This window comes from Saccharopolyspora endophytica, assembly GCF_018070075.1.
In the GTDB taxonomy this organism is placed as follows: domain Bacteria; phylum Actinomycetota; class Actinomycetes; order Mycobacteriales; family Pseudonocardiaceae; genus Saccharopolyspora; species Saccharopolyspora endophytica.
On the sequence record NZ_JAGPXE010000005.1, the window covers coordinates 55,970 to 402,913 of the forward strand.

The 346,944-nt window shown below is 69.8% G+C and carries 325 protein-coding genes, 1 tRNA gene, 1 pseudogene and 2 riboswitches (1 of these 329 running past the window's edge); of the genes and pseudogenes, 202 read left to right on the forward strand and 125 right to left on the reverse strand.

Annotation, left to right across the window (positions count from 1 at the left end):
- A protein-coding gene (locus KBO27_RS13900; protein ID WP_210970430.1) for a dihydrofolate reductase family protein crosses the window boundary here: on the reverse strand, window positions 1-156 show its beginning. Its footprint begins 420 nt before the window's first position; the window shows 156 of its 576 coding nt (coding positions 1-156); it begins with the start codon at window positions 154-156; the stop codon falls past the left edge of the window.
- A 102-nt stretch (window positions 157-258) separates the two neighbouring features.
- Here KBO27_RS13900 and KBO27_RS13905 point away from each other — a divergent pair, with 102 nt between their 5' ends.
- Window positions 259-789 (forward strand): TIGR03086 family metal-binding protein, encoded by a 531-nt coding sequence (locus tag KBO27_RS13905; protein WP_210970431.1) that lies wholly within the window; start codon window positions 259-261, stop codon window positions 787-789.
- Here the strand turns inward: KBO27_RS13905 and KBO27_RS13910 are convergent.
- Together KBO27_RS13910 and KBO27_RS13915 are read right to left on the reverse strand one after the other, a co-directional pair.
- Window positions 767-1,981: an NAD(P)/FAD-dependent oxidoreductase gene (locus tag KBO27_RS13910; protein WP_307870402.1), complete on the reverse strand. Its 1,215-nt coding sequence runs from the start codon at window positions 1,979-1,981 to the stop codon at window positions 767-769. The genes KBO27_RS13905 and KBO27_RS13910 overlap by 23 nt on opposite strands.
- Window positions 1,982-2,224: 243 nt before the next feature.
- Window positions 2,225-3,718, reverse strand: a complete 1,494-nt coding sequence (locus KBO27_RS13915; protein ID WP_246537242.1) for a S8 family peptidase — start codon at window positions 3,716-3,718, stop codon at window positions 2,225-2,227.
- A gap of 174 nt (window positions 3,719-3,892) precedes the next feature.
- Between KBO27_RS13915 and KBO27_RS13920 the strand changes: the two genes are divergently transcribed.
- From KBO27_RS13920 to yhjD, 4 genes are all read left to right on the forward strand, one after another.
- Window positions 3,893-6,478, forward strand: coding sequence for a bifunctional FO biosynthesis protein CofGH (locus tag KBO27_RS13920; protein ID WP_210970433.1), 2,586 nt, complete (start codon window positions 3,893-3,895; stop codon window positions 6,476-6,478).
- Between the two features lie 298 nt (window positions 6,479-6,776).
- A complete protein-coding gene (locus KBO27_RS13925; RefSeq protein ID WP_132622680.1) occupies window positions 6,777-6,986 on the forward strand; it encodes a hypothetical protein in 210 nt (69 codons plus the stop codon).
- Window positions 6,987-7,029: 43 nt separating this feature from the next.
- Window positions 7,030-8,073 carry a tryptophan--tRNA ligase gene (gene trpS / locus KBO27_RS13930; protein ID WP_210970434.1) on the forward strand — a complete coding sequence of 348 codons (1,044 nt, stop codon included), beginning with the start codon at window positions 7,030-7,032 and terminating at the stop codon, window positions 8,071-8,073.
- A gap of 62 nt (window positions 8,074-8,135) precedes the next feature.
- Window positions 8,136-9,170, forward strand: coding sequence for an inner membrane protein YhjD (yhjD, locus tag KBO27_RS13935; RefSeq protein ID WP_210970435.1), 1,035 nt, complete (start codon window positions 8,136-8,138; stop codon window positions 9,168-9,170).
- Between the two features lie 36 nt (window positions 9,171-9,206).
- On the opposite strand, the gene KBO27_RS13940 is transcribed toward yhjD, so the two are convergent.
- Complete coding sequence (locus tag KBO27_RS13940; RefSeq protein WP_210970436.1) at window positions 9,207-10,490, reverse strand: D-alanyl-D-alanine carboxypeptidase family protein; 1,284 nt, start codon at window positions 10,488-10,490, stop codon at window positions 9,207-9,209.
- Window positions 10,491-10,583: 93 nt separating this feature from the next.
- Here KBO27_RS13940 and KBO27_RS13945 point away from each other — a divergent pair, with 93 nt between their 5' ends.
- Window positions 10,584-10,811 carry an SCO4848 family membrane protein gene (locus tag KBO27_RS13945; protein WP_132675821.1) on the forward strand — a complete coding sequence of 76 codons (228 nt, stop codon included), beginning with the start codon at window positions 10,584-10,586 and terminating at the stop codon, window positions 10,809-10,811.
- Between the two features lie 254 nt (window positions 10,812-11,065).
- On the opposite strand, the gene KBO27_RS13950 is transcribed toward KBO27_RS13945, so the two are convergent.
- The 4 genes from KBO27_RS13950 to sdhC all read right to left on the reverse strand — a co-directional run bounded on the left by KBO27_RS13950 (window position 11,066) and on the right by sdhC (window position 14,593).
- Window positions 11,066-11,851 carry a succinate dehydrogenase iron-sulfur subunit gene (locus KBO27_RS13950; RefSeq protein ID WP_210970437.1) on the reverse strand — a complete coding sequence of 262 codons (786 nt, stop codon included), beginning with the start codon at window positions 11,849-11,851 and terminating at the stop codon, window positions 11,066-11,068.
- Window positions 11,851-13,641 carry a succinate dehydrogenase flavoprotein subunit gene (sdhA, locus tag KBO27_RS13955; protein WP_210970438.1) on the reverse strand — a complete coding sequence of 597 codons (1,791 nt, stop codon included), beginning with the start codon at window positions 13,639-13,641 and terminating at the stop codon, window positions 11,851-11,853. Before sdhA ends, KBO27_RS13950 begins: the two co-directional genes overlap by 1 nt.
- Window positions 13,642-13,732: 91 nt before the next feature.
- A complete protein-coding gene (locus KBO27_RS13960) occupies window positions 13,733-14,152 on the reverse strand; it encodes a succinate dehydrogenase hydrophobic membrane anchor subunit (RefSeq protein ID WP_132675818.1) in 420 nt (139 codons plus the stop codon).
- Between the two features lie 6 nt (window positions 14,153-14,158).
- A complete protein-coding gene (gene sdhC, locus KBO27_RS13965) occupies window positions 14,159-14,593 on the reverse strand; it encodes a succinate dehydrogenase, cytochrome b556 subunit (protein WP_132685380.1) in 435 nt (144 codons plus the stop codon).
- 432 nt (window positions 14,594-15,025) lie between these two features.
- Between sdhC and KBO27_RS13970 the strand changes: the two genes are divergently transcribed.
- From KBO27_RS13970 to KBO27_RS13995, 6 genes are all read left to right on the forward strand, one after another.
- A complete protein-coding gene (locus KBO27_RS13970; RefSeq protein ID WP_210970439.1) occupies window positions 15,026-16,204 on the forward strand; it encodes a BMP family lipoprotein in 1,179 nt (392 codons plus the stop codon).
- Between the two features lie 195 nt (window positions 16,205-16,399).
- A complete protein-coding gene (locus tag KBO27_RS13975) occupies window positions 16,400-17,932 on the forward strand; it encodes an ABC transporter ATP-binding protein (RefSeq protein ID WP_246537244.1) in 1,533 nt (510 codons plus the stop codon).
- The gene (locus KBO27_RS13980) at window positions 17,929-19,017 is read left to right on the forward strand and encodes an ABC transporter permease (RefSeq protein WP_210970440.1); all 1,089 of its coding nucleotides are present in this window, start codon (window positions 17,929-17,931) and stop codon (window positions 19,015-19,017) included. Before KBO27_RS13975 ends, KBO27_RS13980 begins: the two co-directional genes overlap by 4 nt.
- Complete coding sequence (locus tag KBO27_RS13985) at window positions 19,014-20,270, forward strand: ABC transporter permease (protein ID WP_210970441.1); 1,257 nt, start codon at window positions 19,014-19,016, stop codon at window positions 20,268-20,270. The genes KBO27_RS13980 and KBO27_RS13985 overlap by 4 nt, the downstream gene beginning before the upstream one ends.
- Window positions 20,267-20,644, forward strand: a complete 378-nt coding sequence (locus tag KBO27_RS13990) for a cytidine deaminase (RefSeq protein ID WP_210970442.1) — start codon at window positions 20,267-20,269, stop codon at window positions 20,642-20,644. Before KBO27_RS13985 ends, KBO27_RS13990 begins: the two co-directional genes overlap by 4 nt.
- 193 nt (window positions 20,645-20,837) lie before the next feature.
- On the forward strand, window positions 20,838-22,181 hold the full coding sequence (locus KBO27_RS13995) for a thymidine phosphorylase (RefSeq protein ID WP_210970443.1): 1,344 nt from the start codon (window positions 20,838-20,840) through the stop codon (window positions 22,179-22,181).
- Window positions 22,182-22,229: 48 nt separating this feature from the next.
- Here KBO27_RS13995 and KBO27_RS14000 read toward each other — a convergent pair whose 3' ends face one another.
- Window positions 22,230-23,468 (reverse strand): hypothetical protein, encoded by a 1,239-nt coding sequence (locus KBO27_RS14000; protein ID WP_210970444.1) that lies wholly within the window; start codon window positions 23,466-23,468, stop codon window positions 22,230-22,232.
- Window positions 23,469-23,813: 345 nt separating this feature from the next.
- Here KBO27_RS14000 and KBO27_RS14005 point away from each other — a divergent pair, with 345 nt between their 5' ends.
- From KBO27_RS14005 to KBO27_RS14015, 3 genes are all read left to right on the forward strand, one after another.
- Window positions 23,814-24,902 (forward strand): adenosine deaminase, encoded by a 1,089-nt coding sequence (locus KBO27_RS14005; protein WP_210970445.1) that lies wholly within the window; start codon window positions 23,814-23,816, stop codon window positions 24,900-24,902.
- A 108-nt stretch (window positions 24,903-25,010) separates the two neighbouring features.
- Window positions 25,011-25,775: an IclR family transcriptional regulator gene (locus KBO27_RS14010; RefSeq protein WP_307870404.1), complete on the forward strand. Its 765-nt coding sequence runs from the start codon at window positions 25,011-25,013 to the stop codon at window positions 25,773-25,775.
- A gap of 95 nt (window positions 25,776-25,870) precedes the next feature.
- Window positions 25,871-26,446: an RNA polymerase sigma factor gene (locus KBO27_RS14015; RefSeq protein WP_210970447.1), complete on the forward strand. Its 576-nt coding sequence runs from the start codon at window positions 25,871-25,873 to the stop codon at window positions 26,444-26,446.
- A gap of 6 nt (window positions 26,447-26,452) precedes the next feature.
- On the opposite strand, the gene KBO27_RS14020 is transcribed toward KBO27_RS14015, so the two are convergent.
- Window positions 26,453-27,676 carry a SatS C-terminal domain-containing protein gene (locus tag KBO27_RS14020; protein WP_210970448.1) on the reverse strand — a complete coding sequence of 408 codons (1,224 nt, stop codon included), beginning with the start codon at window positions 27,674-27,676 and terminating at the stop codon, window positions 26,453-26,455.
- Window positions 27,677-27,934: 258 nt separating this feature from the next.
- On the opposite strand from KBO27_RS14020, the gene KBO27_RS14025 reads away from it, so the two are divergent.
- From KBO27_RS14025 to KBO27_RS14040, 4 genes are all read left to right on the forward strand, one after another.
- Entirely contained in the window at window positions 27,935-28,516 is a 582-nt protein-coding gene (locus tag KBO27_RS14025; RefSeq protein WP_246537247.1) for an SMI1/KNR4 family protein, read from the forward strand.
- An 83-nt stretch (window positions 28,517-28,599) separates the two neighbouring features.
- Window positions 28,600-28,953, forward strand: coding sequence for a PadR family transcriptional regulator (locus KBO27_RS14030; RefSeq protein ID WP_210970450.1), 354 nt, complete (start codon window positions 28,600-28,602; stop codon window positions 28,951-28,953).
- Entirely contained in the window at window positions 28,950-29,567 is a 618-nt protein-coding gene (locus KBO27_RS14035; protein ID WP_210970451.1) for an HAAS signaling domain-containing protein, read from the forward strand. The genes KBO27_RS14030 and KBO27_RS14035 overlap by 4 nt, the downstream gene beginning before the upstream one ends.
- A gap of 92 nt (window positions 29,568-29,659) precedes the next feature.
- Window positions 29,660-30,280, forward strand: coding sequence for a hypothetical protein (locus KBO27_RS14040; protein ID WP_210970452.1), 621 nt, complete (start codon window positions 29,660-29,662; stop codon window positions 30,278-30,280).
- A gap of 1 nt (window position 30,281) precedes the next feature.
- Here KBO27_RS14040 and KBO27_RS14045 read toward each other — a convergent pair whose 3' ends face one another.
- The 6 genes from KBO27_RS14045 to KBO27_RS14070 form a co-directional block, all read right to left on the reverse strand.
- Window positions 30,282-31,154 carry an aldehyde dehydrogenase family protein gene (locus KBO27_RS14045; RefSeq protein WP_210970453.1) on the reverse strand — a complete coding sequence of 291 codons (873 nt, stop codon included), beginning with the start codon at window positions 31,152-31,154 and terminating at the stop codon, window positions 30,282-30,284.
- Window positions 31,147-32,583, reverse strand: a complete 1,437-nt coding sequence (locus tag KBO27_RS14050) for an aldehyde dehydrogenase family protein (protein ID WP_210970454.1) — start codon at window positions 32,581-32,583, stop codon at window positions 31,147-31,149. The genes KBO27_RS14045 and KBO27_RS14050 overlap by 8 nt, the downstream gene beginning before the upstream one ends.
- Entirely contained in the window at window positions 32,584-33,531 is a 948-nt protein-coding gene (gene deoC / locus KBO27_RS14055; RefSeq protein ID WP_210970455.1) for a deoxyribose-phosphate aldolase, read from the reverse strand.
- A 209-nt stretch (window positions 33,532-33,740) separates the two neighbouring features.
- On the reverse strand, window positions 33,741-33,923 hold the full coding sequence (locus tag KBO27_RS14060) for a DUF397 domain-containing protein (protein ID WP_210970456.1): 183 nt from the start codon (window positions 33,921-33,923) through the stop codon (window positions 33,741-33,743).
- Window positions 33,924-34,020: 97 nt separating this feature from the next.
- The gene (locus KBO27_RS14065) at window positions 34,021-34,224 is read right to left on the reverse strand and encodes a DUF397 domain-containing protein (RefSeq protein ID WP_210970457.1); all 204 of its coding nucleotides are present in this window, start codon (window positions 34,222-34,224) and stop codon (window positions 34,021-34,023) included.
- A gap of 21 nt (window positions 34,225-34,245) precedes the next feature.
- On the reverse strand, window positions 34,246-35,106 hold the full coding sequence (locus KBO27_RS14070; RefSeq protein WP_210970458.1) for a helix-turn-helix domain-containing protein: 861 nt from the start codon (window positions 35,104-35,106) through the stop codon (window positions 34,246-34,248).
- Between the two features lie 201 nt (window positions 35,107-35,307).
- Here KBO27_RS14070 and KBO27_RS14075 point away from each other — a divergent pair, with 201 nt between their 5' ends.
- The 4 genes from KBO27_RS14075 to KBO27_RS14090 all read left to right on the forward strand — a co-directional run bounded on the left by KBO27_RS14075 (window position 35,308) and on the right by KBO27_RS14090 (window position 38,753).
- Entirely contained in the window at window positions 35,308-35,553 is a 246-nt protein-coding gene (locus KBO27_RS14075; RefSeq protein ID WP_210970459.1) for an HC3 family zinc finger protein, read from the forward strand.
- A gap of 88 nt (window positions 35,554-35,641) precedes the next feature.
- Complete coding sequence (locus KBO27_RS14080) at window positions 35,642-36,775, forward strand: glutathione-independent formaldehyde dehydrogenase (protein WP_210970460.1); 1,134 nt, start codon at window positions 35,642-35,644, stop codon at window positions 36,773-36,775.
- 72 nt (window positions 36,776-36,847) lie between these two features.
- A complete protein-coding gene (gene upp, locus KBO27_RS14085) occupies window positions 36,848-37,471 on the forward strand; it encodes a uracil phosphoribosyltransferase (protein ID WP_210970461.1) in 624 nt (207 codons plus the stop codon).
- Window positions 37,472-37,640: 169 nt separating this feature from the next.
- Window positions 37,641-38,753, forward strand: a complete 1,113-nt coding sequence (locus KBO27_RS14090; protein WP_210970462.1) for a glycosyltransferase family 2 protein — start codon at window positions 37,641-37,643, stop codon at window positions 38,751-38,753.
- Between the two features lie 67 nt (window positions 38,754-38,820).
- Here the strand turns inward: KBO27_RS14090 and KBO27_RS14095 are convergent, their stop codons facing one another.
- From KBO27_RS14095 to KBO27_RS14115, 5 genes are all read right to left on the reverse strand, one after another.
- Window positions 38,821-39,156, reverse strand: a complete 336-nt coding sequence (locus KBO27_RS14095; protein WP_132622630.1) for a hypothetical protein — start codon at window positions 39,154-39,156, stop codon at window positions 38,821-38,823.
- 249 nt (window positions 39,157-39,405) lie between these two features.
- Entirely contained in the window at window positions 39,406-39,858 is a 453-nt protein-coding gene (locus KBO27_RS14100) for a flavodoxin family protein (protein ID WP_210970463.1), read from the reverse strand.
- Complete coding sequence (locus tag KBO27_RS14105) at window positions 39,859-41,481, reverse strand: phospho-sugar mutase (RefSeq protein WP_210970464.1); 1,623 nt, start codon at window positions 41,479-41,481, stop codon at window positions 39,859-39,861. It lies immediately after the preceding gene.
- Window positions 41,478-42,287: a purine-nucleoside phosphorylase gene (locus tag KBO27_RS14110; protein WP_210970465.1), complete on the reverse strand. Its 810-nt coding sequence runs from the start codon at window positions 42,285-42,287 to the stop codon at window positions 41,478-41,480. The genes KBO27_RS14105 and KBO27_RS14110 overlap by 4 nt, the downstream gene beginning before the upstream one ends.
- Before the next feature lie 142 nt (window positions 42,288-42,429).
- Window positions 42,430-44,118, reverse strand: a complete 1,689-nt coding sequence (locus KBO27_RS14115; protein ID WP_307870405.1) for a serine/threonine-protein kinase — start codon at window positions 44,116-44,118, stop codon at window positions 42,430-42,432.
- 387 nt (window positions 44,119-44,505) lie between these two features.
- On the opposite strand from KBO27_RS14115, the gene mbhE reads away from it, so the two are divergent.
- The 13 genes from mbhE (at window position 44,506) to KBO27_RS14180 (ending at window position 56,838) form a co-directional block, all read left to right on the forward strand.
- On the forward strand, window positions 44,506-46,827 hold the full coding sequence (gene mbhE, locus KBO27_RS14120; protein WP_210970467.1) for a hydrogen gas-evolving membrane-bound hydrogenase subunit E: 2,322 nt from the start codon (window positions 44,506-44,508) through the stop codon (window positions 46,825-46,827).
- The gene (locus KBO27_RS14125) at window positions 46,824-47,363 is read left to right on the forward strand and encodes an MnhB domain-containing protein (RefSeq protein ID WP_210970468.1); all 540 of its coding nucleotides are present in this window, start codon (window positions 46,824-46,826) and stop codon (window positions 47,361-47,363) included. Before mbhE ends, KBO27_RS14125 begins: the two co-directional genes overlap by 4 nt.
- On the forward strand, window positions 47,360-47,791 hold the full coding sequence (locus KBO27_RS14130; protein WP_210970469.1) for a Na(+)/H(+) antiporter subunit C: 432 nt from the start codon (window positions 47,360-47,362) through the stop codon (window positions 47,789-47,791). Before KBO27_RS14125 ends, KBO27_RS14130 begins: the two co-directional genes overlap by 4 nt.
- The gene (locus tag KBO27_RS14135; protein WP_210970470.1) at window positions 47,788-49,323 is read left to right on the forward strand and encodes a Na+/H+ antiporter subunit D; all 1,536 of its coding nucleotides are present in this window, start codon (window positions 47,788-47,790) and stop codon (window positions 49,321-49,323) included. Before KBO27_RS14130 ends, KBO27_RS14135 begins: the two co-directional genes overlap by 4 nt.
- Window positions 49,316-49,864, forward strand: a complete 549-nt coding sequence (locus tag KBO27_RS14140; RefSeq protein WP_307870406.1) for a Na+/H+ antiporter subunit E — start codon at window positions 49,316-49,318, stop codon at window positions 49,862-49,864. Before KBO27_RS14135 ends, KBO27_RS14140 begins: the two co-directional genes overlap by 8 nt.
- Window positions 49,861-50,127, forward strand: a complete 267-nt coding sequence (locus KBO27_RS14145; RefSeq protein ID WP_132685408.1) for an MrpF/PhaF family protein — start codon at window positions 49,861-49,863, stop codon at window positions 50,125-50,127. Before KBO27_RS14140 ends, KBO27_RS14145 begins: the two co-directional genes overlap by 4 nt.
- Window positions 50,124-50,471 (forward strand): monovalent cation/H(+) antiporter subunit G, encoded by a 348-nt coding sequence (gene mnhG, locus KBO27_RS14150; RefSeq protein WP_210970471.1) that lies wholly within the window; start codon window positions 50,124-50,126, stop codon window positions 50,469-50,471. The genes KBO27_RS14145 and mnhG overlap by 4 nt, the downstream gene beginning before the upstream one ends.
- A gap of 184 nt (window positions 50,472-50,655) precedes the next feature.
- Window positions 50,656-50,940, forward strand: coding sequence for a hypothetical protein (locus KBO27_RS14155; protein WP_210970472.1), 285 nt, complete (start codon window positions 50,656-50,658; stop codon window positions 50,938-50,940).
- A gap of 394 nt (window positions 50,941-51,334) precedes the next feature.
- Window positions 51,335-52,594 (forward strand): M20 family metallopeptidase, encoded by a 1,260-nt coding sequence (locus KBO27_RS14160; RefSeq protein ID WP_210970473.1) that lies wholly within the window; start codon window positions 51,335-51,337, stop codon window positions 52,592-52,594.
- Window positions 52,591-53,967, forward strand: a complete 1,377-nt coding sequence (locus tag KBO27_RS14165) for a M20 family metallopeptidase (RefSeq protein WP_372448847.1) — start codon at window positions 52,591-52,593, stop codon at window positions 53,965-53,967. Before KBO27_RS14160 ends, KBO27_RS14165 begins: the two co-directional genes overlap by 4 nt.
- 84 nt (window positions 53,968-54,051) lie before the next feature.
- A complete protein-coding gene (locus tag KBO27_RS14170) occupies window positions 54,052-54,663 on the forward strand; it encodes a hypothetical protein (RefSeq protein ID WP_246537249.1) in 612 nt (203 codons plus the stop codon).
- A 145-nt stretch (window positions 54,664-54,808) separates the two neighbouring features.
- Window positions 54,809-55,510: an HAD family hydrolase gene (locus KBO27_RS14175; RefSeq protein WP_210970474.1), complete on the forward strand. Its 702-nt coding sequence runs from the start codon at window positions 54,809-54,811 to the stop codon at window positions 55,508-55,510.
- A complete protein-coding gene (locus tag KBO27_RS14180) occupies window positions 55,507-56,838 on the forward strand; it encodes an FGGY-family carbohydrate kinase (RefSeq protein ID WP_210970475.1) in 1,332 nt (443 codons plus the stop codon). Before KBO27_RS14175 ends, KBO27_RS14180 begins: the two co-directional genes overlap by 4 nt.
- On the opposite strand, the gene KBO27_RS14185 is transcribed toward KBO27_RS14180, so the two are convergent.
- Window positions 56,835-57,305, reverse strand: coding sequence for a gamma-glutamylcyclotransferase family protein (locus KBO27_RS14185; protein WP_093413862.1), 471 nt, complete (start codon window positions 57,303-57,305; stop codon window positions 56,835-56,837). The genes KBO27_RS14180 and KBO27_RS14185 overlap by 4 nt on opposite strands.
- A gap of 294 nt (window positions 57,306-57,599) precedes the next feature.
- On the opposite strand from KBO27_RS14185, the gene KBO27_RS14190 reads away from it, so the two are divergent.
- The 4 genes from KBO27_RS14190 (at window position 57,600) to KBO27_RS14205 (ending at window position 61,411) form a co-directional block, all read left to right on the forward strand.
- The gene (locus KBO27_RS14190; protein WP_210970476.1) at window positions 57,600-59,003 is read left to right on the forward strand and encodes an NAD(P)H-quinone dehydrogenase; all 1,404 of its coding nucleotides are present in this window, start codon (window positions 57,600-57,602) and stop codon (window positions 59,001-59,003) included.
- Window positions 59,004-59,034: 31 nt separating this feature from the next.
- Complete coding sequence (locus tag KBO27_RS14195) at window positions 59,035-59,424, forward strand: thiol-disulfide oxidoreductase DCC family protein (protein ID WP_210970477.1); 390 nt, start codon at window positions 59,035-59,037, stop codon at window positions 59,422-59,424.
- Between the two features lie 178 nt (window positions 59,425-59,602).
- Window positions 59,603-60,793, forward strand: coding sequence for a macrolide family glycosyltransferase (locus tag KBO27_RS14200; RefSeq protein ID WP_210970478.1), 1,191 nt, complete (start codon window positions 59,603-59,605; stop codon window positions 60,791-60,793).
- A gap of 132 nt (window positions 60,794-60,925) precedes the next feature.
- Window positions 60,926-61,411, forward strand: a complete 486-nt coding sequence (locus tag KBO27_RS14205) for an SRPBCC family protein (protein ID WP_307870407.1) — start codon at window positions 60,926-60,928, stop codon at window positions 61,409-61,411.
- Window positions 61,412-61,475: 64 nt separating this feature from the next.
- Here KBO27_RS14205 and glpK read toward each other — a convergent pair whose 3' ends face one another.
- Both glpK and KBO27_RS14215 read right to left on the reverse strand, forming a co-directional pair.
- Window positions 61,476-62,978: a glycerol kinase GlpK gene (glpK, locus tag KBO27_RS14210; RefSeq protein WP_210970480.1), complete on the reverse strand. Its 1,503-nt coding sequence runs from the start codon at window positions 62,976-62,978 to the stop codon at window positions 61,476-61,478.
- A 22-nt stretch (window positions 62,979-63,000) separates the two neighbouring features.
- Window positions 63,001-63,753 carry an MIP/aquaporin family protein gene (locus tag KBO27_RS14215; RefSeq protein WP_210970481.1) on the reverse strand — a complete coding sequence of 251 codons (753 nt, stop codon included), beginning with the start codon at window positions 63,751-63,753 and terminating at the stop codon, window positions 63,001-63,003.
- A gap of 407 nt (window positions 63,754-64,160) precedes the next feature.
- Between KBO27_RS14215 and KBO27_RS14220 the strand changes: the two genes are divergently transcribed.
- Both KBO27_RS14220 and glpD read left to right on the forward strand, forming a co-directional pair.
- Window positions 64,161-64,988, forward strand: a complete 828-nt coding sequence (locus tag KBO27_RS14220; protein WP_210970482.1) for a DeoR/GlpR family DNA-binding transcription regulator — start codon at window positions 64,161-64,163, stop codon at window positions 64,986-64,988.
- Window positions 64,989-65,079: 91 nt separating this feature from the next.
- Entirely contained in the window at window positions 65,080-66,828 is a 1,749-nt protein-coding gene (glpD, locus tag KBO27_RS14225; protein ID WP_307870408.1) for a glycerol-3-phosphate dehydrogenase, read from the forward strand.
- 215 nt (window positions 66,829-67,043) lie between these two features.
- On the opposite strand, the gene KBO27_RS14230 is transcribed toward glpD, so the two are convergent.
- The 8 genes from KBO27_RS14230 to KBO27_RS14260 form a co-directional block, all read right to left on the reverse strand.
- Window positions 67,044-67,850, reverse strand: coding sequence for an ESX secretion-associated protein EspG (locus tag KBO27_RS14230; RefSeq protein ID WP_210970483.1), 807 nt, complete (start codon window positions 67,848-67,850; stop codon window positions 67,044-67,046).
- Complete coding sequence (locus tag KBO27_RS14235) at window positions 67,847-68,704, reverse strand: PPE domain-containing protein (protein WP_210970484.1); 858 nt, start codon at window positions 68,702-68,704, stop codon at window positions 67,847-67,849. Before KBO27_RS14235 ends, KBO27_RS14230 begins: the two co-directional genes overlap by 4 nt.
- Window positions 68,705-68,710: 6 nt before the next feature.
- Window positions 68,711-69,061: a hypothetical protein gene (locus KBO27_RS14240; RefSeq protein WP_165939759.1), complete on the reverse strand. Its 351-nt coding sequence runs from the start codon at window positions 69,059-69,061 to the stop codon at window positions 68,711-68,713.
- Window positions 69,062-69,154: 93 nt separating this feature from the next.
- Window positions 69,155-69,829 carry a DUF3558 domain-containing protein gene (locus tag KBO27_RS14245; protein WP_210970485.1) on the reverse strand — a complete coding sequence of 225 codons (675 nt, stop codon included), beginning with the start codon at window positions 69,827-69,829 and terminating at the stop codon, window positions 69,155-69,157.
- A gap of 44 nt (window positions 69,830-69,873) precedes the next feature.
- Window positions 69,874-70,245, reverse strand: coding sequence for a DUF1707 SHOCT-like domain-containing protein (locus tag KBO27_RS14250; protein ID WP_307870409.1), 372 nt, complete (start codon window positions 70,243-70,245; stop codon window positions 69,874-69,876).
- 84 nt (window positions 70,246-70,329) lie between these two features.
- The gene (locus tag KBO27_RS14255; RefSeq protein ID WP_210970487.1) at window positions 70,330-71,661 is read right to left on the reverse strand and encodes a dicarboxylate/amino acid:cation symporter; all 1,332 of its coding nucleotides are present in this window, start codon (window positions 71,659-71,661) and stop codon (window positions 70,330-70,332) included.
- A gap of 121 nt (window positions 71,662-71,782) precedes the next feature.
- Complete coding sequence (locus KBO27_RS34785; protein ID WP_363872896.1) at window positions 71,783-71,863, reverse strand: putative leader peptide; 81 nt, start codon at window positions 71,861-71,863, stop codon at window positions 71,783-71,785.
- Between the two features lie 303 nt (window positions 71,864-72,166).
- Complete coding sequence (locus KBO27_RS14260) at window positions 72,167-72,790, reverse strand: Maf family protein (RefSeq protein ID WP_210970488.1); 624 nt, start codon at window positions 72,788-72,790, stop codon at window positions 72,167-72,169.
- Window positions 72,791-72,860: 70 nt separating this feature from the next.
- Here KBO27_RS14260 and KBO27_RS14265 point away from each other — a divergent pair, with 70 nt between their 5' ends.
- The 4 genes from KBO27_RS14265 to KBO27_RS14280 all read left to right on the forward strand — a co-directional run bounded on the left by KBO27_RS14265 (window position 72,861) and on the right by KBO27_RS14280 (window position 75,858).
- Window positions 72,861-73,688 carry a biotin--[acetyl-CoA-carboxylase] ligase gene (locus KBO27_RS14265; RefSeq protein ID WP_210970489.1) on the forward strand — a complete coding sequence of 276 codons (828 nt, stop codon included), beginning with the start codon at window positions 72,861-72,863 and terminating at the stop codon, window positions 73,686-73,688.
- A 73-nt stretch (window positions 73,689-73,761) separates the two neighbouring features.
- Window positions 73,762-74,268 carry a PH domain-containing protein gene (locus KBO27_RS14270; protein ID WP_210970490.1) on the forward strand — a complete coding sequence of 169 codons (507 nt, stop codon included), beginning with the start codon at window positions 73,762-73,764 and terminating at the stop codon, window positions 74,266-74,268.
- A gap of 1 nt (window position 74,269) precedes the next feature.
- Complete coding sequence (locus KBO27_RS14275) at window positions 74,270-75,220, forward strand: hydroxymethylglutaryl-CoA lyase (RefSeq protein ID WP_210970491.1); 951 nt, start codon at window positions 74,270-74,272, stop codon at window positions 75,218-75,220.
- On the forward strand, window positions 75,217-75,858 hold the full coding sequence (locus KBO27_RS14280; RefSeq protein ID WP_210970492.1) for an adenosylcobinamide amidohydrolase: 642 nt from the start codon (window positions 75,217-75,219) through the stop codon (window positions 75,856-75,858). The genes KBO27_RS14275 and KBO27_RS14280 overlap by 4 nt, the downstream gene beginning before the upstream one ends.
- Before the next feature lie 2 nt (window positions 75,859-75,860).
- On the opposite strand, the gene KBO27_RS14285 is transcribed toward KBO27_RS14280, so the two are convergent.
- Window positions 75,861-76,310, reverse strand: coding sequence for a MaoC family dehydratase (locus KBO27_RS14285; protein ID WP_132686570.1), 450 nt, complete (start codon window positions 76,308-76,310; stop codon window positions 75,861-75,863).
- Window positions 76,311-76,539: 229 nt separating this feature from the next.
- On the opposite strand from KBO27_RS14285, the gene KBO27_RS14290 reads away from it, so the two are divergent.
- The 5 genes from KBO27_RS14290 to KBO27_RS14310 all read left to right on the forward strand — a co-directional run bounded on the left by KBO27_RS14290 (window position 76,540) and on the right by KBO27_RS14310 (window position 81,696).
- Complete coding sequence (locus tag KBO27_RS14290; protein ID WP_246537255.1) at window positions 76,540-76,947, forward strand: YbaB/EbfC family nucleoid-associated protein; 408 nt, start codon at window positions 76,540-76,542, stop codon at window positions 76,945-76,947.
- A 2-nt stretch (window positions 76,948-76,949) separates the two neighbouring features.
- Entirely contained in the window at window positions 76,950-77,270 is a 321-nt protein-coding gene (locus tag KBO27_RS14295) for a hypothetical protein (RefSeq protein WP_210970494.1), read from the forward strand.
- Between the two features lie 5 nt (window positions 77,271-77,275).
- Window positions 77,276-79,270 carry a TNT domain-containing protein gene (locus tag KBO27_RS34575; protein ID WP_210970495.1) on the forward strand — a complete coding sequence of 665 codons (1,995 nt, stop codon included), beginning with the start codon at window positions 77,276-77,278 and terminating at the stop codon, window positions 79,268-79,270.
- A complete protein-coding gene (locus KBO27_RS14305; protein WP_132619158.1) occupies window positions 79,267-79,569 on the forward strand; it encodes a hypothetical protein in 303 nt (100 codons plus the stop codon). The genes KBO27_RS34575 and KBO27_RS14305 overlap by 4 nt, the downstream gene beginning before the upstream one ends.
- 357 nt (window positions 79,570-79,926) lie before the next feature.
- Window positions 79,927-81,696, forward strand: coding sequence for a DUF2339 domain-containing protein (locus tag KBO27_RS14310; RefSeq protein WP_210970496.1), 1,770 nt, complete (start codon window positions 79,927-79,929; stop codon window positions 81,694-81,696).
- Between the two features lie 183 nt (window positions 81,697-81,879).
- On the opposite strand, the gene hisN is transcribed toward KBO27_RS14310, so the two are convergent.
- The gene (gene hisN, locus KBO27_RS14315) at window positions 81,880-82,653 is read right to left on the reverse strand and encodes a histidinol-phosphatase (protein WP_210970497.1); all 774 of its coding nucleotides are present in this window, start codon (window positions 82,651-82,653) and stop codon (window positions 81,880-81,882) included.
- A 125-nt stretch (window positions 82,654-82,778) separates the two neighbouring features.
- On the opposite strand from hisN, the gene KBO27_RS14320 reads away from it, so the two are divergent.
- On the forward strand, window positions 82,779-83,453 hold the full coding sequence (locus KBO27_RS14320; RefSeq protein ID WP_210970498.1) for a response regulator transcription factor: 675 nt from the start codon (window positions 82,779-82,781) through the stop codon (window positions 83,451-83,453).
- Window positions 83,454-83,459: 6 nt separating this feature from the next.
- Entirely contained in the window at window positions 83,460-84,734 is a 1,275-nt protein-coding gene (locus KBO27_RS14325) for a sensor histidine kinase (protein ID WP_132672488.1), read from the forward strand.
- Between the two features lie 2 nt (window positions 84,735-84,736).
- Here KBO27_RS14325 and KBO27_RS14330 read toward each other — a convergent pair whose 3' ends face one another.
- Both KBO27_RS14330 and KBO27_RS14335 read right to left on the reverse strand, forming a co-directional pair.
- Window positions 84,737-85,261: a GtrA family protein gene (locus tag KBO27_RS14330; RefSeq protein WP_132672487.1), complete on the reverse strand. Its 525-nt coding sequence runs from the start codon at window positions 85,259-85,261 to the stop codon at window positions 84,737-84,739.
- Between the two features lie 124 nt (window positions 85,262-85,385).
- Window positions 85,386-87,902 (reverse strand): sigma-70 family RNA polymerase sigma factor, encoded by a 2,517-nt coding sequence (locus KBO27_RS14335; protein ID WP_307870410.1) that lies wholly within the window; start codon window positions 87,900-87,902, stop codon window positions 85,386-85,388.
- Between the two features lie 232 nt (window positions 87,903-88,134).
- On the opposite strand from KBO27_RS14335, the gene KBO27_RS14340 reads away from it, so the two are divergent.
- The 3 genes from KBO27_RS14340 to purE all read left to right on the forward strand — a co-directional run bounded on the left by KBO27_RS14340 (window position 88,135) and on the right by purE (window position 90,711).
- The gene (locus tag KBO27_RS14340) at window positions 88,135-88,902 is read left to right on the forward strand and encodes a hypothetical protein (protein ID WP_307870411.1); all 768 of its coding nucleotides are present in this window, start codon (window positions 88,135-88,137) and stop codon (window positions 88,900-88,902) included.
- Between the two features lie 71 nt (window positions 88,903-88,973).
- On the forward strand, window positions 88,974-90,158 hold the full coding sequence (locus tag KBO27_RS14345; RefSeq protein WP_210970501.1) for a 5-(carboxyamino)imidazole ribonucleotide synthase: 1,185 nt from the start codon (window positions 88,974-88,976) through the stop codon (window positions 90,156-90,158).
- Between the two features lie 64 nt (window positions 90,159-90,222).
- On the forward strand, window positions 90,223-90,711 hold the full coding sequence (purE, locus tag KBO27_RS14350; RefSeq protein WP_210970688.1) for a 5-(carboxyamino)imidazole ribonucleotide mutase: 489 nt from the start codon (window positions 90,223-90,225) through the stop codon (window positions 90,709-90,711).
- A gap of 324 nt (window positions 90,712-91,035) precedes the next feature.
- On the opposite strand, the gene KBO27_RS14355 is transcribed toward purE, so the two are convergent.
- From KBO27_RS14355 to KBO27_RS14375, 5 genes are all read right to left on the reverse strand, one after another.
- A complete protein-coding gene (locus KBO27_RS14355; protein WP_210970502.1) occupies window positions 91,036-91,818 on the reverse strand; it encodes a thioesterase family protein in 783 nt (260 codons plus the stop codon).
- A gap of 55 nt (window positions 91,819-91,873) precedes the next feature.
- Entirely contained in the window at window positions 91,874-92,587 is a 714-nt protein-coding gene (locus tag KBO27_RS14360; RefSeq protein ID WP_210970503.1) for a TIGR03089 family protein, read from the reverse strand.
- 17 nt (window positions 92,588-92,604) lie between these two features.
- Window positions 92,605-93,801, reverse strand: coding sequence for an LCP family protein (locus KBO27_RS14365; protein WP_210970504.1), 1,197 nt, complete (start codon window positions 93,799-93,801; stop codon window positions 92,605-92,607).
- Window positions 93,802-94,202: 401 nt separating this feature from the next.
- On the reverse strand, window positions 94,203-94,811 hold the full coding sequence (locus KBO27_RS14370) for a DUF4232 domain-containing protein (protein ID WP_210970505.1): 609 nt from the start codon (window positions 94,809-94,811) through the stop codon (window positions 94,203-94,205).
- 432 nt (window positions 94,812-95,243) lie between these two features.
- Window positions 95,244-96,656, reverse strand: a complete 1,413-nt coding sequence (locus KBO27_RS14375) for an LCP family protein (RefSeq protein ID WP_307870412.1) — start codon at window positions 96,654-96,656, stop codon at window positions 95,244-95,246.
- Window positions 96,657-97,246: 590 nt separating this feature from the next.
- Between KBO27_RS14375 and rfbB the strand changes: the two genes are divergently transcribed.
- Window positions 97,247-98,233, forward strand: a complete 987-nt coding sequence (rfbB, locus tag KBO27_RS14380) for a dTDP-glucose 4,6-dehydratase (RefSeq protein ID WP_132672481.1) — start codon at window positions 97,247-97,249, stop codon at window positions 98,231-98,233.
- Window positions 98,230-99,150: a dTDP-4-dehydrorhamnose reductase gene (gene rfbD, locus KBO27_RS14385; protein WP_210970506.1), complete on the forward strand. Its 921-nt coding sequence runs from the start codon at window positions 98,230-98,232 to the stop codon at window positions 99,148-99,150. Before rfbB ends, rfbD begins: the two co-directional genes overlap by 4 nt.
- A 12-nt stretch (window positions 99,151-99,162) precedes the next feature.
- Here the strand turns inward: rfbD and KBO27_RS14390 are convergent, their stop codons facing one another.
- From KBO27_RS14390 to KBO27_RS14415, 6 genes are all read right to left on the reverse strand, one after another.
- On the reverse strand, window positions 99,163-100,197 hold the full coding sequence (locus tag KBO27_RS14390) for a glycosyltransferase family 4 protein (protein ID WP_210970507.1): 1,035 nt from the start codon (window positions 100,195-100,197) through the stop codon (window positions 99,163-99,165).
- Entirely contained in the window at window positions 100,187-102,703 is a 2,517-nt protein-coding gene (locus KBO27_RS14395; protein ID WP_210970508.1) for a glycosyltransferase, read from the reverse strand. The genes KBO27_RS14390 and KBO27_RS14395 overlap by 11 nt, the downstream gene beginning before the upstream one ends.
- A gap of 152 nt (window positions 102,704-102,855) precedes the next feature.
- Entirely contained in the window at window positions 102,856-104,058 is a 1,203-nt protein-coding gene (locus tag KBO27_RS14400) for an NAD(P)/FAD-dependent oxidoreductase (RefSeq protein WP_246537257.1), read from the reverse strand.
- Between the two features lie 4 nt (window positions 104,059-104,062).
- Window positions 104,063-105,505 carry an AMP-binding protein gene (locus KBO27_RS14405; protein ID WP_210970509.1) on the reverse strand — a complete coding sequence of 481 codons (1,443 nt, stop codon included), beginning with the start codon at window positions 105,503-105,505 and terminating at the stop codon, window positions 104,063-104,065.
- Window positions 105,502-107,379 carry a beta-ketoacyl synthase N-terminal-like domain-containing protein gene (locus KBO27_RS14410; RefSeq protein ID WP_210970510.1) on the reverse strand — a complete coding sequence of 626 codons (1,878 nt, stop codon included), beginning with the start codon at window positions 107,377-107,379 and terminating at the stop codon, window positions 105,502-105,504. Before KBO27_RS14410 ends, KBO27_RS14405 begins: the two co-directional genes overlap by 4 nt.
- Before the next feature lie 56 nt (window positions 107,380-107,435).
- Window positions 107,436-108,356 (reverse strand): glycosyltransferase family 2 protein, encoded by a 921-nt coding sequence (locus KBO27_RS14415; protein WP_307870414.1) that lies wholly within the window; start codon window positions 108,354-108,356, stop codon window positions 107,436-107,438.
- Between the two features lie 56 nt (window positions 108,357-108,412).
- On the opposite strand from KBO27_RS14415, the gene KBO27_RS14420 reads away from it, so the two are divergent.
- From KBO27_RS14420 to KBO27_RS14430, 3 genes are all read left to right on the forward strand, one after another.
- Window positions 108,413-109,504 (forward strand): glycosyltransferase family 4 protein, encoded by a 1,092-nt coding sequence (locus KBO27_RS14420; RefSeq protein WP_307870415.1) that lies wholly within the window; start codon window positions 108,413-108,415, stop codon window positions 109,502-109,504.
- Between the two features lie 173 nt (window positions 109,505-109,677).
- Complete coding sequence (locus tag KBO27_RS14425; RefSeq protein WP_210970692.1) at window positions 109,678-110,805, forward strand: glycosyltransferase family 4 protein; 1,128 nt, start codon at window positions 109,678-109,680, stop codon at window positions 110,803-110,805.
- Between the two features lie 36 nt (window positions 110,806-110,841).
- Window positions 110,842-111,702, forward strand: a complete 861-nt coding sequence (locus KBO27_RS14430) for a glycosyltransferase family 2 protein (RefSeq protein WP_132672472.1) — start codon at window positions 110,842-110,844, stop codon at window positions 111,700-111,702.
- A gap of 4 nt (window positions 111,703-111,706) precedes the next feature.
- Here the strand turns inward: KBO27_RS14430 and KBO27_RS14435 are convergent, their stop codons facing one another.
- On the reverse strand, window positions 111,707-112,075 hold the full coding sequence (locus KBO27_RS14435; RefSeq protein WP_210970512.1) for a hypothetical protein: 369 nt from the start codon (window positions 112,073-112,075) through the stop codon (window positions 111,707-111,709).
- Between the two features lie 184 nt (window positions 112,076-112,259).
- Here KBO27_RS14435 and manB point away from each other — a divergent pair, with 184 nt between their 5' ends.
- The 3 genes from manB (at window position 112,260) to KBO27_RS14450 (ending at window position 114,977) form a co-directional block, all read left to right on the forward strand.
- Window positions 112,260-113,360, forward strand: a complete 1,101-nt coding sequence (manB, locus tag KBO27_RS14440; RefSeq protein WP_210970513.1) for a mannose-1-phosphate guanylyltransferase — start codon at window positions 112,260-112,262, stop codon at window positions 113,358-113,360.
- Window positions 113,361-113,365: 5 nt separating this feature from the next.
- Window positions 113,366-114,274 (forward strand): DNA-3-methyladenine glycosylase family protein, encoded by a 909-nt coding sequence (locus KBO27_RS14445; protein ID WP_210970514.1) that lies wholly within the window; start codon window positions 113,366-113,368, stop codon window positions 114,272-114,274.
- Between the two features lie 409 nt (window positions 114,275-114,683).
- Window positions 114,684-114,977, forward strand: coding sequence for a hypothetical protein (locus tag KBO27_RS14450; protein WP_210970515.1), 294 nt, complete (start codon window positions 114,684-114,686; stop codon window positions 114,975-114,977).
- A 5-nt stretch (window positions 114,978-114,982) separates the two neighbouring features.
- Here the strand turns inward: KBO27_RS14450 and KBO27_RS14455 are convergent, their stop codons facing one another.
- The 4 genes from KBO27_RS14455 to KBO27_RS14470 form a co-directional block, all read right to left on the reverse strand.
- Entirely contained in the window at window positions 114,983-115,513 is a 531-nt protein-coding gene (locus KBO27_RS14455) for an NUDIX hydrolase (RefSeq protein WP_210970516.1), read from the reverse strand.
- Window positions 115,510-116,859, reverse strand: coding sequence for a coenzyme F420-0:L-glutamate ligase (locus tag KBO27_RS14460; protein ID WP_210970517.1), 1,350 nt, complete (start codon window positions 116,857-116,859; stop codon window positions 115,510-115,512). The genes KBO27_RS14455 and KBO27_RS14460 overlap by 4 nt, the downstream gene beginning before the upstream one ends.
- Window positions 116,856-117,845 carry a 2-phospho-L-lactate transferase gene (gene cofD / locus KBO27_RS14465; RefSeq protein WP_210970518.1) on the reverse strand — a complete coding sequence of 330 codons (990 nt, stop codon included), beginning with the start codon at window positions 117,843-117,845 and terminating at the stop codon, window positions 116,856-116,858. The genes KBO27_RS14460 and cofD overlap by 4 nt, the downstream gene beginning before the upstream one ends.
- A 66-nt stretch (window positions 117,846-117,911) precedes the next feature.
- Window positions 117,912-118,670, reverse strand: coding sequence for a site-2 protease family protein (locus KBO27_RS14470; protein WP_210970519.1), 759 nt, complete (start codon window positions 118,668-118,670; stop codon window positions 117,912-117,914).
- 597 nt (window positions 118,671-119,267) lie between these two features.
- Between KBO27_RS14470 and KBO27_RS14475 the strand changes: the two genes are divergently transcribed.
- Both KBO27_RS14475 and KBO27_RS14480 read left to right on the forward strand, forming a co-directional pair.
- Window positions 119,268-119,495 carry a WhiB family transcriptional regulator gene (locus KBO27_RS14475; RefSeq protein ID WP_145744635.1) on the forward strand — a complete coding sequence of 76 codons (228 nt, stop codon included), beginning with the start codon at window positions 119,268-119,270 and terminating at the stop codon, window positions 119,493-119,495.
- A gap of 172 nt (window positions 119,496-119,667) precedes the next feature.
- Window positions 119,668-121,695, forward strand: a complete 2,028-nt coding sequence (locus KBO27_RS14480; RefSeq protein WP_210970520.1) for a hypothetical protein — start codon at window positions 119,668-119,670, stop codon at window positions 121,693-121,695.
- On the opposite strand, the gene KBO27_RS14485 is transcribed toward KBO27_RS14480, so the two are convergent.
- The gene (locus KBO27_RS14485; RefSeq protein WP_199740591.1) at window positions 121,679-122,152 is read right to left on the reverse strand and encodes a metallopeptidase family protein; all 474 of its coding nucleotides are present in this window, start codon (window positions 122,150-122,152) and stop codon (window positions 121,679-121,681) included. The genes KBO27_RS14480 and KBO27_RS14485 overlap by 17 nt on opposite strands.
- A gap of 205 nt (window positions 122,153-122,357) precedes the next feature.
- Here KBO27_RS14485 and KBO27_RS14490 point away from each other — a divergent pair, with 205 nt between their 5' ends.
- From KBO27_RS14490 to KBO27_RS14520, 7 genes are all read left to right on the forward strand, one after another.
- Complete coding sequence (locus KBO27_RS14490) at window positions 122,358-122,717, forward strand: DUF3499 domain-containing protein (RefSeq protein ID WP_207920057.1); 360 nt, start codon at window positions 122,358-122,360, stop codon at window positions 122,715-122,717.
- Window positions 122,718-122,821: 104 nt separating this feature from the next.
- Window positions 122,822-124,171 (forward strand): phosphomannomutase/phosphoglucomutase, encoded by a 1,350-nt coding sequence (locus KBO27_RS14495; RefSeq protein WP_210970521.1) that lies wholly within the window; start codon window positions 122,822-122,824, stop codon window positions 124,169-124,171.
- Between the two features lie 58 nt (window positions 124,172-124,229).
- Entirely contained in the window at window positions 124,230-124,445 is a 216-nt protein-coding gene (locus KBO27_RS14500; protein ID WP_165939659.1) for a Trm112 family protein, read from the forward strand.
- Between the two features lie 7 nt (window positions 124,446-124,452).
- Entirely contained in the window at window positions 124,453-125,532 is a 1,080-nt protein-coding gene (locus KBO27_RS14505) for an SIS domain-containing protein (RefSeq protein WP_210970522.1), read from the forward strand.
- A 106-nt stretch (window positions 125,533-125,638) separates the two neighbouring features.
- Entirely contained in the window at window positions 125,639-126,916 is a 1,278-nt protein-coding gene (manA, locus tag KBO27_RS14510; RefSeq protein ID WP_210970523.1) for a mannose-6-phosphate isomerase, class I, read from the forward strand.
- A gap of 76 nt (window positions 126,917-126,992) precedes the next feature.
- Window positions 126,993-127,916 carry a cation diffusion facilitator family transporter gene (locus KBO27_RS14515; protein ID WP_210970524.1) on the forward strand — a complete coding sequence of 308 codons (924 nt, stop codon included), beginning with the start codon at window positions 126,993-126,995 and terminating at the stop codon, window positions 127,914-127,916.
- 136 nt (window positions 127,917-128,052) lie between these two features.
- Window positions 128,053-129,564, forward strand: coding sequence for an amino acid permease (locus tag KBO27_RS14520; protein ID WP_210970525.1), 1,512 nt, complete (start codon window positions 128,053-128,055; stop codon window positions 129,562-129,564).
- Window positions 129,565-129,787: 223 nt separating this feature from the next.
- Here KBO27_RS14520 and KBO27_RS14525 read toward each other — a convergent pair whose 3' ends face one another.
- Window positions 129,788-132,499: a lipase family protein gene (locus KBO27_RS14525; protein ID WP_210970526.1), complete on the reverse strand. Its 2,712-nt coding sequence runs from the start codon at window positions 132,497-132,499 to the stop codon at window positions 129,788-129,790.
- Between the two features lie 201 nt (window positions 132,500-132,700).
- Between KBO27_RS14525 and KBO27_RS14530 the strand changes: the two genes are divergently transcribed.
- From KBO27_RS14530 to secA, 7 genes are all read left to right on the forward strand, one after another.
- Window positions 132,701-133,345, forward strand: coding sequence for a dTMP kinase (locus tag KBO27_RS14530; protein ID WP_210970527.1), 645 nt, complete (start codon window positions 132,701-132,703; stop codon window positions 133,343-133,345).
- Between the two features lie 139 nt (window positions 133,346-133,484).
- Window positions 133,485-134,162, forward strand: a complete 678-nt coding sequence (mtrA, locus tag KBO27_RS14535; RefSeq protein WP_093413767.1) for an MtrAB system response regulator MtrA — start codon at window positions 133,485-133,487, stop codon at window positions 134,160-134,162.
- Window positions 134,163-134,457: 295 nt separating this feature from the next.
- Complete coding sequence (mtrB, locus tag KBO27_RS14540; protein WP_372448850.1) at window positions 134,458-136,164, forward strand: MtrAB system histidine kinase MtrB; 1,707 nt, start codon at window positions 134,458-134,460, stop codon at window positions 136,162-136,164.
- On the forward strand, window positions 136,164-137,885 hold the full coding sequence (locus tag KBO27_RS14545) for an LpqB family beta-propeller domain-containing protein (protein ID WP_210970528.1): 1,722 nt from the start codon (window positions 136,164-136,166) through the stop codon (window positions 137,883-137,885). The genes mtrB and KBO27_RS14545 overlap by 1 nt, the downstream gene beginning before the upstream one ends.
- A 51-nt stretch (window positions 137,886-137,936) precedes the next feature.
- On the forward strand, window positions 137,937-138,620 hold the full coding sequence (locus KBO27_RS14550; protein WP_210970529.1) for a ComF family protein: 684 nt from the start codon (window positions 137,937-137,939) through the stop codon (window positions 138,618-138,620).
- 416 nt (window positions 138,621-139,036) lie between these two features.
- On the forward strand, window positions 139,037-139,720 hold the full coding sequence (gene hpf / locus KBO27_RS14555) for a ribosome hibernation-promoting factor, HPF/YfiA family (RefSeq protein ID WP_210970530.1): 684 nt from the start codon (window positions 139,037-139,039) through the stop codon (window positions 139,718-139,720).
- Window positions 139,721-140,082: 362 nt separating this feature from the next.
- Window positions 140,083-142,962 carry a preprotein translocase subunit SecA gene (gene secA, locus KBO27_RS14560; protein WP_210970531.1) on the forward strand — a complete coding sequence of 960 codons (2,880 nt, stop codon included), beginning with the start codon at window positions 140,083-140,085 and terminating at the stop codon, window positions 142,960-142,962.
- 79 nt (window positions 142,963-143,041) lie between these two features.
- Here secA and KBO27_RS34790 read toward each other — a convergent pair whose 3' ends face one another.
- Entirely contained in the window at window positions 143,042-143,116 is a 75-nt protein-coding gene (locus KBO27_RS34790) for a 50S ribosomal protein bL37 (protein ID WP_372448851.1), read from the reverse strand.
- 184 nt (window positions 143,117-143,300) lie between these two features.
- On the opposite strand from KBO27_RS34790, the gene KBO27_RS14565 reads away from it, so the two are divergent.
- Both KBO27_RS14565 and KBO27_RS14570 read left to right on the forward strand, forming a co-directional pair.
- Complete coding sequence (locus KBO27_RS14565; RefSeq protein WP_210970532.1) at window positions 143,301-143,516, forward strand: biotin/lipoyl-binding carrier protein; 216 nt, start codon at window positions 143,301-143,303, stop codon at window positions 143,514-143,516.
- 40 nt (window positions 143,517-143,556) lie between these two features.
- Window positions 143,557-145,050, forward strand: coding sequence for a PAS domain-containing sensor histidine kinase (locus tag KBO27_RS14570; protein WP_132672446.1), 1,494 nt, complete (start codon window positions 143,557-143,559; stop codon window positions 145,048-145,050).
- A 283-nt stretch (window positions 145,051-145,333) separates the two neighbouring features.
- On the opposite strand, the gene KBO27_RS14575 is transcribed toward KBO27_RS14570, so the two are convergent.
- The 3 genes from KBO27_RS14575 to KBO27_RS14585 form a co-directional block, all read right to left on the reverse strand.
- A complete protein-coding gene (locus KBO27_RS14575; RefSeq protein WP_093413759.1) occupies window positions 145,334-145,588 on the reverse strand; it encodes a WhiB family transcriptional regulator in 255 nt (84 codons plus the stop codon).
- 247 nt (window positions 145,589-145,835) lie between these two features.
- Window positions 145,836-146,762, reverse strand: a complete 927-nt coding sequence (locus KBO27_RS14580) for a diacylglycerol/lipid kinase family protein (protein ID WP_210970533.1) — start codon at window positions 146,760-146,762, stop codon at window positions 145,836-145,838.
- Between the two features lie 70 nt (window positions 146,763-146,832).
- Window positions 146,833-147,075, reverse strand: coding sequence for a hypothetical protein (locus KBO27_RS14585; protein WP_210970534.1), 243 nt, complete (start codon window positions 147,073-147,075; stop codon window positions 146,833-146,835).
- A gap of 120 nt (window positions 147,076-147,195) precedes the next feature.
- On the opposite strand from KBO27_RS14585, the gene KBO27_RS14590 reads away from it, so the two are divergent.
- Window positions 147,196-147,624: a hypothetical protein gene (locus tag KBO27_RS14590; protein ID WP_132680341.1), complete on the forward strand. Its 429-nt coding sequence runs from the start codon at window positions 147,196-147,198 to the stop codon at window positions 147,622-147,624.
- A gap of 4 nt (window positions 147,625-147,628) precedes the next feature.
- Here KBO27_RS14590 and KBO27_RS14595 read toward each other — a convergent pair whose 3' ends face one another.
- The 4 genes from KBO27_RS14595 to sodN form a co-directional block, all read right to left on the reverse strand.
- Window positions 147,629-148,096: a GNAT family N-acetyltransferase gene (locus tag KBO27_RS14595; protein WP_210970535.1), complete on the reverse strand. Its 468-nt coding sequence runs from the start codon at window positions 148,094-148,096 to the stop codon at window positions 147,629-147,631.
- A 79-nt stretch (window positions 148,097-148,175) separates the two neighbouring features.
- Complete coding sequence (locus KBO27_RS14600) at window positions 148,176-148,763, reverse strand: histidine phosphatase family protein (protein WP_132672442.1); 588 nt, start codon at window positions 148,761-148,763, stop codon at window positions 148,176-148,178.
- A 69-nt stretch (window positions 148,764-148,832) separates the two neighbouring features.
- Window positions 148,833-149,129 carry a hypothetical protein gene (locus KBO27_RS14605; protein WP_132672514.1) on the reverse strand — a complete coding sequence of 99 codons (297 nt, stop codon included), beginning with the start codon at window positions 149,127-149,129 and terminating at the stop codon, window positions 148,833-148,835.
- A 323-nt stretch (window positions 149,130-149,452) separates the two neighbouring features.
- Complete coding sequence (gene sodN / locus KBO27_RS14610; RefSeq protein ID WP_132619066.1) at window positions 149,453-149,860, reverse strand: superoxide dismutase, Ni; 408 nt, start codon at window positions 149,858-149,860, stop codon at window positions 149,453-149,455.
- 79 nt (window positions 149,861-149,939) lie between these two features.
- Here sodN and KBO27_RS14615 point away from each other — a divergent pair, with 79 nt between their 5' ends.
- Window positions 149,940-150,254, forward strand: a complete 315-nt coding sequence (locus KBO27_RS14615) for a S26 family signal peptidase (RefSeq protein WP_210970536.1) — start codon at window positions 149,940-149,942, stop codon at window positions 150,252-150,254.
- A 52-nt stretch (window positions 150,255-150,306) separates the two neighbouring features.
- On the opposite strand, the gene KBO27_RS14620 is transcribed toward KBO27_RS14615, so the two are convergent.
- The gene (locus KBO27_RS14620) at window positions 150,307-150,918 is read right to left on the reverse strand and encodes a dTDP-4-dehydrorhamnose 3,5-epimerase family protein (RefSeq protein WP_210970537.1); all 612 of its coding nucleotides are present in this window, start codon (window positions 150,916-150,918) and stop codon (window positions 150,307-150,309) included.
- 488 nt (window positions 150,919-151,406) lie between these two features.
- On the opposite strand from KBO27_RS14620, the gene KBO27_RS14625 reads away from it, so the two are divergent.
- The gene (locus KBO27_RS14625) at window positions 151,407-152,606 is read left to right on the forward strand and encodes an NAD(P)-dependent malic enzyme (protein ID WP_210970538.1); all 1,200 of its coding nucleotides are present in this window, start codon (window positions 151,407-151,409) and stop codon (window positions 152,604-152,606) included.
- A 327-nt stretch (window positions 152,607-152,933) separates the two neighbouring features.
- Window positions 152,934-155,756, forward strand: a complete 2,823-nt coding sequence (locus tag KBO27_RS14630; protein ID WP_307870416.1) for a bifunctional diguanylate cyclase/phosphodiesterase — start codon at window positions 152,934-152,936, stop codon at window positions 155,754-155,756.
- On the opposite strand, the gene KBO27_RS14635 is transcribed toward KBO27_RS14630, so the two are convergent.
- Window positions 155,743-157,281 (reverse strand): bis-aminopropyl spermidine synthase family protein, encoded by a 1,539-nt coding sequence (locus KBO27_RS14635; RefSeq protein ID WP_210970539.1) that lies wholly within the window; start codon window positions 157,279-157,281, stop codon window positions 155,743-155,745. The two genes, KBO27_RS14630 and KBO27_RS14635, sit on opposite strands and share 14 nt — an antisense overlap.
- A gap of 190 nt (window positions 157,282-157,471) precedes the next feature.
- Between KBO27_RS14635 and KBO27_RS14640 the strand changes: the two genes are divergently transcribed.
- Genes KBO27_RS14640 through KBO27_RS14655 form a run of 4 tightly spaced genes read left to right on the forward strand, consistent with a single transcriptional unit; the run spans window position 157,472 to window position 160,744 of the window.
- Window positions 157,472-158,554 (forward strand): ABC transporter ATP-binding protein, encoded by a 1,083-nt coding sequence (locus KBO27_RS14640; RefSeq protein WP_210970540.1) that lies wholly within the window; start codon window positions 157,472-157,474, stop codon window positions 158,552-158,554.
- Window positions 158,551-159,192, forward strand: coding sequence for an ABC transporter permease (locus tag KBO27_RS14645; protein ID WP_132672436.1), 642 nt, complete (start codon window positions 158,551-158,553; stop codon window positions 159,190-159,192). The genes KBO27_RS14640 and KBO27_RS14645 overlap by 4 nt, the downstream gene beginning before the upstream one ends.
- Window positions 159,189-159,872, forward strand: a complete 684-nt coding sequence (locus KBO27_RS14650; protein WP_210970695.1) for an ABC transporter permease — start codon at window positions 159,189-159,191, stop codon at window positions 159,870-159,872. The genes KBO27_RS14645 and KBO27_RS14650 overlap by 4 nt, the downstream gene beginning before the upstream one ends.
- The gene (locus KBO27_RS14655; RefSeq protein ID WP_210970541.1) at window positions 159,869-160,744 is read left to right on the forward strand and encodes an ABC transporter substrate-binding protein; all 876 of its coding nucleotides are present in this window, start codon (window positions 159,869-159,871) and stop codon (window positions 160,742-160,744) included. Before KBO27_RS14650 ends, KBO27_RS14655 begins: the two co-directional genes overlap by 4 nt.
- Window positions 160,745-160,777: 33 nt before the next feature.
- On the opposite strand, the gene KBO27_RS14660 is transcribed toward KBO27_RS14655, so the two are convergent.
- Window positions 160,778-161,560, reverse strand: a complete 783-nt coding sequence (locus KBO27_RS14660) for an IclR family transcriptional regulator (RefSeq protein ID WP_210970542.1) — start codon at window positions 161,558-161,560, stop codon at window positions 160,778-160,780.
- A 77-nt stretch (window positions 161,561-161,637) separates the two neighbouring features.
- Between KBO27_RS14660 and hutH the strand changes: the two genes are divergently transcribed.
- The 9 genes from hutH to KBO27_RS14705 all read left to right on the forward strand — a co-directional run bounded on the left by hutH (window position 161,638) and on the right by KBO27_RS14705 (window position 171,484).
- On the forward strand, window positions 161,638-163,173 hold the full coding sequence (hutH, locus tag KBO27_RS14665; protein ID WP_210970543.1) for a histidine ammonia-lyase: 1,536 nt from the start codon (window positions 161,638-161,640) through the stop codon (window positions 163,171-163,173).
- On the forward strand, window positions 163,170-164,816 hold the full coding sequence (hutU, locus tag KBO27_RS14670) for a urocanate hydratase (protein WP_210970544.1): 1,647 nt from the start codon (window positions 163,170-163,172) through the stop codon (window positions 164,814-164,816). The genes hutH and hutU overlap by 4 nt, the downstream gene beginning before the upstream one ends.
- A complete protein-coding gene (locus KBO27_RS14675; protein ID WP_210970545.1) occupies window positions 164,813-165,997 on the forward strand; it encodes an allantoate amidohydrolase in 1,185 nt (394 codons plus the stop codon). Before hutU ends, KBO27_RS14675 begins: the two co-directional genes overlap by 4 nt.
- Window positions 165,960-167,291 (forward strand): formimidoylglutamate deiminase, encoded by a 1,332-nt coding sequence (locus KBO27_RS14680; protein WP_246537264.1) that lies wholly within the window; start codon window positions 165,960-165,962, stop codon window positions 167,289-167,291. Before KBO27_RS14675 ends, KBO27_RS14680 begins: the two co-directional genes overlap by 38 nt.
- 14 nt (window positions 167,292-167,305) lie before the next feature.
- Window positions 167,306-168,466: an imidazolonepropionase gene (gene hutI, locus KBO27_RS14685; RefSeq protein WP_210970546.1), complete on the forward strand. Its 1,161-nt coding sequence runs from the start codon at window positions 167,306-167,308 to the stop codon at window positions 168,464-168,466.
- Window positions 168,467-168,585: 119 nt separating this feature from the next.
- Complete coding sequence (locus KBO27_RS14690; protein ID WP_210970547.1) at window positions 168,586-169,371, forward strand: class I SAM-dependent methyltransferase; 786 nt, start codon at window positions 168,586-168,588, stop codon at window positions 169,369-169,371.
- 36 nt (window positions 169,372-169,407) lie between these two features.
- Window positions 169,408-169,761: an ArsR/SmtB family transcription factor gene (locus KBO27_RS14695; RefSeq protein ID WP_210970548.1), complete on the forward strand. Its 354-nt coding sequence runs from the start codon at window positions 169,408-169,410 to the stop codon at window positions 169,759-169,761.
- Window positions 169,754-170,440, forward strand: coding sequence for a cation efflux transmembrane domain-containing protein (locus KBO27_RS14700; RefSeq protein WP_210970549.1), 687 nt, complete (start codon window positions 169,754-169,756; stop codon window positions 170,438-170,440). Before KBO27_RS14695 ends, KBO27_RS14700 begins: the two co-directional genes overlap by 8 nt.
- Before the next feature lie 78 nt (window positions 170,441-170,518).
- Entirely contained in the window at window positions 170,519-171,484 is a 966-nt protein-coding gene (locus KBO27_RS14705) for a zinc-binding dehydrogenase (protein ID WP_210970550.1), read from the forward strand.
- 45 nt (window positions 171,485-171,529) lie between these two features.
- On the opposite strand, the gene KBO27_RS14710 is transcribed toward KBO27_RS14705, so the two are convergent.
- The 8 genes from KBO27_RS14710 to KBO27_RS14745 form a co-directional block, all read right to left on the reverse strand.
- A complete protein-coding gene (locus KBO27_RS14710) occupies window positions 171,530-171,706 on the reverse strand; it encodes a DUF6104 family protein (protein ID WP_093413728.1) in 177 nt (58 codons plus the stop codon).
- Between the two features lie 200 nt (window positions 171,707-171,906).
- Window positions 171,907-175,536 carry a multifunctional oxoglutarate decarboxylase/oxoglutarate dehydrogenase thiamine pyrophosphate-binding subunit/dihydrolipoyllysine-residue succinyltransferase subunit gene (locus tag KBO27_RS14715; protein WP_246537386.1) on the reverse strand — a complete coding sequence of 1,210 codons (3,630 nt, stop codon included), beginning with the start codon at window positions 175,534-175,536 and terminating at the stop codon, window positions 171,907-171,909.
- Between the two features lie 586 nt (window positions 175,537-176,122).
- Window positions 176,123-179,794, reverse strand: coding sequence for an ABC transporter ATP-binding protein (locus KBO27_RS14720; RefSeq protein ID WP_210970552.1), 3,672 nt, complete (start codon window positions 179,792-179,794; stop codon window positions 176,123-176,125).
- A gap of 232 nt (window positions 179,795-180,026) precedes the next feature.
- Entirely contained in the window at window positions 180,027-180,881 is an 855-nt protein-coding gene (locus KBO27_RS14725) for an ABC transporter permease (RefSeq protein ID WP_210970553.1), read from the reverse strand.
- On the reverse strand, window positions 180,878-181,861 hold the full coding sequence (locus KBO27_RS14730) for an ABC transporter ATP-binding protein (RefSeq protein ID WP_210970554.1): 984 nt from the start codon (window positions 181,859-181,861) through the stop codon (window positions 180,878-180,880). Before KBO27_RS14730 ends, KBO27_RS14725 begins: the two co-directional genes overlap by 4 nt.
- A 134-nt stretch (window positions 181,862-181,995) precedes the next feature.
- Window positions 181,996-182,511, reverse strand: a complete 516-nt coding sequence (locus KBO27_RS14735; RefSeq protein ID WP_307870417.1) for a hypothetical protein — start codon at window positions 182,509-182,511, stop codon at window positions 181,996-181,998.
- A 512-nt stretch (window positions 182,512-183,023) separates the two neighbouring features.
- Entirely contained in the window at window positions 183,024-184,139 is a 1,116-nt protein-coding gene (ald, locus tag KBO27_RS14740) for an alanine dehydrogenase (protein WP_210970555.1), read from the reverse strand.
- A 171-nt stretch (window positions 184,140-184,310) separates the two neighbouring features.
- Window positions 184,311-185,864 (reverse strand): PucR family transcriptional regulator, encoded by a 1,554-nt coding sequence (locus tag KBO27_RS14745; protein ID WP_210970556.1) that lies wholly within the window; start codon window positions 185,862-185,864, stop codon window positions 184,311-184,313.
- Between the two features lie 110 nt (window positions 185,865-185,974).
- Window positions 185,975-186,070: riboswitch (glycine riboswitch) on the forward strand.
- Window positions 186,071-186,166: riboswitch (glycine riboswitch) on the forward strand. It begins immediately after the preceding riboswitch.
- Between the two features lie 53 nt (window positions 186,167-186,219).
- Here KBO27_RS14745 and gcvH point away from each other — a divergent pair.
- The 4 genes from gcvH (at window position 186,220) to KBO27_RS14765 (ending at window position 189,023) form a co-directional block, all read left to right on the forward strand.
- Window positions 186,220-186,591 (forward strand): glycine cleavage system protein GcvH, encoded by a 372-nt coding sequence (gene gcvH, locus KBO27_RS14750; RefSeq protein WP_210970557.1) that lies wholly within the window; start codon window positions 186,220-186,222, stop codon window positions 186,589-186,591.
- 31 nt (window positions 186,592-186,622) lie between these two features.
- A complete protein-coding gene (locus KBO27_RS14755) occupies window positions 186,623-187,978 on the forward strand; it encodes an L-serine ammonia-lyase (RefSeq protein WP_210970558.1) in 1,356 nt (451 codons plus the stop codon).
- A 158-nt stretch (window positions 187,979-188,136) separates the two neighbouring features.
- Entirely contained in the window at window positions 188,137-188,610 is a 474-nt protein-coding gene (locus KBO27_RS14760; protein WP_210970559.1) for a MarR family winged helix-turn-helix transcriptional regulator, read from the forward strand.
- Window positions 188,607-189,023 carry an organic hydroperoxide resistance protein gene (locus KBO27_RS14765; protein WP_210970560.1) on the forward strand — a complete coding sequence of 139 codons (417 nt, stop codon included), beginning with the start codon at window positions 188,607-188,609 and terminating at the stop codon, window positions 189,021-189,023. The genes KBO27_RS14760 and KBO27_RS14765 overlap by 4 nt, the downstream gene beginning before the upstream one ends.
- Here the strand turns inward: KBO27_RS14765 and KBO27_RS14770 are convergent.
- Entirely contained in the window at window positions 189,020-189,346 is a 327-nt protein-coding gene (locus KBO27_RS14770; RefSeq protein WP_210970561.1) for a DUF202 domain-containing protein, read from the reverse strand. The two genes, KBO27_RS14765 and KBO27_RS14770, sit on opposite strands and share 4 nt — an antisense overlap.
- Before the next feature lies 1 nt (window position 189,347).
- Complete coding sequence (locus KBO27_RS14775; protein WP_132672416.1) at window positions 189,348-189,740, reverse strand: YidH family protein; 393 nt, start codon at window positions 189,738-189,740, stop codon at window positions 189,348-189,350.
- A 231-nt stretch (window positions 189,741-189,971) separates the two neighbouring features.
- Here KBO27_RS14775 and KBO27_RS14780 point away from each other — a divergent pair, with 231 nt between their 5' ends.
- Window positions 189,972-191,273 carry an MFS transporter gene (locus tag KBO27_RS14780; RefSeq protein WP_210970562.1) on the forward strand — a complete coding sequence of 434 codons (1,302 nt, stop codon included), beginning with the start codon at window positions 189,972-189,974 and terminating at the stop codon, window positions 191,271-191,273.
- A gap of 69 nt (window positions 191,274-191,342) precedes the next feature.
- On the opposite strand, the gene KBO27_RS14785 is transcribed toward KBO27_RS14780, so the two are convergent.
- Complete coding sequence (locus tag KBO27_RS14785; RefSeq protein ID WP_210970563.1) at window positions 191,343-192,677, reverse strand: AMP-dependent synthetase/ligase; 1,335 nt, start codon at window positions 192,675-192,677, stop codon at window positions 191,343-191,345.
- Between the two features lie 157 nt (window positions 192,678-192,834).
- Window positions 192,835-193,551: a MerR family transcriptional regulator gene (locus KBO27_RS14790; RefSeq protein WP_210970564.1), complete on the reverse strand. Its 717-nt coding sequence runs from the start codon at window positions 193,549-193,551 to the stop codon at window positions 192,835-192,837.
- A gap of 128 nt (window positions 193,552-193,679) precedes the next feature.
- Here KBO27_RS14790 and KBO27_RS14795 point away from each other — a divergent pair, with 128 nt between their 5' ends.
- The 8 genes from KBO27_RS14795 to KBO27_RS14830 all read left to right on the forward strand — a co-directional run bounded on the left by KBO27_RS14795 (window position 193,680) and on the right by KBO27_RS14830 (window position 205,381).
- Window positions 193,680-194,810 carry a CaiB/BaiF CoA transferase family protein gene (locus tag KBO27_RS14795; RefSeq protein ID WP_210970565.1) on the forward strand — a complete coding sequence of 377 codons (1,131 nt, stop codon included), beginning with the start codon at window positions 193,680-193,682 and terminating at the stop codon, window positions 194,808-194,810.
- A gap of 115 nt (window positions 194,811-194,925) precedes the next feature.
- Entirely contained in the window at window positions 194,926-196,068 is a 1,143-nt protein-coding gene (locus tag KBO27_RS14800; protein WP_210970566.1) for an acyl-CoA dehydrogenase family protein, read from the forward strand.
- Between the two features lie 61 nt (window positions 196,069-196,129).
- Window positions 196,130-197,281, forward strand: coding sequence for an alkaline phosphatase family protein (locus KBO27_RS14805; protein ID WP_307870418.1), 1,152 nt, complete (start codon window positions 196,130-196,132; stop codon window positions 197,279-197,281).
- Between the two features lie 360 nt (window positions 197,282-197,641).
- Complete coding sequence (locus tag KBO27_RS14810) at window positions 197,642-199,144, forward strand: FAD-linked oxidase C-terminal domain-containing protein (RefSeq protein ID WP_210970567.1); 1,503 nt, start codon at window positions 197,642-197,644, stop codon at window positions 199,142-199,144.
- Window positions 199,144-200,382, forward strand: coding sequence for an FAD-binding oxidoreductase (locus KBO27_RS14815; RefSeq protein ID WP_210970568.1), 1,239 nt, complete (start codon window positions 199,144-199,146; stop codon window positions 200,380-200,382). The genes KBO27_RS14810 and KBO27_RS14815 overlap by 1 nt, the downstream gene beginning before the upstream one ends.
- Window positions 200,382-201,698, forward strand: coding sequence for a (Fe-S)-binding protein (locus KBO27_RS14820; protein WP_210970569.1), 1,317 nt, complete (start codon window positions 200,382-200,384; stop codon window positions 201,696-201,698). Before KBO27_RS14815 ends, KBO27_RS14820 begins: the two co-directional genes overlap by 1 nt.
- A gap of 234 nt (window positions 201,699-201,932) precedes the next feature.
- On the forward strand, window positions 201,933-203,147 hold the full coding sequence (locus KBO27_RS14825; RefSeq protein ID WP_210970570.1) for an acetyl-CoA C-acetyltransferase: 1,215 nt from the start codon (window positions 201,933-201,935) through the stop codon (window positions 203,145-203,147).
- A 14-nt stretch (window positions 203,148-203,161) separates the two neighbouring features.
- Complete coding sequence (locus KBO27_RS14830) at window positions 203,162-205,381, forward strand: 3-hydroxyacyl-CoA dehydrogenase NAD-binding domain-containing protein (protein WP_210970571.1); 2,220 nt, start codon at window positions 203,162-203,164, stop codon at window positions 205,379-205,381.
- 63 nt (window positions 205,382-205,444) lie between these two features.
- Here KBO27_RS14830 and KBO27_RS14835 read toward each other — a convergent pair whose 3' ends face one another.
- From KBO27_RS14835 to KBO27_RS14845, 3 genes are all read right to left on the reverse strand, one after another.
- A complete protein-coding gene (locus KBO27_RS14835; protein ID WP_235877495.1) occupies window positions 205,445-205,693 on the reverse strand; it encodes a hypothetical protein in 249 nt (82 codons plus the stop codon).
- A 206-nt stretch (window positions 205,694-205,899) separates the two neighbouring features.
- A complete protein-coding gene (locus KBO27_RS14840; RefSeq protein ID WP_210970572.1) occupies window positions 205,900-206,679 on the reverse strand; it encodes a hypothetical protein in 780 nt (259 codons plus the stop codon).
- Window positions 206,680-206,862: 183 nt separating this feature from the next.
- On the reverse strand, window positions 206,863-207,468 hold the full coding sequence (locus KBO27_RS14845) for a TetR/AcrR family transcriptional regulator (protein WP_307870419.1): 606 nt from the start codon (window positions 207,466-207,468) through the stop codon (window positions 206,863-206,865).
- A gap of 82 nt (window positions 207,469-207,550) precedes the next feature.
- Between KBO27_RS14845 and KBO27_RS14850 the strand changes: the two genes are divergently transcribed.
- Both KBO27_RS14850 and KBO27_RS14855 read left to right on the forward strand, forming a co-directional pair.
- Window positions 207,551-209,038 carry a flavin-containing monooxygenase gene (locus KBO27_RS14850; protein WP_210970573.1) on the forward strand — a complete coding sequence of 496 codons (1,488 nt, stop codon included), beginning with the start codon at window positions 207,551-207,553 and terminating at the stop codon, window positions 209,036-209,038.
- 108 nt (window positions 209,039-209,146) lie between these two features.
- Window positions 209,147-209,848 carry a DUF6319 family protein gene (locus tag KBO27_RS14855; protein WP_210970574.1) on the forward strand — a complete coding sequence of 234 codons (702 nt, stop codon included), beginning with the start codon at window positions 209,147-209,149 and terminating at the stop codon, window positions 209,846-209,848.
- Between the two features lie 176 nt (window positions 209,849-210,024).
- On the opposite strand, the gene KBO27_RS14860 is transcribed toward KBO27_RS14855, so the two are convergent.
- The gene (locus KBO27_RS14860) at window positions 210,025-211,269 is read right to left on the reverse strand and encodes a M14 family zinc carboxypeptidase (RefSeq protein WP_210970575.1); all 1,245 of its coding nucleotides are present in this window, start codon (window positions 211,267-211,269) and stop codon (window positions 210,025-210,027) included.
- A 145-nt stretch (window positions 211,270-211,414) separates the two neighbouring features.
- Between KBO27_RS14860 and KBO27_RS14865 the strand changes: the two genes are divergently transcribed.
- Together KBO27_RS14865 and KBO27_RS14870 are read left to right on the forward strand one after the other, a co-directional pair.
- Complete coding sequence (locus KBO27_RS14865; RefSeq protein ID WP_307870420.1) at window positions 211,415-212,548, forward strand: MFS transporter; 1,134 nt, start codon at window positions 211,415-211,417, stop codon at window positions 212,546-212,548.
- A gap of 185 nt (window positions 212,549-212,733) precedes the next feature.
- A complete protein-coding gene (locus KBO27_RS14870; protein WP_210970577.1) occupies window positions 212,734-213,159 on the forward strand; it encodes a hypothetical protein in 426 nt (141 codons plus the stop codon).
- Here the strand turns inward: KBO27_RS14870 and KBO27_RS14875 are convergent.
- Window positions 213,152-213,529, reverse strand: a complete 378-nt coding sequence (locus tag KBO27_RS14875) for a hypothetical protein (protein ID WP_210970578.1) — start codon at window positions 213,527-213,529, stop codon at window positions 213,152-213,154. The two genes, KBO27_RS14870 and KBO27_RS14875, sit on opposite strands and share 8 nt — an antisense overlap.
- A 289-nt stretch (window positions 213,530-213,818) precedes the next feature.
- Here KBO27_RS14875 and KBO27_RS14880 point away from each other — a divergent pair, with 289 nt between their 5' ends.
- The 5 genes from KBO27_RS14880 (at window position 213,819) to KBO27_RS14900 (ending at window position 220,023) form a co-directional block, all read left to right on the forward strand.
- Window positions 213,819-215,942 (forward strand): transglycosylase domain-containing protein, encoded by a 2,124-nt coding sequence (locus KBO27_RS14880; protein WP_210970579.1) that lies wholly within the window; start codon window positions 213,819-213,821, stop codon window positions 215,940-215,942.
- A 188-nt stretch (window positions 215,943-216,130) separates the two neighbouring features.
- Window positions 216,131-217,015, forward strand: a complete 885-nt coding sequence (locus KBO27_RS14885) for a CPBP family intramembrane glutamic endopeptidase (protein WP_246537265.1) — start codon at window positions 216,131-216,133, stop codon at window positions 217,013-217,015.
- 87 nt (window positions 217,016-217,102) lie between these two features.
- Entirely contained in the window at window positions 217,103-218,470 is a 1,368-nt protein-coding gene (locus KBO27_RS14890; protein WP_210970581.1) for a serine hydrolase domain-containing protein, read from the forward strand.
- A gap of 108 nt (window positions 218,471-218,578) precedes the next feature.
- Complete coding sequence (gene arfB / locus KBO27_RS14895; protein WP_210970582.1) at window positions 218,579-219,013, forward strand: alternative ribosome rescue aminoacyl-tRNA hydrolase ArfB; 435 nt, start codon at window positions 218,579-218,581, stop codon at window positions 219,011-219,013.
- A 62-nt stretch (window positions 219,014-219,075) separates the two neighbouring features.
- Entirely contained in the window at window positions 219,076-220,023 is a 948-nt protein-coding gene (locus KBO27_RS14900) for a patatin-like phospholipase family protein (RefSeq protein ID WP_210970583.1), read from the forward strand.
- On the opposite strand, the gene KBO27_RS14905 is transcribed toward KBO27_RS14900, so the two are convergent.
- The 5 genes from KBO27_RS14905 to KBO27_RS14925 all read right to left on the reverse strand — a co-directional run bounded on the left by KBO27_RS14905 (window position 219,998) and on the right by KBO27_RS14925 (window position 225,700).
- Window positions 219,998-220,741 carry a hypothetical protein gene (locus KBO27_RS14905; RefSeq protein ID WP_210970584.1) on the reverse strand — a complete coding sequence of 248 codons (744 nt, stop codon included), beginning with the start codon at window positions 220,739-220,741 and terminating at the stop codon, window positions 219,998-220,000. The genes KBO27_RS14900 and KBO27_RS14905 overlap by 26 nt on opposite strands.
- Window positions 220,742-220,909: 168 nt before the next feature.
- Window positions 220,910-221,542 carry a GTP-binding protein gene (locus KBO27_RS14910; RefSeq protein ID WP_210970585.1) on the reverse strand — a complete coding sequence of 211 codons (633 nt, stop codon included), beginning with the start codon at window positions 221,540-221,542 and terminating at the stop codon, window positions 220,910-220,912.
- Window positions 221,543-221,623: 81 nt separating this feature from the next.
- Window positions 221,624-221,959, reverse strand: coding sequence for a DUF742 domain-containing protein (locus tag KBO27_RS33675; protein WP_235875930.1), 336 nt, complete (start codon window positions 221,957-221,959; stop codon window positions 221,624-221,626).
- Window positions 221,960-222,284: 325 nt separating this feature from the next.
- Window positions 222,285-222,725: a roadblock/LC7 domain-containing protein gene (locus KBO27_RS14920; RefSeq protein WP_132618957.1), complete on the reverse strand. Its 441-nt coding sequence runs from the start codon at window positions 222,723-222,725 to the stop codon at window positions 222,285-222,287.
- A gap of 32 nt (window positions 222,726-222,757) precedes the next feature.
- Window positions 222,758-225,700, reverse strand: a complete 2,943-nt coding sequence (locus KBO27_RS14925) for a sensor histidine kinase (RefSeq protein ID WP_210970587.1) — start codon at window positions 225,698-225,700, stop codon at window positions 222,758-222,760.
- Window positions 225,701-226,720: 1,020 nt separating this feature from the next.
- On the opposite strand from KBO27_RS14925, the gene KBO27_RS34795 reads away from it, so the two are divergent.
- The 3 genes from KBO27_RS34795 (at window position 226,721) to KBO27_RS14940 (ending at window position 229,429) form a co-directional block, all read left to right on the forward strand.
- Window positions 226,721-226,954 carry a DUF485 domain-containing protein gene (locus KBO27_RS34795; protein ID WP_246537267.1) on the forward strand — a complete coding sequence of 78 codons (234 nt, stop codon included), beginning with the start codon at window positions 226,721-226,723 and terminating at the stop codon, window positions 226,952-226,954.
- Window positions 226,954-228,516, forward strand: coding sequence for a monocarboxylic acid transporter (locus KBO27_RS14935; RefSeq protein WP_210970589.1), 1,563 nt, complete (start codon window positions 226,954-226,956; stop codon window positions 228,514-228,516). The genes KBO27_RS34795 and KBO27_RS14935 overlap by 1 nt, the downstream gene beginning before the upstream one ends.
- 178 nt (window positions 228,517-228,694) lie before the next feature.
- The gene (locus KBO27_RS14940) at window positions 228,695-229,429 is read left to right on the forward strand and encodes a FadR/GntR family transcriptional regulator (RefSeq protein ID WP_210970590.1); all 735 of its coding nucleotides are present in this window, start codon (window positions 228,695-228,697) and stop codon (window positions 229,427-229,429) included.
- A gap of 17 nt (window positions 229,430-229,446) precedes the next feature.
- On the opposite strand, the gene KBO27_RS14945 is transcribed toward KBO27_RS14940, so the two are convergent.
- From KBO27_RS14945 to paaI, 3 genes are read right to left on the reverse strand one after another with little or no spacing between them, the layout of a single operon-like run.
- Window positions 229,447-230,064, reverse strand: coding sequence for a TetR/AcrR family transcriptional regulator (locus KBO27_RS14945; RefSeq protein ID WP_132680286.1), 618 nt, complete (start codon window positions 230,062-230,064; stop codon window positions 229,447-229,449).
- 22 nt (window positions 230,065-230,086) lie between these two features.
- On the reverse strand, window positions 230,087-231,433 hold the full coding sequence (paaK, locus tag KBO27_RS14950; protein ID WP_210970591.1) for a phenylacetate--CoA ligase PaaK: 1,347 nt from the start codon (window positions 231,431-231,433) through the stop codon (window positions 230,087-230,089).
- A 13-nt stretch (window positions 231,434-231,446) separates the two neighbouring features.
- Window positions 231,447-231,836: a hydroxyphenylacetyl-CoA thioesterase PaaI gene (gene paaI, locus KBO27_RS14955; RefSeq protein ID WP_210970592.1), complete on the reverse strand. Its 390-nt coding sequence runs from the start codon at window positions 231,834-231,836 to the stop codon at window positions 231,447-231,449.
- Between the two features lie 435 nt (window positions 231,837-232,271).
- Between paaI and paaZ the strand changes: the two genes are divergently transcribed.
- From paaZ to paaE, 6 genes are read left to right on the forward strand one after another with little or no spacing between them, the layout of a single operon-like run.
- Window positions 232,272-234,317 carry a phenylacetic acid degradation bifunctional protein PaaZ gene (gene paaZ / locus KBO27_RS14960; RefSeq protein ID WP_210970593.1) on the forward strand — a complete coding sequence of 682 codons (2,046 nt, stop codon included), beginning with the start codon at window positions 232,272-232,274 and terminating at the stop codon, window positions 234,315-234,317.
- Window positions 234,314-235,261, forward strand: a complete 948-nt coding sequence (gene paaA, locus KBO27_RS14965) for a 1,2-phenylacetyl-CoA epoxidase subunit PaaA (RefSeq protein WP_210970594.1) — start codon at window positions 234,314-234,316, stop codon at window positions 235,259-235,261. The genes paaZ and paaA overlap by 4 nt, the downstream gene beginning before the upstream one ends.
- A complete protein-coding gene (gene paaB, locus KBO27_RS14970) occupies window positions 235,258-235,545 on the forward strand; it encodes a 1,2-phenylacetyl-CoA epoxidase subunit PaaB (RefSeq protein ID WP_132680281.1) in 288 nt (95 codons plus the stop codon). Before paaA ends, paaB begins: the two co-directional genes overlap by 4 nt.
- Before the next feature lie 7 nt (window positions 235,546-235,552).
- Window positions 235,553-236,437, forward strand: a complete 885-nt coding sequence (gene paaC, locus KBO27_RS14975) for a 1,2-phenylacetyl-CoA epoxidase subunit PaaC (RefSeq protein WP_210970595.1) — start codon at window positions 235,553-235,555, stop codon at window positions 236,435-236,437.
- On the forward strand, window positions 236,431-236,922 hold the full coding sequence (gene paaD, locus KBO27_RS14980; RefSeq protein ID WP_132672377.1) for a 1,2-phenylacetyl-CoA epoxidase subunit PaaD: 492 nt from the start codon (window positions 236,431-236,433) through the stop codon (window positions 236,920-236,922). The genes paaC and paaD overlap by 7 nt, the downstream gene beginning before the upstream one ends.
- A 1-nt stretch (window position 236,923) precedes the next feature.
- On the forward strand, window positions 236,924-238,003 hold the full coding sequence (gene paaE / locus KBO27_RS14985) for a 1,2-phenylacetyl-CoA epoxidase subunit PaaE (protein ID WP_210970596.1): 1,080 nt from the start codon (window positions 236,924-236,926) through the stop codon (window positions 238,001-238,003).
- A 324-nt stretch (window positions 238,004-238,327) separates the two neighbouring features.
- Here paaE and KBO27_RS14990 read toward each other — a convergent pair whose 3' ends face one another.
- A complete protein-coding gene (locus tag KBO27_RS14990; protein WP_210970597.1) occupies window positions 238,328-238,585 on the reverse strand; it encodes a hypothetical protein in 258 nt (85 codons plus the stop codon).
- 160 nt (window positions 238,586-238,745) lie between these two features.
- On the opposite strand from KBO27_RS14990, the gene betT reads away from it, so the two are divergent.
- Window positions 238,746-241,025, forward strand: a complete 2,280-nt coding sequence (gene betT / locus KBO27_RS14995) for a choline BCCT transporter BetT (protein ID WP_210970598.1) — start codon at window positions 238,746-238,748, stop codon at window positions 241,023-241,025.
- Between the two features lie 304 nt (window positions 241,026-241,329).
- On the opposite strand, the gene KBO27_RS15000 is transcribed toward betT, so the two are convergent.
- Window positions 241,330-241,402, reverse strand: a tRNA-Arg gene (locus tag KBO27_RS15000).
- Window positions 241,403-241,642: 240 nt separating this feature from the next.
- Between KBO27_RS15000 and KBO27_RS15005 the strand changes: the two genes are divergently transcribed.
- Complete coding sequence (locus KBO27_RS15005; protein WP_210970599.1) at window positions 241,643-242,560, forward strand: cation diffusion facilitator family transporter; 918 nt, start codon at window positions 241,643-241,645, stop codon at window positions 242,558-242,560.
- A gap of 45 nt (window positions 242,561-242,605) precedes the next feature.
- Here the strand turns inward: KBO27_RS15005 and KBO27_RS15010 are convergent, their stop codons facing one another.
- Together KBO27_RS15010 and KBO27_RS15015 are read right to left on the reverse strand one after the other, a co-directional pair.
- Entirely contained in the window at window positions 242,606-243,280 is a 675-nt protein-coding gene (locus KBO27_RS15010) for a DUF305 domain-containing protein (protein ID WP_210970600.1), read from the reverse strand.
- Window positions 243,277-244,059 (reverse strand): thioredoxin-like domain-containing protein, encoded by a 783-nt coding sequence (locus KBO27_RS15015; RefSeq protein WP_210970601.1) that lies wholly within the window; start codon window positions 244,057-244,059, stop codon window positions 243,277-243,279. The genes KBO27_RS15010 and KBO27_RS15015 overlap by 4 nt, the downstream gene beginning before the upstream one ends.
- 253 nt (window positions 244,060-244,312) lie before the next feature.
- On the opposite strand from KBO27_RS15015, the gene argS reads away from it, so the two are divergent.
- From argS to rho, 6 genes are all read left to right on the forward strand, one after another.
- Window positions 244,313-245,974: an arginine--tRNA ligase gene (gene argS / locus KBO27_RS15020; protein ID WP_210970602.1), complete on the forward strand. Its 1,662-nt coding sequence runs from the start codon at window positions 244,313-244,315 to the stop codon at window positions 245,972-245,974.
- 96 nt (window positions 245,975-246,070) lie between these two features.
- Entirely contained in the window at window positions 246,071-247,489 is a 1,419-nt protein-coding gene (gene lysA, locus KBO27_RS15025; RefSeq protein ID WP_210970603.1) for a diaminopimelate decarboxylase, read from the forward strand.
- A complete protein-coding gene (locus tag KBO27_RS15030; RefSeq protein ID WP_210970604.1) occupies window positions 247,490-248,794 on the forward strand; it encodes a homoserine dehydrogenase in 1,305 nt (434 codons plus the stop codon).
- Window positions 248,791-249,879: a threonine synthase gene (gene thrC / locus KBO27_RS15035; protein ID WP_207921997.1), complete on the forward strand. Its 1,089-nt coding sequence runs from the start codon at window positions 248,791-248,793 to the stop codon at window positions 249,877-249,879. The genes KBO27_RS15030 and thrC overlap by 4 nt, the downstream gene beginning before the upstream one ends.
- Window positions 249,876-250,793: a homoserine kinase gene (thrB, locus tag KBO27_RS15040; protein WP_210970605.1), complete on the forward strand. Its 918-nt coding sequence runs from the start codon at window positions 249,876-249,878 to the stop codon at window positions 250,791-250,793. The genes thrC and thrB overlap by 4 nt, the downstream gene beginning before the upstream one ends.
- Before the next feature lie 874 nt (window positions 250,794-251,667).
- Window positions 251,668-253,551, forward strand: coding sequence for a transcription termination factor Rho (gene rho, locus KBO27_RS15045; RefSeq protein ID WP_210970606.1), 1,884 nt, complete (start codon window positions 251,668-251,670; stop codon window positions 253,549-253,551).
- Between the two features lie 189 nt (window positions 253,552-253,740).
- On the opposite strand, the gene KBO27_RS15050 is transcribed toward rho, so the two are convergent.
- Window positions 253,741-254,085, reverse strand: a complete 345-nt coding sequence (locus tag KBO27_RS15050) for a hypothetical protein (protein ID WP_246537269.1) — start codon at window positions 254,083-254,085, stop codon at window positions 253,741-253,743.
- Between the two features lie 310 nt (window positions 254,086-254,395).
- Here KBO27_RS15050 and rpmE point away from each other — a divergent pair, with 310 nt between their 5' ends.
- From rpmE to prmC, 3 genes are all read left to right on the forward strand, one after another.
- Entirely contained in the window at window positions 254,396-254,608 is a 213-nt protein-coding gene (gene rpmE, locus KBO27_RS15055; protein WP_093413636.1) for a 50S ribosomal protein L31, read from the forward strand.
- Between the two features lie 121 nt (window positions 254,609-254,729).
- Window positions 254,730-255,797 carry a peptide chain release factor 1 gene (gene prfA / locus KBO27_RS15060; protein WP_210970608.1) on the forward strand — a complete coding sequence of 356 codons (1,068 nt, stop codon included), beginning with the start codon at window positions 254,730-254,732 and terminating at the stop codon, window positions 255,795-255,797.
- 10 nt (window positions 255,798-255,807) lie between these two features.
- Window positions 255,808-256,680: a peptide chain release factor N(5)-glutamine methyltransferase gene (gene prmC / locus KBO27_RS15065; protein ID WP_210970609.1), complete on the forward strand. Its 873-nt coding sequence runs from the start codon at window positions 255,808-255,810 to the stop codon at window positions 256,678-256,680.
- 101 nt (window positions 256,681-256,781) lie between these two features.
- On the opposite strand, the gene KBO27_RS15070 is transcribed toward prmC, so the two are convergent.
- Window positions 256,782-258,284: an alpha/beta fold hydrolase gene (locus KBO27_RS15070; RefSeq protein WP_210970610.1), complete on the reverse strand. Its 1,503-nt coding sequence runs from the start codon at window positions 258,282-258,284 to the stop codon at window positions 256,782-256,784.
- A 198-nt stretch (window positions 258,285-258,482) separates the two neighbouring features.
- Here KBO27_RS15070 and KBO27_RS15075 point away from each other — a divergent pair, with 198 nt between their 5' ends.
- From KBO27_RS15075 to KBO27_RS15140, 14 genes are all read left to right on the forward strand, one after another.
- Window positions 258,483-259,133, forward strand: a complete 651-nt coding sequence (locus KBO27_RS15075) for an L-threonylcarbamoyladenylate synthase (protein WP_210970611.1) — start codon at window positions 258,483-258,485, stop codon at window positions 259,131-259,133.
- Between the two features lie 218 nt (window positions 259,134-259,351).
- Entirely contained in the window at window positions 259,352-260,518 is a 1,167-nt protein-coding gene (locus tag KBO27_RS15080; protein ID WP_132672364.1) for a glycosyltransferase family 4 protein, read from the forward strand.
- Window positions 260,518-260,982: a Cg1360 family ATP-synthase-associated protein gene (locus KBO27_RS15085; protein ID WP_132672363.1), complete on the forward strand. Its 465-nt coding sequence runs from the start codon at window positions 260,518-260,520 to the stop codon at window positions 260,980-260,982. Before KBO27_RS15080 ends, KBO27_RS15085 begins: the two co-directional genes overlap by 1 nt.
- A 274-nt stretch (window positions 260,983-261,256) precedes the next feature.
- Window positions 261,257-262,036, forward strand: coding sequence for a F0F1 ATP synthase subunit A (atpB, locus tag KBO27_RS15090; RefSeq protein WP_132672362.1), 780 nt, complete (start codon window positions 261,257-261,259; stop codon window positions 262,034-262,036).
- Between the two features lie 104 nt (window positions 262,037-262,140).
- Window positions 262,141-262,398: an ATP synthase subunit C-like protein gene (locus KBO27_RS15095; RefSeq protein ID WP_029534827.1), complete on the forward strand. Its 258-nt coding sequence runs from the start codon at window positions 262,141-262,143 to the stop codon at window positions 262,396-262,398.
- A gap of 35 nt (window positions 262,399-262,433) precedes the next feature.
- Window positions 262,434-262,991 carry a F0F1 ATP synthase subunit B gene (locus tag KBO27_RS15100; protein ID WP_132672502.1) on the forward strand — a complete coding sequence of 186 codons (558 nt, stop codon included), beginning with the start codon at window positions 262,434-262,436 and terminating at the stop codon, window positions 262,989-262,991.
- A gap of 22 nt (window positions 262,992-263,013) precedes the next feature.
- A complete protein-coding gene (locus tag KBO27_RS15105; RefSeq protein ID WP_132680261.1) occupies window positions 263,014-263,844 on the forward strand; it encodes a F0F1 ATP synthase subunit delta in 831 nt (276 codons plus the stop codon).
- 93 nt (window positions 263,845-263,937) lie between these two features.
- The gene (gene atpA, locus KBO27_RS15110; protein ID WP_132680260.1) at window positions 263,938-265,581 is read left to right on the forward strand and encodes a F0F1 ATP synthase subunit alpha; all 1,644 of its coding nucleotides are present in this window, start codon (window positions 263,938-263,940) and stop codon (window positions 265,579-265,581) included.
- A gap of 11 nt (window positions 265,582-265,592) precedes the next feature.
- Window positions 265,593-266,513 (forward strand): F0F1 ATP synthase subunit gamma, encoded by a 921-nt coding sequence (locus KBO27_RS15115; RefSeq protein WP_210970612.1) that lies wholly within the window; start codon window positions 265,593-265,595, stop codon window positions 266,511-266,513.
- Between the two features lies 1 nt (window position 266,514).
- Window positions 266,515-267,945: a F0F1 ATP synthase subunit beta gene (gene atpD / locus KBO27_RS15120; RefSeq protein WP_132672357.1), complete on the forward strand. Its 1,431-nt coding sequence runs from the start codon at window positions 266,515-266,517 to the stop codon at window positions 267,943-267,945.
- A 170-nt stretch (window positions 267,946-268,115) separates the two neighbouring features.
- Window positions 268,116-268,481: a F0F1 ATP synthase subunit epsilon gene (locus KBO27_RS15125; protein WP_132672356.1), complete on the forward strand. Its 366-nt coding sequence runs from the start codon at window positions 268,116-268,118 to the stop codon at window positions 268,479-268,481.
- A 10-nt stretch (window positions 268,482-268,491) separates the two neighbouring features.
- Entirely contained in the window at window positions 268,492-268,926 is a 435-nt protein-coding gene (locus tag KBO27_RS15130) for a DUF2550 domain-containing protein (protein ID WP_132672355.1), read from the forward strand.
- Window positions 268,927-269,098: 172 nt separating this feature from the next.
- Window positions 269,099-269,569: a GNAT family N-acetyltransferase gene (locus KBO27_RS15135; RefSeq protein ID WP_372448848.1), complete on the forward strand. Its 471-nt coding sequence runs from the start codon at window positions 269,099-269,101 to the stop codon at window positions 269,567-269,569.
- A 29-nt stretch (window positions 269,570-269,598) separates the two neighbouring features.
- On the forward strand, window positions 269,599-270,069 hold the full coding sequence (locus tag KBO27_RS15140; RefSeq protein ID WP_210970614.1) for a GNAT family N-acetyltransferase: 471 nt from the start codon (window positions 269,599-269,601) through the stop codon (window positions 270,067-270,069).
- Here KBO27_RS15140 and KBO27_RS15145 read toward each other — a convergent pair.
- Window positions 270,066-270,638 carry a cob(I)yrinic acid a,c-diamide adenosyltransferase gene (locus KBO27_RS15145; protein WP_210970615.1) on the reverse strand — a complete coding sequence of 191 codons (573 nt, stop codon included), beginning with the start codon at window positions 270,636-270,638 and terminating at the stop codon, window positions 270,066-270,068. The two genes, KBO27_RS15140 and KBO27_RS15145, sit on opposite strands and share 4 nt — an antisense overlap.
- A 189-nt stretch (window positions 270,639-270,827) precedes the next feature.
- Here KBO27_RS15145 and murA point away from each other — a divergent pair, with 189 nt between their 5' ends.
- A complete protein-coding gene (murA, locus tag KBO27_RS15150; protein WP_132672351.1) occupies window positions 270,828-272,084 on the forward strand; it encodes a UDP-N-acetylglucosamine 1-carboxyvinyltransferase in 1,257 nt (418 codons plus the stop codon).
- Between the two features lie 157 nt (window positions 272,085-272,241).
- Window positions 272,242-272,565 carry a putative quinol monooxygenase gene (locus KBO27_RS15155; RefSeq protein ID WP_210970616.1) on the forward strand — a complete coding sequence of 108 codons (324 nt, stop codon included), beginning with the start codon at window positions 272,242-272,244 and terminating at the stop codon, window positions 272,563-272,565.
- 1 nt (window position 272,566) lies between these two features.
- Here the strand turns inward: KBO27_RS15155 and KBO27_RS15160 are convergent, their stop codons facing one another.
- Together KBO27_RS15160 and KBO27_RS15165 are read right to left on the reverse strand one after the other, a co-directional pair.
- Window positions 272,567-273,103, reverse strand: coding sequence for an NUDIX domain-containing protein (locus KBO27_RS15160; protein WP_210970617.1), 537 nt, complete (start codon window positions 273,101-273,103; stop codon window positions 272,567-272,569).
- 107 nt (window positions 273,104-273,210) lie between these two features.
- The gene (locus KBO27_RS15165) at window positions 273,211-274,611 is read right to left on the reverse strand and encodes an amino acid permease (RefSeq protein ID WP_210970618.1); all 1,401 of its coding nucleotides are present in this window, start codon (window positions 274,609-274,611) and stop codon (window positions 273,211-273,213) included.
- A 120-nt stretch (window positions 274,612-274,731) separates the two neighbouring features.
- Here KBO27_RS15165 and nucS point away from each other — a divergent pair, with 120 nt between their 5' ends.
- On the forward strand, window positions 274,732-275,391 hold the full coding sequence (nucS, locus tag KBO27_RS15170; RefSeq protein WP_132680251.1) for an endonuclease NucS: 660 nt from the start codon (window positions 274,732-274,734) through the stop codon (window positions 275,389-275,391).
- A gap of 355 nt (window positions 275,392-275,746) precedes the next feature.
- Here nucS and KBO27_RS15175 read toward each other — a convergent pair whose 3' ends face one another.
- The gene (locus tag KBO27_RS15175) at window positions 275,747-275,941 is read right to left on the reverse strand and encodes a hypothetical protein (RefSeq protein ID WP_210970619.1); all 195 of its coding nucleotides are present in this window, start codon (window positions 275,939-275,941) and stop codon (window positions 275,747-275,749) included.
- Window positions 275,942-276,194: 253 nt separating this feature from the next.
- Between KBO27_RS15175 and KBO27_RS15180 the strand changes: the two genes are divergently transcribed.
- From KBO27_RS15180 to KBO27_RS15220, 9 genes are all read left to right on the forward strand, one after another.
- Entirely contained in the window at window positions 276,195-277,922 is a 1,728-nt protein-coding gene (locus KBO27_RS15180; RefSeq protein WP_210970620.1) for a sodium:solute symporter family protein, read from the forward strand.
- A 22-nt stretch (window positions 277,923-277,944) separates the two neighbouring features.
- Window positions 277,945-278,208, forward strand: a complete 264-nt coding sequence (locus tag KBO27_RS15185; protein ID WP_210970621.1) for a hypothetical protein — start codon at window positions 277,945-277,947, stop codon at window positions 278,206-278,208.
- 261 nt (window positions 278,209-278,469) lie between these two features.
- On the forward strand, window positions 278,470-279,978 hold the full coding sequence (locus tag KBO27_RS15190; protein WP_210970622.1) for an aldehyde dehydrogenase family protein: 1,509 nt from the start codon (window positions 278,470-278,472) through the stop codon (window positions 279,976-279,978).
- Between the two features lie 194 nt (window positions 279,979-280,172).
- A complete protein-coding gene (gene dhaK, locus KBO27_RS15195; protein WP_210970623.1) occupies window positions 280,173-281,168 on the forward strand; it encodes a dihydroxyacetone kinase subunit DhaK in 996 nt (331 codons plus the stop codon).
- 14 nt (window positions 281,169-281,182) lie between these two features.
- The gene (gene dhaL / locus KBO27_RS15200) at window positions 281,183-281,821 is read left to right on the forward strand and encodes a dihydroxyacetone kinase subunit DhaL (RefSeq protein ID WP_210970624.1); all 639 of its coding nucleotides are present in this window, start codon (window positions 281,183-281,185) and stop codon (window positions 281,819-281,821) included.
- Window positions 281,818-282,507 (forward strand): dihydroxyacetone kinase phosphoryl donor subunit DhaM, encoded by a 690-nt coding sequence (dhaM, locus tag KBO27_RS15205; protein ID WP_210970625.1) that lies wholly within the window; start codon window positions 281,818-281,820, stop codon window positions 282,505-282,507. The genes dhaL and dhaM overlap by 4 nt, the downstream gene beginning before the upstream one ends.
- A 120-nt stretch (window positions 282,508-282,627) precedes the next feature.
- The gene (locus tag KBO27_RS15210) at window positions 282,628-283,602 is read left to right on the forward strand and encodes a DUF3558 domain-containing protein (RefSeq protein ID WP_210970626.1); all 975 of its coding nucleotides are present in this window, start codon (window positions 282,628-282,630) and stop codon (window positions 283,600-283,602) included.
- Between the two features lie 25 nt (window positions 283,603-283,627).
- On the forward strand, window positions 283,628-283,942 hold the full coding sequence (locus KBO27_RS15215) for an Rv1322 family protein (RefSeq protein ID WP_210970627.1): 315 nt from the start codon (window positions 283,628-283,630) through the stop codon (window positions 283,940-283,942).
- Between the two features lie 63 nt (window positions 283,943-284,005).
- The gene (locus KBO27_RS15220; protein ID WP_210970628.1) at window positions 284,006-284,755 is read left to right on the forward strand and encodes an alpha/beta hydrolase; all 750 of its coding nucleotides are present in this window, start codon (window positions 284,006-284,008) and stop codon (window positions 284,753-284,755) included.
- 33 nt (window positions 284,756-284,788) lie between these two features.
- Here KBO27_RS15220 and KBO27_RS15225 read toward each other — a convergent pair whose 3' ends face one another.
- Complete coding sequence (locus tag KBO27_RS15225; protein WP_210970629.1) at window positions 284,789-285,310, reverse strand: GNAT family N-acetyltransferase; 522 nt, start codon at window positions 285,308-285,310, stop codon at window positions 284,789-284,791.
- A gap of 141 nt (window positions 285,311-285,451) precedes the next feature.
- Between KBO27_RS15225 and KBO27_RS15230 the strand changes: the two genes are divergently transcribed.
- The gene (locus tag KBO27_RS15230) at window positions 285,452-286,270 is read left to right on the forward strand and encodes an alpha/beta fold hydrolase (protein WP_307870422.1); all 819 of its coding nucleotides are present in this window, start codon (window positions 285,452-285,454) and stop codon (window positions 286,268-286,270) included.
- 4 nt (window positions 286,271-286,274) lie between these two features.
- Here KBO27_RS15230 and KBO27_RS15235 read toward each other — a convergent pair whose 3' ends face one another.
- Both KBO27_RS15235 and KBO27_RS15240 read right to left on the reverse strand, forming a co-directional pair.
- Window positions 286,275-286,442: a hypothetical protein gene (locus KBO27_RS15235; protein WP_210970631.1), complete on the reverse strand. Its 168-nt coding sequence runs from the start codon at window positions 286,440-286,442 to the stop codon at window positions 286,275-286,277.
- Between the two features lie 105 nt (window positions 286,443-286,547).
- Window positions 286,548-288,107: a coiled-coil domain-containing protein gene (locus tag KBO27_RS15240; RefSeq protein ID WP_210970632.1), complete on the reverse strand. Its 1,560-nt coding sequence runs from the start codon at window positions 288,105-288,107 to the stop codon at window positions 286,548-286,550.
- Between the two features lie 176 nt (window positions 288,108-288,283).
- Here KBO27_RS15240 and KBO27_RS15245 point away from each other — a divergent pair, with 176 nt between their 5' ends.
- The 3 genes and pseudogenes from KBO27_RS15245 (at window position 288,284) to KBO27_RS15255 (ending at window position 291,967) form a co-directional block, all read left to right on the forward strand.
- Window positions 288,284-288,667 carry an SPW repeat domain-containing protein gene (locus KBO27_RS15245; protein WP_372448849.1) on the forward strand — a complete coding sequence of 128 codons (384 nt, stop codon included), beginning with the start codon at window positions 288,284-288,286 and terminating at the stop codon, window positions 288,665-288,667.
- A 205-nt stretch (window positions 288,668-288,872) separates the two neighbouring features.
- Window positions 288,873-289,514 carry a TetR/AcrR family transcriptional regulator gene (locus KBO27_RS15250; protein WP_210970633.1) on the forward strand — a complete coding sequence of 214 codons (642 nt, stop codon included), beginning with the start codon at window positions 288,873-288,875 and terminating at the stop codon, window positions 289,512-289,514.
- A 150-nt stretch (window positions 289,515-289,664) separates the two neighbouring features.
- A pseudogene (locus tag KBO27_RS15255) lies at window positions 289,665-291,967 on the forward strand (penicillin acylase family protein).
- A gap of 102 nt (window positions 291,968-292,069) precedes the next feature.
- Here the strand turns inward: KBO27_RS15255 and mce are convergent.
- Window positions 292,070-292,519 carry a methylmalonyl-CoA epimerase gene (gene mce / locus KBO27_RS15260; protein ID WP_210970634.1) on the reverse strand — a complete coding sequence of 150 codons (450 nt, stop codon included), beginning with the start codon at window positions 292,517-292,519 and terminating at the stop codon, window positions 292,070-292,072.
- Window positions 292,520-292,651: 132 nt separating this feature from the next.
- Here mce and KBO27_RS15265 point away from each other — a divergent pair, with 132 nt between their 5' ends.
- The 3 genes from KBO27_RS15265 (at window position 292,652) to KBO27_RS15275 (ending at window position 295,889) form a co-directional block, all read left to right on the forward strand.
- Complete coding sequence (locus tag KBO27_RS15265; RefSeq protein ID WP_210970635.1) at window positions 292,652-293,656, forward strand: hypothetical protein; 1,005 nt, start codon at window positions 292,652-292,654, stop codon at window positions 293,654-293,656.
- A gap of 223 nt (window positions 293,657-293,879) precedes the next feature.
- Entirely contained in the window at window positions 293,880-295,067 is a 1,188-nt protein-coding gene (locus tag KBO27_RS15270; RefSeq protein ID WP_210970636.1) for an acetyl-CoA C-acetyltransferase, read from the forward strand.
- Between the two features lie 90 nt (window positions 295,068-295,157).
- Window positions 295,158-295,889 (forward strand): hypothetical protein, encoded by a 732-nt coding sequence (locus KBO27_RS15275; RefSeq protein ID WP_210970637.1) that lies wholly within the window; start codon window positions 295,158-295,160, stop codon window positions 295,887-295,889.
- Here KBO27_RS15275 and KBO27_RS15280 read toward each other — a convergent pair.
- The 8 genes from KBO27_RS15280 to KBO27_RS15315 form a co-directional block, all read right to left on the reverse strand.
- Window positions 295,862-297,214 carry a DNA polymerase IV gene (locus KBO27_RS15280; RefSeq protein ID WP_210970638.1) on the reverse strand — a complete coding sequence of 451 codons (1,353 nt, stop codon included), beginning with the start codon at window positions 297,212-297,214 and terminating at the stop codon, window positions 295,862-295,864. The two genes, KBO27_RS15275 and KBO27_RS15280, sit on opposite strands and share 28 nt — an antisense overlap.
- 164 nt (window positions 297,215-297,378) lie before the next feature.
- Window positions 297,379-297,795, reverse strand: coding sequence for a TipAS antibiotic-recognition domain-containing protein (locus KBO27_RS15285; protein ID WP_210970639.1), 417 nt, complete (start codon window positions 297,793-297,795; stop codon window positions 297,379-297,381).
- A 197-nt stretch (window positions 297,796-297,992) separates the two neighbouring features.
- On the reverse strand, window positions 297,993-298,169 hold the full coding sequence (locus KBO27_RS15290; protein ID WP_165944508.1) for a hypothetical protein: 177 nt from the start codon (window positions 298,167-298,169) through the stop codon (window positions 297,993-297,995).
- Window positions 298,170-298,305: 136 nt separating this feature from the next.
- Entirely contained in the window at window positions 298,306-299,283 is a 978-nt protein-coding gene (locus KBO27_RS15295) for an ABC transporter substrate-binding protein (RefSeq protein WP_210970640.1), read from the reverse strand.
- A gap of 58 nt (window positions 299,284-299,341) precedes the next feature.
- Window positions 299,342-300,394 carry an ABC transporter permease gene (locus KBO27_RS15300; RefSeq protein ID WP_210970641.1) on the reverse strand — a complete coding sequence of 351 codons (1,053 nt, stop codon included), beginning with the start codon at window positions 300,392-300,394 and terminating at the stop codon, window positions 299,342-299,344.
- Window positions 300,394-301,158 (reverse strand): ATP-binding cassette domain-containing protein, encoded by a 765-nt coding sequence (locus KBO27_RS15305; protein ID WP_210970642.1) that lies wholly within the window; start codon window positions 301,156-301,158, stop codon window positions 300,394-300,396. The genes KBO27_RS15300 and KBO27_RS15305 overlap by 1 nt, the downstream gene beginning before the upstream one ends.
- Window positions 301,155-302,159: a class I mannose-6-phosphate isomerase gene (locus KBO27_RS15310; protein ID WP_210970643.1), complete on the reverse strand. Its 1,005-nt coding sequence runs from the start codon at window positions 302,157-302,159 to the stop codon at window positions 301,155-301,157. Before KBO27_RS15310 ends, KBO27_RS15305 begins: the two co-directional genes overlap by 4 nt.
- 35 nt (window positions 302,160-302,194) lie before the next feature.
- Window positions 302,195-303,169 (reverse strand): LacI family DNA-binding transcriptional regulator, encoded by a 975-nt coding sequence (locus KBO27_RS15315; protein WP_210970701.1) that lies wholly within the window; start codon window positions 303,167-303,169, stop codon window positions 302,195-302,197.
- 396 nt (window positions 303,170-303,565) lie between these two features.
- On the opposite strand from KBO27_RS15315, the gene KBO27_RS15320 reads away from it, so the two are divergent.
- From KBO27_RS15320 to KBO27_RS15330, 3 genes are all read left to right on the forward strand, one after another.
- The gene (locus KBO27_RS15320; protein WP_210970644.1) at window positions 303,566-304,951 is read left to right on the forward strand and encodes a glycoside hydrolase family 47 protein; all 1,386 of its coding nucleotides are present in this window, start codon (window positions 303,566-303,568) and stop codon (window positions 304,949-304,951) included.
- A gap of 81 nt (window positions 304,952-305,032) precedes the next feature.
- Window positions 305,033-305,359 carry a divalent-cation tolerance protein CutA gene (cutA, locus tag KBO27_RS15325; protein ID WP_210970645.1) on the forward strand — a complete coding sequence of 109 codons (327 nt, stop codon included), beginning with the start codon at window positions 305,033-305,035 and terminating at the stop codon, window positions 305,357-305,359.
- A gap of 57 nt (window positions 305,360-305,416) precedes the next feature.
- Window positions 305,417-305,776, forward strand: coding sequence for a DUF3817 domain-containing protein (locus KBO27_RS15330; RefSeq protein WP_307870423.1), 360 nt, complete (start codon window positions 305,417-305,419; stop codon window positions 305,774-305,776).
- Here KBO27_RS15330 and KBO27_RS15335 read toward each other — a convergent pair.
- Complete coding sequence (locus KBO27_RS15335; RefSeq protein ID WP_132672322.1) at window positions 305,773-306,273, reverse strand: MarR family winged helix-turn-helix transcriptional regulator; 501 nt, start codon at window positions 306,271-306,273, stop codon at window positions 305,773-305,775. The genes KBO27_RS15330 and KBO27_RS15335 overlap by 4 nt on opposite strands.
- Window positions 306,274-306,373: 100 nt before the next feature.
- Between KBO27_RS15335 and KBO27_RS15340 the strand changes: the two genes are divergently transcribed.
- The gene (locus KBO27_RS15340) at window positions 306,374-306,676 is read left to right on the forward strand and encodes an MTH1187 family thiamine-binding protein (RefSeq protein WP_210970703.1); all 303 of its coding nucleotides are present in this window, start codon (window positions 306,374-306,376) and stop codon (window positions 306,674-306,676) included.
- Between the two features lie 68 nt (window positions 306,677-306,744).
- On the opposite strand, the gene KBO27_RS15345 is transcribed toward KBO27_RS15340, so the two are convergent.
- The gene (locus KBO27_RS15345) at window positions 306,745-306,999 is read right to left on the reverse strand and encodes a hypothetical protein (RefSeq protein WP_307870424.1); all 255 of its coding nucleotides are present in this window, start codon (window positions 306,997-306,999) and stop codon (window positions 306,745-306,747) included.
- A gap of 364 nt (window positions 307,000-307,363) precedes the next feature.
- On the opposite strand from KBO27_RS15345, the gene KBO27_RS15350 reads away from it, so the two are divergent.
- Window positions 307,364-308,299, forward strand: a complete 936-nt coding sequence (locus KBO27_RS15350) for a tetratricopeptide repeat protein (RefSeq protein ID WP_210970646.1) — start codon at window positions 307,364-307,366, stop codon at window positions 308,297-308,299.
- Window positions 308,300-308,386: 87 nt separating this feature from the next.
- Here the strand turns inward: KBO27_RS15350 and KBO27_RS15355 are convergent, their stop codons facing one another.
- The 3 genes from KBO27_RS15355 to KBO27_RS15365 form a co-directional block, all read right to left on the reverse strand.
- Window positions 308,387-309,106 carry a tyrosine-protein phosphatase gene (locus tag KBO27_RS15355; protein ID WP_210970647.1) on the reverse strand — a complete coding sequence of 240 codons (720 nt, stop codon included), beginning with the start codon at window positions 309,104-309,106 and terminating at the stop codon, window positions 308,387-308,389.
- A gap of 44 nt (window positions 309,107-309,150) precedes the next feature.
- Complete coding sequence (locus KBO27_RS15360) at window positions 309,151-310,617, reverse strand: neutral zinc metallopeptidase (protein WP_307870425.1); 1,467 nt, start codon at window positions 310,615-310,617, stop codon at window positions 309,151-309,153.
- Between the two features lie 156 nt (window positions 310,618-310,773).
- The gene (locus tag KBO27_RS15365) at window positions 310,774-311,994 is read right to left on the reverse strand and encodes a neutral zinc metallopeptidase (RefSeq protein ID WP_307870426.1); all 1,221 of its coding nucleotides are present in this window, start codon (window positions 311,992-311,994) and stop codon (window positions 310,774-310,776) included.
- Between the two features lie 90 nt (window positions 311,995-312,084).
- Between KBO27_RS15365 and glgP the strand changes: the two genes are divergently transcribed.
- Window positions 312,085-314,634 carry an alpha-glucan family phosphorylase gene (glgP, locus tag KBO27_RS15370; protein ID WP_210970650.1) on the forward strand — a complete coding sequence of 850 codons (2,550 nt, stop codon included), beginning with the start codon at window positions 312,085-312,087 and terminating at the stop codon, window positions 314,632-314,634.
- A gap of 3 nt (window positions 314,635-314,637) precedes the next feature.
- Here the strand turns inward: glgP and KBO27_RS15375 are convergent, their stop codons facing one another.
- The gene (locus KBO27_RS15375) at window positions 314,638-315,810 is read right to left on the reverse strand and encodes an MFS transporter (RefSeq protein WP_210970651.1); all 1,173 of its coding nucleotides are present in this window, start codon (window positions 315,808-315,810) and stop codon (window positions 314,638-314,640) included.
- Window positions 315,811-315,915: 105 nt separating this feature from the next.
- Here KBO27_RS15375 and KBO27_RS15380 point away from each other — a divergent pair, with 105 nt between their 5' ends.
- Both KBO27_RS15380 and KBO27_RS15385 read left to right on the forward strand, forming a co-directional pair.
- On the forward strand, window positions 315,916-316,488 hold the full coding sequence (locus KBO27_RS15380) for a TetR/AcrR family transcriptional regulator (RefSeq protein WP_210970652.1): 573 nt from the start codon (window positions 315,916-315,918) through the stop codon (window positions 316,486-316,488).
- Window positions 316,489-316,600: 112 nt separating this feature from the next.
- Complete coding sequence (locus tag KBO27_RS15385) at window positions 316,601-317,545, forward strand: NADP-dependent oxidoreductase (protein WP_246537281.1); 945 nt, start codon at window positions 316,601-316,603, stop codon at window positions 317,543-317,545.
- 68 nt (window positions 317,546-317,613) lie between these two features.
- Here the strand turns inward: KBO27_RS15385 and KBO27_RS15390 are convergent, their stop codons facing one another.
- The 3 genes from KBO27_RS15390 to KBO27_RS15400 form a co-directional block, all read right to left on the reverse strand.
- Window positions 317,614-318,726 carry a hypothetical protein gene (locus KBO27_RS15390; RefSeq protein ID WP_307870427.1) on the reverse strand — a complete coding sequence of 371 codons (1,113 nt, stop codon included), beginning with the start codon at window positions 318,724-318,726 and terminating at the stop codon, window positions 317,614-317,616.
- Window positions 318,727-318,912: 186 nt separating this feature from the next.
- On the reverse strand, window positions 318,913-319,341 hold the full coding sequence (locus KBO27_RS15395; protein WP_210970654.1) for a rhodanese-like domain-containing protein: 429 nt from the start codon (window positions 319,339-319,341) through the stop codon (window positions 318,913-318,915).
- Window positions 319,341-319,934, reverse strand: coding sequence for a cysteine dioxygenase (locus KBO27_RS15400; protein ID WP_210970655.1), 594 nt, complete (start codon window positions 319,932-319,934; stop codon window positions 319,341-319,343). The genes KBO27_RS15395 and KBO27_RS15400 overlap by 1 nt, the downstream gene beginning before the upstream one ends.
- A 480-nt stretch (window positions 319,935-320,414) precedes the next feature.
- On the opposite strand from KBO27_RS15400, the gene KBO27_RS15405 reads away from it, so the two are divergent.
- The 4 genes from KBO27_RS15405 to hrpA all read left to right on the forward strand — a co-directional run bounded on the left by KBO27_RS15405 (window position 320,415) and on the right by hrpA (window position 327,436).
- A complete protein-coding gene (locus tag KBO27_RS15405) occupies window positions 320,415-321,182 on the forward strand; it encodes an ABC transporter ATP-binding protein (RefSeq protein ID WP_210970706.1) in 768 nt (255 codons plus the stop codon).
- A gap of 119 nt (window positions 321,183-321,301) precedes the next feature.
- Window positions 321,302-322,084, forward strand: coding sequence for an enoyl-CoA hydratase/isomerase family protein (locus tag KBO27_RS15410; protein ID WP_210970656.1), 783 nt, complete (start codon window positions 321,302-321,304; stop codon window positions 322,082-322,084).
- 100 nt (window positions 322,085-322,184) lie between these two features.
- Window positions 322,185-323,363, forward strand: coding sequence for a THUMP-like domain-containing protein (locus KBO27_RS15415; RefSeq protein ID WP_210970657.1), 1,179 nt, complete (start codon window positions 322,185-322,187; stop codon window positions 323,361-323,363).
- 164 nt (window positions 323,364-323,527) lie between these two features.
- Window positions 323,528-327,436 carry an ATP-dependent RNA helicase HrpA gene (gene hrpA, locus KBO27_RS15420; RefSeq protein WP_246537422.1) on the forward strand — a complete coding sequence of 1,303 codons (3,909 nt, stop codon included), beginning with the start codon at window positions 323,528-323,530 and terminating at the stop codon, window positions 327,434-327,436.
- 280 nt (window positions 327,437-327,716) lie between these two features.
- On the opposite strand, the gene KBO27_RS15425 is transcribed toward hrpA, so the two are convergent.
- Window positions 327,717-328,565 (reverse strand): DegV family protein, encoded by an 849-nt coding sequence (locus KBO27_RS15425; protein WP_210970659.1) that lies wholly within the window; start codon window positions 328,563-328,565, stop codon window positions 327,717-327,719.
- A gap of 296 nt (window positions 328,566-328,861) precedes the next feature.
- Here KBO27_RS15425 and KBO27_RS15430 point away from each other — a divergent pair, with 296 nt between their 5' ends.
- The gene (locus tag KBO27_RS15430) at window positions 328,862-329,644 is read left to right on the forward strand and encodes an electron transfer flavoprotein subunit beta/FixA family protein (protein ID WP_210970660.1); all 783 of its coding nucleotides are present in this window, start codon (window positions 328,862-328,864) and stop codon (window positions 329,642-329,644) included.
- 32 nt (window positions 329,645-329,676) lie between these two features.
- Window positions 329,677-330,627 carry an electron transfer flavoprotein subunit alpha/FixB family protein gene (locus KBO27_RS15435; RefSeq protein ID WP_132676730.1) on the forward strand — a complete coding sequence of 317 codons (951 nt, stop codon included), beginning with the start codon at window positions 329,677-329,679 and terminating at the stop codon, window positions 330,625-330,627.
- A 58-nt stretch (window positions 330,628-330,685) separates the two neighbouring features.
- Here the strand turns inward: KBO27_RS15435 and rnhA are convergent, their stop codons facing one another.
- The gene (gene rnhA, locus KBO27_RS15440) at window positions 330,686-331,132 is read right to left on the reverse strand and encodes a ribonuclease HI (RefSeq protein WP_210970661.1); all 447 of its coding nucleotides are present in this window, start codon (window positions 331,130-331,132) and stop codon (window positions 330,686-330,688) included.
- A 555-nt stretch (window positions 331,133-331,687) separates the two neighbouring features.
- On the opposite strand from rnhA, the gene KBO27_RS15445 reads away from it, so the two are divergent.
- The 6 genes from KBO27_RS15445 (at window position 331,688) to mnmA (ending at window position 338,459) form a co-directional block, all read left to right on the forward strand.
- Window positions 331,688-332,128, forward strand: coding sequence for a hypothetical protein (locus tag KBO27_RS15445; protein ID WP_210970662.1), 441 nt, complete (start codon window positions 331,688-331,690; stop codon window positions 332,126-332,128).
- Between the two features lie 857 nt (window positions 332,129-332,985).
- Complete coding sequence (locus KBO27_RS15450; protein ID WP_210970663.1) at window positions 332,986-333,750, forward strand: GNAT family N-acetyltransferase; 765 nt, start codon at window positions 332,986-332,988, stop codon at window positions 333,748-333,750.
- Window positions 333,747-334,571 carry a lysophospholipid acyltransferase family protein gene (locus KBO27_RS15455; protein WP_246537282.1) on the forward strand — a complete coding sequence of 275 codons (825 nt, stop codon included), beginning with the start codon at window positions 333,747-333,749 and terminating at the stop codon, window positions 334,569-334,571. Before KBO27_RS15450 ends, KBO27_RS15455 begins: the two co-directional genes overlap by 4 nt.
- Window positions 334,572-334,701: 130 nt before the next feature.
- Window positions 334,702-336,078: an MFS transporter gene (locus KBO27_RS15460; RefSeq protein ID WP_307870428.1), complete on the forward strand. Its 1,377-nt coding sequence runs from the start codon at window positions 334,702-334,704 to the stop codon at window positions 336,076-336,078.
- Window positions 336,079-336,140: 62 nt separating this feature from the next.
- The gene (locus tag KBO27_RS15465; protein ID WP_210970664.1) at window positions 336,141-337,367 is read left to right on the forward strand and encodes a cysteine desulfurase family protein; all 1,227 of its coding nucleotides are present in this window, start codon (window positions 336,141-336,143) and stop codon (window positions 337,365-337,367) included.
- Window positions 337,368-337,370: 3 nt separating this feature from the next.
- Window positions 337,371-338,459 carry a tRNA 2-thiouridine(34) synthase MnmA gene (gene mnmA, locus KBO27_RS15470; protein WP_210970665.1) on the forward strand — a complete coding sequence of 363 codons (1,089 nt, stop codon included), beginning with the start codon at window positions 337,371-337,373 and terminating at the stop codon, window positions 338,457-338,459.
- Here the strand turns inward: mnmA and KBO27_RS15475 are convergent.
- Window positions 338,440-338,679 carry a hypothetical protein gene (locus KBO27_RS15475; protein WP_210970666.1) on the reverse strand — a complete coding sequence of 80 codons (240 nt, stop codon included), beginning with the start codon at window positions 338,677-338,679 and terminating at the stop codon, window positions 338,440-338,442. The genes mnmA and KBO27_RS15475 overlap by 20 nt on opposite strands.
- Window positions 338,676-338,888 (reverse strand): HC3 family zinc finger protein, encoded by a 213-nt coding sequence (locus tag KBO27_RS15480; protein ID WP_210970667.1) that lies wholly within the window; start codon window positions 338,886-338,888, stop codon window positions 338,676-338,678. The genes KBO27_RS15475 and KBO27_RS15480 overlap by 4 nt, the downstream gene beginning before the upstream one ends.
- Before the next feature lie 122 nt (window positions 338,889-339,010).
- Here KBO27_RS15480 and KBO27_RS15485 point away from each other — a divergent pair, with 122 nt between their 5' ends.
- The 8 genes from KBO27_RS15485 (at window position 339,011) to KBO27_RS15520 (ending at window position 346,894) form a co-directional block, all read left to right on the forward strand.
- Window positions 339,011-339,865, forward strand: a complete 855-nt coding sequence (locus KBO27_RS15485) for a helix-turn-helix domain-containing protein (RefSeq protein ID WP_210970668.1) — start codon at window positions 339,011-339,013, stop codon at window positions 339,863-339,865.
- Window positions 339,865-340,062, forward strand: coding sequence for a DUF397 domain-containing protein (locus KBO27_RS15490; RefSeq protein WP_210970669.1), 198 nt, complete (start codon window positions 339,865-339,867; stop codon window positions 340,060-340,062). Before KBO27_RS15485 ends, KBO27_RS15490 begins: the two co-directional genes overlap by 1 nt.
- Before the next feature lie 824 nt (window positions 340,063-340,886).
- Window positions 340,887-341,666, forward strand: coding sequence for a hypothetical protein (locus tag KBO27_RS15495; RefSeq protein WP_210970670.1), 780 nt, complete (start codon window positions 340,887-340,889; stop codon window positions 341,664-341,666).
- Entirely contained in the window at window positions 341,663-341,863 is a 201-nt protein-coding gene (locus tag KBO27_RS15500) for a DUF397 domain-containing protein (RefSeq protein ID WP_210970671.1), read from the forward strand. Before KBO27_RS15495 ends, KBO27_RS15500 begins: the two co-directional genes overlap by 4 nt.
- 101 nt (window positions 341,864-341,964) lie before the next feature.
- Window positions 341,965-342,411, forward strand: coding sequence for a YbaB/EbfC family nucleoid-associated protein (locus KBO27_RS15505; RefSeq protein ID WP_210970672.1), 447 nt, complete (start codon window positions 341,965-341,967; stop codon window positions 342,409-342,411).
- A gap of 2 nt (window positions 342,412-342,413) precedes the next feature.
- Window positions 342,414-342,731: a type VII secretion target gene (locus tag KBO27_RS15510; protein WP_210970673.1), complete on the forward strand. Its 318-nt coding sequence runs from the start codon at window positions 342,414-342,416 to the stop codon at window positions 342,729-342,731.
- Complete coding sequence (locus tag KBO27_RS15515; RefSeq protein WP_210970674.1) at window positions 342,728-343,429, forward strand: WXG100 family type VII secretion target; 702 nt, start codon at window positions 342,728-342,730, stop codon at window positions 343,427-343,429. Before KBO27_RS15510 ends, KBO27_RS15515 begins: the two co-directional genes overlap by 4 nt.
- A gap of 9 nt (window positions 343,430-343,438) precedes the next feature.
- Window positions 343,439-346,894, forward strand: a complete 3,456-nt coding sequence (locus KBO27_RS15520) for a DUF6531 domain-containing protein (RefSeq protein ID WP_210970675.1) — start codon at window positions 343,439-343,441, stop codon at window positions 346,892-346,894.
- The last annotated feature ends 50 nt before the right edge of the window (window positions 346,895-346,944 follow it).

Sequence of the window (346,944 nt, forward strand, 5' to 3'; positions counted from 1 at the left end):
CACCGGTCGTACGTGCGAGGGCAGCAGTTCCGGGTATTCGGCGCGCAGGAAGTCGCCGTGGTCGCCTTCGTGCAGGAAGAAGTCGGGGTTGCCGTTGTCCGGGCCCGTGATGCGGCCGTCGATCGTCGACGCGATCATGTAGGTCAGTTCTCGCACTTCAGCCCCCTCGTGGTCTTCGTGGACCATAGCGGCGCGGCGATGAGTTCCGCGGACCTTTTTCGTCTACCTCTTCGAGAAGCCCGTTCGAGGAGGTCCGCGTTGATCGATCTGACACCCGCCTGCCGCCGGCTGGCCGGGCTGCTGAGCACCGTGACCGACGAGCAGCTGGACCTGCCGACCCCGTGCTCGGAGTACGCGGTCCGCGGCCTCATCGCGCACGTCGATGAGGCCGCGCAGGGGTTCACCGCGCTGGCCTCGTCGAAACCGGGCCCCGGCGACGCCCGCTCGCACGTGCTGGAGCTGGCCGAGGCGTGGTCCGCTCCGGCCGCTTGGGCAGGCGAGACCGAGGTGGGCGGCGTGCCGCTGCGCAACGAGGTCTGGGGACGCATCGCGCTCACCGAAGTGGTCGTCCACGGCTGGGATCTGGCGCAGGCCACCGGAGCGGGGTTTCACCTGCCCGAGGACACCTTGCGGGCGTGCTGGGCCCACGTTCGGGTGTTCGTGCCCAGCGCGCCGCTGCCGGAGCTGTGGGGGCCTCCGGTCGAGGTCGCCACCGACGCGCCGCTGCTGGACCGGATCGTCGCCATGACCGGACGTGCTCCCGGCCTCAGCGAGCGATGTGCTCGTTGAGCGGAACGCCGGGGTCGCCCAGGGCCTGGCGGTCGATGGTGGTGCCGGAGGTGATGAGGGTCTTGATCTGCTCGGTGACGTCCCAGATGTTGACGTTCATGCCCGCCAGCACCCGGCCCTCGGAGAGCCAGAAGGCGATGAACTCGCGGGCCTCGACGTCGCCCCGGAACAGCACCTCGTCGTACTCGCCCGGTTCGACGAATCCGAGGTACTCCATGCCCAGGTCGTACTGGTCGGTGAAGAAGTACGGCAGCTCGGAGTAGCTGGTGTCGCCGCCGAGCATCGACGAGGCGGCGACGGCGGGCTGGTTGAGGGCGTTGTTCCAGTGCTCGACGCGGATCTGCTTGCCCAGCAGCGGGTGGAAGGCGTTGGCCACGTCGCCCGCGGCGACGATGTTGGGGTCGCCGGTGCGCAGCGTGGCGTCGACGAGGACGCCGTTGGAGACGCGCAGCTTGGCCTCGGCGGCGAGTTCCACGTCCGGGTCGGCGCCGACCGCGATCAGCACCGCCTGGGCGTCGATCTCCAGCCCGTCGGTCAGCCGGACCCCGGTGACCTTGCCCGACGGTGCGAGGATCTCGTCGATCGCGGTGGTGAAGCGGAAGGACACGCCCTGCTCGCGGTGCATGGCGGCGAAGACCTCCGCGACCTCGCGGCCGAGGACTTGCAGCAGCGGCAGCTCGGCGGTCTCCACCACCGTCACGCCGACACCGGCCTGGCGGGCGGCAGCGGCGACCTCCAGCCCGATCCAGCCCGCGCCGACCACCACAAGGTCCTCGATGCCTGCCAGGACGTCCTTGATGCGGTCGGAGTCGCCCACCCGGCGCAGGTGCAGCACGCCTTCGGCGTCGTGGCCGGGGACGGGGATCGAGCGGGGCTGGGCTCCGGTGGCCAGCATCAGCTTGTCGAACTCCAGCCTGGTCCCGTCGGCGAGCTCGACCTGCCGCAGCGAGCGGTCGATGCGCCGCGCGGAGGTGTTCAGGCGCAGGTCGACGCGGTTGTCGGCGTACCAGGTCTCGGGGTGCACGTAGGCGGCGTCGAACTCGGCGCCGCCCATCAGGTACTCCTTGGACAGCGGCGGTCGCTCGTAGGGGCGGTGCGCTTCATCGCCCAGCAGCGTGATCCGCCCGTCGAACCCCTGGTCGCGCAGCGCCTCGGCGCCCTTGGCCCCGGCCATGCCGGCGCCGACGATCACGAAACTCTCCGAATCTCCCACCCCCGAAGCGTCCTGCCGCCAGAGGAACCGGGCAACCGGAGCCGGGGAGGACCGTCGTCGACGACCTGGTCGAACACGCCCCCAAGACGCCTTCCCGAGTGAACGCTCCGATTTCAGTGGAACTCAGGACCCGGATTTCCACTGAAATCGGGTCGACCGAGGTGGGGTGGGGCTGGTGAGCCCGCCCTGCCGGGGACGTGGCCGGCAGGGCGGGTCCGGGGGTTACCGGGTGACCGCGTCGAGGGCGTCGATCAGGCCCGCGCCGTAGAAGCCGGCTCCGGTGGAGCCGCCGGTGCAGACCGCGTCGACGACGCCGTCGCCGTCCCCGTCGTAGTCCTTCGGGCACGGCAGCGCGTCGGACTGGTTGTTCAGCGCGCCGATGACCTGCTGCGCGGTCCACTCCGGGTGGGTGCTGCGCAGCAGGGCGACGACGCCCGCGGCGTGCGGGCCCGCCATCGAGGTGCCCTGCATCCAGCCCCAGCCACCGCCGGGAACGCTGGAGAGGATCCGGCCGTTGGCCGACGGCGTCTGCGGGATCTGCCGCGCGTCACCGCCGGGGGCGGTCACCGAGATCGAGCCGAGGCCGTAGTTGGAGTAGTACGACTTGACCGCGTTGACACCCACAGCGGACACCGACACGACGCCCGGCAGCTCGCCCGGGAGGATGTGGCAGTCCGGCCCGGTGCGGCGGTCCTGGGTCGGGCCGCCGTTGTTCGGGCTGTTGGTGTCGTGGATCGGCTGCGAGAGGTCCCAGTTGCTGTTGCCCGCGGAGACGACGTTGACCACGTCGTGCCCCTCGGCGTAGGCGACCGCGCGGCGGACCGCTTCGGCGGCGGCCCTCTGGTCCGGGTCGCTGTCGCACCACAGGTACCAGGGGTCGACGAAGTAGGAGTTGTTCGTGACGTCGAAGCCGTGCTCGGCGGCCCAGATGAACCCGCAGATCGCGTACTCGGGGTAGATGAACCCGCCGTCGTCGATCACGCGGACCGAGGCCAGCGTGACGTTCGGGGCCACTCCGGCGACGCCGACGCCGTTGCGCGCGGCGGCGATGGTGCCCGAGACGTGCGTGCCGTGGTCCTGCGTCGGGTCCTGCGGCTGCCAGGCCTCCTGGCTCTGGTCCGGCACGCCCTCGTTGACGCAGCTCACCGAGCGGGAGACGTCGAGGTTCGGCGCCAGGTCGGGGTGCGTGGGGTCGATGCCGTAGTCCAGCACGCCGACGGTGGTGTCCTTGCTGCCCTGCGAGATCGCGTTGGCCTGGTCGGCCTTGATCTGCGGCAGGTCCCACTGGTCGGCTTCCAGCGGCTCCTTGCCGTCGGCGGCGAAGGTGCCGATGCCGTTCGCGGTGCCTTCCAGGGTTTCCAGCCGGTTCGACTGGGCGGGCGGCAGCTGCTCGGCGAGGTTGCGGCTCGCGCCGGCCTGCTCGACGCCCGGCTGCTGCCGGACGTTCGCCGCGAAGGCCGGGTCCGGTGAGGACGCGACGACCACGCCGATCTGCGGCCAGCTCTGCACGACCGCACCGCCGACGGCGCGCACCGATTCCTCGGTCTGCGCGAGTCCGTCACCGACGGGGCCGACGACCACGAAGTGCGCGGGAACCGCCGAGGCGGCGGGCGCTTCTGGCGCGGAGCCGAGGAGCCCGGCGGGTAACAGCAGGGTCAGCGCGAGAGCCGAGCCTGCGATCCGCAGCGAACGGCCTCTCCTACTTCTGCGTGACAACTTGTCCCTCCTTGGAGACGAAGAATGGTTCACCCAGTGATATTCGTCCGGATTTTGCGCCTGATTCGGGGATAGGCGGCAGGGCTCAATGGAGTAATTGCGTAGCCGAAAGTGAGGGACTGCGCACGCAGATGACGGCTGGGCAACAACTTCGAGCCGACTTAGAGTCGTCAGGTGTCGGTTGCAGATTTGAACATCACCCCGCCGGAACAGACCCCCAGCTCATCGGCGATGCGACGTGCCCTGCGCCGCGCCACCGACGGCGTCTCGCTCGACGCCACCGAAGCCGCGGTTCTGCTGCACGCACGCGGCGATGACCTGGACAAACTCCTGACGGCGGCCGGTAAGGCGCGCGACGCGCACCTGGTCGCCGAGGGACACCCGGGCGTCGTCACCTACAGCCGCAACGTGTTCATCCCGCTGACCAGGCTGTGCCGGGACCGTTGCCACTACTGCACTTTCGCCACGGTTCCGCACAAGGTGGAATCGGCGTTCCTGGAACGCGACGAGGTCCTGGAGATCGCCCGCCAAGGCGCCGCCGCGGGCTGCAAGGAAGCCCTGTTCACCCTGGGAGACCGCCCGGAGGAGCGCTGGCCGGCCGCCCGCGAGTGGCTGGAGGCGCGGGGCTACTCCTCCACGGTGGACTACGTCCGCGCCTGCGCGATCGCGGTCCTGGAGGAGACCGGCCTGCTGCCGCACCTGAACCCGGGAGTGCTGTCCTGGTCGGAGCTGACCAGGCTCAAGCCGGTCGCGGCCAGCATGGGAATGATGCTGGAGACGACCTCGGAGCGGCTCTGGAGCGAGAAGGGAGGCCCGCACTTCGGCAGCCCGGACAAGGAACCGGCCGTCCGCAAGCGGGTGCTCACCGACGCCGGACGCGTCGCGGTGCCCTTCACCAGCGGAATCCTCATCGGCATCGGCGAAACCCGCACCGAGCGGGCCGAATCGCTGCTGGAGCTGCGGCAGAGCGCCCGCCAGTACGGGCACATCCAGGAGATCATCGTGCAGAACTTCCGGGCCAAGCCGGACACCGCGATGCGCGGCATGCCCGACGCCGACCTGGAGGAGCTGGCCGCCACCATCGCCGTCGCCCGGCTGCTGATGCCCTCGGGCGTGAGCGTGCAGGCGCCGCCGAACCTGGTCGGCGAGGAGCACCTGCTGATGCTGCGCGCCGGCATCGACGATTGGGGCGGCGTGTCGCCGGTGACCCCGGACCACGTCAACCCGGAACGCCCGTGGCCGCAGATCGACGAGCTCGACGAGCTCACCGGCCAGGCCGGTTTCCAGCTGCGCGAGCGGCTCACCGCCTACCCGCGCTACGTGCGCAAGGGCCTGGCCGGGGACTCGACGCAGTGGCTGGACCTGCGGGTCGCCTCGCACGTCGACGCGCTGTCGGACGCCGACGGCTTCGCCGACCCGGACGCCGAGATCTCCGGTCGCGAGTGGCAGGAGCCGGACGGCGGTTTCGAGTCGATCGGCCGCACGGACCTGCACCGCAGCATCGACACCGACGGCCGCACGGAGGACCGGCGCACCGACTTCGACACCGTCTACGGCGACTGGGACGAGCTGCGCGGGCAGGTCCCGACGGCGGCGTCCCCGGAACGCCTGGACGCCGACGTCAAGAAGGGGCTGCGACTGGCCGAATCGGACCCGGCGTCGCTGCTGGAGGAGCAGCACCACGAGGCCGCGATGGCGTTGATGACCTGCGAGGGTCCGGCGATGGACGAGCTCGCCGGCATCGCCGACCGGTTGCGGCGCGAGGTCGTCGGTGACGACATCACCTACGTGGTCAACCGCAACATCAACTTCTCCAACATCTGCTACGTCGGCTGCCGGTTCTGCGCCTTCGCCCAGCGCGAGCGGGACGCCGACGCCTACCGGCTCTCGCCGGAGGACGTCGCCGACCGCGCCGACGAGGCGTGGCGCGCCGGGGCCACCGAGGTCTGCGTGCAGGGCGGCATCGACCCGAGGCTGCCGGTGTCGGGCTACGCCGACCTGGTGCGAGCGGTGCGGCAGCGGGTTCCGGAGATGCACGTCCACGCGTTCAGCCCGATGGAGATCGTCAGCGCCTCGGCGAAGGCGGGCGTGTCGGTGCAGGACTGGCTGGCCGAGCTCAAGGAGGCCGGTCTGGGCAGCATCCCGGGCACGGCGGCCGAGATCCTCGACGACGAGGTCCGCTGGGTGCTGACCAAGGGCAAGCTGCCCGCCGCCGAGTGGATCGACGTGGTGAGCACGGCGCACCGGCTGGGCATCCCGTCCTCGTCGACGATGATGTACGGCCACGTCGACCACCCGGAGCACTGGCTGGGGCACTTCCGCACGCTGGCCGGGGTCCAGGACCGGGCCCGCGAGCACGGTCAGGCCGGGTTCACCGAGTTCGTGCCGCTGCCGTTCGTGCACCGCAACGCCCCGATCTACCTGGCGGGGTTGGCGCGGCCGGGGCCGACGCGGCGGGACAACCGGGCGGTGCACGCGATGGCCCGGGTCCTGCTGCACGGGCGGATCGACAACGTGCAGACCTCGTGGGTCAAGCTCGGCGACGCCGGGACCACGGAGGTCCTCAGCGGTGGCGCCAACGACGTCGGCGGCACGCTGATGGAGGAGACGATCAGCCGGATGGCCGGATCGGAGCACGGTTCGGAGCGCAGCGTGGAGGAGCTGCACGAGCTGGCCGCCCGCGCGGGACGCACCGCGCGGCAACGCACTACGACATATGGGCGAGTGGGTCAGGTGCAGCTGGGCGTCACCGCTGTTTGAGGACCTGACTGCGCCATTTGAGTGTTATTCAGGTCACTAGGTGACGCTAGGTGGGGTCGGCACGGGGTCGGCCCCACCGCTCACCTGCGATGTCGTTGATCATCTACCCGGGGGAAGCTACTCAGGTCCGGAAAATATGATCACCCTGTCGTGGTTGGTTTACGCAAGGCAACCGCGATCGCAACGGGCGGTCGGTACTGTCCGCCACCGGACCACACGAGTAGAGGGCCCTCAACAGGGTCAACTTCCGCAGGGAGGCACGCTCTTGCGTAGCCGAATATCTCGCGTGATCAGGCGAGTGTCCGCGCCTGGCGCCGTGGTGGCAACGCTGATGCCGGTCACCACGGGCTTCGCCGAAGCCCAGTCCGAGGTGGCCGTGATGGCGGCTCCGTCGATGGACTCGCTCGGCCCGGTCGGCCTGAGCGCCGTCGTGCTCGGCGTCGCCGGCATGGTCGTCGGGGTCTTCCGCAAGAAGAAGATCCAGCCGGAGAACCAGCGCAAGGGTTGAACCCGGTCCCGCGCGCGAGGCGGCGCTTGCGAGAATCAGCTTCGTGAGCAGCGACAGCCCCGCAACCCAGACCAGCGAACAGTCCGCGGGCCGGCCCCGCGTCCTCTCCGGCATCCAGCCGACCGCCGACTCCTTCCACCTCGGCAACTACCTCGGCGCCCTGCGGGAATGGGTCCCCATGCAGGACACCTACGAGTGCTTCTACAGCGTCGTCGACCTGCACGCGATCACCGTCGAGCAGGACCCGGAGCTGCTCCGGCAGCGCACCCGGGTCTCCGCGGCGCAGCTGCTCGCCCTCGGCATCGACCCCGACCGCTCCGCGCTGTTCGTGCAGAGCCACGTCCCCGAGCACGCGCAGCTGTCCTGGGTCCTGGAGTGCATGGCCGGATTCGGCGAAGCCGGGCGGATGACCCAGTTCAAGGACAAGTCCTCCCGCCAGGAGGCCGACCACGTCAGCGTCGGCCTGTTCACCTACCCGGTCCTGCAGGCCGCGGACATCCTCGTCTACCAGGCCGACGCCGTTCCGGTCGGCGAGGACCAGCGCCAGCACCTGGAGCTCACCCGCAACCTCGCGCAGCGCTTCAACTCCCGCTTCGGCAAGACCTTCACGGTTCCGGCGGCCCACATCCCGAAGGACACCGCCAAGATCTACGACCTGCAGGACCCGACCTCCAAGATGAGCAAGTCGGTTCCCAGCGGCGTGATCGAGCTGATGGAGGACCCGAAGCGCTCGGCGAAGAAGATCCGCTCCGCGGTCACCGACACCGGTCGCGAGATCCGCTACGACGTGGAGAACAAGCCCGGCGTCTCCAACCTGCTGGCGATCTACTCGGCGCTGACCGGGCAGAGCGTCGCCGAGCTCGAAACCGCCTACGAAGGACGCGGGTACGGCGACCTGAAGAAGGAGCTGGGCGAGGTCGTCGTCGAGTTCGTGACGCCGCTGCAGGAGAAGGTCAACGCCTACCTCACCGACCCGGCCGAGCTGGACAAGGTCCTGCACCGGGGAGCGGAGAAGGCCCGCGAGGTCTCCTCGCAGACCCTGCGCACCGTGTTCGATCGGGTGGGATTCCTTTCTCCGCTGCGCTGAAGTGATCAACTGCGGGTAGCCTGCCACCGTTCGGGGGATAGCCGTTTGGTGGGAGGCGCACCATGGCGGATCAACAGGAGCAACCGGGCCGCCTGGCCCGGTTGCGACAGCGGCACGCGTGGCTCGACCGGTTGATCCGGGCCTTCGGCCGGTACCAGCAGCAGTACGGCGACTACTACGCCGCCGCGATCACCTACTTCAGCGTGCTGGCCCTGGTGCCGCTGCTGATGATCGGGTTCGCGGTGGCCGGCTTCGTGCTGAGCGGAAACCCCGAGCTGCTGGCGAGCCTGAAGAACTCGATCACCACGGCGGTCCCGAGCCCGGCGATGAGCGACATGCTCAACCGGGTCGTCGACCAGGCCATCAAGCAGGCCGGAGCGGTCGGGGTCATCGGTCTGCTCACCGCCCTGTACTCGGGCCTGGGCTGGATGACGAACCTGCGCGAGGCGCTGACCGCGCAGTGGACGCAGATCCCGACACCGCAGCCGATGCTCAAGAGGATGGGCTCCGACCTGCTGTCGCTGCTGGGCCTCGGCCTGGCGATGGCGCTGTCGTTCGGCATCAGCGCGCTGGGCGGCGGGGTCGGACGGCTGCTGCTGGAAGCCGCCGGGTTCGAGCGCAGCGTCATCGCCGGGATCGTGCTGCGGGTGCTGTCGATCCTGCTGTCGCTGCTGGCCGGGTGGCTGGTGTTCGTGTGGGTGCTGGCGCGGCTGCCGCGCAGCCCGGTGTCCCTGCGCAGCGCCGTCTGGGGCGCGCTGTTCGCCGCCCTGGGGTTCGAGGTCCTCAAGCAGGTCGGCGTGATCTACCTGAACACCGTCACGAACTCGCCCGCCGGTGCCGCGTTCGGCCCGATCCTGGGTCTGCTGGTGTTCGCGAACCTGATGTCGCGCTTCATCCTCTTCGCCACCGCGTGGACCGCCACGGCGTCGGAGAACCTCAAGCCCGATCCGGTCGCGGCTCCGGGCCCGGCGATCATCCGCCCCGCCGTGCGGGTCCGCAGGGGCGCCGGCCTCCGCACCGCAGCGGGCATGATCGGCGCCGGAGCGGTGGCCGGCTGGCTGCTCCGCAAGCCGAGCAGGCCCCGCGGCAAGTCCTGACCGGCCTCGCGGGCGAGACCGGTCAGGAGCGGGTCATCAGGGGTGTTCGGCGCTCTCGGCCGAGGCCTGGCGTCGTGCTTGGGCGAGCTGGGCCCTGCGCCTGCGGAGGAGCACCGCGACGGCGACCGCGACGAGGGCGACCGCGAGCAGGAACAGCGGTCCGGTGATGCTGCCGAAGAACGACGACTGGCCGACACCGACCGCCGCGGGTGGCGGCACGTCGGCCCGCGCGGCCGGGGCCGCTTCGGGGGCGCGCGGTGAGGTCGTCACCAGCTCGCCCACCGAGCTGCCCCTGGGCAGCGAGAAGCCGTAGTCGAGCAGCGCCATCGTCTGGTGCGACAGCCGCACCGGCTGGTTCTCGCCGCGCACCATCACCGCCACCAGGCGGCGCCCGTCGCGTTGCGCGGAGCCGATGAAGGTGTGCCGCGCGTCGTCGGTGAACCCGGTCTTGCCGCCCAGGCCGCCCGGGTAGTTGCGCAGCACCTGGTTGTCGCTCCACAGCTCGAACGGCGGCTGTCCGGGAGCTCCTGGCAGGAACATCATCGGGGTGGCGATGGCGTTGGCGAAGGCTTCTTCGCGCATCGCGACCCGGAAGATCGCGGCCAGGTCGTAGGCGGAGGTGCTCATGCCCGGACCGTCCAGACCGGACGGCGTCGCCGCGCGGGTGTCCAGGGCGCCGATCTCGGCGGCCAGGGCGTTCATCTTCTCCAGGGTCGCCGGTACGCCGCCCATCTTCACGGCCAGCGCGTGCGCGGCGTCGTTGCCGGAGCCCATCAGCATCGCCTGGAAGACCTGGCCGACGCTGTAGGTCATCCCGGGCAGCAGGCCGATGCGGGTGCCCTCCTGGTTGGCGTCCTCCTGGGTGGCGACCAGGGTGTCGTCGAGCTTGAGCTCGCGCAGCGCGGTCAGCGCGGTGAGCACCTTGATGGTGGAGGCCGGGCGCTGCCGGGCGTGCGCGTCCTTGGCGGCGAGGATCTCGCCGGAGTCCAGGTCGGCCAGCACCCAGCCGGCGGCGGAGGCCGCGACGTCCGGTGGCGGGGCGGGCTGGTTCGGCGCGCTCAGCAGCGCGCAGTCGGCCAGCCGGTCGCCGCCCACCGGGGTCTCCGGCACCGGGACCGGGGTCGGGGCGGGCTGTCCGGGGGCGGGGACCTCGGAGGTGTCGACGGCGGGTGGTGGTGCTTCGGCGTTGGGGCAGGCGGGCGCCTGCGCTGCGGCGGGCGCGGTGGTCAGCAGCGGGAGGGTGACGAGCAGCGCAGCGAAAACCGGCCAAAACGGCTGTTTCGCACGGGATTTCGTCGAACGGTGAGGACGCGGAGGCACACGGGAGAGGTTAACGGGTCACGTCCATGAACGTCTCCGGTGTAGCGGGCCCGGGCCATCGGGTGAGCCCGGTAACAGCGGATACTCGACCTCGTGACGATTTCTCGCCGAGTTGCGCTGTTCCTGCTGGCCTTCGGGGTCTGGTCCTACCTCCTGTGGCCCACGTTCATGCGCAATATCTGGAACAGCGACCGCTCCTGGGCGCAGGGCAGCCCCACGGCCTACCTGATCGTCCACCTGGTCATCGCCGTGGTCTCCCTCGTCCTGGGCACCATCATCGGAGTCCTCGGCTGGAAGGCCTACCGAGCCACGCGCTCCTGACCAGCCCTGTTCCAATTTCGCGCGAAATTCGAGTCCGGCTTGTGGCGGTCGAATTTCGCGCGAAATTCGACCGCGCCCCCGCGCCCGGGTGTGTCGTGCCAGGTCAGGGGGCTGCTGCGGTGTTGGGATTCGAATTTCGCGCGAAATTCGAACGCGAACTTCAGGGCTCGAATTTCGCGCGAAATTCGAACGGGCCCTGGAGGTGACAACGGCGCCCGCCCCTGGGCGGGGTGGGCGCCGTTGGGCAGTGCCGGTCAGCGGCGGCGGAACATCAGCGCGCGCTTGACCTCCTGGATCGCCTTGGTGACCTGGATGCCACGCGGGCAGGCGTCCGTGCAGTTGAAGGTCGTGCGGCAGCGCCACACGCCGTCGACGTCGTTGAGGATGTCCAAGCGCTCCTCAGCGGCCTCGTCACGGCTGTCGAAGATGAACCGGTGCGCGTTGACGATCGCGGCCGGGCCGAAGTAGTTGCCGTCCGACCAGTACACCGGGCACGACGTGGTGCACGCCGCGCACAGGATGCACTTGGTGGTGTCGTCGAAGCGCTCGCGCTCGGCGACCGACTGGATCCGCTCGCGGGTCGGCTCGTTGCCGGTGGTCTTCAGGTACGGCTGGACCGCCCGGTAGGCCTCGAAGAACGGGTCCATGTCGACGACCAGGTCCTTCTCCAGCGGAAGGCCCTTGATCGGCTCGATGGTCAGCGTGGTCTCGCCGTCCTTGGTGAGCATGTCCTTCATGAGGACCTTGCAGGCGAGCCGGTTGACGCCGTTGATCCGCATCGCGTCCGAGCCGCACACGCCGTGCGCGCACGACCGGCGGAACGTGAGCGTTCCGTCGACGTACCACTTGATGTAGTGCAGCAGGTTGAGCACGCGGTCCGACGGCAGCGTCGGGATCCGGTACGACTCCCAGTGCGGTTCGGAGTCCTGCTCCGGGTTGTAGCGGAGCAGCTTCACGGTGACCATCACCGCGTCGTCCGGGATCGGCGGGGCGTCGTCCGGAAGAGGGGTCGCGTTCTTCTCTGTGGTGGCGGCAGTCATCAGTACTTACGCTCCATCGGCTGGTACCGGGTGACGGTGACCGGCTTGTAGTCCAGGCGGATGTCGGCCTGGAACCCGGTCAACCCGAGCGGCGCGTTCGGATCTTCGGACTCGGGCAGCACCTTGTACTGCATGCTGTGCCGCATGAAGTTGGTGTCGTCCCGGGAGGTGTAGTCCTCGCGGGCGTGGCCGCCGCGGGACTCCTTGCGGGCCAGCGCCGCGTTGACCAGGGCCTCGGCCAGGTCGAGCAGGAAGCCCAGCTCGATGGCCTCCAGCAGGTCGCTGTTGTACCGCTTGCCCTTGTCGTGCACGGCGATCCGGCCGTAGCGCTCCTTGAGCGCCTGCACGTCCGACAGCGCCGTCTTCAGCGTCTCCTCGGTGCGGTACACCGAGGCGTTGGCGTCCATCGTCTGCTGCAGTTCGGTGCGGATGGTGGCGACCCGCTCGCCGCCGCTGGCGGTGCGCAGGTGGTCGACCATGCCCTCGACCAGCTTGGCCGGGTCTTCCGGGATCTCCACGAACTCGTGGCCGTGGGCGTACTCGGCCGCGGCGATGCCGGAGCGGCGGCCGAACACGTTGATGTCCAGCAGCGAGTTGGTGCCCAGGCGGTTGGAGCCGTGGACCGACACGCAGGCGCACTCACCGGCGGCGTAGAGGCCGGGGACCACGGTCTCGTTGTCGCGCAGCACCTCGCCCTGCACGTTCGTGGGGATGCCGCCCATGGCGTAGTGCGCGGTCGGGTAGACCGGCACCGGCTCCTCGGTCGGCTCGACGCCCAGGTAGGTGCGGGAGAACTCCATGATGTCCGGGAGCTTGGACATCAGCAGTTCTTCACCGAGGTGGGTGACGTCGAGGAGCACGTAGTCCTTGTTCGGGCCCGCACCGCGGCCTTCCAGCACCTCCAGGGCCATCGACCGGGCGACGATGTCGCGCGGCGCGAGGTCCTTGATCGTCGGTGCGTAGCGCTCCATGAAGCGCTCGCCGTCGGCGTTGCGGAGGATGCCGCCCTCGCCTCGGACGCCCTCGGTGATGAGGATGCCCAGGCCGGCCAGACCGGTCGGGTGGAACTGGTAGAACTCCATGTCCTCCAGCGGCAGGCCCTTGCGGTAGACGATGCCCATGCCGTCACCGGTGAGGGTGTGGGCGTTGGAGGTCGTCTTGAAGACCTTGCCGAACCCGCCGGTGGCGAACACGACGGCCTTGGCCTGGAAGACGTGGATCTCGCCGGTGGCCAGCTCGTAGGCGATGGCGCCGGTGCAGACCTGCTCGCCGTCCGCGCCCTCGCTCATCATCACGTCGAGGACGTAGAACTCGTTGTAGAACTCCACGCCGTGCTTGACGCAGTTCTGGTACAGCGTCTGCAGGATCATGTGGCCGGTGCGGTCCGCGGCGTAGCAGGCCCGGCGGACCGGGGCCTTGCCGTGGTCGCGGGTGTGCCCGCCGAAGCGGCGCTGGTCGATCTTGCCCTCGGGGGTCCGGTTGAACGGCAGACCCATCTTCTCGAGGTCCAGGACCGCGTCGATGGCTTCCTTCGCCATGATCTCGGCGGCGTCCTGGTCGACCAGGTAGTCACCGCCCTTGATCGTGTCGAAGGTGTGCCACTCCCAGTTGTCCTCTTCGACGTTGGCCAACGCCGCGCACATCCCGCCCTGCGCCGCACCGGTGTGCGAGCGGGTGGGGTAGAGCTTGGTCAGCACGGCGGTCCTGGCGCGCTGGCCGGACTCGATCGCCGCGCGCATCCCGGCGCCACCGGCGCCGACGATGACCACGTCGTACTTGTGGAATTGCATGGTCGCCTCCTCGGGCTGTGGCGGGACCCGCGTTTCGGCAGCCAACGCCTGCCACTGCTAGCGGCCTCGCCACGCTGTGGTCTCTGCGGCGCTAGCCGATGTTCGGGTCGAAGGTGAAGATCACGAAGCTGCCCAGACCCACGGTCAGCAGGACGGAGACGTACAGCAGCATCTTCAGCCAGAAGCGTGTGCCGTCTTTGCGGGAGTAGTCGTTGATGACGGTACGAAGGCCGTTGCCGCCGTGCAGGCCGGCCAGCCACAGCATCGTCAGGTCCCAGAACTGCCAGAACGGGGAGGCCCAGCGACCCGCCACGAAGGCGAAGTTGATCTTGTGGACGCCGCCGTCCAGGAACAGCATGATCAGCAGGTGGCCCAGCACCAGGAACAGCAGGACCACGCCGGACAGGCGCATGAACAACCAGGCGTAGAGCTCGAAGTTGTTGCGGCGCGCTGCGGGCCGGCTCGGGGTGCGCGGCTTCTCCACGGCGAGAGGTGCGTCGGTGACGGACATTGGCGCTTAACCCCCGAAGATTTCCGTGACGGCGCGGGTGAGCATGCTGATCGCGGCCGGGACCATCAGGACCAGCCAGAGCACGAGCACGGTCCAGAGCATGGGCTTCTGGTACTTCGTGCCCTGGGACCAGAAGTCGACCAGCATGACCCGGATGCCGTTGAACGCGTGGAAGAGCACCGCGGCCAGCAACCCGAGTTCGAACAGGATCATCACTGGGTGCTTGTAGGTCTCGATGACCGTGTCGTACGCGTTCGGCGACACCCGGACGAGCGCGGTGTCCAGGACGTGCACGAACAAGAAGAAGAAGGTGAGTACGCCCGTGATCCGGTGGGCGACCCACGACCACATGCCCAGATCGCCGCGGTAGAGACGCCCCTTGGCGCGCACGGTTTCGGCGTGCGCCGGTGCGTCGGCCGCGGAGGCGGTGGTGCTGGCCATGGTGGAAGGCCTCCAACCTCGCTGGTGGACTGGCGGCCCCGCGTTCGGGAACAGGGGCGGCCGGCCCCGAGTTGCAGTTTGTCCCAAACGATGTTGGGTGCACGCCCGTCACCGGCCACGAACTGGGGCCTTGACGAATTGGATGCTAGACCCGACTAATCGTCGCGGCCTACTCGCCCGAGCCGTCTGTGATCGACCAGACAAGCCGCGCGCACCTGTTAATCGAGTAAGAAATCATTTCGTGACACGCGAGCAATGCCCAAGCGGCAGCGTCAAGCCTTAATTTCGAGAGTCACGTCACCGGCTGACGTGCACCGCGCACGGAGCGCAGTGATCCACCCGAAAGTGGATCTTCGCTCGGCGCCGCGAGCCCCGCTGATCCGGGGGGCGCGGCCGGGGGAGCGCGGTGGCCTCGAACGAAAGGGAAACGGCATGCGGCGAACGCCGAGTCACCGACGGCGCTCGGGTGCCGGAACGCGGCGCAGGAGCGCTGCCACGGTCGCGCTGCTGCTCACTGGCGCCATGGCGCTGGCGGGCTGCGCGAAGGACACCGGCGGGGGTGGGGGCGACGCCGGTGGTGGGAACGGGCCGTGCCAGCTCAGCGCACCGCCCGCTGGAGCCCCCGCGGCTCCGACGAGCGCGACGACGACCGAGCAGATGCCGCCGCCGAACGCGAGTGCGATGCGGGTAGGCGTGGCCTTCGACATCGGCGGGCGCGGCGACGCCTCGTTCAACGACGCCTCGGTCGCGGGCCTGGACCGGGCCAAGGCAGACATGGGCCTGGGGGAGACCAAGGAGCTCGACGCGGGAGCGGGTGAGCCCGAGGACGCCAAGCAGACCCGGCTGCGCCAGCTCGCGCGCGAGGGCTTCAACCCGGTCATCGCGGTCGGCTACGCCTACGCCGACGCGCTCAAGCTCGTCGCGCCGGAGTTCCCCGGCACCAAGTTCGCCATCATCGACGAGCAGATCGACGGCGTGCCGAACGTCACCCCGCTGGTCTTCGCCGAGGAGCAGGGCTCCTTCCTGGCGGGCGTGGTGGCCGCGCACAAGTCGAAGAACTGCCACATCGGGTTCGTCGGTGGCGTGCAGACGCCGTTGATCCAGAAGTTCGAGGCCGGTTTCGAGGCGGGCGCGAAGGCCGCCGCCCCGGACATCAAGATCGAGAACGAGTACCTGACCCCGGCCGGTGACTTCAGCGGCTTCCAGGACCCGAACAAGGGCTCCGAGGTTGCCACCGGGCAGCTGGAAGCGGGCGCCGACGTGATCTACCACGCGGCGGGCGCCTCCGGTAAGGGCGTGTTCGGCGCGGTCAAGGGCGCGGGCGCCCAGGCCATCGGGGTCGACTCGGACCAGTACAACCAGCCGACCGTGGCCGAGTACAAGGACATCATCATCAGCTCGATGCTTAAGCGCATCGACCTGGCGGTCTACGACTACATCGCCGCCGTCGCGCGCAACGACCTGAGCACGGTGCCGAAGAAGTTCGACGTCGCCATCGACGGGGTCACCTACTCCACCTCGGGCGGCAAGATCGACGACCTCAAGCCCACGTTGGACGCCTACAAGGCCGCGATCGCCAACGGTCAGATCCAGGTCCCGGACAAGCCCTGATCCACGGCGGCCTCCGTCCTGAGCAGTGATGATGAAGGGCACTTCGCTCTCACCGCGCGTGCCGGCGAGGTGCCCTTCCTCCTTTCGCCCTCCTGGTTGGCGGTTTCGCGCCAAGATGTCCGGTCGTGGACCGAAACCGTCCATTGTTGAGCGTCCATCTGGTTCGCTGCCGGTGGAGACGAGCCCTGGAGCACCATGAACACCTCTGCCGATCCGGTGTCCGACGGCCCGCCGGCCGTCGAGCTGACCGGCATCACCAAGACGTTCCCCGGCGTCGTGGCCAACTCCGACGTCAACCTCACCGTCCGCGGGGGCGAGGTGCACGCGCTGTGCGGTGAGAACGGGGCGGGCAAGTCCACCCTGATGAAGATCCTCTACGGGATGCAGGCGCCGGACTCGGGAACCATCCGGGTGCGCGGCGAGGAGATCGCCTTCCGCACCCCGGCCGAGGCCATCAAGGCCGGGATCGGCATGGTCCACCAGCACTTCATGCTGGCCGACAACCTGACCGTGCTGGAGAACATCGTGCTCGGCGCCGAGGGCGCCCACGGCATCGGCGGCAAGGCGCGCCGCCGGGTGCTGGAGCTGGCCGAGCAGGCCGGTTTCGAGGTGCGGCTGGACGTGCTGGTCGAACGCCTCGGCGTCGCCGACCGGCAGCGCGTGGAGATCCTCAAGGTCCTCTACCGGGGCGCGCGGATCATCATCCTCGACGAGCCCACGGCCGTGCTCGTGCCGCAGGAGGTCGACGAGCTGTTCACGACCCTGCGCACCATGCGCGAGCAGGGCTTCACGTTCCTGTTCATCTCGCACAAGCTCGACGAGGTGCGCAGCATCGCCGACACCGTCACGGTGCTGCGGCGCGGGACCACGGTCGGCACCGTCGGCGCGTCCGAGGTGACCAGCCGCGAACTGGCCGAGATGATGGTCGGCAGCGAACTCCCCGTGCCCGAGCACGGACCGTCCACAGTGACCGATCGCGAAGTGCTGACCGTGTCCGGGCTTTCGGCCGCCGAAGGGGACCGCCCGGTGCTCGACGGCATCGACCTGGCGGTGCGCGCGGGCGAGATCGTGGGCATCGCCGGCGTCGAGGGCAACGGCCAGACCGAGCTCGTCGAGGCGATCATGGGCATGCGCCCGATCACCTCCGGGCGGGTCGAGCTGGGCGACCGGGACATCACCTCGCTGGGCACGCTCGCCCGCCGCGAGGCCGGCATCGGCTACGTGCCCGAGGACCGGCACCGGCAGGGCCTGCTGCTGGACGAATCGCTCTGGCAGAACCGCATCCTCGGCCACCAGACGCGACGCCCGGTCTCCCGGGGCCGGTGGCTGGACCGGCAGGGCGCCAAGGACGACACCCGCCGCATCGTCGAGCAGTTCGACGTGCGCACCCCCGGCATCGACGTCGACGCCGCCGCGCTCTCCGGGGGCAACCAGCAGAAGCTCATCATCGGCCGGGAGCTCTCCGGCGACCCGAAGCTGCTCATCGCCGCGCACCCCACGCGGGGCGTGGACGTCGGCGCGCAGGCGGGCATCTGGGAGCACCTGCACAACGCCCGGGCCGAAGGCCTCGCGGTGCTGCTGATCTCGGCTGATCTGGACGAACTCATCGGTCTGTCCGACACCATCCGGGTCATGTTCCGCGGCGGCCTCGTCGCCACCGCGGACCCGCGCTCGGTGACCCCGGAACAGCTCGGGGCGGCCATGACCGGCACACAGGAGGCGGTGTGAACACCTGGCGGGCGCGGTTGCTGCCGCCGGCCTTGGCGATCGTTTTCTCCGCGGTGCTGTGCAGCGCGGTGCTGCTGATCTCCGGGGCCGATCCGATCGCGACGTTGCTGGAGATGGTCGCCCAGGTCGGTCGTGGCACGACCGCCGTGGACATCATCAACACCGCGGGCGCGTACTACCTGGTCGCGATCGCCGCCGCGATCGGCTTCCAGATGAACCTGCTCAACATCGGCATCGAGGGCCAGTGCCGGCTCGCCGCGTGCGTGGCCGCGATCGTGGCCGGCGCGGTGAGCCTGCCGTTCGGCCTGCACGCCGCGCTGGTCGTGGTGGTCGGTGCGGTCACCGGGGCCGCGTGGTGCGGGATCGCCGCGCTGCTCAAGGTCTACCGCGGCGTGTCCGAGGTGATCTCCACGATCATGCTCAACACCCTGTCCATCGGCCTGATCGCCTTCCTGGTGCGGGTCTTCGGCGAGATGCGCGGCAACAGCCAGGGCACCGCGATCATCCCCGGCAGCGGCCTGGTGCCCGGCATCCCGCTGGGCGGTGCGGGCACGGTGTTCGGCCTGGTGCTGCTGGCGGTGCTGGTCGGCGTCGGGTACGCGCTGCTCGTCGACCGCACGCGCTACGGCTTTGAGCTGCGAGCCTCGGGGCTGTCGCCGACGGCGGCCCGCGCGGGCGGGGTGAACTCCAAGCGCATGATCCTGACCGCGATGCTGCTCTCCGGAGCAATCGCGGGTCTGGCCGGGCTGCCGGAGATCCTCGGCCGCGACCACACCTTCACCGTCAACTTCCCGACCGGCTACGGCTTCGCCGGTCTGGCCATCGCGCTGCTGGGCCGCAACCACCCGCTCGGCGTCGCGTTCGGCGCGCTGCTGTGGTCCTTCCTGGACAAGAGCTCGCTGACGCTGGACAACATCGGTGTTCCGAAGGAGATCGTGACCATCCTGCAGGGAACCATCGTGCTGGCGGTGGTGGTCGCCTACGAGCTGGTGCGCCGCCGGGAACTGGCCGCTGAGCAGCGGCGGGTCGGCAACGCCGTGGACACCGCAGAACCGGTCGCGGCGAGCGGAGGTGAGCGGGCATGACCGCCGTGGTGGAGCGGACCCCTTCCGCGCGCGAGCGCGGGAGGAAGATGCCCGGCTGGGCGCGGGTGCTGCTGTGGGTCGTGGTCGGGTTCGTCGCGCTGGCGATCACCTCGTACCAGACCGGGGTGCCGCAGCTGACCGGTTCGGGCACCGTGCAGGCCGCGGTGCGCCTGGGCATCCCGATCCTGCTGGCCGCGCTCGGCGGCCTGTGGGCGGAACGAGCCGGCGTGATCAACATCGGCCTCGAAGGCATGATGATCATGGGCACGTGGGGCGGTGCCTGGGCCGGGTACCAGTGGGGCCCGCTGGCGGGTCTGGTCGCGGCGGCCGTGTTCGGCGGGCTCGGCGGGCTGCTGCACGCGATCGCCACGGTGTCCTTCGGCGTGAACCACATCGTCTCCGGTGTGGCGATCAACCTGCTCGGAGCGGGTGCGGCCAAGTACCTGTCCACGCTGATCTTCGAGCCGATCTCGCAGAACCCGAGGCAGTCGCCGCCGGTGCCGAAGTTCGACACCTACTCGATGCAGCCCGTCGCCGGCTGGCTCCAACAGCTGGAAGACCTGCAGCGGGTCGGGATCTCCGACGTCGCGGGCATCCTCGGCGGTCTCGTCTCGGGCGTCTCGCCGCTGACGATGCTGGCCTACCTGCTGGTCCCCGCGAGCTACCTGATCCTGTGGCGCTCGCCGTTCGGGCTGCGGCTGCGGTCCTGCGGTGAGAACCCGGTCGCCGCCGAATCCCTCGGTGTCAACGTCTACCGGTACAAGTACATCGCGGTGATCATCTCCGGTGCGCTGGCCGGGATCGGCGGCGCTGCCCTGATCCTCAACCCGGGCCAGGCCGGTTACCTCGAAGGGCAGACCAACAACCGCGGGTACATCGGCCTCGCCGCCATGATCTTCGGCAACTGGCGCCCGGGCGGCCTGCTCGGCGGTGCCGCGCTGTTCGGCTACTCCGACGGTCTCCAGCTGCGCAGCGGCGAGACCAGCGTGCACGCCCTGTTCTACGGGGCAGCGCTGCTGCTCGTGGTGCTCGCGGCGTGGCAGATCTGGCGGCGCAACCGGTTCGCCGCGGGTCTCTCGCTGGTGGCGGCCGCGGTGATGTACTCGATCTACTGGTTCACCGACGAGCTGCCCGAGGAGCTCACCGCCTACACCCCGCACCTGGTCACCCTGGTCGTGCTGGGCGTGGCGGCGCAGCAGCTGCGACCACCCGCGGCCAACGGCCTGCAATACCGCAGAGGTGCCGACCAGTGATCGACGTCGACTGGGAATCCCTGCGCGCCAAGGCCGTCGAGGCCGCCGCGCTGGCCTACTGCCCGTACTCCGGGCTGCAGGTCGGTGCGGCGGCGCTCTGCGACGACGGCCGCGTGGTGACCGGCTGCAACGTCGAGAACGGCTCCTACGGCGTGACGCTGTGCGCCGAGTGCACGATGGCCGGCCAGCTGCACCTGACCGGCGGCGGCCGGTTCGTCGCCGTCGCCTGCCGCAGCGGCACCGGCGACCTGCTCATGCCCTGCGGCCGCTGCCGCCAGATCCTGCAGGAGCTCGGCGGCTCCGACTGCCTGGTCGACACCCCGCGCGGCATCCTGCCCATGAGCCAAGTCCTCCCCGACGCCTTCGAACTCTGACCTCGACACCCCGCACCTCTCCGATCCTGGCCCCGACCCCGACCCGATTTCAGTGGAACTCCGGATCCCCGGACGTCAGTGGGACTCTGGGTCCCGATTTCCACTGAACTCCGGACCCCGATTTCCACTGAAATCCGGGTCACCGGGGGTGGGACCAGGTGGGGGAGCGGGGTGGAAGGCACTCGATCGGGGGATGTTCGGCGTCGGGGTGGGGTGTTGGTGTCGTGAGTGGACGAGTGGTGGAGGTGGTGCGGTGTTCTCCGCGATCGACGTGATCCGCGCGAAGCGCGACGGTCAGCGGCTCACCGACGAGCAGATCGACTGGGTCGTCGACGCCTACACCCGGGGTGAGGTCGCCGACGAGCAGATGTCGGCGCTGGCGATGGCCGTGCTGCTGCGGGGCATGACGCCGGAGGAGACGGCGCGCTGGACCGCCGCGATGGTCGCCTCCGGTGACACCCTCGCGCTCAGCGGCCTGTCGAGGCCCACGGTGGACAAGCACTCGACGGGCGGAGTCGGCGACAAGATCACCCTGCCGCTGACGCCGCTGGTCGCCGCCTGCGGCGCGGCCGTTCCGCAGCTGTCCGGCAGAGGACTCGGGCACACCGGCGGAACCCTGGACAAGCTGGAGTCCATCCCCGGCTGGCGGGCGAGCTTGACCGCCGACGAGATCCGCGACCGGCTGCGCGACGTCGGCGCCGTGATCTGCGCGGCGACCGAGGGCCTGGCGCCGGCCGACCGCAAGCTCTACGCGCTGCGCGACGTCACGGGGACGGTCGAGTCCGTGCCGCTGATCGCGAGCTCGATCATGAGCAAGAAGATCGCCGAGGGCGTGGAGTCGCTGGTCCTCGACGTCAAGTGCGGATCGGGCGCCTTCATGAAGACCCCGGACCAGGCGAGGGAGCTCGCCACCGCGCTGGTGGACATCGGTGCGGCCAACGGCCTGCGGATCAGCGCGCTGATCACCGACATGTCGGTGCCGCTGGGCCGCGCGGTCGGCAACGCGCTGGAGGTGGCCGAGAGCGTCGAGGTGCTGCGCGGTGGCGGGCCGCCGGACGTCGTCGAGCTCACCGTCGAGCTGGCCCGCGAGATGCTGCGCCACGCGGGCATCTCCGGCGTGGACCCCGCGGAAGTGCTGGCCGACGGGCGGGCGCACGAGGTCTGGTGCCGGATGATCACCGCCCAGGGCGGAGATCCCGAGGCCGCCCTCCCGCAGGCCGAGCACGTCGACACGATCACGGCCCCGGCCTCGGGCACGCTCACCGGGCTCGACGCCCACGTCGTCGGCCTCGCCGCCTGGCGGCTGGGCGCCGGTCGGGCGCGCAAGGAGGACACCGTCGACCACGCCGCCGGCGTGCTCTGCCTCGCCAAGCCCGGCGAGCGGGTCGCCGAGGGCCAACCGCTGCTGGAACTGCGCACCGACCGGCCGGAAACCCTGCCCGCCGTCCGGGAATCGCTTCAGGCCGCGTACGAAATCAGCGGTGCCGACGTGAAGTCGACACCGCTGATCCTCGACAAGGTCACCGCTGACCGCTGAGGTCCGCTACCCGCACCGCCGACCAGGACGAGCCTGGAAACGGTCGCCTCAGGCGCTCTCGGCGGTGAAGTCGTCGTCGCCGCTCTCCAGCGCCTTGTTCTCGCCGTTGTCGCGCTTGGCGCTCTTCGAGCGTCCGCGGCGCTGCTGACGGGGCAGCGTCGTGGGCGGCGGCGGGGAGGACTGGGCGCTGCCGCCGAGGATGAGCTCGGCGAAGGTGGCCATGGCCTCGTCCAGCTGACCGGCGTGCCGCTGCTCGCTCTCCTCGTTGGCCTCGCGGACCAGCGCGTTGAGCTTGTCGGCGTCGGGACGCTGGGACAGCGTGCCGGACAGCTGCGAGAGGTTCTGCGACAGCGTGCCGCCCAGCTCGCCCAGGCCGGTCTTGACGCCCTCTTCGACGTTGTCCAGCCGGGTGCTGACGCCCTGCTCGACGGTGTCGATGCGGGTGTTGACGTTGTCCTCGACCTGGGTGAGGCGGCCGGAGACCTGGTCCAGCCGGTCGGTCAGCGCCTCCAGGCGCTGCGCCAGGTCGTTGAGCTTGTCGGTCGGGTCCACGGCCGGGCGCTCGGCGAGGTGGTCCAGCTTCGAGTCCAGCTGGTCGCGGGAGCCGGACACGGCCTCCGCGAGCTCCTTCTGCGAGGCGGCGAGCTCCTTCTGGGCCTCGCTGAGGCCCTTCTGGGTCGTGCCCGCGGAGTCGGTGACCGCGCGCTGCAGGGCCTCGCGGGTCCCGTCGAGGTGCTCGTGCACGCCCTCGTCGATCTCGGCGAACCGGCCGCGCAGGCTGGTCTCCAGCGAGTCGATGCGGTCGCGCACCGGGTCGTTGACCGACGCCGGCAGGGCTTCGAGGCGGCTGTCCTGCTTGTCCAGGTGCGAGCCGAGCTCGTCCATGCGCTTGTGGATGTGGCCGAGCTTGTCCTCCAGGCCGTCCATGCGGCCGGAGACGCCGTCCATCCGCCCCGCGACGCCGTCCAGGCGGCCGTCGAGCTGGGCGAAGGGCTTGGCGAGCTTGTCCACGATGGTCTCGACGGCGCCCTTGAGGTCCAGCAGCGCACCGTCGTGCGCCTCCAGCTTCGCCAGCGTCTCGTCGAGCCGCTCGGCGAGCACGCTGACCTCGGTGCGGTCGGGCAGCTCGGACAGGCGCTTGCGCACCGAGCCCAGGGACTCGAGCGGGGAGAGCCGGGCGTGGATTTCGTCGAGTGCGTCGAAAATCTGCTGCTGTTCGCTTTCGCGGATCTCAGCCGCACGCGTGAGCATGTTGCGCATGCGGTCGAACGACATGTTCTCGGTCACGGCTAGGGGCGTCCTTCGTCGAGGGGGGTGAGGACTTGAGAAGCCTAGCCACTGCATTCTCGCGCTCATAGCCGCCCCCCGTTACATTCCGCGACATTCATCCGCCAATTGGGGCTGAACGGCCCTCAGTTGATGGGCTGTTCGCATCAACCATCCAGAACTGGATGCTCTAAGAAAGACAACTGCGTCCATCTGGGTGAGTTTTTTCGCAGGCACCGCTCGGCCAATCGGTTGTGAACCCCGAACGGCGCAGTGGTGGATGGCCGCTGAACAGCGCCGAAGTCATGGGGTGATCACGCGGTGGCTCTGCGTGAGTCGCCGGAACGAGGCGGGTAACGTAGTCGCATGTCGACACCGGTGAACCTGGAAAACATCCGGCAGGCGCCGAAGGTGCTGCTGCACGATCACCTCGACGGCGGGCTGCGTCCGCAGACCGTCCTCGATCTCGCCCACGAAGGCGGATATCCCGGGTTGCCCCACGACAACGCCGATGACCTCGCGCGTTGGTTCGTGACGGCCGCCGACTCGGGCTCGCTGGAGCGCTACCTGGAGACCTTCGCCCACACCGTGGGCGTGATGCAGACCAGCGACGCCCTGTTCCGGGTCGCGGCCGAAGCGGCCGAGGACCTGGCGGACGACGGCGTGGTCTACGCGGAGGTCCGCTACGCGCCCGAGCTGTTCCAGGAGCGAGGCCTGACCCTGGACGAGATCGTGCAGGCGGTGCAGGACGGATTCCGCGAGGGAGAGCGTCGCGCGGAGGCCGCTGGAAAGCGAATCCGCATCGGCACGCTGCTGTGCGCGATGCGGCAGAACGCGCGATCCACCGAAATCGCCAATCTCGCCATTCGGTACCGGGACGCGCAGGTCGTCGGCTTCGACATCGCGGGCCCGGAAGCGGGATTCCCGCCCACCCGCAACCTCGACGCCTTCGAATACCTGCGGCAGCAGAACGCGCACTTCACCATTCACGCAGGTGAGGCGTTCGGATTGCCTTCCATTTGGGAGGCCATTCAGCACTGCGGCGCAGAACGGCTCGGTCACGGGGTGCGGATCGTCGACGACATCAAGGTCGACGACGACGGCACGGTGCACCTCGGCCGGCTGGCCTCCTACGTGCGGGACCGCCGGATCCCGCTGGAGATGTGCCCCTCCTCGAACCTGCAGACCGGCGCGGTGTCCTCGCTCGCCGACCACCCGATCGGCCTGCTGGCCCGGTTGCGCTTCCGCGTCACCATCAACACCGACAACCGGTTGATGAGCCACTGCTCGATGTCCAGCGAGTTCGCCGCGCTGCACGAGACCTTCGGCTACGGCTGGGAGGAGTTCCAGTGGTTCACGGTGAACGCGATGAAGTCGTCGTTCCTCGGGTTCGACGAGCGGCTGGCGATCATCAACGAGCAGATCAAACCGGGCTACGCCGACATGTTGTCCTGACCGCGACACCGCGATGGCGTTAGGCTGCACAGTCTCCGGCGGCACACCGTCGTGCCGCCGGAGACGCCCAGCACAGGTTCGAGTCGCCGCACTGCCCTGGAGGCGCAGGTGAGAAGGACCAGCGAACCCACGTTGATCGCGTCGGTCCAGCGCGCGCTCCGGCTGCTGGAGGTCGTCGGCGAGCACCCCGCCGGGATCACCGCGAAGTGCTTGGCCCGCAACACCGGGCTCGCGCTGTCGACGACCTACCACCTGCTCCGGACGCTCGTCCACGAGGGATACCTGGTCAAGCTCGACGACGGCGCGTTCATCGTCGGCGAGCAGGTGACCGGGCTGCACGACTCCGCGCAGGCGCAGCAGCTGCGCGCCAAGATCCGCGGCGTGATGGTCGAACTCCGCGAGGACCTCAACGCGGCGATCTACCTCGCCCGCTACGAGGACGGCGAGGTCCAGGTCGACGAGATCGTGGACAGCCCGCGCACGCCCAGGGTGGACGCGTGGGTGGACTTCCGGCAGGCGGCGCACGCCACCGCGGTCGGCAAGTGCCTGCTCGCCGGGCTCAGCAAGGACGAACGCGCCGACCACTTCCGCAGGCACCCGCCGGAGGACCTCACCCCGCGCACCATCACCGGCGTGCGCGAACTGGTGGAGCGCCCGCCGTCGGAGCTGGTCGCCGACACCGAGGAGTACTCGTTGGGCACGGCCTGCCTGGCCGCCCGCGTCCAGTGCGCGACCTCGCCGGTGACGCTCGCGATCTCGTTCCCGGCCCGCAAGCTCGCCACCACCGACGACTACGTGCGTCCGCTCACCGCCGCGGCCGACGAGATCTCCCGCGCCCTCGCGCTGGCGGGCGATCGGGTCTGCTGGAACTGACAGATCGTTGATCACCATCTGAAAATCGGCGCCTTGTCAACCTCTCCAGCGCAGCGGGAAAATTCTGCGCAAGCAGCCAGTGAGGGGTTTACCCGATGTCAGCGGGCGACGATGGGACGTTGCTGCACGAGGTCCGAACGGGATCGATGATCGCGTTCGCGGAGCTCTACGCCCGGCACAGAACGGCAGCGCACACCATGGCTCTGCAGGTCGCGGCGGTTCCGGCCGACGCCGACGACCTCGTCTCGGAGGCGTTCGCCAAGATCCTCGACGTGCTGCGCAGGGGGAGCGGGCCGGACCGGGCGTTCCGCGCGTACCTGCTCACCACGATCCGCAACCTCGCCGCGGGCGTCAACGCCAAGTCCCGCCGGATGATCCTGGCGGCCGACGTCGACGAGTTCTGCGAGCCGGAGGAACCGGTGCAGTTCACCGACGCGGCCATCGGCGAGTTCGAAAGGGCCTGCGTGAGCGAGGCGTTCGCACACCTGCCCGCGCGCTGGCGCCAGGTCCTGTGGTCGGTCGAGGTGGAGGACCAGACGCCGTCGGACCTGAGCCGCCGCTACAACCTCAGTCGCAACAGCGCGGCGGCCCTGGTCTACCGAGCCCGCAAGGGGCTCCGCCAGGCCTACAAGCAGCGCCTCGCGACGCCGGAGCTGACCTCGGCCGCGTGAGCCGGGTCAGTGCTTGCGGAAGCGCTCTTCCAGGTCGGCCATGAGCTTGCGCCAGGTCTGGACCTCGGCGTCGAACGGCGGGCTCGGGGGCATCCGGTTCGGGCTCGGGCGCAGGATGAACGACACCAGCCAGCCCAGTCGTTCCGAGGACTGCAGGGCGTTCTCGGCGCTGTCGTCGCCGGCCCAGGCCGCCGCGTCGAGCAGCAGCTCCTCGGCCAGGTCCAGCTGAGTGGGGTCCACTTCGGACGGTCCTTCGCCGAGGTCGGCGTCCAGGCCGGCCAGCACGTAGGTGTTGTCCGACTCGACCTCGACCTCCAGCTCGCCGCCGGTCGCCGCGTCGCGCAGGCGCTGCCAGGTGGCCACCCGCGCCAGGTCGGTGCTCTCGACGGCCTCGTCGTCGGCGAGGAACCGGGCGAGCGCGCGCCGCGAGGTGAACACGTCGATCTTGCCGTCCTCGCCGAGGAAGACCGGGTCGTCGCCGAGGTAGCAGCGCAGCGTGTAGAGCTCGCTGTCGCTGGTGACGATCTGGATGGGGTCGATGCCGATCTCGCCCCAGAAGCCGAGTGCGACCTCCTCGATCTCGTCCACATCGGAGTCCGAGGTGGCGGTGTCCTCGTCGGAGTAGGTCTCGGTCGCCTCGGCGAGCTCGGTCTCGGCGGTGGCGACCGCGTCCGCGGGGACGTCGGGGGTGGTCACGACGGAGTCGATGGCGTCGAGCACCTCGTCCCAGCGCTCCACCACGACCTTGCACAGCTCGTTCCAGCGCTTCTGCCCGTCGCGGCCGTTGAAGGCCAGCATGCCTTGGTTGAGCAGGGAGAAGCCGTCGGCCGAGTCGAGGACCTCGTCCACGGCGTCGAGCTCGCACACCTCGGCCAGCGACCGGGCGATCTCGACGATGTCGGCGAGCTCGGCGACGGTCCAGGTGTCCAGCGGCTCCGCCACCAGCTCCGGGACGCCCACCAGGTCGAACTGGTGGTCCTCGTCGGGGCTGAGCTCGACGGCCGACAGCGCGGGCACCACGTGCCACGCCGGGTGGTCGTCGAGGTCGTGTTCCCGTGCTGTGCGCACGAACGCGGCGAGCCGCGCGGGATCGGGGAATCCGTAGAGGTCATCCCCGTACCCGAGGAACGCTTCCCATTCCTCACCATCTTCGCGCCAGTGCGGTGCCCACAGGGTGACGACGTCTCCCTGCGGCAGCCCGAGCTCGATGGGGACGATGTCCTGCGCCATCTCTCTACCTCCGGTCACCAGAACCAGACCCCGCGGAAGCCTACGGGTTGGCCGTGGACGGCTTGTGCCCTGGTCCGGTGTCACCGTATCTGGTTCGATCATTGCAACAGCGGACGGAACAGTTGGTAACGATCTCCTGTCGCTCCTCGGGCTTCGGGGCTACCCGGATCCGCTGTTCGGTCCAGCGCTTTCACCGTTCGTCTCCGAAGTCCCCTTTGGCGGTACCGCCCCCCTGCGCGGCGCGCGACCATGATCAGAATGGATGTCACGGAGCTGTGGAGTCAGATCGCGCACTGGCTCGGGCGACATGCGCCGGTCACCGCAGCCGCTCTGCGTCCGCCAGTCCAGGAACCCGACTTCGTCGAGCTCGAGGGCGAGTTCTCCGTCGAGCTGCCGGACGAGCTGCGAGCGCTGTGGATCTGCTGCGGCGGTACCGAGGGCGATGTGCTGGCCGACGTCCTGCCGCCGTTCTACACGCCTTACGGAGCGCATCAGGCGTTGTCGGCGTGGCGCGATCACCGCAAGACCTGGACGGCGCAGTGGGACCGGCCGGCCTGCGACTACTACGCGGGATCGCCGGGGTCGAGCTTCCACCCGTCGTGGATCCCGATCGCCGGTGACGGGTTCGCCGACGAGCTGGTGGTCGACCTGCGGCCGGGGTCGTTGCGCGGGTGCGTGCTGGAGTGGGAGCAGGAGCACGCGCAGGTGCTGCGGCCGGAGTGGCAGGGCATCACGGCGATGCTCGCCGACGTGCACCGGGCGCTGACCGACGGCGCCCCCGCCGGGCACAGCTACCCGACGGTGACCGAGGACGGCCGCCTGGACTGGCAAATCCGCTGATCAGATCCCCATCGGAGTTCCGGTGGGGATTTTTCCTGACCCACTAGTTGGTCTCGCACACTAGTCGGTGTTACGTTCTAGTCATGGCGGAACGGACGACGACGGCCAGGCAGACGCAATGGCTGCGCGGGGTGCTCGACCTCGCGGTGCTGGCGCTGCTGGCCGAAGGCGGGGAGGGCTACGGCTACACGCTGCTGCAGCGGTTGGCCGAAGCCGGACTGCCGGACATGAAGGCCGGAACGCTCTACCCGCTGCTCAATCGGCTGGCCGCCGACGGCCTGCTGCAGGCGGAGTGGCGGGCGGGCGAAGGCGGCCCGGGGCGGAAGTTCTTCTCGCTGACCGATCAGGGCCGCGCCGCGCTGGCGGAGATGGGACCGAAGTGGGTCGAGTTCGCCCGGAACTCGATCACCGTCGTGGAACGAGGGGTGCAAGCATGATGACGCTGGACGAGTACACCGACGACCTGCACAAGGCTCTGCGCTTCCACGAGATATCCGGCGAGCGGATGGGCGAGGTGCTCGCCGAGGTCGAGGCGCACGTGGCCGAGACCGGGGAGGACCCGGTGGACGCGTTCGGCAGGCCGCGCGACTACGCCAAGCAGGTCGCCGCGCAGCTCGACCCGGCCACCGGCAAGCGCTCGACCGGCGGCATGGTGCTCGCCTTCGTCGCCATCGCGACCCTGGCGCTGTTCGGCCAGACCTTCTTCGGCGACGGGCTCGCCCTGGACGAGGCGGGGGTGGCCTACACGCTGCGCGACGTGGTGGCGCAGCCGCTGCTGCTGGTGGCGGTCGTCGTGGTCTTCCTGCTGGTCCACCTCGCTCGCACGGCGCAGGCGAACAACAAGCTCTACGCCGGCGGGGCAGTCGTCGCGGTGATCGCGGGCGTGGGCGCCCAGATGCTCTGCAACAAGTTCCTCGACGACGAAGCCCCGGTCGTCACCGCCCCGAGCTGGCTGATCCTCGCACTCGGCGTCGTCTTCCTCATCGGCATGTTCGCGATGCTGGCGCACTCCATCCGCCGAGGCCGGGTCCGCTACCCGAACAAGAACTGATGTTCCGGCCCGACCCGCTGGTCGGTGCTGGAGAAGGACCGAAGCCGGTCGGGTTCACCCGGAACTCGACCACCGTTGTGAGGGGTACGAGCATGATGACGCTTGACAAGAAGTACCACGACGACCTGGTCAAGGCGTTGCGGTTGCACGAGATATCCGGCCGGCGGGTCGGGGAGGTGCTCGCCGAGGTCGAGGCGCACGTGACCGAGACCGGGGAGGACCCGGTGGACGCGTTCGGCAGGCCGCGCGACTACGCCAAGCAGGTCGCCGCGCAGCTCGACCCGGCCACCGGCAAGCGCTCGACCGGCGAGACCGTGGCCATCTCCATCGCGTCGGGCACGCTGGCGATGTTCGGCACGTCGTTCCTCGGTGACGGACTGGCCCTCGATCAGCCCACGATCGACTACTCGCTGCGCGACGTCGTGGCCCAGCCGACCCTGCTGGTGATGATCATCATCGGGACGATGCTGGCCTTCCGCGCCTACACGGCCCGCTCCCACAACAAGCTCCTCGGCGCCGGTGTCGCGGTCGCCGCGGTCCTCGCGCTGGGGTCGCAGATCATCTGCAACAAGTTCCTCGACGACGTCACCCCGGTGCTGAGCCCGCCCAGCTGGCTCGTGCTGACCTTGGGCGTGGTCTTCCTGGTCGCGCTCGCGGTCCTGCTCACCCAGGCCATCCGCCGCAACCGCGTCCGGTACCCCGCCGCCAAGTGACTCAGGTGCCCACCGGGTGCCACACGGTCTTGATCTCGGTGAAGGCGCGCAGGCGCTGGAGATCGGGTTCGCCGGTCCAGTCGGGTTCGCCGCGGACCGGCAGCACCCGCTTGACGGTGTCGGCGGCCGAGCGCGCGAGCTCGCCGCGCAACTCGGCGGAAGCCCCGGTCGGGTCCAGCGCGTTGACATCGGCGTGGGAGGCCAACCACGGGCCGAGCTCGGCGGCCCGGCCGGTCAGCAGGTTGACCACCCCGCCGGGAACGTCCGAGGTGGCCAGCACCTCCGCGAGCGTGATCGCGGGGAGCGGCCGCTCGCCGGAGGCCACGACCACGCAGGCGTTGCCCGCGGCGATCACCGGGGCGATCACGCTGATCAGCCCCAGCAGCGAGGACTCCTGCGGCGCCAGCACGCCCACGACCCCGGTCGGCTCGGGCGTGCTGAACGAGAAGTACGGGCCCGCGACCGGGTTCGACGCGCCGAGCACCATCGCGATCTTGTCGGTCCAGCCCGCGTACCAGACCAGGCGATCCACTGCGGTGTCCACAGTGGACAGCGCGGTCTCCCGCGAGACGCCCTCGGCGGTGGAGACCTCGGCGGCGAACTGCTCGCGCCGCCCCTCCATCACCTCGGCGATGCGGAACAGCACCTGGCCCCGGTTGTAGGCGGCGGCACCGGACCAGCCGCCGAACGCCTTGCGGGCCGCGGCGACGGCGTCGCGCACGTCCTTGCGGGAGGCGTGCGCGACGTTGGCCTGGAACTCCCCGTCCGCAGAGGTCACGGCGAACACCCGTCCGGATTCGGAGCGCGGGAACGCGCCACCGATGTAGAGCTTGCAGGTCTTGGCGACGGCCAGCCGGCCGGCAACGTCAGACATCGAGGTACGCCTCCAAACCAGCCCGGCCGCCCTCGCGGCCGAACCCGGATTCGCGGTAGCCGCCGAAGGGCGCGGTCGGGTCGAACCGGTTGAACGTGTTCGCCCACACCACGCCCGCCCGCAGCTTCTGCGCCGCCCACAGGATCCGCGAGCCCTTCTCGGTCCAGATCCCGGCCGACAGGCCGTAGGGCGTGTTGTTGGCCTTGGCGATCGCCTCGTCGGGCGTGCGGAAGGTCAGCACCGACAGGACGGGACCGAAGATCTCCTCGCGGGCGATCCGCATCGACTGCTGCACCCCGGAGAACACCGTCGGCGCGAAGAAGAAGCCGCGTTCCGGCAGGTCGCAGGGGCTGCTCCAGCGCTGGGCGCCCTCGGTCTCGCCGCTGGCGGTCAGCTCGGTGATCTTGCTGAGCTGCTCGGCGGAGTTGATGGCGCCGACGTCGGTGTTCTTGTCCAGCGGGTCACCCACGCGCAACGTGCTCACCCGCGCCCGCAGCTTCTCCAGCAGCTCCTCGGCCACCGACTCCTGCACCAGCAGCCGGGAGCCGGCGCAGCACACGTGGCCCTGGTTGAAGAAGATGCCGGTGACGATGCCCTCGACGGTCTGGTCCAGGGGCGCGTCGTCGAAGACGATGTTGGCCGCCTTGCCGCCCAGCTCCAGCGTCAGCTTCTTGCCGGCCCCGGCCACCGTCCGCTGGATCTGCTTGCCGACCTCGGTCGAACCGGTGAAGGCCACCTTGTCCACGTCGGAGTGCGCCACCAGCGCCGCACCGACGTCTCCGGCGCCCGGCACGATGTTGACCACGCCCGCCGGGAGCCCGGCCTGGCGGCAGATGTCGGCGAACACCAGGGCGCTCAGCGGAGTCGTCTCGGCGGGCTTGAGCACCACGGTGTTCCCGCAGGCCAGCGCGGGTGCGATCTTCCACGCCAGCATCAGCAGCGGGAAGTTCCACGGGATCACCTGACCGGCCACGCCCAGCGGTTTCGGGTTCGGCCCGAAACCGGCGTGGTCGAGCTTGTCGGCCCAGCCGGCGTGGTGGAAGAAGTGCGCGGCGGCGGTGGGGACGTCGACGTCGCGGGATTCCTTGATGGGCTTGCCGTTGTCCAGCGACTCCAGCACCGCCAGCTCTCGGGCGCGCTCCTGGATGAGCCGCGCGATCCGGAACAGGTACTTCGCCCGCTCCTTGCCCGGCAGCTTCGACCACACCTGCTCGTAGGCGCGGCGCGCGGCGGCGACCGCCCGGTCCACGTCACCGGTGTCGGCCGAGGCCACCTCGGCGAGGGTTTCCTCGGTGGCCGGGTTGACGGTCTTGATGGTCTGCCCGCCGCCGTCGACGAACTCGCCGTCGACGAACATCCGGTAACTCGGTTTGAGGTCGGCGAGCTCGCGCGACTCCGGCGCGGGCGCGTACTCCCAAGGGCTGGTCATCTAGTCCACCGCCACGTAGTCGGGGCCGCTGTAGTGGCCTTCGAGCTGGGTTCGCCGCTGCATCAGCAGATCGTTGAGCAGGCTGGACGCGCCGAACCGGAACAGGTCGGGGGTGAGCCACTCGGGGCCGGCCACTTCGTGCACCGCCACCAGGTAGCGGATCGCGTCCTTGGTGTTGCGGATGCCGCCCGCGGGTTTGACGCCGCGCAGCTCGCCGGTGGAGTCCCGCCAGTCGCGCACGGCCTGCAGCATCAGGTGCGTCACCGGCAGCGTCGCGGCGGGGGAGACCTTGCCGGTGGAGGTCTTGATGAAGTCGCCCCCGGCCAGCAGCGCCAGCCACGACGCCCGGCGCACGTTGTCGTAGGTCGCCAGCTCGCCGGTCTCCAGGATGACCTTGAGGTGCGCGTTCCCGCAGGCGGCCTTGACGGCCTTGATCTCGTCGAAGACCTGCCCGTAGCGCCCGGCCAGGAACGCTCCCCGGTCGATGACCATGTCGATCTCGTCGGCCCCGGCCGACACGGCGTGCTCCACGTCGGCGAGCTTCACGGCCCGCGCGGCTCGCCCGGAGGGGAACGAGGTGGCCACCGAGGCCACGTGGATCCCCGACCCGTCGAGCTCGGCGACGGCGGTGGCGGCCAGGTCGGAGTACACGCACACGGCTGCGACCTGCGGAATCCCGTCCTGCCCGGGATCGGGCCGACGGGCCTTGGCGCACAGCGCCCGGACCTTGCCCTCGGTGTCGGCGCCTTCCAGGGTCGTCAGGTCGACCATGGAGATCGCGGTGTCGATGGCCTGCATCTTCGAGTTCTTCTTGATGCTCCGGGTGCCCAGCCCGGCGGCCCGCTGCTCCAGCCCCACCTGGTCAACGCCAGGAAGACCGTGCAGGAAGCGGCGCAGCGACCGGTCGTCCCGCACGGCGTCGTCAAGATCGAACGGCGTCCATGCCATGCCCAGCAGTCTAGGTCGCCACCCGCGACGCGCGTCCCAGGTGGAACGATCCCGCCACCCGCCCACCCATTCCCTCCGCCGACCCCCGGTGCCAGACGGGCACCTGGAATACGGCAGTAATCAGGTACCGGAATACGGCAGTAATCGGGAACCTGATTACGGCGGTATTCCGGGTGAGGTGACCGGGTGCTACGGGGTCACGGGTGGTGTCACTGGTTGCGGAGGCCGGAGAGGAAGTCGTTCCACCGCTCGCGGCTGAAGGCGAGGGTGCCGCTCTCGCGGGCCTTGGTGTCGCGGACTCCGACGGTGTCGTCGGTGACCGCGACCTCGACACACGAAGCGTTCGTGGCGCTGCGAGTCGACTTTCGCCATGTCGCCGGGCTGAATTCCATGCGGTGATATTAGTGGCGGAGCGCAGCGTCCCGGAGTCCTCGCGAACCGGCGGTAGTTCCTCGGGACGACATCGGTGGATGACGGTCCCTCGCCAGGTCAGCGGCGGTTGTGAAGTCCGGTGAGGAAGTCGTTCCACCGTTCGCGGTCGAAGGTGAGGGTTCCGCCGGTGCGGTCCTTGGTGTCTCGGACGCCGACCAAGGCTTCGGTGACCGCGACCTCGACGCAGTAGGAGTTGTTCGAGCTGCGTGACGATTTCCGCCAAGCAACGCCGGACAGGACGTGCTGTTTGCCGTCACTCATATTTTCGACTGTAGCCGTGCTCTAGCCGCAGGTGAACCCCTTCGTGATCAGCTTGAAGCTGTCGTCCCTGCTCAGCGCGTTCCGCATCGCATCCGAGTGCGCCAGTGCGTACTCACGGGTCATCAGGGGATCGGTGATGAGCTGCGTTGATGTGACGGTTTCCTGCCAGAGGATGGTGGGCAGCCGCCCGCTCGGGAAGGTCATGAGGAAGAAACCCGACCCGCCCATCGCGGGATGTCCGGTCGCTTCGAAGGGCACGACTCGGATGTCGATCGTTTCCGGCTGTTGTTCCATCAGCGTCGCGAGATGCCTGAGCTGCTCACGGTGAACTTCGGGGCCGCCCACCTGCTGGCGAATCGCGGCTTCGCTCATGACGGTTGTGATCTGAAGTGGGTCGTCGCCGATGAGTCGTTGAGCGCGAGTGAGTCGGCACTGCACTCGGCGATCCACCTCGGCGAGCCGCAGATTGGGTGCACCGGCTTCGATGATCGCGCGGGCGTAGGACGCGGTTTGAAGTGGTCCGGCGACCAGGTCGCTGTCGTAGGTGCGAAGGCTTTCCGCGCCGTGCTCGAAGCCGAAGAAGCGGAGGAGTTCGTCGCTGAAGAGGGCTGAGTACTTGGTCCACCATCCGCGTCGGGTGGCCTGTTCGCGCAGATCCCGGAGTTCGTCGGCTTCTTCGGCGTCTATCTCGTAGAGCTCGATCAGCTCGTTGAGCCTGCCCTCGGAGAGGTTCTTCTTGCCGTTCTCGATGTCGGACAGGTACGCCGCCGCCACGCCCGTTTGCTTCGCCGCGTCGGCGGAGCGAAAGCCGCGCTCCTCGCGCCTCTCTCGGAGTCGCAGGCCGATCGCCCACATCGCGACGGTGGCGGAGATCGGTGCCATGTGAGCCTCCCGGGTGATCTCCAGGCTGAAGATCCAACTCGATTGGTTGATGCCGATAGGTAATTAACCGAATGCCTTCTATCTTGATCTCAAGCGGTGACGATAGCAATACGCAGGGTCATCGCTGGCGGTGGCGCCGGTCGGTCTTCCTCCCCCGACTCCCGGCCGGCGCTCCGCGTCCGACGACCACTGGGAGGCAACGTGTCCGAGCTCTTCAACGGCCAGCAGCTGGTCGCCTACTGGCGCCCGCACGGCGGCCTCCGCCACGCCCTGCACCCCACCGAACCGCCGCACCCGGGCCAGTCCCGCGAAACCCTCTGCGGCGAGACGATCAACCTGGGCAAACCGACCGCGATCGACTGGCTGTCCCCGACCTGCGGCACCTGCTGGCTCACCGCCACCGCAACCCGCGACCGCCTCCACCCACCCCGGGGCCGCACCCGCTGAAGTCCTCCGAACGTGTGCGTGCGCGCGGGCGAAGATGGGTAGTCCCCGGGTGCCATGAGCGGTCACGCATGTGTTCTGGAGGTCTGAGATGAAGGCCGTCGTGTACCAGGAGCCTTACCGGGTTGCTGTGAATGAGGTGGAGAGTCCGAGGATCCAGCACCCCAGCGACGTGATCGTGCGGGTGACGTCGACCGCGATCTGCGGGTCGGACCTGCACATGTACGAGGGGCGCACGGCCGCTGAGCCGGGGATCGTGTTCGGGCACGAGAACATGGGCGTCGTCGAGGAGCTCGGTGAGGGCGTCGTCGGCCTGGCCAAGGGCGACCGGGTCGTGATGCCGTTCAACGTGGCCTGCGGGTTCTGCAAGAACTGCATGGCGGGCAACACCGGCTTCTGCCTCACCGTGAACCCCGGGTTCGCGGGCGGAGCCTACGGCTACGTCTCCATGGGGCCCTACACCGGCGGGCAGGCCGAGTACCTGCGGGTCCCGCACGCCGACTTCAACTGCCTGAAGCTGCCCGCCGGCAGCGAGCACGAGACCGACTTCGTGCTGCTCGCCGACATCTTCCCGACCGGCTACCACGGGTGCGAGCTCGCGCAGGTCTCGCCGGGCGAGAGCGTCGCGGTGTACGGGGCGGGGCCGGTGGGCCTGATGGCCGCCTACTCCGCGCTGCTGCGCGGCGCGTCCCAGGTGTTCTGCGTTGACCGCATCCCGGAGCGGCTGGCCAAGGCCGAGGAGATGGGCGCGATCCCGATCGACTTCTCGCAGGGCGACCCGGTCCAGATGATCAAGGATCAGACCAACGGCGAGGGAACCGACAAGGGCGTCGACGCCGTCGGCTACCAGGCGCAGACCGGCGACGCGAGCAAGGAAGAACCCGCCATCGTGCTCAACTCGCTGATCGAAACCGTGCGCCCGACCGGGCGGCTCGGCGTGCCCGGCCTCTACGTGCCCGCGGACCCGGGCGGTCCGTCGGAGGAGGCCAAGAAGGGCAGGCTGCTGGTGTCCATCGGGAGGATGTTCGAGAAGGGTCAGGTCGTGGGAACCGGTCAGTGCAACGTCAAGCGCTACAACCGGCAGCTGCGCGACATGATCATCTCGGGTCGGGCGAAGCCGAGCTTCGTGGTCTCCCACGAGCTGTCGCTGGACGACGCCCCTGACGCCTACAGCAAGTTCGACCAGCGCATCGAGGGCTACACGAAGGTCGTCCTGCACCCGTAGGCCTGCGATCGGCGACACGTTCGCGCAAGTCCGTGCGCCGGGGGTGGGAAGCGGCCGTTACGGTTGTCCGTCATGGACGTTCGGGTCGTGGACCACCCCCTCGCGAAGTCGCGGTTGTCGACGATGCGCGATGCGCGCACCAACAGCGCCGCCTTCCGCGCTGCGTTGCAAGAGCTCACCCTGATGCTCATCTACGAAGCGACGCGCGACGCCGAGCTGGCGGAGGAGCCCATCCACACCCCGGTGGCCAAGACCACCGGCTACCGGATCGCGAACCCGCCGCTGCTGGTTCCGGTGCTGCGCGCCGGGCTGGGCATGGCCGACCAGGCGCACCGGCTGATCCCGGAGGCGCAGATGGGCTTCGTCGGGCTCGCGCGGGACGAGGAGACCTTGCTGCCCACCCCGTACCTGGAGTCGCTGCCCGCGGACCTCACCGGCATCCCGGTGCTGGTGCTGGACCCGATGCTGGCCACCGGCGGTTCGATGGTGCACACGATCGAGCTGCTGGTCGAGCGCGGCGCCACCGACGTCACCGCCATCTGCACCCTCGCCGCGCCCGAGGGCGTCCGGCGCCTCGAAGAGGCCGGGCTGCCGGTGCGCGTGGTGACGGCGAGCATCGACGACCGGCTCAACGAATCCGGCTTCATCGTTCCCGGCCTCGGCGACGCGGGAGACCGCGAGTACGGGGCCGTCTGACCCCGACCACCTGCTCGGACACCGCTCCGGGACGTGGGCGCAACGCGAAGTTCAGCGCCAATTAGGGCATTTGATCAGCACCCGTTCGCCCCTTCCGTGGCACGCTGAGTTCGTGGTTTCACCGCGAAGACACACGAATCGCTGGTCGTGGGTGCTCGGTGCGGTCGCCGTGGGGGTGTTGATCCGCAGCGCGCGCACGATCCGCCAGACGCGCGCCATCGCGCCGCTGCGGGAACCCCGGCCCGGTGCGGTCGCGCCGCCCAAGGTCACCGTCGTCGTCCCCGCCCGCGACGAAGCCGCAGTCCTCGCCGACTGCCTGAGCTCGATCGTGTCGCAGACCCACGGCGCCGAGCACGAAGCGCTGCTGCGGGTGGTCGTGGTCGACGACGGCTCCACCGACGCCACCGGCGAGATCGCCCGCGAGTTCGCCCGGCGCGACCCGCGCGTGGTGCCGGTGCGGGTGGACTCGCCGCCGCCCGGCTGGGGCGGCAAGGTGCACGCGATGCACGTCGGCGTGGAGGCCGCCGGACCGCCGGAGGCCGGGGAGTGGCTGCTGTTCCTCGACGCCGACACCGTCGCCGCTCCGGACCTGCTCAGCCGCCTGCTGGCCACGGCCGACGCCATCGAGGCCGACCTCGTCTCCACGCCTGGTGGCCCTCCTGCGGGCCGCTCGGCGAGCTGGCCGCTGCTCATGCCGCCGGGACTGCAGCTCATCGGCGAGAACGCCTCACCGGACGGCCGGGGTCGCAAGGCGTTCGCCATCGGCCACTGCATCCTGGTGCGCCGCTCGCACTACGAGAAGGTCGGCGGGTGGGCCGCGTTCGCCGCGATCCGCAACGAGGACGTGGCGATCGCCACCGCCGTGCGCGACCACGGCGGCACCACGCGCACCGTCGACGGCCTCGACCACCTGCGCACCAGCGGGATGGACCCCTTCGAGCAGGGCTGGGCGTCGTTCCGGAAGAGCTTCGTGGCGGGCACCAAGGGCTCGGCACCGACGCTGGCGGCCATCGGCCTCGGCCAGATCGCGATGTCGCTGGCCGCGCCGCTGTCGGTGCTGGTGGGGCGCGGGCGCCGGCCCGTGCTGACCGCGCTCGGTCTCGCCGGCTGCGCCGCGCAGAGCGCCGCCCACGCCGGGACGGCGAAGTTCATGCGGTCCAACCCCGAGCTCGCGCCGCTGGCGCCGATCAGCGGGACGCTGTTCGGCGTGCTGCTGCTCGACGGCGCCGTGCGCGCCCACCAGGGCCGCGACCAGTGGAAAGGCCGTCGTTCGAGGTTCTAGAAGAGCGGCCCGGCCGGACGGGCCGGCCGGGCCATCGCGTTGATTCGAGAAGGATCTTCAGGGACGGTCAGCCGACGGAATCGCTTCGCAGTCTGCGCATCGCGATCGGTGCGCCTGCCAGGTCCTCCTCGTTGCACATCAGCTTCAGGTCGTAGTACGGGGCGCCGTCTCGATCGTCGTAATCGAGATGAACCGCGATCACATCGATCGGTTCGCCGAGCCAGTTCTGGGCCTCGCGAAGCCACTTGGCGGATCGTTCCAAAGCCGCCGGTAGGTCGTCGTCACGGAACTCGACCGGCCGGTAGGGAACGCCCTGAACCTGGTCGTGAGGACCAGGGGGCTTGGGGAGATCCACGGAGACGCCGGAGTCATCGAGTTCGAGTCGGATCGTTTCCTCACTCACTGTCGCAGGGTAACGCGTACGGCCCCGGAAATGCTGCTGGAGGGCCTGCGGATTCCTCGACGGCCACAGCGAACGGGTGGTGGCTGATTACGATGAGCGAAGGTGCGGGGCGCCCCGAACATCGCACGTGATGAGGGAAGGCGGGCTCTGTCCGGGGCGCCCCGCCGTCGTCAAGGGGCGCGCCCCGACGACACGATCAGGCTATAGGAGCCACCCCAACCAAGATCAACTGGGTGGTCCCGGGACCAGTTACGGCATCAGGTTCGCGGCGACCGTGGCGCCCAGCTCCCAGCAGGCGTCCAGGTCGGACTTCTCCGGCGTGCCCAGGACGGTCGCGGGCTCGGCCGCCTGCTGCCAGCCCAGTCCGGTGGTGATCGAGGTGATCGCGCGCTGGGCTCCCTCGATGCCCTCGTTGCCGTGGACGTAGTAGCCGAACGGCCGTCCGCTGGTCGCGTCCAGGCAGGGGTAGTAGATCGTGTCGAAGAAGTGCTTCAGCGCGCCCGAGATGTAGCCCAGGTTGGCCGGGGTCCCCAGCAGGTAGCCGTCGGCGTCGAGGACGTCGGAGGCGGTGGCGCTCAGTGCGGGCCGGCGCACCACCTCGACGCCCTCGATCTCGTCGGTCGTCGCGCCCGCCATCACCTGCTCGAACATCGCCTGCATCCCGGGCGAGGGCGTGTGGTGCACGATCAGCAGCTTGGCCATCTACTCCTCCACCAGGGCCGTCACGGCTCGGGTGAGCTCGTCCAGGCGGTCGGCGGCCCGCTGCTTGGCCTCCGCCAGCGGCAGCTCGCCGACCTGCTCGACCACCTGCAGGTAGCACTTGAGCTTCGGTTCGGTTCCCGACGGGCGGATCACCACGCGCAGCCCGCCGTCGCCGGTGACCACCAGCGCGTCGGTGTCCGGCAGGAGGTCGCGGGTCCGCACGGCCGTGCCCGCCAGCTCCTGCGGCGGTTCGCCGCGCAGCCGCTCCATGATCCGCGGGATCACCGCCAGGTCCGTCACCCGCACCGACACCTGCCCGGTCTGGTGCACGCCGTGCTCGGTGGACAGCTCGTCGAGCAGGTCGAGCAGGTGATCGCCCGAGGCCAGCAGGCTCGCGGTCAGGTCGCAGGCCAGCACCGCCGCCGAGATGCCGTCCTTGTCGCGCACCCGGTCGGGGTCGACGCTGTGCCCCAGCGCCTCCTCGTAGGCGTACACCAGGCCGGTTCCCTCGCCGTCGCCCGCGCGCACCAGCCACTTGAACCCGGTGAGCGTCTCGGCGTAGCGGACCCCGAACTCGGCGGCGATCGAGCGCAGCATGCTGGAGGACACGATCGTCGTGGCGACCAGCGGATCCGGCGCCGACTCGTCCAAAGTGGACAGGACGTGCCAGGCCAGCAGCACGCCGGTCTCGTCGCCGCGCAACATCCGCCACGTGCCCGCCTCGCGCACGCCCAGCGCGCACCGGTCGGCATCCGGGTCCAGCGCGATCGCGAGATCGGCGTTGATGTCCTCGGCCAGCCGCAGCAGCTCGTCGGTCGCGCCGGGCTCCTCCGGGTTCGGGAAACCCACGGTCGGGAAGTCCGGGTCCGGTTCGGACTGCGAGGCCACGAAGTGCACGTCGTCGAAACCCGCGCGCTGCAAGGCCCTTCGCAAGGTCTTCGCGCCGACGCCGTGCAACGCCGTCGCCGCCACCCGGACCTCGCGGTCACCGCCGCGCGGCAACGCCGACACCCGCGCCAGGTAGTCGTCCTGGCCGGACTCCAGCACCGTCCAGTTCTGCTTGCGCGACACCGCGTTCGCCGCAGGCGTCTTCGCGATCGCCGCCTCGATCTCGGTGTCCGCCGGGCTGATCAGCTGCACGCCGCCGCCCAGGTAGAGCTTGAAACCGTTGTCCTGCGGGGGGTTGTGCGACGCCGTGATCTGGATCCCGGCCACCGCGTCCAGCGCCCGCGCGGCGTGCGCGACCACCGGCGTCGGCAGCGGCTCCGGCAGCACCCGCACGTCGAAGCCCGCCGACGAGAGCACACCGGCGGCGTCCTCGGCGAAGTCCTCCGAACCGTGCCGGGCGTCCCGGCCCACGACCACGATCCCGCCACCGAGCCCCTGCTGCACCAGCCAGCTCGCGACCCCGGCGGTGGTGCGCACGACCACCGCGCGGTTCATGCCGTTGGCACCCGCGCGCACCGGGGCGCGCAGCCCCGCCGTGCCGAAGCGCGGCATGCCCGACATCCGGTCGGCCAGCTCGGGCGAGTCGAGGAGTTCCCGCAGCTCGTCCTGGGCGCGGGGGTCGACGTCGTCGGCGATCCACCGCTCCGCGGCCGCCCGGACATCCGGCTGGGTCACGCCGCCTCCAGCAACGACCGCAGCAACCGGCCCATCCGCGAAGCCGAAACCCGGCCCGCTTCCAGGACCTCCTCGTGGTTGAGCGGCTGACCGCTCAACCCGGCCGCCAGGTTCGTCACCAGCGACAGGCCGAACACCTCGGCGCCCAGCGAGCGCGCGGTGATGGCCTCCAGCACGGTCGACATGCCCACCAGGTCCACACCGAGGGTGCGCAGCATCCGGATCTCCGCCGGGGTCTCGAAGTGCGGGCCCGGCAGTCCCGCGTAGACGCCCTCCTCCAGCGAGGAGTCGATGCCGCGCGCCAGATCCCGCAGCCGCGGCGAGTAGAGGTCGGTCAGGTCCACGAAGTTCGCGCCCACCAGCGGCGACAGCGCGGTCATGTTGATGTGGTCGCTGATCAGGACCGGCTGCCCGACCTGCATGCCCTCGCGGATGCCGCCCGCCGCGTTGGTGAGCATCACCGTCCGGCACCCGGCCGCCACGGCGGTCCGCACGCCGTGCGCGACCTTCACGATGCCGTGGCCCTCGTACATGTGGGTGCGGCCGAGGATGACCAGCACGCGCTTGTCGCCCACGGGCACCGAGCGCATCTTGCCGGTGTGGCCGACGGCGCCCGGCTTGGCGAAGCCCGGCAGCTCGTCCATGCCGATCTCGGCTTCGGGCGTCCCGATCTCGTCGGCGGCGGGCTGCCAGCCGGAACCGAGGACGACGGCCAGGTCGTGGCCATCGACACCCGTGAGCTCGGCGAGCTTCGCCGATGCCTCGTGGGCGAGGGCGGACGGGTCGGAAATGTTCGTAGCGGTCACGGCCGGGCAGCTTAGTCTCTCCGTTTTTCCGGCGCGTGCTCGTCCGCTCACCGGTGGCCGGTTTTGGTCCGAACCGACCAGGCAGAGGCGACATCGAGCGCGGACGGTTCGGACACCGGCGACGACGACCCCCGCTGCGGCCTCAGCCGGCGGGGTCGAAGGTGGGCAGCACCTGGTCCAGCAGGGCCTCCGCCTGCTGCCACTTCTCCGGGACGCTGGTCACCCGGACGATCCAGAGGTCGTCGCCGGACCGCCGCAGCGCCGCCGTCGTGCGGCGCTCGATCTCCTTCGCCGGACCGCTGAGCAGCTGCTCCACCTTGGTCGAGTAGACGACCCTGCGCACGCCGTCGACCGTGTGGAAGCTGTTGACGGCGACGTCGGCCGCCGGGCCGCCGATCGCTCGCGGGAGCTGCGTCTGGTAGCCGTCCAGCGTCAGGCCCCGCTCGAAGTAGTCGCCGTAGCGCTGCACCGCGACCTCCGTGGCCCCATCACCGGACACGAACGCGACCACCGAGTTGTTCGACAGGTCGTTGCGCTCGCTGTGGAAGGTGCGCCACCCGGCCGGAGCCATGATCGAGAACTCGCCGCCGTCGGGAGCCGCCGAGTGCTTCGCGTCCTCCCGGTGCGGCGTCAGCGCCGGGAACGCCGGGTTCGGGTCCGACGTGGACGGTGGTTCCAGCTCCGGCAGCAGCGACTGGCCCGCCATCAGGCGCGTCGCCGCGAACGATCCGATCAGCGCCGCCGTGAACAGCAGCAGCGCCGCCAGCACCAGCGCGACCGCGCGCAGCGGACGGCGCTTCTTCCTCGGTGGGTCCTGCAACGTGAACGGCGGCGGACCGGGGTCGGCCGCCAGCGGCGCCGAACCGGTGAGCTGGGGAGCGGGCGGGATCGACGGCTTGTCCTGAGAGGTCTGCTGCAGCACCCGCTGCCGGACCCGGACGGTCGGCGCATCGGGATCGAGCAGCATCGCGAACGGACGGGCGCCCGGTTCCGGCAGCAGGTGCTGCAACCGGCGCCGCACCTCCGTCAACGGCATCCGCTGCGCCGGGTCCTTGACCATCAGCGCCCGGATCACGTCGCCCACCGCGCCCGGCCGGTGCAGCGCCGGAACGGGACCGCGCACGACCTCGGTGACCGTCGCGAGTGGATCGTCGCCCACGTCGTAGGGCGGACGGCCCTCGGCGGCGGCGAACAGCGTGGCGCCCAAGCCCCACAGGTCCGCCGCGGCCGTCACGGCTTCTCCGGCGGCGACCTCGGGGGCGATGTAGGCCGGTGTGCCCAGCAGGATCCCGGTGTTGGTGAGCGTGTGCTCGGCGATGTTGCGGGAGATGCCGAAATCGCTGACCTTCAACCGACCGTCGTCGCCGATCAGCACGTTGCCCGGTTTGACGTCGCGGTGCACGATCCCGGCCCGGTGCGCGGCGTCCAGCCCGGCCGCGACGCCGTCGGCGATCACCGCGAGCTGGTTGTCGTTGAGAGCGCCGTGGTCGTCGAGGATCGCCGCCAGGCTCTGCGACGGGACGAGCTCCATCACCACGAACGGCTCGTCCTGATCGCGCGCGACGTCGTAGAGCGTCACGACGTTGGGGTGGGACAGCACCGCGATGGCGCGAGCCTCGCGCAGCGCGCGCTCGCGCAGCTCGGCCGCCTCTTCCTCCGGCATCCCCGGCGCGAGCTTGACCTGCTTGACGGCCACCGGGCGATGCAGCAGTTCATCTGTGCCGTACCACACGGTGCCCATCGCGCCGCCGCCGAGCTTGCGCTCCAGGCGGTACCGGTCGGCGATCAGCCGGCCGATGCCGGCGAGGGTGTTCTGGTTGTCGGTGGGCACGGCCACATTTTCCACCTTCGGTCCGACAGCCGGGCCGGAACGGGTGCAAAGACCGCCGAAAACTCAGCGGCGCCACATCGGCCACCGGGAGATCGCCCAGGTCGGAAGATGATGTTACGCCACGTGAAGAATCCCACTCGCAAAGTCGCGGTCGCAGGCCGTTTTGAAGGCGAACATTATTTCGGCGCAACGAAAAAACGCTCCCATCGGCCCGGACGCTCCGCTGGGCGGTGTTGGCGCGAGACGGGCGCGTCCAGATAACTTGTCATTGGTCGGACCTTCCGGACATCCGCGACGCCTGCTCGCGTCGCGGTGCGCGGACCTCCTGGGTGGCGAATGATCGGGCGAGGCTGGCAGGCATGACAACAGCGGTGCGGAGGAGGTGCCTTGTTCGGCTTCGTCATCGCGCACCTGTTGGTGGCCGTGCTCCTGCCGCTGGTGGCCCGGCGCAACACCCGCGCCGCGTTCCTGATCGCCGCGATCCCACCCGCCGCGGCCGCCGTCTGGCTGCTCGCGCGCACCCCGCAGGTGCTCGCGGGCCAGACGATGACCGAAACCGTGCCCTGGGTGCCGCTGATCGGCCTGAACTTCGGCTTCCGCCTCGACGCGCTCGCGCTGGTGATGACCATCCTGGTCTGCGGCCTGGGCGTGCTGGTGCTGATCTACGCCGACTCCTACTTCGCCCGAGGACGCGGTGACGCGCGGCGTTCCGCACCGCTGCTGCTGGGCTTCGCCGGAGCGATGCTCGGGCTGGTCGTCGCCGACGACCTCACCACCGTCTACATCTTCTGGGAGCTGACCACGGTCTGCTCGTTCCTGCTCGTCGGGCAGGCGGGCATCAGCCGCGAGTCCCGCCGGTCGGCGCTGCAGGCGCTGATGATCACCAGCCTCGGCGGACTGGTCATGCTGCTCGGCTTCGTCGTGCTGGGCGAGACGGCCGGCACCTACCGGATCTCCGAGCTCATCGACCGCCCGCCGACAGGCACCGCCACCGCCGTGGCCGCGGTGCTGATCCTGGTGGGCGCGTTCACCAAGTCCGCGCAGCTGCCCTTCCACAACTGGCTTCCCGCCGCGATGGTCGCCCCCACCCCGATCAGCGCCTACCTGCACGCGGCGTCGATGGTCAAAGCCGGTGTCTTCCTCGTCGCCCGGCTCGGCCCGATCTTCGAAGCGCAGCTCGAATGGCGCGTTCCGGCCGTGGTGTTCGGGCTGGCCACCATGCTCTTCGGCGGTTGGCGCGCGCTGCACGAGCACGACCTGAAGAAGCTGCTGGCCTACGGCACGGTCAGCCAGCTCGGATTCCTGATGGTGCTCTTCGGCGCGGGCAGCCACGACGCCGCGCTGGCCGGAGCGACCATGCTGCTCGCGCACGGCCTGTTCAAGGCCACCCTGTTCCTGGTCGTCGGCATGATCGACCACCAGGCGGGCACCCGCGACATCCGCAAGCTCTCCGGGCTCGCCGCCCGCCAGCCGTGGCTCGCGGCGATCGCCGCGCTGGCCGCGGGCTCGATGGCGGGCCTGCCGCCGATGCTCGGGTTCCTCGGCAAGGAGGCCGCGTTCGGCGCCTTCCTGACCGGGCCCGCAGGCGCCGCGGTCGACGTCTTCCTGGTGATCGGCTCGATGCTCACCGTCGCCTACAGCCTGCGGATGTGGTTCGGCGCCTTCGGCACCAAGCCCGGGCTCGCGCCGACCAGCGTCAAACCGGCCGACCTGCAGGCCCTGATCCCCGCCGGGCTGCCCGCGCTCGCCGGACTGGTGCTGGGCGTCGCCTACCCGGTGTCCCACGAGCTCGCCGACGGCTACGCGACCTCCTACGAGTCGGTCGGCAAGCCCGCCGAGCTCGCGCTGTGGCACGGCTTCAACCTCCCGCTCGCGCTGTCGGTGCTCGCCGTAGCCGGTGGTCTGGTGCTGCACCGGGTGCGCACCCCGCTCACCGCCTGGCGCAACCGGCTCCCGCAGCCCCTCAACGCCCAGCGCGGCTACGAGCGGATCACCGCGCTGCTGGAACGCGTCGCGGTCGCCGTCACCGCGCGCACCCAGGTGGGTTCGCTGCCCACCTACCTCGGCATCGTCCTGGTGACCGTCGTGGCCATCCCCGGATCGGCCCTGCTGATCCAGTTCACCGTGCCCGACGACCTGCGCGCCTACGACAACCTGCTGCAGGTGCCGCTGAGCCTGGGCGTGGTGCTCGCCGCGCTGGCCGTGCTGCGCGCCCACCGCAGGCTCACCGCGGTGCTGCTGGTCGGCGTCATCGGCTACGGCATCGGCGGGCTGTTCATCGTCGACGGAGCCCCGGACCTCGCGCTCGCCCAGTTCCTGGTGGAGACGCTGACCGTCGTGGCGTTCGTGTTCGTGCTGCGGCGGCTCCCGGAGCGCTTCTCGCAGGCCGACTCGTCGAAGGCCATCCGGATCCCCAAGGCGATCATCGCCACCGCCGCCGGGTTGTTCGTCGCGCTGGCCGCGATCGGGTTCAGCTCGGCCCGCCAGGCACCGCCCGAGGCCAGCCAGTACTTCATGGACCACGCCGAGAAGGGCGCCGGGGCCACCAACGTGGTCAACGCGATCATCGTGGACTTCCGCGCCTTCGACACCGTCGGCGAGATCGCGGTCCTCGCGGTCGCCGCGACCGGTGTCGCCAGCCTGATCCTGGCCTCGCGGCACGAACGCCGCAGGCGCGAGCAGACGCAGCAGCAGGAGGTGCGCAAGTGAGTCCCTCGACCAAGCCGTCATGGACGAACTGGGACGCGCCGACCGAGCGCTGGCTGCTGTCCGGTTTCCGCCGCGAGGGCCAGGCCCGCTCGGTGCTGCTGGAGCTGGTCGCGCGCATCGTGTTCCCGACCGTGCTGGTGCTGGCGATCTACCTGCTGTTCGCCGGGCACGACCGCGCGGGCGGCGGCTTCAGCGGCGGCCTGGTGGCCGGGCAGGCGTTCCTGCTGCGCCACCTCGCCGGTGGCCGCATGGACGACAGCGCCGTGGTGTCGATGCGACCGCCGGTCCTGATCGGCCTCGGCCTCACGATCGCCTGCGCTGCGGCGTTCCTGCCGCTGATCTTCGGCGGTCAGCTGCTGGAGACCGCGATCTACAAGTTCACCCTGCCGCTGCTCGGCGAGATCAAGTTCGTCAGCAGCGTCGTCCTCGACACCGGCGTGTTCCTGCTGATCGTCGGCGTCGTGCTGGACCTGCTGCGCACCCTCGGCTCGGGCATCGAGGCCGATGCCGACGCGGCGGCGAGGGGGCGCCGATGACCATCAACCTGACCGTGGCGTTCGCCATCGCGGTCCTCTACTCGGTGGGCTTCTACCTGCTCATGCAGCGCTCCCTGATGCGGATCCTGCTGGGCATCGTGGTCCTCGGCCACGGCTCGAACCTGCTGCTGCAGATCGCGGGCGGCCCGCCCGGACGTCCCCCGATGCTCGACATCGCCCGCCCGGAGGAGATGACCGATCCGCTGCCGCAGGCCATGGCGCTGACCGCCATCGTGATCACCTTCGCGCTCACCACGTTCCTGCTGGCGCTGGCCTACCGGTCCTGGACGCTGCTGGGCCACGACGAGGTCCGCGACGACGTCGAGGACCGCCGGATCCAGCGGCTGGAGAAGCGGCTGGAAGCCGGTGAGGACGAGGACGAGGACGACTCGACGGAGGACGAACCGGCGAAGGAGGCGGCGCAGTGACGGTCCTGGTCGCCCTGCCGGTCCTGCTGCCGCTGGCCGCCGCCGGGCTCTCGCTGGCCCTCGGCCGCTTCGCCGACGTGCAGCGCATCCTCGGCCTGCTCGTGCTCGGCGTGATCATCGCCGACGCGGCGGTGCTGCTCTACACGTCCGACCAGAGCGGCCCCGTCGTGCTGCAGATGGGCGCCTGGCCGGCTCCCTTCGGCATCACGCTCATCGCCGACCGGCTCTCATCGCTGCTGCTGCTGGTGTCCTCGGTCGTGACGTTCGCGGTGCTGATCTACTCGATCGGCCAGCGCATCACCGACTACGGCCGGGAGCGCTCCAGCACGACGTTCCACCCGATGTACCTGATGCTGTGCGCGGGCGTGTCGCTGGCGTACCTCACCGGCGACCTGTTCAACCTCTTCGTCGCCTTCGAGATCATGCTCAGCTCGTCGTACGTGCTGATCACCCGGCGAACCACCTCCACCCGGGTCCGCGCGGGCATGACCTACACGATCGTCAGCCTCGCCTCGTCGCTGCTGTTCATCACCATGATCGCGCTGGTCTACGCCTCGACCGGCACGGTCAACCTCGCCGACCTGGGCACCAAGGTCGCCGACCTGCCGCGCGGCCTGCAGATCGCGCTGGCGCTGCTCGTGGTGATCGTGTTCGGCGTGAAGGCCGCGATGGTGCCGCTGCACTTCTGGCTGCCGGACAGCTACCCGACGGCGCCCGCGCCGGTCACCGCGGTGTTCGCGGGCCTGCTGACCAAGGTCGGCATCTACGCGCTGATCCGCACCCAGACGCTGGTGTTCGCGCACTCCGAGACCTGGGACCTGATGCTCGGCATCGCGCTGATCACCATGATCGTCGGCGCGCTCGGCGCCCTCGCGCAGAACGACCTCAACCGGTTGCTGTCGTTCCTGCTGGTCAGCCACATCGGGTACATGCTGTTCGGGCTCGGCGTCTACAACGTCGTCGGCCTGACCGGCGTGATCCTCTACGTCGTCCACCACATCACCGTGCAGGCGACGTTGTTCCTGGTCAGCGGTCTGATCACGCGGCACAGCGGAACGGTGGCGCTGACCCGCATGGGCGGCATGGCCAAGGCGACCCCGCTGATCGCGGTCCTGTTCGCGCTCCCGGCGCTGAGCCTGGCGGGCGTGCCGCCGTTCTCCGGTTTCGTCGCCAAGCTCGCGCTGCTGCAGGCGGGCATCGGCAGCGGGACCATCACCGGCTACGCGGTGACCGCCGGTGCCGTGCTGACCAGCCTGCTGAGCCTCTACGCGATGGCGCGGGTGTGGACCAGGGTGTTCTGGGGCCAGGTGAAGGCGCCCGCGCCGGACCCGGACCCGACCGACGAACTGGTCGTCGGCACCGCCAGCTCCAGTCGTCCGATGCTGGCGGCGACCGGCGTGCTCGTCGTGTCCAGCCTGGTGATCGCCCTGGTCGCGGGCCCGCTGGGAGAGATCGCGGGCCGGGCGGCCGGGGACCTGATGCACGGCGAGATCTACCGGACCGCGGTGCTGGGAGGTGGTTCCGGTGGGTGAGCGCATGCCGAAGCACAAGCGGCTGCTGCGCCGGGTTCCGCTGGTGATCTGGCTGACCGCGGTGTGGGTCCTGCTGTGGGGCACCTTCGACGTCGGCACGCTGTTCTTCGGCGTGCTGGTGGCGCTGCTGGTGACCCTGCTGTTCCCGCTGCCGATGATCCGCACCGGCATGGTGCTGCGCCCGCTGCCGATGCTGCGGCTGATCGGCTACCTGGCCTGGGACCTGGTGATCTCCACCCTCCGGGTGGCCTGGCAGGCGGTGTGGCACCGGCGCAGCGCCAAGGCGGGCATCGTGGCCAGCACGCTGCGCAGCGACTCCGACCACGTGATCGCGATCGTGGCCAGCGCGGTCTCGCTCGCGCCGGGCAAGTTCGTGCTGCAGATCGACCGGGTCAACCGCACCTGCTACGTCTACGCGCTGGGCCTGCGTCCCGGCGAGGAGGACTCGGTGCGGCGCGAGATGTGGTTCCTGGAGCGGCTGGTCGTCGACGCGGTCGGCTCCGCCGGACAGCGAGAACTGGTCAGGGGTGATGCGGGATGAGCTGGGTCTTCGCCGTGACCTTCGTACTGCTGAGCGTGGCGGGGCTGCTGGTGGTCGTCCGGCTGCTGCTCGGCTCGACCACGCTCGACCGGATCGTGGCCGTCGACGTGCTGGTGACGCTGGTCGTCGCGGGCACCTGCGTGGGCATGGGCCTGCAGCAGGACGGGTCGAACATCGCGCTGCTGGCCGCCTTCGCGCTGCTGGCCTTCATCGGGTCGATCAGCACCGCGAAGTTGATCGAGAAGAAGGAGCCGTACCGATGAGCTGGACGGACGTCCTCTCCGCGATCTGCCTGATCGGTGGCGCGCTGTCCTGCCTGTTCGGCGCGATCGGACTGCTGACCTTCCCGGACGTGACCGCGAGGCTGCAGGCCGCCACGAAACCGCAGACGCTGGGCCTGATCCTGATCCTGATCGGCACCGGAGTGCAGCTGAACCTCGGCTACGCCACCGGATTGATCCTCGTTGGACTGTTCCAGACGCTCACCGCGCCGGTTCTCGCGCAACTGGTGGGACGGGCCGCTTATCGCACCGATAGCGTGGACCGGGACACCTTGATCGTCGATGAACTCGGCGAGCGAATCGATCGTGAACCGGGAGTTCGCTGAACCGGCGGTTGTCGCTCGCCGGTCGATCTAGGACTGTCCTCACTGGGGGGAGTCGACCTCGTTCGCTCGCGGCACGTGTTCGATATGATCGACTCCGACCGGAACGGGTGACCCTGGACGGGGTCGCGGAACACGACCCGGATGTGTCGGTGATCCGGCGCGACGCGAAGGATGTGGAGCCATCATGTGGCGGATCGGCCGCCTGCTCGCGGGACTTGCGATCGCGTTATCCCTGCTGCTCACACCCTGGGCGGCGGCGAGCCCGGCGGCCGGGCAGGCCGAGGTCGCCCAGGTCGCCGTCGTGGCCCAGCAGCCGACGCCGGAGTCCCCCGCGCCCGAGCGCGAGACGCAGGCCGAGCGCAACCAGCGCACCGCGATGGGGGTCGCCGGTGTGGTGCTGATCGGGCTCGTGCTGCTTTCCCGCAAGGTCCGGAAGAAGCCGATGCTGTTCTTCGAGAAGAAGAAGTAGGCATTCCTAGAAAACAGACCGAAGCGTCGGTTTTCGCTCTTTCTTCACTACCAATTTCCGCCATGGACTAGACCTGACGGCGAACCTGTGGGATTTTCACCCTGATCGTGCGTGCGGAGTCATTCCGCACGCTTCCTGGGTGAGTAACCCATTGAGACGTGGGTCGGCGCCGGGAAGCCCCCCGACCGGTGCCGGCCCACACCCATTCCCGACCTTGCGCCGGGAATGTCCGTCTCGGTCCGTGGAATTGCGTGGAATTCAACAAATATGTGAATTCACCTTTTTCTGTCCAGCTGAAGTCTCGCCACCCGTTCGGCGCAGCTGGCCTACCGGTGGTCGCCACGTAGCGTGCTCGTCCCGCGCCGCTGATCCTGCTGATGCAGGATGAACGCACATGCGTACCACCCCGCCCGAAGATCAGAGCGCGCCCGGAGGCCGAACCGCGCTGCGCGACCGCTGCCGCGACGTCGTGCGCCGGAACGAGGAGGCGCTGACCGGGCTGTCCCGCAGCATCCACGCCGAGCCGGAGACGGCCTTCGCCGAGCACCGCAGCGCCGCCAAGGTCGCAGCGCTGCTCGCCGAGCACGGCTTCGCCGTCCAGGCCCCCGTCGCCGGCCTCGACACCGCGCTGGTCGCCGAGCGCCGCAGCGGTGACCTCGTCGTCGGCATCTGCGCCGAGTACGACGCGTTGCCGCAGGTCGGACATGCCTGCGGGCACAACGTCATCGCCGCCTCCGCCGTGGGCGCCGCCCTCGCGCTGGCCGAGGTCGCCGACGAAGCCGGGCTCACCGTCAAGGTGTTCGGCACACCGGCCGAGGAGACCGGTGGCGGCAAGGTCGTGATGATGGAAGAGGGCGTCTTCGACGACGTCGCCCTGGCGATGATGGTGCACCCCGGGCCGGAGGACATCTGCCTGCCGAGCTCGCTGGCCATCACCGACCTGGAGGTCCGCTACACCGGCCGCGCCGCGCACGCCGCGGCCGCGCCCGACCTCGGCATCAACGCCGCCGACGCGCTCACCGTCGCGCAGGTGGCCATCGGACTCCTGCGGCAGCACCTGGAGCCGCAGCAGATGGTGCACGGTATCGTCACGGAGGGTGGCGCGGCGCCGAACATCGTGCCCGCGCGCACCGCGGCGGTCTACAACCTGCGTGCTGCCGAAGCGCGCTCGCTGCAGCGCCTGGAGAACCGCATCCGGGCCTGCTTCGAAGCGGGTGCGACGGCGACCGGATGTTCGCACGAGATCGTGCAGATCTCCCCGGTCTACGCGGAGCTCGCCTGCGACCAGTGGTTGTCGGAGGCGTACCGTCGCGCGATCACCGATCTCGGGCGTGAACCGCTCGATCGGAGCACCGAGCGGGGCCGGGTCATCGGCAGCACCGACATGGGCAACGTGACCAGGGCCTTGCCCGCGATCCACCCGATGATCGCGGTGGAATGCGGAGACGCGGTCAACCACCAGGCGGAGTTCGCCGCGGCCTGCGCCACTCCCTCGGCGGACCAGGCGGTCCTCGACGGGGCGGTGGCGATGGCCTGGACCGCGCTCGCGGCCGTGCTCGACGGCACGCAGCGCGAACGGCTGCTCGCCGGTGTCGCCGGCCGCGCTGGAAAAGGTTCGACCGAACAGTTCTGCACGTCGGGAGGCGTGGCGTGACCGTGGTGGATTCTCGTGGCCCGGACCCGGGCCAGCGCCCGAACCGTGACGGTTCGGCGGTGACGGACGAGGAGTGGGCCGTCGCCCAGGCGACGCTGGTGGCTGACGAGCCGATCGGCGCGACCGAAAGCACGATTGCGGACATGGATTCCCGCTTCGGATCCAGTGTGGAGTCCGTCGTGCCCGACATCGGTGCGGGTCGCGGACCGTCCTGGCTGGACGCCTGGTTGAACGCGAACGCGCATCGCGTGGTCGCCTGGCGCCGTCACATCCACTCCCACCCGGAGCTCTCCCGCGCCGAGCACCGCACCACCGCGTTCCTCGTCGACCAGCTCGGCCGGATCGGCCTGTCGCCCCGCCTGCTCCCCGTCGGAACCGGTCTGACCTGCGACATCGAGGGAACGAGCGCCGGTCCCACGATCGCGCTGCGCGCCGACATCGACGCGCTGCCGCTGACCGAGGCCACCGGCCTGCCGTACTCCTCCACAGTGGAGGGTGCCTCGCACGCCTGCGGCCACGACGCCCACACCACCGTCGCGCTCGGCGCCGCGATGGCCCTGGCCACCGCCCCCGACCTGCCCGGACGCGTGCGGATGATCTTCCAGCCCGCCGAGGAGGTCATGCCCGGCGGCGCGCTGGACGTGCTGGCCAGCGGCGCGCTGGACGACGTCGACCGGATCTACGGCCTGCACTGCGACCCGCGCCTGCCCGCGGGCAGCGTCGGAACCCGCGTCGGACCGATCACCTCCGCCACCGACCTGCTGGAGCTGCGGCTGACCTCGCCCGGCGGGCACACCTCGCGGCCCCACCTGACCGCCGACCTGGTGCACGCCCTGGGCAGCGTGATCACCGGCCTGCCCGCGCTGCTGTCCCGCCGCGTCGACCCGCGCACCGGGACCGTGCTGACCTGGGGCGCGGTGCACGCGGGTGAGGCGCCCAACGCCATCCCGCAGGACGGGGTTCTCACCGGCACGCTGCGCACCGCCGACCGGGACACCTGGGCGAAGCTGGAACCGCTGGTCCACGAGCTCACGCAGAGCCTGCTCGCGCCGCTGGGGGTCGGCTTCGACCTGCAGCACCGCCGCGGCGTCCCGCCGGTGGTCAACGAGCGGGACAGCACCGAGCTGATGCGCGCCGGGATCACCGCCGCGCTGGGGGAGCAGGCGCACGCCGACACCCCGCAGTCCTCGGGCGGCGAGGACTTCGGCTGGTACCTGGAGCACGTGCCCGGCTCGTTCGCCCGCCTGGGCGTGCACTCGGGCAGCGGACGGATCAAGGACCTGCACCAGCCGACCTTCACCCTCGACGAGCGGGCGCTGCTGGTCGGGATCCGCACGATGGTCCACACGGCACTGCTGAGCCTGCGGAGCTGACGGAGCGGGCGGCGGAATTCGCCTGATCGAGGTGTATCCGGGCTCGGGGTGCATCTGTGGGCGGTGTTCGCGCCTCTTCTCAGCATGAGGACGAACATCGACCGCCCGCAGTTCCTGCCCGCACCCGACCCGCAGACCCCGCAGCGCCGGCACGGGGCGTTGCCGCGCCACGAGGCCGAACGCCTGCTCGGCGCCGCCGATCTCGCCGAGGCGTTGGAGACGGGCCAGTGGGTCCAGCCCTGGCCAGGCGTGGTGCTGCCGGCCGCGCTCCTGCGCGATCCGATGGCCAGAGCCGCGGCGGCCCTGCTGCGCGCCGGTGATCAAGGGGTGATCTCCGGGCCGACGGCCGTGGCCATGCACGGCTGCGGCCCGGTCGAGGACGCCGTGCACGTGACCGTGCCCTACGACCGGGAGCTGCGGTCGCACGGCGACATGGTCGTGCACCACGCCTGGTTCCGGGAGACCGAGGTGATCGAGCTCGACGGGCTCCGCGTGCAGGCGCTGGACGTCGCGCTGGCGGACGTGCTGTGCTCCGGTCCGCAACGCCGCGCGCTGGACTGCCTGGAACGCGCCCTGGGGCGGCTCGGCTCGGGTGCCGAGCACTTCCGCGCGCTGATCGGGGAGCGGCTGGCCCGTCGCCGGGACCGGCGCGGCACCCGGAGGGCCTGGGCGTTGCTGGAGCTGGCGTGGGCGTGACCGGGTGCGGCGTTCGCGAGCGCCGCACCACGAGCGCACTGGTAGTTATCACATCAAATGCTGTTAATTCTGTCGCTCCCGATGTTATTTTGGGGGTGCAGGGTGCCACCTCGGTCCCCTCGGACCGCGAGCGAAAGGACCGGACGTGCCGGCCGATCCCACCACCGGAGCCGAACCGATCGACCTCGTGCTGCTCGACGTGGGCGGCCCGGTCTACGACGATGCCGCGTACCGTGACGCGCTGCTGCGCGCCACCCGCGAACTCGCGGCCGAGGAGGGCGACGAGGTCTCCGAGGCCGAGTTCTTGCGCCTCTACGACGAGCGCAGGCAGGCCCAAGGCGGCTCGCTGCGCACGGCGATGGCGCAGCGCTTCCTCACCGTGCAGGACCGGCAGCGGCTGTCGGACCTGGCGGAGCGGTACTGGGAGTACCCGCCGGAAGCCCTCCACGACGACGTCCTGCCCGCTCTGCGCCTGGTCGGCGAGCGCTACCGGATCGCCGTGGTCGCCAACCAGCGCTCCGTCGTCGTCGACGCGCTGCGCCGCGACGGCGTCGCCGAGCACATCGACGTCTGGGCCATCTCGGAGACCGTCGGTGCGGAGAAACCCGACCCGCGGATCTTCCAGCACGCCCTCGACGAGGCCGGTGTTCCGGCGTCCCGCGCGGTGCACGTCGGCAACCGCCTCGACACCGACGTCCGCGGTGCCCAGCGCATGGGCCTGCGCACGGTGTGGGTGCTGCGCGGCGAAGCGCCACCCGCGCCGACGCCCGAGCAGCTCGCCGAACCGGACATCGCCGTGCACTCGCTGGCGGAACTGCCGGGTGCGCTGGAGAAGCTGGCGTCATGACCGGCGAGCTCGTCGCCGGTGTGGACGTCGCCACGGCCACCGTCCGGGTGCAGGTCCACGACCCGGCGGGCGCGCTGCTGGCCCAGTCCTCGCAGCCGCTTCCCGCGCCCGTGCGCTCGCCCGGCGGGCGTTCGGAGCAGGACGCCCTGTCGTGGTGGCCCGCCGCGCGCGACTGCCTGGCCGAGTGCACCCGCCTGCTGGGCGCGCGCAGCGCCGAGATCACCGCGCTGGCGATCTCGGCCACCTCCGGCACGGTCGTCGCCGTCGACGCCGACGGCGAACCGGTCGGCCCCGCGCTGATGTACGACGACCGCCGCGCCCGGGTCTCCTGGTTGGCCGACAACCTCCCGGCGGGGGCCGAGCAGATCTGCCACACGCCCGAGGTGATCGCCCGGCACCTTGTTGGGCACCCGGTCGCCACCGACACCAGCCACGCGCTCAAGAGCGGTTACGACGCGGCGGCGGGTGAGTGGGCGGCAGGCGCTCCCGTCGCGCTGCTGCCGCGGGTCGTGCGTCCCACGACGGCGCTCGGCCAGGTGGGGCGCGAGGCCGCGGGGCTCACCGGGCTGCCGGTGGGCTGCGAGGTTCGCGCGGGCATGACCGACGGGTGCGCCGGGCAGCTGGCGACGGGCGCCGTCGACGCCGGGCAGTTCGTGACCGTGCTGGGCACGACGCTGGTGATCAAGGGCGTGTCCGAGAAGCTCGTGCACGACCCGACCGGAGTCGTCTACAGCCACCTGCACCCCGAAGGCAGGTGGCTGCCCGGCGGGGCCGCCAACATCGGCGGCTCGGCGCTGTCCGATGTGGACCCGGCCGAACTGCCCGAACTGGACGCCGCGGCCGTCGCGAACGGACCGGCGAGCGTGCTCAACTACCCGCTGCGCGGGCGGGGCGAGCGGTTCCCGTTCCAGGCGCCCGAGGCGGAGGCGTTCCTCGTCGGCGCGCCGCGGGACCGCGTGGAGGAGCACCGCTCGCGCCTGGAGGGCATCGCCTTCTGCGAACGCCTCGCGCTGGAACGCCTGGCCACGTTGGGCGCGGTGGCCGAAGGGCCGGTGCGCACGGCGGGTGGTGGCGCGCGGAGCACGGCCTGGTGCCGCGTCCGGGCCTCGGTCCTCGACCGGCCGGTGCTGCGCGTGCTCGGCGCCGGAACGGCTCTGGGCGCGGCGCTGCTCGCGGCCACCGGTTCTATCCACCCGGACCTGAGCGCGGCGGCGGCCGCGATGGTGCCGGAAGGCGAGCTCGTCGAGCCGGACCGGGCGGAAGCGGACGCGCTCGACTCCACCTACGAGCGGTTCGCGGCGCAGCTCCGCGAGCGCGGCTGGCTCTAGAGCTCGCGGGGAGAGCCGGGGCCCACGTTGTGGCAGGGGCGTTTCCGGAGCTTCTCGACGTAGTCCTCGGGGGCTCCGGCGGCTTCCGCCGCGTCGGCCATCACGCCGAGGTAGCGTGCCGAGGGCAGCCCGCCCTCGTAGGCGTCGAGCACGTACAACCACGCGAGCACCGGGCCGTCGAGGGTCTGCACCATCAGCCGCAGCTTCTTGTGCATCCCGAGCTCGGCGCCCTCCCAGTTGTCCAGGTTCTTCTCGTCTTCCGGGCTCACGTCGTAGAGCACCGTGAAGACCTGCGAACCGGGCTGCTCGACGATGGTCGCGAGGGCGCCTTCCCAGCCGTAGTCCTCGCCGCCGAAGGTCAGCCGCCAGTCCATCAGCCAGCCGCTTCCCGCCAGCGGGGAATGCGGGGCGCGCTTCAACATCTGGGCAGGATCCATGTTGGATCCGTACGCGGCGTACAGAGGCACGCCCCACAGGGTAGCGATCCGTTGGCCGAAAAGCGGACCGGAGGGCAGCACGAATGTGGGTTTCTCGGTCATCCGGCATCCCGGCCGCGAGCCGGAGAACCTGCGCACCGGCATTGATCACAGGCGGTGTCGGCGGGTGGGAGTGGTCTTCGCCACGATCACCCGTCCCGGTCGGTACCACCCGGTTTGCCCGGACTCGTCGCGGCGTACCGTGAGTCCGGCGCCCATCGGTGTAATCGGTGACCACCGGCAACGGGGTGCCCTTCGGCCAGGTGGACTCAGGAGGAGCGCGAAGTGACCCGCATCGTGATCATGGGCGGCGGACCGGCGGGCTACGAGGCGGCATTGGTCGCCGCTTCCAACGGAGCGGACGTCACGCTCGTCGAGCCGGAAGGTCTCGGCGGGGCCTGCGTGCTCTACGACTGCGTTCCTTCGAAGACCTTCATCGCCTCCGCCGGGGCTCGATCCTCCTTCCGCGACGCCGAGGAGCTCGGCATCCGGCCCTCCTCCCACGAAGCCGACGTCGAGGTCGCCGTCGTGCACGGCCGGGTCAAGGGCCTGGCCCTCGCGCAGTCGGCCGACATCCGCTCCCGGGTGCGCCGCGAAGGCGTCAAGATCATCGCTGGCCGGGCCCGCTTCACCGACCCGACGCCGGGCATGGCCGTGCACCAGATCGGCGTGGACCGCGCCGACGGCACCTACGAAGAGCTCACCGCCGACGTCGTGCTGATCGCCACCGGCGCCACGCCCCGCATCCTCAAGGGCGCCGAGCCCGACGGTGAGCGGATCCTGACCTGGCGCCAGCTCTTCGACCTGCCGGAAATGCCCGAGCACCTGGCCGTCATCGGCTCCGGTGTCACCGGTGTGGAGTTCGCCTCCGCCTACACCGAGATGGGCGTCAAGGTCACCATGATCTCCAGCCGCGACCGCGTGCTCCCGCACGAGGACGCCGACGCCGCGGCCGTGCTCGAAGAGGTGTTCGCCGAGCGCGGCACCGAGGTCGTCAAGCACGCCCGCGCCGAGTCGGTGCAGCGCACCGAGAAGGGCGTGGTCATCCACCTCGCCGACGGCCGGAAGGTCGAGGCCAGCCACGCGCTGATGACGGTGGGCTCGGTGCCCAACACCAGCGACATCGGCCTGGAGAAGGTCGGCATCGAGCCCGGCCGGGGCGGCTACGTCGAGGTCGACCGCGTGTCGCGCACCGGCGCCCCGGGCATCTACGCCGCCGGTGACTGCACCGGTCTGCTGCTGCTGGCCTCCGTCGCCGGCATGCAGGGCCGCATCGCGATGTGGCACGCGCTGGGCGAGGGCGTCACGCCGATCAAGCTGAAGACGGTGGCCGCCAACGTCTTCACCCACCCCGAGATCGCCACGGTCGGCATCAGCCAGCAGGCCATCGACAGCGGCGAGGTCCCCGCGCGGACCGTGATGATGCCGCTGGCCACCAACCCCCGCGCCAAGATGGAAGGCCTGCGGCGCGGTTTCCTCAAGGTCTTCTGCCGCCCGCAGACCGGTGTGGTCGTGGGCGGCGTCGTGGTCTCGCCCAACGCCAGCGAGCTGATCCTGCCGATCGCGCTCGCGGTGCAGAACCAGGTGACGGTGGACAACCTGGCCAACACCTTCTCGGTGTACCCGTCGCTGTCGGGTTCGCTCACCGAGGCCGGCCGCCTGCTGATGCGCCACGACGACCTGGACTGACGCAGCGCCTCCCGTGGGGGAGGATGGCCTCGTGGCCGAACGTCCGGTGCTGATCTACGACGGCGACTGCGGGTTCTGCACCCGCAGCGTCCGCCTCGCCGTGCGCCTGCCGGTGCGCATGCGGGTCCAGCCCTGGCAGGAAGCCGACCTCGCGGCGCTGAACGTCACCGAAGCCCGCGCCGCTCACGAGGTCCTCTGGATCGACCGCTCCGGCCGGGTTTTCGGCGGCGCCGCAGCGGTGGCCGAACTCCTCAAGTCCGGCCGCGCCCCCTGGCCGCTGCTGGGCGGGCTCATGTCGGCGCCGCTGCTGCGCACCCTCGCCGACCGCCTCTACCGCTGGGTCGCCGACCACCGCCACCGCCTGCCCGGAGCCACCCCGGCCTGCCAGCTCCCGCCCGAACAACGCCCCCACCGAGACTGACCCCGCGGAAAATCGCGCGACACCTCTCGTGGCTCCGGGCTAATCTCGGCTCGTGCAGTGGCAGCTCTACCTCTGATCAAGACCGCCTGAAGCGGCCTCACCGCGCGCGGATCTCCGCGGCGCGGTCATCACTCGTTCCCGCCCGTCATCCGGGCGTCTTGATCAGGAGTTCCCACTCATGTCTCAGAACCTCCACCGCACCAGGCGGCGGGCGCACGTCCTGTTCGTGTCCATCCCCGCTCACGGTCACATCAATCCCGGCCTCGGCCTGGTCGCCGAGCTCGCCGAGCGCGGCCACCGCGTCAGCTACGCGACCACCGACGAGTTCACCGCGCAGGTCATCGGCAGCGGCGCCGAACCGGTCCGCCACGACTCCCTGCTGCCCGGCACCGCCGGGGCTCAGCGGTCGGAGTGGCCGGACGACGAGCTCACCGCGCAGCGCCTGTTCCTCGACGAGACCGACCTCGTGCTGCCGCAACTGGAGCGGGCGCTGACCGACGATCGACCGGACGTGATCGTCTACGACGTCGCCGCGTTCGCCGGGCTGGTGCTGGCCGAGAAGTGGCGGATCCCGCGCATCCAGCTCTCACCGACGTACGTCTTCTCCCCGGGCATCGAGCAGGTGCTGGGGACGGCGCAGGACACGGCGGGCAAGCGCGAGGTGCGGGCCCGCTACGACCGGTACTTCGCCGCGCAGGGCGTCGGCCTCGCCTTCCAGGACATCGCGGTGCCGCAGCGGGCCATCGTGACGATTCCGCGCGGGTTCCAGTACTTCGGCGACGAGGTCGAGGACTCGTTCGAGTTCGTCGGCCCGATGCTCTCGGAACGCGGGTCCCAGGAAAGCTGGAGCCCGCCGGACGACCGCCCGGTCCTGGTCATCTCGCTGGGCTCGGCCTACAACGACCGCCGCGACTTCTACCGCAGGTGCCTGGAGGCATTCGGCGGGATGGACCGGCACGTGGTGCTGTCGGTCGGTCGCGGCATCGATCCGGCGGAGCTGGGCGAGGCACCGGAGAACGTCGAGATCCACCAGTGGATCCCGCAGCTCGCGGTGCTCTCGCACGCGGACGCGTTCCTCACCCACGCGGGCATGGGCGGGGTGATGGAAGGGCTGCACCACGGCGTCCCGCTGATCGCGGCACCGCAGGCCGCCGAGCAGTTCGCCAACGCCGACCGCATCGAGCAGCTGTCCCTCGGCGTCCAGGTCGATTCCGCCACGGTTTCTCCTGACGAGCTGCGGGACGCTCTGTCGAAGGTCACGAAGGATCCGGACATCCGTCGGAACGTGGACCGGAGCCAGCAGGAGATCAGGGAATCGGGCGGTCTCACCCGGGCAGCAGATCGGGTTGAGTCCCTGCTCGAAGGGTGAAGTGGCGTGGGGTGGTCCGCTGCTGCGCGGATCACCCCATCCGCGCAGCGATGAGTTCGTCCCGGTCGCTCGGTCTGCATGTGCGAACGGCCTCGCGTGGGGCCGACCGACATCGCGAGGAGCGTGCTGACCGTGAACCAGGAGAACGTGAGCGCTACCCGGACGATCGCCGCACCCGCAGAGGCGGTGTTCGCCGTGCTGGCGGACCCGACGACCCATCCCACGATCGACGGCACCGGGTGGGTCCAGGAACCCGTCGACAGGGCGAGGTTGGGGGAGGTGGGGCAGATCTTCCGGATGGACATGTACCACCCCGACGCCCAGAACGGGGACTACCAGGTTGCGAACGAGATCCAGGTGATCGACCCGCCGCGCACCATAGGCTGGCGGACCGGTTACGACCCCGAGGGCGACGGTCACCTCGAATTCGGCGGCTGGTCGTGGCGCTACGACCTCGTGCCGCTCGGCCCGTCCACGACCGCGGTCACCCTCACCTACGACTGGTCCGCCGTCCCGCAGTCCGTTCGGGACTACCTCCACTTCCCGCCGTTCGGCCCGGACCACCTCGCCAACTCGCTGCGGCACCTGGCCGAGCTCGCACGCGAAACGGCGGCGTGACCCGCTCTCGCGAGTGCTTCGCGAGGTGCGGATCACGCCGCCGGAACGGCTCAGCGGGAGGTCGTCACTCGACCCAGTCGAAGGTCTTCGTGACCGCCTTCTGCCAGTTGGCGTACTGCTTCTCGCGGGACTCCTCCGTCATGGCGGGGTCCCACTGCTTGTCCTTGGCCCAGTTGCTGCGGATGTCGGCTTCGCTCTCCCAGAAGCCGACCGCCAGGCCGGCCGCGTAGGCGGCGCCGAGCGCGGTGGTCTCGTTGACCTTCGGCCGGATCACCGGAACGCCCAGGATGTCGGCCTGGAACTGCATCAGCAGCTCGTTGACGACCATGCCGCCGTCGACCTTCAACGACTTCAGCGGGACACCGGAGTCGGCGTTCATCGCCTCGATGACCTCGCGGGTCTGGAAGGCCGTGGCCTCCAGCACCGCTCGGGCGAGGTGACCGCGGTTGACGTACCGGGTGAGCCCGACGATCGCGCCGCGCGCGTCCGAGCGCCAGTGCGGTGCGAACAGTCCGGAGAAGGCGGGCACGAAGTACGCGCCTCCGTTGTCGTCCACGCTGGACGCGACCTGCTCGATCTCCGGGGCGCTGCCGATCATGCCGAGGTTGTCCCGCAGCCACTGCACCAGCGAACCGGTGACCGCGATCGAGCCCTCCAGGCAGTAGATCGTGTCGTTGTCGCCGATCTTGTAGCCGACCGTGGTCAGCAGGCCGTTCTGGCTGATGACGCGCTCGGTCCCGGTGTTGAGCAGGACGAAGTTGCCGGTGCCGTAGGTGTTCTTGGCTTCACCGGGCGACAGGCACGCCTGCCCGAAGGTGGCGGCCTGCTGATCGCCGAGGATGCCGGCGATCGGGATCCCGGCGAACACACCGCGCTCGCGGAACTGCCCGTAGACCTCCGAGGAGGAGCGGATCTCCGGCAGCATCGACATCGGCACGCCGATCTCGGCGCAGATGTCCGGATCCCACTGCAGGGTCTCCAGGTCCATCAGCAGCGTGCGCGAGGCGTTGGTCGGGTCGGTGACGTGCAGTCCGCCGTCCGGGCCACCGGTGCAGTTCCACAGCACCCAGGTGTCCATGTTGCCGAACAGCAGCTCGCCCTTCTCGGCGCGCTCCCGGATGCCCTCGACGTTGTCCAGCAGCCACTTCACCTTCGGACCGGAGAAGTAGGTCGCCAGCGGCAGACCCGTCTTCGCCTGGAAGCGGTTCTGCCCCTCCTTCGCGCCCAGTTCGCTGACGATCTCGTCGGTTCGGGTGTCCTGCCAGACGATGGCGTTGTAGACCGGCTTGCCGGTGGCCTTCTCCCAGACCACAGTGGTCTCGCGCTGGTTGGTGATGCCGCAGGCGGCGATGTCGGAGGAGACCAGGTCGGCCTTGGCCAGCGCGCCCGCGCACACCTGGCGGACGTTGTTCCAGATCTCGACCGGGTCGTGCTCGACCCAGCCGGCCTTGGGGAACAGCTGGCGGTGCTCCTTCTGGTTGACCGCGACCACGCTGCCGGCGTGGTCGAAGATCATGCACCGCGTGGACGTGGTCCCCTGGTCAATGGCGGCGATGTACGAGGCCATTGTTCAAACCTTCCTTGTCCGGTCAGCTGCTGATGGGCAGAGCGAGGGCCAGCAGCGCCGCCAGCGCGCCACCGATGATCGGTCCGGCGATCGGGACCCACGAGTAGCCCCACTCGGCCGAACCCTTGCCGCGGATGGGCAGGATCGCGTACGCGATGCGCGGACCCAGGTCGCGCGCCGGGTTGATGGCGTACCCGGTCGGTCCGCCGAGCGAGTTGCCGATGCCGATCACGATGAAGGCGACCGCGGCGTAGCCGAGCGCCGCGTTGCCGAAGTCCGGAACTCCCGGGGCGTCACCGGCGCTGGCCGGCGGGTTGGTGATGATCCAGAACACCAGCACGAAGGTGCCGATGATCTCGGTGATCAGGTTCCACGGAGCGTTCGGGACCGTCGGTCCGGTGCAGAAGATCCCCCGGGTGTTGGCGGGGTCCTCCGTCGTGTCGAACTGCAACTTGTAGGCCGCCCAGCACAGCACCGCGCCCAGCACGGCGCCGATGATCTGCGCGGCGATGTAGACCGGGACCTGCGACCACGCGGTGTCCCCGTAGATCGCGAGTCCGATGGTGACCGCGGGGTTGATGTGGGCCCCGGCAGGTTCGGCGATGCTGGCGCCGGCGAAAACCGCGAAGCCCCAGCCGAAGTTCACCAGCAGCCAGCCGCCGCCGACTCCGAGGCTCCTGCTCAGCGTCACGTTCGCCACGACGCCGCAGCCCATGAGCGTCAGTATCGCCGTCCCGAGCAGCTCCCAGAGGAATACCTCGCCAAGACTGGTCATTCTCCCGTTCCCCTCGTGATGCCGCCGTTGGCACAGGCGGGTGTTCGGTGTCTGTCCGACATGGAGCGAGTCGGGACGGTACTGCCGCATGGCAACACGTGTCCATGTGTGCCGCCAGTCGTGCGCAGCACTCTCGTCTGTACCGCCTAATCCCGCAGCTCGCCCGGTGGTAGCGCGGAATGACGAAGATCCCCGGTGCCGGGCTCCCGGTGCGGGGACACCGGCGTCCGGCACGCCTGGATCGAGTGATCGACCCCGGCTACCGGACGACACTTTAATCACAAACTCTGTGTGAAAAGAAGCGTTGCGGACTGGTTGAGATGGTGTTTTTATCGAGTTGTACGGTGAGCTTGCGGTAGCGGAGGTGATCCGGCCGCAGTCAGCGCCAATCGGAGCGAGGAGCCGCCATGTCCGGCCGACGACCGTCCGGCAAGCAGCAGGACCGGCGCCGCAAGATCACCGAGCTGGTGATGGCGGAGGGCACCCTGCGCATCGACGACCTGGTCGCGACCATCGGCGCCAGCGCCATGACCGTGTACCGGGATCTCGCGGACCTGGAATCGCAGGGCCTGGTGCACCGCAACCGGGGCAACGTCTCGGCCGCCTCGTCGCTGCTCTACGAAGCGGCTTCGGAATACCGGTTGCAGCAGAACCGGTCCGAGAAGGAGGAGCTGGCCCGCGCCGCCGCCGAGCTCATCGAGCCCGGGCAGGCGCTGCTGCTCGACGACTCCACCACCGGCGTGCACCTGGCCCGGCTGCTGCCCGACCGCGCCCCGCTGACGGTGGTCACCAACCACCGGGGCGTCTTCGACGAGCTCGCCGCCGCTCCCGGGATCAGCTTGATCTGCGTCGGCGGCGACTACTTGCCGTGGGCGGACGCGTTCGTCGGTGGCATGGCGCTGGACTCGCTGCGCAACCTGCGCGTCGACCTGGCGATCATGTCGGTGTCGGCGGTGACCGACGGCATCGGCTGCTACCCGCAGCAGGAGATGGTGCAGATCAAGAAGGCGATGCTGGCCGCAGCTCAGCGCACAGTGCTCTACGTTGACCACACGAAGTTCCACCGGCGCGCGCTGCACGCGGTCGCGCCCGTCGAGGACTTCGACATCGTCATCGTGGATTCGAGAACACCCGGCCACCAGATCGAAGTGCTGCGCGAGCGAGGAGCGCTCGTCGAGCAGGCGACGGCAGCGGGACGCGCTGCGCCAGGCACGGACAGTGCTGGTCGGGCATGATGACCACCGTGGTGCGCCACCTGCGCGCAGGTCCGGTTCCGCGTCGGCGGTGGGTTTAACGGTGGGACGCGATCAAAGCGAGGAGGACGCGGTGTCCAAGTCCAAGGACAAGACCGAGACCGGAAACCGGCTGAAGGGCTCGTTGGGACCCACCGAGCGGGCCGAGAACTGGAAGCGGCTCGAGCAAGACGAGTTCGACGTCGTGGTGATCGGCGGCGGCGTCACCGGCGCCGGAGCGGCGCTGGACGCGGCCACCCGGGGACTCCGGGTCGCGCTGGTGGAGGCCCGCGACCTGGCGGCCGGGACCTCCAGTCGTTCCAGCAAGCTGTTCCACGGTGGCCTCCGCTACCTGGAGCAGCTGGAGTTCTCCCTGGTGCGCGAGGCGCTGCGGGAACGCGAGCTGATGCTGACCAGGCTCGCTCCGCACCTGGTCAAGCCCGTCCCGTTCCTGTACCCCTTGACCCGCCGCTTCTGGGAGCGCCCCTACACCGCAGCCGGTCTGCTCATGTACGACACGATGGGCGGCGCCCGCTCGGTGCCGGGTCAGAAGCACCTCAGCCGTGCCGGTGCGCTGCGGATGGTCCCCGCGCTCAAGCGCAGCGCGATGATCGGCGGCATCCGCTACTACGACGCGCAGGCCGACGACGCCCGGCACACCATGACCGTCGCCCGCACGGCCGCGCGCTACGGCGCCGTGGTCATGACCTCCACGCAGGTCACCGGTTTCCTGCGGGAGGCCGACCGGATCGCGGGCGTCAAGGTGCGCGACGTGGAGACCGCCGAGGAGGTGGAGGTCCGCGCCCACGCGGTGATCAACGCGACCGGGGTGTGGACCGACGAGCTGCAGAAGCTCTCCGGAGGTCGCGGGCGGTTCCGCGTCCGCTCCAGCAAGGGCGTGCACATCGTCGTCCCGCGCGACCGGATCGTCGCCGAGACCGGCATGATCCTGCGCACCGAGAAGTCCGTGCTCTTCGTCATCCCGTGGGGCAACCACTGGATCATCGGCACCACCGACACCGACTGGCACCTCGACCTCGCGCACCCGTCGGCGACCAAGGCCGACATCGACTACCTGCTCGAACACGTCAACTCGGTGCTGGCCACCCCGTTGACGCACGACGACATCGAGGGCGTCTACGCCGGTCTTCGGCCGCTGCTGGCGGGTGAGAGCGAGGAGAGCTCCAAGCTCTCCCGCGAACACGCGGTCGCGCGGGTGGCCCCAGGTCTGGTGGCCATCGCCGGTGGCAAGTACACGACCTACCGGGTCATGGCCGCCGACGCGGTCGACGCCGTCTCGCCCGACGTCCCCGGCCGGATGGCCTCGTCGATCACCGACCAGGTTCCGCTGATCGGCGCCGACGGCTACCACGCGTTGGTCAACCAGGCCGATCAGCTGGCCGGCGCGCACGGCCTGCACCCGTACCGGATCCGGCACCTGCTGGACCGCTACGGCTCGGAGATCCACGAGGTGCTCTCGGCAGGCGACGAGCGACCCGACCTGCTCAAGCCGGTCCCGGCCGCGCCGAACTACCTGCAGGCCGAGATCGTCTACGCGTGCAGCCACGAAGGCGCCATGCACCTGGAGGACGTGCTCACCCGGCGCACCCGCATCTCCATCGAGTACCCGCACCGGGGCGTGGACTGCGCTGACGCCGTGGCGCGGCTGATGGCGGTCGAGCTCGGCTGGGACGAGGAGACCATCGCCCGCGAGGTCGCCGTCTACACCCAGCGGGTCGAAGCCGAACGCGACTCGCAGACCGAACCCAGCGACCAAGCCGCCGACGCCAAGCGCTCGGCGGCCCCGGAAGCCAGGATCAGCCTCCTGGAACCGGTGGTCTGACGAACGCGCTCAAGGTGATGGCCCCGTCCTCGGACGGGGCCATCATCATGAGCACCGCGCCGACCGACGAGCCCGGCGCAGAACACCCGCCGAGGTGCGCCCCCGGAACCAGGATTCGAATTTCGCGCGAAATTCGAGCGCAGAAGTTCGCGTCCCAATTTCGCGCGAAATTCGAATGGTGCTGCGGGGCGAGGCCCTTGCCGTGCTGGTGAGCGCTACGGGTGGGGTGGGGTGGTGACCTCGTCGAGGAGTTCTTCCACGTGGCCCGCCAGGCGGCGGTTGTCGGCCGGGGCGATCGTGCTCCAGGCCTCCCCGGAAGGCGACGTGGTGCGCAGCTGCGCGTAGCGGCCCAGGGCGGAGTCGAAGAACCCGACGACGCGTCCGGCCCTCTCGCGCCTGCCGTAGCGGACTCGCGCGGCCGCGCCGAACTGTCCCTGCGCCACGGCTCCGGCCACCATCTCGCCCAGGACCTCGGCGTCGTCGGGACGAACACCGCGCCGCTGCAGCGCGGAGGCGAGCTGCTCGGTCTTGTCACCCACCTCGTGGGCGGCGGCGTCGAGGACGTCGCTGGGCACCGACACCGATCGGCCCGGGCCTGCGGGCAGTTCCGGCAGCGGTGAGATCGCCGCGCGCGGGATCCCGGCGGCCGAAACGGCGGAGAAGCTCAGGTGATCGCCGTCCTTGACCACGAGAACGGCGCGCTCGCCGTCCTTCTCGGCGGCGGCCAGCACTCGAACGCTGCGCTGCAACCAACTCCGCCCGTCGACCTCGCGGCCGGGTTCGGCGACGAGCCGCAGCATCCACTCCAGGTCGGCGTCGAGCTCGCCGCCGCTGATCAGGCCGCGGTTCGACATCGCGCGCCACGCGGAGGCGACCAGCTTCGCGCGTTCAGCGTGGGTGCGTCCCGGCGACGGGACCTTGAGGACCAGCGGCACGCCGTCGAGCTCCAGGTGCTCGGCGAGGACGTCGAACTCCAACGCCGAGAGGCCGATCAGCCTCTCGGCACGTGCGGTGGTGTTCATCGACCGGGCTCGCCGCCGATCACCGGGCGCGAACCCGTCTGCTGCTCGCCGAAGAACCCGCCGTCACCCAGCTTCTCGGTGACCTCGCGCTCGACGGCCTCGTCGCGTCCGCCCTTGGCGCGCTTGCCCGACGCCCGCCCTGCGGCGGAACCGGCGGGGCGGCTCGAACGGCGACCGTCCTGCTTGGCACCGGGCGCGGTGGTGCCCGCACCGGTCCGGCCGGTCGGCGCACCGGTGCTCGGCGCGGCGACCGTGGGACCCCAGCTGATCGTCACCTGCGGTGTACCGCCCGGTGCCCTGGACCCGCCCGAGGCCGGGGCGTCCACGACGACCTGCGGCGGCGGGGCGAACGAGGCCAGCGACGTCGTGTTGGCCTGCGTCGACGCCTCGTAGGTGCGCATCACGTCGAACGCGCGCTGCTCGGCGGCGTGCTGCCGGGCCTCCTGGACCTCGTAGTCGGTCTGCCCGCCGAACAGGTGCGTGAGCGCGGTCGCCGCGGTTCCCGGGTCTTCGCTGGTCGCCTGCACCGGCGGTGGCATGTCCCTGCGGGCCTTGCTGATGAACTCCGCCTGCTGCTCGGCCCGCTCGCGCATGACCGTGCTCGCCTGCTGCGCCAGCACCGCCCACTCGCCCAGCGGGCGAAGACCGGCGTTGGCGTTGTCGGCCGCCGAGCCCTGCCAGCCGCTCTTCGCGGCGGCGACCGCGGCGGCCAGACCGCCGTCGATCTCGCCCAGCGCGCGGGTCAGCTCGGTCCAGCGGCGCACGCTGTCGGTCGAGCCGTGCGCACCCGGACCCTCGTTGATCTGCGCGTACAGCTCGGCGTGCTGGTAGCCCTGCCATCGGTGGTCACCCATCGCGGATCAGCAACCCCCGCCCAGACCGGCCGCGCTGTCGTGGTCGATCTGCTCGTACTCGCGGCCGGCCTGCTGCAACGACTCGGCGGCGGCCTGCAGCTGGTCGCGGTACCCGCACAGCGCGGTCAACGCGTCCTCACCACCGCCGACCGATCGCTCGTTGAACAGCTCGGCCGCGTCCGTGCTGACCGGGTCACCGGCCCACGGACGGATGCGGAGCTCGGTGATGGCGTGCTCGATCTGCAGCCCGACGGCGTCCAGGGACTCCTGCAGCGAGTTGACCAGACGCGGGATCGCGGTGGGCTCGACCTGCATCGAACCACCGGAACCCGCGCCGTACGGCTCGGTTAACGGCACGTCGCCCCCTCCCACAGGTGAAACGTCCGCCGGACACTGTATCCGCGATCTGTAACGCTGTGGAGTCCTCCATACGCGGGGGGTGGTGCCGGATCAGGGAGTCGACTCGGACGGCAGCTCCGTCGGGGCCTCCGAGCTGGAGGTTCCCGAGGCGGGCGGGTGGGCGAGTGTGCGCACCGCCTCCTCGGCGACCCGCTGAGCGCCGGAGCACAGCTGGTCCACCGGCGGCGGTGGCTGCCCGCCGTCGTCGCGGTAGAGGACGTCGAGGTGCTGGCCCTCGGCGACGTCGACCGCCACGTTGCACGACAGGTCGAGCCCCGGGGTCTTGATCACCAGCGCGGGGAAGCCCTGCACGAGGATCGGCGTGGCTTCGACCTGCGCTGTGTCGTCGGTCCACACCCGCATGCCCTCGGTGGTGATCAGCGCCAGGCGGGCGCCGACCTTGGCCGTGGTGTTGCGGTAGCTGCAGGTGGCGGCGTTGCCGAAGCCGGCGTCGGAGTCCGGCTGCGGTTCGCGGTCGAAGCCGAGCTGGTTGCGCTGGTCGGCGGTGAGCAGCTCGCACGGGTCGACGCCGTCCAGGCCGAGGTCGAACGGCCTCGGCGGAAGCGACGGAGGTGCGCTGGTGACCGGTGCCGGTGGTGGCGGTGGGGGCGGTGCGGTGCCGGCCGTGGGGGCGGACTGCCAGATGCCGCAACCGGTGAGGGTGAGCGCGCCGAGGCCGAGCAACGCGCTGAGACGTCGCACCCCGGTGAACCGCGAGCTGTGCATGGGCATCACCGTAACGAAACGTGCTCGCAGGTGACGGTAGGTCGTCACCTTCGTCGCCACATGAACCAGATGATCGCCACGGTCGGCAACAGCAGCATCAGCCCGATCGGCCTCGCGACCACCACGAGCGCGAGCAGCAGCGCCACCGCGCCGACCGCCAGTGCGACGTTGCCCACCGAGGGCGCGGGGCGTGTCGTGGCGGGCGCCAGCTCGCCGAACGGGCGGGGCCCGGGCAGGTCGTCGAAGAGCCCGTCGAGCTCCGAGCCGAACCGCGCTCCCGCCGCGAGCTTGCTGCGCTCGTCGTACTCGGCGAGCTCCAGGCGCCCGGCGGAGAAGTGCTCGCCGAGCAGCCGGATGGCCCGCTCGCGCTCGGGGTCACCGATGCGCAGGTCTTTTCCCCGCCGGCCGCTGTCCACGCGGCCCATCCTACGGATGCGGCATCCCCCGAACGAAGTGCTTTCCCGGTCCGGTGCGCGCGATCACGCACCGGACCGGTCCGCTCAGGCCGTGGCCGGTTCCCGGTCGCCGATCAGCGGGGGCGTGCTGGGGGCGTCCAGCACCTCGTCGTCGAGGACGTTCTCGCTGCGGGCCACGATCACCGGGACGGCGATCTGGCCGGCGACGTTGGTGGCGGTGCGCATCATGTCCATGATCGGGTCGACCGCGTAGGCGATGGCGATGCCGGTGGCCACGACTTCGGGCGGGAAGCCCAGCGCGCCGACGGTCAGCGTCAGCATCGTGAACCAGCCGGTCACGCCCGCGGTGGCGATCGAGCCGAACACCGCGACCGCGATGATCGTCAGGTACTGCACCCAGCCCAGCTGGATGCCGAAGAGGTTGGCGATGAACAGCGAACCGATCGCCGGGTAGATCGCCGCGCAGCCGTCCATCTTGGTGGTGCTGGCCAGCGGGACCGCGAAGCTCGCGTAGGAGGGCGGAACGCCCAGGTTCTCCGCGGCCTGGCGGGTCATCGGCAGGCTCGCGCCGGAGGACCGGGAGGCGAAGGCGAACTGCAGGACCGTCCACGACTTGGCGAAGAAGCGGGCCGGGCTGACCTTGGCCACCAGGGCCAGCAGCAGCGGGTACACGGCGAACAGCACCAGCAGGCAGGCCGCGTAGGTGGAGCCGATGAGCTTGACCAGGGGCAGGAAGAACTCGTTGCCGTAGGTGGCCACGGCGTTGCCGATCAGGCCGAGGGTGCCCAGCGGGGCCAGCCGGATGATCCAGCCCAGCACGCGCTGGATGACCTCGAAGGCCGCCTTGTTGAAGTTCACGAACGGCGCGGCCTTGTCACCGAGGCTGTAGGTGGCCGCGCCGATGATCAGCGACACGAACACGACCTGCAGGGTCTCGCCCTCGGCGAAGGCGCTGATCAGGTTGTCCGGCACCAGGCCGTTGAGCAGGTCCAGCCAGGAGCCCTGCGTCTTCTCACCGATCGCCTGCAGCTTCTCCGGGTCGGGCTCGATGACCAGGCCGCGGCCGGGCTGGAACAGCCGGCCGATCACCAGACCGATCACCACGGCGATCAGCGAGGTGATGGCGAACCACAGCGCGGTCTTGCCGCCCAGGCGGGCCGCGGTCCGGCCGCCGCCGAGCGAGCGGAGGCTGTTGATGCCCACCACGATCGCCGTGAAGATCAGCGGCAGCACGGTGAAGCTGAGCAGCTTGGTGAACGTGCTGCCGATGGTGTCCAGGGTGGTGATCAGCCACTGGGCGTCGGTCTGCTTGGCGACCCAGCCGAGCAGGGCACCGAGCACCAGCGAGGCGAGCACTGCGACGGCGAACAACTTGGGGTTGAAGCGCAGGCGGGACCGCCCGGCGGTGTCGGACACAGGGATCTCCTGAGGTCGTGAGGGGTTTGATGCGCAAGAGGGCGCGGGTCAGCGCCGGAGCGCGGCGGAGCGCCGCGCGGGGGAGCGGCCGAGCGAGGGCTTCAGCTCAGGCCGGAGGAGATCAACGACAGACGCAGCTGGCCTGCCGTCGAAGATCGACGTGCAGGCGCGAGGTCAACAGCCACGGTCGCAGGACAGACATAGCGACCTTAATTAACCACCCGATCGAGCGATTAAGTCCCGAAGGTGGGCGAAATGTGCCCACGTTCACCCCGATGGCGGCACCGGGTACCCCGATCACCGCCGTGGTCACGACCCCGATTAGCGCCGTAATCAGGCGTCCGAATACGGCCGTACTCCCGGAACAACCCTGAATACCGCCGTAATCGGGGGTCTGATTACCGCCGTATTCGGGTCACCCCGGGCATGAGGCGACCGGGGGTCAGAGGCCGGGACCGGGGGTCACCGGGGGATCTGGGGTTTGGGTTCCGGTTGGGGCCGGTGGTCAGGCGGGGGTGGTCCAGAGGTGGGTGATGGTGAGGCCGAGGTCGGCGAGGAGCTTGCGGGTGAGGGGGAGGCTGATGCCGAGCACGCTGGAGGGGTCTCCGTCGACGCCCTCGATGAACCAGCCGCCGAAGCCCTCCAGGGTGAAACCGCCTGCGACGTTGAGCGGTTCGCCGGTGGCGATGTAGGCGTTGATCTCGTCCTCGGTGGGGGTCCCGAAGTGCACCGTCGTGCCCAGGTGGCCGGAGGTGCGGTCGGTGATCTTCCCGTCGCGCACCCGGATGATCGCGTGCCCGGTCAGGAGCTCGGCGCTGCTGCCGGAGTTCTGGGCCCAGCGCTTGGCGGCGACCTCCGGCGTGCCCGGCTTGCCGACGATCTCGCCATCGGCCAGCAGCAGCATCGAGTCGCACCCGACGATCACCGCGTCGGGCTCCGCGCACTCGGCGGCGACCGCCTCGGCCTTGGCCCGCGCCAGGGCGGTGACCAGCTCGGCCGGAGCCGGATCGGTCAGCGACGCGGCCACCGCGTCCTCGTCGACGCCCGAGACCTGCACGAGCGGTTCGATCCCGGCGGAGCGGAGCACGGAGAGGCGGGAGGGCGAGGCGGAAGCGAGAACGAAGCGCACGCGCCCGATGCTAGTGCGTGCTCCCACGCCGCCGGACGTGGTGGGAAGCGGAGCCGCATAGGCTGAGCGGGTGAGTGCTGAAGTTCTGCTCGATGGGGACCGGCTGCGCCGACGGCTGGTCGACGGAGGACCGTATTCCGCGCTGGACGTGGTGGCCGTGACCGGCTCCACGAACTCGGACCTGGCCGCCGCCGCGGCTCGCGGCGCCGCCGACCGGACGGTGCTGATCGCCGAGGAGCAGAACGCCGGACGCGGGCGGTTGCAGCGGCAGTGGATCTCGCCGCGCGGCGCCGGGCTGTTCGTGAGCGTGCTGCTGCGTCCCGGGGTTCCGCCGTCGGCGGTGGGGTGGATGCCGCTGATCGCCGGTGTCGCCCTCGCCGAGACCGTCGAGCGGACCACCGGTGTTCCCGCGGGCCTGAAGTGGCCCAACGACCTCCTGCTCGGCTCGGACGAGGACTGGCGCAAGGGCGCCGGGATCCTCTCCGAGGCGGTCGCCGGTCCGGACGGGATCGCGCTGGTCCTGGGCATGGGGGTCAACGTCCGCCAGCAGCGCGACGAGCTGCCCACCGGCGCGGGCGGCCTGCCCGCCACCTCGCTCGCCGCCGAGGGCGCCGACGTGGACCGCGAGGACTTCGCGGCGGACCTGCTCGGCGCGCTCGCCGAGGTCGAGGGGCTGTGGCGCGACGCCGGTGGCGACGTGGTGTCCACCGGGCTGCTCGCCCGCTACCGCGACCGGTGCCGGACCCTCGGGCAGCGCGTGCGGGTCGACCTGGGGGACGGCGACCTCCACGGCGAGGCCGTCGACGTCGACGACACCGGCAGGCTCGTGGTGCGCACCGAGACCGGTCGGACCACGGCCGTCTCCGCGGGTGACGTGGTGCACGTCCGCAGGAGCTGAGAGCGTTCTCCACGCCCGGGCGCGGCCGGTAACGTGATTCGCAGACCGGCTTCAGGGCTGAGGAAGGGGAACCGTGGCCTACCCGGACGGCCTGCTCCACGACGACGAGAACGTCGTCGTGCACAAGCATCCGCACTGGAAGATGCTGCTCGGCCCGGTGCTCGTGCTGTTCGTGGTGGTCGGTGGCGCCTCCTACCTGGCGGCGCTGGTGGCGACCACCCCGTGGCGGCTGCCGGTGTGGATCGCGCTCGGCGTGGTGGGCCTGGTGCTGATCGTCTGGTTCACGCTCGCCCCGCTGGCCCGCTGGCGGACCACGCACTTCGTGATCACCACGCACCGGCTGATGGTCCGCGAGGGCGTGTTCACCAGGTCCGGGATCGACATCCCGATGTGGCGGATCAACTCGGTGCGCTTCCGGCGCGGTCTGGTGGACCGCGTCTTCGGCTGCGGCACGCTGGTGGTCGAGTCGGCGTCGGACGAGCCGCTGGAATTCGATGACATCCCGCAGGTCGAGCAGGTGCAGACGCTGCTCTACCGCGAGGTTGGCGATGGTGCTGAACATCGGGCGCAGGAGGGCTGAGATGGGACCACGTGAGCTGGGCTTGCCGATGCGGGTCGCCTCACCGGAGCCGGCGGGACTGCCCGCCGAGGTGACGATCTGGGAGGTCGGCGCGCGCGACGGCCTGCAGAACGAGAAGGAGACCGTCCCGCTCGAGGTGAAGCTGGAGTTCCTGCGGCGGATGGCCGACGCAGGCCTGGCCGTCCTGGAGGCGACCAGCTTCGTGCACCCGAAGTGGGTTCCGCAGCTGGCCGACGCCGCCGAGCTGATCGACGGGCTCGACCAGGTCCCCGGCGTGCGGTACCCGGTGCTGGTGCCCAACGAGCGCGGTCTGGATCGCGCGCTCGACGCGAAGGTCCGCGACATCGCGATCTTCGCCGCCGCGTCGGAGACGTTCGCGCAGCGCAACCTCAACAGCGGGCTCGACGAGCAGTTCGCCATGTTCGAGCCGGTGGTGGGGCGCGCGGTCGGCGAGGGGATCGCCGTGCGCGGCTACCTGTCGATGTGCTTCGGCGACCCGTGGGAAGGCCCGGTCCCGGTCGAGCAGGTCGTGGCGACGGGCAAGCGGCTGCTGGAGATGGGCTGCCACCAGCTCTCGCTCGGCGACACCATCGGCGTGGCCACGCCCGGCCACGTGGAGGCCCTGCTCCGCGCGTTCGTCGCGGCCGGGGTCGGGGTCGACGGGATCGCCGTGCACTTCCACGACACCTACGGCCAGGCGCTGGCCAACACCGCCACCGCGCTGCGCCACGGCGTGTCCACTGTGGACTCGTCGGCGGGTGGCCTCGGCGGCTGCCCCTACGCCAAGTCCGCGACCGGCAACCTCGCCACCGAGGACCTGATCTGGATGCTCGACGGCCTCGGCATCCAGCACGGGGTCGACCTCGGCAAGCTCGTCGACACCAGCGTCTGGATGGCCGAGCAGCTGGGCCGTCCGAGCCCCTCGCGGGTGGTCAAGGCACTGAGCTCGTGACCGCGCCGAACCCGGTCCTGCACGCCGTGCAGGACCGGCCGGTGCTGGTCTGGCGCTGCCCCCGACAGTGGCTGGCGATCTCCTCCGCTCCCCGCGGCGGCGGCATCGGCCTGCGCGACTGGGTGTTCAACGCGACCGTCGTGACCGACTACGACCACCCCGACCCGTCGGCGCACGCCGGTGAGATGGCGGCCGGACTCGGCCTGACCGGCGAGGGGATCGGCCTGCTCACCGCGGTCGACGTGCGGCACGAGGTCACCGCCACCGACGGCGGCGTCCGGGCCGGCGTGACCACCGGCGCCAACGCGCCCGTCTGGGCCGCCGCACCCGCCGACGAGCGGGCCTGGGCACCGGGCACGATCAACGCGGTCTGCTGGTCACCGGTGCGCCTGAGCGAAGCCGCGCTGGTGAACGCCGTCGCGACCGTCGCGGAGGCCAAAACCCAAGCCCTGCTGGAATCCGGAGTCGCGGGCACCGGAACGGTCACCGACGCCACGGCGATCCTCTGCCCGGCCGACGGCGACCCCGAGCCCTACGGCGGCCCCCGCTCCCGCGTCGGAGCGGCCCTGGCCCGCGCGGTCCACGCAGCGGTCACGGCGGGGCTGCGCGTCGAGAACGCGCGCCACGAACCGTCCTGAGGTCAGTCCTGCTCGCGGGTCCCGAACATCCCGACGAAGCTGAAGCGCAGCACCCGGTCACCACCGCGATCGGCCGTGCCGGTGATCTCCACCAGACCCAGGTTCGGCTTGCTGCGCGAACGGCGCTGGCCGGTGACCTCCATGCCGAACCGGAGCACGTCACCCGGGAACACCGGGGCCAGCCAGGTCAGCTCGTTGCCGCCGGGCGACCCCTGCGAGGTCGAATCGGCCAGCACGTGATCGACGTAGGCGCGCATCCACAGCGACGCGGTGAACCAGCCCGAAGCGCACAAGCCGCCCAGCACCGAGTTGCGGCCCGCCTCCTCGTCGAGGTGGAACGGCTGCGGGTCGAAGCGGGCGTTGAACTCCAGCATCTCCTCGCGGTCGATCTCGGTCTTGCCCAGATCGAACGTCCGCCCCGGCGTCAGGTCCTCGTACGCGATGGTGGCCATGACGCCATCTTCGCAGCTGACAAGCGCGGACGGCGTTGAGAGGGTCCTCACAAGCACCCCCCCGCGACCGGCGATTTCGGTGGCGATCAGCACCGGAGGTGGTGAAAAGCGGCCTCGCGCGTGGAACCATCGAAACGTCCGCGCGTCCCACCACCAGGGGCGTCGACGCACGCGGCAGGGGAGGGCAGCGGCAGTGCCGACCGACCACAGGTCTCAAGTGGAAGAGTTGATGGCCGACTACCGGCGGAGTCGGGAGCGGCTGGCCGACACCCGGCGCGACCTCGCCGCCGTCACCGCCACCGCGAGCAGCGAGGACGGCCGGGTGCGGGTCGTCGTCGGCCCGCAAGGCGCGCTGCGCGAACTGGAGATCGCCGACGACGCGACGCAGCGGATGCGTCCGGCGCAGCTCGCGGCCACGATCGTCCGGCTCAGCACCGAGGCCGCTCGCGCCGCCGCCGAACGCGCCGCGTCCGTGCTCTCCGACGTGCTGCCCGCAGGCACCGACCCGGAACTGCTGCTCGGGCCGCCCCCGGAACCGGTGTCGCGCAACGATTCGCGGCGGATCGACGATGATGCCGACGACGAGGACTTCTCGGACACCAGCTGGCTGCAGCAGGGCCCGACGGGACGGACGTGACCATGGGCGGTTTCCGCACCGACACCGAGCGGTTGGCGCAACGGGCAGGTGAGTTCGAGGACCTGGCCGGTCAGGCCCAACGCATCGTCGACACCGTGCGGCAGGCCGTGGAATCCGCGGGCGCCTGCTGGGGCGACGACGAGTTCGGCGAGCGCTTCGCCGCAGCCCACGCACCCCGCTCCGGCGCCGCCCTGGCCGCTGCGGGCGAGTTACCCGGCGAACTGCGCGCGCTCGGCCAGAAGTTCGCCGACACCGCCCGGACCACGCGCCGAACCGACGCCGACAACGCCGACGAACTCCGCCGGCTCACCGGAGAGGGGTGAACGGCGTGGGCATCGAACTCCCGCCGGAACTCCGCGACGTCGCCGCCCGCGCCGGAGCCCGCTGGCCGGCCGCCGACGAAGACCTCATGCGCGACTCCGCCACCGCCTGGCGCGAAGCCGCGACGTCCCTCGACGCGCTCACCCGCGACGCCGACACCGTCGCGCAAGGCGCCCTGAACTCCTTCGACGGCGAAGCCGCCCAGGCCGCGGGCCGGGAGTGGAACGGCTTCATCGCCGACGACGGACCGCTTCCCGCCACCGCGAAGCAGTGCCGGGCCAACGCTGATCGACTCGACCACGCGGCCGAGCAGATCAGCACCGCCAAGGTCGAGCTCGTGCGCGAACTCGTCTCGCTCGCCAAGCAGACCGACGCCGCCGAACAAGCCGCCGCGACCGGAAACCCGCAGGCCCTGGCCGGTCTCGACACCGCGCTCAGCGGCGCGGCCGCCAACGTCGCCCGCGTCCACGAGACGCTGTCCACCGCGCTCGACTCCGGCGTCCCGGCAGCGGCGGAGCAGACCTCCGGTGCTCTGGCGGACGTCGGCGCGGCAGCAGGCCATACGCTGGAACCGGAATCCGCAGTGGACGATGCGGAACCCGGTGATGTCGGTGCTGTGATCGAAGAAGCGGAACGTGGCGTGGCGGAAACAGTCGGTGGTGCCCATGACACCGTCCGCGAAGCGGTTCCGGAAGGTGGGTTCGGCGCTCCCGCCGCTCCGCCCGCGCCGGGCTGGCAGCCCGGGATGGCGGAAGCCGGAACCGGACCGATCCCGGTGATCGGCTCCGGCGGTCACGCCGGGTGGCGTCCCGACGACGCGCCCAACACCGCACCCCAGGCCTCGCACGCGGCCTGGGCGTCCCCGCCCGGCCAGCAGCCGCAGGCACCGGCACCGGGATTCACGCCCCAGCCCCCGCCGCTGCAGCAGCAGGGCGGTTACGCCGTCGCCGGAGGACCCGCCGCCCCGCCGCCCCAGCAGGGCGTGGCCGCCGTGCGCCCACCGCAACCACCCCCGGTCCACCGGGCACCGATGGCCTTCGGGCAGGCCGGACCCGCACCGCAGCCGCCGGGCGGCCAGCCCCAGCACGTCCAGCACCAGCCCGCCTCACACCAGCAGGTCCAGCGCGGAGCACTGCGCCCGCTGCCGCCGCAAGCCCAGCCGCCGCAGTCCCCGGCCGCCCCGGAACCGCAGCAACGACCGCTGCGCCACGGCCCCCGCAACGCCGACGTGGTCGCCTTCGTGCTGCACCAGTTCCCGATCGGCTACATGCCGGTCGCCGCCGACCAGGCCAGCCGCCAGCTGCCGGTGCACGACGCGCCCGAGAACCGCGAAGGGCTGAACTTCCCGCCGCAGGACCACCCCCGCTCCGACCTGGTCGACGACACCGACGCCCTGCGCCGCGCCCAGAACACCGCGCTCTACGAAGAAGCCCGCCGCAACCGCGCCGAACCCCCGGAACCCGCCGAACCCCCGGAGGAACTGCTCGCCACCCACGAACCGCTCGGCGAGCTCAGCGAACTCGACTGGGAACGCCGCTACGAGATCCGCGACGGCGAGCACACCCGGCACCGCTGGCCGCGAGCCGACGAGTTCCCGGAAGGCGGGTTCGAACCCGGTGAGGCCGTCGTGCTGGAACCGGACGCGGTCATCGACCTGTTCGGCACCGGCGACGGACGGCTCTTCTGCGCCGCCGCAACGCCTTTCGCGCACCGCTCGCTGCCCCCAGCCCACGCCGAGCGGGACTACCGGCGCTACCGGCTGCTCCGGCCGCTCCCCGTCTGGCGGTCGGTGGCCGCGCCGTGGTTCGAGCAGCCCGGCCGCGGAGTCTGCTACCGCACCACCTACCCGGCCGCCGACCTCGTCGGACTCGGATACCTGGTGGAACTGACCAAGTCACGGGAGCTGTCGGAGGCCTCCACGCTGCGCCTGGTGCTCACCGGCACCACCGACGGCGAACCGCCCCCGGACCAGCACGATCGGCAACAGGAGAGCCCGCGATGAACAGCGAATCGGTACTCGGCTGGCTGATCGCGATGGGAGTCCCGGAAGAACTGGTCTCCATCGGCGCCGAAGCCGACGACGCCTGGTGCCTGCTGCGCACGGAGTCCGAGAACGGCCCCGGCTGGGAGGTCTTCTGGCGCGAGCAGGGCAATCGCTACGACTGGGCCAGCTTCAGCAACGAGCAGGTCGCCTGCTTCTACCTGTTCGGGCGGCTCACCTGGACTCAGGCCCTGCGCGGTGTGGTCGGGCCGGTCGACGTCACCAACACTCCTCCGCAGGGGACTCCTGTTGTTCGGTGAACTGATCCGTGGTCCCTTTCGCCGGGTGAGTGGCGGAACCTGAGTGTTCGGCCGGTTTACTGCAACTACTCAGTGGTCTTGTTGCTTTGCGGTGCCAGAAGCGGAACCTGAGCGGCTCTCTGGCTCCGGGATCCGAGACTTGTGTATGTCCAATACACGGCGCTACGGCTGTCCTCCCCAGAGAGCCGCTCAGAACCCGCGGCGGTGCCGGTTGCTTTGTGGGGGTAGTGAGAAAGCACCTTCGGTGCTTGCCTGACGGGTGTTGGCATCCGGGTATCCGGTAACCGGGTATGTGGCCTTTGGCATCTGAGTAGTGCTACGGATGTTCGGGTGGCTTGTTGGCTGGAGCATGTCGGCATGTCGCAACCGCACCAGGGGGACACCCTTCAGCTGGTCGCGGGTGAGCTCGCCGCGATCGGGCAGCGCTTGTCGTACCTGGGCAGCGTGCTGCAGACCGAAGCGGCCACCCGGCCCCAGGAAGTTCCCGCGCAACCGGCCGCGCCGCAGCAGCCGCCCGCGGAACCGCTCCCCTCCCACCCGACGCGGGCCGTGGCCGAGCCTCGACGCCGGATCAGGCCGAACCTCGAACCCAGCCGCGTGCTGGCCTGGGTCGGCGGCGGCGTCACCCTGCTCGGCGTGGTGTTCCTGCTGGTCCTGGCCGTCCAGCAGGACTGGCTGGGCCCGGCCGCGCGAGTCTCCGGGGGAGCCGCGCTGGCCGCGCTGCTGATCGCCGCCGGTGGGTGGGTGTACCGCAAGGCCGCCGAGCAGCGCATCGCCTCGATCGCGCTGGCCACCACCGGTTTCGCGGCCCTGTTCCTCGACGTCGTCGCCGCGACCGCGCTCTACGGCTACCTCCCGGCACCCGCCGGCCTGGGCACCGGTCTGCTCGTCGCGATCGGCGGACTCGTCCTCGCCGACCGCTGGCAGGCGCAGCCGCTGGCGATCGGCGTCGTGCTCGGCTCCGCGATCTGCGCACCGATGATCACCCAGGGCGCCGACGCGCTGCTGATCGGCTTCGTCGTGCTGCTGCAGGTCGCCGCCGCCCCCGTCCAGGTGCGACGCGGCTGGGGCGGGCTCGCGCTCGCCGCCGGCATCCCCACCGTGCTCGCCGCGCTGGTCGGCGCGTTCTGGGGACTGGCCTTCCCGAACCCCGTGCTGGTGCCCGCGATCCTGGTCGCCGCCGTGCTGGGCGTCGTCATCGCCGCCGTGACGGCCGGGTTCCGGCCCGCCGCCGAACGCACCGCCATCGGCCTGCTCGTCGCCGCACCGACCCCGTCGTTCCTCGCCGGTCCGATGCTGCTGGAACGCGCCGAGGCCACCGCGACCGGCGCGGGCATGGCGCTGCTGCTGGCCGCGATCTGGGCCGTCGGCCGCTACCTGCCCGCCTTCGCCGCCTGGCTGCCCGGCCGCTTCCTGGCCGCCGTCGGCGCTGTGGCCGTCGTGGCCACCGGGCAGGCGACGATCACGGCTCTGGACGCGTCGAGCTGGGCCACCGGCCTGCTGTGCGAGGCGCTGCTGCTGACCGCCGCCGGACACCTGCTGCGGCGCGGCGGAATCCTGCTCGGCGCCGCCTGCTACGCGGTGTTCGGGTTCTTCCTGGCCCTGGCCAACGAGGTGCCGATCAGCGCGCTGCTGCTCTCCGACGACGAGGGCACCGGCGTGGCCGGTCTCCTCGCCGGCCTGCTGATCGCAGCGGTGGCCGTCGCGCTGCCCACCGCCGGGGTGCGGATCGGGAAGGTCGCGAGCCTGCCGGCCTCGCTGCCGCTGTGGGCCTCGGCCGCGCTGGCGCTGCTGTACGGCACCGCGAGCGCCACGATGGCCGCGTGCCTGCTGGTCAGCGAGTCGCGCGGAGCGTTCCTGACCGGCCACATCCTGATCACCCTGTGCTGGGTGGTGCTCGCGATCGCCCTGCTGCTGCGCGGGGTTTCGGTGCGGCACCTGCGCATCGGCGGCCTCGTGCTCACGGCCGTGTCGCTGGCGAAGCTGCTGCTGTTCGACCTGGCCACGCTCGACGGCTTCGCCCGCGTCATCGCGTTCCTGTGCGCAGGGCTCATCCTGCTCACCGCAGGAGTCGGCTACGCCAGACTCCTCACCCGCCAAGCAGAACCATCGGCTCAGGGCTGGTGAGGAATGCGGCGGTATCCGCTGTTTCAGGTGTGGGACTCAGCTCGCACCGCCGCGGGTTCTGAGGTGGTTCTCCTGTGAGGACGTGTCGGCGTGGTGCATTGGCATGCATGGGTCGGCGCGCCCGGAGCAGGAGGGCCGCCTCAGGTTCCGCTACCGCCGAGCAAGGTGATTCCCCAACAGTTCTCAGCGCTCCAGCAGGTGCAGGGCCTTGTCGTGGAGGTGCCCGTTGGTGGACAGGGCGTTGCCGCCGTCGTAGCGGGCGGCGCCGGAGAGGTCGGTGAACCTGCCGCCGGCCTCCTCCACCAGGATCTGCGCCGCCGCCACGTCCCACGGGTTGACGATCGGTTCCGCGGCGATGTCGATGACGCCCTCGGCGACCAGGCAGTGGTGCCAGAAGTCGCCGAACGCCCGGTTCTCCCAGCAGGCGTCGATCAACCGCAGGTAGGACTCCCGCGAGTGGTGCTCCACCCAGGTGCCCAGGTGCGTCGTGGACACGTAGGCGTCGGCGGTGTCGCGCACCCCGGACACCGAGATCCGCTCGGGCTCGCCCTGACCGGTCCGGCACCAGGCGCCTTCGCCTTCTGCGGCCCACCAGCGCTTGCCCAGGGCCGGGGCGCTGATCATGCCGACCACCGGGCGCTGGTTGTCGACCAGCGCGATCAGGGTGGCCCAGGCGGGCACGCCGCGCAGGAAGTTCTTGGTGCCGTCGATCGGGTCCAGCACCCAGGCGCGGCCGTCGCCGGTCGTGCCGCCGCGCTCCTCACCGGCGACGACGTCACCGGGACGGTGCTCGGCGAGCACCTCGCGCACGGCGTCCTCGACGGCCAGGTCGGCGTCGGTCACCGGGGTGCGGTCGGGTTTGCGGTCGACGCCGAGATCGCGGGCGCGGAAGCGCGCCGTGGTGATCGAGTCGGCAACATCGGCCAGCTGCTGGGCGAGATCGAGATCGCTGGTCACGTCCCCAGACCCTAGTCCGTCGCCCCCGGTGACCTGGCGAGGGCGGTGATCCGCGGAGTCTTCCGGTTCCGCCGAGCCGCACCGCTGGGCGAAGAACCTTCCGCGCAGGCTCTAGTCTGGGACGCGTGAGCGTGGTGTTGCTGGCAGAAGATGATCCGGCCATCGCGGTGCCGCTGTCCCGGGCGCTGCAACGCGAGGGCTACGCGGTGAAGGTGATCGCCGACGGTCCGTCGACGCTGCACACCGCCGCCGAAGGTGGCGTCGACCTGCTGGTCCTCGACCTGGGACTGCCGGACATGGACGGCCTGGAGGTGTGCCGCAGACTGCGCGCGCAGGGCCGCGGGCTCCCCGTCCTGATGCTCACCGCGCGCACCGACGAGGTCGACTTCGTCGTCGGCCTGGACGCCGGTGCCGACGACTACGTGGCCAAGCCGTTCCGCCTCGCCGAGCTGATGGCCCGCATCCGCGCGCTGCTGCGCCGGGGCGCGCCGGAAACGCTGGAGGCCTCCGGGGTGCGCCTGGACCTGACCGCCCGCCGGGTCCTGGTCAACGAGCACGAGGTGCAGCTGGCGAACAAGGAGTACGAGCTGCTGCGGGTGCTGATGCAGCACGCGGGCCAGGTCGTGACCCGCGAGGAGATCCTCGAGGAGGTCTGGCCGGAGTCCGACCGCAAGGGCAGCAAGACCCTCGACATGCACATCTCGTGGCTGCGCCGGAAGCTCAGCGACAGCAACGGCAGGCTGGACGAGACCCGCATCGCCACCGTGCGCGGCGTCGGCTTCCGCTTCAACTCGGACTAGTCGCAGATGCGCCGCCGGATCTTGCAGGCCACCTTGCTGGCGGTGGCCGTCACCACCGTTGTGCTGGGGCTCCCGCTGGGCTTCAGCGCGCTCAAGCTCGTCCAGGACCTCACCGGCGCCGACCTGTCGACGCGGGCGCAGCAGATCGCGACGCTGCTCGACGAGCAGGTCGCCAACCAGCGCCCGATCGACCTCAACGCCGTGCGGCTGGCGGTCCCGGAGGGCGCTCGCCTGGTGGTGCGGACCCAGGCGCACGACTACGTCTACGGGCCCGACCCCGGTGAGGACCCGCTGGTCCAGAGCGTGCCGATGGTGCAGAGCGGCACGGTGACCATCGCCGCGCCCAGCGCTCCGGTGCGCACCCAGCAGCTCCAGGTCGCCGGGCTGGTGCTGATGCTCGTGGTCCTGTCCGCGGGCACCGGCATGATCGTCGCCTCGGTGACGGCGCGACGGCTCGCCGATCCGCTCCGCCACGTCGCGTCGCGGGCCGCGCGGCTCGGCGCGGGTGACTTCCGGCCCGATCCGCAGCGGCACGAGGTGCCCGAGCTCGACCGGGTCGCCGACGCGCTGGACGCTTCCGGCGCGGCGCTGTCCCAGCTGGTGCAGCGGGAGCGCGAGCTCGTCGGGGACGTCTCGCACCAGCTGCGCAGCCGGCTGACCGCGCTGCACCTGAGGCTGGAGGCGCTGGCAGCGGTCGACGACGCCGACGTCTCCGAGGAGGCGGGCGCCGCGCTGGAGCAGGCCGAGCGGCTCTCCGCGGTGCTCGACGACCTGCTGGCGGCGGCGACCGCCGCGCGCGCCCGCGACGCCGAACCGCTCGACGTGACCAGCCTGCTCAACCAGGTCGCCGACGAGTGGCGCGAACCGCTGCGCAACCAGGGCCGCACCTTGCGGCTCAAGATCGGTGACGAGCTGCTGGCGCGCGCCACCCCGGCGCGGCTGCGGGAAGCGATCGGGGTGCTGCTGGACAACGCGCTGCGGCACGGAGAAGGCCCGGTCACGCTCACCGCCAGGCACGGTGGTGGCACGGTGCTCATCGAGGTCTCCGACGCTGGATCGGGCGTGCCGGACGAGCTGGTGCCGCACGTCTTCGAGCGCGGCTTCTCCGGGCACGGCTCCACCGGGGTCGGGTTGGCGCTGGCCAGGGCGCTGGTGGAGGCCGACGGCGGTCGTCTGGAGCTCAGCCAGGCGCGTCCGGCGATGTTCGAGGTGTTCCTCCGGGTCGCGCGCGCCGACGACGTGCTGGGCCTGCTGTGGAAGCCGGAACCCACCCCGCGCTGAGCTCAGCGGGCCAGCGCCGGGTCGTTCTCCGGGGTGTCCTCTTCGTGGTCGGTGGGGAAGACCCACTTGCGGAAGGCCCACCAGCGGAACGCCATCCCCAGCAGCAGCCCGACGATCTGCCCGGAGGTGAAGTCGGCGATCTCCTCGATCAGCCTGCTGGTGTAGGGCGTCTGCAGGTGCAGCACGTAGCGGGAGACCCACAGCGGCGCGGAGTACAGGCCGACGCCGATGCCGCTGATGATGAAGTACAGCGTCGCCTCGTGGTGCCTGCGATGACCGCCGCGCGTGCGGAACGACCAGTCGCGGTTGAGCACGTAGGACACCAGCGTCGCCACCAGCACCGCGATGACCTTCGAGGTCACGGGTTTCGGCGAGAGGATCGTCAGCTTCAGCGCGTAGAAGATGCCCGTGTCGATGAAGAAGGTGATCGCGCCGACGACCCCGAACTTGAGCAGCTCGCGGTACCGCAACGCGAAAGCCCGGTACGGCTGCGGGACCCGCGCGAGTACCGAATCTGCAACGGACACCCCCCAAGTCTACGGAGGGGCCGCGCGTCCCTGGGCCAGGACCGGAGTTCGCCACCTCACTTCCGGCCGCTCGTCCCGGCCCCGATCGGATCGCCGATCGAGGCCGGGACGAGCGCTGAGCAGGTCAGGAACCGGACGTGGTGGTGCTCGACGTCGTGGTGCTCGACGTGGTCGGGCGCGACGTGGTGGACGACGGCGGCGGTGCGGTCGTCGTCGACGGCGGCGTGGACGACGAGCTCGGAGTCGGGCTCGGCGTCGTCGTGGTCGTCGTCGGCGGCGGTGCTGTTGTCGTCGTGGGCGGGACCGCGGTCGGCGACGGCTGCGGCGGCGGGAGCGGGCGCTCGTGCGACGGCGGGCGGCAGTGCCCGTGCCCGTGCTCCCACGGCCGGTCGTGCCCGTTGCCGTGCCCGTGGCCGGGCGGTCGCGGCGGCTCGCCGGTGTGGCCCGGCGGCCACCACGGCGGGCAGTCCGGCCGGGTGCTGGTCGTCGTCGACGTGGTCGTGCCGGTGCTGGTCGGCGGCGGGGTCGGTTCCGGCGGCTTCGGCGGCCACCAGGGCGACCACAGGTGCAGCGCCACGGCCTGCCGGTCGGTCGCCTCGCCCAGCGTCGCGGTGATCGGAACCCAGACGTCGTGCCGGTGACGTCCTTCGACGGCCACCGCGTCCGGGTCGTGCACCGGCCACCACGGGTGGCCCGGGTGATCGCGGTCGCTGGAGACCCACAGCTCCCGGTAGAAGCCCTCGCGCGGCGCTAGATCGTCTTCGGCGCAGGTGACGATTCGACCGACGGCGGTGCAGCCGGTCGGCACGACCTCGGCTTCGGCGCCCTCGGGCAGCTCGGCCACCACTTCCGCGCGACCGGTGCTGGTGCCGGTGTTGCGGACCCCGATCGCGACCCGGCTGATGTCCATCCACGGCTGGTCCCACGCCCAGGCGTGGAGATCGACCCGGTCCACGGGCTTCGGCGGTGCGGGCGGTGCGGGCGGTGGGGGTTGCGGCGCGGGCTGCACGATCACCGGAACCGCGGGCAGCCGCAGGTCGATCTGGCCACCGGCGCTGATGGACACGGTGATCTCGCCGCCGGTCGCCGACTCGTCGGCCCGCACCAGGTAGTCGAAGACCATCGACTCGCCGGGCCGCAGCCCCCGGTCGGTGGTGCAGGTGACGGTGCCGCTCGAACCGTTGCAGCGCACGGCCGGAGCACCGGCCGCCTGGGTCCGCACCGAGGCGCTCTGCGGGGACGTGCTCGCGGGCGTGGTCGACGCGGCTTGGGGCGCGGTGCTCGCCGGGCCGGACACGGCCGCCGGGAGCTGCGCGGTCACGCCCGGAGGCAGCGCCATCGTCGAGGTGAGCGGCACCGAGGGACCGGTTCCGCTGTTGGTCACCCGGATCGGCACCGACACGGGCGCACCCCCGGCGACCAGCTGCAACGGCTGCGAGGGGCCGGTCGCGTTGAGCGAAGGCGTCACGGCCGGAGGAGGCGGCGGGGCGAGCGCCGGTGCGGGTGCGGGAGCGGCGGGCGGCGCCGCGGGAGGAGCCGCCGGAGCGGGAGCCGCAGGCGGTGCGGCCGGGGGCGCCGCAGGTGGCGCGGGAGCCGGTGCCGGCGCGGGCGGTTCCGCGGCGGGCGGAGCCGCAGGTGCCTGCGCGACCGGGATGGACTGGTCGGCGCCGGAGGTCATGGCGACCGCGATCGCGGCGGCCAGCACGGCGGACGCGACACCGGCGGTCACCGCCTGGCGGGGCCCCGAGCTGGCCGCGTCCCCGGCGGCCGCACCGGCACCACCGGCGGCGCCACCGGTGACGAGCGCCCCGGCAGCGGTGCCGCCGGAGGACGCCGCGGCGAGGTAGCCGGTGGCGGTGACGCCCAGGACCAGCGGCGCGATGATGACCCGCAGCGCGCCGTTGACGTCGGCGAGCTCGGCCGCCAGCGCCCGGCACCGGTCGCAGGTGTCGAGATGGGTTTCGACCTGCGCGGTCTCGCGCTTGGACAGGCCACCCCGGGTCCACGCGCCCAGCTTGTCGACGGCGGCCCGGCACTGCTCCACACCGGAGCCGGTGGCTTCCAGCTGACCGAGGTGAACTTGCAGGTACGCCTGCCGGAGCCCTTCCCTGGCGCGGTAGGCCAGCGCGGACACGCCGTTGGGCGTCAGCCCGAGCAGCGGGGCGACCTCGGCGGGCGACTGCCCTTCGATCTCGACGTGCCAGAGCACGGTCTGCCAGCGCTCCGGCAGCCGGGAGAACGCCTGCGCGGCGAGGGTGCGCTCCAACCCGTCGACGGCGGTGTCGGTGAACGGCACGCTGACGTCGGCCCCGGAGACCTCGGCGACGTCGTCGGCCAGCTGCACCTTGCGCTCGCGCCGGGTCCGGTCGTAGGCGCAGTGCCGCAGCGCGGTCAGCAGGTAGGCGCGGAAGGCCGTGGTGGGACCGCGTCCCTCGCGCAGCGTGTCGAGGACCTTGGCGAACGCCTCGGAGACGAGGTCGTCGGCCTCGGCCGCGGACTTGGCGACCTGGCGGGCCATGTTGTAGGCCGCCGCCACGTGCCGCTCGTAGAGCTCGCCGTAGGCCTGCGACGAACCGCCGCGCACCTCTTCCAGGAGCTCACCGTCGCTGGGGCTCTCGACTTCTGCCGGAACAGTCGCCACGCCGCACCTTCCTCCCCGCAGGGGGCATGTCCTCGTCAGTCCTACCTGGGAGCTCGGTTGGCGAAAACCACCTGATGTGGAATTCGCCGAACATTGTGATCCGAATCGTATGGGCAAAGCCAGCGAGTCCACCGTCATGGGCGACCGTCTGCTTCGTCCCGCTCACGAGTAGGCCCAATGGGGAGGGACGTTGAGCATGCGGGACTGGCCACTGAGGTGTGACGCGTCGGCAGTGCGGACGCTGGAGCGAGCGGTGCGCTCGCGCTGGCGGACGGCGAGCCTAGCAGCGGGGTGGCCGTTTCCCAGCGATTGGGAGGTTTCGGCCGTCGAGGCCGTGTGCGCGGCCGTCGTCGCGGGCGACGACCTGTCCGATCCGCTGGCCGAACTGGGCGCGTCGCGCGCGGAATCCGGTGTCGGACTGTCCGGAACGCTGCAGGACCTCGCCGCCCTGCACGCCGTGGCCGGCGGGGACTCCGACGGGCTGGTCTCGGCCGACCCGGACGCGGTGCCCGCATCGCTGATCCGGATCACGGCGCTGGGCTGGGCGGACGCGGTCAGCGGCATGGCGGTCGGCCGCGAGGTCGAGGACCCGCTGACCGGGCTCAACACCGCCGCCTACCTGCGCACCCGGCTGCACGAGGTCTACCGGGAGGCGAGCTCGCGGGACTCCACCGCCGACGAGGACTACGCGCTGATCACCGTGATGCTGGGCGTGTCCACCGACGGCTACCCGCGGATGGTCGCGATGGTGCTCATCGCCGACGTGCTGCGCGCGGTCTTCGACGCGGGCGAGACCACGGCGCTGCTGCGCGCGGCCACGGCGGCGATCCTCGCCCCGCGCACGCCGCAGCTGCGCAGCCGCTGCCAGCAGGCGCAATGGATGATCGAGAACCGGTTGGCCGCGGACCCGGCGCTGCGCGACTGCGGCCAGATCCGGTTCCAGGAGGAGACGCTGCCGGGCGATCACGCGGAGGTGTGCCGGTTGCTCGCCGCGTTGTGACCGCTGTGAACCAGGTCGCGCTAGTCCGTCCCGGTGCAGGTGTGAGGGGTGCGCCGCCTTAGGCTGGGCGGGTGGACCAGCGCACCGGAACCCCAGTTGTCGGCATGATCGGCGGTGGCCAGCTCGCCCGGATGGCGCACCAGGCGGCGATTCCGCTCGGGCAGTCGCTGAAGGTGCTGGCGAACTCGGCGGACGAGTCCGCTGCGCTGGTGGCCTCGAACGTCGAGTTCGGCCACCACACCGACCTGGAGGCGCTGAAGACCTTCGCCCAGGGCTGCGACGTGGTCACCTTCGACCACGAGCACGTTCCCGGCGATCACCTCCGCGCGCTGGAGGCCGCCGGCGTGTCGGTGCAGCCGCGCCCCGACGCGCTGCTGCACGCCCAGGACAAGCTGGTGATGCGTCGCAAGCTCGCCGAGCTGGGCCTGCCGGTGCCGCCGTTCGCCGAGATCACCTCGGTCGACGACGTGCTGAAGTTCGGGGCCGAGCACGGCTTCCCGTGCGTGCTCAAGACCGCTCGCGGCGGCTACGACGGTCGCGGCGTGTGGATGCTCGACTCCGCGGAGGACGCCGAGCGCACCGTCTCCGAGCTGCTCGACGGCGGCGCACCGCTGCTGGCCGAGCAGCGGGTGCCGCTGCGCCGCGAACTGGCCGCGCTGGTCGCGCGCTCGCCGTTCGGTCAGGGCGCGGTGTGGCCGCTGGTGGAGACCGTGCAGGAGGACGGCATCTGCGTGCAGGTGCTGGCCCCGGCCCCGGAGGCCTCGCCGGAGCTCATCGAGCGGGCCCAGGACATCGCCCTCAACGTCGCCGAGTCGCTGGGCGTCACCGGCGTGCTCGCGGTGGAGCTGTTCGAGACCGCCGACGGGCTGGTGATCAACGAGCTGGCGATGCGCCCGCACAACTCCGGGCACTGGACCATCGAGGGCTCCCGCACCTCCCAGTTCGAGCAGCACCTGCGTTCGGTCCTCGACTACCCGCTGGGCAGCACCGAGCAGACCGCGCCCGCCGTGGTGATGGCGAACCTGCTGGGCGCCGAGGTCGAGCCGGCGATGAGCGTCGACGAGCGGCTGCACCACCTGTTCGCCCGCTACCCGCACGCCAAGGTGCACCTCTACGGCAAGAGCGAGCGCCCCGGCCGCAAGCTGGGCCACATCACCGTTCTCGGCGACGACATGGCCGAGGTCCGCGAGCAGGCACGGTTGGCGGCGCACTGGCTCTCCGCGGGCGAGTGGCTCGACGGCCACGAAATCCACTGACGTCCAGCAGCTTTCGACATTCCAGGAGGTCCGCGTGAGTGAGCAGCCGCTCGTTGGCGTGATCATGGGCAGCGACTCCGACTGGCCGGTGATGCAGGCGGCTGGTGAGGCGCTCGCCGAGTTCGACGTCCCCTTCGAGGTCGGCGTCTACTCCGCGCACCGCACGCCGCAGCGGATGCTCGACTACGCGCGCGAGGCCGCCGACCGCGGCATCCGCGTGATCATCGCCGGCGCGGGCGGCGCCGCGCACCTGCCGGGCATGGTCGCCTCGGCCACGGTGCTGCCGGTGATCGGCGTCCCGGTGCCCCTGAAGCACCTCGACGGCATGGACTCCCTGCTCTCCATCGTGCAGATGCCCGCGGGAGTCCCGGTCGCCGCGGTCTCGGTCGGCGGAGCCCGCAACGCGGGCCTCCTCGCGGTCCGCACCCTCGCCACCGACTCCGGAGACCTGGGCACCCGCCTCCGCCACCAGATGGCCGACTTCCAGGCGAACCTCGAAACCCTGGTCCACGAAAAGCACACAGCCCTCCAGTCCAAGGCCAACCAGTCCTGACCCGCGCCCGAGCGCGACCACCCACCGAACCAAACCCCCGGAGCACCCCGGCATTCAGCCACCGGATGACGGCAGTTCCACGCGTCCGGCTGGGCCCCAGCCGAGTTCCCGATTTCAGTGGAAGTCCTCTGCCGGATCTCAGTGGAAATCGGAACCCGGGTTTCCACTGAAATCCGGGATGCCAGGTGACCGCGGCGCCTCTGGACGGTCCCGGGTTGTCCGGATTGCGGCGGTATTCCGGTCCTTGTTCACGGCGGTTTTCCGGATTCGGATCGTGGTCGGGTTGCGCCGGTGGTGTGAGGGGCCGCTTGCCGTGGGCCGGGGTCAGCCGAGTTGGTTGACCATGACTGCTTCTTGGGCCGTGCCGATGGGGCCCTCGGTGTCGTAGAGGCGGGCGTGGGCTGTGCCGATCCCGGTGAGCTGGACGTCTCGTCGCATCTCCATGCCGAGCCACTCGCCGCGCATCTCGCGGTGCAGGTAGAGCGAGACGTCGGTGTTGATCCAGGGGCCGAACAGCTCGCCGACCGGGCTGGCGGCGCTGATCGCGTCGGCGAGGATCGCCACGTGCGACAGCGGGCTGAGGGGTTCACCCGGCAGCAGCGGAAGCGGCATCCGCATCCACGCGCGGCTGACGCCGGTCGCCGACTGGTCGGCTATCCACCGCACCTGCATCACGTCGTGCACTCCCCAGCGCAGTCCCAGCTCGGGTGGGAGCAGCGTGCGGTCCTCCAGGCCGTCGGGGCCGTCGAACGGCACCGCGGATTCGGGGGCGGGTCCGTCGAGGTCGGAGCGTCGCAGCAGGTGGGCGGTGGCGTTGGTGTGCAGCCGGCCGTCGATGTGCAGCCCGGCCTGCACCACCTGGAGCCGCTTGCCGGTGCGCAGCGGATGCACCTCGATCGACAGCGGGACGCGCGGCACCGGGCGCATCAGGTCCACGGTGAGCCGGGCGACGAACAGGTCCGGGTCGTCCTTGGCCGCCTCGACGGCGCGGGCGATCAGGCCGGCGACCGGGCCGCCCCCGGTCAGCTCGCCCCAGGGGTTCCCGGACGCCTCGTTCGGCACGAAGAGCTCGCCCTCGGTGCGGAAGAGTGACCGCGCAGCACGCATCCCTCGATGTTACCCACGAGTAGGTAACTGATGCGGGCGTGGTGTGAGGGGCCTCTCAGAGCCCGAGCTCGACGGTCGTGCGCTCGTCGGCGCGTCGCTTGTCGAGCTTGGCTAGGTCCGGGTTGGTGCAGTGCACGAGCGCGGCCTCCGCGGCGAGCACCGCGAGCAGCCCGTCCACGACGCCGTCGGGCAACGTCCAGTCCACGGTGGACAGGACCCGGTCGCTGCGGCCGATCCCCAGCTCGCCCGCGCGGCGCTTCGCCAGCTCCAGCACCTCGTCCACCGACTTGCCCAGCAGCGCGGGCGAATCCCCGGCGACGGGCGTGATCGGGCTGAAGTCGTCACCGTGCACGCGGATGTCCGAGACGTAGTCGACGGCGTCGGTGGGCAGGCCGCGCACCGGCGCCCCCATCGGGTCCAGGCCGACGGCGGCCACCACGTGCGCGCCGTCGCCGCGCGCGAGGTCGGCGGCCGGGACGAACGCGACCTCGGTGCCCGCGGGCTCGTCGGTCACGTGCGCACCCGCCCACCAGGCGCCCAGCAGCACGCCGACGGTCTGCCAGTGCGCGGGCAGCGACACCGAGACCGGCGTCTCCGGCTCCAGGTCGATCTCGTCCACCAGCCAGTTCGCCGTCTTGGCCGCCCAGTTCGCGGTGGTGGCTCGGGAGAGCTCGATGCGAGCGCCGGTGGCGTCGTCGTAGTGCGTGATCAGCGGTTTGGGTGCGCCGCTCGCCAGCAGCGGGCCGAGAAGTGCCTGGGTGACGCTCATGCGCGCAGCCTAACCGGCTAGTTCACGCAGGGAACGTCGCCGTCGGAGGTGATCGGTCGTTGCCGGGCGGTCCCGTCCAGGCGCAGGCCCGGTTTCGGGGCCAGGCCGGGCGCGTTGGCGGACAGGCCGGTGAAGAACTGCTGCACGGCCGCGCGGTCGATGGAGACGATGCTCTGGCCCCGCTCATCGCGCGCGCCCGCGCTGAGCACCGGCATCGTCACGAAGTTGACCCGCCCCGCGGCGATCTGCTGCATCTGCTGCACGAAACCCAGCGCGTCCCAGTCCTCGTCGAGCTCGACCGTGCGCTGGGTGGCCGCGGTCAGGTCGTTGACCATCGCTGGATCGGTGAGCGTGCCGGTCGAGAGCACCTTGTTCGCCAACGCCGCCATGAACACCTGCTGGCGCACGATGCGGTCCAGGTCGCCGCGCGGCAGGCCGTGCCGCTGGCGGACGAACGACAGCGCGTCGCCGCCGGTGACGGTGTGCCGCCCGGCGCTGAAGTCGGCCCCGGAGTCCTTGTCGCTGGTCGCGTGGTTGAGGCACACCTCGACACCGCCGACGGCGTCGGTGAGCTCGAAGAACCCGAGCAGGTTGATCTCGGCGTAGTGGTCGATGCGCATGCCGGTGAGCGTCTGCACGGTCTGCACCAGCGCGCGCTGCCCAGCGACCTTCGAGCGGTGCTCGACCTCGACGGCGGGCAGGTTCTGGCCCTCCAGCTCCTCGGCGGCGGCCTTCTTGGTGAGCCCGTACACCGAGTTGATCTTGTCGGGGCTGCCGGAGGGCGTCTCGGTGTAGGTGTCGCGCGGGATGGACACCGCGGTCGGAGCGGCCCCGCTGTGCGGGACGCGGATGAGCACCAGGCTGTCGGTGTTGAGCCCGCCGGTGGCCTCGGTCCGCAACTGCTTGAGGACCTTCAGCGGCAGCGGATTGCCCTGCGCGTCCGTGCGGCTGTCGCTGCCGACCAGCAGCACATCGGTGGCCCCGTCGTCGGGCGGAGGAGCGTGCGGCACCTCGGCGAGCACCTTCGCCGAGCTGACCTCGCTGAGCCGGTCGATGACGAACCAGCCGACGGCGCTGAGCCCCAGCACGACGACCGACGCGAATGCCACCACGCTGCGTCCCGCGATCCGCGCCGCTGAGCGGGACCGGCCGGACGAAACGACTTCGGGGCCGTCCGGCTCGGGGAGCTCATGCCCCTGATCCGGTTCGTCCACCGAGCCCTCCCCCTGGGTTTGTGTAGATGATTCACAGTAAACCGCGGAGGATCATGCTCAAAAGCCGGAGGAGGGGAACCTTTCGATCACGTCGCGAGGGGAACGTCTGGGTTGCGAGGAAGGGAACTTTCCGCTCACTCCGCGTGGGGAAGCCCTCGGTCGGGAGGAAGGGAACTTTCCGCTCACTTGATGAAGGGGCCCAGGGGCACGAGGAAGGGGACCTTTCTCTCACCTCGTGAGGGGAGCTTTTCGGTCAGGAGTAGGGGAACTTTCCGCTCACTTCGCGAGAGGAGGCCCTGAGGCGCGAGGAGGGGAACTTTTCGCTCACGTCGCGAAGGGAGCCCTGGACGCGGCGAAGCCCGCGCCGGTGCGGCGCGGGCTTCGGGCTGGAGTTGCGCGGGTCAGAACAGGACGCCCTGGGCCGAGGGCTGGAGGGTGCCGACCTGCAGGCTCTTCAGCGGGATCTCGGTGACCGGCTCGTTGTTCAGGCCGTTGACCGGGGCGTTGACCGAGCCGCTCATGTCCGCGGGGCTGGCGACGAAACCGCTGGTGACGTAGGTGTTCGAGTCGCCCTTGTCGCCCAGTTCGGCGTGGACGCCGGCGAAAGCGGTCCGGCCCGGCTCGAGGGTGATGTCCTGCGGTCCGCCCGGGATCTCGACGTTCTCGCTGGGAACCTCCTCGATCGGCTCGTTCGCCATGTTGGTGGGGGTCAGGTTCACCCAGCCGCCGAGCGCGCAGGCCTTGTCCGAGGTGTTGGTCATGGTCAGCAGGTACTGGTTCGGGTTGGGCTGGGCCTGCAGCTTGATCTGGAAGTCCGTCGCCGAGCACTGGGACGCGGAGACGTCATCGCCCTGCGGGGTGCCGACGCCGGCGGCGTTGACGGCCTGCGGACCGGAGTGGGACAACCCGGCCGGCGAGTTCGTCGCGGCCTGGCCGCTGCACCCGGCGATCAGCAGGGTTCCGCCGAGAAGGGCGGTCGCGGCACCGACGGTGCGAATTCGCTTCAGCATGATTGGGTCCTTCCCCCAGGGTGCTACCGGGCTTTTCTCACCCGCTTTTGCTTCGTAAGACGTGCCGCCCCCGTCTCGGTTGCTTCGCGCTGAAAAAGAGTGTGAGCGAGTCTCTGACCTGCTGGTTCGTTGACCGCGGGGAAGATCGGGTCAATTGCTCGCGCGGCTTCCGGGGGAATCACCTAGGGGTTGTCCCCCATATTTCAAGCGCGATTCCGGATCAGCGTGCACGAGGCGCGAAATGACGTGAGCGGGATCAATTGCGATTCAGGCCCTGGCCCGGCGCAGGGCCGGCCGCACGAGGGAAGCGCGGTCGGGTGGATCCAGCCCCTCACAGCACAAGCGTGGGAGCTTTCCTGTCATCTGCTGGTGACAGGAAAGCTCCCACGCTGCTGGGCGGTTTCGGCGGTGACAGGGAAGTTCCCACGCACCTCAGTCGATGCAGGGGACCCCGTCCGCGGTGATGGGGCTGTTCCCGGTGTCTGCCTGCGTGCGCAGCGGTGCGGCCTTGTTCAGGCCGTCGAGGCGGAGGGTGGGGGCGCCGGTGAAGTTCGACTTGCCGGGGCCCTTGTAGTCCTTGCCGATGTAGACCTCGACGCTGCCCGCGGTCAGGTTGGGGCTGACCTCGGTGGGCAGGCCGCCGAGGGACTCGGCGACCATCTTGCCGACGTCCTGCTCGCCGTTGGCGTAGTAGACGACCGAGGAGCTGCGGGTCTCGGAGTTGGAGCTGCTGCCTTCCTGGAATCCCTGACTGGTCAGCTCCTCCAGCACGTTGGCGGCCAGCCCGCTGATCCCGGAGGCGTTGTAGACGCTGGTGGTGATCTTGGTCGGGGACTTCAGGGTCGCCAGCTTCTGCGCGCGCTGCTGCGGGGGCAGGAGCAGGTCGGCCGCGAACTGCTTGCTCTCGGCGATGTTGAGCGTGACGTCCTCCTGGCCGGACTCGCCGACCAGGTGCACCGGAGCGCTGTAGAACTGCACGTTGCCGCTGGCGATGCCCTGCATCTGCTCGGCGAAGCCGAGGATGTCGCTCGCCAGGGCCGGGTCGAGGGTGACCGACTTGTTGATCGCGTCGATCAGCGCGCTGAGCTTCGCCGGGTTGGCCAGGGTGCCGGAGGACAGGATCCGGTGGGCGAGCGCGGACATGAACACCTGCTGGCGCTTGCCGCGGGAGAGCTCGTTGAGCAGGCCGTGGCGCTGCCGGACGAAGGCGAGCGCGTCGGCGCCCTGGATCGTCTGCACGCCCTTCTTGAAGTTGGCGCCGGAGTAGCTGTCCTTGGTGGCGTCGTTGAGGCAGACCTCGACGCCGCCGACGGCCTTGGTGATCTCGTAGAACCCGAGCAGGTTGACCTCGGCGTAGTGGTCGATGCTGACGCCGGTGAGCTTCTCTATGGTCTCCAGCAGCGCCTGCTTGCCGGCCAGCCGCGACTTCTCGTCGAGCTCCTTGGGGTCGGTGACCCCTTCGTCCTGCAGCTTGGCGCGTTCGGCGTCCTTGCCGCGGTTCATGGTCTCGGTGAGCTTGTGCTTGTCCTCGCCGGTGCCGCTGTTGACCATGGTGTCCCGGGGGAAGGACATGGCGCTGGCGCTGTGACCGCCGTTGGGGATGCGCACCAGGATCATGGCGTCGGTGAGGTCGCCGCCCTCCTGCGTGGTGTGCAGCTCCTGCAGGATCTGCTTGGGCAGCGGGTTGCCCTGCGCGTCGGTGCGGCTGTCGTTGCCGATCAGCAGGATGTCGGTGGCGCCGTCGGGGGCGCTGAACCCGTTGCCGATGACGTCGGCGGTGCCGGTGCCGCCCGCTCCCGGCCGGAACATCGCCCAGGCGAAGCCGGTGATGCACAGGACGATCACCGACAGCAGGGCGGTGAGGGTGCGGGCGCCGTTGCGGGTGGTCTTGCGCTGCCAGAAGCCGCCTCGGCTCCAGACATCGTCGGGATGAAGGTCGGCGTCACCGGTTCGAGCGGATTGCCTCGCCGCAGCCTTACTCTGAGCAGTCGCTGCGCTGCTCCTCGCAGCACCCGCGGAGCCGGTCTTCGCAGCGCCTGCCGCACCGGTGCGACGAGCACCCTGCGGTCGGCCGGCAGGAGCGCCGGAGCGGGCCGGTCCGCCTCCGGGGCCACGTGGCGGAACACCTCTTCCGGGCCGCCCATCAGGGCTCCCGGGCCGCCTCGGCCGGTCGTCCACGCGATTCCTCCTTGGGGGCTGCGGGGGCGAGCGTTACACCTACACGAGTGATATTGCCCGACTTCTCGAAGAAGGCTAACGGTGATCCACTCGAACCATGACGGGTCCCTCGAGATCTGGTGATCTCACTCATAAGGGTGAACCCCGTCCGTGACGGTACGTAACTTGGGAGTCGATGGGGTCGAGCATCGGCGCATGTCAGACTGCCCATCGCGGGCCGTGCGCCTACTGCCCGCGCAGGACGAGGAAGAGGCGGAATGCGGATTCTGGTCACCGGTGGGGCCGGCTTCATCGGCTCGCACTACGTCAGGCAGCTGCTCAGCGGGGCTTATCCGGCCTTCAGCGGTGCCGAAGTGATCGTGCTGGACAAGCTGACCTACGCGGGCAACGAGGCGAACCTGGCAGAGGTGGCCGATGATCCTCGGCTGCGGTTCGTGCGCGGCGACATCTGCGACCGCGACCTGCTCGGCGAGGTCATGACCAGCGTCGACGTGGTGGTGCACTTCGCCGCGGAGACCCACGTGGACCGCTCCATCACCGGCTCCGACGCCTTCGTGGTGACCAACGTGGTGGGGACCAACGCGCTGCTGCAGGCCGCGCTGGAGGCCGGTGTGGGCAAGTTCGTCCACGTCTCCACCGACGAGGTCTACGGCTCGATCGAGACCGGTTCGTGGCCAGAAGATCATCTACTCGAGCCCAATTCTCCTTATTCGGCGGCCAAAGCGGGCTCCGACCTGCTGGCGCGCGCCTACCACCGCACGCATGGTCTGCCGGTGTGCATCACGCGGTGCTCGAACAACTACGGCCCGTACCAGTTCCCGGAGAAGGTGCTGCCGCTGTTCATCACGAACCTGATGGACGGGCGCAAGGTTCCCCTCTACGGCGACGGCATGAACGTGCGCGACTGGCTGCACGTCGGCGATCACTGCCGAGGCATCCAGCTCGTCGCCGAGTCCGGGACGCCGGGCGAGATCTACAACATCGGCGGCGGCACCGAGCTGACCAACCGGGAGCTGACCGAACGGCTGCTCGCCGAGTTCGGGCTGGACTTCTCGATGGTCGAACCCGTCGAGGACCGCAAGGGCCACGATCGCCGCTACTCGGTCGACCACGCCAAGATCGCCGAGCTCGGCTACGCCCCGCAGATCGACTTCGAGACAGGGCTGCGCGACACCATCGCCTGGTACCGGGAGAACCGGTCGTGGTGGGAACCGCTGAAGGAGCGCGCGGCGGTGGCCCGATGACCCGGCTGGCGGTGCTCGTCCCGGGCGGCAAGGGTCAGGTCGGCTCCGAGCTGTCGGCCGTCCTCGACGCCCGGCGCGAGAACCTGGTGCACGCACCGGGATCGGCCGAGCTCGACATCACCGACCCCGAATCCGCGCGCGACGCCGTCGCCTCGTTCGCCCAGGCCGCCCGCGACGCCGAACTTCGCCCGGTCGTGATCAACACCGCCGCCTACACCGCGGTGGACGCGGCCGAGTCCGATCCCGAAGGGGCGCAACGGGTCAACGTCGCCGGGCCTGCCGCGCTGGCGGAGGCGTGCCGGGACGGCGGACTGCCGCTGCTGCACGTGTCCACCGACTACGTCTTCCCCGGCGACGCCGACCGCCCCTACGAGCCGGGCGACGAGACCGGGCCGCGCACCGTCTACGGCCGCACCAAGCTCGAAGGCGAGCGGGCGGTGCTGGAATCCGGTGCGAGCGCGTGGATCGTGCGCACCGCCTGGGTCTACGGCGCGCACGGCGGCAACTTCGTCAAGACCATGGCCAGGCTGGCGGCCCAGCGCGAGGAACTGTCCGTCGTGGACGACCAGATCGGCTCGCCCACCTGGGCGGCGGACCTCGCTCGCGGCCTGCTGGAACTCGCCGAACCCGTCGCCGCGGGCACCGGACCGCAGCAGCGGGTGCTGCACTGCACCAACACCGGGTCCACGAGCTGGTTCGAGTTCGCCCGCGCCATCTTCACCGAACTGGGCCTCGATCCGAACCGGGTGAACCCCTGCGGCAGCGCCGACTACCCGACCAGAACCCCGCGCCCGGCCTACTCGGTGCTGTCCGAGAACGCCTGGAAGGACGCGGGTCTGACACCGCTGCGGCCTTGGCGGGACGCGCTGAAGGAGGCCTTCACCACCAGCGGGGAAGCGTTCCGCCACCGCGGATGAGCGGAAGGTTCCCTACGCCGCGGCGCGCAGGTAGGCGGCATGGGTCCGGCTCGCGCAGTGCTCCCAGCTGAAGCTCTTCGCGTGCGCGCGACCGGCTTCGGCATCCGGGGGAGCGGCCAGCGCGCGGCGCAACGCCTCGCGCAGCGCGGCCGGGTCCTCGGCCGGTGCGAAGACCGCGTGCGCACCGGCGACCTCGCGCAGCGCGGGAAGGTCCGAGCACACCACGGGCACGCCGCACGCCAGCGCCTCCAGCACCGGCAACCCGAAGCCCTCGTCGCGCGACGGCAGCACCAGCGCGCTCGCCCCGGCCACCAGGCCGCGCAACTCCTCGTCGGAGAGATAGCCGGTGCGGATCACCCCGTCGACCTCGCCCGCCGCCCCCGGGCCCGCGATGACCAGCGGCGGGAGGTCCGGAGCGAGCGCCGGCCGCAGCACGTCGAGGCCCTTGCGCGGGCCCTCCGCGCCGACGAACAGCAGGTACTCGGGAGGAATCCGATCACCTGAGGCCGGTGCCGCCGAGAACCACTCGGGATCGACCCCCAAGGGCGTGACCGCGAGCTTCTCCGGCGAGACGTCCAGGCGCTCCGCGACCCGGCCGGCCATCGCCGCCGTCGGCGTGCACACCACGCGGGCCCGCTGCGCCGAAAGCCGCACCAGCGCGGGCAGATCCTCGTCGGCCAGCGAAGGGTCGTCCAGGAACGCCAGGTCGTGCACCGTCACCACACCCGCCGCGCGCACCGACGGGGGCAGCACGAAGTTCGTCCCGTGCACCACGTCGACGGCCCCGGACAGCAGCTCCACCGGTGGGAAACGCCCACCCCGCCACAACATCCGCAGCGCACGAGCCGGAATCGGCGGCCCCACCACGTGCGTTCCGGCCGGCGCCTCGGTGCGCAACCGGCGCCACCCCCGGGTGCTGAAGCCGATCAACCGGACGTCCACATCGGACGCCAGCGCCGCCACCAGCGACGCCGTGTAGCGGCCGATGCCGGTGCGCGGCCCCAGCAGCGGTGTGGCGTCCAGCAGAACCCGCAGGTCAGCGGCCACGGAGCCGTTCCCCGGCGATGCGCCGCAACCGGCCGGTCGCGCGCTTGGCGACCTCGGCGGGACCACCGGCGTCGAGGTACTCCCGCAGCAGCGACAGATCCCGGCGCACCGTCTCCACCCGTCCCGGCTGCGCGGTGCGCACCAGCGGCGCGGCAGCGGTGAGCCGGTCGGCGGCCGGACGCGGATCGCGGCAGAACGACGTCAGCGGCGAGAGCACCGCCTCCCAGGTGAAGCGCTCCCGCACCGGCTCGATCCGGCGACGGCACTCGGCGGCGAACTCCGCGTCGTAGAGGACCTTCTCCAGCGCGTCGGCGAGCGCCTCGGGCTCCTCGGCGGGCACCACGACGCCGATGCCCTCGCTGCGCACCAGGTCCGCGAACGAATCACCGTCGGTGGTGATCACCGGCAGCCCCGACCACAGGTAGTCCAGCACCCTCGTGCGGAACGCGAAGGTCGTCTCCACGTGCTCGAAGTGCGTGGTGACACCGCAATCGGCGTCCAGCAGGAAGTTCTGCCGCTCCTGGTAGGGAACCCAGGTCTCGTTGAAGAACACGAACTTGTCGGTCAGGCCGAGCCGCTGCGACAGCGCCCGGGTCTGCCCGGCCATGCCCATCTCCGGAACGTCCGGGTTCGGGTGCTTCATGCCCAGGAAGAACAACCGCACGTCGCTCCGCCGCTGCGCCAGCAGGTCGATCGCGCGCAGCAGGGTCAGCGGGTCGAACCAGCTGTAGACGCCACCCGCCCACAGCACGACCTTGTCGTCGGCCGAGATGCCCGGCCTGGTGCCCTTGATCGCGGGCGCGGTGCGACGCGGAGCCACCGACGGCAACCCGAACGGAACCACCGACAGCAGCGACCGCACGGTCGGGTCGTTGTCGTAGAGCCCCGGCGTCAACCGGCCCAGCGAGGCCAGATGCCCGAGCCAGAAGTGCCGCTGGCGCTCCGAGGCGCACAGGAAGAAGTCGCCGCGCTCCAGTTGGGTGTTGAGCACCTTGGTGACACCGGCGAGGTCCTTCGCGCGGCGCTCGTCGTCGGAATCGCGGCCCTGCTCCAGCAGTTCCAGGTGCATCGGGTCGTAGACGTCGCAGACCACGATCTTGGTGGAGTCCACGCGCTTGAGCGCGGGCACCATCTCCAGGACGTGCCCCTGCAGCACCACGATGTCGGCCCACTCGACGTGCTCGCCCAGCTCGCGCGGCTTGGCGGCCAGCACCTCGAACTCCGACTCCGGCGGATCCACCCGGGCGTTGACGCTGACCAGCCGGACCCGGTGCTCGGCGGCCAGCACCTCGGACATGTGCCAGGCGCGGATCGCCGGACCGGCCATCCGCTCGGTGACCGCGTCGCCGGTGATCACCACGATCTTGCGCGGCCGGCCGAACACCTCGTCCAGCTCGAACGCCTCCACCAGCGCCTCGTGCGCGGCCAGGTAGCGGGGGAGCGGGTAGGCGGGCTCCATCGCCTTGCGCATCAGCGGCAGCAGGTCGGCGTCGGTGCGCACCCGCGCCCGCTGCTCCTGCTCGCGGGAGAGCTTCAGCGACGGAAGCAGCTCCACGAACTGGTCGATGGCCAGCATCCCCGCCAGCGCGGAGCGGTCGATCGGCACCGGGGAGTCGTCCTCGGTCTCGCCGCGGCGCGTGATCTCCAGCTGCGTCGGGTCGATCTCGCCGCGCGCCGTGGCCCGCCGCACCGCCAGCGCCATCGCCGCCGGCAGCGCCTTGGCGAGGGTCTCGTCGGAGACGTTCTTGTACAGCGCGGCCAGCGCGTTGCGCTCCAGCAGGTAGTGCTCGCGGGCGGAGGACACCTCGGCCATCGACGCGTGGTGGCGGTGGAAGGTCAGCGACCTCGGCTCGTAGCGGACCCGCCAGCCGCGCAGGTTCAGCCGCCAGCCCAGGTCCACGTCCTCGTAGAACATGAAGAAGCGCTCGTCGAAACCGTCCAGCGCCGCGAACAGCTCGGCCCGCACGAACAGCGCCGAGCCGGTGCCGAACAGCACGTCGCGGGGCGCGTCGTGCGAACCGTCGTCGAGCTCACCGGCGTGCCGCTTGTAGCCCATGCCGAACCAGGTGAGGCCTCCGTCGACGAAGTCGACGCGCTCGCCGTCCCAGTCCAGGACCTTGCCGGCCACCGCGCCCACGGTCGGCTCCGCCCGCAGCACCTCCACGGCCGCCCGCGCCCAGCTGCGGTCCGGTCGGGCGTCGTTGTTGAGGAACGCCAGCACCTGCCCGGTCGCCTCGCGCGCGGCCAGGTTGCAGCCACCGGCGAAACCGGTGTTGCTCGCCGACTCGATCAACCGCACCTCGGGCACGGCCTCGCGGATGCGCTGCGCGGAGCCGTCACCGGAGGCGTTGTCGACGCACAGCACCTCCAGCTTGTCGGCCGGGTAGTCCAGCTCGTCGCGCACCGCGCGCAGGCAGGTGATGGTGTCGTCCGCGCCGCGGTAGTTCACGACGATCACGGAGACGACGGGAAGGTTCGCTTCGACCACGCCCCAAGCCTGCACCATCGCGAGTCCGGGCCGCCCAGGTGTTCGGTCAATTCGGTCGCCATGACCTGCCTCGGCGGCCGTTCGCGCCTCGCCGAGGGGCGGTTCTGGTCCGAACTGTCCGGGCATATCGGACATCGATCAACGGTTCGGGCCAAGAACCGCCCCTGCCCTCACCTCGGTCCCCGGCTGAGCAGCTCCCGGAGCCTCGGGGTGTACAGCGCCGTGATGTCGGCGGCGCCGGCGAAGGCGTCGAAGTAGATCGACGTCAGCTCCTCGTCCTGCTGGATCGCGCGCAGCAGCGCCAGCCGCTGCTCGTTCGGCGGCGTCATCCGCGCCACCGACAGCGTCGCCGCGTACCCCGGGGCCAAGGTGCTGTCGCGCTCGGCCGCGAACCCCCGCAACGCCGCGTCCAGCCTCGTCGGCGAATCGAGGAATCCGCTGATGTGCCTGGCCAGCGACTCGGCCTGGGTGAACGCGTCGCTGATCCCGCGTGCGGTGATCGAGTCCTTGTGGTGACCGGCATCGCCCACCAGCACCCACCCCGGACCGGCCGCCTCGCGGAAGAAGTTCTGCTGATCACCCGACCCCCGCAACCGCTCCACCTGCTCCCCGCCCTGCAAGCGCTCGCGCAGCTCAGGTGCGGTCTCCCGGACGCGGTCGAGGTGGGCTCGCTGCGCGTCGGCGCGCACCGAGCGGAACCGCGACTGCGGGAAGTAGGTCAGCACCAGCGTCGCGTGCCCGTGCGTGGGCGTGGCCGCCACCCAACTGCCCGGCGACTCGTAGATCTCCAGATCCGCGGGCACACCCGTCCAGTACGAGTAGTAGGCGCAGGTCAACCGCTCGTCCCAGGTCGTGAACCCCGCATTGGCGTGCGCGGCCACCGACGAGCGCATCCCGTCCGCGCCGATCACCAGCGACGCGCGCTCGGTGAACTCCACGCCCCGGTGCTCACCGCGCACCCCCACCACCCGGCCGCTGTCGTCCCGCAGCAACCCGGTGACCCGGCACTTCTCCCGCAACTCCGCGCCCGCCGCCACGGCCGACCGCGCCAGCAGCTCGTCCAGCACGAAGCGGCGCGGCGCGTACCCCGCGCGCTGGCCGGCCACGCCCCGCCCGCACCCGGCCAGCCGTGCGTCGGCGACCTGGTAGCGGGCGTGCCGCAGCGGCGGACAGCCGGTGGCGCGCAACTCGTCCAACAACCCCCACCGCGCCAGCGCGGCCACGCCCGGCTGGTGGATGACGTGGGTGGACACGGTGTCCGAGGGGAACGTCCCGCGCTCCAGCAGCAGCACCCGGTGACCCGCGCGGGCCAACAGCATTGCGGTGGGCGAACCCGCGCAGCGGGCACCCACGACGATCGCGTCGAACATCATCGCCTCACAGCTCTAGTTCGGAACGCAGCGCCCGGCGGTCGAGCTTGCCGTTGGCGTTGAGCGGAAGTCGGTCCAGCACCGTGATCCGGCGCGGCAGCATGTACGACGGCAGCCGGTCCCGCAGACCCGCCTGCAGCGCGTCGGGAACGCAGTCGCCCCCGACGGCCGCCGCCAACTCCGGTTCGCCCTCGGTCGGCACCGCCAGCACGATCGCGTCCCTCACCCCCGGCAGCGCGCGCAACGCGGCCTCGATCTCGCCGAGCTCGATGCGATGCCCGCGCACCTTCACCTGCTGATCGGTGCGCCCCAGGTGCAGCAGCACACCGTCGGCGACCGTCACCAGATCCCCGGTCCGGTACCAGCCGCCCGGCGCGAAACGTCCCGCGTCGTCGGCGGGATCGAGGTAACCCGCGAACCGCTGAGGCCCGCGCACGCACAGCTCGCCGCGCGCCGCCGGCCTGCCGGTGGGATCCAGCACCCGGAACTCCAGCGAGGGGAAGCACTCGCCGATCGGAGCGACCCCGTTCGGCGTGCTCGGCCACTCCGACACCTCGCGCGGCAACCGGTGCCCGGTGCAGGCGATCGTCAGCTCCGTCGGCCCGTAGAGCACCTCGACATCGCTGTTCGGCGCCGCGCGCTTCCAGCTCCGCAGCGCCTCCATCGGCACGGCCTCACCGCCGAAGATGCTGCACCGCAACGTCGGCATCGCCCCCGGACGCAGCGTGCCCAGCCGTTCCGCGAAGGTGATCAGCGACGGCACCGAGAACCAGTGCGTCAACCGCAGCGCGTTGACCGCGCGCACCGGTGACAGCAACGCTCCCGCGCGCGGCACCACCAGCGTCCCGCCCTGGCCGAGGGTGACGAACATGTCGTGCACCGAACCGTCGAAGGTCAGCTCGAAGTTCCCCGAAACCCGGCTGCCCGGCCCGATCCCGTACCGCGCGGCGACCTCCGTCAGGTACGCGTCGAGGTTGCCGTGCGAGATCGGAACCGCCTTCGGCGTCCCCGTCGACCCCGACGTGCAGATGACGTAGGCGATGTCGTCGGGACCGATGGGCACCTCCCGCGCCCGCCCGAAGGGCTCGTCCGTCCCGGCGCGCAGCACGGGAACATTCCACTCACCCCGAGCCCCGGACTCCTCGGTGAGCAGCAGCTCGACACCGGTCTGGGCCACCAGTTCGCGGATGCGCTCCGGCGGGTGCTGCGGGTTCAAGGGCACCACCGTCGCACCGGCGCGCAGCACCGCCAGGTAGCCGGCGCAGGCGAGCACCGAGCGGTTCGCCAGCAACCCGACCCGCTGCGGGGCACCGGCGCCGTGCAGGCGCGCCGCCAGCCGCTCGACCATTTCGCGCAGCTCCGCGTACGTCAGGCTCGCCCCGTCGACCTCCAGCGCCGCCTCGTCGGGGAACTGGGCGGCGGCGCGCTCGAACCACGTGAGGACGTTCATCGCCGAACCTCCGTCAGATCTCTCGCCCAGCGGCACAGGTCCCGCACGGTGCGCAGCGCCGCCAGCTCCTCCGGATCGACCTCGCGCCCGGTGCGCTGCTGCACCTCCACCAGCAGTTGCAGCTTCGCCAGCGAATCGATGCCGATGTCGGCCAGCGCGGAATCCTGGTCGAACGCGGTGCGCGCGTGCTTGCCCAGCAACCACTCCGCGGGATCATCACCGGCCGGCTCGTCGCCCGGCCAGAAGCGGCGCGTCTGCCATGGGTACGTCGGCAGCGGCACGTGACGTCCAGGCCCGAACAGCCCGTCCCGGTCCACCGATTCGGAACCGAGGAACCGGTCCAGCTCCGGCGTGCTGTCGGTCGTCAGCGACTCGACGAGCTCCCGGTGCGTCGCACCGATCGCCACCGCGCGGTGCTCGAAGCGGGTGCGGCGCAACGCCGCGCTGCGGCAGATGTCGCGCACCGGGAACTCCGCGCCCGAACCCGACAGGTGCTCGACGTAGGCGCGGGTCAGATCCGCCAGCGCCTCCGGAGTGCGCGCGGACAGCACCAGCGGCCAGCACGTCCCGTCGTCCGGCGTGCGCGGCTCGTGCTCGGCGCTGCGCAGCACCACGTGCGCGTTGAGCGCCGACGACCCCTGCGCGGACACCCCCGCGATCGCGCGCGAGGGGATGTCGGTGAGCACCTGCGGGATCGACAGGCCCGACCAATCCACGTCGGTGCGCGGAAGCCCGGCGTGCAGGCTCGCGGGCACCTCGCCGTTCTCCAGGCACAACGCGGCCTTGATCAGCCCGACCAGACCGCCTGCGGCTTCGGCGTGCCCGAGGTTGGACTTCGCCGAGCCGACCAGCAGCGGCCGGTCCGGTGATCGGGAGGTTCCCATGAACCGGCCCAGCGCGGTCAGCTCCAGCGGATCCAGCAGCGGGGAACCGGACCCGTGCGCCTCCACGAAGTCCACCTCCGAAGGATCCACGCGCGCGTCCCGGTAGGCCCAGCGCAGCACGTCCAGCTGCCCGTCCAGCGACGGGTTGAGCACCGAGTCGCTGCTGCGACCGTCGTTGCCCACCGCGCTGCCGGCGATCACCGCGCGCACCCGATCCCCGTCGGCCAGCGCCGCTTCCCACGGCTTGAGCACCACCACCGCGATCGCGTCGGAAGGCGCGTGACCGTCGGCGTCGGCGCTGCCGAACCGGCTGCGACCGTCCGCCGACATGGCCCCGGCGTGCGACATCATCACGGCCTCGTCGGGCCGCAGCGGCAGGTTCACCCCCGCGACCACCGCCGCCGGGATCTCCCCGGACCGCAGGCTCTGCACCGCCTGGTGCACCGCTGTCAACGCCGACGAGCACGCGGTGTCGACCACGACGCTCGGACCGCGCAGGTCGAAGAAGTGGGACAGCCTCGCCGGCAGCAGTGAGCGAACGTTTCCCAGCTGCGTCGCCGTGGCGGAGGAAAGGCCCTGCTGGAGGGCGGATTCGAGGAAATCGGCCCGGGAGTTGCCCACGAACACGCCGGTTCGGGATCCGCGCAACCGCTCCGGGACGATTCCGGCGTCCTCGAACGCCTCCCACGCGCACATCAGCAGCAGCCGCTGCTGAGGATCGAGCGCGGTGGCCTCGGCCGCGGACATGCCGAAGAAGTCGGCGTCGAAATCGGCTATTCCGTCGACGAACCCGGCCCGGCAACCGGCGAGACCGCCGGGCCCGGACGAACGCAGGGCCGCCGCGTCGTAGCGGTCAGCGGGGGTGCGCGCGGTCGCGTCGACGCCGCCGCGCAAAAGCTCCCACAGCCCGTCGGGATCGGTCGCCCCGGGAAGCCGGCAGGACATCCCCACGATGGCGATCGAACGCTGGTGAACTCCAGTCGTAGTCATGCCCCCGAAGTGTGTGCAGGCCGCTTACAACCGCCTTGCACAGCACTGACGTCCGCTCACCGGCCCGCCCAGGCCTCCCACACCTCGCGGCGGGAAACCCGCGCCATCCGGCCGATCCGGCGACGGGCGCGCAGCGTCGCGGGCAGCAGCGAGGAGACCTTCACCAACACCCGCAGCCGCAGACCGGCCCGCAGGTTCGGCGGGCGATGGGGCAGATCGCGCCACGGCAGGAGCAGCGTGAGGGCCGCGAACCTCGCCACTTCGCGGACCGCGACCCCTGCGGGCGCGCAGCGCAGCAGGGTGAGCAGGCGGTTCCCCTCGTTCCAGCGGTGGAACAGCGCCGAACCGGGCCGGGTGCTGGCCCCGTGCAGGTGCGTGGCGGTCGCCTCCGTGCCCACCACGTCGAAACCCGCCAGCCGCAGCCGCCACGCGGTGTCGGTGTCCTCGTAGTAGCAGAAGAAGTCGGCCGGAACCCCTCCCGCCTCGCGCAGCACGTCGGTGCGCAGCAACGCCGCCCCGCCGCAGAACCCGAAGACCGCGCCGGTCCCGGTGGCGTCCGCGCCGTGCCCGTCAGCGGTCAGCCGCACCCCCGTCGACTGCACACCGCCGTCCGGCGTCCGCAGCACGGACGTGGCCGCCGCGGCCGTCGGGGTGGCAGAAAGGTTCCCCTCCACCACCTCCAGCCAGTCCGCGGACGGGGCGGCGTCGTCGTTGAGCCAGGCGACGAAGGGCGTGTCCACCTCGGGCAGCGCGGCGGCCAGGCCGCCCGCGTAGCCGACGTTGCGGGGCAGCCGCAGCACCTCGATCTCGGGACGGGCGGCGAGCAGTTCGGCCGTGCCGTCGTCGGAGGCGTTGTCCACCACCAGCGTCCGGTGCGGACGCGACTGCGCGTCCAGCGCTTCCAGGCAGGCGTCGATGTGGGCCCGGCCGCGCCACGTGATCACGATGACCGTGGTGCGCACCCCGTCTGATGTCACCGGGGAAACCTAGCGTCACGCATCGGCGGGTTTCCAGCGCGTGCGAAGCTGAGCGCGTGCCCGAGCTGGTTGCCATCGCCGAGCAGCTGCTGGCCCCGGTCCCCGGCGGCACCGGCCGCTACACCCGGGAACTGCTGCGCGCCCTCGCCACCACCGCACCCGACGGCTGGACGGTGAGCAGCGCGATCAGCCGCAGCGGCGATCCCGAGGAGGCCCGCGTCCCCGGCGTCGCGGGACCCCGCGTGCTGCCGCTGCCGCGACGCGCGCTGATCGCCGCGTGGGAACGCGGCGTGCCGCTGTGGCCCGGCGGCGACACCGTCCACGCGATGACACCGCTCGCCCCGCCCCGCCGACGCGGGCGCGGCCTGGTCGTCACCGTGCACGACACCGTCCCCTGGACCCACCCGGACACCCTCACCCCGCGCGGAGTCGCCTGGCACCGGCGCACGATCACCCGAGCCGCCGGTCACGCGGACGCCCTGGTGGTGCCCACCCGCGCCGTCGCCGAAGACCTGGCCGGTCGAGTTCCGCTCACCTCCGAACCCCGGGTGGTCCCGGAGGGCGTGACCCCCGCGCTGCTGGCCGAACCCGCGCCCGCCACCCGACTCGACCTCCCGCCGGAGTACCTGCTGGCCATCGGCACCATCGAGCCGCGCAAGGGCTACCAGCACCTCATCCGCGCCCTCGCCGAACCGAACGCTCCCGACATCCCGCTGCTGATCGTCGGCCGCCCCGGCTGGGGAGACCTCGACCTGCCGGCGCTCGCGGCCGAGACCGGGTACCGCCGCCTGCGCGTGCTCACCGACGTCACCGACGGCGAGCTCTCCGCGCTGCTGCGCGGCGCCACGGCCCTGGTCGCGCCGAGCCTCGCCGAGGGCTTCGGCCTGCCGCTGATCGAAGCGATGGCGCTCGGCCTCCCCGTCGTCCACTCCGACGCCCCAGCCCTGTCGGAGGTCGCCGGCGGCGCGGGAGCGGAAGTCCCCCGAGCCGACCCGCCCGCGATGGCGGCCGCGTTGCGCCGCATCGCCGACGACCCGCAGCGCAGAACCGACCTCGCCGCCGCAGGACGCCGCAGGGCGGCGGAGTTCACCTGGGAACGAGCGGCCCTCGACATCTGGGAACTGCACCGCGACCTCGTCGGTGGCTGAAAGGTTCCCCTCCTCCCACCCGGACCGACGATCAGGTTGCGAGCCGGCGAACGGTGACCGAAAGGTTCCCTTGCTCACAGCGGCCGCCTCTCGCTCCCACGTTTTTCACGTACTGGGCACGAAGCCGTGAACCTTCGCCGTACTCTTTCCTGGTGCACAGAGGTGAACCGCACATTCTGATCGACGCCACCGCGGTCCCCGCGGACCGAGGCGGCGTCGGGCGGTACGTCGATTCCCTGCTCGCCGCCCTGGATTCGGACGGCGCGCGGGTCACCGTGGTGTGCCAGCCGCGCGACGCCGCTCTCTACGCGACTCTCGCGCCGAACTCGCGGATCGTCCCGGCCGCCGAGGCGGTCGCGACCCGCACGGCGCGGTTGACGTGGGAGCAGACAACGCTGCCGGTGCTGGTCAACAGGCTCGGCGTCGACGTGCTGCACTCGCCGCACTACACGACGCCGCTGGCCAACCCCGCCGCGTCGGTGGTGACCCTGCACGACGCCACGTTCTTCACCAACCGCCGCGTGCACTCGCCGGTCAAGGCCCGCTTCTTCCGGGCGTGGACGCGGGCCGCGCTGCGCCGCGCCGAGATCTGCGTGGTGCCCAGCCAGGCCACCGCCGCCGAGCTCGCGCGCACCGTCGGAGCGGACCGCAACCGCATGGCGGTCAGCTACCACGGCGTCGACCCGGACCGGTTCCACCCGCCGACGCCCGAGGAGATCGAGGTCGTCCGCGACCGCCTGAACCTCTTCGACCAGCCCTACGTCGCGTTCCTCGGTGCCCTCGAACCGCGCAAGAACGTCCCCGCGCTCATCCGGGCCTTCACCCAGGCCTGCCGGGGACGCCGCGACGAGGCCCCCGCGCTGGTGCTCGCCGGGCAGCCCGGCTGGGACACCAAGGTCGAGCGAGCGCTGGAATCGGTGCCGCACCGGATCCGGGTGATCAGGGCCGGGTACCTGCCGTTCCGCGAGCTCGCCGGATTCCTCGGCGGTGCGCGGCTGGTGGCCTACCCGAGCCTCGGCGAGGGCTTCGGACTGCCGGTCCTGGAAGCGATGGCCTGCGGTGCACCGGTGCTGACCACCCGCAGGCTGAGCCTGCCGGAGGTGGGCGGTGACGCCGTCGCCTACTGCGGCGTCCGGCCCACCGACATCGCCGCCGGCCTGCGCGAACTCCTCGACGACCCGGCTCGCCGCTCAGCCCTGGCCGCCGCCGCGCAGCTGCGGGCCAAGGAGTTCACCTGGGGCGCCTGCGCGACCCAGCACCGCGAGGCCTACGCCCGCGCCCACCACGCCAGCACCCGCTGACCCGGCGGCGACCGCGTTGCAGCAGAATGTGACGGCGTGACCAACGCGCGCACCTACGGCGACGAACTCGCCGTCGTCACCGTGACCTACTCGCCCGGCGAAACGTTGCAGCGCTTCATCGACACGCTGGACAAGGCCACCGAGCGCCCGGTCCGCGTGATCCTCGCCGACAACGGTTCGCAGGACGGCGCGCCGCAGCAGGCCGCGCAGCAGCACGCGAACGTCGAATTCGTGCCGACCGGCGGCAACCTCGGGTACGGCGGGGGAGCCAACCGCGGCGTCGCCGCGCTCGGTCCGGAGTACGGCTGGGTGGTCATCGCCAACCCCGACCTGGAGTGGGGCGCGGGGTCCCTCGACGAGCTGATCGCGGCGGCCGGGCGCTGGCCGCGCGGTGGTGCTTTCGGCCCGCTGATCACCGAGCCCACCGGCGAGGTCTACCCGTCGGCCCGGCTGCTGCCGTCGATCGGCCGCGGCGTCGGGCACGCGCTGTTCGTCAAGATCTGGCCCGGCAACCCGTGGTCGCGCGCCTACCGCCAGTCGGATTCCGGCAGCGGTGAGCGCACCGCCGGGTGGCTGTCGGGATCGTGCCTGCTGATGCGGCGCGAGGCGTTCGACTCCATCGACGGGTTCGACCCGCGCTACTTCATGTACTTCGAGGACGTCGACCTCGGAGACCGGCTGGGCAAGGCCGGCTGGCTCAACGTCTACGTGCCGGACGCCGAGATCATGCACATCGGCGGTGCCTCGACCTCGCAGGTGTCCAAGCGGATGCTCACCGAGCACCACCGCTCCGCCTACCGCTACCTCGCCGACCGGTACCAGGGCCTGAAGTGGGCGCCGCTGCGCCTCGCGCTGAAGCTCGGCCTGACCGCGCGCGCCAAGATCCAGGCGCGCTGATCGCCTAGTACTGCTGCGGGTACTGCTGGGTGGGCTGCGACCCGAGCGGTCCGAACTCGTTCGGGCCGCGCTGCGACTGGTACGGGTTGGGCGGCATGCCGTGCTGCTGCGGCTGCCCGTAGTCCTCGGTCGGCCACCCGGTGTGCGGGTCGGCGGTCGGGAACTGCGGCGGCTGCTGCGCCTGCATCTGCTGACCTGCGGCGGGCAGCATGTTCGTGTCGGTGTCCGCGCCCGCGCTGTTGACGATGTCGCGCGGGATCCGCACGGTGTTCGCCGCGTCCATCGGTGACGTGGCGTTGTCCGGTGTGACGACGAACGCGCCGCGTGCCCGCGCGCGAGCAAGTGCTTCGTCGGCTCGGAGGCGCGGGTCCATGTGGATGCCCTCTCAGTCGTTCGCAGTCGGTGGTGCCGAACCTGGCAAAAAACCAGGTGTGGCGTTGAACCGGGCACGGCCATCGGGCACGGGCCCAGTGTCATTATGCCGTTGCCACTGCCAGAGTATTCCCCCCAATGGGTTTTCGTCATTGATCTAGGTCAGGTAGAGGAGGACGACGCCGATGTCCGCGGATGCGCAGACCCCGGCCGAGCCGCGCCCGAAGGCGGAAGCGGTCGTGCTGGTGGGCGGTCGGGGGGTCCGGCTCCGGCCTTTGACCCTGTCCGCACCGAAGCCGATGTTGCCGACCGCCGGGGTGCCGTTCCTGCGCCACCTGCTGTCCCGGATCCGCGCGATCGGCATCGAGCACGTGGTCCTCGGCACCTCCTACAAGGCGGAGGTCTTCGAGGAGCACTTCGGTGACGGATCCGACCTCGGCCTGCACATCGAGTACGTGGTGGAGTCCGAACCGCTGGACACCGCGGGAGCGATCCGCAACGTCGCCGACCGGCTCACCGCCGACGACGTGCTGGTGTTCAACGGCGACATCCTCTCCGGCGTCGACCTCGCCGAGCTCCTCGACACCCACCGCGACACGGCGGCCGACGTCACCCTGCACCTGGTGAAGGTCGACGATCCGCGCCGCTTCGGCTGCGTGCCCACCAACGCGGACGGGCGGGTCACCGACTTCCTGGAGAAGACCGAGAACCCGCCGGTCGATCAGATCAACGCGGGTTGCTACGTCTTCCGAAGAGAGGTGATCGAGAGCATCCCCACCGGCAGACCGGTGTCGGTCGAGCGAGAGACCTTCCCCGAACTGCTCGCCTCCGGAGCCCGCGTGCAGGGCTACGTCGACGCCTCGTACTGGCTGGACATGGGAACCCCTGCAGCGTTCGTGCGCGGCAGCGCGGACCTCGTCCTGGGCAATGCCCCGTCCGACGCGCTGCCCGGCCCGACCGGGCAGGCGCTGGTGCTCGACGGTGCGAAGGTCGCCGAGGACGCGGTCGTCGACGCGGGCAGCACCGTGGGGGAGAACTGCGAGATCGGTTCCCATGCCCACGTCAGCGCCTCGGTGCTCTTCGAGGGCGTGGCGGTCGAGGACGGCGCGGTCGTGGAGCGCTGCGTGGTGGGAGCCGGTGCGCGGGTCGGTGCGGGGGCCGTGCTGCGCGACGTGGTGATCGGTGACGGCGCGACGGTCGGTGCCGACTGCGAGCTGCTGGCCGGGATCCGGATCTGGCCCGGCGTCGAGCTTCCGCCGAACGGAGTACGGTTCTCGGCGGATTGAGCGCTATGAACGAACCCCTCACCCGTGACTGGCACCACGACTACCCGCTGGACCTGGTCCGCGTCCTGTCGCCGCTGCGGCGCGGCAGCGGCGACCCGACGACCCGCGTCGAGCCGGGCGAGCTGTGGTGGGCCAGCACCACCGCCGACGGCCCCGCGACGCTGCGCCTGCGTCGTGCGAGCGGGGGAACCGTTCGCGCATCCGCGTGGGGCCCGGGAGCCGAAGCGCTGCTGGCGGGAGTCCCCGACCTGCTGGGCGCCTCCGACGACGACAGCGGGTTCGCCCCCGCCCACGACGTCGTGACGCGAGGGGTGCGGGCGGCGTCGGGCATGCGGCTGTGCTCGTCGGGCCGCGTGTGGGACGTTCTCGTCGCCGCGATCCTGGAGCAGAAGGTCACCAACCGGGAGGCGTGGCGCTCGTGGCGCGAGCTGTGCCGCCGCTTCGGCCACCCCGCACCCGGGCCGGTGGAGAAGCTGTGGACGGCTCCCGATCCGCGGCAGGTCCGCGAGATCCGGGACTGGGAGTGGCATCGCGCGGGCATCGACGGAGCCCGTCGCCGCACCCTGCTCGCGGCGGCCTCGTCGGCGCGCAGCCTGGAGAAGGCCGTGGTCCTCCGCGGTGAGGCCGGCCGGGACCTCCTGCAGAAGATCCCCGGCATCGGCCCGTGGACGGCGGCCGAGGTCGCGCAGCGCGCCTGGGGCGACCCCGACGCGGTCAGCGTCGGCGACTTCCACCTGCCCACGATCGTCGGCACCGCCCTGGTCGGCCGGCCCCTCGACGACGAGGGGATGCTCCGCGCGCTCAGCCCCTACGAAGGCCACCGCCACCGAGCGGTCCGCTACCTCGCCGCGGCAGGCGTCCACCGCCCCCGCTACGCCCCGCGCTTCCCCGTGCGCGACTATCGGGCGTTCTGAGCTCACCCCACCTTTCCTCGGCGCGACCTCTCATCCTTTGACCACGGAGAGTGACCGACCCCGCTTGCGTGGCGAACATCCCGGTGGGTGGATTGCTGCGCGAATCGCATTGCAATGCAATGCGTCGTGTTCTACTCTGGTCGTGCGTGAGATTTGTTGGACCGAACGGTCTGAGGCCCACATCGCTCGACATTGCGTCCACCCGGGCGAGGTCGAGGACGTGATCGGCAGCAGGCCGCAATGGGTAGTGCGAGGCCCAGGCGGTGCGACCATGCTTTTCGGGCGCACGCAGTCCGGCTGTCACCTGATGGTCGTCCTTGCGGACGGAGCGGACGGGCGTTGGTACGTCGTGACCGCCCGCGAAATGACGCTCAGAGAACGCCTTCCGGCGTAAGAGAAGGTGAGTGACATGACGAAGCTGGACAAGCTCGCCGAGTACTACGGAAGCCATGACATGGCGGAGGTCATGGAGTCGGGGCACTGGGAGGACGAGCCCGCAGAGCCCGACCCGATGATCACCACGTCGTTGCGCCTGCCGAAATCACTGCTGGACCAGGTTCGCGAACGAGCCGCTGCCGAGGACGTGAAGACGACGGCGTGGATCAGGGCGCTGATCGAGTCCGCGCTGGTGCGCTCCGAGCCGAACGGCGTCGAAGCGCGACTGCGGCGCCTGGAAGCCGCCGTCTTCAACGAATCGGCCTGAGCCGCTCATGCCCTCGCCGCGGTGAGCAGCGGGCCGAGGTCGGTGTTCTCCGGCGGGGTCGTCAGGGGCCACCAGCGCAGGTCGAGGGATTCCTCGCTGCGGGTGGGCTCGGCGCCGGCCGGGGCGCGGACGACGTAGCGGACGTCGAAGTGGCGGGTCGGCTTGCCGAGCGAGCAGGTGATCGGGTGGACGTCGAGGTGCACCGGCTCCGGATCGACCACCAGACCGGTCATCCCGGACTCCTCGGTGGCCTCGCGCAGCGCCGCACCGGCGAGCGTGTCGTCCTCCGGTTCGCAGTGCCCGCCCAGCTGCAGCCACCGGCCCACGCGGGGGTGCAGGGTGAGCAGCACGTTGTCGCCCGCGGAGTCCAGCAGCACCGCCGAGGCCGTGACGTGCCCGGGTTCGCAGGCGCGCAGGCAGGCGTCCTCGCGGGCGTCGAGCAGCGTGAGGAACGCCTGGCGCAGGGCTTCTTGCTGCGGGTCGGCCGGGCGCCAATCGCGCAGCACCCGCGTCGCGTCCGCGTGCGGTCCGCTCACAGCTCCACCAATCCGTCGTCGAGGTCGCGCGGCGGTCGCGGGCCCTCGGCCGGGGTCGCCGGGTGGCCGACCGCGACGGCGCCGAGGGGCTCCCAGTTCTCCGGCAGGTCCAGGGCCTTGCGGACCACGTCGGCGCAGAACATCGTCGAGGAGACCCAGCACGAGCCGAGCTCCTCGGCGGCGAGCGACACCAGGAGTCCCTGCACCGCGGCACCGCCCGCGACGGTGAACATCTGCCGCTCGGCGTCCGAGCGAGCCTCGTCCGGGTAGGTGTGGGCGCCGTCGCGGACCAGGAACGGCAGCACCACTTCCGGCGCCGCGTAGAGCAGGTTCCCGCGGTTGACCCGGCGCTGGGCCGCCTGCTCGGACAACCCGTCGCCGCGCAGGTCCTCCAGCCACGCGGTGCGCATCGCGTCGAGCAGCTTGACCCGCAGCGGCCGGTCGCGCAGCCACACGAAGTGCACCGGGCGCGTGTGGTGCGGAGCGGGAGCGGTCAGCGCCGCGCCGACCGCGCGCCGCAGCGATTCCTCCGCCACCGGGGTGTCGGCGAACTCGCGCACCGAGCGGCGCACCAGCACGGCTTCCCGCCGTCCCCGCGCGATGGCCTCGGCCGTTCCCAGGTGGAACAGGTCCTCCTCGACCGGCCGGGCGAGGTCTCGCGCCGTCGAACCGTCGTCCGCAGTGGTCAGCCCGCGCACCACGGCGACCGGGATGCCGCCGAGCTTGCCCTTGACCAGGTCCGCCGCACCGGCGATCTCGTCGGCGATCGCGACCTCGGTGACGGCCAGCTCGTTGCCCTGCGCGTCCGTGCTGCCCGCGTAGCGGTGCAGCACGGCCAGACCGGCGGAGCCGATGGCCGCATCGGTCTGCCCGACCCGCCAGGCCCGGCCCATCGTGTCGGTCACCACCACGGCGACCTGCACGCCCAGCCGCGCGGCGATGCCGTCGCGCAACCGGCGCGCGGAGGCGTCCGGGTCTTCCGGGAGCAGCGCGATCTGGTCCTGCGCGACGTTCGAGGCGTCGACACCGGACGCGGCCTGCACGATGCCGAGCTTGTTCTGCGTGATCAGCGTCCGACCCTTGCGGGCCAGCACCGACGTGGACTCCGACAGCACCAGCTCGCGCCGCAGCGCGTCGCGCTGCTCGGGGTCCTCGGGCGCGGTGATCATCCGGCCCTCGACCTTCGACACGATCTTGCTGGTGACGACGAGGACGTCACCGCCGCTCAACCAGGGAGCGGCCGCCGAGATCGACGCCGCCAGGTCGTCCCCCTCGACGAACTCCGGCAACCCCGTCACCGCGAACAGCTGCAGGCCCCCGGTCGCCGCGTGATCCCTGGGTGTCATGCCTTCTCCGAAGCGAGGTCGAACGCCGCCCGCGCCATCGCGGCGGTGGCGTCCACATCGGACATCAGCAGCGGCACCGAGCGCACCTTCACACCGGGCACGTCGGCGGTGTCGTCGCTGTGCACCAGCCAGCCGTCCAGGATTCCCTCCGCGTCGCCGCGCGCGCCGTAGTGGCGGCCGACGGCCTCCGCCGAGGTCTCCACGCCGATCGCGCTCAAGCACGCGTCGGCCATCCCGCGCAGCGGCTTGCCGCCGATGATCGGCGACAGGCCCACCACGGCGGCCTTCGTCTCGCGCAGCGCGGTGCGGAAACCGGGCACCGCCAGCAGCGTTCCGATGCTCACCACCGGGTTCGACGGGGCCAGCAGCACCACGTCGGCCTGCGCGATCGCGTCCAGCACCTCGGGGGTCGGCTTGGCCTCGTCGGCGCCGACCGGCACGATCGCGTGCGCCTCCGGCTCGGAGCGGTAGCGCACCCACCACTCCTGGAAGTGCACCGCCCGGCTCTCACCGGTGTCCGGGTCGTCGATCGCCACGTGCGTCTCGACCCTGTCGTCGGTGACCGGCAGCAGCCGGACCCCCGGCCGCCAGCGGTCGCACAGCGCCTCGGTCACCGCCGACAGCGAGTAGCCCGCGCGCAGCATCCGGGAGCGCACGAGGTGGGTGGCGATGTCGCGGTCGCCGAGGCCGAACCAGGTCGGCTCCGCGCCGTAGGCCGCGAGCTCCTCCTTGACCGACCAGGTCTCGTCGACCCGGCCCCAGCCCTTGGCGGTGTCGATGCCGTCGGCGAGCGTGTACATGCAGGTGTCGAGGTCGGGGCAGACCCGCAACCCGTGCATCCACACGTCGTCGCCCACGTTGACCACCGCGGTGATCTCGTGTTCGGAACTCTCGGCCTCGCCGATGGCGGGCAGCCCGAGCGCCGCCTTGACTCCGAGCAGGAAACGGGCGCCACCGACGCCGCCGACCAGAACTACGACCTTCACACCACCGATCCTCGCACGCCCCTCCCCGGCGAGGTCTGCGAACCCGGACGCTCCCGGTCAGTGGACTCAGAGGCCGCCGAAGATGCTCCGGAAGAAGGTCTGCCCCAGCGAGGTCATCGCGGAGTCCCCGCCGACCAGGTCGAACACGAAGTAGGCGAGCTCGAAGAACCAGCTGCCCACCAGCGGAACACCGATCAGCAGCAGGAACAGCACCAGCGGAGCCCACGGCCGGGCCTTCTCGCCGAACCGCCGCGCCGGCGCCGACAGCCACGGCTCGATCGCGCCGTACCCGTCGAGGCCGGGAACCGGCAGGATGTTGAGCACGAAGGCGATCACCTGCAGGAAGGCCAAGTAGGACAGTCCGGCCGTCAGCCCGATCGGCATCGGGACGAGGGCGATGATCGTCGTCAGGATCAGACCCAGCGCGAGGTTCGTCAGTGGTCCCGCCAGCGAGACCATCGACTCGATCCGGCGGCCCCGCAGGGCGCCGTGGTTGATCCACACCGCGCCGCCGGGGAGCGGGATGCCGCCGATGGCCACGAAGATCAACGGCAGGATGATGCTCAGCACTGGATCGGTGTAGCGGCGCGGGTCCAGCGTCAGGTAGCCCTTCGAGCGCACCGACCAGTCACCACCGCGGTAGGCGGTGGCCGCGTGCCCGAACTCGTGCAGGCACAGCGACACCGCCCAGCCGCCCAGCACCAGCAGGATGACGCCACTGGTCAGAGCGGTGGTGTTGGTGAACGTCGTCAGAACACCGCCGAGCGCGGTGACGGCGACGATGCCGAGGAACAGCGGGCTGACCCGCGCGACGGAGGTAGTCACGGTCCAAGTCTCCACGACTCGCCGTGCGCGTGTTGATCGGATTCGGACAGCGGTGATCGATCAGGGGTGGTATTAATGATCTTGGCGCAGCGCGATGCGCCGTACGGACCACTGGCCCTGTGCTGAACGCGCGGGTCTGGTTGGGGCGGCCGGACCTGGGGATCCGCAGATCCGGATGTCCCCCTACGGATGGTCCCGGCTTGACCGCAAGGAGCTACACGGGTGTAATCACAGCAGTGTCATTCGCTGTTGAAACCGATCGCCTCGCTGCGGCGCGGTGCTCGTTTCGGCGGTCGGCCGGGAGCGGGAGAACCCGGCTGGACACGAGGTCGATCGGCACGTCGCCGGCAGTGAGAGGGCGGCGGTGTGAGCGGTCGGCGACGGCATCGCCGTCGATGCGTTCTGGTCCCGGCATCGGGACCGGAAACCTGCGAGCAGGAGTGCGTCCTGTTCCGGTCCTGGGGAGGACCGGCGGGATAACGGGGAGAAATCGGGGGAGTCATGTGGGAATCAGGAGATAGCCGTCTCGCGGAGCGCGGGGACGCCACCGCCACCGCAACGGTCGCGGAGTTCGACGCGCTGGCCGAGCTCTTCGAGATGGAAGAAGAGCAGGAGTGGCAGGAGCGCGCGCTGTGCGCGCAAACCGATCCAGAAGCGTTCTTCCCGGAGAAGGGCGGATCCACTCGCGAGGCCAAGCGCATCTGCGCCGGCTGCGAGGTCCGCTCCGAGTGCCTGGAATACGCGCTGCAGCACGACGAGCGCTTCGGCATCTGGGGCGGTCTGTCGGAACGCGAGCGCCGCAAGCTCAAGCGCCGCGCGGTCTGACCGGCTGTTTCCGCGCTCGACCCGCAGCGGTGCGAGCCGCGAAGGTCGTCGTCGCGTCCGTCGCGTTCGCTCCGCAACGGCACGAGAGGTCGTCACACCCAGCCCGCTGGACGTTCCGCGTGCATTACCGTTCGGGCCGTAGTGGTTCGGACGAGCGGGAGGACCAGCGCGGGTGGACGAGCCGTCGAAGTCGCGGTTGCAGGGCCTGAAGTCGTTGCGCCGCTTCGTCTTTGAGCGAAGCGAGCCGGCCGAGCAGCCGACGCCGTCACCACGCGAGTCCGCGGACGCCGAGGCCACCGGGGAAACCCCGGAGCCGGACCGCCGCTCACCGCGCGAGCGGGCGCTGTCGGCGCTGCGCTCGCCCGGCACCGCGATGACCGCCGTTCTCGTCGTTTTCGCGCTCGTCAACGCGCTGATCGCGGACCGGTTCGGCGGAACGCTGTCCGGCGGCCGGTTGTTGCCGACCGCTGATCTGGCCACCACCTGGAGCGACTACCTCAGCGCGTGGCACGCCGTCGGCGGTGGCACCGGTTCACCCGCGTCGCCCTCGCTGGTCGTCCTGGCGCTGCTGGGCTCCGTCCTAGGTGGACCGTCGGTCGTGGTCGCCGCGCTGATGCTCTTCGGCGTGCCGCTCGCCGGGCTGAGCGCCTACCTCGCCACCCGCGCGGTCGACGCCTCCCCGCTGCGCCGCGCCCTGGTCGCCGGTGCCTACGCGCTCCTGCCGGCCGCCGCGATCTCGGCCGGGCAGGGACGACTCGACGTCGTCGTCGCGCACGTGCTGGTTCCGCCGCTGCTGGCCGGGATCGCCGCGGTCATCCGCCGCTCCGACGGCCAGTGGCTCGGCACCGCCTGCCTCACCGCGTTCGGCCTCGCCGTCCTCGGCGCCTTCGCGCCCGCGGTGCACCTGTCGCTGATCGTGCTGGCGCTGCTCGCGCACGTGCTCGTCCCCGGCAACGGCCTGCGCGGACGCCGCCGCGCCGCCGGGCTCGTCGCGCTCGTGCTGCTGTCGGTGGCCTGCCTGCTGCCGTGGCCGGTGCTGATGCTCAGCCACCCCGAGGTCCTGGTGCACGGGCTCGGCGCCCGCCTCGTCGAGCAGCCCGCGTCGGTGCTGCTGGCCACGCTCAGCCCGGACGGCTCGGCGGTGGGCGCGCTCGGGGTGCTGCTGGTGCTGGCCGCGATCCTGGCGCTGGCGATCTGCTGGGACGCCCGGATGCTGGCCGGTGCCGGAGTCGCCCTGCTCGGCTGGCTGGCGGCCGTCGTCATCGGCACGGTGTCCACCGAACCGCTCACCGGAGGCGTCGCGAGCCCCGGCTGGACGGGCGGCCCGCTGGTGCTGGTCGCCGCCGGGTGCGCCGGGATCGTGCTGTTCGCGACGATGCCCGCGCTGAACTGGAAGATCACCGCGCCTGTGCTGGCCGTGGGGCTGCTCGCGCTGGGCGGTGCCTCGGCGATCGGCATCGCTTCGGGCCCGCTGCGGGTCCACCAGGACGCTCCCGCGACCGGCACCCGGTTGGTGCTGGAGCCGGGACCACAACCCGCCCGGCTGATCACCGGCAGCGGTCCTCGCTTCGGCGACGACGACCTCGCCCCGGCGGGCACCGCCGCCGACTGGCTGCGCCAGGTCGACGAGGACCTGCGCAGCGACGACAGCGCGCGGGTCCGCCGAGCGCTGGCCGCGGTCGCCGCCCGCGGTGCCGACCACGTGATCGTCCCGGCGAACTCGCGACTGCCCGAACTCGCCTACGACATGGTCGTCGACGACGGCCGCCTCACCGGCCCGGGCCGCGAGCTGCGGCTGCTGCTGCCCGCGACGCCGGTGAAGCTCGTCGGCCCCGACCTGTCCAGGCAGGCCCAGACCGAACCCGGCCCGGCCCCGGAAGCGCGCCCGCTGCCGGTGGACGCCGAGCTGCCGTCGTTCACCGTGCGGATCTCCGAGGGCGGGACCGGGCGCGCGCTGGTGCTCGGCGCCGAGAACGAGCCCGGCTGGTACGCCACGGTCAACGGCGAGCGCGTCCCGCTGGCCACCGCGTGGGGCCACCAGGTCGCCGTGCCGCTGCCGCAGCAGGCCGCCGAGGTCCAGGTCGGCTACACCGAGCTCCCGCGCACCACGCTGCTGGTGGTGCAGGCGGCGGTGGTGCTGTTCACGGTGATCGCGGCGATCCCCGGGCGGCGCCGCAAGGGCGTCACTGCCCCTCGATGACGTCCGGGTCCAGGCCCAGGTAGGTCGCGACCTGCTCGACGAGGACGTCGTGCAGCAGGTCGGCCATGTCCGTGCCGTCGCGAGCGCGGGCCTCCAGCGGTCTGCGGTAGAGCACGATGCGGGCGCGCGTGGGCAGGCCGCGCTTGTCCACGCCTGCCGGGACGAGCCTGGCGAGCGGGACGTTGGCGTCGACGACCACGTCGTCGTCCCAGGTCACCTTCTCCGGAGCGGTGGTGCTGATCTCCGGTACCTCGTCGACGGCCACATCGAGCTGGGTCAGTTCGGCGTGCCAGCGCTGCTCGATGGGTTCCAGCGCTTCCAGCACCAGCGCGTCGAAGCGCTGCGAACGGCTGCGCGAGACCGGGACCGAGGAGGGGTACAGCGGTCCGCGCAGGCCACGGCCGCGCCGATCCCGCCGGTAGCGGGTTCGACGCCGAGATCCACGTGCGGTCACCACGGGCTGAGGGTACGCCCTCGGCAACCCGGGCCGGGACAACCGGCACGGGGATTTCCGGTGGTGATCGCGACCGGCTGTTCGCCGAAAGCAGACACCCCATCAACTCGGCGGGGGGCAGGGTGGAAACTGGTGTTCGGCGTGGCTCGTGAAAGAGATTCCGCGTGCCTGCGCCGCGAGGTGGACAGGAGGCGCTATCGTGCGTGGCGTGCGGAGCGTGAGGCGGTGCTCGCGGACCGGGTGTGTCAACCCGGCCGTCGCCACGCTCACTTATGCCTATGCGGACTCGACCGCGGTCGTCGGACCGCTGGCCACCTATGCCGAGCCGCACAGCTACGACCTGTGCGAGGCGCACGCGCTGCGGCTCACCGTTCCCAACGGCTGGGAGGTCGTCCGGCACGAAGGCGAGTTCGCGCCACCGACCCCGTCGGATGACGACCTGACCGCGCTGGCCGAGGCCGTGCGCGAAGCGGGCAGACCGGACAGGCCGGTGGAACCGCAGGTCAGCGCCCCGGGAGGTGGCCGCCGCGCGCACCTGCGGGCGCTGCCCGACCCGGTGGACGAGTGAACAGATCGTGACGAACAGCTCTGGTCAAACCGGATGCTGCCAACGACGTGCCGATCGCCGGTAGGCTGCCAACCACGTTGGTTGGGAACCGGGGAGGGTGCAGCGTGCGGGACCTGTCGGGGATCGTCAAGGCTTACGACATCCGCGGAGTGGTCGGCGAAGGCATCGATGCCGACGTCGTGCGGGAGATCGGAGCGGCGTTCACCAGACTGGTCGGCGGACCGGCCGTGGTGATCGGCCATGACATGCGGGACTCCTCGCCCGGCTTGGCGCAGGCGTTCGCCGAAGGCGTCACCGGCCAGGGCGTCGACGTCATCAACATCGGGCTGGCCAGCACCGACATGCTCTACTTCGCCTCCGGCAAGCTGGAGCTGCCGGGCGCGATGTTCACCGCCAGCCACAACCCGGCCCAGTACAACGGCATCAAGCTCTGCCGCGCGGGCGCGGCGCCCGTCGGCCAGGACAGCGGCCTGTCCGAGATCCGCGAACTGGTCGGTCACGGCGTGCCGGAGTTCCTCGGCGCCAAGGGTTCGACCAGCGAGCGCGACATGGTCGCCGAGTACTCGGCCTACCTGCTCGACCTGGTGAAGCTGCGCGACATCCGCCCGCTCAAGATCGTCGTCGACGCCGGCAACGGCATGGGTGGGCACACCGTGCCCACCGTGTTCGCCGACCTGCCGGTCGAACTCGTGCCGATGTACTTCGAGCTCGACGGCTCCTTCCCGAACCACGAGGCCAACCCGCTGGACCCGGCCAACATCGTCGACCTGCAGGCCAAGGTCCGCGAGGTCGGAGCGGACGCGGGCCTGGCCTTCGACGGCGACGCCGACCGCTGCTTCGTGGTCGACGAGCGCGCCGAGCCGGTCACCCCGAGCGCCATCACCGCGCTGGTCGCCGCCCGCGAGCTGGCCAAGGAACCCGGCGGGACGATCATCCACAACCTGATCACCTCCAAGGTCGTGCCGGAGATCGTCTCCGAGCTCGGCGGCAAGCCCGTGCGCACCCGCGTCGGCCACTCGTTCATCAAGCAGACGATGGCCGAGACCGGGGCCATCTTCGGCGGCGAGCACTCCGCGCACTACTACTTCCGCGACTTCTGGCGCGCCGACTCCGGGATGCTGGCCGCGCTGCACGTGCTGGCCGCCCTCGGAGGCCAGGACGCGCCGCTGTCGGAGCTCATGGCCGACTACTCCCGCTACGAGGCCAGCGGTGAGATCAACTCCACGGTCGATGACCAGCAGGCCCGCATGCGCGCCGTCGCCGACACCTTCGGTGACCGGAATGGCGCTTCTGTCGACGAGCTCGACGGGCTTACCGTGGAGCTGTCGGACGGATCGTGGTTCAACCTGCGCCCGTCCAACACCGAACCGCTGCTCCGGCTCAACGTCGAGGCGAGGGACACTGAGGCCATGACCGCGCTGCGCGACGAGGTGCTCGCGGTCATCCGCGGATGAACCGACGTCGACACTGATGAGCGACACTCGCCGAAGCGCGCGAGTTGGGGAGGAAAACGTGGCCGTTGACCTGGAAGCGCAATTGCTGGAGATCCTGGCCTGCCCGTGCGAGCAGCACGGCGCGCTGCGGCCCGGCTTGGCCGACGACGCGCAGGCCGATTACCTGACCTGCGCTTCCTGCGGCCGCGGTTTCCCGGTGCGGGACGGCATTCCGGTGCTGTTGCTGGAAGAGGCCGTCGGGGGCGGGTCTCCCGGCGGCGCCGGGGAGGGGTGAAGCGCCGGTGCTGGACGACAGTCTCCTCGACGACCCGGCCAGGCTGGCCGACGTCGATTCCGGCGGCCTGCTGAGGCTGGCCGCGCTCTCCGGCGCGCAGGTGCGCGCCACCGCCGAAACCGCGGCCGAAGCCGGCCTCGACGACCTGGCCGACGGCCGCCCGCGCGCGGTCGTGCTGCTGACCAGGCCCGGTGTGTCCACGAGCGTGGCGAACCTGCTGGTCGCGCTCACCGGCGCCCGCTGCCCGGTCCCGGTGGTGATCTCCGACGAGCTGCCGTCCTGGGTGGGGCCGCTGGACGTCGTGTTCGCCCACACCGACGACGTCGGTGACGTCGCGCTCGCCGAATCCGTGGCCACCGCCTGCCGCCGCACCGCCAGCGTCGTGCTCGCGGTGCCCTCCGAAGGTCCTGTCGCCGCCGCGGGCGCGGGCCGCGCGAAGATCCTGGTGCCGCGCGTGCCGGTGCCGCCCGCGCTCGCCTTCGCCTACGTCTTCGCCGCCGGGATCAGCACCTTCCGCGCCCTGGACCTGCTGGACTTCGACACCGACGAGCTCGCCGAAGAGCTCGACCGGGAAGCCGAGCGCGCCCACCCCGGACACGAGTCGCTGAGCAACCCGGCCAAGTCGCTGGCGCTGCGGATGGCCGACCGCACCCCGCTGCTGTGGGGTCTGGGTCCCGTCGCCGCCGCCGTGGCCGGTCACGGTGCGTTCGCGCTCGGCGCGCACGCGGGCGTTCCCGCCCACGTCGCCGAGTACCCGCACGCGGTCGTGCAGCGCGCGCTGCACCGCGCCGCCGCGTCCGCCGGCTCCGAGGCCGACATCTTCGCCGACCCCGAGGACGAGCCGGGGGCGCAGCTGAGGGCCTTGCTGATCAGCACGCGCCACAACGACCAGGGGGAGGTGTTCGAACGGTCCGCTGCGCGGGACCTGCCCGGTGCCGACGTGGTCGTACCGGGGGACACGGTGCGCGCCGACCCGCTGCTGCGCGCGGCGGTCCTGGCCGCCCGGTTCGACCTGGCCGCCGTGTACCTGGGCCTGGCCGCGGGCACCCTCAACGGCCCGGGCTGGCCGGCCCTGGCCATGAGCTGAGGCGAGCCGCACCGAGAACCCGGGATCTCCCCGATGCCGCACGCCCGCCCGGCGAGGTGTGCTTGGCCGGACGAGCAAGCGCGAGAACGAGGAAGCGAGAACGACTGTGGAGCTACTGCGAAACGCGGTGCGCCCCTACGCCTGGGGCTCGCGCACCGCTATTGCGGATCTGCTCGGTCGGCCCGTCCCCACCCCGCACCCGGAAGCAGAGCTGTGGATGGGCGCTCACCCCGGTGACCCGTCCCGGGTGCTGCGACCCGACGGGGACGAGGTGTCGCTGCTGTCGCTGCTGGACTCCGAACCCGCGCACCACCTGGGCGACGAGTGCGTGCGCCGCTGGGGCGGCCGACTGCCGTTCCTGATGAAGGTCCTCGCCGCCGACGAGCCGCTGAGCCTGCAAGCCCACCCCTCCGCCGAGCAGGCCGCCGAGGGCTTCTCCCGGGAGGAGCGGGCCGGGATCGCGCGCAACGCGCCCAACCGCAACTACCCGGACCCGACGGCCAAGCCCGAGCTGATCTGCGCGCTCACCGAGTTCCACGCGCTCGCCGGGTTCCGCGAGGCCCAGCGCACCGTGCGGCTGCTCGACGCGCTCGACGTGCCCAGCCTGCGCGCGCACCGCGAGCTGCTGGCCGCGCAACCGGACGCCAGCGGTCTGCGCGCGCTGTTCACGACCTGGATCACGCTGCCCGAGCACTACCTGCGCGACGTGCTGCCGGAGCTGCTGGACGCCTGCATCGCGCACGTCAGGGAGCGCGGCGAGTTCGCCCTGGAGTGCCGCACGGTGCTGGAGCTGGGGGAGGCCTACCCGCACGACGCGGGAGTGCTGGCGAGCCTGCTGCTGAACCGGATCGTGCTGCAGCCGGGCGAGGCGATCTTCCTGCCCGCCGGCAACCTGCACGCCTACCTGCACGGCACCGGCATCGAGATCCTCGCCAACTCCGACAACATCCTGCGCTGCGGCCTGACGCCCAAGCACGTGGACGTGCCGGAACTGCTGAAGGTGCTGGACTTCTCGTGCGGTGACATGCGGGTCCTCAAGGGCGAGTCGCTGGACGCCAACCTCACCGCCTACCGCACCCCGGCTGACGAGTTCGAGCTGTCCCGGTTGGACTGGACACCGGCCGAGTCCGGCACCGTCCACCTGGACTCGCCCGGTCCGCAGATACTGCTGTGCACCAAGGGGAGCGTTCGCCTGACCAGCGGTCATCCGGGCAACGGTTCATTGCCGCGCGAACTGGTCCTGCACCGCGGCCACTCCGTGTGGCTCGCCGCCAGCGACCCGGCGGTGGAAGTCCGCCCGGCCGAACTGGATCCGGACGGGCAGGCCCAGATCTTCCGAGCCGCGGCCGGGTCCTTCTCGAGAGCCATCTCGCACAACGGTTAGGTTCACTCCGCCCCTGATCGAGCCGGACACCCGGTAGATTCCTCCCGACATCGCAGCCGGATCGCAGGAGGAGAACGTGTCAGCAGGGGGCGGGACCAAGGCCATCCTCGCCGCATTGGCCGCCAACGCGGGAATCGCGGTGGCCAAGTTCGGTGGATTCCTGTTCACCGGTTCGTCGTCGATGCTGGCGGAGTCGGTGCACTCTCTCGCCGACACCTCGAACCAGGGGCTGCTGCTGCTCGGTCAGAAGACCTCGCAGCGCAAGGCCTCCGAGGAGCACCCGTTCGGCTACGGCCGGGACCGGTACTTCTACTCGTTCGTCGTGGCGCTGATGCTGTTCACCCTGGGTTCGGTGTTCGCGCTCTACGAGGGCATCCACAAGATCCAGCACCCGGAGCCGCTGGAGTCGGCGTGGGTGGCGGTGCTCATCCTGGTGATCGCGATCGGCCTGGAGACCTACAGCTTCCTGACCGCCATCAAGGAATCGCGCGCGATCAAGGGCGAGCTGACCTGGTGGCAGTTCATCCGCCAGTCCAAGACCCCCGAGCTCCCGGTGGTGCTGCTGGAGGACCTCGGCGCGCTCGTCGGCCTGGTGCTGGCGCTCGGCGGTGTCGGGCTGACGGTGCTGACCGGCAACGCGGTCTTCGACGGCATCGGCACCGCGTGCATCGGCGTGCTGCTCGGCGTGATCGCGGTGGTGCTGATCGTGGAGACCAAGAGCCTGCTCATCGGCGAGGGCGCCAGGCGCGAGGTGCTCGACGAGATCGTCGGCCAGGTGGAGTCCGAGCGCGTGGAGCGCGTCATCCACATCCGCACCCAGTACCTCGGACCCGATGAGCTGCTGATCGCCGCGAAGATCTGCTTCACCGAGTCACTCTCGGTTGCGGAAGTCGCCGCCGAGATCGATGGTGCTGAAAAGCGGATCCGGGCGAACGTTCCGGCGGCTCGTCTGATCTACCTGGAACCGGACCTCGACCGTGGCCGAACGATCACGGCCTGACACAAGACACCGTCTTGTCATCACAACGGGTTAACGAAAACTATGGCGAACACTAGTCGACCGTTACCTGGAGCGACACGAGCGGGTTAGGGTGCGTTCCACCCCGCGACACTTGGGACTTGATGAGGAGGCGACAGTGCCAGGCACTGGGCTGTGGCGAACCAAGTCGGTAGAGCAATCCATTCTCGACACCGACGAGCCGGACACAAAACTACGCAAAAATCTGGGCACCTGGGACCTGATCGTCTTCGGCGTATCGGTCGTGATCGGTGCCGGCATCTTCACGCTCGCGGCACGCACGGCGGGTGACGTCTCCGGACCTTCGGTGTCGCTGGCCTTCGTGCTCTCCGCGATCGCCTGCGGGCTCGCCGCGCTGTGCTACGCCGAGTTCGCCTCGACGGTGCCGGTCGCCGGTAGTGCTTACACCTACTCCTACGCGACCTTCGGCGAGTTCATCGCCTGGATCATCGGCTGGGACCTGATCCTGGAGTTCGCGGTCGCCGCGGCGGCCGTCTCCAAGGGCTGGTCGGTGTACCTCGAAGAGGTCCTGAAGCTGATCGGGCTCAGCGTGCCCACCTCGCTGCCGCTCGGGCCGCTCCAGTTCGACTGGGGCGCACTGCTGCTGGTCGTGGTGCTGTCCACGCTGCTGGCGGTCGGCACGAAGCTGTCCGCGCGGGTGTCGCTGGTCATCACCATCATCAAGGTGGCCGTCGTGCTGCTGGTGATCGTGGTCGGCCTCGCCTACATCAACGCCGACAACTACACGCCTTTCATCCCGCCGGCCGAACAGGCCACTGAGGACAGCCCGGCGATCGAGCAGTCCCTGCTGTCGCTGATGCTCGGCGGTCAGACCAGCACCTACGGCATGTTCGGCCTGCTGGCCGGTGCCTCGCTGGTGTTCTTCGCGTTCATCGGTTTCGACATCGTCGCGACCACCGCGGAGGAGACCAAGAACCCCCAGAAGAACGCCCCGCGCGGCATCCTGGGCAGCCTCGCGATCGTCACGGTCCTCTACGTCGCGGTCGCGCTGGTCGTCACCGGCATGGTGCCCTACACCGACCTGGCGACCACCGAGGACGGCACCCGGGCCACCCTGGCCACCGCGTTCGCGCAGCACGGCGTGACCTGGGCGGCGGCGATCATCTCCGTCGGCGCGCTGGCCGGTCTGACCACTGTGGTCATGGTGCTGCTGCTGGGCCAGACCCGCGTGCTGTTCGCGATGTCCCGCGACGGCCTGATGCCCAAGGGCCTGGCCAAGACCTCCACCGCCGGAACCCCGATGCGCGCGACCGTCCTGGTCGGCGTCGTGGTCGTCCTGGCGGCGGCCTTCTTCCCGGCGGACAAGCTGGAGGAGATGGTCAACGTCGGCACGCTGTTCGCGTTCATCCTGGTCTCGCTGGGTGTGATCGTGCTTCGGCGGACCCGTCCGGACCTGCCGCGCGGCTTCCGCGCCCCGCTGGTGCCGTTCGTGCCGATCCTGGCGATCCTGGCCTGCCTGTGGCTGATGCTGAACCTGACCGCGCTGACCTGGGTCCGGTTCCTGGTGTGGATGATCGCCGGTGTGGTGATCTACTTCCTCTACGGCCGGTCGCACTCGCGCCTGGGCAAGGAGGGCGACGTCGCCAACGGCGGCTCCGTCACCAGCTAGCCCGAGCAACACCCGACAGCGGCGCCCTTCTCCGGGAGGGCGCCGCTGTTGCGTTCAGGGCTCGTCGTCCTCCGCGGCAGCGGGCGGAGTTGGTCCGAAGTGACCGGGCGAGACGGCCGTCAACCAGGGACGGTTCCGACCAACCGCCCGGGGACGTCGAAGCCGTGGCCACCGATGAAGAAGAGGGGGCCACGCCTTCGCGGCGCGGCCCCCTGCGGTGGTGTCAGCTGTCGGAGCGGAGGGAGGCGCCGCGCTCCCAAGGGGCGATGCGGCCCCGGGGCTCGGTGATCTCCGGGAGGGTCGAGGGCTCCGAGCGGGCCTCGGAGCCCTGCTGCGCGGGCAGCTCCGGGGCGTCCTCGACGGGCTCCGGGGCCGGTTCCTCGTGCGCCTGCTGCTCCGGGACCTCGGTCTCCGACCCGCCCTTGCGGAACGGGATGACCGGCCTGGAGCGCTTGGTCCTGGCGGCCTCCGCCGTCTCACCCGGCGTGCGCCGGGGCAGGTCCTCGACCGAATCGGTGATCGACCCGCCGTCGTCGCCCTGCGGCGACAGCGACGCGCCGAAGGAGTGCGGATCCGGCGCGGACGGGATCTGCGGAGCCTCCGGCGTCGACAGCGGTAGCGCCGCACCGCGCACCGGACGCTCCAGGCCCGCCGCCATCGCCACGGCGCGATCCCACTCCGGATCGCCGCTGTAGTCGGAATGCCCCAGCACACCGGGAACCCAGCGGCGGCACGAGAACGGCCCCCGCTGCGGGTCCGGCAACCAGTGATCGCCACCGAGCACCAGCGCACCGGTCGGTCCGCGCGTCGCCGCAGGCAGGGGACCCTCGGTGCCGTCGCCGCGAAGACCGACGCCGATCAGCATCCCGTTGTAGACCTGCCGGTTCCAGGTGGTCACGGCCCCGCCCAGCGGATCGGTGCCGCGGCACAGCGACCGCCACCGGTCGCCCATCGACCCCGCCAGGTCCCGCAGCGCCGAATGCGGCACCACGCCCGGGAAGGCGCGCGGATAGGCCCACTGCAACTGCGAACCGGCCGTCACCAGACCGACCCGCTCGCGGTCCTGCTCCGGCAGCTTCTCCAGCAGCCGCGCGGCCGCGACCGCGGCGAGCAGGCTGCCCTGGCTGTGCCCGACCAGCACCACGCGCGTGTTCGGGTCGGACAGGTGCTCGGCGGCCCGGTCGGCCAGCTCGGGGATCACCTTCAGCGCGTAGCACGGCGGCACCACCGGGTGCGCCTCGCGCGGCCAGAACAGCGCCAGGTCGCCCAGCACGCCCAGCACCCGCGCGGTGTCCCGCTTCGTCGCCGCCAGGAACACCGTGCGCAGCAACCCGACCGCCAGACCCGCCAGCGTCACCACGCCGATCGCGCTCAACCAGCCGACGCTGGGCATCCCGGCGAACCGGGCCGCCAGGCTCGCGGCGGTGCTGACCGTCAAGACCCCGGCGATCACCAGGAACAGCTGGTGGGAGTACCGGCGCTGCAGATCGGCGAACTTCCAGGCGCTCGCGGCCTTGCGCTGGTCCTCCTTGCGACCCGCGTGCAGCAGCGCCACCTCGTCCGGGATGGGGTCGCCGTCCTCGCTGCGCCGGAACCGGCGGACCACCAGCCACGGCAGCGCCAGCAGCAGCGACGCGGCCAGCAGCACCACGGCGCTGCCCCAGAAGAACGTCACGTCGTCGAACGCGGCGGGCAGCAGCAGCGGAGCGGCGCCCGGTGCCCGCGGCACGCTCAGCGTCTCCCGGACGCTGAGCGCCAGGCCCGCGCCGAACCCGTTGCCGAGCATCGTCGCCAGCATCAGCACCGGCGCGGTCATCCAGCCGCCCGCCCACGGCCGCAGCTGCTTCGGCGAGGACTTCCACTCGGGCCGCGCCAGCAGCGACGCCGGGACCAGCAGCACGGCGACCGCCACGCAGGTCAGCACCAGCAGCGCGGTGATCGCGTCGATCGTCGAACCCGAACCGGGCAGCGGGCCCCTCAGCTCACCCGGGAGCAGCGCCACGGAAGCGACCAGCACACCGCCGACCGACATCAGCACCTGCCGCGCCCGCCGCCCGAGCAGCGTCCGGAAGACCTTGCTCGTCTCCCGCATCCCGGCCGGATCGTCCAGCCCGGCGGTGCCGACGACGGACAGGACCAGCAGCGAGGCAGCGACCAGCCAGCGCGGATCGAAGCTCGGAGCCAGCGGCCCGCCCAGCGCCACGAGGGCCACAGTGGACAGAGCCGCCGTCACGTGCAGCGCCCGCAGGGCCGGGGTGTCCGGATCGGACACGACGTTCTCGCCCGGCAGCATCGGCGCCAGCGCGGAGTGCTGCGGGCTGTCCTTCTTGGGCGCGGACACCCGCCAGGACACAGTGGACAGCCGGTGCATGAGCAGCACCGCCAGCGCCACCGGCAGCAGCAGCGCGGTCGAGCGCAGCACGTCGACACCGCGCAGCGCGTCCGGGATGAAGCTCATGCACTGCGCGCCGGGCGCCAGGCACTGCGCCGCCACCAGGTCCAGGGTGATCACGGTCAGCTGCGCGACCAGCAGCATCGTCAGCAGCAGCGCCGACAACCGCAGAAGCCCGCGCAGCACCGAGCCCAGCATCCGGCTGAGCGGGTTCGCGGTGCGGGTCGGCGGCAGCATCCAGTGCGCCATGTTGGCCAGCGCGAACGGGAACAGCAGGGCCCAGGTCGCCTTCGCCAGACCACCGGAGGTCATCGCGCCCCACACGTAGCCCTCGACGATCCGGGGCACCGAGCGGTCACCGGCGTTGAGCATCGGGCCCGGAACGGGTCGGCGCAGCCGGTCGGCCGGCCGCATGATGCGACCCACCCCGTCGCCGGCCACGTCCACCGACGCCACCGAATCCGTCAGCTCGTCGCCGGTGGTGCCGAGAATTCCGTGCACGCGCAGCTCAACGACGCGGGTGTCGGGCCCGGGTACTTGCACAGGGGTCCTCCCGAGCAGGTCGTGATCATCGAACGCCGAGGTGATTCTCCATCGTGGATGCACACATGGCGACCTCTACGATCACGATTGTGATCGTCCCGGCAGGGGATGTCATGATTTCGAACGTTTTGCCAGCGCGCCGCCGACGAGGGAGGACGGCGCCCGGCACCCCGCGGGCACCGTTGGGCTACCGTTTCCGACGTGGGACGACTCATCGTCATCGAGGGGCTGGACGGCGCGGGCAAGCGCACCCTGGCCCGGGGGATCACCGCGGAGCTCACCGCGCGCGGGTGCAGCGTGGCCGGCGCGGCGTTCCCGCGCTACACCGAGGACGTGCACGCCGAACTCGTCGCCGAGGCGCTGCGGGGTGAGCACGGCGACCTCGGGTCCTCCGTGCACGGCATGGCGGTCCTCTACGCGCTCGACCGCAGGGGAGCGGCCGACGCGCTGCGCGCCGACCTCGACGCCCACGACGTCGTGCTGCTCGACCGCTACGTCGCCTCCAACGCCGCTTACGCCGCCGCGCGACTGCACCAGCACGCCGACGGCGAGGTCGTGTCCTGGATCCGCGACCTGGAGATCACCCGCTTCGGGCTGCCCGAGCCGGATCTGCAGATCCTGCTCCGGGTGCCCGCCGAGGTCGCCACCGGCCGCGCCGAGCACCGCGAGCGCACCGAATCCGATCGCCGCCGCGACCGCTTCGAATCCGACACCCCGCTCCAGCAGCGCTGCGCCGAGGTCTACGCCGAGCTCGCCGACGCGGACTGGTGGACCCGGTGGGTCGTCGTCGACGGCGCCACCGAGGTCGATTTCGCGGTGCTCGTCGACAAGCACGTCCTCGCCTGAAGGTTGAAACCGACACCACACGATGGCTGCTCCATTCGGTGGTACCGGTTGCGCTGAACCGGCGTCGAGTTCGCTACCTGCGACGACACCCGGCGGGTGGATGCACGGACTCCAAGTGACAAGTGCAACGATGTGGTGCATGAAGGCACGCGTGCTCGTGGTGGACGATGATCCGGCCCTGGCCGAAATGCTGACCATCGTGCTCCGGGGAGAGGGGTTCGAGACCGCCGTCGTCAGCGACGGCACCAAGGCGATGCCCGCCTTGCGCGAGCTCAAACCCGACCTGGTCCTGCTGGACCTGATGCTGCCCGGCATGAACGGCATCGACGTATGCAAGGCGATCCGGACCGAGTCCGTGGTGCCCATCGTCATGCTGACCGCCAAGAGCGACACGGTCGACGTCGTCCTCGGCCTGGAGTCCGGCGCCGACGACTACATGGTGAAGCCCTTCAAGCCGAAGGAGCTCGTCGCCCGGCTGCGCGCTCGGTTGCGCCGCACCGACGCCGAGCCCGCCGAGGTGCTCACCATCGGCGACGTGATCATCGACGTGCCCGGGCACGAGGTCACCCGCGACGGCCAGCCGATCGCGCTGACCCCGCTGGAGTTCGACCTGCTGGTCGCCCTGGCCCGCAAGCCGCGCCAGGTCTTCACCCGCGAGGTGCTGCTGGAGCAGGTGTGGGGCTACCGGCACGCGGCCGACACCCGCCTGGTCAACGTGCACGTGCAGCGCCTGCGCTCCAAGGTCGAGCGCGACCCCGAACGCCCGGAAGTGGTCCTCACGGTTCGAGGCGTCGGCTACAAAGCGGGCCCTCCGTGATCGGCTGACCACCGGCACCGGACGCCGGTGCAGAACGCCCCGAAGCCGTCTGCGAGAGTCTGACGAGGGGTGTTCCCTCGCGAGCGGCGGAGCCGCGAGGCGTTGAGACCGCTCTCGCGACCTGCACCGCCGCGGGTTCCGACACGTCGTCCGGCGAGAACGCCGCGACGCATGCACGAGGAGTGGCGCCCGGAGCCGGACGGCGGGTCAGGTTCCGATACCTGCACCGCTACGCAGAACGAGTTCCGAACAGCCTGAGGTCGCCGTGAGCGTGTGGACGCGCCAGAGCCGCTGGGTGCGGTTGTTGAGCAGTCGTGTCCGCGAGGAGACGCGCGCTCGCTGGCACCGCTTCGAGGCGCTGTGGCGGCGGTCGATGCAGCTGCGCGTCGTCGTCAGCACCCTCGCGCTGTCGCTCGCCGTGGTGATCGTGCTGGGCATGGTGCTGCAGTGGCAGATCACCTCGCAGCTGCTGGAGTCCAAGGAGCAGGGCGCGATCTCGCAGGCCGAGGTGAGCGTGCAGATCCTGGAGCGCGAGCTCACCGCCGTCGACCCCAACTCCGACAGCGTCTCCGAGCAGCTGCAGGCCGCCCTGAACCGGCTGACGACCTCCTCCTCCGGGCAGTCCACCAGCGATGTCGCCGGCGCGTTCACCGCCGTGCTGGTCGACGGTCGAGCGCCCGGCGCCCGCAACGAGCAGCCCGCCGCCGGCCCCATCGGTGACGTGCCCGAGGACCTGCGCGTGTTCGTCGAACGCGGCCAGCTCGCCACCAAGATCCACACCGTGCCGCACAGCCAGGTCACGATGATGATCGTCGGCACGCCGGTCTCCAGCGCGACCCGCCCGTTGCAGATCTACCTGCTGTTCCCGCTGACCGCCGAGCAGCAGACCCTCGCCGGCCTCCAGCGGACCCTGCTGGTCAGCGCCGTGGTGCTGCTGGCGCTGCTGGGCGCGATCACCAACCTCGTGACCCGCCAGGTCGTGCGCCCGGTGCGGCAGGCCGCGCAGACCGCCGAGCAGCTCGCCGAAGGCGACCTGGACAAGCGGATGCGGGTGATCGGCGAGGACGACATGGCCCGGCTCGCCGAGTCGTTCAACGAGATGGCCGACAGCCTCAAGCAGCAGATCACGCAGCTGGAGGAGTTCGGCCAGCTGCAGCGCCGCTTCACCTCCGACGTCTCGCACGAGCTGCGCACCCCGCTGACCACGGTCCGGATGGCCGCCGACGTGCTGCACGCCTCCCGCGAGGAGTTCCCGCCCGGCCTGTCGCGCTCCACCGAGCTCCTGGTCGACGAGCTCGACCGGTTCGAGCTGCTGCTCGCCGACCTGCTGGAGATCTCCCGCCTCGACGCGGGCGTCGCCGATCTGGCCGCCGAGCGGCTCGACCTGCACGAGATCGCCGAGCGCGCCGCCGAATCCGTGCGCGCCATCGCCGACACCAGCGGCGTCGAACTCCGCGTGCTCGCACCCGCCGACGGCACCGACCTCGCCATCGTCGCCGACGCCCGCCGCGTCGAGCGCATCATGCGCAACCTCGTCGCCAACGCCATCGACCACGCCGAAGGCGGCCCGGTCGAGCTGCGTTTCGGGGGCAACGAGCAGGCCGTCGCCGTCACCGTCCGGGACTACGGCGTGGGGCTGCGCAGCGGCGAGGCCGAGCTGGTGTTCACCCGCTTCTGGCGCGCCGACCCCTCCCGCAACCGGCGCAGCGGCGGCACCGGGCTCGGCCTGTCGATCAGCCAGGAGGACGCCCGCCTGCACGGCGGCGAGCTCGACGCCTGGGGCGAACCCGGCGAGGGCTCCTGCTTCCGCCTGACGCTGCCGCGCAAACCGGGCAAGGAACCCGAGACCAGCCCGCTGTCGCTGCCGAGCACCCGGCGCATCGCCGCACCCGAAGCGCTGCTGGCCGCCGGCGTGGAACGGCCGTCCGAAGCGGACGGTGAGCAGGACGTGCGCGACACCGGGCCCGCTCGCCTGACCGAAGAGTCCTGGGAGGAGAAGTGATGGACGCGCACAGGTCACGCCGTCTGGCGGCACTGCTGGTCCTGCTGCTGTCGGTGTCGGCATGCGCGTCGATCCCGGAGGACTCCGAGCCCAAGGCGGTCAAGGAGGTCGACGGCAGCAACACGACCATCCCGATCAACCCACCACCGGCCGACATCGACGCGCTGGCCCTGGTGCGCAGCTTCGTCGACAAGGCGGCCTTGCCCGCCAGCAACCACGAGTCGGCCCGCAAGCACCTGGCGGAGTCGATCGAGCGCAACTGGACACCACCGCCGGGCATGCTGATCGTGGAGAACGTCGACACCATCCCGGTCGCCACGCCGCAGCCGCTGCCCGACGGGGTCCAGCTGGTGACGCTGCGGGCCGACCGGATCGGCAGGCTGCTCGCCGACTCCTCGTTCGTGCCCGAGGCCGGGGAGTTCGCCGTGGACCTGCGGGTCGAGCGCCAGAGCAACGGCCAGTGGCGGATCACCACGCCACCGCCGCAACTGGTCGCGAGCAAGGCGTCCTTCAGCTCCACCTTCCGGCCGGTGCCGATCTACTTCCTCGACCACGACCTCACCGGCGTCGCCTCCGACCTGCGCTACGTGGTGGCGCAACCGGCCACCACGCTGCCGCGCCGGGTCATCGACCTGCTCACCTCCGGGCCGTCGGAGGGCATGCGGCAGGCGATGCGCACCGCCATCCCGCCCGGGGTGCACCCCAAGACCAACACCACCGAGGCCGCGGACGGCGCGATGGACGTCAACCTCAGCGAGCTCGGCGACGTCTCGCCGGAGATGCGCGAGCTGATCGCCGCGCAGGTGGTCTACACGCTCGAAGGCGTGAGCAGCGCGCGCGTGCGCATCAAGGAAGAGGGCGTTCCGCTGCTGCCCGACGGCAAGGACCTGCGGCCCACCGACATGGAGCAGTACGAGGCCGACAACGTGCAGCGCCCGGACCTGCCGGGCCTGGCGGTGGTCGACGAACGCGTCCTGGTGCTCGACCGGAACGCGCGCCCGATCCCCGGACCGGCCGGTTCCGGCGAGTACGACGTGGTGCGCGCGGGTCGCTCCCCGCACGGCGACAAGTTCGCCGCGGTCACCCGCCGCCCCGGCGGTGTGGCGCTGCGCGTCGGCGACTTCGGCGAGCAGCTGTCCGAGCTGCCCACGGTCGGCAACTACATGAGCAAGCCGACGTGGCGCGGCGACGAAGAGGTGTGGACGGTCGTCGACGGCCGCGACGTGGTGCGCGTGGTCGACACCGGCGGCGAGTGGAGCTCGCAGACCGTCGACACCCGCGCGCTGCCGCCCGGCCGTCCCATCACCGACCTGCGGTTGTCCCGCGACGGCACCCGGATCGCGGCGGTCATCGACGGCAGCGTGGTGGTCGCCGGGGTCGCCGAGCAGGACGGCCACGCGGTGCTACAACGCCCGGTGGTGCTGCGCGCTCCGCAGGACATGCAGGTCACGTCGGTGGAATGGCGGCAGGACGAGTCCCTCGTCGCGATCACCAACAGCAACAACTACCCGGTCTACGACCTGTCGGTGGACGGCTTCCGCTGGGAGCCCTACACGGCGGCGAACCTGGGGCAGCCGCTGACCGCGGTCACGGTCGGCCCGGGCGGCCAGGTGGTGGTCGCCGATCGCCACGGCATCTGGCAGTCCCGGGACACCGACGACGTCTGGTCCCTGACCGACGCGCCGATCGGGGGCGCGTCCATCCCGTTCTACCCGGGCTGATCACCGACGCGCGTCGGTGAGTCGGATCGGCGATCGGGCCATGATCGGCCGGTGCTGTCCCGCCTTCGCGAAGCGATCTCCGGTCTGGCCGACCTGCTGCTGCCGCTGCACTGCGTCGGCTGCGACGTCGCGGGCACCGCGTGGTGCCCGCGCTGCGCGGGCAGGCTCGGCGGGCTGCGCCGGGTGGACCGGCCGCTGTTCGGGAACTCGCCACCGGTGTTCGCCCTCGGCCGATATCGGGGCGTCGCCCGGCGCGCGGTGCTGGCCTACAAGGAGGACGGCCAGCGCGCGCTCGCCGCACCGCTGGGCGCGCAGCTGGCCACGGCGCTGCGCTCGATCACCCTCGACCGGTCGCTGGAACCGGAGTGGTGGCTGGTGCCCGCGCCCTCGCGCGCGATGGCCTCGCGGCGGCGGGGCGGCGCGCACATGGCCCGGATCGCGCACTGGGCGGCGGTCGAGCTCAGCGCCGCGGGGATGCCGACGCGCGTCGCCGACTGCCTGCTGACCGGCCCGGGTGCCGCGGATTCGGCGGGGCTCACCCCGCAGCAGCGCCTCGACAACCTCTCCGGCCGGGTCCTGGTGCGCCCCGCTCGACTCCCGCCGGGCGGGGCGCAGGTCGCGCTGCTCGACGACGTCGTGACGACCGGAGCGACGGTGACCTGCGCTGCGGCCGCGCTCGAAGGGGCCCGACGCCCGGTCGCGGTGGCGCTGGCCCTGACCTCGACGGCCGGCTGATCTCGTCGAGTGATTTCCGCTTACCTGATCGGCCCAGGAACTGATCGGCGGCCGCGTTCGTTCTCCGGGTGTGAGCTGGCTGAAAAGGCAGATCGCCACCATGCGCAGAGCTACTGCGCTTTCTACCCGAACGGGTGAACCACCCGTTCGGAGGCTCACTCCGGCCACGCCTGGCACGCAGCGTGATCTGCTGCTTTCGGCAGCAAACATCACTCTCGGTGGATGCTTGACTTCGCCCGTCTGAGGGGGTGTCACAAATCTATAAACCGAGCTAACGTGGCGAACCAATCCAGCCAACCGAGGCGGAGGGAAGGAGCGAAAACCCATGTCCCTGGCGCCTGAAGCGAGCTGATCTCCTTTCCAGGCGCCCCCGTGCACACCTCGCCTACGGAGCATGCAAGGAACGGAGGTCGTGAATGGATATCGTCGTCAAGGGTCGTAACGTTCAGGTTCCCGATCACTACCGGGAGCACGTCAACACCAAGATGACCCGGCTTGAGCGGTACAACCGGAAGGCCATTCGGGCGGAAGTGGAACTGTTCCACGAGAAGAATCCCCGCCAGGCCAAGAACTGCCAGCGAGTCGAGATCACTCTGAAGGGCAAGGGCGCTCCCATTCGAGCCCAAGCCTGTGCAGGCGACTTCTACGCCGCGCTCGACGCCGCGACGACCAAGCTGGAGAGCAGGCTCCGGCGCATGCACGACCGTAGAAAGGTGCACTACGGACAGCACAACCCGACTTCCGTGGCAGAGGCGACCGCAGCGATGGCGGACCGGTCCGTGGTGACCGGCCCGATCGGATCCGGCTCCGGTGGAGCCGAAGGCCGAACCGCGCTGCTCGAAGCGCCCCAGGAAGCTCCCGCGCACACCGCCGAGGTGCCGGGACAGCGCATGACCGAAGAGGACGGCTACGCCCCCGGCCAGGTCGTGCGCGAGAAGGAGCACTCGGCCAAACCGATGACCGTTGATGAAGCCCTCTACCAGATGGAACTGGTGGGGCACGACTTCTACCTCTTCTCCGACGCCGACAGCGGACGTCCCAGCGTCGTCTACCGCAGGAAGGGATTCGACTACGGCGTGATCCGACTCGCCGAGGCCTGAAACCCATCTGGGCGGCTTGCCCGGCGGAACCCGGGACGCCGTCCGGACCGCGGGCGCCACTCCCGACCCACGCGGAGTGGTCGTCCGCGCCGGACGACATCCCGGAACCCGAGGCGGTGCGAGCTGCGAGGGTGGGAAGCAAGGAGCGGCTGAGGACGCTCACCTCATGGCGAAGGGCGAGTCTGCGCCACGCCCGACCCGCACGGCTGTCCCCCGCGTACGGTGGTTCGCGGGGGACAGCCGTATGTTGCGGTCCGCCAACGCTGCATCGGACTACGGCACACCCCCACAGCCAGCTCTAATACGATGGCCACAAAGCGTCCGTGACGGACGCGTCACGATCAGCTAGCGAGGTCGACCGGATGGTCCTGTCCCGACTGCTCCGCGCCGGCGAGGGCAAGATGCTCAAGCGCCTGCGTGCTATCGCAGCGCACATCAACGAGCTCGAAGACACCGTCGTCGGTTTGTCCGATACCGAGCTGCGGGGCAAGACAGACGAGTTCAAGCGCCGCTACAGCGACGGCGAGTCGCTGGACGAGCTGCTTCCCGAAGCCTTCGCCATCGCCCGCGAGGGCGCCAAGCGCACCCTCGGCCAGCGGCACTTCGACGTGCAGCTGATGGGCGGCGCCGCCCTGCACCTGGGCAACATCGCCGAGATGAAGACCGGTGAGGGCAAGACCCTGACCTGCGTCCTGCCCGCCTACCTCAACGCCATCACCGGCGAAGGCGTGCACGTGGTCACCGTCAACGACTACCTCGCCAAGCGCGACGCCGAGTGGATGGGCCGGGTGCACCGCTTCCTCGGCCTGGAAGTCGGCGCGATCCTCGCCGAGATGACCCCGGAGCAGCGCCGCCAGGCCTACGCCGCCGACATCACCTACGGCACCAACAACGAGTTCGGCTTCGACTACCTGCGCGACAACATGGCCTGGAGCCTCGCCGACTGCGTGCAGCGCGGCCACCACTTCGCCGTGGTCGACGAGGTCGACTCCATCCTCATCGACGAGGCCCGGACCCCGCTGATCATCTCGGGCCCCGCCGACCAGTCCTCCCGCTGGTACCAGGAGTTCGCCCGGCTCGCCCCCATCCTCAAGCGCGACGCGCACTACGAGGTCGACGAGCGCAAGCGCACGGTCGGCGTCACCGAAGAGGGCGTGTCGATCATCGAGGACCAGCTCGGCATCGAGAACCTCTACGAGGCCGCCAACACGCCGCTCGTCGGCTACCTCAACAACGCGCTCAAGGCCAAGGAGCTCTACCAGCGCGACAAGGACTACATCGTCCGCGACGGCGAGGTGTCCATCGTCGACGAGTTCACCGGCCGAATCCTGGCCGGTCGCCGCTACAACGAGGGCATGCACCAGGCGATCGAGGCCAAGGAAGGCGTCGAGATCAAGGCCGAGAACCAGACGCTGGCCACGATCACGCTGCAGAACTACTTCCGCCTCTACGACAAGCTGGGCGGCATGACCGGTACCGCCGAGACCGAGGCGGCCGAGTTCCACACCACCTACAAGCTCGGCGTGGTGCCCATCCCCACCAACGAGCCGATGGCTCGCATCGACCAGCCCGACCTGGTCTACAAGGGAGAGCCCGCCAAGTTCGAGGCCGTCGCCGAGGACATCGCCGAGCGCCACGAGAAGGGCCAGCCGGTCCTGATCGGCACCACGAGCGTCGAGCGCTCCGAGTACCTGTCGAAGCTGCTGACCAAGCGCGGCATCCCGCACAACGTGCTCAACGCGAAGAACCACCAGCGCGAGGCCGCGATCATCGCCGAGGCCGGCCGTCTCGGCGCCGTCACCGTCGCCACCAACATGGCCGGCCGCGGTACCGACATCGTGCTGGGCGGCAACGTCGACCACCTCGCCGACGCCGAGCTGCGCGAGCGCGGCCTGGACCCCGTGGGCAACCGCGAGCAGTACGAGGCCGAGTGGTCCTCCGTCGTCGAGAAGATCAAGGCGCAGGTCGACGCCGAGGCCGACCGGGTCCGCGAGGCCGGCGGCCTCTACGTGCTGGGCACCGAGCGGCACGAGTCCCGCCGCATCGACAACCAGCTGCGCGGTCGTTCCGGCCGGCAGGGAGACCCCGGCGAGTCCCGCTTCTACCTGTCGCTGGGCGACGAGCTCATGCGCCGCTTCAACTCCGCCATGGTCGAGACCGTCATGACGCGCCTGAAGGTGCCCGACGACGTCCCGATCGAGCACAAGATGGTCTCCCGCGCGATCCGCAGCGCTCAGACGCAGGTCGAGCAGCAGAACATGGAGATCCGCAAGAACGTCCTCAAGTACGACGAGGTGATGAACCAGCAGCGCACCGTCATCTACGACGAGCGCCGCCGCGTCCTGGCCGGTGAGGATCTGCAGGAGCAGATCATGCACATGCTCACCGACGTCATCACCGCCTACGTCGACGCCGAGACGTCCGCCGGCTACGCCGAGGACTGGGACTTCGAGAAGCTCTGGAAGGCGCTGGGCTCGCTGTACCCGGTCGGCCTGAGCTGGGAGAAGCTGGTCGAGGAGGACGACGACCTCAGCAAGGAACACCTGCTGGAGCTGATCACCGCCGACGCCAAGGACGCCTACGCCAAGCGCGAGGCCGAGGTCGACGGCAAGGTCGGACCCGGTGCGATGCGGGAGCTGGAGCGGCGCGTGCTGCTCAGCGTCCTGGACCGCAAGTGGCGCGAGCACCTCTACGAGATGGACTACCTCAAGGAGGGCATCGGCCTGCGCGCCATGGCGCAGCGCGACCCGCTGATCGAGTACCGCCGCGAGGGCTTCGACATGTTCGGCGGCATGCTGGACGCGTTGAAGGAGGAGTCGGTCGGCTTCCTGTTCAACGTCCAGGTCGAGGCGGCCGAGCCCGAGCCCGCACCGGAGCAGCCGGCTGTGCCGGTCTCGGTGAGCCAGGCGGGCAACGGTGTCCCCGAGGTCCCGCAGACGCCGCAGGTCCCGCAGGCGGACGCTCAGCCCCAGGGCGCGCGTTCCCGGCGGGCCAAGCCGGCGTCGGCAGGTCCGGCGCTGAGCCAGCTCGCCGGAGGCCCCGGCGAGGGCGAGCAGACCCCGCCCGCGCTGCGCGGTGGCGGCCTGCAGGCCCCCGGCAACCAGCGGCTGAGCTACTCCGGCCCGGACGAGACCGGTGAGATGCAGAAGATCTCCGAGCAGGACGACCCGGAGAGCCGCAGCGGCACCCGTCGCGAGCGCCGCGCGGCCGCCCGCGCCGACAACAAGAAGAAGAAGCGCTGACGATCCGCTCAACGCGAAGGGCCCCGGACCGTGTGGTCCGGGGCCCTTCGCTTCTCGGGTGCGGCAGTAGCCGCCGCGATCACGAGTTGGGGCGCTTGCCGTGGTTGGCCTTGTTCTTGCGCCGGTCCTTCTTCTTGCGCGCGCGCTTGCCCATAAGGCGACTCCCTCGAAGTTCGAGTTTCACTCCAGCCCGGTGACCGCGAGTGATCAACTGACACCCGGTCTCCGCTGGGATTTCGAGGTTCCAGTCTGCCATGTCCGATACCTGCCGTCGGCGGGTGGTGGCGGTCGTGGTTTCCTAAGCAGGGGCCGGAGTCGGCCGCGACGAGGAGGAAGAGATGGCCGAGGAGATCCGCGCCGAGACGGGGGCCAACGTCATGGCGGTGTCGATGTCCGAAGGCGATGCGGTCCGCGACGGTGACGCGCTGGTGCTCCTGGAGTCCATGAGCATGGAGATCCCGGTGCTCAGCGAGGTGTCCGGCACGATCAGCACCATCGCGGTCAAGCCGGGTGACGCCGTTGAAGAGGGCGATCTGATCGCTGTCGTCGAGTGACGACCCGCTTCGATCCGAGCAGCCGACCCGGAGGACCGCCTTGTCCACGCTGAGTGATCTTCTCGCCGAACACACCGGACTGTCCGGCACTGCCGCCGACCACCTGCAGCTGGTGGTCGCCGAGTGGCAGCTGCTGAGCGACCTGTCGTTCGCGGATTTCCTCATGTGGGTGCCGATCGGTCCCTCCGAGGCGCCCGAGGACCGCTTCCTGTGCGTCGCCCAGGCCCGTCCCACCACCGCGCCCACCGCGCACCCGGAGGACGTGGTCGGCTCCGAGGTCACCCAGGACGACCACCCGCAGCTCCGGCGCGCCGCCCTGGAGGGCCGCATCTGCCGCGAGGAGGACCCGCGCTGGCACCTGGGGGTTCCGGTCCGGCGCGAGACGATCCCGGTGAAGCTGGGCGACGAGATCGTGGCCGTGCTCAGCCGCGACACCAACCTCGCCGTGCCGAGGGTGCCCAGCCCGCTGGAGATCTCCTACCTGGGCAGCGCCGCCGACCTGTGCCAGATGGTCGCCGACGGCACGTTCCCCACGCCGGAGCCCGCACCCGACGTGCACACCAGCCCGCGCGTCGGTGACGGTCTGATCCGGCTGGACAACTCGGGAACGGTCGTGTTCGCCAGCCCCAACGCGCTGTCGGCCTACCACCGCATGGGCCACGCGGCCGACCTGGTGGGCGCCCAGCTGGCGCCGCTGACGCGGTCGCTGCTCAACGACCCGTTCGACGCGGACGAGGTCTCGCAGCGTGTCCGGCGGGCGATGGGCGGCGAGCCCAGCATGCGCATCGAAGCCGAGGCGCGCGGTGCGACGGTGCTGTTCCGCGCGCTGCCGCTGCGCCCCCGCGGCCAGTCGGCCGGCGCGCTGGTGCTGGTCCGCGACGTCACCGAGGTCAAGCGGCGGGACCGGGCGCTGATGTCCAAGGACGCCACGATCCGCGAGATCCACCACCGCGTGAAGAACAACCTGCAGACCGTGGCGGCGCTGCTGCGGTTGCAGTCGCGGCGCACCGGCAACAACGAGGCTCGGCTGGCGCTGGACGAATCGGTGCGGCGGGTGACCTCGATCGCCCTGGTGCACGAGACGCTGTCGATGTCGGTGGACGAGCGGGTCGACCTCGACGACGTGGTGGACCGGGTGATCCCGATGATGAGCGACGTCGCCGTCGCCGAGACCGGGGTGAAGGTCAGCCGCGGCGGGAAGTTCGGGGTGGTGTCGGCGGAACTGGCCACGCCGCTGGTGATGGTCCTGACCGAGCTGGTGCAGAACGCTTTCGAGCACGCCTTCCCTGAGGGGCAGGGCGGGGAAGTGGTCGTGCAGGCGGAGCGTTCGGCGCGCTGGCTCGACGTCGTCATCTCGGATGACGGTCGTGGCCTGCCGAAGGGATTCTCCCTCGAGCGCGCCGAACGTCTCGGCCTGCAGATCGTGCGGACCCTGGTGGAGTCTGAGCTCCGCGGGTCTCTGAGCTTGCGTGGCCGCGGTCATCAACGTGGTACCGAAGCGGTTTTGCGGGTGCCTCTGAAGTACCGACGGTGACGGCCCGTATACTGGGCGCCACGCTGGTGCGTCGATCACTCGGGTGACGTCCCCACGCGCCGGGGACGTCGGGCCGATCGGGTCGGTTTCCCCGGTTCCGGCTACCCCGTGGTGATGGGGAGATCGGCTGGAACGTGCGGGACCGACATCGACGCTGATCGGCCGGAGTTGCTAGTCGGGGTCGGGTCAGTTCTTTCGGTGCGAGGCCGTGTGCGGCCGGGGCGAGACGGGCGGTCGGTCACCGGGGGTGCGACCGACCGGCCGCGTCTCAGCGAGCTGCTACTCAGGCGTTGGTGCGCGCCCGGGTGCGAGCGTTGCGCCGCTTGAGGGCACGCCGCTCGTCTTCGCTCATGCCGCCCCAGACGCCGGCGTCCTGGCCGCTCTCGAGTGCCCACGCCAGGCACTGAGAGGCAACCGGACAACGGCGGCATACGGCCTTCGCCTCGGCGATCTGCAGCACAGCAGGACCGCTGTTCCCAACCGGGAAGAACAGCTCCGGGTCCTCGTCACGGCAAACCGCATCGTGGCGCCAGTCCATTGTTCCTTGCTCCTCGCTAGGCGCGCCCATGCGCGCCGATAGTTCGTTCGGGGTGTTTGTGAATGCTTTCACGGAGTCCGTGTGCTTGTGAATGCTTTCACGAACTGCCGCGATGTCAAGAGGTCGATCTCGGGCGGTGAGCGAACTCACCTGAAAGATCGACGAGACTTGACCAGGGGTTTCGGTGTGCTCCCGGACTCAGACGGGGGTCATGAGTCGGCAGCGACGTCCATCCGTGACCAGAAGGTTATACAGCGACGCGGAGAGCGTTCGGGACTGAGGAGAACTCGATCGCCGATCGCTCACCCAGGCAATCGCCGTCCACCTGCAGGCGCAACGGCTCCGTACAGGTTACGCGTAGATGGGGCACATCCGCAGCCTGAATTGAATTTCTTCCGTGTGGTTTCCCTCTACCGCGTAGCATCTCCGCTACGTGTCGCAACACAGGGTAGGCAGTCATCTTCTTCAGCGCGAACACGCCGAGACCGGTGTCGAAGCTGGTCTCGGGGCTCATGCGCACCGGCGTCGAACCCAGGTAGGTCCACGGGTCGGTATTGGAGACAAACACACTGTGTAGTAGCTCACTCGGGTGATCGTCACCGATTTGCAAGCTCAGCTTCGGTTCCCCACGGGCCATCCGAACGTAGCAGGCCAGGGCAATCCGGGCATACAGGGCGGGGGTGGCCTCGCGGCCCCGCGACCGCTGGTGCTCCATCTCGGCGACGACCTCGGCGTCCCAGCCGATGCCGGCGTTGAAGGTGAACCACCGCTCGTCGGCCTTGCCCAACCCGACCTGGCGGGTGCTGCGATCGGCCAGCGCGCGCATCAGGTGGTGCGTGGCGTCGATCGGGTCCTTGGGGACCCCGAGCGCGCGGGCGAAGACGTTCGCCGAACCGCCGGGCACCACGCCCAGCGTCGGCATCGACGGGTCGCCGGGCTCGGCGACCTCGAACATGCCGTTGACCACTTCGTTGACCGTGCCGTCGCCACCGTGCGCGATGACCAGGTCCGCGCCGTCCCGGACGGCGTCCCTCGCGGCCTCGGAGGCGTGTCCGAAGTGCCGCGTCTCCACGACGTCCAGCTTCAGCACACTGGCCAGGGCGGCGGCGAGCACATCGCGGCCACTGGCTGTGGTGGAGGTCGCCTGCGGGTTGACGACGAGAACGGCGCGCACAACCGAAGCCTAAGCGAGACGGTTTCGTGTCCGTCGGGCGCGGGGGCCAGGTTCCGCGTGCCGCGAAGTCTCAACTGGGCTGTCCGGTCACCTCCGGGTCCGATGCGGACCGGGACCGGCCGAGGTGCGCGGCACGGGCGGACGCGGCGGCGGAACGCACCAGGAGCGGATGCGCCATGCCGCTGACCACCGGTTTCCGGTGACGAGCGGATGCGTAACCCCGGAACGCACCCGACCGTTGTCCACCGGCTGCCGACGTGCACGCGGCGAGATCGACGGACACCCCGATATCCGCGAACGCCGCTTCAGCCATGAGTCGATCATGTCGTCTCGAGGCCTGCGGCAGCTATGCGGCGATCGGGCGGTATTACCATCGAAAGTGCACACGCAGAGTCACTGTCGGGGTCGTGGCCCCGTTCGAGGAGAGGGCGCCTTGTCTACCGAGACCGTTCCCCGCACGGTGCGCATCGCCGGCGTGCTGACCACCTTGCAGGCGGTGGCAGCCCTGGTGTTCGTGGTGGCGCTGCTGGTCCGCAGCGCTTCCAGCGACCTCGGCGGCGTCGGTCAGCTCGAACGCGGCGAGACGTGGGGAGAGGCGGGCTACTACGCCCTGCTGGCCTCCGGTGTGCTCGCCGCCGGCATCGGCCTGATCAAGGGAAAGCACTGGGCCCGCACGCCCGCCCTGCTGCTGCAGCTGCTGCTGCTCGGCACCGCCTGGTACGCGGCAGGCCCGTCCGGGCGGCCGCTGATCGGCCTGATCATCGCGGTGCCCGCCGTGGCGGTGCTGTGGTTCCTGTTCAACCGCGAGGGCCGCGAGTGGTCGTTCCACGCCTCCATGGCTCCCGACGCCCGCGAGGACTGACCGGTCAGCTCCCGAAGGAGCGCAGGGCGTCGCCGGTGAGCCGGTAGACGCTCCAGCCGTCCATCGGGAAGGCGCCCTGGGCCTTGTAGAAGGCGATCGAGGGCTCGTTCCAGTCCAGCACCGACCACTCCAGCCGCGCGTAGCCGCGCTCGACGCACTCGCTCGCCAGCGTGCGCAGCAGCCGCTTGCCCAGGCCCGAACCCCGGTGCTCCGGCCGCACGTAGAGATCCTCCAGGTAGATCCCGTGCACGCCCTCCCAGGTGGAGAAGTTCAGGAACCACAGGGACAGCCCGACGACCTCGCCGTCCACTTCGGCCACGTGCCCGAACAGGGCGGGATCGGGCCCGAACAGCGCGGTCCGCAGCTGCTCCTCGGTCAGGTGGCAGGAGTCGGGCTCCTCCTCGTACCTGGCGAGCTCGTGCACCAGCTCCACCATCGCCGCCACGTCGTCCTCGCGAGCCCGCCGGATCATCCCGTCCTCCACTGCCAACCGAACCTGGTGCGTCCAGGCCCATTCTGCGCGGTGGTGCGGCGGGGACCGACGCAGGTGCTCAGCCCTGCTGCCAGGCGGGGATGTTCGACCGGTGGATCTGCGGAACGCCCCGGTCGTGGCCGAGGACGGTGATCCCGGCGGCGTCGAGGGCGAAGTGGACGCCCGAGGCGATGGGCAGGTTCAGCCAGCGGGCGATCAGGCACCGGCTGAAGTGGCCGTGCCCGACGAGCACCACATCGGTGTCGGTGCCGCGCACGCGCTCCAGCAGGTCGTCGGCGCGGGTGGCGATGTTGGAGGCGGTCTCACCGCCGGGGCACGGGTGGCTCCACACCGTCCAGTCCGGGACGGTCTCGCGGATCTGATCGGTGGTCAGGCCCTCGTAATCGCCGTAATCCCACTCCACCAGCAGCGGTTCGGTCACCACGTCGGCGAGCCCGGCGAGGTCCGCGGTGCGCTGCGCCCGCTTGCGCGGGCTGCACAGCACCGTGACGGGGCCGGCGGGGCGCAGGGCGGTCAGGGTCTGGCCCGCCTGACGTGCCCGCAGCTCGCCCTCGACGGTGAGGGGGATGTCGGTGCGACTGGTGTGCTGGCCGGTCAGGGACCACTCGGTGGTGCCGTGCCGGAGGATGTAGACGCGCTGCTCCACGGATCGCAGCGTACGGATCCGCGGCGCTTCCGCAGAACGACGTCACTCACGTCACGCGGTCCACATCGGTCAGTGCTCGTCGTAGTGCTCCCCGTGGACCGCGTGGCGGTGCCCGTCGTGGACGTAGTCGACGTGGTCGCCGTGCGGAACCGCGACGTGCCCGCAGTTCTCGCCGTGCACGTGGTCGTGGGACCCGTGCTCCTGGTGCTCGCCGACCTCGCACTCGTCGTAGTGCCCGTCGTGCGCGGCGTGCAGGTGCCCGTCGTGGGCGTAGTCGACGTGGTCGCCGTGCGGCACGGCGACGTGCCCGCAGCCGGGCCCGTGGGCGTGGTCGTGACCGGTGTGCTCTCGGCATGCGGTGGTCATGAGGTCTCCCCAACTCCGCGAGACGTCGGTGTCCGTGCAGGCCAGCCTATGGCTGCCGAGAACGCCTCGCATGATCGTCACCGGCTGGAGCGTGGGAACCTTTCGCCCACAGCGGTGGCGAGCACGGGAACCTTTCGCGCGCCGCGGTGTGAGCACGGGAACCGCTCGTTCACCGCCGCAGCGAGCACGGGAACCTTTCGCTCACTTGGCGCGGACGCGAGGATGGGAACCTTTCTGCCACCTGCGGTCTCGGGCCGGGGGTGCGAAAAAGAAAACGCCGGCCAGCGTTTCCGCTGGCCGGCGTTCTCGAAGGACGCTGGAGATCAGCCCTTCTTGGTCTCCCAGAAGATCTTGTCGATCTCGGCGATGTAGTCCAGGAGCTCCTGGCCCTTCGCCGGGTCCATCGAACCCTTGGTGCCGGTGGCGCCCGCGGCCTTGGTGGCCTTGTTGACCAGCTCGTGCAGCTGCGGGTACTTCTCGAAGTGCGGCGGCTTGAAGTAGTCGGTCCACAGCACCCACAGGTGGTGCTTGACCAACTCGGAGCGCTGCTCGGCGATCAGAATCGCGCGAGTGCGGAACTCCGGGTCCTCGTTGCCCTGGTACTTCTCCTGGATCGCCTTGACCGACTCGGCTTCGATCCGCGCCTGCGCGGGGTCGTAAACGCCGCACGGCAGGTCGCAGTGCGCGGTCGCCTCCAGGCGGGGGCTGAGGATGCGCGACAGGAGTCGCATGATTCCTCCCTGACAAGTGAGTGCTCCGACGAGGCCGACCCTACTCTTGAAGATCCTCGTCGTCCTACTGGAGGTGCCGGTGAAATCGCTCGGACCGTGGCCGTTGCGCAGGTTGCGGGTGCGCGGACCCTCGATGGTTCCCACACTTCGGGACCAGGACGTCGTGGTGTTCCGAACCGGCGACGTTGCCCGTGCGGGTGATGTCGTGCTGGTGCGGTGGGAACAACGTCCCCATCAGCTGTCGGTCAAGCGCGCCGTGCGCCGCGAGACCGCCGGCTGGCACGTGGAGGGCGACAACGGTTTCGGATCCACCGACTCCCGCGAGCTCGGCCCCGCGCAGGTGCTGGGCGTGGTGCGCTGGCGGCTGTGGCCGTCGCCCGGCCGCGTGCGCTGAGGAGGGGAACCTTCCTGCCACGCCCGACGGGATGGCAGGAAGGTTCCCACCCTCACTGCTCGGTGCGCAGCGACTCGTAGTGCGCCAGGCAGGTGTTGAAGTCGGGGAGCAGGCCGCTCTCGGCGGCTTCGGCGAGGGTCGGGGCTTCGCGGTCCTTTTCGGACAGGATCGCCGGGCCGCTGAGCTCGGTGTCCCAGGGCAGGCCGAGGTCCGGGTCCATCGGGTTGATGCCGTGCTCCCCGGAGGGGTTGTAGCCGGTGGAGCACAGGTAGGTCATGACGGTGTTGTCGGTGAGGGCCAGGAACGCGTGCCCGAGCCCTTCGGCGACGTAGAGGGCGCGGTACTCGGTCGAGTCGAGGCGGATCGCCTCCCACTGGCCGAAGGTGGGGGAGCCGACGCGGATGTCGACGACCACGTCCAGCAGCGCGCCCTGCGGGCAGTAGACGTACTTGGCCTGGCCGGGCGGGGTGTCGGCGAAGTGCACGCCGCGGATGACGTCGCGGGCCGAGACGCTGTGGTTGGTCTGGGCCAGGTTCATCGCGTGGCCGGTGGCTTCGGTGAACGCCTTCTCCTGGAACGGGGCCACGAACAGGCCGCGGTTGTCGGGGAAAGCCTTTGGGGTGAATTCGAACGCCCCGGTGATCTCAAGTCGACGTACCTGCACGAGTGCCGAGCCTAGGAGAGGCGTGATCGGGGTCGGTTCGGTGGGGCGGCGGTGACAAGAAGGTTCCCCCGCTCGATCGCATCGCGGAAAACCAGAGGTCGGCACACGCATTTTCCAAACAGTTTCGATTCAGATGGCAATACCGGACACTTGTACCGCATAACTGCGAAATGCAAACAGGACGGCCGTACTGCATCTCATCCTCGGAAAATATGACGCTCGTACTGTCTCAATTCGTAAAATTCTCGCCTTTTTGCTGGTGAGGCGTGTGATCCCTGTCGCTGACATTGCTTCGAGGGGCTGGCACACTAACCGCACCGCAGCGTCCGCCGAGCCGCTGTCCGAACAGGATGGCCGGTATCGGTATTTCGATAGACGTCTTCTTCACCGGTACGCCCGGGAAGCCGGCGTTGACAGCGACCGATCGAGGTCGCATCCGCCCGGCTCGATAGTGCTCGGGCCGCAGGCATGGCAATAGGAGGGACGCCGTGACCACCATCAACGAAGGCACCGCAAATGGAATCGGTGCTGAGCTGACCCACGAAGAGATCTTCGCCGCGCACGAAGGGGGCAAGCTCACCGCTGCGGTGACCGCCCCGCTGGACAGCGCGCGCGACCTGTCGATCGCGTACACCCCCGGGGTGGCGCAGGTCAGCCGGGCGATCGCGAGCGATCCGTCCCTGGCCGACCGCTACACCTGGACTCAGCGCCTGGTGGCCGTGGTCAGCGATGGATCCGCGGTTCTCGGTCTGGGCGACATCGGCCCGAAGGCATCGCTGCCGGTCATGGAGGGCAAGTCCGCCCTGTTCAAGACCTTCGCCGGGCTCGACTCGATCCCGCTGGTCCTGGACACCAAGGACGTCGACGAAATCGTGGAAACCCTGGTCCGGCTGCGTCCCTCGTTCGGTGCGGTGAACCTGGAGGACATCTCCGCGCCGCGCTGCTTCGAGCTGGAGCGCCGGGTCACCGAGGCGCTGGACTGCCCGGTCATGCACGACGACCAGCACGGCACCGCCGTCGTGGCGCTGGCCGCGCTGCGCAACGCCGCCCGCGTCGCCGGTCGTGAGCTGGAGTCGCTGCGCGTGGTCATCTCCGGCGCGGGTGCTGCGGGTGTCGCCTGCGCGAAGATCCTGCACACCGCGGGCGTCGGCGAGATCGTCGTGCTCGACTCGCGCGGCGTGATCAGCGCCGATCGGGACGGGCTCACCCCGATCAAGCAGGAGCTCACCGAGTTCACCAACCCGCGCGGCATCTCCGGCGGCCCCGCCGAGGCGATGCGCGGCGCGGACGTGTTCATCGGCGTCTCCATGGGCCAGGTCCCCGAGGAGCACGTGGCCCTGATGGCCAAGGACTGCATCGTGTTCGCGCTGTCGAACCCGGACCCGGAGATCCACCCCGAGGTCGCGGGCAAGTACGCGTCGGTGGTCGCCACCGGTCGCAGCGACTTCCCGAACCAGATCAACAACGTGCTCGCGTTCCCCGGCATCTTCAAGGGCGCGCTGGACGTGGGCGCGCGGCGCATCACCGACGGCATGAAGGTCGCCGCCGCCGAGGCCATCGCGGCCGTGGCCGCCGACGACCTCAGCGCTGACCACATCGTCCCCTCGCCGCTGGACCCGCGGGTCGCCCCCGAGGTCAGCGCGGCGGTGTCCAAGGCCGCTCGTGCCGAAGGTGTGGCCACGGCGTGATCAACAAACCCTGTCGCGGGCCGGTGGGTCGGCGGTAGGTTCTACACCGGCGTCGAGTGGGGCCGGGAGAGCCCTCCGGGCTCTCCCGGCCCCACTCGTAGGTGACAGCGGGAAATCGACTTCACGAAGATTTCGAGAGTTCGCGTCATCATGTCGGGCGGAGGCTGTCACCTCTTCAGGGAACCGGCCTCAGGGCCCGGCACCATGGCGATACCGACCGTGCGCAGAACGGTAGGGTCAGCAATACGACCCGTTGTGGCGTGCATCACTAGGTGGTTCGTCATCGGGGCCGTAATGGGCGGCCGTTGCGGCTGCAACGCGGGAGGGGTGCAGTTGACCGAGCGGAGCGAGCGGACCCGGATGCCATCGGCACCCGGGAGTCTCGGCCTGGCCGGCACCCCAGCGCGCGTGCAGGTCCCGAGAGTGGCGCTTCCGGACGCCCCCGCACTGCTGAGCGACCAGGACGGCCAGGTCGTCGCCGCCACCGAGCAGGCCGCCAAGCTGGCCGGCCACGCCGACCCGAGCGCCCTCGTGGGCCACCAGCTCGTCGACCTCATCGACCGCGAAGGCCGCGAGACCTGGCTGCGCGGTCCGCAGCGACGCGCCCCCGTGCGGATCCAGACCTGGCAGCACCCCGACGACGCGACGCTGCAGGTCACCCTCCTCGTCGACGTCTCCGACCTCGCCGAGGACAAACCCGGCACCGAGGTCGGGCCGCGCGACTCCGAAGAGCGCTACTGGCTCATCGACGCGCAGAGCCTCGCCAAGGTAGCCAGCTGGGTCTACTACCCCGACACCGGCGAGATCTACCGCAGCCCGCTGCTCGCCGACTTCCTCGGCGCCGGCGGAGCCGAGCACGCCGACGACGTCACGGCGATGATCTCCACCACCCACCCCGACGACCGCGAGCGCGCCGCGCAGTTCTACGCCGACGTGCTCACCGCCGCCGAAGGCGAACTGCTCGAAGCCGAACTGCGCAACCTGCACGGCACCCGCGTCTTCCTGTGCACCGGGCGCGCCGAGTACGACCGCGCGGGCCAGATCGTGCGCGTGCAGGGCACCGTTCAGGACGTCACCGAGCACCGAGCCCTCGAACGGCAGCTGCGCGACGAGCGCCGACGGCTGCAGGACGCGCAACGCATCGCCCGGCTCGGCACCTGGGAAGTCGATCCGCGCACCAACGTCATGCGGCTGTCGAGCATGCTCTACGAGATCCTCGGCCAGCCCGTCACCACCACCGGCACCTTCGACCGCTACCTCGACCACGTCCACCCCGACGACCGCAAGTGGGTCCGCCAGGCGTGGCGGCCGCTGGTCGAACGCGGCGCACCCGTCGAGATCGAGCACCGCTACCTGCGCAACGGCGAGACGACCCGCATCCTGCGGATCCACGGCACCAAGATCGTCGACGCCGACGGCAGGGACCTCTTCGTCGGCACCGTGCAGGACGTCACCGAGCAGCGCGCCGTCGTCACCCGCATGGAGCGCTCCAGCCAGCGCTTCTCCGACCTGGTCAACATCACCCCGGTCGGCATCGGGCTGTTCGACCACTCCGAGCGCATCGTCAACGCCAACGAAGCCCTCTGCGACCTGCTCGGATACCGGCTCGACCAGATGCGCGGGCTCAGCATCCGCGACATCACCCACCCCGAGGAAGTCGACCCGAGCCTGCCCGCGCCCGACGAGCACGCCGGGATCCGCCGCCGCGCGCCGCAGCGCGTCATGGTGCGCGCCGACGGCGAACCCGTCTACTGCGAGCTGCACACCTCCACCTCGGTGCAGGACGACGGAACCGAGTTCTGGCTCGTGGTGTTCCAGGACATCACCGAACGCCGCCGCGCCGCCGAAGCCCTGCGCTACCAGGCCACCCACGACGACCTGACCGGGCTGCCCAACCGCACCGCCGTCAAGGAGCTGCTCGGCAGGCTGCTGGGCCGGGCCGACTCACCCGGCATCGCCGTGCTGTTCTGCGACATCGACAACTTCAAGCGGGTCAACGACTCCCTCGGCCACGACGCGGGCGACGAACTGCTGGTCGCCCTGGCGCGGCGCCTCGAAGGCGGCCTTCCCGTGGAGTGCACGGCGGCACGGCTCTCCGGCGACGAGTTCGTCATCATCTGCTCCGACGTCGAGGCCAGCGGCGGAGTCGACCAGCTCGCCACCCGCGTCTCGGCGCTGCTGCGCACCGCCGTACCCGTGCACGGCCAGCTGGTCCGGGTCTCCTCGTCGATCGGCGCGGCCGTGCCCAACGGCTCCAGCTCCGGCGGCGAAGACCTGCTGCGCTTCGCCGACGCCGCCATGTTCGAGGCCAAGCGGCGCGGCACCGGCAAGGTCTCGCTGGCCAGCCCGGCCCTGATGGCCGCCGCCGACCGCCAGCTGCACCTCGAGGGCCAGCTCCGCGAAGCCCTCAGCAACGACGGGCTCGCCCTGCACTACCAGCCCGTCGTCGACGCGGAAGGCACCGTCGTCAGCGCCGAGGCGCTGATCCGCTGGCCGCACCCGGAACGCGGGATGCTCTCGCCCGACGCGTTCCTCCCGGTGGCCGAGCAAGGGGACCTCCTGCGCGAACTCGACCGCTGGGTCCTGCGCACCGCGCTGCGCGAGGCGACGTCCTGGCCGGTCCGCAACGGCCGTCCCGTCAGCATCGCCGTGAACCTCGCGGGCCTGGTCCCCGGCGGACCCGACTTCGTCGACTCCGTCGCCGACATCGTCGCCGAAACCGGCATCTCGTGGGACCGGGTGATCCTGGAGCTGGTGGAGACCTCGCTGGTCGACCTGCCCTCCCGCACCCGGCACGAGATGGGCGAACTCGTCTCCCGTGGCGTGCGGTTCGCCGTCGACGACTTCGGCACCGGCTACTCGTCGCTGGCCCGCCTCAAGGACCTGCCCGCGCAGATCATCAAGGTCGACCGGCGGTTCGTCGCCGGAGTCGGCGGCGACGCCTCGGACTTCGCGGTCGCCCGCGCCGTCGTCGACATGGCCTACGCGATGGACCGGCAGTGCGTCGCCGAAGGCGTCGAGAACGCCACCCAGTTCCGGCTGCTCCGCGGCGTCGGCGTCGAGTCCTACCAGGGCTGGTTGTTCTCCGGTGCCGTGCCCGCGCCGAAGTTCCGCGAAATGCTCGCGAACGGGCCCCTCACCGTGCCGTGATCGCCCGCAGCACGTCGGCGATCCGGTGCCGCGGCAGGTCGATCAGCCGCAGCTCCAGGTCGTCGGGGTGCGGCGCGAGTTCGGCGATCGCCTCCCGCGCCTGGCGCTTGGTGAGGTCCTCGCTCTGCGCGATGAGCGCTTCCCGCCAGACGTTGCCCAGCTTGCCGTGAGCGCGCTGCAGCACGAAATCGGCTGCCGACTCGGTTCCCGCGCGTTCGGCGACCACGATCGCGTGCTTGCCGTCCGGGGTGCTGCGGTGCAGCTTCAACCGGTACTTGGCGCTGATGAGATCGCGCAGCTCGGACTGGGCGCGTTCGCTGGTGATGTCGGGGTGGTTGTTGGCCACCACGAAGGCCACCTTCTGCGCGCTGCACGCCAGCAGCATCCGCAGCAACCACGGCCCCGGATCGGCGCGCAGGTCGAAGGCCGCCGGGGCGCTCTCGCGCACCGGACGGGCCCAGCCCGCCCGCCGCAACTCGGCGACCGGTGCCCCGAGCCGCTCGGCAGCCGCCTCCGGCAACGCTGCCGGAACCTCACCCGAAGCCTCCACCGACTGCGGGCCGTGCGTGTAGATCGCCTGATCCTGGCGGAGCGCCAGCTTGCGGGTGTGCGAGGTCGGCTGGCACACGTACAGGTCGCTCGCGCTGCCGATGGCCTGCGCGCCGTAGTAGCGGTTGAACTGGGGGAGGATCGCTTCGAACGTGAAACCCAGCCGCAGCAGCTCCTGCTGGACCTTCCACCCCAGAGCCGGGGTCCGCGGGCTGTAGCCGTAGGCCAGGAACATCCGGCTGTGACCGGGCGCCAGGCACTCGGCGGCCCGCGTGGAGAACAGGCCGATTCCCTCCGGGGTGTAGGGCGGGTCGGTGAACACCGCGTCAGCCCAGCCCTCCACCGCCGGCGGCAACCCGAAGCGCAGGTCGGCGTGGGTGGTGCCGATGCTGAACCCGCGCTCGGCCGCGACGGTGTCGATGTGGCGGAGGATGCGCTCGTCCAGGTCCACCACGCGCACCTGCGCCGACGGCACCACCAGCGACAGCGCCAACGACGTCAGGTCGTGGTCGCCCAGGCACAGGACCTTCTTGCCGTCGAGGTCGTAGTTGTCGCGCAGCCACATCGCGCGGCGCAGCGCGGTCTCCGGGGTCGCGGTGACGTGGTCCAGCGCCGACTCCGGACGAGGCCCGGAGGTGATGAAACCGCGCATCGCCTCCCACGCCTCGGCGTCGAGCCCGGTCTCGGTGTCCACTGCGGACTTGGCGTCGAGGGGCCACTCCTGCCGGTAGAGCGGGAGGGGGGAGTCCTTGATGCGGTGGACGCCGCCGCTCTCGTCGAGGTCGTCGCCGAGGGCGGTGAGCACCTGCTCGACCGTCCGGCGCGACACCCCGGTCCGCCTGATCAGCTCGTCCAACGAGCGCGGGCCTGAGGCGAGTTCGGCCAGCACGCGGCGCACGTGGTGGCCGAGGAGGCCGTACTCGGCGTGGAGCGCTCGAACGGCTTCGATCGGAGTGGGTGGCTGGGCGTTGTCCATGGGAGTGCACAGCTTAATCGGTGCGAGAAACCCTCGACGGTCGCGTTCGTGTCACCCCCGATGGTTCAACGCCCTGCGATTTCCCGCATGCTGGGAGCAGATCACGCATCGATCTCAGCCGATCGCGGGAGGGGAACCGTCCGGCTAGGGTCGGCCGGGTTTGGGGGACCCGCGCGAGAGGGGGGCTCGCTTGATCGAGTTCCAGTCCGTCCGTAAGCAGTACCCGAACGGCACCGTCGCCGTGGAGGAGCTCAGCCTGTCCGTCGAGACGGGAACCATCACCGTGCTGGTCGGGCCTTCCGGCTGCGGCAAGACCACCCTCATGCGGATGGTCAACCGCATGATCGACCCCTCCTCGGGCACCGTCTCCGTCGACGGCACCGACGTGCGCGACCGCGACCCGGCGCAGCTGCGCCGCAACATCGGCTACGTCATCCAGCAGGCAGGGCTGTTCCCGCACCGAACCGTGCTGGACAACATCGCCACCGTCCCGATGCTGGCCGGGCAGACCCGCCGCGCCGCGCGCGAGCACTCCCGCGAGCTCCTCGACCTCGTCGGCCTGCCCGCCGACCTCGGCAAGCGCTACCCGGCGCAGCTCTCCGGCGGTCAGCAGCAACGAGTCGGAGTGGCCCGAGCGCTGGCCGCCGACCCGCCCGTGCTGTTGATGGACGAACCCTTCAGCGCCGTCGACCCGGTCGTCCGCGAAGGCCTCCAGGACGAGCTGCTGCGCCTGCAGGACGAGCTGGACAAGACCGTCCTGTTCGTCACCCACGACATCGACGAGGCCATCAAGCTCGGCGAGAAGGTCGCCGTCCTGCGCCAAGGCGGACACCTCGCCCAGTACGCGCAGCCCGACGACCTGCTGGCCTCACCGGCCGACGACTTCGTGACGTCCTTCGTCGGCCGCGACCGCGGCTACCGCCGGCTGTCCTTCGTGGACTCCGCGCGCCTGCGGCCGAAGCCAGTCCCGACGGTCCGGTTGGGAGAAAAGGTCCCAGCCACCGACCAGTGGCGGCTGGCGGTGGATGAAGGTGACCGTCCGCGCGGCTGGCTGCCCCCGGGCACCGGCTCCGACGGCGACCTCGCCGAGCACACCCTCGTGGCCGGCGGCTCGCTGCACGTCGAGCAGGGGAACCTTCGTGGCGCCCTGGACGCCGCGCTGTCCGCACCGTCCGGGCTGGGCGTCGTCGTCAACGCCGACGGCGGCGCGGTCGGCGTCGTCACGGCCGACGACGTGCTGTCGCTGCTGGACGACCACCGGGCGGCGACGTGATCGACTTCTTCGACTCCCCGAGCAACCGCGAGCTGGTGGCCACCCAGCTCGCCGAACACCTCTACCTGTCGTTGCTCCCGCTGCTGCTCGGCGTCCTGCTCGCCCTCCCGCTGGGACGCCTCGCCCAACGCGTCCGCTGGCTGCGCGGCGCCCTGCAGAACACCGCGAACGTCTTCTACACCATTCCTTCCCTGGCGCTGTTCGTGATCCTCCCCGGCCTGATGGGAACCCCGCTCCTGTCGCCGCTCAACGTCATCATCGCCCTGACCCTCTACACGGCGGCACTGCTGGTGCGACCGGTCCGCGACGCGCTGGACTCCGTGCCCGGCCACGTCGTCGCCGCCGCCACCGCCATCGGGTACCGGCCGGGCCGGCGGCTGTTCGCGGTCGAACTCCCCTTGGCGGTGCCGGTGCTGGCCGCCGCCGTGCGGGTGGCATCGGTGAGCAACATCAGCCTGGTCAGCGTCGGTGCGCTCGTCGGAATCGGCGGGCTGGGCAGGCTGTTCACCGACGGCTTCCAACGCGACTACCCGCAGCAGATCATCATCGGCATCGTGCTGACGCTGCTGCTCGCCCTGGTGGTGGACCTGATGCTGGTGCTGCTGTGGCGGCTCTCGACCCCGTGGGCGCGGCGATGATCGGCGAACTGATCGCGTGGCTCGGCGACCCCGCGCACTGGAGCGGACCCGGCGGAATCCCCGCGCAGACGCTGCTGCACCTCTACTACTGCGTGCTGTCGGTCCTCGTCGCCGCGCTCATCGCCGTCCCGCTCGGCGTCTACATCGGACACACCGGCCGGGGCTCTGTGCTGCTGGTGGGATTCAGCAACGCGATGCGGGCGCTGCCCACCCTCGGCGTGGTCACGCTGCTGGTGCTGGGCTTCGGCCTCGGAGTCGCACCCGCGCTCGCCGGCCTGGTGATCCTCGCGATCCCGGCGATCCTCTCCGGCGCCTACGCCGGCGTGCGCAACGCGCCCGCCGACGCCGTCGACGCGGCAAAGGGAATGGGCATGCGCCCGATCCAGGTGCTGTGGCAGGTCGAGCTGCCCACCGCGCTCCCGCTGGTGCTCGGCGGCATTCGCAGCGCGATGCTGCAGGTCGTGGCCACCGCCGCCGTCGCGGCCTACGTCGGTCTGGGCGGGCTCGGACGCATCCTGCTCGACGGCCTGAAGATCAGCGACTACGCGCAGATGGCCTCGGCCGCGATCGTCATCGCGGCCCTGGCGGTCCTGCTCGACGTGGCGTTGGCCGGTGTGACCCGGTTGGTGGTGCCGCGCGGTCTGGTCCTGGCCGCCCGACGAGGAGGTAATGATCGATGAAACGACTGCTGGCGCTCGCCGCTGCGGCACTGGTGCTGACCGGCTGCGGCTCGCAAGACCCGCTCGAAGCCAACAAGGCCCAGAGCGGCCAGGTGGTGATCGGCTCGGCGGACTTCGCCGAGAGCGAGCTGCTGATGCACGTCTACGCCGAGGCGCTCAAGACCACCGGAGCCGACGTGCAGACGAGACCTCGCATCGGCGCCCGCGAGTTCTACGTCAACGCCGTCCGCAACGGTGAACTCACGCTCGTGCCCGAGTACACCGGCAACCTGCTGGAATTCCTCGACCCGGCCTCCAGCGCCACCGAATCGCAGCAGGTCTACGACCAGCTGCGCGGCAAGGTCGGCACCGACATGGAACTCCTCGACCAGTCCCCGGCCGAGGACTCCGACGTCCTCACCGTCACCAAGGCCACCGCCGACACCGGTCTGCGCTCCATGGCCGACCTCGGACCGCGCTGCCGCGACATCGTCCTCGGCGCCCCCGCCGAGTGGAAGTCGCGGTGGGAAGCCAAGATCGCGCAGGACTACGGCTGCACCTTCAAGGAGATCCGCAGCGTCGAAGCCGGCACGATCACCGTCAACGCCCTGACCTCGGGCGAGATCCAGGCCGCGAACCTGTTCACCACCTCGTCGCAGATCACCACCAACGACCTGGTCAAGCTCGACGACCCGAAGAACATGTTCCCGGCGCAGAACGTCGTCCCCCTCGCGGGCAAGGGCAAGCTGACCCCGCCCCAGGCCGAGGCCGTCAACAAGGTCTCGGCAGCCCTGACCACCGAGAAGCTCACCGAGCTCAACAAGCGGCTCGAAGTGGACAAGGCCAACCCCGCCGACGTCGCCAAGGAATTCATCGCCACCGCCGGTCTCTGACCGCCCTTGACCGGCCGCCCCCGCGGCGGCCGGTCAAGCGCTACGACCGCTGATCCGGCCGGTGAGCTCAGCGGCCGCCTCACCGACATCGGCCGCCAACCCGGGCCAGATCTCGCCGCAGCCCGCGCCCCCGCAGGAATGGCGAAAGGTGACCCCGATGGCGGCGATCGGCCGGGCCGTGTGGTCGAACACCGGGCACGCGACCGAGGCGAACCCGGCCGTGACGACACCGTCCTCCACCGCCCAGCCCCGCCGGCGCTCCTCGGCCAGCAACCGGCGCAGCTCCGGCAGGTTGCGAGGGCCCCGATCCGTGCGCAGCACGAAGCGCTCGGTGGAGGGGAACATCGCGCGCACCTGCGCCGCCGGGAGGTGCGCCAACATCGCCCGCCCCGACGCCGGCAGCTGAGCGGGCAACCTGACACCGACGTCGGTGACCAGAGTCTGCGGCTGCGAAGGCCGCTCTTTGAGCAAGTAGAGGAGCTCGGCGCCGTGCAGCACCCCCAGCTGCGCGGCGCGCCCCACCCGGTCCACCAACCGCCGCAGGATCGGACCCGCCAACCGCTCGAGCGGATCGTGCCGCAGGTAGGCCGAACCCAGCTCGAACGCCGCGACCCCCAGCCCGTAGCGGCGCTCCTCCGGCAGGTGCACCACGAAACCGCCCGCCACCAGCTCCGCCAGCAAGTGGTACGTCGTCGACCTCGGCAAACCCAGCTCGCGCGCCAGCACGCCCGCCGACACCGGGCCGGCCCGCCCGGCCAGCGCCCGCAAGATCGCCAACCCGCGCCGCAGCGCGGGCACGTCGCTGCTGTCGCCCACGCCTGGAGTCTGGCATCCCAGACAGAGACCCACCATCAGGGCTTCTGCCAGGAGCTTCCGCGAGCTGGGATGGGGACATGCACAACGAGTTGTTCCTCGGTCCGCAGCCGCTGTCGCGCGCGGAGGTCGTCTCGGTCGCGCGCGAGGGGAGCACCGTGCGGCTCAGCGAGCCCGCCGAACGAGGCATCGCCGCCACCCGCAAGCACATCGAAGAACTGGCCGCCGAAGAACGACCCGTCTACGGGGTCTCCACCGGCTTCGGTGCCCTCGCCGTGCGCCACATCCCCAGTGAGCGAAGGGCGGCCTTGCAGCAGTCCTTCGTCCGCTCCCACGCCGCGGGCGCCGGCGACACCGTCGAACCCGAAGTCGTGCGCGCCCAGATGCTGCTGCGCCTGCACACCATCGCCACCGGCCACACCGGGGTCCGGCCCGAAACCGCCCACGCCCTGGCCTCGATGCTCAACGCCGGGATCGTTCCCCTCGTGCACGAGCACGGCTCCCTCGGCTGCTCCGGCGACCTCGCCCCGCTCGCCGCCGTCGCCCTGGCGCTCACCGGCGAAGGCGAGGTCCTCGACGCCTCCGGCCGGCAGCGCCCGGCCGCCGACGTGCTCGCCGAAGCCGGCATCGAGCCGGTCGTGCTCGCCGAGAAGGAAGGTCTCGCCCTCACCAACGGCACCGACGGCATGCTCGGCATGCTGGTGCTCGCCCTGCGCGACATCACCGCCCTGATCGACGTCGCCGACCTCACCGCCGCGATGAGCGTCGAAGCCCTGCTCGGCACCGACCGTCCCTTCGCCGCCGACCTGCAAGCCCTCCGCCCGCACCCCGGCCAAGCCCTCTCGGCGGAGAGGATGGCCGCCTTCCTGTCACGCTCGCCGATCGTGGCCAGCCACCGCGGCCCCGACTGCCCGCGCGTCCAGGACGCCTATTCGCTGCGCTGCTCACCGCAGGTCCACGGCGCCGCCCGCGACACCGTCGGCCACGCCGAGACCGTCGCCGATCGCGAACTCGCGTCCGCCATCGACAACCCCGTCGTGCTGCCCGACGGCCGCATCGAATCCAACGGCAACTTCCACGGCGCCCCGCTGGGATACGTGCTGGACTTCCTGGCCATCGCGCTGGCCGACGTGGCCAGCATCTGCGACCGGCGCACCGACCGGATGCTCGACGTCGCCCGCTCCCACGGGCTCCCGGCGTTCCTCGCCGACGACCCCGGCGTCGACTCCGGGCACATGATCGCCCACTACACGCAGGCCGGGATCGTCTCCGAGCTCAAGCGCCTCGCCGTGCCCGCCTCCGTGGACTCCATCCCCACCAGCGCCATGCAGGAAGACCACGTGTCCATGGGCTGGGCCGCCGCCCGCAAGCTCCGCCGCGCCGTCGACGGCCTCACCACGGTGCTGGCCGTCGAACTGCTCACCGCCGCACGCGCCCTCGACCTGCGCGCACCCCTGGACCCCGGCCCCGCCACCGGTGCGGTCCGCGACCTTCTGCGCCGCGACGTGCCGGGACCGGGCCCCGACCGGCACGTGGCACCCGAGATCGCCGCCGCAGAACGACTCATCCGCAACGGCGAAGTCCTCGCCGCCGCCGAATCAGGGAGGGATCGATGACCGACGTGCGCGCCCCACGCGGCACGACGCTGACCGCCCGCAGCTGGAGCACCGAGGCACCGCTGCGGATGCTGCAGAACAACCTCGACCCCGACGTCGCCGAACGCCCGCAGGACCTCGTCGTCTACGGCGGAACCGGCAAGGCCGCCCGCAACTGGGCCTGCTACCAGGCAATCGTGCGCGAACTGACCACGCTCGGCCAGGACGAGACGCTGCTCGTGCAGTCCGGAAAGCCCGTCGGCGTGCTGCGAACCCACGAGTGGGCGCCGCGCGTGCTCATCGCCAACTCCAACCTCGTGGGCGACTGGGCGAACTGGTCGGAGTTCCGGCGCCTCGACGACCTGGGCCTGATGATGTACGGCCAGATGACCGCCGGGTCCTGGATCTACATCGGCACGCAAGGGATCCTCCAAGGCACCTACGAGACGTTCGGGGCCATCGCCACCAAGCGCTTCGGCGGAACCCTCGCCGGAACGCTCACCATCACCGCCGGACTCGGCGGCATGGGCGGAGCGCAGCCGCTCGCGGTCACCATGAACGAAGGCGTCGCGCTGGTCGTGGAGTGCGACCCGGAACGCGCCCACCGCCGCACCCGCCAGGGCTACCTCGACGAGGTCGCCGAATCCCTCGACGAAGCCATCGACAAGGCCGTCGCCGCCAAGCGGGACCGCCGCGCCTACTCGGTGGCCGTCATCGGCAACGCGGCGCAGCTGCTCCCCGAGATGCTGCGGCGCGGTGTGCCTGCGGACATCGTCACCGACCAGACCTCGGCGCACGACCCGCTGTCGTACCTCCCGGTGGACGTGGACCTGTCGGACTGGGCCGACTACGCGGCCCGCAAACCCGACGAGTTCACCACCCGCGCGCGGGAATCGATGGCCCAGCACGTCGAAGCGATGGTGGGATTCCTCGACGCGGGCGCCGAGGTCTTCGACTACGGCAACTCGCTGCGCGGCGAAGCCCAGCTCGCCGGGTACGACCGGGCCTTCGCCTACCCGGGGTTCGTCCCCGCCTACATCCGCCCCCTGTTCTGCGAAGGAAAAGGTCCCTTCCGCTGGGCGGCGCTGTCCGGCGACCCCGCCGACATCGCCAAGACCGACAAGGCCGTGCTGGAGCTCTTCGGCGACGACGAGCACCTCGCCCGCTGGCTCCGGTTGGCTGACAGGAAGGTTCCCTTCCACGGCCTTCCCGCCCGCATCTGCTGGCTCGGCTACGGCGAGCGCGCCGCCGCCGGCCTGCGGTTCAACGAGATGGTCGCTTCCGGTGAGCTCGCCGCACCCGTGGTCCTCGGTCGCGACCACCTCGACTGCGGATCGGTCGCCTCCCCCTACCGCGAAACCGAGGCGATGGCCGACTCCTCCGACGCGGTCGCCGACTGGCCGCTGCTCAACGCCCTGGTCAACACCGCCTCCGGCGCGACGTGGGTATCGCTGCACCACGGCGGCGGCGTCGGCATGGGACGTTCCCTGCACGCCGGCCAGGTCACGGTCGCCGACGGCACCGAACTCGCCGCCCAGAAGCTGCAGCGGGTGCTCACCAACGACCCGGGCATGGGAGTGATCCGGCACGTCGACGCCGGGTACGAACGCGCCGACGAGGTCGCCGCCGAGCGCGGCGTGCGGACCCCGCTGGTGAGCCGATGAGCGGGCTGAACGCCCTCGCCGGGATCGGCGCGGACCAGCGGCGCGGCGGCTACTCGCGGCACGTCTTCGACGACGCCGAGCGGCACCTGCGCGAGTGGTTCGTCGAGCAGGCCGAGAACCGCGGGCTCGCGGTGGAAACCGATGCCAACACCAACATCTGGGCCTGGTGGGGAAAGCCGGGGCCGGGCGCGGTCGTCACCGGCAGCCACCTCGACTCGGTGCCCGGCGGCGGGGCCTTCGACGGCCCCCTCGGCGTGGTCAGCGCGCTCGAAGCGGTGGACCTCCTGCGGGAACGCGGCTTTCAGCCGCGCACACCGCTGGCCGTGGTCGTCTTCGCCGAGGAGGAAGGCGGCCGCTTCGGCGTGCCCTGCCTCGGGTCCAGGCTGATGACGGGAACCATCCACCCGGATCACGCCCGCACCCTGCGCGACCCCGACGGACGCACCCTCGCCGAAGCGATGCGCTCCTTCGGCGCGGACCCCGCACTCATCAGCCGGGACGAGACCGCTCTCGCGCGCATCGGGACCTTCGTGGAACTGCACGTCGAACAGGGCAAGGGCCTGATCGACCTGGATCGTCCCGTCGCGGTCGCCGATTCGATCCTCGGGCACGGCAGGTGGCGGTTCCGCTTCAGCGGTCAGGGGAACCACGCGGGCGCCACGCTCATCGATGACCGGAAAGATCCCATGCTCCCCGCAGCGCAACTCGTCCTCGCCGCCCGCCGCACGGCGGCCGCGACACCCGACGGTCGCGCGACGGTCGGCAGGCTCGTGCCCACCCCGGGTGGCACGAACGTCATCGCCTCGACCGTGGACGTCCACCTCGACGCGCGCGCTCCCAGCGGGGCGCGATCGATGGTCGACGACATCGCAGGGCAGGCAAGGGAATTCGCAGCGCAGGAAGGGTGCCAGGTGGAGGTCGTCGAAGAATCCTTCGGCGACACCGTCCACTTCGACCCGGCGCTGCGCGACCGGCTGCGCGGCGTCCTCGACGACGTCCCGGTCCTGCCCACCGGCGCCGGCCACGACGCGGGCGTGCTCGCAGCGGAGAAGCCGACCGCGATGCTGTTCGTGCGCAACCCGACCGGCATCAGCCACGCCCCCGAAGAGCACGCGACCGCCGAGGACTGCGAGGAAGGTTCCCATGCTCTCGCCCGCGTCCTCGCAGACCTGGCGGGGTGAGGGGATGTTCTGGTGCGAATGGGCGTGGCTGCCCGAAGGTCCCTTCCGGGACGTGCTGTTCGAGGTCGGGTCCGGGCGGATCACCGCGGTGCGGCAAGCCGAGGCGCCCGGTGGTGCGCGGAGGCTTCCCGGTCTGGTGCTGCCGGGCCTGGCCAACGCCCACTCCCACGCCTTTCACCGGGCGCTGCGCGGTGACACGGCGCGCGGCACGTTCTGGACCTGGCGGGAGCAGATGTACCGGGTCGCGGCCAAGCTCGACCCGGACAGCTACTACCTGCTCGCGCGCGGCGTCTACGCGGAGATGGTGCAGGCGGGCATCACCGGTGTCGGCGAGTTCCACTACCTGCACCACGGGCCCGGTGGTTCCCGCTACCGCGACCCGAACGCGATGAGCCACGCGCTGGCGCAAGCCGCCCACGACGCCGGGATCAGGCTGACGCTGCTGGACACCTGCTATCTCGCAGGTGGTTTCGACCGGGAACTCGACGAGGTCCAGCAACGGTTCTCCGACGGCGACGCGGCCGGGTGGGGCGAGCGCGCGGAGTCCTTCACCGCGCAGGACGTGCTGCTGGGGGCCGCGGTGCACTCGGTGCGCGCGGTGCCGGCCGAGGCCATCGGGGAGGTCGCGGGGTGGGCGCGTGACAGGAAGGTTCCCCTGCACCTCCACGTGTCCGAGCAGCGCGCGGAGAACGAGGCGTGCCTGGCGGCACACGGCCGGACACCGGTGCAGCTGCTGGCCGAGCGCGGTGCTCTCGGTGAGGACGTCACCGCCGTGCACGCCACGCACCTCGCGGCCGGGGATGTGGCGCTGCTGGGCGGTAGCGGAACCGGGGTGTGCCTGTGCCCGACGACCGAGGCGGATCTCGCTGACGGGATCGGTCCTGCCGGGGCTCTGGCGGTGGCGGGAAGTCCTCTGTCACTGGGCAGCGACGGGCACTCGGTCATCGACGTCCTCGCCGAGGCGCAGGCCGTGGAGTCCTACCAGCGGTTGGCGACGGAGACCCGCGGACATCACGGGCCGGGCGAGCTGCTCGCGATGGCCACCGCGCACTCCGCCATCGGGCGAGGCGATGCGGGACGGCTCGAAGTGGGAGCCCGCGCGGACTTCGTCGCGCTCGACCTCGACACACCGCGCTTGGCCGGTGTCGCACTCCCGGTGGTCCCGGCCGTGGCCCGCGCCGGGGACGTGCGCGAGGTGATCACCGAGGGCAGGACCGTGGTCGCCGACGGAGCCCACACGACCATTGACACCGCGCGTGAACTGCGCGAATCCATCACGGCACTTCGAGCGTGAGGAAATAGGCAGCGATGTCATCCACTGTTATCACTGGAATCGGTGAACTCACGACCAACGACGACGCGCTCGGCACCATCGCCGACGCGGCGGTGGTCATCGACGGCGACCGGGTCGCCTGGGTCGGTCCCGCCGGATCCGCGCCGGACGCGGACGAGCACGTCGACGTCGAGGGACGGGCGGTCCTGCCCGGCTGGGTGGACAGCCACACCCACCTCGTCTTCGCCGGCGACCGCACCGCCGAGTTCGCCGCCCGCATGTCCGGTCAGCCCTACCAAGCGGGCGGGATCGCGGTCACCGTCAACGCCACCAGGCAGGCCACCGACGCCGAACTCGCGGACAACCTGCGCCGTCACGTCGAGGAGGCCGCCGCCCAGGGCACGACCTGCGTGGAGACCAAGACCGGCTACGGGCTGACCGTCGAGGACGAGCTGCGCGCGGCGAAGATCGCAGCCACCGTCGCCGACGAGGTCACCTTCCTCGGGGCCCACCTCGTCCCGCCCGGGACCGACGCGACCGACTACGTGGACCTGGTGTGCGGGGAGATGCTCGACGCCGTCGCCGAGCACGTCGGATGGTGCGACGTGTTCTGCGAGGAAGGTGCCTTCGACGCCGACCAGTCCCGTCGAGTGCTGGAGGCCGCCCGTCGGCGCGGCCTGGGATTGCGGGTGCACGGCAACCAGCTCGGACCCGGGCCGGGAGTGGCCTTGGCGGTCGAGTTGGGCGCGGCCAGCGTCGACCACTGCACCCACCTGGAGCCCTCCGACGTGGACGCGCTCGCGGCTTCTGACACCGTCGCGACCTTGCTGCCGGCCTGCGACCTGTCCACCCGCCAACCCCTCCCGGACGCTCGCGCGCTGCTCGACGCCGGGGCCACGGTGGCGCTGGCCAGCAACTGCAACCCGGGCTCCTCCTACACCTCGTCGATGGCCTACTGCGTGACGACCGCGGTCCCGCAGATGCGGATGAGCGTGGCCGAAGCCATCCGCGCGGCCACCTGGGGTGGGGCGCGTGCGCTGCGCCGCGACACCGGCGACGGTGCCGTCGGTGTGCTGCGCCCGGGCGCCCGAGCGGATCTCCAGGTGCTCGACGCGCCGAGCACGACGTGGCTGGCATATCGGCCAGGCGTTCCCCTGACTCGCGCTGTGTGGCGCGAAGGCGACCGCGTTCGATGAGGCCACCTCGGCGCGGTGCTCGCCTTGACACCTTCCGGTCGTGAGCATGGGAACCTTCCTGTCAACACGGCCGCCGGTTCGTAGACTGCGCTCATGACCTGCGGTTGGAGAACTCCTCGGTGAACGACCGCGAGCGGATGCGGTCGGTGTTCGCCGAGGACGCCGACCTCTACGACCGGTGCCGCCCGGGCTACCCGGCGCCGCTGTTCGACGTGCTCACCGCAGCTGTCGGTGAAGGGGCTCGGGTGCTGGAGATCGGCTGCGGCACCGGGCAGGCGACCGTGCCGCTGGTTGCCCGCGGGTTCGCGGTCACCGCTCTCGAACCCGGGGAGGAGCGGGCTGAGATCGCCCGGCGTCACCTCGCCGACTACGTGTCCGCGCGGGTGGTGGTCGCCGCGTTCGAGGACTGGTCGCTCCCGCCGGTGGGATTCGAACTGGTCGTGGCGGCGGGCTCGTTCCACTGGCTCGACCCCGCGGTGCGCATGGTCAAGGCCGCCGATGCGCTGCGTTCCCGAGGGGCGCTCGCGGTGGTCTCGACGCACCACGTCGTCGGCGGAAGCGACGAGTTCTTCGCGCAGGCCCAGCAGTGCTACGAGCGATTCGATCCCAACACCGAGCCCGGCCGGCGCCTTCCGGTCGCCGACGAGGTCCCGAAGGACCCGGAGGAGTTCCACCGCTCGGCTCGTTTCAGCCCGCCGGAGTTCCACCGCTACGAGTGGGAAGCCAGCTACACGACCGACCAGTACCTCGGCCTGCTGATGACCTGCTCGCGGCATCGAGCGATGCCGGCCTCAGCGCGTGACCAGCTCTTGAACTGCATCGGGCAGCGCATCGACGCTGATCACGACGGCGTGATCACCAAGCGCTACCTGACGCAGCTCGCCCTGGCGAAGCGCCTCGGCTGATCGAGTTTCATCGTCGAACGGTGCTAACATCGCTGAATGGCGATCAATCAGGAGCTGGACGCGGCTGCGGCGCTGTTCCACGGACTGTCCGACGGCACGCGGCTGGCCATCGTGCGACGTCTCGCCGAAGGTGAGGCGCGGGTCGCCGACCTCGTGGGGCACCTCGGTTTGGCCCAGTCGACCGTGTCGGCGCACGTGGCCTGTCTGCGGGACTGCGGCCTGGTCGACGGCCGCCCGCAAGGGCGGCAGGTGTTCTACTCGCTCGCCCGCCCGGAACTTGTCGAGCTGCTGACCGCCGCTGAAACCCTGCTGGCCGCGACCGGGAACGCCGTGGCCCTCTGCCCGAACTACGGCACGGAGACGCTCCACGACGAGGCACCGCATGTGTGACGACGAGCAGCGGCAGCGCCCAGCGCGCGTCGACGAAGCCGAGTGCGGCGACCGGTGCTGCGCGCGAACGGAGACCGTCATCGCGGACGCGCGACGCCGTGCGCTGCAACGGCGGGTGCGGTGGCTGGTGGGCGCCACGATCTCCTACAACGTGATCGAAGCGGTCGTGGCCATCAGCGCAGGCGCCGCCGCGTCCTCCACCGCGCTGATCGGGTTCGGGCTGGATTCGGTCATCGAGGTCGCCTCCGCGGCTGCGGTCGCGTGGCAGTTCGCCGGTTCGGACCCGGAGGCGCGCGAGCGAACCGCGCTGAAGGTGATCGCCGTGTCGTTCTTCGCGCTGTCGCTCTACGTGACGGTCGAATCCGTGCGCAGCCTGCTCGGCGCGGAGGCCGCCGAGCACTCCACCGCCGGCATCGTGGTCGCTTCCCTCTCACTGCTGATCATGCCGCTGCTGTCCTACGCGCAACGGCGAGCGGGGCGTGAACTCGGATCGGCGAGCGCCGTCGCCGACTCGAAGCAGACCCTGCTGTGCACCTACCTGTCCGGAGTGCTGCTCCTCGGGCTCGTCCTCAACAGCCTCCTCGGCTGGTGGTGGGCCGATCCGCTGGTGGGTGTGGTGATCGCGGCCGTCGCGGTCAACGAAGGCCGGCAGGCCTGGCGCGGTGAGCACTGCTGCTGATCCTCCCGCTGCTCTTGACCTCCAGTTAACTCGAAGTCAGAAGGTGGGCAGGAGTCGATCGAGAACGGAGTGATCAGGATGCGCGCGGTGCAGGTGACCGAATTCGGGGGACCGGAAGTCCTGTCGGTGATCGAGAAGGCCGATCCCGTGCCACGGCCGGGACAGGTCCTGGTGCGGATGGCGGCCGTGGACGTGCTGTTCCTCGACACGCGTCTCCGCCAAGGCTGGGGGCAGGACTACTTCGAGATGAACCCGCCCTACATCCCCGGAGACGGCATCGCCGGGGAAGTGGTCGCGCTGGGCGCGGACGTCGACCCGGCGTGGCTGGGCGAGAAGGTCGTCGCCAGCACCGGGAACAGCGGGACCTACGCCGAACTGGTCCCCGTCGAGGAAGCCGAACTCGTGCTGATCCCCGACGGACTGGACGAGCAGGCGGCAGTGGTGCTCCTGCACGACGCCAGCATCGCCGTGCGACTGGTCGACCACGCGGCCGTGCGCCCGGGAGAGCGGGTGCTCGTCACCGCCGCGGCGGGCGGAGCCGCTTCCATCATCGTCCAGCTGGCCAGAAGTGCGGGGGCGCAGGTCATCGGCGCTGCGCGAGGCGAGGCGAAACTCGGCCTGGTGCGCGAACTCGGCGCCGAGCCGGTCGACTACAGCGCACCGGGTTGGGTCGAGAAGGTCCGCGAACTGACCGGCGGCGTCGACGTCATCTTCGACGGCGCCGGCGGCGCGTACGGGCGAGCCGCGTTCCAGTCCGCCGACAACGGCGCGCGCGTCATCACCTACGGCGCCTCCGACGAGGACTTCGCCGAGATCGACGCCGAGGAAGCGCGGCGGCGCGACGTGACCGTCACCGGTCTCCTCGAGATCCAGCAGCTCTCGCGCCACCAGCGGAAGGACGTGCTCATCAAGGCACTGGCAGAAGCCGCCGCCGGACACATCACCCCGGCCATCGGACGAACCTTCCCCCTTCAACGCGCGGCTGACGCGCACACCGCCATCGAGCAGCGTGAGATCGTCGGGCGCGCGGTGCTGCGGGCGTGAACGTGGGCCCGGCCGCGCGTCCGGGGGTGCGCGGCTGGGGCCACCTCACTCGTCGTCGGCGTCGTCGCGCGCGAGGAAGGTCGCCAAACGCTCAGTGGCGTCCTCGAAATCCGGGTTGAGGTCCACGAAGGCCCGCATCCGGTCAGCGACCCACGCCAAGGTGACCTCGTCGTCACCGCGACGCTCTTCGAGTTCTTCAATGCCGCGGTCGGTGAAATACACCGCTTCCTCCTAGTGCTCCGTCGATCTTCGACGCGGTGTGGTTGGGAACAGCAGGGTACGAAACGGCCCTCCACCACAAGCGATGCGCCCCGGTCGAAGTGAGCGGAAGGTTCCCGTGCACACTCCGCCGGCCGCACCCGAGCACGAAAAAGCGGGCCGCCGGTTCCCGGAGGAACCGACGGCCCGCTTCAGCGAGAAGATCAGGCGAACGCGGTCTGCACGACCTCGGCCTGCTCGACCTCGTGGACCTTGGCCAGACCGGTGGCCGGGGCGGCCATCGGACGACGCGAGACCCGCTTGAGCTTGCCGGCAAGCTCCGGGAACTGCTCGTTCAGCGCCAAGCCCAGGAACGGCCACGCACCCTGGTTGGCCGGCTCCTCCTGCGTCCAGCGGACCGACTCCAGGTTCGGGTACCGCTCGAACAGGGCACCCAGCTTGCGGTGCGGCAGCGGGTAGAGCTGCTCGAGCCGCGCCACCGCGGTGTCGGTGATGCCGTTCTTGTCGCGGTGGGCCGCCAGCTCGTAGTAGAGCTTGCCGGTGCACAGCACCAGCTTGGTGACCTGCGACGGGTCCGGCTGAGTCGGGTCGTCGATCACCGAGGTGAACTTGCCCTCGGTGAAGTCCTCGACCGGGCTCGTGGCGGCCTTCAGGCGCAGCATCGACTTCGGCGTGAACACCACCAGCGGACGGTGGATGCCGTCCAAGGCGTGTCGACGCAGCAGGTGGAAGTAGTTCGCCGGGGTCGACGGCATCGCGACCGTCATCGAACCCTCGGCGCACAGCTGCAGCCACCGCTCGATGCGACCCGAGCTGTGGTCCGGGCCCTGGCCCTCCTGGCCGTGCGGCAGCAGCATCACCACGTCGGAGCGCTGGCCCCACTTGGCCTCACCGGACGAGATGAACTCGTCGATGATCGACTGGGCGCCGTTGAAGAAGTCACCGAACTGCGCTTCCCACAGCACCAGCGACTCGGGGTTGCCCACCGAGTAGCCGTACTCGAAGCCCAGTGCCGCGAACTCCGACAGCGCCGAGTCGTAGACCAGGAACTTGCCCTGCTCACCCGAGAGGTTCTGCAGCGGCGTGTACTCCGAGTCGTTCTTGCGGTCGATGAGCACCGAGTGGCGCTGACCGAACGTGCCGCGACGGCTGTCCTGACCGGTCAGGCGGACCTGACGGCCCTCCATCACCAGCGAACCGAACGCGAGCAGCTCGCCGAAGGCCCAGTCGATGCCACCCTCGCGGCCCATCTTGGCGCGACGCTCCAGGACCGGCTTCACGCGCGGGTGCGGGGAGAAGCCGTCCGGCAGGTTGATCTGCGCCTCGGAGATGTGCTCCAGCGTCTCCTGCGAGATCGCGGTGGACAGGCCGCGCGGCACCTGCTGCTCGGCCTCGACCGACGGGCTCGGTGCCGGCGGGTGCTTCTCCAGCTCGCGGACCTCGTTGAACACGTGCTCCAGCTGAGCCGCGTAGTCCTTGAGCGCCTTCTCCGCCTCTTCGACGGTGATGTCACCGCGGCCGATCAGCGACTCGGTGTAGACCTTGCGGACGCTGCGCATCTTGTCGATCGCGTCGTACATCTTCGGCTGCGTCATCGACGGGTCGTCGCCCTCGTTGTGACCACGACGGCGGTAGCAGACCATGTCGATCACGACGTCCTTGCCGAACGCCTGGCGGTACTCCACGGCCAGCCGCGCGACCCACACGCACGCCTCGGGGTCATCACCGTTGACGTGGAACACCGGCGCGCCGATCATCTTCGCGACGTCGGTGCAGTACTTGCTGGAACGCGAGTGCTCCGGGGCCGTGGTGTAACCGACCTGGTTGTTGACGATCACGTGGACCGTGCCACCGGTGCGGTAGCCGCGCAGCAGCGACAGGTTCAGCGTCTCGGCGACCACGCCCTGACCGGCGAACGCGGCGTCACCGTGCAGCAGCACCGGCAGCACCGTGAAGCCCTCCTGGCCCTTGTCCAGGATGTCCTGCTTGGCGCGGACGATGCCCTCCAGCACCGGGTCCACGGCCTCCAGGTGGGACGGGTTCGAGGTCAGCGACACCTTGGTCTCGCCGTCACCGAACATCCGGAAGTACTTGCCCTCGGCACCCAGGTGGTACTTCACGTCACCGGAACCGTGGGCCTGCCCCGGGTCGAGGTTGCCCTCGAACTCGCGGAAGATCTGCGAGATCGGCTTGCCGACGATGTTGGCCAGCACGTTCAGGCGGCCGCGGTGCGGCATGCCGATGACGACCTCGTCGAGCTCGTTGGCAGCGGAGTTGTCCAGCACCGCGTCCAGCAGCGGAACCACGGTCTCGGCGCCTTCCAGCGAGAACCGCTTCTGCCCGACGTACTTGGTCTGCAGGAACGTCTCGAACGCCTCGGCCGCGTTGAGCTTCGACAGGATGTACTTCTGCTCGGTCGAGTCCGGCTTGGTGTGCGGCTTCTCGACCCGCTGCTGCAGCCATTCGCGCTCGTCCGGCTCCAGGATGTGCATGTACTCCACGCCGACCGTGCGGCAGTAGGAGTCGCGCAGCACGCCCAGCACGTCGCGCAGCTTCATCTTCTCGCGACCGGCGAAACCGCCCACGGCGAACTCGCGGTCCAGGTCCCACAGCGTGAGGCTGTGCGACAGGACGTCGAGGTCCTCGTGCCGGCGCTGCCGGTAGTTCAGCGGGTCGATGTCGGCCATCAGGTGACCGCGGGTGCGGTAGGCGTCGATCAGCTCGAGCACCCGGGCGGTCTTGTCGACCGCGCCCTCGGGGATGTCCTGGGTCCAGCGCACCGGCTCGTACGGGATGCGCAGGGACGCGAAGATGTCGTCGAAGAACCCGTCCTCGCCCAGCAGCAGCTGGTGCACGCGGCGCAGGAAGTCACCGGACTCGGCGCCCTGGATGACGCGGTGGTCGTAGGTGGACGTCAGCGTCACGATCTTGCTGATGCCCATGTCGACCAGCGTCTTCTCGCTGGCGCCCTGGAACTCGGCGGGGTAGTCCATCGCGCCGACACCGATGATCGCGCTCTGGCCCTTGGTCAGCCGCGGCACCGAGTGGTTGGTGCCCGACGGGCCCGGGTTGGTCAGCGAGATCGTGGTGCCGGAGAAGTCGTCCGCGGTCAGCGCGTTGCTGCGCGCCTTGCGGATGATGTCCTCGTAGGCCTGCCAGAACTGCTGGAACGTCATGTCCTCGCAGCCCTTGATGGAGGCGACCACGAGGTTGCGCGAACCGTCCTTGCCCGGCATGTCGATCGCCAGGCCCAGGTTGATGTGCTCCGGCGTGACCGCTGCGGGCTTGCCCTTGGCGTCCTCGCCGTAGTGGCGGTTCATGTTCGGGAAGTCCTTGACCGCCCTGACCAGCGCGTAGCCGATCAGGTGCGTGAAGGAGATCTTCCCGCCCTTGTTCCGCTTGAGGTGGTTGTTGATGACGATGCGGTTGTCGAACAGCAGCTTGGCGGGCACCGCGCGCACGCTCGTCGCGGTGGGAACCGTCAGCGACTGGTCCATGTTCTTGGCGATCGCGGCCGCAGCGCCGCGCAGGGTCTTCACATCGCCCTCTGCCTGGGGCTGCTTGACCGGGGCGGCCTTGGCGGCCTGCTGCGGAGAAGGCTTCGGAGCGGCGGCGGGCTTGGCCGCGGGCGCGGCGGCCGCCGGCGCGGGCGCTTGACCGTTGGTCTCACCGGCGCGCGTCGCCGTGGCCGTCGGTGTCGGCGGCGCCGCAGTGCCGGCCGCAGCAGCGGTGGCGGTGTTCTCGTTTGTAGCCTGACCCGACTTGTAGTCGGCGAAGAATTCGTGCCACGCCGAGTCTACGGAAGTGGGATCTTGGAGGAACTTCTCGTACATCTCCTCGATCAACCACTCATTGGGGCCGAACTGTGACGCGGGGCTGCTGGACACGGCTGGCGTTCGCCTCGATCCATATGCTCGTGATTTACAGACACACTCGGGTACCAGGCTAGCCGCCCGATTCGCGAGGTTGACACACAGGACGGCCGTTCGGCCGATCGACTCTCATCACAGAATCGATCAGGATCCTCAGGCCAGCGGGGATGTCTCCCCGTCCGGGCCATCCGACCGAACATCAACCGCCCCCGGTGTGCTTCGTTCGCTGATCAGCGCCGCTTGGCACTAGTCCATACGGGTTGTCGTACCCGTTCATTATGGCGTTTCACCGACACGCTGTGTTCTCAACTGGTAGCCGGATCCGCTCGCATCGCGGGATCGGCCCCGCGCGGTCAGCCTCGGCGCCCGTTTTGCCTGGTCGGCGACGCCTGCGAGCGCCCGTTCGGCTTCGTTGCGTGCACGTGTCGACACGGGGCGTGGTGATCGTGACAGAAAAGTTCCCTTCCTCACACCCGGCAGCGACCTCGCGATGGCATGGGCGACACGTTCCCACCGGGTGGAGGAGGTGAGAGGAAGGATCCCTTCCTCACGCGATGTTGCTCGTCTCCGCGGCGTCGTCCACCGTGCCGCCGTGGGCGTCGGCCGCCCGCCACAGCCGGGCGTAATACCCGCGGCGGGCCAGCAGCTCCTCGTGCCCGCCCTGCTCGACGATGCGCCCGCCGTCGACCACCACGATCCGGTCCGCGCGAGCCGCCGTGCCCAACCGGTGCGCGACGACGAACGTGGTGCGCTGCGCGGCGAGCCGATCGCTGGCGGCCACCACCATCGACTCCGTCGCCGGATCCAGCGCTGCCGTGGCCTCGTCCAGCAGCAGCACGTCGGGGTCGACGAGCTGAGCCCGAGCCAGCGCGACCAGCTGGCGTTGGCCGGCCGACAGCCCCCGGCCGCGCTCACCGACCTCCTGCCGGAAGCCGTGCGGCAGCATCGAGATCCCAGGAAGGGCTCCCACCGCGCGGGCGGCGGCCTCCACCTCCGCCGGCCGGGCGTCGGGACGGGCGTAGGTGATGTTGTCGGCGACGTCGCCGGTGAACAGGTGCCCTTCCTGCGGCACCACCGCCAGCCTCTGGTGGAACGCCGCCAGGTCGTAGCCGCGCACGTCCGTCCCATCGACCAGCACCGCGCCCTCGGAGACGTCGTAGAACCGGGCGATCAGCTTGATCAAGGTCGACTTGCCCGCACCCGTGGCACCCACCAGCGCCACCGTCTCGCCGGGCCGCACCCGCAGGTTCACCTCCCGCAGCGCGTACTGCTCGGTGCCGGGGTAGCGGAACGACACCGCCCGCAATTCCACCTCGCCGCGGAACCGCTCGGGCGCCTCCACCGGCTCGGCGGCAGCGGGCACCGACGTCGGCGTGCGCAGCAGATCGCCGATGCGCTGCAAACCCACCCGGGCCTGCTGATACCCGTCGAAGACGCCGGACAACTGCTGCACGGGTGAGAAGAACAGGCCCAGGTACAGCAGGAAAGCGACCAGCACCCCGGCCGTCAGCTCGCCCGAAGCGACCCGCGCAGCGCCGACACCCAGCACGGCCGCCTGCGCGATCTCCGACAGCAGCGCCACGAACGGGAAGTAGGTGGCGATGTAGCGCTGCGCGCGCAGGCGCGAACGCCGGTAGGCGTCGCTGCGCTGCGCGAACACCTTCGCCGCGTGCCCCTCGCGGCGGTGCGCCTGGGCCACCCGCATGCCCGAGACGTTCTCCTGCAGATCGGCGTTGACGGTGCTGACCCGCTCCCGCGCCTCGGCGTAGGCGGTGGAGGAGACCCTGCGGAAGATGATCGTGGCGACCACCAGGACGGGCAGCACCGCCATCGCCACCAGCGCCAGCGACGGGTCGGTGATCAGCAGGGCTCCGGCGATGCCCAGCAGCGTCAGCACGCTGACCACGAACGTCGCCAGGCCCGTCTGCAGGAACGTCGACAGCGCGTCGACGTCGGTGGTCATGCGGGTCATGATCCGCCCGGCCAGCTCCCGCTCGTAGAAGTCCAGCCCGAGCCGCTGCAGGTGCGCGAAGCTGCGCAGCCGCAGCACGTACAGCAGGGTTTCGCCGGTGCGGGCGGTGATCACCGTCTGCAGCTTGATCACCAGCCACCCGCCGGCGACCAGCAGCCCCGCCAGCCCCGTGGCCAGCCACAACGTGTTGAGGCTCGCCGTTCCGACGCCGCTGTCGATGCCGTGCCGCACCAGCGACGGCAGCAGCACCGAGGTCAGCGCGTCCCCGGCGACCAGGGCGATCGTCAACAGCAGCCCCCACCGGATCGGCCGGAGCAGCCGAGCCAGCCGGAACTCCGGGTCCGGGGCGGTGGGATCGGTTCCCCTCACCTCGGGCAGGTCGCGGGTCGGCGGCAGATCGCGGATTCCCTCCACCAGTTCCGGTGTGGGGGGAGTCGACGTGGTGCTCATGCCGTGGCGGCCCGCGGAGGTCACCACGGGGCCTTCGACCGACCGCTCGGGCGGCTGCTCCTGCGGCCACAGGTCCGGGGTGATGCCGTCGGGGGAGACCTCGGCGTGCTCGTCGCGCGGGTCATCGATCGTTTCCCCCGGCCCCGCCAGCAGCGAGCGGAACAGCTCGCACCGCTCCCGCAGCTCGGCCTCGGTGCCGACGTCCACGACGCGCCCTTCGTCGAGCACGGCGATCCGGTCGGCCAGCGCCAGCGTCGAGCGGCGGTGCGCGATCAGCAGCGTGGTGCGCTGCGCGGTGACCGAACGCAGCGTGTCGTGAATGGCGGCTTCCGTCGCCGGATCGACGGCCGAGGTCGCGTCGTCGAGCACCAGCACCCGGGGGTTGGACAGCAGCGCCCTCGCCAGCGCCACGCGTTGGCGCTGCCCCCCGGAGAGCGTCAGCCCGCGTTCGCCGACCGCGGTGTCGTAGCCATCGGGCAGGCCGGTGATGAACTCGTGGGCCTCCGCGCCCTTGGCGGCGGCGATCACGTCGTCGTCGGTCGCGTCGGAACGCCCGTAGGCGATGTTGCCGCGAATGGTGTCGGAGAACAGGAACGCTTCCTCGAAGACCACGCCGACCGCGCTGCGCAGCGAATCCAGCCGCAGGTCGCGGATGTCGAAGGTCTCGTCATTGTCGGTGGAGCCGATCGCGATGCGCCCCGAGTGGACGTCGTAGAACCGGGGGAGCAGCAGCGACACCGTCGACTTGCCCGACCCCGCCGGGCCCACCAGCGCGACCGTCTCGCCCGGGCTGACGCGCAAGGTCGCCTCCTGGAGCACCGGCTGGTCCCGGGTGTAGCCGAAACCGACCTCGTCCAGCCGGACCTCCAGCGGGCCCTCGGGCAGCGAGCGGGCGTCCGGCTTCTCCTCGACGTCGGGCTGCGAGTCGGTGAGCTCGTGGATGCGCTCCACCCCGGCCCGCGCCAGCTGGGCCTGGATCATGACGCTGGAGAGCATCCGGGCCGGTCCGGACAGCATCGCCACGTAGCCGGCGAATGCGACGAAGGTTCCCAAGCTCACCTGGCCCTGGAACACCAGCCAGCCGCCCAGACCCAGCACACCCACCTGACCGGCGGCGGGAAGCGTCGCCAGGCTCGCCGCGGGAAGGGACGTCATCCGAGCCGCGCGCAGCCGCTCGGCGAACAGCCGCCGCGCCCGCGACTCCAGCCGGCCGACCTCGCGCTCCTCCTGGCCGAAGCCCTTCACCACGCGGACACCGGTGACGGTCTCCTCGACGTGCTGGGCGATGTCGGCCGCGCGCTGCTGTGCCGACCAGGTGGCGGGGAACAGCTTCTTCTTGCTGCGCGCGGTGACCACGGCGATCAGCGGCGCCACGATGAGAGCCACGACGGTCAGCAGCGGCGACAGCCACAGCATCGCTGCGATCGCGAACACCGCCAGCACCGCTGTTCCGGCCGCCAGGGGAAGCATCGACAGCAGCGAATGCACGAGCTGCAGGTCGCTGATGGAACGCGACACCACCTGTCCGGTGCGCAACGCGTCCTGCTTGCCGCCGTCGAGGCGCTGCATGGCGGCGAACACCGCCCGCCGCAGGTCGTGCTGCACGTCCAGCGCCAGCCGGCCCGCGCTGTAGCGGCGGACGAAGGCGGCGGCGAACCGGAACACGCCCAGCACCAGCAGCACGATCACGATCCACCACAGCCGCTCGGTGCTGCGCGCCACGGCGTCGTCGACCGCGAGCTTGGTCAGCAGCGGAACCAGCGCCTCCAACCCCACCGCGGTCACGGAGGCGCCCATCGCCAACACCAGTGCGACCGGGTGGCGCCGACAAGCGGCGAAGAGGCGACGGATCCAGCCGCCGGAGGAAGGGCGGGGATTCTCGGAGTCGCTCACCCCGCCAGGTTAGGCCTCGGCACCGACGGTGCAGCACCGCCGATCCTGCGGTGTGACCGGCGCCAACGGGTGAGGAAGGGAACCTTCCTGCCATTTCGGTCGACGCGGCGCCCGGGTGGCAGAAAGGTTCCCCTCCTCACGCCACGTCGCGCCGCGCGCCCACGAACCAGCCGCCGGCGACGAACACCGCGGTGTAGCCGAGGAACGTCAGCAGGCTGGCCCACCACGGGTGCCCGTAGCTGCCGCCGAAGAACAGGTGCAGGAGTTCGAACGCGGTCCGCGGTGTGTTCGGTTCGTTCGGTCCCGCCACCGCGGAGACGAACAGCGGCACCGCCAGGTTGGACACGATGCCGTTGCCCGCTGAGCCCGGCAGGTAGGGCTCGATCCCGGACACGGGGGTGTCCAGCAGGCTGAACGACAGGATGAACTCGACCACGAACTTGTAGACCAGCGGCAGGATGACCACCAGCACGGCGTTGGCGATCAGCGCGCCGAAACCGACCCCGAGCAGCGTCCACAGCAGCATCGACAGCACGCCCGCTCCACCGACGCTGAGCCAGCTGCTGAACCCGCCGAAGTTGCTCATGTCGTGCCCGGCGCCGAGCAGGGCGCCGAGGCTGGCGAACAGCACGTTCGCGAGCCCGTAGAGCACTCCGATGCCCGCGCAGGCGATCAACTTCGCCCACAGCACGGAGCTGCGCGGGTTGGCGGTGAGGTACGTCGTGGTGATGGTCTTGGCGCGGAACTCGCTGGCGAAGGTCATCGCGCCGAACAGCAGCGCGAAGATCGTGCCGAAGTTCGTCGACAGCGCCACCGACAGCAGGCCCAGCGGGAGCGACGCGCTGAACTCCTCGACCATGTCGATGATCCCGCCGAACGCGGTGCCCAACCAACCGGCGGCGAACCCCAGCACGACCACGGGGATCAGCAGCCCCCACCACAGGCTGGTGGTGACGATCTTCCGGTACTCGGCCTTGATCAGCCCGATCATCCTGCGCTCCCGCCATTGCCCTGCTGTCCCGGCCCAGCCCACGTCTGCGATGCCGGTGGGGCGTACTGCGGGAGTCCCGCGAACTGCCCCTGGGTGAGGTGGAAGAACAACTGCTCCAGGTCGACCCGCTCGTCCTGCATCCCGTAGAGCGCGACCCCGGCCTGCAGCGCCAGGTCGGCCACCGCGCGGGAGTCGGCCCCGAGGACCGCCAGCCGTCCGTCCGGGAGGTATTCGACCCCGTAACCGGCCGCCTGGACCTCGGCGACGAGCAGCTCGGGGGAGTCGGCCTGCACCAGGGCTCGGGACTGCTGCGCGGCGCGGAGCTCGTCGATGTGCCCGTCGTAGACGCACCGGCCCTGGCTGATGATCACCAACCGGTCCACGGTGTGCTCGATCTCGCGCAGGAAGTGGCTGGACATCAGCACGGTCCGGCCCCCGGCGGCGAAGGCCTGCAAGAAGCCCCGCAGCCACGCGATGCCCTCGGGGTCCAGTCCGTTGGCGGGTTCGTCGAGGATCAGGATCTGCGGGTCGCCGAGCAGCGCGGTGGCCAGTGCCAGGCGCTGCCGCATTCCCAGCGAGAACCCGCCGGTCTTGCGGTCCCCGGCGGCGGCGAGTCCGACCAGCTCCAGCGCCCTGTCGACCTGGCCGTCGGGGATGTTCATGGCGGCCGCGTAGCAGCGGAGGTGGTGGCGCGCGGTGCGGCTCGGGTGGAATCCGTGCGCGTCGAGCACCGCGCCGACGACGCCACCGGGGCTCGGGAGCCGGTGGAACGGCAACCCGTTGATGGTCGCGGAGCCCGACGTGGGTGTGACCAGGCCGAGGATCATGCGCAGCGCGGTGGTCTTGCCCGCCCCGTTGGGGCCCAGGAAGCCGGTGACCGCGCCGGGCTGCACCGTGAAGCTGAGGTCGTGCACCGCGTGCACGGGGCCGAATCTCTTGTTCAGCCCTTGCACGTGGATGCGACCGCTGCCGTCGTGCACACGCCCTCCCACATCCGGTCACCCGTCAGTGTGTCACCCCTGATGGCTCCATCCTGCCGGACAGGTGGGGCCGTCAAGGTGCGGTGTCGTGCCCGCCGCGGATCGCGGGTGCCGGACGCGGGGAGTTCAGCAGGTCAGGCGCGTTCGACCACCGCTGCGCGGTAGATCCTGCTGTGGTCGGTTTCCAGCCGTTCGGCGAGCGGCGGCGGGGCCGTGGGCGCGGTCGTGAGGTCGGGCCGGATGAACTCGTCGGTGTCCCAGTCGGACGGCCCGGGGCCGGTGGCGGACACGATCGGCTCGGGGATCACCGCGACGGCGGGTTCGGGGTTTCGGGGGAGGTGGGACCGGGTTTGGCGGCGAAGCCTCGCGCGGCGCTCCGATGATCCGGAGCGTTCGGTGATCAGCTGGTGGTGCGCGGCCTGCCACACCTTGCAGGGCCAGGGTCTGCGCCGCAGCGTTCCCCGGCAGGTCGGGCAGCGCCCGTCGGAGTCCGGCTCGTGATCGTCTAACAGGTTTCGAAGGGCTTCGGTAAAGCGATACAGCTCAGTTCGGGCAATCGGTAGCAGCACTTCGGGGGCGTCTTCGCCCATCACTCGGTCCAGGGCGTCGAGCCGGTCGAGAACCGCCTTGCGCAGTGCCGTGTCCGTCACGTTTTTCTCCCACCCGTCAGCGCGTTTTCCTGCATCGGAGTTTCCGCTGGAGAGGGACGGATGATCAGTCACCCGCCGTTACTCCGATGGGTGACATCGGCATCGCGGGTTCACGCCTGCACGGGCACCCGACGAGACTCACCCCATCGAGTGGTTATCGATTCGGCTGGCAATTGGCGGCGAAGTGCTCGCTCACGTCGTCGGCAAACCGGCGATCTTCCCCTACACTGAGAGTGGCGGCCTGCTCCCGGTGACCCCCAGGCTGGTTGAGCGGGCCGCCCCTATTTTTGCCTTTTCGCGGTGAATCCGATTCCAGGATGCGGCGAATTGCGCCGCATTCGCCACTTCTGTTACCGGTCAACCAATTCGAATTGGAACTCGGTGCACATTCCCGGTGAGGGCCATCGGAAGTGGAGGTGCGCAGGGGAACCTTCCTGTCACAGCGGAGCGGGCGGACTGCGAGGAAGGGAACCTTCCGCGCAACCCGCCCGCTCGCCAGGTGCCGAGAGACCTCAGCCGAGGACGCTGCTCAGCGCCACGGAGCCGCGGCCGTGCGCCTCGGCGACGGCCTGGTTGACCAGGTCGCCCGCGTGGGTGTTGATACCGCCGGCCAGCGCGGCGTCCGCGCGGCACGCCTGCTGCCAACCGGCGTCGGCCAGGCGCAGCACGTAGGGGAGCGTGACGTTGGTCAGCGCGTGCGTGGAGGTGGTGGGCACCGCGCCCGGCATGTTCGCCACGCAGTAGAAGACCGAGTCGTGGACCTGGTAGGTCGGGTCGTCGTGCGTGGTCGGCCGGGAGTCGGCGAAGCATCCGCCCTGGTCGATGGCGATGTCGACCAGCACGCTGCCGGCCTTCATCTCCGACACCAGGTGGTTGGACACCAGTTTCGGGGCCTTCGCGCCGGCGATCAGCACCGCACCGATCACCAGGTCGGCAGCGCGCACCGACTGCTCCACCGTGTAGCGGTTGGACGCGACCGTGCGGATCTGGCCGTGGAAGTCGCGATCGATCTCGCGCAGCTTGTCGACGTTGGTGTCCAGCAGCTCCACGTCGGCGCCCATGCCCAGGGCCACCCGAGCCGCGTTGAGACCGGCGACACCGCCGCCGATCACCACGACCCGCGCCGGGTGAACCCCGGGAACTCCGCCGGGCAGCACACCACGACCGCCGCTGGGCGCCATCAGCGAATGCGCACCCACCAGCGGCGCCAACCGCCCGGCGACCTCGCTCATCGGCGCCAGCAGCGGCAACCCGCCGTCTTCGGTCTGCACGGTCTCGTAGGCGATGCCGGTGATGCCCGAGGTCAGCATCGCGTCGGTCAGCTCAGCGGAGGCGGCCAGGTGCAGGTAGGTGAACAGCACCTGGTCCCGGCGCAGCCGCGGGTACTCCTCGGCGATCGGCTCCTTGACCTTGAGCACGAGGTCGCCTTCCGCCCACACGTCGTCGGCCGTCGCCAGCACCTTCGCGCCGGAGGCGAGGTAGTCCTCATCGGGGATGGAGGAGCCGGCACCGGCGTCCGCCTCGACGAAGACGTCGTGACCGCGGGCGGTCAACTCGTGCACACCGGCTGGGGTGATCGCGACCCGGTACTCGTTGTTCTTGATCTCGCGAGGCACTGCGATCTTCACCGTGGGGTCCTTTCGTCGTGTGGAAACAACGATCGGACGACGTGACCCACAGCGCATCATTTTCACGGCATGAGATTGGGCGGGGGTGTTTGTGCCACCAGCACAACGCGCGTGCTCGCGGGCAGGGCAGAAGTGACAGAACGGTTCCCATGCCCGCGACGGCGCCCGGGCTCAGCCGTGCTGCGCCCAGCGCTCGGCCAGCAGCTGCACCAGGAGCGCGGACCGGACGTCCGGGTCGTCGAGGTCGACCTCCACCAGCTGGCCGATCCGCTTCATCCGGTACCGGAAGGTGTTGGGGTGCACCCGGAGCTCACGGCCCGCCTGCCGGGGATCACCCGGGTGCCGCAGCCAGGCGTGCAGGGTGGCCTGGTAGTCGGTGCCCTGCCCGCGATCGTGCTCCCGCAGCACCGCCAAGGGACCCAGCGCGGCAACACCGGCGTCGGTGGCGGCCCCCGCCATCCGGCTGAGGACCAGCAGGTGCCACAGGTCCTCGTACACCGCGACGGGCTGCCGCACCAACCCCGTGCGCAGCATCCCGATCAGCTCATCGGCCTGGGCTCGGGAACCGGGGATGTCGGTGACCGCCACCGACGTTCCCACCGCGACCAGCGGGCGAGGGGACAGGTCGTGCGACAGCAGCGCCTGCCGCAGCTCCGGCCAGCCGCCCCCGCGAGCCTGGTCGGGCACCAGCGCGTAGAGCACGGTGCCGATCTCGGTGACCAGCGGCCGTCGTCCGATGCCCCGCGTGATCCACTCCCACATCGCCAGCCGTTGCCCCTCGGCCGGTTCGTCGGAGGCGGGCATCTCGATCGCGATGACGCGGTGCTCCTCGTTGGGCACCGCCAGTTCGCTGGCCGCCGCCCGCCAGCCGTCGCTGCCGTCGAGCAGCAGCCGCACCTGCTCGGCCGTCCTCCGCCGCTGCACGTCGGCGACCGCGCGCCAGCGCAGCAACTGCAGCGCCACCAGCGGCGCGGTGTCGGCGAAGGCGGTCGCGCGTTCCTCCGAGACGGGGCCGGGCACCACCGCCCACATCGAGCCGAGCAGCTCGCCGCCCATCCTGATCGGCATCACCAGGCGCGGCAGCGTCCCGTCCTGCTGAGCGGGCACGAAGATCGCCGAACTGCCCTTGGTGAGCTGGCGGAACGTGCCTCGGGCGCGGAACTTCGCGAGCACGTCGTCCGGTTGCTTGCGGCCCATGATCGTGGAGACCCGCGCCGGATCGGTCAGGTCCTGCCGGGCCGAGTACGCCAGCACCTGCGAATGGGCGTCTTCGATGGTCACCGGCGCGTCCACGACGTCGGCGACCGCGTCGGCGAGCCGGAACAGGTCCGCGACACCGATGCCGCTCTCCTCCGCCTGCCTGATCCCGCCCGCCAGGGCCGCGCGGATCAGCCACACCAGCTGCGCCCACGCGGTGCCCGGACGCACCTCCACCAGCGCCACGTCGGCGCCGCGCACGGCTTCCACGACAGCGGCTTCGGCGGACACCGGTGGCTTGAGCAGCACCGCGGCCGCGCCCTGCTCGCCGCAGTCGCGCACCAGCCGCACCGCCTGCTCGACGTCGCCGACCCCCACCCCCAGCACCAGGTCGCCGCCGGCCGCCGTCGTGGGCTGATCCGGTTCGGCGATCACCACGTCGCCGGCGACGGTGTTGGGTTCCGGGCTGAACACGGTGCGCAGCAGGGCCGGGCCCACCCGCTCGACCAGCGCCCGGATGTCGAGCATCGAAGGGTCCTCCTCGACCAAGGACGTGCCGGCGGAGATCACATGTCCATTGACAGTCTCGCTGGCCCGTTTATCGTTGCTGAGCAAGCCGACAATCGCATACCGGCCATCGACCCCGTGCGGGAGAGACCCTGCCAGCAGCGCAGGGCGCCGAAGGAGCAACACTCCCCAGCAAACTCTCAGGCACCCATGACCGCTCGGGCGAGGCAACTCTGGAAAGCGTCCGTCGTCACCGACGGGCCACCCACGGTGCAAGCCGCTCGCGCGGCGAAGCTCTCAGGTTCCGCAACAGAGGGGGAGGCCCAGCCGAAACCGGGGACAGACGTCCCTTCGAAACAGCTATGGAGCCTCCCTCATGTCGCTGCCCACGAACCTGTCCTACACCGAAGAGCACGAGTGGATCGAGGACCGCGGCGAGATCTCGCGCATCGGCATCACCGAGCACGCCGCGGGCGCCCTGGGTGACATCGTCTTCGTCCAGCTCCCCGAGGTCGGCGACCAGATCGAGTCCGGCCAGGCGTGTGGCGAGCTGGAGTCCACCAAGTCCGTCAGCGACCTGTTCGCTCCCGTCACCGGCGAGGTCGTGGCCATCAACGAGTCCGTTGTGGACGACCCGGCCGTGGTCAACGCCGACCCCTACGGCGAGGGCTGGCTGATCGAGGTGCGCGTGACCGAGACGGGTGCGACCCTCACGGCCCAGCAGTACTCGGAATTGATCAACGAGTAGCCGCGGAGCCCGGAACGAGGCGAGGCGATCAATGACGATCAGTGTCTTCGACCTGTTCTCGGTGGGGATCGGCCCGTCCAGTTCGCACACCGTGGGGCCGATGCGCGCAGCGCAGCGGTTCACCGCGAAGCTGCGGGCGAACGGGACCATCTCCAAGGTCAACAGGGTCAAAGCGGAGTTGTTCGGTTCCCTGGGCGCGACCGGTCGCGGTCACGGCAGCCCGAACGCGGTCCTTCTCGGGTTGGAAGGGCATCGCCCGGAGTCGGTGGATCCGGTGGCCGGCGCGCAGCGCGTCGACGAGATAGACAAGAGCGGGTTGCTGCGGCTCGGCGGTGATCACGTGCTGTCGTTCACCAGCGCGCGAGACCTGGTGCTGCACCGGCGTAAATCGTTGCCGGAGCACCCCAACGGCATGCGCTTCACGGCCATCGGCAACGACGGGAGCGAGCTGGAGTCGGCGGTCTACTACTCGGTGGGCGGCGGCTTCGTCGTGGACGAGGAAGCCGCCGGTGCCGACCGGATCAAGGCGGATGACACGGCGGTTCCCATGCCCTTCAGCACGGGCGCCGATCTGCTGATCCGCACTGCCGAGTCGGATCTGCCGATCAGCGGGGTGATGCTCGCCAACGAGCTGTCGTGGCGGGAGGAACCCGCGGTGCGGGCGGGGCTGCTGGACATCTGGCGGGTGATGCGGGAATGCGTCGACAACGGTTGCCGCAACAGCGGTGAGCTGCCCGGCGGCCTGAAGGTGCGCAGGCGCGCGGCCGAGTTGGCCGCGAAGCTGACCGATCGGGACGATCCGCTGGAGTGGGTCACCCTGTTCGCGCTGGCGGTCAACGAGGAGAACGCCGCGGGCGGGCGCGTGGTGACCGCGCCGACCAACGGCGCGGCGGGCATCGTGCCCGCGGTGCTGCACTACTACGCGCGGTTCGTGCCGGGTGCCGATGAGGACGGCGTGGTGCGCTTCCTGCTCACGGCCGGGGCGATCGGCGTGCTGTTCAAGGAGAACGCGTCCATCTCCGGCGCGGAGGTCGGCTGCCAGGGCGAGGTCGGTTCGGCGTGCTCGATGGCCGCGGCCGGGCTGGCCGAAGTGCTCGGCGGCACGCCGAGCCAGGTGGAGAACGCCGCGGAGATCGCGATGGAGCACAACCTGGGGCTCACCTGCGATCCGATCGGCGGACTGGTGCAGATCCCGTGCATCGAGCGCAACGCGGTGGCCTCGGTCAAGGCGATCACCGCTGCCCGGATGGCGTTGCGCGGCGACGGCACGCACTTCGTGTCCCTCGACAAGGTCATGAAGACGATGCGGGAGACCGGGCGCGACATGAAGGACAAGTACAAGGAGACGGCGCGCGGCGGCTTGGCCGTCAACGTCATCGAGTGCTGAGCGGCGGCCCGAGGTGAGGATGGGAACCTTCCTGTCACCGCCTCGGGTCGCTTCGCTGCGCTGACCTGCGGAATCCGAAACCTCCTGCGATCGGCGGGGGGGGATACTTGCGCACCATTGGGTTGTGCACAACTGAATTGTGCACTACTGTTCTTCTCGTGACGACGGAATCGGGATCGACGCTGGACCGGCTGCTCTGCTTCGCGCTGCACAGCGCGTCGCGGGCCTTCACCAACCTCTACCGGCCGTTCCTCGACGAGGCCGGCCTGACCTACCCGCAGTACCTCGTGATGCTGGTGCTGTGGGAGCGCGAGTCGGTGACGGTCAAGGAGCTGGGAGGCCTGCTCCGGCTCGATTCGGGAACGTTGTCGCCGCTGCTGAAACGACTCCAGACCCGCGGGCTGCTCGCCCGCGCGCGCAGCGAGGCCGACGAGCGGTCCGTTCGCGTCGAGGTCACCGACGAAGGACGCGCGTTGTGGCAGCAGGCGCGCGACATCCCGCAGCGGATGGTCTCCGCCACCGGGATGGACCTCGGCGAGGTCGAGCAGCTGCGGTCCACATTGGAGAACCTGACGACCACGTTGAACGACGCGGCACGCCGGGTCACCGAGAATCGGGAGACGAAGCGATGACAGTTCTCTACACGGCGGAGGCCACCGCTACCGGCGAAGGTCGCAGCGGACGCACCCGCACCTCGGACGGCTTGGTCGACCTCGAACTGGCCATCCCCAAGGAGATGGGCGGCCCCGGCGGCGCCACCAACCCCGAGCAGCTGTTCGCGGCCGGTTATTCCGCCTGCTTCCACAGCGCACTCCAGCTGGTCGCCCGCAAGCAGAAGGTCGACATCGAAGGCTCCACGGTCACCGCCGAGGTCGGGATCGGCCCGAACGGCGACGGAGGCTTCGCCCTCAACGTCGCTCTCCTCGTCGAACTGCCCGGCGTGCCCGAAGAGCAGGCTCAGCAGCTCGCCGAAGCCGCGGACGCGGTGTGCCCGTACTCCAACGCGGTGCGCGGCAACATCGCCCTGGAAGTCCGCGTCGCCTAGGCGAACAGGACGTACACCGCGCCGGTCGCCCCGGCGAGCATCGCCAGCACCGCTGTCGCGGCGGGCAAAGCCCCGCCCGGCAGCGGTGCTTTCGCGCGCAGGCGCCGATCGCTGCGGTGATGGCGCCGCCACACCAGCCACGCCACCACCCCGCTGGTCGGCAACGTCGCCAGCGCGCAGACGACCGCGGCCATCGCGCTGTGGTGCGAGATCAACTTGAGCAGCACCAGCAGGCTCACGGTGAACGCCAACGCCGTGCGCAACCAGGCGAGGGTCGTGCGCTCGATCTGCAACCCCGGATCCCAGGGCTGGTGCTCAGCCATCTCAGAACCCGGTCACGAACAGCAGCACGCAGGCCGCCACACCGATCACGCCCAACCCGTAGCCCAGCACAGGAGCCAGGCGCGGAGCCGGCAGCGGCTTGCCCCGGCGCAGAGCCCGTTCGGTGGCCACCCACCTGGTGAAAGCCGTACCGCTGCACAGAACCCCGGCCAGCAGCAACGCGACCGCCAGCACCGTGCGGATGTCGCTGGGCTCAGCGGCCACGGCGTTGAGCGCCTCAACACCGACACCACCGGCCATCAGCGCCAACGCGGTGCGGATCCACGCCAGGAACGTCCGCTCGTTGGCGAGCGTGAACCGGGGGTCGGGCTCGTCGCCCTCCTCGTAGAGCCGTCGCGGCCAGCGCGCGCTCTCGCCTTCGCCATCGGTCGCCATGACCTCACGTTATCTCGTCCGAACGGCGCAACCAGAGCCAGTGCCCTGCGGGAATGATGGGGCGCACATCACGTCCCGGTCGATCCAGTGCGTGGGAAAAGGGCTGGACGTTTCCCCGACGACCGGAGATCGTTGGCGTGGACCTCAGCGCCGCGCGTCCCGCCCGAATGCATCGAGGTTCCCCTCGACCACTCGGGCGGTCGACGCCCGCGAGCGAAAACTGGAGGTCGGATGGCCGTCGGAGTCGCGCACCCCGACAAGTCCACGGTGCGCAAGGCGGCCTTCGCCAGCGCGGTCGGCAACACCATCGAGCTCTACGACTTCCTGATCTACGGCACCGCGGCCGGCCTGGTGTTCAACAAGCTGTTCTTCCCCTCCGGTGATCCGTGGGTGGGGGCGCTGCTGGCGTTCGCGACCTTCGGCGCGGGATTCCTGGCCCGCCCGCTCGGCGCGGCGGTGATCGGTCACTTCGGCGACCTCGTCGGCCGCAAGCTCATGCTGGTCATCACCCTCAGCGTCACCGGCGTGTGCACGGCCGCGATCGGCCTGCTGCCCACCTACCAGCAGGTCGGCGTGTGGGCTCCGGCGATGTTGGTGGCGCTGCGACTCGTCCAGGGGTTCTTCCTCGGCGGTGAGCAGGGCGGCGCCGTGCTGATGGCCGTCGAACACGCACCCGCCCACCGGCACGGGTGGTACGGCGGGTGGACCTTCATCGGCTCCCCGACCGGCATGTTCCTCGCCACCGGCGCATTCGCCGCCGCCACCGCGATCTCCGGCGAGCAGTTCCTGGAGTGGGGGTGGAGGGTGCCGTTCCTGCTGAGCCTGGTGCTGGTCGGCGTCGGCCTCTACGTCCGGCTGCGCCTGGCCGAAAGCCCCGAGTTCGCCGCCATCCGGCAGCGCGGCGAGCGCGCACGACTGCCCGTCGCCGAAGCGTTCGCCACCGCCTGGCGGCAGATCCTGCTCGCCGCAGGCGTGAACCTCGGGTTCAACGCGTTCATCTTCATCATGACCACGTTCCTGCTGACCTACGGCACCGAGAAGGTCGGAGTCACCAGGGACGTGATGCTGCTGGGCAGCCTCGCCGGTTCGGCCGCCCAGATCGCCGGAATCCTGCTGTTCTCGCACCTGTCGGACCGGCTCGGCCGCACGCAGGTGATGCTCGGCGGGGGAACCTTCCTCGCGGCGTTCGCCTTCCCGCTGTTCTGGCTCATCGACACCGGCAGCCCGGCGCTGATCGTGCTCGCGATGATCGTGGGGTACGGCGGCGCGGCCGCGGTGTTCGGGCCGATGGCGGCCTTCTGCGCGGAACTGTTCCCCACCAGGGTTCGCTACACCGGTGTGTCGCTGGGCTACCAGAGCGGATCGGTTCTCGGCGGCGGCTTGTCGCCCGTGGTGGCCACCGCGCTGCTGACCGGTTCCGGCGGGCAGTCCTGGCCCATCTCGGCGTACCTGGTCTTCGGCGCGGCGATCACCATCGTCTGCCTGGCCCTCACCGGTGAACCGACCCGCTGGTCCCGCCGCGACGAGAAGTGACCGCGGGCCGGTGAATACCCCGCGACGGCCGGGTTCACCGATGACAGGAAGGTTCCCACGCTCGCGCGGTCACAAGGCCAAGGGCATGTCGCCGCCGAACAGCTCCGGCTTGTGCCCGGTGATCGTGAGGTACCCGTCCGCGTCGAGCTCGCCGACGTCGCCCGTGGACAGCCAGCCCTCCGCGTCGATGACGGGACGGATCATCCCGTCGGCCTCCAGGTAGCCCGCGCACACCAGCGGCCCGCGCACCAGCACTTCGCCGTCGGGAGCGATGCGCACCTCCATGCCGGGCATCGCGCGACCGACCGTGCCGGTGCGACGGGCCTCGGGACGATTCGTGGTGGCACACCCGGTCGTCTCGATCAGGCCCCACAGCTCGCAGACGTCCAGCCCGACGCCGTTGAACAGCTCCAGCACCTCGGGGTCGAGGGGGCCGGAACCGACCGACGGCCACACCGTCCGGTCCAGCCCGACGCGAGCCCGCACCCGCTCGCGATCGCGCGGCGTTCGGCGCTGCTCCGCCGGAACGCCGCGCAGCAGACCGGCCAGCTGCGACCACACCTGCGGGGAGGCGAAGAACAGCGCGGGACGGGCCCTCGGCAGCTCGTTGAGCACCTCGTCGCGGTCACCGCAGAAGTGCACGTGCGCGGCGTCGTGGATCGCCGCGTAGACGCCCACGACGCGTTCGGCGATGTGGCTCAGCGGCAAGTAGCTCAGGCGCGCGGTGTGGGGTTCGGGGCGGGTGAGGTGGTGCAGCGCGGCGGCGGCGAAGCAGATGTTGCTGTGGGTCAGCACCACGCCCTTGAGCCGGTCGCTGTCCTCGCTCGGGTAGATGATGGCCGCCGGTGTGGCAGGGGTGACCGGTGCGCTTTCCCGCTGCAGCAGACCGGGGTCCTCGCGCAGTCGTTGCGCACCGTGTCTTCGCAGGTCGTCCCAGGTTCGGAAGCGGCGGTCCGCGCTGATCATCACGGCTTCGTCGAGCACCACGACGTGCTCGACCGTGCTGTCGTTGCGCAGCGCTTTCGCCCACCGCCGGAGCTGGTCGTTGCTCTCCAGCACCACCACTCGGGCGCGGCTGTGGGTGGCGATCCCGTGCACCTGGTCCTGGCTCAGCGCCGGGTGCAAGGTGCTGGGAACCGCGCCCAGGTGCGTCGCGGCGACGTCTGCGAGCCAGTGCTCGGCCCGGTTGGACATCATCAGCAGGATCGTCTGGCCGCGCTGCAGACCGAGTTCGCTGAGCGCGGCGGCCAGCAGCTCGACCTCCTCGCCCGCCTGCTTCCAGGTGAGGGTCCGGTCGTTGTCGGTCAGCGCGGGCTGGTCCGGGAACTGCGCGGTGTTGCGGGAGAACAGTCGTGGGATCGTCGTTTCCAGTGCTGCCTCGGCCCAGTCGTCGCAGGTGCTCATCGCAGCCGATCTCCCCTCGCCCCGAACAGCGGTTGCGATTGACGCGCGTTGAGGCGATGAAACCTGATCAGGCCCGGTCGAAACCAGCGCCGAAAGCTGGAATCACGTTCCGACGAACCGGTTCACTTCACTGATTTTCCGGAAATAACGGGAGGAATCAGACGTGGTCGCGGATGACGTCGTTGACGGCGTGCTGAAAGCCGTTGACCAGCACCTGGATGGTCAGGGGCCGGAGCTGGTCGGTCACCACGCGCACCCGCTCGCGCTCGTCCTCCGGGCGTCCGTGCTCCATGTAGGGCCGCAGCACGTTCTCCGCGAACAGCTCCCGCAGCTCGGTGGCGATCTGCGCGGTGTGCCGCTCGACGATCCCCTTGGCCTGCACCAGCATCTCCAGCGGCAGCTCCAGGTCGAGGATCTGCAGGCCCACTCCCAGCATCGCCGGGCTGGGCAGCCGCAGCTTGTCGGAATCGTCGATGCGCTGCAGGATCCCCAGCTCCACCAGGTGCGCGACCAGATCGTCGTCCAGGTGGCGGCCTGCACGGCGGTCCAGCTCGTGGCGGTCGAGGTCTTCGGCGTGCTCGTCGGTCCACGGCGCGATCAGCGCGCGCTGCAGGGCGAGTTCCTCCGGTGAGGAGCCCTCGGGGATGCGCTGCAGGTGCCGCTCGATCGCGGACAGGGTGAACCCGAGGGTCTGCAGCTCGCGGATCAGATCCAGTCGCGCGAGGTGTTCAGCGCCGTAGAGTCCGAGACGGCCGCGCAGGCGGGGAGCCGGCAGCAGGCCGCGCGACGAGTAGAACCGGACCGTTCGCACGGTCACTCCGGCACGGGCGGCCAGTTCGTCGATGGTGAGCTCTTCGTCCGCAGTTCGGAGCATGCCGGTCACGTTACTCCTTGACCGCTGTTACACCAACGATGTAACACTGATTGCGTCATGATTCGCGTGTCGCGTGACACAGCGTTGTCCGAGGCTCGGGCTTGGCGCGTCGTGGAGAGGATTCTGTCGTGACCGCAACGGGCGGCCCCTTGGCCGGAGTGAAAGTCGTCGAGCTCGCCGGCCTCGGCCCGGCACCCTTCTGCGCGATGCTGCTGGCCGACCTCGGCGCCGACGTCGTCCGCGTCGACCGACCCGGCGCCGGTGGTGCCGACGACCTGCTCAACCGGGGCAAGCGGTCTGTGCAGGTCGACCTCAAGCACGAACGAGGCCCGCAAGCGGTCCTCGCACTGGCCCAGGAAGCCGACGTGCTGCTGGAAGGTCTGCGGCCCGGCGTCACCGAACGGCTCGGAGTCGGCCCCGACCAGTGCTGGGAGCTCAACCCCCGGCTGGTCTACGGGCGCATGACCGGATGGGGACAGGAAGGACCGCTCGCCCACACCTCCGGCCACGACGTCGGCTACGTCTCGCTCACCGGAATGCTGCACCTCATCGGCCGCAAGGACGGCCCACCGCAGGTGCCGGCGAACCTGCTGGGCGACTTCGGCGGGGGAGCCATGTACCTGGCGGTCGGCGTGCTCGCCGCACTGCTGGAAGCCCGCGTGAGCGGACGCGGCCAAGTCGTCGATGCCGCGATCGTCGACGGAACCGCCCACCTCGGAACCATGCTGTGGGGCTTCTTCGGATCCGGCGGGTGGAGCACCGAACGCGGCACGAACCTGCTCGACACCGGCGCGCCCTACTACGACGTCTACGAAACCTCCGACGGCGGATACATGTCCGTCGGCGCACTGGAACCCAAGTTCTACGCCGAGCTGCTGGACAAGCTCGAACTGACAGGAAAGGTCCCAGACCGCGACGACGCCACGACGTGGCCGGAACTGCGGGAGACCTTCGCCGAGAAGTTCAAGCAGCGCACGCGCCAGGAGTGGACCGAGATCTTCGACGGCTCCGACGCCTGCGTCGCCCCGGTGCTGTCCATGGCCGAAGCCGAGCAGCACCCGCACATGGCCGCCCGCGAAACCCTGGTGCGCCGCGACGGACGCGTGCAGCCGGCACCCGCGCCCCGGTTCAGCCGCACCCCGAACCCCGCGCCCGGCGCCATCGCCGCCCCCGGCGCGCACACCGAAGAGGTGCTGCGCGACTGGGGACTTCCCCAAGACCTGCTCGACTCGGGGGCAATGCACTCCGCTCCGCGATGATCCGCGGCGCGGTCGACCGACACATCCGTTCCCGCACAGCGGCTTCGCGGGCCGGCGATGACAGGAAGGTTCCCTTCCACCCGCCGCCCGCCACCAACCGGAAGGAAGCGTGAAGATGCGCAGGGAGTTGTTCGAGGCCGAGCACGAGGCGTTCCGCGAAACGGCTCGGACCTTCATCAACAAGGAACTCGTCCCGCACATCGAGGAGTGGGAGGCCGCGGGGCAGGTCAGCCGGGAGTCCTGGCGCGCCGCCGGTGAGCAGGGCCTGCTCGGTTTCGCCGTCGACGACGAGTACGGGGGCGGCGGTGTCGACGACTTCCGGTTCAACGTCGTCTTCGACGAGGAACTCGTCGCCGCGGGTGTCTCCGGGTTCGGATCACCGCTGCACAACGACATCATCGCGCCCTACCTGATGAAGCTGGCCAACGACGAGCAGAAGCAGCGCTGGCTGCCCGGGTTCTGCTCCGGAGAGCTCATCTCCGCCATCGCCATGACCGAGCCCGGTGCCGGCAGCGACCTCCAGGGCATCCGCACCACCGCGGTCCGCGACGGCGACGACTACGTGATCAACGGGCAGAAGACCTTCATCAGCAACGGCATCATGGCCGACCTGGTGATCGTGGTGGCCCGGACCGACCCGGACGCGGGGCACCAGGGGATCAGCCTGCTCGTGGTCGAGCGCGACATGCCCGGCTTCGAACGCGGCCGCAACCTCGACAAGATCGGCCAGAAGGCCCAGGACACCGCCGAGCTGTTCTTCAACGACGTGCGCGTGCCCGCCGGCAACCTCCTCGGCGAAGAAGGCCAGGGCTTCATCTACCTGATGCAGAACCTGCCGCAGGAACGGCTGTCGATCGGAGTGGCCTCGATCGCCTCGGCCGCCAAGATCCTGGAGATCACCAAGGACTACTGCCGTGATCGCACCGCCTTCGGCCGCCCGATCGGCAAGTTCCAGAACACCCGCTTCGAACTCGCCGAGATGGCCACCGAGGTCCAGATCGGGCAGGTCTTCGCGGACCGCTGCGTGCAGGAGCACGTGCGCGGTGAGCTCAGCATCGAGAACGCCGCCATGGCCAAGTGGTGGCTCAGCGAACTCAACAAGCGGGTCATCGACCGCTGCCTGCAGCTGCACGGCGGCTTCGGCTACATGACCGAGTACCCGGTCGCCAAGGCCTACCTGGACGCCCGGGTTCAGACCATCTACGGCGGCACGACCGAGATCATGAAGGAGATCATCGGCCGATCCATGGGATTCTGACGGCGTCGTCGGGAACCGGCGCCCCGCCGGTTCCCGCATCCCGCCGTGAAGGAGGCGAGCCGTGGACTGGATCGTCGCCCCCGACCCCGATGGTCGCGCGCTGCGCGACGTACTGCCGTCGATGCTGGCCGCGATGGGCATCGACCGCTACACCGACACCATCGGCATCCCGCCCTGCCGCAACGCCCTGGTGCTGCTGATCGACGGGCTCGGGCACGAGCTGCTGCGAGCGCACGAATCCGATGCGCCGTTCCTGGCGAGCCTGCAGCACTCGCCGCCGCTGACAGCGGGGTTCCCCACCACCACCGTCACCAGCATCACCTCGCTGGCCACCGGACGGTGCGCCGGTGAACACGGACTCGTCGGCTACACCTTCGCCGAACCCGGCGGTGGCCTGCTGCATCCGCTGAGCTGGACCGCGCGCAGCGCGCCCGACGGCGAGCGGGCCAGCCTGATGGAGAAGTGGCCCCCGGAGCAGGTGCAGCCCAACACGACCGTGCTGGAACGAGCCGTGGCCGCCGGTGTCGACGTCCGCACCGCGGTGCCCCCGCACTTCGAGGGGTCTGGCCTGACCAGGGCCTCGTTGCGCGGCGGGCGGTTCCGCGGTGTGCGCGAGTTGGGAGACCTCGCCGCAGAGCTCCTCGACGCGGCCGACAGCCCCGGACCCACCCTCTGCTACGGCTACCACGGTGGCGTTGACCTGCTCGGACATATCCACGGACCCGGGTCGATCCAGTGGCGCATGCAGCTTCGGCAGATCGACGCGTTCGTGCAGATGGTCGCCGAACAGCTACCGCCCGGCGCGGTGCTCGGCGTCGTGGCGGACCACGGGATGGTCGACCTCGACCCGGCAGCGGCGATCGACGCCGACAACGACCCCGCGCTGCTGGAGGGCGTCCGCTTGCTCGGAGGCGAGGTGCGCGTCCGCCACGTCTACACCCACCCCGGCGCGCGGGACGACGTGCTGGCCGCGTGGCGGGACACCATCGGCGAACGCGGTGCGGTGATCACCGGGGAACAGGCCATCGACGAGGGCTACTTCGGTCCGGTGTCGGCGGCGGTGAGCCCGCGCATCGGTGACGTGCTGGCGATCCTGCGCACGACCGGGGTGGTCCGCTCGGTGGTCGAGCCCGGCGAGTCGAAGCTGCGCGGCCACCACGGTTCCCTGACAGCAGCGGAACAGCTGGTGCCGATGCTGGTGGCAGAAGGCTGAGCACCCGCGGCCGGTGGTCGGTGGTCGGTGAGCAGCGGCCCGCCCAGTCGCCGAACCTGGCCTTTGACGACCTGGTGGCCCCTCGAGGTCGGAGTCCGTGGTGAGGGGGTGGGAACCTTCCGCTCACCGCAGCCACTTGGCAGGGCTTAGGGCGATCGGGTGGTGCTGGGGGACCCTTTCGCTCACTGCTCCACCGCGGCCTCGACCTGCGGAGATCGTCTTTGACGTGCATATTCGTGCACACTCGAGGAGACAGGAAGCCGTCTTGTCCACCTCTTGTATCTATGTTGTGAGCAACCTAGGATTTCCTTTCACGGAACCGTTTTTCTGCTAGGCGGAAGTTTCCCGGGAGGCTGAACGATGCAGTCGGCCAGTGTCGAAACCGAGCGAGCGGCGGGAAGCCCAGCCGCGCTGGACACCGCGATACGGGAATTCCGCGCGGTGCTGCCGGACGCAGCGGTCATCACCGACCCGCAGCGACTGCGGACCTACGAGTGCGACGGGCTCGCCAGCCACCGAGTCGTGCCGGCGGTGGTCGTGCTCCCCGAGACCGCCGAGCAGGTCCGGGACATCGTGCGCACCTGCGCCGCTCACGAGATCCCCTTCGTCGCGCGAGGTTCTGGAACGGGCCTGTCGGGTGGCGCGCTCCCGCACTCCTCCGGAGTTCTGGTGGTCACCTCCAGGATGCGCCGCATCGTGGAGATCGACATCGCCAACGAGCGGGCCGTCGTCGAACCCGGCGTCATCAACCTCGACGTCACCAAAGCCGCTGCGCCGCAGGGCTACTACTTCGCCCCCGACCCCTCGAGCCAGCAGGTCTGCTCGGTCGGCGGCAACGTGGCCGAGAACTCCGGGGGCGCGCACTGCCTGAAGTACAGCTTCACCGTCAATCACATCCTCGGCATCGAGGTGGTCACCCCTGACGGCGAGCTCGTCGAACTCGGCTCCGATGCGCGAGACGCTCCCGGATACGACCTCATGGGGGCCTTCGTCGGCAGCGAGGGGACCCTCGGCATCGTCACCAAGATCACCGTGCGCCTACTGCGCAAACCGGAAGTGGTGCAGACGCTGCTCGCCGGTTTCCCGTCCACGGACGAGGCGGGCGCGGCGGTGTCGGCGATCATCGCCGACGGCGTGACCCCGGCCGCCATCGAGATGATGGACGCCCTGGCCATCGAGGCCGCGGAACAAGCCGTGCAGTGCGGATACCCCGACGGGGCCGGTGCCGTGCTCGTCGTCGAGCTGGACGGGCCGGCCGCCGAGGTCGAGCACACCTTCGCCGAGGTCGAACGGCACTGCCGCGCGCACGGCGCCTTCGAGATCCGGGTCGCCGCCGATGACGCGGAACGGGCGATGATCTGGAAGGGCCGAAAATCGGCCTTCGCCGCAGTGGGCCGCATCAGCCCCGACTACATCGTTCAGGACGGCGTCATCCCGCGCACCGCGCTGCCCGAGGTGCTGGGACGCATCTCCCGCCTGTCCAGGGAATCCGGCGTGCGCGTGGCCAACGTCTTCCACGCCGGTGACGGGAACCTTCACCCCCTGGTGCTCTTCGACGACGCCGAACCCGGTGCGGGTGAACGCGCCGAGGCCGTCTCCGGCGCGATCCTCGACCTGTGCATCGAGCACGGAGGTTCCATCACAGGCGAGCACGGAGTCGGTGCGGACAAGGTCAGGTACATGGGCCGCATGTTCACCGCCGACGACCTCGACACCATGCAGCGAGTCCGCTGCGCGTTCGACCCGGTCGGGATCTGCAACCCGGGCAAGGTCTTCCCCACACCGAGGCTGTGCGGAGAAGTGCCGGGACGGAGACAAGGCGTGCACCCCCTGACCGAAGCGGGATTGGCGGACCAGTTCTGATGCGCACGAAGACCACCGACGCCGCTCACGACGCACTGGCGGCCGCGCTCGGCGCCGACAACGTGCGCCCGGCCGCGGACGACGCCCAGGGAATCGGTCACCAGCTGGTGGCCGCGGTGAAGGGAACCGAACAAGCAGCAGCGGCGATGAAGGTCGCCGCCGAACACGAACTGCGCGTCGTCCCCAAGGGATCGGGCAGCAAGCTCGACTGGGGCGCCCCGCCCCGGGACGTCGACCTGCTGCTGGACGTCTCGCCGGCCAACGAGATCGTCGAGCACGCCGCAGGCGACCTGGTCGTGCACGCGCTGGCGGGCACACCGATCGCCGACATCAACCGCGTCGTGCGCGAAGGCGGTCAACAACTCGCCATCGACCAGCCCCTCGCCACCGCCACGGTGGGCGGGGTCATCGCCACCGCGACCTCCGGACCGTGCAGGCACCTCTTCGGCGGCGTGCGCGACCTGCTGATCGGCATCACCGTGGTGCTCGCCGACGGCACCGTCACCACAGCGGGCGGGAAGGTCGTCAAGAACGTCGCCGGCTACGACCTCTGCAAGCTCTACACCGGCTCGTTCGGAACGCTCGGCGTGATCACCGAAGCCGTGTTCCGGCTGCACCCCGTGGCCGCCGAACACCGGTGGATCACCGTCTCCGCCGACGATCCCGCCGCGGCCGCTGAAGCCGCCGACACCATCCGCCACTCGCAGGCCATGCCCACCGCCATCGAGATCGACCGACCTGTCGGTGGTGCGCTCGCGGTCTGCGGGCAGTTGGAAGGACGCCCTTCTGCCACGCACGATCGCGCGCTGGAACTGGCGGCCGCGGTCGGCGGTGAGGTCATCGACCAGCCGCCGCAGTGGTGGGGGCAGCACCCCTTCGACGCCGACGGCACCGGGCTGCGCGTCGGCGCCGAGCCCGCTGACATGCGCGCCCTGCTGACCGTCATCGAGGAGAGCTCCGGTGACCTGCCGATGTCCGTGCGCGGTGCGATCGGGCTCGGCGTGCTGCACGTGGGCCTGCCGGCGGGAGCGGACCCGGCGGCGATCGCCCGGCTGACCGCGCAACTGCGAGACCGCGCCGACTACGCGGTGCTCGAACGCGCTCCGCGCGAGGTCCTGGAGGTCGTGGACCCGTGGGGTCCCATCGCCTCCGGACCGCTCACGCTGATGCGCCGCACCAAGGACCAGTTCGATCCGCAACACCGGCTCGCCCCCGGCCGGTTCGTGGGAGGAATCTGATGACCGAGACCCCGGCCCGCCCAGGTGCCTTCGACGCTTTCCACCCGCCGCAGCGCGAACTCATCGACGACTGCGTTCACTGCGGCTTCTGCCTGCCCAGCTGCCCCACCTACGACCTGTGGGGCGAGGAGATGGATTCCCCTCGCGGGCGCATCTACCTGATGAAGGAAGGGCTCGAAGGCGAACCGCTCACCGACAACGTGGTCGAGCACTTCGACGCCTGCCTGGGCTGCATGGCCTGCGTGACCGCCTGCCCCTCGGGCGTGCAGTACGGCACGCTGATAACAGAGGCCCGTGCGCAGGTCGAACGCCACCACGAGCGCAGCCGCTTCGAGAAGCTGTTGCGCACGACCATCTTCACGCTCTTCCCCTACCCGAAGCGGCTCCGCGCGATGCGCGGTCCGCTCGCCCTCTACCAGCGGTCTCGGCTGGGTCGGTTGCTCAAGCGCGCCGGGCTGATGGACAAGCTCCCCGCAGGGCTCCAGGTCATGGAATCCCTCGCCCCGCCCATCAGCCGCGCCGAGAAGCTCCCGCAGCGGATCCCGGCCAGAGGGCAGCGGCGCGCGACCGTCGGCATGATCACCGGGTGCGTCCAGTCGGCGTTCTTCCCCGACGTCAACGCGGCCACGGCCCGAATCCTCGCAGCGGAGGGGTGCGACGTGGTCGTTCCGCCGTCGCAGGGCTGCTGCGGTGCGCTCAGCGAGCACTCGGGGCGCGAGGAGGAAGCGATCGGCTTCGCCCGCGAGCTGCTGGACACCTTCGAAGCGTCCGGCGTGGACCACGTGGTCATCAACTCGGCCGGGTGCGGGTCGACGCTCAAGGAGTACCCGCGGCTGCTCCAGGACGACCCGGTGTACCGGGAGAAGGCCGAGCGGTTCTCGTCGAAGGTGCGCGACATCGCCGAGCTGCTGGTGGAGCTCGGTCCCGTGGCCGAACGCCACCCGCTGCCGGTGAAGATCGCTTACCACGACGCGTGCCACCTCGCGCACGGTCAGGGCATCCGGTCGCAACCGCGTGAACTGCTGCGCGCCATCCCCGAGCTGCAGCTCAGCGAGATCAACCGCGCCGAGCTGTGCTGCGGTTCGGCCGGCGTCTACAACCTGCTGCAGCCCGAGCCCGCCCGGGAGCTCGGTGACCGCAAGGCCGCGAACGTGCTCGACACCGGCGCGGAACTGCTGGTGACGGCCAACCCCGGCTGTTCGATGCAGATCCGCACCGCCCTGGAGCGGCGCGGGGAGAGCATGTCGATGGCGCACACGGTGCAGGTGCTGGACGCCTCGATCCGCGGCGCGGGAGCGGACTCGCTGCTGCGATGAAGTCGTGCCGTGAAGCGGGGCCGTCGTTGCGACGGCCCCGCTTCGTCGTTGACAGCAGGGGAACCTTCATCGCGGAGCTCGGGCCGGTTCGCGGGCGGAGGGTGAACGGAAGGTTCCCATGCTCGGAACACCACGCTGCTCCGTCCGGCCGACAGCGCGATGGTCATTGACTGTGACAGCATTGGTGTCACACTCTGGGTGGAGCACCTGCCGCAATGAGGAGGCACGCCACACATGTCCGAGGCGTTCGTCTACGACGCGATCCGCACACCGCGGGGTCGTGGAAAGAAAAACGGTTCGCTGCACGGGGTGAAGCCGATCACCCTCGCCGTGAGCCTGATCGAGGAGCTGCAGCGCCGTCATCCGCAGCTCGATCCCGCGCTGATCGATGACGTCGTGCTCGGCGTGGTCTCGCCAGTGGGCGATCAGGGCAGCGACATCGCCAAGACCGCCGCGCTCGCCGCCGGTCTTCCCGAAACGGTCGCCGGCGTCCAGCTGAACCGCTTCTGCGCTTCGGGCTTGGAAGCCGTCAACATCGCAGCGCAGAAGGTCCGATCCGGCTGGGAGGACGCGGTCCTCGCCGGCGGTGTCGAGTCCATGTCGCGCGTCTCGTTGGGTTCCGACGGCGGAGCCTGGGCGATGGACCCCGAGACCAACTACGCCACGTCGTTCGTGCCGCAGGGCATCGGCGCCGACCTCATCGCCACCATCGAAGGCTTCGACCGCGGCACGGTGGACGCCTACGCCGCCGAGTCGCAGGACCGCGCCGCCAAGGCGTGGGCCGACGGCCGCTTCGGCAACTCCGTGATCCCGGTCAAGGACCGCAACGGCGTGACCGTCCTCGACCGCGACGAGCACATCCGCCCCGGCACCACGGCCGACTCCCTCGGCGGTCTCAAGGCCTCGTTCGCCGACATCGGGGAGATGGGCGGTTTCGACGCCGTCGCCCTGCAGAAGTACCACTGGGTCGAGAACATCGACCACGTGCACACCGCCGGCAACTCCTCCGGCATCGTCGACGGTGCCGCGCTGGCGCTGATCGGCAGCGCGGACCTCGGGGAGCGCACCGGGCTCAAGCCGCGCGCCCGCATCGTCTCCGCGGCGCTCTCCGGCGCCGACCCGACGATCATGCTCACCGGCCCCGGACCGGCCGTGCGCAAGGCGCTGGCCAAGGCCGACATGAGCATCGAGCAGATCGATCTGGTCGAGATCAACGAGGCCTTCGCCGCAGTTCCGCTGAAGTTCATGAAGGAGTTCGGCGTTGACCACGACAAGGTCAACGTCAACGGCGGTGCCATCGCCATGGGCCACCCGCTGGGTGCCACCGGGGCGATGATCCTCGGCACCGTCATCGACGAACTCGAACGCCGCAACCTCCGATACGGCCTGGCAACGCTGTGCATCGGTGGCGGCATGGGGATCGCGACCATCGTCGAACGGATCGGCTGAGGGACACATCAGACATGAGCGAGCAGAACACCATCCGCTGGGAGTCCGACGCCGACGGAATCGTCGTGCTGACCCTGGACGACCCCCAGCAGCAGGCCAACACCATGAACCTGCGCTACCAGGCCAGCATGGACGCGATCCTGCACCGCCTGGAAACCGAGCGCGACAACATCACCGGCGTCGTCCTCACCTCCGCGAAGAAGACCTTCTTCGCAGGTGGCGACCTGCGTGAACTCATCCAAGCCCGTCCCGGCGACGCCGAGGCCGTCTCCGCGACCACGGCCAACGTCAAGAAGCAGCTGCGCCGCCTGGAAACGCTCGGCAAGCCCGTGGTCGCCGCGCTCAACGGCACCGCGCTCGGCGGCGGTCTGGAGATCGCACTGGCCTGCCACCACCGCGTCGCGCTGAACAACCCCAAGGCCCGCTTCGGCTTCCCCGAGGTCAGCCTCGGGCTGCTGCCCGGCGCAGGCGGTGTGGTGCGCAGCGTGCGGCTGCTGGGCATCGCCGAGGCGTTGCTCAACGTTCTGCTGCAGGGACAGCAGCTGCGGCCGGAGAAGGCCCTCAAGACCGGCCTGATCAACGAGCTGGTCGACACTCCCGAGGAGATGCTGGCCAAGGCCAAGGAGTGGATCAAGGCCAACCCGGAGGCCGCTCAGCCGTGGGACACCCCCGGCCACAAGATCCCCGGCGGCACCCCGTCGTCACCGAAGTTCGCCGCCAACCTGCCCGCGTTCCCGGCCAACCTGCGCAAGCAGCTCAAGGGCGCCCCCATGCCCGCGCCGCGCAACATCATGTCCGCAGCGGTCGAGGGCAGCCAGGTCGACTTCGACACCGCCCTGGACATCGAGGGCCGCTACTTCGTCGAGCTGGTCTGCGGCCAGACCGCGAAGAACATGAGCAAGGCGTTCTTCTTCGACCTGCAGCACATCAACGCCGGTGGGAGCCGTCCCGACGGTGAACCGGAGTTCCGGGCGAAGAAGGTCGCGGTGCTCGGCGGCGGCATGATGGGCGCCGGCATCGCCTACGTCTGCGCCAAGGCCGGCATGCAGGTCGTCCTCAAGGACGTCTCGCTGGAGAACGCCGAGAAGGGCAAGGACTACTCGGCGAAGATCCTGGAGAAGGCGGTCGCCCGGGGTCGCTCCACGCAGGAGAAGGCCGACGAGCTGCTCGGCCGCATCACCGCGACCGACCAGATCGAGCCGCTGTCGGGCTGCGACCTGGTCATCGAGGCGGTCTTCGAGAACCTCAAGCTCAAGCACCAGGTCTTCGGCGAGATCCAGGACGTCATCGACGACGACGCCCTGCTGTGCTCGAACACCTCGACGCTGCCGATCACCGACCTCGCGGAAGGTGTCCGCAAGCGCGAGGACTTCATCGGGCTGCACTTCTTCTCGCCGGTCGACAAGATGCCGCTGGTGGAGATCATCTCGGGCGAGCAGACCAGCGATCGAGCGCTGGCCCGCGCGTTCGACGTGGTGCGTCAGATCAACAAGACGCCGATCGTGGTCAACGACAGTCGCGGGTTCTTCACCAGCCGGGTCATCGGCACCTTCATCAACGAGGGCGTCGCGATGCTGGCCGAGGGGATCCACCCGGCCTCCATCGAGCAGGCCTCCTCGCAGGCCGGGTTCCCGGCTCCGGTGCTGCAGCTGTTCGACGAGCTGACCCTGACCTTGCCGCGCAAGATCCGCGACGAGTCGAAGGCGGCGGTGGAAGCCGCTGGTGGCACGTGGGTTCCGCACCCCGCCGAGCAGGTCATCGACCGCATGGTGGAGGAGTTCGACCGTCCCGGTCGCTCCGGCGGTGCCGGTTTCTACGACTACGCCGACGGCAAGCGGACCGGACTGTGGCCGGGTCTGGTGGAGCACTTCGGGTCCGCCGACACCGACCCCGCAGCGGTCGACCTGACCGACCTGACCGAGCGGATGATGTTCGTCGAGGCGCTGGAAACGGTGAAGTGCCTGGACGAGGGCGTGCTGACGTCCGTGCCGGACGCCAACATCGGCTCGATCATGGGCATCGGCTTCCCGCCGTGGACCGGCGGAGTCGTGCAGTACATGAACGGCTACCCGGGTGGCCTGGCCGGTTTCGTCGCCCGCTCCCGCGAACTCGCGGAGCGCTACGGCGACCGGTTCCAGCCGCCGGAGTCGCTGGTCAAGCGCGCTGCCAACGGCGAACCGTTCGACAACGGCGAGCCGGACGCGGAGATCGTGAAGGCCACTGCGGCCGAGTGAGCTGACATGACGAGGCGCCGGACCCGTAAACGGGCCCGGCGCCTCGTCGTTCGCTCAGCGAGCTCAGCCCTCGGGGTGGTCCACGACCGGGGCGTTGACGCACTGCGCGGTCTGCGGCGACAGAACCGGGACAACCGCGCCGAGGACGGCGACGTTGTCTCCGCACAGCTGCACCGGAACGGCGCTGATGTTGTTGTCGTTCGCCCCGTTGACGCCCTCGTTGTCCGCGCTGTCGGCGAACGCCGGGCCGGCCAGGGCCAGCATGGCGGTGGCGGCGCCGGCAACGCCGGCGATACGTGCAGCGGTACGCACTGTGGTTCTCCTTATGGATGACTGTTCTTCAGGGTGTTAACCCTTGCGGCACAGCGAATTTCTGCGCTTCTCCTGTGTCGCGCGGCAGAGTCTGCGACATGGCGCGCGCCCAAGTCGAACTCAGAAGGGCGTTTTCAGTCGAATACCCTCGATGGAGTGACTTTAATCGGACATTCCACAGTGGATTTCCGGCTGAATCGCGTTGCTCAGTCCAGCGGCAGGACGCCGCTGATCCGCTGCAGCGGAGCTTCCGCGGCTCCGCTGACGACCTTGTCCGCCTCGGACACGACGGGGGTGTTCTTCGTCGCGGGAAGCACGTCGCTGGGCTTGGCGAGCGTCAGCGGCTCACCGGAGGTCTGCAGCGGGTTGTTCTGCAGCGTCGGCGCCACCAGGGCCACCGGGTTGCTGATCGGCTCGGACTCGTAGCCCTGGGCGGCGGTCAGCGCAACCGCGGTGTCCACGGCGGAGAAGCCCTGGTGGTTCGGCTTGCGCGGGCCGATCTCGGTGTCCAGCAGCGCCGCGTCGGGCGTGTGCTCGTACACCACGCCGAGGTGGCCCGGGGTCACCGAGCCGCCGACGGTCGGCCTGGTCTTGGTCATCTTCGACACGCGGGTGGTCTCGGCGAAGACGTGCCCGAGCACGCGGTTCGGCTTGCCGGGGGCGAGCACGGGACGGCCGTCCTGCAGCTCACCGGCGATGCCGTGCCCGGTCTTGGTGATGTCGACGCCGACCTTCTTGATGACGTTCGGCGAGCTCACGTCCAGCTGCGTGTCGGCGCACGGCGCCTTCGTGGGGCTGAACGAAGGCCCTTCCTGCATCTTGCAGGCGTTGGCCGGGATCCCGGCGGTGATCTCGTCCGGAACGGACGTCAGATCGGGCTTTTCGATGTCGGTGGTTCCCGCCGCGTTCGCGGCACCGGTGCCGACAGTGGCGAGGCCCGCGGCCATGACGGCCGCCTTGACTGTGCGCGTGGTCCAGGAGCGCAAGATTGGATCTCCTCGAGTCGGAGGTGTTGGCACGGCTGACTCGACATCGGAGACGTTGTAGAGGATCTTGAGCCGCACTCGGCGAATGCAGCCCGAACGAGTGAACATCTGTGCGTGGGCTCGGGTGCGGCAGTGGGAGAGAGGTTCCCATGCACCGCTTCGCGCCCCGCACCCGGCGGGGGTCTAGAAGCCCAGGCCCGGAGCGAACAGCGCGATCATGTGCTCGGTGGCCTTCTCGGCGGTGACCTCCGGGTGGTGGTCGCGCCAGAGGGCGAGCCGCTCGCTGGCGCCGATGATCGCCTCGGCGTAGGCCTCCGCCTGCTCGTGGTCGAGGTCCTCGCACACCGATCGCAGCAGGTCCGCGGTGAAGTAGCGCTGCTGGACGCGGATGGCCTCCAGCTCGGTGTTGACCGAGGCGCTGGGGATGGAGAACTCGTTGCGCAGCAACGCCCAGGCCTGCGCGTGGTCGTCGCTGAAGCGGAAGAAGGCCAGCTGGCAGTCGTAGAGCTTCTGCTCCGGGCTGGTCGCCTCGGCGGCGGCGCGGCTGGTGGCTTCGAGGAGTTCGGCCTTGGACCGCTGCAGGCAGGCCAGCAGCAGTCCTTCCTTGGAGCCGAAGTACTCGTAGAGCATCGGTTTGGACAGGCCCACCTGGCCGGCGATGTCGTCCATCGAGGTCGCCTGGTAACCGTCGTCGGCGAAAACCCGCTCCGCGACTTCCAGGATCTGCGTCTCGCGCTCGGCCCGGGACATTCGCTTGCGGCCGCTGGCCGGCGCAGTTGACCTCGTCACGAATCAACCCTACCGCAGGTAACCTACTCGTAGTAGCCTACTGCGGAGTAGATACGGTGCCGGTGTCCGAGGAGGGGCTCTGATGGTGCAGAAGCAGTCGCCTGGCCAGCGTCGATACGAAACTTCGGTCGTCATCGTCGGAACCGGGTTCTCCGGTCTCGGCATGGCGATCAAGCTCAAGCAGGCCGGCATCGACGACTTCATCGTCCTGGAGAAGTCCTCCGACCTCGGCGGGACCTGGCGGGACAACACCTACCCGGGCTGCGCCTGCGACGTGCCCTCGCTGATGTACTCGTTCTCGTTCGAGCAGAACCCGAACTGGTCGCGGCTGTTCGCCGAGCAGGGCGAGATCAACGAATACCTGAGCCACTGCGCGGACAAGTACCAGGTCCGCGACCACGTGCACCACGGCGTGGAGTTCACCGGCGCCGAATACGACGAGCAGGCCAAGACCTGGCTGGTCACCACCGGCGACGGCACCGAGTACGTCGGCCGCGCCCTGGTGTCCGGCGTCGGCGCCCTGCACATCCCCAGCTACCCGGATCTGCCCGGTGTGCAGGACTTCGAAGGCGAGATCTTCCACTCGGCGAAGTGGAACCACGACTACGACCTGCGAGGGAAGCGCGTCGCGGTCGTCGGGACCGGCGCGAGCGCGATCCAGTTCGTCCCCCGCGTCGCGGAGCAGGCCCAGAAGCTGCACCTGTTCCAGCGCACGCCCCCGTGGATCCAGCCCAAGCCCGACCGCGCGATCCCGGAGTCGGTCAAGAAGCTGTTCCGGCGCGTTCCGCTGGCGCAGCGCGCGGCGCGCGTCGCGGTGTACTGGGTCCTGGAAGCTCGCTTCTTCGCGGTGTTCAACAAGCGCCTCGGCAAGGCCGCGGAATGGCTGTCCAAGCGCTACATCCGCAAGACGATCTCGGATCCGAAGCTGCGCAAGGCCGTCACGCCGGACTACTCGATGGGCTGCAAGCGCATCCTGCTCTCCAGCGACTACTACCCGGCGCTCAACCGGTCCAACGTCGACGTCGACACCAGCGGCGTCACCGAGGTCCGCAAGAACTCCGTGGTGACCGGTGACGGCCAGGAGCACGAGGTCGACGCGATCATCTACGGCACCGGCTTCCACGTCACCGACGCCTACGACCACCTCGCCATCGTCGGGCGGGAAGGCCGCAAGCTCCAGGACACCTGGCGCGACGGCGCCGAGACCTACCTCGGCATCACGGTCTCCGGGTTCCCCAACCTGTTCTTCCTCCTCGGCCCGAACACCGGACTCGGCCACAACTCGGTCGTGTTCATGATCGAATCGCAGCTGAACTACGTGATCGACTGCATCCGCCGGATCCACAAGGGCGAGATCGGCCAGGTCGACGTTCGGCAGACGGTGCAGGACGCCTTCAGCCGCGAGCTCCAGTCCGAATTGGGCGACGGGGTGTGGTCGGTCGGCGGTTGCCGGAGCTGGTACCTCGACGAGAACGGCGTGAACCGCACGCTGTGGCCGGGATTCACCTGGAAGTACTGGATGCGCACGAGGAAGGCGGACCTGTCCGACTACGAGGTCACCGCGCGTTGAGGTGATCGGATCGCCCAACCCCGTTGAAGCTTCGCACGGGCGTTCGATATAGTGGTCGAGTCACTGTCGAGCAGCCCCGTCAGGGGCGCACCCTAGCTAGGGGCGGCGATGTCACCGCTGTCGTCCGATGAACTGCGCACAATCCGCGAGGAGCTCAGCGCTGGAACCACGCCGACGGTGTGGTTCACCAGCTCTGCCGTCGGAGTCCAAGAAGGGCGCTCCGGCAAGGTGATCGCGCTCGGCGAACCGGCCGAAGGGGACTTCATCCAGGTCCGCCCGGCCGGTTCGAAGGACGTCCTGTCCTTCTCCACCGCAGAAGTCACCCAGGTCAAACCGCCTCGCAAGAAGCCGACGCCGGAGCCTGCGGCCAAACCCGCCGCGAAAACCCCGGCGAGCACACCGAGTCCGGTGACCGCGACGAAGCCGGCCGAGAAGCCAGCGGCGAAACCGGCGCCCGCTCCTGCCGCCAAGCCGAGCACCCAGGCCACGGCCAAACCCGCTGACGCCGCAGCGGCACGACGCAAACCGCGGCAGGTCAAGCAGCCCGTCGGCGGTGCCGTCGTGACGCTCACCGCCGACCAGGACGGTCAGTGGAGCGTCGAGGTCGCCAACGCCAAGCGGAAGCTGGTCAAACCCACCCAAGTGCCGGCGAACGCCGTCGCCCAGGCGGCGAAACTGCTGCACGACGACGTCGCCGCTGCCGTCGAGCCGCTGATCGAAGCCGCCCGCGAGCAGCACCGCGCCCGCGTCGAGCAGCTCCGAGCCGAGCTCGAAGCCGCCGAGGCGGCACTGGAAGAACTCGACGAGTGAGTCGGTGTCGTCCCCCGCGGGGGACGACACCGACACGCTCCCCCGAACCCATCACGCCCGCGCCCGAAGGTCGCGTGGAACGCCTGCGGAGCATGGGAACCTTTCTGTCTTCTCCCAGCTCCGAGGCCTTCTGGCCACGCGCCTGGATGTCCGAGATCGCGCAGCGGTGATTGAGATCAGTCCTCGATGTCGGTCGTCCCCTGCAGGGTTCGCTGGCCGCGGTCGGTCGGCGGGATCTGGTCGTAGGCGGCCGGGTCGAGCTCGGTCACCTCGCCCGAGGCGAGGGAAGAGAGGATCCCGTCCAGGCCGATGTAGACGGTCCGCGTGAGCATGTCGCGGTGCTGCTCGCCGAGCGTCTGAGTTTGGCCGCGCACCTCGAACAGCACGGCGCCGCTGCCGTTGAGCTGGAAGGCCCCGAGGCCCGTGCCGGGCAGGTTGATGTCCTGCGGGTACAACGTGATGTTGCCGAAGTCGGGGTTGCGCTCGGCAGCGCTTTGAAGCGCGTTGTACGCCGCCACGTTGAGCTGCTTGGAGTACTCCGGGCGATAGCTGTCGGCGAACTCGGCGAAGGCGGCACCTTCCGGCGTGTTCGGGTCCGCGACGAACTTCCCGGACAGGCTCATGGTCACGAACTCGTCAGTGCCGGGAACCGTGTAGCAGGCCCCCTGGTGATGAAGGTCGACGTAGGTGTCCACAGCGCCGAACTCGGCTTGCAGCCCCGTGTAGACGTCGCGGACCGTCTGCGTCTCCGGGCTGATGAACCAACCTGGCTTGTCGCTGCTGCCGGGGAAGTCCTGCGGCTGCGGCTGGTACGCCAGGTTCGGGTGGTAGTCGCGGTTGACGTCGAACCCCGGGCGTTGCGAGTAGTCGTCGCCCTGCCGCTGATCGGTGATGTAGTTCCACGGCGGCGGGGACGCGGCCAGCTGGGGGAAGTGGGACTGAACTTCCTGCCAGGTCATGTCGTTGCCGCGCCGGTCGAGGGAACCGGCGTCCGGGTTGATCTTCGGCATGGCGACCACCGTCAGCTGGTCGCGGATCTGCTGCGCGGTCGTGGAGTCCGACGTGCCCAGGTAATCGAGCATGTCGAGCAGGGCGTCGGGCCCCGTCTTCTCGTTGCCGTGGATCTCGGCGGTGATGAACACGACCTTCGGCCCGGTGCCCACGCGCGCGAGCATCATGTCGCGGCCCTTGTTGGAACCCCCCACGTCTTCCACGGCCACGCGGCCGGCGCTGACGCGTTCGATGCGGTCGAGCTCAACCAGCATCTCGTCGTAGCTGGTGAACTCGGTGATCGGGTTCTCCCGAGGCTCCTCGCTGCACGGGGGCGGTGCGGCCATGGTCGGTGGTGCTCCTGCGGTCGCGGGAACCAACGCGGTGCCCACCACGACACCCGCGAACGCCAGTGCTTGCCATCTCTGCATTGCCGGACTCCTTGCCGTTGCCGAAACGGGGCACCAGACAAGTCGATCGACAGAAAGCGCACAATCGGCCAAGAGGGGACAACTCGGCAGGATCTCGACAAGGGTCGAATGGACACGCGAAGGGTCCACCGCCTATCAAGAGCAGGTGCGAACACCCGTCTCGACCGAATCCAGGACCCCGCTGCGACAGCGCTCGTTCCGCTTCTTGCTGATCGCGACGGTCGGAGGGTTCTCCGGGTACGCCCTGCTCCTGCCCGTGGTGCCGTTGTGGGCCGTGGTCGGAGGCGCGGGCGAGATCGCAGCGGGCGCGACGAACGCGGTGTTCATGCTGGTCACAGTGCTCACTCAGCTGGCGATGCCGTGGTTGCTCAGGAGGATGGACTGCCGCGGGCTGTTCGCCCTGGGGACCGCGATGATCGGGCTTCCCACTCCGCTGTTCGCGCTCTCCAGCGACATGTGGGTGCTGCTCGGAGTCTCGGCGCTGCGCGGAATCGGGTTCGGCTTGCTGACGGTCACCGGATCGGCGCTGACCGCGGAACTCGTTGCCACCGCACAACGAGGCCGGGCAGCCGCCTACTACGGCCTCGCCATCGGCCTGCCCAACGTCGCCCTGCTGCCGGCCGGGGTGTGGCTGAGCGGCCGAATCGGGTTCGGCCCGCTGTTCTGGGCCGCCGGTGCGATCCCCGTCCTGGCCGCCCTGACGATCCTGGGCATCGAGCGGGTGCGCACCCGCGACCAGGAGCGAGGAGCGAAGGCCCGGCCGGTCGCGCTGCTGCCCTCCTGGACGGTCATGGCCGTCAACACGGCTGCGGCAGGAGGTTTGACGGCGTTCCTGCCGTTGGCCGTCACCCCGTCGGTCGCCCCGGCCGCGCTGCTGATCTTCGCCGCCGCCACCATGCTCGGCCGGTGGCTCGCCGGGCACCTGGGAGACCGGTTCGGGCAGCAGGGCGTCCTCGCTCCGTCGGTGCTGTTCGGCGGGTTCGGAGTGCTGCTGCTGGCCTTGGCCGCGTGGACCGCGGACCCGGTGGCGCTGGCAGGCGCGGCCGTGTTCGGCACAGGCTTCGGAGCCGTTCAGAACACGACCCTCATCCTCATGCTGGAACGCGCCGACTCGGCGACCGCGAGCACCGCGTGGAACATCGCCTACGACGGCGGTCACGGACTCGGCGCGATCGGGTTCGGCGTCCTCATCACCGCGTCCGGATACCCGGTGACCTTCGCGATCACGGGCGCGCTGCTGCTCGCCTGCCGGGCCCTGGCCGGCCGCCGGTGGGCGTGAGCAAGGGAACCTTCCTGTCACCTGCCAGGCGGCCACGACCGAAGAAGGACCTTGCCGACCTGTGCATTTGGACACAGGAGCCCCTCGGGTTCAGGCAGAAGGACGAGATCACGCACAGTGGCTGAGACGAGGGGCCCACGGTGCCGGGCCGTCGCCGCCCACCGGGAGCACCTAGAATCGGAGGCGTGTTGCGCAGCCTGTTGACCCCACGTTGGCTGCTTCTGCATGCGCTGTTCATCGTGGCCACGATCGCCACCGGCTTCCTCGCCGTGTGGCAGTGGGACCGCGCGCACGAGGCCGGGGGGAGCTTCCAGAACCTCGGCTATGCGCTGCAGTGGCCGCTGTTCGGCGCCTTCACGATCTTCCTCTGGATCAAGCTGATCCGCATGGACTTCGCGCAGCAGCGCGGCGAGGCCGAACCCGCGACCAGCGACGAGGCCGAAGAAGGGGCGAGCACCACCTCAGCGGTGCCCGAAGAACCGGAACGACGCCGGTCACGGCCCCTGGTGCCGCCTCCGGCGCCGCCCGTGGAATCGGATGAAGATCCGGAGCTGGCCGAGTACAACCGGTATCTGGCCGGGCTCGACCAGTCGGATCAGCGCACTAGTTGAAGGTGATCCCGCCGTTGATCTCGCGGGTTTGCACCAAATTCTTGACCTGACCGTTGTTGATGTTCACGACGTTGTCCGACGCCGTGATCTCGTTGTGCACGGCGGCGCCTTCGCGGCGCAGCAGTTCGGCGAACTCCTCGTCTTCCGAGCACACCGCGTCCAGCCGCTCCGCCAGTGCCGTGACCTGAGCCGGGCCCGCGTCGTCGCTCTCGGCGGCCTCCAAAGCCGCCTGTGTTTCAGGGTCCTGCTGCGACCTGCGGCGAAGCAGGTCGCGGACCTTCGCCAACGCCATCGTCCCGGCGGCACCCAGTGCGGTGGCCGCCTGCCCGCCCAGGGCATTGGCGAGCGAATCCAGGAACGGATCGGTCATGTTTCCTCCGCGAGCAAGGGAACCCTTCTGTCACGAAGTGTAGTGACCCGACCTGTTTCCGTGTCGGTTTCGAGTCGAATTCAGTTGTTGGCAGCACGCGGAGCGCGCGGACGGGTGTGATATCAACGAACTGGTTGACGGCAAAGCGAAACGGATGCCGATTGCTTCCGGGCAGTGGAAGCCGGTGGTTCTTCCCGGCGGCTGGGATCGGTGAGCGGGAGCGTGGGTTCGCGCCACGTGGCGCGGTCGGCGGCCGGATCTTGCGGACACTTTGGTGATAGGGGCTGGCGTGCGCAGCGGCGTGCTGTTGAAGATGTTCGGACTGTGCGTCCTAGCCGGCGTACTCGTGGCGGCCTTACTGCTGCCAGTTGCGACCGGGGCTGGGGCGATGGTCAACCAGACCACCCATGCCATGTCGAAAATGTCGAGTTCGCTCGCAAAACGGGAAATGCCGCAGGTGTCGACCGTCACCGATCGCAACGGCAAGCCCATCGCCTATTTCTTCAAGGACTACCGGGTCGAAACCCGCCCCGAGCAGATCGCCGACACCATGAAGGCCGCTATCACCGCGGTCGAGGACAAGCGCTACTGGCATCACGGCGGCGTCGACTGGCACGGCACTATCCGCGCCCTCGCGACGAACATCGGCAGCGGTGAGACCGCGCAGGGCGCGTCCACGATCACCCAGCAGTACGTGAAGAACTACCTGGTGCACGTCTCGGCCACCACCGAGTTGGAGGCGGAGCAGGCCAAGGAGACCACGGTCGCGCGGAAGCTCCGCGAAGCCAAGATCGCCGTCGAGCTCGAACGCACCATGTCCAAGGAAGAGATCCTCACCGGATATCTCAACGTGGTGCCCTTCGGCAACCAGACCTTCGGGGTCGGTGCCGCTTCTCAGACCTACTTCGGCACCACTCCTGACAAGCTGACGATCGCCCAGGCGGCTCTGCTGGCCGCCGTGGTCAACCAGCCCGGTTCGCTGAACCCCAACAGCAACCCGCAGGACGCGCTGGCCCGCCGCAACCTGGTCATCGACCTGATGGCCGACAGCAACAACGACATCCGCATCACCGAGGAAGACGCTGAGATCGCGAAGAAGGAGCCCTTGGGCGTCCTGTCCCCGCTGGGACGGCCGCCGAACGGCTGCGTCGGCATCGGCGACGGCACCACCGACGGATTCTTCTGCACCTACGTCCGCGACTACCTCGAGAAGTACGGCATCGACACCGACAAGCTGAAGGTCGGCGGCTACACGGTGCGCACGACCCTGGACCGCACCGCTTCCGACGCGGCCAAGCAGGCCGCCCAGAAGCAGGTCCCGACCCAGACCGAAGGCATCGCCAACGCGATGTCGGTCGTCGAACCGGGCAAGGACAAGCACAAGGTCCGCGCCCTGGTCGCCAACCGCGACTTCGGCAACGACCCCAGCAAGGGGCAGACGGCCTACGACATCGTCAGCCGCGTGCAGCCCTTCGGTGCGGGCTCGATCTACAAGATCTTCACCGCCGGAGCTGCGATCGAGCGCGGCATGAGCATCTACGACACGATCGACGTCCCCGCCAGCTACACCTCGCGCATCTACAAGAACGGCCAGGCGCCCTACACCGTGCACAACGCCGACGGCGTGAGGCCGGGGCCGCGAACGCTGCAGATGGCGTTGGCGACCTCGCCGAACACCGGCTTCGTGGCGCTGCTGGAACGGGCCGGCCTGAACAACGCCGTCGACATGGCCGCCAAGCTCGGCATGCGCAAGAGCATCAACGGCGTCAACTCGCTGGGTTCGACGCTCAAGGACGACGGCTCGAACGGGCCTTCGCTGGGCGACTCGATCAAGCGGCGCAACAACGGTTCCTTCACCCTCGGCTTCACGCCGACGAGCGTGCTGGAGCTGTCCAACGTCGCGGCCACGATCATGAGCGATGGCGTCTACTGCCCGCCGACCCCGATCGAAGAGGTCAAGGACCGCTACGGCAACCCGGTGCAGCTCGGCGAGCCCGCCTGCGAGCAGGCAGTGGCACCCGCGGTGGCCACCGCTCTCGCGCAAGGGCTGAGCAAGGACGACACCGAGGGAACCTCCCGCGCGGCCGCGCAGGAGGTCAAGTGGGCTCGTCCGATGATCGGAAAGACCGGCACGACCCAGGAGCACAAGTCCGCGGCCTTCCTGGCGGCCACGCCGCAGATGGCCGGTGCCGTGCTGACCTACTCCGACGGCAAGCGCCCGGAAGGCATCTGCGACGGTGGCGGAAACTCGCCGCCCTACCTGTGTGGTGGTGGCGGCAACATCTACGGCGGCAAGGTGCCCGCGCGAACGTGGTTCGACGCTATGACCAAGATCCACAGCGGATTGCCGGTCGCCGCCCTGCCCGGCACACCGCCGCCGGCCGCGGCACCGCCCGCGGCACCGGCGCCGTAATCGGATGTGAGCATGGGGACCTTTCAGTCATGTCGAATGGCAGGAAGGTCCCCTTTCTCGTGTCATCAGGCCGTACTCAGCGATAACTCAGAAATCATTGGCAAAATGCCTACGTGGTTTCCGAACGTGATCGAGTGGATGTTCGCGGCACCGTCTGGTTCGTGGTTCTCGCCTATGCGCCTGCTTGGTTGCTGACCACGCCTCTGTGGCTGACCGGCGAGGGCCTGTCGTGGGGATGGGCGCCGGTCGCCCTGACCCTCATGATGTTCATGCCCGCCGTCGCGGCAGTGGTGGTCACCAAGTGGATCAGTCCCAGCGGCGCCCCGATGCGCGCGTTGGGTCTCACCAACCCCGGCGGCATCAAGAAGTGGTGGAGATACGCCGTCCTGGGGTGCGTCGGACCCCTGCTGGCAGTGCTGCTCGCCTTGCTGGTCGGCTACCTGCTCGGCGTCTACGAGGCGGACTGGACCGGGTTCTCGGGACTCGTGGAGCAGGTCGGCGCCACCGTCGTCGGGGAGCAGAACCGGACATCACCAACGGCGCTCGCGCTGACCCAGCTCGGCCAGGTGTTCCTGTTCGGCTGGCTGCACACGCTGCCGGCGCTCGGTGAAGAGCTCGGCTGGCGCGGCTACCTGACCAAAGCCCTGCTGCCGCTGGGGCAGCCCGGTTCCTTCCTCACCACCGGAGTTCTGTGGGGCCTTTGGCACGCGCCGATCCTGCTCCTCGGGTACAACTACCCGACTGTTCCGATCGTGGTGTCGTTCCTGATGATGGGCTGCTTCTGCGTGCTCGTGGGAACGCTGCTGAGCTGGCTGAGGCTCGCCTCCGACAGCGTGTGGCCGGCCGCGATCGCACACGGCTTCCTCAACTCCGCGGGAACGATGGCAGTGATCTTCAGCCAGGCCGGTCACCCGGTCGACAACGCCAGCGTCGGCCTGCTGGGGTGGAGCGGCTGGATCGTGCTGATTCTGCTCATCCTCGTCCTGATCATGATCGGCAAGCTGCCGGTGCGCTTCCAGGTCACCAAGCAAGGAATCAGCAAGGGGGTTGAACGCCGTAGCCGCAAGGCATGAGCGGCGAAAGGGAACCGTCCTGCCACTGTGCTCCGGCCGATCGCGAAATGTGCGTGCCTTGGTCCTTCGGCGTGAAAGCATCGGGGCATGGTGACGAGTCTGCTGCCCTCCACCCAGCGCGTGCTGCTGCGGCGCCTGGCCGTGGAGCAGAGTGAAAACCGTGTTCCTTCCCTGATCGCCGGTCTCGTGCGTGATGGAGAGACGGTCTGGTTCGATTCCCGTGGCCAGGTGAACGAAGCACCCTCCACGACGGACACCCAGTACAGGATCGGGTCGATCACGAAGACCTTCGTGGGCGTGCTCGTGATGCGGCTGCGCGACGAAGGTCGACTCGACCTCGCCGACAAGCTGGATAAGTACCTGCCGGGGACGTCGCTCGGAAACCGCAGCATCGGCGAGATCCTCAGCCAGTGCAGCGGGTTGACCGCTGAACCCGCAGGACAGTGGTGGGAACGCACCCCGGGTGGAAGCCCGGAGGAGCTGCTCGCCTCCGTCGACGACAGCGCGCTGCGCCCGACCCCGCGCCACCAGTTCCACTACTCCAACGTGGGTTTCGGAATCCTGGGAGAACTGGTCGCCAGGCTGCGTGGTGCCCCGTGGCACGAGGCGATGGAACGCGAGATCCTGCGGCCGCTCGGCATGCGCCGCACCACCTTGAGCCCCGTCGCGCCCCACGCGGAGGGTTTCGCGGTCCACCCGTGGGCGGACGTGGTGCTACCGGAGCCGGCGGAAGACGCAGGGGCGATGGCACCCGCAGGGCAGCTGTGGTCGACCTTCGACGACATGGCCCGGTGGGCCCGATTCATCCTGGGCGACACCGGCGAGGTGCTCCACCCGGACACGGTGGCCGAAATGCGCGTGCCCGGCTCGGTGGACGACGGGCCTGAATGGCGCTCCGGGTACGGACTCGGTTTTCAGCTGCTGCGGCACAACGGCCGTCGCCTGGCCGGGCACAGCGGTTCCATGCCGGGATTTCTGGCCAGCGTGTGGGCCGACCCCGCCGAGAACGAGGCCGTGATCTTCATGGCCAACACGACGGCAGGAGTCACCGGGGTGCTGGGCACGGATCTGCTCGACGCCCTGGCCGAGCACGAACCGCGCATCCCGGAGCCCTGGATCCCGCGACCGGACGTGGACATGGGGCTGCTGGAACTGACGGGGGAGTGGTACTGGGGTCCGTCGCCGCACGTGCTGCGCGTGCTCAGCAACGGGCTCCTCGACCTCAGGCTCGGGCACGGCCGCCGAGGAAGGGCTTCGCGCTTCCGCCCCAACGGCGACGGCACCTGGACCGGCCTGGACGGCTACTACGCGGGTGAGATCCTGCGCATCGGCCGAAACGCCGACGGCACGCCCAACCACCTCAACCTGAACACGTTCATCTTCACTCGCACCCCATACGCCTCAGACGCCCCGGTACCCGGTGGCGTTGCAGGATGGCGGCCCGCGGGCAGCTGATCGGTGCAGCTTGGGTTCCTTCCTGCCACAAGATCGAGGATGAAGGGGCCCAAGCTGCCCAGGTGGGCGCAGCTGTGCCGCGCAGAGCCCGTGCGGCATGCTTGCGGTATGGCCGACGACCTGCCGATCACGAGTGACTGGAGCATTCCGCCTGCGGAGCTGTCCGAGCGTTTCTCCAGGTCGTCCGGTCCAGGCGGGCAAGGCGTCAACACCACCGACTCGCGGGTGGAGCTTTCCTTCGACCTGGCGCGCTCGTCCTCGGTGCCCGAGCGGCTGCGCGCCCGCGCGCTGGAGAAGCTCGGGAACCGGTTGGTCGACGGGGTGCTCACGATCACCGCATCCGAGAACCGAGCTCAGCTGGCCAACCGCCAAGCCGCGCGAGAACGCCTCGCCGCAGTGCTGGCCTCCGCCGTCGCACCACCCGCTGCGAAGCGCCGCCCCACCAAACCGACCAAGGGATCGCAAAGGCGACGACTCGCAGGCAAGAAGCGGCGCTCTGAAGTCAAACGCCAGCGCAGACGGGGTGATCCCGGCGACGCCTGAGCTGCGAATACCGCGTTCCTCGTTACTCTTGCGCACAGGTGAACGCAGGAGGGAACGAGCTGATGCGCACAGCATGGGTCATGCCCGGCGGCTCCACCTTCGGAGCCATTCAGGCAGGTCTGGCAACGGCACTGTTCGAAGCGGGCATCGTGCCGGATCTCGTTGTGGGAACCTCCGCGGGCTCGCTCAACGCGGCATGGCTGGCCGGTGATCCGACCACGCGCGGTGCCGAGAAGCTGCGCGACCTGTGGAAGTCGATGCGGCGAGCCGACGTGTTCCCGATTCAGCCCACCAGAATCCTCGCGGGCAAGCTCGGCCTGTCCAACCACGTCATGGGCAACCACGGTCTGGCCCGTTGGCTGCACGAAACCCTGCCGTTCCGCAGGCTCGAGCAGGGCGCGATCCCGCTGACGGTGACCGCGACCGATCTCGACACCGGTGATGCCGTCTACTTCGAAGACGGTCCCGCCTTGCCGCCACTCGTGGCGTCGTGCTCGATTCCCGGGATGTTCCCTCCTGTGGAAGTCGGTGGGCGCTGGCTCGTCGACGGTGGGCCTGCCGCGTTCATGCCGATCAGCCGAGCCGTTGAGCAGGGAGCACAACGGGTTTTCGTGCTCCCGTGCGGTGGCACTGAGCCCTTCGAGTTCACCCAGGATCGGCGCCGCGGCATCGGTTCGATCGCGACCTGGCCGCCGCCGAAGACCCCGCCGCGCTCGATCGGTGGTGTCAACGGTGCTGCCCTGGGCGCCGCGATGGTCTCCGCAGCGCGATTGGACATGCAGGTCAACGCTCCGCGTTGCGAGTTGTACGTGGTGCCGGCTCCTTCCATCGTCGGTCTTTCGCCCTACTCCTTCGCCCACTCCGGGGCCTTGATCGACAGCGCCTGGCGGGTCGCCCGCAGCTGGCTCCCCGCGGCCACACCCGTCCCCGCGGGGCGTCCTGTCACCATCGCCGGAAAACCCGTCGGTGACGAGCAGTTCGGGATCACGGACTCGGCACCAGCGTTCTGAGCACGGTGCGGCTGAGCAACCGCCCCGCGCTCCACAGGGAACGGCGGCGCGGTCGCGCGGCACGCGGTGGCGGCGGCCCGGATGCGGGTGGCAGCGCCACGCGCAGGAGATCTTGTGGCGGTTCAAGACCGCACTTGTAGGCGCGCAACGTCGCGCGCGGCACGGCCGTTCCCCGCCGGCTTCCGGTCTCCATCTCGGCCACGAGCTCCTCGAAGCGGCACAGGTTCTCCGCCTTGATCGCCTCGAACAGGATTTGCTGGGTCAGCGCCGCAGACATGAAGGTGCGAGCACCGTCCATCACCGCGCGCACCGGGGGTGCCACCGGAATGCCGTCGATGAAAACAGGTTTCGGCAGTCGGATGGTGCGTTCGAACCTGGTTCCCGCGTAGCTCTGGATCTTCTGGCGATGCGGGATGAGGACGTGGATGTCGGCCGAATCCGGAGGCGACTTCAAGCCGTGCAGGCGAGCCGCGTGCAATCCGGTGAGCATCGCATGAGGCCCGGCGCGAAGCAGAGCCGCATCGATGCGATCCCGCACCGTCGCAGGACCGGGCGCGACGAGCACGATTCCTGGAGCCAGACGTGTCCACGGGCCGTCGGCACGAGCCCAGCGATAGGCCGTGGACTGGCTGATCCCGAGCTTGGTCAGTTCGCTGACCCGGTACACGCGGCGGCGGAAGCTCAGAGCGGCGGCTTTGGCGGCGGTCGTCTTCTGCATGCGTAGAACTATCCGCATACTAGGCGCCGAATTGGTGGAGCAGGCACGGACGATGCGTGTGTCGTGATCACCTGAGCGGGTGATTACCGGCTTGCTAGGTGAGTATGGGAACGTTCCGATCAAACCAGCAGGGCGGGAACGAACCCATACCCACCGAGGGAAAACCGCTCAGCGGGTGGCAGAAAGGCTCCCCTGCTCCTCCGGATGCCTCTGCATCCACCACTGCATCGCGTATTCGACCAAGCGGATCAGAGACTGCTTGGTGGACTCCCGGTTTCGAGCGTCGCAGGTGACGATCGGAACGTCGTCCGGGATCGCCATCGCCTCCCGGACCTCCTGAACCCGGTGCTGCAGGTTGCCGTCGAAGCAGTTGAGCCCAACGATGTAGGGCAGCTTGCGGTCCTCGAAGAAGTCGATGGCCGAGAAGCAGTCGGCCAGCCGGCGCGTGTCGACCAGGACGACCGCGCCGATCGCTCCGCGCACCAAGTCGTCCCACATGAACCAGAACCGGTGCTGGCCAGGGGTGCCGAACAAGTAGAGGATCAGATCCGAGTCCAGTGACAGACGACCGAAGTCCATGGCCACCGTCGTGGTCTGCTTGTTCGGTGTCGCGTGCAGGTCGTCGATGCCGTGGCTGGCCTCGGTCATGACCGCTTCGGTGGTCAACGGCACGATTTCCGACACTGAACCGACGAATGTGGTTTTGCCGGCGCCGAATCCACCTGCGACGACGATCTTCGCGGAGGTGGTGGTCGGGGACCTGCGGGGGTATTCAGGTCGGGCTTGCGTATCAGGATTCATGTCTGCCCACTTCAGTCATCAAGTCAATGCTGGGTTTCTGCGTTCGGCGCGCTGCCCAGGAGACTCGCGCGCTGGGGGAAGTCAGAGCCGGCGAAGTCCGCTCAGGACCCGTTCCATCAACAAGAAGTGCGACGAGCTGCTGTTGTCGCTGACCGTCTCGTGCACCGTGACCAGACCCAGATCCGCCATGTCGCCGAGCAGGACCTTCGCAACGCCGAGCGGGACTCCCAGCATCGCGCCGACCTCGGCGATCGACCGTGGATGCTGGCAGATCTCGGCGATGGCGTGGTGCTCGGTGCGCTGCAACCTCTCCGGCGTGCAGAAATCGCTCGCCGAAACCAGCGTTTCGAGCTCCAGGTGGTGGTTGGACCTGGTTCGGCCACCGGTCCACGCGTACGGGCGGATGGAGGTGGACATCGCTTCACCGGTCGGCGAAGCATCCCGTGGGGTCGGAGAACCGGCCGCACTCGGGGGAGCGGGATTGCCGCGACCACCGGCCGGTTGTGGTGCTGCGGATGCGCCGGGGGAGGCCGACTGTGACCGGGAGGCGTCCTCGACCTCCTCCGGCTCGGTCGTGCCCTGCCGCCCGAGATCCTTCTGCGCACGCTTCCGGCGCCACCCGCGTAGACCGCTGTCCAGGGTGAACCGGTTGAAAACCTCCGCCACGCCGTCGCTTTCCGGCGGGCCGGAGGGGCGCCGCCGGTGTTGCCCGGTCGGGTCCGGACCTTCGCTCATCTTCGCCTCACACCGACTGTCCGGTCATGACTCGGCTTGTTCCCTGCAGCTGAGAACGCAGCTCCGGCGTCAGGATCTGGCCGACGCGTTCGACCAACAAGGTCATCTCGTAGGCGATCAAACCCATGTCGCACTGCGGCGCCGCCAACACCGTCAGGCAGGAGCCGTCGCTGATCGCCATCTGCAGCATCAGACCGCGTTCCATCTCGACGACGGTTTCGGTGACAGCGCCCGCCTCGAAGCACCGAGCCGCACCCTGGGTGAGGCTGAGCAGGCCGGACGCGACGGCGGCGAGCTGGTCTGCGCGGTCGGTGGGGAGTTTCGCCGAGGCGGTCAGCAGAAGTCCGTCAGCCGAGACGACGACTGCGTGGGCAACACCGGGTACCCGCTCGGTGAAGTCCGTGACGAGCCAACCGAACTGGCTCGGCTGGGAATTTTGGGCGTTCATGGCGCCTCCTTTCCTCCTAACTGATTCGGGGATCACCGGGTCTCATCCGTTGACGGCTGTGGGTCGCGAAGGCTGTGCTTGCCCTCGCGGACACCGCGTTGGAAGCTGGCCAACCTCCCGCGCGTCACGTCGGCGTCGCGCGGTGATGTGGCGGTCGAATCGGTGACCGATCCCGATACCAGCTGGGCTCTGGGGGTCCGGCGTGGCAGACCTGACGGCGTGTACTGCGGGGCCTCGTTGCCGCCCTGCTGTTCCGCCGTCTCTGCTCTGTCATCCCCGGTTGGGTCCTGCTGGGTGGTGGCGGACTGCTCCGCACTCGTTGCTGCGGCGGTCGAGGCGTGGTTCAGACGGTGGCGGCCGCGTTGGACGCCTGCCTGGAAGCTCGCCAGCCTGCCCCGCGCCCGGTTGGGGTCACGTGCAGGACGGGGCTCGTCGCTGTCCGCCCGGTCAGCGCTGCCGGCGACCAGGTTCGCCAGCGGAACCCGCTGGGGCAGCCCGGCCGAAGTGAAGTCGGTCGGCTCGGAGGCCGCGACCTCCTCAGCGCGCTGCTGCCCTTCATCGCTGGCGAAGGTCCAGTCGCGGGAGTCCACCTCGTCGGCCGTGCTGGGGGCCTCATCGGAGGAAGGGGCCCTTTCTTCCAGCTTCACGGCCGGCAGGATCTCCGTGACCGGACCGTCGTCGGTCTCGTCGGGCCAGCGGAACTGGGGTTCCGCGTCCGGGTCGCCTTCCTCCCGTTCCAGGAACCACACCGAGGACAGCTCGTCGAGGATCGACTCCGGGGTCTCGGGAACCTCCATCTCAGGCGGAGGCTCAGCGGAGGTCTCCTGAGCGCTGAAGAGCTCGCTGGACGAGTCCTCGTCGTCGGCGCTGCGGAACAGGTGGAACCCGTTGTGGGTCGGCGGGTTGCTGATCGCGTCCTGTTCGGCCGCTTCCCAGTCGAACTGCCTGATGAGCGTGTCGTCGTCGTTCCCGGGCCGGTAGACGCCGTTGGTGCGCGGGGCGGGGAGCGAGACGTCGTCGATCAGCAGGTCGGGCCGGAGGGTCATGGACACCCGCACGCCCGTGTCCTTCTGGCCGGGCATCAGCTCGACCCGGATGCCGTGCCTGCGCGCCAGGCGGCCCACCACGAACAGGCCCATGCGTCGCGACGTGGACTGCTTGATCTCCTCGTCGGAGCTCAGGCGCTGGTTGGCTTCGGCGAGCTCGTTCGGGTTCATGCCGATGCCGTCGTCGTCGATGTCGATCCGCAGCGAGCCGTCGCGGTCTCGTTGTCCCGACACCACGACCTGGGTCTGCGGCGCGGAGAAGTTCGCGGCGTTGTCGAGGAGTTCGGCCAGCAGCCGCACCAGGTCGCTGGCCACGTACCCGACGATCTTGGTGTCCGGCAGTTGCTGGACGTTGACCCGCGGGTAGTGCTCGATCTCCGAGACTGCGGCGCGCAGCAGGTCGGCCGGCGTGGTGGGACGGGTGAAGCGACGTGCCAGATCCGCGCCGGAGAGCACCATCAGGTTTTCGTTGTTGCGGCGCATCCGGGTCGCGAGGTGGTCCAGCTGGAACAGCGTTGCCAGCTGGTCGGGATCCTCTTCGTCTCGTTCGAGCTGCTCGAAGAGCCGAAGCTGACGTTCGAGCAGGCTCTGGCTGCGTCGCGACACGTTGATGAACGAATCGCTGTAGCTGCGGCGGAGTTCTGCCTGCTCGGTGGCGAGGGTGACCGCCTGGGTGTGCACGTCGTCGAAGGCTCGGGCGACTTCGCCGACCTCGTCGGTGGTGGTGACCGGCACCGGTTGGACGGCCTGCGGTGCGTGGCCGGCGCGGATGTCGGCGACGGCGTTGGGGAGCTGGTGGTTGGCGGTGTAGAGCGCGCTGTGCCGCAGCATCTTGAGCGAGCTGAGGAGATGCCTCGCCACCATGACCACGATCGCGCCGGCGATCAGCAGCGCGGTGAGCAGGATGACCGATTGGAGACCGGCGAGGTTGCCCGCGGTGTCCTGCAGGCTGAACGCGGTGTGGTGCAGCTGCTGGTCGAGCTGGGATTGCAGCGTGTTGAGCGCCTGGGCCGCGGCGTTGGATTGGTCCTTCCACGTCGCGGTCGACACCAGGTGCGAGGACAGGGTGGATCGGGTGTTGTGCTGCTCGGCCATCGCCAGCTGAACCGAGGTTTCCCGAGCCGGCACCTGAGGGTTGGAGTAGAGCTGGTCGTAGCGGATGCGCTGCTGCGGGTCGGCTGCGGCGCGGAACTCCTTGACCGCTGCGGTGCGCCGGGCTTCGCTCGCGGCCAGGCGGGCGAGGTTGTCACTGGTGAAGTCGTCGCGGGCCAGGCCGGTGAGCACCAGGGCCTGCTGCAGCTGGACCTCTTCGCTGATCTTGGCGAGCTCGTGCACGGTGGTGGCGGTGGCCACCAGCTCCGAGGACGAGATCTGGCTGATCAGCGTCCGGTCGAGCGCGAGCATCACGTCGATGAGCTCGGTGTAGGAGTTGGCGGTGATGCCGGGGTCGACGCGTCCGCCGAGCACGAGCTTGCGGATCGGGTCGAGCTCGGTCGACTGCCGTTCGGTCTCCTGCTTGGCGTACCGAACGGCGTCGCTGTCCGGCGCAGCGTCCAGCAGGCGTTGGGTTTCCGCCAGTGCTTCGTCGGAGGCGGCGAACCGGTTCCTGATGTCGGCGTCGGTCACCTGGCCGCGAACGAGGAATTCGGCGGATTGGCTGCGTTCTTCCTGCAACCTGTCGACGGCGGTGCGCACGGCGCGGCCGGCTGAGACGACGCGGTCCATCTGCTCGTAGTTGCTGGCTTCGGTGATCTGACCGCGAATCTGAAGGACGCCCAGCACGATCGCGAAGATGACCGGGACCAGCACGACGGCGGCGATCTTGACCGGGAGCTTCCAGTTGTGCCACGTGATGATTCGGGACGTGGCGCGCGACCACATGGATGCCCGGGTCGCGTTCGCGGGCGGGTCTTCTACTCCGCTGCTCACGACGCAGTCCTTTCCCGCGCGGTCGAAGCTTTCATCGCCAACTGCGCGTTCGTGTGGTGGGCAGGCCGGCCCGCCTCGGGGGTGCGCGGCAGGTCATTCGTGGTTGGCGGCGCTGCCTGCGTTTCGGGGTTTTCGCGGGTGGCCGTGCGGTCTCGACGGCGGTATTCGAAGTACCTGCGATGTCGGGGGTGATCGCGGTGGCATCGAATTGGTTCTTACCGGTCGTCGGCGTGCAGAACACTACCTCACCGGAATGATCTACTATCTGCTTTGAATTCAGCGCTCTGACCAGTGCATTCGGGTCGATGGAGATCATCTTCACGGGTGCGTGGAGGCTCGTTGGGCACTTTGGACACTGATCGTGTTCATTGCCGCGAAGGCAGGATGCGCTTTAGTCACCCGATGGAGAGAATCTCTCCGACTGGGTGACAAAGGGGTCGAATGCAGTGGGAATGTACCCTTGACCATCCCGTGTTACCCTCGCCTAACCAGGCGGTTGATCAGCAAAAATGACCCCGCTCGGCCCTTTCTCGCGGGGTGGCCCGGCTCTGTTCCGCCCTCTGGGAGGTATGGCTTCTCGCTAGGTGTAATCACGGTTAGTGATCGATGGATTCATCAGTTGGTGTGGTGTGTCGCTGCTGTGGTCCAGGTGAAGCGGAATGATCGTTAGACTCCCGCCCTGGTTGGCATCGCAAGTCGTGCGGTCACCGACTCCTGGGGAATTCGAGATCAAGGAAGATCGCGAACAGCTGCGGGAGTTCGGACGAAGTTGGGGGACTTTGCGGCATCGGCGCACAACACGTCGATGTGATGTCCGATTGCTTGGAAGGATGCATGCGCAACGCCACACAACCCCCGCCGCCATCTCGACAAACCGAAGCGACCTTCGGCCAAATCGACAAATCCGCCAGGCGCACCGATCTCCCGGTGCCCGGCGACGCGGGCCCCGACTTTCCCAGTATCGCTCGCAGTGCGGAATTCCGCGAATTGCGCGGCAAACTGCGCAGGTTCACGTTCCCGATGACCCTCGTGTTCGTGGTCTGGTACGTCGGCTACGTCGTGCTCGCCGCGTACTTCCCCGATTTCATGGGGATCCGGCTGTTCGGCGCCGTCAACGTCGGGCTCGTCCTCGGCATCGGCCAGTTCGTCAGCACCCTCGTCATCACGGCCCTCTACCTGCGCTACGCCGCCAAGGAGATCGACCCCCGCGCCGCTGAGCTCTACCGCAACGCCACCGGAGAGGAGCGGCCCTGATGGACACCAACCCGATGCTCAACATCAGCATCTTCGCGGCGTTCGTGCTGCTCACGCTGTTCATCGTCTACCGGGTGAGCAGCACGGGGTCCACCACCGACTACTTCGCAGCGGGCTCGCAATTCACCGGTGCGCAGAACGGCATCGCCCTGTCGGGCGACTTCCTGTCGGCCGCTTCGTTCCTCGGCATCGCGGGCGCCATCGCCGTGCACGGATACGACGGCTTCCTCTACTCGATCGGGTTCCTGGTCGGATGGCTGGTGAACCTGCTCCTCGTCGCAGAACTCCTGCGCAACACAGGCCGATTCACCATGGGCGACGTGCTCAGCTACCGCATGAAGCAGCGCCCGGTGCGCGCAGCCGCGGCGGTGTCGACACTGGTCATCTCCTTCATCTACATGATCGCGCAGATCGCAGGCGCCGGAAGCCTGGTGGCGCTGCTGCTCGACGTGCACAGCGCGGCCGGCCAGGCCCTGGTGATCGCGGCCGTCGGTGCGCTGATGATCGTCTACGTGCTCGTGGGCGGGATGAAGGGAACCACCTGGGTGCAGATCATCAAGGCGGTCGCCCTGATGCTGTGCGTCGCGCTCATGACGCTGTTCCTGATGGGCAAGTTCGGGTTCAGCATCACCTCGTTGCTGCAGCACGCCGCGGAGAAGAACCCGCTCGGTGAGCGGATCTTCTCCCCCGGGGCCCAGTACGGGAAGAGCGAGACCACCAAGCTCGACTTCGTCTCGCTGTCCTTGGCGCTGATCTTCGGCGTCGCCGGTCTGCCGCACGTGCTGATGCGCTTCTACACGGTGCCCAACGCCGTGCAGGCGAGGCGTTCCGTGGTGTGGGCGACCGTCACGATGTCGGTGTTCTACCTGTGCACGTTGGTGATCGGCTACGGCGCGGGGGCGATCAGCGGCACGGATTCGATCCTGGCCGCCCCCGGCGGCGAGAACTCGGCGGCGCCGCTGCTGGCCTACAAGATCGGCGGAACGGTGCTGTTGGGAGTGGTCGCAGCGGTCGCTTTCGCCACGATCCTCGCCGTGGTCGCGGGTCTGACCCTGACCGCATCGGCGTCCTTCGCCCACGACGTGTACGCCAACGTCTTCAAACGCGGGCAGGCCGAGCCGGACAGCGAGATCAGGGTGGCGCGGCTGACGGCCCTGATCGTCGGTGCCACCTCGATCATCGGAGGCATCCTGGTCAACGGGCAGAACCTCGCGTTCCTGGTGTCGCTGGCCTTCGCCTTCGCCGCGTCGGCGAACCTGTCGACCTTGCTCTACACGCTGTACTGGCGGCGGTTCAACACCCGGGGGACCTTGTGGGGGATCTACGGCGGCCTGGGCATCTGCCTGCTCCTGGTGATCTTCTCGCCGGTGGTTTCGGGAACCCCGACCTCGATCGTGCCCGGAATCGACTTCGCCTGGTTCCCGCTGAACAACCCAGGCCTGGTGTCGATCCCGGCGTCGTTCTTGTTCGGCTACATCGGCACCTTGCTCGGTGAGCGCGAAGGGGAGGACCGCACTGACGAGATGGAGGTCCGGTCGCTGACCGGCATCGGAGCTTCTTGATCGGTCGTTCTGCGCATGGGAACCTTCCTGCCACTTCCCCGGCAGGAAGGTTCCCATGCTCTGGGCTTCGAACCGGCCCGGATCGAGCCCTCTCACGGTCCTGCAAGACACCCATTTTGAGCAGTATGCGACGTATGGTGGGTCGGCCAGATGACCGAGTCGCAGAGGGAGGAGTGGCATGAGTTCCGCGACCCAGAGCTCGTGGGAGCCGGTGCGCAAGGTGCGGACCTACGAACAGGTCATGGCGCAGATCGAGCAGCGCATCGTCGACGGGCGTCTCGCCCCCGGCGACCGCCTTCCCAGCGAGCGAGAGTTCGCGCAGCTCCTCGGGGTCAGCCGGCCGTCGCTGCGGGAAGCGCTGCGCGTGCTCGAAGCGCTCGGGATCGTCGACGTGCGACCTGGCCGCGGTCCTGACGGCGGGTGCGTGTTCCTCGGCCACCCCGGCACCGGTTTCTCAACGCTGCTGAAGATGCAGCTGACGCTCGGTCACTTCAACGGCGCGGATGTGCTGCGGACCCGGCTGGTGCTGGAGGAATGGGCGCTGCTGGAAGCGGCTCGTCACGCCACTCCCGCCGATCACCGGGCGTTGCGCGCGATTCTCGACGAGATGGACTCCCCGCACCTCACCGCTGGCGACTTCAACGCCCTCGACACCGAGTTCCACGTCCGGATCGCCGAGTCCGCCGGCAATGCGCTGGCCGCGCACATGATGGGGTCGCTGCGCACGGCGATCCAACGTCAGATGGTCGAGGTGTACGACCGCAGGGACGATTGGCGGGACACCTCGCGGCTCGTGCGGCGTGAACACCGCGCGATCCTTCAAGCGATCGAGTCCCGCGACGGCGCACGCGCCGTTGAGCTGCTGCGCGGCCACATCAACGACTTCTACGAGCTCGACGAGCGCACCGGGTGATCTCCCGCTCGCGCTGATCAGTCCGGCTTGCGGACGCGGAGGCCGTCGAATGCGACGGCTGCGACGGTGTCGGCCAGCGTCTCCGCGTCGGCGCCCTGACGCGGCCGATACCACTCGACGAGCGAGTTGACCATGCCGAACAGCAGGCGTGCCGCGGTCGCCGGGTCGACGTCTGGGCGCAGGTCACCGTCGGCGGCGGCCTTGCTGACCAGGTCGGCGACGATCTGGTCGAACTCCCGGCGGCGGGCCAGCGCGGCCTTCTCGACCTTGGTGTTGCCGCGAATCCGCAGCAGCAGGGTCACGAAGGGCAGTTGGTCGACGAGCACGCCGACGCTGGCCCGCACCAGGTATTCGAGCTTGTCGATGGCGCGACCGTCGATGGTCTCCAGCTTGTCCGCCTCGGCGAACAACCCGTCCAGTCCGCGGTTGACCGCGAGCCGCAGCAGTTCGTCCTTGCTGCGCACGTGGTGGTAGATCGCGGACTTGGTGATCTGCAGCTTGCGCGACAGATCTTCCATGCTGGTGCCGTCGTAGCCGCGTTCGTTGAACAGCTTGACCGCAACCGTGAGCAAGGACTCCAGGTCGTAGCCGGGGCGACCGCGTCTGGTCGCACGGGTGCTGGGCGGTTCGGTCATGAGCGCATTATCGCAAGTCGTTTCAGTCGCGAGGGCGTTGGTCGATGACCCGGCGGAGCTTGCCCACCGAGCGTTCGAGGGAGCCTGGCTCGACGATCTCCACTCCGACGCTCACGCCGACACCGTCCTTGACCTTCTCCGCGATCTCCACCGGTGCTTTCTCGCGCCGTGCCGAGGTGGTCTCGGGAAGGGCCTCGACCAGCACGGTGAGCCGGTCCATCCGGTCCTGGCGGGTGAGCTTGAGCTGGAAGTGCGGAGACAGGTCGGCGGTGCCGAGCACGATCTCCTCGATCTGGGTCGGGAAGACGTTGACCCCGCGCAGGATGATCATGTCGTCGCTGCGCCCGGTCACCTTGTCCATGCGTCGGAAGGCCGGTCGTGCCGTGCCCGGCCGCAGCGCGGTCAGGTCGCGCGTCCGGTATCGGATGATCGGCAGCGCTTCCTTGGTCAGCGAGGTGAACAGGAGCTCCCCGGTCGTCCCGTCGGGCAGCGGCACGCCGTCGATCGGGTCGATGACCTCGGGGTAGAAGTGGTCCTCCCAAATGTGCAGGCCGTCCTTGGTCTCGACCGCCTCCTGTGCGACGCCGGGCCCCATCACCTCCGAGAGGCCGTAGATGTCGACCGCGTCGATGTTGGCGCGCTCCTCGATCTCGCGGCGCATCTGCTCGGTCCACGGTTCGGCGCCGAAGATGCCGACCTTGAGGGAGGTGCTGCGCGGATCGATCCCCTGACGCTCGAACTCGTCGAGGAGCGTCAGCATGTAGGAGGGCGTCACCATGATGATCTCGGGACGGAAGTCGTTGATGATCTGCGCTTGCCGTGCGGTCATGCCGCCGGAAGCCGGAACGACCGTCATCCCGAGCTTCTCGGCGCCGTAGTGGGCGCCGAGGCCTCCGGTGAACAGTCCGTACCCGTAGGAGATGTGCACCGTCTTCCCCGGGCGTCCGCCGGCGGCGAAGATCGACCTCGCGACCACCGTGGCCCACACGTCGAGGTCGGATTCGGTGTAGCCCACGACCGTCGGCTTGCCGGTCGTGCCGCTGGAAGCGTGCACGCGGCGGACCTGGTCCTGCGCAACGGCGAACATGCCGAAGGGGTAGTTGTCGCGCAGGTCCTGCTTGGTGGTGAAGGGGAACTTCTCGAGGTCGCCCAGTTCTCGGCAGTCGTCCGGGTGCACGCCCGCGTCGTCGAACTTCCTGCGGTAGAAGGGAACGTTCGCGTAGGCGTGGTGCAGCGTCCACTGCAGGCGCTCGAGCTGCAGGGCGCGAAGTTCGTCGGTGCTCAGCCGTTCGGCCGACGAGAGGTCGTCGATCGGCGGTGCGGCGCCAAGTCGGCGGGCGCTCGGCACTTCGTTGTGCGTGGTCGTCATGGGGAAGGACTCCTCAACGCTTGATCTGGCCGACGGTCCGGCTGCGACCGCGGAACTCCGCGACGACCTCTGGCCCGGAAGGGGTGTCCCGGTGCACCGTGACGTCGTAGATGCCGTTTCGGCCGTATCGAGTTCGTTCTTGCGCGGTGGCCACCAGCTCGTCGCCGAGGAACGCGCTCGTGACGAACGAGATCTCCGCGCCGGCGGCGACGGTGACGGGCCCGTGGCTGTTGCACGCGGCTGCGAATGTCGTGTCGGCGAGCAGGAAGACGTAACCGCCGTGCGTGATGTCGTGCCCGTTGACCATCTGTTCGGTCACCCGCATCCGGGCTACCGCGCTGCCGTCGTGCGCTGAGGTCACGACGATGCCCAGCGACGTCGAGGCGACGTCGGATTCGAGCATGGTCCTCGTGGAGTCGCTGAGTCGGTTCGCCGAGCGTGACACCGAGTTGCACCGCCTTCTTACTGACCGAATGGACGGTAAATAAATCTGCTCAAGTAAAAGTCAGTGCGCAAACGGATGTCAAGACCGGCGGTATCGGACGAACTCCATCCGGAAGCGGCCGTCCCGGTCGTCGCATCCACCTGCGACATGAGCTCAGCGTAGGCGCGTGCGCCCAGTCGTGGGTCTCGCGACGAACCCGGAAGGGCTGCTGGGCGAGACCTGCGCAAGGGAACCTTCATCGCACTCCTCTGCTGCCGATGAGAGGAAGGCGGCCTTGCTCGCGTCCTCCATCCGGACGGGGTGGATCGGGCCCTTGCCACTTTCGCTCCCCGGCGTTGCGCGCTAGCATTAATTCCCGACCGTTCGGTTAGTAATTCTGGAGGGCGAGGCACGATGGCTCAAGGCGCGAGCAAGGTTCTGCGCAGCTACACCAGTGGCGGCTGGAGGGTGGGCGAAGCCGAAGGCGCACCACTGCACGACGCCGTCACGGGTGCCGAGGTCGCGCGGATCAGCTCCGCCGGCATCGACATGGCCGCAGCGCTCGAACACGGACGCGCGGTCGGTGGGCCGGCGCTGAGGGAACTGACCTTCCACCAACGCGCAGCCCTGCTCAAAGCGTTGGCCTCGCACCTCCGCGAGCACCGCGAAGAGCTCTACGAGCTGTCGGCCAAGACCGGCGCGACCCTCGGAGACTCCAAGTTCGACATCGACGGCGGGATCGGGGTCCTCTTCTCCTACTCCAGCAAGGGGCGGCGGGAACTGCCCAACGACACCGTCTACGTCGATGGGAACGTCGAACCGCTCAGCAAGGGCGGCACCTTCCTCGGCCAGCACATCGCCACCCCGCTGCGTGGCGTGGCAGTGCAGATCAACGCCTTCAACTTCCCCGCGTGGGGGCCGCTGGAGAAGTTCGCCCCGGCCTTCCTCGCAGGCGTGCCCAGCCTGATCAAGCCGGCCAGTCAGACCGCCTACCTCACCGAGAAGCTCGTCGAGCTGATCGTGGAGTCCGAGCTCATTCCCGAAGGGTCGCTGCAGCTGATCAGCGGAAGCGCAGGGGACCTTCTCGACCACGTGACCGGGCAGGACCTGGTGTCGTTCACCGGCTCGGCGTCCACCGCGCAGAAGCTGCGCGCCCATCGGGCCATCGTGCGCAACTCGGTGCGCTTCAACGCCGAGGCCGACTCGCTCAACTGCTCGATCCTCGGCCCGGACGCCAAACCGGGGACCGCGGAATTCGACCTCTACGTCAAGCAGCTGGTCACCGAGATGACCGTCAAGGCAGGCCAGAAGTGCACCGCGATCCGGAGGGCGTTCGTCCCGGCGGAGCTGCTCGACGACGTCGCTGAGGCGGCCGGTGAGCGCCTGGCGAAGATCAAGGTCGGAAATCCGGCCAACGCTGACGTCCGCATGGGTGCCCTGGCGAGCCTCGAACAGCGCGAGGAGGTCCGCCGGTCGCTGAAGGCGTTGCAGGGCGCGGGCAGCATCGTCTTCGGCGACCCGGAGCAGGTCGAGGTGGTCGACGCCGACGCCGAAAAGGGAGCCTTCATCTCACCGGTGCTGCTCAAGGCGGACCCCGATCGAGCGGAACCCCACGAGGTCGAGGCGTTCGGGCCCGTGTCGACGCTCATGCCCTACACCTCCGTGGATCAGGTCGTCGATTACGCCGCGCGCGGGCAGGGGAGCTTGGCCGGCTCCGTGGTCAGCGGGGATGCGCAGTTCGCCCGCGACGTCGTGCTCGGTGTCGCGCCGTGGCACGGACGGCTGCTGGTGCTCGACGCGGATGACGCGAAGGAGTCCACCGGGCACGGTTCGCCGATGCCGGCGCTCGTGCACGGCGGTCCCGGCCGCGCCGGTGGTGGTGAGGAGATGGGTGGCATTCGCGGCGTCCTCCACCACATGCAGCGCACGGCGGTGCAGGCCAGCCCAGCTGTGCTGTCCCAGGTCACCGGACGATGGGTGGAAGGGGCCCCTCGTGCCACCGACGGCGTCCACCCGTTCCGGAAGTCGCTGGCCGAGCTGAAGATCGGCGACTCGGTGGTGGCCGGTCCGCGCCAGGTCACCGATGCGGACGTCGCGCACTTCGCGGAGTTCACCGGCGACACCTTCTACGCGCACACCGACGAAGACGCAGCTCGGGAGAACCCGCTGTTCGGTGGCATCGTCGCGCACGGGTACCTGGTCGTCTCCTTCGCTGCGGGACTGTTCGTGTCGCCTGAGCCCGGACCGGTGCTGGCGAACTACGGACTGGAGAACCTGCGGTTCCTCACGCCCGTCAAGCCCGGCGACGCGCTGACCGTGACCTTGACCTGCAAGCAGATCACGCCCCGCGAGAACGCCGACTACGGCGAAGTCCGCTGGGACGCCGACGTGACCAACGACGACCAGGAATCCGTCGCCAAGTACGACGTGCTCACCCTGGTGTCCAAGGAGAAGCGATGACAGCAACGTTGTCCGACCAGGAACTCGAGGAGCACTTCGAGCACACCCTCGACAAGGACCAGCGGCTCGAACCGCGGGACTGGCTGCCCGACGGCTACCGCAAGACGATGGTCCGCCAGATCGCCCAGCACGCGCACTCCGAGATCATCGGCATGCAGCCCGAGGGCAACTGGATCACGCGGGCACCTTCGCTGCGCCGCAAGGCAATCCTGCTGGCGAAGGTCCAGGACGAGGCGGGGCACGGGCTGTACCTGTACTCCGCGGCCGAGACGCTCGGTGGTGACCGGCAGGACATGACCGAGAAGCTCATCACCGGTCGGCAGAAGTACTCGTCGATCTTCAACTACCCGACGTTGTCGTTCGCCGATGTCGGCGTGATCGGCTGGCTCGTCGACGGCGCGGCGATCTGCAACCAGGTGCCGCTGTGCCGGTCCAGCTACGGCCCCTACTCCAGGGCGATGATCCGGATCTGCAAGGAGGAGTCCTTTCACCAGAGGCAGGGCTACGAACTGCTGATGACGATGATGAAGGGAACTCAGGCGCAGCGGGACATGGTCCAGGACGCGGTGAACCGCTTCTGGTGGCCGTCGCTGATGATGTTCGGCCCGCCGGACGCCGAATCGTCGCACACCGAGCAGTCGATGCTCTGGAAGATCAAGCGGCACACCAATGATGAGCTGCGGCAACGCTTCGTCGACATGACCGTTCCGCAGGCAGAGGTGCTCGGCGTGACCTTGCCGGACCCCGACCTGGAGTGGAACGCCGAACGCGAGCACTACGACTTCGGCGAGGTCGACTGGAACGAGCTCAAGCAGGTCATCAAGGGCAACGGGCCGTGCAACACCGAACGGGTCGCCCGGCGCCGCAAGGCCCACGAGGACGGCGAATGGGTGCGCGAGGCGGCAGCCGCGCACGCGCGCAAGATGACGGAGGCGAAGCCATGAGCCGGAGTGAACTGCCCCTCTACGAGGTTTTCGTGCGCGGCAAGCGGGGCTTGAACCACGTGCACGTCGGGTCCCTTCGCGCCGCTGACGACGAGATGGCCGTGCATCACGCGCGCGACCTCTACACGCGGCGCAACGAGGGCGTGAGCATCTGGGTGGTGAAGTCGTCCGCGATCACGGCATCCAGCCCTGACGAGAAGGATCCCTTCTTCGCTCCCTCGGGGGACAAGGTCTACCGGCACCCCACCTTCTACGACATTCCCGACAACGTTCCCCACATGTGAGCCGACGATGTCCTTTGACAACGCCTACGAGGCACTCATCGACGCGCACGACGATTCGCGCTGGGCATTCGGCAGCGGGTTCGAAGACCCGCTGGCAGGGGTCGACACCTCGGTGCCGTCCGGTGTGGACGGCTCGGATCTGGCCGCGTACTGCCTGATGCTGGGCGACGACGCGCTGGTCCTGTCGCACCGGTTGCAGCAGTGGTGCACCTTCGCCCCCGAACTCGAGGACGAGGTCGCCATCGCCAACATCGGCCTGGACCTCCTCGGGCAGGCCAGGCTCCTGCTGGCCCGGGCCGGCAAGGCCGACGGCAGCGGACGTGGGGAGGACGACTACGCGTTCTTCCGCGACGAGGCCCAGTTCCGCAACGTGCGGCTCGCGGAGCTGGAACGCGGCGACTTCGGGCAACTCATCGCGGTGCTGCTGGTGCTGTCCACGTGGCGGCTCGCGGCGTTCCAGCGGCTGACCACCTCCGGCGACCCGGTGCTCGCCGCCATCGCCGACAAGGGCGTGAAGGAGCTGACCTACCACCGCGACTACGCGGCTCAATGGGCGGTTCGCCTGGGCGATGGCACGGACTTCTCCCGTGAGCGCATGAGGGAGGCCTTGACCGCCGTGTGGCCGTACGTGGACGAGCTGTTCACCCCGCACGAGATCGAAACCCGCCTGGTGGAGGCCGGTATCGCGGCCGATCCTGCCGCGGTGCGCGAGGAGTTCGACGGCGTGCTCGCGCAGGTGCTCCAGGCCGCGACGCTGGAACGCCCCGATGTCCCGGGCAAAGCAGGAGTAGCCGGCGGAACCGGCAGGCACGGTCGGCACACCGAAGCGATGGGGTACCTCCTCGCGGAGTTGCAGAGCGTCGCCCGAGCGCACCCGGAGGCGACGTGGTGACCGCCAGAGCCGTCGCGGAGACCGTCTGCGACCCCGAACTGCCGATGCTCACGCTCGCCGACCTCGGTGTGCTGCGCGAGGTGTCCGAACAGGACGGTGCGGTGAAGGTGTCCATCACGCCCACCTACAGCGGCTGCCCGGCCATGGACACGATGCGCGACGACCTGGTCCACGCGTTGCAGGGAGCGGGGTTCGCCCGAGTCGAGGTGAGCACCGTGCTGCAGCCGTCGTGGAGCTCGGACTGGATCAGCGAGCAGGGTCGGCGCAAGCTCGCAGAAGCCGGCATCGCACCACCTGGCGGGGTCCCCGCGCGCGGTCCCGGTCCGGTGCCGTTGTCGCTCCACCCGCCTGAGCGGAAGGTTCCCTGCCCGCGCTGCGGTGCGGCGGACACCGAACTGCTGTCGGAGTTCGGAGCCACCGCGTGCAAGGCGATGCGCCGTTGCCGGTCGTGCGACGAACCGTTCGAACACGTCAAGGAGATCTGAGGTGACCGCGTCTACCAAGTCCCGGGTGCGGGGCGAATTCCACACGCTGACCGTCGCAGAGGTCAGCAGGCTGTGCGACGACGCCGTCGCGGTCACCTTCTCCGTGCCACCAGAGCTCGACGGCACCTACGACTTCCGGGCCGGTCAGTCGCTGACGTTGCGCCGCGTGATCGACGGACGAGAGGAGCGGCGGTCGTACTCGATCTGCTCGGCAGAAGGGAGCTCTCCGCGCATCGGTGTGCGTGAAGTCCCCGACGGGCTGTTCTCCACCTGGCTGGTCAACGAGGTTCGCCCCGGCGACGAGATCGAGGTGGGCGCCCCGACCGGGGCGTTCAGCCCGAAGTCGGTACCGGGGCATCACGTGCTGATCGGTGTCGGATCGGGCATCACCCCGCTGCTGTCGATCGCGGCGACGGTTCTTCGGGACCCTTCAGCCACCGCGACCGTCGTCTACGGCAACCGCCGCACCGACACCGTGATGTTCGCCGACGAGCTCGCCGATCTGAAGGACCGCTATCCCGAGCGGTTGGAGCTGGTGCACGTTCTCTCCCGCGAACCGCGGGAGGCGGATCTGTTCACCGGACGTCTCGACGAGGAGAAGCTGCGCGCGCTGATGGCGCTGGTGCCCGAGGTCGGTGACGTCGACGAGTGGTGGCTGTGCGGGCCGTTCGGCATGGTCACCGGGGCCAAGCAGCTGCTGGGGGAACTCGGCGTGGCCGACCAGCGGATTCACCGGGAGCTGTTCTACGTCGACGACGTGCCCCCGGAACCTGTGAAGCACATCGACGCGGCGCCGTCGGGAGAGACCACCGAGGCCACCATCGTCCTCGACGGCCGGCGCACGACCACCGCGTTGTCGCGGGAGACATCGGTTCTCGACGGAGCCCAGAAGGCGAGGCCCGACCTGCCGTTCGCCTGCAAGGGCGGTGTCTGCGGCACCTGCCGGGCGAAGGTCACCGAGGGAGAGGTCGACATGCGCCGCAACTTCGCGCTGGAAGAAGCGGAAGTGGCCGAAGGGTTCGTCCTGACCTGCCAGTCCGTCCCGGTCAGCGACGTGCTCACCGTCGACTTCGATTCCTGATCTGGCGCACAACGCGCTGAGATCGGGCGGGTTGGAAAAGATCCGCCTCTGAACGGATGAAATCGTTCAGAGGCGGATCTTTTTGTTCCGATTGCGTCCAGAGCCACCGGCGGCGTTCACGCTCACGCTGCGGCAGTCGGCGTCCCGTTTTGATCTCACGATGCGGAAAGTTGCAGCTTTGGGTTGTGGCAATAACTACACATGGGTTCTATTTCGCCGAATTGTCCTATACCAATCTCATGTATCACGCGGTTCCCGCAGAAGAATGTCAATGCGGGTCGAGAATTGCGTGCGAGTAGAAGGATAGTTCGGGGGAGCGGTGTTTCAGCTCAGCGCGGTTGCGGCCGCTCTGTCAATGATCACACCAGCGTCGGCATTCCTCCGCGTGGAGCGCGGTGAACTGGTTTCGCCCACGAGGGCTGTCGCCCCCGCGATCGGTGCATCAAGGGCGTGGTGCTGTTCGCGCTGACCCTGGACTTCCCTGCTCGACCCGCCCGCCCCAGATCGGCTCGCTGCTGTCAGCACCATCGCGTGCGTCGAGATCGACATGACCAGCGACGAGCGGCTCGACTTCTCGGTCACCGAGTGCCAGTCGAGGGATGAACCCGAATCCGCGTCGGCAGTGGAAATCCGTCCTTGATCACCAGTCCGCGACGAAGAGGCAGAGGCGAGGTCGCGCACCGGGACCGCTCGGTGCGCGCTGACGCCAGCCCGAACTCGTCGCCGAGAGGAGGAGGACCGCATGCCCGAATCCACAGACGCGCCCCGCCACGGCGGAGAGTCGCCGAAGTCTCCGATCGAGCGCCGCCGGCTCGGCGGCACCGAACGCAGGCGCCACGGCTCGGAGGCCGAGAACCGGCCTCCCGCCTCCAGCCAAGAGCTCAGCAACGCTCACGCGGAGCTCGTCGAAGAACCCGGCCCCAGGGTCAACTGGCGCGTCTTCATCATCGCTTCGGCCGTCGTCGTCGCCTTCTCCCTCTGGGCCATGCTCGTGCCCGGGCACGCCGCCAGCACCATGGAGATCGTGGTGGCCTGGATCGCCGAGAACCTCGGCTGGTTCTACGTCCTGACCGTCACCGTGGTGATCGCGTTCGTCCTCTGGGTAGCGCTGTCCAAGGAAGGCTCGGTCCGGCTCGGCCCCGACCACTCGCGGCCGCAGTACAAGCTGTTCACCTGGGTGGCGATGCTCTTCGCCGCCGGAGTGGGCATCGACATGCTCTTCTACTCCGTCACCGGACCCATCACCCAGTACATGGCCCCGCCGACGGGCGATGGGAAGACAACTGCCGCCGCGCAGGACGCCGTGGTCTGGACGATGTTCCACTACGGCGTGGCCGGCTGGGCCATGTACGCCCTGCTCGGCATGGCCATGGGCTACTTCGCCTACCGCTGGGGCATGCCGCTGTCCATCCGGGCCGCCCTGTACCCGCTGCTCGGCAAGCGAGTTCGCGGCGGGATCGGCGACACCATCGACATCGTCACCCTGGTCGGCACCGTCTTCGGCGTCGCGACCTCCATGGGCATCGGCGTCGTGCTGCTCAACGTCGGCTTCGCCCTGCTGTTCGGCCTCCCGGAGGGGCTGGCCCTGCAGATCGCGCTGGTGATCGTGGCCGTGATCATGACCGTCGCGGCCTGCACCTCGGGCTTGGACAGGGGCATCCGGCTGATCTCCGAGCTCAACATCTGGTTCGCCGCGGCCATGCTGCTCTACATCCTGGTGACCGGGCAGTCGGCGTTCCTGCTCAACGCCCTGGTGGGAAACATCGGCCGATTCCTCTCCACGCTGCCGGGCCGCACTTTGGAGACCTTCGCCTACCAGCAGGGCGGTTCTGAGTGGATGGCCGGTTGGACCCTGTTCTTCTGGGCTTTCTGGCTGGCCTGGGGCCCGTTCGTGGGACTCTTCCTCGCCCGCATCTCGCGCGGCCGGACGCTGCGCGAGTTCGTCATCGCCGCCATCACCGCACCGGTGCTCTGCGACTTCCTGATCGTGAGCATCTTCGGCAACAGCGCCATGCACCAGGTCCTCAACGGCAACGACGAGTTCGCGCGGCTGGCCATGGACAGTCCCGAGAAGGGCTGGTTCGCGCTGCTCGAGATGTTCCCCGGTGCGAGCTTCCTGATCGGCCTGGGCACCTTGTCGGGATTGCTGTTCTACCTCACCAGCGCCAACTCCGGAGCCATGGTGATGTCCAACTTCTCGTCCTCGATCCCCAAGCCGTCACAGGACGGGGCCAAGTGGCTGCGCATCTTCTGGGCGGTGCTCACCGCGGTGCTGACCATCGCGATGCTGGTGGCCGGCGGCGTCACGACCATGGAGCACGCGACGCTCATCTTCGCGCTGCCCGTGACGATCATCGCCTGGTTGGTGATGGCCTCCTTCTCCAAGGTCCTGCGGATGGAGCGGGCCGAGCGCGAAGGGCGGGCGCTGCAGCGGCGGTCGACCGCGGTGCACGGCGGTTTCGCGCCGGAGCGCACTTGGCGCCAGCGGCTGGAGCGGATGCGCTCGTACCCGTCGAAGAAGCAGGTCGCTCACTTCCTGGAAGGCACCGTGCAGTCGGCCTTGGCCGACGTGGCCCGGGAATTCGGGAAGCAGGGTTACCGGGCCACGCTGGAACTGCTCCCGAACGAGCAGGCCGGCATCTCCAGCCACGCGTTGGTGGTCGAGATCCCCGAGCACCGCGACTTCCACTACCAGGTGCGGGCCGTGGAGGTCCCGGTACCGATGTTCGGCGGACGCATGTCCCGCCAGACCGACGTCTACTACCGGGTCGAGGTGGTCAACCAGACCGGATCCGAGGACTACGACCTCATGGGTCTGTCGCACCAGCAGGTGATCGACGACGTGCTTGATCGCTACGAGGCGCACCTGGGCTTCCTCGCCTACACCACCGAGCACGACTACGCGTCGGTCCTCACGCCGCCGGCGGTGACCGCCCCGGACGCCGTCTCGGTCGTGGTGGCGCCCGCGGAGCCGCAGGAGCACGCCGAGAAGGACACGGCGGGCAGCGGTCCGAAGGTGTAGCAGCGCTCGACCGGACACCGGTGCCCGCAGCCCAGCGACCCTGCGGGCACCGGCTCGTCCGGGCGACCTGAGCGGCACGGCGGAACCTCCGCCCCGGATCTGATGCGACGGTCCTCGTGCGGTCATCGCGGAACGGTGTTGCGGAAGGTGCCTACGTGGCCGAAGTGCGCAAGAGGTCGATGCACGCGCATTGCACGCGACTATCGGCTGAAAGCGGCAGATGTGGGTCGGCCGTCGCCGAAACGCAAAACCGCCTCTGGTCCAGTTCTCGTTGACCAGAGGCGGTTCGCTCGTCCTTCGAATGCGCCCTCGACAGGATTCGAACCTGTGACACCTGCCTCCGGAGGGCAGTGCTCTATCCACTGAGCTACGAGGGCTCGTCGCTGCGGACGATCGATAGCTTATCGCACGCCGCACGCGTGTTTGGGATGGGGTCGGGTTGCCGCGCCTCGACGGTGTTCATCTAGGGGTTGCCGGTGGATGGGTGCCTGGGAACCTTCCTGTCACCGCACCCGAGGTGGCCGGGTGGTGATCTGGGTTGCAGGGCACTTCCGTCTCACCTTCCGAATCATGCATACTTCGCTATGTATCTGACCTGGATGTGAGGAGGCGAAGAGATGGGCCACGGTCATGGGCACGGATCCGCGGCGGATGCGGTCCACGCGTCCGGCCGCTACGTGACCAGGCTGTCCATCGCCTTCGGCGTGCTGCTCGCCTTCTTCGTGCTCGAAGCCGTCGTCGGGTGGCTGACGTCGTCGCTCGCCCTGCTGTCCGACGCGGGGCACATGCTCACCGACGTCCTGGGCGTGGGGATGGCGCTGGCCGCGATCACCGCCGCTCGGCGTCCCGCGGGCAACAAGCGCACCTTCGGTCTCTACCGCGTCGAAGTCCTCGCCGCGCTGGCCAACGCCGTCCTGCTGTTCGGCGTCGCCGGCTACATCCTGTTCGAGTCCGTGGAGCGGTTCCGGCAGCCGCAGGAGGTCGCCGGCCTGCCGATGATGGTCACCGCGGCCGCCGGTCTGCTGGCCAACCTCGTCGTGTTCGCGCTGCTGCGCAAGGGTGCGGGCGAAAGTCTCAACGTGCGCGGCGCCTACCTGGAAGTCCTCGCCGACACCATCGGCTCGGCCGGTGTGCTCGTCGGCGGCTTCGTGACCTGGGCGTTCGGCTGGTACCTCGCCGACCCGATCATCGCCGTCGGCGTCGGGCTCTTCGTCCTGCCCCGAACCTTCACGCTCGCCCGCCAGGCGCTGCGGATCCTGGTGCAGCAGGCTCCCGAAGGCCTCGACGTGCAGGCGATGCGCAGTGATCTGGCCGCGCTGCCGTCGGTCACGGAGGTTCACGACCTGCACGTGTGGACGCTGACCTCGGGCATGGAGGTCGCCTCCGCCCACCTGACGGCAGGACCCGACGCCGACCACAGCGGTGTTCTCACCTCCGCGCAGCGGTTGCTGTCGGAGCGCTACCGGATCGAGCACGCGACCCTGCAGGTCGAGCCCGCCGAATGCGCGCGGCGCTGCCAGGAGCTGACCTGGTGAACGGCTGCGGGGCGTCGGCTCAGGGTGAGCGGAAGGTTCCCATGCTCACGCCAGCGGCTTCGCGCCGCGCTGGCTGAGCATGGTCTTCATCAGCTCCATCTCGCTGCCCTGGGAGCCGAGCATGTTCTTCGCCAGGGCGCGGACCGCGGGGACGGCGGCGTGCGTCGCGCCGTACTCGGCCATCGGAGCTCCACCCTGGTGGTGGCGCAGCATCAGCTGCAGGAAGTAGACGTCGAACTCCGGGCCTCGAAGCGTGCCGAGCCGGGAGAGCTCCTCGCTGGTGGCCATGCCCGGCATCAAGGCGCCACCGGACATCGGCATCGGCATCGGGGCGGCGCCGTGCTGGTGGCCGGTGCTCTCGGTCATCCACTGCATGACCGGCCCGGTCGCCTGGGCCGGCTCGTGCCAGATGCCCAACCAGCCCTGCATGCGGCCGATCTGGTCGCGCTGGTTGGTCTCGATGTCGAAGGCGAGCTGCCGGGTGGCGACGTCGTCGGCGCGCTCCCGCGCCAGCGTCGCCATGGTCACCGCCTGCTGGTGGTGGACGCTCATGTCCTGCGAGAAACCGACGTCGACCGCCGTGGCCTCGGGTTCTGCGCTGTCGAAGGACGGCACCCGGATCAGCAGTCCGAGCGCCGCCCCCAACAGCAGCAGGGAGAACGCCGCCACGATGGCGACGATGACCTGCGAAACGCGTCGTGCCTGCGGCAACGGGCTCACTGGCCCATTTGGCCGGAGCCGGCGTTCGCGCCCTTGCCGTCCATGGTGACCGCATCCGGGCCGGGCGGAGTCGCGTCGAACTTCGGCGGGTTGTTGGTGTCGAACGCACCCGGGTAGGCCTGGCAGGAGCCGCCGACCTCGGGGTACACGCCGTTGTTGTTCAGGCGCAGCGCGGTGATGAACTGGTCGATCCGCGGGTCGTCGGCGCTGTCGACCTTGAGCTGGTGACCCCACGACTGCAGCGAGATCGGCTTGTCCAGGCCCGGGTACGGCGACAGCATCGTGTACGGCTTGCCCTGGGCGCGGACCTTGAGGCGGTCCAGGCCGGCCTCGTCGACCTTGTCCGGGTTGTAGGCGATCCAGACCGCGCCGTGCTCCAGCGAGTGGACCATGTTCTCGGTGCGCACCGCCTGGGGGTAGACCACACCGGTGCAGTCGGCCCAGACGCCGTCGTGCGGGCCGCCGAACGGCGGGTTCTTGTCGTAGGCGACGCGCTGGCTCGGGGTCACGTGCTGCTGACCCTCGTACTGAGCGGTGATGACCCCGGGGATCCCCTTCGACGGGTCGGGGTTCTGCGGCGACGGCTTGAACGCCTCGGTGGCCTTCTCCGCAGCTGCCTGCGCATCGCGCGTCGCGGCCTGATCGGACCACCGGGTGTAGGCGTATCCGAAGATCACCGCCGCGAACACCGCGACCACCGTCACCCCGGATACCAGAATCCACGGGATGGACCGTTGGTTCACCACGGCGGCGCCGCGCACCGCTTTGTTCTTAGCCATGCTGCTCGCAAACCTCGTCTCGCCAGAACCGGGGGACAGCGCCCGCCAGTGTAGAGATTGCCCGTGTGGCGGTGTGCCGATAGGCAAATGCTCGCCACCACACGTTCTCACACACAGACAACGCTTCGATCACGCCCCGTGGTCGCCTCGCGCGCGACGCGCAATCCCGCTGGGCCGAACGGCCCCAGCGAGTCCACGGAGTGGGCGGCACCCGGCGTCTGAACTGGGTGGAAGGATCCCTAAACTTCACAGGGTGACTCCTGCCGCGCTCGCTGAACTGGTCCGCAACACCGCCGTCGACGTGCTCTCCGCCCGTGGGCTGGACACGTCGGTGCTGCCCGAGGCGGTCACCGTCGAGCGTCCGCGAAACCCGGAGCACGGCGACTACGCGACCAACATCGCGATGCAGGTCGCCAAGAAGGCGGGAGTCGCTCCGCGTGACCTCGCCACCTGGCTCGCCGAGGCGCTGACCAGCCAGGACGCCATCGACGTGGCCGATGTCGCCGGTCCCGGCTTCCTGAACCTGCGGCTCGCGCCCGACGCCCAGGCCCAGATCGTGCGCGAAGCGCTGGGCAGCGGCGCCGAGTACGGCAAGGGCGAGCTCTACAACGGCCTGAAGGTGAACCTGGAGTTCGTCTCGGCCAACCCGACCGGCCCCATCCACCTCGGCGGTACCCGCTGGGCGGCCGCGGGTGATGCGCTGGGACGGGTTCTTTCCGCTCAGGGCGCCGAGGTGACCCGCGAGTACTACTTCAACGACGCCGGTGCGCAGATCGATCGCTTCGTCCGGTCCCTCATCGCCGGGGCCAAGGGCGAGCCCGCCCCGGAGGACGGCTACGGCGGCGGCTACATCGGCGAGATCGCCGAGCAGGTCCTCAAGGCGGAGCCGGGCGTGCTGGACCAGCCCGAGGACGAGCGGAACGAGACCTTCCGCCGCGTCGGCGTCGGTTTGATGTTCGAGGAGATCAAGCAGAGCCTGAACGACTTCGGCACGGTCTTCGACGTCTACTTCCACGAGGACTCGCTGCACAGCTCCGGCCAGGTCGAGACCTGCGTCGAGCAGCTCAAGGCCTCCGATCACCTCTACTACACCGACGGCGCCTGGTGGCTGCGCTCCACCGAGTACGGCGACGACAAGGACCGGGTCGTCATCAAGAGCGACGGCGCTCCGGCCTACATCGCCGGCGACATCGCCTACCTGCGCGACAAGCGGTCCCGCGGCTTCGACCTGTGCATCTACATGCTGGGCGCCGACCACCACGGCTACATCGCCCGGCTCAAGGCCGCCGCCGCGGCGCTCGGTGACGACCCGTCCGTGGTCGAGGTGCTGATCGGCCAGATGGTGAACCTGATGCGCGACGGCAAGCCGGTCCGCATGAGCAAGCGCAACGGCACCGTGGTCACCCTCGAGGACCTCGTCGAGGCCGTGGGCGTGGATGCCGCGCGCTACTCGCTGATCCGCTCCTCGGTGGACTCCGCGGTGGACATCGACCTGGACCTGATCAGCAAGCGCACCAACGAGAACCCGGTCTTCTACGTGCAGTACGCGCACGCCCGGTTGTCGTCGCTGCAGCGCAACGCCACCTCCCTGGGCATCGAGCGGGGATCCGTGGAGAATGCCGACCTGTCGCTGCTCACCCACGAACGTGAGGGCGACCTGATCCGCACCCTGGGCGAGTTCCCCCGCGTGGTGCGCTCGGCCGCCCAGCTGCGCGAACCGCACCGGGTGGCTCGTTACCTGGAGGACGTGGCCAGCGCGTACCACAAGTTCTACGACGCGTGCCGCGTGCTGCAGCCCGGTGACGACCAGGCCAATCCGCTGACCATCGCCCGGCTGCAGCTGTGCGAGGCCACCCGCCAGGTGCTGGCCAACGGTCTGGGCCTGCTCGGCGTGAGCGCGCCGGAACAGATGTAATCGCAGGCGGACGGCTCGCCCTCGACGAGGAGGGTGCCGTGCTGCCTGATTTCACCGCCTGTCCAGCGGCAGGCTGCGCGAAGGAGCTTTGTCAACATGCGCGCCCATCCCGCCGGGCCGCGGCACGCCGATGTCGTGCCACCCGGCAACACCGCAGGACCGTCTCCGGCGAGTTCCGGGGAGATCGATGAGCTGCACCCCCAGGTGTGGCCGCGCAACAGCGAGCGCGGCGCTGACGGCGTCGTCCGCGTCGCCGGCCTGGACGTGCGGGAACTCGCCGAGCAGTACGGCACGCCGCTGTTCGTCCTCGACGAGGACGACTTCCGGTCCCGCGCCCGTGACTACGCCGAGGCGTTCGGCGACCCGTCCGCCGTGCACTACGCGTCCAAGGCGTTCCTGTGCACCGAGGTGGCCCGCTGGGTCGCCGAGGAGGGGCTGAGCCTGGACGTGTGCAGCGGCGGCGAGCTCGCCGTGGCGCTGCGCGCGGGGTTCCCCGCTGAGCGCATCACGTTCCACGGCAACAACAAGTCCGTCGCCGAACTGACCGCCGCCGTGGAGGCCGGGGTCGGCTCGGTGGTGCTGGACTCGTTCCACGAGATCGCCCGGCTCGACCACATCGCCACCCAGCGCGGCGCCCGGCAGCGGGTGCTGGTGCGGGTCACGGTCGGCGTCGAGGCGCACACCCACGAGTTCATCGCCACCGCGCACGAGGACCAGAAGTTCGGGTTCTCGCTGGCCGCGGGGCAGGCCGCCGAGGCCGTGGCCCGGGTGCTCAAGGCCGATTCGCTGGAGCTGGCCGGTCTGCACAGCCACATCGGTTCGCAGATCTTCGAGGTGGACGGTTTCGAGCTGGCCGCGCACCGGGTGGTGCGGCTGCTGGCCGAGCTGCGCGAGGAGCACGGCGAACAGGCGCTGGCCTCGGCCGACACCGTGGACCTCGGTGGTGGGCTGGGCATCGCCTACACCCCGGACGACGACCCGATGCCTCCGTCGCAGCTGGCCACCCGGCTGTTCGAGATCGTGGGCAAGGAGGCCGACAACGCCGGCCTTCCGGTTCCCAAGATCGCGGTGGAGCCGGGGCGCGCCATCGTCGGCCCGAGCATGATCACCGTCTACGAGGTGGGCACGATCAAGGACGTCGCGCTGGGAGCCGACGTCGCGCGCCGTTACGTCAGCGTTGACGGCGGGATGAGCGACAACATCCGCACCTCGCTCTACGACGCGGTCTACGACAGCCGATTGGTGTCGCGTTCGGCCGAAGCGGAGCCGGTTCTGTCCCGCATCGTGGGCAAGCACTGTGAATCCGGTGACGTAGTGGTGCGCGATTGCTGGCTTCCAGAGGACATTGCTCCGGGAGACCTGCTCGCGGTGGCCGCCACCGGGGCGTACTGCTACGTGATGGCCAGCAACTACAACCGCCTGCCCAAGCCGCCGGTGGTTGCGGTTCGCGCTGGTCAAGCGCGATTGTTGCTGCGCAGGGAGACCGAGGACGACCTGCTCCGGCTGGAGGTGTGAGTGATCCGGGACCGTGAACCGATCAGGGTCGCGCTGTTGGGCTGCGGCACCGTGGGCACCGAGGTGCTGCGGCTGCTGCAGGACCAACCGGAGGAATTCGCGGCGCGCACGGGGGCCCCGATGCTGGTCACCGGCGTCGCGGTGCGGCGCCCGCACAAGCATCCCGAGGTGCCCGAGAACCTGCTGACCACCGATGCCCAGGCGTTGGTGGAGGGTGACGTCGATGTCGTCGTCGAGCTCATCGGCGGCATCGAGCCGGCCCGATCGCTGCTGCTCACCGCGTTGCGTTCGGGCAAGTCGGTGGTCACGGCGAACAAGGCGCTGCTGGCCGAGCACGGCTCGGAGCTGTACGCGGCTGCCGACGAGGCGGGCACCGACATCTACTTCGAGGCCGCCGTGGCGGGAGCGATTCCGCTGCTGCGTCCGCTGCGGGAGTCGTTGGCCGGTGACCGGATCAACCGGGTCATGGGCATCGTCAACGGCACGACGAACTACATCCTGTCGGCGATGGACTCCACCGGTGCCGGCTACTCGGAGACCCTCGACGAGGCCGGGCGCCTGGGTTACGCGGAGGCGGATCCGACGGCGGACGTGGACGGCTTCGACGCCGCGGCGAAGGCCGCCATCCTCGCGTCGTTGGCCTTCCACACGCGCGTGACGGCCAGCGATGTGCACCGGGAGGGGATCTCCGCGGTCACCCCGGGCGACATCGCGGCGGCGGCGACGCTGGATCGCACGGTGAAGCTGCTGGCGATCTGCGAGCGGGTGATCGACGAGGACGGCACTGAGTCGGTGTCGGCGCGCGTGCACCCGGCGATGATCCCGCGCAGCCACCCGCTGGCCGGTGTCGGCGGGGCGTTCAACGCGGTGTTCGTGGAGGCCGAGGCCGCCGGTCAGCTCATGTTCTACGGGCAGGGTGCCGGGGGTGCTCCGACGGCGAGCGCGGTGCTGGGTGACCTCGTGGCGGTCGCCCGGAACCTGGTCGTGAAGGGCAAGGGGCCGCGGGAGTCCGCGCACGCCCAGCTGCCGGTCCAGCCGATGGGCAAGACCCCGACCCGCTACCACATCAGCCTCGACGTGGCCGACAAACCTGGTGTGCTCTCGCAGGTCGCGGCGACGTTCAACGAGCACGATGTGAGCATTTCGGTGGTGCGTCAGCAGGGCAGAGGTGCCGAGGCCAGCCTCGTGGTGGTCACGCACACCGCCGCCGACGCAGCACTTTCGTCCACAGTGGACAAGATCGCGCAGCTCCCGATTGTGCGCGAAGTGGTCAGCGTGATGCGCGTGGAAGGTGAACCGACGTGACGAACATCCAGAGTGCTCCGACGCGGTCCGGGGCCGGGTGGCCGGGCCTGATCGAGGCCTACCGGGACCGGGTGGAGGTTCCCGACGGGGCGCACGTCGTGACCCTGCAGGAGGGCAACACCCCCTTGGTGCCTGCGCCGTACCTGTCCGAGCAGACGGGGTGCACCGTCTACCTCAAGGTCGAGGGCGCCAACCCGACCGGTTCGTTCAAGGACCGCGGCATGACGGTGGCCATCACCCACGCGCTCGCCGAGGGCAGCAAGGCCGTCATCTGCGCCTCCACCGGCAACACCTCGGCCTCGGCCGCGGCCTACGCCGCCCGCGCGGGGCTGACCTCCGCGGTGCTGGTGCCCCGGGGCAAGATCGCGCTGGGCAAGCTCGCCCAGGCCGTGGTGCACGGCGCCAAGATCCTGCAGGTGCAGGGCAACTTCGACGACTGCCTGGAGCTGGCCCGCAAGACCGCAGCGGAGCACCCGGTCACGCTGGTCAACTCGGTCAACCCGGTCCGCCTGGAGGGCCAGAAGACCGCGTCGTTCGAGATCTGCGACGTGCTCGGCCGCGCCCCCGACATCCACTGCCTGCCGGTCGGCAACGCCGGCAACATCACGGCCTACTGGAAGGGCTACACCGAGTACCACCGCGACGGGATCACCGACTCGCTGCCGCGGATGTTCGGTTTCCAGGCCGCGGGTGCCGCGCCGCTGGTGCACGGTCAGCCGGTCGCCGAGCCCGAGACGATCGCGACCGCGATCCGCGTCGGCAGCCCGGCTTCCTGGCAGGGCGCGGTCAAGGCCAAGGACGCCTCGAACGGCCTGTTCTCGGCGGTGACGGACGAGGAGATCCTCAACGCCTACCGGGTTCTCGCGGGCCGGGAGGGCGTGTTCGTCGAGCCCGCATCCGCGTCGAGCGTGGCGGGTCTGCTGGCCAGTTCCGCCGACGGAAGCCTGCCGAAGGGCTCCGTCGTCGTCTGCACCGTCACCGGTCACGGGTTGAAGGACCCCGACACCGCGCTGGCGGGCATGGTCGAGGTCGAGCCGCTGCCGGTCGACCCGAGCGCGGTCGCCGACGCCCTGGAGCTGCGTTGAGCCCGCTCCCGGTGCGGGCGGTCCGAGTCGAGGTTCCCGCGTCGACGGCGAACCTCGGCTCCGGGTTCGACGCGCTGGGCATGGCGTTGTCCTTGCACGACACGGTCTTCGCGCGCGTGATCGACGGTCCGCCCGGCACCGCCGCGGTGTCGGTGGCCGGGCAGGGCGCGGGGATGCTGCCCAGCGACGAGCGCCACCTCGTCGTCCGGGTCGTGCACGACACCCTGGCGGAGCTGGGGATCACGGACCTTCCCGCGCTCGATCTGCACTGCGAGAACAACATTCCGCATTCGCGGGGGTTGGGTTCCTCCGCGGCGGCCATCATCGCCGGCATCGCCATCGCGCACGGTCTGGCGGGAATCGACGTGCGGGCGGCGGAGAACGTCGAGCGCGCGCTGCACCTGGCGGCGGTGCGCGAGGGGCACGCCGACAACGTGGCGGCGAGCATGCTCGGAGATTTCGTCGTGGCCTGGAGGGAATCCGACCGCTTCCGCGCGGCGAGCATTCCGGCGCATCCGGACGTGTCGCCGGTCGCCTTTGTGCCGCAAGGGGAATCGGCGACGAACGTGACTCGCGGGCTGCTGCCGGAGCGGGTTCCGCACGCCGACGCGGCGTTCGCGGCAGGACGTGCGGCGCTCGCCGTGCACGCGATCACCCGGGATCCGTCGCTGCTGCTGGCCGCGACCGATGACCGGCTGCACCAGGACTACCGCGAATCGGCGTGGCCGGAGACCGTCGCGCTGGTGCGCGCGCTGCGAGCCGAGGGGATCGCGGCGGCCGTGTCCGGCGCGGGACCGACCGTGCTGGCGCTGCCGAGCAAGAACGCGAACGCGCACGAGGTTGCCCCGGGCGGGTTCAAGGCGCTGGACCTTCCGGTCGATCGCGCAGGCGTCCGCACGCACGTCGAGGGCTGATTCCGCGCGCCGGCCATCTCCTGTTGAGCCGCTGTGCCCGGACTGTGCGCCGAGCGGAAATGCGCAGTTCACCGGCCCCGGGCGCGGCGGTTTCGCGGGAAGTGGTAGAAAGGAAGTGTCGCCGACGATCCGGCTGTGCGAGGCGCCGGAGGAAACTAGGCGGACCTGATCTTCGAGCTCGGGGATCGCGCCCGCTTACGGGGGCCTTCGTTTCGCTGAATGTCGACGGCACGATCTGCAAGGGCGCCACACGCCCAGGGGGTTGTTGCACCCGAACTACGGGGCGTCTACCCTCAAGGTCAATCAGTCACCGCGCCTAGGGCCGGTGCCGTGCCCGGAACATCGTTTTCCGGGGCGCATCTCCCGCTGTGAATTGGACTCCGCCCGACACGGGCGAAGATCAACTTAGGCGGGTCTGGCGACCGCGGTGACCGAGGCAGGAGTTGTCAACTCAAAGTGAGTTCGCTTCGGGATCATCGGCGCCAATCCGTTGCCGATGTCGGGGTGGGGGCCTTAAGTTCCACGGTGTGGCCTCCCAAGGTGACCATGACGCCGACCCGGATCCTGAAGTTTCCCGGTCCACCACCGGGGCAATCCGAGAGTCGGGGATTCCTGGAATGAGGCGGCAGGACGTGCATCGGCACGTGTGGATCGGAGTGGATGCGTCGCACATGGACCACGCGAGCCGGGTGCCTCCCACTGCCCGGTGCTGCTGGTTCCCCGAGCCAACGTCGAAGTCGGTAATGCTGCGTCCGAGGGGCGAATCCGACCGGCGAAAGGGCTGGTAGCACATACCGGCCGTCCGCACTCAAACGAGCGGGCGGGCAATCCGCTGGGTCGCGTAGGAGGCGCGGTCCGGTCAGGAAGGACATTCGTGAGCAACACCGAACTGTTGAGCAGCGAGGCCGCCAACGGCACCTCATCTGCTGGCCAGCAGGACGCCGAGGCCAACGGCACTCCGCGGCGACGTGGCGGACTCTCCGGCATGGTTCTTGCCGAGCTGCGCCAACTCGCGGGGGAACTGGGGATCGAGACCGGGGGCCTCCGCAAGGGCGACCTGATCGCCGCCATCAAGGAGAAGCAGGGCGGCGGCAGCACTGCGCCGCGAACCCGCTCGACCGCGAAGAAGGCGCAGGTGCGCAGCGAAGAATCCCCCGCCAAGGGAAGTCAGCCGACCCTCGACAGCACCAGCAACGAGGGCGACAACGCCTCGCGCGACACCGCGGCCGAGCCGAACAACAACGGCTCCGCCCCCACGCGCACCCGCACCCGTCGGCAGTCCGGCGAAAGCGGCGGTGACGACGACAATCGTCGTGGCAACAACCGCCGTCGCCGTTCCAACGGGCGCAACAACACGGGCACCGAGTCGGGCGGTGCCGACGACCAGCGCGGCGGCGGCAGCGCCGAGCGCAAGTCCGAGAACAACCGGCAGGACCGGGACAGCAACCGCCAGGACCGGCAGGACCGGGACAGCAACCGTCAGGATCGCCAGGACCGGGACAACCGGCAGGACGATGACGACGAGGGCGGTCGCCGGGGCCGAGGTGGCCGTCGCTTCCGCGACCGCCGCCGCAACCGCGGTCGTGGCGAAGGCGGCGAGCCGGAGGTCCGCGAGGACGACGTCCTGCTGCCCGTCGCCGGCATCCTCGACGTGCTGGAGAACTACGCCTTCGTGCGCACCTCCGGCTACCTGGCGGGCCCGAACGACGTCTACGTCTCGCTGTCGCTGGTGCGCAAGTACGGCCTGCGCCGCGGTGACGCGATCAAGGGCGTCATCAAGCAGCCCCGCGAGGGCGAGCAGCAGCGGCAGAAGTTCAACCCGCTGGTGCGGGTGGACTCCATCAACGGCTTGGAGCCGGAAGCGGCCAAGAACCGTTCCGAGTTCCACAAGCTGACGCCGCTGTACCCGAACGAGCGGCTGCGCCTGGAGACCGAGCCGCAGAACCTGACCGGCCGGATCATCGACCTGGTGATGCCCGTCGGCAAGGGGCAGCGCGCGCTGATCGTCTCGCCGCCCAAGGCCGGTAAGACGATGGTGCTGCAGGCGATCGCCAACGCGATCACCACGAACAACCCCGAGTGCCACCTGATGGTCGTCCTGGCGGACGAGCGTCCGGAAGAGGTCACCGACATGCAGCGCTCGGTCAAGGGTGAGGTCATCGCCTCCACCTTCGACCGCCCGCCGTCGGACCACACCACGGTCGCCGAGCTGTCCATCGAGCGCGCCAAGCGCCTGGTGGAGATGGGCCACGACGTCGTCGTGCTGCTGGACTCGATCACCCGTCTGGGCCGCGCCTACAACCTGGCGGCCCCGGCATCCGGGCGAATCCTGTCCGGTGGTGTCGACTCCACCGCCCTGTACCCGCCGAAGCGGTTCCTGGGCGCGGCTCGCAACATCGAGAACGGCGGCTCGCTGACCATCTTCGCCACGGCGCTGGTGGAGACCGGTTCGACCATGGACACGGTCATCTTCGAGGAGTTCAAGGGCACCGGTAACGCGGAGCTCAAGCTGGACCGCAAGCTCGCCGACAAGCGGCTGTTCCCCGCGGTCGACGTGGACTCCTCCAGCACCCGCAAGGACGAGATCCTGCTGTCCTCGGACGAGCTGGCCGTCACGCACAAGCTGCGCCGGGTGCTCTCCGCCCTCGACGCGCAGCAGGCTCTGGAACTCCTGCAGGACCGGTTGCGCAAGTCGCGCACCAACATCGAGTTCCTGATGCAGGTCGCCAAGACCACCCCGGGCAAGGACGACGACTGATCGTTCGTCCCCACCGGAGAGCAGGGCCCGCACCCGAGTGGTGCGGGCCCTGCTTTTTCGTTGGAAGTGACAGGAAGGTTCCCTGGCTCATGTCGGCTCGGCGGCTCGGTAACGGGAAAGTTCCCATGCACGGCTCGGCTCGGCGGCGCGGTGACAGGAAGGTTCCCTTGCTCGCCGGTGCCGAAGTGCTCACGAGGCGAGGTGGTCGGCCTCGTCGCGCGCAGCGGCAGAGCGCCTCAGCATCGCCGCGAGGAGGACCGCTGCGATCGGTCCGATGATCAGGGCGGCGCTGATCGGGAGCGTGAGGGCGTCCAGGGCGATCGCGCACGCGACCATCGCCAGGGGGTAGGCGATGCGCAGGCTCAGCCGCTGCCAGCGGAAGCGCCACTGCACCTGGTCGGCGCTGAACAGCGCCAGACCGGCGGCGAATCCGAACAGCAGCGGGGCCGACAGCGTCAGCTCGCTCTGCAGCGTCAGCTCGCGCTGCAACGCCAGCAGGTCGATCAGCGCGGCGACGCCGGTGGCGCTGCCCAAGAAGAGCAAAGGTAGGGAGACCCACGACCGGATCGTGAGTTTCCCCAGCACAGCGCAGAACAACACGCGCAAATGATGAACGGTGTTCACGGGGTTGTGCATCTCGGGTGCGCGGGGTCTCGGCGGGTGGTTGCTCTGCTGCGCCGGGCGGTCGCACCGGCGCGACGAACGGCTCCGGGAATACTCCTCCGAACACCTGCGTTGCAGGTCGCGTGCCGTGGTCTGGCACAATTGAAGGCTGGTTCCGGTCCCGGTTCACCACGCTGCGATGGGCGCGTGGACCCGGCGGCCAAGTTGAGAGGAAAAGCCGTTGAAGAGTGGCATCCACCCCGAGTACGTGGTGACGCAGGTCAACTGCGGTTGTGGCAACAGCTTCACCACCCACAGCACCCGCAAGAGCGGTCAGATCACCGTTGAGGTCTGCTCGAACTGCCACCCGTTCTACACGGGCAAGCAGAAGATCCTGGACACCGGTGGCCGCGTGGCCCGCTTCGAGGCCCGTTACGGCAAGCGCAAGAAGTAGCTGCGCCGACGGCGCCCGCTCTCCGCATCACGCGTGAGGGCGGGCGCCGTCTTTGCGTCAGGGCCGTCTCGACCGGGGCGGCTTCGTCCCACTTCACAGCCGTCAGGAAAAGGGTCGCCCCGTGGAGACATCGAAGCTCGAAGGTCTGCTGGCCGAGTACGACGATCTGGAGAAGCGGCTGGCCGACCCGAGCGTGCACGTCGACCAGGCGAACGCCCGCAAGCTCGGCCGCCGCTACGCCGAGCTCACCCCCATCGTGCGCACCTCGCGCGAGCTGGACGAGATCCGCTCCGACCTGGAGACCGCGCAGGAGCTGGCCACCGAGGACGAGGGGTTCGCCGAGGAGGCCGAGCGGCTCGCCGAGCGCATCCCCGAGCTGGAGGACAAGCTCACCGAGCTGCTGCTGCCGCGCGACCCGCACGACGGTTCCGACGTGGTGCTGGAGGTCAAGTCCGGTGAGGGCGGCGAGGAATCCGCGCTGTTCGCCGGCGACCTGCTGCGCATGTACCTGCGCTTCGCCGAGCGCCGCGGCTGGCGCGCCGAGGTTCTCGACGCCACCGAATCCGATCTCGGCGGCTACAAGGACGCAACCGTCGCGCTCAAGGCCAAGACGGGCGACAACAGCCCTGACGGCGTGTGGTCGAAGATGAAGTTCGAAGGTGGCGTGCACCGCGTGCAGCGCGTGCCGGTCACCGAGTCCCAGGGGCGTGTGCACACCTCCGCGGCCGGTGTCCTGGTCTACCCCGAACCCGAAGAGGTCGAGGTCGAGGTCGACGAGAAGGACCTGCGCATCGACGTGTACCGGTCCTCCGGGCCTGGCGGCCAGAGCGTGAACACCACGGACTCGGCGGTGCGCATCACCCACCTGCCGACGGGCATCGTGGTGTCCTGCCAGAACGAGAAGTCGCAGCTGCAGAACAAGCTGCGCGCCATCCAGGTGCTCAGGGCCCGGCTGCAGGCGGCGGCCGAGGAAGAGGCCGAGCGCGAGGCGTCGGAGACCCGTCGCAGCCAGGTCCGCACGGTGGACCGCTCGGAGCGCATCCGCACCTACAACTTCCCGGAGAACCGGATCTCGGACCACCGGGTCAACTACAAGGCGTACAACCTCGACCACGTTCTCGACGGCGACCTGGACGCGGTGCTCGACGCGCTGCTCGCTGCCGATCGCAACGAGCGCCTTGCGCTCTAAGCTGACCGACGTGACCCGACAGCCACTGCGCTTGGCAATCCTGGAGGCCGAGCGCACTCTCGCGGCGGCGGGCGTGGGTAGTCCACGCGCCGACGCCGAGCTTCTCGCCGCGCATCTGCTCGGCGTCGAGCGCACCAAGCTCATGATGGTTCCCCTGGTCGACCCGCCGGTCGTGGAGGCTCTGCAGGAACTGGTGGGCCAGCGCGCCGCCCGCGTCCCGCTGCAGCACCTGACCGGTCGCGCCCACCTGGGCGGTGTGGACCTGGAGGTCGGGCCCGGCGTGTTCGTGCCCCGCCCGGAGACGGAGCTGCTGGTCGAGTGGGGTGTCGGTGTCGTGGACGGCGTCGAGCGGCCCACGATCGTCGACCTCTGCTCGGGTTCGGGAGCTCTCGCGCTGGCGTTGGCGCACGCCCGCCCGGACGCGTGCGTGCACGCGGTCGAGAAGGATCCCGCTGCCCTGTCGTGGGCGCGGCGCAACGCCGGTCTGCGGTCGGAGGCGGGGGACACCCCGATCGGCCTCTACTCCGGTGACGTCACCGACCCCATGCTGTTCATGGAGTTGGAGGGCCTGGTCGACCTGGTCGTCTGCAACCCGCCGTACGTCCCGGACGGAACTCCGGTCCCGCCGGAGGTCCGCAACCACGACCCGCACGAGGCCGTCTTCGGCGGCCGGGACGGGCTCGACGTCGTCCGCCACGTGGTGGCCTGCGCGGCCCGGCTGCTCAAACCGGGCGGCGGTGTGGCGATCGAGCACGACGACACCCACGGCGGTTCGGTGCCCGCGCTGCTGCGCGCCCGCAGGGTCCTGACCGAGGTCCAGGAACACCCGGATCTGGCCGGCCGCCCCCGTTTCGCGACTGCCCGCCGCACCCACCCGGAGTGACAGGAAGGTTCCCTTCCTCGCGATGAGAAGGGCCCCTGCCCATCGGGGAGCGGATTCCCGGTGATGGACAGGGGCCTCTGGTGAGCGGAAGGTTCCCTTGCTCAGGTCGCGGGCTTGTCGCCGGTGTCCTGGGGGTCGTCCTTCTTCGGCTTCTCGTCGCCCTCTGAGGTCGTGTCCGAGGACTTCTCGTCGGGCTTCTCGGTTTCGGCTTCCGGTTCTTCGGCTTCGGCCGGGGTCGCCGGTTCCGAGCCGACCTTGAGGAAGCGGGTCGGTGCGTCGGTGGTGGCCTTCTTCTCGGCGTCGGCGGTTTCGGCGCTGTCGTCGGCAGGCTTCTCAGGGGAGTCGGCATCGTCGGACTTCTCCGTCGATTCGCTCTCCGTCGGCTCTGCCTTCTCGGCCGTTCCTGCCTCCGCCGACTCGGTTTCCTCCGCGGGCTTCGCCTCCGCCGACTCGGTTCCCTCCGGTTCCGCGGACTCGGCGGTTCCAGCGGTGTCCTCAGTGGACTCGGTGGGCTCCGCGGATTCAGGAGCGGTGCCGACGGCTCCGACCTTCAGCAGCGTGGTCGGGGAGTCGACGCTCTCGTCCTTCGCAGCGGGGGAGTCCTCGGTTCCGGTGGAGTCCTCGGGCTTCGCGGACTCGCCCGGCTTGGGGATCTTCAGCCGGTGCGTCGGGGCCTCCGCGCTCTCCTCCCGCTTGGCCGGGCCGGTGGTCCCCTTCTGCGGGGCGATCGCCTGGGTGTTGACGCCGTTGACGAACTCGCGGAGCAGGGCGTTGAACTCGGTGGGCCGTTCGCGGTTCGGCCAGTGGCCCGCCTGCGGCATGACCCGCAGCTGCGCGCCCGGGATGGTTCCCGCCACTTCCTGGGCGGAGGCGACCGGGACGAGGGCGTCCTTCTCGCCGTGGATCACCGTGACCGGGCAGGTGATCCGGTTGAGCTGGGGCAGGTGGTTGATGGTCATCGAGCGGCGGTTGATCGCGTCGGCGTGCCAGTCGGCGAAGACCGAGCGGCGGACGGCGGCTTCGGCGCTGACCTCGTCGACGATGGACTCCAGATCCCGCACCGAGGAGGCGTCGGCGAAGAACACCTTGTTGAGCGCGAAGCGCACCAGGGAGCGGTTGCTGCGCAGCAGGGTGGCGGCCATCCGGCCGCTGAACCCGGTGCGCATCAGCAGGTAGGTCGCCAGGTGGTGCGGCATGCGGTGCTGCATCCCGGTGCTGTCGACCAGCGCGAGCGCGCGCACCCGCTGGGGGTGGCGCAGCGTGAACCCGGCCGCGATGCTGCCGCCCATCGACAGGCCGACCAGGGTGGCCTGGGGGATCCGCCAGGCGTCGAGCAGCCAGCGCAGGACCTCTTCGAAGGTGCGCTGGTTGCCTCGTCCGCGCCACTCGGTGCTACCGCCCTGGCCGGGCAGGTCAGGGGCGTAGACGCGGTGGTCGGCGGCCAGAACGCCGATGGTGTTCCGCCAGCTCAGCAGGGCGTTGTCAGGTCCGCCGCCGTGCAGCAGGACGATCGGTGGCCCGTCGGTTCCCGCCTTGTAGTAGCGGACCTTGCCGGCCGGGAATTCGATCTGGTCGACCTCGACACCCTGGGGTGGGGCGGTCATCAGTGTTCTCCTCATTTCCGTGCTTCGTCGGTGCCCGTGTCCGGCAGACGCGTGGGAGGTCGGGCTCGTTTCGTGTCCACGGCCACACCCGAATTGATCTCGGGCCGATGCCCCGGTGTTACTCGCCAGGATGCTCCTAGATGGTGATCTGCTGCACCACCTGAAGGGGTCTCGGCGTGGCGTGCCAGGATGCGAGGAGTGAGCACCGTTTTTGACTGCAGCAGTCCGGACAAGCGCAAGGCGGGATTGGCCGCCGCGGCGAACGCGGTCCGCGCCGGCGGACTCGTCGTGCTGCCGACCGACACGGTCTACGGCATCGGCGCCGACGCCTTCGACGCCGAGGCCGTGCGTTCGCTCCTGGCGGCGAAGGGCCGGGGCCCGGACATGCCCGTTCCGGTCCTCGTGGGGTCCTGGTCCACTGTGGATGGGCTGGTGATGTCGGTTCCGGAGCAGGCTCGCGCGCTCATCGAGGCCTTCTGGCCGGGTGGGCTGTCCCTGGTGCTGCCGCAGGCACCGTCACTGAACTGGAACCTGGGCGAGACCCGGGGCACCGTGAACCTGCGGATGCCGCTGCACCCGGTCGCGCTGGACCTGCTGCGTGAAGTTGGCCCGATGGCCGTCTCCAGCGCCAACCACACTGGTCAGCCGCCCGCCACCAACGCCGAGGAGGCCGAGGCGCAGCTGGGCGATCGCGTGCAGGTGTACCTCGACGGCGGTCCTTCGGGGGACGCGGTGGCCTCGACCATCGTCGACCTCACCCAGGGGACCCCGCGGGTGCTGCGCGACGGCGCTGTGAGCAGGGCGGAGTTGACCGATGTGCTGGGTGTGGAGATCGAAGCGGACCGGTGAGAAGTCCCGGCGCGCGGATCGATAGCGTTACAGCGGAAACAACGCGGGCCAGTCGTCCCTGTCGGGGCGGGCGGCGGTCTCGCCGCTCGGGCGCGGTGCGCCGCGGCGACGCCGTTGAAGGGGCCGCGATTCTCAAGCGATGAGGAGCGCCGGGTTTGATTACTCCGTCCTGGGGGCTGAACTTCTACTTCGCGCCGCAGCGCGGGTGAGCCACCGGTATGGACTACGCACCCTTCGCCCCGGTCGGACTGCCCGCTCGTGAGTACCTGTTGGTCATGCTCACGGCGGCGGTCACCACGTTCCTGCTGACCGGCCTGGTCCGGCTGCTGGCCATCCGGGTGGGCGCGGTCGCCTACCCGCGGGTCCGCGACGTGCACGTCAAGCCGATGCCGCGGATGGGCGGCGTGGCGATGTACGGCGGTGTGCTGGCCGCGACGTTCCTGGCCGCGAACCTGCCCGCGCTGTCGCGCGGCTTCGCCTACTCCAAGGATTCGCTGGCGGTGCTCATCGCCGGCGGGCTGATCGTGCTGGTGGGCGCGCTCGACGACCGGTTCGAGCTGGATTCGCTGACGAAGCTGGCCGGGCAGGTCACCGCGGCCGGGATCCTGGTGCTCTCCGGTGTGCAGTGGTTCGTGTTCTGGGTGCCGTGGGGCGGCACGGACGGTCACGTCGGTCAGCTGCTGGTGCTGGGCAGCAACCAGGGTCAGCTGCTGACGGTGCTGCTGGTCGTGGCCATGATCAACGCGATGAACTTCGTCGACGGTCTGGACGGGCTGGCCTCGGGCATCGGGTTGATCTCGGCGACCGCGACGTTCGTGTTCTGCCTGAGCGTGCTGGACCGGCAGAACGGCGACGTCAACGCCTACCCGCCGGCGCTGATCGCGGCCGCCATCGCCGGTGCCTGCCTGGGTTTCCTGCCGCACAACTTCCAGCCCGCGAAGATCTTCATGGGCGACTCCGGGTCGATGCTGATCGGCCTGATGCTGGCGACGGCGAGCACCTCGGCCTCGGGCCGGATCATCTACACCGGTTCCGGGCCGGGCGACACGATCGCGCTGCTCTCGCCGCTGCTGGTGGTCGCGGCGGTGCTGTTCGTCCCGCTGCTGGACCTGATCATGGCGGTGGTGCGGCGGACGAAGGCGGGCAAGAGCCCGTTCCACGCCGACAAGATGCACCTGCACCACCGGCTGCTCGAAATCGGGCACTCGCAGCGCCGCGCGGTGCTGCTGATGTACCTGTGGGCCGCGGTGATCGCCTTCGGCGCGGTGTCGTTGACGCTGTTCAACACGTGGGTGGTCGGCTGGGTCGTGGCGTTGACGGTGCTGCTGGCCGCTATCATCTCGTTGATTCCGCGCATGCGAACCCGAGCCGATCGAGAGTCCTGATGAGCGAAGCATCCGAGCCCGCCACCGGCGAGCAGGCCGAGCCGGAGAACCCGCACGCCGAGGTCGTGCGCAGGTTGGCCACGGCGATGCTGCGCACCGCGGTGTGGCCGGGTGCGGCCACTGTGGTCCTCGGGGCGATCGTGGCGACGGTCCTGGTCGGGGTTCCCGGGTTGGTGGGAGCGCTGATCGGTGGGGTCGTGGCCTTCGGGTCCTCGCTGCTGACCATCTGGCTGATGCGGTTCTCCGGAGGGATGAACCCCCAATTTGTGATGGTCATCGCACTCGGTGGTTATGTCGGCAAGATGTTGGTGCTCTTGGTGGTGATGACGTTGCTGGGAGGCATCGACGCCATCCACCGGGAATCGCTGGCCTTCACGATGCTGGCCACGGTCATGGTGTGGGCGGGGGCTGAGGTGGTGGCCTTCAAGCGCACCAAGATCCCGACCATCATTCCGACCAACTGAACCGTTCTCACGGCGTAATCCGAACCTGCGGACGGGTGCAATCGCAGGAGTAGTCGACCAGCATGTCGGGAGGCTACTTACCCGCTGGTAAGGTCTCGACCGAAAGCCTTCCCTGCACAGCGGGTTGAAGGGCACCAGAAGGTCGGCCTTCAGACGCCACTAGGTGGGGAGGGCCCCTCCGCGTGCCGGATCGCGTATCAGGTACGTTAAGTGCAAAACGTGACGATTCCCCCGGAAGAGTGAAGTTCGGCCGGGAGAACCGGAAGGAGCCCAGTTGGGCGCGCTGATGCTGGCCGAAGGCGGAACATTCCAGCCGCCGGGCGCCGATAGCTTTTTCCTCCCGCCGATCGCCGGCGGAGTCACCAAGCCGATGGTTCTCGTCGTGGCTTCGGCGATCATCGTGGGCGCCTACTTCCTGATCGCCACCCGAAACCTCAAGCTGGTTCCGGGCAAGGGTCAGTTCGTGGCCGAGTTCGCCTACGAGTTCAGCCGGAACAAGATTGCCCGGGAGCAGATCGGCGCCAAGGACTTCCGTCCTTTCGTGCCGCTGATCTTCGCGCTGTTCACGTTCGTACTGGTGAACAACCTCTTCGGGATCATCCCGATCATCCAGTTCCCCACGATGTCCAAGATCGGTTTCCCGATCGCGCTGGCCGCCGTGGTCTACGTGGTGTTCCACGGGGTGGGCTTCGCCCGGCACGGCTTCCTGGGCTACTTCAAGCACATCATGTTCCCGCCCGGGGTTCCGAAGCCGATCTACCTCCTGCTGGCACCCATCGAGTTCCTGCAGAAGTTCGTCGCGCAGCCGGCCGCTCTGGCGGTCCGAGTGTTCGCCGCGATGTTCGCCGGACACCTCATCCTGCTGGTGTTCACGCTCGGCGGTGAGTACCTGCTCCTCGAGGCGAGCGTGGCGTTCAAGCCCATCTCCGTGGTGGCATTCGCCTTCGCTATCGCCCTGACCTTTGTCGAAGCCCTGATTCAGGTGCTTCAGGCCTACATCTTCGCCCTGCTGACCGCCAACTTCATCGGCGCAGCGCTGGCCGAAGGCCACTGAGGGCCTGACACAAATAAAAACCGGGCGACGACAAAGACTTTCCGATCCGAAAAAGGACCTGTCGATCCGCCCAGATAAAGCGGACCGAGTGAAAGGTAGTGAAAGTGAGCAACATCGTTCTCGCGCAGGCCGCTGAGGCTGCGGGCAGCATCAACCCCGGTCTCGCCGCGATCGGCTACGGCCTCGGCGCCGTCGGCCCGGGCATCGGCGTGGGTCTGATCTGGGCCGCCGTCATCAACGGCACCGCCCGCCAGCCGGAGGCCCAGGGCCAGCTGCAGGGCATCGCCTGGATCTCCTTCGTTCTGGTCGAGGTGCTGGCGCTGATCGGTCTGGTCGTCTACTTCATCGCGTCGGCTGCCTGATCATCTGACGGCTCAACGCGTTGGGAGACGTTGTGGTGAAGACCCAGATGCTGCTCGCCGCTGAAGGCGAGCACAACCCGATCGTCCCGGAGCCCGCGGAGATCGTGGTCGGTCTCGTCGCGTTCGGGCTGCTGCTGTTCGTGCTCTGGAAGTTCGCGGTCCCGCGCTTCGAGAAGATCTACGCGGAGCGCAGCGAGCGGATCGAGGGCGGGATCGCGAAGGCCGAGGCCGCGCAGGCCGAGGCACAGCGGACCCTGGAGCAGTACAAGTCGCAGCTGGCCGAAGCTCGTGCCGAGGCCGCACGCATTCGCGACGACGCCCGTGCCGAGGGGCAGCAGATCCTGGAGGAGATGCGGACTCAGGCTCAGACCGAGTCGGACCGCATCGTCAGCCAGGGTCAGTCCCAGCTGGCGCACCAGCGGGCTCAGATCGTCGCCGAACTGCGTTCCGACCTGGGACGTCAGGCGGTCGACCTGGCCAGCCGGGTGGTCGGCGAGTCCCTGGAGGACGAGGCGCGTCGTCGCGGCACCGTTGACCGGTTCCTCGACGAGCTGGACGCGACCTCGGCCCCGGCCGAGTCGGCCAAGCCCTGAACCTAGTGAAAGGCGCTGAGAGTTGAGCACCCTCGTGAACGCCGCGAGCCGTGAGGCAATGGCAGCGAGTCAGCTGCAGTTGCTGCAGGCCACTGACGGGGCTCAGGCTGCGGAGATCACCGGGCTCGCCGACGAGCTGTTCGGCGTGGCCGCTCTGCTGGGCCGCGAGTCCACGCTCCGCCGGGCGCTCGCCGACGCCTCCACCGACGCGCAGTCCAGGGAGAACCTGGCCCGCGGGTTGCTGGAGTCCAAGGTCGGCGCCCGGGCGCTGCCGGTGATCGTCGAAGCCGTCCGCGCACGCTGGTCCAGCCCGAGCGACCTGGTCGGCGGGCTCGAGCAGCTCGCCCGCACCGCGCTGCTGGTGCAGGCCGAGCGGGCAGGTCGCCTCGACGCGGTCGAGGACGAGCTGTTCCGGCTGGGCCGCATCATCGGCTCCGAAGTGGACCTGGAGCGCTTGCTGTCCGATCCCTCCGGGGACCCGGCCAGCAAGACCGCCGTGCTGGATCGGCTCATCGAGGGCAAGGTCGAACCGGTCACCCTCGAACTGGTCCGGCAGCTCGTGGCCCGGCCGCGTGGCCGGCGGGTCAGCGAGGGGCTGGAAGAGCTGGCCGAGCTGTCGGCGAAGCGCCGGGAACGCTCGGTGGCGCACATCCGTTCCGCGTTCCCGCTCAGTGCGGAACAGCAGGACCGGTTGTCGCGCACCCTGCAGCGGATCTACGCCCGTCCCATCGCTCTGCACCTGGAGATCGATCCCGGTGTCGAGGGCGGGCTGCTGATCAAGGTCGGTGACGAGGTCATCGACGGCAGCGTGACGGGACGCCTGCAGACGCTGCGGCGCGACCTGGCCGACTGATGCCGACACCGCGCCCCGGCTTGAAACCGAGCCGGGCGCGCGGTGCGCAACACCAACTCCCTTCCAAGAACTAACCGAGGGCAGGAACGAGACATGGCGGAGCTGACGATCTCGTCGGACGAGATCCGCAGTGCGATCGAGAATTACGTCTCCAGCTACTCCCCGGAGGTCAGCCGCGAGGAGGTCGGGGTCGTCACCGATACCGGTGACGGCATCGCCCATGTCGAGGGCCTGCCTTCGGTGATGACCGAGGAACTGCTGGAGTTCCCCGGCGGCATCTACGGTGTCGCGATGAACCTTGAGGCTCAGGAGATCGGCGCGGTCATCCTGGGTGAGTCCGAGAAGATCGAGGAAGGCCAGGAGGTCAAGCGGACCGGCAAGGTCCTGTCGACCCCCGTCGGCGACAACTTCCTCGGTCGCGTGGTGAACCCGCTGGGTGAGCCCATCGACGGACTCGGCGAGATCGTCGCCGAGGAGCAGCGCCCGCTGGAACTGCAGGCCGCCACGGTCGTGCAGCGCCAGGGCGTCGGCGAGCCGATGCAGACCGGCATCAAGGCCATCGACTCGATGACCCCGGTCGGCCGCGGACAGCGCCAGCTGATCATCGGTGACCGCAAGACCGGCAAGACCACGGTCGCGGTCGACACGATCATCAACCAGAAGCAGAACTGGGAGTCGGGCGACCCGACCAAGCAGGTCCGCTGCATCTACGTCGCGATCGGCCAGAAGGGCTCCACGATCGCCGGTGTGAAGCGGTCCCTCGAGGACGCCGGCGCGATGGACTACACGACCATCGTCGCGGCCCCGGCCTCCGACTCCCCGGGTCTGAAGTGGCTGGCCCCCTACACCGGTTCGGCCATCGGCCAGCACTGGATGTACCAGGGCAAGCACGTCCTGATCATCTTCGACGACCTCACCAAGCAGGCCGAGGCCTACCGCGCGCTCTCGCTGCTGCTGCGTCGTCCGCCGGGCCGCGAGGCCTACCCGGGTGACGTCTTCTACCTGCACTCGCGTCTGCTGGAGCGCTGCGCGAAGCTGTCGGACGAGCTGGGCGCCGGTTCGATGACGGGTCTGCCGATCATCGAGACCAAGGCCAACGACGTGTCGGCCTACATCCCGACCAACGTCATCTCGATCACCGACGGTCAGTGCTTCCTGCAGTCGGACATGTTCAACGCCGGTCAGCGCCCGGCCATCGACGTCGGCATCTCGGTGTCCCGTGTCGGTGGTTCCGCGCAGATCAAGGCGATGAAGAGCGTCACCGGTTCGCTGCGTCTGGACCTGGCCCAGTACCGCGAGCTGGAGGCCTTCTCGGCCTTCGCCTCCGACCTGGACGCCGCTTCCAAGGCCCAGCTGGACCGCGGTGCCCGCCTGATGGAGATCCTCAAGCAGGGGCAGGGCGAGCCGCTTCCGGTCGAGGAAGAGGTCGTGTCGCTCTACATCTCCACCAAGGGTCACCTCGACTCGGTGGCGATCGCCGACGTGCGCCGCTTCGAGAGCGAGTTCCTCGCTCACATGCGCCGCTCGCACGAGACCACGCTCAAGGACATCGTCGAGACCGGCAAGCTGTCGGCCGACGGCGAGAAGGTCATCGTGGACGCGATCGAGGAGTTCAAGAAGAGCTTCACCGGTTCGGCCGGCTCCGCCGCGCCGAGCGGCCCGGACGCCGAGGCTCTGGCCGCCGACGAGGTCGGGCAGGAGACCGTGAAGGTCGCCAAGCCCGCCCCGAAGGAGTGACCAGGTAAGCCATGGCCAACCTTCGGGAACTCCGGGATCGCATCCGGTCGGTGAAATCGACTCGGAAGATCACCAAGGCGCAGGAGCTGATCGCTACCTCGCGCATCACCAAGGCGCAGGCCAGGGTCGAGGCCTCGCGGCCGTACGCCGACGAGATCACCAACGTCCTGTCCGCGCTGGCTGACGTGAGCACGTTGGACCACCCGCTGCTGACCGAGCGCACCAACCCCAAGCGGGCGGGTGTGCTGGTCGTGACCAGTGACCGGGGTTTCTGCGGCGGCTACAACGCCAACGTCATCAAGGCCGCCGAGGAGCTGCAGTCGCTGCTCCGCGAGCAGGGCAAGCAGCCGGTGCTCTACGTCATCGGCCGCAAGGGCGAGTCGTACTACCGGTTCCGGCAGCGCGAGATCGAGGCGAGCTGGTCCGGCTTCAGCGACCGGCCCGACTACGCCGACGCCTCCGAGGTCGGCGAGACCCTGGTCAAGGCGTTCCTGGCGGGTGCTGACGACTACCTCGACGACGGTGGTCCGGACGGTAAGCTGGGTGTGGACGAGCTCCACCTGGTCAGCACCGACTTCGTGTCGATGCTCACCCAGAAGCCGACGGTCCGGCGGATCGCTCCGCTGGAGGTCGAGTACACCGACGAGCGCAAGCTCAAGCCCGTCTACGAGTTCGAGCCGGACGCCGAGACGCTGTTCTCCGCCCTGCTGCCGAAGTACATCAAGACCCGGCTGTTCGCGGGTCTGCTGGACGCGGCGGCGTCGGAGCACGCGGCTCGCCGGACGGCGATGAAGTCGGCGACGGACAACGCGGACGAGTTGATCCGCAACCTCAGCCGCGAGGCCAACCAGGCCCGCCAGGCCCAGATCACCCAGGAAATCAGCGAGATCGTCGGCGGTGTCGAGGCGCTCTCGTCCGCAGGAAGTGAGTGACATGACTGCTGCTACTGCCACCAGCACTGGCACGGGCCGCGTCGTCCGGGTGCTCGGCCCGGTCGTGGACGTCGAGTTCCCGCGTGACCAGGTGCCGGACCTGAACAACGCTCTGACCGCCGAGATCACGGCCGAGAGCATGGCCAAGACGCTGACGCTCGAGGTCGCCCAGCACCTGGGTGACAGCGTCGTGCGCACGGTCTCCATGCAGCCCACCCAGGGCCTCGTCCGCGGCGTGAACGTCGTGGACAGCGGCTCGGCGATCTCCGTCCCGGTCGGCGACAAGGTCAAGGGCCACGTGTGGAACGCGCTAGGCCACTGCCTGGACGAGCCGGGCTACGGCTCGGACGCCGAGCGCTGGGAGATCCACCGCAAGGCCCCGGCCTTCGACCAGCTCGAGGGCAAGACCGAGGTGCTGGAGACCGGCATCAAGGTGATCGACCTGCTCACCCCGTACGTGCAGGGTGGCAAGATCGGTCTGTTCGGTGGTGCCGGCGTCGGCAAGACCGTTCTGATCCAGGAGATGATCCGCCGAGTCGCCAAGAACTTCGGTGGTACCTCCGTGTTCGCCGGTGTCGGCGAGCGCACCCGTGAGGGCAACGACCTCTGGGTGGAGATGGACGAGTCCGGCGTTCTGGCCGACACCGCGCTGGTGTTCGGTCAGATGGACGAGCCGCCGGGCACCCGTATGCGCGTGGCGCTGTCCGCTCTGACGATGGCGGAGTACTTCCGCGACGTCCAGAACCAGGACGTGCTGCTGTTCATCGACAACATCTTCCGGTTCACCCAGGCCGGCCAGGAGGTGTCGACCCTGCTGGGCCGCATGCCTTCGGCCGTGGGTTACCAGCCGACGCTGGCCGACGAGATGGGTGAGCTGCAGGAGCGCATCACCTCGACGCGCGGTCGTTCGATCACCTCGATGCAGGCGATCTACGTGCCGGCGGACGACTACACCGACCCGGCCCCGGCGACGACCTTCGCCCACCTGGACGCGACGACGGAGCTTTCCCGTCCGATCTCCCAGATGGGCATCTACCCGGCGGTCGACCCGCTGACCTCCAGCTCCACCATTCTCGACCCGTCGGTCGTGGGTGAGGAGCACTACCGCGTGGCCCAGGAGGTCAAGCGGATCCTGCAGAAGTACAAGGAGCTGCAGGACATCATCGCCATCCTCGGTATGGACGAGCTGTCCGAAGAGGACAAGGTGACGGTGCAGCGGGCGCGTCGCATCCAGCGCTACCTGTCGCAGAACTTCTTCGTCGCGAAGCAGTTCACCGGCCAGGAGGGCTCCTTCGTCTCGGTGAAGGAGACCATCGAGGCCTTCGACAAGCTGTGCAAGGGCGACTTCGACCACTACCCGGAGCAGGCGTTCCTGTCCATCGGTGGTCTCGACGACCTCGAGCAGGCGTACAAGAAGCTCACCGAGCAGTGATCTGCCACCCCGCTTGCAAGCCTGGCGGGGTGTGGTGAAAACCGGCGAGCGGGGTCGGGGCCCGACGGGTCCCGACCCCCTTTGCCACTAGGCATTTTCAGCCCGGCCAGTCAGATCGCCCTGGTGGCGTTGGCTAGACTGCGGGCACACACCCGACAAAGGAGACGCGCGTGGCCAACATGTCCGTCCAACTGGTCGCCGTCGAGCGCCTGCTGTGGTCCGGGGAGGCGACCGCGGTCGTCGCGCAGACCACCGAGGGAGAGATCGGCATCCTGCCGGGCCACGAACCGCTGCTGGGTCAGCTGGTCGAGGGTGGCGTCGTGCGCATCACCACTACCGACAAGGAGACCGTGACCGCTGCGGTCCACGGTGGCTTCCTGTCGGTGACCGGTGCCGGCGTGAGCGTGCTCGCGGAGTCCGCGGAGCTGGCGCAGGAGATCGACGTGGCGCAGGCTCGCAAGGACGTCAAGAGCGACGACGAGCTGGCCAGAACGCAGGCGACAGCCCGATTGCGAGCAGCGGGCCACACGGACTGATCGGGCCAGCATGGGTTCGCCGGTCGTGTTGCTCGTCGTAGCGTTCGCGCTGCTGCTGCTCGCCGCTCTCGCGGTGGGACTGCTGGCCTGGCGACGAGTGCGCGAACTGCGGGTCGGAGGCATCGACGTGGCGCTGCGCGCCACCGATGGCAAGGGACGCGGCTGGCAGCTGGGTGTGGCGCACTACCGGGGCGAGGAATTCGCCTGGTACCGCATCCTGAGCCTTCGCTCCGGCCCGAACTGGGTGATCAACCGGCGAACCGTGGACATCGCCCAGCGACGTGAACCCTCGGTCGCGGAGGCGTACGCGATGCCGAGCGGCTCCACGGTCCTGGACCTCACCGGTCCGGACCTGGAGCTGGCGATGAACAGCGACGCGCTGACCGGCTTCCTGTCCTGGCTCGAATCGGCACCACCGGGACATTCGGTGCCGTGGGCGTCGTAGAACGCCCGACGAACAACAGCGGGGTCCGACCACGGGCCCCGCTTTTTCGTGCCCTGGGAACGGAGGATGGGAACCTTCCTGCCACTCCCGGCGCACGTGGTGACAGGAAAGTTCCCGTGCTCGCGCTGACCCGGGTGGCCTCGCACGGCGGGGGTTGCCGAGACTGGTCCTCGTGACGGAGGATCTCACGATCAGGCCGGAACCCTTCGAGAGCCCTGACGTCCAGCGTGCGCTGGCTCAATACGTCGCTGAGCTCGCAGAGCGCTTTCCGGAGGGATTCGATCCGGGTAGGGGTGTGCCACCCGCTGAGGACGATTTCACGCCGCCGAAGGGCGTGTTCCTGCTGGTGCGATTCGCCGGCGAGGTGGTGGGGTGCGGTGGGCTGCGGACGGAGCCCGACGGCATCGCCGAGATCAAGCGGATGTGGATCTCGCCCGCGTTACGCGGCAAGGGAGCCGGTCGCGCACTGCTGACCGGCCTGGAGGACCACGCGCGTCGCATGGGGTGCGCGCGGGTGCGGCTGGACACGGCGGCCGAGCTGGCCGAGGCCCAGGCCCTCTACGCCAAGGCCGGGTACGTCGAGATCCCCGCCTACAACGACAACCCCTACGCCGCGCACTGGTTCGAGAAAACCCTTCGATGACCAGGGGCGCAGCCGATTACGCTGCGAGCGTGCGCATCGTGACCGTCGGCTACGACCACCCCGATTCCCAGCGGCTGATCGAGGCCGTGCAGCAGGAGTACGTCGAGCGCTACGGCGAGCAGGACGTGACGCCGGTCGACCCGGCGGAGTTCTCCCAGCCCCGCGGCCTGTTCCTGCTGGGCTACCTGGGCGAGGAGGCGGTGGTCTCGGGTGGTTGGCGTGCGCGCGAGACCGGTGAGGACGGGTTTCGGGACGGCGACGCGGAGCTCAAGCGCATGTACGTCGTGCCCGCTCAGCGCGGCAAGGGGTGGTCCCGGCGGATGCTCGCCGAGCTGGAGTCCACCGCCGCGCTGGCGGGTCACAAGCGCTTGGTGCTGGAGACCGGCACCAAGCAGCCCGAAGCCATCGGGCTCTACCTCTCGTGCGGGTACGAGCAGATCGAGAACTTCGGTGTCTACCGGTGCGACCCGGACAGCCGCTGCTACGGCAAGGAGCTCTAGGCGTTGCCGCCCGGCTTCCACAGCACGTCACCGTCCGGGTTGGCGACCCTGGCCAGGATGAACAGCAGGTCTGAGAGCCGGTTGAGGTACTTCGCGGGCAACGGGGACGTGCGCTCGGGGTCGGCGTCCTGCAGCGCCCAGGCGGCACGTTCGGCGCGGCGGGCCACGCAGCGCGCCTGGTGCAGCAGCGCGGCACCGGGAGTGCCGCCGGGCAGGATGAACGAGTCGAGCTTGCCCAGCCGACCGTTGAACTCGTCGCACCAGCCCTCGAGCCGGTCGACGTAGGCCTGGGTGACCCGCAGCGGCGGGTACTCGGGGTTGTCCACGACGGGTGTGGACAGGTCGGCGCCGACGTCGAACAGATCGTTCTGCACGGCGCGCAGCACGGTCACGACGTCGTCGGCGAGGTCCGCGGTGGCCAGGGCCACGCCCAGCACGGAGTTCGTCTCGTCCACGTCGGCGTAGGCGACCAGGCGCGGATCGGTCTTGTGCACCTTCGAGTTGTCCGACAGGCGCGTGGTGCCCGCGTCCCCGGCCCGCGTGTAGATCTTCGTCAGGTGGACTGCCATGCCCACAGCCTATGCGTGCGCGCCGCGGGCGGAAGGTGGCAGGAAGGTTCCCTCGCACCACAGGCACCGCTGCGGCACCGCAGGTGACAGGAAGGCTTCCCGCACCTCCACCCGGTGGGAGGAAGGTTCCCTCACGAGCTCGTGACCCGCCCCGATGCGCGTTGGGCGGGGGCCGTAACCTCGATGCTCGTGAGTGAGCACTTCCGGGTACGCGGCGGAGCGCGCCTCGTCGGCGCGGTGGATGTGGTGGGGGCGAAGAACAGCGTCCTCAAGCTGATGGCCGCTGCGCTGCTTGCCGAAGGCACGACGACGATCGTGAACTGTCCCGAGATCTTGGACGTTCCGCTGATGGCCGACGTGCTGCGCAGCCTGGGCTGCGAGGTGACCATCGACGGCGGCACGGTGCGCATCACCACGCCGTCCTCGATCAGCCACGAGGCGATCTCGCCGTCGATGGGGAAGCTGCGCGCCTCGGTGTGCGTGCTGGGACCGCTGGTGGCGCGCTGCCGCCGCGCCGTGGTGACTCTTCCCGGTGGCGACGCGATCGGTTCCCGCCCGCTGGACATGCACCAGAACGGGCTGCGGAAGCTGGGCGCGACCAGCCACATCGAGCACGGTGCGGTGGTCGCCGAGGCCGAGAACCTGCAGGGCGCGCAGATCTGGCTGGACTTCCCGAGCGTGGGCGCCACCGAGAACATCCTGATGGCCGCGGTGCTGGCCGAGGGCACCACGGTCATCGACAACGCCGCGCGCGAACCGGAGATCGTCGACCTCTGCGTGATGCTGCAGCAGATGGGCGCCAAGATCGAGGGCGCGGGCACCTCCACCCTGACCGTGCACGGCGTCACCTCGATGAAAGCGGTGGAGCACCGCGTGATCGGTGACCGGATCGTCGGCGCGACCTGGGCGTTCGCCGCCGCCGCCACTCGTGGCGACATCACGGTCAACGGGGTCGACCCGCAGCACACCAACCTGATGCTGGAGAAGCTGCGCAGCGCGGGTGCGGAGGTGACCACCGGTGAGGAGAGCTTCCGGGTGGTCATGCCGGAGCGCCCGAAGGCCGTGGACTACGTGACCTTGCCCTTCCCCGGCTTCCCGACGGACCTCCAGCCGATGGCGCTGGCCTTGTCGGCCGTCGCCGACGGCACCTCGATGATCACCGAGAACCTGTTCGAGTCGCGGTTCCGGTTCATCGAGGAACTGGTGCGGATGGGCGCGGACGCGCGCACCGACGGCCACCACGCGGTGGTGCGCGGCATGGAGAGGTTGTCCAGCGCGCCGGTGTGGGCCACGGACATCCGCGCCGGTGTGGGCCTGGTGCTGGCGGGGTTGTGCGCGGACGGCGACACCGAGGTGTGGGACGTCTTCCACATCGACCGCGGTTACCCGAACTTCGTGGAGAACCTGCGCGGGCTGGGCGCCGACATCGAGCGCGTCGCGGACTGATCTTGGTCCTCTGTGGCCGGTGGTCCCGCTTCGTCCGGGGGCACCGGCCACAGGTGTTCCCGGGGGCCTGCGGGAGTGTCGGGGATCATGATCATCGGTACCGGTCCGGGTGGCTAGAGTCCTCCGCGGACCAGGTGAGAATCCGGAAAGGGAACCGATGAGCACCACCACGCGGGTCGGCCGCATCATGACCTTCACCGCGAAACCCGGCCGGGGTGACGAACTCGCCACGATCATGATGCAGGTGGCCGAGGGCTTGCGCGGATCGATGGGGTGCCAGCTCTACCTGGTCAGCCGTGACGTGGAAGCTCCCGACACGGTGCGCGTGGTCGAAGCGTGGACGGATTTCGCCAGCGCTGACGCGGCCCTGGCCACCACCGTGGCCACGCGACCCGACATCGACCTCAACGACGTGCTGGGCATGCTCGCCGAACCGCCGGAGCAGATCGACCTGAACGCTCTCGGCGGCGTCGGCCTGTGAGTCAGGCGTCGCGGCGTTCGCGCAGCAGGAGCAGGGCGTAGGCGGCGATGGACTGGGCGTCGGTGACCTCGCCGGCGGCGATCATCTTCTCGAACTCGGTTCGGCTGAACCACGCGGTGCGCATGTCCTGCTCCTCGTGCTCGCGTTCGTGCGCGCCTTCGGTGAGCCCGGTCGCCAGGAACACCCGGCCGCGCTGGCTGGACATGCCGGGCGCGACGTCGAGCAGCCCCAGGTCCAGCATGTTCGCCGCGCGCAGCCCCGTCTCCTCGCGCAGCTCGCGGGCCGCGAGCTCACCGGCCTCGACGTCGGCCCGGTCGGGCGCGGTGCCCTGCGGGAACTCCCAGCGGCGCATGCCCAGCGGGTAGCGGAACTGCTCGACGAGGTGCAGCCGATCACCGTCGAGGGGGATGACCAGGGCGTAGTCCGGTTTGTCGATGACCCCGTAGATCCCGGGGGTCCCGTCGTCGCGCCGGACGCCGTCCTCGCGCACCGACATCCACGGATTCGCGTACACCTCGCGGCTGCTGGTCTGCTCCATGCGCCCCATCCTGCCGCTCCCGGGCGCGGGAGGTGCGCATGGGAACCTTCCTGCCACGCCAGCCCGGCGCAGCGCCTGGTGAGGGCGTTGGTGGGCGAAAGGTTCCCCTACTCCGCCGTGCGGTTGAGCTGCGACTTCCGGCGGCCGTATCCGAAGTACACGGCGAGTCCGAGCGCCGTCCAGATCGCGAAGGTCAGCCAGGTGACCGCGTCCAGGCCGGTGATCAGGTACGCGCACAGCGCGAGGCCGAGCAGCGGGACGAACGGCATCAGCGGAGTGCGGAAGCTTCGGGGGAGCTCGGGGCGGGTCCGCCGCAGCACCACGACGCCGATGTTGACCAGGCCGAACGCGACCAGGGTGCCGATGCTGGTGGCTTCGGCGAGCTGGTTGAGCGGCACCACGGCTGCCAGCAGTGCCACGAGGATTCCCACCAGCGCGGTGTTGCGGGCCGGAACCGACCGGCGGTTGACCCGCGAGAGCATCTTCGGGACGAGGCCGTCGCGCGACATCGCCACCAGGATCCGGGTCTGCCCGTAGAGCACGGTGAGCACGACCGAGGCGATCGCGATGACCGCTCCCAGCGCGAGCACGACCGCGGGCCAGCCCTGGCCGGTGACCGTGCGCAGCGCGGTGGCCAGCGACGCGTCGGACTCTCCCAGCGCTCCGGCTCCGACGGCTGCCACCGCGGCGAAGGCCACCAGCACGTAGATCGTGGTGACGATGATCAGCGACAGGATGATGGCCCTCGGCAGGTCGCGCTTGGGGTTGCGCGCCTCCTCACCCGCGGTGGAGGCGGCGTCGAAGCCGATGAAGGAGAAGAACACCGCGGAGGCGCCGACCGAGATGCCGGCGATCCCGGCCGGGGCGAAGGGGGTCAGGTTCCCGGAGTCGAACGCCGTGAAGGCCACCGCCACGAAGAACACGAGCACAGCGATCTTGAGCACGGTGGTGACGGTCGTGGCCCACGCGCTCTCGCGCACGCCGAGCAGCAGCACGCCGGTGGCCAGCAGCACGACGACGGCGGCGGGCACGTTGACGACGCCGCCCTCACCCGGCGGTGCGGCGAGCGCCTCGGGGATGGTCATGCCGATGGTGCCCTGCAGGAACTCGTTGAGGTAGCCGCCCCAGCCGACCGCGACGGCGGCGACCGACACCCCGTACTCCAGCAGCAGGCACCAGCCGCAGATCCAGGCGATGATCTCGCCGAGGGTCGCGTAGGTGTAGGAGTAGGCGGATCCGGACACGGGGACGCTGCCCGCCAGTTCGGCGTAGGACAGCGCCGAGCACAGCGCGGCCAGCCCGGCCAGCACGAACGAGAGCACGACAGCCGGGCCGGCGGCCGGGGCCGCCTCGGCGAGCACCACGAAGATGCCGGTTCCCAGCGTCGCGCCGACCGACAGTGCCACTAGCGGCACCAGGCCCAGGGTGCGGTTCAGCTCGCTGTGCGAGCCCTCGGTGGCGAGCCGTTCGGCGGGTTTGACGCGGAGCAGACTGCGGGCGAAAGACACGAGCGGTAACGGTAACTCCGGTGGTGGGAAGGGGTGTGGCGCGGGTCCCGACCGGGTGCGGGGCGTTGATCACCCGTGGGGGTGCTCGACATCGATGGCCACGCCCGTACTCTGTGCCGGGTGCGACTTGTGATTGCCCGCTGCCAGGTGGACTACGTCGGTCGTCTCACCGCGCACCTGCCGATGGCCCAGCGACTGCTGCTGGTGAAGGCCGACGGTTCGGTGTCGGTGCACTCCGACGACCGCGCCTACAAGCCGTTGAACTGGATGAGCCCGCCGTGCTGGCTCATCGAGGACCCCGACGTGTGGACGGTGCAGAACAAGGCCGGCGAGAAGCTGGTGATCACGGTCGACGAGGTGCTGCACGACTCCAAGCACGAGCTGGGCGTCGAGCCGGGCTTGGTCAAGGACGGCGTCGAGGCGCACCTGCAGGAGTTGCTCGCCGAGCACGTGACGACTCTGGGCGAGGGCTGGTCGCTGGTTCGCCGCGAGTTCCCGACCGCGATCGGGCCGGTCGACCTGATGTGCCGGGACGACGGCGGGAAGAGCGTCGCGGTCGAGATCAAGCGTCGCGGTGAGATCGATGGTGTCGAGCAGCTGACCCGCTACCTGGAGTTGCTCAACCGCGATCCGCTGCTCGCCCCGGTCACGGGCGTGTTCGCGGCCCAGCAGATCAAGCCGCAGGCGCGGACGCTGGCCGAGGACCGGGGGATTCGCTGCGTGGTCCTGGACTACGACAAGCTGCGCGGCATCGAGCCCGACGAGTACCGCCTGTTCTGAGGCACGTCGGCCGGGGTGGCAGGAAGGTTCCCCGGCTCCGACCGCGCGCGGTGTTGCCCGTCCTCACCTGGCTTTCCGGGCCGCCGAATCCGCAGCCGATGAATCCGGCTGCTCGTGAACCGCGAGTGATGGCCGAGAATGGTCGGCATTGCGCGACGCATTCGGAGCGTCACCGACCGTCGCCGACCATTCATCGATCTTGATCGGAATTGGATCGGATTGGGCGGTGACAGGAATGTTCCCATCATTCCCATTCCCGCCCATCGCGATCTGCCGGCACCGAGTTCCGCCTCGGATGGCGGACGCTTTCGGCGGCGGGAGTGGCAGAAAGGTTCCCGTGCTCGCGCGCGAGGGGTCAGCGGCGTGCGTGACCGTTGCAGTCGCAGGGCTGGAGGCGGGGCGTGGACAGCGGGGCGAGCATCGCCGCCAGCTGGTGGAGCAGCCCTTCGGGCCGGCGGTCCGGTGACGCTGCGTCGACGTCGGTGCGGGATTCGTCGATCGGGTCTTCCGCGAGTCCGGCGCTGATCGCCAGATCGATCCGGGCGTTCACGGTTCCTCCCCGCAGCGTGGCGAATGCATTGTGTGACCATACCGTCACGGTGCGTCGAAATAGTCGGGAAAACGCGTATATCACTCGCTTGGCCCCGCTCGCTCACGGGGTGCACACGCGTACGACCGGAAAGTCCCCTGCGTGGCGCCAGTCGGCGGAAGTTCCGTGATCGATTTAGTGTCTTCTCCAACGAATTGATATCGGCTTACGGCTGCCGCCTCATCTGTGCGGTACTGTCCGACCGCTATCGCGAATGTGGTGGTTCTCGTTTGACTTTGTTGGGTCTGTGGGAGGTGGGGCGGCAGTGCTGCTAGCCCAAGGTCAGCTACTCGACGCGAACGGCGTCGACTACGCGTTGTTGGCGCTGTATTTCGCGTTCGTACTGGGGATCGGCTGGCTGGCGAGGCGGGCCGTTTCAACCAGTCTGGACTTCTTCCTCTCCGGGCGCGCTCTGCCCGCATGGGTGACGGGTCTGGCGTTCATCTCGGCGAACCTCGGCGCGATCGAAATCATCGGCATGTCGGCCAACGGTGCCGAATACGGCATGCCGACGATGCACTACTTCTGGATCGGTGCGGTCCCGGCCATGCTGTTCCTCGGCGTGGTCATGATGCCGTTCTACTACGGTTCCAAGGTCCGAAGCGTTCCCGAATTCATGCTCCGCCGATTCGGCAAGGCCGCGCACCTGGTCAACGGCATCTCCTTCGCCCTCGCCCAGGTGCTCATCGCCGGTGTGAACCTGTACCTGCTGGCCAGCATCGTCAACGCGCTGCTGGGCTGGCCGCTGTGGGTCTCGGTGCTCGTCGCCGCGCTGATCGTGCTCTCCTACACCGCGCTGGGCGGCCTGTCCGCCGCCATCTACAACGAGGTGCTGCAGTTCTTCGTGATCGTCGCGGCACTCCTGCCGCTGACCATCGTCGGTCTGGTCAAGGTCGGCGGTGTGCAGGGCCTGGTCGACAAGGTCACCGCGAGCAAGGGTGGCGCCGAGCAGCTGACCGCTTGGCCGGGTGCTGAGCTGACCGGTTTCAGCAACCCCATCCTCAGCGTCATCGGCATGATCTTCGGCCTCGGCTTCGTGCTGTCCTTCGGTTACTGGACCACGAACTTCGTCGAGGTCCAGCGCGCGATGGCCTCCAAGTCGATGTCGGCCGCGCAGCGGACCCCGATCATCGGTGCCTTCCCGAAGATGTTCATCCCCTTCATCGTGATCATCCCCGGCATGATCGCCGCGGTGATCATCCCGGAGATGACCAACTACAAGCTCACCGAGCAGGGTCCGTACGACTACAACGACGCGATCCTGCTGATGATGCGAGACCTGCTGCCCAACGGCATCCTCGGCATCGCGCTGGCTGGTCTGCTCGCGTCCTTCATGGCCGGTATGGCGGCCAACCTGTCGTCGTTCAACACGGTGTTCACCTACGACATCTGGCAGGCGTACGTCGTCAAGGACAAGCCGGACCACTACTACCTGCAGATGGGCCGCTGGGTCACCGTCGGCGCCACCCTCGCGGCCGTGGGCACGGCGTTCATCGCCTCCGGCTACGAGAACCTGATGGACTACCTCCAGCAGCTGTTCTCGTTCTTCAACGCACCGCTGTTCGCGACGTTCATCCTGGGCATGTTCTGGAAGCGGATGACCGCGCACGCCGGTTGGTCCGGTCTGGTGCTGGGCACGGCCTCGGCCATCACGGTCTACGCTCTGTCCGAGACCGGAGTGCTGGACCTGCCTGGTCAGGGCGCGAGCTTCGTCGGTGCCGGTGTTGCGTTCGTCGTCGACGTGATCGTCAGCGTCGTCGTCTCGCTGGCCACCAAGCCCAAGACCGATGAGCAGCTGGTCGGTCTGGTCTGGGGCCTGACGCCGAAGGAGAACCTGAAGGCGTCCACCACCGGTGAGGACTCCGGCTGGTACCGGCGCCCGGGCCTGCTGGCCGGTATCGCGCTGATCCTGATCATCGCCCTCAACATCATCTTCGGCTGAGCCAGGACTGGGAGGAAATCTCATGGCTAGTGGAGGTTCGGGGCACAGCGCTGGTGCCTTCGACATTCGCACGGTGATCGCGTTGCTGTTCGGCATCTACGGAGTCGTGCTCGTCGTGCTCGGCTTCATCCAGCCGCAGGCCGAGATCGACAAGGCCGCAGGGCTCAACATCAACCTGTGGGCCGGCCTCGGCATGGTGGTGTTCGCGGCGATGTTCGTCGTGTGGGCTCGCCTGCGTCCGATCACGGTTCCCGACGACGTCGAAGGCGGCACCGCCGCCGAGTGACGTGAGCTGAATCAGGCCGGGGCGGCGCTCGCACTTCATAGTGCGGGCGCCGTTTCGCATTTCGATACCGATTCTGCGGTTCCGGTCCCGATTCCAAGATCGTCTGACTACCGTGTCGGCAACGCGCAGCTGTCAAGTGGACCAGCGTGCAACGGTGCGTGTCCAGCACATGAGTCGGGCGGTACATGACGGTTCTTTCCCGACTCGGTATTTCGTAGGCTGCACGTTGACAATGAACGTCGTAATGGTGGGAGGCCGGCCATGACCCAGACCGCCCGTGGGAACGTCGAAGAGATCGCCAGCGCGCGGTTCGAGACGTTCCAGTCGATCGACCCGCGCACCGGTGAGGTGGTGGGCGAGCATCCGATCCACGATGCGGAGGCGGTCGAGAACGAGGTCGCGGCGGCACGCGAGGCGCAGTCGGCGTGGGACGAGCTCGGGTTCTCCGGTCGGAAGCCGCATCTCGATCGCTGGCGGAAACTGCTGGTCAAACGCCTCGACGAGCTCGCGGGCGTGGTATGCGCGGAGACCGGCAAACCGCTCGAGGACGCCAAGCTCGAACTCGTGCTGGTCATCGACCACCTCGCGTGGGCCACCTCCAACGCCGAGAAGGTCCTCAAGCGGCGCAAGGTCTCGCCCGGCGTGCTGATGTCCAACCAGACCGCCACGGTCGAATACCTCCCCTACGGCGTCGTGGGTGTCATCGGCCCCTGGAACTACCCGGCCTTCACGCCGATGGGCTCGATCGCCTACGCGCTGGCCGCGGGCAACGCCGTGGTGTTCAAACCCAGCGAACTCACCCCTGGAGTGGGTGAGTGGCTGGTCAAGACCTTCGCCGAGGCCGTGCCGGAACACCCGGTGTTCCGCCTCGTGACCGGCTTCGGGCAGACCGGCGCCGCGCTGTGCCAGGCCGGTGTGAACAAGGTGGCCTTCACCGGTTCCACCGCCACGGGCAAGCGCGTGATGGCCTCGTGCGCGGAGAACCTGATCCCGGTGCTGGTCGAGTGCGGCGGCAAGGACGCCTTGATCGTCGACTCCGACGCGGACCTGGCCGCGGCCGCCGACGCCGCCGTGTGGGGTGCGATGTCCAACGCCGGCCAGACCTGCATCGGCGTCGAGCGCGTCTACGTCCACGACGCCGTGGCCGACCGGTTCCTGAAGATGGTCAGCGACCGCGCCGCCAAGCTGCGCCCGGGCGGTGAGCCGGGTGCCGACTTCGGTCCCATCACGATGGCCTCGCAGGTCAACATCATCCGCGACCACATCGACGACGCGATCAAGCGCGGCGGTCGTGCGGTGGTCGGCGGACGCGACTCGGTGCGCCCGCCGTTCGTCGAGCCCGTGGTGATCGCGGACGTCCCCGAGGACTCGGCCGCCATCACCGAGGAGACCTTCGGCCCGACCCTGGTCGTGCAGCGGGTGCGCGACGTGGACGAGGCCGTCGCCCACGCCAACGCCACCAAGTACGGCCTCGGCGCCACCGTGTTCTCCCGCGCCCGAGGTGTGGAGCTGGCCCGCCGGCTGCGCAGCGGCATGGTCGCGGTCAACTCGGTGATCGCCTTCGCCGGTGTGCCCGCCCTGCCGTTCGGCGGTGTCGGCGACTCGGGCTTCGGCCGGATCCACGGCGCCGACGGCCTGCGCGAGTTCGCCCGCCCGCAGTCGGTGACCCGAACCAAGTTCAAGATCCCGCTGAACCCGATGAGCTTCGCCCGCCCCAAGGGCACCGTCGGCACGGTCGTCAAGCTCATCAAGGTGATGCGCGGCCGCTGAGCTGATCCAGTCCACCACGGTCGGTGTTTTGGCTTGCGCCCGTGGTGACAGGAAGGTTCCCTTGCTCGCATCCCCCGGTGTTCGCCAGGGGGATGCGCGCGGGCGCACGTCCCGGGCAGAGTTGACCGCGCACGGTTGATCGCGTCGAGCCTCGGTGGCTTCGGCGGCGGGAGCGCAGGCGAGGAGGCCAACGGGTGAAGAAGATCATCAACGAGCCGGCGGACGTGGTCGCCGAAGCGTTGCGGGGTGTGGCCGCGGCCCACCCGGAGCTGCTTCGGGTGCAGACCGATCCGGCGGTGATCGTCCGCGCTGACGCACCGGTGACCGGCAAGGTCGCGGTCGTCTCCGGCGGTGGGTCCGGCCACGAGCCGCTGCACGGCGGTTTCGTCGGCTCGGGAATGCTCGCCGCGGCCGTTCCGGGCGCGGTGTTCACCTCGCCCACTCCGGACGCGGTGCAGGCGGCCATCACGGCCACCCACGGTGGTGCCGGGGCGCTGCTGGTGGTCAAGAACTACACCGGCGACGTGCTCAACTTCGAGACCGCTGCCGAGCTCGCGGCCATGGAGGACGTCGACGTGCGCAGCGTGATCGTCGACGACGACGTCGCGGTCAAGGACTCCACGCACACCGCCGGTCGCCGCGGAGTCGGCGGCACGCTGATGGTGGAGAAGATCGTGGGTGCCGCCGCCGAGCGCGGAGCGAGCCTCGACGAGTGCGAGGCGCTCGCCCGCAAGGTCGTCTCCCAGGTCCGTTCGATGGGCATGGCGCTGACCGCACCCACCGTTCCGCACGCCGGTCAGCCCAGCTTCGAACTGGCCCCCGACGAGATGGAGATCGGCATCGGCATCCACGGCGAGCCCGGCCGCGCCCGCGTGCCGATGGGCACCGCCGACGAGATCGTGGCGCAGCTGCTCGACCCGATCCTGGAAGACCTGCCCTTCGCCGAAGGCGACGACGTCCTGCTGTTCACCAACTCGATGGGCGGCACCCCGCAGCTGGAGCTCTACCTCGCGCACGGCGTCGCCGAGCGGCTGCTGGCCGAACGCGGCATCACCGTCCGCCGGCGCCTCGTGGGGCCGTACGTGACGAGCTTGGAGATGCAGGGCATGAGCTTGACGCTGCTGAAACTGGACGACGAGCTCACCGAGCTCTGGGACGCGCCGGTGCACACCGCCGCGCTGCACTGGTGAGGAGGAGTCCCGGAATGGGTTGCACCGCACAGGACATCATCGCCGCGCTCAAGGCGGGTGCCGCCGTGGTCGCCGAGCACCGCGACGAGCTGATCCAGCTGGACCGCGAGATCGGCGACGCCGACCACGGCGAGAACATGGACCGAGGGTTCCGCGCCGTCATCGCGAAGATCGAGACGTCGGAGCCCGAAACCCCGGCGGCCGCGCTGAAACTCGCCGCCACCGTGCTCATCTCCACGGTCGGTGGAGCATCGGGTCCCCTCTACGGCACGGCGTTCCTGCGCGCGGCGTCCGCGGTCGGCGACGAAGCGGAACTCGACGCGAGCGCCGTCGCGAAGGCCTTGCAGGCGGGCATGGAGGGTGTCGTCGCGCGCGGGCGCGCCGAGGTCGGCGACAAGACGATGATCGACGCCCTCTCGCCCGCGGTGGACGCGGCCAAGAACACCGCCGAATCCGGGGCCGACAGCGCCAAGGTGCTGGCCGCGGCCGCCGAAGCTGCGCACCAGGGCGCGCAGGCGACCGAACCGCTCGTCGCCCGCAAGGGCCGCGCTTCGTACCTGGGTGAGCGCAGCGCCGGACACATCGACCCGGGGGCGCGTTCCACCGCGCTGCTGTTGACCGCATTCGCCGAAGCCGCAGGAGCCCGAGCATGAGCGTCGGACTGGTCATCGTTTCGCACAGCTCCGGTCTCGCGGAGGGCGTCGTCGAACTCGCCGGGCAGATGGCGCCCGAGGTGCGCATCGTCCCGGCAGGTGGCCTGCCGGACGGTGCGATCGGCACCGACTTCGAGAAGGTCTCGGCCGCGCTGTCCGACGCCGACTCCGGTGCGGGCGCGATCGTGCTGTTCGACCTCGGCAGCGCGCAGATGGTCGCCGATCTCGCGGTGGAAACCCTCGGCGACCCCGACAGCGCTCTGGTCGTCGACGCCCCGCTCGTCGAGGGAGCCGTTGCCGCAGCCGTTTCGGCGCAAGGCGGCAACGACATGAAGACCGTGGCCCGAGCGGCCGAAAGCGCCCGCGGCAGCGCGGAAGCCCCCGCGGCGGAACCCGCCGCTGCTGCACCGGACTCCACCGACCAGGTCACCAGGGAACTGGAGCTGACCAACGACGTCGGCCTGCACGCCCGACCCGCGGCCCTGCTGTCCCGCAGCCTCACCGGTCTGCAGGCGACGGTCAAGGTCGCCCTGGGCGACAAGCAGGCCGACGCCTTCAGCGTCCTCGGCCTCATGGGATTGGGTGCGCGCAAGGGCGACCGGATCACCCTGCTGGCCAACGGTCCCGACGCCGTCCAGGCCGTCGAGCGCATCATCGACCTCGCCAACCGCGACTTCGACGAATAGGCACCGACCTGCGGAGGGGAACCTTCCTGCCACCGCTGGTGACAGGAAGGTTCCCCTCCGCTCAGGATCGGACGGTGTCGATGACTGCGTTGCAAGGTCATCGAGGGCTAGGCTGAGTTGATGTCGCCGCGTCGCCACCGAGGCATGCTGCTGCTCTTCGCGTGCTGGGTGCTGCTCGCCGGGTGCACCGCGCAGAATCCCGCTCCGACCGGCGAACCCCAGCAGGCCGACACGAGCGCGCGCACGATGCTCGGCGACATCCGCACCCTCGACCCGTGCACGCTGACGGATCCCGCCGCCCTGCAGCCCTACGGCGCGGTGTCGAACGCGGGCACGGTGTCGCTGGACTACTGCCTGCTGCACCTCAAGCCCGACGACGGCACGCTCATCCAGCTCGCGGTCGGCGAACTCGTCGGCCCCGAGGCCATCGAGCCGGGGGACCCGGTCGTGCAGCACGGGTCCCTGCACATCTCCCAGAGCGCTCCCGCTCCCGGGCACTGCACCCGCCGCGTTCAGTTCGGTGACGGTGTCTCGCTCCAGGTCAGCGCCGATCTGCTAAACGGTGATCCCGCCGCCGGGCTGTGCGGCATCGCCGACACCGGAGCGAAGGCCGCCGCCGACGCGGTTCAGCAGGGGCGCGCAGGGCACCGCGACTACCCGTCGAACTCGCTGGCGCTGCTCGACCCGTGCACCGTGCTGGACACCGCGGCGGTGAACCAGGTCCCGGGTTTGGAGGAGGCGCGGCCACGTCCCGGCATCGCCGGTCACCAGTGCGCCTGGGGAGAGCCGTCGGCCGATGCCCCGCGCGTGCAGTTGCAGCACACCGCGGGTGAACCGCCCGAGCTCCTGCACGGTGCCGCCGTGGAGGAACCGGTGGACGGGCGTCGCACCGTGCTCAGCGTCGTGGGCGGTGATCCGCAGGTTCCCCTGTGCTCGGCGGAGACCGCCCACATCCCCTTCGGTGCCGTCGCCGGACAGGTCGAGGTCGCCCAGCTCGTCGTCGCGCTGCCCGGCATGACGGGTACGGACGCGTGCGACTACGCCCGAGGACTTGCCCGATTGGCGTGGCCGAGCCTGCCGCCTGCGAATCCGTGAGCACCGAACCGGTTACCGTTGTCGAGTGCCTCGACGCAACCGACAGCAGCGCCCGAAGGGGCTCCGCGCGGACACCAGTCACCGCGGAGCCGGCACCGCCTACGGGGCTTCCCGCGTCGAGCAGGGACCGGACGGCGACTGGATGGTGCGCACCGTTCCTGCTGCTCAGGCCACCAAGGTCTACCGCTGCCCGGGTTGCGACCACGAGATCCAGACGGGCATCGCGCACGTCGTGGCCTGGCCCGAAGCCGAGCTCGGCGGTGTCGACGAGCGCAGGCACTGGCACACCGGCTGCTGGAAGGCACGCTCCCGTCGCGGCCCGACCCGCCGCTGGTCGTAGCGCGCGCCACTGCTGCGCGGGTCACCACGAGCAGGCCACCCCTTCGTGGCAGGATCGAGGTCGATGAGCACCGAGATCCGCGCCAACACGATGCTGCCCGCCCGCCGGGAGCAGATCACCCTGCACACCGCTGACGGGCTGGAACTGATCGGGGAGCTCGCGCTTCCAGAGTCGGGGCAGCCGCGGGCCACGCTGATCTGCCTGCACCCGCTGCCCACCCACGGCGGCATGATGGATTCGCACATCTACCGCAAGGCCGCGTTCCGGTTGCCGGCGCTGGCCGACATCGCGGTGCTGCGCTTCAACACCCGGGGCACCGCCAGCGAGGCGGGACGCAGCCAGGGCAGCTTCGACAACGGGGACTCCGAGCGCTTCGACGTCGCCGCGGCGCTCGAGTACGCCGAGTTCCACGACCTGCCCAACGTGTGGCTGGTCGGCTGGTCCTTCGGCACGGACCTGACCCTGGTGCACGGGCTGGACCCGCTGGTGGAGGGAGCGGTGCTGATCTCCCCGCCGCTGCGCTGGAGCACCGAGGACCACCTGCGCGCCTGGGGCGAATCGGGCAAAACCGTGCACGCCCTGATCCCCGAGTTCGACGACTACCTGCGCCCGCAGGAGGCCCGCGAGCGGTTCGCGCTCATCCCGCAGGCGAAGGTGACCGGCTTCGATGACACCAAGCACCTGTGGGTCGGCAAGGCGGAGGCGGCGCTGGACGCCATCGTGGAGACCATCGCCCCCGACGTCGCGACGCCGCTTCCCCGCACCTGGGACGGCCCGTCGGAGACCCGTCAGGTCACCATCGTCAACTCGTGACCCCGGCGGTGGGTGACAGGAAGGTTCCCATGCTCACGCCAGGGGAGCCGTAGACCGGTACAGGACCTCCGGGACGCCTTCGTGGACGCGTTCCAGCACCCGCTCGAAGCCGAGCTTCTCGGCGACCCGGACCGCTGGAGCGTTGTGCGCGGCGGTGGCGATGACGACGGGGTGGTCGGGGCGGTTGCGATGCGCCCACCGCATGGCGGCGTGCCCCATCTCCGACGCGTAGCCGTGGCCCCACGCGGCCGGGAGGAACCGGAAGTACAGGTTGAGGACGTTCTCGCCCTCGTCGACCGAGTGCCGGAGACCGCCGAACCCCAGGACCGTGCCGGTGTCGGCGGCCAGAACCGTCCAGTAGCCGACGCCGCGGGTGTCCCAGTCGAGTTGGAAGCGCTCCAGCAGCCGCAGCGACTCGTCCCGGTCGCGTCGGCCGAATCCGGACAGCGCGTGCGTCTCCGCGCTGGTGTGCACCTCGACGAAGGCTTCGGTGTCGGCGGGCAGCGGGCGACGCAGCAGCAGTCGCCGGGTTCGGATCTCCGAAGGGTCGGCCACCCCACGCACGCTATCGGGGGCCGCAGCGGTCCGGCAGCCGAATTTCCAGGTTCGCGTGCGCGGTGGTGACAGGAAGGTTCCCATGCCCGCACCCGGCCTGTTGCGTGCTGCGGGTGGGGCGGGTCCGGCAGGATGGTTCCCGTGCACTACATCGAATCCGGAGCAGGAACGCCCCTCGTGCTGCTGCACGCCTTCCCGGTGGATGCGCGCATGTGGAATCCGCTGCGCAGCCGGTTGGAGGAGCAGGCCCGGGTCATCACGCCCGATCAGCGCGGTTTGGGGGAGAGCTCCCTCGACGGGACCACGGCGCGGGGAATGATCGAACCAGCGGCGGCGCCGCTGACGGTCGATCGCCCCAGCGTCGACGTCGCCGCCGCCGACGTGCTGGAGCTGCTCGACCAGCTGGAGCTGCCGCGCGTGGTGCTGGGCGGTTGTTCGATGGGTGGCTACGTGGCCATGGCGGTGCTGCGGGCGGCGCCGCAGCGGGTCGCCGGCCTTCTGCTGGTGGACACCAAGGCTCCCGCCGACACCGATGAGCAGCGCACCAACCGGCTCAACGTCGCCTCCCGCGCCGAGAAGGAGGGCACCGGTGGCTGGCTCGCCGAGAACATGCTGCCGAACCTGCTGGGTTCGGCCACGCGCGAGAAGCGCCCGGAGGTTGTGGGGGACCTCCGGGCGCTGATCGAAGCACAACCCGCCGATGGTGTGGCGTGGGCTCAGCGGGCGATGGCGGCCAGACCCGACAGCGTCGAGGCGCTGCGCGCCTTCGACGGGCCCGCGATGGTCGCCGTCGGTGCCGAGGACACCATCACCCCGCCCGCAGCGGCCCGTGAGATGGCCGATGCGTTGCCACGCGGGGAGCTCGTCGAGCTGGCCGGTTCAGGGCATCTGCCGTCGTTGGAGGCGCCGGACGCCTTGGCCGACGCGGTGAGGCCCTGGTTGGCCGGCATCGACGTGTGAGCCGCTACCCGTCCTCGCCGGTGTCCTCGTCGGTGGTGCGTTTCGCGGTCTCCGGCTCGTGCTCGTCTCGCCGGAAACGCTCCGCGGTTTCGCTGGGCAGCACGAAGTACCTGCCCGAGTCGCGTTGACCGCGTGCGCGGGCGTTCTCCCTGCCTGGGTCGCTGTCCGCCATTGGATCGGTCCTCTCCTGGTGCGCCGGCTCGCGGCCGACCTCGTCAAAAGAGACACCTCTGCCCGTGAACGATGACGCGGAGGCTGCTGACCAGCGCCGATGCGATCAGCGTTGCTGGTTGGCGTCCACCCGGGCGGCGTTCTGCGGGCGCTGCTCGGACTGCTGCTCGCCGGGCACCGGGAGCTGGATCCGGCGGGTCGGCTCGTCCGTCGAGACCTGCTTGCGCTGGATCTTGTCCGTCGGCTCGTCCGCGGACTGCGAGCTGCCGCGTTCCTGCCCCGGCGTGCGCTTGGGCAGCCCCGAGCCGGTGACGGCCTGCTCGGCGGGCCGCGAGTTGTTCTTGTGGATCTCGCCGGTTTCGCGACCGTCGCGGGCGATGGCCTCCTCGGCGTCCTTGCGCGCCTGCTCGCGGGCCTCCACCGCGGCCTTGCGCAGCTTCTCCTCCTCGGCGTCCTCGAGGTCGAGGCGCTCCAGCAGCGGCGTGGTCTGGCCGAGCAGCTCAGCGGCGTCCCGCAGCTTCTTGGCGACGGTGTCGCGCAGCTCGGTGAGCGAGTGCACGTGCTCGTCGGCCTGGGCGAGCCGGCGCTGCACTTCCTCGGTGGTCGCCCCGAGCCTGCGCTGCGCGTCCGCGCGGGTGGCGGTGACCAGGCGCTTGGCCTCGCGGGTGGCGACGTCGATGCGGCGGGTGGCTTCTTCGGTGCACTCGCGGATCATCCGCTCGGACTTCTCGCCGGCCTCGTGGACGAGCCGTTCCGATTCCTGCTTGGCCTCCTGCAGTCGCCGCTGCGCGGCTTCCTTGCTGGACGCCTCGCGCGCGTTGGCGGTCTCGGTGGATTCGCGTTCGAGCTTCTCGGCGGCCGCGGTGGACTCGCGCTCGAGCTTCTCGGCCTTGGCCGTGGCGTCGCTGACCAGGGTGTTCGCCTGGTCGGTGGCTTCCTGGACGCGGCGGTGGGCCTCGTTGGTGCCCTCGCGCAGCCTGCGGTTGGCCTCTTCGGTGGCTTCCCGGACGCGGCGTTCGGCCTCGGACTTGCTGGTGGCCTCCTGCTCGGCGAGGGTCCGCATGGCCTCGGTGCGGCGGGCCGACATCGCGATCTCGAAGTCCTCTTCCACCTGGGTGCGGTGGGCTTCGGACTCCTCGTCGGCGCGCTTGCGGTTCTCCTCGGCTTCGCGGGTGATGCGCTCGGCCTCGGTCTTGGCGCCGTCCATCAGCGAGCGGTGCTCGGTTTCCATCTCGCTGCGCCGGTGGTCGACCTCGCTGATCAGCCGCTCGTAGCGGGTGCGCAGGTTGACGGCCTCGGCTTCGGAGCGCGAGCGGATCTGCGCGGCGTCGGCCTCCGCGCGGGAGCGGATGTCGGCTGCTTCGTCCTGGGCCAGCCGGAGCATGCGCTGCAGGCGCTCGCTGAGGCCTTCGAGGGTTGTCGGCGGCTTGGCCAGCCGGTCGACCTGGCCGCGCAGGCTCTCGATCTCAGAACGGGCCGACTCGAGCTGCTTGGACAGATCGGCGGCCTGCGACACCGCGGCATCGCGATCCGAGGTGAGGATGCGGATGTCGGCGTCGAGGCGCTCTAGGTGCTCGTCGACCTGGGCACGGTCGTAGCCGTTCTTACGAGCAAGATCGAATCCCGATCCCAGTGGCAGCAAATCGCGGTCGTCGGCAAGGCCCATGGCAACCAAGCTACCTGGAAGCGGACGTTGTTGTGGGAGGTGCGCCTGGGTCTCGGGAGGATTTTGCTCACCTCGGTGAAGTCTCTCTCGTGGCAACGCGAAACCCTGTCTTGACCGGCTGGCCAACCAAGGATGAAGATGAAGTGGTCAAGTCGGACATAACGGAGGTGATCGACGTGGCTGAACGGTCGAGCGCTTCGGCTTCGAAGCCGTGGATTCGCTGGCAGGACTGGGTCGGCGTGGTCTTGGGCGCCTACCTCATCCTCGGCACGATGTGGACGTCGACGAACGGCGGCGCGATGTCGGCGATGATCGTGCTGGGTGCGCTGCTGCTGATCGCGAGCGTGTGGTCGCTGGCGATGCCGGGATCGATGACCAGCGAGTACAGCCACATGCTGCTGGGCGTCCTGCTCTTCATCTCCCCGTGGGTCCTCGGCTACGCCGAGATGGTGGGCGCGGCGTGGACCTCGTGGATCGTCGGCGTGCTGGCGGTGGTCGTCGGTGCGGCGGCCTTGCCCGAAGCCAACGCGGCGCACCGCGGTGTGGCGGGGCAGCACTGATCCGGTCGAGCCGCTGGAGAGCCCGCACGCCGCGAACCTCCCGGGTGGGATGAGGAGGTCGCACTCCTCCCGCGACGTGTCCGATTGGTGCGGGTTCGACAGCGGCGATGACCAGGCAGTGCTCGGTTGCGACAATCGCGCGGCCCGGCGGTAACGTCCGGGCCGCGCTCTCAAGTGTTGGTCCCGCCAGGAGGAGGTCGGGCAGATGTCGAACGAGCTGGGCGAGAAGGCCCGTCGACGCCCGTCCACTTCGGATTCGGATGACGATCGCGGCAGCAGTGCCAGGGAGCGCATCCTGACCGCCGCCGGCGAGCTGTTCGCCGAGCACGGTTTCAACGCCACCCCGACGTCCCGGATCGCCGAACGCGCCGAGGTGCCCAAGGGGCTCATCCACTACTACTTCCGCCGCAAGCAGGACCTGCTGGCAGCGCTCGTGGAGCGGCTTCCCGAGGAGGAAGTGGAATCCGAGGGCCTGGTCGTGCGCGGCGACGTCGCGGGCAGCCTGCGACGCCTGGTGGGCGAACTCGACGCACGACTCGAATCGTCGATGCTGCTCAGCCACCTGCTGTGGCGGGAGGCCGACACCCACGACGCGGTGCGGCAGGCCATGCAGCAGCGGTTCGGCGTGGTCGTCGAGCAGATCCGCCGGGTCATCGAACTGGCCCTGCCGCCCGGCTTGGCGGGGTGTGACGTCGATGCGGCCGCGGTGCTGCTCGCCCGCGTGATCAACCACCGCCACTCCGTCGCCCGCCACCGCACCGAGGACGACGAGCTCGACCGCGAGATCGGCTTCATCGCCAGAGCGCTCGAACTGGGCGCCGGCTCGCGAGCCGTGAAACCCGCCTGAACGAACCCGGCCTTGTGGCTGCGGTGTTCGCCGCGCTAGAAACTCCCGCAGGCGATCACCGCGGAGGTTGGGGTGGGCATTGGGCGCGTTCGGTTATCCCGTCGGCAAGGGCTCCTCGCCACCGGTCTCGGCATCGCGGGAGCAGGTGCGATGACATCGGTCGTCGACGCCTCGCCGGACCCGGCGACCTATCCGGTCACCGGGCTCAGCGACGACGTCGAGCTGATCGAGGACCGCTACGGGGTCCCGCACCTCTACGCCGACAGCGAGGACGACCTGTTCCTCGCGCAGGGCTTCAACGCGGCCAGGGAACGTCTCTTCCAGATCGACCTGTGGCGGCGACGCGGGCTGGGCCTGCTCTCCGAGGTCCTCGGCCCCGACTACGTCGAGCAGGATCGCGCCACCCGGCTGTTCCTCTACCGAGGCGACATGGACGCCGAGTGGACGCGCTACGCCGACGACGCGCAGCACATCGCCACCCAGTTCGCCCACGGCATCAACGCCTACCTCGACTGGCTCGACGCCCACCCCGAACGCATGCCCGAGGAGTTCGGCATCCTCGGCTACCGGCCGGCCCGCTGGGACCCGGCCGACGTGGTGCGCATCCGCAGCCACGGCCTGACCCGCAACCTGGAGAGCGAGGTCGAGCGAGCGCGGGTCGTGTGCGCCGCGGGCGTGGAAGCCGACCTGATCCGCCAAGGGCTGCAACCCGACCACCGCACCGTCGTCCCGGACGGGTTCGACCCGTGCGCGCTTCCCGCCGACGTGCTCGAGGTCTTCGACCTGGCCACGCAGGACGTCGAGTTCAAGGAGAACTCCATCCGGCGCGTGCCGCGCGACGCGACCACCGAGGGCAGCAACAACTGGGTGGTGAGCGGGGAACGCACCGCGACCGGGCGTCCGCTGCTGGCCAACGACCCGCACCGCGCCTACTCGGCTCCCTCGCTGCGCTACATCGCGCACCTGTCCGCGCCCGGCCTGGACGTGATCGGAGCCGGTGAGCCCGCCCTGCCGGGGATCTCCATCGGGCACAACGGCACGGTCGCGTTCGGACTGACGATCTTCCCGATGGACCAGGAGGATCTCTACGTCTACCAACTCGACCCGGCTGATCCCAGCCGATACCGCTACGGCACCGGCTGGGAGGAGATGACGGTGCTGCGCGAAGAGGTCCCGGTGCGCGGTGAGGCCGGGCGAGAGGTGGAGCTGACCTTCACGCGGCACGGCCCGGTCATCCACGTCGACCGGAAGCGCAACCTCGCCTACGCGGTGCGCACCGCCTGGCTGGAGCCCGGGATGTCGCCCTACTTCGGCAGCATCGCCTACATGCGCGCCGAGAACTTCACCGAGTTCACCAAGGCCATGCGGAACTGGGGCGCCCCGACCGAGAACCAGGTCTACGCCGACGTGGAGGGCAACATCGGGTGGGTTCCCGGTGGCCTGGCGCCCAAGCGGGTCGGCTACGACGGGTTGCTCCCCGTGCCCGGTGACGGCCGGTACGAGTGGGACGGCTTCTACTCGGGGGACGATCTGCCGCGGGTGTTGAACCCGGACGAGGGCTTCATCGCCACGGCGAACCAGTTCAACCTCCCGCCCGAACACCAGCAGATGGGGCTCGGGTACGAGTGGACCAACCCGTTCCGGTACCAGCGGATCGTGGAAGTCCTCTCCCGGCAGCGCAAGCACACCATCCGTGACTCGGAGCTGCTGCAGACCGACCAGCTGTCGATCCCCGCTCGGCGGATCCAGCCGCTGCTGTCCCGGTTGGACAGCGGCGACGCCGACCTGCGGCGCGCGTTGCGGATGTTGCGCGACTGGGACGCCGTGCTGGGAGCGGATTCCAACGCGGCCGCGCTGTTCGAGGTGTGGTTGTCCAAGCACCTCGGTCCCGGATTCGCGCGCGCCGCGGTGCCCAGGGCGGCCGAGCACATCGACACCGTCGACAACCTGGTCATGATCACCGAGCTGGAGAACCCGGGTCGTTGGCTGCCGGACGCGGCGGCCCGCGACCGGCTGCTCCTGGACACCCTGCGCGCGGCCTACGCCCAGGTGCGACAGCTGCTCGGCCGAGGGGAATCGAGTTGGCGGTGGGACGGCTGCACCACAGCCTCTTCGAGCACCCGGCCTCCGATGCGCTCGACCCGGTCCAGCGCGCCCGTTTCGACGTCGGACCGTTCCCGCGCGGTGGTTCCTCGGCGACGGTGAACCAGTCGTCCTACCGCGTCAGCGACTTCCGCCAGACCAACGGCCCGTCGTTCCGGATGGTGCTCGACGTCGGCAACTGGGACTACTCGGTCGCGGTGAACACGCCGGGCCAGTCCGGGAACCCGTCCGACCCGCACTACCGGGACCTCGCGGAGAGCTGGCGGGACGGAACCTACTTCCCCCTGGCCTACAGCCGCGAAGCCGTCGAGGAGATCGCCGAACGCCGAATCCTGCTGGTGCCGGCCTGAACCTCCCGTAAGCGGCCGGGAGTGGGCGAAAGGTTCCCATGCGCTCAGCGGTCGTCGAGGTGACGAGCGGCGGGTCCACATCGGACTCGCCGCTCGGTCTCGTCAGTGGCCGTGAGGCGCGGGCTCGACCAGTTCGACCAGGACGCCGCCGGCGTCCTTGGGGTGCACGAAGTTGATGCGGCTGTCGGCGGTGCCGCGGCGGGGCTCGTCGTAGAGCAGGCGCAGTCCCTTGGCGCGCAGCGCCTCCATCGCGGCCTCGACATCGGTGACCCGGTAGGCGAGTTGCTGCAGGCCCGGGCCGTTCTTGTCGAGGAACTTGGCGATGGTGGAGTCCTCGCGCAGCGGTGCGAGCAGCTGGATCTGGGTGGCCCCGGTGGTGTCCCCGGGTGCGCGCAGCATCGCCTCGCGGACGCCCTGCTCCGCGTTCTCCTCGGAGTGGGCGACTTCCAGTCCGAAGGTGTCGCGCTGGAAGGCGATGGCCTCGTCGAGGTCGGGGACCGCGATGCCCACGTGATCGATTGCCGTGACCAGGTCTTTCAGTTCCGCTCGCATGGTCGCAGCGTAGTCGTCGCGGAAACCATGGGAAAAGCGGCGAAATCGGCGGCCCGGATTGCGCCAACAGGCGGAGTCGAGTGATCTGTCCCAGAGGCGAGCATGTGGCGAATTCACATGGAAGGGGCAGATATGGTCAAGACGCAACGAGCTCGCAGACTCGCCGTCGTCCTGGTCGCGTTCGGGATCGCCGCCGGCACGGCCACGCCCGTCGCGCTCGCCGCGGGCGGCGACGGAACCATCAGCGGCGGTGGCGGTCCCAACCCCAACGCCGAGAAGATGAGCCGGGATCGCGGCTGGGTGGTTCCCTTCGCCCCGCTGCACTTCGGTGCCGCACCCTACGAGGCAGTCGAGACCGCGGCCACCACCGCGGCCGGAGAGGCCGACTGCAGCATCAGCGCCACCGAGGCCACCTACCTGACGTTGTCCACGACCTGGCCCGAGGTGTCCCCGTCCGGCGCATCGCCGTCGCCGATGACGTTGTCCCGCTACGACGACCAGACCTCGCTCGCCGACCCCGAGCAGCGCGCCGAAGGCCTGTTCTTCAACCCCGGCGTCGGCATCTGGCAGCTCGACTCGGCCGGCCTCGGTGCGAAGGAGACGGCCGCCACCGCCATCGACAGCTCCACCGCCGCCGCGACGATGGCTCCCCACATGGTCGACGCGTACTGCTCGGCCATCAACGGCGGTTCGAGCAAATCCCAGGCCCGCGCGACCGCGTGGACCCCTTGGCACGCGTGCGACTCGGGCGCCTGCGAGGACGTCTACCAGCGGCTGGAGGCCGACGGAGTCACCAAGGACGCCGACGTCGACCGCTACGGCGGCGCCGAGAAGCGCACGTGCACCTTCGAAGGAGCCGAGTACGACTGCCTGTACGTCGACCCGAGCGCCGCGCAGGGCGAAGATGCCTGGACCGCCCCCGACTACGGCCCCGCGCCGGTTCCCGCCCCCTTCTACGCCTTCACCTACGAAGAAGGCGGCGTCGACTACGAGGTCCGGTACTGGCTGAAGGGCGACTCCGGTGCCTCCACCGACGTGTCCGCGTCCCGGGAACTGGGCGTGAACGCGCGCAGCGAGCTGTCGTGGGCCGAGGAATCGAGCCTCTGCGACACCACCACCGGCACCGGCAACTGCTGAAGCCGCTCGACCCCGGGCCGGTGTGAGCAAGGGAACCTCCCTGCCACCCCGGCCCGGTCGAAACCGCAGGACGGGGAACCTTCCGCTCACCGATCCGCGCTGGGTATGGCAGTCGTCACAGCCGGTGCTCGCGGCCTTCGCGGGTATGGTCCCGAGTGCCTTCGCGGGTGATGATGGGCTGCGAGGCCGATGACGTGGTGTCGACGATGACCGGGAGGCAGTCGTGGGTAGTTCTGTGATCGTTGCGGGCGCGCGAACCCCGATGGGGCGGTTGCTCGGTTCGCTCAAGGACTTCTCCGGTGCGCAGCTCGGGGGAGTCGCCATCAAGGCCGCGCTGGAGCGCGCCGGTGTCGCACCCGACCAGGTGCAGTACACGATCATGGGCCAGGTGCTGACCGCCGGAGCCGGGCAGATCCCGGCCCGCCAGGCCGCTGTGGCCGCCGGCATCCCGATGGACGTGCCCGCGCTGACCATCAACAAGGTCTGCCTGTCCGGGCTCGACGCGATCGCGCTGGCCGATCAGCTCGTCCGAGCAGGTGAGTTCGACATCGTCGTGGCCGGTGGCCAGGAGTCGATGACCCAGGCGCCGCACCTGCTCACGGGCTCGCGCGAGGGCTTCAAGTACGGCGACGTCACCATGCTCGACCACATGGCCCACGACGGGCTGTTCTGCGCGTTCGACCAGGTCGCGATGGGTGTCTCGACGGAGAAGTGCAACTCCCGCTACGGCATCACCCGCGAGGAGCAGGACGCGTTCGCCGCTCGTTCTCACCAGCGCGCCGCCGCCGCGATCGACTCCGGCGCGTTCGCCGAGGAGATCGCTCCGGTGGAGATCCCGCAGCGCAAGGGCGACCCGGTGGTGTTCGACACCGACGAGGGCGTGCGCGCGGCGACGACCACCGAGACGCTGGGCAAGCTGCGCCCGGCCTTCTCCGCCGACGGCACGATCACCGCGGGCTCGGCCTCGCAGATCTCCGACGGCGCCGCCGCGGTCGTGGTGATGAGCAAGGCCAAGGCCGAAGAGCTGGGCCTGGACTACCTGGCCGAGATCGGCGCGCACGGCGTGGTCGCCGGGCCGGACGCGAGCCTGCACGAGCAGCCCTCGAACGCGATCAAGAAGGCGTGCGAGAAGGCCGGAGCGGATGCCGCCGGGCTCGACCTGGTGGAGATCAACGAGGCCTTCGCCGCGGTCGGCATCGTCTCCACCCGCCAGCTGGGCATCGACGAGGAGAAGGTCAACGTCAACGGTGGCGCCATCGCGCTGGGCCACCCGATCGGCATGTCCGGTGCCCGCCTCGCGCTGCACCTCGCCCTGGAGCTCAAGCGCCGCGGCGGCGGCACCGGCGCGGCAGCGCTGTGCGGCGGCGGCGGGCAGGGCGACGCCCTGCTGCTCACGGTCCCCTCGGCCTGATCAGGGCATCCCTGGCAAATCCCCGAGGGGCACCCGGGGATTTGCCCACCTGCATGATCATCTGTCTGGTTCGTGGCTACCCTGGACCGCATGAAGTGGCTTCCAGGGGGATGGCAACGAGCTGACTGGAGCGAGCCGACGCGCACGATCCCGCGCGGCACCGCTCGATACACCTCGGGGCGCCAGGCGGCGGAGCCTCATCCGCCGCCGGCCGGGGCGCCCGCGCCCACGATGCTGGGTGCTGACGCCCACGACATCGACGTCAGCTCCGCGAGCTTCCGCTCGCTGCTGATCGGTGGCGGGATCAGCGGCCTGGGCACCGTGCTGATCGCGGCGACGCTGGTCAACAACGGCAGCACCGCGGGCATGTGGTTCTGGCAGCTGGTCTTCGGCGTGGCGTTCCTGTGGTTCGTGATGGGTTCGCGCGGGATGCTGCGCGGCCGCGGGTTCCTGATCGACCGCAGCGGTTTCTACGCGCGCACCATGGGCGAGGTCGTCGGAGTCGACTGGCGCGAGATCAAGGCGGTCGGCATCGGCGCCCTGCCGTGGATCGAGAACAAGCGGCCGGTGAACCCGGAACGCCGCCGCGCGCTGGAGATCTACCCCGCAGACGCGGGTTTCATGGACCGGCATCCCGAGCTGGAGCGCTGGCTGGTGGAGGAGCCGCCGACCGTCCAGGGCCTGCCGCCGGACCGCTACCGGTTCCACCTGCCGCCGTTCAGCCGGCTGCCGAAGGACCTGGAGGCCGCGGTCAAGGAGATCGCGCCGCAGAAGTGGGTGGGGCAGTACCGGCGTCACCTGCCGCGCCCGCCGCAGGGCTGATCGGCTTCGAGACCCAGGCTGTCGAGCGGGTCGCCGGCGCTGAGCTGCGGATCGTCGACCGCGAAGGTCCGCGCCACGCCCCGGCCCGTCGCGGCCGTCTCGAACCGGACGGTGACCCGGCCGTGCCCGGCGCCCTGCACCCAGCCGTGCCCGTGCTCGCCGTGCAGGACGTCGTCGCCCGCCCGCCACTGGCGTGACGACGGCTGCGCGGCCTCGGCCGGTTCGGGTGCCTCCGCCTCGGGTTCCGGGTTCTCCTCCGGATCGGCGGGGTGGTCGAACAGCGACTCCTGCTCGGAGTTGGCCAGTCCCGAGTAGGACACGCCGACCAGGCGCACCGGTGTTCCCGGCGGCACGGCGATCGGCAGGAGGCGGCGTGCCGCTGCCGCCAGGGTGTGCAGTTCGCTGGTGGCCGAGGCGAACGTCTCGGCCCGGCTGATCGTGGTGAAGTCCGAGTCGCGGACCTTGAGCGTCACGGTCCGCGCGGCGCGACCCGAGGACACCAGCCGCCGGTGGGCGTTCTCGGCCTGGCCCACCACCTCGGTCAGCAGCGTCGCTCGGTCGGTGATGTCGTGGTCGAAGGTCGTCTCCGCGCTGACCTGCTTGGCTTCGGCGCGCTCGGCGACGGGGTGGTCGTCGATGCCCTGCGCGAGCCGGTGCAGCTCGGCGCCGATCGCCTGGCCGAGCAGGGACGTCACGTCCTGCGGGTGCAGCGCGGCGAGCTCGCCGATCGTGCTGACCCCGATGCGGTGCAGCTTGGACTCGGTGACCGGCCCGATGCCCCACATCTTGCGCACCGGGAGCGCCCACAGCAGTTCCAGCTGCTCCTCGGGCGGCACGACCAGCATCCCGTCCGGTTTCGCCAGCCCCGACGCGATCTTCGCGAGCTGCTTGCCCGGTCCTGCGCCGATGGAGGCCACCACCCCGACTTCGCGCAGCACGCGAGCTCGCAGCGCGCCGGCGAACTCCTCGACGCGGTGAACGGGAGCACCGGCGAGCTCGGTGGGTTCCATGAACGCCTCGTCGACCGACACCTGCTGCACGACGTCGGAGACCTCGCGGACGATGCCCAGCACGTGCCGGCTGACCGCCTGGTAGACGCGGAAGCGCGGTGGCAGGACCACGGCCACCGGGCAGCGGCGGCGGGCTTCGGCCATCGGCATGGCCGATTTCGCCCCGTACTCGCGGGCTTCGTAGCTCGCCCCGGCGACGGTGCCGCGCGGCCCGAGCCCGCCGACCAGCACCGGGCGTCCCCTCACGGTGGGGCGGGTGAGCTGTTCCACGGACGCGAAGAACGCGTCCATGTCCATGTGCAGCACCCACCTCATGGGACTCATTGAACTCGAACGGGCCGACAGGGGCGCGGAAGGCGCGGTTGTGAGCGCCGTCTCCGTTGCGGTCGGTCCGGTGGGTGAGGTGAAGGTCGTCCTTCGGTCACCTCGCCCGGCGCGGACCGGTGCGAGGGAACCTTCCTGTCACTCCCGGGCGGAGTTCAGCGCAGGCGGGACCAGGCGTAGGTGGTCATGGCGTCGCGGAGGTAGGAGGCCATGCCCTTGGGCTTGCGCCGCTCGATGCGGTGCCGGAACTTCGGCTGGTTGACGTACATCTCGGCCAGCCGCAGGTAGGAGGCGCGGTCGGGCGTCCAGAAATGGCCGAGCCACTGGTAGTGCTCGTGAACGATCTGCTGGGTCCGGGGATCGTTGCTGGGAACACCGGTGGCGAACAGCTCGGCGACGGTGGAGCTGATGCGCTGCCAGTCCTCGCCGATCTTGCGGGCCACGGCTTGCTTCTGCGCCGGGCTGAGGTTCCCGGCTCCTGAGGGGGTGAGGTTTCCGATCAGCGCGGTGCCGTCCTCGACGGCCTCGGTCTGTTCGAGAGCTGCGCTCCCGGACAGGTTGTTCGGCTGCACGGCATCCCCCTTGTTTCGATCACGCGCGCACAGCGCCTTCTGCCACGACCAACGGGCAGTGATGCATCAAGACTCTTTCGAGCGAATGCGTCAACTGCCCGTGGCACAGTAGCGGAGACGACCGGCTGCGGTGCGTGATCTACCGGATCCGCGACAACTCTGTGATTGCGCTGCGGATTCTGCCGGGGGAGGGGGCGTCACTCCGGCCGGTCTTCGTCCGGTTCTTCCTCCGCTGCGGTTGCGCGGGGAGCGAGGAACACCACGCCCCGGTCCAGGTCCAGCGGACCACCCGGGTCGTGGTCACGGGACACGCCGTCCTGGTCGCCCTCGTGCTTGAGCTTGCGACCGGGGAACATCTCACCGATTGCGGCCATGACCCCACCGTAACCGCGACCTGCGGTGATGCACAGCGCTGAGCGAAAGGTTCCCATGCTCGCGGCCGCGCGGAGGGCGCCGGAACGCCGGTGCCCGCCTCGCCTGGGACGAGACGGGCACCAACCGATCAACGGCTCAGCACTGCGACTTGTAGAAGTACTGGGCCTGCTGGTCCAGGTTGTCGCGGGTGATGGAGATCATCTCCGTCTTCGTCTCCCGCTCGACGGGTTGTCCCTTGATCGCCGCGATGGCGCGCTTGACGCCCTCCTGGCCGATCTTGCCCGGGTTCTGGGCGATGAGGGCCTGCACCCGACCGTTGCGCAGGTCGTCGACCTGCTTCGGGCTCGCGTCGAAGCCCACCAGCTGCACCTGACCGGACTTGCCCGCGTTGGACAGCGCCGTGCCCGCGCCCTCACCCGTGTTGAGGTTCGTGCCGAACACGCCCACCAGGTCGGGGTTGGCCGCCAGCGTCGAGGACACGATCTGCGCGGCCGTGGCCGGCTCGTTCTCGGTGTACTGGGTCGGCAGCAGCTTCAGGTTCGGGTGCTTGGCGATCTCCTCCTCGAAGCCCTTGGCGCGCTCGTCCGTCGTGGAGGTGCCCGCCTTGGTGTTGAGGGCCAGCACCGAGCCCGGCTTGCCACCCAGCAGCTGCACCAGGGTCTGCGCCGCCAACTGCCCGCCGGCGTAGTTGTCCGAGGACAGCGACGTGACCGCGATGGAGCGGTCCTCCAGCGCGGTGTCGACCTCCACGACCTGGATGCCGTTGCCCTTCGCCTGCTGCAGCGGCGCGGCCAGGGCCTTGTCGTCGGTCGGGGCGATGATCACCGAGCCCGGCTTGCTGGCGACGATGCCGCCGAGGATCTGCGACTGCTCCGCCTGCTCGAACTTCTCCGGAGCCTGCACGTTGAGCTGATAACCCTGCGCCGCGGCTTCCTGCTGCGCCGCGCATTCGATGGAGACGTAGAACGGCTCACCGCGCTGCCCGGTGATCAGCGCGAGGTTCTTGTTGTTCGGGTCGGTCTGCCCGCCGGTGCCACCGATCTGCCCGGAACCGCAGCCGGCCAGCAGCAGCGCCGCGGCGCCGAGCGCCAACAGCCCCTTGTGCGTTCTCATCGAAACAACCTCCACACGACTCTGTGTTGAAAAAGGCTTGGGTTTCAAAGGATTTGGTTCAACGGTTGTTGCGGGCTCGACGCCGGCGCTGGTCCAGGTAGACCGCGGCGACCAGGACCGCCCCGACGGCGATCGGCTGCCAGAACGGGCGAACACCGGCCATCACGAACCCGGCGTCGAGCACCGCCGGGATGAAAACGCCGATGACACTGCCCAGAATCGTCCCGATGCCGCCGAACAGGCTGGTGCCGCCCAGCACCACTGCGGCGATCGAGTTGAGGTTGTCGTTGCTGTGGCCGCTGATCGTGGTCGTGCCGAAGTAGGCCAGTGACATGAAGCCCGCCAACCCGGCCAGCACGCCGGTGAGCGTGTAGACCGCGATGAGGTGGCGGGTGACCTTGATGCCGCTGCGCCGCGCGGCTTCGGAGTTCGAGCCGATCGCGTAGGTGTAGCGGCCGAAAGCGGTGGTGTGCAGCAGCCACATCGCCAGCAGCGTGATGATCGCGGCCAGGATCACCAGGTTCGGCACCACGCCGAAGGACGTGCCCGTGCCGAGCGTGGTGCGCAGGGTGGCGGGAACCGTGCGCACGTCGATGCCGTTGGTCAGCAGCTGCGCGGCACCCAGCGCCGCACCGAACGAGCCGAGCGTGACGATCAGCGCGGGCACTCGGGCCACCGCGACCAGCAGCCCGTTGAGCAGTCCCCACGCCGCGCCGCCGATCAGCGCCGCCACCAGGCCGATCGCGATGACGCCCCAGCCCGCGGAGGTGGCGTCGCCGCCGCTGAGCGCTTCCATGGTCATGGCCGAGACGACCCCGGCGAACACCAGCACCGAACCGACCGACAGGTCGATGCCGGAGGTGATGATCACGAAGGTCATGCCCACCGCGAGCATCAGCAGCGGTGCGGCCTGCACCAGCAGGTTCTGCACGTTGAACAGGGTCAGGAACGCGTCCGGGCGCAGTGCGCTGAACAGCGCGCACAGCACCACCAGCACCAGCCCGGTCCACACCGTGTTGGATCCGGCCAACCGGGAGCGCAGGCTCACGGCGGGCTCGTCGGGGGTCTGCTGAACAGGCTTGTCGGCGGAGGTCTTCTGCGAAGTGGACATCAGCTCGCGTCCTCCTGGGACAGGGCCCCGGTCATCGCACCGACCAGGTCCTCCAGCTTGGCTTCGGCGGCGTTGAACCGGGCGACCCGGCTGCCCAGTCGCAGCACTTCGACGCGGTCGGCGACCGAGAGCACCTCGGGCATGTTGTGGCTGATCAGGACGACGGCCATGCCGGTGTCGCGAACCCGGCGGACGACGTCGAGGACGCGTTCGCGCTGCACCACGCCCAGCGCGGCGGTCGGCTCGTCGAGGAACACCAGCCGGCTCGCCCACGCCACCGACCGGGCCACCGCGACGCTCTGGCGCTGACCGCCCGAGAGCGCACCGATCGGCACGGACAGGTCGGGAAGCGAGACGCCGAACGTGGCGAACTGCTCGGTGGCTTCGGCGCGCATCTTGGCCTTGTCGAGCATTCCGAGCTTGCCGAGCAGGCCCGGACGCCGGAGCTCGCGGCCCAGGAACAGGTTCGCGGCCGGGTCCAGGTCCGGCGCCACGGCTAGGTCCTGGTAGGCGGTTTCGATGCCGTGACCGCGCGCGGCGGTCGGGGAGTCCAGCGACACGGGCTCGCCGTCGACCAGGATCTGGCCGGAATCCGGCTGCTCCACCCCGGACAGGCACTTCACCAGGGTCGACTTGCCCGCACCGTTGTCACCGATGAGCGCGACCACCTCGCCCGGGTGCACGGTGAAGGAGGCCCCTCGCAGCGCTTCCACGCTGCCGTAGCGCTTGACGAGATCACGTGCTTCGAGAAGTGGTTCGGTCATGCGTGGCTCCCCGCTGATGGTGGTCTGCACAGCACGGTGGTGAGGTCGCCTTCCAAGCGGGTCTGCCCGGCGGCGTGCGGAACGACGGCGGTGGCTCCGCGCCGCAGCGGCAGGGGGGAACCGCTCGCGCAGTGCAGTTCTCCGCTGCCGTCGAGGACGATGAGCACGCCGAAGGACGGGTCGAGTTCGGCCGAACCGTGCAGGCGGTCGGCGCGGAAGAACGGGGCCGCGTCCTCGGCCAGGAGGGGAACGCGTCCTTCACCCAGGTCGCCGGTGCGCTTGATCAGCGATGCCAGGAGGGCGTCGTCGAAACCGGAGTGGTTGACCGTCTCCAGGGCGGTGGCGGTCTCCAGGCCGAGGAACGCGCCTTCGGCGTCGGTCAGGAATCCCTGCCACTCCAGGGTGATCGAGAAGTCGGTGGGCTGCTGCAGTTCGACGATGAACACCCCGGCGCCGATGGCGTGCGGAGTCCCGGCGGGCACGTGCACGGTGTCGCCGGGCTTGACCGGGATCTCGTTGAGCGAGCCCAGCATCGCCGAGGAGTCCTGGGTGCGCACCCACTCGGCCACCGTCTCGGGCGTCACGTCATCGCGGAACCCCAGGTACACCACGGGGTTCGCGCCGCTGGTGCCCACCACGATCCACGCCTCGGTCTTGCCGAAGCGAGAACCCAGGTGCTGCTTGGCGAACACGTCGTCGGGGTGGCAGTGGACCGGCAGGCGCTGGCCGGCGTCGAGCAGCTTCACCAGCAGCGCGGTGCTCTCGCCGTAGGCCGACACGTGATCGGCGCCCAGCCAGGACTGCGGGTCGGCGCTGACCACGTCGCGCAGCAGCCGGCCGTCGGGCAGCCGGGACAGCCCGGACTCGTCCTGCCCGAACCGGGTGGTGGTGGAGGCGACCCAGTCTTCGGGGCCGAACTCCCGGTCATCTCCGCCGCCGCGCAGCGCGGCGATCGACGCTCCACCCCGGTAGAACTGCCGGGGCTGGTTCGCCGGCAGCACCGTTGCTCGCGCGGATGAAGAACTGTGGACGGAACTCAACGAACTACCTCTCCAGAACCTCGGACCAGCAGCCTGGTCGGGACGACGACGCGGCCGGGTGGCGACGTGTCGCCGTCCAGTCGCGCGAACAGCAACTCGGCCGCGGACTTGCCCAACGCCCAGGTGTCGTGGGTGACCACGGTGATCGGTGGGTCCAGCAGGTCGGCCAGCTCGAAGTCGTCGAACCCGACCAGTGCCGGACGAGAGGGCCGCCCCGCGAGCGCGCGCAGCGCGTGAATGGTGATCCGGTTGTTGCCGGTGACCAGTGCGGTGGCCTCGCGCAGCGGGCCCGACAAGGTCTCGGCGACGGACTCGTCGGTGTGCGGGCCCATCACGACCAGGTCGGACTGGAACGGCACTCCGGCTTGCGCGCATCCTTCGCGGAACCCGCGCAGTCGTTCGGCGGCGGTGTGGATCTCGGGGGCGTCGCCGAGGAAGGCGATGCGGCGGTGACCGTGCTCGGCGAGGTGCCGGGCCGCCTGGGCGGTCCCACCGGCGTTGTCGATGAGCACCGAGTCGGCGACGAGGTTGCCCGGCGGGCGGTCGACGAAGACCACCGGTGTGCCCGCGTTGATCTCGTGGGAGATGTAGCCGTGCTGATGACCTGCGGGAACGACGATCAGCCCGTCGACGCGGCGCGCGCAGAACTCCAGCACCAGCTCTCGCTCGCGCGTCGGGTCCTCGTCGGAGGACCCGGTGAGCACCTGCTTGCCCTGCACGCGGGCGACTTCCTCCACGGCGCGGGTCAGCACCGAGTAGAAGGGGTTGGCCAGGTCTTCCAGGACCAGGCCGAGGGTGCCGGTCCCGGTGCCGCGGCGCAGGTTCCGGGCGCTGACGTTGCGGCGGAAGCCGAGCTGGTCGATCGCGGAGAGCACGCGCTGCGCGGTCGTCGGGTGCACGCCGTCCTCGGCGTTGACGACGCGGGAGACCGTTTTGACGCTCACGCCGGCCAGCCGCGCGACATCGGTCATGGTGGCGCGGCGGACGTTTCTCGACTCAGACAACGTTGTCATGGCGGAGCGGATTGGACCTCACGTTCGAGCGTTTTGTCAACGCTGGGCTTCCACTTCTGCTGCGCTCGGCCGCCCGTCTTGCGCCACCCGGACCAATGCCGGCGGCGGGCCGGGAACGCGGCCTTCAGTCGTGGGGCGGTGGCAGAAAGGTTCCCTTCCTCGCGGTTCAGGGCCTCGGTGAGGGGTCGGTCAAGACTTCCGACGGTCGCAACCGGTGCGCTGATCGGCGCCCGCCGGTGACCAAAAACGACAGGAACGGCGCTGCGCATTGACCTCGAACGCGACGGGCCGCGACGGTGGGCTCGCGTGGCTTGACAAGGTTGTCTAGGTGCGGAGAAGACGATGCTTCCAGGCATGTCCAGAAGGTCTGTGTTGCGCGCGTTGGGCGCGGTCGCCGCCGCAGGCGGGATGTTCGCGACCACGTCGGTGCCGGGGTCGGCGCGGCGGGATTGGAAACCGGTCGCCGATGCCGTTCGCGAGGAATACCTGTGGGCGTGGCGCCAGTACGTCGAACGCGCCCTCGGCGCCGACCACATCAAGCCGATCTCGGGTGGCAGGGAAGATTTCTTCGTCGAGGGTCATTCCGTCGGGCTGAGCCTCGTCGAAGCGGTGGACACGCTGTGGCTGATGGAGGCGGACGCCGAAGTCGCCCGGGCCGTGCAGTGGATCGTCGACGACCTGGACTTCGACGTCGACGCTCCCTTCCAGGTATTCGAGACCAACATCCGCATGGTCGGGGGTCTGGCCGCCGCCTACCACTGCACGGGTGATCAGCGGCTGCTCGAACGCGCCAAGGACGTCGCCGACCGGCTGCTGCCGGCCTTCACCGAATCCCCGACCGGCTTGCCCTACCGGTACGTGAACCTGGCGAGCGGGGCGGTCAGCGACCCCGAGACCAACATCGTCGAGATCGGCACCTACATCGCCGAATTCGGCGTGCTCTCGCAGTGGACCGGTGACAACCGCTATTACGACCTGGCGAAACGAGCGATGCGCGTCGTCTACGACAAGCGCACCGAACTCGGCCTGCTGCCGCACGACATCAACGCCGAGACCGGGCAGTGGCGGAACCGCCAGGCGACGATCGGCCCGCCCGGGGACTCCTACTACGAGTACCTCTGGGACGGGTACCGGCTCTTCGGCGACCCCGAGCTCAAGCAGTGGTACGACACGCTCACCGACGCGATCCTGTCGAAGCAGGCCGAACGGCACGACGGGCTGCTGTGGTTCCCGCAGGTGGACGCCTTCACCGGGGAGGTCCTCAGCCGGGAGCAGAGCGTCCTCGCCGGCTTCTACGCCGGGCTGCTCGCCGAATCCGGTCACGTCGCCGAAGGGCGCGCCTATCACGACGCGTTCACCGCGGTGCAGGAACGGTTCGGGGTGATCCCGACCTCCGTGGACTACTCGACGATGACCGCCACCCGCGTCGACAACGCCCTGCGTCCGGAGTTCGCCGACTCCGCGCTGATGCTGTGGCTGGCCACCGGCGACGAGGTGTTCCGCGAACGCGCCCACACCCACTTCGAGAACATGGTGGCCACGTCGAAGACGAACTACGGCTTCGCGTCCCTGACCGACGTCACCGCCACGCCACCGTCCCAAGAGGACACCTGTCCGGGCTATTGGTGGTCGGAGCAGATGAAGTACTACTGGCTGCTGTTCTCCGACACCCCTCGCCTGGACTACCGGGACAACTACCTGAGCACCGAGGCGAACCTGCTGCGCGGGGCGCGGCGCTGAGGCGAGGAGGGGAACCTTCCTGCCACCGCGGTGCGCGAAAGGTTCCCCTCCTCGCTCCGCTCACCCCGATACCCTGGTGGCATGGCTGATCATGTGCAGGTGGTGACCACCACCGACTCCGAGGAGTCCGCCGCGGAGCTCGCGCGGGGCGTCGTGGAAGCCCGGCTGGGGGCGTGCGTTCAGGTCGTGCCGATCCGCAGCTTCTACGTGTGGGACGGCGCGGCGCAGGACGACCCGGAGTGGCAGCTGCAGATCAAGACCTCCAGCGGTCGGCTGGACGCCCTGGTCGGGCATCTGAGGGCCAACCACGGGTACGACGTGCCCGAGATCATCGCGACGCCGATCGTCGGCGGGAACCCCGATTACCTGTCCTGGGTCGACGAGCAGACGACTCCGGCGTCTCCGTGACGCGCGCCACCGGGCACACTCGCTCTGAGGTGCCGTGCAATCGGAAGTGGGGTCGACGTGCCGCGTAGCTATGGCGGGTGGTTCCGGCTGGTCGCGATCGCCGAAGCGTTCTCCTGGGCGGGACTGCTGGTGGCGATGGCGTTCAAGTACGGGCTCGGGATGCCGCTGGGCGTGACGATCATGGGTTCGGTCCACGGGGCCCTGTTCACCGCCTACGTGGTGACCACCCTGATCGTGTTCAGCCCGTTGCGCTGGCGCTTCTGGCCGTTGGCGTTCGCGCTGGTGGCCTCGGTGCCGCCGCTGGCCACGGTGTGGTTCGAGCGCTGGGCCCACCGCCGCGGGATGCTCACCGAGCCCGACTCCGACGCCCCGACGTTCTGGGGCCAGGTGCGCTACGCGCTCAAGGAGCTGAACTAGAAGTCACCGGCCGCGTGGCGGACCTTGCCGAGCAGTTCGGTGAGCTGCTGGGTCTGGCGCTCGGTGATGCCGCCCAGGCCGAAGTCGATCTCGGTGACCGCGTCGGTCGCCTTCTGCATCAGGTTCCGGCCCTCCTCGGTGATCTCCACCAGGGTGGTGCGCCGGTCGGTGGGGTGGGGAACGCGCCGGACCAGGCCGTCCTGCTCGAGCCTGTCGACGATGTTGGTCACGCTGGTGGGGTGCAGCTGGAGCCGGTCGCCCATGACGCGCATCGGCAGGCTGCCGCGCTTGGAGAACGTGAGCAGCACGAGGGCTTCGTAGCGGGCGAAGGTCAGGTTGTGCGCGCGCAGGGCGTTGTCGACGGCGGACTGCAGGATCTGCTGCACGCGCATCACGCTGGTCACCGCGGCCATCGTCGTGGACGGGCCGATCCGCTCTGCCCAGGTCTCGGCCGCGCGCGCGATGGGGTCGAAGGGCAGTGGACCACGGGAGCTCATAGCGTCCGACGCTAGCAGCGAGACCGAGCACGTCTGAGGGCTGTGCTGCTACTACTGGTTCCGGGACTCATGTGACGTGGACGAACCGATGGGAGCAGACGTGCTGGTGGCCTTCAGTGTTGCCCCGAGCGGGGCTGGTGAGAGCGACAGTGTCAGCGAGGCGGTGGCCGCCGCGGTGAAGGTGGTGCGAGATTCCGGTCTGCCGCACGAGACGACCTCGATGTTCACCACGATCGAGGGCGAGTGGGACGAGGTCATGGACGTGGTCAAGCGCGCCACCGAGGCGGTTTCGGCGCACTCCCCGCGGACCAGCCTGGTGCTCAAGGCCGACATCCGTCCCGGGCACTCCGGGCAGCTGCGGTCCAAGGTCGAGCGGGTGGAGCAACATCTTCGAGAACAGTAGGTGAACGCGAAACGGGGATGGTGTCCTCGTCGACACCATCCCCGTGATCACGTCATGCTCGACTGACGTCAGCCCTGCGGGTGGTCGACCACCGGGGCGTTGACGCACTCGGCGTTCTGCGGCGACAGAACCGGGACGACCAGACCCACGACGGCACCAACGTTGTTGCCGCAGGCCTGCACCGGCACGGCGCTGATGTTGTTGTCGTCCAGCAGGTTGACGCCGTCGTTGTCGGCGGTGTCCGCGAACGCGGTGCTGCCCAGGGTCACGATGCTGAGGGCGGCGACGCCGGCGGCACCGGCAACACGGGTTGCAATACGCACTTTTTCGAACCTCTCGTTGAACTACTGGCCGAAGGTCCCCCACGAGAGACCCCGCAGCCCGCGAGACGACCGCAGTCCCTCGCAGGCTCTGTGTCCTCTTCGGCGATCACCACCGGAGGACATGAGGGTTTGATCGCCTACACCACCTGTTCGTGTGGCTTCGTTCACCGATTCGAATTGATCTTTGGGGCTTCGGCGTGTCCGGATGAGCGCATTCGGTGACCACTTCGCCGCCCGTACGTGACCTTGGGGCGGGTGGTGCGAGAAAGGTTCCCCTCATCGCACGCCCACGCGCCACGCCGCTGGTCGGACGTGTCAGGATGGAACTGTGACGAGGCCGGATCCACGCCAGAACGCAGCAGCGATGTCCGCCGCGATGGCGGGCGCAGTCGACCTGTCGGCACTCAAGAGCCGTGCCGAGGCCGCAGCCAATTCCGCAGCGCAGCCGCCCAGCGGTGGCGGTGACGGTGCGGCCGGGCAAGCGCACCCGGCGATCATCGAGGTCACCGAGGCCGACTTCCAGGCCGAGGTCGTCGAGCGGTCCATGCAGGTACCGGTCGTCGTCGACCTGTGGGCCACCTGGTGCGAGCCGTGCAAGCAGCTCTCCCCGGCGCTGGAGAAGCTCGCCCGCGAGGGCAACGGTGCTTGGGTGCTGGCGAAGATCGACGTCGACGCGAACCCGCGGATCGCGCAGCTGTTCCAGGTGCAGTCGGTGCCGATGGTGATCGCGGTGGCCGGAGGGCAGCCGGTCGACGGCTTCGCCGGCGCGCAGCCCGAGCCGCAGCTCCGGGAGTGGATCAGCTCCCTGCTCAACGCCCTGCGCGACCAGCTTCCCGGAATCCGGGCAGCCGAGGAGGGCGCTTCCGAGGCCGAGCCCGAGGAGGAGCCCGAGGACCCGCGGTTCACCGCCGCCGAGGACGCCTTGGAGCAGGGCGACTTCGCCGCCGCCGAGGCCGCCTACCAGCAGATCCTCGACAGCGAGCCGAACAACGAGCAGGCCAAGGCCGCCCTCATGCAGGTGCGCTTCATGGCCCGCGCCGAGCAGGCCGACCCGTCGGCGATCGAGCGCGCCGACACCGCGCCGGACGACCTCGACGCCCAGATCGCGGCCGCTGACGCGGAGGTCGCCTTCGGCAAGGTCGACGAAGGCTTCACGCGCCTGATCCAGGCGGTCAAACGCACTTCGGGCGACGATCGCAACCGGGTCCGCACGCACCTGGTCGAGATGTTCGAGATCTTCCCCGAGGGTGACGAGCGGGTCGCCAAGGCACGCCGCAACCTGGCCAGCGCGCTGTTCTGATCTTTCCCACCGATCGCCCTCTCCGCCGAACCGGTGGGGAGGGCGATCGTGGTTGGTGGGCGAAGGGTTCCCTTCCTCCACGAACCGTCAGGCCGGGGCCACGAGGCGCTCGCGCAGGGTCGCCAGGCCCTCGTCGCCGAGGCCGGACGTGCGCAGGTAGTCGGCGAAGTCGCGGCCGTTGACGATCTCGTCGAGGAGGCCGCGTTCGGTGGCGTCGTGCTGGGCGAGGAACTCCCGGATCTTCGGGGTGTCATCGCCCAGACCGGCCGCGGAGCACAGCTCCGCGCGGCGCTGGTGGCTGATCGCGTAGTCCTCGGCGATGTCCTGCGCGCTCACCCCGACCGACGCCAACAGGACCAGGGCGATCAGCCCGGTGCGGTCCCGGCCGCCGCCGCAGTGCACCAGCACACCGCCGGGTTCGGCGTGGACCACCGCTGCGACGACCTCGGCCACGAGTCGCGGATACCGGTCCAGGAACGGCTCGTAGTAGAGGGGAGTGCACGAGAACGCCCCTCCCCACCGGTCCCAGAACTCGGTGTCGGACTTGTCCTCCAGCGGGACCCGGACGGTGGTCAGGCCGGACGGGCGCGGTGCGCGGTCGGTTTCGTCCTCGTCCAGGCCGGTCAGGTCGATGATCGTGCGCACGCCGTGCTGCCGCAGCCCTTCCCAGCCCGCAGCCGTCAACGCAGCGGGGTGTTCGGCGCGCACCACGGCTCCCCAGCGGATCCGCCCGCCCTCGGCGGGCAGACCTCCCAGATCACGAGCGTTGAGGAGACCGTCCCAGTCCAGAACCCGTTGTCCGCTCATGCTTCGAGGGACGCGCGGACCCACCGCGGGGTTGAGCGAAGGGCTCAGCTGTCGTACTTGGTGGTGCAGGGCGCCAGGCCTTCTTGCACGCCGACGCGGAACGCCTCCACCCTGGCGAAACCGACCGGGACCTGATCGCCGTTGGCGTTCGCCGCGATCAGGCTCTCCTCGCCCAGCAACGCGGACACGCCCTCGTCGATGTCCTCGGGCACGATCCGCAGCTTGCCCACGGGATTGCGCTGCCCGATCGGGTCTTCCACCAGCAGCCCGCTCCACGCACCGACCATGCACGCGGTCCGCAACCCGGCGGCCTCGTCGTCGAGGGAATAACCGGCGGCCTTCTGCACCGACAGCGCGTACCGGGAAGCGATCTGCGCGTAGGCCGCGAAATCGCCGTAACCCGCGGACTGGCTCGCCTTGCTCGGCGGTGTGGCGATCTCGCGCAGCTCCGGAACGTTCAGCGAGATCGTGTTGGTCTCGGTGCAGAACGACGCCGGGGAGGTCGGTTGCCGACCGGAGCAGGTCCTGGGCTCGGCGATGACCCTCGGCGGCTCGGCGCCGGTGTCCCGGAACACCGAGTGCAGGCTCTCCTCGACCGCCTTCAGGCTCTTGTCGTCGATGGGCAGCTCGGTCTCCTGCTGGGTGGGCTTCCAGTTCTGGAACAGCGTCGTGCGCTTCTTGACCTCGTCGTTGGTCATCTCCGCGCAGCGCTGGGGACCGTCGCTGAAGCCGAACTGGAAGGCGCTGACCCGGTCGAAGGCCGTGCCGTGCGCGTTGCTGCCGGTGAAGTCCGAGGATCCGGGGGAGTCGCGGATGAAGTTGAGCACGCCCATGACCTCGTTGAGGCCCGAACCCGTGGAAACCTGGAAGTACTGCGAGGACCCCTCGGCGACGTGCCGGAAGTAGGCGCCGGTGAAGCAGTCCGCCTGCTGCTCGAGCACGATCACGGGATCGTTCTGCGCGACGGTGCCCGCCCTGTGCTGCACGGCGTGGCCCATCTCGTGGGCCAGCACGGTCACGACCGCCAGCGGCCCGAAGCTGTTGTTGAGCTCGGGCAGCAGAGTCCCGCGATCCCAGGCGACGAGGTCCTCGGACGGGCAGTAGAAGGCGTTGACCATGCCCGCGGTGTTCTGCTTGCACAGCTGCCCGCCGGGAGCACCTGAGTCGTAGGAGATCAGGCGCTTGACGGGCTCGAACTTCTTGCCGTCGAACGCTTGCGGGAAGGCTTCCGCCCAGTAGGCGTCGACGTCGGCGACGGCGTTGCGGCCGAGCTTGTCCATCTCGCCGTTGTCGGTGCCCTCCACCGGGAGCGGCGCCTGCGGGGCGCCTTCCTTCGGTCCGCTCGGACCGTCGGCGGCGGGAAGCCCCGCCACGCTGCTGGTGGAATAGCCGCCCAGCGTCGTGGGAACGCCGCTGATGACCTGTGCGCATCCGCTGACCAGGGACGCGCAGGCGATTACCGAGACCGCGGCGCCGAGGATCCGCCCCCGCCGCCGGTTTGCCGTCGCCACCACTACACGCGCCCCATCTCGCCGCCGGTACCGAACTCGTTCGCCGTGGGCCGGTCGCGCGGCCCGGTCTTCGCGCAGCAGCCTATCGGGTGACCGATCTTCGTCACGGCCGATCTCGTCGGAGGCCCTTCGCGGGTGGCAGGAAGGTTCCCACGCTCACCTCACGCACCCGCCCCAGCCGGAGCGCACCCCGTCTCCGAAGGCCGCGATCCGATCGAAACCGCTCAGCGGTGGGCCGTCGCCGCCGCGGGACGCCGCCTCGGATTCGAGTACGACCTGCACCGCCTCGTCCAGGTCGCCCGGCGACAGCCGCGGCTGCTCCGCGGTGAACGCGCCGGTCAGGCAGGCGATGTCGGCGCCGCTCGCTCGGTGGCCGAGTTCGGTCAGGGCCGCCAGGGCGTAGCGGGAGGCCAGCAGGGTGGTGACCGCCTGGTCGCCGATGTCGTCGTGGGTGCGGCGCAGCGCCACCGGATCGGCGGTGACCGTCGGGGGAGAGGGGCAGAAACCGACCGGCCCGCCGGCGCCGGGGCAGCCGGTGGAACGGGCCGGGGGAACCCATCGCCCGCCCAGGTCTGCGACCGCGGTCCCGAATCGCTCAGCCATCGGCGCCGTGTCCAGGACCGATTCCAAGGGAGCGTTCGGGTCGTCGTCGACCGGTTCGGCGACGTCGCTCTCGGACACCCGGGTGCAACCGCGGGGGCCTCCGGTGAAGCCGTGCTGGAAGGCCGTCACCCGGTCGAAGGCGGTGCCGTGCCCGGAGGTGCCGATCGGATCGCGGAAGACGGTGATGGCGCGCAGCGCGTCGTCGAGCCGGTCCGGGTCGGTCCGCAGGTGCGGCGCGTGACCGTCGGAGACCCATCGCAGGAAGGAGCCCGCGTAGCAGTCGGCCATCGCTTCCAGCCGCAGCGGTTCGCCCTCGGCGAGCCCGGCTCGCTGCTGCACCGCGTGCCCGATCTCGTGGGCCAGCACCACCGCCACCGCCGTGTCCCCGTAGTGCTCGCGCAGCACCGGCAGCAGCGCGGCGCGGTCCCAGGCGATGGCGTCCACGGACTGGCAGTAGTACGCGTTGCCCTCGACCTCCCGCGGTTCGGAGGCGCAGGGCGGGGCGGTGCCGGTGCCGCCGGTGTCGACCGAGAAGAACCCTCCGTCGAGGTCCCGCCAGGGCGAGCCGAAGGTCTCGGGGTAGGCGTGCGCCCAGTATCGCTGGACGTCGGTGACGACGGTGGCCGCCAGGCGGTCCGTCTCACCGCGGTCCGTGCCGTGCACGAACGCCGGATCGACCGTGGGTTCCGACACATGCGGCGCCTGCTCGACGGGCGTCGTGCAGGCGCTGATGATCAGCCCGATGGTCACCGCGACAAGTCCGAATGCACGCACGCGCCCCAGCTTCCCACCCACCTCGGGGTGGGTGCGGGCGTCGGGTGCACATCGCACACGAGCGCGTCGCGCGAGATATGGTCCGCTCCCGTGAGAGCCGTCCACCGCTTTACCGTCCGGGCCCACCTGCCCGAGCCGCTCAGCCCGCTGGGCAAGTTGGCGACGAACCTGCGCTGGGCGTGGCATCCGCCCACGCAGGACCTGTTCTCGGCGGTCGACCCGCAGGTGTGGGCCTCGGTGGGGGCGGATCCGCTGCGCCTGCTCTCGGAGGTGCCCGCCGAGCGGTTGCGGCAGCTGGCGGCCGACGAGGACTTCTTGGCGCGCACCCGCGCGGTGGGCGACGATCTGCGCCGGTACCTCACGGTGCCCCGCTGGTACCAGCAGCGTCAGGACGAGGGCGCGGGACTCCCGGCGTCGATCGCCTACTTCTCCATGGAGTTCGGCCTCACCGAGGCGCTGCCGAACTACTCCGGCGGGCTCGGCGTGCTCGCGGGCGACCACCTCAAGTCGGCCTCCGACTTGGGGGTTCCCCTGATCGGGGTCGGTCTGCTGTACCGCTCCGGCTACTTCCGGCAGGGCCTGTCCTCGGAGGGCTGGCAGGTCGAGCACTACCCGGTGATCGATCCGCGCGGGTTGCCTCTGGAGGTGCTCACCGACGAGGACGACCGCCCGGTGGTGGTCAAGGTCGCCATGCCCGCCGCCCGCACGCTGCACGCCAGGGTGTGGAAGGCGCAGGTCGGACGGGTTCCGCTGCTGCTGCTGGACAGCGATCTGCCGGACAACGACGACGAGCTGCGCGGCACCACCGACCGCCTCTACGGCGGCGACGCCGAGCACAAGATCCGCCAGCAGATCCTCGCCGGTGTCGGCGGGGTGCGGGCCGTGCGGGCCTACTGCCGGCTCACCGGGCACCCGCAGCCCGAGGTCTTCCACACCAACGAGGGGCACGCCGGTTTCCTGGGGCTGGAGCGCATCAGGGAGCTGCAGACCGACCCCGGGCTGAACTTCGACCAGGCCACGGCCGCTGTCCGGGCCGGGACGGTGTTCACCACGCACACCCCGGTCCCGGCCGGGATCGACCGGTTCCCGGTGGACCTGGTGCGCCGCTACTTCGACGACGGTTCCCAGCAGCCGCTGCTGCCGGGGGTGCCCGCGGACCGAGTGCTGGCGCTGGGTGCCGAGGACAACCCGGGCATGTTCAACATGGCGCACATGGGCCTGCGGCTGGCGCAGCGCGCGAACGGGGTCTCGGAGCTGCACGGCGAAGTGATCCGCAAGATGTTCCGCAACCTCTGGCCGGGGTTCGGGGTCGAGGAGGTCCCGATCCGCTCGGTCACCAACGGGGTGCACGGGCCGACCTGGTCCGCGCGTGAACTGGGCAAGTTGCTCGGCGAGTCCGAGATGGACAGCGGTGCCGGGTTGCGCGGCATGGAGCCGGTGAGCGATTCGCTGCTGTGGGAGCTCCGGTGCTCGCTGCGCCAGCGCTTGATCGACGAGGTGCGGCGCAGGTTGCGCGTCGCCTGGCAGCAGCGCGGCGCCTCGGACCTGGAACTGGGCTGGTGCGACTCGGTTTTCGACCCCGAGGTGCTCACCATCGGTTTCGCGCGAAGGGTTCCCACCTACAAGCGGGCGACGCTGATGCTGCGCGACACCGACCGGTTGCGGGAGCTGCTGCTGGATTCCGAGCGTCCGGTGCAGATCGTGGTGGCGGGCAAGTCCCACCCGGCGGACGAGGGAGGCAAGGCGATGATCCAGCGGATCGTGCGCTTCGCTGACGGCGCCGACGTGCGGCACCGCATCGTGTTCCTGCCGGACTACGACATGTCGCTGGCCCGCTACCTGGTGTCGGGCTGCGACGTGTGGCTGAACAACCCGGTGCGGCCGTTGGAGGCGTGCGGGACGTCGGGGATGAAGGCCGCGCTCAACGGCGTGCTGAACCTGTCGGTGCGCGACGGCTGGTGGGACGAGATGTACGACGGCCGCAACGGGTGGGCGATCCCCACGGCCGACGGCGTCAGCGACCCCAACCGGCGCGACGACCTGGAAGCCGCGGCGTTGTACGAGCTGATGTCCGAGCACGTGGCGCCGATGTACTACGAGCGCAACAGCGATGGCGTGCCGGGCAAGTGGATGTCGATGGTCCGCCACACCCTGGCGACCCTGGGGCCGCGGGTGCAGGCGTCGCGCATGATCCGCGAGTACGTCGACGGGCACTACACGCCCGCCGCGCAGTCGGCGCGCGCGATGTTCGACGACGACTTCCGCGGTGCGCGGGAGCTGGCCGACTACCGGAGCCGGTTGCAGGCGGCCTGGAACCGGGTGCGGGTCGGTGACACCGAGATGTCGGTGGATCACGGGACGCCGCTGCTCGGCGGGCAGGTCACGGTGCGCGCCAGGGTGGACCTGGCCGGTCTCGATCCGTCCGATGTGGACGTCGAGGTCGTGGTGGGCCGGGTCGACGACAACGACGTGCTGCACGACTTCGTCACCGCGTCGATGAAGCCCATCGGTGATGACCGGTACGCGGCCGCGGTGACGTTGCCGCACGCGGGCCCGGCCGGCTACAACGTCCGGGTCCTACCCCGGCACTCGTTGCTGTCGGAGCCCGCGGAACTCGGCAAGGTCGTCCTCGCGGGCTAGTGGTCAGCGGATCCGGCGCAGCCCGATCCCCCCGAGCGCCAGGAAGACAAGGGCGGTGACGCACGCGCCCGGCCAGCCGTGGAGGCCGTAGGTGATGCTGCCCGCGGCCGAGCCGATCGCGCCGGCCAGGAACGTCGAGAGCATGAAGATGGTGTTCAGGCGCCCACCGGCGGCGGGGTCGACCGACAGCGCCGCGTTCTGGTTGGCGGCTTGGCCGACCTGCAGGCCGATCGGCACGGCCGCGGTGCCCAGCAGCAGGGCGGTCAGCGAGTTCGTGCCCAGGATCAGCACGAGGGCGGCGAAGGCGAGCACGGTCAGTCCGAGCGCGCCGACGAGCCGAGGACCGCGGCGGTCGACCATCTTCCCGGCCACGGGCGCCAGTGCGGCGCTGAGCAGTCCGAGCAGGCCGACGAGTCCGGCCTCGGCGACGGTGAAGCCGTGCGGTGGCGCGGTGAGCACGAGGGCGAGGATGGTCCAGACGGCGTTGAACGCGGCGAAGCTCCCCGCCTGGCGCAGGCAGGCTCGGCGCAGCCCCGGCTCGCGGCGCAGGTAGCCGGGCAGCGAGCGCAGCAGCGCCCAGTAGCTCACCGGGTTCCGCTCGCCGTCGCTCGGCAGAACGCGAACCGTCCACAGGCCCACGACCAGCGTGAGCACCGCTGAGGCGGCGAAGACCCAGCGCCAGCCCAGCAGTCCGGCGAGCTGGCCGGACACGACCCGGGCGCCCATGATCCCGGTGATCAAACCGGCCTGCACCCAGGACATGGCGGTGCCGCGCTGCGCCGGGTCGGCCAGTTGCACGACCAGCGGGATGAGGATCTGCGGCACGACGGTCGTCACGGCCGCGAGTCCGGTCAGGACCGCGAGCACCGGCAACGACGGTGCGAGAGAACTTCCCACCAGCAGGAGCGCGGTGAGGACGCTGAGCGCGCCGACCATCGTGCGCCGATCCCTGCTGTCGCCGAGGGGGATGACGAACAGCAGGCCGGCGGAGTAGCCGAGCATCCCGGCGGTCACCACGATGCCCGCGGTCTGCGGAGAGGTGCCGAAGGTGTCGGCGACGGGGCCGATGATCGGTTGCGCGAGGTAGATGTTGGCGACGGTGACACCGGCGCACAGCGCGGCGGCGAACAGCAGTGCACGGCTCAGGCGGCCGGTGTCGGGGGCGACGGTGGTCATCCACTCTCCGCAGGCGAAACGGTCTAACCAACTGGTTGGTTGCAGTCTCTCCACGCCCGGAACTCGTGTCAACCGAATGGTTGGTCACAGCGGTACAGTGCGGCTGTGTCCCGCAACGCCGAAGCCACCAAGGCCCGGATCTTCCAGGCCGCGACGACCGAGTTCGCCGAACACGGCATCGCCGGCGCCCGCGTCGACCGCATCGCCAGGCAGGCCCAGGCCAACAAGCAGCTGATCTACGCCTACTTCGGCAGCAAGGACGCCCTGTTCACCGCGGTCCTGGAAGCCGCCATGGCCGAGCTCGCGGCCGAGGTGCCCATCGACGGCGAGGACCTCCCCGGCTACGTCGACCGGCTCGCCGCCTACCACTCGGCCAACCCGCACGTCCTGCGACTGCTCATGTGGGAATCGCTGGAGCGCGGTGACAGCGGTGTCGCCGCCGAGTCCGAACGCGCCGAGCACTACCGGGACAAGGTCGACGCGGTCCGCCAGGCCCAGGACAACGGCAAGGTCACCGGGGCGATCGACCCCGGCATGCTCGTCCTGCTGGCCCTCGGCACGATCAGCTGGCCCCTGGCCGTCCCCCAGCTGCGCCGCCTGATCCTCGGCGAGACCAAGGTCGACGACCTGCGCTCCGCTTCCCGCGAAGCCGTCCGCCGCCTCACCGACCCCACCTGAACCGATCGGCGCAGGGGAACCTTTCGCGCACTCCGGTGACAGAAAGGTTCCCATCCTCACAACGCCCCCTCGCCTGCACGCCGGTCCGCTTTCGATGGGGCAGGGTGGAGGCATGAGTGAAACCATGCGTGCCATCACCCAGGACGCCTACGGCGGTCCCGAGGTGCTGCGCGAGGCACAACTGGACAAGCCCGAGCCGGGACCGAGCGAGGTCCTGATCCGCGTGCGCGCCGCCGGCGTCAACCCCACCGACTGGAAGCACCGCGCCGGCCAGGGATTCCTCGGTGAACCCCCGCGCATCCTCGGCTGGGACGTCTCCGGCGTCGTCGAGGCCATCGGAACCGGCGTGACCCTGCACAAGCCGGGCGACGAGGTCTTCGGCATGCTGCCCTACCCGTTCGGACTCGGTTCTCACGCCGAGTACGTGACCGGTCCGGCGCGGGCCTTCGTCCCCAAGCCCACCGGGGTGGACCACGTGCAGGCGGGAGCCATCCCGCTCGCCGCGCTGACCGCGTGGCAGGCGCTGAACGACACCGCCGATCTGCAGGCGGGCCAGCGAATCCTGATCCACGCGGCCGCGGGCGGCGTCGGGCACCTCGCCGTGCAGATCGCCAAGGCCAAGGGCGCCCACGTCATCGCCACCGCGAGCAAGAGCAAGCACGAGTTCCTGACCGGGCTGGGCGTCGACGAGCTCATCGACTACACCTCGGCCGACTTCACCGAGGTCGTCAGCGATGTCGACGTCGTCCTCGACCCGATCGCCGCCGACTACCGCAGCCGCTCGCTGCGCGTGCTGCGCAAGGGCGGAATCCTCGTCTCGATCCTGCCCTACGACCGGGACGAACTCGTCGCGGAAGCCGACGAGCTGGGCGTGCGCGCCGAACTGATGCTCGTCGAAGCCGACCAGGCCGGGATGCAGGCCGTCCGCGAGCTGGTCGAGGCGGGCAAGCTGCGCGTCGAGATCGCCGGGACGTTCCCGCTCGCCGATGCGGCCAAGGCCCACGCTCAGGGCGAGACCGGGCGCACCCAGGGCAAGCTCGTGCTGACCATCAACTGACGCAGCGCGCGACACCGCAGCAGGGGAACCCTTCTGCCACTTCGCGTGGCAGAAAGGTTCCCCTGCTCCTAGTTCACGGACAGGCGCTGGCGGGTTTCGGTGACCCGCGGGGACCACGGCGCCAGTTCCTCGGCGCGCGCCAAGGCGGTTCGGGCCGACGCGTTGTCGCGGAGGGCCATGTGCGCGCGGGCGAGGGTGGCGAGGTCGTCGGCGCGCGAGAGCGGTGAGTGGTTGTAGTCCGCGCCGCTGGTGGCCAACCGGACCGCGTTGTCGGCGTCGCCCTCGATCAGGGCCAGCAGCCCGCTGGTGCCGTTGAGCTCGAACTCGGGATAGCCCAGCTGCACCGCGTCCTGAAGGGCCTTCTTCGCCGTCGGGAGCAGGCTGTCGGCCGGCATCTGCCCGGACTCGACCGCCTTGAAACCCAGCCCCGCCAATCCCGCCAGCAGGTAGGCCATCTTGCGCGGCGGAACGTCGTTGTCGGACAGGAACTTCAACAGCAGCAGCACGCCCGGCGCGTAGAGCCCGCGCGATTCCAGCACCGCGATCTGGCACGACACCGTCGCGTTGATGCCGGGAAACCGCTCCGCGAGTTCGTCGGCGCGGGCCTGCGCCGTGTCGAGGTCGCCGATGCGCAGCGCCTCGTAGGCGCGCGCCGCCAGCGGGGCGGCCAGGAAGTCCGAGCGTTCCGGCTCGGTCATCCGGGGAAGCGAGAACAGCAGCCAGCCGGTCGACGTCGTCAGAGGCACCCGCTTGGGCCACAGCTTGACCAGCATGAACGCGCTCATCGCCAGCGCGAGACCCCGCCCGAACGCCCCCGGTACCCACAGCCACGCCGCGGCCACCGCGGCCACGCCCACCAGCGCCGAAACCAGGCCGGCCAGCCAGCAGCGCAGGATCACCGGCGAACGCCACGGCCCGATCTGCGCCCGCAACGTCACCGGCAAGGCCCGGAACGTGAAGGTCACGCTGCCGCGCTTGAAGGACGCGACCTCCCGCATCGCGCCGAACACGACCTGCCGAACGCGCAACCCGAAGATCACCGACCCGAGCAGCAAGCCGACCTGCGTCGCCACCGGCAGCAGGATCGCTCCCGCCACACCGCCGAACCAACCCGCCACGACATTCGCGAAACCGGTGCCGAGGACCAGCTCGACCGCCGCTAGGACAACCGCGCCCACCACGGTGACCAACACCCATGGGCGGAACAAAAGGCTCTGCGCTCGCACAAGGCCCGGAGCCTACGGGACCAGCCCGCACCGAGGAGGCGCTTTGCTCGCCCTGGTCGCCGTGCGGGGCCGTGACGTGCGCAAGGGAACCTTCCTGTCACGAGCCGGGCGGGCGGTGACAGGAAGGTTCCCTTGCGCAGATCAGGCGACGGCGGCGGTGGTGGGAAGGCCCGCTTCCTTCCACGCGCGGAATCCGCCTGCCAGATCGGTGGCCTTGGTGAGGCCGAGCTCCTGGGCTTGGGCGGCGGCGAGGCTGGAGGCGTAGCCCTCGTTGCAGACGAGGACGATCGGGCGTTCCGGGTGCAGGCCGTCGAGGCGGTGGCTGCCTGCCGGGTCGAGACGCCACTCCAGGACGATCCGTTCCACGGTGAGCGCACCGGGGATCTCGCCGTGGGTGAGGCGGTCGGATTCCGGCCGGATGTCGATGATCAGGCCACCGGTGCATTGGAGCTCGAAGGCTTCCTGCGGGCTGACCCTGGCGAGTTTCTCCCGGGATTCGGCCAGCAGGTGCTCGATCCCGTAGGGGCCGTGACCGATCAGCTCTTCGCGGGGCTCGGGGATGTGCGGCATTACACGACCTCGCTTCGTTGCGGAGGGACAGCGGGGATCTCGGCCAGGTCGGCGTAGTAGCGGACCGGTAGCAGCGGCGGTGAGTAGGCGTGCACGCTGGCGGAGTTGACCGAGCTGACGTTGGTGACCCGGTGCGCGCGCCCGGCACCGAACCCGATGCCGTCACCGAGGTCGTGGTGCTGGGTGCGGACCGGGCCGCCCGAGTAGCGGTAGTCCTCGCGCAACCCTCCGAACAGGACTGAGAACGATCCCGACGCGCCGCCGTGGTCGTGGGCCGGTGTGCCCTGGCCGGGAGCCCAGGACAGCAGCCAAAGTTCGACTCCCGCGGTCAGGCCGAGCTTGGCCCACCACCGCTGCTGCTCGTCGATGCGCACGATGTTCATCAGCTGCGTGGTCAGCTCGCTGGTCACCAGGCCGGTGAGGTCGCGGAGCTCGCGCGGGGTCCAGTTGAGGTGGTCGGGGCGGATCAGGTCCCGCAGCAGCGGCAGGTCGAAGGCGGGGTGCACTTCGGCTTCGCCGAGCGCGGGCACGGGTGCGGTCGGGGTGTATTCGGATTGCGCGGCGGTCGGCCGTTCCGGCTGCGTGATGCTCATGCGGTGTCTCCAGGTGTCTTGCGGTGTGCACCGGCACGACACGGCGCACCCCTGCTGCGAGAGGTGCTGGGGTGGCTGGATGATTCGTCGTGCCGCGATGAAGTCGCGTGAAGCGGGAGGTCTCTCGGACCGCTTTCAGCGACAGGCGGAGGCGATGACCCGGAACAGGTCGATCACGCGATCGCGGGTGAGCAACGAATCGGACACGCCACAGATCGTGGCACCGGATCGTCGCCGGGGCCAGTGGTTGAGCGGGGTTCCCGGTATGTGGACCGGTGCGAGGCGCGGGGTCGATCATCGGGCGCGTGGCAGTGGCATCCCGCCCGCAGGGGGTGCGGCGTCGGCGGGAACAATGGGCCCAGAGGGGACCGGCCGGAGCCTGCGGCGGTCCCGGACGGAGACGAACGCCGAGTGCGCGCCCGGGGCGCCGCCGCGGTCAGTCACGGCTGGGAGGTAGACGTGGACGACCTGGTCATCCAGATGGATGGCGTCGGTGTCCGGCGGGGCAAGACGACACTGCTGGCGGACGTGAACTGGTCTGTGGAGCTCGACGAGCGCTGGGTCGTGCTGGGCCCCAACGGCGCCGGCAAGACCACGCTGCTGAAGATGGCCAGCACGGAGATGCACCCGAGCACCGGAACCGTCGACGTCCTCGGCGAGCGGCTCGGCAAGACCAACGTGTTCGACATCCGGCCCTTGATCGGGCTGTGCTCGGGTGCGCTGGTCAACCGCGTCCCCGGCGAAGAGCTGGTTCGCGACGTCGTGGTCAGCGCCGGGTATTCGGTGTTCGGCCGCTGGCGCGAGGAGTACGACGACCTGGACACCGATCGTGCCGTTGAACTGCTCGAACTGCTCGGCGTCGCGCACCTCGCCGACCGCGAGTTCGGCACCCTGTCGGAGGGCGAGCGCAAGCGGGTCATGATCTCCCGCGCGCTGATGACCGATCCGGAGCTGCTGCTGTTCGACGAGCCCGCAGCCGGTCTCGACCTCGGTGGCCGCGAGGACCTCGTCGCCCGCCTGTCGACGCTGGCCATGGACCCGGACGCGCCCGCATCGGTGCTGGTCACGCACCACGTCGAGGAAATCCCGCCGGGCTTCACGCACTGCCTGCTGCTGCGCGACGGCGGCATCGTCGCCCAGGGGCTGCTCGACGACGTGCTCACCGAGGACAACCTCTCGAAGACCTTCGACCAGAACCTCGAACTGCAGCGTGCGGGTGACCGGTACTTCGCCCGCCGCCGGCCCTGACCTGCTGCACCGCCGGTGAGGTCTTCGGCGATGTTGAGATCGGTGACACAGCAGATGTGGCGCGGGGCGCGATAGCCTCGCCTGCGGCACGAGCGGTGGTTCGACGAGGAGGTTGCTGCGTGGGCGAGTTCGTCAGGCTTGAGGTCGAAGGCGCGATCGGCACGATCCGGCTGGATCGACCGAAGATGAACGCGCTGAACAGGCAGATCGAGACCGAGCTGCGGGAAGTGGCGATCGAGGCCGCTGAGCGCGACGACATCCGCGCGGTGATCGTCTACGGCGGCGAGAAGGTCTTCGCGGCAGGCGCGGACATCAAGGAGATGGCCGACATGTCCTACGCGGACATGGCAGCCAAGGAGCAGCGCGGTCTGTCGGACGCGATGAGCCAGGTCGCGGCCATCCCGAAGCCCACGGTCGCGGCGCTGACCGGCTACGCCCTCGGTGGCGGTTTCGAGCTGGCGCTGTCGTGCGACCGGCGGGTCGCGGCGGACGACATCAAGGTCGGCCAGCCGGAGATCCTGCTCGGCGTCATCCCCGGTGCCGGCGGCACGCAGCGGCTGGCGCGGCTGATCGGCCCGAGCAAGGCCAAGGACATCATCTACAGCGGCCGGTTCGTCGAGGCCGAGGAGGCGCTCGCGCTGGGCATGGTCGACGAGATCGTGCCGTCCGCCGACGTCTACGCGACGGCGAAGCGCTGGGCGGAGCAGTTCACCGGTGGCGCGGCGCGCGCCCTGGCGGCGGCGAAGGCCGCGATCGACGGTGGCCTGGACGTCGACCTGGACAACGGTTTGAAGCTCGAAACCCACCTGTTCGCGGGGACGTTCGCGACCGAGGACCAGAAGATCGGCATGAAGTCGTTCATCGAGAACGGCCCCGGCAAGGCGAAGTTCACCGGGCGCTGACCCGGCACTCATCAGCGGAAGCAGCAGTGACGAGCACACCCCGCCCTTCAGCCCTCGGTTCTCGCCGACCGTTCGCGGTCGGCTCGTTCTAGGGGGCGGGGTGGGGTACTCGTTCGACGTCGAGGACGTCCTGTTCCTGCGCTCGACGGCGGGTCGCGAGGCCGTCGCCGAGCTCTCCGGTCTGCCGCTGACCGGCAAGTCGCGGCTGACCGACGTCGCCGCGGCACGTCGGCAGGTCGGTGACCGGTTCGCCGCCGCTGCGCTGGAAACCGCGGTGTTGCGGCGCAAAGCCGAGTCCAAGCTGGAGGGCAGCGGGGACTGGCTGTTCACCGATTCCGCGTTGCAGCAGGCCACCGCGAGCGTCGTCGCCCGGCACCGCGCGCAGCGCCTCGCGGGCCGCGACGTGCACGACGTGACCTGCTCGATCGGTGCCGACCTGATCGCCGTGGCCGCTGTCGCCCACCGCAGCGTGGGCTCCGATCTGGACCGGGTCCGGTTGCTCATGGCGCAGCACAACCTGGCCGCCACCGGTCGCGAGGCGCTGCTGGTGGAGGCCGATGCGCTGCGCCCGGTTACCCGGGACACCGTCGTGGTCGCCGACCCCGCGCGCCGGGATGAAGGCGGCAGGCGCCGCTGGAACCCCGCCGACCTGGTGCCGCCGCTGGACGAGCTCATGGCCGTCCACGCCGGGCGAGACCTGGTCGTCAAGTGCGCTCCCGGTCTGGACTTCGCCGCGGTCCCCGACGACGTCGAGGCCGAGGTGGTGTCGCTGGGCGGGCAGGTCCGGGAGGCCGCGTTGTGGTTCGGCTCGCTGGCCGATCCGACGGCGCGGCGCCGCGCGAGCGTGCTGCGGGCCGATGGCGGTGCCTGGAGCATCACCGACGCCGAGCCCGACGACTGCCCGGCGGAGGACGTGCGCGAGTGGATCGTCGATCCGGATGGGGCCGTGGTGCGAGCGGGGCTGGTGCGCCACTACGCCGCCCGTCATGGACTCGTCCAGCTCGATCCGCGCATCGCTTACCTCACCGGCGATGCGCCGCCGCCCGGCGTGCGGGCCTTCCGGGTGCTCGACCACGGCCGGTACAACGAGAAGGCGCTGCGCACGCTGCTGCGCGCGCACGACGTCGGTCGGCTGGAGATCCTGGTCCGCGGTGTCGACGTGGACCCGGACGCACTGCGCCGCCGGCTCAAACCCAAGGGGACGCAGGAAGCCAGCGTCGTGATCACCCGGGTCGGCGACCAGGCGATGGCCTACCTGTGCCGCGCCGAGCGCACCTGAGCAGCTTCATTCCGTGACCGGCGTCACGGAACGGGGCGTCTGCCGTGAGTGCTGCGAAATCGGGAGGCACTGCCGCAGGGGCCTTCTCTATGCTTGTGCGGAGTATGGGTACGTCGTCTGTGAAATCTCCGCTCGCTGATCTGCGGGAACGTTTGCCCGAGCTGATGCTGCAGGACCAGCGTCGGCTGCGTCGACGCATCGAAGGCGCCCGCAAGATCCGCGATCCCGAGGCGCTGCGGTCGGTCACCGCGGAGATCACCGGCGACGTCGAGACCGCCGAGCTGCGGGTGCAGCGACGCCGCGACGGCACTCCCCGGATCACCTACCCGGACAGCCTGCCGGTCAGCCAGCGGCGGGACGACCTGCTCGCCGCCATCCGCGACAACCAGGTCGTCATCGTCGCAGGTGAGACCGGGTCGGGTAAGACCACGCAGCTGCCCAAGATGTGCATGGAGCTCGGACGCGGCATCAAGGGCGTCATCGGCCACACGCAGCCGCGCAGGCTCGCGGCGCGGACCGTGGCCGAGCGGGTCGCCGAGGAGCTGGGCACCGAGATCGGCGGTGCGATCGGCTACCAGGTGCGGTTCACCGAGCGCACCGGCGACGACACGCTGGTCAAGCTGATGACCGACGGCATCCTGCTCGCCGAGATCCAGCACGACCGGCTGCTGCGCCGGTACGACACGCTGATCATCGACGAGGCGCACGAGCGCAGCCTCAACATCGACTTCATCCTCGGTTACCTCAAGCAGCTGCTGCCGCGCCGCCCCGACCTGAAGGTGATCATCACCTCGGCGACGATCGACCCGGAGCGGTTCTCCCGGCACTTCGACGACGCGCCCGTCGTGGAGGTCTCCGGCCGGACCTACCCGGTCGAGGTGCGCTACCGCCCGCTGCTGGAGGACTCCGACGACGAGGAAGACCCGTCGACGGATGTCCGGGACCAGCCGCAGGCCATCTGCGACGCGGTCCGCGAGCTGTGCGCCGAAGGCCCCGGTGACATCCTCGTCTTCCTCAGCGGTGAGCGGGAGATCCGAGACGCCGCCGACGCGCTGGCGCAGCTTGCGCTCCGCGACACCGAGGTGGTGCCGCTGTTCGCGCGGTTGAGCGCCGCCGAGCAGCACCGGGTGTTCCAACGCCACTCCGGGCGCAGGATCGTGCTGTCCACCAACGTGGCGGAGACGTCGCTGACCGTTCCCGGCATCAAGTACGTCATCGACCCGGGCACGGCCCGCATCTCCCGCTACAGCTTCCGCACGAAGGTGCAGCGGCTGCCGATCGAACCGATCTCGCAGGCCTCGGCGAACCAGCGGAAGGGCCGGTGCGGCCGGGTTTCCGAGGGCATCTGCGTCCGGCTGTACTCGGAGGAGGACTTCGAGTCCCGGCCGGAGTTCACCGACCCGGAGATCCTGCGCACCCACCTGGCATCGGTGATCCTGCAGATGACCTCCCTCGGGCTCGGTGAGATCGAGTCCTTCCCGTTCCTGGAACCGCCGGACCGCAGGCAGATCACCGACGGCGTCAACCTGCTGCACGAACTCGGCGCGCTGGAGAGCGGCAAGCCCGCCGACGAGCGCAAGCTCACGCGGATCGGCCGCAGCCTCGCCCAGCTGCCCATCGACCCGCGCCTGGCGCGGATGGTGCTGGAGGCCGAGCGCAACGGCTGCGTGCGCGAGGTGCTGGTCATCGTGGCTGCGCTGTCCATCCAGGACCCGCGCGAACGCCCGTCCGACCACCAGCAGGCCGCCGACCAGAAGCACGCGCGCTTCGTCGACAAGGAAGCCGAATCCGACTTCCTCTCCTACCTGCGCCTGTGGGAGCACCTGCGCACCCAGCAGAAGGAGTTGTCCTCCAACCAGTTCCGCAAGCACTGCCGCAACGACTTCCTCAACTACCTGCGCGTGCGCGAGTGGCAGGACCTGTTCGGCCAGCTGCGCCAGATGGTGAAGTCGATGGGGATGACGCTGGCGGATCAGCCCGCCGACGCCACCCGCGTCCACCAGTCGCTGCTGGCCGGTCTGCTCTCGCACGTCGGTCTCAAGGACGTCGAGAAGCGCAACGGCGCGCAGCGTTCCGGCCCGCCCGGGCGAGGCGGCAACGAGTACCAGGGAGCCCGCAACGCGCGGTTCGCGGTGTTCCCCGGGTCGTCGTTGTTCAAGAAGCCGCCGCGCTGGGTGATGGCCGCGGAACTCGTGGAGACCTCCCGTCTGTGGGCGCGCATCGTCGCCCGCGTCGAGCCGGAGTGGATCGAGCAGCTGGCCGGGCACCTGGTCAAGCGCAACTACAGCGAACCGCACTGGGAGAAGGACCGGGCAGCCGTGATCGCCACCGAGCGGGTCACGCTCTACGGCGTGCCGCTGGTGGTGGACCGCAAGGTCAACTACGGGCGCATCGATCCCGAGGTCAGCCGCGAGCTGTTCATCCGGCACGCGTTGGTCGAGGGCGATTGGGAGACCCGGCACGAGTTCTTCCGCCAGAACCGGGCGCTGCTCGACGAGGTCGAGGGCCTCGAAGAGCGCGCTCGCCGTCGCGACATCCTGGTCGACGACGAGACGCTGTTCGAGTTCTACGACCAGCGCATCGGCTACGAGGTGGTTTCCGGCAGGCACTTCGACACGTGGTGGAAGAAGACCCGCCGCGAGCAGCCCGACCTGCTGAACTTCGAGAAGTCCATGCTGATCAACGAGCGCTCGGCTCAGGTCAGCGACCAGGACTACCCGGACCAGTGGGTTTACGGCGAGCACCGGCTGAACCTGACCTACCAGTTCGAGCCGGGCGCCGACGCCGACGGCGTCACCGTGCACATCCCGCTGCAGGTGCTCAACCAGATCGACGCCGAGGGCTTCGACTGGCAGATCCCCGGCCTGCGGGAAGAGCTGGTGACCACGCTGCTCAAGTCGCTGCCGAAGCAGACCCGGCGCAACTTCGTGCCCGCCCCCGACTTCGCCAAGGCCGTGCTCTCCCGCGTGGGCCCCGACGACGGGCCGCTGCTGGAGACGTTGCAGCGCAGCCTCCGGCAGCTGACCGGTGTCGAGGTGCCGCGCGCGGAGTGGGATCCGGAGCGGGTTCCCGAGCACCTGAAGATGACCTTCCGCGTGGTGGGCCGTCGCGGGCGCAAGCTCGCCGAGTCCAAGGACCTCGAATCGCTGAAGCTGCGGCTCAAACCCAAGGTGCGCGAGGAGATCTCGGCCGCGGCCGACGACATCGAGCAGGGCGGGCTGCGTTCCTGGAGCTTCGGCGAGCTGCCGCGCACCTTCTCCCAGCAGCGTTCGGGGCACGCCGTGAAGGCGTACCCGGCGTTGGTGGACGAGGGCGAGAGCGTCGCGGTGCGGATGTTCGACACCGAGCAGGAGCAGCGGCGCGCGCTGTGGAACGGCACGCGCCGGTTGCTGCTGCTCAACGTGCCGTCGCCGGCGAAGTCCATCCAGCGCGGCATGAGCGCGACCAGCCGCCTGGTGCTGGGCGGGAGCCGGTACGGCGACCTGGGTTCGGTCCTCGACGACTGCGTGCGCTGCGCCGTGGACAAGCTGATGGCCGACAACGGCGGGCCCGTCTGGGACAGTGACGCCTTCACCTCGCTGGAGGCGAAGGTCCGCGCCGGGCTGGGCGAGTACACCGTGGCGGTGCTGGCGGAGGTGGAGCGGGTCCTGGTCGCGGCCCAGCGGGTCGAGACGGTGCTCGCCGACCGCCCCAAGGGCATGTCGACGGAATCGCTGGGCGACATCCGCCGGCAGCTGGAAGGCCTGCTGCACCCGGGATTCGTCACCGCGACGGGCTTCGACAGGCTCCGCGACCTGGTCCGCTACCTGGGCGCGATCGAGCAGCGGCTGGACAAGGCGCAGCACCAGCCGCAGCGCGATCGGGAGTGGATGCACCAGGTGGACGAGGTCAGGCAGCGCTATCGGGATCTGCTCGCCGCGGTGCCGCAGGGGCGTTCGCCCAGCGATGCCCTGCTCGACGTGGGTTGGATGATCGAGGAGCTGCGCGTGAGCCTGTTCGCGCAGTCCTTGGGGACTCCGCGGCCGGTGTCGGTCAAGCGCGTGCACCGCGCGATGGACAAGCTCCAGGACTGAGAACCTGTCGCGCGCGCGGCAGCGCGGCTGACGGGTCGCACTCATGATTCCCCCAGGAATGGTGCGGAATTCGTGCCCGCGTGAAGCCTTTCGGGCCGGACAACAACGAGTATCCGGCATCGAACACGCGTTCGCACCACTCAAAAGGGTGGAAGGCTCAGGAAAAATCAGCAAGAACTGCGAAGTGCGGCCCGGTGAAAGGGGTCCGCGGTAATGGTCGGTCGACCCGATCGCTCGGCGAGTCCGGTCCCCGAGCCGGACTTCGCTGAGGGGGAATCGTTCAGAAGCCGGCGGGCGAGACGGCGATTCCGAGCGCCCCGGGTCCCGTGTGGGCTCCTATGATCGCGCTGGTCTCCTCCAGGGTGACCCGGCGGACCTGCGGCAGCTGCGAGCACAGCGCGTCGAGCACCTGCTTGGCGCGATCGGCGGCCTCGAAGTGCTCCACGCCCACGTCGACCGGGCCTCGGCCCGCGCGCTCCACGGCGGTCGCGACGGCCTTGCGCAGCGCCCGCTCCGGGCCGATGGCCTTGTGCAGCTGGTCGATCACGCCGTCCTTCATGATCAGCACCGGCTTGATCGACAGCGCTTCGCCGACCCACGCCTGGGCTCGGCCGATCCGGCCGCTGCGCTGCAGGTACTCCAGGGTGTCGACGTAGAGCAGCTGCGTGGTGCTGCGAAGGCGGTGCTCCAGGACGTTCATCACGCCGTGCGGTGTGGCGCCCGAGGCGGCGGCCTCAGCGGCGGCGATCACCGGGAAGCCGAGGCTGAGCCCGGTCAGCCGCGCATCGACGACGTAGACCGGCACGCCGATCTCCGCCGCGGCGATCCGGGCGGACTGGCAGGTTTGGGACATTCCTTCGGAAATGTGGATCGAAATGATCGCCTCGACACCGGAAGCCGCGGCGTCCGCGTAATTCCAGTAGAAGGCCGGCGGCGGGGGCGGGTTGGTGGCGACCGGGACGTTGTTCCGCATTGCCTCGGCCATCTGGGGATGCAGCACCCGGCGCTCGTCGTTCTGTTCATCGCCGACGGTGAGCTCCAACTGCACGATGGAGATTCCCAGCCGGTCGGCCACGTCGAGCGGAACGGAAGCCGTCGAATCGGTCACGATGGCGACGCGTCTTCTCATAGTCGTCAGGCTACTAATACGTAAGGTTCGTTCACATACTTTCCGGATGACCCGTCCCCACTTTTGCTGCGGCCGATCATCCCCGCTGAGCGAAGGTGAGTACTGTCACGGGTGGGACCTGGTTGCACCCGGGCTACTGGCAAGTAACATCCTCGGTGGTTGGCATCACTGTGCTTTCCAGCTGAGGGCATGGCAAGGTCAACCTAACCCGGACGGAAGAAGCGCCGGGTCCACAAGCAGAGCCGCTGGAGGACCAGCGAGCGTCATTTGAGTCCGCAGGAGGTCGAAGAGGGCCCATGAACATCGTCGTCCTGGTTAAGCAGGTGCCCGACACGTATTCCGAACGGAAGCTGTCTGCTGCGGATCACACGTTGGACCGCGAGTCGGCGGATGCCGTGTTGGATGAGATCAACGAGCGCGCGGTGGAGGAGGCGCTGTTGATCAAGGAGGCCCAGGGCGGCGAAGTGACCGTCGTGTGCATGGGCCCGGATCGCGCCACGGATGCCATCCGCAAGGCGCTGTCGATGGGTGCGGACAAGGCGGTGCACCTCTCCGATGAGGCGTTGCACGGCACCGACGCGCCCGCCACCGCCAAGGCGCTGGCGAAGGTCATCGGCACCGTTGAGGGTGTCGAGTTGGTCATCGCGGGCAACGAGGCGACCGACGGTCGCTCGGGCGCGGTGCCGGCGATGGTCGCCGAGGTGCTGGGCTGGCCGCAGCTGACCTTCGCGCGCAAGGTCGAGACCGACGGTTCCAGCGTGAAGGTCGAGCGCGAGACCGACGCGGGCATCCTGACCGTCGAGTCCGGTCTGCCGGCCGTCGTGTCGGTCACCGAGAAGATCAACGAGCCGCGGTACCCGTCGTTCAAGGGCATCATGGCCGCGAAGAAGAAGCCGGTGAGCGCGCTGTCGCTGGCCGACGCGGGGATCGACGCCTCCGAGGTGGGGCTGGCCAACGCCGGCTCCCAGGTCGTCGAGTCCGCTCCGAAGCCGCCGAAGTCCGGCGGTGTGAAGGTCACCGACGAGGGAGAGGGCGGCGTTGGCGTCGCCGACTTCCTGGCCGGCGAGAAGCTGCTCTGAGTCGTTCACGGTTTTCGAGGAGGCATTGATTCATGGCTGAGGTTCTGGTCCTCGTCGATCACGTGGACGGCGAGGTCAAGAAGGTCACGTACGAGCTGCTGACCGCGGCCCGTCGCATCGGTGAGCCGTCGGCGGTCGTCGTCGGCGAGCCGGGCACCGCGGGCAAGCTGTCCGAGGCGCTGGGCTCCTACGGTGCGGCGAAGGTCTACGCGGCCGAGTCCGCCGAGGCCGCCGAGTACCTGGTGACGCCGCAGGTCGACGTGCTGGCCGCGCTGGCGGGTTCGGCGAACCCGGCGGCCGTGCTGGTGCCGGCGTCGGTCGACGGCAAGGAGATCGCCGGTCGTCTGGCGATCCGCCTGGACACCGGTCTGCTGTCGGAGGTCGTGGACATCGACGGTGAGGGCGTGGCGTCGCACTCGCTGTTCGGTGGCACCTACGACGCCAAGGCGAAGGTCACCAAGGGCACCCCGGTGGTCACCGTTCTGCCCGGCTCCATCGAGGCCGAGCAGGCCTCCGGTGCCGCCGCGGTCGAGCAGGTCGAGGTTCCGGCCGCGTCCGGCGCCAAGATCACCGGTCGGCAGCCGGCCGAGGCCGGCGACCGTCCCGAGCTCACCGAGGCCAGCATCGTGGTCTCCGGTGGTCGCGGTGTCGGTTCGGCCGAGTCGTTCGAGGTCGTGGAGAAGCTCGCCGACACGCTGGGTGCCGCTGTCGGTGCCTCGCGTGCCGCGGTGGACTCCGGCTACTACCCGCACCAGTTCCAGGTCGGCCAGACCGGTAAGACGGTCTCGCCGCAGCTGTACGTCGCGCTGGGCATCTCCGGCGCGATCCAGCACCGGGCGGGCATGCAGACGTCCAAGACGATCGTCGCGGTGAACAAGGACCCGGAGGCGCCGATCTTCGAGATCGCCGACTACGGCGTCGTGGGTGACCTGTTCAAGGTCGCCCCGCAGCTCACCGAAGAGGTCACCAAGCGCAAGGGCTGACCCCTGACGCGAAGAAAGCGGGCCGTGCTCACACCGAGCACGGCCCGCTTTTTCGTCATCAACGCGCCTCGTCACGCCCCTTGCAGGCGAGCTTGTCCGCGCGTTCGTTCTCCGGGTGGCCGGCGTGGCCCTTGACCCACTCCCACTGCACCTCGCCGTGACGGGAGCATTCGGAGTCCAGCCGCTGCCACAGATCGGCGTTCTTGACCGGTTTCTTCGCCGAGGTCATCCAGCCGTTGCGCTTCCAACCGCGCATCCACTCGGTGATGCCCTTGAGCACGTAGGTGCTGTCGGTGTAGACGCGCACCACCGGGATCGGCCGGGTGAGAGCGGCCAACCCCTCGATCACGGCCGTCAACTCCATCTTGTTGTTGGTCGTGGTCGGATCCTTGCCGTAGAGCTCCCGCTCATGGTCGCCATAGCGCAGCACCACGCCCCAGCCGCCCGGGCCGGGATTCCCGCTGCATGCGCCATCGGTGTAGAGGTCGACGCGCTCGATCTGCATGCGCTGAATCTAGCCGCCACCGGCCGGGTGATCGGGCAGCGGCGTGCGCGGAAGGTTCCCACGCTCACACCGAGACCGCTGCGACGCGGGTGACAGGAAGGTTCCCTCTTGTTTCGTGATCGGCGCTGATCTGGGAAAGCGCGCGTGGTCGACCTGCTGTGTAGTCACAGTGTGATGGATCTGGACCCATGTTTGCCCCACGCCAGTGGAGACCACGGCCCCGCCCTCTTGCCCCACGGCCAACACATGGGCAACAAGGCGCGGTGAGGTGCCCCCGGTCCGGAGGTATGTCGCCCAACGTCGGGCCGGTGGCGACAGGCACATTGAACCAACCCTGACCGGCGACGGAAGGGGTAAAAACGCGGACGTGACCCCGGATGCGCGTCCTATTCGGCGAGGAACGCAAGGACGCGCCACCCGCGAGAACCGGCCCCGCAGTGAGTATGGCCTGCGCCACCACCGTGCCTGGTCTGATTTGCCGCTGATCTCGAAACCGCTCCACCATCTCCGCCGTGAACCGGAACCCATACGTCCGGCATCTGCCGGGTGATCACAATGCGTAGCGGTCACCCCCGCTACCAAGAAGTGTGGCTGCGCTGGACCATCGAACCGGTCATGGCCGTGATCGTGGTGCCCGTGCAAGCCGCAGCCTGGTGGCTCACCCGCAGCTCGACCCACGCCGAACTCAGCGACCTGGCGGCCCTCGTCATCGTCGCGTGGCTGCTCTCCGCCCCGATCGGCATCGCAACCAGAGAACTCATCGGAAAACCGACCGGAGCAGACGGGGAATACAGCAACCCCCACTGGATCACCGCCGAAGTGACCGGGAGAACCGTCGCGTCCGTACTCGCGTTCCTCTGGATCAGCGCCAACCCCCTGGCCGGGATCCTCATCGGAACCGTCACCGGCCTGATCGCGGCGGCGGGCGTGGTGCTGTTCAACCAGCCGTGGAAACCCCTACCGCAGCCCAACCGCGGGGGTGACGGGGGTGACTAGCGACCAGATCATCGCGGTCATCGCCCTAAGCACCCTTGCCGTGGCCACCGTGACGATCACGGCGGTCGTTGTCGTACTCAACCGGCGATCACCGAACCGCCGCACCATGCGTCAAGCCTGCACCGAAGCTTCCACGGTGCAACGGTGCCTAGTGGCCCTGCAGTGCGTTGCCCTACTTGGCTTGGCCTGGAACGCGTTCCGGCCCGACGATCTCCCACGCCCCTACGGCTCGCTCATCGCCCTGGCACTGATCGTGACTCTCAGCGTGCCCCTGGCGGGCCTCGGACGAGCGTGGCGCCAGCAACGACAAGACCACCGAGGCCATCGAGACCGGGGTGACCGGGATGCGTGAACGACTGCGTCGATGGGCGGATCGTCACCAACTTGCTCTCAAAGCGACCTCGGTGATGTGGATCGCGGGGGCCTTCAATGGCTCTTCGACGACGACGGCCCGCCCTTCGGCCGTCGCCGCCGCGTTCGCACTACTGGACCACTGCGCCCGCCACTGGAGAGCAGAGTGAAGACACGCCACCCGAAGGCGCTCCGCCTGGCCGCAATCTGAGCCCTCACCGGACTACTCACCGCCCCCGGGGTCCTTGGCCGAAGGTCCGGATGGATCTTGGGTGATCTGCGCGGCGCGGCACGGTGCGCAGGTTGCTCGACGAGCCGGAATTCGTCGTCAACGGGCGGGCCGCCGGGGACGAGGTGGAAGGTCAGGCAAGCCCCTCTGACGTGCTGCAACGGGCGGTATCGAAGGCCCGGACGGAGTAGTACGCACCTGGCATTCACCGAAAGTTCCGGCTCCGTGTCATCCGCTGGTGTGTTGGGCGTTCGCTGCGCGGCGATACACCTGGGACATGTCCGAGATGCAGCTGCTGGCCAGCGCCGCACCGAACGCGGCGGCCGACGCCCACTACTCGCTGCTCGTCGCCCGTGATTCCGACGAGGTCCACGCCGCACAACGCCTGCGCTACAAGGTGTTCGCGGAGGAGATGGGCGCCACGGTCAAGGGCGGGGAGCACGGCGTCGACCAGGACTCCTTCGACGACCACTGCGACCACCTGATCGTGCGGGAAGACCGCAGCGGCGAGGTGGTCGGCACCTACCGGATGCTGCCGCCCGACCGCGCTTCGTCCGCCGGAATGCTCTACTCGGAAACCGAATTCGACCTCTCCGCTCTGGACCCGCTGCGCCCGTCGCTGGTGGAGACCGGCCGCTCGTGCGTGCACCCCGATCACCGCAACGGTGCCGTGGTCAGCCTGGTGTGGGCGGGAATCGCCCGCTACATGCTGCTGCACGGGCACACCATGCTCGCCGGTTGCGCCTCGGTGCCGCTGGACGACGGCGGGGTGCAGGCCGCGCACGTGTGGCGGACGGTGTCGCAGAAGCACTACGCGCCGGAGGAGCGCCGGGTGCACCCGCACCAGCCGTGGGAACCCGGTGAGATCAACGAGCGCTCGACGATTCCGCCCCTGCTGCGCGGTTACCTGCGGCTGGGCGCGGAGGTCTGCGGCAAGCCCGCGCACGACCCGGACTTCGGGGTGGCGGACTTCTTCGTGCTGGTCGACCTGGAACGCGCCGATCAGAGATACATGCGGTACTTCCTCGGAGAATCGGCATGAACCACTCCTGGATGCCGGAGTCGCCGTGCGGGCCGGACTGCCTGCCGCCGCGCGACCCCGGCACCGAGGTCGGCCGGCTGCGGCTGGCCATGCGCATCGGGATCACCGTCGGGCTGCTGCTGATCGGCAGCGCGATGGTGCTCGCGCTGCCCTCGCAGCTGCGGCGGAGGGCGGTGCCGAAGTGGTTCCGGATGTTGTTGCGAGCGTTGGGCATCCGGTTGGAGGTCGACGGGACGCTGACGCCCGGTGGCGGGCTGATCGTGTGCAACCACGTCTCGTGGTTGGACGTCGTGGCCCTTCAGGTGCTCACGCCGATGAAGATGCTGGCCAAGGTCGAGGTCCGATCGTGGCCGGTGCTGGGTTCGTTGGCCGGGCGGGTCGGGACCGTCTACATCGACCGCGACCGGCTGTCGGCGTTGCCCGGGGCGGTGTCCACGATCGCTGACGAGCTCCGCGCGGGTTCGGTGATCGGAACGTTCCCCGAAGGCACCACGTGGTGCGGCACCGCCAGTGGTCCGTTCCGCCCCGCGGTGTTCCAGGCAGCGTTGGACGCGGGCGCCCGGATGCAGCCGGTGGCGGTGCGCTTCCGCGACGGACGCGGGCGGCTGACCACCGGGGCGGCGTTCCTGGGCGATGCGAGCTTGGCGGATTCGGTGTTGTCGGTCGCCCGCATGCGCGGTCTCGTGGTGGAGGTCGTGGTGCTGCCGGAACTGTCCGGCACCGACCGCAAGGCGCTGGCCCGTGAGGCGCAGGCCGCGATCACGGGAGCCACCGGGGCGCACCTGGGCCACGGCGAGCCGGCGGAGGCCATGGCCGCCTGATCCTCCTCGGAGAGGCCAGGATCTGGTCCCCGATCTCAGTGGAAATCCGGTCCCGGGGACGAATGATCGGCTGGGCCGGGTGGGTGGAAGGACTGGACCTCCACCGGGGTGGAGGTTGCAGGCTGGCGTCGTGGGCATCGTCGACGAAGACCGTGACCGTTCCGACAGCGCGCTGTGGCATCCGCAGCGCCGCGCCTTCACAGCCGGACTGATCCTGGTCATCACGCTCGTGGCGTTCGAGGCGATGGGACTGGGCACCGCGCTGCCCACGATCGTGGCCGATTTCCACGCAGCGCAGTGGTATGCGTGGCCCTTCACCGTCTTCCTGGCCGCCAGCGCCGTCGGAACCGTGATCGGTGGGCGGCTTTCCGACCTCCGCGGTCCGGCGCTGCCGCTGCTGGTGGCGCTGCCGTCGTTCGCGGTGGGACTGGTGATCGCCGCTGTCGCGCCGGGCATGGCGGTTCTGCTGCTCGCGCGGGTCGTGCAGGGCCTCAGCGGCGGTGTGCTCATCGTGGCCCTCTACGTGATGATCGCCCGCGTCTACCCGGAGCGGCACCGGCCGGCCGCGTTCGGTGCGCTGTCGGCGGCGTGGGTGGTGCCTGCGCTGATGGGTCCCTTGATCGCCGGGTTGCTGACCGAGCACGCGAGCTGGCGGTGGGTGTTCGGCGGCCTCGCCCCGCTGGTCTGCCTCGGAGCTGGGCTGTTGGTTCCCACGCTGCGCCGCTTCGGCGCGCCCGGTGCCGATCGCGCTGGGGCCCGGCCGGGGTTGCCGGTGGCCGCGGCGGGTGCGGCGGCCGGTGTCGTGGCGCTGAACTGGGCTGCGCAGGAGGTCTCCTTCCTCTCACTCGTGGTCGCGGTGGTGGGGTTGGGCGTGCTGGTCCCCTCATTGCTGCACCTGCTGCCGCGAGGGACGCTTCGCGCGCGTCCCGGGCTGCCGGTGATGGTGCTCTCACGCGGTCTGCTGGCGGGACTGTTCTTCACGGCGCAGGCCTTCGTCCCGCTGAGCCTGGCGGTGGTGCACGGTTTCTCCCCGTCGGCGGCCGGGGTCCCGCTGACGGTGGGTTCGGTGGGCTGGTCGGTGGGCGCTCTCTGGCAGAGCAGACAGCGGCGGTTTCGGAGGGAGCAGATCGTCGCGGCCGGGTTCGTCCTGGTGGGGGTCGGGGTGTTCGCGCTGGTGTGGGCCCTGCCGGTCTGGGGTGTGCCGTGGCTGGTGTTCGGGGGCTGGTTCGTCGCGGGGATGGGCATGGGAATTTCCGTCGCGACGACGGCGGTCGCGGTCCTGTCGCTGTCGCCGGAGACCGATCGCGGGTTCAACTCCTCGGCGCTGCAGATCTCCGACATGCTCGGGCAGGCGCTGCTGGTCGGGGCCGGTGGCGTGGTGGTCAGCGCGTTGGCCGGCGACGGGGCGCCGACCCGGGGTGTGCTGCCGCTGGATCTGCTGGTGCTGGTGGCGTTGCTGTCCGCTGCTGTGATGCTGCTCCGGGCAGGGCGGGTCAAACCGGTCTGACCTGCGTGTTCCGTCGGACCGCAGGGGAGGCGGCGGTCGGCTTGCATTACCCTGGATGAGCGATGACTTACCTCGACCACGCCGCTACGACTCCGATGCGGCCCGCAGCGGTGTCCGCGATGAGCGAGGCGTTGACCCGGATCGGCAACGCCTCGTCCCTGCACACCTCGGGTCGGAGGGCACGTCGGCAGGTCGAGGAGTCCCGCGAGGACATCGCCGACGCCCTGGGCGCCCGGCCCTCGGAGGTGCTGTTCACCGCAGGCGGGACCGAGAGCGACAACCTCGCGGTCAAGGGCATCTTCTGGGCGCGCCGCGCGGCCGATCCGGCTCGTCGCCGGATCCTGGCCTCCACCGTCGAGCACCACGCGGTGCTGGACGCGGTGGAGTGGTTGGCCGAGCACGAGGGCGCCGAGGTCACGTGGCTGGAGGCGGACGCGGCGGGACGGGTCGCGCCGGAGGTCTTCGAAGAGGCTCTGACCAGCGCCGATGATGTGGCGCTGGCGACGGTGATGTGGGCGAACAACGAGGTCGGCACCGTCAACCGGATCTCCGAGCTCTCCGCGATCGCCGACCGGCACGGGATTCCCCTGCACACCGACGCGGTGCAGGCGGTCGAGACGCTGCCGGTGAACTTCGCGTCCTCCGGTGCGTCGGCGCTGACCATGACCGGTCACAAGGTCGGTGGTCCTTACGGCGCCGGTGTCCTGCTGCTGTCGCGCGACGTCAAGTGCACGCCGGTGCTGCACGGTGGTGGCCAGGAGCGCGAGGTGCGTTCCGGGACCCTCGACACCCCCGGTGTGCTGGGGCTGGCCGCGGCGGTGCGCGAGGCCGTTGAGGTGCGCGAGTCCCACGCGGCGCAGTTGGCGAAGCTGCGCGACGAGATGATCGACGGGGTGCGCGCGGCCGTGCCGGACGTGGTGCTCAACGGCGATCTCGGCGACGAGATCATCGCCGGTGGGCCGTCCCGGCTGCCGGGCAACGCGCACTTCACCTTCCCCGGCTGCGAGGGCGACAGCCTGCTGATGCTGCTGGACGCCAAGGGGATCGAGTGCTCCACCGGGTCGGCCTGCACGGCGGGGGTTTCCGAGCCGAGCCACGTGCTGCTGGCGATGGGCGCCGATCCGAAGGCCGCGCGCGGGTCGCTGCGCTTCTCCCTGGGGCACAGCTCGACCGCGGCCGATGTCAAGGCACTCACCGATGTCATCGGACCGGTGGTGCAACGAGCGCGTAGCGCCGGGTTGGCCGGGTTGCGCCGATCTTCGGCGGCCTCGGCCGCCACGGAGGTGTGAGTCGTGCGAGTGCTGGCAGCCATGAGCGGTGGAGTGGACTCCGCGGTCGCGGCGGCGCGGGCGGTCGCCGCAGGTCACGACGTGGTCGGCGTGCACCTGGCGCTGTCGGCGAAGCCCGGGACGCTGCGCACCGGTGCGCGGGGGTGCTGCACCATCGAGGATTCCCGCGATGCGCGCCGCGCCGCGGACCTGCTGGGCATCCCGTTCTACGTGTGGGACTTCGCCGAGCGCTTCACCGAGGAGGTCATCGAGACCTTCGTCGGTGAGTACGCCGCCGGCCGCACCCCGAACCCGTGCCTGACCTGCAACGAGAAGATCAAGTTCGAGGCGTTGCTGGAGAAGGCGATGGCGCTGGGCTTCGACGCCGTCTGCACCGGCCACTACGCCCGTCTGTCCATGGTGGACGGTGTTCCGGAGCTGCGGCGCAGCCGCGACGAGGGCAAGGACCAGTCCTACGTGCTCGCGTCGCTGACCTCCGAGCAGCTGCGGCACTCGATGTTCCCGCTCGGCGGTTCGCTGAAGTCCGAGGTCCGGGAGGAGGCCGCCGAGCAGGACCTGGCGGTCGCCAAGAAGCCCGACAGCCACGACATCTGCTTCATCCCGGACGGCGACACCAAGAGCTTCCTGGAGAACAAGCTCGGCCAGGCCCCGGGGCAGCTCGTCGACGAGGAGACCGGCGCTGTGCTCGGCGAGCACACCGGCGTGCACGGCTTCACGATCGGCCAGCGCAAGGGGCTGGGCATCGACGCCCCCGCCGCGGACGGCAAGCCGCGCTACGTCCTGTCGCTCGAACCGGTTTCGGGCACGGTGAAGGTCGGTTCGCGCGAGCGCCTCGCGGTCACCGAGATCGACGCGAAGCGCCCGATCTGGCCGTCCGAGCAGCCCCTCGACGGCCCGACCGAGTGCGTCATCCAGGTCCGAGCCCACGGCGGCACGGCCGACGCGGTCGCCGAGTTCGACGGCGAGAACTTCACGATCCAGCTCCGCCAGGCCCTCCAGGGCGTCGCCCCGGGCCAGGCGGTCGTCCTCTACCGCCCGGACGAAGCGGGAGACCTCGTGCTGGGCAGCGGAATCATCTCCGCCACCCGCTGACCGCTTCGGTGTTGAGGTCGGCCGGGTCTTCACCCGGTGCTTCACCGCAGATCGTGGTGTGAACGCTCGTGAGCAGGGCGCCGAGCCCGGCCAGGACGGTTGCGGCTTCGGCGATGTGGGCTGCGTCGAGGCGGTCGGCGCCGACGTCGAACGCGAGGTCGTCGAGGAGCCACTGCGCTTGGCGGAGGCGCACGGCGAGGACCGTGGACTGCGCGGTCACCGCGCGGGAATCCCGGCCAGGCGAAGGGCTTCCCGGTAGCAGGTCGGGCAGGTGTCCCAGAACCAGCCGAACTCGCTGTTCTCGGCGACGAGCTCCTGCCCGCACAAGGTCGTGACCTCGGTGTCGGTCGGGTAGGAGCGCCCGTGCGGGTGCTCGTCCAGACTCGCGTGCCGCCGCCCCTCGCACGGCACCCAGTGGAACGGATACATCGGACTCCTCGGTTCTGCTCAGAGTGACTGGTTCCGCGAACCATGGTTTCGTGGTTGGGACACCTGATCAATTATCCGAAAGAGCGTTCTCACCTGCGGTTTCATCTGGATAAGATCGGTTCATGGCCCGAACCACCAAGGTGAATCCGCGTGCTCGCGCACTGGGAGCTGAGCTGCGACAACTACGGGAAGACGCCGGCTTCGGTGTTCGGGAGTTGGGACGCGCCCTGGGCGTTGGGCACACCACGATCTGGCGATACGAGTCAGGAATCAAGCCTCCGACGCCGGAAGAAGCGGCCAGCGTCCTCACTGCGATGGGAGTGAAGGGCGATCACAAGGACCGGATCATCGGTGATGCCCGTGCGGTTCGAGACCCGAACTGGCTGACGGCGGGCTTTCCCGGTGTGAAGGGCGAGCTCGCGGTGATGGCGGACTTCGAGCGGACGGCAACCGCAATCACCGAGGTTCAGATGCACGTAGTGCCCGGGTTGTTCCAGACCCGTGGGTACATGAGTTCCATCATGGGTCCGTTGCCCAGGGAGACGCGTGAAGCGCGAGTCGCGTTTCGGCTCAGCCGCCGGGAGGTCCTGGACGCATCGAATCCGCCTGAACACGTCGTCGTACTCGGTGAAGCGGCCCTCCGCGAGGTTTTCGGCGGTCCCGAGGTGATGGCTGAACAGTTGCGATACATGATGAAGGCCGCCGAACGCCCCAACGTCACGGTTCAGGTGCTGCCGTTCGGTGCGACGGAATGGCATCCAGCCCACGCGGGATCGTTCTTGCTGTTCGAGTTCGCCGACCAGGATCCGATCGTTCACCTGGAGCACTACCGGACGGCTGCCTTCCTGCGTAACGTCAAAGACGTTCGCGACTACCAGGAAGCCGTGCTCGATCTGCGACGACTGGCGATGACCCAGGCGGAGTCACGTGCTTTCATGAGCAGTCGTCTGCAGGAGATTGAAAGCGAGTTGCTCTGATGGCGTTACGCGAACCGACGAACTGGCGGAAGTCGTCGCGATCTCACCAGGAGACAGCGTGCGTCGAGGTCGGTTCCGTGGGGTCTGGCGCTGCGGTGCGGGATTCGAAGGACCGCGACGCCGGGTACTTCACGACGACCTCGCGGCAGTGGCGATACTTCGTCGATGCCGTCAAGTCAGGCAGGTTCGAGTTCTGACCGTGCGCTGACAAGCGAGCTGCAAAAGCAGCGCTCCGAATCCCTAGCGCTGCCGCCGTGGTGTTGGGCTCGTGTTAAAGGGCGGTCGGCCGCTGCGATCTTGACAGGTCGGGATTGGCGGCTTGGCGCGTTCGCATGCCCACCTGTGGTTCGTGAAGAACGTTTATGGAAGTTTGCGGGAAACGACTCCGGGCGATGGGTTGACTCTGAGACTCTTGGCTTCATGGGGGAGGGCGTTGGTGATTGCGCCTTTCCTGGTTTCGGCTTTCATCCTGGGGTTATCGACGCGAGTCTGGGGGTTGCGTTGCGAGACAGGCCGCTCACTTCGGTACGACAGACGCTGGCTGCCTTTTTGGCTAGCTGCTTGGTGACGTCCGGCGCGAGTATCGCTGCCGCGGAGACCGATGAAGGAGGTTCGACGGGCGTCATAGGCGATGCAAGTTTGGCGCGATGGCGCAGGACAGAACCCAAGAGCCGCATCCGTTCCAGCATCAGGGCGACTATGTGCACACTAGCGCGAACAACGTCGATGCCTCTGCGCACGGTTGGTGGACTACAAACGACCCTTACTTGCTTGGTAAGACAGGTACGGTGACTGTGGAGCTGCAGTACCTCGGTGCGGATGGGCTGTGGCGTACTGTCGTAACAGGCCCTCCGCGCAGCATTCTGCCGAACCAAACCGCCAAGCGGGCTAACGCTCGAATCCCGTGCAGAACAACGACCCCGCTGGGTGATTGGCGTAGCGTTGTCGATGTGGATATCGACGGTGTAATCGACGATTCGAATGTGCTTATAACTGCTGTTCGGCCGTTACCATGCCATCCATGACGGCATCGAAGACTCTTGGCAACTACCCGGCTTTCATCGTCGGTTTGCACGGTCGGCTGGAGTTGCGCCCGCTTGTGGCGAGTCAGTGGGAGCTCGGCGAGTTCGATGACGTGTACGGGCTGCTGGTCCAGCGCAGTGTTTCGCTGGGCGTGGCTGAGTTCGGATCGCGGGCTGATGCGGGAGTCCGCTGGCATCAGCACGAGGCCGGTGGCGATTGGACTCAGGACGGCTCTGTGCGTGAAGCGGCCTGGTTGCAGGCAGGGATTCTCGACGAGCGCGCGCGAGTGCCTGCTTGGCAAGCGATGATGTGCTTGAACGACGTGCTGAACCGGGTCGGGCGATTTGACCTGAGAGGTGTTCACGCGGTGCTCCCGCTGGGAGCGGACATCCTCGACAACGAGCACTTCGCCACCTCGCACCAATGGTTCACACGGGTCGGGCGCGGTGCCCCGGAAGAACTCGCGGTGTCCGTGTGCGCACCAGCGATGAACGAACTCGATCCGGCCGGTCTCGCGGCCGAGATGGAAACCCGCTCGCTTTCCACGATTGCCGCCGAGGTGCTGGATTCATCCCCGTCGGGGCTGCCGGATCCTGCCGCGTTCGAGGGGAGGTGGCATCTGGGCGACGATGTCGCGGAAATCAACCTCAGCTGCCGCGTTCCGGAGTGGTCTCTGGACATGGCCGGTTTCACCGCCGACCTGGTGTCGGATGCGGCACGAGTCTGCGGCGTCCGAGCCCCGACCGCGGTCTCGATTTTCCACTTGGCGGGGGCATGAGCAGCAAGACAAGACCGACGGGTTGGCGGAAGTCGACTCACTCCGGGCAGCAGGTGAGCTGCGTCGAGGTCGGCTCCGTGGGTTCTGGTGCCGCGGTGCGGGATTCGAAGAACCTCGATGCCGGGTACTTCACGACGACCTCGCGGCAGTGGCGATTATTCGTCGATGCCATCAAGGCAGACCGCTTCGAGCGCTGACGGTGCGCTGATCGCATCGTTTTGATCGAAACCACCCACGTGCACGCTCCGCGCTGCTTAGCCTTCGATCTTGAGGTTTGGGCCCCGAAGATCGGAGTGACATGGACGGGAACATCCTCGATCCGGACGGAGCGCACGAGCGTCTGGCTGCGTGGAAGGGCCGGATCGACAAGCTGGCCGCCGACACCCAGGCGATGAGCGAACAGCTCAAGGAAGTCCGGGTCACCGCGACGGATCCGGGCGGGCTCGTCGAGGTGACCATCGACTCCGCCGGTGCTCTTTCGGACATCAAGCTGACCGGCAAGATCAAGAGCAGCGACCCGAACGCGGTCTCCAGCGCCATCATGGCGACCTTCGCTGCGGCGAAGAACCAGCTGGCCCAACGCTCCCAAGAGATCATCGCCGACACAATGGGCACGGATTCCGCCGCGGCGCGGGCGATCGCCGACAGTGTCGGTGCGCAGCTGATCACCGATCGGGAACCCGCCCCGGCGCAGCATCCCGACGACGAGGACAACGAGAACCGGTCGTTCATGGAGAAGTGGTAGCCGTGGGCGACGGTTACACCGTCAACGCGGAGCAGATCCGGGCCCACGCCGCCAAGGTCGAGGAGATCCAAGCTCGCTTCGACGCGGTGAAGTCCGCCAGCGCGCACATCACGCAGGACGACCAGGCCTACGGCCTGCTGTGCGGGTGGATCTCCGGGATTCTCGAAGGTCGTCACGCGAGGCAGGACGAGCTGCTGTCGTACGTGGCCGAAAACCTCTCACTCGCCGCGGAATCCTTGCGCGCCGCCGCGGACGACTACCAGGGCATGGATGAAGACCACGCGGCGCAGATCAAGTCGTCCGGCGGAGGTATGCCGTGAGTGACAACTCGCTGGTCGCACCCGTCGAATCGACCCGCAAGCCCTGGACCGGTTCGAGCATGGCCGAGAGCGTCGAAGGCCTGGTCACGGCGATCAAGAGCGAAGGCTGGGTCGACGACGCGCTGGCCGGAGTCGGAGCCGGCCTGGAAGTCGCGTCCGCTGTCCTGGACCCGTTCAGCGCGTTGCTGTCCAACGGGCTGGGTTGGGCGATGGAGTACTTCGAGCCGCTGCGCGAGATGCTCGACGAGCTCACCGGCATGCCTGACGTGGTCCGCTCCCACGCGGCGACCTGGAACAACATGGCCACCGAGCTGGCCTCCATGGCCGAGGACCTCAAGTCGAGCCTGGAGAGCGACCTCGGCGAGTGGAAGGGCGTCGCCGCCGACGCCTACCAGCAGATGATGGGCAACAACGTGCAGGCCATCGGCGGCCTGGCCGCGATCTCGGCCGCGATGTCCTCGGCGACCGAAGGCGCGGGAGGCCTGGTGGAGATGACCCGCGAACTCGTCCGCGACCTGATCGCCGACCTCGTCGCCCGGGTGATCGTCTGGGCCGTGGAGGCCGTGTTCGTGGTGACGATCCCGGTGGTGGCGGCGCAGATCGTCTCCGCGGTGGCCAAGTGGGCCGGGCGGATCTTCACCTACATCACCGGTCTGATCACGAGCCTGACCAATCTCACCAAGCTGCTCAACGGATAAGGGGAATCCGTGGCGAAGACCAAAGGCCCTGGTGGCACGTCGAAGCCGGACGGGGACGCCGGTTCCAGCAGGCCACCGCAGCGCGTCGGCAGCGTCGACGCGAGCAAGAGCGTTTCCAGCGCTCAGGACGCCACCCACCAGTTCGCCCAGGGTGGACGGGCGGGGGCCAGCGGCAGCTCCAACCCGGCGGGGGCGAACACACCACCTCCGGCGCGCACCGACCCGGCCGGGAGCACGCCGAGCGGCAGGACCGATGACGGCGGTTTGCAGGATCGGAGCCCGGACCCGCAGAACCCGACGACGGACGCCGACAAGCGCCACACCGAAGGCGATCCGATCGACGTCGCCAGCGGCGAGATGATCCTGCAGCAGACCGACGTCGAGCTGCAGGGAGTGCTCCCGCTGGTGCTGAGGCGGACGCACCTGTCGTCGTACCGCGTCGGCCTGCGCTTCGGGCAGTCCTGGACGTCGACGTTGGATCAGCGACTGGAGCTCGGCAGCGCAGGCGTGTCCTTCGCCGCCGAGGACGGAAAACTGCTGCTGGCTCCGACGCCGGCGGTCGGTGCCACCGTGCGATTCGCCGGTTCCCAGCACGAACTCACCCGTGGGGACGACGGTGGCTACACCCTCACCGAATTCGACAGCGGCCGGAAACTGCTGTTCGCGCCCGGTGGCGAGGTCTTGCCGCTGACCGCGATCGTGGCTCGCAACGGGGACCGGGTCGAAATCGACCACGACGAGACCGCAACACCGGTCGAGGTGCGGCACTCCGGCGGCTACCGCATCCGCGTCGAATCCGACGACGGTCTGATCACCGCCCTGCACCTGCGCGACGCCGACCACGGCGACGACGTGCTGCTCATGCGCTACGTCTACGCAGACCGCAGGCTGACCGAGGTCATCAACGCCTCCGGTCAGCCGATGCGGTTTGGCTACGACAGCGACGGGCGCATCACCAGCTGGGTCGACCGCAACGACAAGTGGTACCGCTTCAGCTACAACGCCGAAGGCCGCGTCGTCGCAGGTGAGGGCTCTGGCGGGTTCCTCAGCGGCACCATGGAGTACGACCGCGAGAACCGGATCACCCGCTGGACCAACTCGCAGGGCGCGAGCACCACCTACCACCTCAACGAAGCCGGCCAGACGATCCGCGCGATCGACGCCCACGGCGGCGAAACGCTGTCGGAGTGGGACGAGTTCGACCGGCTGCTGTCCCGGACCGACCCCCTCGGCCGCACCGTGCGCTACGACCACGACGACAAGGGAAACCTCGTCGCACTCACCCGGCCCGACGGAAGCCAGGTCCGCTTCGAATACAACGAACTCCGGCTTCCCACCACGATCATCGCCCCCGACGGCTCGGTGACACGACGCGAATACGACCGCCACGGCAACGTCACCCGCGCCATCGACCCCACCGGCGCCATCACGACCTACACCTACGACGAGCAAGGGCACCTTTCGCGCATCACCGACGCGATGGGACACGTTCAACTCGTCGAGACCGACGCGGCGGGCTTACCCGTCGCCGTCACCGACCCGCTCGGAGCAAGGACGCGTTTCGTGCGTGACGCCTTCGGTCGGGTCACGGAGATGATGGACCCGCTGGGCGGGGTCACCGGGTTCGGCTGGACCGTGGACGGCAAGCCCGCGTGGCGAACCCTGCCCGACGGAGCCACCGAACGCTGGATCTACGACGGTGAAGGGAACCTCCGTTCCCACATCGACGCGCTCGGGCAGGAAACCCGCACCGACGTCACCCACTTCGACCTGCCCTCCGCGGAGATCCGACCCGACGGCACGCGCCTGACCTTCGGCTACGACACCGAATTGCGGCTGGTCAGCGTCACTAACGAACTCGGCGCGGTGTGGCGCTACGACTACGACGCCGTCGGCAACCTCGTTCGCGAAACCGACTTCAACGGCCGAGTCGTCGCCTACGAACACGACGACGCCGGGCAGCTCACCACGCGAACCAACGGTGCGGGCGAGGTGACCTACTTCGCGCGCGACCCGCTCGGCAACGTCATCGAGCGCCGCAGCGGTGCCGTCACCTCGACCTTCACCTTCGACCCGCTCGGCCGCCTCACTGAGGCGATGGACGGTGACACGCAGGTCACCTTTCACCGCGACCTCGCGGGAAGAGTTCTCGCGGAAACGATCAACGGGCGCACCGTCGCCTCCGCCTACGACGCGCTCGGCCGCCGGGTTCGCCGCCGCACTCCGTCCGGTGCGGAGAGCATCTGGGAGTACGACGGGAACGGTCGTCCCATCGCGCTCAACACCGCCGGCCGCACGCTGCGGTTCGGCTATGACGGCGCGGGCAACGAGATCCAGCGGCAGCTCGGGCCGCAGGCGGTCCTCGCCCAGGCGTGGGACGCCAACCACCAGCTCGTGTCGCAGACGATCACCGGTGCGTCCGGGCGTGAGATCCAGCGACGCGGCTACACCTACCGAGCCGACGGCTACCTGACCGGCCTCGAGGACACGCTCACCGGGCCACGCACCTTCGAACTCGACCGCACCGGCCGGGTTACCGCCGTCACCGGAACCGGCTGGACCGAGCGCTACGCCTACGACGCCGCGGGCAACCTCGCCCACGCCACGTGGCCCACCCAGCCGTCCGCTGGCGGCGAGGAGATCGGCGACCGCGAGTACAACGGCACCCTCATCCGCCGAGCGGGAAACGTCCGCTACGAGCACGACGCTCAAGGCCGCGTCGTGCTCCGCCAACGCAAACGCCTCTCCCACAAGCCCGAGACCTGGCGCTACTTCTGGGACTCCGAGGACCGCCTGATCGAAGTCCTCACACCCGATGGCACCCGCTGGCGCTACCGTTACGACCCGCTCGGGCGCCGATTCGCCAAGCAGCGCCTCACCCCGGACGGCGCGGGCGTGGCAGAGCAGATCGAGTTCACCTGGGACGGCACCGTCCTCGCCGAACAAGCCCACACCGACGGCGTGCCGAACGGTCCCCAGCTCGGAGACCGACGAGTGACGGTCTGGGAGTACGAGCCGGGAACATTCCGCCCACTCATCCAGGCCGAACGTTCCCAACTCCGCAACGCGCCCCAGCAGTGGGTCGACGAGCAGTTCTACTCGATCGTCACCGACCTCGTCGGCACCCCAACGGAGCTGGTCAACGACCAAGGCGGAATCGCCTGGTTCCACCGCACAACCCTCTGGGGCCTCACCGCAGACCAATCCCGCACGGGTGCCTACACACCCCTCCGCTTCCCCGGCCAATACGCCGACCCGGAGACAGGGTTCAACTACAACTACCAGCGGCATTACGACCCGTTCAGCGGCCGCTACGGAAGTGCTGATCCCATAGGGCTTGTCGCTGGTCCTCAGCCGTATAGCTTCGTTCGAAATCCGCTGGCCTTTGGGGTCTTTCGCAGGAACGGTGTTTCCAGCGTGTTGATCAGTAGGTTTCGGCGTCCGGCCAGCGGTCACCGAAGGTGATGGCGAAGGCGTCGAGGACTGGCTTCCAACGTATCGTCCATCGGGTGCGG

Coding starts and splice junctions, on each gene's coding strand:
- KBO27_RS14785 (WP_210970563.1), bottom strand. CDS start 192,677: ATGAGCACCTGCGACGACTGGGCCGAGGCAGCACTGGAAACGACGATC.
- KBO27_RS14030 (WP_210970450.1), top strand. CDS start 28,600: ATGGCGGAACGGACGACGACGGCCAGGCAGACGCAATGGCTGCGCGGG.
- KBO27_RS14020 (WP_210970448.1), bottom strand. CDS start 27,676: ATGGCGCAGGACATCGTCCCCATCGAGCTCGGGCTGCCGCAGGGAGAC.
- paaC (WP_210970595.1), top strand. CDS start 235,553: ATGTCCTTTGACAACGCCTACGAGGCACTCATCGACGCGCACGACGAT.
- KBO27_RS15220 (WP_210970628.1), top strand. CDS start 284,006: ATGAGCACCGAGATCCGCGCCAACACGATGCTGCCCGCCCGCCGGGAG.
- upp (WP_210970461.1), top strand. CDS start 36,848: ATGGACGTTCGGGTCGTGGACCACCCCCTCGCGAAGTCGCGGTTGTCG.
- KBO27_RS14325 (WP_132672488.1), top strand. CDS start 83,460: ATGCGCCGCCGGATCTTGCAGGCCACCTTGCTGGCGGTGGCCGTCACC.
- KBO27_RS15385 (WP_246537281.1), top strand. CDS start 316,601: ATGAGTGAAACCATGCGTGCCATCACCCAGGACGCCTACGGCGGTCCC.
- KBO27_RS14745 (WP_210970556.1), bottom strand. CDS start 185,864: ATGCTCGACATCCGGGCGCTGGTCGAGCGGGTGGGCCCGGCCCTGCTG.
- KBO27_RS13995 (WP_210970443.1), top strand. CDS start 20,838: ATGTTCGGCGTCGGGGTGGGGTGTTGGTGTCGTGAGTGGACGAGTGGT.
- KBO27_RS14435 (WP_210970512.1), bottom strand. CDS start 112,075: ATGGACCCGCGCCTCCGAGCCGACGAAGCACTTGCTCGCGCGCGGGCA.
- KBO27_RS14230 (WP_210970483.1), bottom strand. CDS start 67,850: ATGAACACCACCGCACGTGCCGAGAGGCTGATCGGCCTCTCGGCGTTG.
- KBO27_RS15450 (WP_210970663.1), top strand. CDS start 332,986: ATGTCCGAGATGCAGCTGCTGGCCAGCGCCGCACCGAACGCGGCGGCC.
- KBO27_RS15300 (WP_210970641.1), bottom strand. CDS start 300,394: ATGTCCACTTCGCAGAAGACCTCCGCCGACAAGCCTGTTCAGCAGACC.
- KBO27_RS13970 (WP_210970439.1), top strand. CDS start 15,026: ATGCGGCGAACGCCGAGTCACCGACGGCGCTCGGGTGCCGGAACGCGG.
- KBO27_RS14310 (WP_210970496.1), top strand. CDS start 79,927: ATGTCGCAACCGCACCAGGGGGACACCCTTCAGCTGGTCGCGGGTGAG.
- KBO27_RS15465 (WP_210970664.1), top strand. CDS start 336,141: ATGACTTACCTCGACCACGCCGCTACGACTCCGATGCGGCCCGCAGCG.
- KBO27_RS14765 (WP_210970560.1), top strand. CDS start 188,607: ATGACAGTTCTCTACACGGCGGAGGCCACCGCTACCGGCGAAGGTCGC.
- KBO27_RS14215 (WP_210970481.1), bottom strand. CDS start 63,753: ATGACCAGTCTTGGCGAGGTATTCCTCTGGGAGCTGCTCGGGACGGCG.
- KBO27_RS15280 (WP_210970638.1), bottom strand. CDS start 297,214: ATGAGGTGGGTGCTGCACATGGACATGGACGCGTTCTTCGCGTCCGTG.
- KBO27_RS14045 (WP_210970453.1), bottom strand. CDS start 31,154: ATGTCTGACGTTGCCGGCCGGCTGGCCGTCGCCAAGACCTGCAAGCTC.
- KBO27_RS15275 (WP_210970637.1), top strand. CDS start 295,158: ATGAAGTGGCTTCCAGGGGGATGGCAACGAGCTGACTGGAGCGAGCCG.
- KBO27_RS14940 (WP_210970590.1), top strand. CDS start 228,695: ATGAGTTCCGCGACCCAGAGCTCGTGGGAGCCGGTGCGCAAGGTGCGG.
- KBO27_RS15160 (WP_210970617.1), bottom strand. CDS start 273,103: ATGGAGCAGACCAGCAGCCGCGAGGTGTACGCGAATCCGTGGATGTCG.
- rnhA (WP_210970661.1), bottom strand. CDS start 331,132: ATGCAGATCGAGCGCGTCGACCTCTACACCGATGGCGCATGCAGCGGG.
- KBO27_RS14820 (WP_210970569.1), top strand. CDS start 200,382: ATGACCGAGACCCCGGCCCGCCCAGGTGCCTTCGACGCTTTCCACCCG.
- KBO27_RS14890 (WP_210970581.1), top strand. CDS start 217,103: ATGGTGACGAGTCTGCTGCCCTCCACCCAGCGCGTGCTGCTGCGGCGC.
- hpf (WP_210970530.1), top strand. CDS start 139,037: ATGGATATCGTCGTCAAGGGTCGTAACGTTCAGGTTCCCGATCACTAC.
- KBO27_RS15425 (WP_210970659.1), bottom strand. CDS start 328,565: ATGAGAAGACGCGTCGCCATCGTGACCGATTCGACGGCTTCCGTTCCG.
- KBO27_RS14405 (WP_210970509.1), bottom strand. CDS start 105,505: ATGAACGTCCTCACGTGGTTCGAGCGCGCCGCCGCCCAGTTCCCCGAC.
- KBO27_RS14825 (WP_210970570.1), top strand. CDS start 201,933: ATGTCCGAGGCGTTCGTCTACGACGCGATCCGCACACCGCGGGGTCGT.
- KBO27_RS15185 (WP_210970621.1), top strand. CDS start 277,945: ATGGCTAGTGGAGGTTCGGGGCACAGCGCTGGTGCCTTCGACATTCGC.
- secA (WP_210970531.1), top strand. CDS start 140,083: ATGGTCCTGTCCCGACTGCTCCGCGCCGGCGAGGGCAAGATGCTCAAG.
- KBO27_RS15085 (WP_132672363.1), top strand. CDS start 260,518: ATGAGCGAAGCATCCGAGCCCGCCACCGGCGAGCAGGCCGAGCCGGAG.
- KBO27_RS14800 (WP_210970566.1), top strand. CDS start 194,926: ATGCGCAGGGAGTTGTTCGAGGCCGAGCACGAGGCGTTCCGCGAAACG.
- KBO27_RS14585 (WP_210970534.1), bottom strand. CDS start 147,075: ATGGCTGAAGCGGCGTTCGCGGATATCGGGGTGTCCGTCGATCTCGCC.
- KBO27_RS15395 (WP_210970654.1), bottom strand. CDS start 319,341: ATGCCGCACATCCCCGAGCCCCGCGAAGAGCTGATCGGTCACGGCCCC.
- KBO27_RS15500 (WP_210970671.1), top strand. CDS start 341,663: ATGAGCAGCAAGACAAGACCGACGGGTTGGCGGAAGTCGACTCACTCC.
- KBO27_RS15130 (WP_132672355.1), top strand. CDS start 268,492: ATGGGTTCGCCGGTCGTGTTGCTCGTCGTAGCGTTCGCGCTGCTGCTG.
- KBO27_RS14100 (WP_210970463.1), bottom strand. CDS start 39,858: ATGGCCAAGCTGCTGATCGTGCACCACACGCCCTCGCCCGGGATGCAG.
- cutA (WP_210970645.1), top strand. CDS start 305,033: ATGGCTGATCATGTGCAGGTGGTGACCACCACCGACTCCGAGGAGTCC.
- KBO27_RS14460 (WP_210970517.1), bottom strand. CDS start 116,859: ATGACACCCAGGGATCACGCGGCGACCGGGGGCCTGCAGCTGTTCGCG.
- KBO27_RS14305 (WP_132619158.1), top strand. CDS start 79,267: ATGAACAGCGAATCGGTACTCGGCTGGCTGATCGCGATGGGAGTCCCG.
- KBO27_RS14655 (WP_210970541.1), top strand. CDS start 159,869: ATGAAACGACTGCTGGCGCTCGCCGCTGCGGCACTGGTGCTGACCGGC.
- KBO27_RS14005 (WP_210970445.1), top strand. CDS start 23,814: ATGTCGACACCGGTGAACCTGGAAAACATCCGGCAGGCGCCGAAGGTG.
- KBO27_RS14775 (WP_132672416.1), bottom strand. CDS start 189,740: ATGGCGACCGATGGCGAAGGCGAGAGCGCGCGCTGGCCGCGACGGCTC.
- KBO27_RS14920 (WP_132618957.1), bottom strand. CDS start 222,725: ATGAACGCCCAAAATTCCCAGCCGAGCCAGTTCGGTTGGCTCGTCACG.
- mnhG (WP_210970471.1), top strand. CDS start 50,124: ATGAGCTGGACGGACGTCCTCTCCGCGATCTGCCTGATCGGTGGCGCG.
- KBO27_RS14945 (WP_132680286.1), bottom strand. CDS start 230,064: ATGACCGAACCGCCCAGCACCCGTGCGACCAGACGCGGTCGCCCCGGC.
- KBO27_RS15455 (WP_246537282.1), top strand. CDS start 333,747: ATGAACCACTCCTGGATGCCGGAGTCGCCGTGCGGGCCGGACTGCCTG.
- KBO27_RS15295 (WP_210970640.1), bottom strand. CDS start 299,283: ATGAGAACGCACAAGGGGCTGTTGGCGCTCGGCGCCGCGGCGCTGCTG.
- KBO27_RS14290 (WP_246537255.1), top strand. CDS start 76,540: ATGGCCGACTACCGGCGGAGTCGGGAGCGGCTGGCCGACACCCGGCGC.
- KBO27_RS15355 (WP_210970647.1), bottom strand. CDS start 309,106: ATGAGCGGACAACGGGTTCTGGACTGGGACGGTCTCCTCAACGCTCGT.
- KBO27_RS14755 (WP_210970558.1), top strand. CDS start 186,623: ATGACGATCAGTGTCTTCGACCTGTTCTCGGTGGGGATCGGCCCGTCC.
- KBO27_RS15445 (WP_210970662.1), top strand. CDS start 331,688: ATGCGTAGCGGTCACCCCCGCTACCAAGAAGTGTGGCTGCGCTGGACC.
- KBO27_RS14395 (WP_210970508.1), bottom strand. CDS start 102,703: ATGGTGCAGGCTTGGGGCGTGGTCGAAGCGAACCTTCCCGTCGTCTCC.
- KBO27_RS14705 (WP_210970550.1), top strand. CDS start 170,519: ATGCGCGCGGTGCAGGTGACCGAATTCGGGGGACCGGAAGTCCTGTCG.
- KBO27_RS14275 (WP_210970491.1), top strand. CDS start 74,270: ATGGGACCACGTGAGCTGGGCTTGCCGATGCGGGTCGCCTCACCGGAG.
- KBO27_RS14145 (WP_132685408.1), top strand. CDS start 49,861: ATGAGCTGGGTCTTCGCCGTGACCTTCGTACTGCTGAGCGTGGCGGGG.
- KBO27_RS14715 (WP_246537386.1), bottom strand. CDS start 175,536: ATGTACGAGAAGTTCCTCCAAGATCCCACTTCCGTAGACTCGGCGTGG.
- hutH (WP_210970543.1), top strand. CDS start 161,638: ATGCACAACGAGTTGTTCCTCGGTCCGCAGCCGCTGTCGCGCGCGGAG.
- KBO27_RS14130 (WP_210970469.1), top strand. CDS start 47,360: ATGACCATCAACCTGACCGTGGCGTTCGCCATCGCGGTCCTCTACTCG.
- deoC (WP_210970455.1), bottom strand. CDS start 33,531: ATGGCATGGACGCCGTTCGATCTTGACGACGCCGTGCGGGACGACCGG.
- KBO27_RS13960 (WP_132675818.1), bottom strand. CDS start 14,152: ATGTCCGTCACCGACGCACCTCTCGCCGTGGAGAAGCCGCGCACCCCG.
- KBO27_RS15070 (WP_210970610.1), bottom strand. CDS start 258,284: ATGACCGCCCCACCCCAGGGTGTCGAGGTCGACCAGATCGAATTCCCG.
- KBO27_RS14400 (WP_246537257.1), bottom strand. CDS start 104,058: ATGATGTTCGACGCGATCGTCGTGGGTGCCCGCTGCGCGGGTTCGCCC.
- KBO27_RS15235 (WP_210970631.1), bottom strand. CDS start 286,442: ATGGCGGACAGCGACCCAGGCAGGGAGAACGCCCGCGCACGCGGTCAA.
- KBO27_RS15490 (WP_210970669.1), top strand. CDS start 339,865: ATGGCGTTACGCGAACCGACGAACTGGCGGAAGTCGTCGCGATCTCAC.
- KBO27_RS14050 (WP_210970454.1), bottom strand. CDS start 32,583: ATGACCAGCCCTTGGGAGTACGCGCCCGCGCCGGAGTCGCGCGAGCTC.
- mtrA (WP_093413767.1), top strand. CDS start 133,485: ATGAAGGCACGCGTGCTCGTGGTGGACGATGATCCGGCCCTGGCCGAA.
- KBO27_RS14025 (WP_246537247.1), top strand. CDS start 27,935: ATGGATGTCACGGAGCTGTGGAGTCAGATCGCGCACTGGCTCGGGCGA.
- KBO27_RS15485 (WP_210970668.1), top strand. CDS start 339,011: ATGGCCCGAACCACCAAGGTGAATCCGCGTGCTCGCGCACTGGGAGCT.
- KBO27_RS14725 (WP_210970553.1), bottom strand. CDS start 180,881: ATGATCGGGCTGATCAAGGCCGAGTACCGGAAGATCGTCACCACCAGC.
- KBO27_RS14650 (WP_210970695.1), top strand. CDS start 159,189: ATGATCGGCGAACTGATCGCGTGGCTCGGCGACCCCGCGCACTGGAGC.
- KBO27_RS15180 (WP_210970620.1), top strand. CDS start 276,195: ATGTGGTGGTTCTCGTTTGACTTTGTTGGGTCTGTGGGAGGTGGGGCG.
- KBO27_RS15265 (WP_210970635.1), top strand. CDS start 292,652: ATGGTCAAGACGCAACGAGCTCGCAGACTCGCCGTCGTCCTGGTCGCG.
- KBO27_RS14790 (WP_210970564.1), bottom strand. CDS start 193,551: ATGCTCCGAACTGCGGACGAAGAGCTCACCATCGACGAACTGGCCGCC.
- KBO27_RS14700 (WP_210970549.1), top strand. CDS start 169,754: ATGTGTGACGACGAGCAGCGGCAGCGCCCAGCGCGCGTCGACGAAGCC.
- KBO27_RS15495 (WP_210970670.1), top strand. CDS start 340,887: ATGACGGCATCGAAGACTCTTGGCAACTACCCGGCTTTCATCGTCGGT.
- KBO27_RS14910 (WP_210970585.1), bottom strand. CDS start 221,542: ATGAATCCTGATACGCAAGCCCGACCTGAATACCCCCGCAGGTCCCCG.
- KBO27_RS15315 (WP_210970701.1), bottom strand. CDS start 303,169: ATGACCGATGTCGCGCGGCTGGCCGGCGTGAGCGTCAAAACGGTCTCC.
- KBO27_RS14475 (WP_145744635.1), top strand. CDS start 119,268: ATGGAAGAAGAGCAGGAGTGGCAGGAGCGCGCGCTGTGCGCGCAAACC.
- glpK (WP_210970480.1), bottom strand. CDS start 62,978: ATGGCCTCGTACATCGCCGCCATTGACCAGGGGACCACGTCCACGCGG.
- rfbD (WP_210970506.1), top strand. CDS start 98,230: ATGACCCGGCTGGCGGTGCTCGTCCCGGGCGGCAAGGGTCAGGTCGGC.
- KBO27_RS15305 (WP_210970642.1), bottom strand. CDS start 301,158: ATGACCGAACCACTTCTCGAAGCACGTGATCTCGTCAAGCGCTACGGC.
- KBO27_RS15240 (WP_210970632.1), bottom strand. CDS start 288,107: ATGGGCCTTGCCGACGACCGCGATTTGCTGCCACTGGGATCGGGATTC.
- KBO27_RS15430 (WP_210970660.1), top strand. CDS start 328,862: ATGAACATCGTCGTCCTGGTTAAGCAGGTGCCCGACACGTATTCCGAA.
- KBO27_RS15505 (WP_210970672.1), top strand. CDS start 341,965: ATGGACGGGAACATCCTCGATCCGGACGGAGCGCACGAGCGTCTGGCT.
- KBO27_RS14605 (WP_132672514.1), bottom strand. CDS start 149,129: ATGACCACCGCATGCCGAGAGCACACCGGTCACGACCACGCCCACGGG.
- KBO27_RS14850 (WP_210970573.1), top strand. CDS start 207,551: ATGGTGCAGAAGCAGTCGCCTGGCCAGCGTCGATACGAAACTTCGGTC.
- KBO27_RS15015 (WP_210970601.1), bottom strand. CDS start 244,059: ATGGCTAAGAACAAAGCGGTGCGCGGCGCCGCCGTGGTGAACCAACGG.
- sodN (WP_132619066.1), bottom strand. CDS start 149,860: ATGCGACTCCTGTCGCGCATCCTCAGCCCCCGCCTGGAGGCGACCGCG.
- mce (WP_210970634.1), bottom strand. CDS start 292,519: ATGCGAGCGGAACTGAAAGACCTGGTCACGGCAATCGATCACGTGGGC.
- paaB (WP_132680281.1), top strand. CDS start 235,258: ATGAGCCGGAGTGAACTGCCCCTCTACGAGGTTTTCGTGCGCGGCAAG.
- KBO27_RS14060 (WP_210970456.1), bottom strand. CDS start 33,923: ATGGAATTCAGCCCGGCGACATGGCGAAAGTCGACTCGCAGCGCCACG.
- KBO27_RS14810 (WP_210970567.1), top strand. CDS start 197,642: ATGCAGTCGGCCAGTGTCGAAACCGAGCGAGCGGCGGGAAGCCCAGCC.
- KBO27_RS15190 (WP_210970622.1), top strand. CDS start 278,470: ATGACCCAGACCGCCCGTGGGAACGTCGAAGAGATCGCCAGCGCGCGG.
- KBO27_RS14635 (WP_210970539.1), bottom strand. CDS start 157,281: ATGGACAACGCCCAGCCACCCACTCCGATCGAAGCCGTTCGAGCGCTC.
- KBO27_RS14410 (WP_210970510.1), bottom strand. CDS start 107,379: ATGACTACGACTGGAGTTCACCAGCGTTCGATCGCCATCGTGGGGATG.
- paaZ (WP_210970593.1), top strand. CDS start 232,272: ATGGCTCAAGGCGCGAGCAAGGTTCTGCGCAGCTACACCAGTGGCGGC.
- KBO27_RS14900 (WP_210970583.1), top strand. CDS start 219,076: ATGCGCACAGCATGGGTCATGCCCGGCGGCTCCACCTTCGGAGCCATT.
- KBO27_RS15480 (WP_210970667.1), bottom strand. CDS start 338,888: ATGTATCCGTTCCACTGGGTGCCGTGCGAGGGGCGGCGGCACGCGAGT.
- betT (WP_210970598.1), top strand. CDS start 238,746: ATGCCCGAATCCACAGACGCGCCCCGCCACGGCGGAGAGTCGCCGAAG.
- KBO27_RS14770 (WP_210970561.1), bottom strand. CDS start 189,346: ATGGCTGAGCACCAGCCCTGGGATCCGGGGTTGCAGATCGAGCGCACG.
- KBO27_RS14170 (WP_246537249.1), top strand. CDS start 54,052: ATGAGGACGAACATCGACCGCCCGCAGTTCCTGCCCGCACCCGACCCG.
- KBO27_RS14015 (WP_210970447.1), top strand. CDS start 25,871: ATGTCAGCGGGCGACGATGGGACGTTGCTGCACGAGGTCCGAACGGGA.
- manB (WP_210970513.1), top strand. CDS start 112,260: ATGTCCGCGGATGCGCAGACCCCGGCCGAGCCGCGCCCGAAGGCGGAA.
- sdhA (WP_210970438.1), bottom strand. CDS start 13,641: ATGCAATTCCACAAGTACGACGTGGTCATCGTCGGCGCCGGTGGCGCC.
- KBO27_RS14295 (WP_210970494.1), top strand. CDS start 76,950: ATGGGCGGTTTCCGCACCGACACCGAGCGGTTGGCGCAACGGGCAGGT.
- KBO27_RS15155 (WP_210970616.1), top strand. CDS start 272,242: ATGAGCACCACCACGCGGGTCGGCCGCATCATGACCTTCACCGCGAAA.
- KBO27_RS15005 (WP_210970599.1), top strand. CDS start 241,643: ATGGGCCACGGTCATGGGCACGGATCCGCGGCGGATGCGGTCCACGCG.
- KBO27_RS14565 (WP_210970532.1), top strand. CDS start 143,301: ATGGCCGAGGAGATCCGCGCCGAGACGGGGGCCAACGTCATGGCGGTG.
- KBO27_RS14285 (WP_132686570.1), bottom strand. CDS start 76,310: ATGGCCACCATCGCGTACGAGGACCTGACGCCGGGGCGGACGTTCGAT.
- KBO27_RS14040 (WP_210970452.1), top strand. CDS start 29,660: ATGATGACGCTTGACAAGAAGTACCACGACGACCTGGTCAAGGCGTTG.
- paaK (WP_210970591.1), bottom strand. CDS start 231,433: ATGACGACCACGCACAACGAAGTGCCGAGCGCCCGCCGACTTGGCGCC.
- KBO27_RS34795 (WP_246537267.1), top strand. CDS start 226,721: ATGACCCTCGTGTTCGTGGTCTGGTACGTCGGCTACGTCGTGCTCGCC.
- yhjD (WP_210970435.1), top strand. CDS start 8,136: ATGGCGGATCAACAGGAGCAACCGGGCCGCCTGGCCCGGTTGCGACAG.
- KBO27_RS13950 (WP_210970437.1), bottom strand. CDS start 11,851: ATGACTGCCGCCACCACAGAGAAGAACGCGACCCCTCTTCCGGACGAC.
- KBO27_RS15115 (WP_210970612.1), top strand. CDS start 265,593: ATGGCCAACCTTCGGGAACTCCGGGATCGCATCCGGTCGGTGAAATCG.
- KBO27_RS13975 (WP_246537244.1), top strand. CDS start 16,400: ATGAACACCTCTGCCGATCCGGTGTCCGACGGCCCGCCGGCCGTCGAG.
- hutI (WP_210970546.1), top strand. CDS start 167,306: ATGTCATCCACTGTTATCACTGGAATCGGTGAACTCACGACCAACGAC.
- KBO27_RS14450 (WP_210970515.1), top strand. CDS start 114,684: ATGACGAAGCTGGACAAGCTCGCCGAGTACTACGGAAGCCATGACATG.
- KBO27_RS14575 (WP_093413759.1), bottom strand. CDS start 145,588: ATGGACTGGCGCCACGATGCGGTTTGCCGTGACGAGGACCCGGAGCTG.
- hrpA (WP_246537422.1), top strand. CDS start 323,528: ATGCTGCAGGACCAGCGTCGGCTGCGTCGACGCATCGAAGGCGCCCGC.
- KBO27_RS14855 (WP_210970574.1), top strand. CDS start 209,147: ATGTCACCGCTGTCGTCCGATGAACTGCGCACAATCCGCGAGGAGCTC.
- KBO27_RS14680 (WP_246537264.1), top strand. CDS start 165,960: ATGCTCTCGCCCGCGTCCTCGCAGACCTGGCGGGGTGAGGGGATGTTC.
- KBO27_RS15080 (WP_132672364.1), top strand. CDS start 259,352: ATGGACTACGCACCCTTCGCCCCGGTCGGACTGCCCGCTCGTGAGTAC.
- purE (WP_210970688.1), top strand. CDS start 90,223: ATGGGCAGCGACTCCGACTGGCCGGTGATGCAGGCGGCTGGTGAGGCG.
- KBO27_RS14370 (WP_210970505.1), bottom strand. CDS start 94,811: ATGCTGAAGCGAATTCGCACCGTCGGTGCCGCGACCGCCCTTCTCGGC.
- KBO27_RS14355 (WP_210970502.1), bottom strand. CDS start 91,818: ATGCGTGCTGCGCGGTCACTCTTCCGCACCGAGGGCGAGCTCTTCGTG.
- KBO27_RS14830 (WP_210970571.1), top strand. CDS start 203,162: ATGAGCGAGCAGAACACCATCCGCTGGGAGTCCGACGCCGACGGAATC.
- KBO27_RS14935 (WP_210970589.1), top strand. CDS start 226,954: ATGGACACCAACCCGATGCTCAACATCAGCATCTTCGCGGCGTTCGTG.
- KBO27_RS15145 (WP_210970615.1), bottom strand. CDS start 270,638: ATGGCAGTCCACCTGACGAAGATCTACACGCGGGCCGGGGACGCGGGC.
- sdhC (WP_132685380.1), bottom strand. CDS start 14,593: ATGGCCAGCACCACCGCCTCCGCGGCCGACGCACCGGCGCACGCCGAA.
- KBO27_RS14720 (WP_210970552.1), bottom strand. CDS start 179,794: ATGGGCGCCTCCGTGACCGCGGTGGGGTTGGAGGCGCTGGTTCCGCTG.
- KBO27_RS15250 (WP_210970633.1), top strand. CDS start 288,873: ATGTCGAACGAGCTGGGCGAGAAGGCCCGTCGACGCCCGTCCACTTCG.
- KBO27_RS15405 (WP_210970706.1), top strand. CDS start 320,415: ATGGATGGCGTCGGTGTCCGGCGGGGCAAGACGACACTGCTGGCGGAC.
- KBO27_RS14445 (WP_210970514.1), top strand. CDS start 113,366: ATGAACGAACCCCTCACCCGTGACTGGCACCACGACTACCCGCTGGAC.
- KBO27_RS14245 (WP_210970485.1), bottom strand. CDS start 69,829: ATGCACAGCTCGCGGTTCACCGGGGTGCGACGTCTCAGCGCGTTGCTC.
- KBO27_RS14180 (WP_210970475.1), top strand. CDS start 55,507: ATGACCGGCGAGCTCGTCGCCGGTGTGGACGTCGCCACGGCCACCGTC.
- KBO27_RS15210 (WP_210970626.1), top strand. CDS start 282,628: ATGTCGCCGCGTCGCCACCGAGGCATGCTGCTGCTCTTCGCGTGCTGG.
- gcvH (WP_210970557.1), top strand. CDS start 186,220: ATGTCGCTGCCCACGAACCTGTCCTACACCGAAGAGCACGAGTGGATC.
- KBO27_RS15400 (WP_210970655.1), bottom strand. CDS start 319,934: ATGAGCATCACGCAGCCGGAACGGCCGACCGCCGCGCAATCCGAATAC.
- KBO27_RS33675 (WP_235875930.1), bottom strand. CDS start 221,959: ATGTCCACCTCCATCCGCCCGTACGCGTGGACCGGTGGCCGAACCAGG.
- KBO27_RS13985 (WP_210970441.1), top strand. CDS start 19,014: ATGACCGCCGTGGTGGAGCGGACCCCTTCCGCGCGCGAGCGCGGGAGG.
- KBO27_RS14875 (WP_210970578.1), bottom strand. CDS start 213,529: ATGACCGATCCGTTCCTGGATTCGCTCGCCAATGCCCTGGGCGGGCAG.
- KBO27_RS14080 (WP_210970460.1), top strand. CDS start 35,642: ATGAAGGCCGTCGTGTACCAGGAGCCTTACCGGGTTGCTGTGAATGAG.
- KBO27_RS14235 (WP_210970484.1), bottom strand. CDS start 68,704: ATGGGTGACCACCGATGGCAGGGCTACCAGCACGCCGAGCTGTACGCG.
- dhaM (WP_210970625.1), top strand. CDS start 281,818: ATGAGCGTCGGACTGGTCATCGTTTCGCACAGCTCCGGTCTCGCGGAG.
- KBO27_RS14220 (WP_210970482.1), top strand. CDS start 64,161: ATGTCCGGCCGACGACCGTCCGGCAAGCAGCAGGACCGGCGCCGCAAG.
- arfB (WP_210970582.1), top strand. CDS start 218,579: ATGGCCGACGACCTGCCGATCACGAGTGACTGGAGCATTCCGCCTGCG.
- KBO27_RS14200 (WP_210970478.1), top strand. CDS start 59,603: ATGTCTCAGAACCTCCACCGCACCAGGCGGCGGGCGCACGTCCTGTTC.
- KBO27_RS14545 (WP_210970528.1), top strand. CDS start 136,164: ATGGACGCGCACAGGTCACGCCGTCTGGCGGCACTGCTGGTCCTGCTG.
- KBO27_RS14160 (WP_210970473.1), top strand. CDS start 51,335: ATGCGTACCACCCCGCCCGAAGATCAGAGCGCGCCCGGAGGCCGAACC.
- KBO27_RS15375 (WP_210970651.1), bottom strand. CDS start 315,810: ATGACCACCGTCGCCCCCGACACCGGCCGCCTGAGCCGTGCACTGCTG.
- KBO27_RS14035 (WP_210970451.1), top strand. CDS start 28,950: ATGATGACGCTGGACGAGTACACCGACGACCTGCACAAGGCTCTGCGC.
- KBO27_RS14360 (WP_210970503.1), bottom strand. CDS start 92,587: ATGAGCGTCACCCAGGCACTTCTCGGCCCGCTGCTGGCGAGCGGCGCA.
- dhaL (WP_210970624.1), top strand. CDS start 281,183: ATGGGTTGCACCGCACAGGACATCATCGCCGCGCTCAAGGCGGGTGCC.
- KBO27_RS15350 (WP_210970646.1), top strand. CDS start 307,364: ATGTCCGCCGCGATGGCGGGCGCAGTCGACCTGTCGGCACTCAAGAGC.
- KBO27_RS14675 (WP_210970545.1), top strand. CDS start 164,813: ATGAGCGGGCTGAACGCCCTCGCCGGGATCGGCGCGGACCAGCGGCGC.
- KBO27_RS14070 (WP_210970458.1), bottom strand. CDS start 35,106: ATGGCACCGATCTCCGCCACCGTCGCGATGTGGGCGATCGGCCTGCGA.
- KBO27_RS14155 (WP_210970472.1), top strand. CDS start 50,656: ATGTGGCGGATCGGCCGCCTGCTCGCGGGACTTGCGATCGCGTTATCC.
- KBO27_RS15320 (WP_210970644.1), top strand. CDS start 303,566: ATGTCCAGAAGGTCTGTGTTGCGCGCGTTGGGCGCGGTCGCCGCCGCA.
- KBO27_RS14695 (WP_210970548.1), top strand. CDS start 169,408: ATGGCGATCAATCAGGAGCTGGACGCGGCTGCGGCGCTGTTCCACGGA.
- KBO27_RS15435 (WP_132676730.1), top strand. CDS start 329,677: ATGGCTGAGGTTCTGGTCCTCGTCGATCACGTGGACGGCGAGGTCAAG.
- rfbB (WP_132672481.1), top strand. CDS start 97,247: ATGCGGATTCTGGTCACCGGTGGGGCCGGCTTCATCGGCTCGCACTAC.
- atpD (WP_132672357.1), top strand. CDS start 266,515: ATGACTGCTGCTACTGCCACCAGCACTGGCACGGGCCGCGTCGTCCGG.
- KBO27_RS14780 (WP_210970562.1), top strand. CDS start 189,972: ATGGCCGTCGGAGTCGCGCACCCCGACAAGTCCACGGTGCGCAAGGCG.
- KBO27_RS15290 (WP_165944508.1), bottom strand. CDS start 298,169: ATGGCCGCAATCGGTGAGATGTTCCCCGGTCGCAAGCTCAAGCACGAG.
- KBO27_RS34785 (WP_363872896.1), bottom strand. CDS start 71,863: ATGTCTGTCCTGCGACCGTGGCTGTTGACCTCGCGCCTGCACGTCGAT.
- hutU (WP_210970544.1), top strand. CDS start 163,170: ATGACCGACGTGCGCGCCCCACGCGGCACGACGCTGACCGCCCGCAGC.
- atpA (WP_132680260.1), top strand. CDS start 263,938: ATGGCGGAGCTGACGATCTCGTCGGACGAGATCCGCAGTGCGATCGAG.
- paaA (WP_210970594.1), top strand. CDS start 234,314: ATGACAGCAACGTTGTCCGACCAGGAACTCGAGGAGCACTTCGAGCAC.
- KBO27_RS14905 (WP_210970584.1), bottom strand. CDS start 220,741: ATGCAGAAGACGACCGCCGCCAAAGCCGCCGCTCTGAGCTTCCGCCGC.
- KBO27_RS14595 (WP_210970535.1), bottom strand. CDS start 148,096: ATGATCCGGCGGGCTCGCGAGGACGACGTGGCGGCGATGGTGGAGCTG.
- KBO27_RS14860 (WP_210970575.1), bottom strand. CDS start 211,269: ATGCAGAGATGGCAAGCACTGGCGTTCGCGGGTGTCGTGGTGGGCACC.
- KBO27_RS15335 (WP_132672322.1), bottom strand. CDS start 306,273: ATGAGCTCCCGTGGTCCACTGCCCTTCGACCCCATCGCGCGCGCGGCC.
- KBO27_RS14815 (WP_210970568.1), top strand. CDS start 199,144: ATGCGCACGAAGACCACCGACGCCGCTCACGACGCACTGGCGGCCGCG.
- lysA (WP_210970603.1), top strand. CDS start 246,071: ATGCGCGCCCATCCCGCCGGGCCGCGGCACGCCGATGTCGTGCCACCC.
- KBO27_RS14065 (WP_210970457.1), bottom strand. CDS start 34,224: ATGAGTGACGGCAAACAGCACGTCCTGTCCGGCGTTGCTTGGCGGAAA.
- paaI (WP_210970592.1), bottom strand. CDS start 231,836: ATGCTCGAATCCGACGTCGCCTCGACGTCGCTGGGCATCGTCGTGACC.